The sequence below is a fragment of the Microbulbifer mixtoriginis (SeqCode) genome (assembly GCF_052466865.1).
Map to the genome: position 1 here is coordinate 2797831 of NZ_CP174293.1, position 461373 is coordinate 3259203.

The 461373-nt window shown below is 49.0% G+C and carries 438 protein-coding genes, 6 tRNA genes and 6 pseudogenes (2 of these 450 cut by a window edge); 143 read left to right on the top strand and 307 right to left on the bottom strand.

Going from position 1 to position 461373, the window contains the following annotated elements; genetic code table 11:
- From ACJJJA_RS12670 to ACJJJA_RS12685, 4 genes are all read right to left on the bottom strand, one after another.
- A protein-coding gene (locus tag ACJJJA_RS12670) for a cytosine deaminase (protein ID WP_444904840.1) crosses the window boundary here: on the bottom strand, positions 1 to 1170 show its 5' portion. The gene continues 156 nt to the left of window position 1, outside the view; the window shows 1170 of its 1326 coding nt (coding positions 1-1170); the start codon lies at positions 1168 to 1170; its stop codon lies beyond the left edge, outside the window.
- A gap of 496 nt (positions 1171 to 1666) precedes the next feature.
- Positions 1667 to 2914: a DUF418 domain-containing protein gene (locus tag ACJJJA_RS12675; protein ID WP_444904841.1), complete on the bottom strand. Its 1248-nt coding sequence runs from the start codon at positions 2912 to 2914 to the stop codon at positions 1667 to 1669.
- A 328-nt stretch (positions 2915 to 3242) separates the two neighbouring features.
- A complete protein-coding gene (locus tag ACJJJA_RS12680; protein WP_444904842.1) occupies positions 3243 to 3800 on the bottom strand; it encodes a hypothetical protein in 558 nt (185 codons plus the stop codon).
- 71 nt (positions 3801 to 3871) lie between these two features.
- Positions 3872 to 4780 carry a hypothetical protein gene (locus ACJJJA_RS12685; RefSeq protein ID WP_444904843.1) on the bottom strand — a complete coding sequence of 303 codons (909 nt, stop codon included), beginning with the start codon at positions 4778 to 4780 and terminating at the stop codon, positions 3872 to 3874.
- A 253-nt stretch (positions 4781 to 5033) separates the two neighbouring features.
- On the opposite strand from ACJJJA_RS12685, the gene ACJJJA_RS12690 reads away from it, so the two are divergent.
- The 6 genes from ACJJJA_RS12690 to ACJJJA_RS12715 all read left to right on the top strand — a co-directional run bounded on the left by ACJJJA_RS12690 (position 5034) and on the right by ACJJJA_RS12715 (position 12743).
- Entirely contained in the window at positions 5034 to 5438 is a 405-nt protein-coding gene (locus ACJJJA_RS12690) for a hypothetical protein (RefSeq protein WP_444904844.1), read from the top strand.
- A gap of 107 nt (positions 5439 to 5545) precedes the next feature.
- Positions 5546 to 5683 carry a hypothetical protein gene (locus ACJJJA_RS12695; protein ID WP_444904845.1) on the top strand — a complete coding sequence of 46 codons (138 nt, stop codon included), beginning with the start codon at positions 5546 to 5548 and terminating at the stop codon, positions 5681 to 5683.
- Positions 5680 to 7218, top strand: a complete 1539-nt coding sequence (locus ACJJJA_RS12700) for an efflux RND transporter periplasmic adaptor subunit (protein ID WP_444904846.1) — start codon at positions 5680 to 5682, stop codon at positions 7216 to 7218. Before ACJJJA_RS12695 ends, ACJJJA_RS12700 begins: the two co-directional genes overlap by 4 nt.
- Positions 7212 to 10349, top strand: a complete 3138-nt coding sequence (locus tag ACJJJA_RS12705; RefSeq protein ID WP_444904847.1) for an efflux RND transporter permease subunit — start codon at positions 7212 to 7214, stop codon at positions 10347 to 10349. Before ACJJJA_RS12700 ends, ACJJJA_RS12705 begins: the two co-directional genes overlap by 7 nt.
- 307 nt (positions 10350 to 10656) lie before the next feature.
- A complete protein-coding gene (gene dbpA, locus ACJJJA_RS12710; RefSeq protein ID WP_444904848.1) occupies positions 10657 to 12045 on the top strand; it encodes an ATP-dependent RNA helicase DbpA in 1389 nt (462 codons plus the stop codon).
- Positions 12046 to 12173: 128 nt separating this feature from the next.
- Positions 12174 to 12743 (top strand): DJ-1 family glyoxalase III, encoded by a 570-nt coding sequence (locus tag ACJJJA_RS12715; RefSeq protein ID WP_444904849.1) that lies wholly within the window; start codon positions 12174 to 12176, stop codon positions 12741 to 12743.
- A gap of 51 nt (positions 12744 to 12794) precedes the next feature.
- Here the strand turns inward: ACJJJA_RS12715 and ACJJJA_RS12720 are convergent, their stop codons facing one another.
- Positions 12795 to 13718 (bottom strand): LysR family transcriptional regulator, encoded by a 924-nt coding sequence (locus ACJJJA_RS12720; RefSeq protein WP_444904850.1) that lies wholly within the window; start codon positions 13716 to 13718, stop codon positions 12795 to 12797.
- Between the two features lie 106 nt (positions 13719 to 13824).
- Here ACJJJA_RS12720 and ACJJJA_RS12725 point away from each other — a divergent pair, with 106 nt between their 5' ends.
- The gene (locus tag ACJJJA_RS12725) at positions 13825 to 14127 is read left to right on the top strand and encodes a GFA family protein (RefSeq protein ID WP_444904851.1); all 303 of its coding nucleotides are present in this window, start codon (positions 13825 to 13827) and stop codon (positions 14125 to 14127) included.
- Positions 14128 to 14211: 84 nt separating this feature from the next.
- Here the strand turns inward: ACJJJA_RS12725 and ACJJJA_RS12730 are convergent, their stop codons facing one another.
- On the bottom strand, positions 14212 to 15117 hold the full coding sequence (locus ACJJJA_RS12730) for a LysR substrate-binding domain-containing protein (protein ID WP_444904852.1): 906 nt from the start codon (positions 15115 to 15117) through the stop codon (positions 14212 to 14214).
- Between the two features lie 249 nt (positions 15118 to 15366).
- On the opposite strand from ACJJJA_RS12730, the gene ACJJJA_RS12735 reads away from it, so the two are divergent.
- The gene (locus tag ACJJJA_RS12735) at positions 15367 to 16380 is read left to right on the top strand and encodes an aldo/keto reductase (protein ID WP_444904853.1); all 1014 of its coding nucleotides are present in this window, start codon (positions 15367 to 15369) and stop codon (positions 16378 to 16380) included.
- Between the two features lie 348 nt (positions 16381 to 16728).
- Here ACJJJA_RS12735 and ACJJJA_RS12740 read toward each other — a convergent pair whose 3' ends face one another.
- Positions 16729 to 17586 (bottom strand): LysR family transcriptional regulator, encoded by an 858-nt coding sequence (locus ACJJJA_RS12740; protein WP_444904854.1) that lies wholly within the window; start codon positions 17584 to 17586, stop codon positions 16729 to 16731.
- Positions 17587 to 17695: 109 nt separating this feature from the next.
- Between ACJJJA_RS12740 and ACJJJA_RS12745 the strand changes: the two genes are divergently transcribed.
- Both ACJJJA_RS12745 and ACJJJA_RS12750 read left to right on the top strand, forming a co-directional pair.
- Positions 17696 to 18784, top strand: coding sequence for an alkene reductase (locus ACJJJA_RS12745; protein ID WP_444904855.1), 1089 nt, complete (start codon positions 17696 to 17698; stop codon positions 18782 to 18784).
- A 34-nt stretch (positions 18785 to 18818) separates the two neighbouring features.
- Complete coding sequence (locus tag ACJJJA_RS12750; protein ID WP_444904856.1) at positions 18819 to 19703, top strand: SDR family oxidoreductase; 885 nt, start codon at positions 18819 to 18821, stop codon at positions 19701 to 19703.
- 111 nt (positions 19704 to 19814) lie between these two features.
- On the opposite strand, the gene ACJJJA_RS12755 is transcribed toward ACJJJA_RS12750, so the two are convergent.
- The 5 genes and pseudogenes from ACJJJA_RS12755 to ACJJJA_RS12775 form a co-directional block, all read right to left on the bottom strand.
- Complete coding sequence (locus tag ACJJJA_RS12755) at positions 19815 to 20057, bottom strand: hypothetical protein (RefSeq protein WP_444904857.1); 243 nt, start codon at positions 20055 to 20057, stop codon at positions 19815 to 19817.
- An 89-nt stretch (positions 20058 to 20146) separates the two neighbouring features.
- Positions 20147 to 20968 (bottom strand): annotated as a pseudogene (locus ACJJJA_RS12760) (serine hydrolase domain-containing protein); the annotation flags it as partial.
- Between the two features lie 12 nt (positions 20969 to 20980).
- A complete protein-coding gene (locus ACJJJA_RS12765) occupies positions 20981 to 21358 on the bottom strand; it encodes a hypothetical protein (protein WP_444904858.1) in 378 nt (125 codons plus the stop codon).
- Positions 21359 to 21790: 432 nt separating this feature from the next.
- Positions 21791 to 23284 (bottom strand): aldehyde dehydrogenase family protein, encoded by a 1494-nt coding sequence (locus ACJJJA_RS12770; RefSeq protein ID WP_444904859.1) that lies wholly within the window; start codon positions 23282 to 23284, stop codon positions 21791 to 21793.
- Between the two features lie 158 nt (positions 23285 to 23442).
- Positions 23443 to 25152: an alkaline phosphatase D family protein gene (locus ACJJJA_RS12775; protein WP_444904860.1), complete on the bottom strand. Its 1710-nt coding sequence runs from the start codon at positions 25150 to 25152 to the stop codon at positions 23443 to 23445.
- 311 nt (positions 25153 to 25463) lie between these two features.
- On the opposite strand from ACJJJA_RS12775, the gene ACJJJA_RS12780 reads away from it, so the two are divergent.
- The 5 genes from ACJJJA_RS12780 to ACJJJA_RS12800 all read left to right on the top strand — a co-directional run bounded on the left by ACJJJA_RS12780 (position 25464) and on the right by ACJJJA_RS12800 (position 32114).
- Positions 25464 to 26639 (top strand): thiolase family protein, encoded by a 1176-nt coding sequence (locus ACJJJA_RS12780; protein ID WP_444904861.1) that lies wholly within the window; start codon positions 25464 to 25466, stop codon positions 26637 to 26639.
- A 381-nt stretch (positions 26640 to 27020) separates the two neighbouring features.
- Positions 27021 to 28286, top strand: coding sequence for a glycosyltransferase family 2 protein (locus ACJJJA_RS12785; RefSeq protein WP_252081737.1), 1266 nt, complete (start codon positions 27021 to 27023; stop codon positions 28284 to 28286).
- 53 nt (positions 28287 to 28339) lie between these two features.
- On the top strand, positions 28340 to 29818 hold the full coding sequence (locus tag ACJJJA_RS12790; protein WP_444904862.1) for a TackOD1 domain-containing metal-binding protein: 1479 nt from the start codon (positions 28340 to 28342) through the stop codon (positions 29816 to 29818).
- Positions 29818 to 31083 (top strand): glycosyltransferase family 2 protein, encoded by a 1266-nt coding sequence (locus ACJJJA_RS12795; RefSeq protein WP_444904863.1) that lies wholly within the window; start codon positions 29818 to 29820, stop codon positions 31081 to 31083. The genes ACJJJA_RS12790 and ACJJJA_RS12795 overlap by 1 nt, the downstream gene beginning before the upstream one ends.
- Before the next feature lie 5 nt (positions 31084 to 31088).
- Positions 31089 to 32114: an HlyD family secretion protein gene (locus ACJJJA_RS12800; RefSeq protein ID WP_444904864.1), complete on the top strand. Its 1026-nt coding sequence runs from the start codon at positions 31089 to 31091 to the stop codon at positions 32112 to 32114.
- Here ACJJJA_RS12800 and ACJJJA_RS12805 read toward each other — a convergent pair.
- From ACJJJA_RS12805 to ACJJJA_RS12815, 3 genes are all read right to left on the bottom strand, one after another.
- Positions 32104 to 32529 (bottom strand): acyl-CoA thioesterase, encoded by a 426-nt coding sequence (locus ACJJJA_RS12805; protein WP_444904865.1) that lies wholly within the window; start codon positions 32527 to 32529, stop codon positions 32104 to 32106. The two genes, ACJJJA_RS12800 and ACJJJA_RS12805, sit on opposite strands and share 11 nt — an antisense overlap.
- Positions 32530 to 32629: 100 nt before the next feature.
- Complete coding sequence (locus tag ACJJJA_RS12810; protein WP_444904866.1) at positions 32630 to 33520, bottom strand: metallophosphoesterase; 891 nt, start codon at positions 33518 to 33520, stop codon at positions 32630 to 32632.
- Between the two features lie 28 nt (positions 33521 to 33548).
- A complete protein-coding gene (locus ACJJJA_RS12815; RefSeq protein ID WP_444904867.1) occupies positions 33549 to 33974 on the bottom strand; it encodes a Cd(II)/Pb(II)-responsive transcriptional regulator in 426 nt (141 codons plus the stop codon).
- A 78-nt stretch (positions 33975 to 34052) separates the two neighbouring features.
- Between ACJJJA_RS12815 and ACJJJA_RS12820 the strand changes: the two genes are divergently transcribed.
- The 3 genes from ACJJJA_RS12820 to ACJJJA_RS12830 all read left to right on the top strand — a co-directional run bounded on the left by ACJJJA_RS12820 (position 34053) and on the right by ACJJJA_RS12830 (position 40951).
- On the top strand, positions 34053 to 36230 hold the full coding sequence (locus tag ACJJJA_RS12820; RefSeq protein WP_444904868.1) for a heavy metal translocating P-type ATPase: 2178 nt from the start codon (positions 34053 to 34055) through the stop codon (positions 36228 to 36230).
- Between the two features lie 543 nt (positions 36231 to 36773).
- Positions 36774 to 37853, top strand: coding sequence for an efflux RND transporter periplasmic adaptor subunit (locus ACJJJA_RS12825; protein ID WP_444886293.1), 1080 nt, complete (start codon positions 36774 to 36776; stop codon positions 37851 to 37853).
- Positions 37850 to 40951 (top strand): efflux RND transporter permease subunit, encoded by a 3102-nt coding sequence (locus tag ACJJJA_RS12830; RefSeq protein WP_444904869.1) that lies wholly within the window; start codon positions 37850 to 37852, stop codon positions 40949 to 40951. The genes ACJJJA_RS12825 and ACJJJA_RS12830 overlap by 4 nt, the downstream gene beginning before the upstream one ends.
- 105 nt (positions 40952 to 41056) lie before the next feature.
- On the opposite strand, the gene ACJJJA_RS12835 is transcribed toward ACJJJA_RS12830, so the two are convergent.
- The 3 genes from ACJJJA_RS12835 to norR form a co-directional block, all read right to left on the bottom strand.
- Positions 41057 to 42046: a hypothetical protein gene (locus tag ACJJJA_RS12835; protein ID WP_444904870.1), complete on the bottom strand. Its 990-nt coding sequence runs from the start codon at positions 42044 to 42046 to the stop codon at positions 41057 to 41059.
- 209 nt (positions 42047 to 42255) lie between these two features.
- Positions 42256 to 42840: a hypothetical protein gene (locus ACJJJA_RS12840; RefSeq protein WP_444904871.1), complete on the bottom strand. Its 585-nt coding sequence runs from the start codon at positions 42838 to 42840 to the stop codon at positions 42256 to 42258.
- A 400-nt stretch (positions 42841 to 43240) separates the two neighbouring features.
- Positions 43241 to 44827: a nitric oxide reductase transcriptional regulator NorR gene (gene norR / locus ACJJJA_RS12845; protein WP_444904872.1), complete on the bottom strand. Its 1587-nt coding sequence runs from the start codon at positions 44825 to 44827 to the stop codon at positions 43241 to 43243.
- A gap of 161 nt (positions 44828 to 44988) precedes the next feature.
- Here norR and ACJJJA_RS12850 point away from each other — a divergent pair, with 161 nt between their 5' ends.
- Together ACJJJA_RS12850 and ACJJJA_RS12855 are read left to right on the top strand one after the other, a co-directional pair.
- The gene (locus ACJJJA_RS12850) at positions 44989 to 45240 is read left to right on the top strand and encodes a hypothetical protein (protein WP_252081748.1); all 252 of its coding nucleotides are present in this window, start codon (positions 44989 to 44991) and stop codon (positions 45238 to 45240) included.
- 172 nt (positions 45241 to 45412) lie between these two features.
- Positions 45413 to 46657 (top strand): MFS transporter, encoded by a 1245-nt coding sequence (locus ACJJJA_RS12855; RefSeq protein WP_444904873.1) that lies wholly within the window; start codon positions 45413 to 45415, stop codon positions 46655 to 46657.
- Between the two features lie 77 nt (positions 46658 to 46734).
- Here the strand turns inward: ACJJJA_RS12855 and ACJJJA_RS12860 are convergent, their stop codons facing one another.
- Positions 46735 to 48375 (bottom strand): acetolactate synthase large subunit, encoded by a 1641-nt coding sequence (locus ACJJJA_RS12860; protein ID WP_252081750.1) that lies wholly within the window; start codon positions 48373 to 48375, stop codon positions 46735 to 46737.
- Positions 48376 to 48820: 445 nt separating this feature from the next.
- Between ACJJJA_RS12860 and ACJJJA_RS12865 the strand changes: the two genes are divergently transcribed.
- Positions 48821 to 50710 carry a potassium transporter Kup gene (locus tag ACJJJA_RS12865; protein ID WP_444904874.1) on the top strand — a complete coding sequence of 630 codons (1890 nt, stop codon included), beginning with the start codon at positions 48821 to 48823 and terminating at the stop codon, positions 50708 to 50710.
- An 83-nt stretch (positions 50711 to 50793) separates the two neighbouring features.
- Here the strand turns inward: ACJJJA_RS12865 and ACJJJA_RS12870 are convergent, their stop codons facing one another.
- A complete protein-coding gene (locus ACJJJA_RS12870) occupies positions 50794 to 51567 on the bottom strand; it encodes a penicillin-binding transpeptidase domain-containing protein (protein ID WP_444904875.1) in 774 nt (257 codons plus the stop codon).
- Between the two features lie 155 nt (positions 51568 to 51722).
- The gene (locus ACJJJA_RS12875; protein WP_444904876.1) at positions 51723 to 53033 is read right to left on the bottom strand and encodes a hypothetical protein; all 1311 of its coding nucleotides are present in this window, start codon (positions 53031 to 53033) and stop codon (positions 51723 to 51725) included.
- Between the two features lie 1310 nt (positions 53034 to 54343).
- Here ACJJJA_RS12875 and ACJJJA_RS12880 point away from each other — a divergent pair.
- Both ACJJJA_RS12880 and ACJJJA_RS12885 read left to right on the top strand, forming a co-directional pair.
- Positions 54344 to 57022, top strand: a complete 2679-nt coding sequence (locus ACJJJA_RS12880; protein WP_444904877.1) for a S8 family serine peptidase — start codon at positions 54344 to 54346, stop codon at positions 57020 to 57022.
- 13 nt (positions 57023 to 57035) lie between these two features.
- Positions 57036 to 57587 carry a serine protease external chaperone gene (locus ACJJJA_RS12885; RefSeq protein ID WP_444900656.1) on the top strand — a complete coding sequence of 184 codons (552 nt, stop codon included), beginning with the start codon at positions 57036 to 57038 and terminating at the stop codon, positions 57585 to 57587.
- A gap of 794 nt (positions 57588 to 58381) precedes the next feature.
- Here the strand turns inward: ACJJJA_RS12885 and ACJJJA_RS12890 are convergent.
- The 5 genes from ACJJJA_RS12890 to ACJJJA_RS12910 form a co-directional block, all read right to left on the bottom strand.
- Positions 58382 to 59188 carry a zinc metalloprotease gene (locus ACJJJA_RS12890; protein ID WP_444904878.1) on the bottom strand — a complete coding sequence of 269 codons (807 nt, stop codon included), beginning with the start codon at positions 59186 to 59188 and terminating at the stop codon, positions 58382 to 58384.
- 1554 nt (positions 59189 to 60742) lie between these two features.
- A complete protein-coding gene (locus ACJJJA_RS12895; RefSeq protein WP_444904879.1) occupies positions 60743 to 63889 on the bottom strand; it encodes an efflux RND transporter permease subunit in 3147 nt (1048 codons plus the stop codon).
- A 13-nt stretch (positions 63890 to 63902) separates the two neighbouring features.
- Entirely contained in the window at positions 63903 to 65156 is a 1254-nt protein-coding gene (locus ACJJJA_RS12900; RefSeq protein ID WP_444904880.1) for an efflux RND transporter periplasmic adaptor subunit, read from the bottom strand.
- Between the two features lie 14 nt (positions 65157 to 65170).
- Positions 65171 to 66502, bottom strand: coding sequence for a TolC family protein (locus ACJJJA_RS12905; RefSeq protein WP_444904881.1), 1332 nt, complete (start codon positions 66500 to 66502; stop codon positions 65171 to 65173).
- 76 nt (positions 66503 to 66578) lie between these two features.
- The gene (locus ACJJJA_RS12910) at positions 66579 to 66974 is read right to left on the bottom strand and encodes a hypothetical protein (RefSeq protein ID WP_444900651.1); all 396 of its coding nucleotides are present in this window, start codon (positions 66972 to 66974) and stop codon (positions 66579 to 66581) included.
- 268 nt (positions 66975 to 67242) lie between these two features.
- Between ACJJJA_RS12910 and ACJJJA_RS12915 the strand changes: the two genes are divergently transcribed.
- Both ACJJJA_RS12915 and ACJJJA_RS12920 read left to right on the top strand, forming a co-directional pair.
- Entirely contained in the window at positions 67243 to 68196 is a 954-nt protein-coding gene (locus ACJJJA_RS12915) for a DUF2092 domain-containing protein (protein ID WP_444925242.1), read from the top strand.
- On the top strand, positions 68193 to 68708 hold the full coding sequence (locus ACJJJA_RS12920; protein WP_444904882.1) for a hypothetical protein: 516 nt from the start codon (positions 68193 to 68195) through the stop codon (positions 68706 to 68708). The genes ACJJJA_RS12915 and ACJJJA_RS12920 overlap by 4 nt, the downstream gene beginning before the upstream one ends.
- Before the next feature lie 70 nt (positions 68709 to 68778).
- Here the strand turns inward: ACJJJA_RS12920 and ACJJJA_RS12925 are convergent, their stop codons facing one another.
- Both ACJJJA_RS12925 and ACJJJA_RS12930 read right to left on the bottom strand, forming a co-directional pair.
- Positions 68779 to 68973, bottom strand: a complete 195-nt coding sequence (locus ACJJJA_RS12925) for a zf-HC2 domain-containing protein (protein ID WP_444886313.1) — start codon at positions 68971 to 68973, stop codon at positions 68779 to 68781.
- 4 nt (positions 68974 to 68977) lie between these two features.
- Positions 68978 to 69598, bottom strand: coding sequence for an RNA polymerase factor sigma-70 (locus tag ACJJJA_RS12930; RefSeq protein WP_252081768.1), 621 nt, complete (start codon positions 69596 to 69598; stop codon positions 68978 to 68980).
- Between the two features lie 248 nt (positions 69599 to 69846).
- Between ACJJJA_RS12930 and ACJJJA_RS12935 the strand changes: the two genes are divergently transcribed.
- The gene (locus ACJJJA_RS12935) at positions 69847 to 70905 is read left to right on the top strand and encodes a methyltransferase domain-containing protein (protein ID WP_444904883.1); all 1059 of its coding nucleotides are present in this window, start codon (positions 69847 to 69849) and stop codon (positions 70903 to 70905) included.
- Positions 70906 to 70950: 45 nt separating this feature from the next.
- Here ACJJJA_RS12935 and ACJJJA_RS12940 read toward each other — a convergent pair whose 3' ends face one another.
- On the bottom strand, positions 70951 to 71937 hold the full coding sequence (locus ACJJJA_RS12940; protein WP_444904884.1) for a hydrolase: 987 nt from the start codon (positions 71935 to 71937) through the stop codon (positions 70951 to 70953).
- Positions 71938 to 72123: 186 nt separating this feature from the next.
- Positions 72124 to 73341, bottom strand: a complete 1218-nt coding sequence (locus ACJJJA_RS12945; protein WP_444904885.1) for an MFS transporter — start codon at positions 73339 to 73341, stop codon at positions 72124 to 72126.
- Between the two features lie 117 nt (positions 73342 to 73458).
- Between ACJJJA_RS12945 and ACJJJA_RS12950 the strand changes: the two genes are divergently transcribed.
- Positions 73459 to 74706, top strand: a complete 1248-nt coding sequence (locus tag ACJJJA_RS12950) for an ArsB/NhaD family transporter (RefSeq protein WP_444904886.1) — start codon at positions 73459 to 73461, stop codon at positions 74704 to 74706.
- A 51-nt stretch (positions 74707 to 74757) separates the two neighbouring features.
- Here ACJJJA_RS12950 and ACJJJA_RS12955 read toward each other — a convergent pair whose 3' ends face one another.
- The 4 genes from ACJJJA_RS12955 to ACJJJA_RS12970 all read right to left on the bottom strand — a co-directional run bounded on the left by ACJJJA_RS12955 (position 74758) and on the right by ACJJJA_RS12970 (position 80239).
- Entirely contained in the window at positions 74758 to 75228 is a 471-nt protein-coding gene (locus tag ACJJJA_RS12955; protein WP_444904887.1) for a DUF411 domain-containing protein, read from the bottom strand.
- Between the two features lie 22 nt (positions 75229 to 75250).
- Positions 75251 to 76219: an L-histidine N(alpha)-methyltransferase gene (egtD, locus tag ACJJJA_RS12960; RefSeq protein WP_444904888.1), complete on the bottom strand. Its 969-nt coding sequence runs from the start codon at positions 76217 to 76219 to the stop codon at positions 75251 to 75253.
- Position 76220: 1 nt separating this feature from the next.
- A complete protein-coding gene (gene egtB, locus ACJJJA_RS12965; RefSeq protein WP_444904889.1) occupies positions 76221 to 77504 on the bottom strand; it encodes an ergothioneine biosynthesis protein EgtB in 1284 nt (427 codons plus the stop codon).
- A 188-nt stretch (positions 77505 to 77692) separates the two neighbouring features.
- Positions 77693 to 80239, bottom strand: a complete 2547-nt coding sequence (locus ACJJJA_RS12970; RefSeq protein WP_444904890.1) for a TonB-dependent receptor — start codon at positions 80237 to 80239, stop codon at positions 77693 to 77695.
- Between the two features lie 294 nt (positions 80240 to 80533).
- On the opposite strand from ACJJJA_RS12970, the gene ACJJJA_RS12975 reads away from it, so the two are divergent.
- Entirely contained in the window at positions 80534 to 82891 is a 2358-nt protein-coding gene (locus ACJJJA_RS12975) for a penicillin acylase family protein (RefSeq protein WP_444904891.1), read from the top strand.
- 489 nt (positions 82892 to 83380) lie between these two features.
- Here ACJJJA_RS12975 and cysG read toward each other — a convergent pair whose 3' ends face one another.
- The 7 genes from cysG to ACJJJA_RS13010 all read right to left on the bottom strand — a co-directional run bounded on the left by cysG (position 83381) and on the right by ACJJJA_RS13010 (position 92110).
- Complete coding sequence (gene cysG, locus ACJJJA_RS12980; protein WP_444904892.1) at positions 83381 to 84772, bottom strand: siroheme synthase CysG; 1392 nt, start codon at positions 84770 to 84772, stop codon at positions 83381 to 83383.
- A gap of 90 nt (positions 84773 to 84862) precedes the next feature.
- The gene (gene serS, locus ACJJJA_RS12985; RefSeq protein ID WP_444904893.1) at positions 84863 to 86146 is read right to left on the bottom strand and encodes a serine--tRNA ligase; all 1284 of its coding nucleotides are present in this window, start codon (positions 86144 to 86146) and stop codon (positions 84863 to 84865) included.
- Between the two features lie 55 nt (positions 86147 to 86201).
- The gene (gene crcB / locus ACJJJA_RS12990; RefSeq protein WP_444904894.1) at positions 86202 to 86576 is read right to left on the bottom strand and encodes a fluoride efflux transporter CrcB; all 375 of its coding nucleotides are present in this window, start codon (positions 86574 to 86576) and stop codon (positions 86202 to 86204) included.
- Between the two features lie 19 nt (positions 86577 to 86595).
- On the bottom strand, positions 86596 to 87939 hold the full coding sequence (locus ACJJJA_RS12995; RefSeq protein WP_444904895.1) for a replication-associated recombination protein A: 1344 nt from the start codon (positions 87937 to 87939) through the stop codon (positions 86596 to 86598).
- Entirely contained in the window at positions 87932 to 88546 is a 615-nt protein-coding gene (gene lolA / locus ACJJJA_RS13000; protein WP_444904896.1) for an outer membrane lipoprotein periplasmic chaperone LolA, read from the bottom strand. Before lolA ends, ACJJJA_RS12995 begins: the two co-directional genes overlap by 8 nt.
- A gap of 85 nt (positions 88547 to 88631) precedes the next feature.
- Entirely contained in the window at positions 88632 to 90974 is a 2343-nt protein-coding gene (locus tag ACJJJA_RS13005; protein ID WP_435583613.1) for a DNA translocase FtsK, read from the bottom strand.
- A gap of 98 nt (positions 90975 to 91072) precedes the next feature.
- Complete coding sequence (locus ACJJJA_RS13010; RefSeq protein ID WP_444904897.1) at positions 91073 to 92110, bottom strand: class I SAM-dependent methyltransferase; 1038 nt, start codon at positions 92108 to 92110, stop codon at positions 91073 to 91075.
- 401 nt (positions 92111 to 92511) lie between these two features.
- Here ACJJJA_RS13010 and trxB point away from each other — a divergent pair, with 401 nt between their 5' ends.
- The 4 genes from trxB (at position 92512) to infA (ending at position 95301) form a co-directional block, all read left to right on the top strand.
- Positions 92512 to 93453 carry a thioredoxin-disulfide reductase gene (gene trxB, locus ACJJJA_RS13015; RefSeq protein ID WP_252081785.1) on the top strand — a complete coding sequence of 314 codons (942 nt, stop codon included), beginning with the start codon at positions 92512 to 92514 and terminating at the stop codon, positions 93451 to 93453.
- Positions 93454 to 93524: 71 nt separating this feature from the next.
- Complete coding sequence (gene aat / locus ACJJJA_RS13020) at positions 93525 to 94244, top strand: leucyl/phenylalanyl-tRNA--protein transferase (protein ID WP_444904898.1); 720 nt, start codon at positions 93525 to 93527, stop codon at positions 94242 to 94244.
- Positions 94237 to 94956, top strand: coding sequence for an arginyltransferase (locus tag ACJJJA_RS13025; RefSeq protein ID WP_252081787.1), 720 nt, complete (start codon positions 94237 to 94239; stop codon positions 94954 to 94956). Before aat ends, ACJJJA_RS13025 begins: the two co-directional genes overlap by 8 nt.
- Before the next feature lie 126 nt (positions 94957 to 95082).
- Entirely contained in the window at positions 95083 to 95301 is a 219-nt protein-coding gene (infA, locus tag ACJJJA_RS13030) for a translation initiation factor IF-1 (RefSeq protein WP_010130378.1), read from the top strand.
- 91 nt (positions 95302 to 95392) lie between these two features.
- On the opposite strand, the gene clpA is transcribed toward infA, so the two are convergent.
- Positions 95393 to 97678, bottom strand: a complete 2286-nt coding sequence (clpA, locus tag ACJJJA_RS13035; protein WP_444884721.1) for an ATP-dependent Clp protease ATP-binding subunit ClpA — start codon at positions 97676 to 97678, stop codon at positions 95393 to 95395.
- Positions 97679 to 97812: 134 nt separating this feature from the next.
- On the bottom strand, positions 97813 to 98193 hold the full coding sequence (gene clpS, locus ACJJJA_RS13040; protein WP_252081789.1) for an ATP-dependent Clp protease adapter ClpS: 381 nt from the start codon (positions 98191 to 98193) through the stop codon (positions 97813 to 97815).
- 280 nt (positions 98194 to 98473) lie between these two features.
- Here clpS and cspD point away from each other — a divergent pair, with 280 nt between their 5' ends.
- On the top strand, positions 98474 to 98782 hold the full coding sequence (gene cspD / locus ACJJJA_RS13045) for a cold shock domain-containing protein CspD (RefSeq protein WP_286036961.1): 309 nt from the start codon (positions 98474 to 98476) through the stop codon (positions 98780 to 98782).
- A 115-nt stretch (positions 98783 to 98897) separates the two neighbouring features.
- Here the strand turns inward: cspD and icd are convergent, their stop codons facing one another.
- Positions 98898 to 100148 (bottom strand): NADP-dependent isocitrate dehydrogenase, encoded by a 1251-nt coding sequence (gene icd, locus ACJJJA_RS13050; protein WP_252081790.1) that lies wholly within the window; start codon positions 100146 to 100148, stop codon positions 98898 to 98900.
- Between the two features lie 149 nt (positions 100149 to 100297).
- Between icd and ACJJJA_RS13055 the strand changes: the two genes are divergently transcribed.
- The 7 genes from ACJJJA_RS13055 (at position 100298) to ACJJJA_RS13085 (ending at position 107693) form a co-directional block, all read left to right on the top strand.
- On the top strand, positions 100298 to 100912 hold the full coding sequence (locus tag ACJJJA_RS13055; protein WP_444904899.1) for a pseudouridine synthase: 615 nt from the start codon (positions 100298 to 100300) through the stop codon (positions 100910 to 100912).
- Between the two features lie 97 nt (positions 100913 to 101009).
- Positions 101010 to 102155 carry a tRNA 2-thiouridine(34) synthase MnmA gene (mnmA, locus tag ACJJJA_RS13060; protein WP_444904900.1) on the top strand — a complete coding sequence of 382 codons (1146 nt, stop codon included), beginning with the start codon at positions 101010 to 101012 and terminating at the stop codon, positions 102153 to 102155.
- A gap of 9 nt (positions 102156 to 102164) precedes the next feature.
- Entirely contained in the window at positions 102165 to 102800 is a 636-nt protein-coding gene (gene hflD / locus ACJJJA_RS13065; RefSeq protein WP_152453442.1) for a high frequency lysogenization protein HflD, read from the top strand.
- 15 nt (positions 102801 to 102815) lie between these two features.
- Positions 102816 to 104189: an adenylosuccinate lyase gene (gene purB / locus ACJJJA_RS13070; protein WP_444904901.1), complete on the top strand. Its 1374-nt coding sequence runs from the start codon at positions 102816 to 102818 to the stop codon at positions 104187 to 104189.
- Between the two features lie 157 nt (positions 104190 to 104346).
- Positions 104347 to 105501: a JmjC domain-containing protein gene (locus ACJJJA_RS13075; RefSeq protein WP_444904902.1), complete on the top strand. Its 1155-nt coding sequence runs from the start codon at positions 104347 to 104349 to the stop codon at positions 105499 to 105501.
- Between the two features lies 1 nt (position 105502).
- On the top strand, positions 105503 to 105925 hold the full coding sequence (locus ACJJJA_RS13080; protein ID WP_444904903.1) for a GNAT family N-acetyltransferase: 423 nt from the start codon (positions 105503 to 105505) through the stop codon (positions 105923 to 105925).
- A gap of 346 nt (positions 105926 to 106271) precedes the next feature.
- Complete coding sequence (locus ACJJJA_RS13085) at positions 106272 to 107693, top strand: 8-oxoguanine deaminase (protein WP_444904904.1); 1422 nt, start codon at positions 106272 to 106274, stop codon at positions 107691 to 107693.
- A gap of 943 nt (positions 107694 to 108636) precedes the next feature.
- On the opposite strand, the gene ACJJJA_RS13090 is transcribed toward ACJJJA_RS13085, so the two are convergent.
- The 8 genes from ACJJJA_RS13090 to ACJJJA_RS13125 all read right to left on the bottom strand — a co-directional run bounded on the left by ACJJJA_RS13090 (position 108637) and on the right by ACJJJA_RS13125 (position 119530).
- Positions 108637 to 109215 (bottom strand): flavodoxin family protein, encoded by a 579-nt coding sequence (locus ACJJJA_RS13090; protein ID WP_444884714.1) that lies wholly within the window; start codon positions 109213 to 109215, stop codon positions 108637 to 108639.
- Positions 109212 to 110096 (bottom strand): arylamine N-acetyltransferase family protein, encoded by an 885-nt coding sequence (locus ACJJJA_RS13095; protein WP_444904905.1) that lies wholly within the window; start codon positions 110094 to 110096, stop codon positions 109212 to 109214. The genes ACJJJA_RS13090 and ACJJJA_RS13095 overlap by 4 nt, the downstream gene beginning before the upstream one ends.
- 191 nt (positions 110097 to 110287) lie before the next feature.
- Complete coding sequence (locus ACJJJA_RS13100; protein ID WP_252081799.1) at positions 110288 to 111814, bottom strand: efflux transporter outer membrane subunit; 1527 nt, start codon at positions 111812 to 111814, stop codon at positions 110288 to 110290.
- On the bottom strand, positions 111792 to 112913 hold the full coding sequence (locus ACJJJA_RS13105; RefSeq protein WP_444886338.1) for an HlyD family secretion protein: 1122 nt from the start codon (positions 112911 to 112913) through the stop codon (positions 111792 to 111794). Before ACJJJA_RS13105 ends, ACJJJA_RS13100 begins: the two co-directional genes overlap by 23 nt.
- Positions 112914 to 112915: 2 nt before the next feature.
- Entirely contained in the window at positions 112916 to 113128 is a 213-nt protein-coding gene (locus ACJJJA_RS13110) for a DUF1656 domain-containing protein (RefSeq protein ID WP_353505426.1), read from the bottom strand.
- A 17-nt stretch (positions 113129 to 113145) separates the two neighbouring features.
- Positions 113146 to 115329 (bottom strand): FUSC family protein, encoded by a 2184-nt coding sequence (locus tag ACJJJA_RS13115; RefSeq protein WP_444900627.1) that lies wholly within the window; start codon positions 115327 to 115329, stop codon positions 113146 to 113148.
- A 901-nt stretch (positions 115330 to 116230) separates the two neighbouring features.
- Positions 116231 to 118405 carry a malate synthase G gene (locus ACJJJA_RS13120; RefSeq protein ID WP_444904906.1) on the bottom strand — a complete coding sequence of 725 codons (2175 nt, stop codon included), beginning with the start codon at positions 118403 to 118405 and terminating at the stop codon, positions 116231 to 116233.
- 189 nt (positions 118406 to 118594) lie between these two features.
- Positions 118595 to 119530, bottom strand: coding sequence for a LysR family transcriptional regulator (locus tag ACJJJA_RS13125; RefSeq protein ID WP_252081803.1), 936 nt, complete (start codon positions 119528 to 119530; stop codon positions 118595 to 118597).
- A 114-nt stretch (positions 119531 to 119644) separates the two neighbouring features.
- On the opposite strand from ACJJJA_RS13125, the gene ACJJJA_RS13130 reads away from it, so the two are divergent.
- From ACJJJA_RS13130 to pta, 3 genes are all read left to right on the top strand, one after another.
- The gene (locus ACJJJA_RS13130; RefSeq protein WP_444886341.1) at positions 119645 to 121243 is read left to right on the top strand and encodes an isocitrate lyase; all 1599 of its coding nucleotides are present in this window, start codon (positions 119645 to 119647) and stop codon (positions 121241 to 121243) included.
- A 259-nt stretch (positions 121244 to 121502) separates the two neighbouring features.
- Positions 121503 to 122711, top strand: a complete 1209-nt coding sequence (locus ACJJJA_RS13135) for an acetate kinase (protein ID WP_444904907.1) — start codon at positions 121503 to 121505, stop codon at positions 122709 to 122711.
- Positions 122712 to 122713: 2 nt separating this feature from the next.
- The gene (gene pta / locus ACJJJA_RS13140) at positions 122714 to 124879 is read left to right on the top strand and encodes a phosphate acetyltransferase (protein WP_444904908.1); all 2166 of its coding nucleotides are present in this window, start codon (positions 122714 to 122716) and stop codon (positions 124877 to 124879) included.
- A 7-nt stretch (positions 124880 to 124886) separates the two neighbouring features.
- Here pta and ACJJJA_RS13145 read toward each other — a convergent pair whose 3' ends face one another.
- Complete coding sequence (locus ACJJJA_RS13145; protein WP_444904909.1) at positions 124887 to 127091, bottom strand: acetyl-CoA hydrolase/transferase C-terminal domain-containing protein; 2205 nt, start codon at positions 127089 to 127091, stop codon at positions 124887 to 124889.
- Between the two features lie 24 nt (positions 127092 to 127115).
- Entirely contained in the window at positions 127116 to 129350 is a 2235-nt protein-coding gene (locus ACJJJA_RS13150; RefSeq protein ID WP_444904910.1) for an acyl-CoA dehydrogenase, read from the bottom strand.
- A 360-nt stretch (positions 129351 to 129710) separates the two neighbouring features.
- On the opposite strand from ACJJJA_RS13150, the gene ACJJJA_RS13155 reads away from it, so the two are divergent.
- Positions 129711 to 131147 carry a di-heme oxidoredictase family protein gene (locus ACJJJA_RS13155; RefSeq protein WP_444904911.1) on the top strand — a complete coding sequence of 479 codons (1437 nt, stop codon included), beginning with the start codon at positions 129711 to 129713 and terminating at the stop codon, positions 131145 to 131147.
- A 96-nt stretch (positions 131148 to 131243) separates the two neighbouring features.
- Here ACJJJA_RS13155 and rraA read toward each other — a convergent pair whose 3' ends face one another.
- The 3 genes from rraA to ppsA form a co-directional block, all read right to left on the bottom strand.
- A complete protein-coding gene (gene rraA, locus ACJJJA_RS13160) occupies positions 131244 to 131723 on the bottom strand; it encodes a ribonuclease E activity regulator RraA (protein ID WP_444886346.1) in 480 nt (159 codons plus the stop codon).
- Between the two features lie 141 nt (positions 131724 to 131864).
- A complete protein-coding gene (locus tag ACJJJA_RS13165) occupies positions 131865 to 132434 on the bottom strand; it encodes a L,D-transpeptidase (RefSeq protein WP_252081811.1) in 570 nt (189 codons plus the stop codon).
- Between the two features lie 429 nt (positions 132435 to 132863).
- Entirely contained in the window at positions 132864 to 135227 is a 2364-nt protein-coding gene (gene ppsA, locus ACJJJA_RS13170; protein WP_444904912.1) for a phosphoenolpyruvate synthase, read from the bottom strand.
- Positions 135228 to 135423: 196 nt separating this feature from the next.
- On the opposite strand from ppsA, the gene ppsR reads away from it, so the two are divergent.
- From ppsR to ACJJJA_RS13185, 3 genes are all read left to right on the top strand, one after another.
- Positions 135424 to 136251 (top strand): phosphoenolpyruvate synthetase regulatory kinase/phosphorylase PpsR, encoded by an 828-nt coding sequence (ppsR, locus tag ACJJJA_RS13175; RefSeq protein ID WP_252081813.1) that lies wholly within the window; start codon positions 135424 to 135426, stop codon positions 136249 to 136251.
- Between the two features lie 84 nt (positions 136252 to 136335).
- Positions 136336 to 137667: an aminodeoxychorismate synthase component I gene (gene pabB / locus ACJJJA_RS13180; protein WP_444904913.1), complete on the top strand. Its 1332-nt coding sequence runs from the start codon at positions 136336 to 136338 to the stop codon at positions 137665 to 137667.
- A gap of 167 nt (positions 137668 to 137834) precedes the next feature.
- Positions 137835 to 138131, top strand: a complete 297-nt coding sequence (locus ACJJJA_RS13185; protein ID WP_444884701.1) for a hypothetical protein — start codon at positions 137835 to 137837, stop codon at positions 138129 to 138131.
- Positions 138132 to 138158: 27 nt separating this feature from the next.
- Here the strand turns inward: ACJJJA_RS13185 and cysB are convergent, their stop codons facing one another.
- From cysB to ACJJJA_RS13205, 4 genes are all read right to left on the bottom strand, one after another.
- Positions 138159 to 139130 carry an HTH-type transcriptional regulator CysB gene (gene cysB, locus ACJJJA_RS13190; RefSeq protein WP_252081816.1) on the bottom strand — a complete coding sequence of 324 codons (972 nt, stop codon included), beginning with the start codon at positions 139128 to 139130 and terminating at the stop codon, positions 138159 to 138161.
- Positions 139131 to 139339: 209 nt separating this feature from the next.
- Complete coding sequence (locus tag ACJJJA_RS13195) at positions 139340 to 140251, bottom strand: 5'-nucleotidase (RefSeq protein ID WP_444886351.1); 912 nt, start codon at positions 140249 to 140251, stop codon at positions 139340 to 139342.
- A complete protein-coding gene (locus ACJJJA_RS13200; RefSeq protein WP_444904914.1) occupies positions 140251 to 140931 on the bottom strand; it encodes a TetR/AcrR family transcriptional regulator in 681 nt (226 codons plus the stop codon). The genes ACJJJA_RS13195 and ACJJJA_RS13200 overlap by 1 nt, the downstream gene beginning before the upstream one ends.
- Before the next feature lie 87 nt (positions 140932 to 141018).
- The gene (locus ACJJJA_RS13205; protein ID WP_444904915.1) at positions 141019 to 142308 is read right to left on the bottom strand and encodes an NAD(P)/FAD-dependent oxidoreductase; all 1290 of its coding nucleotides are present in this window, start codon (positions 142306 to 142308) and stop codon (positions 141019 to 141021) included.
- Between the two features lie 229 nt (positions 142309 to 142537).
- Between ACJJJA_RS13205 and ACJJJA_RS13210 the strand changes: the two genes are divergently transcribed.
- Positions 142538 to 143872 carry a glutamine synthetase family protein gene (locus ACJJJA_RS13210; protein ID WP_444904916.1) on the top strand — a complete coding sequence of 445 codons (1335 nt, stop codon included), beginning with the start codon at positions 142538 to 142540 and terminating at the stop codon, positions 143870 to 143872.
- Positions 143873 to 144306: 434 nt separating this feature from the next.
- The gene (locus ACJJJA_RS13215) at positions 144307 to 146430 is read left to right on the top strand and encodes a M4 family metallopeptidase (RefSeq protein ID WP_444904917.1); all 2124 of its coding nucleotides are present in this window, start codon (positions 144307 to 144309) and stop codon (positions 146428 to 146430) included.
- A gap of 111 nt (positions 146431 to 146541) precedes the next feature.
- Here the strand turns inward: ACJJJA_RS13215 and ACJJJA_RS13220 are convergent, their stop codons facing one another.
- The 5 genes from ACJJJA_RS13220 to ACJJJA_RS13240 all read right to left on the bottom strand — a co-directional run bounded on the left by ACJJJA_RS13220 (position 146542) and on the right by ACJJJA_RS13240 (position 151043).
- Complete coding sequence (locus ACJJJA_RS13220; protein ID WP_252081822.1) at positions 146542 to 148200, bottom strand: alanine/glycine:cation symporter family protein; 1659 nt, start codon at positions 148198 to 148200, stop codon at positions 146542 to 146544.
- 108 nt (positions 148201 to 148308) lie between these two features.
- Complete coding sequence (locus tag ACJJJA_RS13225) at positions 148309 to 149334, bottom strand: D-cysteine desulfhydrase family protein (protein WP_444886355.1); 1026 nt, start codon at positions 149332 to 149334, stop codon at positions 148309 to 148311.
- 87 nt (positions 149335 to 149421) lie between these two features.
- Positions 149422 to 150012, bottom strand: coding sequence for an OsmC-related (seleno)protein (locus ACJJJA_RS13230; RefSeq protein WP_444904918.1), 591 nt, complete (start codon positions 150010 to 150012; stop codon positions 149422 to 149424).
- 136 nt (positions 150013 to 150148) lie between these two features.
- The gene (gene yajC, locus ACJJJA_RS13235; RefSeq protein ID WP_020415218.1) at positions 150149 to 150481 is read right to left on the bottom strand and encodes a preprotein translocase subunit YajC; all 333 of its coding nucleotides are present in this window, start codon (positions 150479 to 150481) and stop codon (positions 150149 to 150151) included.
- 115 nt (positions 150482 to 150596) lie between these two features.
- Positions 150597 to 151043, bottom strand: a complete 447-nt coding sequence (locus ACJJJA_RS13240) for a helix-turn-helix domain-containing protein (RefSeq protein ID WP_020415217.1) — start codon at positions 151041 to 151043, stop codon at positions 150597 to 150599.
- On the opposite strand from ACJJJA_RS13240, the gene ACJJJA_RS13245 reads away from it, so the two are divergent.
- Positions 151035 to 151217 carry a hypothetical protein gene (locus tag ACJJJA_RS13245; RefSeq protein WP_252081826.1) on the top strand — a complete coding sequence of 61 codons (183 nt, stop codon included), beginning with the start codon at positions 151035 to 151037 and terminating at the stop codon, positions 151215 to 151217. The genes ACJJJA_RS13240 and ACJJJA_RS13245 overlap by 9 nt on opposite strands.
- A gap of 248 nt (positions 151218 to 151465) precedes the next feature.
- On the opposite strand, the gene bcp is transcribed toward ACJJJA_RS13245, so the two are convergent.
- From bcp to ACJJJA_RS13330, 17 genes are all read right to left on the bottom strand, one after another.
- Positions 151466 to 151942, bottom strand: a complete 477-nt coding sequence (bcp, locus tag ACJJJA_RS13250; RefSeq protein ID WP_252081827.1) for a thioredoxin-dependent thiol peroxidase — start codon at positions 151940 to 151942, stop codon at positions 151466 to 151468.
- Between the two features lie 82 nt (positions 151943 to 152024).
- Positions 152025 to 152546, bottom strand: coding sequence for a DUF2244 domain-containing protein (locus ACJJJA_RS13255; RefSeq protein ID WP_444886357.1), 522 nt, complete (start codon positions 152544 to 152546; stop codon positions 152025 to 152027).
- A gap of 394 nt (positions 152547 to 152940) precedes the next feature.
- Positions 152941 to 153921 (bottom strand): malate dehydrogenase, encoded by a 981-nt coding sequence (locus tag ACJJJA_RS13260; protein WP_444890161.1) that lies wholly within the window; start codon positions 153919 to 153921, stop codon positions 152941 to 152943.
- 131 nt (positions 153922 to 154052) lie between these two features.
- Positions 154053 to 154676 carry a dUTP diphosphatase gene (locus ACJJJA_RS13265; protein WP_444905244.1) on the bottom strand — a complete coding sequence of 208 codons (624 nt, stop codon included), beginning with the start codon at positions 154674 to 154676 and terminating at the stop codon, positions 154053 to 154055.
- A 28-nt stretch (positions 154677 to 154704) separates the two neighbouring features.
- Complete coding sequence (locus tag ACJJJA_RS13270; protein ID WP_444884694.1) at positions 154705 to 155481, bottom strand: TatD family hydrolase; 777 nt, start codon at positions 155479 to 155481, stop codon at positions 154705 to 154707.
- Between the two features lie 7 nt (positions 155482 to 155488).
- Complete coding sequence (locus ACJJJA_RS13275; protein ID WP_020415211.1) at positions 155489 to 155842, bottom strand: PilZ domain-containing protein; 354 nt, start codon at positions 155840 to 155842, stop codon at positions 155489 to 155491.
- A 128-nt stretch (positions 155843 to 155970) separates the two neighbouring features.
- Positions 155971 to 156990, bottom strand: coding sequence for a DNA polymerase III subunit delta' (locus tag ACJJJA_RS13280; protein ID WP_444904919.1), 1020 nt, complete (start codon positions 156988 to 156990; stop codon positions 155971 to 155973).
- Between the two features lie 67 nt (positions 156991 to 157057).
- Positions 157058 to 157678, bottom strand: coding sequence for a dTMP kinase (gene tmk / locus ACJJJA_RS13285; protein ID WP_444904920.1), 621 nt, complete (start codon positions 157676 to 157678; stop codon positions 157058 to 157060).
- A gap of 5 nt (positions 157679 to 157683) precedes the next feature.
- Complete coding sequence (gene mltG / locus ACJJJA_RS13290) at positions 157684 to 158748, bottom strand: endolytic transglycosylase MltG (RefSeq protein ID WP_286036962.1); 1065 nt, start codon at positions 158746 to 158748, stop codon at positions 157684 to 157686.
- Positions 158742 to 159473: an aminotransferase class IV gene (locus ACJJJA_RS13295; protein ID WP_444904921.1), complete on the bottom strand. Its 732-nt coding sequence runs from the start codon at positions 159471 to 159473 to the stop codon at positions 158742 to 158744. Before ACJJJA_RS13295 ends, mltG begins: the two co-directional genes overlap by 7 nt.
- Before the next feature lie 79 nt (positions 159474 to 159552).
- Positions 159553 to 160794 (bottom strand): beta-ketoacyl-ACP synthase II, encoded by a 1242-nt coding sequence (gene fabF, locus ACJJJA_RS13300; RefSeq protein ID WP_252081834.1) that lies wholly within the window; start codon positions 160792 to 160794, stop codon positions 159553 to 159555.
- A gap of 195 nt (positions 160795 to 160989) precedes the next feature.
- Positions 160990 to 161226 (bottom strand): acyl carrier protein, encoded by a 237-nt coding sequence (gene acpP, locus ACJJJA_RS13305; RefSeq protein ID WP_152453358.1) that lies wholly within the window; start codon positions 161224 to 161226, stop codon positions 160990 to 160992.
- Between the two features lie 222 nt (positions 161227 to 161448).
- Entirely contained in the window at positions 161449 to 162204 is a 756-nt protein-coding gene (gene fabG / locus ACJJJA_RS13310) for a 3-oxoacyl-ACP reductase FabG (protein WP_444884691.1), read from the bottom strand.
- A 45-nt stretch (positions 162205 to 162249) separates the two neighbouring features.
- On the bottom strand, positions 162250 to 163194 hold the full coding sequence (gene fabD, locus ACJJJA_RS13315; protein ID WP_252081836.1) for an ACP S-malonyltransferase: 945 nt from the start codon (positions 163192 to 163194) through the stop codon (positions 162250 to 162252).
- 52 nt (positions 163195 to 163246) lie between these two features.
- The gene (gene plsX, locus ACJJJA_RS13320) at positions 163247 to 164293 is read right to left on the bottom strand and encodes a phosphate acyltransferase PlsX (protein ID WP_444904922.1); all 1047 of its coding nucleotides are present in this window, start codon (positions 164291 to 164293) and stop codon (positions 163247 to 163249) included.
- Positions 164294 to 164296: 3 nt separating this feature from the next.
- The gene (gene rpmF / locus ACJJJA_RS13325; RefSeq protein ID WP_252081838.1) at positions 164297 to 164491 is read right to left on the bottom strand and encodes a 50S ribosomal protein L32; all 195 of its coding nucleotides are present in this window, start codon (positions 164489 to 164491) and stop codon (positions 164297 to 164299) included.
- A gap of 74 nt (positions 164492 to 164565) precedes the next feature.
- Positions 164566 to 165108: a YceD family protein gene (locus tag ACJJJA_RS13330; protein ID WP_252081839.1), complete on the bottom strand. Its 543-nt coding sequence runs from the start codon at positions 165106 to 165108 to the stop codon at positions 164566 to 164568.
- 107 nt (positions 165109 to 165215) lie between these two features.
- Between ACJJJA_RS13330 and ACJJJA_RS13335 the strand changes: the two genes are divergently transcribed.
- Positions 165216 to 165815 carry a Maf family protein gene (locus tag ACJJJA_RS13335; RefSeq protein ID WP_252081840.1) on the top strand — a complete coding sequence of 200 codons (600 nt, stop codon included), beginning with the start codon at positions 165216 to 165218 and terminating at the stop codon, positions 165813 to 165815.
- Here the strand turns inward: ACJJJA_RS13335 and ACJJJA_RS13340 are convergent.
- Together ACJJJA_RS13340 and rluC are read right to left on the bottom strand one after the other, a co-directional pair.
- Entirely contained in the window at positions 165805 to 166449 is a 645-nt protein-coding gene (locus ACJJJA_RS13340) for an HAD-IA family hydrolase (protein ID WP_252081841.1), read from the bottom strand. The genes ACJJJA_RS13335 and ACJJJA_RS13340 overlap by 11 nt on opposite strands.
- 12 nt (positions 166450 to 166461) lie before the next feature.
- Positions 166462 to 167457 (bottom strand): 23S rRNA pseudouridine(955/2504/2580) synthase RluC, encoded by a 996-nt coding sequence (gene rluC / locus ACJJJA_RS13345; RefSeq protein ID WP_444904923.1) that lies wholly within the window; start codon positions 167455 to 167457, stop codon positions 166462 to 166464.
- Here rluC and ACJJJA_RS13350 point away from each other — a divergent pair.
- Positions 167456 to 167647, top strand: a complete 192-nt coding sequence (locus ACJJJA_RS13350; RefSeq protein ID WP_252081843.1) for a hypothetical protein — start codon at positions 167456 to 167458, stop codon at positions 167645 to 167647. The genes rluC and ACJJJA_RS13350 overlap by 2 nt on opposite strands.
- 123 nt (positions 167648 to 167770) lie before the next feature.
- On the opposite strand, the gene ACJJJA_RS13355 is transcribed toward ACJJJA_RS13350, so the two are convergent.
- Positions 167771 to 168256 (bottom strand): hypothetical protein, encoded by a 486-nt coding sequence (locus tag ACJJJA_RS13355; RefSeq protein ID WP_252081844.1) that lies wholly within the window; start codon positions 168254 to 168256, stop codon positions 167771 to 167773.
- Here ACJJJA_RS13355 and ACJJJA_RS13360 point away from each other — a divergent pair.
- A complete protein-coding gene (locus ACJJJA_RS13360; protein WP_444886371.1) occupies positions 168255 to 171197 on the top strand; it encodes an Rne/Rng family ribonuclease in 2943 nt (980 codons plus the stop codon). The two genes, ACJJJA_RS13355 and ACJJJA_RS13360, sit on opposite strands and share 2 nt — an antisense overlap.
- Positions 171198 to 171361: 164 nt before the next feature.
- Positions 171362 to 171449: transfer RNA gene (locus ACJJJA_RS13365), tRNA-Ser, on the top strand.
- A gap of 384 nt (positions 171450 to 171833) precedes the next feature.
- Here ACJJJA_RS13365 and ACJJJA_RS13370 read toward each other — a convergent pair.
- Together ACJJJA_RS13370 and ACJJJA_RS13375 are read right to left on the bottom strand one after the other, a co-directional pair.
- Positions 171834 to 172568, bottom strand: a complete 735-nt coding sequence (locus tag ACJJJA_RS13370; protein ID WP_444904924.1) for an SOS response-associated peptidase family protein — start codon at positions 172566 to 172568, stop codon at positions 171834 to 171836.
- Positions 172569 to 172646: 78 nt separating this feature from the next.
- Complete coding sequence (locus ACJJJA_RS13375) at positions 172647 to 173813, bottom strand: patatin-like phospholipase family protein (protein WP_444904925.1); 1167 nt, start codon at positions 173811 to 173813, stop codon at positions 172647 to 172649.
- Positions 173814 to 174353: 540 nt separating this feature from the next.
- Between ACJJJA_RS13375 and ACJJJA_RS13380 the strand changes: the two genes are divergently transcribed.
- The gene (locus ACJJJA_RS13380) at positions 174354 to 174905 is read left to right on the top strand and encodes a hypothetical protein (RefSeq protein WP_444904926.1); all 552 of its coding nucleotides are present in this window, start codon (positions 174354 to 174356) and stop codon (positions 174903 to 174905) included.
- Positions 174906 to 175120: 215 nt separating this feature from the next.
- On the opposite strand, the gene ACJJJA_RS13385 is transcribed toward ACJJJA_RS13380, so the two are convergent.
- The 5 genes from ACJJJA_RS13385 to ACJJJA_RS13405 all read right to left on the bottom strand — a co-directional run bounded on the left by ACJJJA_RS13385 (position 175121) and on the right by ACJJJA_RS13405 (position 183597).
- The gene (locus ACJJJA_RS13385; RefSeq protein WP_444904927.1) at positions 175121 to 176059 is read right to left on the bottom strand and encodes a UDP-glucose 4-epimerase family protein; all 939 of its coding nucleotides are present in this window, start codon (positions 176057 to 176059) and stop codon (positions 175121 to 175123) included.
- Between the two features lie 1002 nt (positions 176060 to 177061).
- The gene (locus tag ACJJJA_RS13390) at positions 177062 to 177340 is read right to left on the bottom strand and encodes a hypothetical protein (protein ID WP_444904928.1); all 279 of its coding nucleotides are present in this window, start codon (positions 177338 to 177340) and stop codon (positions 177062 to 177064) included.
- Positions 177341 to 177457: 117 nt separating this feature from the next.
- Entirely contained in the window at positions 177458 to 181147 is a 3690-nt protein-coding gene (locus tag ACJJJA_RS13395; RefSeq protein WP_444904929.1) for an efflux RND transporter permease subunit, read from the bottom strand.
- A gap of 18 nt (positions 181148 to 181165) precedes the next feature.
- Positions 181166 to 182272 carry an efflux RND transporter periplasmic adaptor subunit gene (locus ACJJJA_RS13400; protein ID WP_444904930.1) on the bottom strand — a complete coding sequence of 369 codons (1107 nt, stop codon included), beginning with the start codon at positions 182270 to 182272 and terminating at the stop codon, positions 181166 to 181168.
- Positions 182273 to 182274: 2 nt separating this feature from the next.
- Positions 182275 to 183597, bottom strand: coding sequence for a TolC family protein (locus ACJJJA_RS13405; RefSeq protein WP_252081917.1), 1323 nt, complete (start codon positions 183595 to 183597; stop codon positions 182275 to 182277).
- Positions 183598 to 183901: 304 nt separating this feature from the next.
- Here ACJJJA_RS13405 and ACJJJA_RS13410 point away from each other — a divergent pair, with 304 nt between their 5' ends.
- From ACJJJA_RS13410 to ACJJJA_RS13450, 9 genes are all read left to right on the top strand, one after another.
- Positions 183902 to 184609: a TVP38/TMEM64 family protein gene (locus ACJJJA_RS13410; RefSeq protein ID WP_444904931.1), complete on the top strand. Its 708-nt coding sequence runs from the start codon at positions 183902 to 183904 to the stop codon at positions 184607 to 184609.
- Complete coding sequence (locus ACJJJA_RS13415) at positions 184609 to 186852, top strand: hypothetical protein (protein WP_444904932.1); 2244 nt, start codon at positions 184609 to 184611, stop codon at positions 186850 to 186852. The genes ACJJJA_RS13410 and ACJJJA_RS13415 overlap by 1 nt, the downstream gene beginning before the upstream one ends.
- The gene (locus ACJJJA_RS13420; protein WP_444886382.1) at positions 186849 to 188123 is read left to right on the top strand and encodes a glycosyltransferase; all 1275 of its coding nucleotides are present in this window, start codon (positions 186849 to 186851) and stop codon (positions 188121 to 188123) included. Before ACJJJA_RS13415 ends, ACJJJA_RS13420 begins: the two co-directional genes overlap by 4 nt.
- Positions 188124 to 188132: 9 nt before the next feature.
- A complete protein-coding gene (locus ACJJJA_RS13425) occupies positions 188133 to 190580 on the top strand; it encodes an endonuclease/exonuclease/phosphatase family protein (protein WP_444904933.1) in 2448 nt (815 codons plus the stop codon).
- Between the two features lie 178 nt (positions 190581 to 190758).
- Positions 190759 to 191442 (top strand): Bax inhibitor-1/YccA family protein, encoded by a 684-nt coding sequence (locus tag ACJJJA_RS13430; RefSeq protein ID WP_152453311.1) that lies wholly within the window; start codon positions 190759 to 190761, stop codon positions 191440 to 191442.
- Positions 191443 to 191507: 65 nt separating this feature from the next.
- Complete coding sequence (gene tusD / locus ACJJJA_RS13435) at positions 191508 to 191900, top strand: sulfurtransferase complex subunit TusD (protein ID WP_444904934.1); 393 nt, start codon at positions 191508 to 191510, stop codon at positions 191898 to 191900.
- A 2-nt stretch (positions 191901 to 191902) separates the two neighbouring features.
- The gene (tusC, locus tag ACJJJA_RS13440; protein WP_444904935.1) at positions 191903 to 192265 is read left to right on the top strand and encodes a sulfurtransferase complex subunit TusC; all 363 of its coding nucleotides are present in this window, start codon (positions 191903 to 191905) and stop codon (positions 192263 to 192265) included.
- A gap of 1 nt (position 192266) precedes the next feature.
- Positions 192267 to 192557: a sulfurtransferase complex subunit TusB gene (tusB, locus tag ACJJJA_RS13445; protein ID WP_444904936.1), complete on the top strand. Its 291-nt coding sequence runs from the start codon at positions 192267 to 192269 to the stop codon at positions 192555 to 192557.
- An 8-nt stretch (positions 192558 to 192565) separates the two neighbouring features.
- Positions 192566 to 192901, top strand: coding sequence for a TusE/DsrC/DsvC family sulfur relay protein (locus ACJJJA_RS13450; protein WP_444886387.1), 336 nt, complete (start codon positions 192566 to 192568; stop codon positions 192899 to 192901).
- 9 nt (positions 192902 to 192910) lie between these two features.
- Here the strand turns inward: ACJJJA_RS13450 and ACJJJA_RS13455 are convergent, their stop codons facing one another.
- Positions 192911 to 193315, bottom strand: a complete 405-nt coding sequence (locus ACJJJA_RS13455; RefSeq protein WP_444886388.1) for a secondary thiamine-phosphate synthase enzyme YjbQ — start codon at positions 193313 to 193315, stop codon at positions 192911 to 192913.
- 55 nt (positions 193316 to 193370) lie between these two features.
- Between ACJJJA_RS13455 and trmA the strand changes: the two genes are divergently transcribed.
- A complete protein-coding gene (gene trmA / locus ACJJJA_RS13460; RefSeq protein WP_444904937.1) occupies positions 193371 to 194459 on the top strand; it encodes a tRNA (uridine(54)-C5)-methyltransferase TrmA in 1089 nt (362 codons plus the stop codon).
- Positions 194460 to 194793: 334 nt separating this feature from the next.
- Here the strand turns inward: trmA and ACJJJA_RS13465 are convergent, their stop codons facing one another.
- The 5 genes from ACJJJA_RS13465 to ACJJJA_RS13485 form a co-directional block, all read right to left on the bottom strand.
- Positions 194794 to 195114, bottom strand: coding sequence for a hypothetical protein (locus tag ACJJJA_RS13465; RefSeq protein WP_444904938.1), 321 nt, complete (start codon positions 195112 to 195114; stop codon positions 194794 to 194796).
- Positions 195115 to 195148: 34 nt separating this feature from the next.
- The gene (locus ACJJJA_RS13470; protein ID WP_444904939.1) at positions 195149 to 195475 is read right to left on the bottom strand and encodes a helix-turn-helix transcriptional regulator; all 327 of its coding nucleotides are present in this window, start codon (positions 195473 to 195475) and stop codon (positions 195149 to 195151) included.
- A 159-nt stretch (positions 195476 to 195634) separates the two neighbouring features.
- Positions 195635 to 195865, bottom strand: coding sequence for a helix-turn-helix transcriptional regulator (locus tag ACJJJA_RS13475; RefSeq protein WP_444904940.1), 231 nt, complete (start codon positions 195863 to 195865; stop codon positions 195635 to 195637).
- 203 nt (positions 195866 to 196068) lie between these two features.
- Positions 196069 to 197568, bottom strand: coding sequence for a vanadium-dependent haloperoxidase (locus ACJJJA_RS13480; RefSeq protein ID WP_444904941.1), 1500 nt, complete (start codon positions 197566 to 197568; stop codon positions 196069 to 196071).
- 894 nt (positions 197569 to 198462) lie between these two features.
- Positions 198463 to 199080, bottom strand: coding sequence for a LysE family translocator (locus tag ACJJJA_RS13485; protein WP_444904942.1), 618 nt, complete (start codon positions 199078 to 199080; stop codon positions 198463 to 198465).
- A gap of 664 nt (positions 199081 to 199744) precedes the next feature.
- On the opposite strand from ACJJJA_RS13485, the pseudogene ACJJJA_RS13490 reads away from it, so the two are divergent.
- A pseudogene (locus ACJJJA_RS13490) lies at positions 199745 to 200686 on the top strand (IS110 family RNA-guided transposase).
- A gap of 28 nt (positions 200687 to 200714) precedes the next feature.
- On the opposite strand, the gene ACJJJA_RS13495 reads toward ACJJJA_RS13490, so the two are convergent.
- The 5 genes from ACJJJA_RS13495 to ACJJJA_RS13515 all read right to left on the bottom strand — a co-directional run bounded on the left by ACJJJA_RS13495 (position 200715) and on the right by ACJJJA_RS13515 (position 204069).
- The gene (locus tag ACJJJA_RS13495) at positions 200715 to 201014 is read right to left on the bottom strand and encodes a hypothetical protein (RefSeq protein WP_444904943.1); all 300 of its coding nucleotides are present in this window, start codon (positions 201012 to 201014) and stop codon (positions 200715 to 200717) included.
- A 142-nt stretch (positions 201015 to 201156) separates the two neighbouring features.
- Positions 201157 to 201654, bottom strand: a complete 498-nt coding sequence (locus ACJJJA_RS13500; RefSeq protein WP_444904944.1) for a hypothetical protein — start codon at positions 201652 to 201654, stop codon at positions 201157 to 201159.
- Positions 201655 to 202159: 505 nt separating this feature from the next.
- The gene (locus ACJJJA_RS13505; protein ID WP_444904945.1) at positions 202160 to 202555 is read right to left on the bottom strand and encodes a DUF2750 domain-containing protein; all 396 of its coding nucleotides are present in this window, start codon (positions 202553 to 202555) and stop codon (positions 202160 to 202162) included.
- Positions 202556 to 202707: 152 nt separating this feature from the next.
- Positions 202708 to 203496, bottom strand: coding sequence for a hypothetical protein (locus tag ACJJJA_RS13510; protein WP_444904946.1), 789 nt, complete (start codon positions 203494 to 203496; stop codon positions 202708 to 202710).
- Positions 203497 to 203559: 63 nt separating this feature from the next.
- The gene (locus ACJJJA_RS13515; RefSeq protein ID WP_444904947.1) at positions 203560 to 204069 is read right to left on the bottom strand and encodes a hypothetical protein; all 510 of its coding nucleotides are present in this window, start codon (positions 204067 to 204069) and stop codon (positions 203560 to 203562) included.
- A gap of 1226 nt (positions 204070 to 205295) precedes the next feature.
- Between ACJJJA_RS13515 and ACJJJA_RS13520 the strand changes: the two genes are divergently transcribed.
- Positions 205296 to 206276: an integron integrase gene (locus ACJJJA_RS13520; RefSeq protein WP_444904948.1), complete on the top strand. Its 981-nt coding sequence runs from the start codon at positions 205296 to 205298 to the stop codon at positions 206274 to 206276.
- Between the two features lie 80 nt (positions 206277 to 206356).
- On the opposite strand, the gene ACJJJA_RS13525 is transcribed toward ACJJJA_RS13520, so the two are convergent.
- From ACJJJA_RS13525 to ACJJJA_RS13580, 12 genes are all read right to left on the bottom strand, one after another.
- The gene (locus ACJJJA_RS13525) at positions 206357 to 206803 is read right to left on the bottom strand and encodes a GNAT family N-acetyltransferase (protein ID WP_444904949.1); all 447 of its coding nucleotides are present in this window, start codon (positions 206801 to 206803) and stop codon (positions 206357 to 206359) included.
- A gap of 82 nt (positions 206804 to 206885) precedes the next feature.
- Positions 206886 to 207350 carry a thioesterase family protein gene (locus ACJJJA_RS13530; RefSeq protein ID WP_252081947.1) on the bottom strand — a complete coding sequence of 155 codons (465 nt, stop codon included), beginning with the start codon at positions 207348 to 207350 and terminating at the stop codon, positions 206886 to 206888.
- Positions 207347 to 208744 (bottom strand): Si-specific NAD(P)(+) transhydrogenase, encoded by a 1398-nt coding sequence (sthA, locus tag ACJJJA_RS13535; protein ID WP_444886410.1) that lies wholly within the window; start codon positions 208742 to 208744, stop codon positions 207347 to 207349. The genes ACJJJA_RS13530 and sthA overlap by 4 nt, the downstream gene beginning before the upstream one ends.
- Before the next feature lie 136 nt (positions 208745 to 208880).
- A complete protein-coding gene (gene nqrM / locus ACJJJA_RS13540; protein WP_252081949.1) occupies positions 208881 to 209123 on the bottom strand; it encodes a (Na+)-NQR maturation NqrM in 243 nt (80 codons plus the stop codon).
- On the bottom strand, positions 209123 to 210181 hold the full coding sequence (locus ACJJJA_RS13545; protein ID WP_444904950.1) for an FAD:protein FMN transferase: 1059 nt from the start codon (positions 210179 to 210181) through the stop codon (positions 209123 to 209125). The genes nqrM and ACJJJA_RS13545 overlap by 1 nt, the downstream gene beginning before the upstream one ends.
- A gap of 14 nt (positions 210182 to 210195) precedes the next feature.
- Positions 210196 to 211419 (bottom strand): NADH:ubiquinone reductase (Na(+)-transporting) subunit F, encoded by a 1224-nt coding sequence (gene nqrF, locus ACJJJA_RS13550; protein ID WP_252081951.1) that lies wholly within the window; start codon positions 211417 to 211419, stop codon positions 210196 to 210198.
- 17 nt (positions 211420 to 211436) lie between these two features.
- Complete coding sequence (gene nqrE / locus ACJJJA_RS13555; protein ID WP_020413086.1) at positions 211437 to 212045, bottom strand: NADH:ubiquinone reductase (Na(+)-transporting) subunit E; 609 nt, start codon at positions 212043 to 212045, stop codon at positions 211437 to 211439.
- 3 nt (positions 212046 to 212048) lie between these two features.
- A complete protein-coding gene (locus ACJJJA_RS13560) occupies positions 212049 to 212705 on the bottom strand; it encodes an NADH:ubiquinone reductase (Na(+)-transporting) subunit D (protein WP_252081952.1) in 657 nt (218 codons plus the stop codon).
- Between the two features lie 2 nt (positions 212706 to 212707).
- Complete coding sequence (locus ACJJJA_RS13565) at positions 212708 to 213490, bottom strand: Na(+)-translocating NADH-quinone reductase subunit C (protein WP_252081953.1); 783 nt, start codon at positions 213488 to 213490, stop codon at positions 212708 to 212710.
- The gene (locus tag ACJJJA_RS13570) at positions 213483 to 214694 is read right to left on the bottom strand and encodes an NADH:ubiquinone reductase (Na(+)-transporting) subunit B (protein WP_444904951.1); all 1212 of its coding nucleotides are present in this window, start codon (positions 214692 to 214694) and stop codon (positions 213483 to 213485) included. The genes ACJJJA_RS13565 and ACJJJA_RS13570 overlap by 8 nt, the downstream gene beginning before the upstream one ends.
- Before the next feature lie 2 nt (positions 214695 to 214696).
- A complete protein-coding gene (locus ACJJJA_RS13575) occupies positions 214697 to 216037 on the bottom strand; it encodes a Na(+)-translocating NADH-quinone reductase subunit A (protein WP_444904952.1) in 1341 nt (446 codons plus the stop codon).
- Between the two features lie 393 nt (positions 216038 to 216430).
- A complete protein-coding gene (locus ACJJJA_RS13580) occupies positions 216431 to 217891 on the bottom strand; it encodes a glyceraldehyde-3-phosphate dehydrogenase (RefSeq protein ID WP_444905245.1) in 1461 nt (486 codons plus the stop codon).
- A gap of 305 nt (positions 217892 to 218196) precedes the next feature.
- On the opposite strand from ACJJJA_RS13580, the gene mfd reads away from it, so the two are divergent.
- On the top strand, positions 218197 to 221676 hold the full coding sequence (gene mfd, locus ACJJJA_RS13585) for a transcription-repair coupling factor (protein ID WP_444904953.1): 3480 nt from the start codon (positions 218197 to 218199) through the stop codon (positions 221674 to 221676).
- 137 nt (positions 221677 to 221813) lie between these two features.
- Positions 221814 to 222773: a CsiV family protein gene (locus ACJJJA_RS13590; RefSeq protein WP_444904954.1), complete on the top strand. Its 960-nt coding sequence runs from the start codon at positions 221814 to 221816 to the stop codon at positions 222771 to 222773.
- A 660-nt stretch (positions 222774 to 223433) separates the two neighbouring features.
- Here the strand turns inward: ACJJJA_RS13590 and ACJJJA_RS13595 are convergent.
- From ACJJJA_RS13595 to ACJJJA_RS13615, 5 genes are all read right to left on the bottom strand, one after another.
- Positions 223434 to 223649, bottom strand: coding sequence for a cold-shock protein (locus ACJJJA_RS13595; protein WP_020413094.1), 216 nt, complete (start codon positions 223647 to 223649; stop codon positions 223434 to 223436).
- A gap of 299 nt (positions 223650 to 223948) precedes the next feature.
- Positions 223949 to 225055 carry a mechanosensitive ion channel family protein gene (locus ACJJJA_RS13600; protein ID WP_444884605.1) on the bottom strand — a complete coding sequence of 369 codons (1107 nt, stop codon included), beginning with the start codon at positions 225053 to 225055 and terminating at the stop codon, positions 223949 to 223951.
- A 79-nt stretch (positions 225056 to 225134) separates the two neighbouring features.
- Positions 225135 to 226151 carry a beta-N-acetylhexosaminidase gene (nagZ, locus tag ACJJJA_RS13605; RefSeq protein WP_444904955.1) on the bottom strand — a complete coding sequence of 339 codons (1017 nt, stop codon included), beginning with the start codon at positions 226149 to 226151 and terminating at the stop codon, positions 225135 to 225137.
- A gap of 34 nt (positions 226152 to 226185) precedes the next feature.
- On the bottom strand, positions 226186 to 226818 hold the full coding sequence (locus ACJJJA_RS13610) for a TetR/AcrR family transcriptional regulator (protein ID WP_444884603.1): 633 nt from the start codon (positions 226816 to 226818) through the stop codon (positions 226186 to 226188).
- Between the two features lie 393 nt (positions 226819 to 227211).
- On the bottom strand, positions 227212 to 227850 hold the full coding sequence (locus ACJJJA_RS13615) for an LOG family protein (RefSeq protein WP_252081961.1): 639 nt from the start codon (positions 227848 to 227850) through the stop codon (positions 227212 to 227214).
- A 164-nt stretch (positions 227851 to 228014) separates the two neighbouring features.
- On the opposite strand from ACJJJA_RS13615, the gene lexA reads away from it, so the two are divergent.
- On the top strand, positions 228015 to 228620 hold the full coding sequence (lexA, locus tag ACJJJA_RS13620; protein ID WP_252081962.1) for a transcriptional repressor LexA: 606 nt from the start codon (positions 228015 to 228017) through the stop codon (positions 228618 to 228620).
- An 86-nt stretch (positions 228621 to 228706) separates the two neighbouring features.
- On the opposite strand, the gene ACJJJA_RS13625 is transcribed toward lexA, so the two are convergent.
- From ACJJJA_RS13625 to ACJJJA_RS13640, 4 genes are all read right to left on the bottom strand, one after another.
- On the bottom strand, positions 228707 to 228961 hold the full coding sequence (locus ACJJJA_RS13625; protein WP_152453256.1) for a hypothetical protein: 255 nt from the start codon (positions 228959 to 228961) through the stop codon (positions 228707 to 228709).
- Positions 228962 to 229064: 103 nt separating this feature from the next.
- On the bottom strand, positions 229065 to 229553 hold the full coding sequence (locus tag ACJJJA_RS13630) for a DUF6586 family protein (protein ID WP_444904956.1): 489 nt from the start codon (positions 229551 to 229553) through the stop codon (positions 229065 to 229067).
- Positions 229554 to 232223 carry a type I DNA topoisomerase gene (topA, locus tag ACJJJA_RS13635; RefSeq protein WP_444904957.1) on the bottom strand — a complete coding sequence of 890 codons (2670 nt, stop codon included), beginning with the start codon at positions 232221 to 232223 and terminating at the stop codon, positions 229554 to 229556.
- Between the two features lie 214 nt (positions 232224 to 232437).
- On the bottom strand, positions 232438 to 232962 hold the full coding sequence (locus tag ACJJJA_RS13640) for a hypothetical protein (RefSeq protein WP_252081966.1): 525 nt from the start codon (positions 232960 to 232962) through the stop codon (positions 232438 to 232440).
- A 146-nt stretch (positions 232963 to 233108) separates the two neighbouring features.
- Between ACJJJA_RS13640 and ACJJJA_RS13645 the strand changes: the two genes are divergently transcribed.
- Positions 233109 to 233552 (top strand): universal stress protein, encoded by a 444-nt coding sequence (locus ACJJJA_RS13645; RefSeq protein ID WP_252081967.1) that lies wholly within the window; start codon positions 233109 to 233111, stop codon positions 233550 to 233552.
- Between the two features lie 59 nt (positions 233553 to 233611).
- Here the strand turns inward: ACJJJA_RS13645 and ACJJJA_RS13650 are convergent, their stop codons facing one another.
- Positions 233612 to 235477 (bottom strand): ATP-binding cassette domain-containing protein, encoded by a 1866-nt coding sequence (locus tag ACJJJA_RS13650; protein ID WP_444904958.1) that lies wholly within the window; start codon positions 235475 to 235477, stop codon positions 233612 to 233614.
- 163 nt (positions 235478 to 235640) lie between these two features.
- Between ACJJJA_RS13650 and ACJJJA_RS13655 the strand changes: the two genes are divergently transcribed.
- Complete coding sequence (locus ACJJJA_RS13655; protein ID WP_444904959.1) at positions 235641 to 237644, top strand: transglycosylase SLT domain-containing protein; 2004 nt, start codon at positions 235641 to 235643, stop codon at positions 237642 to 237644.
- Positions 237645 to 237773: 129 nt separating this feature from the next.
- Here the strand turns inward: ACJJJA_RS13655 and ACJJJA_RS13660 are convergent, their stop codons facing one another.
- A complete protein-coding gene (locus ACJJJA_RS13660) occupies positions 237774 to 238031 on the bottom strand; it encodes a glutaredoxin family protein (RefSeq protein ID WP_444900558.1) in 258 nt (85 codons plus the stop codon).
- The gene (locus ACJJJA_RS13665) at positions 238028 to 238909 is read right to left on the bottom strand and encodes an FHA domain-containing protein (RefSeq protein WP_444900557.1); all 882 of its coding nucleotides are present in this window, start codon (positions 238907 to 238909) and stop codon (positions 238028 to 238030) included. The genes ACJJJA_RS13660 and ACJJJA_RS13665 overlap by 4 nt, the downstream gene beginning before the upstream one ends.
- A gap of 329 nt (positions 238910 to 239238) precedes the next feature.
- Here ACJJJA_RS13665 and ACJJJA_RS13670 point away from each other — a divergent pair, with 329 nt between their 5' ends.
- Positions 239239 to 240171 (top strand): PP2C family protein-serine/threonine phosphatase, encoded by a 933-nt coding sequence (locus tag ACJJJA_RS13670; RefSeq protein ID WP_444904960.1) that lies wholly within the window; start codon positions 239239 to 239241, stop codon positions 240169 to 240171.
- Between the two features lie 17 nt (positions 240172 to 240188).
- On the top strand, positions 240189 to 242525 hold the full coding sequence (locus tag ACJJJA_RS13675) for an SUMF1/EgtB/PvdO family nonheme iron enzyme (RefSeq protein WP_444904961.1): 2337 nt from the start codon (positions 240189 to 240191) through the stop codon (positions 242523 to 242525).
- A 201-nt stretch (positions 242526 to 242726) separates the two neighbouring features.
- On the opposite strand, the gene rlmKL is transcribed toward ACJJJA_RS13675, so the two are convergent.
- Positions 242727 to 244925 (bottom strand): bifunctional 23S rRNA (guanine(2069)-N(7))-methyltransferase RlmK/23S rRNA (guanine(2445)-N(2))-methyltransferase RlmL, encoded by a 2199-nt coding sequence (gene rlmKL / locus ACJJJA_RS13680; RefSeq protein WP_444904962.1) that lies wholly within the window; start codon positions 244923 to 244925, stop codon positions 242727 to 242729.
- A 423-nt stretch (positions 244926 to 245348) separates the two neighbouring features.
- On the opposite strand from rlmKL, the gene rmf reads away from it, so the two are divergent.
- Positions 245349 to 245600, top strand: coding sequence for a ribosome modulation factor (rmf, locus tag ACJJJA_RS13685; RefSeq protein ID WP_444884593.1), 252 nt, complete (start codon positions 245349 to 245351; stop codon positions 245598 to 245600).
- Between the two features lie 138 nt (positions 245601 to 245738).
- On the opposite strand, the gene ACJJJA_RS13690 is transcribed toward rmf, so the two are convergent.
- Together ACJJJA_RS13690 and ACJJJA_RS13695 are read right to left on the bottom strand one after the other, a co-directional pair.
- Positions 245739 to 246776, bottom strand: a complete 1038-nt coding sequence (locus ACJJJA_RS13690) for a quinone-dependent dihydroorotate dehydrogenase (protein ID WP_444900554.1) — start codon at positions 246774 to 246776, stop codon at positions 245739 to 245741.
- Between the two features lie 130 nt (positions 246777 to 246906).
- Positions 246907 to 251823, bottom strand: coding sequence for an NAD-glutamate dehydrogenase (locus ACJJJA_RS13695; RefSeq protein WP_444905246.1), 4917 nt, complete (start codon positions 251821 to 251823; stop codon positions 246907 to 246909).
- A gap of 315 nt (positions 251824 to 252138) precedes the next feature.
- Here ACJJJA_RS13695 and ACJJJA_RS13700 point away from each other — a divergent pair, with 315 nt between their 5' ends.
- The 6 genes from ACJJJA_RS13700 to ACJJJA_RS13725 all read left to right on the top strand — a co-directional run bounded on the left by ACJJJA_RS13700 (position 252139) and on the right by ACJJJA_RS13725 (position 259420).
- Positions 252139 to 253110: an AAA family ATPase gene (locus tag ACJJJA_RS13700; protein WP_444884591.1), complete on the top strand. Its 972-nt coding sequence runs from the start codon at positions 252139 to 252141 to the stop codon at positions 253108 to 253110.
- Positions 253110 to 254081, top strand: coding sequence for a DUF58 domain-containing protein (locus ACJJJA_RS13705; protein ID WP_444904963.1), 972 nt, complete (start codon positions 253110 to 253112; stop codon positions 254079 to 254081). The genes ACJJJA_RS13700 and ACJJJA_RS13705 overlap by 1 nt, the downstream gene beginning before the upstream one ends.
- Before the next feature lie 100 nt (positions 254082 to 254181).
- Positions 254182 to 254733, top strand: coding sequence for a DUF4381 domain-containing protein (locus ACJJJA_RS13710; protein ID WP_444904964.1), 552 nt, complete (start codon positions 254182 to 254184; stop codon positions 254731 to 254733).
- Positions 254726 to 255763 carry a vWA domain-containing protein gene (locus ACJJJA_RS13715; RefSeq protein WP_444884588.1) on the top strand — a complete coding sequence of 346 codons (1038 nt, stop codon included), beginning with the start codon at positions 254726 to 254728 and terminating at the stop codon, positions 255761 to 255763. The genes ACJJJA_RS13710 and ACJJJA_RS13715 overlap by 8 nt, the downstream gene beginning before the upstream one ends.
- Positions 255763 to 257652, top strand: coding sequence for a VWA domain-containing protein (locus ACJJJA_RS13720; RefSeq protein WP_444904965.1), 1890 nt, complete (start codon positions 255763 to 255765; stop codon positions 257650 to 257652). The genes ACJJJA_RS13715 and ACJJJA_RS13720 overlap by 1 nt, the downstream gene beginning before the upstream one ends.
- A gap of 64 nt (positions 257653 to 257716) precedes the next feature.
- A complete protein-coding gene (locus tag ACJJJA_RS13725) occupies positions 257717 to 259420 on the top strand; it encodes a BatD family protein (protein WP_444904966.1) in 1704 nt (567 codons plus the stop codon).
- Between the two features lie 93 nt (positions 259421 to 259513).
- Here ACJJJA_RS13725 and ACJJJA_RS13730 read toward each other — a convergent pair whose 3' ends face one another.
- Together ACJJJA_RS13730 and ACJJJA_RS13735 are read right to left on the bottom strand one after the other, a co-directional pair.
- Entirely contained in the window at positions 259514 to 260608 is a 1095-nt protein-coding gene (locus tag ACJJJA_RS13730; protein ID WP_444904967.1) for a glycosyltransferase family 4 protein, read from the bottom strand.
- Positions 260608 to 261726: a glycosyltransferase gene (locus ACJJJA_RS13735; protein ID WP_444904968.1), complete on the bottom strand. Its 1119-nt coding sequence runs from the start codon at positions 261724 to 261726 to the stop codon at positions 260608 to 260610. The genes ACJJJA_RS13730 and ACJJJA_RS13735 overlap by 1 nt, the downstream gene beginning before the upstream one ends.
- 99 nt (positions 261727 to 261825) lie before the next feature.
- On the opposite strand from ACJJJA_RS13735, the gene ACJJJA_RS13740 reads away from it, so the two are divergent.
- Genes ACJJJA_RS13740 through ACJJJA_RS13750 form a run of 3 tightly spaced genes read left to right on the top strand, consistent with a single transcriptional unit; the run spans position 261826 to position 263955 of the window.
- The gene (locus ACJJJA_RS13740; RefSeq protein ID WP_444904969.1) at positions 261826 to 262473 is read left to right on the top strand and encodes a glycosyltransferase; all 648 of its coding nucleotides are present in this window, start codon (positions 261826 to 261828) and stop codon (positions 262471 to 262473) included.
- A gap of 4 nt (positions 262474 to 262477) precedes the next feature.
- A complete protein-coding gene (locus ACJJJA_RS13745; protein WP_444904970.1) occupies positions 262478 to 263254 on the top strand; it encodes an ABC transporter permease in 777 nt (258 codons plus the stop codon).
- On the top strand, positions 263251 to 263955 hold the full coding sequence (locus tag ACJJJA_RS13750; RefSeq protein ID WP_444904971.1) for an ABC transporter ATP-binding protein: 705 nt from the start codon (positions 263251 to 263253) through the stop codon (positions 263953 to 263955). The genes ACJJJA_RS13745 and ACJJJA_RS13750 overlap by 4 nt, the downstream gene beginning before the upstream one ends.
- A 103-nt stretch (positions 263956 to 264058) precedes the next feature.
- Here ACJJJA_RS13750 and ACJJJA_RS13755 read toward each other — a convergent pair.
- From ACJJJA_RS13755 to cysC, 12 genes and pseudogenes are all read right to left on the bottom strand, one after another.
- Positions 264059 to 264948 (bottom strand): annotated as a pseudogene (locus ACJJJA_RS13755) (helix-turn-helix domain-containing protein).
- Between the two features lie 95 nt (positions 264949 to 265043).
- Positions 265044 to 265982: a hypothetical protein gene (locus ACJJJA_RS13760; protein WP_444904972.1), complete on the bottom strand. Its 939-nt coding sequence runs from the start codon at positions 265980 to 265982 to the stop codon at positions 265044 to 265046.
- Positions 265983 to 266539: 557 nt separating this feature from the next.
- Positions 266540 to 267727, bottom strand: a complete 1188-nt coding sequence (locus tag ACJJJA_RS13765; protein WP_444904973.1) for a glycosyltransferase family 4 protein — start codon at positions 267725 to 267727, stop codon at positions 266540 to 266542.
- Complete coding sequence (locus ACJJJA_RS13770; protein WP_444904974.1) at positions 267720 to 269132, bottom strand: glycosyltransferase family 4 protein; 1413 nt, start codon at positions 269130 to 269132, stop codon at positions 267720 to 267722. The genes ACJJJA_RS13765 and ACJJJA_RS13770 overlap by 8 nt, the downstream gene beginning before the upstream one ends.
- Positions 269133 to 269271: 139 nt before the next feature.
- Positions 269272 to 270696 (bottom strand): mannose-1-phosphate guanylyltransferase/mannose-6-phosphate isomerase, encoded by a 1425-nt coding sequence (locus ACJJJA_RS13775; RefSeq protein ID WP_444904975.1) that lies wholly within the window; start codon positions 270694 to 270696, stop codon positions 269272 to 269274.
- 77 nt (positions 270697 to 270773) lie between these two features.
- Positions 270774 to 271940 (bottom strand): nucleotide sugar dehydrogenase, encoded by a 1167-nt coding sequence (locus ACJJJA_RS13780; protein ID WP_444905247.1) that lies wholly within the window; start codon positions 271938 to 271940, stop codon positions 270774 to 270776.
- 73 nt (positions 271941 to 272013) lie between these two features.
- On the bottom strand, positions 272014 to 272883 hold the full coding sequence (locus tag ACJJJA_RS13785; RefSeq protein ID WP_444904976.1) for an NAD(+) kinase: 870 nt from the start codon (positions 272881 to 272883) through the stop codon (positions 272014 to 272016).
- A 193-nt stretch (positions 272884 to 273076) separates the two neighbouring features.
- Complete coding sequence (locus ACJJJA_RS13790) at positions 273077 to 274045, bottom strand: 1-aminocyclopropane-1-carboxylate deaminase/D-cysteine desulfhydrase (RefSeq protein WP_444904977.1); 969 nt, start codon at positions 274043 to 274045, stop codon at positions 273077 to 273079.
- A gap of 414 nt (positions 274046 to 274459) precedes the next feature.
- Positions 274460 to 274536, bottom strand: a tRNA-Asp gene (locus ACJJJA_RS13795).
- A 27-nt stretch (positions 274537 to 274563) separates the two neighbouring features.
- Positions 274564 to 274639: transfer RNA gene (locus ACJJJA_RS13800), tRNA-Val, on the bottom strand.
- Between the two features lie 95 nt (positions 274640 to 274734).
- Positions 274735 to 277101, bottom strand: coding sequence for a DUF6351 family protein (locus ACJJJA_RS13805; protein ID WP_444904978.1), 2367 nt, complete (start codon positions 277099 to 277101; stop codon positions 274735 to 274737).
- Between the two features lie 203 nt (positions 277102 to 277304).
- Entirely contained in the window at positions 277305 to 277934 is a 630-nt protein-coding gene (gene cysC, locus ACJJJA_RS13810) for an adenylyl-sulfate kinase (RefSeq protein ID WP_444886443.1), read from the bottom strand.
- Between the two features lie 995 nt (positions 277935 to 278929).
- Here cysC and nhaA point away from each other — a divergent pair.
- Positions 278930 to 280381, top strand: coding sequence for a Na+/H+ antiporter NhaA (gene nhaA / locus ACJJJA_RS13815; protein ID WP_444904979.1), 1452 nt, complete (start codon positions 278930 to 278932; stop codon positions 280379 to 280381).
- A 171-nt stretch (positions 280382 to 280552) separates the two neighbouring features.
- Here nhaA and ACJJJA_RS13820 read toward each other — a convergent pair whose 3' ends face one another.
- Both ACJJJA_RS13820 and ACJJJA_RS13825 read right to left on the bottom strand, forming a co-directional pair.
- Entirely contained in the window at positions 280553 to 280948 is a 396-nt protein-coding gene (locus ACJJJA_RS13820; RefSeq protein WP_444884573.1) for a universal stress protein, read from the bottom strand.
- A 347-nt stretch (positions 280949 to 281295) separates the two neighbouring features.
- Positions 281296 to 282126: a glycerophosphodiester phosphodiesterase family protein gene (locus ACJJJA_RS13825; protein ID WP_444904980.1), complete on the bottom strand. Its 831-nt coding sequence runs from the start codon at positions 282124 to 282126 to the stop codon at positions 281296 to 281298.
- A 1658-nt stretch (positions 282127 to 283784) separates the two neighbouring features.
- On the opposite strand from ACJJJA_RS13825, the gene ACJJJA_RS13830 reads away from it, so the two are divergent.
- Positions 283785 to 284231 carry a hypothetical protein gene (locus ACJJJA_RS13830; RefSeq protein ID WP_444904981.1) on the top strand — a complete coding sequence of 149 codons (447 nt, stop codon included), beginning with the start codon at positions 283785 to 283787 and terminating at the stop codon, positions 284229 to 284231.
- A 328-nt stretch (positions 284232 to 284559) separates the two neighbouring features.
- Here ACJJJA_RS13830 and ACJJJA_RS13835 read toward each other — a convergent pair whose 3' ends face one another.
- The 6 genes and pseudogenes from ACJJJA_RS13835 to ACJJJA_RS13860 form a co-directional block, all read right to left on the bottom strand.
- The gene (locus tag ACJJJA_RS13835) at positions 284560 to 284952 is read right to left on the bottom strand and encodes a hypothetical protein (protein WP_444886447.1); all 393 of its coding nucleotides are present in this window, start codon (positions 284950 to 284952) and stop codon (positions 284560 to 284562) included.
- Between the two features lie 239 nt (positions 284953 to 285191).
- Positions 285192 to 285755, bottom strand: a pseudogene (locus tag ACJJJA_RS13840) (Y-family DNA polymerase).
- Positions 285730 to 286128, bottom strand: coding sequence for a LexA family protein (locus ACJJJA_RS13845; protein ID WP_444904982.1), 399 nt, complete (start codon positions 286126 to 286128; stop codon positions 285730 to 285732). The pseudogene ACJJJA_RS13840 and the gene ACJJJA_RS13845 overlap by 26 nt, the downstream one beginning before the upstream one ends.
- A gap of 144 nt (positions 286129 to 286272) precedes the next feature.
- Positions 286273 to 287118 (bottom strand): CPBP family intramembrane glutamic endopeptidase, encoded by an 846-nt coding sequence (locus ACJJJA_RS13850; protein WP_444904983.1) that lies wholly within the window; start codon positions 287116 to 287118, stop codon positions 286273 to 286275.
- 123 nt (positions 287119 to 287241) lie between these two features.
- A complete protein-coding gene (locus ACJJJA_RS13855) occupies positions 287242 to 287544 on the bottom strand; it encodes a hypothetical protein (RefSeq protein ID WP_252082006.1) in 303 nt (100 codons plus the stop codon).
- Between the two features lie 91 nt (positions 287545 to 287635).
- Positions 287636 to 287971 (bottom strand): DUF2489 domain-containing protein, encoded by a 336-nt coding sequence (locus ACJJJA_RS13860; RefSeq protein WP_444904984.1) that lies wholly within the window; start codon positions 287969 to 287971, stop codon positions 287636 to 287638.
- Between the two features lie 1644 nt (positions 287972 to 289615).
- Here ACJJJA_RS13860 and ACJJJA_RS13865 point away from each other — a divergent pair.
- The 3 genes from ACJJJA_RS13865 to ACJJJA_RS13875 all read left to right on the top strand — a co-directional run bounded on the left by ACJJJA_RS13865 (position 289616) and on the right by ACJJJA_RS13875 (position 290682).
- Positions 289616 to 289996, top strand: a complete 381-nt coding sequence (locus tag ACJJJA_RS13865) for a hypothetical protein (RefSeq protein ID WP_444904985.1) — start codon at positions 289616 to 289618, stop codon at positions 289994 to 289996.
- 186 nt (positions 289997 to 290182) lie between these two features.
- Positions 290183 to 290335: a hypothetical protein gene (locus tag ACJJJA_RS13870; protein ID WP_444925243.1), complete on the top strand. Its 153-nt coding sequence runs from the start codon at positions 290183 to 290185 to the stop codon at positions 290333 to 290335.
- 125 nt (positions 290336 to 290460) lie between these two features.
- Positions 290461 to 290682 carry a hypothetical protein gene (locus ACJJJA_RS13875; protein WP_444904986.1) on the top strand — a complete coding sequence of 74 codons (222 nt, stop codon included), beginning with the start codon at positions 290461 to 290463 and terminating at the stop codon, positions 290680 to 290682.
- Here the strand turns inward: ACJJJA_RS13875 and ACJJJA_RS13880 are convergent.
- The 9 genes from ACJJJA_RS13880 to ACJJJA_RS13920 all read right to left on the bottom strand — a co-directional run bounded on the left by ACJJJA_RS13880 (position 290679) and on the right by ACJJJA_RS13920 (position 296311).
- A complete protein-coding gene (locus tag ACJJJA_RS13880; RefSeq protein WP_444904987.1) occupies positions 290679 to 290915 on the bottom strand; it encodes a hypothetical protein in 237 nt (78 codons plus the stop codon). The genes ACJJJA_RS13875 and ACJJJA_RS13880 overlap by 4 nt on opposite strands.
- Complete coding sequence (locus ACJJJA_RS13885; protein ID WP_444904988.1) at positions 290912 to 291205, bottom strand: hypothetical protein; 294 nt, start codon at positions 291203 to 291205, stop codon at positions 290912 to 290914. Before ACJJJA_RS13885 ends, ACJJJA_RS13880 begins: the two co-directional genes overlap by 4 nt.
- A gap of 19 nt (positions 291206 to 291224) precedes the next feature.
- Positions 291225 to 291437 (bottom strand): holin, encoded by a 213-nt coding sequence (locus ACJJJA_RS13890; protein WP_444904989.1) that lies wholly within the window; start codon positions 291435 to 291437, stop codon positions 291225 to 291227.
- The gene (locus ACJJJA_RS13895; protein WP_444904990.1) at positions 291434 to 291715 is read right to left on the bottom strand and encodes a 3TM-type holin; all 282 of its coding nucleotides are present in this window, start codon (positions 291713 to 291715) and stop codon (positions 291434 to 291436) included. The genes ACJJJA_RS13890 and ACJJJA_RS13895 overlap by 4 nt, the downstream gene beginning before the upstream one ends.
- Positions 291716 to 291915: 200 nt before the next feature.
- Positions 291916 to 292398, bottom strand: coding sequence for a YcxB family protein (locus ACJJJA_RS13900; protein ID WP_444904991.1), 483 nt, complete (start codon positions 292396 to 292398; stop codon positions 291916 to 291918).
- Between the two features lie 210 nt (positions 292399 to 292608).
- Positions 292609 to 292917, bottom strand: a complete 309-nt coding sequence (locus ACJJJA_RS13905; RefSeq protein WP_444904992.1) for a D-Ala-D-Ala carboxypeptidase family metallohydrolase — start codon at positions 292915 to 292917, stop codon at positions 292609 to 292611.
- Positions 292918 to 293060: 143 nt separating this feature from the next.
- Positions 293061 to 293888, bottom strand: a complete 828-nt coding sequence (locus tag ACJJJA_RS13910) for a hypothetical protein (RefSeq protein WP_444904993.1) — start codon at positions 293886 to 293888, stop codon at positions 293061 to 293063.
- Between the two features lie 357 nt (positions 293889 to 294245).
- Positions 294246 to 295010 (bottom strand): substrate-binding periplasmic protein, encoded by a 765-nt coding sequence (locus ACJJJA_RS13915; protein ID WP_444904994.1) that lies wholly within the window; start codon positions 295008 to 295010, stop codon positions 294246 to 294248.
- A gap of 599 nt (positions 295011 to 295609) precedes the next feature.
- The gene (locus tag ACJJJA_RS13920) at positions 295610 to 296311 is read right to left on the bottom strand and encodes a hypothetical protein (protein WP_444904995.1); all 702 of its coding nucleotides are present in this window, start codon (positions 296309 to 296311) and stop codon (positions 295610 to 295612) included.
- A 441-nt stretch (positions 296312 to 296752) separates the two neighbouring features.
- Here ACJJJA_RS13920 and ACJJJA_RS13925 point away from each other — a divergent pair, with 441 nt between their 5' ends.
- Entirely contained in the window at positions 296753 to 297322 is a 570-nt protein-coding gene (locus ACJJJA_RS13925) for a DNA-processing protein DprA (protein ID WP_444904996.1), read from the top strand.
- Between the two features lie 393 nt (positions 297323 to 297715).
- On the top strand, positions 297716 to 298072 hold the full coding sequence (locus ACJJJA_RS13930) for a hypothetical protein (protein ID WP_444884555.1): 357 nt from the start codon (positions 297716 to 297718) through the stop codon (positions 298070 to 298072).
- 273 nt (positions 298073 to 298345) lie between these two features.
- On the opposite strand, the gene ACJJJA_RS13935 is transcribed toward ACJJJA_RS13930, so the two are convergent.
- On the bottom strand, positions 298346 to 298642 hold the full coding sequence (locus ACJJJA_RS13935; RefSeq protein WP_444904997.1) for a hypothetical protein: 297 nt from the start codon (positions 298640 to 298642) through the stop codon (positions 298346 to 298348).
- Positions 298643 to 298961: 319 nt separating this feature from the next.
- Here ACJJJA_RS13935 and ACJJJA_RS13940 point away from each other — a divergent pair, with 319 nt between their 5' ends.
- Positions 298962 to 299456 carry a hypothetical protein gene (locus tag ACJJJA_RS13940; RefSeq protein WP_444890081.1) on the top strand — a complete coding sequence of 165 codons (495 nt, stop codon included), beginning with the start codon at positions 298962 to 298964 and terminating at the stop codon, positions 299454 to 299456.
- Between the two features lie 276 nt (positions 299457 to 299732).
- Here ACJJJA_RS13940 and ACJJJA_RS13945 read toward each other — a convergent pair whose 3' ends face one another.
- From ACJJJA_RS13945 to ACJJJA_RS13970, 6 genes are all read right to left on the bottom strand, one after another.
- Entirely contained in the window at positions 299733 to 300698 is a 966-nt protein-coding gene (locus ACJJJA_RS13945) for a DUF2971 domain-containing protein (RefSeq protein WP_444904998.1), read from the bottom strand.
- A gap of 156 nt (positions 300699 to 300854) precedes the next feature.
- Positions 300855 to 302057 (bottom strand): hypothetical protein, encoded by a 1203-nt coding sequence (locus ACJJJA_RS13950; protein ID WP_444904999.1) that lies wholly within the window; start codon positions 302055 to 302057, stop codon positions 300855 to 300857.
- Positions 302045 to 303037: a hypothetical protein gene (locus ACJJJA_RS13955; RefSeq protein ID WP_444905000.1), complete on the bottom strand. Its 993-nt coding sequence runs from the start codon at positions 303035 to 303037 to the stop codon at positions 302045 to 302047. Before ACJJJA_RS13955 ends, ACJJJA_RS13950 begins: the two co-directional genes overlap by 13 nt.
- Positions 303038 to 304066, bottom strand: coding sequence for a hypothetical protein (locus tag ACJJJA_RS13960; RefSeq protein ID WP_444905001.1), 1029 nt, complete (start codon positions 304064 to 304066; stop codon positions 303038 to 303040).
- A gap of 32 nt (positions 304067 to 304098) precedes the next feature.
- Positions 304099 to 305025 carry a hypothetical protein gene (locus ACJJJA_RS13965; RefSeq protein WP_444905002.1) on the bottom strand — a complete coding sequence of 309 codons (927 nt, stop codon included), beginning with the start codon at positions 305023 to 305025 and terminating at the stop codon, positions 304099 to 304101.
- 10 nt (positions 305026 to 305035) lie between these two features.
- Positions 305036 to 305578 (bottom strand): hypothetical protein, encoded by a 543-nt coding sequence (locus ACJJJA_RS13970; RefSeq protein WP_444905003.1) that lies wholly within the window; start codon positions 305576 to 305578, stop codon positions 305036 to 305038.
- A 94-nt stretch (positions 305579 to 305672) separates the two neighbouring features.
- Here ACJJJA_RS13970 and ACJJJA_RS13975 point away from each other — a divergent pair, with 94 nt between their 5' ends.
- The gene (locus tag ACJJJA_RS13975; RefSeq protein ID WP_444905004.1) at positions 305673 to 306482 is read left to right on the top strand and encodes a potassium channel family protein; all 810 of its coding nucleotides are present in this window, start codon (positions 305673 to 305675) and stop codon (positions 306480 to 306482) included.
- Between the two features lie 98 nt (positions 306483 to 306580).
- On the opposite strand, the gene ACJJJA_RS13980 is transcribed toward ACJJJA_RS13975, so the two are convergent.
- Positions 306581 to 306970 carry a hypothetical protein gene (locus ACJJJA_RS13980; protein WP_444905005.1) on the bottom strand — a complete coding sequence of 130 codons (390 nt, stop codon included), beginning with the start codon at positions 306968 to 306970 and terminating at the stop codon, positions 306581 to 306583.
- Between the two features lie 569 nt (positions 306971 to 307539).
- A complete protein-coding gene (locus ACJJJA_RS13985) occupies positions 307540 to 308949 on the bottom strand; it encodes a hypothetical protein (RefSeq protein WP_444905006.1) in 1410 nt (469 codons plus the stop codon).
- A gap of 308 nt (positions 308950 to 309257) precedes the next feature.
- On the opposite strand from ACJJJA_RS13985, the gene ACJJJA_RS13990 reads away from it, so the two are divergent.
- Complete coding sequence (locus tag ACJJJA_RS13990; protein ID WP_444905007.1) at positions 309258 to 309920, top strand: tyrosine-type recombinase/integrase; 663 nt, start codon at positions 309258 to 309260, stop codon at positions 309918 to 309920.
- A gap of 309 nt (positions 309921 to 310229) precedes the next feature.
- Here the strand turns inward: ACJJJA_RS13990 and ACJJJA_RS13995 are convergent, their stop codons facing one another.
- From ACJJJA_RS13995 to ACJJJA_RS14035, 9 genes are all read right to left on the bottom strand, one after another.
- The gene (locus tag ACJJJA_RS13995) at positions 310230 to 310613 is read right to left on the bottom strand and encodes a LexA family protein (RefSeq protein WP_444905008.1); all 384 of its coding nucleotides are present in this window, start codon (positions 310611 to 310613) and stop codon (positions 310230 to 310232) included.
- 629 nt (positions 310614 to 311242) lie between these two features.
- Positions 311243 to 311440 carry a hypothetical protein gene (locus ACJJJA_RS14000; protein ID WP_444905009.1) on the bottom strand — a complete coding sequence of 66 codons (198 nt, stop codon included), beginning with the start codon at positions 311438 to 311440 and terminating at the stop codon, positions 311243 to 311245.
- 287 nt (positions 311441 to 311727) lie between these two features.
- Positions 311728 to 311850, bottom strand: coding sequence for a hypothetical protein (locus ACJJJA_RS14005; RefSeq protein ID WP_444905010.1), 123 nt, complete (start codon positions 311848 to 311850; stop codon positions 311728 to 311730).
- 102 nt (positions 311851 to 311952) lie between these two features.
- Positions 311953 to 312276, bottom strand: a complete 324-nt coding sequence (locus ACJJJA_RS14010) for a hypothetical protein (RefSeq protein WP_444905011.1) — start codon at positions 312274 to 312276, stop codon at positions 311953 to 311955.
- Entirely contained in the window at positions 312276 to 313220 is a 945-nt protein-coding gene (locus ACJJJA_RS14015; protein WP_444905012.1) for a GIY-YIG nuclease family protein, read from the bottom strand. The genes ACJJJA_RS14010 and ACJJJA_RS14015 overlap by 1 nt, the downstream gene beginning before the upstream one ends.
- A gap of 222 nt (positions 313221 to 313442) precedes the next feature.
- Positions 313443 to 313973: an ATP/GTP-binding protein gene (locus tag ACJJJA_RS14020; RefSeq protein WP_444905013.1), complete on the bottom strand. Its 531-nt coding sequence runs from the start codon at positions 313971 to 313973 to the stop codon at positions 313443 to 313445.
- A gap of 77 nt (positions 313974 to 314050) precedes the next feature.
- A complete protein-coding gene (locus tag ACJJJA_RS14025; protein ID WP_444905014.1) occupies positions 314051 to 314674 on the bottom strand; it encodes a LysE family translocator in 624 nt (207 codons plus the stop codon).
- Between the two features lie 63 nt (positions 314675 to 314737).
- Positions 314738 to 315154, bottom strand: coding sequence for a hypothetical protein (locus ACJJJA_RS14030; RefSeq protein ID WP_444905015.1), 417 nt, complete (start codon positions 315152 to 315154; stop codon positions 314738 to 314740).
- A 399-nt stretch (positions 315155 to 315553) separates the two neighbouring features.
- A complete protein-coding gene (locus ACJJJA_RS14035) occupies positions 315554 to 316561 on the bottom strand; it encodes a host specificity factor TipJ family phage tail protein (protein ID WP_444905016.1) in 1008 nt (335 codons plus the stop codon).
- Between the two features lie 830 nt (positions 316562 to 317391).
- Between ACJJJA_RS14035 and ACJJJA_RS14040 the strand changes: the two genes are divergently transcribed.
- Entirely contained in the window at positions 317392 to 318465 is a 1074-nt protein-coding gene (locus ACJJJA_RS14040; protein WP_444905017.1) for a hypothetical protein, read from the top strand.
- 106 nt (positions 318466 to 318571) lie between these two features.
- On the opposite strand, the gene ACJJJA_RS14045 is transcribed toward ACJJJA_RS14040, so the two are convergent.
- From ACJJJA_RS14045 to ACJJJA_RS14055, 3 genes are read right to left on the bottom strand one after another with little or no spacing between them, the layout of a single operon-like run.
- The gene (locus ACJJJA_RS14045; RefSeq protein WP_444891365.1) at positions 318572 to 318724 is read right to left on the bottom strand and encodes a DUF4113 domain-containing protein; all 153 of its coding nucleotides are present in this window, start codon (positions 318722 to 318724) and stop codon (positions 318572 to 318574) included.
- Entirely contained in the window at positions 318702 to 319820 is a 1119-nt protein-coding gene (locus ACJJJA_RS14050) for a Y-family DNA polymerase (RefSeq protein WP_444905018.1), read from the bottom strand. Before ACJJJA_RS14050 ends, ACJJJA_RS14045 begins: the two co-directional genes overlap by 23 nt.
- Positions 319821 to 320210, bottom strand: a complete 390-nt coding sequence (locus tag ACJJJA_RS14055) for a LexA family protein (RefSeq protein WP_444905019.1) — start codon at positions 320208 to 320210, stop codon at positions 319821 to 319823.
- Between the two features lie 66 nt (positions 320211 to 320276).
- On the opposite strand from ACJJJA_RS14055, the gene ACJJJA_RS14060 reads away from it, so the two are divergent.
- Positions 320277 to 320531: a helix-turn-helix domain-containing protein gene (locus ACJJJA_RS14060; RefSeq protein WP_444905020.1), complete on the top strand. Its 255-nt coding sequence runs from the start codon at positions 320277 to 320279 to the stop codon at positions 320529 to 320531.
- A 563-nt stretch (positions 320532 to 321094) separates the two neighbouring features.
- Here ACJJJA_RS14060 and ACJJJA_RS14065 read toward each other — a convergent pair.
- The 25 genes from ACJJJA_RS14065 to ACJJJA_RS14185 all read right to left on the bottom strand — a co-directional run bounded on the left by ACJJJA_RS14065 (position 321095) and on the right by ACJJJA_RS14185 (position 338994).
- Positions 321095 to 322141 (bottom strand): leucine-rich repeat domain-containing protein, encoded by a 1047-nt coding sequence (locus ACJJJA_RS14065; RefSeq protein WP_444905021.1) that lies wholly within the window; start codon positions 322139 to 322141, stop codon positions 321095 to 321097.
- A gap of 25 nt (positions 322142 to 322166) precedes the next feature.
- Positions 322167 to 322715 (bottom strand): SF0329 family protein, encoded by a 549-nt coding sequence (locus ACJJJA_RS14070; protein ID WP_444905022.1) that lies wholly within the window; start codon positions 322713 to 322715, stop codon positions 322167 to 322169.
- A gap of 157 nt (positions 322716 to 322872) precedes the next feature.
- Positions 322873 to 323505 carry a hypothetical protein gene (locus tag ACJJJA_RS14075; protein ID WP_444905023.1) on the bottom strand — a complete coding sequence of 211 codons (633 nt, stop codon included), beginning with the start codon at positions 323503 to 323505 and terminating at the stop codon, positions 322873 to 322875.
- Positions 323506 to 323648: 143 nt separating this feature from the next.
- Positions 323649 to 323966: a hypothetical protein gene (locus ACJJJA_RS14080; protein ID WP_444905024.1), complete on the bottom strand. Its 318-nt coding sequence runs from the start codon at positions 323964 to 323966 to the stop codon at positions 323649 to 323651.
- Between the two features lie 23 nt (positions 323967 to 323989).
- Positions 323990 to 324376: a hypothetical protein gene (locus ACJJJA_RS14085; protein ID WP_444905025.1), complete on the bottom strand. Its 387-nt coding sequence runs from the start codon at positions 324374 to 324376 to the stop codon at positions 323990 to 323992.
- A 144-nt stretch (positions 324377 to 324520) separates the two neighbouring features.
- Complete coding sequence (locus tag ACJJJA_RS14090; protein ID WP_444905026.1) at positions 324521 to 324979, bottom strand: hypothetical protein; 459 nt, start codon at positions 324977 to 324979, stop codon at positions 324521 to 324523.
- A gap of 551 nt (positions 324980 to 325530) precedes the next feature.
- Positions 325531 to 325860 carry a CPCC family cysteine-rich protein gene (locus tag ACJJJA_RS14095; RefSeq protein ID WP_444905027.1) on the bottom strand — a complete coding sequence of 110 codons (330 nt, stop codon included), beginning with the start codon at positions 325858 to 325860 and terminating at the stop codon, positions 325531 to 325533.
- Positions 325861 to 325930: 70 nt separating this feature from the next.
- Positions 325931 to 326203, bottom strand: a complete 273-nt coding sequence (locus tag ACJJJA_RS14100; RefSeq protein ID WP_444905028.1) for a hypothetical protein — start codon at positions 326201 to 326203, stop codon at positions 325931 to 325933.
- A 66-nt stretch (positions 326204 to 326269) separates the two neighbouring features.
- Positions 326270 to 326749: a hypothetical protein gene (locus ACJJJA_RS14105; RefSeq protein ID WP_444905029.1), complete on the bottom strand. Its 480-nt coding sequence runs from the start codon at positions 326747 to 326749 to the stop codon at positions 326270 to 326272.
- A gap of 129 nt (positions 326750 to 326878) precedes the next feature.
- Entirely contained in the window at positions 326879 to 327193 is a 315-nt protein-coding gene (locus ACJJJA_RS14110; protein WP_444905248.1) for a DUF4262 domain-containing protein, read from the bottom strand.
- A gap of 229 nt (positions 327194 to 327422) precedes the next feature.
- Positions 327423 to 327707 carry a hypothetical protein gene (locus ACJJJA_RS14115; RefSeq protein WP_444904237.1) on the bottom strand — a complete coding sequence of 95 codons (285 nt, stop codon included), beginning with the start codon at positions 327705 to 327707 and terminating at the stop codon, positions 327423 to 327425.
- Between the two features lie 389 nt (positions 327708 to 328096).
- Complete coding sequence (locus ACJJJA_RS14120; RefSeq protein ID WP_444905030.1) at positions 328097 to 330556, bottom strand: host specificity factor TipJ family phage tail protein; 2460 nt, start codon at positions 330554 to 330556, stop codon at positions 328097 to 328099.
- A complete protein-coding gene (locus ACJJJA_RS14125; protein ID WP_444905031.1) occupies positions 330519 to 330941 on the bottom strand; it encodes an NlpC/P60 family protein in 423 nt (140 codons plus the stop codon). The genes ACJJJA_RS14120 and ACJJJA_RS14125 overlap by 38 nt, the downstream gene beginning before the upstream one ends.
- Positions 330942 to 330947: 6 nt before the next feature.
- Positions 330948 to 331445, bottom strand: a complete 498-nt coding sequence (locus ACJJJA_RS14130) for a DUF1833 family protein (RefSeq protein ID WP_444905032.1) — start codon at positions 331443 to 331445, stop codon at positions 330948 to 330950.
- The gene (locus ACJJJA_RS14135; protein ID WP_444905033.1) at positions 331442 to 331930 is read right to left on the bottom strand and encodes an SGNH/GDSL hydrolase family protein; all 489 of its coding nucleotides are present in this window, start codon (positions 331928 to 331930) and stop codon (positions 331442 to 331444) included. The genes ACJJJA_RS14130 and ACJJJA_RS14135 overlap by 4 nt, the downstream gene beginning before the upstream one ends.
- Complete coding sequence (locus ACJJJA_RS14140) at positions 331917 to 332504, bottom strand: hypothetical protein (protein ID WP_444905034.1); 588 nt, start codon at positions 332502 to 332504, stop codon at positions 331917 to 331919. The genes ACJJJA_RS14135 and ACJJJA_RS14140 overlap by 14 nt, the downstream gene beginning before the upstream one ends.
- Positions 332408 to 333160, bottom strand: coding sequence for a hypothetical protein (locus tag ACJJJA_RS14145; protein ID WP_444905035.1), 753 nt, complete (start codon positions 333158 to 333160; stop codon positions 332408 to 332410). Before ACJJJA_RS14145 ends, ACJJJA_RS14140 begins: the two co-directional genes overlap by 97 nt.
- Complete coding sequence (locus tag ACJJJA_RS14150) at positions 333151 to 333552, bottom strand: hypothetical protein (protein ID WP_444905036.1); 402 nt, start codon at positions 333550 to 333552, stop codon at positions 333151 to 333153. Before ACJJJA_RS14150 ends, ACJJJA_RS14145 begins: the two co-directional genes overlap by 10 nt.
- Positions 333553 to 334356: 804 nt before the next feature.
- Complete coding sequence (locus ACJJJA_RS14155; protein ID WP_444905037.1) at positions 334357 to 334647, bottom strand: hypothetical protein; 291 nt, start codon at positions 334645 to 334647, stop codon at positions 334357 to 334359.
- Between the two features lie 175 nt (positions 334648 to 334822).
- Complete coding sequence (locus ACJJJA_RS14160) at positions 334823 to 335362, bottom strand: hypothetical protein (protein WP_444905038.1); 540 nt, start codon at positions 335360 to 335362, stop codon at positions 334823 to 334825.
- 335 nt (positions 335363 to 335697) lie between these two features.
- The gene (locus tag ACJJJA_RS14165) at positions 335698 to 336399 is read right to left on the bottom strand and encodes a KilA-N domain-containing protein (protein WP_444905039.1); all 702 of its coding nucleotides are present in this window, start codon (positions 336397 to 336399) and stop codon (positions 335698 to 335700) included.
- A gap of 23 nt (positions 336400 to 336422) precedes the next feature.
- Positions 336423 to 336659, bottom strand: coding sequence for a hypothetical protein (locus tag ACJJJA_RS14170; protein ID WP_444905040.1), 237 nt, complete (start codon positions 336657 to 336659; stop codon positions 336423 to 336425).
- A gap of 628 nt (positions 336660 to 337287) precedes the next feature.
- Positions 337288 to 337560, bottom strand: coding sequence for a hypothetical protein (locus ACJJJA_RS14175; RefSeq protein WP_444905041.1), 273 nt, complete (start codon positions 337558 to 337560; stop codon positions 337288 to 337290).
- Between the two features lie 300 nt (positions 337561 to 337860).
- Positions 337861 to 338037: a hypothetical protein gene (locus ACJJJA_RS14180; protein WP_444905042.1), complete on the bottom strand. Its 177-nt coding sequence runs from the start codon at positions 338035 to 338037 to the stop codon at positions 337861 to 337863.
- 120 nt (positions 338038 to 338157) lie between these two features.
- Complete coding sequence (locus ACJJJA_RS14185) at positions 338158 to 338994, bottom strand: hypothetical protein (RefSeq protein WP_444905043.1); 837 nt, start codon at positions 338992 to 338994, stop codon at positions 338158 to 338160.
- Between the two features lie 481 nt (positions 338995 to 339475).
- Here ACJJJA_RS14185 and ACJJJA_RS14190 point away from each other — a divergent pair, with 481 nt between their 5' ends.
- On the top strand, positions 339476 to 340417 hold the full coding sequence (locus tag ACJJJA_RS14190) for an IS110 family RNA-guided transposase (protein ID WP_444905044.1): 942 nt from the start codon (positions 339476 to 339478) through the stop codon (positions 340415 to 340417).
- 408 nt (positions 340418 to 340825) lie between these two features.
- Here ACJJJA_RS14190 and ACJJJA_RS14195 read toward each other — a convergent pair whose 3' ends face one another.
- The 14 genes and pseudogenes from ACJJJA_RS14195 to ACJJJA_RS14260 all read right to left on the bottom strand — a co-directional run bounded on the left by ACJJJA_RS14195 (position 340826) and on the right by ACJJJA_RS14260 (position 350045).
- On the bottom strand, positions 340826 to 341242 hold the full coding sequence (locus ACJJJA_RS14195) for a DDE-type integrase/transposase/recombinase (RefSeq protein WP_444905045.1): 417 nt from the start codon (positions 341240 to 341242) through the stop codon (positions 340826 to 340828).
- A gap of 12 nt (positions 341243 to 341254) precedes the next feature.
- Positions 341255 to 341479 (bottom strand): annotated as a pseudogene (locus ACJJJA_RS14200) (IS3 family transposase); the annotation flags it as partial.
- A 184-nt stretch (positions 341480 to 341663) separates the two neighbouring features.
- The gene (locus ACJJJA_RS14205) at positions 341664 to 342017 is read right to left on the bottom strand and encodes a transposase (protein ID WP_444905046.1); all 354 of its coding nucleotides are present in this window, start codon (positions 342015 to 342017) and stop codon (positions 341664 to 341666) included.
- Positions 342018 to 342151: 134 nt separating this feature from the next.
- A complete protein-coding gene (locus ACJJJA_RS14210; protein ID WP_444905047.1) occupies positions 342152 to 342487 on the bottom strand; it encodes a hypothetical protein in 336 nt (111 codons plus the stop codon).
- A 101-nt stretch (positions 342488 to 342588) separates the two neighbouring features.
- The gene (locus tag ACJJJA_RS14215; RefSeq protein ID WP_444905048.1) at positions 342589 to 343167 is read right to left on the bottom strand and encodes a hypothetical protein; all 579 of its coding nucleotides are present in this window, start codon (positions 343165 to 343167) and stop codon (positions 342589 to 342591) included.
- 147 nt (positions 343168 to 343314) lie between these two features.
- Positions 343315 to 343632, bottom strand: coding sequence for a hypothetical protein (locus ACJJJA_RS14220; protein ID WP_444905049.1), 318 nt, complete (start codon positions 343630 to 343632; stop codon positions 343315 to 343317).
- A gap of 88 nt (positions 343633 to 343720) precedes the next feature.
- A complete protein-coding gene (locus ACJJJA_RS14225) occupies positions 343721 to 344056 on the bottom strand; it encodes a hypothetical protein (RefSeq protein ID WP_444905050.1) in 336 nt (111 codons plus the stop codon).
- 99 nt (positions 344057 to 344155) lie between these two features.
- A complete protein-coding gene (locus ACJJJA_RS14230; protein ID WP_444905051.1) occupies positions 344156 to 344599 on the bottom strand; it encodes a hypothetical protein in 444 nt (147 codons plus the stop codon).
- Positions 344600 to 344614: 15 nt separating this feature from the next.
- Positions 344615 to 345094, bottom strand: a complete 480-nt coding sequence (locus ACJJJA_RS14235) for a L,D-transpeptidase family protein (RefSeq protein WP_444905052.1) — start codon at positions 345092 to 345094, stop codon at positions 344615 to 344617.
- A 739-nt stretch (positions 345095 to 345833) separates the two neighbouring features.
- The gene (locus tag ACJJJA_RS14240; protein WP_444905053.1) at positions 345834 to 346130 is read right to left on the bottom strand and encodes a head-tail joining protein; all 297 of its coding nucleotides are present in this window, start codon (positions 346128 to 346130) and stop codon (positions 345834 to 345836) included.
- Between the two features lie 7 nt (positions 346131 to 346137).
- Positions 346138 to 346509 (bottom strand): capsid cement protein, encoded by a 372-nt coding sequence (locus ACJJJA_RS14245; protein WP_444905054.1) that lies wholly within the window; start codon positions 346507 to 346509, stop codon positions 346138 to 346140.
- Between the two features lie 101 nt (positions 346510 to 346610).
- A complete protein-coding gene (locus ACJJJA_RS14250) occupies positions 346611 to 349244 on the bottom strand; it encodes a ClpP-like prohead protease/major capsid protein fusion protein (protein WP_444905055.1) in 2634 nt (877 codons plus the stop codon).
- Positions 349234 to 349668 (bottom strand): 3TM-type holin, encoded by a 435-nt coding sequence (locus tag ACJJJA_RS14255; protein ID WP_444905056.1) that lies wholly within the window; start codon positions 349666 to 349668, stop codon positions 349234 to 349236. The genes ACJJJA_RS14250 and ACJJJA_RS14255 overlap by 11 nt, the downstream gene beginning before the upstream one ends.
- A complete protein-coding gene (locus ACJJJA_RS14260) occupies positions 349668 to 350045 on the bottom strand; it encodes a D-Ala-D-Ala carboxypeptidase family metallohydrolase (protein ID WP_444905057.1) in 378 nt (125 codons plus the stop codon). The genes ACJJJA_RS14255 and ACJJJA_RS14260 overlap by 1 nt, the downstream gene beginning before the upstream one ends.
- Before the next feature lie 262 nt (positions 350046 to 350307).
- Between ACJJJA_RS14260 and ACJJJA_RS14265 the strand changes: the two genes are divergently transcribed.
- Positions 350308 to 350985, top strand: coding sequence for an outer membrane beta-barrel protein (locus ACJJJA_RS14265; protein ID WP_444905058.1), 678 nt, complete (start codon positions 350308 to 350310; stop codon positions 350983 to 350985).
- Between the two features lie 535 nt (positions 350986 to 351520).
- On the opposite strand, the gene ACJJJA_RS14270 is transcribed toward ACJJJA_RS14265, so the two are convergent.
- The 3 genes from ACJJJA_RS14270 to ACJJJA_RS14280 form a co-directional block, all read right to left on the bottom strand.
- Positions 351521 to 351712: a DUF5675 family protein gene (locus ACJJJA_RS14270; protein WP_444905059.1), complete on the bottom strand. Its 192-nt coding sequence runs from the start codon at positions 351710 to 351712 to the stop codon at positions 351521 to 351523.
- Between the two features lie 73 nt (positions 351713 to 351785).
- A complete protein-coding gene (locus tag ACJJJA_RS14275; RefSeq protein WP_444905060.1) occupies positions 351786 to 352514 on the bottom strand; it encodes a hypothetical protein in 729 nt (242 codons plus the stop codon).
- A gap of 389 nt (positions 352515 to 352903) precedes the next feature.
- Positions 352904 to 353566: a hypothetical protein gene (locus tag ACJJJA_RS14280; RefSeq protein ID WP_444905061.1), complete on the bottom strand. Its 663-nt coding sequence runs from the start codon at positions 353564 to 353566 to the stop codon at positions 352904 to 352906.
- Positions 353567 to 353711: 145 nt separating this feature from the next.
- On the opposite strand from ACJJJA_RS14280, the gene ACJJJA_RS14285 reads away from it, so the two are divergent.
- Positions 353712 to 353954: a hypothetical protein gene (locus tag ACJJJA_RS14285; RefSeq protein WP_444905062.1), complete on the top strand. Its 243-nt coding sequence runs from the start codon at positions 353712 to 353714 to the stop codon at positions 353952 to 353954.
- 422 nt (positions 353955 to 354376) lie between these two features.
- Here ACJJJA_RS14285 and ACJJJA_RS14290 read toward each other — a convergent pair whose 3' ends face one another.
- Complete coding sequence (locus ACJJJA_RS14290) at positions 354377 to 354523, bottom strand: hypothetical protein (RefSeq protein WP_444905063.1); 147 nt, start codon at positions 354521 to 354523, stop codon at positions 354377 to 354379.
- Positions 354524 to 354592: 69 nt separating this feature from the next.
- Here ACJJJA_RS14290 and ACJJJA_RS14295 point away from each other — a divergent pair, with 69 nt between their 5' ends.
- The gene (locus ACJJJA_RS14295) at positions 354593 to 354904 is read left to right on the top strand and encodes a LexA family protein (RefSeq protein WP_444905064.1); all 312 of its coding nucleotides are present in this window, start codon (positions 354593 to 354595) and stop codon (positions 354902 to 354904) included.
- Between the two features lie 45 nt (positions 354905 to 354949).
- Here the strand turns inward: ACJJJA_RS14295 and ACJJJA_RS14300 are convergent, their stop codons facing one another.
- Positions 354950 to 355414 (bottom strand): hypothetical protein, encoded by a 465-nt coding sequence (locus ACJJJA_RS14300; RefSeq protein WP_444905065.1) that lies wholly within the window; start codon positions 355412 to 355414, stop codon positions 354950 to 354952.
- Positions 355415 to 355544: 130 nt separating this feature from the next.
- On the opposite strand from ACJJJA_RS14300, the gene ACJJJA_RS14305 reads away from it, so the two are divergent.
- From ACJJJA_RS14305 to ACJJJA_RS14355, 11 genes are all read left to right on the top strand, one after another.
- Positions 355545 to 355886: a response regulator transcription factor gene (locus ACJJJA_RS14305; protein WP_444905066.1), complete on the top strand. Its 342-nt coding sequence runs from the start codon at positions 355545 to 355547 to the stop codon at positions 355884 to 355886.
- Between the two features lie 178 nt (positions 355887 to 356064).
- A complete protein-coding gene (locus ACJJJA_RS14310) occupies positions 356065 to 356367 on the top strand; it encodes a DUF7673 family protein (RefSeq protein WP_444905067.1) in 303 nt (100 codons plus the stop codon).
- Between the two features lie 168 nt (positions 356368 to 356535).
- Positions 356536 to 356700, top strand: a complete 165-nt coding sequence (locus ACJJJA_RS14315; RefSeq protein ID WP_444905068.1) for a hypothetical protein — start codon at positions 356536 to 356538, stop codon at positions 356698 to 356700.
- Positions 356697 to 356975: a phage antirepressor KilAC domain-containing protein gene (locus tag ACJJJA_RS14320; protein ID WP_444905069.1), complete on the top strand. Its 279-nt coding sequence runs from the start codon at positions 356697 to 356699 to the stop codon at positions 356973 to 356975. The genes ACJJJA_RS14315 and ACJJJA_RS14320 overlap by 4 nt, the downstream gene beginning before the upstream one ends.
- A gap of 5 nt (positions 356976 to 356980) precedes the next feature.
- Positions 356981 to 357124, top strand: coding sequence for a hypothetical protein (locus ACJJJA_RS14325; protein ID WP_444905070.1), 144 nt, complete (start codon positions 356981 to 356983; stop codon positions 357122 to 357124).
- 81 nt (positions 357125 to 357205) lie between these two features.
- Complete coding sequence (locus tag ACJJJA_RS14330; RefSeq protein ID WP_444905071.1) at positions 357206 to 357478, top strand: hypothetical protein; 273 nt, start codon at positions 357206 to 357208, stop codon at positions 357476 to 357478.
- Positions 357479 to 357555: 77 nt separating this feature from the next.
- Positions 357556 to 357795: a hypothetical protein gene (locus ACJJJA_RS14335; protein WP_444905072.1), complete on the top strand. Its 240-nt coding sequence runs from the start codon at positions 357556 to 357558 to the stop codon at positions 357793 to 357795.
- On the top strand, positions 357795 to 358832 hold the full coding sequence (locus ACJJJA_RS14340) for a tyrosine-type recombinase/integrase (protein ID WP_444905073.1): 1038 nt from the start codon (positions 357795 to 357797) through the stop codon (positions 358830 to 358832). The genes ACJJJA_RS14335 and ACJJJA_RS14340 overlap by 1 nt, the downstream gene beginning before the upstream one ends.
- A 211-nt stretch (positions 358833 to 359043) precedes the next feature.
- Positions 359044 to 360111 (top strand): ParA family protein, encoded by a 1068-nt coding sequence (locus tag ACJJJA_RS14345; protein WP_444905074.1) that lies wholly within the window; start codon positions 359044 to 359046, stop codon positions 360109 to 360111.
- Between the two features lie 59 nt (positions 360112 to 360170).
- Complete coding sequence (locus ACJJJA_RS14350; RefSeq protein ID WP_444905075.1) at positions 360171 to 360782, top strand: hypothetical protein; 612 nt, start codon at positions 360171 to 360173, stop codon at positions 360780 to 360782.
- A gap of 80 nt (positions 360783 to 360862) precedes the next feature.
- A complete protein-coding gene (locus ACJJJA_RS14355) occupies positions 360863 to 361324 on the top strand; it encodes a hypothetical protein (protein WP_444905076.1) in 462 nt (153 codons plus the stop codon).
- A gap of 615 nt (positions 361325 to 361939) precedes the next feature.
- On the opposite strand, the gene ACJJJA_RS14360 is transcribed toward ACJJJA_RS14355, so the two are convergent.
- The 3 genes from ACJJJA_RS14360 to ACJJJA_RS14370 all read right to left on the bottom strand — a co-directional run bounded on the left by ACJJJA_RS14360 (position 361940) and on the right by ACJJJA_RS14370 (position 364138).
- On the bottom strand, positions 361940 to 362101 hold the full coding sequence (locus ACJJJA_RS14360; protein WP_444905077.1) for a LexA family transcriptional regulator: 162 nt from the start codon (positions 362099 to 362101) through the stop codon (positions 361940 to 361942).
- A gap of 280 nt (positions 362102 to 362381) precedes the next feature.
- Positions 362382 to 363206 (bottom strand): hypothetical protein, encoded by an 825-nt coding sequence (locus ACJJJA_RS14365; protein WP_444905078.1) that lies wholly within the window; start codon positions 363204 to 363206, stop codon positions 362382 to 362384.
- 548 nt (positions 363207 to 363754) lie between these two features.
- Positions 363755 to 364138, bottom strand: coding sequence for a LexA family protein (locus ACJJJA_RS14370; protein WP_444905249.1), 384 nt, complete (start codon positions 364136 to 364138; stop codon positions 363755 to 363757).
- Between the two features lie 197 nt (positions 364139 to 364335).
- On the opposite strand from ACJJJA_RS14370, the gene ACJJJA_RS14375 reads away from it, so the two are divergent.
- The 4 genes from ACJJJA_RS14375 (at position 364336) to ACJJJA_RS14390 (ending at position 367450) form a co-directional block, all read left to right on the top strand.
- Positions 364336 to 365424 carry a hypothetical protein gene (locus tag ACJJJA_RS14375; RefSeq protein WP_444905079.1) on the top strand — a complete coding sequence of 363 codons (1089 nt, stop codon included), beginning with the start codon at positions 364336 to 364338 and terminating at the stop codon, positions 365422 to 365424.
- Complete coding sequence (locus ACJJJA_RS14380; RefSeq protein ID WP_444905080.1) at positions 365421 to 365825, top strand: Rap1a/Tai family immunity protein; 405 nt, start codon at positions 365421 to 365423, stop codon at positions 365823 to 365825. Before ACJJJA_RS14375 ends, ACJJJA_RS14380 begins: the two co-directional genes overlap by 4 nt.
- 447 nt (positions 365826 to 366272) lie before the next feature.
- A complete protein-coding gene (locus ACJJJA_RS14385) occupies positions 366273 to 366785 on the top strand; it encodes a ComF family protein (protein WP_444905081.1) in 513 nt (170 codons plus the stop codon).
- Positions 366785 to 367450, top strand: coding sequence for a DNA-processing protein DprA (locus ACJJJA_RS14390; protein ID WP_444905082.1), 666 nt, complete (start codon positions 366785 to 366787; stop codon positions 367448 to 367450). The genes ACJJJA_RS14385 and ACJJJA_RS14390 overlap by 1 nt, the downstream gene beginning before the upstream one ends.
- A 431-nt stretch (positions 367451 to 367881) precedes the next feature.
- Here ACJJJA_RS14390 and ACJJJA_RS14395 read toward each other — a convergent pair whose 3' ends face one another.
- The 3 genes from ACJJJA_RS14395 to ACJJJA_RS14405 form a co-directional block, all read right to left on the bottom strand.
- Positions 367882 to 368439 carry an HNH endonuclease family protein gene (locus tag ACJJJA_RS14395; RefSeq protein WP_444905083.1) on the bottom strand — a complete coding sequence of 186 codons (558 nt, stop codon included), beginning with the start codon at positions 368437 to 368439 and terminating at the stop codon, positions 367882 to 367884.
- Positions 368440 to 368602: 163 nt separating this feature from the next.
- A complete protein-coding gene (locus ACJJJA_RS14400; protein ID WP_444905084.1) occupies positions 368603 to 369112 on the bottom strand; it encodes a hypothetical protein in 510 nt (169 codons plus the stop codon).
- A 136-nt stretch (positions 369113 to 369248) separates the two neighbouring features.
- Positions 369249 to 370124 (bottom strand): RbmA family biofilm matrix protein, encoded by an 876-nt coding sequence (locus ACJJJA_RS14405; RefSeq protein ID WP_444905085.1) that lies wholly within the window; start codon positions 370122 to 370124, stop codon positions 369249 to 369251.
- Positions 370125 to 370396: 272 nt separating this feature from the next.
- On the opposite strand from ACJJJA_RS14405, the pseudogene ACJJJA_RS14410 reads away from it, so the two are divergent.
- Positions 370397 to 370684, top strand: a pseudogene (locus ACJJJA_RS14410) (helix-turn-helix domain-containing protein); the annotation flags it as partial.
- 105 nt (positions 370685 to 370789) lie between these two features.
- Here ACJJJA_RS14410 and ACJJJA_RS14415 read toward each other — a convergent pair.
- The 37 genes from ACJJJA_RS14415 to ACJJJA_RS14595 form a co-directional block, all read right to left on the bottom strand.
- Positions 370790 to 371761 (bottom strand): YiiX/YebB-like N1pC/P60 family cysteine hydrolase, encoded by a 972-nt coding sequence (locus tag ACJJJA_RS14415; RefSeq protein ID WP_444905086.1) that lies wholly within the window; start codon positions 371759 to 371761, stop codon positions 370790 to 370792.
- Between the two features lie 101 nt (positions 371762 to 371862).
- Complete coding sequence (locus tag ACJJJA_RS14420; RefSeq protein WP_444905087.1) at positions 371863 to 372219, bottom strand: hypothetical protein; 357 nt, start codon at positions 372217 to 372219, stop codon at positions 371863 to 371865.
- Between the two features lie 97 nt (positions 372220 to 372316).
- A complete protein-coding gene (locus ACJJJA_RS14425; RefSeq protein ID WP_444905088.1) occupies positions 372317 to 373090 on the bottom strand; it encodes a hypothetical protein in 774 nt (257 codons plus the stop codon).
- Between the two features lie 155 nt (positions 373091 to 373245).
- Entirely contained in the window at positions 373246 to 373524 is a 279-nt protein-coding gene (locus tag ACJJJA_RS14430; RefSeq protein WP_444905089.1) for a hypothetical protein, read from the bottom strand.
- Positions 373525 to 373626: 102 nt separating this feature from the next.
- Complete coding sequence (locus ACJJJA_RS14435; RefSeq protein ID WP_444905090.1) at positions 373627 to 374067, bottom strand: DUF2793 domain-containing protein; 441 nt, start codon at positions 374065 to 374067, stop codon at positions 373627 to 373629.
- A 16-nt stretch (positions 374068 to 374083) separates the two neighbouring features.
- Positions 374084 to 375637 (bottom strand): phage tail protein, encoded by a 1554-nt coding sequence (locus ACJJJA_RS14440; RefSeq protein WP_444905091.1) that lies wholly within the window; start codon positions 375635 to 375637, stop codon positions 374084 to 374086.
- Between the two features lie 21 nt (positions 375638 to 375658).
- On the bottom strand, positions 375659 to 376246 hold the full coding sequence (locus tag ACJJJA_RS14445) for a hypothetical protein (RefSeq protein ID WP_444905092.1): 588 nt from the start codon (positions 376244 to 376246) through the stop codon (positions 375659 to 375661).
- Complete coding sequence (locus ACJJJA_RS14450) at positions 376246 to 377196, bottom strand: hypothetical protein (RefSeq protein WP_444905093.1); 951 nt, start codon at positions 377194 to 377196, stop codon at positions 376246 to 376248. Before ACJJJA_RS14450 ends, ACJJJA_RS14445 begins: the two co-directional genes overlap by 1 nt.
- Positions 377193 to 378107: a hypothetical protein gene (locus ACJJJA_RS14455; protein ID WP_444905094.1), complete on the bottom strand. Its 915-nt coding sequence runs from the start codon at positions 378105 to 378107 to the stop codon at positions 377193 to 377195. The genes ACJJJA_RS14450 and ACJJJA_RS14455 overlap by 4 nt, the downstream gene beginning before the upstream one ends.
- Positions 378095 to 378529: an NlpC/P60 family protein gene (locus tag ACJJJA_RS14460; protein WP_444905095.1), complete on the bottom strand. Its 435-nt coding sequence runs from the start codon at positions 378527 to 378529 to the stop codon at positions 378095 to 378097. The genes ACJJJA_RS14455 and ACJJJA_RS14460 overlap by 13 nt, the downstream gene beginning before the upstream one ends.
- A complete protein-coding gene (locus ACJJJA_RS14465; protein ID WP_444905096.1) occupies positions 378529 to 379473 on the bottom strand; it encodes a phage/gene transfer agent baseplate hub protein in 945 nt (314 codons plus the stop codon). The genes ACJJJA_RS14460 and ACJJJA_RS14465 overlap by 1 nt, the downstream gene beginning before the upstream one ends.
- The gene (locus tag ACJJJA_RS14470; RefSeq protein ID WP_444905097.1) at positions 379470 to 380063 is read right to left on the bottom strand and encodes a DUF2460 domain-containing protein; all 594 of its coding nucleotides are present in this window, start codon (positions 380061 to 380063) and stop codon (positions 379470 to 379472) included. Before ACJJJA_RS14470 ends, ACJJJA_RS14465 begins: the two co-directional genes overlap by 4 nt.
- A complete protein-coding gene (locus tag ACJJJA_RS14475) occupies positions 380063 to 382324 on the bottom strand; it encodes a coiled-coil domain-containing protein (protein WP_444905098.1) in 2262 nt (753 codons plus the stop codon). Before ACJJJA_RS14475 ends, ACJJJA_RS14470 begins: the two co-directional genes overlap by 1 nt.
- Positions 382325 to 382340: 16 nt before the next feature.
- Positions 382341 to 382604, bottom strand: a complete 264-nt coding sequence (locus ACJJJA_RS14480; protein WP_444905100.1) for a phage tail assembly protein T — start codon at positions 382602 to 382604, stop codon at positions 382341 to 382343.
- A gap of 20 nt (positions 382605 to 382624) precedes the next feature.
- Positions 382625 to 382984, bottom strand: coding sequence for a phage tail assembly chaperone family protein, TAC (locus ACJJJA_RS14485; RefSeq protein WP_444905101.1), 360 nt, complete (start codon positions 382982 to 382984; stop codon positions 382625 to 382627).
- A 10-nt stretch (positions 382985 to 382994) separates the two neighbouring features.
- Entirely contained in the window at positions 382995 to 383468 is a 474-nt protein-coding gene (locus tag ACJJJA_RS14490; protein ID WP_444905102.1) for a phage tail tube protein, read from the bottom strand.
- 51 nt (positions 383469 to 383519) lie between these two features.
- Positions 383520 to 383912 (bottom strand): phage tail terminator protein, encoded by a 393-nt coding sequence (gene gpU / locus ACJJJA_RS14495; protein WP_444905103.1) that lies wholly within the window; start codon positions 383910 to 383912, stop codon positions 383520 to 383522.
- A 152-nt stretch (positions 383913 to 384064) separates the two neighbouring features.
- A complete protein-coding gene (locus ACJJJA_RS14500; RefSeq protein ID WP_444905104.1) occupies positions 384065 to 384430 on the bottom strand; it encodes a hypothetical protein in 366 nt (121 codons plus the stop codon).
- 62 nt (positions 384431 to 384492) lie between these two features.
- Positions 384493 to 385524: an endonuclease/exonuclease/phosphatase family protein gene (locus tag ACJJJA_RS14505; RefSeq protein ID WP_444905105.1), complete on the bottom strand. Its 1032-nt coding sequence runs from the start codon at positions 385522 to 385524 to the stop codon at positions 384493 to 384495.
- Positions 385525 to 385662: 138 nt separating this feature from the next.
- The gene (locus ACJJJA_RS14510) at positions 385663 to 385866 is read right to left on the bottom strand and encodes a hypothetical protein (RefSeq protein ID WP_444905106.1); all 204 of its coding nucleotides are present in this window, start codon (positions 385864 to 385866) and stop codon (positions 385663 to 385665) included.
- Positions 385863 to 386045, bottom strand: coding sequence for a hypothetical protein (locus ACJJJA_RS14515; RefSeq protein ID WP_444905107.1), 183 nt, complete (start codon positions 386043 to 386045; stop codon positions 385863 to 385865). Before ACJJJA_RS14515 ends, ACJJJA_RS14510 begins: the two co-directional genes overlap by 4 nt.
- A 128-nt stretch (positions 386046 to 386173) precedes the next feature.
- Positions 386174 to 386596, bottom strand: a complete 423-nt coding sequence (locus ACJJJA_RS14520; protein ID WP_444905108.1) for a hypothetical protein — start codon at positions 386594 to 386596, stop codon at positions 386174 to 386176.
- 204 nt (positions 386597 to 386800) lie between these two features.
- The gene (locus ACJJJA_RS14525) at positions 386801 to 387061 is read right to left on the bottom strand and encodes a hypothetical protein (protein ID WP_444905109.1); all 261 of its coding nucleotides are present in this window, start codon (positions 387059 to 387061) and stop codon (positions 386801 to 386803) included.
- 10 nt (positions 387062 to 387071) lie between these two features.
- On the bottom strand, positions 387072 to 387323 hold the full coding sequence (locus ACJJJA_RS14530; RefSeq protein WP_444905110.1) for a hypothetical protein: 252 nt from the start codon (positions 387321 to 387323) through the stop codon (positions 387072 to 387074).
- 199 nt (positions 387324 to 387522) lie between these two features.
- Positions 387523 to 388425, bottom strand: a complete 903-nt coding sequence (locus tag ACJJJA_RS14535) for a hypothetical protein (RefSeq protein ID WP_444905111.1) — start codon at positions 388423 to 388425, stop codon at positions 387523 to 387525.
- A gap of 144 nt (positions 388426 to 388569) precedes the next feature.
- A complete protein-coding gene (locus tag ACJJJA_RS14540; protein ID WP_444905112.1) occupies positions 388570 to 388866 on the bottom strand; it encodes a head-tail joining protein in 297 nt (98 codons plus the stop codon).
- Between the two features lie 7 nt (positions 388867 to 388873).
- Entirely contained in the window at positions 388874 to 389245 is a 372-nt protein-coding gene (locus ACJJJA_RS14545) for a capsid cement protein (protein WP_444905113.1), read from the bottom strand.
- 101 nt (positions 389246 to 389346) lie between these two features.
- Entirely contained in the window at positions 389347 to 391401 is a 2055-nt protein-coding gene (locus tag ACJJJA_RS14550; protein WP_444905114.1) for a ClpP-like prohead protease/major capsid protein fusion protein, read from the bottom strand.
- A gap of 9 nt (positions 391402 to 391410) precedes the next feature.
- Positions 391411 to 392904 (bottom strand): phage portal protein, encoded by a 1494-nt coding sequence (locus ACJJJA_RS14555; RefSeq protein ID WP_444905115.1) that lies wholly within the window; start codon positions 392902 to 392904, stop codon positions 391411 to 391413.
- The gene (locus ACJJJA_RS14560) at positions 392904 to 393119 is read right to left on the bottom strand and encodes a DUF6148 family protein (RefSeq protein WP_444905116.1); all 216 of its coding nucleotides are present in this window, start codon (positions 393117 to 393119) and stop codon (positions 392904 to 392906) included. The genes ACJJJA_RS14555 and ACJJJA_RS14560 overlap by 1 nt, the downstream gene beginning before the upstream one ends.
- A complete protein-coding gene (locus ACJJJA_RS14565; RefSeq protein WP_444905117.1) occupies positions 393120 to 395144 on the bottom strand; it encodes a terminase gpA endonuclease subunit in 2025 nt (674 codons plus the stop codon).
- Positions 395089 to 395610 (bottom strand): hypothetical protein, encoded by a 522-nt coding sequence (locus ACJJJA_RS14570; RefSeq protein WP_444905118.1) that lies wholly within the window; start codon positions 395608 to 395610, stop codon positions 395089 to 395091. The genes ACJJJA_RS14565 and ACJJJA_RS14570 overlap by 56 nt, the downstream gene beginning before the upstream one ends.
- Before the next feature lie 86 nt (positions 395611 to 395696).
- Positions 395697 to 396419, bottom strand: a complete 723-nt coding sequence (locus tag ACJJJA_RS14575; protein ID WP_444905119.1) for a hypothetical protein — start codon at positions 396417 to 396419, stop codon at positions 395697 to 395699.
- On the bottom strand, positions 396419 to 396640 hold the full coding sequence (locus tag ACJJJA_RS14580; protein ID WP_444905120.1) for a holin: 222 nt from the start codon (positions 396638 to 396640) through the stop codon (positions 396419 to 396421). Before ACJJJA_RS14580 ends, ACJJJA_RS14575 begins: the two co-directional genes overlap by 1 nt.
- Positions 396637 to 396993: a hypothetical protein gene (locus tag ACJJJA_RS14585; RefSeq protein WP_444905121.1), complete on the bottom strand. Its 357-nt coding sequence runs from the start codon at positions 396991 to 396993 to the stop codon at positions 396637 to 396639. Before ACJJJA_RS14585 ends, ACJJJA_RS14580 begins: the two co-directional genes overlap by 4 nt.
- Positions 396993 to 397388, bottom strand: a complete 396-nt coding sequence (locus ACJJJA_RS14590) for a DUF5675 family protein (RefSeq protein WP_444905122.1) — start codon at positions 397386 to 397388, stop codon at positions 396993 to 396995. Before ACJJJA_RS14590 ends, ACJJJA_RS14585 begins: the two co-directional genes overlap by 1 nt.
- A gap of 185 nt (positions 397389 to 397573) precedes the next feature.
- A complete protein-coding gene (locus ACJJJA_RS14595; RefSeq protein ID WP_444905123.1) occupies positions 397574 to 398236 on the bottom strand; it encodes a hypothetical protein in 663 nt (220 codons plus the stop codon).
- Between the two features lie 142 nt (positions 398237 to 398378).
- On the opposite strand from ACJJJA_RS14595, the gene ACJJJA_RS14600 reads away from it, so the two are divergent.
- Positions 398379 to 398627 carry a hypothetical protein gene (locus ACJJJA_RS14600; RefSeq protein ID WP_444905124.1) on the top strand — a complete coding sequence of 83 codons (249 nt, stop codon included), beginning with the start codon at positions 398379 to 398381 and terminating at the stop codon, positions 398625 to 398627.
- Here the strand turns inward: ACJJJA_RS14600 and ACJJJA_RS14605 are convergent.
- The gene (locus ACJJJA_RS14605; protein WP_444905125.1) at positions 398558 to 399277 is read right to left on the bottom strand and encodes a helix-turn-helix domain-containing protein; all 720 of its coding nucleotides are present in this window, start codon (positions 399275 to 399277) and stop codon (positions 398558 to 398560) included. The two genes, ACJJJA_RS14600 and ACJJJA_RS14605, sit on opposite strands and share 70 nt — an antisense overlap.
- A gap of 443 nt (positions 399278 to 399720) precedes the next feature.
- Here ACJJJA_RS14605 and ACJJJA_RS14610 point away from each other — a divergent pair, with 443 nt between their 5' ends.
- The 9 genes from ACJJJA_RS14610 to ACJJJA_RS14650 all read left to right on the top strand — a co-directional run bounded on the left by ACJJJA_RS14610 (position 399721) and on the right by ACJJJA_RS14650 (position 403794).
- Positions 399721 to 400428: a S24 family peptidase gene (locus ACJJJA_RS14610; RefSeq protein WP_444905126.1), complete on the top strand. Its 708-nt coding sequence runs from the start codon at positions 399721 to 399723 to the stop codon at positions 400426 to 400428.
- A gap of 196 nt (positions 400429 to 400624) precedes the next feature.
- A complete protein-coding gene (locus ACJJJA_RS14615) occupies positions 400625 to 400966 on the top strand; it encodes a response regulator transcription factor (RefSeq protein ID WP_444905127.1) in 342 nt (113 codons plus the stop codon).
- The gene (locus ACJJJA_RS14620) at positions 400963 to 401148 is read left to right on the top strand and encodes a hypothetical protein (protein ID WP_444905128.1); all 186 of its coding nucleotides are present in this window, start codon (positions 400963 to 400965) and stop codon (positions 401146 to 401148) included. The genes ACJJJA_RS14615 and ACJJJA_RS14620 overlap by 4 nt, the downstream gene beginning before the upstream one ends.
- Entirely contained in the window at positions 401145 to 401447 is a 303-nt protein-coding gene (locus ACJJJA_RS14625) for a DUF7673 family protein (RefSeq protein WP_444900484.1), read from the top strand. The genes ACJJJA_RS14620 and ACJJJA_RS14625 overlap by 4 nt, the downstream gene beginning before the upstream one ends.
- Positions 401448 to 401615: 168 nt before the next feature.
- A complete protein-coding gene (locus ACJJJA_RS14630; protein ID WP_444884490.1) occupies positions 401616 to 401780 on the top strand; it encodes a hypothetical protein in 165 nt (54 codons plus the stop codon).
- A complete protein-coding gene (locus tag ACJJJA_RS14635; protein WP_444905129.1) occupies positions 401777 to 402064 on the top strand; it encodes a phage antirepressor KilAC domain-containing protein in 288 nt (95 codons plus the stop codon). The genes ACJJJA_RS14630 and ACJJJA_RS14635 overlap by 4 nt, the downstream gene beginning before the upstream one ends.
- Before the next feature lie 89 nt (positions 402065 to 402153).
- Entirely contained in the window at positions 402154 to 402426 is a 273-nt protein-coding gene (locus ACJJJA_RS14640) for a hypothetical protein (protein WP_444905130.1), read from the top strand.
- Positions 402423 to 402749, top strand: a complete 327-nt coding sequence (locus ACJJJA_RS14645) for a hypothetical protein (RefSeq protein WP_444925244.1) — start codon at positions 402423 to 402425, stop codon at positions 402747 to 402749. Before ACJJJA_RS14640 ends, ACJJJA_RS14645 begins: the two co-directional genes overlap by 4 nt.
- Positions 402742 to 403794 carry a tyrosine-type recombinase/integrase gene (locus tag ACJJJA_RS14650; RefSeq protein ID WP_444905132.1) on the top strand — a complete coding sequence of 351 codons (1053 nt, stop codon included), beginning with the start codon at positions 402742 to 402744 and terminating at the stop codon, positions 403792 to 403794. The genes ACJJJA_RS14645 and ACJJJA_RS14650 overlap by 8 nt, the downstream gene beginning before the upstream one ends.
- Here ACJJJA_RS14650 and ACJJJA_RS14655 read toward each other — a convergent pair.
- The 4 genes from ACJJJA_RS14655 to ACJJJA_RS14670 form a co-directional block, all read right to left on the bottom strand.
- Positions 403786 to 404403, bottom strand: a complete 618-nt coding sequence (locus tag ACJJJA_RS14655) for an AbiU2 domain-containing protein (protein WP_444905133.1) — start codon at positions 404401 to 404403, stop codon at positions 403786 to 403788. The two genes, ACJJJA_RS14650 and ACJJJA_RS14655, sit on opposite strands and share 9 nt — an antisense overlap.
- A gap of 247 nt (positions 404404 to 404650) precedes the next feature.
- Positions 404651 to 404726 (bottom strand) — tRNA-His (locus ACJJJA_RS14660).
- A gap of 115 nt (positions 404727 to 404841) precedes the next feature.
- Positions 404842 to 404918: transfer RNA gene (locus tag ACJJJA_RS14665), tRNA-Arg, on the bottom strand.
- A gap of 18 nt (positions 404919 to 404936) precedes the next feature.
- A tRNA-Pro gene (locus ACJJJA_RS14670) sits at positions 404937 to 405013 on the bottom strand.
- Positions 405014 to 405353: 340 nt separating this feature from the next.
- Between ACJJJA_RS14670 and folD the strand changes: the two genes are divergently transcribed.
- From folD to ACJJJA_RS14685, 3 genes are read left to right on the top strand one after another with little or no spacing between them, the layout of a single operon-like run.
- Positions 405354 to 406199: a bifunctional methylenetetrahydrofolate dehydrogenase/methenyltetrahydrofolate cyclohydrolase FolD gene (folD, locus tag ACJJJA_RS14675; protein WP_152453122.1), complete on the top strand. Its 846-nt coding sequence runs from the start codon at positions 405354 to 405356 to the stop codon at positions 406197 to 406199.
- Positions 406192 to 406896 carry a 16S rRNA pseudouridine(516) synthase RsuA gene (rsuA, locus tag ACJJJA_RS14680; protein WP_444905134.1) on the top strand — a complete coding sequence of 235 codons (705 nt, stop codon included), beginning with the start codon at positions 406192 to 406194 and terminating at the stop codon, positions 406894 to 406896. Before folD ends, rsuA begins: the two co-directional genes overlap by 8 nt.
- 38 nt (positions 406897 to 406934) lie before the next feature.
- A complete protein-coding gene (locus ACJJJA_RS14685) occupies positions 406935 to 407915 on the top strand; it encodes a class I SAM-dependent methyltransferase (RefSeq protein WP_444886509.1) in 981 nt (326 codons plus the stop codon).
- Positions 407916 to 408002: 87 nt separating this feature from the next.
- Here the strand turns inward: ACJJJA_RS14685 and ACJJJA_RS14690 are convergent, their stop codons facing one another.
- The 11 genes from ACJJJA_RS14690 to ACJJJA_RS14740 all read right to left on the bottom strand — a co-directional run bounded on the left by ACJJJA_RS14690 (position 408003) and on the right by ACJJJA_RS14740 (position 421282).
- Complete coding sequence (locus ACJJJA_RS14690; RefSeq protein ID WP_152453116.1) at positions 408003 to 408458, bottom strand: hypothetical protein; 456 nt, start codon at positions 408456 to 408458, stop codon at positions 408003 to 408005.
- A 140-nt stretch (positions 408459 to 408598) separates the two neighbouring features.
- The gene (locus tag ACJJJA_RS14695) at positions 408599 to 409345 is read right to left on the bottom strand and encodes a methyltransferase domain-containing protein (protein WP_444886510.1); all 747 of its coding nucleotides are present in this window, start codon (positions 409343 to 409345) and stop codon (positions 408599 to 408601) included.
- Positions 409345 to 409818: a free L-methionine (R)-S-oxide reductase MsrC gene (gene msrC / locus ACJJJA_RS14700; protein WP_252082091.1), complete on the bottom strand. Its 474-nt coding sequence runs from the start codon at positions 409816 to 409818 to the stop codon at positions 409345 to 409347. The genes ACJJJA_RS14695 and msrC overlap by 1 nt, the downstream gene beginning before the upstream one ends.
- A gap of 140 nt (positions 409819 to 409958) precedes the next feature.
- Positions 409959 to 410414: a hypothetical protein gene (locus ACJJJA_RS14705; RefSeq protein WP_444886512.1), complete on the bottom strand. Its 456-nt coding sequence runs from the start codon at positions 410412 to 410414 to the stop codon at positions 409959 to 409961.
- A 178-nt stretch (positions 410415 to 410592) separates the two neighbouring features.
- Positions 410593 to 411795, bottom strand: coding sequence for a Wadjet anti-phage system protein JetD domain-containing protein (locus ACJJJA_RS14710; RefSeq protein WP_444905135.1), 1203 nt, complete (start codon positions 411793 to 411795; stop codon positions 410593 to 410595).
- A 42-nt stretch (positions 411796 to 411837) separates the two neighbouring features.
- Positions 411838 to 415485, bottom strand: coding sequence for an ATP-binding protein (locus ACJJJA_RS14715; RefSeq protein ID WP_444905136.1), 3648 nt, complete (start codon positions 415483 to 415485; stop codon positions 411838 to 411840).
- A gap of 156 nt (positions 415486 to 415641) precedes the next feature.
- Positions 415642 to 416406 carry a DUF4194 domain-containing protein gene (locus ACJJJA_RS14720; protein ID WP_444905137.1) on the bottom strand — a complete coding sequence of 255 codons (765 nt, stop codon included), beginning with the start codon at positions 416404 to 416406 and terminating at the stop codon, positions 415642 to 415644.
- On the bottom strand, positions 416399 to 417826 hold the full coding sequence (locus tag ACJJJA_RS14725; RefSeq protein WP_444893396.1) for a Wadjet anti-phage system protein JetA family protein: 1428 nt from the start codon (positions 417824 to 417826) through the stop codon (positions 416399 to 416401). The genes ACJJJA_RS14720 and ACJJJA_RS14725 overlap by 8 nt, the downstream gene beginning before the upstream one ends.
- A gap of 15 nt (positions 417827 to 417841) precedes the next feature.
- Positions 417842 to 418030, bottom strand: coding sequence for a DUF3012 domain-containing protein (locus ACJJJA_RS14730; RefSeq protein ID WP_108733723.1), 189 nt, complete (start codon positions 418028 to 418030; stop codon positions 417842 to 417844).
- Positions 418031 to 418144: 114 nt separating this feature from the next.
- Complete coding sequence (gene cysS, locus ACJJJA_RS14735; RefSeq protein ID WP_444905138.1) at positions 418145 to 419521, bottom strand: cysteine--tRNA ligase; 1377 nt, start codon at positions 419519 to 419521, stop codon at positions 418145 to 418147.
- Positions 419522 to 419608: 87 nt separating this feature from the next.
- Positions 419609 to 421282 carry a glutamine--tRNA ligase/YqeY domain fusion protein gene (locus tag ACJJJA_RS14740; RefSeq protein WP_444905139.1) on the bottom strand — a complete coding sequence of 558 codons (1674 nt, stop codon included), beginning with the start codon at positions 421280 to 421282 and terminating at the stop codon, positions 419609 to 419611.
- Positions 421283 to 421494: 212 nt separating this feature from the next.
- Between ACJJJA_RS14740 and ACJJJA_RS14745 the strand changes: the two genes are divergently transcribed.
- Entirely contained in the window at positions 421495 to 422004 is a 510-nt protein-coding gene (locus ACJJJA_RS14745) for a peptidylprolyl isomerase (protein WP_252082100.1), read from the top strand.
- A 35-nt stretch (positions 422005 to 422039) separates the two neighbouring features.
- The gene (locus ACJJJA_RS14750; RefSeq protein ID WP_444905140.1) at positions 422040 to 422765 is read left to right on the top strand and encodes a UDP-2,3-diacylglucosamine diphosphatase; all 726 of its coding nucleotides are present in this window, start codon (positions 422040 to 422042) and stop codon (positions 422763 to 422765) included.
- A gap of 32 nt (positions 422766 to 422797) precedes the next feature.
- On the opposite strand, the gene ACJJJA_RS14755 is transcribed toward ACJJJA_RS14750, so the two are convergent.
- The 4 genes from ACJJJA_RS14755 to ACJJJA_RS14770 form a co-directional block, all read right to left on the bottom strand.
- Positions 422798 to 423727 carry an NAD-dependent epimerase/dehydratase family protein gene (locus ACJJJA_RS14755; protein WP_444905141.1) on the bottom strand — a complete coding sequence of 310 codons (930 nt, stop codon included), beginning with the start codon at positions 423725 to 423727 and terminating at the stop codon, positions 422798 to 422800.
- Positions 423724 to 424551, bottom strand: coding sequence for a glycosyltransferase (locus tag ACJJJA_RS14760; RefSeq protein WP_444905142.1), 828 nt, complete (start codon positions 424549 to 424551; stop codon positions 423724 to 423726). The genes ACJJJA_RS14755 and ACJJJA_RS14760 overlap by 4 nt, the downstream gene beginning before the upstream one ends.
- A gap of 74 nt (positions 424552 to 424625) precedes the next feature.
- A complete protein-coding gene (locus ACJJJA_RS14765; RefSeq protein WP_444905143.1) occupies positions 424626 to 425930 on the bottom strand; it encodes a condensation domain-containing protein in 1305 nt (434 codons plus the stop codon).
- 18 nt (positions 425931 to 425948) lie between these two features.
- Positions 425949 to 427223: an NAD-dependent epimerase/dehydratase family protein gene (locus ACJJJA_RS14770; RefSeq protein ID WP_444905144.1), complete on the bottom strand. Its 1275-nt coding sequence runs from the start codon at positions 427221 to 427223 to the stop codon at positions 425949 to 425951.
- 404 nt (positions 427224 to 427627) lie between these two features.
- Between ACJJJA_RS14770 and ACJJJA_RS14775 the strand changes: the two genes are divergently transcribed.
- On the top strand, positions 427628 to 428779 hold the full coding sequence (locus ACJJJA_RS14775; RefSeq protein ID WP_444905145.1) for a saccharopine dehydrogenase family protein: 1152 nt from the start codon (positions 427628 to 427630) through the stop codon (positions 428777 to 428779).
- Positions 428780 to 428880: 101 nt separating this feature from the next.
- Here the strand turns inward: ACJJJA_RS14775 and ACJJJA_RS14780 are convergent, their stop codons facing one another.
- A complete protein-coding gene (locus ACJJJA_RS14780) occupies positions 428881 to 430164 on the bottom strand; it encodes a condensation domain-containing protein (RefSeq protein ID WP_444886526.1) in 1284 nt (427 codons plus the stop codon).
- A 363-nt stretch (positions 430165 to 430527) separates the two neighbouring features.
- On the opposite strand from ACJJJA_RS14780, the gene ACJJJA_RS14785 reads away from it, so the two are divergent.
- From ACJJJA_RS14785 to adiC, 4 genes are read left to right on the top strand one after another with little or no spacing between them, the layout of a single operon-like run.
- Complete coding sequence (locus ACJJJA_RS14785; RefSeq protein WP_444889992.1) at positions 430528 to 432225, top strand: FMN-binding glutamate synthase family protein; 1698 nt, start codon at positions 430528 to 430530, stop codon at positions 432223 to 432225.
- Between the two features lie 27 nt (positions 432226 to 432252).
- A complete protein-coding gene (locus ACJJJA_RS14790; RefSeq protein ID WP_444905146.1) occupies positions 432253 to 433965 on the top strand; it encodes a thiamine pyrophosphate-dependent enzyme in 1713 nt (570 codons plus the stop codon).
- Positions 433966 to 434013: 48 nt separating this feature from the next.
- On the top strand, positions 434014 to 436320 hold the full coding sequence (locus ACJJJA_RS14795; protein WP_444905147.1) for an Orn/Lys/Arg family decarboxylase: 2307 nt from the start codon (positions 434014 to 434016) through the stop codon (positions 436318 to 436320).
- The gene (gene adiC / locus ACJJJA_RS14800; RefSeq protein ID WP_444905250.1) at positions 436317 to 437813 is read left to right on the top strand and encodes an arginine/agmatine antiporter; all 1497 of its coding nucleotides are present in this window, start codon (positions 436317 to 436319) and stop codon (positions 437811 to 437813) included. The genes ACJJJA_RS14795 and adiC overlap by 4 nt, the downstream gene beginning before the upstream one ends.
- Here adiC and ACJJJA_RS14805 read toward each other — a convergent pair.
- Positions 437803 to 438270 (bottom strand): YpsA SLOG family protein, encoded by a 468-nt coding sequence (locus ACJJJA_RS14805; RefSeq protein WP_444905148.1) that lies wholly within the window; start codon positions 438268 to 438270, stop codon positions 437803 to 437805. The genes adiC and ACJJJA_RS14805 overlap by 11 nt on opposite strands.
- 79 nt (positions 438271 to 438349) lie before the next feature.
- On the opposite strand from ACJJJA_RS14805, the gene ACJJJA_RS14810 reads away from it, so the two are divergent.
- A complete protein-coding gene (locus ACJJJA_RS14810; protein ID WP_444905149.1) occupies positions 438350 to 438805 on the top strand; it encodes a DUF2269 family protein in 456 nt (151 codons plus the stop codon).
- Positions 438806 to 438851: 46 nt separating this feature from the next.
- Here the strand turns inward: ACJJJA_RS14810 and ACJJJA_RS14815 are convergent, their stop codons facing one another.
- The 3 genes from ACJJJA_RS14815 to ACJJJA_RS14825 form a co-directional block, all read right to left on the bottom strand.
- The gene (locus ACJJJA_RS14815) at positions 438852 to 439829 is read right to left on the bottom strand and encodes a hypothetical protein (protein ID WP_444905150.1); all 978 of its coding nucleotides are present in this window, start codon (positions 439827 to 439829) and stop codon (positions 438852 to 438854) included.
- Positions 439830 to 439887: 58 nt separating this feature from the next.
- Positions 439888 to 440514 (bottom strand): malonic semialdehyde reductase, encoded by a 627-nt coding sequence (locus ACJJJA_RS14820; protein WP_444905151.1) that lies wholly within the window; start codon positions 440512 to 440514, stop codon positions 439888 to 439890.
- 73 nt (positions 440515 to 440587) lie between these two features.
- Positions 440588 to 441049 (bottom strand): DUF3429 domain-containing protein, encoded by a 462-nt coding sequence (locus ACJJJA_RS14825; RefSeq protein WP_252082116.1) that lies wholly within the window; start codon positions 441047 to 441049, stop codon positions 440588 to 440590.
- Between the two features lie 67 nt (positions 441050 to 441116).
- Between ACJJJA_RS14825 and ACJJJA_RS14830 the strand changes: the two genes are divergently transcribed.
- A complete protein-coding gene (locus ACJJJA_RS14830; RefSeq protein ID WP_252082117.1) occupies positions 441117 to 441377 on the top strand; it encodes a DUF3081 family protein in 261 nt (86 codons plus the stop codon).
- Between the two features lie 197 nt (positions 441378 to 441574).
- On the opposite strand, the gene ACJJJA_RS14835 is transcribed toward ACJJJA_RS14830, so the two are convergent.
- On the bottom strand, positions 441575 to 442201 hold the full coding sequence (locus ACJJJA_RS14835) for a MiaE family protein (protein ID WP_444905152.1): 627 nt from the start codon (positions 442199 to 442201) through the stop codon (positions 441575 to 441577).
- A gap of 289 nt (positions 442202 to 442490) precedes the next feature.
- Here ACJJJA_RS14835 and ACJJJA_RS14840 point away from each other — a divergent pair, with 289 nt between their 5' ends.
- The gene (locus ACJJJA_RS14840; RefSeq protein WP_444905153.1) at positions 442491 to 443426 is read left to right on the top strand and encodes a hypothetical protein; all 936 of its coding nucleotides are present in this window, start codon (positions 442491 to 442493) and stop codon (positions 443424 to 443426) included.
- Between the two features lie 27 nt (positions 443427 to 443453).
- On the opposite strand, the gene ACJJJA_RS14845 is transcribed toward ACJJJA_RS14840, so the two are convergent.
- From ACJJJA_RS14845 to ACJJJA_RS14855, 3 genes are all read right to left on the bottom strand, one after another.
- Positions 443454 to 443894: a hypothetical protein gene (locus ACJJJA_RS14845; protein ID WP_444905154.1), complete on the bottom strand. Its 441-nt coding sequence runs from the start codon at positions 443892 to 443894 to the stop codon at positions 443454 to 443456.
- Positions 443891 to 444856 (bottom strand): lipid kinase, encoded by a 966-nt coding sequence (locus tag ACJJJA_RS14850; RefSeq protein ID WP_444905251.1) that lies wholly within the window; start codon positions 444854 to 444856, stop codon positions 443891 to 443893. The genes ACJJJA_RS14845 and ACJJJA_RS14850 overlap by 4 nt, the downstream gene beginning before the upstream one ends.
- A gap of 68 nt (positions 444857 to 444924) precedes the next feature.
- Entirely contained in the window at positions 444925 to 445380 is a 456-nt protein-coding gene (locus ACJJJA_RS14855) for a DUF1289 domain-containing protein (protein ID WP_444884455.1), read from the bottom strand.
- 306 nt (positions 445381 to 445686) lie between these two features.
- Here ACJJJA_RS14855 and acnB point away from each other — a divergent pair, with 306 nt between their 5' ends.
- The gene (gene acnB, locus ACJJJA_RS14860; RefSeq protein ID WP_444886539.1) at positions 445687 to 448302 is read left to right on the top strand and encodes a bifunctional aconitate hydratase 2/2-methylisocitrate dehydratase; all 2616 of its coding nucleotides are present in this window, start codon (positions 445687 to 445689) and stop codon (positions 448300 to 448302) included.
- Between the two features lie 187 nt (positions 448303 to 448489).
- Here the strand turns inward: acnB and ACJJJA_RS14865 are convergent, their stop codons facing one another.
- On the bottom strand, positions 448490 to 449866 hold the full coding sequence (locus tag ACJJJA_RS14865) for an MFS transporter (protein WP_444905155.1): 1377 nt from the start codon (positions 449864 to 449866) through the stop codon (positions 448490 to 448492).
- Positions 449867 to 450344: 478 nt separating this feature from the next.
- Complete coding sequence (locus ACJJJA_RS14870) at positions 450345 to 451727, bottom strand: MFS transporter (protein WP_444905156.1); 1383 nt, start codon at positions 451725 to 451727, stop codon at positions 450345 to 450347.
- 212 nt (positions 451728 to 451939) lie between these two features.
- Between ACJJJA_RS14870 and ACJJJA_RS14875 the strand changes: the two genes are divergently transcribed.
- Complete coding sequence (locus ACJJJA_RS14875; RefSeq protein WP_252082127.1) at positions 451940 to 452686, top strand: sulfite exporter TauE/SafE family protein; 747 nt, start codon at positions 451940 to 451942, stop codon at positions 452684 to 452686.
- A gap of 210 nt (positions 452687 to 452896) precedes the next feature.
- Here the strand turns inward: ACJJJA_RS14875 and ACJJJA_RS14880 are convergent, their stop codons facing one another.
- The 5 genes from ACJJJA_RS14880 to ACJJJA_RS14900 form a co-directional block, all read right to left on the bottom strand.
- Positions 452897 to 454021, bottom strand: a complete 1125-nt coding sequence (locus tag ACJJJA_RS14880) for a hypothetical protein (protein WP_444905157.1) — start codon at positions 454019 to 454021, stop codon at positions 452897 to 452899.
- A 293-nt stretch (positions 454022 to 454314) separates the two neighbouring features.
- Positions 454315 to 454578 (bottom strand): DUF7660 family protein, encoded by a 264-nt coding sequence (locus ACJJJA_RS14885; RefSeq protein WP_444905158.1) that lies wholly within the window; start codon positions 454576 to 454578, stop codon positions 454315 to 454317.
- The gene (locus ACJJJA_RS14890) at positions 454575 to 455660 is read right to left on the bottom strand and encodes a fibronectin type III domain-containing protein (RefSeq protein ID WP_444889979.1); all 1086 of its coding nucleotides are present in this window, start codon (positions 455658 to 455660) and stop codon (positions 454575 to 454577) included. Before ACJJJA_RS14890 ends, ACJJJA_RS14885 begins: the two co-directional genes overlap by 4 nt.
- A gap of 310 nt (positions 455661 to 455970) precedes the next feature.
- The gene (locus tag ACJJJA_RS14895) at positions 455971 to 456180 is read right to left on the bottom strand and encodes a helix-turn-helix domain-containing protein (protein ID WP_252082131.1); all 210 of its coding nucleotides are present in this window, start codon (positions 456178 to 456180) and stop codon (positions 455971 to 455973) included.
- Between the two features lies 1 nt (position 456181).
- Entirely contained in the window at positions 456182 to 456691 is a 510-nt protein-coding gene (locus tag ACJJJA_RS14900) for a hypothetical protein (protein WP_444905159.1), read from the bottom strand.
- A gap of 139 nt (positions 456692 to 456830) precedes the next feature.
- On the opposite strand from ACJJJA_RS14900, the gene ACJJJA_RS14905 reads away from it, so the two are divergent.
- Positions 456831 to 458897, top strand: coding sequence for an alpha/beta hydrolase family protein (locus ACJJJA_RS14905; protein WP_444905160.1), 2067 nt, complete (start codon positions 456831 to 456833; stop codon positions 458895 to 458897).
- 690 nt (positions 458898 to 459587) lie between these two features.
- Positions 459588 to 460310, top strand: coding sequence for an outer membrane protein (locus tag ACJJJA_RS14910; protein WP_444905161.1), 723 nt, complete (start codon positions 459588 to 459590; stop codon positions 460308 to 460310).
- 268 nt (positions 460311 to 460578) lie between these two features.
- Here the strand turns inward: ACJJJA_RS14910 and ACJJJA_RS14915 are convergent, their stop codons facing one another.
- Positions 460579 to 461373, bottom strand: the end of a protein-coding gene (locus ACJJJA_RS14915; RefSeq protein ID WP_444905162.1) for an OmpA family protein. 4431 nt of this gene lie beyond the right edge of the window; only the last 795 of its 5226 coding nucleotides appear in the window; its start codon lies off the right edge, out of view; the stop codon is at positions 460579 to 460581.

A 461373-nucleotide genomic window follows, 5' to 3' on the forward strand; every position in this document is an offset into this window, starting at 1 on the left:
TGCCGACTCACCGGCCCCAATCCAGCCGGCAGAAACCCCCATTATATCCGCCGGCGTGGTCGTTATTGACCGAACCCAGTCTCCAACCGGATGGTCCAGATGCAGAGTGCGAGTCGCCTGAGCGTAGACTTCAATCAGATCGAGGTCACCGTAGGCGCAAAAGGGGTCCCGTGTATTATCCGAAGCAACAACAACATCTATTCCACGGGAACGCATTTCATGCAACAGCGTGACACCCCGGCGGCGCGGAGTCCGGCCCATTACCCGGTCCTGAAGATAAAGATTGCTCACCGGCAGAGTCACGACCGCAATCCCCGCCTTAGCCACCAGGTCCAGCGTACGGTCCACCTCGTCATCAGGCTGTACCGATAAAGTACAGCAGTGCCCGCACACAATTTTCCCCTGAAAGCCCAGGCGCAGAGCTGTTTCCGCGATGTGGCGCAAGGTCATTCCGGATGGGTCGAGCGTCTCATCGACATGAAAGTCGAGGTCCAACGCATGCTCCATAGCCGCGCGAAACATCGCTTCAAGATACCGATCTAGATCGGGCACCATGTAGGTCGCTGCTCCCAAGATGCCCCCGGCAGCCTGCACCCTAGACGCAATGCGTCCCAAATATTGATCGTCTGCGGCAAGGCGATGGATGCCGAACAAACACACGCCCTGAAGTTCGACTCGGCCCGCCCATTCGGTGCGAATCTCGCAAAAGAGCGGCCAGGTGATCTCATCTTGCAGCGGCGAACTATCCAGGTGCGTCCGGATGACGGCCGTGCCATGGGTATAGGCACAACGCAGCCCAAATTCCATACGCACCCGAACATCCTCTGCTGACCAATTTTTACTCCGATCCCTGTCAACCGCCTGCATCGCCCCCATGAAAGTGCCGTCGGGATTGGATGCACGCGGCCAGATATGCCCTTTATCCAGATGAGTATGCAGATCGACAAGAGCCGGTAGGACCAAGCCGTTATCCAGGTCGAGCCCGCCTGACGCCTCTGGCAAATTGGCCGCCGGAGCAACCTGTATCAGCGTTCCGTTACGAAAGACCAAATCGCAGGAAACAAGATCCGATGGCTCAGAATTGCCAGGGTCACGCAAGACACAGGCAGGGATCGTTGCATTTCTTATGGTGCCAGTGCCTTTGAAACTGGAGCCCCAACTTGCCTGCATCTACACCTCCCGTTCCAATGCGCCCGCACACAATTTGCGCATAGCTGGTAAGAAAAGAGATTGAAAGGCAGAGATACCAAAATGCCCACGATGGATATCAAAATGCCTGCAACAACCCAGTAGGGAATGTTCTGCTGATACTCTGCTCCAGTACAAATATGGCAAGACCAAGTCCGGAATAGGATATGCCACAATGAACACGACTGCATCGATCAAATACTGGCCGCCAGCGATCTGCTATCGGCCCAGGAGATACAGTAAGGACATGCTTGATTGTCTTGCAGGCTAAGTCACCGGCCGATTTGCCTCACCAGCAGCTTGCACCCGTAGTTAAAACCGGCGCTATTTGCGTGATGTTGCACATCTTTGATTGTAGCCGGCTCTCTGCTTCTGCGATTTGGATATCTGGCTAGTTTGAGCTACTTTTTCTTCTCTGGGCCTTAACACCTGTCACTGCCCTAGCTGCTGTGTCCTTTCACTATTCAAATGAAACTAATTAGGTTCCCCTACCGGCAGTCTGGAGCGACTTCTCCCTAAAGATCGGTGGAAGCTTCAGATAGGTTAGCGCCCGCCAGAACCACTCTAAAGGCCCCATACGGAAAACTTTCAGCCACAAATCAGAATAAGCGAGCTGAAAAAGGACAAGACCAATAGAAACACCAACAACTTCTACTCTTGTCAGCGCACCATATAGCCCCATTCCAAAGCCATAAAATATAAACACACCAATCAATGACTGAGCGAGGTAATTGGTAAATGCCATTCGGCCAACCTGTTGTATTTTATTCTTAATCCACAGATGTGTATTACTCTGATACCAGAGACAGGCCAAGCCAACATAGCCAATACTGGTGAAGGTAGCCCCTACCAGATTAAATGCATCGCCATATAAGAAGTAGTGATTAATCTCCCAATCATTGCTGTAGTTCCAAACTAAACCCAATACAGTAAGGATCAAACCAATGGGTGTTGCGACAACAGCCATCTTTTTATAGGTCTCAGGGCTTGCCTCACCACGTAAGATACCAACTTTATAGAGTCCCATACCTATTAGTATCATCGCGGCGATTTTCAAAATAAACGACAAACTGAAAAATAGCATCACGATATTCGCCTCCATATCTGCATCGCTATCTTCAGCTGCGAATCGGTGATTGACCAACTCCCAGAAACCACCTGTATAGGCCGCAACTTCCCTTTGAATTTGTGCTGTATCAGGTGCGAAGATATCTGAGACTATATATTTAGCTTCCCCACTGAGCCCGGATAACACAACACCGGTATAGTTTGAAACCAGTACAGCGCCTATTAAACTCAAAGTTCCCAGCGTAATGAGCCAACTTCCACGCAGTCCACGGAATATATAAAGCACCATAGCAACAAGCGCATATACTGTCAGTATGTCGCCCTCCCAGATATAGATCGCATGGAGCAAGCCTATAACCAGTAGCCAAAAGTTGCGGCTGTAATGAATCTTAGCGGCAGATTTTTGCTGGTTTAATCGCTTCTCCGCAAGAAGGATAATACCCGCTCCAAAAAGCATGGCAAAAAGTCCCATAAATTTTTGATCGGCAAATATATGTAAGAAAATAAAAATCAGATCATTAAGTGGTCCATCTGCCAGATACGCTTTAGGGTTCAAATAGGCAGCCATGGGCATGGAAAAACTAACCATATTCATAAAAGGAATGCCCAATATGGCAATTCCTCTCAACAAATCTAACTGTGAAATCCGGGCTGACATGCAAATCCTTTTAAGCAAAAATAGAGCAGATTAATGCCAGTGTAGGTTTGACACAAGATTGAACCACTTAAAAGTATTATTCTTTTATTGACCAGACGTACCAACTTAAAAAATTAGCCGGTTAACACTCCTTTTGGGACGATTGGACCAATAGTTTTTTTAGATCGGTTAGAAAATATATTTAAATCTGTCGAGCGCGCGTCACCATAATACAAAAATTGCCACTTCTGCTGTCCATATAAGACCTTGGATAACACAATCTCATCAATGGCAATTTATATAACGATTAGATTATCACCACAGACTTAAAATTTGTCCGCTTCTATTATTAATGTAAAGGATATTTAATCTCCTTAGCCATCCCCCACATCTTATAGTCTGCCGGCATTTCAGAGAGGTAATTTAGAGTGTTATAGATCAGGCTCTTCTCCATTTGGTCTATTCCCAAAGATTTACTCCAACCCTCAGCTGCCAATCGATAGCTCATTACAATCAGAAGAAACTTCTGCTCATTCGATAGCCCACTGCCATGCCCATTAATTAAGAGGTGCATGGAGACAAGGTCATAATCCAGATCAAACTTAGATTCATTGACCTGGATATTAATTTGGGCTGATCGCCCAGACACTGATGATCCACGAGCAACTACCTGCATCTCGTCTAGAAAAAAAGATACATGGGCGTTATCTTTATCAGAACTATTCACATAGCGCCCTCTTAACGCCAGTTCCCGAATCTGCCTTTTGCTAATTTCACCCCGGAGCCATAAGTTGGTCATTTTTGTAAGGGGACCGTAGGATTCAGCGGCGGGGGTGTTTTCTTCTGCCGCAAGAGGCAATGAAATGAGAAGTACGACAAGACAAATACAGATCCTTGTTACAGCCATTGCTACTACCACTCAAAATCAAGAATTGACCACATAAGCGACACAGGAGTTACCGCTATTAATGAGTATATTCAATGATTGGTATACGAACATTGCTTTGGGGCGCAACGACACTCATTGACGGCTTTATCGGTCGGGGGTTTAAATTCCACATTAATTTGAGTTCTATCGGCTCGCCTTCTCTCTTTGTGTCTCTGCAATGACTCTTTCGTTGATGCATGAAATCCTCCAGAGAGAAAATACCCCATGAATATGTCAACCTTCTCATCCAGGCTAAAACTACTCTTCCCCAGACCTATCCGGGAGTTAACTTTCGACAAACTGTAAGTCAATAAAATATCTTGACCATCACGATCGAACAGGTTAAACAGGCCTATCGCCCAATCGGTTTCCAATACATGTGAGAGCCTGTAAAACTTATCCACAAATTCTAAATAGATTAAGGAAAAGTCTTCACCTCCTTGAAGAAATCTACTTACGTAAGTGGACTCCTCCTCCCGTAAAAAATCCAACGCTGCCTGGATTGTTATTTCCTGAATATCATTGGCAAGGATATAGCCAGTGAGTCTATTGACTTCAACCACCGTCATGCCAAGTTCATAAAGTTTAGCCTGGTGTTCAGGCAGTCCTCGCCAAGAGGATAACGGCATTAGCAACCGGTATGCGGTCATCCACTCAGGATGTTCTTTTAAATTCACCTCATACCAAGTCGGGCTCTTTTTTTCAAGGCCGTGCTTTTGGAGGAAAGACAAGTCTTCACCGTCATAACTCGCTTGGCGAACTGCTTTCATTCGCAGCCAAGCTGTCAAATTCCGTTCCCTACTCAGTATCCAGTCGCTATCAATTTTCTTATTGAGATCATTCGCCGTAGCATGCAATATCTGTAAGGCATCTTGATTAGAGCTAGCGACAGCCGAAGTAGTAAAGATGATGCTCATTAAAGAAATCAACAATAAGGCGGCATTTGGAAGGAATGGCATTGGGGAACCTTAGGTCGCTTTCGATAGCTATATGTGACTTGGCCCATTATTCAGAGGGGCACAGCTTAATTATCGCTTGGAAGCCTGCCTCGAAGAGAAAATGGATGTCGGAATTCCCACCATAGGGCTCATGGGAAATTGCTGAGCCTCGTTTATATTTTCATTGCCTGGAGAAACTTGAGAACACCAGCCAGTCACGCAGTGAAGGCAATCTTTGTCGGGTGGCCGATCTCTGGTGTATGATTTACTAGTAATGAAACACTACTCTTCCACATTTCGCGCCAAACTGATTGCTATGGCGGCCTTGCTCCTGCTGATGTTCCAGGTGCAAACTGTGCTTGCCTGCGAAATGATGGATAGCCCTGAGCCGGCAGCGGAGTGCTGTTGTGACCACATGGTTACCAGCTCAGCCCCCGATGAGGTCGACTGCTGTGAATACGATGCCCAGGTTTCTCTCAAGACCTCCCTGGATGATCACGAAGTCGCCTTAACCGCTGCCTTCCTTGGCCTTGAACTTCCTCAGCTAGCACCACCCCCCACTTACCAGTGGCCGCAAATACTAGCCCCACCGGTGCTCAAGACGGTTACCCCCTCTCACCTAGCCTCCACCTTCCCCGGCAATCGAACCTGGTTAGCCACTCTACGCCTGCGTATTTGATCACTCCCTCTCTCTGATTTGCGAAATTTCCCGCAGCACCATGCATCTTTCAACTTTTGTCATTGATGCTGTTGGGCTTCAGAAAGATTGTTCTAGGAGTGAACCCTTTGATTTCCCTACAAGCCGTTGCTGCCCGTAGCAGCAAAGAAATGGGCAGTGCCTTTGATAGCCAACTTGGCACCCCACACAGCACCAAGCTCGGTACCCAAATTCTGATCCTCTCTGTCTTTGGAGGTGTGCTATGAGCCGCGCAAAAACGCTGAGCCTGGTTTCTTTCGTTTTTTTTCTGGCGGCGGCGGGCGCTGCCATCTATTGGAAGAAAACAGCTGGATTAGCGGTAACCGACCATATTGAGTTTATTCCTGCCGGCCCCTTCCAGATCGCTGTAACCGTAGATCCACTGCAGCCCCGCGCTGGTAAGAACCAGATTCGCATCGAAGTTAGGGACAAAGAAAACCGTCCAGTCAGCGGTGCCGAAGTTCGCGCAGTCGCGGAAATGCCCGCGATGGGTGCTATGCCAGCTATGCGCGCCCAGGCGGACATCAACGAGACCAGCCCTGGTATTTTTCAGGGGGAGATAGAGCTCGCGATGGTGGGCTCATGGCCCATGGTGGTAGATGTAGCTACCGGCCACGATCGCCACGTGGACCTGGCCTTTGATATGAGCACCAACCGCAAAGGTTTGCGCTTGAAATCTGCACCTGAGGCCTCGGATACCGCTTACTACACCTGTGCCATGCACCCGTCTGTACGAGCTGCACAGCCCGGCACCTGCCCTATCTGCGGTATGGACTTACAGCCGGTCAGTCATGATGAGCTACAAAGCGGCAGTATTGTGGTTGAAAGTGGTCGCCGTCAGGCTATCGGTATCAAAACCGGCACGGTTGAAAGACAGCCATTCGCCCTCCCCATTCACCTGCACGGTCAGGTGACTTACGACGAAACCCGCCTGCGGGATATCAGCCTGCGCTTCGATGGCTGGATTGGCGACCTGGATGCCGACTTTGAGGGCAAGGAAGTTAAACGCGGTGAAGTGCTGTTTTCTGTGTACAGCCCGGAGCTTCTGGCCGTTCAGGATGAATACCTAAAAGCGCGCCGCCGCGGCGATTCCCTGGAAAAAGCCGCACGCCGGCGCCTACTGCTCTGGGGACTCTCAGAGGAGCAAATCGATTGGCTGGTAGAGCAACAGAAAGCGCAAGACTATGTGCCGATATTCGCTCCGGCCAGTGGCGTGATTATTGAGAAAAATATTGTCGCGGGTTCGGCCTTTCAGAAGGGGGACAACCTGCTGCGTATTGCCGATCTGAGCCAGGTCTGGATAGAAGCCCACGCCTATGAGGACCAGCTGCCACTGCTGGAAAAAGGTATGCCGGCCAAGGTGCGGTTAACCAACGTCTACCACGAGGAAATTCCGGCAACCCTCACGCAGATCGACCCGTTTCTCAATCACAGTAACCGTAGTGCGCGACTGCGCGTAACCCTGCCCAATACCGACGGCGAGCTTCGCCCTGGGCTGTTCGCGGACATTATGTTAAGTGCCAAACTGGGGAATCTGCTAGTGGTTCCCAGGGATTCTGTGCTGATCTCCGGCAAGAAGCGCATCGTTTTCCGTGATCTGGGCCAGGGACGCCTGGAGCCGGTGCAAGTACGCACCGGTTACGGGGATAGTGAGCGCATTGTGATTCGCTCCGGACTGCAGGAAGGTGACAAAATCGTCACCTCTGGCGTGTTCCTGATCGCGGCAGAGAGCCGCCTGAAATCGGGGGTACAGCAGTGGTAAATACCGAACCCAAAGGGCTGATCGCCCGTATTATCGGGGCCTGCGCTGGCAAGCCGGGGATCACGCTGATCCTTGTGGCGATTGCCGCCCTGGCGGGATACCGGGCCCTAATCAGTGTTCCCCTGGATGCTATCCCGGATCTCTCCGATGCCCAGGTGATCGTCATGACAGACTGGCCCGGCCGCAGTCCAGACCTGGTGGAAGACCAAATCACCTATCCGCTTTCCACCGCCATGCTGGGGTTGCCCAAAGTCAAATATGTCCGCGGCCAGAGCTTTTTTGGGCTCAGTTTTGTCTACGCCATTTTTGAAGACGGCACCGATATTTACTGGGCCCGTTCACGGGTACTCGAATATCTCAACCAGGTAGCAGACCAACTCCCCGAGGATGTTCAGCCCACTCTGGGGCCAGACGCCACCGGAGTCGGCTGGGTATTTCAGTATGCGTTGGTGGATCGCAGCGGCAAGCAGGATCTGCAAGAACTGCGCGCACTACAGGATTTTAAATTGCGCTATTGGCTCACTTCTGTGGAGGGTGTGGCCGAAGTCGCGTCTATCGGTGGTTATGAGAAGGAATATCAAGTCCAAATCGATCCCCATCGATTACAGATGTTTAATGTTCCACTGGGCAAAGTGGTCGAAGCCATTCGCCGCAGTAACAACGACACCGGCGGGCGGGTATTAGAGATCGCCGGCCACGAGCATATGGTCCGTGGCCGCGGTTATATCCGCAGTGTTTCTGATCTGGAAGAAGTAGTCATTGGGGTAAACGCGGCAAAAATTCCCGTAACCCTGGATCAGGTTGCCGATATTACCTTGGGGCCGGCCATGCAGCGCGGCATTGCCGAGCTGGATGGTGAGGGGCAAACCGTCGGCGGTATTGTGGTAATGCGCTACGGTGAAAACGCCCTAAAGGTGATTGAAAGGGTTAAAGAGCGCATCGAACAGATTCGCGCTGGCTTGCCAGAGGGCGTTGAGCTGGTGGTGACTTATGATCGCTCAAAGCTGATTAACAGCGCGATCGACAACCTTAAAAACACCCTGATTGAAGAGATGTTAGTGGTCGCTGCTGTGATCGCTATTTTCCTGCTGCACGCACGCTCTGCTTTGGTCGCGGTGGTCACCCTGCCCATTGCTGTGTTGTTGGCTTTTATTCCACTTTCCCTACAAGGATTGACCGCCAATATTATGTCATTGGGGGGGATTGCTGTAGCCATTGGCGCCATGGTGGATGCCGCCGTGGTGATGGTGGATAACATCCATAAAAAGCTGGCAGCCAATGGCGATAAGGCATTGTCTACTGCTGAGCGAAGAAGGTTGGTTGTTCGGGCAATGCAGGAAGTGGGGCCGAGTATCTTCTTCTCCCTGATTATTATTACGGTTTCCTTCCTGCCGGTGTTTGCACTGGAAGCCACCGAGGGCCGTTTGTTCAAACCCCTCGCCTATACCAAAACCTACAGCATGGCCTTTGCCGCACTGCTGGCGATCACCCTGATCCCAGCTCTCGCCGTACTGTTGATGCGTGGCAAGATCCGCACCAAGGAAAACCCGGTCACCCGCGCCCTGGTTTTTACACTGCAACCGGTGATCCACTTTTGTGTGCGCCAGCGCAAAATGGTGGCGGCCCTCGCGGTAATCGCCCTGGTTTCCGTGGCCTATCCCATTAGTAAGTTGAGCGGTGAATTTATGCCGCCACTCAATGAGGGCAGCATCCTCTATATGCCCACTGCCCTGCCCGGTATGTCTGTGACCGAAGCGGGCAAAGTACTGCAGCAAATGGATGAAGAGCTAAAAACCTTCCCCGAGGTTGAGCATGTGTTCGGTAAAATTGGCCGCTCAAACAGTGCGACTGACTCTGCACCACTCTCCATGGTAGAGACTGTGATTACCCTGAAGCCCAAGGATGCATGGCGGCCCGGCATGACCTGGGATGACCTGCTAGCGGAGATGGATGAGAAACTGCAGTATCCCGGTATGCCGAATATCTGGTGGATGCCCATCCAAACCCGTACCGAAATGCTCGCCACCGGTATTCGCAGCCAGCTGGGTATCAAGGTGTTTGGCGATAACCTGGAAGAAATCGAACAAACCGCATTGGCTATTGAGGAAGCCCTGCGCAGCGATCAGCGCACCGCCGATGAAACCCGCAGTGTCTTTGCCGAGCGCCTCACCGGTGGCTACTTTTTGGACTTTGATATCGATCGCGCACGGGCCTCCCGCCACGGTTTAAATGTGCAGGATATCGAAGATGTGATTGCCGCGGCTGCCGGTGGCTTGGCTGCAACCCAGACAGTCGAGGGGCGCGAACGTTACGATGTGTTAGTGCGCTATGCCCGCGACTACCGGGATACCCCGGAACAGCTGGAGCAAATCCTGGTTCCCGCTTCAGATGGTTCCCAGGTGCCTCTCAACCAACTGGCTGATATGGACTTCCGCACTGGCCCGCCCATGATTCGCAATGAAGACGGGCAGTTAGTGGGATTAGTATTTGTCGACCTGAAAGGCGATGTAGGTGTTGCCGACTATGTGGGCCGTGCGAAACAGGTGGTCGCTGACCAAGTCAACTTGGTGCCCGGTCAGCGCATTGCCTGGGCTGGCCAGTATCAATACCTGGAGCGGGCCAAGTCCCGCCTGCAATGGCTGGTGCCCTTGACCTTACTAGCAGTTTGTTTCCTGCTTTACCTGCACCGCGGCAGGCTGTCTGACACCCTGTTTGTACTTACCGCTATGCCGATGGCACTGGTCGGGGCCTTCTGGTTGCTGTATCTGCTTGACTACAAACTCAGCGTCGCCGTATGGGTGGGCATGATCGCTATGGCCGGCCTTGCCGCAGAGATGGGGCTATTGATGCTGCACTATTTATCGGCTGCTGGAACCAATAAGCCGCAGCAAGACAATACCGCTGCAGTCGCACAAGCGGCAGCGGGCCGTATACGGCCAATGTTAATGACCAGCCTCACCTTGTTGATTTCATTGATTCCAGTCATGGTTTCCGATGGCACCGGCGCAGATGTCATGAAACGCATTGCCGCCCCCATGGTCGGCGGCACCCTCACGACATTGTTGTTTGTACTGTTGGTTATGCCCGGAGTGTTTTATCAGTGGAAGGCTCGTACAGATAAGGAAAGCTAGAAAAGCGGGGGCATTGGCTCAACTTGGCCCATTGCCCCATTGCCCCATTGCCCCATTGCCCCATTGCCCCACCGATTTTCTACTGATCATTTTTCATCAGCGTAAATTACCTATTTGTCAGCTGTGCACTGCTCTAAAGGCAGCGAGCAAATAGGTTTCCTCAGAGTTAACTGTTAAAATGCCAGGCAAGATTTGTATTGCCCAGATTGCAACATTGCAGTAATGACAAAAGCTAGAATGTGAAAATCACTTTCCTGGCTGGTTGAGTAATACGCGTATTTGACATTCAACGACTCCAGGATTTACCTTGACTGCCCCCTTTTCCGAACTCCCCTTGAAGCCAGCCCTGCTGAAAAACCTGGCGTCTCTCAACTACACATCAATGACCGAGGTTCAGGCCAAGACACTTCCGCTCATACTCGACGGCAAAGATGTCATTGCGCAGGCAAAAACCGGCTCCGGTAAAACGGCAGCCTTCGGTTTGGGGGTGCTGCAGCGGCTCAGTGTTGAGCGATTTCGGATTCAATCGCTGATTCTGTGCCCCACACGGGAACTTGCCGACCAGGTTGCACAGGAACTGCGCCGACTGGCCAGGGCAATACACAACATTAAGATTCTGACCCTGTGTGGCGGCATGCCGTTTGGCCCACAGATTGGCTCCCTCGCCCATGGAGCGCACATTATTGTTGGTACACCAGGGCGCATCGAAGAACACCTGCGCAAGGGAACCCTATCTTTAGAGCATGTCGACACACTCGTCTTTGACGAAGCCGACCGGATGCTCGATATGGGCTTTCAGGACGTTATTGATACCATTCTGGCGCAAGTGCCAGCTCGGCGACAGTCGTTACTGTTCAGCGCGACTTACCCGGATCAAATTGAACGGCTCAGTGCACGAGTTATGCAAAAGCCGGTGATGGTACGCATTGCGTCCGCGCACAGTGAGGATGTGATTGAACAACGCTTTTACAAAACTGAGAGTTTCGATGATCGCCTGGAGATGACCCGCCGCATTTTACTCAATGACAGGCCAGTCAATACCCTGATTTTCTGTAACACCAAGCGCGAGACCGATGACGTCGCCAGTGACCTAAAGCAGGCGGGATTCAACGTGCTGGCCCTGCATGGGGATATGGAGCAACGCCAGCGTAACGAAACCCTGATTCGCTTCGCCAATGGCAGCGCCTCGATTCTAGTGGCCACTGATGTAGCGGCGCGTGGCCTGGATATCGACAAACTGGATGCAGTAATCAACTTTCATATTGCCAAAGATCCGGAAGTACACACCCATCGCATCGGACGGACTGGCCGCGCCGGTGAACGCGGTTGCGCCTACTCCCTGTTTTCCGAGAAGGAAGGCCATAAACTACTGCGAATGGATCTGGCCCAAGACCCGCTATCCGACCCCGATACACCACCGCCTGCTGATATCCTGAGAGAGCCTCCATTTCAGGCGCCCATGGCCACCTTGCAAATTGATGGCGGCAAGAAACAAAAAGTCCGCCCCGGCGATATTCTGGGTGCATTAACCGGCGGCGATCGCCCCATCAACGGTAAAGATGTAGGCAAGATCAGCGTACTGGATCAAACCGCCTATATTGCTATTCAACGCAATGTGGCATCCCAAGCACTGAAAAAGATCGAAAACGGAAAGCTGAAGGGACGTAAATTCCGGGTGCGACGTATACGAGGCTAAGCTTTAAGGACCAATGAGTTGGGTCCGTATGGACCTAACTCCCTGAGCTGGGTATTAGCTTTAAGATGTGGCGTTAGGTTAGAAAGCCTATAAATACTTATAGTCCTAGCCTTTTTGGAGCTGTATCCATGTCCAAAATACTGATCCCCCTTGCAGATGGCGTTGAAGATATCGAGGCCATTGCTATCTACGACATTTTAAGTCGGACGGATGCGGAGCTAACACTAGCTTCTATTATGCCGAGTAATCGCATCACTACCCTACGAAATCTTGTTATCGAAGCGCCTTATCGTATAGAGGAGTGTTTAAATACCACTTGGAATTTAATAGCTCTGCCAGGAGGCAAGGAAGGTGCCGAGTGTATGCATAACTCGGAACCTCTAATGGAGCTTATCCGCGCACAAATCGAATCCAACCGTTGGTTAGGGGCAATTTGTACCGCCCCAGTAATCGTACTTGGCCGACATCGGTTAATTACCAATTTTAAAGCAACTTGCTACAAAGCTTTTCGTAGTGAGCTTAGTCAATATGTAAGGGAAGTCAGCGATCAGCGAGTGGTTGTTGACCGGAACTTAGTGACCAGCCAATCACCAGGAACCGCGATAGAGTTCGCACTTGCACTCGTAACCTGCTTGTTTGGGGAAGAGCGAACACACTCTATTGCTCACACTATGAATGTCTTATTACCAGGTAAGTAATCTAACATTCTCCTGACATTCAGTTTTTCAATCGAATTCCACGCTGCCGAGCTACTCGGACTCCGCTGAAACTAACAAATCAAAATCTGACTTTCGTAAACGCCTTTCTAGAAAACTCAAAAACAAATCTATTTTTTTTGAGCTATTACGCCTAACTTTATACAGAGCGCCAACTACCTGAACCTCTTGCTTTAAATTAGGAAATATCTCTATTAATTGACCGCATTTAATGGCTGGCTGACAGAAATAAGAAGGCAATATAGCAATACCATTGCCATTTATTGCCGCAGCGCGAATATGAGTGGTCTTGTTAGAAACAAGATTACCCTTAAACTGATAGAACTTGCCATTGAATAGCCACCCATCTTTCAAACCATTAAGCCTGGCCAACAAAATATTATGTTTTCCGAGTTCTTCGATTGAGTCTGGATGCCCTTTCTTTTTTAAATATTCAGGAGATGCCACAAAAATGGGGTGAATATGAAAAAGTGGCAACGCATAAAACTGGCTATCTGGTATTGCCGACCAAACACGGATGGCAATATCGATATCATCCTCAACCATATCCAAATGGTGAGGCGTAAAGATCAGTTCGAGATTAAAGTCTGGAAAGGTTTCTTGAAAGTCAATACATATCTGGCTAAAGACATTTTCCCCCAATGTTTCAGGGAAGGTTAAGCGCAATTTGCCCCGGTCCAAGGCCCCAATTTCAGCAACCCGATCTTCCAGGTCAGTAAAGGCATTGATTATCTGCTGCCCTTGCTGGTAAACAAGCCTCCCTGCATCGGTTACCGAGACCGATCTGGTTGTTCGGATCAATAGTACCTGGCCCAGCACCTGCTCCAATTGAGCCAAAGTCTTGCTCACAGTTGGCGTTGACAAGCCCAAATGGCTACCGGCTTTGCTTAGAGAGCCATGATCCACTACCGCACAAAAGACACTGATCAAGTGGTACTTATCATATTCCCGCCGCACCGACTATTTCCTTAAAGCTAATTATGACTTTCCGCTGATGATCTTTATTAAGATCGGCCAAATAGTAAACTTTAAACCCATACTAATCCACTCTGGAAATTAACCCATGAATCACTTAACTTGTCACTGCGGTGCTATTCATTACAAACTTTTCAATAGTTCAGCTTCCCCTAAGGCAGCTGGGGCAATAAGTTTTGTTGAGACTTCCAATCCAACACTCATTGAAGATGCCACAAAACAGCTTAGTACCTTTTCTTTTAAATCTGGACCAGTAAAAGAATATGGATTTTGTAGTCGGTGTGGTGCGGGTATATATCAAACAGATCGCCGTGGACAAACCCATCTCGTAATACATAGCCAGCAAAATTATCAAGCCGACTATAGTGGAATTCTGAGCTTTGGTTTTTAATTAGCCTTATCAATCCTTCAGACAGAAAATTAACTTAGTCCGTCACTCTCTAAGATTCGCTGTTGCATAAAGGTGTGCATGTAGTTAAACCTCATCGAATGGTTGATCACCCAGCTCCTCAAGAATGTGATTGAGAAAGCTGGTAATACGTGATGAAAGTGCGGTGTTACGGTAATACACCGCATTAATAGATTGTTTCATGTCTAAGGTTTCACTAGAGAATAGCTGCACCAATCGCCCAGCTTGGCGATCTCTCTTGGTCATAAAGTCTGATAAACATACGATTCCTGCGTCTGATAGTGCTAGTTGCCGTAAAGTCTCGCCACTAGATGAAGTAATCGTTGGCTTAATGTGCAGCATGTCCCCACTCTGCTCATACAGCGGCCATTTGTTGAGTGATTCGGGCTTTGTAAAGCCAAGCAAGGTGTGTTGGGCGAGTTGCTCCACATCCTCCGGGGTACCATGCTGTTGCAAGTAGCCAGGACTGGCTAGAATTCGAACTCTGCTAGAACCTATTGGCCGGGCATATAAGGTTGAGTCTTGGAGCTTACCGATACGAATAGCCACATCAGTGCGCTTCTCTATCAAATCGGTTATCCCCTCATTACTGTTTAGCTCAAGCTCTATCTGAGGGTATTTAGTTCGGAAGCTATTTACCATAGGTGCTATTACATGCAGCATAAATGGTGTGGCGGCGTCTATACGCAGAAGACCTGAGGGGTGCTTTTTGCGGGCCGCCATCTGCTCCTCTGCTTCTTCCACGGAAGCAAGAATATCCCGTGCATATTTGAGGAAAGCTTGTCCCTCCTCCGTTAATTCCAGACGCCTGGTAGTGCGCTGTAGCAATGTAGTTTGCAGTTTATTCTCCAAACGGGCTAATGCACGGCTAACCCCGGAGACAGTCTGCTCTAACCGTTCGGCAGCAGAAGTGATCGAAGCGGTATCTACCACAGTGGTAAATACCTGGAGCTCTTGAAGGGTAACCTGCATTGTTGACCTTAAATCAATAGTATATTGCCTTTATACGGCTTTTTCATCAAAAGCTATTACCCCACACTGACTCCATCGACCCACTACCGTCGGCTACTACAAACAGGCCATATCGCCATAGTAATCAGCTGCAGTTTTTATGCTAAGTACATTGGTAACGGGGCGTAACTGGCTAGTCAGGCATTTTTAACCGCCCGACCACTTAGTCAAAACCTCTTAAGTTAAGAATTTCATTGATGGGAGAAGCAAGTGAAGCTGAAAAATCTATTGCCCAGTAAGCTCGGATTTGGCACAGCACCTCTTGGCAATATGTTCCGCGAGATTCCGGATGCTGAAGCCTTAGCAACGGTACAGGCGGCCTGGAATAGCGGTATCAGGTATTTTGACAATGCGCCATTCTATGGAGCCGGTCTTGCAGAAATTCGTATGGGTGAGGCGTTGTCTAGCTTCCCACGCGAAGACTATGTTATCAGCACCAAAGTTGGCCGCTTAATTTTGGATGAAGTTGAAGATGTAGCGAACCGAGATATTCATGATAAGCGTGAGATTTTCAAGCATGGCCGCCCCAATAAGGTTGTTAATGACTACTCATACGATGCAACAATGCGCTCGATAGAAGGCAGCCTCAAGCGGTTAAAGACCGATCGTATTGAAATTGCATGGGTTCACGATGTTGCCCAGGATTTCTATGGTGACGAATGGCTTGGTATTTTTGAAAGCGCGCGGAAAGGTGCTTTCAGGGCTCTCGATAAACTGCGTGATGAAGGCGTAATACAAGCTTGGGGCCTGGGGGTAAACAGAGTGGAGCCGATTGAAATACTTCTTGATCTTGAAGAACCCCGCCCCGATGGCTTTTTACTCGCTGGCCGCTACAGCTTGCTGGATCACTCTCGAGCTCTCCAGAGAGTAATACCACAGATAATAGAACGCGACCTCGGCATCGTAGCTGGAGGCCCCTATAGCTCCGGAGCGCTAGTCGGAGGACCAAATTTTGAGTACGCGCCGGCATCAGACTCGATACTGCAAAAAGTTTCCAAATTCAAAGCGATTGGCGATAAGTACGGAGTTAGCACTAAGGCTATTGGTTTGCAATTTGTACTGGCTAATCCAGCCATTGCTGCGGTGATACCAGGTGCGAGCAAACCTAGTAGGATCAAAGAAGATGTTGAGGCTATGGAAACTAATATCCCTGATGCTCTATGGCAAGAATTGCGTCAAGAACATCTTGTCGATGACTCCGCTCCACTACCAAATGGAAGGTAAGGGTAAACATCACTAGCTATACAATATTAATCCCGGCCTATAAACATTATTGGTGGGATTATTAGGGAAATTTAACTTAATATTTAGTCGTTCGAACTTGATCTGACAGTAACCGGTTTTTTTAGAAGTTGCTCTGCCAGGTCAAGTTCAGTTTTCCGATCATTTACTATACGCAAGAATTTCTATAGTCAACTGACTGTAAAAATTTTAAACACAACGGATAGAAGCAAAATTTATACAAGCCTGTATGGCAACTTAATAAAGTTAAAATAATTATCAGAAATCCTTGTAACTTGGGAATTTCCAAATATAAAAAGTATTTACACTTTCAGAATCTCGCTACTTAATCTAAAAGAAGTTCCAAAACCTACTAGCGATTGGCCCCAGAGCACGTTCTCTATTGCGGATAATACATAAATCAAAACTACTAAATGCCTTGATGCCTTCGACATTGATTGGGACGAGTAAGCTCTTCTTCAACTCATCCTCTATAAAATGCCTAGGAATTCTCCCCCAACCAAGCCCAGCAAGAGTCAATTCTTTTTTTGTATGGTAATCATTAACAAGCCACCTGCGCCCAACTTCTAGCAAGCTAATATTTCCTTTGTTTCCCGAGTGGCCGGTATCCCTCACAACAATTTGCGGTAACTGTGCAGCTTCCAACTGTGAGACACTTTCCCCTGGGAAGACCCCAGGCGCCACTACATTCACAAGCTCAACCTCCCCTATTTTCTTCCATTCATGTTTACTCTCAACACCGTATAAAGTAGCGAATGCTAGATCAGCTTCATTATTATCGACACGTTCCATAACACCCGATAATAGTTCAGTACTAATACTGAAATCTGTATTGGGAAAAGACAACACTATGGGTTTGATCTGTTTTAATAAAGGAGATAGCTCAACAATACCGCTGATGACCACGGTGAATTTTGGCTCTATTCCCGCTCCAAGCTGGTGCCCCATTACGGAGAGCTGTTCAAGGCTCTGAATAACGCGCTTAGACTGCTTATAAAAAGCCTCCCCCTGCTTTGTAAGACTTGGACGATAGCTGTCCCTATGGAATAAGGGAAAGCCAAACTCTTCTTCCAACTTCTTAATTGCATTACTGATTGTCGGCTGGGTTTTGAAAATGGTCTTTGCCGCACCTCGAAAACTGCCCTGTTCAACTACAGCGATAAACATCTTGAGTTGTTCCTGGGTCATAACAAAACCTGATTCAACTGATTAATCATGTTGATACAAATATACCATTATCTATCTATCGTATACATAAATATCCTACGCCCTATCAACACAAGCAGAGTTAAGCGATATGGCTAAGAATCATCTAAATCTGAGTCTTTTTTCATCAGGAAATCTCGGATCAATAGAAACTGACAACCGTGTCATCATGGCTGCGTTGACACGTGCTCGAGTTGGAAGGGATGGCGTACCTACAGACATCAATGCCAAGTATTACGCCCAACGAGCCGGTGCAGCGATGATCATCTCTGAAGCCACAGCGATTTCAGCTCAAGGGCTCGGATGGGTAGATACCCCAGGTATTTTTACGCAAGAACAAATCAAAGGCTGGCAAAAGGTTACCGATGCTGTACATCGCCATGGCGGGAAGATTTTCATCCAACTTTGGCATATGGGCCGAGAAGTGCACCCCGATCTTATCGGAGGCCAGGCTCCCGTAGCGCCTTCACCAATCGCTGCAGAAGGCGCAGTACATACTTATGAAGGAAAGAAACCTTACGCAGTGCCCAGAGCCCTAACTCACAATGAGATTCAAGGCATTATCGCGGATTACAAACAGGCGGCTAAGAATGCTCTCAAAGCCGGTTTTGATGGAGTCGAGCTCCACGCTGCAGGGCCTTACCTGCCGGCTCAATTTCTACATGACAGCAGTAATCAGCGCACCGATGCTTACGGAGGGAGTATAGAAAACAGAGCTCGCTTCACCTTTGAAGTTCTATCGGCATTGTGTGAAGTCTGGGGGTCTGACAGAGTCGGTATCAAGCTATCACCAGAGATTAGCTTGACAGACAGCCGCGCTCAAGAAACCTACTTATATATTGTCAGTCAACTCAGTAGATATAACCTGGCTTACTTACAGATGATGGAGCGGGCATGGGATAGAAATGAGCAACCATCCATTGACCATACCCAGCTGCGTGATGCTTACAAAGGTTGCTACGTTGCCAATGGTATGTATGACTCGGAATCTGCAAACAACGCTATTGCCGATGGCACAGCCGATTACATTTCATTTGGACGCCTCTTTATATCAAATCCTGACCTAGTAGCGCGCCTGGCAAGTAATGGGCCCTATAACGAAGAAGATATGTCTTCATTTTTTTCCGGTGATGCACGGGGATATGTGGACTACCCATCTTTATCCGAGCAAAGCGCTTAAGCATCAATTGATTATTTGTATTTTGGACACAGCTATGGAAAAAATTCTGATTACCGGCGGAACTGGAAACAACGGCAAAGCCATTCTTGAGAATCTCGCCAACACCAATATGCCTGTTAGAGCTATGTTACGTGATATTTCGAAAGCGCCAATAAGGGCTAAGAATATCAGCTACGTAAAGGGGGACTATGAAGATGAACACTCTCTATTAGAGGCTCTGAATGGTATTGAATCAGCCTTTTTGGTTACCGCGTTCGAATCCTCATTCACCAAGAAACATGCCGCTTTTATCCGTGTAGCTGAGCAAGCCGGTGTCAAGCATATAGTGCAACTCTCCGGTTTAGGGGCCGATGCAAGTTCGCCTATAGATATAGCAAGATGGTTAGGAGAGGCAGAAGACTACCTTATTCAATCCACTTTAAACTGGACGATACTACAACCCGCCAGCTTTAACAGCAATTTCTTCGCTTCGGCCGATGAAGTTGCCAACTTAAGTACTATTAGTGCGCCCTTTGGTTCCGAACCGGGCGCAACCGTTGTGACAGTCGATCATCAAGACATTGCCGATGTGGCAACAAAAATCTTAATGGAATCAAATTTACATAAAGGAAAGAAATATATTCTCACTGGTCCGGAAAAATTAACTTATAGCGATATAGCACAGATCTTATCTGAGGAGTTAGACAGAGAAATTAAATACATGCCCATCAGCGATGAAACTGCAAGGCTGGGATTACTCAATTCTGGAATTCCAGAGAGCGACATTGATGCCTTAGCACAACTTTGGCCAGTAACTCGCGAATGGGGCCATACCTTTGAACTTTCGGGCCATACAGAAAAACTCCTGGGTAGAGGGGCAACCTCAATTAGAGCCTTTTTCCGCAGTGAGATACATCGATTTAAGAAAAAAGAAGTCTAGATAAGTAGTTACCCCATTGGAAAGTTAGTGTTTAACAATGAGCACTAACTTTCCAACGATGCCAATAATCTTTGATAAGTAGAAATGAAAGGTATCCTTCAGCATGGCGCTTCATACGGTTGTGTCTTTTTTCAGCATCAGTGGCTGTAGACCTCGGGATAAGAGTTGAGCCGTAGCGGTAATGCCGATAGGACCGGCATCAATAACAATCACATCATGGATGTTTTTCATTACTTGTGGCAGTGCCCCGCTAAGAAACACCCCCACCCATCGCAGGCTGGGCGTCACTGTTCTTAGAGCCCAAGTTACAACCTTTAGACTCCAGATAGGCTTCATCATGAACAAATCGTTCAAAGCCTGATTTCTCCAATAGGAACCCAGTCAATCTCCCCAGGACCAACATTAACTAACATGTAAAGAATTTCTACAACACTGATCTTGCACTATGAACCTTTTTGTTTTCCAAGTTTATTAATAATGAATTTTGCACGCTCTACTGTTTCAACTAGTTTCTTGGGTACAGCATTGTCTTCCCAATCCTGCATAAAGACCACAGACAAACCGCTATTGAGATCACTAAACCCATATTGCCCATAGGAACCAGCTGTGTAGATGACATTGTATTCAGGCAAGTACCAGGCTTGAGACCCATATGCCACAGGAGTACCCAACGCAGTGGCAAGTGCCTTGCCACTTTCAGATTTAGCAAGAAGGTCCTTATCAAGATTTTTTACTGAATCATAAAAGCTCTTTGGAGCCTTGCCCTGGGCAATCCACTGATGAAAAAGTGCATAGTCGCGTAGGGTAGTACTGATACCATAGGAAGGGCTAGCAGTACCATCAACGGTCAAGGCAATGGAGCCAGAACTATTTGCCCCAAAATCATTAAAGAGATCCGAAAGAAGCTTGTTGAATGGGTGCCCTGAAACTTCTCCTGCAAGTATGGCTAATAGATCGGTGTTTTTATCATTATATGTATATACTTTGCCGGATTCATTCTGGACTTTAGCACTCTTGATGGCATTGCGATGTCCAGTTGGTTTACCTGGCTTTAAGCCTTGCTCAACCTCAAATAAATAGGCTTCACCTCCTGGCACATGATAATCTGTCGCGGGTAATAAGCCAGAGGTCATATCAAGCACCTCTTGCACCTTGGCTTTTCCAATTTTTGAACCAGCAAAATCAGAGAGATAATCTCCAATCGACAAATTAGGATCTATCTTACCCTTATCAATCAGCTTTGAGATAATGACTCCTGCATAAGTTTTGGAAGCGGATTACAAAAGCTGAGTTTGATTGTGATCAAGTCCATTATCATAAAACTCCGCGATAATTTTATTATCTTTCATAACCAGAAAACCTTTTGTTTGAGTGGCATTTAGCGACTCAACGAAAGGCCAGCCCTTGTGGATTTCCAGACTAATATTAAAGGGCTCTTTAACAACCTCCAGATTGGATGGTTTATCAGCACCCATTATATGCACCGTGCCAAAGATGCCATAGTCATCCCAGTGCATGGATGTATATCTGTAATATGGCCAAGTTTGCATATTATTTTGATTAATATCAGATAGATCAAACGGCCGATAAAAATCATTGGGCGTAACTTTTTCTTTGGCTAGAGCAGATGGAAAAGAACTAATCGCAAAGATCATTGCTACACACCCATACTTCAAACATTTTCCACCATTTCTCATTGGATTTATCGTTGTTGAGATAAAAAAGAACTCGTTGCTATTTAGCCTGACACGACCTCAATTAACACATCTTCCAAAATCGTTGCAGAATAAAAATTTAAATTTAGATACAGAAAAATACACTCAACATGACTTCCAACCAAGTGACCGGGAGTTGCGCGATTCTTTGCTTCAGGAGGGCGTTCACAGATGGATATCATTTCAAAGGTACTAACTTCGGCAGCTCTTCTGTCTAAGCCCTCTTCGCATGTCGCATGCTGTATTTTGACCTAAAGTCATTCACCAGCCGCTTTTAAGTACGCTTCTAGATGGAAGGGGCAATCCCGCCATATACGCTTAAAGAGTCACTGATCGAGCCGGCATGTTTATTGAGCCCTTACAAATCTCGAGCTAGGCAGGCAGTGAGCGCACCACCATCAACCGCTCTTCGGTCATATCCTTGATCGCCCAGCGCACCCCCTCTCGGCCCAGGCCGGAATCCTTCACACCACCGTAGGGCATATTGTCTACCCGCCAACTGGGCACATCCCCTATTACCACACCACCCACCTCCAGGGTGTCCCAGGCTTTTTGGGCTCTGTACAAATCACGGGTGAAAATCCCGGCCTGCAAACCAAATGCGCTGTCATTGACCTTTTTCAGCACCTCATCGAAATCATCAAAAGGTTCCAGTATTGCTACAGGCCCAAAAGCTTCCTGCTGCACTACATTGCAATCACTGGGGACATTCTCTAATAACGTGGGTTCGAGCATGGCGCCATCGCGGTTACCACCGCAGAGAAGCGTGCCTCCCTGTTCAACCCCTTCATTAATCCAGTTATGTAACCTTGTCGCTTCCCCCTCTGAAATCATCGGACCAATAAACGTATGTTCATTTTTAGGATCACCCTTCTTAAGCTTCTTGGTGCGCTCCAGCAAACGCGCTTTCAGGTCCTCATATAGACTGGAATGCCCATAGATCCTCTGCACACCGATACAGCTCTGGCCCGACTGATAAAAAGCTCCAAAGATCAGGCGTTCTACCGCATCTTCCAGATCGGTATCCCGATCAATCACACAGGCGGCATTGCCACCCAATTCCAGAATGACCTTCTTGCGCCCTGCCCTGGCCTTCAAGTCCCAGCCTACCGCAGGAGAGCCGGTAAAACTGAGTAGCTTAAAGCGATCATCCACAGTAAACAGGTCCGCGCCTTCGCGGTGACAGGGCAGCACCGAGAAGGCCCCCTTGGGCAGATCGGTTTCCGCCAGTACCTCTGCGATAATCAGGGCACCGATCGGGGTTCTACTCGCGGGTTTGAGCACAAAGGGACAGCCGGCAGCAATGGCTGGAGCCACTTTATGGGCCGCAAGATTCAATGGGAAATTAAACGGTGAAATAAAAGAGCAGGCCCCTACGGGAACCCGTTTAACAAATCCCCGATAGCCCGCGCTGCGCTTGGAGATTTCCAGATTGATAATCTCCCCATCGATACGCACCGCCTCTTCTGCGGCCACACGGAAAGTATCTATCAGACGGGAGACTTCCCCACGGGCATCGTGGATCGGTTTACCCGCCTCAATACACAGGGCCACAGCCAACTCTTCAAAGCGAGTCTGAAAGCGCTGTACACAGTGATCCAAAACTTGCTGGCGTTTGTAGGGCGGAAACGCAGCCATAGGTTTTTCTGCCAGCAAGGCCCAATCTATCGCGCTATCGATCACCTTGGCATCTGCCATGGCAACCTGTGTTGCCACCTGGCCGGAGTACTTATCGGTTACATCCAGCTCGGTATTGGCATAGATGGCTTCATTGGCCAGGTAGTAGGGGTACGCTTTCTGTAACATCAATGGCTCCTGGTGGTATTCACGGTGAGCATCGACATCGGAACCCGCTCGATCTGTCACGAGGGTATAGGTTACCCAGAGACAGATAGCAACACGGATAGCTTCTATAGGCCTTAGGGGCTGACCCAAATCTAGAAAGGTAGGCGTTGATACTACAGGCGCGGGAAAGCGCCACCACAGTCACTGGGTGGCGCTATTAAAGATGGTTATTGGTTTGGCTATTTCTCCGTCAGCCACATACCTTCGGGTTCGTAGTTAAATGTTTTATAGGTCTTTTTATTGGTGGATGGGTTGTCTGACTTTTTATCGATGTCATAGACAGTCCAATTCAGCTCGCTGTGGTTGAACTCAATCACCGCATAACCATAGATATTGCTGACAAAATCCTTGATATGCGGATTGTTAACCTGCACGCCTCCATTAAGCAATGAAGTGAATACGCTACCCACGTCGACCCCTCTCTCAACTGTATCATTCAGGTTCGGTGACGAGATCGAAGGGGTCATCAGCTCAATGCCTACCAAGTTGTCATAGTCCCAGTTGCTGATCTTGTTGAAATTTACTTTCAGGTAAGAGGCAATACTGGTGTGCAGATCCCCGGTCAGCACAACAAAATTATCGACACTGTTGTCTTTCACACTGGAGAGAATTTTCTCACGCTCCCATTGATAGCCATCCCAGGCATCGTAGTTAGCGAATACCAGAGGGCGCCCCAGTGCGGTGCCTGCTAACTGGGCAAGCAGGGTCTGGTTACCCCAAACTTTCCAGCGGGCATTTGAATTGACGATGCCATCAATCAACCAGTCGCGTTGGGTTTTACCCAGCATGGTTTGGGATTTCTCTTCGTAATCGGTGCACCAGTAGTTTTCCCAGGCACTACCGTCTTTACAGGGCTCTTTGGTGCGATAGGTTCGGCTATCGGTCATATATAAGTCGACCAAATCGCCGAACTGGAAAGAGCGGTAAATTTGCAGGTAGTCGAAGGCGTGGCTGGCCGCCTCATCCACTTTTACACGAGCCGGCACATACTCAATCCAGGCCTGTTGCGCATCGCGGCGCAGCTGGCGCAATTGATCGGGATTGTTAGCGCCAGTTTGGTAGGGATGGGATGGCACACCCAGAGTATCGCGATCGTAATCCCAGTAGGCGTTATCCGCAGTTTCGTGGTCATCCCAGGTGATAATAAAGGAATGCATTTCCATCGCCCGCTGCAGGTTTTTATCCTTGCGGTATTCCCGGTAAATATGGCGATAGTCTTCGAGATCCATGGCCACATTACCGCCGGAAGGCAGGCTCATTGGGTGAACAATCGCATCCTCAAAACCTTCGTACTGCGCATACTCATAGATGAAGTCTCCCAAGTGCAATACGCAATGCACATCTTCATCCGCCAAATGGCTGTAGGCGTTGTAATAACCCGTGGTGTAATCCTGGCAGGTCACCACCGCCATTTTGATACTTTCCAGCCCACCAGTTGGCAGGGTATGGCAGCGCCCCGTGCGGCTGCACAGTGCGCCGTATTTAAAGCGGTAGTAGTAACGCTGATTGGGAGACAGATAGCCTTCCAGGTCGATGTTTACGGTGTAGTCGCGATCCGCACTAATATCCTCAGCATTGATCTCAGCACTCAACACCGGCTGGGTAAATGAATCGTCCAAAGCCACATCCACATACAGGATTTGGCCGGGTACAAAGGCAGCGGGGTTGATATGGGTCCAGAGCACCACACCAGTTTGGCTGGGATCACCCGAGGCCACAGACAAATCAAAGATCAACCCATCCTGATCGATATCGTAGCCCGAGGGGCTGCCACTCAGATTAAAGCGCGCATAGGTTTCGCTATTGCTAGCCGCTAATGAGCGAACGGTAAATGGTGTGAGCAGCGCAAGCCCCATGGCTTGCACAAATGTACGGCGAGAAACAGTCATAAACCCCAACTTCCTGTTTGTTATTTAGAATTCGAATAATGTGAATTGGCGCGCATTTTATAGAAATGCGTACCAACAAAGAAGTCGGTTTATTCTACGAAGTATTAAATTTTGATGAAGGTTTAACCGAAAAAAGTCGATATACGCTACATTAGTCACATCTGACAGCTTGGTGGGGCAGTAGATACCAGGAAAGTGGCAGGTCAATAAACTATCTTTAACCCCCCTAACCCTCCAGATAATGCTTCCAGTACAAAGCAATATCAGCTGTTCTACTGTTTACAAAAGCCTCAAAACTCAGGGCATACCCCATGCGAGACGTTGCCGTTGTTGCCTACTGTAGAACCGCAATCGCCAAAGCAAGGCGCGGTGCCTTAAACCAAACCCACGGTATCCCCATGGCCGCGCATGTCATCAAGGAAGCGCTGCACAGAGCTACTTTGGATCCCGAGGAAGTGGAAGACGTTGTACTGGGCTGTGGATTACCTGAGGGGGCAACCGGCCACAATATCGCTCGCAACGCCGCCCTATTTGCAGGTTGTGGCGTCAAAGTACCCGGTATGACGATTAACCGCTACTGCGGCTCGGGTCTCAATGCCGCATCGATCGTAGCGAATCGAATCGCCAGCGGGGAAATGCAGGTCGGCGTTGCCGGTGGCGTAGAAAGTATTAGTCTCGTGCAGTTCAGCCTGAACCTGAATCACTTTGTCTATGAGCCCCTGCAACAACAAATCCCCGCGGTTTGGTGGACTATGATCCAAACAGCGGATTTCGTCGCTGACACCTTTTCCATCAGCCGGCAGGCACAAGATGCCTATGTGGTGGAGTCGCAAAAACGCGTGGCGGAAGCGCACAGAGCAGGCAAATTTGCCGAAGAAATCGTTCCTTTTGAGACAGTCATGTCGATAAAAGATAAAGAGACTGGGCAGATCTCAGAAAAGACAGTGTTGCTGAAAGAAGATGAAGGCCCACGCCCCGGTACCACCCTGGAAGGGTTATCGGCTTTAGAGCCAGTGAATGATGGCGGCACGGTAACCGCGGGCAACGCTTCGCAGCTCTCTGATGGCGCTGCGGCCGTCGTCATGATGGATGCCGAGCTGGCCGCCAAAAGAAACCTGCCCATTCTGGGGCTATTTCGCGGTATGCAGCTTGCAGCGGTGGCCCCCGATGAAATGAGTATCGCCATGGCGCCAGCCATCAAGCGCTTAATGAAGCATCAGGGGCTTTCTATGGGAGAGATAGACCTTTGGGAATTACACGAAGCCTTTGCCGTTACCACCCTCTATAACCAAGCGGAACTGGACACGCCTTGGGATATTACTAATGTTAATGGTGGCGCCATTGCCCTTGGCCATCCCTATGGGATGTCCGGCATTCGCTACCTGGGTTCTTCACTGATGGAGCTCAAGCGCAGAGACGCACACAAAGCGGTTATCGGGGTCTGTACTGCTGGCGGGATGGCCACAGCAGTATTCCTCGAGCGCTAAGCCAGTTACAAAGTCTTCCCCTCTGGCCGCCCTACCCCTGGCCACTTTGTACTTGTAACAAGTAAAAACAAGCGAACTGGAACACACAAGCTGGTTCAACCATCGCCACCTAGAAATTGATCCCACCTATAGCGCCTGAGCGCCTGAGCGCCTGGTCTGCTGGACAATTTGGCGTCTCGATCCTCTCAATATATCGTATCTATGGCTTTAAAGTGCCCGTAAAGAAGCTTGCAATTGCCACCAGGTTTGCCTCGAAGCTGGAGGAATAGCCATGTCCCGGCTCAAAGAGGGCCACAGCCAAGAAACTCTCTGTAAAGACGCTCTCTGTAGCTGCTCACCGAACAAGCAGCCTAAAGACTCCATCAAAGGTGTATTGCACTGATGATGGAGACAATCCATGACGGCTTTACTTTTCTGTTCGCACAGAGCCGGGGCGCTCTGTTTATCATGTTCTGGATCGTGATCTTCCTGGAACTCCCTCGCTATATCTTCTCCTTCTTCACCGCGGTTTTCTTTTTTAGCTCAAGGATCGAGAAAGAAGTAGATTTGGAAAAAATCGGCAAAATTTCGGTGATTATTGCCGGTCATAACGAAGAGGAGTCGATCGAAAAGTGTGTGCACAGTCTTTGGGCGCAAAGTGTTAAGCCCTATGAAATCATCGTGGTGAGCGATGGCTCCACCGATGGAACCAGAAAAGTGATGTCCAGCTTACTGACCCGAGGACTCATTCAGGGAGCCCATGCGACAGAACTTAGAGGTGGTAAGGCCTCCGCTCTAAACCTGGGGATTCGCTTTTGCACTGGCGATATCGTTATCACCGTAGACTGTGATTGCTCCTTTGAGCACCACACCATGAAGGAAGTGTTACTGCCCTTTGAAGACCCCAAAGTGGGGGTGGTTTCCGGTAATGTTTTTGTGCGTAACCCTCACGATAACCTACTCACCGCATTTCAAACTATCGAATACATTGTCAGTATCTCCCTCGGCAGGCATGCATTGGCCATGATCAGGCAAATGTGCTGCGCATCTGGCGCCTACAGCGGGTTCCGAAAAACCGCTATTGACCAGATTGGTGGCTTTGATTCCGGTGGGGGGGAAGATCTGGATATTACTTTTCGCCTGCGCAACTACGGCTGGGATATCGCCTTCGCCCCAGAGGCGATCTGCTATACGGATGTACCCACGAATATCCTGACTCTAATTCGCCAGCGCTTGCGTTGGGAGCGGGATGCTGTGCGTTTGCGTTACCGCAAGTACGCCCACTTTATCAATCCTTTTAAGCGCCGCATCAAATTCGAAGAGTTCTTTCATCAATTTGAGTTCTTGATCTTTAATGTGATCGCTGCTATCGCTTTGCCCATATACTTGGTCTGGCTGTTTGCGAGTTATGGCAGTAATGCCTGGTTTATTTTAATCGGTGCACAGATAGTATTGATAATGCTGGACTGCCTCACCTTTGCGCTCGCCTCCTATGCCACCTACAAATTCAGTACTTTTCCACTCTGGCCCTTTCTTATTGGCTACAGCATCCTCTACGTCAACTTGATGCGTGTAGTACGGCTCTATGCCTATGTACAGGAGTGGATCTTCAGAACCTCTTATGCGGATTCCTTCGCCCCTTCAAAAGTACACAAGGTAAGGGAGTAAACTGCTGGGAACACCTCAGAAGCCGATAGTTATCCCTTGGCGACCCCACTTTTTTGGCTGGAACTCGACTTTATAGTCAATCGCGATACCCAGCTCATAACACCAAGCCTTATCTCCTTATTTCCTGCGGGCTGGCGCTTCAGCCCTCGTGGTCTATCGTTTTACTTAAGGCGGAATTTTACCCGCCAACCGTATCAACCAAGTACAACCGGCGTCAGTTTGCCCCTTCTGTAGGAGGGTTTGCCATCTCCTTTCTCACTGATGCATACAACTATTATCGCTGGCCCAGTGATTTTAATACGGTGCATCCAGGCATTGAGAAGTGTGATGCCCTGGTGGTTGAGGAGCCCATGACTCCTCAGTGCATTGAAAAACTCTGGAACAGCCAGATAGGCTTGCACCTGCTACCGGTGATTGACCTAACCGGCACACTGGGAGTCAGGGCAGACCTGGATGCCTCTAACACGCTCAAGGCAGACCCTACAGAGTACGGCAAGTTGATCGACTCCTTTAACTTTCGCCGCTCTCAGTTGCACCCGGATTTCTATAACCCCCAGAACGATGACGACAAAATTCTGGCCCGCATTTTTGTCTCCGGGATAAGCCTGACCCCTAGCTACCAGCCAGACTCGCGCACCACCGTTTGCTTTAACACCCTGTTAGATTCAGAAACGGTATTACATGAATGCGAAAAAATGATGACGGCCGAATTACTGGCCGGCAGCTTTTTTGACCGCCGGCATATTTGTAACGGTTGCAGTGCCTCTCAATTTAATGTGCGCGAAGAGTGCCCGGAATGTCGATCTCCCAACTTGAGAGAATCCTTCTATCTGCACCACTTTAAGTGTGCCTACCTGGGGCCTGAAGACGACTTTCGCCAAGGCGAATATTTGATCTGCCCCAAGTGCCGAATGGAAATGAGCCATTTCGGCAGCGATTACGACAAACCGGGCACCATTTTGATATGTAATTCCTGCGGCAAGTCCAGTTCAGAAACAGAAGTTGGCTTTTTATGCCTTAATTGCGATACCCATATAGATGGCGATTCGGTAAAAACCGGGGATATTTTTAAATATAGCCTCACCGAAAAAGCCGTTCATTACCTGCATGCCGGCCATGCATTCCTGGAACTCACCCAGCAAAGTCCTATCTTTGCCGGGCTTCCATTCGAACTTATCGTAGTTTTAAACAAAGAGCTGAAAGATTGGAGAAACAATGAGAGCGAATTTGCCCTGCTCTGCATCAAATATGAAAATGAATATTTGGTAGAGCAAGAACACGGTAACCGCCAATTTTTTCACAGCCGCAATCAGTTTTTCCAGAGTTTAAGCCACTCGCTAAAAAAGGTGATGAAAGGGGAATATCCGGTTACTGCGGCCAAAGGCAGGATGGAAGATTTTATCCTGGTAAGCCATATCAGTCAGAAAGATCTGTACAAATTTAGTGAAGAAGCCGGGCAAAGAGCCGCGAGTTCTTTGCGATTGGATGTAGAACCCATCCTCCAGGTCTATGGCCCCGAGGATCTGAGCTAATGTGGGAAGAAATTCAGGACGGCTACTATTACCTTATCTCTCAAAGCTATACAACACTTTTTTTGATGCTCTGGGTGTTGGTTATTTTTGAGATTCCCCGCTACCTTTTTTCATTTTTTACCGCTTTAACATTCTTCCAAAAAAAACCGGAGTTTGAGGTAGATATAAAAAGTTTAGGAAAACTCTCTGTAATTATTGCCGGACACAACGAAGAGGACGCTATAGAAAAGTGTGTACTCAGCTTATGGGAGCAGAGCCGCCCTCCCGATGAGATTATTGTGGTAAGTGATGGCTCTACCGATCGCACCAGAGATAAAATACGGAAATTATTAAGAAAAGGGCTAATCCATGGCGCACATTCGACAGAGCTGCGCGGTGGAAAGTCGGCTGCTGCAAACTTAGCCCTTCGCTTTACGACGGGGGATATTGTCCTAAATGTGGACTGCGACTGCTCCTTCGATTATCACGCGATAAGGAATATCTTATATCAATTTGATGACCCTAAAATAGGGGCAGCTTCTAACAGTATTCTAGTACGCAATTGGGACGCCAATCTTCTCACAATATTCCAAGCCATTGAATATAGTATTAGTATCAGCCTTGGAAAACATGCACTGTTCATGCTGGGACAAGTATCATGTGCCTCGGGGGCTTTTACTGCTTTTCGAAGAGAGGCACTAATTCAGGCTGGTGGCTTTGACTCCGGAGGGGGTGAAGACCTGGATGTTACATTGCGCTTACGCCATTACGACTGGAAAATTGGATTTGCCGCCGATTCTATTTGTTATACCGATGTTCCCACCAATCTGGGAGCGCTGATTCGGCAGCGATTTCGCTGGGAGCGGGATGCTGTCCGTTTGCGTTACAGAAAATACCGCCACTTTATCAACCCTCTTGAATATCGTATTAAGCCTAAAGAACTATTCCACCAATTTGAGTTCCTCCTCTTTAATGTAATCGCCATCTTAGTATTACCGATTTATTTAGCCTGGCTATTTTACACTTACGGATCTAATGGGTGGTTTATTTTAATAGCAGCCCAAATTATCCTTATAATAATGGATATTATTACCTTCACCCTAAGCGCTCTCTCCACACCAAAATTTAAGGCAACCCCCATTTGGCCTTACCTGCTGGGATACAGTATTTTGTACGTTAACCTGATGCGTCTTGTCCGGCTCTATTCTTACACTCAAGAGTGGATATTTAAAACCTCCTATACCGACACTTACGCACCCTCCAAAGTGCATCGTGTTCGGGAGTAAGTAGTATGAGAACTATACGAAAACATATCCGCCCAGATACCATGGCCAGTGAGGTCCGCCCCCATCATAGTGCCATTGGGCGGCGCATCTATATCGGGGTATTGATATTATTTGCCCTGGCTATTCTGCGCTATCTATTTGGGGATTTGTTTATCCTCAAAGGAGATGGGCTGGTCCTTAGGGATTATGCCGCAGTCGAGATGGGTTATATCACCAGAGTGACCGCGGTGGAGGTTGATGAGGGGGAATCTGTTAAGGAGGGGCAGCTACTCCTCAAAATAGAATCTATGGAACTACTGGAGCGCTTGGCAGATCTCTCCAGCCGCCAGGCCAACCTGATTCAAATTTCCGCCGAATTTACCCTGCTTTCCGAGACTGCCAAACAACTGCTGGTTCCTGCAGAACACCGCAAGCAAGAGATAGAAGAGATTCTGGCGCGAATCAATAAGCTGGCCGACAAGGGTTTTGTCAGCAAGATTACCTATCAGGAAGTACTTAGGGATAACTTTAATGCGGGCCAGGAACTGGTCAAGATTCAGGTGGAAAGCACCACGCTAGACAAGAAGAGAAAAGCTGTCGATGCAGCAATCAAGGTAGCCGGAACGGCCTACCAGAGGCTGAAAGATCACTACGATGATGGCCAAGTACGCAGCCCGGTAAATGGCTTGGTTGGCGCTACTGTACCCTCTGTAGGCGATGTCTACCGAGAAGGGGAACCCCTAATGCAAGTCTATTGGGGGGAACCCTATGTACTCGCCTATATGCCGCGCCGATATATTCTTGCTATTCGGCCGGGCATGGTTGTCACGGTCAAGAGTGGTCGCTACAAAGATAAAGGCGTGATCTCTGAGTTACTGCCCATTTCCGACCAACTGCCGGAAGAATTCCAGAATACGTTCAAACCCCAGGAGCGCAACCAGCTCGCCAAAATTGTACTCTCCGATCCAGAGCAATTTCCCTTATCTGAAAAGGTACAAGTTACTCTGGAATTAAACTGGAAGGATCTCTTTGTAGAGAACTTTATGGATTAAAGGTTTGCCGGGCATTAAATTCTGTCAGTGCCGCCCTCAACCATTCCGGCAAGGTTATCTTCTGTTTGGTTTCAACCGAAAGGGTGACATAGGTAATTGTTGCCGTAAAAGCCAATAGGTCTGGATTAAGATAAGCCTGCACAAGAAAGGTAAACGACTGATTGCCAACCTTGTGTACGCTGACTTTGAGCTGTAACTCCTGGTCCCAAGTAACCGGACTTAAAAACTCCAGATTAAAGGCCCGCACCGGTGTCAGGAACCCCCGCTTCTTCATAGTGGCTATAGCCGGGCCATCAAATAAAATAGACATGGCTTCATGGGTGGCCTCCAGGGCAAAATTGGAAAACCTCGGGGTATAAACAATACCCTCGGGATCACAGTCCCCAAACAAGACCTTGCGCTTGATAGTTATCATAAGAGGTTCTCCCATTAAGCCAGGCAACCATTCTAATCCAGCGCTCTATTTACATCCTGCCAAAGCAGATAACCAATCCAACCAACCATAAACTGCTTATTTATTCACCACGGCTAAAAAGCGTCAGCAAAGTGACTTCTGGCGGCACCAGAAATCTTACCGGCAGGATACTGGTGCCTACCCCTGGGCTCACAAACAGGTGTTTGCCCTCCTCTTCGATATGCCCAATGGCATAGCGCTCCCCGTAGCGGGAGGGCACAATCGGGCGGCCAATCAAGGGTAAAAATACCTGGCCGCCATGGGTGTGGCCGGCAATCGTCAAGGCAATCCGTTGTGGAATCTGGGGAAATATATCTGGGTTATGAGTGAAGGCTAAGACTGTCTCTGACTCTTCAATGGCAGACATTGCCTGATCTATATTGTGTGGCCCCTCCCAGAAATCACTGATGCCAACCAACTGAAAGGCACAGTGGCCGCTACGGATCTTAGTGGATGCATCTTCCAGCAGCGGGATGCCTTTCTCAGTAAAAGCCCGCTCTACTCTTTTCGGGTCCAGCCACCAGTCGTGATTGCCCATTACAGCAAAAACGCCCAAGGGGGCTTTGAGGCCGGCAAGCACTTCAGCGGCACTTTCCGGTGTCACAAAAGAACCACCAACCACCCCCTGAATAACAAAGTCACCGGGGAGTAGCACTAAGTCAGGACTGCTGGCATTTACTTGGTTAACCAATGAACGTAGGCTTTCAATCCCTTTATAGGGGGAACCCACATGTAAATCCGCCAATACCGCCACGCTTAAACCGCTACAGGAAGCTGGCCAAGACTCCAGGCGAAGCGCTTGCTCATTGATCCTGAAGCTTCTTGGCTCAGCGAAAAAGGCCCAAACGGCAAGGGTAAGAGCAACAACCAGAGCCACTAGAAAGACAACCCGGTACTTTCCCCGTGGCCAGCTCAATAATTCTCCCGATAGCTTACTCAACAACTTTTTCAATGAGGCGCTCTCAACTTACAGCTAGCTTTTACACAGTGCTCTGAGCCGGGTGACAGTCACAACTGGAGAGTTCTCGTACAATCTCACAGGAATCAGTAGAACCGGGGCCGCCACACTGGCTGCGCAATGCCAGCAAACTCTTCCGCAATTGCTCGAGCAATGCCATTTGGCTGTCCACCCTATCAATATGCTCATCTACCAACGCATTGATTTCAGCACAATGCTCTCTCGGTTGCTCCCGCAAGGTTAACAGTTTGCGTATATCCTCAATGGGCATATCGAGGGAGCGACAGTGCCGTATAAAACGCAATTGCGCCAAGTGCGCTCCTGAATACAGGCGATAATTGCCTTCGGACCTCAATGGTTGCGGCAGCAAGCCCACCTGTTCGTAGTAACGCACCGTTTCCACCTTGCAGCCTGCCTGCTTGGCCGCCTCCCCTATTCGGTAACGCATGCTGATGTCCCCTTGACTCTATAGTTACTAGAGGGATTGTAATGCTGGCTCACTCATTGAGCTATTCGAGAGTTAACCATGGGAAAACAGGATTCCACTTGCGGCTGTGGCAGTAGCACTGAACCTCTACAACAACCGCTCGATAGTGGCGCCGGAAAGGATAGCGAGAGCTCCCTCTTCTCAATCACCAAAATGGATTGCCCCACCGAAGAAGGTTTGATCCGCGCCAAGCTCACTCCACTCGAAGGCATTTACAGCCTGGACTTTAACCTGGTGCAACGCATTTTGCGGGTTGGGCACGCTCCGGGTATGCAGCAACAGATCCTGGATATACTCGCCCCTCTGGATCTGGATGCCAGGGTCGCCTCCCCATCGGATACAGAAAATGCACCACCCGCAACCAAGGCCAATTGGTGGCTGCTGGGGGCGGCCGGCTTGGCGGCGCTCGCTTCTGAGGTGGTGTTCTGGTTACAGGGGGGAAACAGCTGGCTGGTCATGTTGCTGGCCTTAGCCGCCATTGCCGGCGGGGGGCTCTCTACTTACAAAAAAGGTTGGATCGCACTAAAGAACCGCAACCTGAATATGAATGCGCTGATGTCCATCGCGGTCACAGGCGCACTTTTGATTGGGCACTGGCCTGAGGCCGCCATGGTGATGGTACTGTTCACCCTCGCCGAACTGATTGAGGCCAAGTCTCTGGACCGGGCCAGAAACGCTATTCGCGAGTTAATGGACTTGGCCCCGGAAACCGCCACAGTACTTCAGAGTGATGGCCAGTGGCGCGAGGTGAATGCAAAAACCGTTTCCCTCGGCGCCAAGGTCAGGGTGAGGCCCGGTGAGCGCATCGCCCTGGATGGCGAAGTAATAAAAGGCAACTCTGCGGTGAACCAAGCCCCAATCACCGGGGAGAGCCTTCCGGTAGATAAAGAAGCTGGAGACAGCCTCTTTGCCGGTAGCATCAATGAGTCCGGCGCACTGGAATATAGGGTGACTGCCGTAGCCAGTGATGCCGTACTTGCCCGAATCATCCACGCGGTTGAGGAGGCGCAAGGCAGCCGCGCGCCCACCCAACGTTTCGTCGATCAGTTCGCGCACTGGTATACCCCCCTGGTATTTGTGGTTGCCCTAGCCACAGCGTTAATTCCTCCGCTATTTTTCTCCGGTGCCTGGATGGAGTGGATCTACCGCGCCCTGGTACTACTGGTTATCGCCTGCCCCTGCGCCCTGGTCATTGCCACCCCGGTCACCATCGTCAGCGGCCTCGCAGCAGCAACAAGACACGGCACGCTGATTAAAGGGGGGGCATACCTCGAAGAGGGGCGCCGGCTGCGCTGGCTGGCCCTGGATAAAACCGGCACCATCACCCACGGTGCACCGCAGGTAACAGATTTTGCCTTGATAACGGGCACAGATGAGGCGCGAGTTAAGCGCCTCGCCGCCAGCCTCGCCCACCGCTCCGATCACCCGGTTTCGAAGGCAGTGGCAGATTTTCTCAACGCCAGTGGAGCACCCTTACTAGAAGTAGAAGCCTTTGAAGCCCTGGCCGGGCGCGGGATTCGCGGAGAGATTGAAGGCACAGGCTATTACCTGGGCAATCACCGCCTGGTGGAAGAGTTGCGCGTTTGCAGTGAGGAGCTAGAGGATCGCCTCTCAAAACTGGAGTATCAGGGGAAAACTGTCGTTATGTTGGTGGATGCAAACCGTGTTCTGGCTCTGTTTGCCGTAGCCGATACGGTAAAAGAATCCAGCCGCAAAGCCATAGATGAGCTCCACCAATTGGGGGTGAAAACCCTGATGCTGACCGGTGACAATCAGCACACCGCCGATGCCATTGCCAAAGAAGTGGGCATAGATCGGGCCATGGGCAACCTGCTGCCAGAAGATAAACTCCGTGAAGTGGATTCCCTTGCCGGCCACGGCCGGGTCGGCATGGTGGGCGACGGCATCAATGATGCACCAGCCCTGGCGCGAGCCGATATTGGCTTCGCCATGGGCGCCACCGGCACCGATACCGCCATAGAAACGGCAGACGTTGCCCTGATGGATGACAACCTGGGTAAAATCGCCAGCTTTATCCGCCTCTCCCGTACGACAGCTCATATTCTCTGGCAAAACATTATCCTTGCCCTGGGTATCAAAGCGGTCTTTCTGGCACTCGCCTTTGCCGGTGAAGCCACTATGTGGATGGCAGTATTCGCCGATATGGGAACCAGCCTGCTGGTGGTTTTCAATGGGTTAAGACTGATGCGGAAGTGACCTTAAAACAAGACGGTAGAAAAATCTGGAAAATAGAAAAGACAGTACCAATTATTTAATACGCAAACAGTCTATCCCGCAGAAGCTCTCGCTCAACAGGTTCTTGGGTACGCAATTGTTGATTGCCTTATTAACCAGCAAAAGCAGGCACCTTCGAGAGTTTCTTTGGATAGTGCAAAATTGGCATGACAAAAAACTTTAAACATAAAGAAAGCAGAACTCAGCAACACCGATAACACGCTGCGGGCCTACAATAAAATATTTCGATTCCGCTTTAGCAAGACATGCCCAATGGCACTTAGGAAGTGTCTAAGCAAAGAATTATGCTAGCAAAAAGCCCTCTCAAAAAACCGACCAAATAGAACCTAATTCCAAACACCACTTATCCCCTTTAGGCCTCACCTTGTCGTAGGCCAATTGCAGGAAAATCAGCATCCCCATACCCTTTTGTCAACTACAACACTAAAGACATTTAGTCTCTTTAGCGCCAGATAGTCTCAGCACAAACATTAATCTAAGAATAAAATCGACTAGAGCCTCCGAATGCGAAACAGTCAATTTAGAGCATTTCTTGCCAGCAGCATCATTTCTACCACTCTATTTTCTAGCTCTAGTATTTTGGCAGATGATAGCCGTGCAGTACTCGTTGAGGCTGCACACCCGTGGCAGCAAGCCATTAATACCAGATTATTTTGTTCGGTATTATCTCCTCCCCTACACCAAGTCTCCAGCCACACTGAAGCCGAGCTCACCCAAATAAAACCCGTAGGTTCAATAATTAAAGCTGGCGAGTTAGTAGCCGCACAGGATGGATTTTATCTCTCTCAGGAGATTGAGATTATTCGCACAGATATTGCAATCACACAGAGCCAGCTGATTTATGCGGAAGAAGAGCTGAGCAGACTGGAGAAGCTTCGCTCAGCAGATATGGTGTCTCCGTCCCACTTAAACAGCCTTAAACTCAATGCTGATACCTACCGGCTCACAAAACAAAGACTTGAGCACCAGCTAACAACAGCCGAATACCGTTTAGAGCGACTGCAACACTATGCAAGAACTGATAGTCAAGTTGTAAGTATAGAAGCCAACCCCGGTGAGAGACTAAATTCGGGGCAAAGAATCATGCAGTTACTGCCTCTAAAAGAAAATCAAATTGAGTGCAGCCTTCCCGAAGAAAAATTAAACAATGAGAATTTACTCAACAGCAGCTCCTTTACTTTTAGGGACCAAAATATCCCCTTAAGAAATATTAGTCATACGGTCAATCCGGAAACGCAAAATCTCAACCTCTACTTTGAAACAGAATCAGAGCAATTCCCGTCCCTATTAGTAGGACAGAGATTCGAAATAATGATGCAAACACCCCTCTCAACTAAAAAAACGCAGGAGAGGGTAACAAAAGTTCCCAGTGATGCCGTAATACTAGAGGGCGACCAATATAAAGTCTGGACTCTAGACAGTGATCAAAGGGCGGTTAGTACCGAGGTTCAAATAATAGATACCTTAAAGGGGCACTTTGTTGTACGTTCAACCATTAAACCTGGAGATCTTGTAGTCGTTCTGGGTTATGAAGGCCTACAACCCAATGAAACTGTCTCTCCGACAAAGAGGGAAAACACATGAAATCCCTGGAGAAATACAGTTCATTTATTATAAGTTGCACTTTTGCCCTAATTGTTGCCGGTATTGTTGCGGGCCTAAACTTGCCTAATGCACTACTCCCCACTATCAATCGCCCACAAATTGCACTGGCTATTCCTTGGCCGGGAAAGACAGCGGAAGAGATAGAGCAGATATTAGTTGCACCACTTGAGCAGGAGTTATCGAGCCTAAGCTACCTGAAAGAGGTGCAGACAAATATCAACAGTGGCTTTGCCTGGGTCACGATTGACTTTCACTCTGAAGCCGATATGGAGCAAATGTATATTGAGGTACTCTCCAGAATTAATCAGGTACCCAACTGGCCCACACAAGTCCGCACACCCCAAGTTTTCAATTTTGCCAATGGTGCGGGAGCTACGCTGGCAACCTTCTTCCTCTATTCGAAGAAGTCAGCCAGTGAGCTGGAATTAATTGATGCATTTTTAAACCACGTAAAGCCAGCCATCAGTAAAATCCCGGGAGTATCCTCTATAGAAGTTGCCGCTACGCCTATCGCACAGCGTGTCGATATTGAGTTCGATCCAGAAAAGATGACTCAAAACTCATTAAGCATCGCTGGGGTGACTGCACATCTTAATGATCTGGTGGACCGATCGGGCGGCAACCTGAAAATTGGCTCTAAAGACTATGCACTACACTTTAAGGGCCAAATCCCCCTAGATGAGCTCTCACAATTACCTATCGCCACACGTGGAAACCAGATTATACGGCTCTCTGACATTGCCTCTGTAAACGCACGGCCTGCATCTGACTGGGCATATTTTGCCCTTGAGGGTAATCGATCCTTTTATTTCTACTTGCTCCCCACCGAAAACGTCAATGCTCTTGACACTATTGCACAGCTGAAATCAACCATGGCGGAGCTGAATAGTGGAGAGTTAGCTCGGTTAGACATGGAATTGGCCATAAGCCGTGATGACTCCAAAGGGATCCGAGACTCCCTGAATCTGGTGTACGGGAGCCTCCTTCTTGGATCATTGCTAGCCTGCTTGGTTTTGTACTGGTTTCTGCGCAACCTGAGAACGTTAACGTTAATATTCCTCAGCATTCCCGTATGCATCTCCCTCGTCGTTGTGGGTATGTATATTGGGGGTAGAAGCATGAATGTTATTTCATTGGCAGGCATCGCTCTTTCTATCGGATTGATGGTAGATGCGGCAATTATTGTGGTGGAAAATATTCAAAGGCTTCGCCAGCAAGGCATTGGCACCCAGGAAAGTATTGTACAGGGAACACGAGAAGTTACAGGGTCATTGGCATCATCAACGATATCAAGCGTCATTGTGTTCCTGCCTATTATTGCCATGCAATCTGCAACAGGGCAGTTATTTAGAGATCTCGCTTTTACAATCTCAAGCGCTTTACTCGCCTCACTGCTCTTTGCTTTATTAATACTACCTTCATTCGCAAGGTACATATTGGGCCATTCAAAAAAAATAAAGAAAGAATCTTCAAACACAAGAATTCTATTAGCCCTAAAAAGATGGGTTGCCCTTTCCATCAAAGCTACAGCTACCCCCAGACGGTCTATTACAGCCATAATTCTTGGGCTACCCATCGCACTCATAGCTACCTATGTTTCCACACCATCCATAGATGTATTGCCAGACCCAAAACAGAATATGGTTTCTGTTTTCATCAACTTTGAGAGCGCACTAGCCACAGATGCTATTAGAACGGATTACGGGGAACGCGTGGTGAATCGAATCACCAGCAACTTTAAAGAAATAGAAGATCATGTTTCCACTTACGGCATTATCTGCAACCCAAGCAATTGCAACCTCTATATGTATACCCAAGGCGATTGGGATTTTGAATCACTGCGGGAATGGATGAATGAGAAAGTACTCTATGGACTTGTAGGCACCCGTATCCATTTCAGGCATGGGGGTCTTTTACGATTTGCAATGCCAAACAATCGAATAAGCCAACTGGATATTAAAGGGGCTGAACTTTCCAGGCTACAAATGGCTGGCACTGAGTTAATGAACCATCTGCGCGCAGAGTTTCCAGACGCACAAATCCAGGAGGGGAGCGCACTGCAAAACCGGGCTGTACGCATAGAGTTCCAACCTCGCCTGGATCAATTAACTTATTTAGGTATTACAGTTTCAGAGCTAAACCGCCAACTTATGGCTTTGACCGATGGGATATACATAGGCCATTTTTATACTGGCACTAACACGCTACCATTCTACTTCAAAGCAAAAGACCCACAGAACCTGGAAGCACTTCTAAACACTGAAATATGGATTGATGGGCACGGCCTGATTCCTGTCCGTGAATTAGCAAGCGCGAAAATAACCCAAGCCCCAGCCAGTATTTTGCGAGTTGGGCAAGAAGTCAGTGCATCGTTAAACTTAACCCCACCAGAAGGGGTAGCAATGAAGTCATTTGTTGAAAATGTAGACCAATCGGTACAGTCCTTTTTAGCTGAAAGCTCCTATAGCGATTTGCACACTCAGTTCAGGGGCAGCGCAAACGAACTAAACCTGTTTCTAGTTGAATTTCTTAAAATATTCTTGGCTGCTCTCGCAGTACTCGCCCTGTTGATGTATTTTGCCCTAAGATCTGCAAAGCTGGCCGCCGCCGTGCTTTGCGCTATACCCCTCTCATTTGCCGGCGGAATGCTAAGTTTACAGCTATTAAACCTTTTCACCCCCCAAAGCCTTGATGTAATTACAATGATTGGATTCGTAATTCTGATGGGGCTTGTAGTCAACAACGCAATACTATTAGTCAATCAATTTCAAAAGTCATTACAGACCGGGGCCAGTCAGCTAGAAGCTATTTATGCAGCAGCCAGCTTGCGCGCTCGTCCCATTATGCTAACAACAATCACCTGTATCTTTGGCAACCTGCCTTTGGTGTTAAACCCAGGGAGCAGTGCTGCAATTTATCGAGGCCTGGCGACGGTGATTACTGGCGGGATGATATTTAGCGCTCTGTTTGTTTTAGCCTTTATGTCCGCACTACTCTCACAAAAGATGTTCCGCTCTGAGCTGCAGAGTTTTGCTCAAAAGGCCGACTTGGAAGTGCCCGAACCTGCTAGCGCGTAACATAAGGGTGGCGACCAATTAATCTAACCTGTGCTGGCAATGACAGCCAAAATGTCAGCACAGGTATATCTCGCCTGTTTCTAATCTGCTATAGAGATTTGTTTATTATCCTGCCAACCTATCCCTAAGGGCCTCTATAAAGGTCTTAGGACTATCCACCCCAATATAAACTTTCTCAATAGTTGTATCTTTCAGCCTCACCCCAACAACAACGTTAGGATTGCCGGAAAAGTTATAGCGTTTAACATCTCTTTTCCTTTTAATATATCCAACACTTTCATCAACAAACTGGATATCACTAATTGCGATTATTTTACTATTCAGAATCCCAAAGCGCACAATCAGGCTGTCCGGTGTAATCGATATTGGCCTTCTAGATATAGAGCGATAATCGGCAACTAAGAACAGCAACCCCAGAATGCTGAGCAAACTGATAATATTGGCCGCCGTGGTAGACCACGCAAAGTAAACAATGATATGAACGATAGGCAACTCCAGCAGTATCAAATAGATGAAACCAAGAGCTGTACTTTGTGCACCGTCTTTTGAGTGATAACTGAAATGTTGACCACCCTCATATTGCTCAATGCTGATGGACTTGGCGAAAAACAAAAACATCCACATCCGGGTCTCAAACATTAAAATTCTGGATAGAACTCCACTACCAACATACTTCTGAACAGACATCTCAATGGCAGCATCAGGGTCTTCCTGCCTATTTAAGGCTAGCCGTATTGCCAAAACCATGGAGATAACTGCGAAGGCCTCCAGCATAAGAAAGCCCACAAGCAGTAGATATCTGGCAGACTCCAGGTATGGCCATATAATCTTACTTTCATCTGGGATTATAAAACTGCCAATGAGAATAGCGAGACAGGCATATACAGCGGCCTTCATCAGTGCCTGTCTTCTCTCATTGATACATACTAGACACAAAATTGGGAGTACCAGCAGGCCATCAACTAAGAACAGCCATTCATGATTTGCCTTGCCAAAATCATTAAACTGTGTGTTCGTACTATAATAGACACCCCATGAGACGGAGATAATAACTAGGAAAATGAAAGGCAGAACTCTCCTTATCTCCATATTCATAAGCATCCTTTTTTGTATTTATTTAAATAGAAAACAGATAATGTGGGGCAAATACAAGTATCGCTGTATCAATCACCCATTGGTAGACTGAAATAGCTAAAGCTATTTAGTCCTAAATCGCCACAATCAGCCGCAGTTTACTTTGTGTACTTTTTGCACGAAAACGGGAACACAGCGATCGTGCACAAGTTAAGACGCCGGCTGTTTTGTTAGGCAGGCTCTGTGTTAAACCGTCCCGCTAAGTAGTCTTTATATGTTGCCTCAAGTGCAAAGATTACAGCCTTAATTTGGCCTACTGGATAATCTACATAACTATATTCTTTGATATTGATTTCTTCAAAAAAATATCGAGAACGCGTGAATATATTACTTATGCTCTCAATGGCTTGACCAAAGGTTGAATAATTTTTAGCCAAACCCATACGATCAGGTACTTTTGGAGTAGTTGGGCTCTGAATTATTGCAATAATCTCAATAGGTAGTGCAATATCTTTACTCTGGCTTAAGTATTTTTCCGATAGAGAATTACGCAAAAAATCAGGGAATTCATTATATAAGCTCTCAAGCGCATGTCCCTTTGTGACTAGACCATTTCTTGCTGCGAGCATAAGAGCTTTGAAGAATAACTCTATAGATAAACCCGCAGTTACAAGAAATGTAAGAGCATCATGCACCTGTAACTCAGAGCCCATTGATTTATGCGATCGATTAGCTTGATTCGCCAGTGAGATCGCTTGAGCCGAAGCAATTTCATGTAGCCCCTGATTCAGCTGTATTGCTTTTTGCCTTGCCATGACTTTGCCTAACAGTAGAGACGCTCAATATTAACTCCGTATGGAATTGTAGACAATACAGGTTAAAAGACAGTTTTCTAGAGCCTTCTGAAGCATGTACAAGACTGTGAAGACCAACATGAATCAGCAACTCATTAGTATGGCCGGCGAAGATTTTTATACATCCTACATCTTATTTTCCCAATGCATCGGTATACGCAAACAGAGATAGCTTCGCCAGATTGGGACCGCTCAATATACAGCAATAAAATCATCGTTTGTGTAAATTACGGAAATGGCTTTTGTCTTTATATTCAGGGCCGTGATAGTGAAATTAACTATTTCAAACCCAATCGCTATTAAGAACTTAATATCCCTATTCATCCATATCCCCTAGCAACCTATATTGCGCAAAGCGCCATCAATTTACGCCCACAACCTCTTTTTTTATATAGATACCCAGACGTTTTGCAAGGCGGACCAAGTTACCCCTATCCATTGAGAGCGATTTCGCTGCCCTACTCCAATTCCCATCGCTCTGAGTCAATATATGTTTTATAAGATCCCGCTGATATTCTTCAGTGGCTGCCCTGAGATTTAATACCCCTAGCGGTGGCTGAACGGGCTTCTCAAACTCTGGTTGCGCCGCTATGTCATCTGGAATCTCTATATGTGCCGCTGTCAGCGATACAATTTCAGAGAGTGATGCGTTTTTTCTTGCCTTGAGCGCTGCGCGGCTGATGATATGCTCCAGCTCTCTCACATTTCCAGGCCAGCCATAGCGCTTTAATTTACTGGAAGCATCTGCTGATAGCCGCAACTGACGGAAGCCTAGTTTCCTCGTGGAGCGTTCCAAAAAATAATCTGCCAGCAGGAGAACATCATTTTCTCTCTGTGATAGTGCGGGTACTTCCAGAGGATAAACAGAGAGACGGTGATACAAATCGGCCCTAAAACCACCTAAGTCGATTTCTTTGAGCAAATCCCGATTGGTAGCGGCCACAATACGCACATCTACATGCTGTACCGCATCCTTACCAACAGGTTGGATTTCACCACTTTGCAGTACCCGCAGCAGTTTGCCCTGAACTGATAAAGGCAGTTCACCCACTTCATCCAGAAAAAGTGTCCCGCCGTTTGCCAATAGAAACTTTCCCGGGCGATCCCGATCAGCGCCAGTAAAAGCCCCCTTCGCATGCCCGAATAACTCCGCTTCTGCCAGTGTTTCTGTTAAGGAAGCGCAGTTGAGATAGACAAGAGGTTTTTCCCGGCGAGATGACAGCCGATGTACCGTGCGGGCAACCAGCTCCTTACCTACTCCAGTTTCCCCTAGAATAAGCACGCTGTAGTCAGACCCTGCAACTAATTCAATGTCGCTTCGCAAGGCCCTCATTACTTGGCTTTCGCCGATTAACTCACCGCCATCGCGCAGAAAGGCTTCCTGGGTCAACTCTTTCACCAGTTGTTCGGCATGTTCAGCAGAAAGAGACAGCGCTTTTAGCTCCAAAGCCGTTTTGAGAGTAGCGGCTGAGAGTGCAGCGATTAACTCAAGCGTTCGATCGCTAATCAGGCTATAGGCGTCTGAGGTCATACTATCCAAAGTAAGCAGCCCCACTAGATGATTGTCAGAATAGAGCGGCAAACCGAGACAGGAGTGCACCGGTAGGTCCCCTTCCCTATCCAGTAGTAAGCCATCAAAAGGGTCCGGCAGATTGCAATCAGAGGGGAAGCGAACGGGAGCATCAGAACTGCAGATTTGCGCTAGGCGGGGATGCTCGTTAATTAGGAAACGCCGCCCCATAGTACGCCTGGCCAAGCCCTGCACAGCCAGGGGGGTAAGCACCTCTCCATTCAGCCCCAGCAAGGCCACCGCATCACACTTAATTGCCTTGCGGATGGTAGAGAGCAGTCGTTCAAATCGGTCACTATTATTCAGACTATTTGCGAGATCCAGAGCAACTTCAAGCAGTAGAGTAGAATTGATATCCACCATATCCCACCAAGTCAATAAGCTTCTTTTGTGTCATTATGACATGGTCACCATATAGGTCAAATTGACACAAACAAATATCACAATAACCCTAAGATATTGATTTATAAGGAATTATTAAGCTGGCATAACATTTGCCTAATAACCATTGAGGTTATTTAGTAATAGAGGCGAAGACAATGCTGGACACATACACTTTAAAAATTCGCAGGCGTTTTGAACTCTTGCTCAAGGCCGGAAATCTCACCCTGTTGCTCTCTACCCCCCTGCTATTACTCACCGTTGTCATCTGCTACCCACTCTCCCATTATTTTTCTATCCCAGCCCAAGTAGCGGGCCATATTTTTATGATTATCAGCGCAACGTTTATCAAGATTGGTTATGTCAGCCGCTGCGTTGCGCAATACAACCTGTGCCAGGAAGTGCGCTAACTGATCACGCCGAGCTTCTCGCCTCCATCCCCTTTGGGGGCGACCTTTGTAGCTTTCAAACTTTCCACACCATCACCTCAGCAGCCCCATCTAACAACTACCTCAGTGCTATCTTCTCTTCAGGGCCATCAACCCTGCACAGCGATCAATACAAACCCCATAAGGAAACTCGATGTCTGCAATGAGCCGTCTGGCCCTGCTGGCTGTGGTATTTATCGACTTGATGGGTCAAGGACTTCTATTCCCCATCATTAATGAACTGGTCATGTCCACCAAGTTTCAATTCCTGCCTACAGACACCGCACAATCCACCCGCCACCTCTACTATGGCATTGTTATCAGTAGCTTTTTTTTAGCTTGGTTTATTGGGGCGGTGTATATCGCTAAGTTATCTGACAGTATCGGCCGAAAAAGCGCGATGGTACTTTGCTTGGTTGGCGCCCTGGCAGGCTATGCCATTACACTCGCTGCCTTATTTGCCAGCAGCCTGTGGTTGCTGATTCTTGGGCGCGTGGTCAGTGGATTTACTGCCGGTAACCAGCCCATTGCCCAAGCGGCAATGATTGATGCAAGCCGCGATGAACTGGATGCTTCAAAAAACTTGGGGTTACTGGTGGCGGGAATGAGCGCGGGAGCAGTTGCGGGACCAATTATCGCTGGAGTCTTAGCCGACAAGGCCCTGCTCGGTAATATTGCAAGCATTCAACTGCCTTTTTATTTTGCGCTACTTTTGGTTGCTATCACCCTCGGCCTAATTCTGCTCTTTTATCACGATAGCCGCCCCCCGACTTCGCCTATTCAATTGCGCTTATCTGACTTATTCAGGCAATTTGCACACCTCAAAGAGAGGCCCTTAGTCATCAGGCTATGCCCAGCTTACCTAAGTTTTATGCTGGTTCACCTCAGTTTTTATATCTTTATCACCAACTATCTCAGCAGCCGCTTTGGCCTCGGCTTACTGGGAACCAGTATGGCCATGCTATTCATGGGAATCGCCGTGGGTACTTCCAGTATCTTTTTGGTTAAACCCGTGCTGTCTAAATGGGGTAAGCCACTGGTTATCAAGGTATCGGCATTAACTATGGGGGCCTGTGCGCTGGTTTTTGCTTTCAGTAACCAGGTTTGGCTTTGTTACTTGAGTGTGTTTCTCGCCTACTTGTGCTTTGGACTAGCCTATCCGGCACTACTGAACTTGTTTGCCAATAGTGTGGATGAGAGCGAACAGGGATGGGTAATGGGTATCGCTACAGCGGGCTTCACCATTGTGGCCACCCTTATCTCACTATTGGGAGGCGGCGCTATGGAAATTAATATCCGACTACCATTTTTTATCACTGCCATTGCGGCCGTTTTCGTTTTGATACTGAGCTGGTTCAGTTGGCGTAGCAGTGCAATGAAAAAAATTGTTGATCGGTGAAGCCTCCTGAATACTATCGCGGTATCACTGCGGCCCAGAGCTTGAAATGTGGCCGCAACTAGCATTGCTACCTCAAGCTATAGCTTGCTCGCCAAGTCCTTAATTTCGTGATTCAGTATTCGATCGTTATGGCTGTAATCCATGGGAACTTCTATCAAATGTACCCCACCCTCCCGGCAGCACTTCTCAATCATCGGTTTCAATTCATCTGTTGCCTGTATTCGATGCCCTTCGGCACCATAAGATTTCGCATAAGCCACAAAATCAGGATTAGTAAAATCGAGACCAAAATTCTTAAGCCCCATCATGGACTGCTTCCATTTGATCATGCCATAGGCATCATCGCGCAAAATCAACACAATTAAGTCCAGCTTCAAGCGCACAGCGGTTTCTATTTCCTGGGAGTTCATCATAAAACCCCCGTCCCCACAGATAGCCACCACTCGGCGATCGGGACAAACCAGCTTGGCCGCCATGGCCGATGGCAAACCAGCCCCCATAGTGGCCAGCGCATTATCCAAAAGTACGGTATTCGGAAAGTAAGCGGGATAATTGCGGGCAAACCAGATCTTGAACATGCCATTATCAAGGGCAATCACGCCCTTCTCTGGCATCACCTCACGCACATCTCTTACTAGTCGCTGGGGTCTGATGGGGAAAGTATCTGCACTCGAACCCTCCTCAATATGCTTCTGCAAGGCAGCCCGGATGCGGTGAGCATCGCTAAAACTCCAGTGCTCTTGTGGCTCTAGGTGTTCCTGTAGCTGCCACAGACTGTTGGCGATATCACCGATCACTTCTATCTGCGGGAAATACACCGGGTCTACCTGGGCCGCATTGAAGTTAATATGTACCACTTCTGGCCCACCAGGGCGCATAAAGAACGGGGGCTTCTCTACAACATCGTGACCTACGTTAATGATCAAATCTGCCTGCTCAATAGTGCGATGAATAAAGTCACCATCGGATAAGGCCGTATTGCCAATAAAGTGCGGCCCCGATTCATCGATCACTCCCTTACCCATCTGCGTGGTAATTGCGGGGATCCCCAGCTTTTCCACAAATTTTCTCAGCATCTTCGACGTCAGCTTTCTGTTCGCGCCGGCGCCGATCAGCAGTAGAGGCTTGCGAGAGCTGGCGATAGCCTCAGCCGCCTTACGAATGGCTTTTTCTTCAGCAATGGGACGGCGCTGATAGCTGATGTCGAGCACCGGCATGGCGGAATGCTCCCGGGCGATATCCTCAGGAAACTCCAAGTGCGTGGCCCCTGGCCGCTCTTCCTCTGAGAGACGAAAGGCTTCGCGCACATACGCCGGCACATAATCCCCTCCCACAATCGTTTTTGTATACTTGGTAAGGGGCCGCATCATGTCGACGATATTAATAATTTGAAATTGTCCCTGCTTGGAACTCTTAATAGGTTTCTGCCCAGTAATCATCACCATAGGCATCCCTCCCAGCTGAGCATAAGCAGCCGCAGTAACCAGATTAGTGGCACCCGGCCCCAGGGTTGCCAAACACACACCCGATTTACCGGTAAGGCGGCCATAAGTGGCCGCCATAAAACCAGCGGCCTGCTCGTGACGAGTAAGGATTAACTGTATTTTTGAGCCCCGCAAAGACTCCAACATATCCAGGTTTTCTTCGCCGGGAATACCAAAAACATACTCAACCCCCTCGGCTTCCAGGGCGCGCACAAATAGATCGGATGCTTTCATAGGGGCGTCTCTCGTCGTTGTAATCACTCATGATTTGGCCGGAAATGGGGTATTCGACGCTTCTTTCCTTGCTTTTTTACTTGCTAGCCTAAAACCTGATCCAGCATTCCCCACACCCATTGGGCAGAGTCAATATTTTGCACGTACGGATGCAAAACCCCTCTGAGTTTTAGCACAGGATGACTCCTTCGGAGGCCGCAAACTCCACTTTTCCTATTAGTCCAGTTTGGAAGACTACATTGCAAGGCAAATTTGCCCATGCCAGCGGCTTGCTAATATCTTTCAACGGAGAACTGGATCTGGATAGGCGGACCCCATGGACCACAAGAGTGAAAGCAATAAATTGATATTGCCAATCCCGAATCAGCCAGCCACAACAGCCCCACAATCTACTCCAATGCCAGCAGATCGAGAAAGCTCGGCCGCCTTTTGATAGCAGCCCCTTATGAAAAGCAAAGAGAAGACTCACAAGGGAAAATGGTTTCTATCGCTGGCGGCCCTAGGCGTGGTTTTCGGAGACATAGGCACCAGCCCCCTGTACGCGGTTAAATTGATCTTCCACTCGAGGCTCAATATTCCTTTAACTGAGGCCAATATACTCGGTGGCGTTTCAACGATCTTCTGGGCCCTGATACTGATCGTGACAATCAAATATGTGACATTGATAATGCGGCTGGATAATCGTGGGGAAGGCGGCATCATGGCACTGATGACGCTGGCAATGGATGCCACAGAGGGACGAAAAAACCTCCAATGGTTTGTAGTTACCGCCGGTATACTTGGCGCTGCACTTTTCTTTGGGGATGCCATTATTACCCCAGCGATCTCTGTACTCTCGGCTATAGAGGGGCTTGAGGTTGGAAATCAGACACACCAATCTCTAGTGGTACCTATCTCCATTGGAGTCTTAATTTGCCTATTCTCAGTTCAGCGCTACGGTACCTCTACCGTAGGAACACTATTTGGACCCATCACTGCTCTCTGGTTTCTCACACTTTTGGTGGCTGGAGTATCCAGTATCATCAACAACCCTCAGATTCTCCATGCGATCAACCCTGAACATGCCCTGAGATTCCTCACCAATCATGGTTTTAGCTCATTCTTGGTATTAGGCGCTGTTCTTCTGGTTTTTACCGGAGCTGAGGCACTTTACACCGATATGGGCCACTTCGGCCGCAGCCCAATCAGAATGGCATGGTTGGGATTGGTTTTTCCCGCTCTTTTTCTGAACTACATGGGACAAGGTGCACTGTTGATGAGCCATCCCCATGCAGTCGATAACCCCTTCTACCGCATGTTTCCCAGTTGGGGGCTTTATCCGGTAATCATACTTGCCACCGCCGCCACAGTTATTGCCTCTCAAGCCTGTATTACCGGCAGCTTCTCCTTGGCCAAACAAGCAATGCAGCTAGGGCTTTTACCCCGCCTTACCCTTCGTCATACCTCAGCTCATCTTGAGGGGCAGATATTTATGCCTGGTGTTAACAGGCTGCTTATGTTTTTAGTGATAGGAGCGGTAGTGGGTTTCGGTTCATCCACCAATTTAGCCGCTGCCTACGGTGTATCCGTAAGCGGCGCCATGTTGATAAGTACTTGCCTGGCCGCGGTTGTATACCGCATTCAATTAAAATGTCACTTACTACTTTGTCTATCAGTGGCGGCCTTCTTTATCTTCATAGATCTCGCCTTTTTCTCCTCCAGCTTGCTAAAAATTAGTCATGGTGGCTGGTTTCCTCTCGGTTTAGGTGCCATAGCCTGTATCTCAATGTTCACCTGGAGAGATGGCAGGGAAGCCTTAGCACTGCAACTTCAGCGGCAAGAATTCAAACTGGAGCCTTATCTAACCGCCCTGCTGAAGAAAAACCCTATAAGAGTTCCTGGAACTGCAGTGTTCCTTACCTCGAGACAGCTATCCACTCCCCACGCACTGATCTATAACCTGAAGCACAATAAAGTATTACACGAAAACTTACTGTTCATTACTGTATCATTTGTGAATGCTCCACGGGTAATGCCTGGCAACCGGTATATCCTCAGCGAAATCCGTGAAAACTGCCACTACTTACTTTTACGCTATGGCTACATAGAGCAGCCGGATATTTGGAAGGTTTTAAAGCGGCTACGCCTTAAGAAAGAGCTGGATATCGACCCCAATAAGGCTTCATATTTTTTAACAAGACAAACCATCACCCCAACCAAGCAGGAGGATAGCCGTATGTTCTTATGGCGAGAGCGGTTGTTTGCGGTTATGTTCCGCAATGTGAGTAGCGCTGTAGAATATTACCGTATTCCTATGAGCCGTGTGATAGTAATGGGCGAAAAAATCCGAATTTAATTTAAACGATAAAGCGGTAGTGCCAAGTGGCACCACTGCTTACCAGTAATGGGAAATCATTAACTTATTTATAAAGCGGGAATCTAAATCACTCCGAGCCGTGACAAGTGTTGTCGGGCAAACTGAATCCTTCTCTGCTGTACTTCGGCAAAACTCTTACCATCTATATTGACTGCAAAGAAATACATATTGTTGCCAGTTTCCACTACGCCAACATACCAACCCAAAGCAAATTCATCATTAATCTGCCCGCCTCCCGTTTTTGCATAGAGCTTGTACGAGTCTGTCTCCTCTACCAACATAACTTCTTTGAATAAAGAGAGAGAGTCATCAGAAATAGGCAGGGCTCCAGAAAATAGCTTTTGCAAGAAATTTACCTGCTCCTTGGCCGATATCTTCAGGCTCCCATTTAGCCAAAATTTATCCAAACCAGAGGAGATATCCCTGTTGCCATATTCGAACTGAATCAAATATTGACTCATTCTCTTCCTGCCTATTTGAGAGGCTAATTGCCGATAAATAGGCACTGCGGAATTTTGAAAAGCCGCCCGGATGGGTAGCGGCTTGTCGTACCAAATACTGGGCCACCATCGCTGAGCCGGATACTTCAAGTGGTCATAGGTTAATTCCTGTACAAGGCTGCGGACCAAACCAGCGTCTAATGCAATCAGAGTGTTAGGCACCTTAAAGGTTGAGAACGGCGTGAGCCTTACATCGGCTCTCTTTTCATTAATGATTGAGTAAGTGGCCTCTTTGTGATTTTTCAGTACAAATGTGCATGATTTGCCACATTCAATATCTTCGGAAGACCAGGCGAGACTACTAAAGAGCAGAAATAATAATACGATTGCTTTCAATTTAAACTTCCCAGAGGTACTGGTTAATAAAATATCTGATCAGGGTAGCAATCATAAACGATCCTGCCGCATTCTCACCTGCCTTCATTTCAAGAGTACTCCGACACGAAGATTGCACAGGTAGCTGTTACCGGCATCGAAAACTTCGCAAAGAGCTATTCTACCCTTCGACTCGACTGAATTAGCTTTGCTAATGCCTTGTGGGCATCAACAAGGCCCAATCCGGTATTATTGACACCTAAGTGGGATCGCCTTGCCGTACCCTGAAGCGACTGCGCTACCAATGGCACAGCCTCACCGCTGGAGTACCCATAATAATCCGCTGCATCCAATAGCAACGCGCTGATAGCCGCCAACTGTGGTGCGGCAAAAGAGCTACCGGATTCAAAGTTATGGCTTGAAACTGAGTAAACTGCATCTCCCGAAATAGCAAAGCTCCGCTTGATCGCCAAGGGGTTATAACCAGGAACCGTGGCAGTTAAAGAGACTTCGTTGGAGAATGGCTGCAAATTGATCGCAAACATCAAGTTTTGACTGCCTGGAGCACCTTGATTTTGCTGTAAAAAAGCCTTGATCAGATCCAGGTCATAGGTAAAGAAACTTCCCAGCGGAGGAAGGCCTAGACGCTTGCGAACATCCGTATTCTCACCTTCCAAGTCAGTACCTGTATTCCCAATTGACTTGGTAAATATTTTGGATTGCAAAATATGGGATAGATGCTCCGAGAACTCCGGATCCAGCTGATCATTGGTGATATGAAAAGCCCGACTCATATTAATTACATCAATATCATCTCGGTTACGCATGTAAGCCATGGCTTCATTGTACGTTTTGCTTTCAGTACTTATGGGTACAATAGTAGCCTTGGGCGCAATATCGAGGATAATATCAATAACGGTATTGCCATGCAGGAAGGTGATGGGATCACCAAATTGAACTTCGGCTTCGATATTAGGGTACCGCTCGCGCTGTTCCTGTAAACGAACAGGATCAAACAAATCAAACACCCCAATGACAATGCCCTCACCGTCAAAATGCCGTACCAAATTCTGATGCTTGAGGTTATAGCTAGGCACATAGGGATACAGGAATTCATTAAGCTCCATCCGGAACATATCTAAATCCGCAATAGCGGCTTCAAAAGTTAACCTGTTCTCTTCTTGGTAATCTTCCGGCTGAAAGGTATATAAAAGTTCGGCGAGCACGGTAAACTCAGTGATAGACTGACCCCACTTGTGCATTTTCAATTCATCAACCATATAAAGTGATTTAGCCCACCCCTGATACTGGTCAAACTCAGCGGCCAAATAATCATCGAGTATTGGAGTAACAGGCTCCTCCCAAGGCCAGGGTGTTAGCTCTTTGACAACCTGTAAAGAGGCTCTCGCTTGATCTACGCTGGGATCTGATGCAAAGACCTTTACACTCAATACAATCAGCAACACCACAAATACTATCTTATTCAAAACCACTTCCTTTTTATTTGAATTTATTCTGGAATGACAACAAAAATATGCCAGAGACCTCACATGAGTATTTTATTTAACAGTCACAACTTCTCTAACTCAAATTAATAGAACCATGGCCCTGATAAAAAGGCAACCTATTAGGCTATCTCCATCCCACAGGAAGCACTCCTATAAAAAGGCTGTTTTTACAGGGCATCTGCAACTCGGAAATTAAGTATTTTATATTGTTTGATGCACTAGAAATAGATGTCACACTTTACTACTTGTGTACATGGTTTTCACTTTAGCAAAGTAGCCATTAAAACAAGTCCCCCCTCCCAACCATGTGAAATCGTTGGCGCAGCCATTCTAGAAACCTTCCCTTAGCATTGCATTCCAAATCCCTCACATTGGCGCAAAGTCGAGAAGCCAGCAAAACTTAAGCCAATACCGCAACTTTATTAGCAAGGCTTTATGTATAAAACAGAATAAGAAAGGCACGAGAAGGAATATCCATATAGAACGCACTTCAATTCAGCCCAAACATAACAGTCGAAAACTCCTTCATTTAATTAATGTTTATAAACTTCTTCGTTTAGAGGCCATGAAACGACAATGCCACTCAATTTGCATAGAAAATCAACTATCAAGTTTTCTCCCAAAAACACTTGCCTTCCATACTATACAATATTTAGATAAAAACCCATCCCAAGGAAAATTAGCTAAGACTGGCTCCACCTCAAAAAAATTATTATTTTTATATGTTATTTTTCCAAGCCCTTAAAACTACCGATAAAAGATTTTTTATTTTGCTCTTTTCCTAGCCTTAACTGCTGCCATATTAAGCTTAAAAGCCTCTCAAAATTGCTTGGCACTAAAGTCTGAAGTGTCAACTTCAAACCTTGAATTACTTTTGAGCCTATTTGAAAGTTGGTCATGTAAAGTAATATTTAAAGGGGCTTTTAATCTTTCAGCTCTCCTTAAATATCATACTAGCTCATGAAAGCATATCCCTTTCGCTGTAGCTACTGGTGTAACCTTCAAATTCACCAACCAATTTATTTTGCTCCCCCCAATCGCTTCACACATAAAATGTACCCAGTAGCCTGAGTAACTCAATGAGTACTGGATTAGCTTAAGTCGTTTATCTCCTGCCTATGTTAACTGCACACTAAACAACCTAAAGGTAATAGAATGTCACAATAATACTTTTTGTCAGGTCTTATGCAGAATAAAGTTAACCTAATCTAGTTGGCTAAATATCTACTAGGTGGTTTATAATGCCAGAACCCGATAACTACTTAAAATAGGGACAATGGGGAATTTTAATGAATAAAAAGATGTTTCGACTTTCTGTAATTTCAGCAGCTGTTCTATTAACATTAACAGGCTGTGATAGTAATAGTAGCTCATCTTCTGATCCTGCAGTCACTCCTGCTGCAGCTACACCTACACCTACACCTACACCTACACCTACACCTACACCTACTCCCGCCGATAAACCGCCAACAGCTAGCGATGTAACTATCAGCGGTGTTAAGCAAGGAATTCCGGTATCCGGAAAACTATTAGGCAGCGACCCTGATGGTGATGCCTTAACTTATAGTTTTTCAGAAAAAGATAAAGCAATTACCCCCGTTGATGACGTTTATAAATTTAGTCACGGCGAATTATCATTAAACAATGATGGCTTTGAATACACTTCAATCACAGGTCAAGACGCCACTATCACCTATACCGTAACCGCAAATGGTGCTTCGGCTTCTGCAAGAATCGAAATTATTGCTGATATTCCTCCAACAGCGAACACTGTTACTATAGATGGTGCAAAGCAGTGGATACCAATATCTATCGAGCTGCTGGGCAACGATGAAGATGGTGATGAGTTAGTCTATAGTTTTTCTGAGAATGGTGTGGCTGTTAATGAAGTAGATGGCATTTATACTTTTAGCCATGGGGAGCTTACAGAAGAAGACGGTCGATTTGAATATAGATCAATCTCTGGACAAGATGCCACAATTACTTATACCGTAACAGCAAATGATGTCTCAACATCTGCAACAATTGACTTCTTGAATGTTGCAAATGACCCACTAGCTTATCAGCAGTGGCACCTTCGTAATACAGGGCAAAAATCGTATGCATTAAGTGAGCAGATGGCTCAAGGTTTGGTAGATGCAGGATTTTACACACCCGTAGAAGCTGCCGAAGCACTTGCAGAAGGTGAAGCCGAGGAGCTTGTTGCCGGCGAAGATATGAATGTTGCAGCTGCTTATGCTCAGGGTGTAACTGGTACAGGTGTAACAGCGGTTGTCGTAGACTCTGGTCTAGAGATTCGTCATGAAGACTTAATAGATAATGTGCTAGTTAATCGCTCTCTCAATTTAGCTGTATCGGCAAACGACAGAACAGACCCAACAAGTCTTTCCAATAGCGGCGATCATGGTACTAGTGTCGCGGGCTTAATTGCTGCTAAAGGCTGGAACAATATAGGTAGCCGTGGCACATCCCCAGATACTGGGTTAATCGGCATGAATTATTTGGGCGGTGATACAATAGAGCAAACCGAACTGTTAATTCATGGATTTCCTGGAAGTGGTATTTCTACAAGCGAGGAAATCTCAGCATTTAATCGCAGCTACGGTATCACTTGGCCAGCTTTTATTGCTTACTCTGCTTTAGATGAAGCTATTGAATCTTACCCTAATCTTATGCTTCGAAGCGGCAAAGGCGCTTTGAACATTAAGTCTAATGGTAATTCTTTTATAGATGGCGGCCGCGAAGGGGCTTTCTGTAAAGACAATGGCGCTAATGAATTAGGTTTAACATGTTATAGCGCAGCGTTCGAACCTAGTCAGGCTCACCCATACTACTTGAGTGTTGCTGCAGTGAACGCCAACGGCAAACATACCAGTTACTCAACAGCCGGCGCAAGCACAATGATATCAGCTCCTGCGGGTGAGTATGGTCGCTGGGCGCCAGCGATGGTAACAACAGACCAAATGACCTGTATTAATGGTTATTCCGGCTTCAATGGTAGAACAATCAGCGCTTGGGGCGGCGCCTATGGCGAAGACTTTGCAGCTAGCCAGTTCCCGTTCAACTACCCTGGTCACCCAGAAAATGCGAGCTGCAACTATACTTCAACTTTCAATGGGACATCTTCCGCTGCACCGAATGCATCAGGTGTTGTGTCTCTAATCTTATCCGCAAACCCAGAACTGACTTGGCGTGATGTTCGACACATTCTGGCTTCAACAAGTACTTTGATTGACGCTGAAAACGAAAAAGTTGAGCTGACAATTGGGGAAGGTTCTTTTATTGCTCATGACGGCTGGATTGAAAATGCCGCGGGCTATCACTTTAATAACCTCTATGGCTTTGGCCGTGTTGATGCCGGCGCAGCTGTTGCTAAGGCTTTAGACTACTCAGAAAAACTTGGCGAGCAAATTATCACCGAATGGAAAGGTCTAGGCTCAACTGCTGGAGAGGAAGCCTTGCAGGCAACTATTCCAGACAACAGTGCAATTGGTGTAACCCGGCAAATCGAAGTAACAGAAGATATCATTATTGAAGCTATGCAATTCGAGTTTGATATCCGCAACGATGATATGGGGTCTTTTGTAAATGATAATCTACTATCCTCTGCAGGTAACGACCTTGCGCTTGAAGTAGTCTCTCCTTCAGGTACTAGAAGCGTTTTGCTCTCCTCTAAGCAGGCATTACTGGAGGCTTCTTGGAGCTCTGCAAATGGGTATAGCGAAGGTTATATCTTGGATGGTGCCGTATTCCTATCTAATGCGTTTTATGGAGAAAATGCTAGGGGAACTTGGACTATCAAGGCACTAGATACCGGTGACACCAACTTTGAATTTAGTGACACAGAAGATCTCGTTATTCTTATAAATGAAGAGACCGAAGAGAAGCCGACAGGCATGATAAACAATCCCGTAGAAAGTGTTCTAGAGGGGGTATCATTAAGAACATTCGGTCGTGCTGCTCAATAAGAAGGATAATACAATGAAGTTAAATAAATTACTGATCTTAACTGCCGCATTATGTGTATCAGGCATGGCGCAAGCTAGCTCCATTGATAGCATGGACAAAAAAAATGCCGGAACCAAACCGCTAAAAACTTTAGCTGCAGCAACAACAGACTCTGCTGAGCTTGGTATCTTTAAAGTTGAGCGATCACTGAAAAGTGTCCCATCATCGATTGCTGCACCTGAACATATTGTTGCAAGAAAAGGTGAAGTAGCTATAGTGAATATTGGTGACGACTCTGTAAAAGATATTGTCGGTAAAGGTACAATAGTACGAAACACAATAACGAAAGAATTAACAACTCTAACTGGAAACGTAACAATTTTATTAAGTAAAAATGTTACTGCATCTGAAGTAGCTGAAGCTACCGGCATGAAAGTATTGTCGGTATTTCCTGGCACTGATATTGCCATCTTGAAAATTAAAGAAGGCAATGATTTGTTAGAAGCTTTCAATGCAATAAAACAGTCTGGCCTGACAATTGAAAGCCGAGTCGAAGTCACTGAAACTATGCATAAAGCACAATAGATAAAACAACCTATAGAAGTGAGTTTTATCTTATAAAAGCAAAAGGCATCACTAATAAGTGATGCCTTTTCAATTGCAGATGGCGAGCAACGCCCGGATTTAACCAACAAGATTTAGACTATGAATTCTGGCCGCTAGCTTTTCCAGCTTGTCGAAAGTGGATACTCAAGCCTGGATTGTAAAACCAAAAAATATTAACACTAGTATCATACTGCCCCTTATGAGAAGTGCCAGTACTTTTCCAGCACTCCCTATCGCCCAACTGTCGGCACCTATGCAAGGGTAACGCACTGCGAGCCGTATAGCACCAAATACCAATGACCTCGGCAGACCTTCTGAAAGGCATGTATTACTATTTTATGCCACGCATAACCTGTCGGTACTGTGTACCCTCACCGCGGAACTGAATATTGTGGCAAGTTGAAGCAGCATGATTGTCAGTTGAACTTGAGCATAAACGAGATAGAGCTTGCAAAGCCAAAAGTCAAGCACCTACAAACGAACACATCTATAAACGCTCCCATCAAACCATTTACAGGGGCTTCAGCAGCCCTCATTGCGTCAAAAGTTCTATGGATATAGAAGACCTAAAAAAGGATCTGGGCAAATGGCTCGTATATTACGATAATGATCGCATTGACCTAGGTAAAAAGATCTGGAAGGAAAAACTCGTAACCTGAATATGACCCGACAGAGCACCTTTTGAAAAAACCGATAACTATCAAATCAAGTGTGAACTACTACAGTTGACCACAACACTTCACTAGCCCACCAATTCTAGAGCACTTTAGAGTTTACACAATTGAAACCTCAACGAAAACAGGTACCTGTTCAATAGTCTCATGATAGGGTTTAACAAATCTAATTTCCGTCCCATCAATTTCGGTCAACTGTTTAGACCAGGCTAAATCATAAAGAGTTTTCAAATCATTCTTATCAGCTTCAGTGAGCTCACTTTTTTCGCCATAATTCATGATGGAGAATGGCTTATGCGCACCATAGATCACACTAGGCCAAGCTTTCTCTTTCAAATCAGCAAAGAAATGCCTCAATCCAAATATATGGCCCAGCTCGTGAATCATAGTATCAACTTGCTCTTTCCGACTTTGTTCAAACATTGTGGGAAAGAGCACCAGTTCATTACGCCCCGGATTAGGAAAAAAGGCACGCGCTAATGTACAGCCTACCACACTACAACTTTCTACAGGCTCTACTCTAATTTTAAAGTCCCAAACATTTGGGTTCTCATTAAATTTGACCGGAGAAGCATCCCCCCACTTTAACAAGGCCTCCCCAAGTAGAGCCCGAATATAGTTTTTTACTTCGTCTGGGTTTTTAAAATACCGCAAAGACTCTTCATCAAATTTCCACCTAAGAGTTACATCTTCCCCCCAAAGGGGGATGTACCCCTCTCCACTGTGTAATACTAAATCCAGTGGGGATCTATTTTCTAAGGTAGGATATCCCACTTTATCAGTGACACAAATCTTATTCTCACCATACTTATGAACTATAGGCTCGACGCAAGAATCACATTCTTTTTTTGACTTAAGTTCCAGATGGAGTGTTTCATTTGAATAGCTGCTATTGTCTGATGACACTGTAATCCACCAATATAAAACAATAAAGAAACATAACTAAAACGATAATACATGTTTAGTAAAACGCGGGGATATAGGTGGTTTCTCGCAGCAGAATCCTTTCGAAACAATATTAGAACCTCATAATCTATGCCATAGCACTATTCTCATTGCTTAACCAAGTCCCATCCGAGTGGGCATCCACAGTCTCTACTCCAAAGGCGAAGACTTTCTTTAGCTTTGTCGGTAGTCTGCTTCTTATTGTTGTAGACGCCTTCAAGTTTAATCTAATTGGCAAAAATGATAGCCCCGACCGTATCAATAGACTTCAGCTGCGCCTGGTAGGCAAAGTATACGTCCGACGACACCTGATGCTGCACTTTAAGGATCGGACAGAAGATCACATGGTTATGTGATCTTAAGACTGAGCTCAACAGGAGTTTTATCCATCCATGAAAGGTAAGAAATACTCAAGTTAAAACTGAACATAGCAGTTTTCTAGTGACCACCTAAAAACAGTGCAAAGTGATACTGACTGGGCTTAACAGTCATAATGGCCTTCGCCAACAAGAGAACTAAGTCCAGCACAGTGGGCCAGAAAGTGAAACCTCCAAAAATCTGTTAAGGTATTTCGTTAACTTCCCCAAAATATCATTCTAGATTCACGGATAAAGTAGATTTCTATAAGAAAGCACAACGTAGTAGAAGAAACCCAACAAACCAGCAAAGGCGCTCCAGTAGCTTGAACCTGAAACACTCGTTCAATTTTATCTCACTTCTTTACCTACTCTTTGCTTTTGATCCCCCTTGGCAAAACCATCGTTTGATAAATTGATATAATTGAAACAAGTGGCATCATGAGAGTATCGCCAAATAAATGACTTGATGACTAGCGACGCTTTATTTTTTAATTCTTAATTAGTGCCACCCACCTATATAAATTGAACATCACTACATCAATACAAATACCCAAGAATAACAACATGAGTGCGGCAGCTAATGCTATTAGAGGGGCCTCTACATGCTCATTATAATTCGGCAAATGAGCCACAAAGTAAGTGAAAATTAATATAGCGAGCAAGTATAGAGTCCAGCACCTTTCGAGGTGCCGGAAACATTTATTCTGATTAATATGAAACCTTAAAATGATGAGCTCTGCTAATACAAATATTATTACTCCAGTTAAAGACAAGACTAGAGTAAATTGCATTGCTCTAGGTAAGCTTGGAAATAATGTTGCTGTGTGCATCATCTCCCAAACTTTAAGACCAAGGACCAGGGATGTGAACCAAGCAGCGCCCAAAAACACCCCTACAAACGGTTTAAATTTCCAGTAACTTTTAGACATTTTGAAATCCCCAACTTTGTTTGGACACTCAAAATTTCAGATGCAAAGTAAATTACGTTGAAAACTATTGCTACTAAAAAATTACATACGATTCAAAGAGTCGTAGCCCCAGTATATTTAAGCCAGACAGAATAATGGCATATTTGTCAGCTATCGTATGGTTTGCAATAGGAGCCCTACTCATACTAACTCTAACTCCCTGAGGTAGTATGAGTAAGCTGATCAGTTTATTCGGCTATCCTTGTGTCCCTATTAGCCTCCTCTCTGCCATGTACAATCCGATAAAGCAGTGGCAATACAAATAACGTCAACAATGTCGAAGAAATAATTCCGCCAATCACTACCGTGGCTAGGGGTCTTTGCACTTCAGCTCCTGTACCTACATTCAAAGCCATAGGCACAAAGCCGAGGCTGGCCACCAATGCAGTCATCAACACCGGACGCAGACGGGTCATGGCGCCATCGATAATTGAGGTGAAAAGCCCGCCTCCTTGCTGGCGTAATTGACGGATAAAGGAGAGCATTACCAGGCCATTTAAGACTGCCACACCTGATAGGGCGATGAAGCCAACTCCTGCAGAGATCGACAGTGGCATACCACGCATCCATAGAGCCAGAACACCCCCAGTCAACGCCAAGGGGACTCCGGTAAAGATAATCAGGGCATCCTTAAACGATCCAAAAGCCATTACCAGTAAGCCGAGAATGATAAGCAACGTTAGCGGCACTACGATTAACAAGCGGGTACTGGCGGATTCCAGCTGTTCGAAGGTACCTCCATAGGCAAGCCAATATCCTGCTGGCAGGGATACCTGCTGCTCGATACTCGCCCGCGCCTCTTCCACAAAAGAGCCCAGATCACGGTCGCGCACGTTGGCTGTTACCACCACACGTCGCTTGCCATTTTCACGGCTTATTTGATTTGGAGCTGGCGTCATCTCCAAACTGGCGACTTCAGACAATGGCACATAGCTACCCAGTGGACTACCGGCGGGTAACGGCACAGGTAAATCACCGAGGCTTTCGTAATCACGACGTAGCTCCTCCGGCAGGCGGACTACCAATTGGAAACGACGGTCTCCTTCGTAAATCAATCCGGCCTCCTCCCCACCAATCGCGGTGGATACCAAATCCTGCAGTGTTTTCAGATCAATACCGTAGCGGGCAAGTGCGATACGCTTGGGCACAACAGAGAGAACCGGCAGTCCCTCTACCTGCTCTACCCTCGCATCGGCAACCCCTTCAATACCATTGAGCACACCGAGGATTTCATTAGCGGAGGCCACCAGCTGATCCAGGTCATCGCCGAATACTTTGATGCCCAGATCTGCACGCACCCCGGAAATCAGTTCGTTAAAGCGCATCTGAATTGGCTGAGTAAATTCGTAGTTGTTACCTGGCAACTGACGCACAGCTTCTTCAATCTCTGCTACCAGTTGCTCTTGAGGTAGTTTCGGATTAGGCCACTGGCTCCGGGGTTTTAGGATCACAAAATTATCGGCCACATTGGGAGGCATTGGGTCTGTGGCCACTTCTGGCGTGCCTATCTTTGCGAATACTTTGTCTACCTGGGGAAATTCTTTAATTCGCTGTTCCAACAAGCGCTGCATCTCGACCGATTGCTCCAAACCGGTGCCGGGAATCCGCAAGGCATGTAGTGCGATATCTCCCTCATTCAATTGAGGAATAAATTCCGAGCCCAGGGTGGTTGCAAGCCAGCTACAAAAAAGTACCAGTGCAAGAGCCCCGGAAAGTACCAGCCAGCGCACTTTCATCGCAGCGATTAGCAGTGGCTTATAAAGAGATTTGGTAGCAACGATCAGCTTGTTTTCTTTCTCACTGATTTTGCCTGTGAGGAAAACAGCAACCGCTGCCGGTACAACTGTCAGTGAAAGTACCAGCGCAGCCAGCAAAGCCATTACTACAGTAGCAGCCATGGGGTGGAACATCTTGCCTTCCACACCGGTTAAGGTGAACAATGGTATATACACCACCGTGATAATCAACACACCAAACAAGCTTGGGCGAATAACTTCGTTAGTGGCTTGAAAAACCAGTTCCAATCGCTCTTGCAAGGGCAACTTACCACCTTTACGGCCCTGGGCTTCGGCAAGTCTGCGAATGGCATTCTCGACAATAATCACCGCCCCATCGACAATCAATCCGAAGTCTAGAGCGCCAAGGCTCATCAAGTTTGCGGAAACACCGGTTTGCACCATACCGAAAATTGTGGCAAGCATAGAAAGCGGAATTACTGCTGCGGTGATAAAAGCCGCTCGAATATTCCCCAGTAACAGGAATAGCACTACAACAACCAGTAACGCCCCCTCGATAAGGTTTTTCTGTACCGTAGCAATGGCTTTATCTACCAGAGTGGTGCGGTCGTAAACCGCTTCTACCTTAATACCCTCCGGCACGGTAGACTTTACTCCCTCCAAGGCAACCGCAACATTGCGGGCTACCTCTCGGGAGTTCTCCCCCACCAGCATCATGGCGGTACCCAGTACCGTTTCTACACCATCACGCGTGGCAGCGCCGGTACGCAGTTCCTTTCCGATAGCCACTTCCGCCACGTCCGAAACTTTAACCGGCGCCCCACTGCGACTGGTAATCACTACATCTTCAATTTCGGCGATACCTTGTAACTGGCCTGGTGAGCGCACTAATAATTGACGACCATTATTCTCCAGGTAGCCGGCACCTCGACTCTCGTTATTCCGACGCAGGGCTTCGGCGATATCTTCCATGGAGAGACCAAAGTTGAGCATCTGCCGAGGATTGGGAGTAACGTGATACTGTTTGTTGTAGCCGCCAATGGTATTCACTTCTGTAACACCGGGCACCAAAGACAATTGCGGCTTGATAATCCAATCCTGAATTTCCCGCAGTGCCGTGGCATCGTAGGGCTGCCCGTTCGGCTGGGTAGCGCCGGGGTTTGCCTCCACTGTGTACATAAAGATCTCACCAAGACCGGTGGCAATAGGTCCCATCTCGGGCTCCAGCTCCGGGGGTAAATTGCTCTTTATCGCACCGAGGCGACTGTTAATTAAATTACGGGCAAAATAGAGATCAGTCCCTTCCTTAAAAACCACAGTGACCTGGGATAGCCCATAGCGGGAAATCGAACGGGTGTATTCCAAGTTGGGGAGACCGGCAAGAGCAGCCTCCACCGGGTAGGTAATCCGTTGCTCAGCTTCTAATGGCGAGTATCCGGGGGCCTCAGTATTAATCTGTACCTGGACATTGGTAATATCGGGGACCGCATCAATCGGCAGTTTCTGGTAACTCCAAATCCCCAGCCCCACCAATACAAAGATCAGGGACAGCACGAAAAAACGCCGCTCAATTGAGAAGCGCAGGATGCCTTCAATCATCTTCTGGCCTCAATTAGTGGTTATGTGCAGCGCCGGATTTTTCGATATCCGCTTTGATCAGATAGCTGTTCTCAGTGACATAGCGATCCCCCGCATTGAGACCACTCAGCACTTCCGTCACTTTGCCATCGGTACGCCCAAGCTTAAGCGGGCGAACTTCGTAGGCTTCGCCCACCTTGACAAATACCACTGTCCAATTGCGAAATGGCTGTAAAGCCCGATTTTCCACCACGAGAGGCACAGGACTTTCACTGGTTACCACTTGGCCCTGAACCATTAAATCGGTTGTCCAAAGATCGTTAGGATTCTCAATTACTGCTCTTGCAATCGCGAAGGGTTGACCATTACCGCCGGGAGCGAGGCTAGCAATGGTTGAATCGAAAGTTCTCTCTCCAGCTGTAATGGACACTTTTTGGCCGCGACTGATCTGACCACGGCGAGTGGGAAATACCTGTAGTTCAGCCCACAATTGATTGTAATTGGCGATAGTAAACAGAACTCGCTCACCACTAAACTCACCACGGCTGGCTTGTTTATCGATTATCTGGCCGCTAATAGGCGCAACCAGCGGGTAAGTTTGCAGGCTGTCATTGGATTCAATCGTAGCGAGTTTTTCCCCTTTTTCTACCAAATCACCCAGTGCTTTTTCGATAGTGACCAGAGTTCCCGGGTAGCGTGCGCGCACATGGCTAAGGCTGCGGTGATCAACGGCTGTTTTACCGTATAGAGTGACACTCTCTTTTATTGTGCCGGAGCCAGCAACAGCAGTTTCAATGCCGGCTTTTATTGCCATTTCCTCAGAGATTTGTACACGGCCTTCATGGGATTCGTAACTCCATTCTGCTCGCTCCCCGTTATGAAGAACAGAAACAGTAACATCGAAAGAATGCGGTTCCCCTACAGCACCTTCACCGCGGTAATACCCGTTGCGTTGCTCCCAGGTAAATAGGATACGATCCACTTTCCCACCGAGTCTCTTTAACTCTACGGCAAGGCGAGCATTTTCCTGAGGCTTATCTCCCCGAGAAATCCAAGCGCGAAATTCCGGCTGAATGCCTCGTTCATAAATAAGCAGTTCAACTGACAGATCACCCTTTTCCAATAAACGGCCTCCATTTGGGCCTTTCTCTACCTCATCCTCGTTGTGTTCACCATGGCTATCACTATGATCACCACTTGCATAGCTTTGGGGCACCAACCAATTCCCCAAGAGAAACAGGGAAAGGAACAGTATCGCCAGCTGATTCGCTTTAGTTGACTCACTCATATTTCAATCCAAAATTATTTACTGCTATCGACGCTCATGGGCCCCAAGGGTCCGGCGGTCAGCTGTTCAATTTCCGCGCCGAAAAGAAGTACGGATCTCGCCGCTTCAATACGGGCTCGCTCAGCACTCAACAATTCATCCCTGGCAGAAATCAGGTCTACATAGGAATCCCTACCCCTGCGGTAAGCGCGATCCACTTCAGTCAAAGCCTGGCGTAGCTTAGGGATTACAGAGTCTTGCAAGGTGGAGACAGTACCCAGGGCCTGTTCGCGGCTGGTCACTGCGAGAAAAAGCTGTGGGTAGAGCTGCAAAAGTGCTGCCTCACGACGCAGCATGACTTCATCCAGCTCTGTCATTGCCGTTAGCTCAGCACCGCGATTACGTTTGGCGGTAAATAGGGGGACGCTGAAACCCGCTTGGACTGCAGTTTCATTCACTGCCGGATTCACACGAAGACCTGCATACCATCCAACATCCGGTCTGGAATTCGCCTGGGTCAGGCGTAGCCGGGAGGCTTGCAAACGCTCTTCAGAAGCAAATCGTGCTATCGCAGGGTTTGCCTGGGCTCTTTCATAAAGCGCCTCAAAACTTGCGCCCGGATCAAAGCGATAAAGCTCAGCGGTGTCCACGCGATAATTTTGGGCTGGCTGCCCCCAGAGTGCCGAGAGCGCATGCTTGTAGTACACCAGCATGCTCTGATCCATCTGTTGTGCGAGGATCGCTTTTGCCAGAGAAGACTCCGCACGCATACGCTCTGAGACGGGGCTGGCCGCAGCACTGACCCGCGCGCTTACAGCGCTCAAAGCCTCACGTGCCAGCGCGACTTTCTCTTCCGCCAAAACCACCAGCTCTTGGGCGGCCAAGACCTGGGTATAGCGGCGGATCACTTCCGCCAACAGATCCAAAGCCTTAGCCTGTTCATCGGCGATTAGCAGGTCGCGCTGCGCATTGACAACATCTATACGAGCCTGGCGTTTATTGCCCAGCTCCACGACTGAAGAAAGAGTTACCGTCAGCTCAAACTCATTGTCGGCATCGTCCTCTGGATCTGGAGTATTGTCCGAGTCACCTTCATTGAAGTGCTTGTACTCGGCCTCAACACCCAGCTCCATCTCCGGCTTTAGTGCCGCAGTCTGCCCGGCACCATCCAAACCCCTTTTCTGCAATGGAAAAACTGCAAGCTCCGGATTCTGCGCAAGCGTAAGCCCTATCGCATCCGGTAGTGTTAGCAAGTCCCCCTCCTGTGCAAATACAGGTTGCACAGGCAAACACAATATCGCCATCGCCAATAGCCAGGCGGCAAGGCGACGAATCACACTCGCAATGAGCGTGTGAAACAAATCCATGGATATCTCCCAAATCACATCCCATATACGTGAGTTGGGTCTTGTGACTCTCTTAACTCACGCAGTAATAGATCGATCAGACTTGGGTTATAGGTGGGCGCAGTAAGGGAGAGAAGTAACCGCTGGGTACCGCAACATTAATCACTTCACGATAAGAAATTGTACCCCAGAGAAAGGGTTGGAATGACTGTCCGAGCAGTCCGGCGACGGTACTGCCATGACAGTGGCAACAGTGATTACAAAAGTCGAGAAGTGGTGACTGTTGTGCGGGCTCATCGACAGGGAGCGAAACTTGAACCACCTCGCCAAGTTCCGGCGAAGTGAATTCACTATTAAGATCAGATTGGTCCAGATGGTGGGGAAGTAGATGCTCGGTTACATCCTGCAGTTCTTCATGGCTGTCATAGAAAGCCCCTGCGGTCTGGAAGACCAGCAGTGCGATCAATAAAAAAGACAGCCTAACTAGGTTCATATGAACAAGGGGACCACAAAATCTTATTCTGGACTCTAGCAAACATGTCAGGATAGCTCAAACAGAAAACCCTCTCAGAATTTGTGCACCGCCAACGGCTTTGAGAAATAGAAGCCCTAGTCAGCAAAGTGAGCCCCCTGTCCATTTGGTCACCCTCAACTCCTCTACACTGATTTTGATGCCATTAACTTGAGTTTGTACCGGGAGGTATCTGTATATGCTTGCCCCTCATCCACTTGGCTGCCACACCAGAGCAATGCTTCTTGCTGTGTCAATAGCCTTAATTCCGGCCGTAGTTGCACAGCCCACTCCCCCACCGCCTCAGCCAGGTAGTCCACCGACCCAGGACCAGCAGGGGGGCTCAAACAATCCACCGCAGGGCCAGCCCCCAGCTCCTAGTGACAATACTACCGGTCAGGGCCAACCCCCTGCGCCACCGGGAGACACAACCGGTCAAGGTCAACCCTCTTCACCACCAGATACCTCACCTGGACAAGGGCAAAGCGCTCAGTCCCTGGCGGGAGTTGACCAAAATGGTGAAGCTATTGATCCCAAAGCTATGGAGGCACTGAAGGCAATGGGAAAATACCTGGCGAGCATGAAGATGCTGATGTTCAAAGCCAGAATTTTTGCCGATGTAGTACTTGAGAATGAGCAAAAGTTATTGATCGGGGGCAAAGTCAGATACATGGCAATGCCACCAGATAAACTGCGCGTGGATATGACTACTGATTCAATTACTCGGAACTTTATTCACAATGGTGGCAAGTTCACCATGATTGCCCCGCGCAATGGTTATTTTGCCGAAATGGAGGCCTCTCAACCCACCTCCCAAGTACTCTCCAAGGCAGCAAAGGAATACGGCATTGAAGTACCTTTTGCAGACCTTCTGGAATGGGGGCGCAAACCGGACGCCTGGGCAGGGATCAAGGAGGGCTTTCTGGTTAACTCTCCCAAAGTTAACGGGCAACGTACCAAGCACTGGGCTTTCCGTTCGGAAAACCTGGACTGGGAGATCTGGATCCAGGTTGGCGATAAGCCCCTACCACTTCGCATATCCACCGTTAATACCCGCGATCCAGCCAAGCCGCGCTTTATCGCGACACTTAAATGGATGAAAGCCAAACCAGAAGCGGCAAAAGAGTTCACTCCAGCTACCGGGAAGCACAAACAAATCCCGTTTAAAAAGGCTGAGCCAAACAAGCAGGAGGCGCCACAATGATCAACGCTAAGCATCGTAAGTCGCAAGCCTTGTCACTATGGGCGGCACCACTATTTCTCTCCGGAACTCTGCTCGCCGCAGTGTTCAGCTCCCAGGTGGAGGCGCGCGAGCATTTTGGTGGACGCGGCGCGCATTTTAATGTGGGTGGGCACTTTAATGCGATTCGCCCAGGACCCGGAGGAGGCTTCCACGGTGAATTTGCACGGGGGGACTTTGAGCGCAGGTTTCCAAACCATCCACCATTCCACCCCATTCGCCCGGGGCACCACCGTCACCCTCCTTACCCTCCACCCTGGCGCCCTCGACACTGGCCCTATCCCGGCCCTAGATATTGGGGGGTTACTGCTGTGGGTGTTGGTGGCTGGCTCTACACACTACCTCCCAGCTGTGTCAGTGTGACGGTCGGTAATGTGACCTATGAGCGATGTGGGTCTTATTGGTATCAACCCCATTTCGTGGCAGGGCATATCGCCTATCGGCATGTAGGAGCACCACGGCGGCCGCGGCGATAGCTTGAAATTCTTCCAGCGCCTAACTGAAACTCCCTGTTGGGTTTATGGCGCTGGGAGACTTATAGGAAAGTTAGTCCTCTGTTCTTTCCGGCCCACCCTCGGCATAGGATTTACTGATACCACGGAGGATGCTGAGCTGTTTGCCAAAGTTCCTGCATGGGGCGCACATTGCCAAATGCAGCTTAAGGCTGGCCTGCTCTCGCAAGTGCAGCCTGCGCTCCTGGGACTCCGACATCAACCGCGTAGCTTCCCGGCACGATTTCATTGACTCAGCCCTCCACGCCAAACCAGTTATCTTCCAGGCATTCACGTAATCGCAGGCGCGCCCGGTGCAGTGTCACATTTAAGTTGCTCACCGAAATCTCTGCTGCCGCACAGATCTCGTGGCTCTCCAGCTCAATGAACTCTCGCATCATAAATATTTGCGCCTGGCGGGAAGGCAGATGATTGAGGCATGCATCGAAGATTCGCCAAAAATGCTTGTCGTGAATGGCCGACTCGGGGTCTGCCCATTTCTTTGGTCGCTCATCCTTTCTCCAGTGGCCGGTTTGATCAAATAACTCGTCATGATCGTGCTCCTCGCGATCGCCACGCACCAGCTGGTCTGCATCAACAAAGCGCTGCCGTTGTCGCAAAATGTCGGCAATCTTATTCTTCAAGATGGCAAACACCCAGGTTTTCAGGGCCGATCGCCCGGTAAAGCTGCGGGAGTTTTTCAGGGCTCCCATAAGGGCCTCTTGCACAGCATCTTCAGCCAATTGGGCATCCTGCAACTGCAAGCTGGCAAAACGAAGCATCTGCTGGCGCAGATCCACCAGAAACTGGGGGTTCTGCAAGGATTCCTCAACTCTTGGTTCAGGCGAAGCATCAGGGGCAAGGTAATCGCTCAACTACGTTCCCTCATAAAATCGAAGCGGAGACCGGCGATATTAACTAAAAAGCGAGAATTATCTAACAGCCAGCTCACCCTGACACCAAAAGGCAACTCAATTCCCTCTGCCGGTACTAACAACACAATCACAAAGTTATTAGTCGTGAAGCAGCGAGACTTGTTACAAAAAGAAAGGACAGGTAAAAAATAACCCTCGAATGGCGCCCAGCGCCCGAAAGGAAAATCACTCTGCGAAAGGTATGTTCCATGCATGATATTGTTCAGGACTACTACGGACGCCAGCTAAAAAGCACATCAGATCTCAAAACTGATGCCTGCTGCGATGCCAGTGCGGTGCCAAGTTGGCTGAAGCCGCTACTAGCCAATATACATCCAGAAGTCCTATCCCGCTATTACGGTTGCGGGCTCGTGTGCCCCCCGCTTTTAGAAGGCTGCAGGGTTCTCGATCTTGGCTGTGGTTCAGGCCGCGATGTCTACCTCCTCTCCCAACTCGTGGGAGCAAGCGGTGAAGTGGTCGGTATTGACATGACCGATGAACAACTACAAGTTGCCCGCCAGCACCAGGGTTATCATGCGGAAAAGTTTGGTTATGACAACATCACCTTTCTGCATGGTTATATCGAAAAACTTGATGAACTCGGCCTGGAACCGGGTAGTTTCGATGTTATTGTCTCCAATTGTGTCGTGAACCTCTCTACCGACAAAGGGGCCGTGTTACGAGGCCTACATCAATTATTAAAGGAAGGTGGGGAGTTTTACTTTTCCGATGTGTATGCCGATAGGCGTGTCCCTGACACCCTGCGCACGGATCCCGAACTCATCGGCGAGTGCCTGGGTGGCGCTCTCTACTGGAACGATTTCCTCGAACTGGCCCAGGCCAGCGGCTTCCGCGACAGCCGCCTGGTGGAAAGTCGCCCACTGGAAGTGACCAATGCGCTTTTGCTTGCCCGTTGTGGCAGTGTTCGCTTTTACTCCGCCAGCTACCGTCTTTTCAAACTGGCAGGCTTGGAAAAGGACTGTGAAGACTATGGCCAGGCTGTAGTTTATAAGGGGAGCATTCCAGAACAACCGACTGAATTTGTACTAGATGGGCACCACCGGATTGAGAAGGGGCGTGTGTTTTCTGTCTGCGGTAATACGTGGAAAATGCTGGCAGAAACGCGCTTAGCTCCCCACTTTGACTTTATCGGTGACTTCTCCCAGCACTTCGGTTTATTTCCCGGTTGCGGTCGAGAGATGCCTTTCTCTGAGGGGGCTACTACTCCTTCAATAAGCAATAGCGACACTGGTAGTCAGTGCTGCTAACCGTCTGACCCAACTACTCAGCGTCGCAACAGCGACGCTGAGTATTCAATCTCTATTCCGCCGAATGACAAAGTCGAGAAATTTAGGGACTCTATGTTCGAGCCAATAATTCGGCCGCCACACAGACCCCCCAACAAATCCCACATGCCCCCCCTGTAAAGTGACTTCTAACTGCACCATGGAGCTCACTTCTCTCTTCTCGGGAATAGCCGATGGACAAACGAAGGGGTCATCCACAGAGTTTACGATCATCGTTGGCACCCCAATTTCCCGTAAAAGATGCTTGCTAGATGCCTTGGTGTAATAGTCATCAACATCCCGGAACCCGTGCAAAGGCGCGGTAAAAGTGTTGTCAAAGCGCCGGAAGTTGGCAAAGACCGTAGCATCATCCACATTTGGCAGAGCTGCTGCCATACAAGGGTCTTGCGCCTTTTGTTTGAGAGTGAGGCGCAGGCAACTCAAAAGATGGCGCTGGTAAAGTCTGGAAAGGCCAGTATTAATCTTGCGACTACACGCATGGAGATCCATTGGAGAAGATATCGCAACCGCCGCAGCCACCGGGCTGCAGGTTCCATCCTCCCCCAGCATCTTAAGCAGTACATTGCCACCCAACGAGTAACCCACCACCGTAATTGGGGTCAGGGGTAACTCCCCCCTCAGCTGTTCTACCAACCAACGTGGATCCTCACTATCTCCGCTGTGGTATGCCCGGGGCAACCTGTTTGGCACCCCCCCACAACCGCGGAAGTGCATGACAGCAACCTGGTAGCGGCGTGCGAGTAAGGATTCCATCATACCTTGGACATAGGGAGAAGCCACCGAGCCACCCAGACCATGGAGAATCAAGACTAATGGGAGTTCAGGGTCATCAACCAAAGGGCGAGGAGTGAGTAGTGCGAGACAATCTCCGTCCGGCGTTTCATACCAACGGCACTGGGTTTCTATCCATGGAACTGGGCGATGCACACGGCCAAAGACGGTTTGAATATGACAGTTTCCAAGGCCTGTGGCGGGGATAAACTGATCAGTCATATACCGGGTTCCGCTATTGCTATTTACCTGCCCTACTCTGCTCAATTTAGGCACTTCTATATAGCGACCAAGCAGAGCTGGCTTCGCGAAGCGTGAGGGATAGCTGCCCCTCGAAAGTATTGCGCGAATATCATCAGTATATAACCTCCGAGGGCATATGTTGGGATACGCGACGGGTATCGTGTGTTATTTCTGAGACTGAACCCTAGTTTTGGACATGGTTTCAGGAACGAAGATCAGAAAGAAGGTTGCGGCAATAGTGGCAATTCCCGCCAGCGATAAGAACGCGGCGTTATACCCGAAGTACTGAACAACATATTCTGCCGAGAAATTACTACAGGCAGAACCAATACCCACTAAAGCAGCCATGGCGCCCTGAGTAATATTGAAGCGTCCTGTACCCTTAGTAAGATCGGCGCACATCAGAATGATGATCACCCCAAAGATGCCGTTGGCCACACCGTCTAACGACTGTATGGCCACCAAAAAGAAAGGGTTATCTGTAGACATAAACAAGAGCGCACGAATTGGGTTAATACAAAAACCGATCATAAAGATAACTTTACGTCCCCAGGCATCGGCTTTGGCTGCACACATTAGTGACATCAACATCATCCAAAATTGCGCAGCAATTATGCAGGCAGAGGTAAAAGCAATGGCCTGGTTCACATTCGAATTGAGTGACAGCTTCTGGCTGACCAGAGGCAACATAGCCGCATTGCCAAAATGGAATAGAAAAACACTCACAGCCAAAGCGATCAGGCGTTTATCGGTAAGCAATACAGAAAAACCGGCAGGCTCCCTTTTTCCCGAAACATCGCGCCGTTCACCGCCCCGTGCTCGAATATGATCAATTGAATGAGCAGGAATAAATCCAACTGAGATAGCCATTAATACGCCCATAACGGCCATCAACCAGAAAACCCCTTCCGCAGCGATCGTTAGCGCTACAATTCCAGCAATCGCCGCAGCAAATACATTACCCGCATGATTGGCCGCCTGGTTGGCACTTGTCTGTAATGTAAAAGTCTTATCACTACAAACTCCCAGAGTAATGGCTGCAATAGAGGGAGCCACGAAAGCAATAGCCGCCCCCATTAACACCTGGGAGCCATAAATGACAGGTTTGTGATTGGCCAGTGCAACAATAGCGATAGAGACAATCGCAATAATGATTCCGCAAGTTGCTATTAGCATACGCTTAAAGCGGGTGCTATCGATAAAAGCCCCTGCGGGTGTTTGTAATAAAACCGTGGTGATGCCACCAATAGCTAAAACAATGCCAATATCCCCTGGCTTCCAGTGCATAGCTGACAACAGGTATATCGCCAAATAAGGACCTAAACCTGCAACCACATCTCCCGCGAAGAAGTTCGTAAAAAGAAGAGGCTTGTTTAAACTCATAGATAAGTCTTATTGTGGGATTTATCAGCCCAGGTGGATGCCCTGACACCAAGTATAAGAAGCGGAGAATGATTTTTAGAGTAGCAGTAAGCAGAGACGACATCCGAGGCTGCGCCAATGTCCCTTAGCCTGATAGTATCGGCGATCATCTTCTTAATGATTGCTGCCCGGCAGTGGCTCCCCTCCACGATTCGCATCTGGCATATTATGACCCTTGGTGCGATCGCTTTGCTGCTCATGCGTCAAATTACCTTTAGAGAGGCTTTCTGGGCCATAGATTGGGATCTGATATTATATTTATTCTCGGTCTTCTCTATTGCCTCAGCTCTGTACGATACAGGGATATCCGCACAAATCAGCCATCGGATTCTTTCAATCAAGCATCCAAGTCTTGTATTAACAAGTTATATCCTCGTAATGGCAATTTGTGCAGCCCTTCTTACCAATGATGCCGCTGCTGTAATCGGTGTACCCATTGCAATTGTACTTGCACGGAATATGAAATGGGGACTGATTCCACTCCTGATTACACTCTGTGCAACAGTCACAATTGGCAGCATGGTATCCCCCGTAGGCAATCCTCAAAACATACTGATTGCCAACGCCGGGAACTTCGACAATATGTTTGTCGTTTTTGCCCAGTGGACTCTTGTACCCGCTATCATCACTATGTTTCTGTCCATGTTATGGCTGAAACGTTTTTTCAAAACCAGCGATATAATCAATTACGAAGCTAGTAAAGAGTACAGGGAGTCAGAAAGGGTTACGCAAAAGTGGCCGGCACTTTTATCTGCAGCCCTATTATTAATCTTTATTGTCCTTGCTAGTATCCTACACAATGTGGATGACATATATCACCCAAGTATTGGGCAAATCGGGCTAGCCGCTTGCTTGCCGATATATTTGGCCAGCCATGAGCGCAGAAGGATATTAAGAGAGGTAGACTGGCCCACTCTTTTCTTCTTTGTTTCTATGTTTGTAGTAACCGGATCACTGCTACAATCTGGCTCTCTCCAGCACTTCCTGAAAATGGGCAATATTGATTTAGCAGAACCAGAGACCGTAGCTTTTGTCAGCTTCTTTGCAAGCCAGCTATTCTCCAATGTACCAGTAGTAGAGATCTACCTTAACCTTTTGCATCAACGTGACCCCCAAACCTTAATGATGCTTTCCGCCATATCAACAGTTGCCGGCAACCTGTTTATTATTAGCGCAGCCAGTAATGTTATCGTGCTACAGCAGGCAGAGAAATTCGGGGTAAAGCCTTTTAATTTCTGGCAATTCTTTTACCTGATGCTACCAGTCAGTTTTATAAGCGTGTTGATAAGTTATATCTGGATTCTCTGGTATGCTTCCTGGCAGTAAACACCAACAAAACCTACAGTAGTGAGTCATAAAGAAGCCATTTAGATATACTTAAGCTTTTTCAGGTTTCTCTATACGCGCATATAAACGGTAATCGCCATTTTGGAGCAACAGATAGATATTATAAGGTTCGAATTTTTCACCATCTTCCATTCCAGGGCTCCCAACCGGCATCCCTGAAACTATTAGCCCCACACTACCCTCTGGCGGTGAGGCCAGGAAATTCTGGATATACATAGCCGGAACATGCCCCTCAAAAACAAACTGATCGCGCCATACTGCTGTGTGACAGCCTTCCATTCCTCTAGGAATACCCCATTTACGTTTAACCTCCTGCATATTCACTTTAAAAACAGAGGTGGCCGCGAAGTCCTTTTCTTTTAGGTGCGCCATCCATTTTTTACAGCAAAAACATAAAGGATGCTTATAAACAATAAGTTCCGCAGCGTCATCACCGCTTTCTGCGACAGCACCACCAACTAGTGCGATAGCAAATAGAAGCAATAAAAAAATCCTTTTCAACTGCCACCTCTTTATTCAAATTTTAAATAGCCTGAGCGTAATGAATCACATAAGTCTTAGCAGAATCCTGCCAATAGCAAACGGACTCAAATCCACTGCGGGCCAGTAAACTCTTGAATCCAGCAATGGAATACTTGTGACTATTTTCAGTATGGATTGTTTCCCCCTCAATAAAGTCTATACATGTATCCGCTATAGAAACACTGTGGTTTTTAAGACAAACCAAGTGCATTTCCACTCGCTGACGCAACAGGTGGTAAAATGCTCGATGCGCGAATAGAGAAAGATCAAAGTTTGCTCCTAGCTCAACATTGATCCTTTGCAGAAGGTTCAGATTAAACCGCTCAGTAACGTGATCACTATCGTTATAGGCTCGCTCTAAAATCACAGAATCCTTGACTAGGTCTGTACCAATCAACAAGCCATCGCCAGCATCAAGGTTCGAGGCAAACAACTTCAAGAGGCGCTCCGCCTCCAATGGCTCAAAATTTCCTATTGTGGACCCCGGAAAAAAGATAACTTTTTTTCTTGAGGAAATATGAATAAGCTTGTTCCATACCTCAGATTGGGAAAAATCACCCACCTCACTCCACACCTGAACTCCCGGCAAACTCTTTTTGATCCGTTTTTCTGCCTCCAGTAAAATCTCGGGAGAAATATCTATTGGGCAGTAGCCCCTGGGGGAATCCATAGCATCAAGAAGCTCTTCTACCTTCTCACAATTCCCTGCACCTGGTTCTATCAGCAGTGTTTCAGGTCCAAATTTTTGAGCAATTTCATCCCGATAGGTTGTAAATATATCCGCCTCATTTCGGGTCAGGTAGTAATCTTGTGAATCGCAGATTTCCTCAAACAGGCGTGAACCAACTTCATCGTATAAATATTTGCAAGGCAATGTCTTTCTTTTTCTACTCAGCCCCTCCAAAACATCCCCCAGGAACTCATTATTCTGGAGTTGATTCTCAATAACTGACGATACGGCTGCTTTCACTTTAGTCTCCTGCCAATCGGACACCGGTAAATTGCCACGCTTGATGTGGATAAAAGAAATTCCTGTAACTGATTCTGATATGATCAGATGGGGTTGCGAAGGATCCTCCGCGCAAGACCTTCTGGTTACACATGAATTTGCCGTTGTACTCGCCAACTGCATCCTTGTGGGCCTTGAAACCGTGGTATGGCAAATAAGCACTAGAAGTCCATTCCCAAAGGTCCCCCAAGAACTGGGTATGGCCATTTTGAGCCGCCAAGGGCTTCAGATAACGTTTTTCCAACAAGTTGGCACTGGCAAGCTGATTTACTTGTCGCAAGTGACAAGCCGCTGCCTCCCACTCAAATTCTGTTGGTAGTCTTTTGCCGGCCCAGGTGGCAAAGGCATCCGCCTCATAAAACGAAAGGTGATGCACAGGTTCAAAACCATTCAGCGGTTGTAACCCATGTAACGTATATTGCTGCCAACCGTCTTTCGTTTCACGCCAATACAAAGGATGTTTCTGAGCGTTCTTTTGCACCAGTGACCAACCATCCGACAACCATAGGCGATGCTGTTGATAGCCTCCATCCTCAATAAACTCCAGATATTCCGTGTTACTGACTAAACGTGAAGCAATTGAAAAGTCAGGCAGAAACTGTTGGTGTACAGGCCCTTCATTATCAAAAAAGAAATCCTCCCCATCACTACCGATACCATAGAATCCGCCGGGTATTTCCAGCCAGCAAAGGGCAGCAACACTCTCAGCTTCTTCTTCGTGAGTATTATCACTATAAGCAGGTGCCATTGGATTCATCGATAGAGCATGCTTGATATCAGTCAGCAGTAATTCCTGGTGTTGCTGCTCATGATTGAGGCCAAGATCCAGCAAAGCACTAATGGTTGAAGTAATGGGGGCTATATCTAACAGCTGTTCTATTGCCGTATCTACAGACTGGCGATAGGCGTAGATGCGCTCAATTCCAGGCCTGGAGATTACCCCCCTTTGCGGTCTGGAGTATGGGGTACCTAAACTGTTGTAGTAGGAATTAAAAAGATGGTGAAAATGCGGGTCAAAGAGCTGGTAATTGGGGAGGTAAGGAGCGAGCAAGAATGTTTCAAAAAACCAGCTGGTGTGCGCCAGGTGCCACTTGGTTGGGCTCGCATCCGGCATCGACTGCAGCTGCATATCCTCGACAGATAAAGGTGCAGCAAGACACTCTGTCTCCCCCCGCACCCTTTGATAAGCTAAAAGAACCCGCTGCTGTAACTCTTCCAGAGATACTTCACCTGCAAATATTGTCATATCAATTATCAACTACGATAGAATTCAGTTCTATTGAAATCATCATACGCAGTTTTAGGCGTATTCCTAAGAGCTTGCAGAACTACACGACCTAATCCACGCCACTTTATTCAATTAAGAAAAACTCATGCAAAAAAAAGGGCCGGATACCCGGCCCACACTCTCGTCATGCTGACATGAATAATGAATTAAAATCGTGCAGTAAAATCTGCGCCATACATTCTCGGCATAAAACGCCATGCCGGGCTCGCCCCGATCGCAGCACCAGTGCCACCATAACCCCCAGCGATTTCCTCATCGGTTAAGTTCTGCACCCAAAGGGCTACTGAATAGTTATCCGATGCGCTATTCCAAGCAGCACGCAGATTAAATAACTGATAATCATCCACGATGCGGGTTCTATCGGTGATGGAGCCAATGCGCTCATCCGTCCAGTTATAATCTCCACGGAATACAAACTCTCCACCTGAAGCTAAATCCACTGTGTACTCCGCCATCAGGTTGAGCTTACTTTCGGGAGTGGAAACCCGGGCCTGACCAACCTTGGAGTCTTCCTCGGTTTCACCAATAGCCGTAATAATTTGGTAGTCTGTGAATTCCGTGTCCAAATATGAATAATTACCGGCAATGAACAGACTATCGGTTGCAGCCCACTGCACTTCTATCTCGGCACCGGTCCCCTCAGCGTCAGCATTTCTCAGGTTGTAGCTGGGGATTGGGTAACCGACCAGATCCAACTCCTGAAGGTTTTTATACTCATAGGCGTATACAGACGCATTTAGACGCACGCGGTTATCAAACAGGCTACTCTTAAGCCCCACTTCCAAATTGACGACATCTTCCTGATCAAATGAGGATTCCACACCTGGACCAAAGTTAAGGCTGTTAAATCCGCCGGCCTTAAAACCATCCGCCAAGGAGATAAAGGTCATCATCTCATCAGTCCAGCGATAGTCGAGCACGATGCGGCCGGAAAGATCACTCCAGCTATCACTCAGCTTGGAATTTAACTCTGTTTGACCATTGTTATAAAAGGCGATGCCAAAAAGCTGTGAGCCCAGGTCAACTGTTGGTAGTGTGATGCTGCCGACTTTATTGCCATTTTCATCTAGGAGATCCACGTCTCCGCCAGACAATGACAGCGGGATACTGTTGCCATAGGCGGTTTGAATAGTGAAATCTTTCTTATCGTAGGTGTAGCGGGCACCGACCGTCAGATCCATTTTGTCGGTGATACTCCAGGTCATATCACCATAGAGCGCTGTAGAGCGGTAATCACCAGTATTGCGCACACTCTCATTCCAAGGGGCATCAGAAGCTATCCAGGGCTGGAAGCCTGCCATCATCTGCTCTACAACCTGATCCGCCCTGAGCATACTGCCACTTACCGGCGCGCCTAGCGCATGTAGTAACGCATCCACCTGGCCACTTTGCAACATCAAGTCATAGACAAAAGTCGCACTGGCAACGCCTTCCAGCCCCATCGACTGCAATAACTGCCGATTCATAACCGCCAGGTCTTCCTGCTCTGTTTGGGTCAATTCTGGAAAACTCTCTTTGATACCTTCGTAAACGGCAAAAGATTCAACAGAACCGGTAGTGAAATAAGCGTAAGTTGTGTGGTCCAGCTCCTCTTGGGAGTATGAGGCTCCCAGAGTCCATTTAATCGAGTCGGTAGCACCGTTGAGGCGGAATTCCTGCGAGAACTGGCTTTGGTCATCTGTATTCGCAGACCCAAACATATGGTCAGGATTGGCTGTGCCATCCTCGTCCTGCTGCAGGTGCGCATCAAACTTTCGATAAGCCGTGATCGAGGTAAGGGTAAAGTTATCGAACTCTTTGCTAACGGTCAGGGAAGTGCCGAAAGAATCTCGATCTTCAATGGTTGGTGTATCCAGAGCGTAGTCCCCGAATACATCGGTTCCCTCTTTTAGGCTGGGCACAATAGTTGTGCGCAACGCACTGCCCTGATCCATTACGCCATAGTCTGCCCGCCACAGCACCTCAATATCTTCCGCAGGCTCCCACAGAACAGATGCCCGGTAGGTCTGGGTATCCTGATCCCCTACTGAAAAACCACCCGCCAAATTATCCGCAAAGGGGTCTCGGCGGTTAGTGGATGCGGAGAAACGAGCGGAAAGCGTATCGGTTAGCTGGCGATTGAGAAGCAGATCGGAGGACTGGCGGCCATAATTACCAGCGGTGAGATTTAGCTCGACGGTATTATCTGCCTGGGGCTTGGTGGTAATAATATGAATGGCCCCACCCGTAGCATTACGCCCAAAAAGCGTACCTTGTGGGCCTTTCAGAACCTCCACTCTTTCTATATCCGTCAGGGGAATTTCGGCGCCCGCACCGCGACCGGTGTAGACACCGTCCACATAAACAGCAACGGCCGGATCGGATCCCACGGTCCAATCGTTGGTTTGAATACCGCGGATACTGTATGTTGGCTGCAAAGCGGTATCATTGTGCATCTCAACACCAGGCGTATACCGGCCTAGATCCGTGAGATTTTTGACACCCGACTCTTTTATATTTTCCCCAGTAAATGCGGAAATCGCGATCGGTACTTCCTGCAGGTTTTCCGCTCGCTTTTGTGCCGTAACTACAACTTCTTCAATTTCTGCAGCTTGAACATTAGCGCTCACAGCTGTAAAGAAGGCAATAGCGCCGGAGAGGATAGAGAGGTTAAATTGACGGTTTTTTACGGTGCTACCAACATCGTGCATCATCGCGTCCTCGCATTTATTGTTATACAGCGTGATGTATTGGTTTTTTATTTTTGTTATTCCACGCCATCTTACGGTCGCCTTTTTGGATTTAAAACCCCGACATGACCTTTTTCTTATGACTGGTCAGTTTTGTGAAGGATTGCGCGAAAAGACAGGTTAATCGGCGAAAATAGCTTTCTATTATCGTCACGAAAAGTTACTAAGGTGTGTTCTCTAGTAACTTATATATTTACGGATTCTATAGGGTCCGATTTTACCAACGTCCATTTCATTAACCGCTATACGGGAAAAACTATGGTGCGTTCGTCTTATTTAAAAAGTCGTGTATTGCCCTTACTCGTTGTAATTTCGGCACTCATCGCAATTGCTCTTCTCGCAGTCTGGGGTTGGTGGCGACAAAGCCTGCCATCACTCGAAGGAAGTATTGTCACAGGGCAACTACTAGAACCCGCATTAATTCACCGGGATAAGCAGGGTGTAGTAATCATTCAATCCGATGACCGCAATAGCAGCGCTTTTGCCCTGGGCTTTTTACATGCCCAGGAGCGCTTTTTCCAGATGGACCTGTTGCGCCGAAGCTCCGCCGGTGAGCTGTCTGAATTGGTAGGAGCCGCCGCACTAAAGAAAGATAAAAAGGTCCGTAGACACCAGTTTCGCAAGCGGGCAGAGAGGAATATTGCGGCTATGCCTGAAGACCAGCGCCAACTTCTCAACCACTATGTTCAAGGGGTAAATTTTGGCCTGCAGTATCTGAACGCTAAACCCTGGGAGTATTTGCTTCTGGGGCAAGAGCCCAGGCCATGGAACGCAGCAGACAGCCTGCTGGCAACCTTTAGCATGTACTTAACATTGCAAAGTGAAGAGGGCAAGTTTGAGCGGCGCGATACCGCCTTAGCAGATCTGTTACCCCAAGATCTCTATGCTTTCTTCTTTCCCGCCGGAGGTATTTGGGATGCCCCTCTAATTGGCGAAGCGGAATCTCTCGATAATATTCCAGAAACACCTATCTCTTCATTACTGGATACAAGCGATCCCATTACTTATCAAGCCATGCAGAGTGATGACAAAGTTTACGGTAGTAACAATTGGGTTGTTGGGGGGGCTTTAACAGAACATGGTGGTGCCATACTCGCGAACGACATGCACCTGGGACTGGCTGTACCCAATATCTGGTTTCGCGCCGGCTGGAATATTCCAGGAACTGAAAGAAGTATCCGCGGTGTGACCCTGCCCGGGGGCCCAATTGTGGTAGCAGGTAGTAATGGCGCAGTTGCCTGGGGCTTTACCAATACCGGGGCGGATTGGGGTGACCTTATCCCACTGGAATTAAACTCTGATGCAACCCAGTATCTGACCTCGGATGGCTGGCGAGATCTCTCTATCGAACAGGAAACCATAAAAGTAAAAGGTGCCAAAGATGAAACCATAGCAGTAGAAAAAACCGTCTGGGGACCTGTTATCGGTAAAGACCACCGGGGAACCCCCCTCGCCTACCGCTGGGTTGCCCACGATATGTCCGGTGGCAATATGAACTTGCTGCGGATGGAATCTATTACCTCCGCCAGTGAGGCATTAGACCTGGGCCCAGACATCGGTATTCCTCACCAGAATTTTGTTGTAGGCGATAAAGAAGGCAATATTGGCTGGACAATCGCTGGACCCATTCCCAAGCGTATTGGCTTTGATGGCAGCCGTTCAGTAAGTTGGGCCGGTGGGACTATTTACTGGGACGGATATCTTACGAAGGAGGAACAGCCGCGAATTTACAACCCTGACAACCACCGCCTTTGGAGCGCTAATGCCCGTATCCTGAGCGGTAACTGGCTAACAATAATGGGCGACCATGGCTATGCTCTCGGTGCCCGACAGCAGCAAATTCGCGACAGCCTGCTTGCCCGCCAACAATTTAATGAGCGAGCGCTATTGGATATACAGCTGGATGATCGCGCTATCTTTTTTCAGCGATGGCAGCAACATCTCTCAGAACTTCTACATGACCGAGAAGGCTATAAAGAAGCCTATCAACTCGTTCGCGACTGGGGTGGACACGCCAGCACTAATTCGGTTGGGTACCGGATTATACGTAACTATCGTTTAAAGTTTATGGAGCTGAGTACCGCCCCCATTCTTACTTTTATGCGAAAAACCCAACCGAACTTTTCCTTCGGCCAGTTAAAACGTCAATTTGAGTATCCGATCTGGGCCCTTGCGCAAGAAGAGCCACAGCATTTACTGAATCCCGACTTTGAGTCTTGGACAGCTCTGAAGCTATCTGCACTTAACCAAGTACTGGATAAGATGTCGATAGGCGGGCTCCCACTACTAGAGCAAACCTGGGGTGAGCAAAACACGGCTTCCATTCGACACCCATTGGCAAAAGCAGTCTCGGCCATAGATTGGTTTACCGCCATGCCCAAGGACCAATTGTCAGGAGACACCCATATGCCCCGCATACAATCTCCAAACCATGGTGCCTCAGAGCGAATGGTTATTTCCCCTGGGCGCGAAGAGCAGGGTATTTTTCATATGGCTACAGGGCAAAGCAGTCACCCGTTATCCCCGTTTTTTGACAAAGGCCACGAAGATTGGGTCGAGGGGAACCCCTCCCCTTTTATTGAGGGAGAGAGCCGCTATCTGCTCAGGCTGCAATAACTGCCGTAACTTTACATGAAAATACTGATAAAAAATTTATTCAGGCCTATCCCCACCCACACTCGCTGCGGCACAAGCCTGTGCCGCTAATGCTCATGACAGGATTTTTAGATTAACCATTGGAAACAGACATCAGGCAGTCTCATCCAGAATAGCGAATGACAGGAAGGTGGTAAAAAAAGCTAGGCCAACCACTAAAGGTAAAAGTGGAAAGCACAGCATAACCAGAGAAACGCCTATCCATAGCCAGCGTACTAACGCCTTCTTTTGGCGATATTGGTATCTATAGCGGCGGGAGTCGTGACTTAATAGGCCAATTTGTGGAAACTCGGGCTGTTGCGGAAGAAAGAATCGCACAAAATTAGTGCAATAAAAGCAAATTATCGTCAGCAGCATGACACAAATACCTGACGGAAAGACCCTCTCAGTATAGGTCTTACCTAGGTAGTTTCAGGCCTGTACAATAGTAATTAGCCTGCCAAAGCCCATTTAGCGCTCGCTGGATTGGTACCAGCTGAGTTTTTTATGTAACCCCACCACACCACCAATAATGGTGAGCGTAGGCGCCCGTACAGCCTTTTCTTGGGCAAGAGCGGGAAGCGTATTGAGATCACCGATGATCACCCTTTGTGCCTTGGTAGTGCCTTTTTCAATCAGCGCCGCCGGCGTGGCTGTCGGTAGGCCATGCTGAACCAGCTCTGTACATATTGTTTGCAGGCCCGTTAATCCCATATAAAAAACCAGGGTTTGGCTACCGGAAGCCAGCTCATTCCATGGCAGGTCGAGACTACCTTCTTTTAGATGGCCCGTAATAAAACGTACCGACTGCGCATGATCTCGATGAGTCAGCGGAATCCCCGCATAGCTGGCACACCCCGCTGCAGCGGTTATTCCCGGTACCACCTGAAAAGGAATTGAGGCGTCGGCCAGTTTGTCGATCTCCTCTCCACCACGCCCAAAAATAAAGGGATCACCACCTTTCAGGCGCAGAACTTTCTTTCCCTGCTTGGCCAGATCAACCAGTAACTGGTTGATATCATCCTGGGGTACGGCATGGAATGCCTTTTTTTTGCCGACATAAATACGCTCGGCATCTCTTCGGACTAAGTCCATAACTTCTGGAGAAACCAGGCGGTCGTACAGCACCACATCCGCTTGCTGCATTAGTCGCAACGCGCGGAAAGTTAATAAATCGGGATCTCCGGGGCCACCCCCAACCAAATAAACTTCTCCAAGCGGGTTGGGGCTCCCCTGCCAATCTTGCAACGCGCCCAAGAATTCCCTCTCTGCATCTGCCAGCTGACCCGCTTCCACCCGACGGGCAACAGGCCCAGCAAAGACCCATTCCCAAAAATTCTTACGCCGCGCCTCCGGCAATGCCTGCTTCACCTGTGAGCGCATACGCGAAGCGAAATCAACCAGTGATGCGAGCCCAGGGGAAAGCAATGCCTCAAGCTGGGCGCGAATGCGGCGGGCAAGAACTGGGGCCACACCACCACTACTGATCCCGATGGATAGATCGCCACGTTCGACAATTGCAGGGAAAGTAAAAGTGCACAATTCCGGAGCATCCACTGCATTTACCGGCAAGCGGCGCCTCTGCGCATCCCTGGATACACAGCCATTGACCTCAGAGCTGCTCGTTGCCGCAATCACCAAGTCGGCCAGATCCAAATGCTCAACAGAATAAGTTACCCGATGCCACTCTCCATCAGAATCAACCACAATCCGGTGCAATTCTTCCGTGATATCCGGGGATACCACCAGAATCCGAGCTCCCGCCTTATGCAACAAGCGGGCCTTACGTGTGGCAATGGAGCCTCCGCCAACGATTAAGCTGGGGCGATTTTTTACATCGAATGCAAGAGGGAGATAACGCACTGATTAATCCATCAAACAAGCAGTCGGGTAGTATTTTACCCAGAAAAGAAAAAAGGCGAACATAACGTTCGCCCTTTTAAGTCACTGCGCTCAGGCAGCGGAGATTACTTCCTGACCACGCATATAAGGGCGCAGCGCTTCAGGGACCTCGATACTGCCATCCTCGCGTTGGTAGTTTTCCAGCACTGCAATCAAGGTGCGCCCTACTGCCAAGCCGGAGCCATTCAGTGTGTGTAACAATTCCGGCTTGCCGGTTTCCGGGTTGCGCCAACGCGCCTTCATACGGCGAGCCTGGAAGTCACCTACCAGGGAGCAGGAGGAGATTTCGCGGTACTTGTCCTGAGAGGGAATCCAGACTTCGATATCGTAAGTCTTGCGCGCAGCGAAACCAATATCACCACCACACAACACTACAGTGCGGTAAGGCAGGTTCAGCTTTTGCAGGATCGCCTCAGCATTTTTGGTAAGGGTCTCCAGCGCTTCCTCGGACTGGTCCGGGCGCGCCGCCCACACCAATTCCACTTTTTCAAACTGGTGCTGGCGAATCATGCCGCGAGTGTCGCGGCCGTGTGAACCGGCCTCAGAACGGAAGCAGGTTGTATGCGCGACCAGCTTATGCGGCAAAGAATCGCTGTCCTCGACAATATGATCACGATACATATTAGTGAGAGGCACTTCTGCTGTCGGGATCAGATAGAAGCCACGCTCATCGGTCAGCTTAAACAAATCCTCCTCGAACTTTGGCAGCTGCGAGGTTCCATACAGGGAGTCACTATTGACGATCACCGGTACGTTAGTTTCTTTATAACCATGCTCCTCAATGTGCGTATCGAGCATGAATTGGGCGAGAGCACGGTGTAAACGCGCTACTTCACCGGACATCACAGCAAAGCGCGATCCAGTAAGTTTTACCGCCATCTCAAAATCGAGACCGCCGAGCTGGGAGCCGAGATCTACATGATCTTTGATCTCAAAATCGAAGCTACGGGGCTGACCCCAGCGACGTACTTCCACATTGTCATCTTCGCTCTCGCCTTCGGGCACCGAAGCATCCGGCAGGTTGGGAATTGCGGACAGAATCGAATCCAACTCTTCCTGCAACTCAGACAGCGCCTGCTTGGCATTTTGTAACTCGCCCCCGAGGGACTCGACTTCTTTGAGCAGCGGAGCAATATCTTCTCCGGCGGCCTTAGCTCGCCCGATATTTTTCGACTTGCTATTGCGCTCGTTTTGCAAACTCTCGGTGCGCACCTGCAGCTCTTTACGGCGCTCCTCGAGGGCTTCCAGTTTGGCAGTATCCAGTTCCACACCGCGCTTTTTCAGGGCCGCGGCCACTTGGTCCATATCCGTGCGAATCAGTTTGGGATCGAGCATCGTTTCCAGTTCGCCTGTAACCAGGCTCCTACAACAAAATTAAAATAAATATTGGTTAAAAATAACGCGTCGCTAAGGCGACCGCGGCTCCCGTGGCCGCCAGGCAGCAAATGAGACTGCCGACAATATAGCCAAGAGCCATCAAAGGTTGGCCATTGTGCCACAGTATCAAGCTTTCTAGGGAGAAAGTGGAAAAGGTGGTCAGTGCACCGAACATTCCTGTCATGATTAACAGGCGCCACTCCTCTCCGAGCATTGCTCTATGGGTGATCAAAATGTAGGCGATGCCAATCAAAAATGATCCAAGCACATTCACGATCAATGTACCCAGCGGGAATTTCCCACTGAATACCGGATAGGTCCAGACGCTTATCTGGTGACGAAGTATTGCCCCCAAGGCACCACCTATGGCGATGGCCAGCCACTGCATGGTCTTTTACCTTAAATCCTTACGGTTTCTTCTTATAGCGTTGCTGGTCACTCTCACTGTTAAGCCGGCGCAACACCTGCAACTTTTCGGAAATTTTTAACTCCAGCCCACGGGGAACCGGCTGGTAATACTCTCTGTCCGCAATTTCTTCGGGGAAGTAGTTTTCCCCGGCTGCGAAAGCATCTGGCTCATCGTGGGCATAGCGGTACTCGGCCCCATGCGACAAACTTTTCGCCAACTTCGTGGGGGCATTGCGCAAATGCAACGGCACCTCGTAGCTGGGATCACGACGCACATCCGCCACTGCACGCTTATAAGCGCTATAAACTGCGTTACTTTTCGCCGCGACAGCAAGATAGGTAATTGCCTGCGCAATGGCCAGCTCTCCTTCGGGACTACCGAGACGCTCCTGTACATCCCAGGCATTAAGAGCCAATTGCAATGCTCGCGGGTCGGCATTGCCAATATCTTCACTGGCCATTCGCACTACCCGGCGGGCAACATATAAGGGATCACAACCACCATCAAGCATGCGCACAAACCAATAAAGCGCGGCATCGGGGTCTGAACCCCGTACCGATTTATGCATGGCGGAAATTTGGTCATAAAAATAATCACCGCCCTTGTCAAATCGACGCACGTCGGCGCTGAGCACTTCACTGAGCACATCCTCATCGACCAGCAACCTACCGCCCTCTTCCCTGGCCAAATCGCAGGCGACTTCCAGCAGGTTCAGGGCACTGCGCGCATCCCCATCGGCCGCGCGGGCAATTTTAGCCAAAACTTCTTTTGGGATATGAACATTGCGCTCGCGCAGTTGATCATCCGTCTGCTGAGCATACCCAAGCAGCCCGGTTAGATCTTCTTCGGGAATACTGCGCAGTAGATACACACGGCAGCGGGATAGGAGGGCGTTGTTCAGCTCAAAAGCCGGATTTTCGGTAGTAGCGCCAACAAAAGTCACCGTGCCCTCTTCTACATAGGGCAAGAAAGCATCCTGCTGCGCCTTATTAAAACGATGTACTTCGTCGACAAAAAGAATGGTATTGCGGCCTGACTGCATGCGCTGTTGCTCGGCCTCTGCCACTGCCTGCCGAATATCCTTCACCCCCGCCAACACCGCTGAAAGGGTAGCAAAGCGCGCATCACACTCCTCAGCTAACAGCCGGGCAAATGTGGTTTTGCCGACTCCTGGTGGTCCCCACAGGATCATTGAGTGTAACTGGCCGCGCTCAACCGCTTCCCGCAACGGCTTTCCCTTTCCCAATAAATGCGATTGGCCCACATAGTGGGCCAGAGAATTAGGCCGCATTCTTGCGGCCAGCGGCTGATGCCGTTGCGGGGTTTGAAACAGGTCACTCATCTTTGATTATGTCTGTACCAGCGGGCGGCTTGAAATTAAAGATGGACTCAGAAAGTTTCGGGTTTGCTTTCAAACTGTTGAAAACAATCTCCGTGCTCTGCCCCATGCTGTCGCGCACTTTCATAGCAGATGGCAGACCATCTTTAGCAAAGTGAATTTCCATAGACTTGAACGGCGCCTTTGGATTTTTTGGCGTCAGCTGATAAATACCGTCCTTTAAAGCCACATCGAATGATTTACGAATATCCTCAACTTTACCGCCGAGTAGTAAAGCTGGGGTCTCTTTCATACGCTCATCCACCGGACGTATAGTGACCTGCTCAAGATCCGGATCATAGAGCCAAAGGGTTTTATTATTCGTTACCAATAACTGGGCGTATGGCTCGCCGGTTTTCCAGCGCAACTTGCCTGGCCGCTGTACAGAAAAACTACCATTGCTTTTTTGCGATACCTTACCGCGCTCATCAACCAGCGTTTGCTTAAAGTTTCCTGAAAGGGAAGACAACGGTTGCAAGAGTTTGCCGAGTTCTTCTGTAGCATCGGCCCAGGCTGCACTGCTCGCAACGGTCAATACCAGCAGGAAGTTGCGCAGAATATTCTTCATCATTGATTCCCAGTATGTTGATTTCCCTAAAGATTAGTCAGCGGGAAGTGAACCGCAGCTTAACTTTGGATGGCGCCGCCCCTCCTTTTTAGGCTGGAGGCGGAGCCAATACCTCACGGTTGCCATTATGCCCCGCCGGTGAAACAACTCCGGCAGCCTCCATGGCATCAATAATTCGCGCGGCGCGATTGTAGCCGATGCGAAGCTGGCGCTGAACTGAAGAGATGGATGCTTTGCGCGATTTGGTGACAAAGGCAACCGCTTCATCGTAAAGAGCATCAGCCTCAGGGTCATCTTCATCACCGCCCTCAGACTGCAGGCCAGGCACTGGAATACTGTTGTTGCTGTCATCAACAATGCCGTCGATATATTCGGGTTCTCCGCGCCGCGTCCAGTCCGCGACGACTTTATGCACTTCATGATCGTCCACAAAGGCGCCATGAACCCGCACTGGCACCCCACTGCCCGGAGGGAGGTAGAGCATATCGCCGTGACCGAGCAGCTGTTCGGCACCGCCCTGGTCTAGGATTGTGCGGGAATCCACCTTGGAAGAAACCTGGAAACCGATACGGGTAGGCACATTGGCCTTGATCAATCCGGTAATCACATCCACTGAGGGTCGTTGAGTAGCTAACAGCAAATGAATCCCCGCAGCACGGGCTTTCTGTGCGATACGGGCAATCAGCTGCTCCACCTTCTTGCCAACGATCATCATCATGTCGGCAAATTCATCAATAACAACCACGATTGCGGGCAGTGCCTTAAGTGCAGGAGCGGTTTGCTCTTCAGCCGGAACGCTGGAAGCAGGATCCGGTTCCCACAGTGGATCTAAAATCGGCTCACCAGCTTCCTCTGCCTCTTTTATCTTGCGATTAAAGCCCGCTAGATTGCGCACTCCCATCGCCGCCATCAATTTATAACGACGCTCCATCTCGCCCACACACCAACGCAAGCCGTTGGCCGCATCGTTCATATCGGTGATCACCGGAGTGAGCAAGTGGGGAATACCCTCGTACACCGATAGCTCCAACATCTTCGGATCCACCAAGATCAGGCGAACCTCATCCGGAGTAGACTTGTACAAAAGGCTGAGCAACATCACATTGATGCCCACAGACTTACCAGATCCAGTGGTACCGGCAACCAGGAGGTGGGGCATCTTGGCGAGATCGGCCACTACCGGTTGGCCGGAAATATCGTGCCCAAGTGCCAATGTCAGGGGTGATTTGGCATTCTCATAGACATCGGCGGACAGCACTTCACTAAGACGTACCATTTGTCGATTTTCATTGGGAATTTCAATACCCACCACCGATTTCCCCGGGATCACCTCCACTACGCGGACACTGATTACCGCCAAAGATCGGGCCAGGTCTTTGGCCAAGTTTGAAATCTTACTCACCTTTACACCCGGCGCCGGTTGGATCTCAAAACGGGTTACCACAGGACCGGGCAATACCGATACAACTTCGGCTACCACACCAAAATCTTTAAGCTTCAGCTCCAATAAGCGCGACAGGGCTTCGAGGGATTCCCGGGAAAAGCCCGGTTTCTTATTTTGATCGGAAGGATCAAGCAAGCCTAAAGGTGGCAATGTTCCTGTAACAGGCCCGCCCTTGAATAATTCGCCTTGCTTTTCTTTAGCCGCACGGGGGCTCTGCTTGGGCTTTACTGGAGCCGCTTCAATCTTGGGGGGAATTCGCTTGGCGGTGCGCTGCTTCTCTTCTTCCACTGCGGCTTTGCGCACGACTATGGCTTCCCGCGCCACGCGCTGTTCTGTGCGCTTCAGGCGCCATTGCTTGTAATAACTGCTCAACCAGGCGATAAGCCCTAACACATTACGACCAATGGACTCAGCCAACTTGAGCCAGGAAAGGCCAGTGAATACCGTCACACCAATGGCAAAAATCGCCAACAATAAAATGGTCCCACCAACATAACCAAGACTTCCCTGAAGAGAACTAGATAGCGCGTCTCCAATGATTCCGCCGTTGGTGAAAGGCAGAGGATCGTCAGCGGGAGAAAAACATAGTGTCGCCAAAGCGGCACCACTAATTAACAGAAGGAACAGACCAAAGACTCTCAGCGCAAACAGGGGAGCATGGAAACGTGCATTGCGGTCGCGTAAGATTTTATAAGCACGCAAGCCAATCAACAGGGGAAACAGATAGGCCATCCAACCCAATAGAGAAAGGCAGACATCGGCGAGCCAGGCGCCTGCAGGACCAATGGCATTGTGAATTTTTCCGACCTGCCCGGTATGGGACCAACCTGGATCTTGGGAATCGTAACTGAGCAGGCTGATAGCCATTAATAGTGCCCCTGCCAGCAGGCAGATTAATGCTCCCTCACGGACCAAACGGGCGACGAGTGAATCCGGCAATGCACCGCTCTTTTCAGAATTTTCTCCGGTTGCGCTTTCGGCCTTCAATGGCTTACCTCAATATTCTTTGTTGTTGCTTTCTGGTACTTGTAACAAACGGAAATCGCTACTTGAGCGATTTCCTCGATGGCCTAATTATCTTTGATTTATGCTGGTTTGTATGTGCGATATATACAAGCCGGGATCTTAAGGGAGATATCCTCTCCAGTATCCCGCCAACACAGCGAATCTCTTATCTCTTGGGGCACTCTGTCGCGGGCAAAGTTGTTCAGTATTTCTAGTTTGCTGGAGTCTCCACCCAGCTCGGCACCCAGGCTTGCTTGGGTGCTGTAAGTGAATTCAGCCTGAAATATTTCCTCACACCCTCTGAACCCAGCACTTTTAAACAGCCAGGATATCTGGTCCTGCCTGGGGAAATAGCGGTTGAATGCTTGAGATTCGCAGCCAGCCAACATGCTGGTTTTTCGTACGATATCTGTAAACACATCCTGTATCACACCGGAGGCCGGCAGCAATTGCCAAATAATAAAACGCCCCCCTCGCTTCAGGACCCGAAAGACATTCCTCATTACCAACGGTTGGTCCAACTGGGGCACTTCGTGCAGCCCCATTTTGAGTACTACCGCATCAAAAGATTCCTTTTCATAGGGCAATGCCCTGGCATCACCCACAGTAACATCGACAACCCTTTCACGCACTTTTGAGTTGATACGCTTGAGCTGGGAATGGTGGGTATCGCACATACTGAGGGCGAGCCCCATTGACTTTTTATCACCATACTCCAACAGCAACTGGCTGACCGCGCCACTGCCGCTCATTAAATCCAGTACTTTATTTCCCTCTCTGAGATCCAGCGCTTCGAGTAGCTTTGCTTTCGACTCGGGTGAAGCCACGAAGGCGTCTAAAGCATCATGGGAAAGGACATTGTACCCATCCGCCACAATATCGCATCTGACCTGCAGCTTCAGGGATGCGAACAACTCCACTAAATCTGGAGGGCCATGCAAACTGGCAATATGGCTACCATCAGGCCCTAAATCGACAGAAAGCCTCAAGGAGAAGGTGTCATCCAGGATTTCCGACACAAATACCTGTGCTTCATTACTGAGACTGAAGGTAAATGTGGGGTGGCCAATCAAATTGCTGCCCAGATTCAACGGTACTATTTTTCTGCCCTGCCTCATGGCTTCGCCCTTTGGCCGTTGTTATGCATCCCAAATTTGGCTAACTACCAAAAGGATGAAAACACCTCCTCCGAGCCCTCTTGTGACCAAATACAAATACTTTATAAGTCGTACCGGGCGGACTTCACATCAAATAAATCGCAATTTATTCAATAAAAACAATGAATTATTCTCAATTATTGATGTCGTTTCTGAGTGGTGAGAACCGGGTCGACTCACTGCAGCGATCTAAATAGCACTTTCCAATGGCATAAATTGAGGCAAACTATTTCGTCGAATTGTCACTATCGCCTATTATATCGGCCAATCTAATAGCTTTGGCTGATCAAAATATGGCCGGCTAGGTGGACTCCCAGTTCTCTGGGTAAACTTTGCACACAGACAGGTTTAAAGAGAGTTTCATGAGCAACAACCATCATCGACTGATTATTCTCGGTTCTGGCCCCGCAGGCTACACAGCAGCCATTTATGCAGCCCGCGCAAACTTGAACCCCGTTGTTATTACCGGTATGCAACAGGGTGGGCAGTTGACCACCACTACAGAAGTTGAAAACTGGCCCGGTGGCATCCCCGAGCTGCAGGGCCCCGATCTGATGGTGCAAATGCAACAACACGCCGAGCGCTTCGACACCCAGATTATTTTTGATCACATCGAGTCTGTAGATCTGAACAATCGCCCATTCACTTTGAAGGGCAATGAAACCTATACCTGCGACGCCCTAGTCATCGCCACTGGTGCCTCAGCTCAATACCTGGGCCTACCGTCTGAAGAAGCCTTCCAGGGTCGTGGTGTCAGTGCCTGTGCGACCTGTGACGGTTTCTTCTATCGCGATCAAAAAGTAGCCGTTGTGGGCGGTGGTAATACCGCAGTAGAAGAGGCCCTATACCTGTCCAATATCGCCAGTGAAGTTACCCTGATCCACCGCCGTGACGAGCTTCGCGCCGAGAAAATCCTTCAGGATCGCCTGATGGAGAAGGTGGAAAACGGCAATATCAAACTTTGCTTTCACCACACCCTCGACGAGGTTCTTGGTGATGACAACGGAGTAACCGGCCTGCGCGTTCGCAGCACCCAGGACGACTCCACCAAAGAATTGGAGGCCGCCGGTGTATTTATCGCGATTGGCCACAAGCCCAATACCGACATCTTTAAAGATCAGCTTGAAATGAATAACGGCTATATCATCGTGCAAAGTGGCCTGGAGGGTAACGCCACTCAGACATCTGTGCCCGGCGTGTTTGCAGCTGGCGATGTGTCTGATCACATCTACCGTCAGGCGGTCACCTCCGCTGGAACCGGCTGTATGGCAGCCCTGGACGCCGAGCGTTTCCTCGACGCCTAACAAAACTGCTTCTCACCCGGGTAGTCTCAAGGCTACCCGGGCCTCCTCAGCCCCAGGACAGGAAACAGTTTGTGGCAAGGAATACCCAAAGCCGCCTGATGTGGCTCGACCACAATCATATAGATTTCCCTTCTACCCAGACTGCTCTAGACGATCCCAATGGACTCCTCGCAGCTGGTGGAGATCTCTCCCCGGAATGGTTGTTGGCCGCCTATCGCCGAGGTATCTTTCCCTGGTTTTCCGAAGACCAGCCTATCCTCTGGTGGAGCCCCTCACCGCGCTGTGTAGTAATACCCAGCGACTTCCATATTGGCCGCAGTCTGCGTAAAACCCTGCGCAGAGGTATATTCTCAGTCACATTTGACCAAGCCTTCGAACAAGTAATCGAGGGTTGCCGCCTCCCCAGGAGTTCTGAAGATGGCACCTGGATTACCGATGAGATGACCGAGGCCTATATCGACATGCACCATCTGGGCCATGCCCACTCCGTTGAGGTATGGCGTGAGGGTCGGCTGGTCGGTGGACTTTACGGTCTTTCAATCGGCCGTATTTTTTTTGGGGAATCCATGTTTCACAGGGAGACAGATGCTTCCAAAGTCGCTTTTGTCCACCTCGTTCGCCAATTAGAATTGTGGGGCTGCCCACTGATCGACTGCCAGGTAAGCAACCCCCACCTGAGTAGTCTTGGGGCCGTTGAAATGTGTCGTAGGGACTTCGAACACCTGCTGGAGGACGGCCTTATACAACCCGCCTTTCCGCAGCCTTGGAAACTTTCGTGGACTTATGGGTAAATATTCTCAGCTCGACTCGGTCCGGCTTTTGGCAACCCTGCCCCACCCATGTGGCTATCTGCCAGATAGGGAGGCTACAACGGTATTTGTGGACCCGCAGACAGAGGTAGACCAGCGCCTTTACAACCGCCTCTCAGAGCTGGGCTTTCGTCGCAGCGGGGCCTATCTCTACCGACCTCAATGCGCAACATGCAGGGCCTGTGTGCCCGCCCGTGTACCAGTGGGCCTTTTTGTACCGGATCGCAACCAGCGCCGCTGCTGGAAACGCAATAAGGACCTGGATATCTTTCATATCGAATCCATCGACACTGATGAGCATTACGAGCTGTATGCACGCTACATTGAGCAACGTCATGCCGATGGGGAAATGTACCCTCCGAGCCGCGAGCAGTATCGCAGCTTCCTAAGCCCGGCCTGGGGAGCTACTCGCTATATTGAGCTGCGTGCACGTGGGCGCCTAGTCGCAGTGGCGGTCACCGACCTGCTTACTGCAGGCCTGTCGGCCATCTATACTTTCTTCGACCCGGATGAGGACAAGCGCAGTCTGGGCAGTTACTGCATTCTCTACCAAATTGAATGGGCCAGAAGATTAGGGCTTCCCAATCTGTATTTGGGCTATTGGATAGAGAAATGCCATAAGATGGCCTACAAAAGCCAGTTCCAACCCATTGAAATGCTCACAGAGAACCGCTGGAGCCTGAAATCTCTATAATTCCTACGCACGCGCCCTTTGCTCTATTCTGCCTTTTCGTGCAAAATGCTCGCCCGTCAAGCCGCGGCTAGGCAAGATTGCCTCCGGGGTAAAGGTCTGATCAAGTTATTTGAAGGTTGCTGCCGCATGGCAAAAGACGATTATATTGAAATGGAAGGCGAGGTGATCGACACCCTGCCAAATACCACTTTCCGCGTAAAGCTGGAAAACGGACACGTGGTCATTGCGCACATCTCTGGAAAGATGCGTAAAAACTACATTCGCATCCTCACCGGCGATAAGGTCAAAGTGGAACTCACCCCCTACGACCTGAGCAAAGGTCGCATCACCTACCGCGCCCGCTAATTCGCTCGCCAGGCAAAGAGCTTAAGGTGATTTGCCCTGGACACAAAAAAGCCACCTTGCGGTGGCTTTTTTGATGCATTTTTTTGTAGAGCTAGGCAGGAACCGCCGTTTTTATGGAGAGTTCATCATTCTCTATGACGACCACCACGCGGCCCCCCTCTTCTGCCAACTCACCAAACAAGACTGACTCAGCCAGTGGCTTACGCAGCTTGTCTCGTATCAAACGGGACATCGGGCGAGCCCCCATTTTTTCATCGTAACCGCGAACAGCCAGCCACTCGCGAGCCTCATCATCTACGATCAGAGTCACACGAGAGTCATCTAGCTGCGCTTGCAACTCGACAATAAATTTATCCACTACAGTTTTAACCACATCCAGTGGCAGAGAGCCAAACTGGATAATACTGTCGAGGCGGTTGCGGAACTCTGGGGTAAACATCTTTTTGATTTCCTCCATACCATCGGAGGAGTGATCCTGGCTGGAGAAGCCGATAGACCGACGACTCATCAGCTCAGCGCCCGCATTAGTGGTCATAATTAATATGACATTGCGGAAGTCCGCCTTGCGGCCGTTATTATCTGTCAGAGTTCCGTGATCCATCACCTGGAGAAGCAGGTTGAAGACTTCTGGGTGAGCTTTCTCAATCTCATCGAGCAGCACTACACTATGTGGATGCTTAGTCACAGAATCAGTCAGCAAGCCGCCCTGATCAAAACCCACATATCCCGGTGGCGCACCGATCAAACGGGAAACCGTATGTCGCTCCATATACTCAGACATATCGAAGCGGATTAGCTCAATCCCCATCACTTTGGCCAACTGCCGACAGAGCTCAGTCTTACCAACGCCTGTGGGGCCTGAGAACAGGAAGGATCCTATGGGCTTCTCCTCAGCACCCAACCCAGCACGGCTGAGCTTGATCGCCGTACTGAGCGCCTCAATTGCACGATCCTGGCCAAATACCACCATCTTGAGGTTGTCATCAAGCTTGGACAACTGCTCTTTATCAGAAGCGGAGACACTCTTGGCCGGGATACGGGCCATCTTGGCAATTACCGACTCGATTTCACTGATACCAATCACCTCAGTGCGCTCTTCAACCGGCAACAGCGATTGGAAAGCTCCGGCCTCATCAATTACATCTATCGCCTTGTCAGGCAGGAAGCGCTCGGTGATATGGCGACTGGAAAGTTGAGCCGCGGCATCGAGGGCGGCGTCAGTGAAACGAACTTTATGATGGTCTTCGAAACAACTCCGAAGCCCCTGTAATATTTGCACAGTCTCCTCTACCGATGGTTCACTGACATCGATCTTTTGAAAACGACGGGAAAGCGCACGATCTTTCTCGAAAATGCCGCGATATTCGGTAAAGGTGGTGGAGCCAATGCAGCGGAGCTGACCGCTGGACAGCAGCGGTTTCAACAGGTTCGAGGCGTCCATAACGCCGCCGGATGCTGCGCCGGCTCCAATAATGGTGTGAATTTCATCAATAAACAGGACTGCATGCTCGCGCTTCTTCAGCTCTGCCAGCAGCGCTTTAAAACGTTTCTCAAAATCCCCACGGTACTTGGTACCAGCGAGTAGAGAACCGAGGTCGAGGGAGTAAATAGTGCTCTCTTTTAGTGGCTCAGGGATATCCTCATCCACTATTCGCCGGGCCAACCCCTCCGCGATTGCAGTTTTACCAACTCCGGATTCTCCAACCAACAAGGGGTTGTTTTTGCGACGCCGCGCAAGAACCTGGGTGACTCTCTCTACTTCGGGGCCTCGCCCTACCAAGGGATCAATTCGCCCCAAGATAGCCTCTTGGTTCAGGTTGGTCGCGTAACTCTCCAGGGGGTCAGAACCTCCAGGCTCAGAGCCTGTACTGATCTCCTCTTCCACCTGCTCTTGGGTGGTATCTGAACCGTGGTGGTGATTGTGATTGTTGCCGCTGGAACCGACCCTGGAAATTCCGTGGGTGATGTAATTGACTACATCGATACGCGCAACACTCTGCTGCTTCAGATAATAAACGGCTTGGCTTTCCTGCTCACAGAAAATAGCCACGAGTACATTAGCACCGGTAACCTCTTTTTTCCCCGATGACTGAACATGGAAAACAGCCCTCTGCAACACCCTCTGGAAACCCAATGTGGGCTGAGTTTCGCGATCGGTGTCCGCCTCTGGGATTAACGGCGTGGTAGAGTCCACAAACTCCAATAGTTCGCGGCGCAGTGCGCTCAGGTCGGCCCCGCAGGCATGCAACACGTCAGCAGCCGACTCATTATCCAGAAGCGCCAGTAACAGGTGCTCCACAGTCATGAATTCGTGCCGCTTCGCTCGTGCACCCTTGAACGCCAGATTGAGCGTTACCTCTAAGTCCTTGCTGAGCATTTAAACCTCAAACCCTAATCGCCAATGTTCCCCGCCGACTCCGCTGGTAGGCGTGCACCCTTTGCCGGCGTCTAACTCCTGGCTGATTCCCTTCAGGTGACGGGACCCTTGTGCTAAAGCAGCTGTAATTTCAATCAATCGTCTTTACTCTCGTCCGCCTCAATCTCACACAATAGTGGATGCTCATTCTCCTGGGCGAACTGATTAACCTGAGCGGCCTTTGTCTCCGCTATATCCCGAGTATAGACACCGCACACTGCTTTTCCCCGCGTGTGTACTTGCAACATCAACTGTGTGGCGCGCTCACGGTTAACCCCAAAAAACAACTCCAGAGTCTCTACGACAAAGTCCATGGGGGTGTAGTCATCGTTCAACATGATGACCTTGTACATAGGCGGGCGCTTGAGCCGTGGCGGCGCCTCCTCCAATGCGAGCCCGCCCTCGGAACCCTCACCGTCGAAATAGTCTTCTCCAGAATCACTGGAGCCTAGTTTAATGACCTGCAAAATACTCATAACAATTATCAATGTGTTCTATCGAGCCTTGATAGTGCAGCATGCTCAACCATCAATGACCTGCCATTGTAACCTTATTTGACCAACGACACAGGGAGATCACAGCCTCAAGCGCGGTTTCTTGACATTCCTATAGCAGTTGACTACAAGAGGTAGTGCCTGCTCATTCACAGCCGTTAGTCGCAGATAGGATCGCAGCCGATTAATCCGCAGGTCAAATAAATATAAAAACTCTGTAAGGTGGCCGACTGGCCACTCAGGCAATTAGAGGGAGTTCGATATGCCTACTGGTACCGTGAAGTGGTTCAACAACGCTAAGGGATATGGGTTTATTCTTGCAGATGAAGGAGGGGAGGATCTGTTTGCGCACTATTCCGCTATTCAGATGGAAGGCTACCGAACCCTAAAGGCCGGCCAACAGGTCACCTTTGATATCGTCAGAGGCGACAAAGGCTATCACGCCGCCAATATTTCCACCGCAGTGGCGGCAGAGACCGCACCTAGCCCCCAAAGCCCCAAAGTGGCCGCTATTGCAGATCCCAACCACTCTGAAACAGAGCGGGAAAAAGAGGCAGAGATGCTCGACTAACCCTGCAAGCCCGCACAAGCAGACCCCGCCAACAAAAAAGCCCCTTGCTGCAAAGCAAAGGGCTTTTTCTAGCTAGGGCCAGGTTGATTAAAAAACCTAGCCCCAAATCAGCCAATTAGGCCATGTGCTTGATCACTTCGTCACCAAACGCAGAGCAGGATTTCAGCTCAGCACCATCCATCAGGCGCTCGAAATCGTAGGTTACGGTTTTCGCTTCGATAGCACCTTCCATACCCTTGATTACCAGGTCAGCAGCTTCGTTCCAGCCCAGGTGACGCAGCATCATCTCAGCGGAAAGAATCAGAGAACCCGGGTTAACCTTGTCCTGGCCAGCGTACTTAGGTGCAGTACCGTGGGTTGCTTCGAACAGGGCAACGTCGTCGGACAGGTTTGCGCCCGGAGCGATACCGATACCACCAACCTGTGCAGCCAGTGCGTCAGACAGGTAGTCACCGTTTAGGTTCAGGGTAGCAATTACGTCGTACTCAGCCGGACGCAGCAGGATCTGCTGCAGCATAGCGTCAGCAATTACGTCCTTAACAACGATTTCCTTGCCAGTCTTCGGGTTCTTGAAGCTGTGCCAGGGGCCGCCGTCCAGCGGCTGAGCGCCAAACTCGTCGCGAGCCAGCTCGTAACCCCAATCGGCGAAGGCACCTTCGGTGAACTTCATGATGTTGCCTTTGTGCACCAGGGTTACGGAATCGCGATCCTGGTCCACAGCGTACTGGATAGCCTTGCGCACGAGACGCTTGGTACCCTCTGCAGAAACCGGCTTAACACCGATACCACAGTTCTCAGGGAAACGGATCTTCTTAACACCCATCTCGTCCTGCAGGAACTTGATAACTTTCTTGGCTTCGTCGGTATCAGCTTTCCACTCGATACCAGCGTAGATATCTTCAGAGTTTTCACGGAAGATAACCATGTCTACCTTGTTCGGCTCTTTAACCGGAGAAGGTACACCGCTGAACCAGCGAACTGGACGCTGACAAACATACAGGTCCAGCTCCTGACGCAGGGCAACGTTCAGGGAACGGAAACCGCCGCCTACTGGAGTGGTCAGGGGGCCTTTAATGCTGACAACGTAATCTTTAATAGCTTCCAGAGTTTCAGCTGGGAACCAGTCGCCAGCGTAAGTCTCTGCGGCTTTCTCACCGCAGTAGATTTCCATCCACTCGATTTTCTTGTCGCCGCTGAAAGCTTTCTCTACCGCAGCGTCGATTACCTTGCGCATTACCGGAGTGATGTCCACACCGATGCCGTCACCCTCGATGAACGGAATTACCGGGCGATTCGGAACATTCAGCGAACCGTCGGAATTGACTGTAACTTTTTCGCCGTCTGCCGGCACTTGGATGTGACCCATATTGCGTAAACTCCCAAAATTCTATGACTTTTTAGGTCCAGCGTTGCTTGCACCGCTCCCCCGGGACCATTGGGCGGGGATAAAAATCGGCGGGATTATAGCAGCATCGGCTAATTTTTGTAGTTGGATTACAATACTCAATTTTTCTTATGCCCAAGATTATTCTCCTAAACAAACCTTTTGGCGTGTTAAGCCAATTCACAGACCCCCAGGGTCGCGCCACGCTGGCAGACTATATCCCGCACAAGGGCTTCTATGCCGCGGGTCGGCTCGACTATGACTCAGAGGGACTTCTACTACTCACAGATGATGGAGCGCTACAACATCAAATCAGCCACCCGAAGAGAAAGATGGCGAAGACTTACTGGGCTCAGGTAGAGGGGGACATTTCAGATGACGCCCTGATGTTTCTGCGCAAAGGCGTAGATTTGAAGGATGGACGCACAGCGCCCGCTAAGGCCCGCAGACTCTCCGAAGTCGACCTGTGGCCGCGCAATCCCCCAATCCGAGAGCGCAAGTCCATTCCCACCAGCTGGGTAGAACTTATCATTCACGAGGGTAGAAACCGTCAGGTGCGACGTATGACCGCAGCGGTTGGCTTCCCTACCCTGCGCTTGGTTCGAATGGCTATCGGCAATTGGAATCTCGGCACTCTGCAGCCGGGGCAGCACCGCTCGGAGGAGGTTTTCTCTGCGCCTAAGCCAAGGCCCAAAGGCAAGTCGAAGCCACCTCAGAAGCGCAATCGTCCTCGCCGGAGACAATAAGTAATAACCCAAGATAAAAGCGGCCTTGGTCAGAAGCCCGATTCACAGGTAAAATTCGCCCCCTTTCCATCCCAGTGAAGTAGTGACTGTCCTTCTTATGCCTGATTCCACGCACAACAAACAGCCCAAACGCGTCATCGTCGGTATGTCCGGCGGTGTGGATTCCTCTGTAGCCGCACTTCTGCTCATGCAGCAGGGCTACCAGGTGGAGGGCTTGTTTATGAAGAATTGGGACGAAGATGACGGCACTGAGTACTGCACCGCGAAAGCAGACTTGGCCGATGCCCAGGCGGTATGTGAAAAACTGGGCATCAAGCTGCATACCGCCAATTTTGCTGCCGAGTATTGGGACCATGTCTTTGAATACTTCCTGGCAGAATACAAGGCCGGACGCACGCCTAACCCGGACATTCTGTGCAATCGGGAGATCAAGTTTAAAGTTTTCCTGGAATATGCCGAAGTTCTGGGAGCTGATGCCATTGCCACCGGACATTACACCCGCCGACGCGATATAGAAGGTCGCACCTATTTGCTCAAGGGCTTGGATGGCAACAAGGATCAAAGCTACTTCCTCCACGCTGTCGGCGAGGGTGAGTTTGCTCGCTCTCTATTTCCACTGGGCGAGTTGGAAAAACCTGAGGTACGGCGTATCGCTGAGGAAAACGGCTTTATCACCCACAATAAAAAAGACAGTACGGGGATCTGCTTTATTGGCGAACGCCGCTTCAAGGACTTTCTGGAGCAGTATCTGCCCGCCCAGCCGGGCGACATGGAAACTCCAGAAGGTGAAATTATGGGGCGCCACGCCGGCCTGATGTACCACACCATAGGACAGAGGCAGGGTCTTGGTATCGGAGGGGTAAAAGGCGCGGGCGAAGAACCCTGGTACGTAGTCGGAAAGAACCTAGAGCGCAACGTATTGATTGTTGCCCAGGGGGCACATCACCCCCTGCTTTACGCCACGGGTCTGGTGGCAGCCCAAACACATTGGATCAATGGCGCCGCACCGGGTGAGTCTTTCCGCTGTCAAGCGAAGACCCGCTACCGACAGCCAGACCAGGACTGCACAATACGGGTGCAAAAGGGTGGTAACCTGACTGTGGAATTTGACGAGCCACAGCGGGCAATTACCCCAGGACAATCCCTGGTCCTGTACGATGGCGAAATATGCCTCGGCGGCGCAGTTATCGAACAGGCTACAGGTATCGGCACTGCCGTACCGGAAAAATACAAGAAACACTAAGGAGTAACCTTGAATAACTGGCGGGATCAGGCTCTGGCATTGGCCGGAATATTTCAATCCGCAACTTTAGTGGAGCGCTTGGCCAAAACAGGCACCGCTCCCCAGGCCCAGCTGGAAACCGGGGTATACAGCCTTTTCCAGCTCAACCCAGATCGCACCGAAGATGTGTTCGCCGGCGCAGAGAAGCTGCTGCCCGGCTTGCAGGTCTCACGGCAGTTACTGCAATCGCGGCAACACCCTGAATACACAGACTGCCTGCGCTATGCACTGTCTGTGCTTTATCTGCAGAGGCAATTGAGTAAGAAAGGAGAGTTGCTCTCCATCATTGGCAGCCGCCTCGAAAAAGCCAAGACTCAGGCGGAACACTTCGCCCCCACCCACGAGAATGTATTTTCCAATCTCGCCAGTATTTATAGCGATACCCTCGGCACTTTCCGCTTTCGTATCCAGGTGCTGGGAGATTTTAATTTCCTGCAGCAACAGCGCGTCGCTAACCAAATCCGCTCAATGCTGTTTGCCGGTATCCGTTCAGCCACGCTGTGGCGACAATTGGGCGGAAGGCGCCTGCATCTGCTATTTCAACGCAAAAAACTATTGCGTGCGACCGACGAGCTAATCGCACAGATCGAATCTATAAAAAACTAATCCCGGAGATTTACTATGACAGTTGAGCTTTCCGCACTCACAGCGGTATCCCCTATTGATGGTCGCTACGAGAGCAAGACTGCCCCCCTACGCGAAATTTTTAGTGAATACGGCCTGATCCGCGCCCGTGTTGAAGTGGAAGTGCGCTGGCTTCAGAAACTCTCCGCGCACTCAGAAATTACTGAGGTAGAGCAGTTCGATGAAGCTGCTAACCAGCTACTCGATAGCATTGTGGCCAACTTTTCCCTGGAAGATGCTGGGCGTATCAAAGAAATTGAGCGCACCACCAACCACGACGTGAAAGCGGTTGAATATTTCCTCAAAGAAAAAATCAGCGGCAATGCCCAGCTGGAAAAAGTAAGCGAGTTCGTGCACTTCGCTTGCACTTCTGAAGACATCAACAACCTGTCCCACGCTCTAATGCTACGCGCTGGTCGTGACAACGTTATGTTGCCCGCAATGAATAGCCTGGTAGAAAAGATCGTCCAGCTAGCCCAGGATTTCGCCGATGTGCCCATGCTGTCTCGCACCCACGGCCAAACCGCCAGCCCTACGACCGTGGGCAAGGAACTCGCCAACGTGGTTGCGCGCCTTCGCCGCCAGGTAGCCCAGGTAGGGGCTGTCCCCTTGCTGGGTAAAATCAACGGTGCTGTAGGCAACTACAATGCCCACCTGTCCGCCTACCCAAATATCGACTGGGAAAAGAATGCGGAAGAATTTATTTCCTCGCTCTGCCTGACCTGGAACCCCTACACCACCCAGATCGAACCACACGACTATATTGCCGAACTGTTCGATGCTATTGCGCGCTTTAACACCATCCTGATCGACTTTGACCGCGACATCTGGGGCTATATTTCCCTCGGTTACTTCAAACAAAAAGTCGTTGCCGGAGAAGTGGGCTCCTCCACTATGCCGCACAAGGTCAATCCTATCGATTTCGAAAACTCCGAAGGAAACCTGGGCCTGGCCAACGCTGTATTCCAGCACCTGGCCGCGAAGTTACCAGTCTCCCGCTGGCAGCGCGATCTGACCGATTCCACCGTACTGCGCAACATGGGTGTGGGTGCCGGTTACTCTGCCATCGCTTATGCCGCCACCATGAAGGGGCTGGGCAAGCTGGAAATCAACCGTGAACGCCTGGCAGAAGACCTGGACAGCTCCTGGGAAGTTCTGGCAGAGCCGATCCAGACTGTGATGCGCCGCTACAACATCGAAGAGCCTTACGAGAAACTGAAGGCCCTTACTCGCGGCCAGGGCATCACCCGCGAAACCTTGAAAGTGTTTATCGAGAATCTGGAAATTCCTGCGGAAGCCAAAAGCGCACTGCTGGAAATGACTCCTGCATCCTACATCGGTAACGCCGTCGAGCAAGCTCGCAAAATTTAAGTGAGCACCGCTTCCGGCCACACCGCAGTGGCCGGAAATTTATTCAGACTTCTTTACTGCCGATCTACTCTGCTGAGCTTTAACCTCGGGCTGAGTTACACCTATTAGTGGCAGACTAGAGAACATTTCCCCAGCCCAACAAACAGTGAGAGTTACCGTGGCAAGCCCCCTTACCCACCTCGGCGATATGCCAATTGAAGTTTTTATGCGCGATTATTGGCAGCAAAAACCCCTGCTGATCCGCAATGCTTTCCCCAACTTCGAATCGCCCATATCAGGAGAAGAGCTTGCCGGAATGGCTCTGGAGGAGACGATTGAATCTCGCCTGGTGCTTGAAAATGGCGAGAGCGGTCCCTGGGAGCTACGCACCGGCCCTTTCACTGAGGAAGACTTTCTATCCCTACCCCGCACGCACTGGACCCTGCTTGTACAAGCCGTAGATCAATGGCTTTCCGAAGTGGCTGAATTAAAACAGTATTTTCGCTTTATCCCAGACTGGCGCCTGGATGATGTGATGATTAGTTACGCGGCGGATCAGGGGAGTGTCGGACCGCACTATGACCACTACGATGTCTTTCTGCTCCAGGCCGAGGGCAAGCGCCTGTGGCAGCAGGGAGCGAAAGTGGATGAGACCAATCCCCGCCTGGAAGGCACGCCCCTCAATATCCTGAAAGAATTTAATGCCGAGAACAGCTGGGTACTGGAGCCTGGCGACATGCTTTACCTCCCGCCACAATACAGTCACTGGGGTATCGCCGAGGGCGGCTGCACCACAATCTCCATTGGCTTCCGAGCACCTTCTGCCTCAGCCATATTGGAAGATCTCGCGGCCGAAGTGGCAATGGGACTGAAGGATAGCCAGCGTTATACCGATGCCGGCATGGAACCGACAAAATCCCCAGCGGAAGTTGATCCCGAGTCCGTAGCTCGCTTACAACAACAACTGGCCGAGTGGCTTAGGCAACCAGAGAAGGTCACTCAGTGGTTTGGCGCAGTGATGACTGAAGCAAAATACCCTGATACCGTCGCACTAGACGCTGATGAGGCCGCTAACTGGCGTGAGCAAATGCCAAAGGGGATGCCATTGGTGCTAAACCCAGCATCTCGAGTCGCCTTTTCCAGGGAGCCGGCCACGTTATTTGTCGACGGTGAAGCCCTAACCGCACCAATCACCTTCGCTCAACTATTTGCCGAGTCCCACGAAATTTCCTGGAGCGACATTGAAACCTATCCAGAAATTGCCACCCCTGATGGTTTAATAGACCAATTGGTAGCCCAAGGCACACTGATTTACCCCCCTGAGGATTTCTGATATGGCCGCACTGGTGCGCCCCGCTGACTGGCAAAAAGAACAAGATAGTATTCGTACTATCCGCGAAGCTGTTTTCGTCCAGGAACAGAAAGTTCCTGCCGCCTTGGAGTGGGACAACCAGGAAGAATCTTCACAACACTTCCTAGTTTTAAATGGTGATGTTGCCGTCGGAACCGGACGGCTCAGCAAAAATGGTAAAGTTGGGCGGATGGCGATCATGCCATTCGCCCGAGGCAAAGGTCTGGGGGCCCAGTTACTCAAGGCGATTTGTGACTCTGCCAAACGACAGGGCTTTCGCAGTGTATATCTACATGCACAACAGCATGCTGAAGGCTTCTACATTCGGAGTGGCTTTATCCCAGAGGGAGAAACCTTTTACGAGGCTAATATCCCTCATATTAAAATGATTCGTCAGTTGCACTAGGCCGTAATGAAGGCGCTGGTATGTTTACGCATACCGACGCCTTCATTTCCGTCTGCTCGTTAAAGACGAAATATTTGCCACTAATTTTCAGGTCTCGCGAGACTACTCCCCCTCCTCTTTCTGACTAACATATTCGTCGACGTAGCTAGCAGTAAAATAAAAACAAATGATAACGGCTTTGTAAGTGTATTCTTTTAGTACTCTGAACTGGATTCCGTATCGCAACTTGGAGTAACCGCAGGAGTACCGGCTACTTATTACTCGGGTCAAAACTCTCGCCCTGCGAAAGACTGCCCAGGCTAATATCAGAATGCCAGGAAACCCTATAAGTGAGTGCTCAGACCATATGCCCAAGACACTGCTGCTTAAGAACGCTGAAGTCCTGGTAACCATGGACCCAGAAAGGCGTGAGATTCCCAATGGCGGTATTTTTGCCGAAGAAGGCATTATCACGGCTGTAGGCCCCACAGATAAACTACCCATGAGCGCTGACACCATTATTGACGCTAGCGGGCAGATAGTCCTACCAGGACTGGTGAACACTCATCACCATCTAAACCAGACTCTCACCCGCAACCTGCCAGCGACCCAGAACAAAAATTTATTCGCCTGGCTTCAGCTTCACTACCCTATCTGGAGCCGGATAAATCCAGAAGCCTCCCGCACAAGTGCTTTGATTGGTTTGGCTGAGCTTATTCTCTCTGGTTGCACCACGGTTTTTGACCATTCTTATTTATTTAAAAGTGGCAACAAAGTGGACTTTCATATTGAAGCAGCAAAGGACTTAGGGGTGAGGTTCCATGCAAGCCGCGGTTCCATGTCTTTGGGCAGATCACAAGGGGGCTTACCCCCAGATGAAAGTGTCGAAGATGAAGATTTTATTCTCCAAGACAGTATCCGGGTCATTGATCGCTATCACGATGCAAGCTATGGAGCCCTGACTCGAATTGTTCTGGCCCCCTGCTCTCCATTTACTGTTTCGGAAAATCTGCTCAAAGAAACTGCCCTGCTGGCCCGTGATAAAGGCGTTATGCTACACACGCATATTTGCGAAACATTTGATGAAGAGCGCCACACTTTAGAACGATTTGGCAAGCGCCCTCTGGAGTGGATGGGAGAAAGCGAGTGGTTGGGGCCCGATGTTTGGTTTGCTCACGCAATACACATCGATACACAAGAAATAAATACTTTTGCTCGTACCGGGTGTGGCATCGCTCACTGTCCAAGCTCTAATATGCGCCTTGCATCAGGGATAGCCCCCGTTAAAGACTATATTGCAGCTGGGATTAAAGTGGGACTTGGTGTGGATGGGTCAGCCAGTAATGACGCCTCCAATATGCTCTTGGAAACCCGCCAGGCAATGTTGCTCTCAAGGTTGCGCATGGGCCTTCGCCCACCGGAGGGGCCACATCGCTACGCCCAACTTCCTCAGTCCCACCCTCTACGCTCGCCGGAATGGATGACAGCCAGGGAAGCTTTAGAGCTTGCCACTATCGGTGGTGCCAGCGTTCTTAATCGCACTGATATCGGAGCATTGGAAGTTGGGCGTTGTGCTGATTTCTTTTCTCTAGAACTCAACACTATTCAATATGCCGGGGCTCTTTCAGATCCAGTTGCAGCGATCGTCTTCTGCGCCCCCCAATCAGCAAAAACTGTAGTAATTCACGGTCGACAAGTTGTGAGCAATGGAGAGATTACTTCAATAGATATGGAACCCGTTATTCGAGATCACAATCAATGGAGCCAGAGGTTACTGGCTAATGGCTAATGGCTAATGGCTAATGGCTAATGGCTAATGGCTAATGGCTAATGGCTAATGGCTAATGGCTAATGGCTAATGGCTAATGGGCACAGAATAGTAGTAAGTGTGGAAGGAAAGAAAAGGTATCTACCTAGGGCGTTGCTGTACGGTTTTTTTCAACCAGCGCTGCACTCTCAGTTTTGTTTGCCCTTCTCTAGCCCAATACCGAAATAGGACTCCATACAGACAGCAAGCCAAAAATTTCAAATGAGTCAAAGGAGTATCTGTTACCACTTGCAAGCAAGTTTAGAATTTGCAGGAATTCTACACAGTATTGGGCGGCTCTGATTTTTTATATTTATCTCTAAGACTGTATTCTTACACACTTCGATTTTTGGAATATACAAATTCAATTAGATTTTTTGGTAAAAATATATGGGTAGGGGCTATCAACAATACAATGATCTTTTTCTGAATAATCACTGGACGTCTCATTATTGGTCTTTGCGACCACTTTAGCCATACCTAGATCCTACCAACAAGGACTTATAGCTTAATCACTGAGGAGTTGGACTCAGCGACTCCGTTCTGGCTCTTTCAATCATTCAAGTCCATGTATAAAAATCAGCGTACAAGTTAGCCATAGAAGTGGTGCTTACTTCAGGGCTTATATTAGGTCGTATTTTGCAAATAGTCCCTGGGCCTAAGCTAGAATCCCTTCAACAATTTGATTTAACAGAAATAAAAACCAAATATCTTAATCCATTGCCCACGAGCAGTGAAAATTCCTAAGTTACCAATCAGCCTTCCAGTTGATAGATCTAGTTATCTGTCTCGGCCTCATTAGCAGATTTTTCTTTTAAAGATAACGCAAAATAGCCTCAGTCCTTTCAATTAAAGAACATCGAGGCTATTCCTCTGGGGCTACGCCACTTTCCCTAAAGTTGTATCAAAATTTATTTGTTGGATATTAGATACTGCCGCAAGGACTAAAGCGCTTTAATAGACGCCCTATTCGCTCCCCCAAATATAAAGCCGTAAGTCGATCAAGCTCATGCACAGCCCCTTCACTATTAACAACGGCCACAAGACCGGACTGACAACCACTTCTATTTCGCCCCTGTACATCCAGATTTGGTAAAATGTCATTAGGCACCCACAACATCCCCATCTGCGCGGCAAATATTTGCAAAGTAGTTAGAGTATTAAGCTGATCCCCACTGAAATTACTGCCGATAGTAAAACCTGCAGATAGCTTATCAACCCAGCCGCGACTACTGTAACGTTCACTGGCCGCATCCATAAAAGCCTTAAACTGGGCTGAAACCGACCCCATAAAAGTTGGCGAGCCCAGCACAATTCCATCACACTGATCCAGACGATGCATCAAGTCAGGATTCTCATAGCGCCCGTGCTGAATATGCTTGGCTTCAACAGCAAATGTAACTCCTTCACATCCAGGGATACTATTAATTCCATCCGCAGTGGCTTCTGCCAATGTCCTTGTACTGCCGCAAACGGAGTGATAAACAACTCCTGCTTTAATCATGATGCGACCCGATCAGTGTTCACAGCAGCATGCTCTGCAACCTTTTGAGATGAGCCGTTCTCAAAGAGGCCAGCTAACCTCTCAAAGGAAGATATATCCTCGGGCACCTCGATTCCAAAAATGCTTAATAGCGTTTTGCGTAACTCTTCAACATTCGCCAGCATGATGACTGTCTTTGCTCCAGTTATCGGCTGATAACTCAATTGGCGATCCAGTAAAGCATGACGCCCTTCGGGGAAAGCACGAGTAGCAATCAAGTGCTCTACAAAACGGGACTCAGGGTGAGTACTACAAAACCAATTGGCGATTTTATAGTCGCCCGCTGTACGTGGCCGTAAATCAAAGCTGTACATTGAATGCCAGGCATCATGGACCTTCACTTCTAATAGATAGTCCTCACCCGGTTGAGTTAGGCGATAAGTACCGTGGGGCGTACTCTGAGGACCTGAAACATCTAAGCGCAGAGGTGCAGTCAGTGTATTGCTGCCAAAGCCCGCATCCACCAAATACGGTACCTGCCCTACTTTTACAAGTAAGATCATATGAGACTGAGCCGGCTGATGGCCCGGTGGTGTTTGCCAAAGAACCCGAGCGGCAAGTCCTGTAACTGCAAAGCCTATCTGCTGTAACCCAGCCCGTAACAAAGCATTTTGCTCAAAGCAATAACCACCACGCTTTTGGTTCACAAGCTTTTGTTCAATAGCGGCCATCTCAATATTCACGGGACTCCCAAGAAAGGACGTTACATTCTCAAATGGCAGAGTACGAATATGTTGTGTAAGAATATCCCTTAAGGTTTTCAAATCCAGGGCTGGCTTATTGCGGTAACCAATACGTGCTAAGTATTTTGATAAATTGATGTTATGGGTGCTTGGTGTCATTTGACTTCAATCCTCATGGCCAATCAACAATAGCAGCAGTCTAATACCTGAACCTTGGTTTAGGTCAATATCGATTGCTAATTCTCTTTACTCTTTTTGCGCCAAATGTCTCTAAACGGCTGATGGTATGCTGATCATCCTGAAGATACGGATTAATCGATTGGTGCGGGCCAGACAAGTGCAAAGAGACCTTATTCCAAGATCTTATCCCAATAGTGAGTCCTGCGAAGCATATCCTCTATTGTCTCTTCGGGTAATAACTCCAATGGTGTCAGCCCATCTTGAATCTGCCAGCCGCCCCCAAGAGAAAGATAAACCTGAACTAGATTTGCTGCTACTGCACCCTGGGCAATCACCAAGAGATCCTGCTGGGTAAAATTTGAAACCATCGTGGTGATAACAGTGTTGAACTGTATCGCTCCGTCGACATATTGCGTCATGGAGAGATTGACGGCCTCTTCAGAAGCCATAGCTGCGATATTATAAAAGTACTGTTGTTCCTGGGATTTGAGATATGCAACTATGGCATTCTCAACATCAACCTGCGCCTGTAAGACCACTTGCTGGTAGTCTGATACCAGCTGCTGGAAGGTCGCATCCTGCAAGCGCACATTGTTGCGTAACCGGCCATAATTAAAGACATTCCAATCAAACTCAACGAATAAATCCCAAGCATCACTCCTGCCATTTAACTGCCCACCCCTGATATCAATTGCTCCTATTAGCCCACCGATTGCAAAGTTTGGGTATAGCTCCGCTCGAGCAACACCAATCAACTCCCCCTGTGCTGCGAGAAGCCGCTCAGCCTGGCGAATATCAGGGCGCTGACGCAAAAGATCCTGCGGCATGCCTATCGTTATAATTGAGGGCACATGGGGCACCGTTGGAGGTACAGAAAGGAGGTCATTAAGGCTATGAGGGGGCATACCCAGTAGTATCGAAAGGGTATTTTTGAACTGCTGAAGCGTAGCTTCCAGCGCAGGAACAGCAGCCTGAGTGTTACTTAATAAGGTTTGGGCCTGTTCGGCATCCAACGCACTGACCTCTCCTGCATGAAATTTTACTTCAGCGATTCTTAGCCCTTCAGTCTGAATACGAATATTTTCCTGTGCCACCTGAATACGGCGTTTTACAGTGCGAATATTGATATATGTTTGTGCTACCTGTGCAATGATTGAGACAAGCAGCCCATCATATTCAGCCATACTGGCCTCAAAGTCAGCTGCGGCGGAATTAACCAATCGCCTCAACTGCCCCCACATATCCAACTCCCAGGTTAAATTGAAATTAAGGTAGTACTCACTCTGATAGTTTCCGGTTATACCGGAGCGAACATATTTGGAGCGATCTACGAGCCCCTCAATTTGCTGTATCTGTGGATATTGATTCCCTATTGCAATAGCGAGGAGCTGCTGCGCTTGCAGTGCTCTTAATGCGGCTGATCGCAATTCCAGGTTATTTTCTATTGCCTGCTCTACCAAATCATCCAGAACAGGATCGGCGAAGGCAGACTGCCACCAGTAAGGATTCACTGTTTCAAGGATATCTACCCGTTTACTGTTTTGATAAATCCAGGTGTCTTCAACTGTAACAGGGGGCGGTACATAATCTGGGCCCAGCATGCAACCATTACCAACAAATACAGAAAAAGCACCAAGAGCTAAGGACTTGCGTAGATATTCAAACCTAAACAGGCTAAGGATTTTGCGCCGTATCATCTTGGTCGGCGCTCGCAGTATTGCTCAATATGAGCACTGAACTGGTAAAACCAACACGAAGCTCGACAGACTCAGGCCTTTCTGTCAAATGAACTCTCACCGGAATTCTCTGAGCGAGACGAATCCACTCAAAAGTTGGATCAACTCGTGGTAAAAGGTCGTTACCCGCAGTTCCATCAGTTTGTGCAATACCCCAGCCAATGCTTTCAACATACCCTTTGAGTGGCCTATGTGGGTATGCCATTAATGTCACTATTGCCTTATCCCCTGGAGCAATTCTGCGTATAAAGGTTTCACGAAAATAACCTTCTACTCGATAAGTACTAATATCCACTATTGATAGTGCGGGCTGGTTTGCTACAGCTTGATCACCGAAGCGAAAATCCAGATTTGTAACATATCCGGATACAGGCGCCGTCACCGTTGTATATTCCAGATTAAGTTCAGCCTGACGTACTAAAGCCAGAGCTGCGCGCACACCAGGATTATCTGCCCCAAGTGCACCGAGTTGCGCACGGACCTGTGCTAATTCAGCCTGAGATTGCTCTAAAGCAGCTAAGGATTTAACGAGTGTTGCCTCTGCACCAGCCCGATACTCCACTGACGACTCAAACTCAGCTTGTGCGGCCTGAAGAGATCTCACTGAAGTGGCGCGCTGAGGAAGTAGTTCTTGCTGACGCCTATACTCCGCTCTGGCCTTGGTGATCTCTGCATCTAGTGCATTGATGTTGCTTTGCGCTAAATCTATAGCCGCGGAGGACTCCCTTATCCTAGCTTCATAAGCCAGAATATTCTCCCTCTGAGCATTATAAATATCGACTGCCTCCTCGTATTGAGCCTTGGCTTCCGCCAAAGCGGCTTCATAGGTTCTTGGATCTATTTGAAATAGAAGTTCACCCGCATTGACAAATTGGTTATCTCTAATAGGCAGCGAAACCACCTGACCTGAAACTCTAGGAGTAACCTGGATAATATCCGCCTGCACTTTCCCATCTCTAGTCCAGGGGTTGTTGAGATACTTCCAAAACTGAAGAACCAATGCAAACATTGCCAGGAATACCATACTCGCCGTAAGTATGTATTTTCTAAACTTCTCCACCCTTAAATACCCACAAATACTGACCCAATAAAGACTGAGTAGATAATGCTCAACGATATAATTACTACTGGCGGGTTTGCAAAGTATCTAGAAAGGCGGTAACGATCCAGGAGTCTTGCGGTAAGTAATGCCGCGAGCACCCCAAGTACCCCCGCAACTAGAACTGGAGAAATAAAAAAACCTCCTACTGATACATCATGAGGTATCTTTTCCATACATTAACCCATTTGAATCATAAACATCTTTCTTCACAAAAATATTTCCAATCTACGGACTCTGATAATTTATAAAACTCATCGAGGTAATTGCTAATACAGTGGGTAACACCCAAAAAGTACAAAAAGTTGGAAACCCCCTTTGCAGTCTCCTCATCATTTTCCCAGAGCTCCATCAGCCCTCCAACATCCACATTTACTCTATCAAATATACGCCTATAACCTCTTCGTAAAGACTTGATGTTTATATTTCGCTGTTCCCCTGACAAGTAAAACAATATTTTTCCTGCGAGAGATCTCCAGATAAACACCTCGCGCAGCATACTTTTGGTTGCAACAAGTTTCATTTTTGAGTGATCAATTCCATACAAAATCTTAACCTGATTAGCAATCAGCATTAGTAAATCAATCACCCTTCGCATTTGATCCCCCGACATACCTTTAACATTATTGACATCAATACCTTCTTTCCAGTAAAGGATCTTCTCATGCGAAATCACAACGATATTTAAATGATATAAAACATAAAGGCGATGAAATATTGAGCGTCTTGTTAAGGCCGGCAAATCGCCTTCAACCACCAAACGCGCAGCACTATCAAGTAGTCGATTCACATTTTTTTTAAAATTTCTTTCAGGATGAGAAGAAATCGGGATATTTCTAGACACCGCCAATATGCAAAAAATAATAGCCAACACAAATATATAATTTGTATAAACGACAAAACTATAAGTCTGATAATTATTGAAATTAAAAATAATTTGCGGAAAGAGGAGAGCTAAGGTTCTTATCATTGACTGCGCACCAAACATTCGATTCGCAAAATAGGAAATAGTAAAAGTCCAGAAAAATACCATTAAACCCAACGAATAAAAGCCTTGCAATTTTGGCATAACTAAAAAGTAAAGAGGTGCGGACATCAAGCATACGAGAATTGTATATATGCAAGATTTAAACAAGTTAATTTGTGGACTTACAGATGCTATGATTGCTATAATTGTAATTAAAAGTACAACAAGCAGCCCGCCTATCATATCTGGAACAAATAAATAAGCTAAATAAGATATCCAGATCCCTACTAGTACGCGAACCACATTAGCCAGCCTATCAGGATCAGGCATTAATAATCCAAACCAGTATTCTTCACGTTCACTTGAAGTACTCGAACTGGAAAATTCCAGGCTTTTTAGATCATTTACAGCATTAATTAGTGCCCGGGTTTCCACCTCCAAATCATTCAAAGAACGCCTGGTTACAGCTATTGCGGCAGTCTCTGGAGTTGACAGTTCCTTTTTTACTTTTTCAACGTCCCCCCTAACCACCCTCTCCCGAGCATCTCCAGCCACCTCATCTTCAGCAATGGCAAATCTAACTCTCTTAAATCGCCCTCTCATAACTTCCAAATAGTCATTCATATTCAAAAGAAACTTCATAATCCCCAAATCACTGGATAGGGCCAAACTCTCTTCTAATTTAAGTAATGACTGTGTTACCGCTGTTGTACGATGACCAAATGCCTTCCACTGCCTACGGCACTCCCAGATTTCATAACTATCAGAACTGGCATCATTAATAGCTGTACGCAAGCGTGTATCTGCCCTTAACAGTTCAACTCGCTTATCTCTAAGGACTTTAACTTTCTTTCGATCTTGAATTCTTAAAAAACATCTATTTGCAAAAGCACGATGCATATCTAGCAGGGAAACCGCTGCTTCATGCAGTTCTTCGCGGCTACAATTTGGCCAGATCAAAACAGCTACAAGCCCATATACAATAATACCCAGTAAAGATTCTTGAATACGGAATATCCCTTCCTCATAAGAAAGGGATAAATCACCACCAGTCGCATCCCATAACATCAAAATAACGTAGCCACATGTCATCCAAAAATACTGACGCTTTGACCTTTGCAGGATATAAACGCAGCCCGCAACCCATACCGATAGCGCAATCATAAAAAGCCATCGATCTTGAGGGAATGATGCGACGATTATCCAGCCGCCTAGAAGTGCAAACAGAGTGCCCAGCATCCACAAAATGGCACGATTTAACGACTGCCCCAAGTTTGCCTGACTACACACAATAACGGCAAATGCACCCCAAAAAGGTTTTTCCCAATTGATACCCATTGCAATGGCATAAACAATTACCAAAGCCAGCGCAATTTTTATTGACTCTTTCGCATTGCGAGACAGGTACAATGTTATCTCCGAGTATTTTCACGATAAAGCGACAAGCTTTTGACACCCTAATGATTACAAGGCATGTAATTTTTAGGTTGGCAGGAGGAAGTATGGCATATAAGAAAGCAACTAAATCAGGGATACACTTATAGATACAGCACGCACAAAGCGTATTTTAAAGTGCCAATAAAGTATGAGCGTCAGCGAAGATCACTGAAAACTTATATCCCAACATACGACATAAGTTATAAACGAAAAAATGAAGTTAGTATTTAAAAGCTCGTCTCACAGTCTATGATTTTCCGTCAGTATCTTTTTATAGCCTGTAGTTTGGGCATAGGCAAAGAGATAATTTGTATAGGCTTTTTATCCCCTAAGGAAAATTGTATTATCAAATTTATTGAGCGGTATACCTTTCTTTAACCACTTAATAAAATCAGGATTGGTTAGAGAGGTACCCTAAAGCAATCAGCCCAGCATTTGCCTACTTAACATTTACTTCACTTGATTGCGCGCCATCGTGTCATAACCATACACTTTGAAAATTGAATACCTGCTAAGTCAAAGAATGGGGAGATGGGCCATACTTTACTCCCTATGTAAGCGGCCGAAATTAAATGATACAAACAGCTTGGACGACTGCCTCAGTGGCGCCAACAATCTATCAATTCGAGTATTTGCGGTGGCTAGTAGGGCGGCACTTTGTACAGCCAGAGCGACTAAATAGGAGGAGGTCACTATGACAACACTCTCCATCCTTTACTGTTCAACAGCAAAGCCATGTCACTTATCAGCTTCAGGCGCGGAATTCTATCGGAATATTAATTACTATCTACTGTTGGGCATGCTAAATGATACTCCACAGACCCAATAAAAAAGGCCCCTTGTGGGGCCTTTAAGAAACAACCCAGCTCAGAAATCAACCATTCAAAGCCTTAAACTCACGCCTGCGACGATGTAGAACCGGCTCAGTGTAGCCGTTTGGTTGTACACAACCTTCGAATACGAGCTCACAAGCGGCCTGGAAGGCAACACTTCTATCGAAATTTGGAGCCATATTGTTGTAATTGGCATCACCGGCATTTTGGCGGTCCACAACTGCAGCCATACGCTCCATGGTTTCTCGCACTTGCTTCTCGCTAACAATGTCATGCTTGAGCCAGTTGGCAATATGCTGTGAAGAAATTCGCAAGGTGGCGCGATCTTCCATCAGACCGACATCATTAATATCCGGCACCTTGGAGCAACCTACCCCCTGCTCAACCCAGCGCACCACATAGCCGAGAATGCCCTGAGCATTGTTATCCAACTCCAATTGAATCTCTTTAGTACTCCAATTAGTGTCTTTGGCCACCGGTACGGTGAGAATATCTTCCAGCTTGGCGTGATGGCGGTGCTGAATCTCTTCCTGTCGACGGTTCACATCGACCTTGTGGTAGTGCAGTGCATGTAAAGTTGCCGCCGTGGGCGATGGTACCCAAGCAGTATTCGCACCAGCCATTGGATGTGCGAGCTTGGCGTGCATCATCGCTGACATCTGATCTGGAATCGGCCACATACCTTTACCAATCTGCGCCCTACCCTTGAGACCGCTATTGAGACCCACATCCACATTCCACTCTTCGTAGGCGTTGATCCAAGTGGACTGCTTCATATCTCCCTTGCGAATCATGGGGCCGGCAAGCATAGAGGTATGAATTTCATCTCCTGTGCGATCCAGGAAGCCGGTGTTGATAAAGACCACGCGCTCTTTGGCTTCGGCGATGCAGGCTTTGAGGTTTACCGTGGTACGCCGCTCCTCATCCATAATACCCATTTTCACCGTGTGGCGCGGTAGGCCGAGGGCATCCTCAATACGATTAAACAACGTGTTGGCAAAAGCCACTTCTTCCGGGCCATGCATCTTCGGCTTTACGATGTAGATGCTTCCTTCACGAGAGTTCTTGATCTCGTTATTGCCGCGTAGATCATGTAGGGCGATCAGGCTGGTAATCATTCCGTCGAGAATACCTTCCGGAATTTCCTGGCCGTCACCATATAAAACAGCATCGTTGGTCATCAGGTGGCCAACATTGCGCACAAACATCAAACTGCGACCCGGCAGGGTTAGCTGATTACCATTCGGTGTAATATATTCACGGTCGACATTTAATTTGCGCTCAAAAGTCTTGCCGCCTTTATTGATGGTTTCCTTGAGGTCACCTCTCATCAGGCCGAGCCAGTTGCGGTAAACCACAACCTTGTCTTCCGCATCGACTGCCGCTACGGAGTCCTCACAGTCCATAATGGTGGTCAATGCAGATTCCATAAGGACGTCTTTAATACCCGCGTCATCGGTTTTACCGATAGGGCTTTCACGATCCACCTGAATTTCAAAGTGCAGGCCGTGCTGCTTGAGCAAAATACTCGAGGGTTCTTCGCTGTCACCGCGGTAACCGGCAAACTGAGTGCCGTCTTTCAAGGTGGCAATATCGCCATTGGCTTGGACAACTTCCAGCAGAGAGCCGTTAATACGATATTGCACGGCTTCTTTATGACTGCCGCAGGTTAATGGAGCAGACTGATCTAGGAAGCTGCGCGCATATTCAATCACTTTGGCTCCGCGCACCGGATTGTACTCACTGCCCTTTTCCGCTCCACCTTCTTCGCTGATCACATCAGTGCCGTAGAGGGCATCGTAAAGGCTGCCCCAGCGGGCATTTGCGGCATTCAGTGCATAGCGGGCGTTCATCACCGGGACCACTAGCTGAGGACCGGCGAGAGTGGCGATCTCCTCATCCACATTCTCAGTGGAAGCACTAAACTCAGCGGGCTCATCCACCAAGTAGCCAATTTCTTTCAGAAAGGTCTGGTAGCCTTCCAGATCGAGGAAGCCCTGCGGATTTTCGGTGTACCAGCGATCCAGGGTTTCCTGTAATTCGTCGCGTTTTTCCAGCAGGGAGCGATTGACTGGCGCCAGGTCGCGGACAATCGCATCGAGTCCAGCCCAGAACTTATCGGCATCGACCCCGGTTCCTGGAATCACCTCCTCGCAGACCAGGTTGTAAAGCTCTGGTGCGATTTGTAGATCACCGATTTGGACTCGTTCCGTCATACCCTGGGCCTCTCACTGATTGTTGGAATTACGGCATTCTAAACAGCCATTTCAGCATACCGCTAATTTATAGACACAATTTCCACTATTCATAGATCAAATTTTTATGAAAATGGATGACGCATGATTCACTGCCAAGAGAACTGTATATTCACCCGCAGGGCGCATGATTCCTAACTAAGGGGTCACTCATAGAGCCCGACCAATATCCAGGATCAGGCGCCGTAACCAGCGGTGCGGTGCGCTCTGCTGTAAAAGTGGGCTCCAAGCCATTTTTAGCTCAAGAGGAGGGATGTCCAGCGGCGGATCCCTGCGCACGACTCTGGGATTGTCGCTGGCAAGCTGTGCCAGACGGGTGGGCACAGTGACAATCAGGTCACTCTGCTCGGCCAACAGCATAGCCACTTGGTAGTGGCGTGTGAAAACCGAGATATCCCGCTTTTCCCCCAATTTGCCAATAGCCTCATCTACCCAGCCCAAGCGTTGCACATCCTCTGGGTTTACTCCTACCCCCACACCCATGCCGGTCTTGCTCACCCATATATGCTGAGCCTTTAAGTAACTCTGCAGATTGTAGTCTTCGAGAATTGGGTTATCCGCTCGCATCATGCAAGAGAAACTGTCGCGCCATACGGTAGCTTGGTGGAAGCTCTGGGGCATACTATCGAAACGGTTAATTACCATATCCACCTTACCCTGCTCCACATCGACAAAGCTCACATCGCTGGGCGTCATGATATCCAGGCTGATTCCTGGAGCACCATCCCTCAGCTGCTTAAGCAGGGGCGGGATCAACGTGGATTCAGCATAGTCACTAGCCATAATGCGAAAGGTACGCCGGGTGTTGGCGGGATCAAAATCCCTATTGGGCTGAATCACACGGTCAATGCTGGATAGCGCCTCACGAACCATCGGCTGAAGTTCAAGGGCACGCTCCGTGGGCATCATGCCCTCTCGGGTGCGTACCAGCAGAGGGTCGTCAAAGAGTTCGCGCAGGCGTTTCAGGCCATTGCTCATTGCGGGTTGGGACAGCCCTAAGTAGTTGGCCGCTCGTGTCACATTGCGCTCGCGCAGCAGCACATCCAGGTATACCAGCAGGTTCAGGTCAGCTCTTTCCAGTTGCATACAACATTTGCCAGATCGATAGTGAAAATAAAATCAATAAATTAGGCAAATTATGCCACTCCTCCTAAGATACTCAACACCTAATCGCAGTCACCGTTTTAAGGAAACACTGTCATGTCCACTTACACTCAAGACATCGACGCGGTAGCTAAGCTCCGTGACAGCAAAAGCGGCACTTGGGATGCTATCAATCCCGAATCTGTTGCCCGTATGCGCGCCCAGAACAAGTTCAAGAACGGCCTGGATATTGCCAAATACACCGCCAATATCATGCGCGCTGACATGGAGAACTACGACAAAGACAGCTCCAAGTACACCCAATCCCTGGGCTGCTGGCACGGTTTCATCGGCCAACAGAAGATGATTTCTATTAAGAAGCACTTCGAAGGCAATACTGACCGTCGCTACCTGTACCTGTCCGGCTGGATGGTCGCCGCTCTGCGCAGTGAATTCGGTCCTCTGCCCGACCAGTCTATGCACGAGAAAACCTCTGTTGCGCACCTGATCAACGAACTGTACACCTTCCTGCGTCAGGCCGATGCCCGCGAGCTGAACGACCTGTTCCGCGAGCTGGATGCCGCCCGCGAAGCCGGCAATAAAGAAGCCGAGAAAGCAGTACAAGACAAGATCGACAACCACAAAACTCACGTTGTGCCGATCATTGCCGACATCGATGCCGGTTTTGGTAACGCAGAAGCCACTTACCTGATGGCCAAGCAGATGATTGAGGCGGGTGCTTGCTGCATCCAGATCGAGAACCAGGTTTCCGACGAGAAGCAGTGTGGTCACCAGGACGGTAAAGTCACCGTTCCTCACGAAGACTTCCTGGCCAAGATCCGCGCAGTTCGCTACGCATTCCTGGAGCTGGGCGTAGACAACGGTGTTATCGTTGCCCGTACCGACTCCCTGGGTGCCGGCCTGACCAAGCAGATCGCCGTGACCAAAGAGCCGGGTGATCTGGGCGACCAGTACAACGCTTTCCTGGACTGTGAAGAAATCGCAGCTTCTGATTTGGCCAATGGTGACGTTGTAATCAACCGCGAGGGTAAGCTGCTGCGTCCTAAGCGCCTGGCTTCCAACCTATTCCAGTTCCGCAAAGGCACCGGTGAAGCCCGCTGCATCCTGGACAGCATCACCTCTCTGCAGAACGGCGCCGATCTGATTTGGATCGAAACCGAGAAGCCCCACGTTCGCCAGATCGGCGGCATGATGGACGAAATCCGTAAAGTGGTTCCCGATGCGAAGCTGGTTTACAACAACAGCCCATCCTTCAACTGGACCCTGAACTTCCGCCAGCAGGTATTCGATGCATGGTCTGAAGAAGGCAAAGACGTATCCGCTTACGACCGCGCCAACCTGATGAGCGCCGAGTACGACGATACTGAGCTGTCCGCAACTGCTGACGAGAAGATCCGTACCTTCCAGGCCGATGCAGCTCGCGAAGCCGGTATCTTCCACCACCTGATCACCCTGCCGACTTACCACACTGCGGCCCTGTCTACCGACAACCTGGCCAAAGAGTACTTCGGTGAGCAAGGCATGCTGGGCTACGTGAAAGGCGTTCAGCGTAAAGAGATCCGTCAAGGTATCGCCTGCGTTAAGCACCAGAACATGGCTGGTTCCGACATCGGCGACGACCACAAAGAGTACTTTGCTGGTGAAGCGGCACTGAAGGCTGCTGGTAAAGACAACACCATGAACCAGTTCGGTTAAATCGCTCTTATACCTTTCAGGTAGATTCAAGGCGGCGCAAGCCGCCTTTTTCTTCAGGGATTCTCTCCTGTCCAAATTGATCAGGACAATGATTCCGCCGAAGAAGAACAGTTATGCAAACTGCGCTTTTATCTCTGCATTTTGAACTTGGGCCGCAATCGCGGCCCTTTTTTTGCTCCCAATCTTATTGCCTTTTCTCAAAGACTTTTGCGCCATATTAGCTAGCCTTAGGGTATACACGCTAAGGTGCGCACCGCCTATGTCTGGCCCAAGCCTTGTACTGACCATCAACTGCGGCAGCTCTTCTTTAAAGTTCACCATCATTAACCCAGAAACTGGTGAGGAACGCTTAAAAGGCCAAGCCGATGCCCTGGGATCATCCTCAGCAGCACTCTCTTGGCAGCGCGATGAAAAAGAAGGAACACAGAAGCTCTCCCCTGGGGATGACTACGAAGGTGTTATCGGAGCGTTGGTAAAGCGATTCGACGGCCCCTGGTTAGCGTTGCGCGAGCAGCTTCGGGCTATCGGGCATCGGGTGGTCCATGGTGGCGAACAGTTCGTAGATTCCGCGCTGATCAATGACAGCGTGGTATCAGCTATCAGAGCCTGCTGTGAACTGGCGCCACTACACAACCCTGCAGCCCTACAAGGTATACAGGCCTCACTGCTCGCCTTCCCAGAGTTGCCGCAGGTGGCGGTCTTCGATACCGCCTTCCACCAGAGTTTGCCGGATTACGCCTACCTCTATGCACTGCCCTACCGTTTGTATCGGGATCACCAATTGCGCCGCTACGGTATGCATGGCAGCAGTCATCGCTATATCGGTGAGCGCAGCGCCGAAATATTGAAAACGCCCACAGACAAAATCAATGTGATCTCCGCTCACCTCGGCAATGGCGCTTCCCTGTGCGCCATTAAAAACGGAAAGAGCGTGGATACCAGTATGGGGCTGACTCCTCTTGAAGGGCTGGTAATGGGCAGTCGCTGCGGGGACCTAGACCCTGGTTTATTACTTCATTTGGGGGAGGCACTGGACTATTCCCTAGCGGAACTCGAACAGTTACTGAATCGCAACAGCGGCCTGCTGGGGATATCCGAGCTAAGCAATGACTGTCGTGAACTAGAAGAAGCTATGGGCAAAGGCCATGCCGGTGCTAGCTTGGCATTGAAGCTATTTTGTTATCGGCTGGCCAAATATATCGCAGCCTACACAGTGCCACTAAAGCGCGTTGATTCGCTGGTATTCACCGGGGGTATTGGCGAAAACTCATCTTGGGTGCGGCGAGAAACGATAAGTTGGCTCAGCCAGCTCGGCTACCAGCTGGACAATAAGCGCAATGAAGACATTCGCTTCGGTTCTGAAGGGCAGATATCGAAAGACGGAACACCGGATATCCTTGTGATACCCACCCGTGAAGATTGGGTTATTGCTCGAGATACCATCCGCTTAGCGAACAGGGCACTATAAACATGCCCCACAACGCGCGCGCCCTAATGCTGATTCCACTGGATGTGGGTGTGGGTATTACATCGGTAAGCCTGGGCTTAATACGGGCACTTGAACGCAACCGCGTAGAAACCCAGTTTTTCAAACCTGTCAGCGAAGCGCCTTCCCGCGACGGCGCCATCGAGAGAACCACAGAGATATTGCGGCAGACTACCAAGCTAGACATTCCTCGTTCAATCAGCGCACAAGAAGCTGAAACTATGATCTCCGCAGGTGGTACCACAGAGCTACTGGAGAAAATTTTGGCCCGCTACCGCAGCAGCGTTCAAACTGCGGATGTAATAGTCGTGGAGGGACTTTTACCCGGAAGGCAGAATCAATTTTCTGACCAATTGAACTGCCAGATGGCAAAAACCCTGGATGCGGAAGTGGTGTTGGTTGCCAGCCTGCACACAGGTGATATTCGCCAGCTTACAGAGCGTCTGCAGTATGCGATGCAACCGTTTGGTGAGGGCCCATCCAACCCGGTGGTAGGCTGCATTATCAATAAGCTGGATGCCCCTCCCCGCATAACCGACCCACCTGGCGGCCACTTTATCTCGGTAGGCGCTCAACAGGAGCCCTGTACCAAAGCTGTCAACCGAAAGGATCTGTATCGTAAAATTCCTCTACGCATCGTTGGCGCCATCCCCTGGAATGCGCAGCTGCTGGCCCCCCGGGCGCTGGATCTGGCCCGGCATTTCAATGCACAACTGATCAATCGCGGAGAACTAGAGAGCCGCCGTTTGCGCAGCGTAACCTTCTGCTCGCGATCCCTAGCCAATATGCTGCATCGCTTTAATTCAGGTGCCCTACTGGTCACTTCAGCTGACAGGCCCGATGTTATGGTAGGAGCCAGCCTGGCAGCAATGAACGGTGTAAAAATTGGCTGCTTGCTGCTGACCGGGGGCTACCGACTGGATCGCGGGGTACACAAACTTTGCACACCGGCCATGGAGACTGGACTGCCGGTAATGTTAGTTAGCTCCAACACCTGGCATACCGTGATGGAGTTACAAACCTTTAACCTGCGCACCCCCGCAGATGACCGCGAGCGAGTAAACCGGGTACAGGATTTTTTTGCCAGCCACTTGGATAGAAACTGGGTGCAATCCCTAAGCCAGGTTTCCCAGCGACCGCGGCGGATGTCACCCCCAGCATTTCGCTACCACCTAACAGAAATGGCCCGCCGGGTACTAAAACGCATTGTGCTTCCAGAGGGGGAAGAACCCCGCACTATACGCGCAGCTTTGGCCTGTGCAGAACGGGGAATTGCACAACCGATACTGCTGGGGAGACCGGGATCTATCCAGCGAATCGCCGAACAACAGGGCCTCAGGCTCAGTAAAAAAGTAGAAATCATCAAGCCCGAAGATGTCAGGGAAGAGTATGTAGAGCCCATGGTAGCTCTTCGTAAAAATAAAGGCCTCACTCAGGTGGTCGCGAAAGAACAGCTGCAAGACAATGTCGTTTTGGGCACTATGATGCTGGCCCTAGACCAAGTGGACGGCCTGGTTTCAGGCGCTATTCACACTACCGCCAATACCATCCGCCCCGCCCTGCAATTGATCAAGAGCGCTCCAGGTGAAGAGCTTGTCTCCTCAATTTTCTTTATGCTTCTACCCGAGCAGGTACTGGTATACGGAGACTGCGCCATCAACCCAGACCCCAACGCCAACCAATTGGCTGCGATCGCCATCCAGTCGGCAGACTCCGCAGCGGCTTTTGGGATAGAACCCCGAGTAGCAATGATCAGTTACTCCACCGGCACCTCAGGAACCGGCTTAGACGTAGATAAAGTGCGTGAAGCCACACAAATCGCCAAGCAGAGAAGGCCCAAGCTGATTATTGATGGACCACTGCAATACGATGCGGCGCTGATAAAAAATGTGGCTGAGCAGAAAGCGCCACAGAGCCCAGTCGCAGGCCGCGCCACCGTATTTATTTTCCCTGATTTAAACACCGGCAACACCACATATAAAGCAGTACAACGCAGTGCGGACTTAGTCAGTATTGGGCCTATGTTGCAGGGGCTGCGCAAACCGGTGAATGATCTTTCCCGCGGTGCCCTGGTGGACGATATTGTCTACACCATTGCACTTACCGCTATTCAGGCCCAGCAACATCAATCACATATAACTAAAAAATAACTGACCTCTATCCACAGAGGGGACGGCGAAGGTCAATATATTCATGCAGCGCGGCGGCAATAACATAGGCCTCCAGGCGGTGCTCATAGGTATCCGAATGGTCACAACCCATCCGCTCCAGACAGCGATGGATAAACGAGAATTTATCAGACCTGTCCCGCCACACTCTGCGCCCCTTGATCACCGTTATCAGCATTTTCCACCAGCTGCGGTCAGCCGCTCTCAACTGTTGAAGTGCGACAGCCAGCCATCCCTCTTCATCGGTAAAGTCCGTACCCAGCGGATAGTAAGGCAACATGGCGAGGGACTTTTCATCGGAAAAGACCTCGGCAATATGCTCCGGGGTATTTCGATTAAACGCTGCCGGAATAGTGAAGTCCTTTTCGATTTTGCCTGCATATTTGGCCTGTTCCAGCAACACTGCCTGAAATCGTGTATCGCAAATACTGAGCATGGAAACCATCACGTCCCGATCTGTTTTACCCCGCAGGTCCACCGCGCCGTATTCAGTTACCACAATATCACGCAAGTGCCGAGGTATAGTGGTGTGGGGGTATTCCCAGACAATATTACTTTCACAAATTCCGTCGCGAACGCGTGTGCTCGGCAGGGCAATAATGGAGCGGGCCCCAGGCAGTGCAAAGGCCTGGGCAACAAAATTGTATTGCCCTCCAACACCACTAACTACCTGATTATCCATTAAAGCATCAGAAATAACGGCTCCGCCCAATGTCACCATCATGGCTGAATTTACAAAACGTGCGTGTTTGCGCTGGACTTGCTTCAGCATTTGTTGGCCGCGCAGATCGTTGGTGAAATCGATAGAAGTCATATCGATACCGGCCCGCTCAATGGGGGCTAGATCCCGTAACTCTCGATACATCACCTCAGGGCCAAGGTAAAAACCACCGTGCAACCAGATACCGCCTTTAAGTTTGTTGTTCAAACAACTGCCTATCAATCGTCGACGGCCGTGCTCACTGTGCAGGTCACACTCCTCCTCTTCGCCATCAGGTGTTAACAACTTGTGGCCGCGCCAGCTGTAACTTGGATCCACAATACCAAAACGCTGCAAAAACGCGGTGTCATCAGGGGTTAACGGACAGTGGATACGCCCTCTCTTTTTCAGAGCGAGCAGAGTCTCTTCGTTCACTGTATGGGTGATCGCATCCGAGTCCAGCAACTCCTGTAGTGCCGCATCAGAAAACACTTCACGGATTAAAACCCCCGCCTTACGCAGAAGTAAAAAGCCATGGGGAACCATTTCACTGGCACCATATAGCCCCTGTTGAAAGGGCGCCTTTTGTAGGGGGAGGTTTTTTCGGTATGCGGATGACTCCGAATCGGATAATTCATCCAGCAGGCGAGTGAAGAGCGGATTCTCTTTGTGACGCAAGCGCAAGGCATGACACACCGCATCGCCGAGCGCCCCGATACCCACTTGTAAAGTACCACCATCAGCGATCAGGCTGGCAATATGAAAACCGATAGCGTATTCGGTAAAACTCACCGGCATTGCAGGAGCGGCAAACAATGGGGTATTGAACTGGTTACCTTCTAACAAAAAATCGAAAGCGCCTTCCGCAAGCTCACTACTGCCCGGCATATAAGGTAATTGATGATTTACCTCTCCCAGTAAAAAAAGCGATTGCCCTTTGCGATCGGAGGCCAGCTTTAAAAGTGGCAGGGTCAGATCCGGATTACAGCTCAAACTGTATTTGCCACCCGCCGGTGAGGGGGACACCATTTGCGCGATCACATTGATCCCATTGCGCAAGAGATCTTCGGGCACCTCGGTATAATTAGTGCTGACATAATGTTGCTGAGCATAGCGATTACCCAGCAAAGCACCGGGCTCCATAAAAAACTCTATCACCTCAATATTATTGGGAAGCTGCCCTTGCCTCCTTGCCGTCACATAACCAAGATCCTGATAGTGACTGTAAAGGCGATCCAGTAAAGGCTGTACAAAACGGCGCGTGATATCACTGTCCCCCCTGGGTCGCTCAAGGGTCAGGGCGGTATAAATGGTCAGAGAAATAGAAGGATCTGCAGCGGCACGCGCGTAGAGGGCATTGGCAAAGTGATTGGCTTTTCCCAATCCAAGGGGTAACCCCAGCACAATCTTCTTACCGACCCTGCGTAACAGAGCATCGATACACTCCTCGGCGCCGGTAAACCGCTGGGGAACATTATCAGGAGAAACTTCCATGGAAATCAGGCTTTTCTCACAAGGCTATTGGATTTTTCCCACCACCCTGGCCAAATGATCAAAGTGGTCGACCTGGATAGCCTTATCCACTGCATCAGCTGCGTCACGAAGAGCATCCGCTTCTTCATCACTAATGAGATTACGTTGCAACCCCTCTTCCACCGACTCGCGACTTAGGGTGCGAATCCCCCCCTTTTTTAACTTCTCTCGTGCACGCTCAGAGGCACATACCTTGTTGAAGGCTTGCTCGACAATTTCAACTCCATCGCCAGGATTGCCAAGGAAAACACCACTGGTCAAACGGTCTCGGGTTTTGGAGGGACTCAACAGCAACTCGGCACATGCTCGCGCCTGTCGATCTGAAGCAGTATGGATACTATGCCCCCAGGGCATAGTCAGAAAATGCATCAACTGCCCAAAAAATGGGCGCGGGAAATTCTGAAAAACTTCCAGCAACTGAACTTCGATTTTATGCAAACCATCACGCATGGCGAATTCCAGCAGCGGTAAATCATCTTTGGGATTGCCATCATCATAGAAACGCTTGAGAGTACAGCTCAACAGATAAAGCTGGCTGAGCACATCGCCGAGCCGGGAGGATATCAGCTCTTTTCTTTTTAACTCACCGCCCAAGGTGATCAGCGAGACCTCTGTCACCAGTGTCAGCACAGCTGAGTAGCGATTGATCTGACGAAAATACTTGGCCGCGCCTCCAACATTGCGAGGGCTGCTGGCAAAGAGCCCCACGGTCCAACCGTGAAATACTCCTCGTAATAGTGTCTTGAACTGGAACCACATATGCTTGGGGAGTAAATGATCCAGTTGCTCCAGCCCCTCCTCTTCATCGGGATTTTCAGCAGCGAGCATTTCATCAAGAATGTAGGGGTGGCAGCGAATAGCGCCCTGGCCAAAGATCATTAAGCTGCGGGTCAATAAATTGGCCCCTTCTACCGTTATCGCCACGGGTACCGCACGATAGGCATTACCCAGGTAATTTAGTGGGCCATCCATGATGGCTTTACCAGCATGAATATCCATGGCGTCATCAATAGCCTGGCGCAGCCCCCCTGTTGCACTGGCTTTCATAATTGCGGTGATTACCGCCGGCTTAAGTCCATCATCCAATGCCCTGGTGGTTGTCTTATGGGCGCTATCTAGCACGAAAGCGATAGCGGCGATCTCCGCCAGCCGACTTTGCACCCCTTCAAAACGCCCTACAGGAATATTGAATTGCTCGCGGATACGCGCATAGGCACCAGTGGTCCTCGCCGCCATTTTGGCACCGCCCGTAGAGAGCGATGGAAGCGAGATGCCACGACCAGCAGCCAAGGCGCTCATCAACATTTCCCAGCCTTTGCCGACATTCTCCTGACCTCCAATAATCCACTCCATAGGGATAAAGACATCTTTTCCCCAGTTGGGACCATTTTGGAAGGCCTGCATCGCCGGGAGATGGCGTTGACCAATAGTCACGCCTTCTGTATCAGTAGGAACCAGTGCCACGGTAATTCCCAGCTCCTCTTTATCGCCGAGAATATGCTCCGGGTCGTACAACTTAAAGGCGAGCCCCAAGACCGTGGCAATAGGCCCCAGGGTGATATACCGCTTGTGCCAGTTGACACGCATCCCCAAGACCTTTTCCCCCTGATGATCACCGTAACAAACCTCTCCGCGGTCAATCATGGATGCCGCATCAGAGCCCGCCTGGGGGCTGGTGAGGCCAAAACAAGGAATATCCGTGCCATCGGCAAGCCGGGGCAAATAATAGTCTTTTTGCTCCTGGGTGCCATGAGCGAGCAGCAATTCTCCCGGCCCAAGGGAGTTGGGCACCATCACAGTGACGCCGACGGTGTTACTCCGCGTAGAAATTTTGGTGACTATTTCTGCATGCGCAGTAGGGGAAAAGCCGAGACCACCATATTTTTTGGGAATGATGATGCCGAAGAAACGATTTTTGCGCAGAAACTCCCAAACATGCTCTGGGATATCGTGATCGACAAAACTGATCTGCCAATCATTGATCATTTTACAGAGCTCTTCGGCAGGCCCATCGAGAAAAGCCTGTTCCTCCTCATTCAGCTCCGGCGGTCCCATATCGAGTAGTTGCTTCCAGTCCGGTTTTCCGGAGAGTAGCTGAGCATCCCACCAAACTTCTCCGGCCTCCATTGCCTCCCGTTCCGTTTGAGATATTGGCGGTAAAATCCTCTTTATGATGTTCAATAGGGGTTTGGTAAAGAATTTCTTGCGCAACTCGCTCATTTTTACCTTCCGCAGTATCCCTAGCGGTGCACTACCCCGCCAATTACCACTAGCCATGGTGCTATTTCAAAAAATAATGATAGGCAACGAATGCGGTTGAAGAGTTTCAGTAAGATCCCTTCCCAAATTGAAAACTCACAAGCAGTCACTCAGTACTCCTGACACAACATTTTGTGCGGGGAGAGCCCCCTGGTAACTAGACGCCCAAGAGAACCTGAAATTTATACATCAATAAGATGTATGAAGCGCCAGTTGTCGCGATATCCCTGGGAAATACTACCTATATTTAGAGAGATGGAATGGACGCCGCAAATGAAGCTCTGGATCAGTTGATAGAAAGCATTGAATTAGGATGCTCGTATGAAGCAGACTCTTGTGAACTCGCTTGCCGGTGTCGGACTTTTAACCCCCAGCCTGCTCTTCGCCAATCTGGTGGGAGAAGGCCCCCGGCTGGCCCCGGAAGACAGAATTACCCAGGGACAAATTGTTGAAGGTGAACTGAGCCTGGATGAAATTCGCCAGGCCGGGATGCTCATTTTCAGCACCCCCTTTAATCGCTACGATGGCTACGGGGATGGTGCACACGATGAATCCCAGCCTGATAACCACTCCGCGGATGGCGGTAACCGACCGACATTACAGGGCAATGGTACCTTCCTGCGAGTCAATGGACTCGACTCCCAGAACTGCCTGGAATGTCACAGTATCGTCAGCAATAGAACTGTGCCGGCCACCATGGGTATTGGCGGCGGTGGCGGTTTTAGTACCAGCGCAATGCTGCGTCCGGTAAATATCGATGTCATTGACGAAAGCTTCGATGGGACTGCGGAATACGATGGCCGCCTAATCAACCCCCTATTCTTATTTGGCTCTGGAGGGATTGAACTAGTCGCCAGAGAAATGACCGCTGACCTTCAGCGCCTCAGACAATACGCCTTAGACAACCCTGGAACTGTTGTCAGTCTGGATACTAAATCCGTTAATTTTGGCAGTATTTTTGTCGATGAAGATGGCAACCTGGACACCAGCAATGTGGAAGGCGTCGATGCAGACCTTGTGGTACGCCCGTTTGGCAGGAAAGGCGATAATGCCTCAGCCCGCGAATTCTCCTTGAACGCCCTTTCTTTCCACATGGGGATGCAGGCAACAGAAAAGTTTGGCGGGGCAGAAGCCGACGAAGACAATGACGGCGTGACCAACGAAATTTCTGTCGGTGACCTATCCGCGATCAGTATTTTCATTGCCACCCTGGACCGCCCCTTCCAAATAGAATCCGGCAAAAATAACCGGGGTCGTAAATTGTTCCACGAGGTTGGCTGTGCCGACTGCCATCGTCCCGTAATGACCACTGAGCGGAGGACCTTGCCCTTTAAGCTAACGGGCTCCCCAGAGGCACCATTTGAAGATACTTTCTATCACGTGGATCTAAGCAAGCCCCCCACAGTTTTTAAATCCATTTTTGGAGCGGGAATTGAGGTCGAAATGTTCTCTGATCTCAAGCGCTATGACATGGGCATAGCCTTAGCTGAAACCGCCTTTTTTCAGGATGAGGTGCAAAACAGGGAATTTATCACCGCACGTCTTTGGGGAGTTGCTGACACAGCGCCCTATATGCACGATGGGCGCGCACTCACCTTGGTAGAAGCCATCTTGTTACACGATAATCCTGGAAGTGATGCAGGCTACGCCGCAGAAAACTTCCAAAATCTGAGTGACGAAGACAAGAATAAGATCCTTTATTTTCTGATGTCTCTGCGCATGCCCAAGGATCCAGTTTCAGATTTACACAATCGATAGGCAGCTCTTCATGAACGATGCCCGCGGCAACAAAGTTGCCAGCGGGCATTTTTATCTGCAAGCTTTTGTGAAAGCTGTGTAATTGAAAAGTGGGGTTCACACTAGTGCTTCTTGCGCAACAATGATTCCGTTGTTATCCCCATACAGATATTCTCCAGGTCGAAAAGTCACCCCTCCAAAAGTCACTGCCAGATCCCGCTCACCAATACCTTTTTTCTCCGTTTTCATTGGGTGTGTACCCAGGGCCTGAACGCCTAAATCTAGCGCCCCAATCTGGTCAACATCGCGGATGCAGCCATACATCACTATGCCTTCCCAGCCATTGGCTACCGCTTTATCGGCGAGCATATCGCCAAGACAAGCGCGACGCATTGAACCACCCGCATCGACTACCAGAACTTTTCCTTGTCCCGGTTCCGCCACTAACTCCCGCACCAGCGAGTTATCCTCAAAACACTTAATAGTTACGATTTGACCGCCAAAGCTCTCACGGCCTCCGTAATTAACAAACATCGGCTCAACCACTTGCACTGCATCACCGTGGTCATCACACAAATCGGGGGTAGAAATTGGCATAAGTCCTCTCGCAATCATTCCGTAAAAAATGATGATAGCGATAGCGTCACTCTGGTGGCAGGCTGACAAATAAATACCGGGTATCATCCCTATAGATAATACCCGGCCAAGGCTTCGCTGCTACAAAATCGTTTTCATGTTTTAGTGCGTAACACGCACCGGAGTACCTACACGTACATGGCGATAAAACTTTCTAGCCATGTGCGGAGGCATACGCACACAACCATGAGAGGCAGGGTGTCTGGGCACATGGCCAGAAGCATGCAGACCGATCCCGCCATTGAAGCGAATATAGTTATTCATTTTTGCACCACGATACACAGTACCGGCGGGGCGACGATGTTTACGGGTATTTACATTGGACCTCACCACCCGTCCTGTGCGCCTATCTACATAACTACCGTAGATCGAAGAGCGATGATGCGGGTGCTTGGACAATACACGGAAGTGTCCTGGCCGCGTACTATAACCCCGCTTACCGGAGGAAATTCTGGATACCCCGACCAACTTGCCGCCTTTGTAGAGGTAAGCGCGCTGTTCACTCAAGTCAATCCTGATTGAGGCGCCTCCTCCCCTAGCCGCAGCGCGATCATCAAACCAGTTACCACCGCGGGGCTTTGCCATTGCAGGGGGAACGGCGATTAGTGCCAAGAGACACAACATCAGAAAAATATGCAATATTGGGATCTGTAACTGTCTGCTCGTATGCATAGCTCACCTCAACAACTTTCTCTGCTCTGCCAAAGTGGGCGGAAAGGAAAACAGCCCAACCGATACCACTCAAACTTCTACACCGGAGGATTTACCCCTGCAGGTGAATCAGCACCAAAGCAAATTGCGCTCTGTTTTCTATCTACACTCTGCCTCAGGACTCTTCCGATTTTATTGAGGCTGGTGATAAGCCTTAGAATGAATTCTTATCTCTGAAGGCAAGCCATAGAGTTTTGAATTTTTTCGGTAGCGTGTGATCTGTAAATCTCACACAGAAATAGCAGGATAAATTCCGAAGTTATCGAGAGAAGCCGCAACAGAAGTCTAATTTTGGGGCAAACACGCAATGGATTCGGGGAAAAAAACCAAAGTCGCAGGAGAGGCGCTTAGATAGGAAAAGCGGCCCTAAAGGGCCGCTTTGAAAGGATATTAGGCTTCTTCGTTAGCTAGGAATAGCCAGGTATCTACAGCGGTATCCGGGTTCAGGGAAACACTGTCGATTCCCTCATCCATCAACCAGCGGGCGAAGTCTTTGTGGTCAGAAGGTCCCTGACCGCAGATGCCTACATATTTACCGGCTTTTTTGCAGGCCTGGATGGCGCGGGACAGCAGAGCCTTCACTGCCGGGTTACGCTCGTCGAACAGGTCGGCCACCAGGCCGGAATCCCTATCCAGACCCAGGGTAAGCTGGGTGAGGTCATTAGAGCCGATTGAGAAGCCATCAAAATGCTGCAGGAACTCTTCTGCCAGCAGGGCATTGGACGGCAGTTCGCACATCATAATGACCTTGAGACCAGCCTCTCCGCGGCGCAGACCGTTCTCAGCGAGCAGACCGACAACCTCTTCTGCCTCTTCCGGAGTTCGCACGAAGGGTACCATGATCTCCACATTGGTCAGCCCCATCTCGTCACGTACTTTCTTCAGTGCACGACATTCCAGGGCGAAACACTGACGGAAATCTTCAGAGCGATAGCGAGCCGCACCACGGAAGCCAAGCATCGGGTTCTCTTCGCTGGGTTCGTACAATTGGCCACCAACCAGGTGTGCGTATTCGTTGGACTTAAAGTCTGATAAACGCACGATTACACGATTAGGTGCAAAGGCCGCGGCCAGGGTAGCGATACCTTCTACCAGTTTCTCAACAATAAAGTCTTCCGGGGAGGCGTAGCCGCCGATGCGCTCACGGATATTCTGTTGCAGGTCATCCGGGAGGCTATCCAGCTCAAGCAGAGCTTTCGGGTGAATCCCAATCATGCGATTCAGGATAAATTCCAAGCGCGCCAGGCCAACCCCCTGATTTGGCAGGTGGCTAAAGGCAAAAGCGCGATCTGGATTGCCCACATTGAGCATGATTTTGAAAGGCAGATCCGGCATTTCGGAAACTTCAGTTTCTTCACGCTGGAAGTCCAACTCGCCGGACATTACGAAGCCGGTATCGCCTTCGGCACAAGAGACGGTGACGGGAGTACCGTCTTCCAATAACTCGGTGGCGTTTCCACAGCCAACCACTGCGGGAATCCCCAATTCACGGGCAATAATCGCCGCGTGACAAGTACGGCCGCCGCGGTTGGTAACAATTGCGCTCGCCTTTTTCAACACCGGTTCCCAATCCGGGTCGGTCATATCGGTCACCAGGACCTCACCGTCCTGCATAGCCGCCATATCTTCGACGGACTTCAGCTTGCGAACGCGGCCGGCACCGATACGCTGACCAATCGCGCGCCCCTCACACAGTACTTCACCGCGTTCCTGCAGGCTGTAACGCTCAATGCTGGTACCCTGATCGCGGGAGCGTACGGTCTCCGGGCGCGCTTGTACGATAAATAGCTTGCCGGTATCACCGTCTTTGGCCCACTCGATATCCATCGGACGACCGTAGTGCTCCTCAATTTTACGGGCCTGAATTGCCAGGCTGGTCAGCTCTTCATCATTGAGAGCAAAACGCTGACGATCTTCTTCTGCAACCTCAACGGTTTTTACTGAGCGCCCGCAATCGCCACTTTCGTCGTAAACCATTTTGATGGCTTTACTACCGCGATTGCGACGCAGGATAGCTGGGCGCCCGGCATCCAAAGCCGGCTTGTAGAGATAGAACTCGTCAGGATTCACAGCACCCTGTACAACAGTCTCACCCAGACCAAAGGCCGCTGTGATAAAGATCACATCACGGAATCCACTCTCAGTATCCAAGGTAAACATTACACCGGCAGCGCCAGTCTCACTGCGCACCATGTGCTGAATACCAGCCGACAGAGCTACACCTACATCCGCGTAACCTGTATGTACGCGGTAGGCGATGGCGCGGTCGTTATAAAGAGAGGCAAATACTTCTTTAACCGCAATCAGAACCGCATCAATACCGCGGATATTCAGGAAGGTCTCCTGCTGGCCTGCGAAAGAAGCATCCGGTAAATCTTCAGCAGTCGCGGAGGAACGCACAGCAACAGCTGTTTCACCACCACCCAAAGCTTCATAACCATCGCGGATCTCTTTTTCCAGCTGTGCAGGAAATGGGGTCTGTATGATCCAATTGCGAATTTCATCGCCGGCTTTGGCTAACTCAGTAACATCACCGACATCGAGCCCTTTCAGCCGCTCGGCGATACGCTGCTCTAACTGTTCATGGGCTAGGAAAGCCCGAAAAGCCTCCGCTGTGGTCGCAAAGCCGCCCGGTACACTCACACCAGCGCCGGCCAGAGATGAAATCATCTCGCCGAGTGATGCGTTCTTACCGCCGACTTTGTCGACATCATCCATTCCCAGTTTTGCAAAGTCGATGGTGAAATTCGTCAAGTGAAGGCCCTCTGAAATCAGGTTTGTTGGGCGCTGATTATAAGGATGAGTCTTGTAAAAAATAGCCCAGGAAAAACGGCCAATATGTTGTAAATTTTCTACAAGCTTGCTTAGCTCTCAGAAGATAAGACCTTTAAGCCCACCACCCCTATACTAGCGGCCACTAAAAAGTCCCGCCAACAGACAGAGACGCAGCATGGCAAAAGACAAACGCACCGCTTTTTTTATTTCCGACGGAACCGGCCTCACTGTAGAGGGCATTGGCCACAGCCTATTGGCACAGTTTCAAGACCAGCATGTCGAACAGGTGACTCTGCCTTATATTGACTCTACCGAAAAGGTCCAGCAGGCTCTCCAGCGTATAGAGAGCGCTGCCCAGGAATCCGGTCTGCAGCCCATCATTATTACCAGCATCGTTTCTGACCAGATTCGCGATCAATTGCACCAAAGCCCCGCTTTAATGCTGGATATCTTCGAAAATTACCTGACACCTCTGGCCAATTTATTTGGGCGCGATCCTGCACAGACCGTTAATGTCTCCCACGGCATTGCCGATAATCGCCGCTATAGCGAACGCATTGATGCGGTGCACTTTGCTATCGATAACGACGACGGGCGCCGCATCAGTGAATTTGAGCAAGCGGATGTCATATTGCTCGGCGTCTCCCGCTCCGGAAAAACCCCCACCTGCCTATATTTGGCCTTGCAATTTGGACTGCGCGCGGCCAACTACCCCATCACCGAAGAGGATATGGACTCCACCACCCTGCCCAAGATTCTGCGCCCCTTCCAGCGCAAACTCTTCGGCCTCACCATAGATCCCAAACGCTTGATGCAGATTCGACAGGAAAGGCGCGCCAATAGCCGCTACGCTTCTATAGGGCAGTGCGAATTTGAGGTGCGCCAAGTCGAACAGATGCTAAGGCGGGCGCAAGTGCCCTTCCTCAATGCCACCCAGCTATCCGTGGAGGAGCTCGCTACGCGCCTGATGTCCCAGGCCGGCATCGAGCGAAGAATTGACTAAGGGATGACCAAAAAGCCAGGCGCCCTTTTCACGCCGCGACAAAGTGTGTAGTGTGCGCCGTCTTCCAGACTGCCGTGTTTTGATATGCAAATAGTCTCCCTGCCCTATTCACTCAATTCTGCAGCGGCCTTCCAGGCAATTGCGGATCTACCTGTGCCGGTATGGCTCGATAGCGGCCGACCTCTCAGCAGCGGAGGTCGCTACGATATTATCAGTGCCGACCCTCTTAACGCGCTGGAACTGGCAGCAGATAGCAGCGAGCCTTTCACTCGGGTAGATGACCTAAGTCGTGAGCTGTGCCCACAGGAGCGGGACTCACAACTGCCATTTTGCGGTGGAATCATCGGCTTTGCCGGTTATGAATTGGGCACCAGCGGTAACTTTTTGCCGGCGGATACCCGACCTACGGACCTACCGGCAGGCTTTTTTGGACTCTATAGCTGGGCTTTTATTGCGGATCACCAGCTGGGCTCCAGCCATCTGGTTTTTCACCCTGCCTGCCCAGCCCGACAGGTACAAGAGCTAATCGATCGTTTTAAATCGGTGCACTGGGAGCGAGAGCAAGATCCCGAAGGGTTTCGCCTTTTAGCACCATTTGCCCACGAACTCAGTGTTGCTGACTATGAGGAGCGCATTGCGCGAATCCTCGAATATATCGCAGCGGGAGATGTCTACCAGGCAAACTTTACCCAACGCTTCAGCGCTCCCTACGAGGGCGATCTCTTTGGTGCCTACCTGGCATTGCGTCGACGCGTGGCAGGGCCATTTTCAGCATTTATGGAAATGCCCCAGGGCAGTTTGCTGAGCCTATCGCCAGAGCGCTTTATTCGTGCCGATGGCAGTAGCTTGCGCACCGAGCCCATCAAGGGCACCGCCGCCAGAGTAGCTGATCCGGTAGAGGACCAGCGTGCGGCATTTACCCTGCAGAGAAGCCCTAAAGATCGCGCAGAAAACCTAATGATCGTGGATTTGCTGCGCAACGATTTCAGCAAGTTGTGCCGCAGTGGCAGCGTGAGGGTGCCGGAGCTATTCCAGCTGGCTAGCTTTGCCAATGTTCACCACTTGGTCAGCGTAGTGACAGGAGAAATGCATGAGGACTCAGCTTACAGCGACCTGTTAGCGGCCTGCTTTCCCGGTGGCTCCATCACCGGTGCGCCCAAACGCCGCTCTATGGAGGTCATTCGCGAGCTGGAAGGCAGTCCCAGGGGCATCTATTGCGGTAGCATCGGCTATATCAGTAGCTGCGGCCGCGCCGATACCAACATCGCCATTCGTACCTTTAGCGCCAGCAATGGGCGCATTACCTGTGCTGCCGGTGGAGGTATAGTCGCCGACTCTGACCCGACTGCAGAGTACAAGGAGTGCCTGGCCAAAGTGCGCTTACTTCTTGAAACCGCAGAGCAATTCCTGAATTGATCACCCAGCCCGTCAAAAATCGCTGCCTACTGGGCTTTCTGTAGTCTTACTACAGCATTTTGGTTATAGAACTATCTAGGATTGATATTTCAAAGTTATTAGGCCATCTGATAGATTCAATGCCAGTAGTGCCAATTTCAGCGCTTAACTGGATCAAGGAATTTATTGTGAAGATCACACTAGTCAAAAAAGTACTCGCCGATGGCTCACCCTGCGCCAAATGCCGGGATGTGCAGGAAAAACTGGAAGTGAACGAGCAACTCAAATTTATCGATCAAACCTTGGTAGCTGACGTGCGCGACCCGCAAAGTGCCGGGATGCAAATTGCACAGCAATTTAATGTGGATCGAGCGCCATTCTTTGTGGTCGAGCGTGAAGGGCAAGAAGCAGAGATCTATACCGTCTACTTCAAATTTGCCAAGGAAGTTTTACAACCCCTGATCCAACAGGCAGAGGCCTCTTAGCCTCTGCCAGCCAGCTACACCGCCATACTAATAAACCGGTAGCTCTGTATCGGCAAATAGTGCATCTACCTCAGCTCTGGAAGTAGCATGCGCAGCTTGATCCACCAATTCCCGGGTGAGATGCGGAGCAAACTGTTGGATGAAATCATACATAAAGCCTCGCAGGAATATTCCCTTGCGAAAGCCGATCTTGGTAATACTGGACTCGAACAAATCACTGGCATCCAGGGCAACTAAATCTTCATCCTCACCATCCACCGCCATATCCGCCACTATGCCAATACCGAGACCCAGGCGCACATAGGTTTTAATAACATCCGCATCCGCAGCGGTAAACACGACCTTAGGCGAAAGCCCTTTCTCCAGGAATGCCTCATCCAATTTTGAGCGGCCGGTAAAGCCAAACACGTAAGTGACGATCGGATACTTTGCAACCTCTTCAAGATTCAGCTTGCTGACATGGCAGAGAGGATGATCTTTAGGCACCAATATACAACGGTTCCAGCGATAAACCGGCATCATCACCAAATCACTGAAAAGCTCTAGTGCCTCGGTAGCAATGGCGAAATCCGCAGTACCATCGGCTGCCATTTCCGAGATTTGCATGGGGGTTCCCTGGTGCATATGCAGCGATACATCAGGGTAACGGGAAATAAACAGCTTGATAACCGGGGGCAGCGCATACCGCGCCTGGGTATGGGTAGTGGCAACCGCCAAGCTGCCCTTCTTGTCATTGCTGAACTCCTGGGCAACCTGCTTGATATTTTCCACTTTGCGCATAATTTCGCCAGCGGTCTTGAGGATCGCCTCCCCCGCTGGCGTCACCCTGGTGAGGTGCTTGCCGCTGCGGGCAAAGATTTCCACCCCCAGCTCATCTTCCAGTAGGCGAATCTGCTTGCTGATGCCCGGCTGGGAGGTATAGAGGCTCTGCGCAGTAGCAGAAACGTTGAGATCGTGATGCGCCACTTCCCAGATATATCGCAACTGCTGCAGCTTCATAAGTCCTCCCTTTAATATCAATCACCCCGCCCCAGGACGAGTGCAACTCTGACATATAAATTGTTAGTTATAAAAAACATCTTGAGTTATGCGAGAAAAGAATAGCAGCCAATCGAAGCCGGGGCCAACGGAGAGATGAATATCCGGTGAAGAGCGGCGGGTGTCAATCGACTTTCCAGTATTAATTGGCCCCGAAAGGGCTCAAATACTCAGGCATCACTATTTGCGATATTGGCAATACCGTGCGGCACATGACCTGTAGCCACATGCTCGGCTGCGGAGGCACAGTGCGCCGGCTGGTCATCAAAGAACACATCAGCACCAAATGCCCGCAGAAACTCCCCCTTTGGAAGCCCCCCCAAAAATACCGATTCATCTACCCGGATGTCCCAGGCACGCAACGTACGGATTACCCGCTCATGGGCTGGCGCAGACCTTGCCGTCACCAGGGCGGTGCGTATTGGACAACTCTCTAAACCAAATTCCGCTTGTAATGTTTGCAGAGCCTCAAGAAATCCCTTGAAAGGCCCTCCACCCAGCGGCATCTGTGCAGAGGCACGCTCTGCACGGGTAAAGGCATCCAGTCCATCCCGCTTGAAAATCTGCTCGGCCTCGTCAGAAAAGATTACCGCATCACCATCAAAGGCAAAGCGCAAAACATCGTCGCGCTGCTCGCGGTTACCCCCAGCCACCAAAGTTGCCGCAGCAACCCCCTGATCCAGGGCGCGACGAACATCCAAGCCATCAGTCGAGAGAAACAAATTACAGCCAAATGGACCGATATAGCGATAGGGGCTTTCACCATTGCAAAAGGCAGCCCGGGTAATATCCAGACCATAGTGCTCAATTGAGTTAAACACCCGAAGTCCTGTATCAGCACTGTTACGGGAAAGCAGGATGACCTCGACCCTGGGCTCCCCCTCAAGCTGCTCGTTGATTTTTAAAAATTTCTCTACCAGGTGGAAGGCATCTCCTTTCTGCAAAACATCGTTCTCCCGCTCTACTTGATAGCGCGAGAAAGCTTGCAGGCCCAGCTCCTCGAAAACCTTATGGCTATCATTCAAGTCGAACAGTGCCCGAGAAGAAATCGCGATTACCAGTTTGTCCGGACGCATGGCCATCAGGGCGCCTCCACATCACTGAGCCCCTCGGGACTATTATCGCTTCCTCTGAGGTTCAACAGAGTGAAAAGCATTTGCTGTAAATCTTCACGGGTACGGTAAGCACGCACCTCTGCTTGGTTAACCATCACCAGCAATAGCGCATGGCAGCTTTCCAGTGTGAGCCGACCCAAGCGATTCATTTCATTGGGCGGGCAGGTAAAGCCCAAGCGATGGAACATATCCACCAGGTGCCCGATCACCAGCTCGTCATGGCTCTTATCCAGCTCGTGCAACTCGGGAATTCCCCACATAGCTTGGGCCAGTGGCAGCAGTCCGCGCTGCTCACGGTACACAGCTAGAAGGCGCCCAACAAACTCATCAATAAAACTCCCAAGTGTCATATGCTCGAGATCGAGCTCTGCCAGCTCAGCCATGGCCGCATTGATACTAGCGAGCCACTGCTCGCCCATAGCATAGAGAATCGCATGTTTATTGGGGAAATAATGGTAGAGGGAGCCCACTGAAATATCGAGCTTCCGCGCAATTAGGATAGTAGTGAGATCATCGAGCCCGACCTCTTCCAGGAGCCTCCCGGTGACATCGAGTATCTGCCGGGCTCGAGCCCGTGCACGGGCTTGGACCGGCTCGCGTCGAGGGGTTAATTGGCTTTTGCGCTTATGCTGTTCGGTACTGGACAAGATCGGTTTCCTAATGGCAACTCACAGCATCTTAACACCAAAGGAGTCGACAATTTCACCAGCAACAGTTCAGCCACCTCACCTCTTTCAATGCCCAAACCTATCAAGCAAACTGTGGTAAAGCATTCCCAACACCAGGCCCGGCCAACGCAAAAGGGTTCCACCAGGAAAAGTCTCTGTTGGGATCTTCGTCATGATGTCAAAGCGCTCCTCAGTGCCAGTAATTGCTTCAGCGAGCAGTTTTCCCGCAAAGGTTGCAGTAGGCACCCCGTGGCCCGAGTAACCTTGACTGTAATAGATATTGGGCTCCAGGCGCCCCATATGCGGCATGCGATTCATAGTGATCGCCAGAGTGCCGCCCCAGCCATAATCAATTCGGGTCTGCTTTAGCTGCGGATACACCTGCAGCATTTTTTTCCGTACAAACTTGCGTATATCTGCAGGAAAGCTGGCCGTATAATTCTCACCACCACCAAAAATCAGGCGGTTATCTCCCGATAACTTCCAGTAGTTGATAACAAACAGTGTGTCCTGCACTGCATAATCATTGGCGATCAATTTTTGAGCAGCAGGCTCAGACAGAGGTTCAGTGGCCAGAACAAAATTATTGATTGGCATAATTTTGCCAGCCAGCCGCGGCTCCAAGTTTCCGAGATAGCCATTGCAGGCCAATATAACCTTAGCCGCCTTTATCTGCCCCTTGGCTGTTTCGACGGTACAGGAATTCCCTCCCCGATAGCTAGTCACTCTGCTGTGCTCATAGAGCTCGACCCCAGCTCTGACACAAGCTGCCGCTAACCCAAGCCCATAGTTCAATGGGTGAAGGTGCATGGAGCCACTGTCAATTTGCGCGCCTAAATAACGCCTTGTTCCCACAAGGCCACCCACCTCCTGCTCATCGGCATAGCGCACACCCGAGTAACCATAACGCTCCTGAAGAAGCTCGGCTTCCTTGCGCAGGTAGTTGTCATGGCTGGGTTTAGCTGCGAGATGCATTATCCCTCGCTTCAGGTCGCAATTAATTTGATGCTTATCAATCAACTGCTCTACCAGCCGCACCGCCTCAAGGCTAAATTGCCAAAACCGCTTGGCAATCTCCACACCGAACATTTCTTCCAAGTCACTTTGGCAGCGCCGTTGCCCAACCCCCACATGTCCACCATTGCGACCAGATGCGCCCCATGCCACACGCTGCGCTTCCAAGACAGACACTTTGTAGCCCCGTTCCGCTAAATGCAACGCTGTGGAGAGCCCGGTATAGCCGGCCCCAATCACACAAACATCCACCTCCCGGACACCATCCAGCTGGGGATAAGAGGTAAGCGGATTGGCACTTGCTGAGTAGTAAGAATCTGTATAACCAGAGGTGGTTTTCATCAATGCAGCCCTTCAAGGCGTTGAGTATGCGGGAAGCTCTGAAATAGTTCGGCCCCGAGAATAGCAAAATGGTAATTCCCTTTTACCTGCCGTGCCAGGCTTCTCATAAATCTCAAAACATATCCGGCAAGTCATTATTTTTGCCTGCACTGGCGGCTACCGCCTATGTAAGGGTCAGGCATATACTGGTACGACATGTAGATGGAAACATACTGGGTAACTCTAAAAAATGGACAAGATTACAAGCTGGCTCGCCGAACACGATATTGCCGAGGTGGAGTGCCTGGTGCCGGATATGTCGGGTAATGCCAGAGGCAAATTTACGCCTACAGATAAATTCCTTACCCAGGACAGCCGACTTCCAGAAAGTATCCTTGTGCAAACCGTTACCGGCGACTATGTCGATGAGCACAATGAACTCGTGGACCCAGCAGATACGGATATGTTGCTGGAGCCAGATCCCGATTCCGTTCGACTTAACCCCTGGGCCAATGATCCCACTGCTCAAATTATTCACGATTGTTATACCCGGGATGGTCAACCACATCCGATTAGTACGCGGAACATCCTCAAATTCGTTTTGGAAAAATATAGAGAGAAAGGCTGGAAACCAATCGTTGCTCCGGAAGTAGAATTTTACCTCATAAAGCGCAATCTTGATCCAGATGAAAAGCTCTCAGCACCCGTTGGCAGATCTGGCCGCACGGAAAAAACCAGACAGTCTTATAGCATCGACGCTGCCAACGAATACGAACCCATTATTGAGGATATGTATAATTTCTGTGAGGCGCAGGGGCTCGATGTAGATACCTTGATTCACGAATCAGGAACCGCGCAAATGGAAATCAATTTCCTTCATGGAGACCCACTTCAACTCGCCGACCAAGTTTTCACCTTTAAACGCACCGTCAGAGAAACTGCTCTGCGCCACGGAATTTATGCCACCTTTATGGCCAAACCCATGGAGGACGAACCCGGCAGTGCATTACATCTTCACCAAAGTGTTGTTGACTTAAAAACAGAGAAGAACATATTTGTAGACGACCATGGAAATGAAAACGATAGCTTCATGAATTTTATTGGCGGTATGCAGGAGTACACTCCAGGATTCATTAGTTTTCTAGCCCCAAATGTCAATTCTTATCGACGCTTCACTCCCGAAATGGCCGCCCCGACAAGCCTGCATTGGGGCTATGACAATCGCACTACCGGCCTTAGAGTTCCCGACAGTTCACCTCAAGGAAAAAGATTGGAAAATCGTTTTCCTGGTGCCGACTGCAACCCTTATCTCGCCATTGCTGCTTCTCTCGCTTGCGGTTATCTCGGTATGATCAATAAGGTAGCACCTAGCGCACCGTATCAGGGCGACTGCTCCAAAGAGACCATTACCTTACCCCGTACTCAAGAGCACGCCCTCAATCTTTTAACGGAATGCGAAGCCGCCGCCGAAATGTTTGGCAAAAAATTCGTGAAAGCATGGAGCGCAATAAAGCGCGATGAATACGAGGAATTTAACCGAGTTATCAGTTCTTGGGAGCGGGAATATCTACTTCTCAACGTATAGATAATCCCAAAAAATATTTTTGAGACTTTTCTGAAATTTTATTCTCGGCTGGCGCACCACCCTTTTATCGGGTTTATTTAGGCGCATCAATTTGGATTCCTCGGCAGGATATTATTTGCTGATTTGTGACTAAATAAGCAAAAATATCGAAAACAATTCAAATATATGAGTTTGTCATCACCTTTTTGTTGCCACTAAGCACATGCAAGGTAATCTCAGGTTGCCCGGAATATTTGGGCAACCGGTTTGAGAAAGCGGACGTCATTGCCAATTTTTGGCCCCACCCCAGATGCCCGGCCTTCTTCTGCTGTCTTACCAACCATAAAGACCGTTTGCATCAAGTTGCTGAAGCAATCAGTAATTCCTTACTGGATTGTTTTCCAGCTGCTGATGCTCGGTCGCTAATAAAAAAGTTAAATAAGGGAAAGCTAGCAATGAAGCATTTGATAGGACTTACCTGCACTTTAGCTATGGCTATTAGTGCGCAGGCTGCCGACCGTGTTCCAGCCACTCCGGATATGCTCTCGCCACAGACATTAAATACCGTTGCCGGATCTGACATGGCATTGGTAAAAATTCGTGAGCGTACTCTGGGAAATGGCAAAACCGTCGCCCGCTACCAACAAACCCACAAAGGCATACCCGTGTGGGGACAGACCGTAACCAGTTCTGGACAGGGACTCATTACCGAGATGCACGGTAATATCCTTACCGGACTCGAACTTGAAGTACCCACCGTGCGTGCGGCAATTGACGCGGGCAATGCCCTTGATCGCGCCATGAACCATCAGGTTTCACTACGCGCACAACAGGGAGTGATGTCGGGTGCTTTATCACTGCCAGTGCTTAAACTGGAGGCCAAAAACCAGAAAAAAGAACTCTATGTTTACATCAATGAACAAGATGAGGCTCGCCTGGCCTACCTGGTGAACTGGGTCGAGTATGGAGACGACCCCAAGCGCCCCTTCTACTTTATTGATGCCATGACCGGTGAAGTGATTAAGCATTGGGATGGCCTCACCTTCCAAGATGCACAAGGTCCTGGCGGCAATGTAAAAACGGGCCGCTATGAATATGGTACCGATTTCCCCTCCATGCAGGTTGATGCCAACTGCCGTATGGATACTACCAACGTTGAAACTGTGAACCTGAATCATGGAACCAGTGGCGGTAGCGTCCATCAATTCAACTGCCCCTACAATGATCACAAAGAAATCAATGGTGCTTATTCACCGCTAAATGACGCGCACTATTTTGGTGGCGTGGTCTTCGCGATGTTCAGTGACTGGTACAACACTTCACCGCTGACTCAAAAGCTGCGCCTTCGCGTGCATTACGGTAATAACTACGAAAATGCTTTCTGGGATGGCAGCCAGATGACCTTTGGCGATGGGCAAAACACCTTCCACCCCCTAGTCAGCCTGGATGTTACGGCTCACGAAGTCAGCCACGGCTTTACCGAGCAGAACTCTGGCCTAGTTTACAGTCAACAACCAGGGGGAATTAATGAAGCCTTCTCCGATATCTCTGGTGAAGCCGCTGAATACTTTATGACTGGCAGTAACGACTGGCTGGTTGGAGCCCAGATTTTCAAAGCCAATGGCGCCTTGCGTTATTTTGAAGACCCGACACAGGATGGACGCTCCATTGGCCATGCCGACGATTATTACAGCGGTATGGACGTACACTATAGCTCCGGTGTCTACAATCGAGCTTTCTATCTGATCGCCAATACCAACGGCTGGGATACTCGCAAGGCATTTGATATTTTTGTCCTCGCTAATCAGATGTACTGGGGCTCAAACTCTGACTACGATGAGGCTGCCTGCGGTGTTGAGCAAGCTGCTGTAGACCTAGGGTACAGTAAAGCGGATGTTACAACTGCCTTCAGTACCGTAGGAGTTACCTGTGATAACACTCCACCACCTCCTCCTGGAGAGCTTGAAAATGGAGTTTCCGTTGACAATCTTGGTGGTGGCTCTGGCGATGAACTCCATTACACATTAGATGTTCCTGCTGGCGCTACCGGCCTAAGCTTTAATATGTCTGGTGGCACCGGTGATGCGGACCTCTATGTACGCTTTGGCTCAGCACCAACCACCAGCACATACGACTGCCGTCCCTACACTACCGGCAACAATGAAACCTGTGAGATCTCCAACATACAAGCAGGCACCTACTATGTGATGGTGCGTGGTTATAGTTCCTTCTCCGGTGTCAGTCTGGTAGGTAGCTTCACCGACGGTGGCGGTGGCAACCCCGGCGGCTGGGAAAAAACCAATCTGTCTGGCTCCGCTAATGCCTGGCAGCACTTTACCCTGGATGTGGACAGCGGTATGTCATCCCTGAAAGCGGTAATGTCTGGTGGCAGTGGGGACGGTGACCTCTATGTTCGCTTTGGCTCAGCACCAACTCGAAACACCTGGGATTGTCGTCCATATAAGTGGGGTAATGATGAAAACTGCAACATCAGCAACCCACAAGCAGGTACCTGGTACATTAGTATTCGCGGTTACCAGACATACTCCGGTGTAGCACTCAGCGCCCAAGCAGAATAAGCTTATCTGCTGAACAATCTGGCCCCGTTGCCATACCAACAGGGCCAGACAATAAAAAAGGCAGCCACTAGGCTGCCTTTTTTATTCTAGGAGTAACCCTTGCAAGCCAAGTTACTTATGGCTGGGGTCCTTCCAATAATCCTTCACCGTTGACTTCATCTCCTTCGCCAATATCGTAATACCAAACAGGTTCGGTAAGGTCATAATGACGATAGCTACCGCAGACAGGTTCCAAATAACGGTGGTGTCCTCAATCGCCGCCCAGAAGAAAGCTATCACATACACAATTCGGTAAGGCATTACCGCCTTCGGACCAAACAGGTAGATCATAGAGCGATCACCATAGTAGGACCAAGCGATAGCGGTCGAGAAAGCAAACATGAGAATACCCAGAGTTACAATCAAGCCACCGTATTCTCCGAAGAAACCGCGCTGGAAAGCTTTACTGGTCAATGCAACGGAATGAACCAGGGATTTACCCCAAATATCCACATCCTCATTAGCAAACTTACCATCAACAACATTAAGCACACCGCTAAACTGATCTTCACCAACACGGAAATCCAGATCTTCTGCAATTGAGCGTGCATGAATCAGGGTGAAATCCTGCAGGTTTAGAGGCTGCCCATCAGTGACAACCACTGATCCGTTATAGGGCTTCACATCACTGGGTTGACCACTTAAGTAATTAAACAGCTGTTTAACCTGCTTGGGGTCACTCTCTTCGTAGCGACCTTCGACAACATATGTGTCAGCCCCCTCAAACAGGTTTTCGTGTTTTTCAGTCCATACACCGGAAGATAAGATTACCAAGCCAGTCAGAGTACAGATAATGATGGTGTCGATAAACGGTTCCAGTAGTGAAACCATGCCTTCGGAAACAGGCTCATCGGCACGTGCGGCGGCGTGAGCAATCGGTGCAGAGCCCTGCCCCGCCTCGTTGGAGAAGAGGCCACGATTCACACCACGGTTAAAGGCATAGGCAAAACTGGCTCCGAGGAAACCACCTACAGCAGCACTTCCAGTGAAGGCATCACGGAAAACGGCCACAAATGAAGGGACGATATTTTCTATATTGTAGAAAATCACACCCAACGCACCAATTACATAGATCAGTGCCATTGCCGGAACGATAGTGGAGGTAACCTTGGCAATTCGGGTAATGCCACCGATGATCACCATCCCCAGCAGGATGGCAAGCACACCACCAGTGAGCGCTTTCTCAATACCGAAAGAATCGTGCATCGCCTGGGCAATATTATTCACCTGGGGCAAGCTTCCGGTACCGAAGGAACAAATTACTGTGGCGATGGCAAATAACACTGCCAGCCACTTCATATTGAGACGGCGCTCCATATAGAACATAGGACCACCTGCGTAGTAGCCATCTGCCGCTTTAATACGATATTTATGTGACAGTGTTACTTCGACAAACTTGGTTGTCATCCCCAGGAAGGCAGTCATCCACATCCAAAACAAAGCGGCCGGGCCGCCCAGGAAAATAGCCAAGCCAACACCACCGATATTACCGGTACCTACAGTTCCTGAAAGAGCGGTAGCCAGTGCTTGGAAGTGAGAGGTATCTCCTGGGTCACCGGGTTTATCATATTTCCCCTGGACAATCTTAATCGCATGTCCAAAGTAACGAAATTGCGGAAACCCAAGATAGATAGTAAAAAAGAAACCTACCCCGAGCAGCACCCACGGGAACCAAGGTGCCGATCCGAGCATACCGTCCAACGACAGTAGCAGCTGATTAAAGGAATCCAAACTAACCCCCCACTTCTCTGAACCAATTCTGATTGTTTTATATACAGCCACAGCTGTAATTTGTTGCGCAGGTTAGCAGCTTCCGAAGCACTAGAACAGTAAAGGGGCCTAAACCCTATTAAAAGAGAAGTTATGACGATAGGGGAACAAGGCAAACTGCCCCCCCGAATGCAGAAATACCAGGTTACTAGATCCTTTATAATGGCCTTTTCTCAATTCTTGCATCAGCCCATAAAAAGCTTTACCGGTATATATAGGGTCCAACAAGATGCCCTCTAGAGCAGCAATCTCTTCAATCATTTCGTAGATTGGAGGTTCAGCCTTGGCATACCCCGGCCCAATATAGTCGGCGTTCACATGCACTTGCAGAGATTGCAAATCCACAGGGTTTCCCGATAACCTGCTCCAATGGCGGATATCCTCTCTCACTTTGGTTTGAAAATAAGTGGCATTATCGCAGACAGCATAACCTGTGACCTGAACACCAAGCCCCAGCAGATAGCACCCCATCGTTAAACCCGCCTGGGTACCTCCACTGCCAGTGGCACACACAATATGATCCGGCCGGAATCCTCTCATTCGACAATCTGTAATAAGTTCTTGCGAAGCCGAGAGATACCCCCACAATCCCAGACCATCGCTGGCACCAATAGGGATACGGAAGGGAATGTGCCCGCGCTTCGAATATTGATCAGACCAAAAATTGAACAGCCGCTTGAGATCTTTGGCAAAATTTTCAGGCGAATGGATGCTCACTTCTGCCCCCGCCAACTGATCCAGCAGTAGGTTTCCATCTGCTTGGGCTATGGGCTCACCACGCAATAACAGGTGCACTTTGAGTCCTAAGCGAGCACCGACAAGTGCAGTGGTGCGGCAATGATTGGACTGAATACCCCCAGCGGTGATCAAGGTATCGCTGCCCTGCTTTAAGGCCTCAGCAACAACAAACTCAAGTTTTCGCAATTTATTACCTGACATTCCAGATTCAGTCAGGTCATCCCTTTTTATCCAAATTCTAGGGCCGCCAAAAGGAAAGGAATATTGTTTACTAATCCTATCCAGCGGCTGTATAGGCGTGGGAAGATGGGCTAAACGTATCCGCTCAGGTAAAGAAATCGGCAAACTGTCAGGCATAGCAAGTTCCACTGCAAATACCAAAAAGGCTTATCGGTAAAGGCATAAAGCCTTGTCTATGCTAAATCCCCCGTAAAGGTAACAATTCTAGGACTCGTTAAAAGCCAATGTAATCCTGGCAGGAACAGCATTTACTACAGTCTGTAATCCCATACAGGCAGCGCGGCAAACTCCCACCATTCTCTCAATCGCTTCCCTCGACTCTGCAGATTTAACAAAAACAACGGTTTCTACTCCTTCACAGACCCCCTTAGGTGGAATATCAGTACATTCCTGCATATTGTACACCTCAGCCTTAAAACGCATCTGTTGCTCAATCTTGACACTTTCAATATTCAGTTTGTTCTGATTAATGTAGATGCTGATATGACTGAGAAAACAAAAAGCAATACCTGCTGATAGGTAATCAAGTGGTGCCGGTGCGCTATCCGCACCACCAATAATGGTGCCTTCATCGCAGAGTAATTCAAAAGCACCACATCCCGGTACGTTCGCTTGTACAGTCGCAGTTTTCAGGTATCCCTCTTCCAAAGCTGCTTTAACCGAGAGGTTAACTTGAAAGTGAAAACTTCCCCGTTCTTTAAGTGGTGGATCCACTTGAATTTTGGATAACTTAGGAAGTGCCGTAACTTTTCTAACAATGGCTGCTTTCAAAGCATTTTGGCTATCGCTTTGCATATAGGACCTCCTGAAAATTTCTAAATCAATTAACCAGAAGTATCGCCCGAGTAAATCTCACTTGCCGAAAAACGAGAAAGCCCGGCATATGCCGGGCTTTCCAATCTGAATGACTAAAAAATCTAGTAAAAAACTATCAGATCTTCTTTATCGTGCCCTTGGGCAAAACAGCATGAACTGCTACTTTCTGGAACTTCAAAGACATATTGTCTGCAACTTCCAGCACGATGTAATCTTCGTCCACCTTGTCTACACGACCCAGCATACCGCTGCTCATCACGACTTCGTCACCCTTTTTCAGTGCACCAACCAACTCTTGATGCTCCTTCTGGCGCTTGCGCTGAGGACGGATGATAAAAAACCACATGAAAGCGAACAGGCCCGCAAACATCAACAGGGTGATCATGGGGTTACCCTGTGGCGCCGGTGCCGCTTGCTGTGCCATGGCGGAGGGGATAAAAAAGCTCATGCAAAACCTCAAAGAGTCAGCCTATAAAATTGCCGCCAACTCTAACGGGTTTCCCCTGTTGAGGCAACGGATTGGGCCGATCAACAAGAGACCGGCCTAACCAATTCGCACTCACTTAAAAGCGTTGACGCACCTGACGGCGATAACCAGTTGGCGACATACCGGTCCAGCGCTTGAAGGCACTGGTAAAGCTGGTCCGATCAGAAAAATCCAAAATCCTTGAAATTCCGTCAACACTCAGGGCGGTATCTTTGAGGAAGTGCACCGCGTGGCGGAAGCGCACGTGGTCACGCAGTGAGGCAAAGCTCAAGTTATGCTCCTGCAAACGACGCTGCAAAGTCCGGGTGGACATGCTTAAGTCGGAAGCAACGGGGCGAATAGCGAGAGAAGCCTTACCAATGCGCTGTTCGAGCACATCGATGACTCTGGCAGCAATGCCAAAGCTGGTAGCTTCCGGTGGGGCCAGCAGCTGGTCGAGAATATTCGGGTCGCCGGATATTCTGGCCTGCTGCAGGGATTTATCTTCAGAGAGCGAAGTCTGGTCGGGCTGAGTATGGTTCATCGAGCTGCTCCTTTTGAGTTCCGTGAGCCGCAGTTATTTTTCTATGTCCGCATCCAGCGAATCCCGGTTGCCCCTGCCCACACCAACACACCTACAACTTCGGCGGACTACTACTCGATGCGGGATGCACCAAAAACAGACATCGAATCCTTCACAGAGATGTACAATTTTTAAACTAACCGCTCCGGCAATACCCAAAGAGAAACACTCTCTCGCCGGCGCACCTTTCCTTTACATCTGCCAGTATAGACCAAGAATTGAGAATGCAAGGGACGACAGTGGTTTTTTTCATCTTATTGTGCCGCAGAAGACAAAATTGAATGGTCCCTGTACGCAATTTCAATGAAAACTCAAGGAAATTCGGGGGCCAGAGGCTACCCTACCCCCTTAGAAAGAGTTTGCAGAAGCTGTGTAACAGATAATCAATCCAGATTTTCAGCCACCCAGCCAAGCACATCATCACTGTGGGTCTTGGTTTTCACTTTGTCGATAACATGGCGTAAGCGTCCACTTTTGTCGATGATAAAAGTTGTCCGGATTAGCCCCATATACTCTTTGCCCATAAACTTCTTCAGCCCCCAGCAACCGTACTTGTCCGCAATCTTGTGATCCTCATCGGACAGGAGGTCGAAGTTCAGCTCATGTTTATCAATAAATCGCTGCAACTTAGCTTCTGGGTCTGGGCTCACACCGAGAACAACAGTGTCTAGCTCCTTAAACGCATCGGCACTATCCCGGATACCACAAGCCTGTGTTGTACAACCTGGGGTCAGTGCCTTTGGGTAGAAATAAAGCACAACATTGCTTTTTTCGCGGAAATCTTTCAGTGAAACCTTCTCTCCGCTTTGGTTTGTCAGTGTGAATGCCGGTGCCAAATTGCCAATTTTGGGAAAAGACATAAGAAATCCCCTGAAGTGTTGGTTTACGTTTTGGGGGGATTATAACGAAAAGTACTAACTGAAATGCCAAGAACTCCATCATTCAAAACTGGTGCAAGCGAAACTCCTTCTCCCTGCGCGCAAAAATGCCTATTTTCCTCAGCTTTTGCACTAACTCTGCCTTCTCTGCATCGGTCAAAAACTCACCTACCTCCAGGCATCCTTCTGGACCGCTAAAGGTCACCGAGGCAGGCTCAGCCGGACTGTTACCCATCCTCACCAGCAAGGCAAGATTTCCCCGTGAGAACTCCCGATGATAGACAGATTGCTGGCGGAACCCTTTACAACAATCGAACACAACCCGCTCATCGCTAATGCGGATTACTTCGCGACGGGTCCCTTCTAGGTAGACATAGGTGAATAAAACTGCAAGTAGTAAAATTTCCAACCCTGCAAATGGCAGGATCATCCAAGCCCCAGCAAAGGCAAAAGCCAAACTAATACCAAGGGAAACACCAACCAGGGAAAAGAACACCCAAAGATTTCCCGTTGCCGACAGGGATTGATTAGGCTGAAGAAGAATACAGGCGCATCGAGGGGCTTGGCGGCCGACTTCTGTGACCATGGCAAATACTTCCAGACAATACTTACCTAATCAGTGTAGTGCCGCCGCCATCAGCCCACACTCGTATAACGACCCGCCAGTATTCAGGCTACCCAATTCTATTTTAAATACCATTAGCAAAAGTCACTTTATTAAGCTGCGGCTAAAGGAACCCTAATCTAGCCTTTCTGAATAAGCCACTGTTGGCGGGATTGAAAAAATAAGAGGAAATGCCCTCACTTGGTATCGCTTACTTCTTACTTGAAATACGCAAACTTTTTTATCTGGACTAGCTGGCGATTTTATAGCTACAGCGAAGTCAATAAATCAGCGCCGAAGAGCCAAATAAAAAAGCCCGCACACCGGTGCGGGCTTTTTAGACGAACCGGCCATCAAGGCCGATCAATCGACAGGGTTAGGGCAGCAGGTGAGCGACTGCATCACGCTCTTCCGCCAACTCCTGCTCGGTTGCAGTCATCTTCTCACGGGAGAACTCATTGATCTCAACACCCTGTACGATTTCCCAATCCCCACCTTTGCAGGTGCAAGGGAAAGAGTAAATCAGGCCTTCCTGAATACCGTAGGAACCATCGCTGAATACAGCCATGCTGGTCCAGTCACCCTCAGCGGTGCCCAGGGCCCAATCGCGCATATGGTCGATAGCAGCATTGGCAGCAGAAGCCGCAGAGGAAGCACCACGCGCCTTGATGATAGCTGCACCACGCTGTTGAACCGTCGGGATGAAGTCGTTTTCGTACCACTCCTGCTCCACTTTATCCATCGCCGCAGCACCGGCAACCTTCACTTGGTGCAGGTCTGGGTACTGAGTGGAAGAGTGGTTGCCCCAAATGGTCATATGGGTAATGTCGTTAACGCTGGAATCAGTTTTATTCGCCAGCTGGGACAGAGCACGATTGTGATCCAGACGGGTCATCGCGGTGAAGTTACGCGGGTCCAGGTCTGGCGCATTGCGCTGAGCAATCAGGGCATTGGTATTAGCCGGGTTGCCAACAACCAGTACTTTTACGTTACGAGAAGCAACGTCGTTCAGGGCTTTACCCTGTGCAGAGAAGATAGCAGCGTTAGCTTCCAGCAGGTCTTTGCGCTCCATACCCGGTCCACGGGGACGCGCGCCGACCAGCAAAGCATAATCTGCATCTTTGAACGCAATAGTAGCGTCATCGGACTGAACGATACCCGCGAGCAGCGGGAAGGCGCAGTCTTCAAGCTCCATAGCAACGCCTTTCAGCGCTTCTAGTGCCGGGGTAATTTCCAGCAGCTGCAGAATAACTGGTTGATCTTTACCCAGCATCTCGCCGGAAGCGATGCGGAACAGCAGCGAATAGCTGATCTGACCGGCAGCGCCGGTAACAGCAACACGAACAGGTGCTTTCACGATAGTTCTCCTCGTTTGTAAGCGGCCGCATTATAGGGCCTCTTGAGCAAATTTCACCTCAAGCGGAGCAATTCCCAACTCAATTTGCCTAACAAAACTTTAATTTTTTATAAGAGACGCCAAAAAAAGGCTCAAGCCGAGGCAGTTTCCCGGTAACGTTGCTGCAAAATGCGATAAACCTGCTCGCTGTAATCTACTGCCGAGGCATCAAGCTCAGCAGCGATTTCCGCTAAGTGCTCATTGTCTTCACGTCCGCCCCAGTTCTTCACATAAGTTCCTTCTTTGTAACCGTTATCCTGGCGGAATCGATTGAGTACGTTCTTTCCTACATAACGTTGATACAGTTCAGTAAAAGGCATCTCTGTGTCGGCAAGAAGCTGCGCAAACCCTGGCAGATCGAATTGTTTACTTGCCAAGGTGCTCAAAGTAAAGGCCTCCAGGTCTTCACGAAAATCACCGGGCTCTCGCTGGCCAGCCTCTAATTCCCTCAGCATCTTTTCAGCAACTTGGGCCGGAGAGCCCTGTTGCAGCTCAAGGCTCAGGCCAAAATGCCAGATATCCACCAGCTCCAACTTTACCTGGTCAATATCCGGTTGCTGCTTTTTCCACCACTTCCAGCCGTAATGATCCAAGAGTTCCGCGCTTTCTACCCAGATCGCGCGATACCAGGCAAAATTTTGCGCACGCCAGTTTTTGTTAACAACGGTATTAATTTCGTCCTGCAGGGTCAGCATGACCTGCAATTGTTGCTTCATCATATAGGGAACTTCTAACTAGCCGGGCTTAGGCAGCCCGAGGAAATAATCGGAGAAAGTTTTCTGTAGTGATTTCAGCCAGCTGCTCGTATGAAATTCCGCGCAACTCAGCAATAAATTCGGCTACTTCTCGCACATATGCCGGGATATTGGGCTTGCCACGATAAGGGATCGGTGCAAGGTAGGGAGAATCTGTTTCCACCAACAGGCGATCGAGCGGCAGTTTGCGCGCAACATCGCGCAGATCCTCAGCATTTTTAAATGTCACAATACCGGAGAGGGAAATGTAATAGTTGAGATCTAATGCGGCCTTGGCCATCTCCCAGCTCTCAGTGAAGCAATGCAATACACCGGCTGTTTGTGGGTTTCCGTACTCTTGAATCAACTGAATTGTATCTTCACGAGCATCGCGTGTGTGCACAATAACCGGCAACCCCACCTGACCTGCGGCCTGCAAGTGAGCAATAAAGCTCTGCTGTTGGGTCTCTTTGGTGTCCGTACTGTAATAATAATCAAGACCAGTCTCCCCAAGTGCCACTACCTTGGGACGCTCAGCCATCGCGATCAGTTCGTCCACCCCAGCGAGACCGGATTCAACATCCAGCGGATGTATTCCAACAGAGCAAACAACATCCTCATATTTTGAGGCGATTTCTACGACGGCATCTGCATTTTCCAGACTGATACCAACACATAGGAATTTCCCAACTCCTCGGCTGCGTGCGAACTCCAAGACTGCATCCAGATCGCCATCAAATTTATCGAGTTTCAGTCTATCCAGGTGACAATGAGAATCTACGAGCATGTGAAAATTACAACGTGTGAGTAGGTCGACTGGATTCAAGGGTGCCAGCCAGGTAAGTTTCTATCTTGTTTTGTGCAATGTTGTCCTTGTCACCAAACTGAACGCCAATACCCGGCGTACGGTTTCCCTGGGCTCCATTAGGGGTTATCCAGATAACCTTGCCTGCCACCGGAATTTTTTCCGGCTCATCCATCAAGCTTAACAACAGGAATACTTCATCGCCGAGGCTGTAGGATTTATCCGTGCTGATAAACAAGCCACCATTTTTTACAAAGGGCATATAAGCGGCATAGAGAACCGACTTATCCTGGATTTTCAGCGATAGGATGCCGTTTCGGGCACCGCCTCCCATGGCTTTCATGCTCAACCTCAATGTTTTAAATGTTGCGCTAACTTATCTGAGCGTACTGTTTCTGTCCAGAACACTACACGTTCCCGGTAGAAAGAAGCTTAATGCCCCCGCGTGTGGTTACGGCTTTACATTTCTCATTAAGCAAAAAGCCTAGACCACCGTATCATCAACTCCTCCAGCAACAAGCGACGATTGGGATTCGCTCCACTCGCAAGCCCCTTACGCGCCTGAACGAGGTGATCGTAAAAACCAAACAGTGGGCGCAAACTGCCTTGCCCTATTCCTGGGAACCTCTGAAGAAGGGTCATAACCTGAGTATCGCCAGTGGAATCACAACTGCGCACCCTAGCCATTTGGGCAACCCACTGCTGCCAAAATTGAATAAGCTGGGCCAGATCTGCAGGCTCGGGCGGAGTCTCCCAGCGACCTGCAGCTGCCACAGCCCTTGCACTACCCTGAGCTAGGGCAATTAGCTCCCCCAGAAAGCGCTCCCGAACTTCCTCGCATTTTGGCTCGGCCAATTGCGCAGCCAATAATGGCGCCCCACCGGCCAACGCCAGGGCCTTGGTTGCCGCACCTTCCTTCAAACCATATCCATGCAGCCACTGCAATGCCATTTCTGCAGAAGGGGATGGAAAAGCAACAGCTTGGCAACGACTGCGAATTGTTGGCAGTAAACCTGCGGGAGAGTCACTGACCAGAAGGAAAATCACTGATGCCGCAGGCTCCTCCAGGTTTTTTAATAGCGCATTGGCCGCATTGATGTTCATAGCTTCCGCTGGCGCCAGCCATACCAAGCGCGCCCCCCCGCGCCCACTGGTGCGGGAGACAAAATCCCCCAGCTGGCGAATCTGTTCAACCTTAAGCGGACCGCCTACCTTTTCAGGCTCTACCCGAAGAAAATCCGGGTGCGACCCCGCCTGCCAAAGGTGGCAATCCTTGCAACTTCCACAGGCCTGCCCTTCTCTGGGCTGCTCGCACAATACCAGCGCAGAAAAAGCCTCAGCAAAAGCGCGTTTGCCAAGACCAGGCTGGCCACTCAGTAATAGGGCATGAGGGCATCGACCAGCGCGCCACTGGGTACCAAGCCGTTGCCACTGTTCCGTTTGCCAGGGTAGTAAAGAAGGAATAGGGGTATGTTCAGGTACTTCAGACACTGCCAATTGCCAAATTTGTAACTGGAAACTTCACCACACTAGTGGTGACCATATTTTAAAGCGTGCATCAAAGAAGCCGCTGTAACTCCTGCCCCAGCTGTTGCTGGACCTGCACTAAAGGTTGACTAGCATCGACAACGGCATAGCGCGAAGGGGCTGCCTGAGCACGTTCACGATAAGCTTCACGCACCCGGTGGAAGAAAGCCAGCTGCTCACTTTCAAACCGGTCGGCAGCTCCAGTACTGGCAGCGCGCTGTAAACCTATTTGCGGGTCCAAATCTAAAAGAAGCACCTTATCAGGCCGCAAATCTCCCTGCACATCATTTTCTAAGCGCTCGATTAGAGCCCTGTCAAGCGCTCGCCCCCCACCTTGGTAGGCATAAGTGGCATCAGTAAAGCGGTCACAAATCACCCAGTCACCCCGTTTCAAGGCCGGGATAATCACTTTCGCCAGATGTTGTGCTCGAGCGGCAAAAACCATAAGCAGCTCCGCCGTGGGATCAACAGCCTCGTCACGCTTAGCCAGTAGCAACTCCCGCAGCTGCTCAGCCAGGGGAGTGCCGCCTGGCTCACGGGTTTGAATAAATGGAATATTACGATCAGTTAACCACTGGGTAATAAACTGCAGGTTGGTAGACTTGCCAACCCCCTCCCCGCCTTCCAGGGTTATAAATTTTCCGCGCGACACTATTTCTAATTTCCTTTTGCCGGACTGGAGCGGTAATCCGCTCGTCTTTTCAGCTGATACTCCCGCACCGCACGGTTGTGCTCTGTCAGAGTGGCTGAGAAATGATGTGAACCATCCCCCTTACCTACAAAATACAGGCTTTTGCCGGGCTTTGGGTTCAGTGCGGCGCGGATAGCCGCGCGTCCCGGCAGTGCAATTGGCGTAGGGGGGAGCCCATTGATTACATAAGTATTATACGGGGTTGGCTGGCGAAGGTGTGCTCGGGTGAGGTTACCATCATAGTCTTCCCCCAGCCCATAAATTACGGTGGGATCGGTTTGCAAGCGCATGCCCATATTTAGGCGCCGCACAAAAACTCCGGCAATTTGACTTCGCTCGGAAGGCTGACCAGTTTCCTTTTCAATCAACGAAGCCATAATCAAGGCCTCATAGGGTGTTGCGTAAGGGAGGCCATCCTCTTTTGCCTGCCACTCTTCATCCAGCACGCGCTGCATACGTTCATACGCTTCGCGTAAAAGCTCAATATCTGTAGTCCCAGAGCGATATACATAGGTATCTGGGAAAATCCAACCTTCCTCAGCACCCTCTTTCAGGCCAAGAGCCCTGGCCGCGGCACTGACACTACTGCCAGCCTCAGATCTAACAACCCTCTGCCCCGAGCGAATCTTTTGCAGCGCCTGCCGGAAAGTCCACCCCTCGACTAAAGTAAGTCGATAAATGGTGACGTCACCCCGGTTTAACCGGGTAATTAAATCCACTGCCGTACTTCCGCTGGGTATCAGATACTCACCAGAGTGGATATCGGTTTTGCCCTCCCAATAGGCATAGGCAAGAATCAATCGCGGCCAGCTAATCACCCCGTCACTTTTCAATTTCCGCAAGGTTCCAGATAAGCTGCTACCTTTTTGCACTTGGAATTGCAGGCCCTTTTCTCCCACAGCCAGCGGAGACGCTAGGGCCATCTGTAACATCCACAGAGAGGCTCCGCCCAATAAGGCAACGAGGAGAAAACCACTAAACAGGATTTTCCAAAACTTGAAAGGAGAGCTTGTCCGCTTTTTCTTTACCACAATGTTTCCATGATCAAATGCTGCAACCCTCGAACACCAGCCCCGATCGGCCAACGTTGATGACCGATAATCTCGACAACCGGCAATACCCCGCGCACGCTGTTACACAATGCTACTTCATCAGCCCCGCTCAGATCCCGAATTTCTAAATCTCGCTCCTGCCACTGAATCTCACTGGATAACCAGTCCCGCATGACGCCCCGGACACCACAGCGATGCAAATCAGGCGTTATCCAGGTATTACCAAAGCGAGCCAGTAAATTACAACGCAAGCTCTCGATAACCCTGCCCTCACTATCTAACATCAGGCCATCGATACGCTCCCCGTCAGGAAGCTCAGATTTCGCCTTATTATATCGATTGCGACATAGAAGTTTGCTGCCTAAGTTCCTACTTTTTGAAAGCGGTAGATAGGTCTTACAGGGGTAAAGCCGAACTCCAAGTTCAGTCTCGGCAGTCAAATTTAGCGGCAACAAGGACAGATCCCAGCACCACTCACCACCAACCGAACCCAGCCGCAATCGGGCGATCGCCATTTTCTGGTTAAGCTGCTCAACCAACCGGGGTATGCACTGATCAATCTCTTTAAGAAGCAGCTCATCCAAACCAGCATTCCGGGCCAGGCGCTCTCGGTGTAGCGGCCACAGCGGCAACCTTCCGTTGTGACAGCGCATGGTTTCGAGGATTCCATCTTCGTAACTCTCATCAGCAGGCAAGCTCTGCACAGGTCGGCTTCTGAGAAAAAATTGTGGCAATTTGCACATATCAGGAAGGGAGTTGCCCGCCCAGAGGCGGGCAGACAGATCAGGTTCGCTTGAAGATTAATGAACCATTGGTGCCACCAAACCCAAAAGAGTTAGATAGTACCGAATTAATTACTCTAGGCTGGGCCTCCTGAGGCACTAGATTGATATTTTCACAAGCCTCGTCTGGGTCATACAAATTGATTGTTGGCGGCGCCATTTGATCGCGCAGAGCGAGGACAGAGAAAACTGCTTCAAGAGCTCCTGCAGCACCGAGAAGGTGGCCAGTCATAGACTTTGTAGAACTTACCGCCAGCTCTTCTAAAGAATCTGCAAAAACCTCACGAACAGCCTGAATTTCAGCCGTATCTCCCAATGGCGTAGAGGTGCCATGAGCATTGATATACTGGATATCAGCAGCATTCATACCGGCGTCATTAAGTGCATTCTGCATGGAGAGCGCAGCTCCAGCACCATCTTCTGGAGGCGAAGTCATGTGATGGGCATCGCCACTCATACCAAAGCCTGCAAGCTCTGCGTAAATCTTTGCGCCGCGGGCTTTCGCGTGCTCGTACTCCTCCAGGACAAGTACCGCGGCTCCCTCTCCCAGCACAAAACCATCTCGACTTTTATCCCAGGGGCGGCTGGCCGTCTTGGGGTCATCATTGCGCGTAGAGAGCGCTCTGGCCGCACAGAAACCACCGAGCCCAACAGGCGTAGTGACCATTTCGGCCCCGCCACACACCATAACATCCGCATCGCCATACTGAATGGTCCGCATACCCAATCCCAGAGCATGAGTGCCAGTAGTACAGGCTGTTGTGACAGCGAGATTTGGGCCCCGAAGACCAAATTTTATCGATAAATTGCCAGCGACCATATTGATGATGGCACCCGGCACAAAAAATGGTGACACTCGTCGGGGGCCCTTGTCGGCAATCAACAGGGCATTATCTTCAATAGCCAAAATGCCTCCCATACCGGAACCGATACAGGTCCCCATACGCGACGCATTCTCTTCATTAATTTCCAGACCGCTATCTTCCATCGCCTGGTTACCCGCAACCAGGCCATATTGCAAGAAAGTGTCCATCTTGCGCGCATCTTTTGCGGCTACATAAGGAGTCGGATCAAAATCTTTCACCATAGCGGCGAAGCGGGTTGAGAACGCCGAAACATCGAATGACTCTATTGGAGCAGCTCCACTGACGCCCTTTAGGATGCCAGACCAAGTCTCCTCTACGGTGTTACCCAGCGGGCTCACTGCGCCCATTCCGGTTACAACAACTCTTCTGTGCGACACTGCGGTCCCCCCGAAACTCTTACTGCCACTGCTCTCCCTTCAATCTACGTACGAAGGAATCAACACTAGAACAGCAGTCACAATTCCATAGTGCAAATATAAAGAGAGCCGCGCTATGTAACATAGAACGGCTCTCAGAAACGCTTGGCTACGCACAGTAATAAAACTGTTCGCGCCTAAACCACCCAGCAGGAATTAACCAAGGTTGTCCTTGATGTAATCAATTGCCAGCTGAACAGTTGTGATTTTCTCAGCTTCTTCATCGGGGATTTCGGTTTCGAATTCCTCTTCCAAAGCCATTACCAACTCAACTGTGTCGAGTGAGTCCGCGCCCAGATCTTCAACAAAAGAGGCTTCAGGCTTAACGTCTTCTTCCTTCACGCCCAGTTGTTCAGCAACGATCTTTTTAACGCGCTCTTCAATGCTGCTCATGATTCAATTTAACTCCTAGTGGGTAAAAATCTGTTTTAGTCGCTATTGTTATTTCGCCAATCCAATTAACAGCGATAACGACCGGCTCACACAGCTTTTGGATAATTCAGAGGCCATTGTACCCCAAGTTTTTAGGGTTGTAATGCACGGCTCTGCGGCACCATCAGCAAATACAAAAAACTTTTAAAAATCAATAGGTTATTGAAATATTTTCAACGTACCTCAGGCCATATACATGCCGCCATTGACATGTATCGTCTCCCCCGTGACATAAGCTCCGGCATCACTCGCCAGGAAGGCCACAACAGAGGCAATCTCTTCAGGCTGCCCCAAACGACCCAGAGGGATCTTACCAAGAAGCGCCTCGCGCTGCGCCTCAGGCAGCACTTTGGTCATATCGGTATCAATAAAACCCGGGGCGACCGTATTCACAGTAATGCCGCGAGAGCCGATCTCTGCAGCCAAAGACCGAGCAAAACCCGCTACTCCAGCCTTGGTGGCCGCGTAATTGCTCTGACCCGCGTTGCCCATGCTACCCACCACGGAGCTGATATTGATGATACGCCCCCAGCGCGCCCGAGTCATATCTCTGAGGCAAGCTTTTGTCATACGGTAGACAGCGGATAAGTTTGTCTCGATCACCGAGTCCCACTCATCATCTTTCATGCGCATGAGCAAGTTGTCTTTTGTGATTCCCGCGTTATTAACCAAAATGGTCGGCGCCGCAAAATCATTTTTCACTACTTCTAGCAGCCCAGCGATACTATCCGCACTGGTGACATCAAGTACCATACCTGCGCCATTGAAGCCCTGCTCGGCGAAACGCGCACTAATTTTTTCGGCACCGCCAGCACTAGTGGCAGTACCAATGACCACTGCACCTTGGCTGCCCAACATATCCGCAATTGCTGCACCTATGCCGCGACTGGCACCAGTGACCAAGGCAACTTTGCCCTCAAGGGAGGTCTTCAGACTCATACTTGCTTTATCCTTATTTGACCATTGCCATCGTGCCTGAGCAACTCAGGCAGCTGTAGATCTCAGCGCCTCATTAAAGCTGCTGGGAGTGTCTATACCGTGACAAACGGCACTCCGATCAATACGTTTAATGAGACCAGCCAGCACCTTACCCGGACCACACTCGACCAGCTGGGAAGCACCATCGTTTATCAGCTTTTGCGCACAGGCAGTCCAGCGAACCGGACTATATATCTGCTCAATCATCAAAGCCTTGATCTTCGCAGGATCAGATTCAGTTTCGGCATGCACGTTGTGTACAACAGGGATTTGCGGGGCACTGAATTCCGCCGCCTCGATCTGCGGGGCGAGCTTCTCCGCTGCCGGACGCATTAACTCAGTATGAAATGGCGCACTCACCGGCAAAGGCATGGCACGCTTTGCACCGGCCGCCTTACAGGCATCTATCGCCCTTTCCACAGCAGCACTATTGCCTGCAATTACGATCTGGCCCGGAGAGTTGTAGTTCACCGCAGCCACCACTTCACCTTGAGCGGCTTTAGCACAGAGCTCTCCCACCACATCATCATCAAGCCCAATCACTGCGGCCATAGCTCCTGTACCCACGGGTACAGCTTCCTGCATCAGGCGGCCACGTTCACGAACCAGGTGGACAGCATCTTTAAAAGCCAGGACACCGGAACACACCAATGCCGACCACTCCCCAAGACTATGCCCTGCCATGCGAGCGGGCACCGCACCACCACGAGCGCGCCAATGGCGATAGAGAGCAACACTGGAGGCTAAAAGAAGAGGTTGTGTACGCTGGGTAAGATTGATTGCTTCCTGCTCACCATTTTGACAGAGATCCCAGAGGTCATATCCCAGAACTTCTGAGGCTTCAGCAAAGGTGGATTGGATTTCAGGGGCCTCCTGAGCAATTTCGGAGAGCATGCCGATCTTTTGAGATCCCTGCCCCGGAAAGACGAATGCAAGCGCGGCATTGGTCATAAGATATCCTTAAACCTGTTTGGCAAATTTCAGTAGGAGGGAGGTGTAGTATCTACCCCATTTCCTTTGAGTTTCGCTCGCCAGCTTGTACCAAGGCGGCGCCAACTCTGGCAGCCAAATCGGCATCGGCACATTCTTTTGCCGTCACCATAGCCCGGTAAAAAGCTTCGCTGCTGGCACCCCCGTGACTTTTAATCACGTTGCCCTTCACCCCTACAAAGCTGGCGCCATTATAGCGAGCGGGTTCCACCTGTGTGCGCCATTTTCGCAACAGCTTTATGGCTAATTGGCCAAAAAAACGTTTGAAACACCCCTTTTTCTCAATGGTGAACGCTTTTTGACCCATCAGTCTAATCACGCCTTCGGCGGATTTCATGGCAACATTTCCCATCAAACCGTCGCACACAACTACATCGACAGCCCCGGTAAAGATGTCGTGCCCCTCCACAAAACCCGCATAGTTAACCTGTGGATCCCCATCGAGGAGCTCGGCCGCCCTGCGTATTTCAGCAGTACCTTTGTGCGCCTCGGCACCAATATTCAGCAGTGCAACCTCAATGTCCGCACGCGGAACGCCAGTGTGGAGATGCTGAGCCTCAATACCCATACGCGCAAACTGCAGTAGATCTTCCGCGCTGCACCCCACATTTGCGCCGAGATCCAAAAGGTAGCAGGAACCGTGCCCTGAGGGTACAGACTTGCCCAGTGCCGGCTTGCGAACGCCCTCAATATTACCCAGAACACTGCGACTTAAGGCCAAAAGGGCGCCGGTATTTCCAGAGGTAACCATTGCCTGGGCACTACCTTCCGCCACAGCTTTTAGAGCTTGGGCCATAGTGGAGTTGCGCTTATGGCGAACCGCCTGCAAAGGGTTGCACTCTTGGGTAACAACCTGCTCACAAGGGATGATTTCAAGGCGATCGGGAATTTGAGCGTGGCGCTGCTCGAGGAGCAGAGCTTCTAATTGCGCGCGCGGGCCGAAAAGTTTCAACTGCGCTTCAGGGAAATTTTGAAGAAATCTAATACAGGCCGGAACGACAGAGCGGGGACCTAAGTCCCCGCCCATTGCATCCACGGCCAATCGCAATTGGCTGGACAAAGCTTACTCTTCTTCGGAGCCGCCGCCGATGTCGATCACCTTGCGACCACGGTAGAAACCATCTTTGGTCACGTGGTGGCGACGGTGCTTTTCACCAGTAGTCGGGTCTACGGAGAGAGTTGCACCGGCGCCTAGCGCGTCGTGTGAACGGCGCATACCGCGACGGGAACGAGTCTTCTTGTTTTGTTGAACAGCCATTGCTAGCTCCTAAAATAAACAAATTTCGCTGGAACCGGGGCGCCTACCGGCGAGCCCAAACTCTAAGAGAAAATCTAGGATTTTCCCGAAGAACCCTTCAACTGCTCCAGCACTTTAAAGGGGTTTTCCCGTTGCTCGCCCGCTTCAGATGCCTTCTCACCAATATGGAAAGTCTCCTTGGAGACACACTCCTCATCGTGATAAGCCACCATCGGCAGATTGAGCAAAATTTCATCTTCGAGGATCTGGTGCAAGTCCAGCTCATCGCCATCCTGAATCACCGGATCCAAGTCTTTGGGAAGAGCCTTGCCCTGCTCTTCAGACCAAACGATACCCCAGCAAAACTGCGCCTCGAGTTGCTCGCCTACAGGATGCAGGCAACGCTGGCATAACAAATCCACCGTGCAGTGCACCTTACCGCTAACAGTGAGGTGATTTTGCAGGTCGCGGCCAAATTGGATTTCAGCCTCGACCTCCCCTTTCACAGACTCAACGGCTTCACGTAGTCGCTGCAGTGACTCCAGAGGCAAAATACCTTCCAGATACTGCTCGCGCTGCACCAATTTCCGAGCGTCAACGCTCTTAGGCAATACTGATTTAGAGGGGGCTATCGACATAAGCGCGCAATTCTATGGACTCACCCTACCCTTGTCAAAACAATTCAGTCACTGCAGTATCGCTCGGTCACAAACTTTGACCTAACAACCATGGAACCGCCCAAATAATGGCCTCCACACTGATACTAGCTTCCAGCTCCCCCTACCGCAGGGCGCTACTGAAGCAACTCCACCTCCCCTTTCAGACCGCATCTCCCCATATAAATGAAGATGCCAAGCCAGGGGAGGCCGCTGGCGCCCTTGCCTTAAGGCTCGCACAGGAAAAATCTCGCGCTTTAATGCGAGACAACCCCCAATCCCTGATCATCGGCTCCGACCAGGTTGCAGAATGCCGGGGACAAATTCTGGGCAAGCCCGGTAACCGCGACAAAGCCATTGCTCAATTACAGGCCTGCTCCGGCAACAAAGTTACCTTCCATACAGGGCTGTCTTTGCTGGAAAGCGCAAGCAACCGCCAAGTGAGCACCGTGGAAACCTTTACAGTGTATTTCCGGCCACTCAGCCTTCCGCAAATTGAAAAATATATTGAGCTGGAAGAGCCCTACGATTGTGCAGGCTCATTTAAAGTGGAGGGCCTCGGTATAGCATTATTTGAAAAGCTCGACGGCACCGACATCAACACTCTTATAGGTTTACCCCTAATTCGTCTGGTAGATCTGCTCGGCGAATTTGGTATAGATCCACTGAAATCAACTGCTAAGAGCTAAGCGGCGGCCAACCCAGCAACCCGGAAAACTCATCGATAATCGCCTGGGGATTACACTCCCGCAGGCGACTTGGGCAATGAGCGCCATAGCTAACCCCCACGGCGGGCATACCAATCGCTGCCGCCATTGCCAAGTCATAAGTGGTGTCACCAACCATCACCGCATCATCAACACCGCAATCAACTTCAGCTAGCAGTTCACTCAGCATCAATGGGTCTGGCTTGGAAGCAGTTTCATCTGCACAGCGGCTCGCTATAAATAAGTGCTCCATGCCATGCTCTTCAAACTCCCGACTGAGGCCTCGACGACTCTTCCCCGTGGCGACCGCCAACTGATGCCCCTGGCAAAGCAACGCATCCAAAGTATCTAAAACCCCATCAAATAAAGGTAGGGGTTCCACTCGCGCCGCCATCCACTCCTCTGAATAGAATTGCTTCAAGGCTTGCCGATCTTTATCAACAGCCTCAGGAAAAAGAGTGGCCACCGCCTCCGGCAAACCCAACCCAATAATATTGCTCACCGCTCCAGGAGAAAGTGCCGGCAAACCAACTCGCGCCGCCGCGCGCAACATGCAGCCAACAATCCGCGCCTCGGAATTACAAACAGTGCCATCCCAATCGAGAATAACCAGCATCGCCGCGCCCCTTTACTCGTCTCGCAACTTCTTTAATAGCGCTTGCATTTCAGTGGGTAGCGGCGCTTCAACATGCACATCGGTGCCGTCTGGAAGCGTGCAGCGCACAGAAGCCGAGTGCAGGAAAAGACGCTTAAGGCCTCGCTCACGAAACGCACGGTTATCCTCATCACCGGTGTACTTATTATCACCCGCCAGGGGACAACCAACAAACTGGGCGTGCACGCGAATCTGGTGGGTGCGCCCGGTTACCGGCTCTGCGCCCAACAGTGTTGCCGCTTTAAAACGCTCCAACACCTGGAAGCGCGTCTCGGAAGCCTTTCCATCCTGATGCACCGCGACCATCCGCTCACCACTCTTGAGGGTATTTTTACGCAACGGGGCTTCAACAACCCTCCTACCTCGAGGCCATTTACCTACCGCCAGCGCCAGATAAGACTTCCCAATCCGTCCGCCCCTCAGTTCCGCCTGCACATGCTGTAAAACATTACGCTTGCGCGCCACCATGATCGCACCGCTAGTATCCCGGTCGAGGCGATGCACAAGCTCAATAAATGGGCTCTGCGGATACATCTGCCGGAGCACTTCAATCAAGCCAAGCCGGACGCCACTACCGCCATGAACGGCAAGGCCGGCAGGCTTATTGATCACAAGCAGGCCCTTGTCATCATAAAGTATGGAGTCGTGCACCAACTGGCGTAGCTGCTCTCCAGCATGGGGGGCAGGAGCCTGCTCTGCCGCACGAATTGGCGGCACACGCACCACATCGCCCGCCGCGAGCTTGTATTCTGCCTTTACCCGTCCTTTATTTACCCTTACCTCACCCTTGCGCAGGATTCGGTAAACGCGTGAACGGGGCACACCTTTTAGGCGTGCCTGAAGGAAATTGTCAATCCTCTGCCCAGCCAGTTCTTCAGGCACAGTCAAAAACTGCACGCCACCAGAGGGGTTCCAGGTATCAGAGGGAGTGTCGGCCGCAGCCGTTTTCAGGGGAGGTGTACTTCGCATGACGCGCATCATAGCGCCGCCGCAAGGACAATTGAAGCACCTCCCTGCCCGTGCTATATTCGGCCGGCCTGAATTCGGCTGGTTTTCGGTCATCGGCGGCTTCCCACATGAAGAAATAGCCATGGCTTCGGAGAAAATACTGCTGTTCGGCCAGTGCGCGGGCATACCCGTGTTATTGATAAAAACTTAGCTGATGAGCACTCCCCAAAACGAGAATCTCAAGGGGGCCTCACCAGCACAACAGCCCACAGTTAAGTGGGTAACAATCGCGAAGGTAAGACGGGCCGCGACCCGCAGCGCTTGAAAGGACGACTCAAAACTTGCGTCCCGCTCTGTAGATAATGCCAGCGACCGAACTGGCAACCAGGAGACAACTGCTTACTTTAACCTGGTCAACAAAATATAGAAGAAGAGTAGCGGCCAAAAGCCGAGCTACAGAGCTAGAAACGATGACGCAAACCTTGCCACCCAGCTTGAAACTGACCCAAGGGTGGCGCCCAACCCGGCCATGGAAACCCACGGCCCCGGTACAGGGCAGTACTAAACGTAAGGTACTAAAGGAAGAAAGGTACTGGTAAGTGCCAACGGATAGCAGCACAGCATCGCATATCCGGAGTTTTTGCAGTGGAATGTTGGGCGAACGCTCGTCTCGAAAGGCCGCGTAGACTGAATTTGCGGAACAGACAGCCTCTCTAACTTCCCTGCCCCGCCACCAGGTCATCTCCTCTTGGCGGCCCATAAGCAAGCCTGCAATGAGCGGTGTCTCACCTTTGCGCAACGCAAGGAAATCGACACGCATGAAGAGAATGTTGATCAACGCAACCCAGCCTGAGGAGTTGCGTGTAGCACTGGTGGACGGCCAGTGGCTCTATGACCTGGATATTGAAAATCGCACCCGTCAACAGAAAAAAGCCAACATCTACAAAGGTAAAATCACCCGTGTAGAACCCTCGCTTGAAGCCGCATTCGTCGACTACGGTGAAGAGCGCCACGGCTTCCTTCCCCTGAAAGAAATTTCCCGAGAATACTTCCTCAAGCAACCCAAGGACATCGAAGGCCGCATCAAGATTAAAGATGTCGTCAAAGAGGGGATGGAGGTTGTTGTCCAGGTAGATAAGGAAGAGCGCGGCAACAAAGGCGCTGCCCTCACCACATTTATCAGTCTCGCCGGGCGCTACCTGGTACTAATGCCGAACAACCCCCGTGCCGGCGGCATCTCCCGTCGCATCGAGGGCGATGAACGCTCTGAACTACGTGACGCCCTAGCCAGCGTGGATGTCCCCTCTGGCATGGGCATGATTGTACGCACCGCCGGTGTGGGCCGCAGTGGCGAAGAGCTGCAATGGGATCTCAACTACCTCCTGCAACTGTGGAGCTTAATCAAAGAATCAGCGGACAAAAATAGCGCGCCCGAATTCCTCTTCCAGGAAAGCAATGTAATCATCCGGGCGATTCGCGATTACATGCGCGATGATATTGGTGAAGTTATTGTTGATGATGCGGATGCCTTTAAACTAGTAAAGGGCTTTGCTGAACAAGTAATGCCCCACTACGCCCACAAGGTAAAGTTCTACGAAGATAGCATTCCGCTCTTCAACCGATACCAAATCGAAAGCCAGATTGAGACTGCCTTTGAACGCGAAGTAAAACTTCCCTCCGGTGGCTCAATCGTTATTGATGTGACTGAAGCACTTGTCTCCATTGATATCAACTCCTCCCGCGCCACCAAAGGCGGAGACATTGAGGAGACCGCGCGCAACATCAACCTGGAAGCCGCCGATGAGATTGCCCGCCAGCTGCGCCTGCGCGATATGGGCGGCCTGGTCGTGATCGACTTTATCGACATGCAAAGCAAGTCCAATCAGCGCGAAGTTGAAAAGCGCATGGAGAAAGCTCTCAGCATGGACCGCGCCCGTGTACAAGTTGGCCGCATCTCCCGCTTCGGCTTGCTGGAAATGTCACGCCAGCGCCTGCGCCCATCTCTCGGTGAAACCACCTTCCGCGTTTGCCCCCGCTGTAGCGGCCAAGGCACTATTCGCGGCACCAAATCTCTGGCCCTCTCTATCTTGCGCCTAGTAGAAGAAGAGGCCAAGAAGGAGCGCAGCGCAGAGATTCGCGCAATTACCCCGGTAAACGTTGCCACCTACCTCCTCAACGAGAAGCGCAAGGCGATCTCCCAAATTGAGTCACGTAATAAAACCCGCGTAGTGGTCGTACCAAATGCGGAAATTGAAACGCCGCACTTTGAAGTTCAGCGCCTACGCGATGACGACACATCTACCCTTGAAACCTCCTATAAAATATCTGGAAGCGTAGAGGAAACTGTCACCAAGAAAGAAGAGCAGCCTAAGCGCCCACAAGCACAGCCTGCTGTACAACCGCTCGCGCACACCGCACCGGCACCAACTCCGGAGAAAAAACCGGAGCCAGGTCTGTTTAGCCGCCTGATAAACGCTATTGCTGAGCTTTTCACCAGCAAAGAAGAAGAGCCCAAAAAGCATCAGAAGTCCCAAAACCGCGGTAAAGATTACCAGCGCAATCGCAACCGTAATCGCAATCAGCGCGGTGGCAACCGTGGCAGTCGCAATGAACGTCAGACTCGCCGCAAAGACGATCGCCGCGAAGATAGCAAGAGCGATGACCTGCGCGAAGCCAGGCAGACCACAAAGTCGTTCGATGAGCGTGATAGCGGAGCCGACCGCGGTGAAGGACAGCGCCGTCGCCGCCGCCGCCGTAGCGGAGACAATCGCCGTAAAGATGAAAATCGCGGCAACGTCTCCGAGGGTAACACTAACGAAAACATCTCACAGGTAGATGAAAGCGCCGATCAGGATCGCCCGGCACGTCGCCCCAGCAATGTTCGCGGCCGTCCACAAGCTCGTCGTCGTGGCCGCCGTACAGAAAACACTGCCGCCACAGCCGTAGCTCAGAGCCAGGAAGAGCTAAATCGCGAAGTCAATGAAGCGATTGACGAAGCGGAAAGTGAAGCCAGGAAATCCAGGGATACCGCAGCCAAAAACTTAAGCGAAGCTCCTGTGAGTGAGGCGGCGAAGCCCAAGCACAAAGAGCAAAAAGCTCCCGAGCCCACCCAGGTAACCGAGCCCAAGCCTGTAGTGAAGGCTCCTGAGCAAAAGCCTTTTGCGCCTAAGGTTTCTGAAAGCCAGGCGGAAGTAAAACCAGTTGCAGAGGCCTCCCCAAAGGCACAGCCAGCAATCACAAACGAGGCACCCGCTCAGCAGCCAGTAACACCTGAAAAGGTTACTGCAACCAGAGAAGAGCAACCCTCTCCTACCCTGGTAACCCCCAAAGCCTCTCAAGAAGTACAAGCCACAAAAGTGTCGGCACCTGCTACTAACGTGGAGGCTACCGCAGCAACTGAAGATGCTGAAGAAACTGCCCTAAAAGAAGCCAGTGAAGCCGCAAAGGCATCGGTAGAGCAAGGCGACGCTATCGCCAGAGAGGAAATGATGGCTGCAGAAGCTAAAGCTTCTGAGGAAATCGCTACGCCGGCAACTCAGGGACGCGCCGGCAACGACCCGCGCATCAACCCCAAACCATTGCTGGAGTTGGCGATCGTGACAGAGCATCGTGACATAGGCTCCCAGCAGCCGCTAGACACCGCTCAACCAGCGGCCATCCAGCACAGCCCTCGCGCACTTGCACGCCCAGCCAATGACCCGCGTGTGGCACGTCAAGTAACACAGGCTAATACTGACCACAATTCTGCAGAAGCAGGCTAAGCAACCAATCAAAGCCGCCAGCAGTTCAGCTGCTGGCGGCTTTTTACATCTGAAGAATTTCCCTTGACTGGTCAATAAATCACCTAACCCATTGAACTAATTGAAAAAATTTAAAACGGCACTTGTATGTAGCACGAAGCTATGTATAATGCACAGCACAATTTGGTGGGGTGGCTGAGTGGTCGAAAGCGGCGGTCTTGAAAACCGTTGACTGTAACAGGTCCCAGGGTTCGAATCCCTGCCCCACCGCCATTATTCATGCAGAAAGCCCTGATTTTTCAGGGCTTTTTTGTTTGTGCCCTTTGTGCTCCCCCACTTAACTTTTGTAAGATCTTCACAGCAAAAGCCGCTCCACCCCTGCTGTATCGAATTGGCACCGTGGCATTCCCTCCGCAATCAGTTCATACCCATCCCGGATAGGAACTGGCGGATATTTTCATTGGCTGCCAGTAACTAGTAACTACTCGCGCCCCCATCAATAACTTTAACAAGTCAGCTGACCGTCCAGCGCCACAAATACCACCACAGAAAAAAAGGTGAGCATCATAAGGACAGCGCATACTACTCATGAGCGCAGCATGTAAAAATAAAGACCTACCGGGCAGGATATGCCCATGAGCAAGCGGCTTCCATTGCTCATACCATCATGTGGTGACGATAAGCTACTGGCTCACGATGCCCAGCCAAGAAATCTTGCCAACCCTCAGCTGATTTAGATTCAGCATTTAACCAAGTCAACATATGATCCGCCCCTAGAAAAACTGGACTACGGTCATGGCCAACCGCCTCAACTTCTGGAGCCGGGTCATCGGTAATCAAGGTGCATGAGAAGTAACCAACCTCTCCCCCCAATGATTCCCAGTAGTCCCAAAGGATTGGTGCCCACATCAAATCTTTACCCTTTGGGGTAAACTGGGCCTGAGCTTTCTTACCCTTGTGTTCGACCCACTCAAAGAAACTCGTGAATGGTAATATCCCATGCTGGCGGCCAATCAGGGGGCGCCAGGTTTTTGCTTCAAGCAATCTATCTAGCCGAGCGTTATATAGACTGTATTTTGCTGCTAGATCCCAAGCCGAGTTGGATGGGCGTATCGAGTAACGTAGCGGGCGCAACCAATTATTACCTCCATCACATACTATACTAGGCGCAAAATAGCGGGGGTATACTCTTTCGCCTGGCCCTGCAAGACGGAATTGACTGACACGAGGTAGCCCCTTCAACCCGAGCGCGTGGCGAACCTCCGCTTTAGCAGAGCAGTTCTCCCACTTCTGGTTGAAGCGGAATTGATTCCAGGCATTCACATCCGCTCTAAACCCTACAGGAAGTAATGACAGCGTCTTGTCACTAGGGACCGTAAAGGAGTAGCACATGGAAATTCACCGTAGAATGTGGCCTGAACCACACTAATAAGATGATTAAAAGAAGAAAGAGAATTTAAGAGGAGTGTATCAGCTGCCTTCACCCTTCAGATAATCCACTATTTTATCAATCTCCTCTTCATTTTCGTCAATAAGCCTATCTGAAAGAATCTTAAGCTTGTCAATTGATTTGTAATCAAAAGGACCCACAAAGGGGTCAATAAGCTCAACATTAAGATAATCATATTTCACCCGCGAAGGTGCCAAAGACTCGGCAATTTCCAGAGAAAATATCTGCTGATAGTCCATTGATCGTGTCATGCTAAATATTGCATCATGGAACCAGCGTAATTTCCCCCAACTCTTTAGACTTCTATAATCAAAACCCATAGTATGAACTGGGTGTATTCCGGAACCAAGAATCAGCAAGTAGTAGTTTTTGCCTGGAAAATTTTTTATTACATCATGCAAGATAACGTTAGCCGGATCATTAGCCGTGATTGCTGCATCTGCAAAGTAACGATGAGTAATCTTCTTGTCTGGCCCCACAAAATCAACAGGGGTAAAAAAAGCCTCTGCACTCGATGCAGCAGCAACAAGCTGATAAAGCGTATTAGTAGGCAAATCTAAAGCTTTTATCCCTCTATTCTTAAATAGATGCAACCTTCCATTATGTACATCCAGCGACGGGATAATCACATAGTTATTTAAGCTGGTGAAGTTCATCGCCGGAGAATAATTCCTTTCCAAGACTTCTGAAAGATGGGCACCCATAAATTGCGGCGAGAGGTATCCATTTAATGTCAAGGCATTATGATACCAGGGCACTGAAAACAAAAACTCACTTTCTTTTTCATATACCTTTATTAACCTTTCACTTCTTGAGGAAATGTTGTCATGATCAAAATCAAGCCGACCCAATTGAGAAAGGGGAATATTCAAGCTGGTGGCAATAATCGCACCTGTTGAAACTCCACTAAAGACGTCGAACACTTCCTCTACAGGCTTCCCCAATTGTTTCTCAATATGCTGTATCACATAGAGAGGAATAAGCCCCCTGACGCCACCCCCTTCAATGATCAGAATATTAATTGTTTCCTTTTTCTCTAACGCCTCATTGCTTTTTATTAACTCCTCTGTAATTGGCTGGGAATCAAACTTGATACCGCGAACAAAAACATAATTGTAAGAAAAAACCAGCAAACCTAGAGCCACTACTAACAAAAAGAAAATGACTACAGAATGCTTGACTTTCATTACAGCACCTCTACCCTACATACAAAGTATAAGCACAAACCTTAAGTTTGACTCTACCATCATAAGCTAGCTGTAAATTCTATTTAGAGAGACTTGTGTCTTATCAAAAATAACATACCACAAACAAATTCCCCCAAGTAAAGCATTAAACCTATATAAAATTTCACCCCCAAGACACTTATCCAAACAGACATAAAAAGAGCCAGATAATCCTTCTTTTCGAAAAAAATAAGAACGAATTACTTGTGGCTTTTCTTCTCTGTAGGCAAATACAGATATTGACTACTCATGCCCTACTGCCATTATCCTATTCATAGCCTTACAATTATCCTTAACGAACGTTACGCCTAGCCTCTCTAAGCTTGCTCACACTATATGTTCTAACAGACTTAACTGATTCATTAGCATCCTGGTCTTTCAAACCTTATGCAAAACTTTATCGCTGGCATTTGTCAAAAAAAATGCATCAATCCCTACAATTAGCGTCAATTATGAGATACTCCCCCCATAAAAGAACCCTAATAAACTGGGAAAAGACCTATGACTAAGTTCACCACCTACCTGGCAGCTGTCTTACTAGCTGGATGTAGCGCCACCACAAGCATCACACAAAAAAGTGCTAGTGAAGTTCGTCAGGCGGTAACGATACATAATAGTTCCGAAAATAACGCAACTGAATATAGCGGCCCTCCAATGCAGGCAACCACCGATGGCTCGGATCACAACCTGTACTACTATATGCTACGTGCTCTTGCCCCCAAGAATGGCGGAAGCCGCCAATACCAACTGCGTATTGATATCACATACCGAGAAAACTGGCGCAACTATGACACAGCCACATTTAGTGGTGGAAACGAGGTTGAGCTATCCCAACTCGATCGAAAAGTCCTCAACTGTGCATCAGCATTTAAATGCATGCTTGAAGAAACTCTGGAAGTCACATTGAGTGAAAATCAGATCACCAATGCTCTCAAGAAGCGAGAAAGCCTTAGAGTGATGCTTTATGCAAAGTCAGGTCATCGCTCGGTTATCGAAGTGCCCAACTCTTATCTGATGGGTTTTTACTCCAGTGTTGTCAATAGACGGGGCTAAAAACTGAAAGGCCATCACAATTGCTTATTGTATGACCTTTAAATTGTGGGATCTCTGAGTAGCTCCGGAATACCTATACAGACTTCAGCGCCTGGCTTGCTTAACGAGGCAAAGTCTTCATAACAGGTTTGTGAAAAGTCTGAACACTCGCAAAAAATAGAGCCGAAAGCCTGGCGGGATCATTCAGATACTCCCAGGCTTCTATAATCTATAAACTAAGATTTCTGCAGGCTTTCAGTAGTCTTAGCAAGCCCCTCTTCTACCGATACCGGTGGCTGCCAATCAAGCAGGTTCATAGTTTTTCCAATATCCACTTGCAAAGAACCACATAGACGACCGGCAACAGCCCTTTTCCCCAGTAGGGAGAGAGTAAAGATCAGAACAGATGCTGGCACAGGTATCAATAGAGCCCGGCATCTTAGGCTCCTTGAAAGCCGCCGCAATAAATCCGTGATAGACATATCAAGACCATCAGATACAAGGAAGACTTGATTTCTTGCGTTCGGGTGTTCAATACAAACTGTGATCAAGTCGATCAAGTTATAGACAGAAACCAGGCTGCGCCGATTGTTAATTGAACCTAACGGCAGTGGAATACCTTTCTGCAGCCAACGCATCATGGATTGAAAGTTAGCTTTTACTCCAGGTCCATAGACTAGTGGTGGACGAATAATAACCACTTCCAGGCCAGTTTCCTCTGCCAGAGCGAGCAAGGCATCCTCAGCTTCTTTTTTTGATATCCCATAGGGGTCTACAGGATTTGAGGGCTCCTCTGCGGTAAATGGGCCTCTGCCAGTAGTGGATTCCCCATTCACCTTAATAGAGCTTAAGAAAATAAACCTTTTTACCCCTGAAGATGCCGCTTGGCGGGCCAGCTGTAAGGTACCTTCCAAGTTCACTTTGCGAAATTCTGCCAAGGGGTCAGCAGCACCTTCTTTCATCACATGAACTCTCGCGGCAGTATGGATCACCACATCAATATTGTTCAGTGCGGTACCCCAGTCAGTTTCCACATCTATGCGAGGTACATAAAGCCCCCCTTCTATCTCCTGGCGATACACGGGCAGTACCTTAACCCTTTTAGATCGCAGGGCTGATAAAAGAGCACTTCCAATAAAGCCACTGGCACCGGTCAACAATACTCGCGCTTCCACAAGCCCCGCCCATATCAATTAATTTCATCAGGAAGTAGTTTACAGATGGGGAAGCATTGAGTCACTGGTGGAAGGGTTGACGATAAAGAGCTCTTAGCGGGTAGCCTGAAAATAAAAGTATCTTGGCTAAGCAATGATTAGACAACTCAAAAGTGTTCAGCAAGAGGGGATTTAATACTCTCTTATCTATTATTCGACCTTTAGTTTTGATCTCTAAGGCTGCAAAACCGAAGCTGAGCTTTGCCAGCATTTTTCACTCTGGCTCTGACATTCTCTAGAGCCCGCCCATGGGGCTCAGTAGTTTCTGCGGTTCCCCATTTAATCTCCCATTTTTCTCGGGCTGCCAAGCAAGCCTTGGCTTGCCGATAATGCCAGCGAGCCTCAGCACAGGGGTTAAGATCTCTGGGAACCTTACGGTCACAGATACGATGGTATCTTTTGCGGGCCAAATTTGCTTTAAAGTCTTTATCTATTACCGCATCAAAGTGGCGAATAGGCGAAGCTATAATCCTTTGCGATGTCACGCCCCCCCTAGCAATGGCCCTAGAAGGGATAGCCCAGCGTAACGTGGTTAACGCGGACTGATCTGAGAAAAATTCAATGGGTGAAACAACTAAAAGTTTCCCATCAGACAAACATATTACTGAAATCGGGCTAGTGCCAGCCAGAGGAAGCTTCTTTAGATAGTAACTAGTCGTTAACCTATGAGACGTTGACCATTCAGAGGCACTAAAACCATTTAAAGGGCCGGTATCAAACCCCATAGTGCCAGCTGAGAATGTGGAAATGACAAGTATCAATAGACTGTTTAAACCAATTAGTGACTCTCCAATCCGTTTATTACCATTTGTAGGCATAAGCAGACCCTAATAAATTTAGATGCCCGGACAGTCCGAAGCGAGAGACTTAAACTTTAAACAAACTAAAAGGTTAGTCTAGTGTCGCGAAGTTTAAGCCCCAACTACGCTCTTTCGGAGAAATCAAACTTGCCTACGTCAATACTTAAAGGTGCTTTTGTAGTTCTTTTTGATTTAGTACTGGGGTAATCCAAATTTCCGCACCCAGAGCTGAAAAAAATTTTTCATTATATGCCATCAGATGATCCTGCCGCTTCTCCTCAAGAATAAAAATAGCCGCACGCTTACCATCCTCTAAAAAGAAATAGGAGAATTCAGGCTCAGCCGAAGCGATAAAATCATTGAAGGCTCTTGGCATGGACTTGTCTGCGATAGCATTATTGCCACTCTTAACGGGGATCAGGATTTTCATTAACAGGCGCATCAGGCTTCCTCTGTTGGGGAATTAAGGTTTAGGCTCCAACCATAGTCAATACCAGACCAATTAAGCGATATGAGGTGACTAATCCCGCTGAAGGACACTGGTGGCTAAGTAGAGTTCTTATGCTTCTACCATGTTTCTACTGCCGTCTTCCGCGCCTGAACCCCTCTCGTGCCAGTGAATCCACTTTAAATCCACCACCATCACGGTATAAAGCACCGGCACCAGTAGCAAAGTACCGCAGGTTGCCAATATCAAGCCTCCTATCTGGGCAAAACATAAAGGCTGCCAAAGAGGACCACCATGGAAAGCGAGAGGCACCAGGGCGCAGGTAGTAGCCGCTATTGTGATCAGGATTGGTCTTAGTCGTAGGATCCCCGCGTCCAACAATGCCTCTCTGAAAGGATCGCCTGCGGCATGACGCACTTCTATAAAATCAAACAAGACAATAATATGGCTGACAATTACCCCTACCAAGCTTACTATCCCCAGAAAAGCCATAAACCCGAATGCCTGGCCAGTGATATAAAGCGCTGCAAGGGCACCCACCATACCCAGTGGTACGGTGGCAAATACCACCAAGGGTTTCAATAAGTTACTAAACTGGAAAACCAGAGCCAAAAAAATAGCCCCTGAGGAAACACCAAGTATCATGAGTAGCTGTGCAAACCCATGTGTTGAGTTAGCCGCATCTCCAGAAGCTTGTATTTGGTAACCACTGGGCAGCGTCTTTTGCAAGGCATCTAACTCATCTTTTACATCTCCCATAATATCGGAGGCAATAAATCCAGCATAAGGGTATGCAAAAACGGAAATCGTGCGAAATTTTTCCAAACGACGAATTCGCTCAGTTCTAAAGTCAATTCTTGTTGTAGCCACCTGCTCTAGGGGAACTCTTATTTCCGTATCTGATGAAAACACATAAAGGTTGTTAATATCCTGCAATTGCCCACGCTGATCCAGTCGGAGGCGAACAACAATTGGTATTTCTTTGTCTCCCTCCCGTAATGTGGATACCTCATTACCATTAATTGCCGTTGATGAAGCCTGGGCAATATCGGCATTCGTGACTCTAGACATCGCTGCCCGGTCTTCAAGAACATTCATATAAAGCACAAGACTCCTCTCTCCCCAGTTCTGGCGAACCGTACGAGCATATGCCGATTTCTGTACAATATTTTTCACTTTCTCGGCAATATCTCGCAAGATGATAATATCCTTACGCTCTTCCTCAGAACCGGTTGTCACACGCCCTGAAACCCTTATTTCAAAGGGATAATCTACCGGGGTAGTTTGCAATTGGCGCACATCCAGATCGGCTCCTGGGATATTCTTACTGAGGGCTTCCTGAATAATCGGGACCAACTTTGGAGTCAAATTTTTATCATTGATACGGATAATAATTTGACCATAATTAGCCTGCTGTGGCCGAGGGTTCACTGTATACCAAAAACGCGGTGCGCCTCCACCAACGGTAGTACTCAGCGCTTGTAGAATTGGCTCATCAGAATTTCCACCATTTTCTTTTTGATACTTTTCTATTGTTTGTCTAATCACCTGCTCCGCTTGTTTGGCAACACTATCTGTTTCATCAATGCTTGCATCATTCTGCAACCAGACATCCACATAGGACAAATATTGAATATCATCTGGAAAAAAAGCATTCTTTAACTGCGTTTTCAATACCACTCCTACTACCAGAATAAGTAAAAATGCCAGTAGCACAAGTTTCCTGTGATCTATTGCCCAGCTAGCGGTTCGATAGTACACACCTGTAAGCCCATGTTTCCGCCGCTCCTCCAGTGTTGGCTCTGTACGCTTTGGTGGGCGCAAGAGAAGATTTCCTATGAAAGGCAGAAAAGTCATAGATACTATACGGGAGGCGATCAATGCACAGGCCATAACAATTGGTAAACTATGCAAAAAATCACCTTGATTACCGGTTAGCAGTAAAAAAGGTAAATACGCAACCACATTGGTGAGCGTCGCAAAAAAAATGGCTTTCGCAAGTAGGGTTGGCCCAAGCCAGGCAGCAATAAACGATGGTTTACCCGCGGCCATCTGCCGCTTGATCGCATCCCCGGCAACAACAGGATCATCCACTAAAAGCCCAAGGGCAATAATCAAGGCTGCAATAGAGACTTGCTGAATATCCACCCCCATAAACTGGATAAAGCCGAAAGTCATTGCCAAAGTAATCGGGATTGAGATCATCAGTAGGACAGCGGAACGCCAATCAGAAAACCCGATAAAAGCAACAATAACCACAAGGATAATGGCTTCAACCAACGCTTCAATAAAAAGCCCCACACTTTCCTTTACTTGTCTGGGCTGATCAGATACTTTTTCAATAATTAAATCTGGCGGCAAGTCGGCCCTAACCTTATCCAACAGCTTAGTGAGTGCCTTACCCAACTCGCCGATTTGCTCACCATCACGCATCTGTACCGATAAGTTGACACTGCGATGCCGTTGCCATGTTCCATCGTGTTTAGACTGGCTAACATAGTAATTTAATAGTTCTGGCGGCGACTCATACCCCATTGAAACATCCAGTACACCCCGTAAGTACACCGGTGTACCATCATCACTTAAAGTGATAGGTACGTCCCCAATTTCTTCATAATTGCTAAAGTCCCCACTGGGGAAGATTGCGACATCCATATCTTCAACGGTCAGATTGCCGCCAGGAATGGTTGTATTTCGGGCATTGAGTATTGGGCCAATCATATCCGGGCGCAGGCCGTAAGAAGCAAGCCGCTCCTGGGAATAAACCAAATCAACTTGCTGTTGCAGCACCCCGGAACGCAGCACCCGTTTCACCTGAGGCATAGTATAAATATTCGAAGCAATCAGATCAGAGAAATCGTCCAGCTGCCGATAGCTATATTTTGCCCCGGCTACTTGGGTAAGACGTTCACGAGTTTTAGCAAGATCACGCACAATAAATGGATCCCAGGCATCGGGAAAGAATCTCTGTGCACTGAGTCGTTCATTCAAAAAACGATATCCCGCGCGCATCAACTCTTCATCGCTTTTATCAGAAGTAAAATCTACGCCGATATAACCGGGGCCCGACAGAATTTTAAATGCAGTGCCATAACCTTGCTTCTCCATCCACCGGGACAAGACCTTGAAGGCAGCCAAGCTATTCACCCCGTGCACTGAAAGCGGCAGGGCCACCATAATACTGACCCTCTGCTCTATTCCCTGGTTTTTATACTTGGCGCGAACCTCCGATAATGCTTCTCGAATGTTTTCTGCTCGGAGGCTAATTTCAGTAGCTCCGGCCCTTGGGCTGGCTACTGCCAAAAGCACGGCAGCCGTATCCCCAAATTCATCATTGAATTGAGTAGCCTGTGTCCCTGAAGGCAGTTGACTCTGCGCGTCAATAAGTTTCAGGTTTATATCATTAAATGCCTTGGTGACATCGGTGTGAGGGGCAAGCTGAGTTTGTACTACGGACACACCGTTAAGGGTCAGTGATTTTATTGCAAAGGACCGCGCATCTGGCTGGTATAGATATTCACTCTGGGCGATGGCATCTTCAATTCGTCGTGTTACCAGCTCCTCAACTTTGATGGCACTTTGCCCTGGCCATTTAGTTGTTGCTGTGGCTATACGGACGGGAATATCTGGATCCTTACTTTTGGGCATCGCGATATAAGAGATAAGCCCCCAAAACATAACCCCAACCAGTAGCGCCCATGAAATGGAGGAGTTATCGACAAAAAAGCGAGCGGTATTAAAACGGTGCTCACTTTCAGCTTCCAGGATTTCTTCTCTGGTTTTTTCGTCTTTAACCGCCATTGATATTCCCTTGAGGCACTAGGGCACTATCCTTACCGCCTGACTATCCTGTAATTGTGACGCGCCATTGGACACAACCCGCTCCCCCTCCTTGAGGCCGTGTAAAACAACAATTTTGTTACCCACTACCGGCCCTGGAACCACTCTGCGCAGTTTTGCCTGTAAAACATTGTTGTCAATTTCCAATACAAAAACGGCAAAGCCTTCCGATTCATTTGACTGCGGGACCAAACATGAAAGGGGCACCACAACCCGGTTTGGCTGAGGCTGCATTTTGTCCAGTAAAAGACTCATAATCATGCCCGGTTTTAATATTGCATTGGGGTTAGGCACGGTTACGGTAATGGCAAAAACTCTGGTGCGCTCCTCTGCTTTCGGGGAAACTTCTGTGACCTGGCCAGTAAAAGTCTTGCCTGGTTGGGACTCTGTCATCATAGAGATAACACTACCCAGTTTGGCAAAGCTCAACACCACATCGGGCACATTAAAAACCACTTTGACACGAGAGATATCAGCAACCACAAAACCAATGGCATCCCTTTGCACCAGAGTGCCGACCTCTATATTGCGTTGAAGAATAATTCCCGTAAGGGGTGAACGTAACACCGTGTCATTGAGATTCTCTTTAGCGTTATCCAGGCGTGCCTTAGAGCCTACAACCGAGGCCTGTGAGATCTCATACTCCTCCCGGGCGGCGTCGTAATCCGGTGCCGTGATACTTGCGGTGGCAAAAAGAGCCGAAGCTCTTTTGTAGTCCAGATCTGCTTTCCTCCGGGCAGCCTCTGCTTTACTGACATTCGCTGCCGCCTCAACCACCTTGTCTCTGTATTGCTCGTCGTTGACGATAGCCAGGGGCTCTCCCTGAATCACTCGGTCCCCGCCCTGCAATATTCTTATTTTTCCAAGCGCCCGGCGAGTTGGAATTTCATCGATATATCCCTCTGTTCTAAATGCTACATCTACCTGCGTATAGGGGTGGACCACGGCAGAGTATGGATAACCTTCAATACCACTTTCTGTACGAGCCACTGTAGCTTGCACAGGCACCGGACTTTTCTCCGGTGGCTCACTTTGGCAGGCCGATAGTAAGAGCAGAAACATCAGTAAAAGGGGTAAACGCAACATCGTTACACCTCCCCCACCGCTCTTTCGTATTCGGCTAACGCCCTCCAGACAGAAAGTACCGCTTTGTTGTAATCGCTGTTGGCGCGATCGAGCTGGGTTTCAGTTTCCAGTACGTTGGTTAATAGCGTCGTTTGCTCACGATAGCGGTTGATCATTACCCGTAACTTTTCCCGATATGCCGCTTGTAATTCTCGGGCTACAGCTACCGATTCCTGCGCAGTCCGTAACTTGCGCAAGCTGTCGCGCACTTCTACTTCAATTTGACCGCGCAACTCCCCCACTCTAACTTCGGCCCCAGCAATTTTACTCGCGCGGCTGGCCAGCTCATCCCGCTTGCGCCCCCAGTCAAAAATCTCCCAGCGTAAATCTAAAGCAACGATTACCTCGGCATCAGGAACAAGGCTTACGTTAAAGAGCTTGAGATAACTGAAGTGAAAGTCTATATCGGGAATATATTCAGATTTCTTAACATCGTAGCTGTATTCAGCCTTCTCAATGGCCAACAGTGATTCAATAAAATCAGGGCGTTGATCAAAGGCCAACACCAGGGATGCATCGGTGTCATACACGACTTGATGAGGTACAGGGAGGTGCTCGACGCTAAATGGCGTTTCTACATCGCGCCCCAATAGCGCATTGAGTCGCTCCTTGGCCGTAATCATCTCATCAATCCTGCGCTGACGCTCCAATTGGCGCTGGGCCAAGCGGGCACGTACATCCAGCAACTCGTATTCTAGAGCCACCTGTTGGTCGACATAATTGCGCACCAGGTCACTCAGGGAACTCAAGAACAAAATAGATTCATCAATTGCCTGGAGGTCACCGATAATCCTGCCCACCTCGAAATACTGCAGCTTTACCAAAAAAGCGACATCCTGCTGCGTCCAGCGCACTTTTTGTACCGCCATAGCAGTGGTGACATAGCCCTCACAGATTTCCAAGGCAATAGTGTAGAGACGGGTAAGAGGCTGGCGCGCACTGAAGGAGACGATCTCAGTAGTTCCCTGCTCGGTGGTGATCTCCACATTGTTTGGTGGGATTGGTCCTATTTCAGAATCGGGAACAAGGCTACCCTCAGGGAAGGTATAGCTCTGGGTGGTGAGGTTGTGATTGATGGCGGCATTCAGTTCCAATCGCGGGTAACGGCGTGTCTTTAGCGCCTCAACCATATCACCCGCCTCATCGACTTCTAGAGCCGCGCCCTGCACCCGCAGGTTGGTACGAATGGCCGTTTGTACTGCATCATTGAGCGGAAGCACAGGCTCAGGGGCAGAGCTCCAGGCAGCGCCGATAAAGATCCATATTGCGAACCCGCCCTTGAACAACGATCACCCCTTCCTGGCAGCAGCACACACCCGCACAATATGCAATTATTCCAGTAAGTATATGTGCTTCATGCTCACCGCTTAGTCAGCACGCCTATCCCCACGCCAACCAGTGTACTCCCCCTACATATTTCTTTTTTTTATATCTGCCTGAGCCATTTCCCCGCCAATAAATCCTTTCTAGGTGCTAGCGCCCGATAAAACCCGGGTGCGTCAAAATGAAGTTTCACCTGCCCTTTTCCATTGGCTAGGCTAATAACTGGCGGCGATCAAAACCGCTTGTTGTTGGCTCCCGAGCAGTTCTATGGCGGTGAAATTCCTACCGGTAATTGTGATTCTGATTTGCCTGATCGCCGTGGCCGGTGCGCTCAGCCTGATGATGTATTTCAACCTGGATGAGCGACTGATCGAACTGTTCCAGTGGCTCAATGAGCAGGGCTGGCAAACCAGCCTGCTATTCGTGTTAATCGTTGCCCTGGCGATCGTATTGTTGTTGCCTGGTGTTATTTTCACCATGGGCGCAGGATTTGTATTTGGAGTAATCAAAGGCACTTTGTTGGTACTGTTGGGAACCGTCCTCGGCGCAACCTTGGCCTTTCTGATTGCCCGCTACCTGCTCGGAGAGAGGCCATCACGCTGGATTATGTCCCACATAAAGCCCGCCACGGTGGGCGAAGTGATTCGTCGTGAGGGCTGGCAGATGATCATGTTAACCCGCCTGGTACCACTGTTCCCTTTCAAGCTCTCCAACTATTTCTTTGGGCTAACACCGGTTCGATTGCGGGATTTCGTACTGGGCAATGCTCTGGGGGTAATCCCCCTCACTCTGAACAATGTATATGTAGGCTCCATCGCCGCGGATCTAACGTCCCTGGGTGAGGTGGAGGAGCGCACTACGGTGCAATGGGCGCTTTACATCATGGGCTTTGTACTTGCTGTACTAGCCTTGATCGGCCTCACACGCATGGCGCGACGCGCCCTGAAGAAGATCGTGAAAGAAGAGGATCTCTGATGCCCTGGATGAAATGGCTACCGTGGCGCTTCTTCGTACGCCGATTTGCCACCGCCCACGGTTTTCTTGATCCGCTAACATTGATGGCTCGCTTGCAGCGCTTCGCCGAACCCTCAGAAGTCAGCGAGCCCATTGAGCTACTGCGTGCGGGTGCGGTATTTCACGCCCGTGCACTGATCAATAGCAAGGTAATCCAGCACAATCTGGACTGGGTCTGGCCCTATTGGATACAACGCCAGTTTGACCCACGAGATAATTCGTTTATCCCCCGGGCTTTTTCTATCACCCACTGTAACCTCAGCCACCGCAATTGGACCGCTGTGGGGTTACCTGACTGTGAGGCTTTGCCGGTGGTCGATCCCCGTGGCCTGGTCACACCCTACTACGATGGGTGGTCTATTGATGCCTGGGTAATCGGCGACGGTGGCGAGGAATTAACTCCCGCCTCCCTCACCTACTGTGAGCAACACCAGGAACTGGATGATCACCTTTCTGTGGTTACGGAATCCGCTCGCCACGGACTCAAACTGCGCAACACTGTATCCGTAGAAGTCATTGATGGAGCCCCCCACTGCAACATCAAACTTACCGCCAGTTGCCGGAACAGCGGCTGGCTATTGGTGGTCCTGCGCCCATGTAATCCAGAGGGGGTCAGTTTTGTACACAAGGTACGCCTCAATGACCAAGGCCGAGGGTGGCTCATTGAAGACAAGCAGGCGGTTTTATTCAGTCAACCCATCGACAAGCACCTGGCCTCAGATTATCGCGGTGGGGATATTTACCTGCACTTGAAAGACGAAACTGGGCGTATGCAGGGTGAATGTGATGTGGGCATGGCCTCTGCTGCAGCCATGTTTCGATTAGAGCGTCACAAGCCCCTGAAGCTGGAAGTTTCAATTCCCCTCGACAGCGAAACCCCTAAAGACACAGAGACGAAAAGCTGGGCGGAAAGCTTGGCAGGCCACTGCGCGCTCAAGATTCCAGACCGGGACTTCCAATTCCTCTACGACTCAGCCATTCGCACCCTGATTCTGCACTCCCCCAAAGATGTGTACCCAGGCCCCTACACCTACAAGCGATTCTGGTTCCGGGATGCCGCCTTTATGATCCAGTCACTGCTTTACGCAGGCTTGATAGATCGCGCAGAACGGGCTTTGGATCAGTTTCCTCACCGACAAAAACGCGATGGTTTTTTTCACTCCCAGGATGGTGAGTGGGATTCCAACGGCGAAGCGCTTTGGATATTCAACTTATTTTGCCAGCTGGCAAATAAGCCGCTTAAGCAATTCTGGTGCGAGCCCATCCTCAAGGGAGCCAGATGGATTATCAACAAGCGCCTGCCCCAGGATGGCAGCCTCTGTGCGGGCCTGTTACCAGCAGGCTTCAGTGCAGAGCACCTGGGTCCCAACGACTGTTACTACTGGGATGACTTTTGGGGAGTAGCCGGATTACACGCCGCTGCCGCCATCTGCACCAGAGAAGGCATTGACGACAATGCACACCGATTCAGCACCGCCGCCAATGATTTTCAGCGCACCATTGACGAAAGCCTCAGCAGTGCTCAAGAACGGCTAGGAAGATCCGCCATGCCGGCCTCTCCCAACCGGCGCCTGGATGCCGGAGCTATCGGGTCCGTGGTGGCAGGCTATCCACTACAGCTCTACCCCCCAGATGATCCCCGCTTGATCGACCTGGCTGACTTTTTGATCGACAAATGCTTTGTCAGCGGCGGTTTCTTTCAAGATATGATCCACTCGGGTATCAATGCCTACCTCACACTACATATTGCCCAGGTCTTACTGCGCGCCGGGGATCGGCGATGCCTGGAGTTGATGCGCAGTGTCGCCAAACTGGCCTCCCCCACCGGCCAGTGGCCTGAAGCCATCCACCCCCATTCCCTGGGCGGTTGCATGGGCGACGGGCAGCATGCCTGGGCCGCTGCAGAGTGGGTCGCCATGCAGCGCAATTGCTTTGTGCGAGAGGAACAGGACGCCCTGATACTGGTCTCAGGATTACCGCCGGAATGGCTAAAGGATACGTCTGCCAAGGTCCCCATTCGCTTCGGCCCAGCGCCGACGCGGTTTGGGGTGATTTCCCTGGAGATCACTCCCGGAGTCCGCCCAAAGGTCTCCTGGACCGCAGACTGGTACGGAAAGCCACCGGCCATTGCTGTTAACCCCATTGGCTTTCCACCCACACTGGTTGGCGAGGGGCTGCAATCTGTGGAGTTAAAATCCCAGTGAATATCGTCATGCTGACCAACACCTACTTACCCCATGTCGGTGGCGTGGCGCACTCGGTCGCTGCTTTCAGCGAGGAATATCGCAAGCGAGGGCACAGGGTTTTGATCGTGGCCCCGGAATTTCCAGAGAAAATCGCCGGGGAAAAGCACGTTGTACGCATCCACGCCATCCAAAATTTCAATGGCAGCGACTTCTCAGTAGCACTGCCTTTTTCACCGGATTTGAGTGATCGGCTAGATCAATTCAAGCCAGATATCGTTCACGCCCACCACCCTTTTCTTCTGGGTATGACTGCCCTTCGGGTAGCCCGGCAGCGGGAGCTACCGCTGGTTTTCACCCACCACACGCTCTATGAGCACTATACCCACTATGTACCCGCTGACTCTCAAGTGCTGAAACGCTTCGTGATTGAGCTGGCCACACGCTATGCCAACCTGTCCAGCCTGGTACTGGCACCCAGCCACAGCATTGTTAAATTATTGCGCGAGCGCGGCGTTCAAACCCCCATCGCCGAGGTGCCCACGGGCGTTCAACTGGAGGACTACAACAACGGCGACGGCAGCAAGGTGCGTCGGCGCCTGGGTATTCCCAAGTCCGCATTTGTGGTGGGCCACCTGGGCCGCTTTGGTCAGGAAAAAAATCTGCGTTTCCTCTGCAATGCAGTGACGAGATTTATGCGGGATGAAGGCAACGCTCACTTCCTGTTTGCCGGCAGCGGACCTCTTGAGGATGAGCTGCAGGCAATTTTTGCCAGCCGGGGGCTTTCCCAGCGTCTGCATATGCCCGGTGCAGTGCTCGGCGAGGCGCGCCGGGACATGTACAACGCCATGGACGCTTTTGTTTTCGCCTCTACTAGTGAAACTCAGGGGCTAGTGCTCTCTGAGGCCATGGCTGGAGGGGTACCGGTTATTGCCCTGGATGCCAACGGCTCCCGGGAAATGGTACGCAATGGTAAAAATGGGCGACTGGTGACGGAAATAAACCTGGAAAGCTTTATTGAGGCAATCCGCTGGCTTTACCAGCTACCCCCGGAACAACGCCAGGCTCTCAACCGAGAAGCCTTAAACACCGCACGGGATTTCTCTATGCACAGCTGTGCACAGAGAGCGCTGGATCTCTATCAACCTCTGCTCAAATACGGATGGGCCCTGGATGACTCCCTCTTCGCCCAGTGGATGCGCATGCGCAATCTTATTGGTGCCCAGTGGGAGATTATCGAAGGGTTGACCGGAGCCGCCGGTGCGGCATTTGGCCAGGCACCGGAGCCATAGCCGCCCATTATGTTAAGCAGAGTCGGACTTTCCATTAGGCGCTGGCGCCGCCGCTTCAGCCGCAGCGAGTGGATCGCCAAACTGTTAGGACTCTCCACCAGCGGCCGCCAACCCCACGCACCGGGTTTGATCCTGATCCAGATTGATGGTTTGGCACATCCGGAACTCTTAAAGGCTCTTTCCGGGGGCCGGATGCCTTTCTTAAAGGGCCTGATCCGCAAAGAACACTACCGCCTGGAACACATGTTTTCCGGGATTCCCTCCACCACCCCCGCCGTACAGGCAGAGCTGTTCTACGGTGTGCGCCAGGCGGTACCGGCCTTTGGCTTTCTTATCCATGAAACCCAAAAACTCGGCCGTATGTACGATCCGGAAGTGGCCGCGCTGGTGGAAAGCAGGGATATGTTCAAACAGCGTGATCCCCTTCTGCGCGATGGCAGCTGCTACCTGAGCTTGTTTCGCGCCGGTACCAAGACCGGCGAGGCACACTTTTGCCCAGCCGATCAGGGCTGGGGGCCAGCCCTGCGCAGTGCCAGCCCCTGGACCATTGCCGTTCTAATCCTAACCAACTTATGGAGTCTGATACGCACAGCTGCACTGATTGTGGTGGAGTTGCTGCTATCCCTTGTAGACTGCATACGCGGCGTGATGCAGGGGCAAAACTTGCTCAAGGAATTGATGTTTGTCCCCACCCGGGTCGGTATCACCATTCTCTCAAGAGAATTTTGCACCATGGGGGTCAAGGTGGACATCAGCCGCGGCCTACCCATTATTTATGTCAATTTGCTCGGTTATGATGAGCAGTCCCACCGACGCGGCCCGCGCTCGGCGTTCGCCCACTGGGTATTGAAGGGTATCGACGATGCCATAGCCCGCATTTGGCGTGCCGCCCATGCCTCCGATCGGCGCCACTACGATGTGTGGATTTTTTCCGATCACGGCCAGGAACAAACCAAGCCCTACGAGGAGGTCTTTGGCCGCAGCCTTGGCGACGCCCTGTCAGAAACATTGTCCGATCTTGCAAAACCGCCAGAAATTGAGCCAGGCCAAAGCAGGCACGGCGTGCAGCTGGAGCGGGCGCGCTTGTTTGGCAGCGAATGGATGGATAAAAAAGACATAGAAAAACAGGAGGAGTCTGTTGATTGCACCACCAGTAAAACCCCTTTGGCACTCACTGCCCTTGGCCCTCTGGCCATGCTCTACAACCTGGAATTGGATAATATCAGCCGCGAACAGGTCGCTCGCAAAATAGTTGAACAGGCCCATGTGCCTCTAGTGCTCTATCGGGTGGACCCCACTTCGGCAAAGTCCCCGGTGCACGGATGGTGGAAACATGGCCCGGTGAGGTTGCCCGAAGACGGCCGCAAGTTGATGGGGGACGAGCACCCCTACCCCGAGCAATCCATTGCCGACATGATCAGCTTGTGCAGTCACCCCGACTCCGGCGACTTTATGATGTACGGCTGGTGCTCCAGCGAGGAACAGCCTCTGACTTTCGCCATGGAAAACGGCAGCCACGGTGCCGCCGGTCCCAGGGAAACCCACGCCTTTGCCCTAATGCCTAAAGATATACAGCCGCCAGATCCGCGGCTGGGCTACTGGCGCCCCCAGGATCTACGCACTGCTGCGAGGGCCTACCTGCGCGGCGCCCACCCGATGAAATTGGATGAGCACCAGCTGCCACAAAAAACTCTGCGAGTCATGACTTACAATGTGCATAGCTGTAAAGGAACCGACGGTACTCTGTCACCGCAGCGTATTGCCAGGGTAATCGCCCGCTACCGCCCCGATATTGTCGCCTTGCAGGAACTGGATGTGAAACGCAAACGCACCGGGGGGCTTGATCAGGCTGAGCGACTGGCACGGTTGCTCTCAATGGATGTGCATTTTCAGCCAGCCATTAACCTCAATGAGGAGCGTTACGGCGACGCCATTCTCACTCACCTGCCGGCAAAGCTGATCAAAAAAGGAATTTTACCGGGACCACCAAAGGGTAAGGGGCGCTTGTTCAATCCCGCTGCAGATGAGCCTCGCGGCGCCATTTGGGTAGAGGTTGAGCATAACGGCAGCAAAATTCAGGTGATCAATACGCATCTCGGACTCTCGCGCGCAGAGCGGTTACTGCAGGTGGATGCCCTGCTGGGACCAGAATGGCTAAGCAACCCTCGCTGTAAAGGCGAGCGGATTTTACTCGGTGACTTCAATGCACTGCCCACTTCCGCCGAGTGTAAACGCCTCTGCGGCTACCTGCGCGATGCCCAGGAGCAAGCACCCAGGCATAGCCCCAAAGGCACTTTTCTCAAGGTGCGAATCGATCATATTTTCTTAAGCGCCGGCATTGTGATAAAAAAAGTGCGAGTGCCACGTACGGTGCTGACCCGACAAGCTTCGGATCACCTGCCTTTGATTGTCGATATCGAGGTGCCTTTTAGGCCCGAAGCAAGCAAAACCCCTTGAAAAATCTCCAGCGGTCCCTATTAATAGCAGGAGAAGATTCGACTAAAACCCTGAAAAAACTGCGGTTTTTCGAATTCAACTCAATTTATAGCCAGCGCCTAAAAGGGATTTCCCGACTTGATGGTCCCCACCGCGAGCTATATGATTCCGGTATCGATTAAATAGCAGGAGTCGCTAAATGCAACCGCAAGCTTATACAAATACCCGTGCACTGGACCGCTCGGAATCGGCGAAGGTGTTGCGCAATACCTATGCCCTCTTGGCCATGACTGTACTTTTTAGTGCTGTCACAGCCGGTATCTCTATGGCCGTCGGCATGGGCCGCGGCATGAGCCTGATCTGCTCCCTGGGAGCCCTGGCCCTGATTTGGTTCGTTCTGCCACGCACTGCCAATTCCAGCGCCGGCGTCGGTGTTGTTTTCGCATTCACCGGCCTATTGGGCGCATCTATCGGCCCATTGCTTAACCATTACCTGGGCCTCGCTGGCGGCGGCCAGATCGTAATGCAAGCTTTAGGTACCACAGCCCTGATTTTCTTTGCCCTGTCTGCTTACGTACTGACTACCCGCAAAGACTTCAGCTTTATGGGTGGTTTCCTGGCTGTTGGCCTGATCGCTGTACTGGTCTGCTTCCTGGCAGTCATCATCGCAGGCTTCTTCGGCATTCACATGCCTCTGGTCAGCGTTGCCCTGAGTGGTGTTGTTGCCCTGCTGATGTCAGGTTTCATCCTGTATGACACCAGCCGTATCATCAACGGCGGTGAGACCAACTACCTGATGGCAACGGCTTCCCTGTACCTGAATATCTTCAACCTGTTCACCAGCCTGCTGCACATTCTTGGGTTCGCTTCCTCTGACGACTAAGCATAAGTGCTGCTGAGCTAGACCCAATGCCCCGCTCTGCGGGGCATTTTACTATTTGGCCCCCTATGAAGTTTTCCCTGGCAATTTACTCCGCTCCACACGCCTCGCAATCGGCAGCCAGCGCATTGCGCTTTGCCAAAGCGCTACTGGCCGAGGGTCATAAAATCTACCGGATTTTTTTCTACTGTGATGGCATACAAAACGGCAACAATATTGCCGCGCCCCCCCAGGACGAAGCCGACCTGATCAGTGAGTGGCAATCACTGCAACAGAAACACAACCTGGATTTGGTCGTCTGTATCGCCGCCGCTCAGAGACGCGGTGTCTTAAGCCAGCGGGAAGCAAATCGCCTGGAAAAGCCCGCAGCCAATCTTGCAGAAGGCTTCGAACTGGCCGGCCTCGGCCAGCTCACCGATGCCGTTGCCAACTCTGAGCGCCTGATCACTTTTGGAGGTTAACAATGGGTAACCAGACCCTGGCCCTATGCAGGGCTGCACCCTATGGTAGCGCCCTGGCCCGAGAGGGGATTGAAGCTGTGCTTGCCTCAGCGGCTATGGAACAGGAAGTTGATTTGTTATTCCTTGGCGATGGCGTATTCCAACTACTGGACAACCAAGCTCCAGAGGTCATAGAACAAAAAAACCTGTACCGGAACCTTATGGCACTCCCCATGTTTGGGGTCGAACAGCTCTATGTATGCCAGCACAGCCTGGAGCAAAGAGGTATTCACCCTGACCAAATACAGATTCCCGGAGCGGAAATCTCCCTGGTTACTAAGCCAGGGAAGCTAATCGCTGCTTACCAGTGCGTGTTGAGTTTTTAAGATGACCTTACATATTGTCAGTAAATCGCCTTTTAGCAGCCAGGCACTACACGATTGCCTGCAGAGTCTCACCGAAGGCGATGCCCTACTCTTGCTTGAAGACGGGGTCTACGCCCTGAAGCACCAAGCCTTGCACGACTTACAAGAAGCAAAGGTCTACTGCCTGATAGCCGATAGCGAAGCCCGCGGCATACAGGCCAGCTCGAGACTCGCCTCAGTAGAGATGATCAACGATGCTCGCTGGGTGCAACTATGTACCGAGCATAACCCCATCGTCAGTTGGTTCCGGTGATCAATACAATGAGCAACCTAACTGTAAATGGCCGGGAAATCCCTCTTGATAAAGAGGGTTACCTGCGAGACCTCAATGATTGGAACCGCGATGTGGCCGAAGAGCTAGCTCACGCCGAGAAAATCGAGCTGACCAACGCCCACTGGGAGGTCATTGAGCTGCTGCAGGAATTTTATCGCCAATTTGAACTGTCTCCCGCTATGCGCCCGCTAGTAAAGTTTATCGGCCAGCACCTGGGCTCGGAAAAAGGTCGCAGCATCTACCTCATGCAGCTGTTCCCCCCAAGTCCCGCCAAGATTGCCAGCAAAATTGCCGGGCTCCCCAAGCCCACCAACTGCCTCTAGGCCGAACATTTAGATATGAAGAATGACTCTGCGCTCACCCTGGTGGTGTCGGTGCTCCCACAAATAGATACCCTGCCATGTACCCAACATTAGCCGCCCATTTTGCACAGGGATCGAGAGGCTGGTAGCAGTCAGGGCCGCTTTGATATGGGCCGGCATATCGTCTGGACCCTCAAGAGTATGGGTATAGAGGCGGTCATCCTCTGGCACCAGCCGATTGAGCCATTGCTCAAGATCCCTGCGCGCGCTGGGGTCGGCATTCTCCTGGATCAGCAGGCTCGCCGAAGTATGTTGTATAAATAGCGTACAAAGCCCCTCCCCCACATTGAGCCTCGACACCCAATCGGCCACTTGGCTGGTAAACTCCTGAAGCCCCTGCCCAGACACTCTTATTGCAATCTCACCTATTGCCATACGGATTCCTATATAATTCGCGCCCGCTCTACCATTGAGACTACCGTATTTTAATATGGCACTGCACCGCGTTAACACCGACGACTATCAAGACCAACTCCATGCAAAGGCCAAGCGCCTGGCCGAGGCCTATCGTGAATTTACCGATCTGGAGCCTGAGCTATTTCCATCTCCACCCATTCATTACCGGCTTCGCGCCGAGTTCAAGGTTTGGCATGAAGGCGGCATAGCTCATTACGCCATGTATCGCCAGGGCGAGTATAAAAAGCCTTTTATCATCGATACATTTACCGTGGGCTCGGAGCTAATGAATCAGCTAATGCCCAAGGTCTTGGAGACCGTTAACAGTAGCGAGATACTACGCAAGCGTCTGTTCTCCGCCGAATTCCTTACCACCTTGAGTGGTGATGCGCTCATCACACTCATCTATCACAAAAAGCTGGATGAAAGCTGGGAGCGGGAAGCAAGGGCCTTACAAGAAAAACTGGGCTTCCCTATCCTTGGGCGCTCGCGCAAGCAGAAAATGGTGTTAGAGCGAGATTTCGTCACCGAAAAACTGGATATCGATGGCAAGAGCTATCAGTACAAACAAGTAGAAGGCAGCTTTACCCAACCCAATGGGCACATTTGCCGTTCCATGATCCAATGGGCCAAGAATGCCTGCGGCCAGAACCCCAGCGACCTGCTTGAGCTCTATTGCGGCAATGGCAACTTTACCATTCCACTCAGTGAAAATTTTGAGAAAGTACTGGCCACTGAAATCTCCAAGGTTTCGGTCAACTCTGCCCAGGAGAATATTCAGGTAAACGGCATCAATAATCTGGATATCGTGCGCTTATCCAGTGAGGAGTTTACCCAGGCTATCGATAAGGTTCGCCCATTTCGTCGCCTCGCTCATATAGATCTTGATAGTTACAGTTTTGACACTGTGCTGGTAGATCCCCCCCGCGCCGGTCTGGATGAAGATACCTGTGCAATGGTTGCGCGCTTCCCTCGCATTCTGTATATCTCCTGTAATCCGGGGACCCAGCTGGAAAACCTCAAACTCTTGAGCAGGACCCACCGCATCGAGCGCTTTGCCTTATTCGATCAATTCCCCTACACAGACCACACCGAAACCGGCTTGTTACTGGTACGGAAATAACGACCAATGAAGGTATTACTCGGGGGCAACTTCTTACTGCCCCCGAAACAGCCTTACATCGCTCTAATCATCACTGTAAATCAATTGAAGACCTCACAGTCCCATAGCAAGAGGAAACCTTGAAGGGGAACTTTTGAGGAGAGGGGCATTACTTCCTACCAGTTATTGCAGCAAAGCGTAATCAACACCCGAAGGAAAAATTGTAGTACTTACATTTGAACAAAATGAACACTTATCGAAGACACCCTCTCAATTCAGATCAAAACTGATATAAATAAAGAGCAGCACAAAAAGTGACACTCCTTATTACTTTCGTTCTGTGCCTAGCTATCCATCAAGCAATTCTCGACCAAAATGTCATATCAACAGATTCCGAGTCAAGGAGCTGCAAATACTTTCTTGTAACTTCATTATCCAGCCACAACTGACAAATCTGTTCAGCCCTTTCCTGGGTTGAGGCTAAAGCGACATCAGCGTAGATGCCATTTTTACCTCGCAGAAGGAAATGAGATAACAAACCTTCTTGCTTGGATAAAAACGCATCATCCACCTCTTTTGAGAGTGCTATCAAGTCTTTCTCCGAAACACCTTCCCGGAGACGAAATGTAGCAAATTCAAAACCTATAAAATCAGCCGTTCGATTGTGATATAACATGATTCACTCCTTCTGTGGAGGTCACATTATCGGGTTAGACTCCTGACAGCATTGTGTCAGTAGTGTTTTGCAAAGATGAGCTTTTCTGCACTTCAATATAATCTGACAAGCTTACATTAGTGGGAAGTTCACGCTGGGACACTTCCAGGTCAAGACTTTCAATACGATCAATTCTAAAGTCACGATAATCTTGCTTTAAACCACACCATCCACCAAGGGTCCACTTGCCACCCCAATAGAAGAGACCCAAGGGATAAACGATTCTCTTTGACCTACTGCCTACCAGAGAAGTATATGAAAGATAAATCCACTGCTTTGAACTAATCGCTTTATGAAGCTGGTCCCACAAACTGAAGTCCACTGATCTTAAATGCTTACCTGGTACCCTAACTATTTTATGGAGGTCATACTTCCCAAGATCAGGTAAACCAGCTTCAATTTTACTTAACAGTGAAAGTGAAGATTGCTTTAACTCAGCCCCAGTCCATGAAGACAGTAAATTTAAACCAATAATAAGCGCTTAAAATTCTTCTTGTGTTAATTGCAATGGGGGAAGCTCAAACCCATTTGAAAGGCGATACCCTACACCTGCTTCACCATAAACAGGAATCCCCGATACAGAGAGATCATCCATATACCTATATATTGTCCGTTCAGAAACAGATAATTTTTCGGCAAGTTCTTTTGCAGTTATAGGCTGGTGAGCTCTTAAAATGTTCGCAAGCTGAAAAAGCCTATCTGATTTCCTCATTTTGGTTACTTCTCTCTATCCATAACTAAGGAAAAATTAATCAACATAACAAACACTTTAACAGCTCAGAAAAATCTAGTCACCTCACCCAAGTTCCGCTACGCCCTATGACAAAGCGGAAAGATTGCGCATAAGGAGCAAGACGCAGAGTGTAATCATACCATTGAATCAGCAAATACACTCTCCGCCACGATAAATCCTTATTATTCGCCTGCTACTTTTGAAAGATAAAATTGATAGGCACGGTTCGCAATTTCACGGCCTATCTTTTGGCCCGCTGGTACTGAAGGTTCAAAATGCACACCAGCCCAAACACGGCTGTTTCCGCAGTCTTCCTCAAACGATGTCCAAGTCGGGAAATGCAAATACATATCAGCTTGCGGTGTTATACCAGGTTCGATCTGTGAGCTTCCCGCAGGAGCAGGTACGCTATACCCTAACGTATCTCCTTGAGGTAAAAATAGGCGGCTTGTTTCTGCGTGAGCTGCACAAAAACTGGCAGATGCAGAGGGATATTCCGGATGATCTGCTACAGGTAAATAGCTTGTCCATTGGCTAGCTGGCAAGTCGTTCACTGTTCCTTTGCCTACGCCACCCCAAGCAGTAACTAGCTCGTCCTTATAAATATAACGAACGGCAGAAAAAGGCCGTACTGAATTATGGCGACGCTTTTCTTTCCAAATTGCAATAGCGGTATCAAAAGCGGCCATATTGGTGAGGAAGTCATAATGAATGAAGTCCATCAACGAAAGACCTTGAGATTCAGATGCAAATACAGCAGCAAAGCCCAAGCTGAATATCTTCATATCAAACAGCTCGGCTTTCATCTTCTGCTCATCTGTCAAGCTCGCTGACGTATTCAGTACATCATTAACTTGCGCAACATAACTTGGATAGTTCCAGATTTTTGACTTCAGAGGTATTGGAGAGGTGAATTCATCCGGAGACTCATAGCTATAGGGTGTTGTCAGTGCAATTTGAGGGGTTACGAATTGCTGAACCCGGAATACGCCAGGGCGTTCCATTAAAACGGCTGGTTGCCACTTAGAAGGGAAGCGTAATTTGTATGCCGTATTAGCTGGCTTGAAATCGGTATAGTCGGCATAGGGTAAACGATGATATAGCTGACCTCCCTCATTACCCAACTGATTCATACCGTCATTGGCGCGCCCTTCCAATACCTTTCGGCCGGCATAGTTACCAATACCAATCGGCGTAGTAGTATCTTCAGAAAGGTTGTAGGGATCCAAACCTAATTCAACCAGCATGTTATCCCATTCCGGTACCAAATGTGGAAACAACCCACTTAGCACTTTATGAGATGCGTAAGAAAGTGCAATATTTAATTCACTGTTATCCGATGGCTGAGGCATCCTTGCAATGTCAGAATAAACACCTTTTGCAGTAGGGTGATAAGGTGCTGTTGCATCAAACCAGGAGTTGGTTATTAATGTCGTAAAACGTAGCACTAAAGTTGCATCATTAGCAGCGGGCGAAACCTCAAAAATTGCGCAGGCCGCAGCAGGAATTATATTCTGTACTGCAGCATTGCAACTCTCTAAGTCTACAGAGCTACACTTTGGTGGCAATGTAACATCGGCCAATTGTGGGCAAGTGAAGGCTTGAGCCTGCCAGCTAGCTGAAACAACTAGAAAACCCAAAACTCCTTTTAGAGCCTGCTTATAAAATTTATTGCTTCGCATTAAACTTCCCTTTTCATTTGATTAACATTAATAACAGAACTTTCGTCCCATAAGACATTTCCGCCGTCAGCAAAAGCCACGTAGACTATTTCAAAATTTTGACACTACTACCCCCCATTACCTTTTATAGTGATCATAACGTCCGTATTACTGCAATATTGTCACCCAACGCAAGCATTCTAAATATGTAGCGTCAAGCCAAGAAGAGACTAATCACCATTACAGTTCTTCTCGTATTAAGTACTTAGATGCTGCTGGCTATTAAGCAAACGATACATATAAAATTCTTATTAGATCGCACCTACTATTTACCAAGCAGCCTAACCGATGGAAGGGACACAGCCAAATACCCCAGAATACAAGAACTTACACCAAAAAAAGACACAAGAATGGAGTAAGAAAAGTGTTCCAAACAGCGAATTTAAAACCTACCCTAGCGCCATCTTCATATAAATAAATAACTCGAAGGAAAGCATATTCTTCAGCTTAACTTTGTTGTTTTAGTCGACATGAATTTCAATTAAAGATGAGACGATCAGATTGCCTAGCGCGTCAGAATAAAACCTAGGGAGGTGATAGAAAAATATAGATAAATTTTGAGAATTCCAGAACCTCACCACAAGCAAGGATGCAACATCGATTAATTAGCGCCTTCAGACACTTAGAGTGAAAAATTACCACCCACTTAACTGGAGGAGGTTTCAATAATATTGGCGATAGTAGTCGTATCTACTTTCAGTTGATTAGGGCGAGCTACCACTCTAACTTTGAACTCTGTTGAGTATTGAACAACACGTTCTTCGCTCAATATTTTCGGCATTTTCTCCTACCCTATTCAAAAGGTAGGCGTCTACTCAATGGGAGAAGGTTTCAGGCGCGAAGTTAATTGACTTGTTATACCCGCTCACTAAACGCCAGCCTGATGCCGAGTACTGCAAAGCTAGTTGCAAAGAGCTTCTGAATTGCAATGCTTGCTTTCTCTGATTTAATAATGAATGTGCTAAAACTACCTGATAGAAAACCATACACAATAAAAACGCCAAACGTCATTATCATGAACACAACGCCAAGTGTAAGCATGCTATCCAATGCACCTTCTGTTGTAGCTGAAATAAACTGAGGAAGAAACGCTAGAAAGAAAATAGATAATTTGGGGTTTAGTATATTTAGCAAAAAGCCTTTTACTATGATGCCTGAGTATTTGCTGTCTGACTGCTGGTTAGAAACTGATAAAGGAGATGAGGAACGCCACATTTGATATGCCAAATAAAGCAAGTAGACAGCTCCGATGTATTTAACGATTTGAAACGCTATTACACCAGTGTGAAAAATTGCAGCCAAACCAAAAGCACTTGCTAAGAGTGCTGGAATGATGCCTAAAGTGCATCCTAGGGCAGCAAATAAACTTGCTTTTCTACCAATAAACAATCCGGTAGCCACAGTATACAACACTCCGGTCCCGGGAATTAAAACTACAACTAACGAAGTAAGTAAAAACTCTAAAGATATCATCCGGTGTATCCTTCTCCTGCAAGGGTATAACGTCCAGCTCGCATATTTTGCGGGCAATCGTGCTGCTTCTTGTTATGCATTAGCCTCTCCGCCAGTCTTTGATAGTTGCAATAAGTAGGGCTATGAAAATTACTAGAAGAAAAAAGGTCATGCCATAGCCCAGAGCACCATCTACTTTTACTCCTTTGACCTCCCAATACCCATAGGTTGTAAGCTGGTATAGCATTGCAAAAGATACGAAGCCACTAGTAAATACGGCCAGAAACATACTCCGCAAATTGAAAAGCTTTTTCCCAAAAGCAAGCTCCCCCCATGAAGGATTCTCGATTTTCCTATCGAGGCCTTTTCGGCGCCATCGGCGATCTTTGAGATTAGACATAGTTTTTATGCATACGCCCAAAGCAACCGCGCAGTTTACTGCGTCGGTTGCCTTTGCTTGTATGGTTGTTCTTGCCCGATTCTGATGTTGAAAATCCTTTTCGCTAACGGGTAAATTGAGACCCACCTTCGGCGGCCACCGAAGGCCTTGTTTATCACAGTTCGCTGCCTGGCCGGTTCGTAAAAGACCGATAACAAGTATGAACGTGATAAGCACTCACTAGGCATAACTCGAATAGTCATGTGGGCCTCGAGCCCGAATAGCAAGGCGGAGATAGCTTATCTTATGGAACCTCAAGAGATCAATGTCGGTATCGATACCAGCAGTAAACAACTCGATATTTATGTGAGACCTACTGGCCAGTTCTTTAGTGTTACCAATAACAAAGAAGGTATTAAAGACGCTATTAAACAACTACAACCGATTAAACCTCAAAGAGTATTGATCGAGTCCACAGGAAGGCTAGAATTAGAATTTGTCTGTGCTGCTCATAAAGCGGGACTGCCGATAGTTGTTTGCAATCCTTCACAAGTAAGAAACTTTGCAAAGTCAGCGGGGCGGCTCGCAAAAACAGATAAGCTGGATGCAATTGATATCGCACATTTTGGTGAAGCAATGAAGCCAAGATTGTCATCGATCAAACCTGAAAAACTAAGAAATATTAGTGATTTGCTAACGGTCAGGAACCAGTGCTTAGAAATGAGCACAATGCAAAAGAATCGCCTCAAGAGAATGCCTAAGTCTGTTCACAAGTCCATTCAGGCTATCTTAAAGGCCATCAAAAAAGAGCTAGAAGGAGTCGATAAGCAACTTGATAAACTTGTTAACAGCGTTGCCGAGTGGCGACAAAAACGCGATCTCTTATTAAGCGCTTAAGGAGTCGGCAATGTACTGGCTTACACGCTAATGAGCGAACTTCCTGAGCTGGGCAAGCTGAACCGCAAAGAGATTGCGGCACTTGTGGGTATCGCCCCGATGAATCGTGATAGCGGCAGCTTCCAGGGTAAGCGCTATATTCGAGGTGGGCGACATCGTGTACGCACGGTTTTGTTTGTTTCTATGATGTCGGAAATACAATGCCACCCTAAATTAAAGCCAATGTATGAGCGCCTGGTCGCTGCTGGTAAACCAAAGAAAGTAGCCCTTATCGCATGTATGAGGAAGCAACTTACCATTCTAAATACGATGGTAAAAAACAACACTTACTGGGATGAGAAAATGGCTTAAATACTTGACAAAGGACCAGAGTCACTTGTTATGAGTTTGCATCCTCAAGGGTGAATGTAATTCCACCTGTAAATCTGGCTACCACATTATACAAGGCGGTAAAAAGTAACGTGGATAGATAGCCAAAAATTAGGTAGATGAATGGCATACCTAAAACCATTGCTCCAGGTATGGAAAATTTAACTGGATTTCCTTCCGCATCTATCATTGGTGCAGTAAGGAAAACTAGTGACATAGGAATCACAAAGATTAGAGAAAACAATGCAAGTAAAAGTGCTGTGGTGAGCGCTGTTTTGTGTTTTGAAAAAGACCTTATAGATTTATTCATATATTCTCTTTTCTTTTGATAAGTTCTTGATACTCGAATGACTCATAACGCCGTCATAAAGGGCTGCCGAAGAAACGTGCAGGCAGTACGGTGGAGGGCGCGCTTTTTGCGCCCGGAACGAATTTGATGGCTTTGTTATGCATTACAGAACCATCCTTACAGACAAACCATCAATTTCCTGTTCGATATCCGCGTGATTTATGAGTAAAAAACCACTTATAGATTCTTGCCTTGTTATTGCCAACCTCTTACCACACTCTAGCTCAACTAGGATTCCTGCATCATATTCTACGGCCTCTGTTTCCCCTTCGTACTTATCTGATAGCACTGAAACTGATCTGACTTTGGTCTTGGCACCTAGCCATAGGGTGGTGTGATCGCCAAAGTACGTATAATTGCCTTTGCCATTATCTTTAACTTTAATACCTAATGGCTCACTAGCTACCTTGGCCTCTAAAAAATAATAGTCATGAGCTTCTTTAGGGGTGTCGGCCCAGTCATTTTCTATTACCAAAAATTGTTTTGGTGACATTAGGATTGACACGTTTTGAACTAATAATGCTGAACTTCCATAGTCTATATCAGACCAAGGGCTAAGTAAGGATTGTATTTCCGAACCTGCTAGCTCTTCCAGAGCCAATTGAGTTTCCTTACTTATAAACTGGGAGAATTTCTTCATGATGCATAACGTTGCCAGCAAGGGCAGCCGAAGCATAGCGTAGGCTGTCCAGCCCAGCCACCGGCTGGGCGAGCTTGCCTGACCTGGTTATAGCTGGCGCGTAATGAATAACCTACTTGCTCTTTGCCATCCACTTTTGGCTGGCTACTGCCCGATAAATTTACTGGGAAAAATACCATACTTTCCCCACCAGTTAACTAACTGACTGGCACTCCACAATGCTGCAGCTAGCTTGCAGAACTTGTTGGCTTAAAACGAAGGCACTTGAACGGAACTACGGTACCAACTTTCAGGAAAACTCTCTGGAGAAATGTGCTCAGGAAGAGATTGGTGCTTGCAGCAACTACAAACTACCTAAAAACTGACCGCCACAATAACCCAAAGCTTTGGGGCCGTAGTGTAGGAGTGAAGCGACGGAACGGAGGTCCCAGCCGCAACGCGGCGACAACAGCGTATTGTTATGCTTTTACTCATACTGGGCAGCCTCATCTCTTAGGCAATCCGCAAGGTTATTAGGCTCCATTACCCAAAATGCCCATTCTTTGTTTGGAAATACTGCAATTTTGACATTATCTTTTTCGCAGGTTGGCAACCAATACGAAAGGAACTCATCTAGTGAAATTTCTATTGCCTCATGACCAGGAAAGTGATCATCAGCAATTCTTTGGGCATATTCTGGATGAGGCCAGACAGGGAAATACTCAAGACCTTCGGAAGTTACTGGAACAAGCCACCCCTCACTATTCTTTACCGCCCAGAGCTGCCCCCAGTCAGCAACCTTGCCAACAAAGTGAGAGCTACGATCAGCACTACTTAGTGCTGTTACAGCTTCAAATTGCGGTTCGTTCATTTTATATGACACTAAATTTCCTTGTGAGCATAACGCCCGCAACAGGGGCGACCAATGTTGTGTACCTTTTGCGCAATAATGGGAGCGAAGCGACAGCGCAAAAGGTGCACAGATTTGGGCGTCCCGCGGAGGCCCGAAGGGCCGGAGTATCCTGCTTGCGTTTGTTAAGCATTTGCTAGGACACCGGACATCCAAGTAATACTCATAAACACAGCAAACGCAAATGATAAGATGAATATGACTTGCACTCGAGAAAGCTTCGTCTCCATTCCAAAGTTGAGAAACGCCTGTATTCTAGGATGGAAATAGGATTTCACCCCAAGGATGGCAGAGACAAAGGCTATGGCCGTATACATTAGTACTACACTCCAGAATTTTTCCGGATTACCTGAAGCATTAATAGTCTCGGATAGTCCAGCTCTCTGATATGCAATCACTTCACCCAAGACAGCAGATGTCGCTGCATAGCCGCCGCTGACAATGGCCAAAACGATAAAAAAGAGCTGAATTCTTTTAGGCATATGTGTCTTGATGCTTAACGCCGTGGTTAGGAGCACGCGCTTTTTTGCGCGTCCCAACCGAAGGCGGCTACACCACCTTGTTAAGGTTTTATAAGGCCAATACTGTTTGCATGATAAAAAGCTAAGAAATATTGACCAGAATAAAACCGCAAATATTAGAATGCTACCGAAGACACCAGAAGCACCACCTTTGGGAAAGATTAAATGCATAGGCAAATAATCTATTAACCCAACACCTAACAAACCTGGAGCCACAATTATGTAGCCAGGAATAGCCAAAATACCACCTAGAATCTTTGCTTCATACACCGACGACAAAACTGACCCGGCCAGTATCAGGAGATAGCCAGTTACTCCGAGAACTATCGCTGAACTAATACCAATTAAAATACGTAACGCCATTTCTTTTTGGAACCTTAACGCCGCAAACATGGGCCGGAAAACCGCGTAGCGGTTTGGAGGTCCAGCACCGTAGGTGCGAAATGCTTTGCCTTGTTAACCATTACTGGAATACCTTAGCCAAGTTGTACCTACAACGATGGATTCAAATTTGATGCCATCAGCCGTAGTTTCCATTTCATAAGGTGGATCTACATCAGTACTTGAAACTTTTTCTCCAGATAGTGAATAAAGGAAACATTCTAGCTCCCCGGTTTCTAGCACATACCCTTTGTGCCTGCTTAATCCCCAAAAGAGGCAAACATTTTCGGTACCAATAATTTTGCTTTCTTCAGTAGATACCCTGGCACTGACTGATCCACACCCTATGAAAAGTACACCTGTTTCTGGCGCATACAAAATCTCTTGGGAAACGCCAACTGGGTAAGAATCCCAAAATACGTAAATAGTCAGAAAGTCGTTGAAGGTGAGTTTGGACAAAGTATTATTATCTGCACTGTTAGACTCGATGAATAAACCTTTATCACGCCACTCACTTGGATCTGAGCACTCTTCATGCTCGATCTTTATTTCTGCGTCATCTATTGTAACTTTGCTCGATATCATATTTTCTGGTTAACGTCTTGATCTGAGGCAGGCCGCACGACGTGCGGGCTGTTCAGTGGAGGCCCGAAGGGCCGTAACAAACAGCATCAACTTGTTATGTGCAACCAGTAATTCTCTCAAAATCTACATCCTATGTTTTAGATTTATATTTTATTGGCTACGCTTGTTTCGAAAGACACGTTAAAACCTTCCTATGCCTGAAATTTAGGCCAACGTATTCCAAGCAATTAGAGAAAGTCTTTCCTGTAATTTGTTATGTAACTAGCCACCCTTAGCTATATCCTTAATTCTTAACCCAGCAAGTAACGATGATGCAAATATTAGGAAGCCACCAACAAAATATCTTCTATTACCCTCTAACTTCACAAAGAATTCAGCGGATTTACCTTGAGGAAGATCTCCTGTTGCCAATGTCATAACCCCAATAAGAAAGAAACTTATGCAAAAGCCGAAGAAGCATATGTCATAAAATAATTTCATTGATTATTCAGAATTTTACTCACACATAACGCCCACAATAACCGGCTGGAGGTGCACAGCACCGGAGGTCCGGCGGAAGCCACGCAGTGGCTGGAGCGAAGTTCATTGTCTTGTTATGCGCTATGCAAGACATACAAAACTAAACCTATACCTAGGTAAGCAACCAGGCCCAATAAACTATATCTTCGTACCTGTATAAGAAACCAGAATTTCTTAAACTGTCTGGGATCAATGCACCTCTGCGCCCTTTCTTTAGAACTTAACCCTTTTAGCCACCACGACAGCGTGATCTTTTCCGTGCGTGAAAGTTTCGAAGTATCGGCAAAGGCAGCAATGAACAGACCTATGAGTACTGATGAACCAATCATGGCTACTATTGTAACAATACCGAAAATCTCAAGCATTGATCACCTCAAAGTTCTTCAGCGCATAACATTTATATAGTGATCATCATGACCACTATTATCCTGATTACTATTTCAGAAGCAATCCTACGACAGCCCCCTTTGAATCACTTTAAAGTCATATAGTTATACAAAAATGATACGAAGGTGCAATGTGGAAATATGGTCACTGCGACCACTATCCCTAAATATACCACTTTACGTAACTCATTGTATTTAATGATTTTTTGAGCATATTTGCTAAACCTATCAAAATAACGGTCACGATGACCGAAATTCCAGCTCGCATCTGGTCATATTTTTTGCAAGACTGTATATATAACCAGAGTTGGGTGTGTTTAAATGGATGACATTCCTATACCGATCCCCAAAAGCTCCTCTCGATTTATGGATCGATTGCGAACTTTCATGCGCTCAAAGTATTTGGCATACAAAACCGAGCAAACCTATTGCTATTGGATTAAAGACTTTATTCGCTTTAATCAGATGCGCCACCCAGAAGTATTAGGCAAGGCTGAAGTGAATAACTGGCTTAGCCATTTGGCAACCAATCGATCCGTATCAATCAATACCCAGAAAACGGCTTTGAATGCAGTAGTATGTTTATACAAGCAGTTTATGGGCCTTGAGCTGGGTGAGCTCAAATTTCACAGCAGTCACCGCCCCAGGCGGCTGCCGGTGGTTTTCAGCCATGTGGAGGCGACAGATATTTTGGGGCAGCTTACTGGCCCGACAAAGCTTGCTGCATCTTTGATGTACGGTTCCGGTCTTAGGATCATGGAAGCGGTGCGGCTTCGGGTGAAAGACATTGATTTTACAGAGCAGTGCTTATTCGTACGTGAAGCCAAAGGTGAAAGGTGGAGAAGGACCTTACTACCTAAATCTCTTATTGAACCTTTAAGGGCCCAAGTTCGCTATACTCTCTCGCTCCACCAGCAGGATCTCGTTGAAGGATATGGCGAGGTCTATCTCCCATTTGCGCTAGCCAGAAAGTTCCCAAAGGCTGCCACCAACCCCGTTTGGCAATATATATTTCCTGCTAGAGAGTGCTCTCTCGATCCTCGTAGCAATATCATACGAAGGCATCATATTGGAGAACAACAGATAAGGCGTGCAGTTGCCAGGGCTATTTCGAGCTTGGGTATACGAAAAAAAGCCAGCTGTCACACCTTCAGGCATTCATTCGCTACCAACCTATTAAGATCGGGTGCAGACATTCGTAATATTCAAGAGCTTCTTGGTCACAATGATATAAGTACTACGATGATCTATACCCACGTGATTGGTGTACATCAACGCGGGATTAGCAGTCCATTAGATTAGATTGAACCCCAGTCATGACCTCTAAAAACGGCTGAGTTTTAAGTCCTTTTCTCACTCTTTGCTAAAAGACCCGTTGCTTTTTAACAGGGTACTCTGTAGTAAATATTTTCACAGTCAATCTCAAAACCGAAAGACTGATATAATTGACGTGCGCGATTGTTTCTTTTCTCTGTTTTAAGCTCAATACGAATGGCCTGAGTTTCCTTGGCAAAATCTATCGCAGCCTGGATCAGCTTTTTAGAAACACCCCTCCCCCTATAGCGGCTTGACACCCCTAAGTCATTTAAAATCCACAGGCGTGTAAGAGCAAGGGAAGAAAAGCTAGGATAAAGATTCACAAAACCCATTACCCCAGAACACTCGGAATCTATTGCTATAAAAAGTGTGGAAGCCTGACCGTCGATCAAGTTGCCCAGAAAAGACTCAGTTCCAATTAAGTCCGATTTATAGCCACAAAATACCCTGTATTCATCAAATAATTGAGCCACCTCAGGTACATGATGGCTTTCACATCGTAATATTTTCACAATGGCCCCTTGCAATTTACAAAAGCATTTCAGCTTACCAAATGAGCTGCAAGCCAGTTCTTGCAGCTAATCCAAGGGGGCATCAGTAGAGAAATGTCGCAGTCCCTGTAGCAATTAATTCTTCCCGGTCATTACTCAACTCCATACGCGCAACCACGAGTTTATTGCCCGTGCGTAAAATCGAGCCTTCACAGAGAAAGTGCTCCCCCCTTCCGGGCTTTAAATAATCCACGCGCATATCTACCGTACCCAGCTTAGAAAGGCGATCGGCTTTTTCTTTCCAGTGCAGATCCCCCATGCGCTGATATGCAGCAACCATTGCGGTAAGGCCACCGACAGTATCCAGAGCAGTGGCAATTACGCCGCCGTGCAAAATATTCGTCCAGACGTTACCTATCAACTCCGGACGTTGTTGAAAACCGGCGGAAAGAGTAAGGGCCTCTAGGTCTAGGGAGCGCATTTCAAGACCAATCTGTTGGTTAAAAGGGATCTTTTCAAAAAATCCCTTTACCAACTCCTGAAATTCATGGGGTGAGGGCTCTGTCATAATCTTGCAACCCGATTGAGACCATCCAGTGCGGCACTACGGTAGGCCTCTGCCATGGTGGGGTAGTTAAATGTGGTGTTAACGAAATAATCGATGGTGTTATTTGGCGAGGGCTGCTTCATGATGGCCTGACCAATATGCACAATCTCTGCCGCTTCGGCACCAAAACAGTGAATGCCAAGAATTTCACGGGTTTCAATATGGAACAGGATCTTGAGCATGCCCACGCGCTCACCAGAGATCTGTGCGCGTGCAGTGTGTTTAAAGAGCGCACGCCCCACCTCATAGGGTACCTTGGCGGCTGTCAGTTCGGATTCTGTTTTTCCTACTGAGGAAATTTCCGGCAGGGTATAAATACCAGTGGGCGCATCCTCGATTACACGGTGCCCGCGGCCGGCAATGGCTGCTGCTACCGCCCTACCCTGGTCATAGGAGGCACTGGCAAGGCTGGGCCAACCAATAACATCGCCCACCGCAAAGATATTATCCACTTCCGTGCAGTAATGATCATCTACGCTTAACTGGCCGCGGTGATTAGCTTCGAGGCCGACATTTTCCAGGCCCAGGGAGCTGGTATTACCTGTACGACCATTGCACCAGAGCAGCGCGTCTGCATGGATACGCTTACCTGATTGCATTTCCATAATCACGCCCTGATCATTGGGGAGCACACGCGCATACTCCTCCTGGTGGCGAACGGTAACGCCCATATCTCGCAAGTGGTAACTCAAGGCATCAGAGATCTCATCATCCAGAAATTCCAACAGGCTACTGCGGGTATTGATCAAATCTACCTTGATACCAAGACCAGCGAAAATAGAAGCGTATTCACAGCCAATCACGCCGGCGCCGTAGATCATGATGGAATGCGGCGTATGCTGCATATCCAGAATCATATCGCTGTCGTAGACACGCTCGTGATCAAAGTCCACATCTGCGGGACGATATGGACGGGAACCCGTGGCAATAATTAATTTTTTCGCGGTGACAATTTCTGTGGCACCATCGGGCAGCTGTACTTCTACACTATTCGCATCGCGGAAATTTGCCGCCCCAACGATTAGCTCAACCCGATTGCGCGCATAAAAAGAGGTGTGCATTTCCACTTGATAGGAAATCACTTTATTGACCGTCTGCATCACCTGGGGAAAGGTTAGGCGGCGCGGTTCACCCAAAGCACGAAAAACACTCTGAGTGTTATAACGCATTAATTGTTTGACAGAGTGGCGCAGAGCTTTGGAGGGAATGGTGCCCTTATGGGTACAGTTACCGCCTACTACCTGGCGTTTTTCAATCACTGCGACACGCATACCTTTTTTCGCGGCGCTCATTGCTGCGGCCTCACCAGCCGGACCAGAACCAATTACAACCAAGTCAAACTTTTGCTCTGCCATCTATAGCTCTAATTCTATTTTTCCAAAACGGAGTATGAGATTTAAGAATGCCTCACACTCAATACTAAAATCAGCACAGAAGGTGCCAATGATATAAAACAACAAGCCCGTTAATTACGGGCTTGGGAGAGATTGCCTACTTGCGCTTAGTCGCGTCGTAAGCGAGGTCTTCAGCGGCAACCTTTTGCTGACGCTTACGCTCTTGCTCTTTTTCGCATTCGTCGTCGTTGCCACCACAAATGGTGCAGTCCTGCTTCATGCCGATATTATTCAGGCCGCCACAAGAGCCTTTTAGTGGCTTATTTTGCACCATGGCGCCGAGTGCCATTCCGGCAACTACTAACAGCATGGCAATAAAAGCAAAGATAAATATTGTCATTACTCAGACCTCTCTAAGTAGGGTGCAAAGGCGCGGCTATAGCGCTCCTCGAAACCCTTATCAGTTTTTACCAGCATGAAAACAGCCAGGTTTTCACGTTCGGCCAAAGCCAACCCTTCTTCAGCCCCAAGTACATTGAGAGCGGTAGCAAGGCCATCTGCTTCAGCACAGGTATCTGCCAGCACGGTTACCGAGGCCAGCTTGTGCTGTAACGGTCGACCAGTGCGGGGGTCGATACTGTGTGCATAGCGCACTCCATCGCGTTCATAGTAATTCCGGTAATCACCACTGGTAGCCACCGCCTTACCACTAACACCAATAGGCTGTTGAACCATCTGGCCAAATGAGTCAGGTGCTTCAATACCAATTATCCAGGTCTTACCTTTTGGATTCACACCCAGGGTACGCAGTTCACCGCCGATTTCGACCAAGTAGTTGCGAATTCCCTGCTGCTCCAGCAACAGTGCAACCCGGTCGACGCCGTGCCCCTTGGCGATAGCCGAAAGGTCAATTTCTACCGGTCTCTGACGAGTGATCGTATCCGGTTTACGGGTCACTTTAAGTGCATCGGAGCCGACCACCTTTTGCAGGCCGGCTATCTCCGCATCGGAGGGAATTTTCTCAGGCTCTGGTTGGGGACCAAATCCCCACAAGTTAACCAATGGGCCAACGGTAACCTCGAAGGCACCCTGACTGCGTCGATAAATATCCAGGGACAGCGTCACAATATCTACCAGCGGCTCACTGACCGGGATGGCCTCACCTACAGGACCGCGGTTGAAACGCATCAACTCCGAGTCCTCGATATAGGTGGACATCTCCTGGTTGACCTGCTGCAGCTCATCGTCAATTAACGCTTGCAGCTCGCTACGCTTTACGCTTTGCGGTACATCGACAACCGTGATGTGATAAGTGGTCCCCATGGTGCGGCCACTAAGCTGCCAGTTTTCCGCTGCCGGAGTACAGGCAGTGAAAATTACAGTCGCCCAAAGCAAAAACAGGGCCGGAAGAACGGGCCCTGTTTTTGCTTTTATCGGGGCTTTGATTGCGTTTAGCAAACTAAGCTCTCCGTTTAACCACCGAAGTCATCAAGGAGGATATTTTCATCCTCTACGCCCAAGTCTTTGAGCATGCTGATTACTGCGGCGTTCATCATGGGTGGCCCACACATGTAGTACTCACAGTCTTCCGGAGCCGGGTGGTCCTTCAGGTAGTTTTCATACACCACGTTGTGAATGAAACCTGTGTAACCCGTCCAGTTGTCCTCCGGCTGCGGATCAGACAAGGCCACATGCCACTTGAAGTTATCAAACTCAGCAGCCAGACCGTTGTAGTCATCTTCGTAGAACATCTCGCGCAGAGAACGCGCGCCGTACCAGAAGCTGATCTTGCGCTTGGAATTCAGACGCTTGAGTTGGTCGAAGATGTGTGAACGCATCGGCGCCATACCGGCACCACCACCGATAAACACCATCTCGTTGTCGGTTTCCTTGGCGAAGAACTCACCGAAGGGTCCATACACCTTGATCTTGTCACCCGGCTTCAGGCTGAACACGTAGGAAGACATCTGACCCGGCGGGATACCCTCGGTACGGGGTGGCGGAGTCGCAATACGGATGTTGAACTTAACAACACCTTTTTCTTCCGGGTAGTTAGCCATAGAGTAGGCGCGAACCACAGGCTCGGTCACCTTGGACTCCAGCTTGAAGAAGCCAAAGTGCTCCCAGTCACCGCGGTACTGGTCTTCTACTTCGAAGTCGGCAAATTTAACGTGGTGAGCTGGGGCTTCCAGCTGTACGTAACCGCCAGCACGGAAGTCAACGTTTTCGCCTTCGGGCAGACGCAAGGTCAGCTCCTTAATGAAGGTGGCAACGTTGGGGTTGGATTCCACAGTGCACTCCCACTGCTTCACTCCGAACACCTCTTCCGGCACTTCGATTTCCATATCTTGCTTAACGGCAACCTGACAGGAAAGACGCTTGCCTTCTTTCGCATCGCGCGGGGTAAAGTGAGCCGCTTCAGTCGGCAACATATCGCCACCGCCCGCAGTCACTTTACACACACACTGCGCACAACTGCCGCCGCCACCACAGGCGGAGGCCAGGAACAGGTTATTGGCAGCCAGGGTTTGCAGCAGCTTGCCGCCGGCTGGCACGGTGAGAGTCTTCTCACCGTTAACCAAAATGTTGACGTTGCCGGTGTTTACCAGGCGCGAGCGGGCCGCAAGGATCACCGCCACCAGCGCCAGTACGATGACGGTAAACATCGCTACGCCGAGGATAATTTCAATACTCATTCTATTGTTTTCCCCGCTTAGATATCGATACCGCCGAAGGACATGAAGCCCAGGGACATCAGACCAACGGTTACGAAGGTGATGCCCAGACCTTTCAGGCCATCCGGAACGTCACTGTACTTCAGCTTTTCACGAATACCGGCCAGAGCGGTAATCGCCAGTGCCCAACCGAGGCCGGCACCGAAACCGTAGGCAACACTCTCACCGAACGCGTATTCGCGCTCAACCATGAACAGGGAGGCACCCATGATGGCGCAGTTCACGGTGATCAGCGGCAGGAATACACCCAGGGCGTTGTAGAGCGCTGGTACATATTTATCCAGGAACATCTCCAGGATCTGTACCAGTGCCGCAATTACGCCGATGTAAGACAGCAGGCCGAGGAAGCTCAGGTCCACGTCGGGGTAACCGGCCCAGGCCAGTGCACCGTCTTTCAGCAGGTAGGTGTAAATCAGGTTGTTCACCGGTACTGTCAGGGTCAGTACCACGATAACCGCAACACCCAGGCCAATCGCAGCTTCGATCTTCTTCGATACGGCCAGGAAGGTACACATACCGAGGAAGAAGGCCAACGCCATGTTTTCAACGAAAACGGCGCGGATAATCAAAGAAATATAATGTTCCATGGATTAGGCCTCCTGCGCTTGGGAATTTGGCGCAATCTTGAACTCGTCTTGCTCAACCTGGGCAGGCTTCCAGGCGCGGATTGCCCAGATGAACAGGCCGATCAGGAAGAATGCACTGGGCGGCAATAACAGCAGGCCGTTGGGGATATACCAGCCGCCGTTGCTCACGGTGGTCAGGATGTCCACACCGAACAGTTTGCCAGCGCCGAACAGTTCACGGATTACCGCGAGACCAATTAGGATAACGCTGTAGCCCAGACCGTTACCGAGACCATCGAAGAAGCTGGGCAGCGGCGGGTTCTTCATAGCGAAGGCTTCCGCACGACCCATTACGATACAGTTGGTAATGATCAGGCCAACGAATACGGACAGCTGCTTGGAGATGTCGTATGCCAATGCCTTGATCAACTGATCCACCAGGATTACCAATGAGGCAATCACGGTCATCTGAACGATGATGCGGATACTGTTCGGGATCTGGTTGCGGATCAGTGATACCGCAACGTTGGAACAGGCCACAACTGAGGTCAGAGCGATACACATTACCAGGGTTACCTGCAGCGAGCTGGTTACAGCCAGTGCAGAACAGATGCCCAGGATCTGCAGTGCGATCGGGTTGTTGTTAAAAATCGGCTCTAGCAGAGTCTCTTTGATTTTCATGCTTATGCCTCCCCTGCTTTCAGGTTTTTCAGGAAGGGACCATAACCTTGGTTACCCAGCCAGAAGTTCACCAGGTTGCTAACGCCCTTACTGGTCAGAGTTGCACCGGACAGGCCGTCTACTTCGTGAATCGCATTCGGGCTGTTGGGGTTAACCTGGCCTTTGATCACAGCGATATCTACGTCGCCTTGCTTGTTGAAGACTTGCTTACCAACCCACTGGGCTTTCCAGTTAGGGTTGTCCACTTCGCCACCCAGTCCGGGAGTTTCCTTGTGCTCGTAGAAGCCGAGGCCCGCTACGGTGTCTAGGTTGCTCTCCAGCGCGAGGAAGCCGTACAAGGTACCCCAAAGTCCGTAGCCACGGACAGGCAGAATGATCTTGTCCAGTTGGCCGTCTTTCTCTACCAGGTAAACCTCTTTAATGTTTTCCCGACGGATAATCTTGGCGGTGTCCTCATCTGCCGGCAGTCTCTCACTGGCAGAAGGAATCTTGGAAGCAGCGCGACCGCTGCCGCCAGCCGGCGCTTCATCGGTGAACTTACCGGTGTTCAGATCAACGTATTTGATCTTCACATCGGCGAAGGCTTTCTCTACTTCCGCTTTGTTAGCGCGAGAGTCCTTCAGCAGGCCACCAGCCATCAGTACGTTGCGCTTCATGTCCAGCTCGGCATTCGCCTGCTGGGCAGGCTTCAGCATTACCGCCGCAGTGGAAACCACCACAGAGCACACCAGGCACATTACCAGCGCGACAATCAGAGTACCGGTTACGGAATCTTTATTAGCCACGTGCCAACCTCCGTTTGATATTGGACTGCACCACAAAGTGGTCAAACAGCGGAGCGAACAGGTTAGCGAACAAGATCGCCAGCATCATGCCTTCCGGGAAGGCCGGGTTCACTACACGAATCAGGACAACCATCACCCCGATCAGGATGCCGTACCACCAGCGACCAGTGTTGGTCATAGCAGCGGAAACCGGGTCAGTGGTCATAAAGATCAGGCCGAAAGCAAAACCGCCCACTACCAGGTGCCAGTACCAGGGTACCTGGAACATCGGGTTGGTTTCGGAACCGATCATGTTGAACATAAATGCGGTGGCCATCATACCCAGCAGAGTGCCGGCTACGATGCGCCAGCTGGCGATCTTCATGCCCATCAGAATTACACCGGCAATCAGGATAGCCAGGGTAGAAGTTTCACCGATGGAACCATGTATCTTGCCGAAGAAAGCGTCGAACCAGGTTACCTGGCCAACCGCAGCATTCACGATACCGTTCTGGATACCTTCGCTGGCCATGACAGACAGCGCGGTAGCACCGGTGTAACCGTCAACCGCAGTCCAAACTGCATCGCCAGACATCGCTGCCGGGTAGGCGAAGAATACGAACGCACGACCGGTAAGTGCCGGGTTGAGGAAGTTTTTGCCGGTACCACCGAACACTTCCTTACCGATCACCACACCGAAGCTGATGCCCATAGCCACCATCCACAGAGGCAGATCTGGCGGACAGGTTAAGGCAAACAGAATAGAGGTTACGAAGAAACCTTCGTTCACTTCGTGACCGCGCACAGCGGCGAACAGCACTTCCCAGATACCACCCACAATAAAGGTGACCGCATAAATCGGCAGGAAGTACATGGCTCCGTAGACAAAGTTGTCCCACAGGCTCGCAGGGTTATAGGAGGTCAGAGCACCAATAATGGCGTGACGCCAGCCGGACAGATCCGGATTGGTCATACCTTCCAGAATAGTGTTGGCCTGGAAACCGATATTCCACATACCGTAGAAGGCAGGGATCATCGCACAAGCCCACACGGTGATCATAATACGCTTCAGGTCGATACCGTCGCGCACGTGAGCAGTGGTTTTGGTCTTGTCTGCCGGCTGGAACAGACCGGTGTCAATCGCTTCAAACAGGGCGTAGAACTTTTCGAACTTACCGCCTTTGTGGAATTTCGGTTCGATGGAATCGAGGAATTTACGCAACATACTTACCCCTCCTTCTCAATACGGGTCAGGTTGTCCCGCAAAATGGGGCCGTATTCGTACTTGCCCGGACACACAAAGGTGCTCAGTGCCAGATCTTCCTCATCCAACTCCAGAGCACCCAGTTTCTGGGCCATAGCGGTATCACCCACGATCAGGGAGCGCAGTAGCTGGGTCGGCAGTACGTCCAGCGGCATGACCTTCTCATAAGTGCCGACCGGTACCATGGCACGCTCGGAACCGTTAGTACTGGTGGTGAAGTTGAACAGTCTGTTCTTGAACAGGCGCGAAAGGTAAATCGGGAAAACGGAGAAGCGCTTGTTACCGGCACGCAGATAGTGCAGGAAAGGACGCTCACCACCCTCTTCCAGCACAGACACCTGATTATGGTAACGACCCAGGTAACCCAAAGGACCTTCAGCAGTGCTGCCGCCAAATACGGAGCCGGAAATAACGCGGTCGTTATCACCTTTCAACTCACCGGAAGTCAAAGTTTCCAGGCTGGCGCCGAGACGAGTGCGCACAAGTCGGGGCTGCTTAACTTGAGGGCCGGCCAGGGAAACGACACGATCGGTAAACAGTTTACCGGTGGTAAACAGTTTGCCTACGGCGATCACATCCTGGTAATTAATGGTAAATACACTGCGAGAGCCGGAAACCGGGTTCAAGTAGTGGATATGGGTACCGGACAGGCCCGCCGGGTGGGGGCCGGCAAAAGCTTCGCGGCGAATATTCGCAGCGTTCGGTACGGGGATATCTGCATCAGGAGCGGTACAGACGTAAGTGGTTTCCGCCAGCTTGGAAAGAATCTCAACGCCCTGAGAGAAGGCTTTGGGGTTCTCGGCAATGACCACTTCTGGGTTGGCAGCCAGAGGATTGGTGTCCATCGCATTGATAAACACCGCTTCCGGTTTAGCATCCAAAGCGGGAACGCGGCTGAACGGGCGGGTACGCAGTGCGGTCCACATACCGGATTCAACCAGGTTCTCAACAACCTGTTCGCGCGTCAGACCAGATAGCTTATCTACGCTATAGCTCTGGAACTGTTCTGCTGCATCGCCGTCTATGCCAATCACAACGGATTGAAGAACACGGCGGGCACCGCGATTGATAGCAACAACACGACCGGCGGCCGGCGCGGTGTAGCGCACGCCTTCGGTTTTTTTGTCACTGAACAGTAGCTGACCAAGATTGACGCGATCCCCTACAGCCACTGCCATTGTCGGCTTCATCCCGTGATAATCGGGGCCGAGAACAGCAACGGTCTTGATCGCAGGTCCTTTGTGGATGACCTGCTCGGGCGCGCCGGATATGGGTAAGTCCAATCCCCGACGGATCTTTCTCATACGCCTATGCCTAAGTTTCTAGTTTATAAAATTGCAATAAAGCCCACCCGCCCAGGTTCAAACTGAAAAACAGTCAATCCCGGACTGGCGAGCCATACTGTGGAATTCTGTGCTGCGAGGGCTTATGCCGTTTCACCCGTAGACCGGGCGGAAGGAAGCTAACTAAAGGTTGTGCGCGCTAACTTCTCGGCGCACGGCCGCCCCGCAAAATCGCGCGCATTATAAAGATGGGGCAAAAGCTTTACCAGTCTGGAAGCGTCCAAAGTGGCACTAAGATGGGAAATTTCTACTGAAAAAACAGGGATTTGGAAAGATATGGGCGGACGGCTGTGACTACCGCCCCACCCTCATGGCCGGCCCAAAGAGCCGACCTGCAGACCTCAAGCTGACGCCTTAGTCTTTCTTGGGGAACAACTCGTAACGAACGCCAGCCATATCTTCCAAGCAGCGAACCACTTGACAGCTGTAACCGAACTCGTTGTCGTACCAGCAGTAGAGCACTGCGTTCTTACCATCCACGATAGTCGCAGTGGAATCGAATACGCAGGCAACGCGGGAGCCAACAAAATCGCTGGATACCACTTCCGGGGAGTTGGTGAAATCGATCTGCTGACGCAGTGGCGAGTGCAGTGCCACATCGCGCATATATTCGTTCAGCTCTTCCTTGGTGGTCTCTTTACCCAGATTCAGGTTCAGGATCGCCATGGAAACATTAGGGGTTGGAACGCGAATTGCGTTACCGGTGAGCTTACCTTTCAGCTCGGGCAGCGCTTTGGCAACCGCCTTGGCGGCACCAGTTTCAGTCAGAACCATATTCAGCGCTGCTGCGCGACCGCGACGCTCACCTTTGTGATAGTTGTCGATCAGGTTCTGGTCATTGGTGTAGGCGTGTACAGTTTCTACGTGGCCGTGCTCAACGCCGTAACCGTCCATCATCGCCTTCAGCACAGGCACGATGGCGTTAGTGGTACAGGAAGCGGCTGACAGCACCTTGTCTTCCGGCTTGATGTCGCTACTGTTGATACCGTAAACGATATTCTTGATATCGCCCTTGCCCGGTGCAGTCAGAAGCACTTTGGAGGCGCCGGGGCTCTGCAGGTGCTGGCTCAGGCCTTCTTCATCGCGCCATACACCGGTACTGTCAACGATAATCGCATCGTTGATACCGTGCTGAGTGTAATCCACTTCCTGCGGGGAGTTGGCGTAGATAATCTTGATTTCATTACCGTTACAGATCAGGGAGTTGGTCTCCTCGTCTACACGGATAGTGCCCTGGAAAGCACCGTGTACGGAGTCGCGACGCAGCAGAGAAGCGCGCTTCACCAGATCGTTGGGGGCCTTACCCTTGCGCAGTACGATAGCGCGCAGACGCAGAACGTCACCACTACCAGCCTTGTCGATCAGCAGGCGGGCAACCAGACGGCCGATACGACCAAAACCGTAGATCACAACATCTTTGGATTCAGGCAGAGGCTTGCCGGCACCCGCTGCGTCGGACAGCTCTTCACGTACAAACTCATCCACAGACAAGCCGCGATCGTCGCGCATGTACTTGTTGGTCATGGTTCCCAGGTCGATATGTACGGGACCCAGCTCCATCTTGCAGACGGCTTCCAATACAGGGAAGGTTTCAAACTCGGAGAGTTCATTTTCCTCAACCTGACGCACGAAACGGTGCGCCTTCATAATGCTCAGCACTGAGCGATTAACCAGGTTGCGGCCGTACATATAAATACCGACGTTGCTCTCACGGTTGAGCTTTCCAATCATCGGGATCATGGATTCAGCCAGTGCTTCACGCTGTTTCCAGTCCTTGAAAAAGTCCGCGGGCTTCGGTCGCTTCTGAGTCACTATCGGACACCTCTGCAATGTGTTTATAGGCAGGAAATCACGGCCCACAAACCACTCGGGGCCGCATGGCTGCGCATTATCAGTATTCACCCGCTGCTACGCAACTGCGCAAAAAAAAACCAAAAAAATGTAGTAAAACTACCTTTTTGTTGTCACAAGCCCTCGCGATACGCAATCCCCCAAAAATTGCGGCCGTTTGAGATCGAAACCACAGGCACAGATATCATAGACTGCAGCCCGATCCGATCGCGGCTACAATAGCCGCCCCTGGCACTACAGCAAATGAAAGCGCGGATATTTAAGGAACGATGACCGATATACAGCCCCTGACTCCCCCCAAATTTCACAGCACCACCGACCGGCAATTCTGGGGACAACTTCACGGCGCAGCGGCCGCACTCGCCATTCTAAATGCTGCTCGCGACAGTCAATCCCCCACACTGCTGATCACTCGTGACAGCCTCGAAGCGCACCGCTTAGAGGTACAGCTGAAATTTTTTAACAAAGCGCGGAGAGATGCAGCCTCAGAGGGCGACTTTGAGATCTTTCATTTTCCAGACTGGGAAATTCTCCCCTACGATACCTTCTCCCCACACCAGGATATTATCTCGGACCGCCTGGCAACCCTCTACCGCCTGCCGCAAATGGGGAGCGGTATTGTCATAGTGCCCGTGAGCACCTTAATGCATCGCCTGCCGCCAAGTAATTACGTAGCCGGCAATGCGCTGATCCTCAATGAGGGGCAACAATTTGATATTGATATCCAGCGTCGCCTGTTAGAGCAGGCAGGCTATCACTGTGTAGATACCGTCTATGAACACGGTGAGTTTGCCGTGCGCGGCTCACTCATGGATATTTTCCCTATGGGCAGTCCACTGCCCTATCGCATCGATCTATTCGACGATGAAATTGAGTCTCTGCGCACCTTTGACCCAGAAACCCAACGCACAGTGGATAAGGTGGAAACCATTCACCTGCTGCCCGCTAGGGAATTCCCAATGCACAAAGCCGGCCTTTCCGGCTTCCTGCAGAACTGGCATGAACAATTCCAGATGGACCCCAGTCTTGTGCCCATCTACCAGGATATCAGTGCAGGAATTGCCCCAGCGGGTATCGAATACTATCTGCCGCTATTTTTTGATAACAATTGCGCGAGCCTGTTCGACTACCTTCCCGAGAACAGCCAGGCTTTTATCCAGGGAAATGTGCAAGCACCTGTTGATAGCTTTTGGCGCGAGGTCAGCAACCGCTATGAGAGCCGCCGCGGCGATCTGACCCGCCCAATTCTTCAACCACGCCAGATTCTGCTGGATATTGATGAATTCAATGGCGCGCTCAAATCGATGCCAAGGGCTATCTTCTCTGCAGAGACGCTGCCCGATGCCCAGGGCAATTACAACTTTGCCACCCAAGTACCTCCAACCCTGCCGGTAGACGGCAAGGCCGAGCAGCCAATGGCCGCCCTGGAAAGTTACCTGATGGAGTACTCCGGGCGAGTACTCTTCTGTGCAGAAAGCGGTGGGCGCCGCGAAGCATTGCTGGAGCTTTTAAAAGGTATTCGCCTGACTCCCCCAACCTATGCCAGCTGGGAAGAATTCCTCCAAAGCAATGAATCCATCGGGATCACCGTAGCACCCCTGGATCAGGGCCTGTTACTGACCGATCCTGCCGTCAACCTGATCGCTGAGCCGCAGTTATTTGGCGAGCGGGTGCTACAACAGCGCCGCCGCAAAAAAGCCAAAGATGATGCAGACAATGCAGTCAAAAACCTAGCCGAATTGCGTATCGGCGCCCCGGTAGTGCATATCGATCAAGGAGTGGGACGCTACCGCGGCCTGCAACACCTGGAAATCGATGGACAGCCTGCCGAGTTCTTGACTCTGGAATACGCCAATGAAGCTAAGCTCTATGTTCCCGTAGCCAGCCTGCACCTGATCAGCCGTTACTCCGGTGCCGATGAGGCCCTGGCTCCACTGCATAAAATGGGCAGCGAACAGTGGCAGAAAGCCAAGCGCAAAGCCGCCGAAAAAGTTCGTGATGCCGCTGCCGAACTCCTGGATATCTATGCGCGCCGTGAAGCCCGTGTAGGTCACGCTTTTGCCGACCCCAAGCTGGCTTATAGAGAATTTTCAGCCGGCTTCCCCTTCGAGGAAACGCCAGACCAGCAGCAGGCCATTGAAGCCGTGATTGGCGACATGCAGTCGAAAAAGCCCATGGACCGACTGGTGTGTGGCGATGTGGGCTTTGGTAAAACCGAAGTCGCTATGCGTGCGGCCTTTGTCGCCGCCCATGCCGGCAAGCAAGTAGCCATGCTGGTACCCACCACCCTATTAGCGCAACAACATTTCCAGTCTTTCCAGGATCGCTTCGCCGACTGGCCCATCAATATTGAAGTGATCTCCCGCTTCCGTTCAGGCAAAGAAGTGGACAGCGTGAAAGAGAAGGTAGTCAGTGGCAAAGTGGATATCCTTGTCGGTACCCATAAGCTTCTACAGAGCGACCTGGACTTTAAGAATCTCGGACTGCTGATTATCGACGAAGAACACCGCTTTGGGGTACGCCAGAAAGAGCGCCTCAAGAGCCTGCGCGCCGAAGTGGATATCCTCAACCTAACCGCCACACCGATCCCGCGCACTTTAAATATGGCAATGGCCGGCATTCGCGATCTATCAGTCATCGCTACACCGCCGGCGCGACGCCTCTCTGTAAAAACTTTCGTGCGCGAGCGCGACGATGCACTGGTGAAGGAGGCCATACTGCGGGAGATCCTCCGTGGCGGCCAGGTGTATTTCCTGCACAATGAAGTGAAAAGCATTGAGCGTATCGCCCGAGAATTACAGGAGCTGATTCCCGAGGCCCGCATCGGTATCGGTCACGGTCAGATGCGTGAGCGCGAACTGGAGCAGGTCATGAGTGACTTTTACCACAAGCGCTTTAACGTTTTGGTGTGTACCACCATTATCGAAACCGGTATCGACGTCCCAACTGCTAACACAATACTGATCGAACGCGCAGACAAATTTGGCCTGGCCCAGCTGCACCAGCTGCGTGGTCGTGTGGGGCGATCCCACCACCAAGCCTATGCCTATTTGCTGACCCCCAACAAACGCTCAATGACTGGCGACGCAGTCAAGCGACTGGAAGCAATCAGTGAAGCCCAGGATCTTGGGGCTGGATTCACCCTGGCCACCCACGATCTGGAAATCCGTGGCGCCGGCGAGTTACTTGGTGAGGAACAGAGCGGGCAAATCCAAAGTGTCGGCTTCAACCTGTATATGGAGATGCTCGACCGCGCGGTAAAAGCCATTCGCGAGGGGCGCACTCCCAATATCGACGACCCTCTGGAGTCCCCGGCTGTAGATGTCAATCTGCGGGTACCGGCGCTGATTCCAGAGGACTACTTGCCGGATGTCCATGGCCGTCTAATGATGTACAAACGTATCGCCAATGCCGTTGATCGCCAACAACTGAAGGAGTTACAGGTGGAGATGATCGACCGCTTTGGTCTACTGCCTGAACCGGTCAAACACCTGTTCCGCACCACCGAAATAAAACTGAAGGCCGATAAAATGGGCATTCGCAAATTGGAAGCCTCCGCCGCCCGAGGTCGCATCGAGTTTGCCGAAAATACCCAAGTAGACCCCCTCACCTTGGTGAAATTGGTGCAGACACAGCCTGGACGCTACCAGCTGGCCGGCGCCAACCAGCTGAACTTCAGCCTCGATGAAGAGGGCGCCGACCGCAAGCTACAGGAAATAAGCGAAGTGCTGGAGCGCTTAGCCCAGTGATAGTATCCGGCAGCTAGTGACCTGATCGATCGACAGGGGGGCCACCCCCTGCCACAATCCCGGCCTATATAGCTGGCCGCGAAATACTCACCCTGCTCTGACGATAGACAGGACAGATGGAAGAAAGTGGTAACCCAATGACCATAAAAAAGATAGTGCACCTCTGCTCTACACTTGCCCTGGCACTCTCCGCCACGGCCTCACAGGCGGCGAACTACGCCGGCAATACTTTCGAAATCGAGATGATCGTGTTCGAACGCCCCCAAGGTATGGCACAAACCAATGAAACCTGGCCTGCGGAGCCGAACCTCACCTACCCTGCTCGCTGGGTGGACTTTGACACCCCTGCACCCCAGGAAGAAAAAGCAGAATCCCCTGTTGCAACCGCATTCCCTGAATCCACAGAGCTCCCCCAAGAAGATACAGCATTGGACGAGGAGCCTGTCAGCTTTGCAGTCAGCGAGTTCGGAGATCACAATACTGACCAAGCTCCCCCCCTCCGCTTACTCCTCTCCCCCGTAGACACCAAGCTGGATACTAAGGCGGCAGCTCTAGTGAGAGGCGGGGATCGCATTTTATTCCACAAAGCTTGGCACCAAGTTTTGGAGCAAAAACACAAGTCACCAGCAATCCTGATTGATGGTGGCGAAACCTTTTCAGGACACAGCCAACTGGAAGGGTCAGTTACCCTGAGCGTCTCACGCTATTTGCACCTGAGCACAAACCTTTGGCTCAATGATTTCTCTGCTCCCGCATCTGCGGAGGGTATCCGCCTGCCTCATCGACCCAAGGCTGCTCCAACACCCTCCGAGGAGACAATTTCTTTCCCTACCCCGAATGAAGGGCTTATTGCTTCCAATCCGAATAGGCATAACTTCTCAAACGCAGCAGGAGATCAGGAGCCCATAACCCTAGATGCCCCAGCTGAGCAACCGGTATATGTGATGCGGGCCGCTCATTTACAACATGAGCGCCGTATGCGGAGCGGCCAACTGCACTATATTGACCACCCGGCTTTTGGTATTTTGATTGAAATTCGCACTGTGGCTGAAAGCAACGAAGAAGTCACAGAAGAAACCACCCCAGTTACCTTATAAACAGCCAATTAATACTCTTTAAAATACCCCCTTCAAAGGGGGTATTCCATATGCAATAGTATATTTAACCAAACAAATTACACTTTCTTAAATCTATAAAAGCCGAATCGAATCTGGCATAACAGATAACACAACCAAACTAATTTGACTTCCTTTTATGAAATAAAATTTTATAAAGGCAGCAACTTAACGATATCCGGCAAGAAACAGTACAAAAACACGGAAGGCGAAGTGAAAAACTCACCCCATTATTACAACACCCTCGCTCAAGTGAAAATCACTAGAAAAGAAAAATAGCCAAATAAAATAAAAAAGCTTAATAAAGAAGCAGCAATAAAGATTTTTAAATTTATTCCGCCAGACAGAACTGAAATCCTGACTCCTAACATTAAATTGGTTTCAAGATTATTAAAACTTCACAAATAGCCTGGAGCGCTTTCAGAAATCAAGGGCGCAGGCAATTAATACATTTCAAAATATAACGAAACTCGTGGGACTGGTCATATATGTATGCAAACCGCCATAAGACACATATTGAACCAAGCGAATGGAGAAATAGAAAAGCGAGCTGAAAAGCCCGCTTTGGAGGCGCTGGCAGAGCTAGCGGCTGGCACCGCAAACTCTACGCGACAACAGTTCTTTCAACGAGTGATCCTAAAATCACTCACAGGGAACAACATCTTCCGCCAGCAGTCCTTTGTCACCTTGTTGCATTTCGAACTCAACCGCCTGCCCCTCGTTAAGGGTTTTATAACCCTCTCCGCGAATGCTGCGATAGTGAACAAAAATATCTTCAGTTCCTTCTCCACAGGTGATGAAGCCATAACCCCGTGCGTTATTAAACCACTTCACTGTACCTGTAACGCGATCACTCATTGAGAAAACCTCATTATTGTTATTGCGCCTACCTCTATTACCTCACTGCTCAATTCGGCAAGAGGGGCAAACGCCACCCCATTGTTAACAAACTGCTCCATGCAGAATGCTATCTTGCTTCACCCTATTGAGAGTAACCCAAAGGGCGTAACCTGATTCTTAGATAAAACAGCGCCAGTGTCTAGGTTTCTATGTGAAATAAATACTACGTTTTTACCAATAGGCGTAATTAACCGTCAAAACCCCAATTAGGCGCGATATTTAAACTAAACATTTGTACCTTATCGCACTCCCAATACTCAACTGTCTAACGCGGCTTCTCGCGCTAATGAAGGAATATCGGCAATATGTACCGTCGAGGTCGGAAATGCACAAGACGCACCATGGCGCTCAATTATATTGAGTACATTCAACAAAACATCCTGTTTGATTTCATGGTATCTCACCCACTCTGTCGTTCTGGTAAAGGTGTATATAAAGAAATCAAGGGATGAGGCTGCAAAACTATTAAAATTAACAATAAGAGTTCGGTTGGCATCTATTTCCGGGTGATGCTGTAACATTTTCTTAACATCTGCCACTATCTGCGCCATTAAATGGCCATCTTCATAACGAATCCCAATAGTTTCAAAAATCCTACGATTGAGCATTCGCGAAGGGTTCTCGACAGAAATCTGCGTGAAGACACTATTGGGCACATAAACCGGGCGCATATCAAAGGTGCGTATGCGAGTCAGGCGCCAGCCAATATCTTCTACAGTCCCCTCAATCTCCTTGTCCGGGGAGCGTATCCAATCGCCAACCGCAAAGGGGCGATCTAAGTAAATCATCAGTCCACCAAAGAAATTCGCCAGCAAGTCCTTAGCGGCAAAGCCTACCGCCAACCCCCCGATGCCACCAAAGGCCAAAACGCCGCTGACGCTATAGCCCAGGAACTGCATAATCACTATACCCGCAGTGATAGCGATCGAAGCCCGCACCAGCTTGCCGATGGCTCTAACCGTGGTGGCATCCATCGGCTTGCCAATATAGCGGGGATTGCAAAGGTTACGCTCCGCGCTGTGCGAGAAGCGCCAAGCGAACCAAGAGAGGACCAGAATAAGGCCTATCTCGCGGGCAGGCTCTGCCAGGGAGAAAATCTCTGCACCCGTCGCCTGACCCGCACGCTGGGCGGCCACCGTGAGCCCCAACAGCCAGATTAATACTTGTCCAGGAGGGGAGAGAGCCCCTACCAGCGCATCATCCCAGGGATTGACAGTCTTCTCAGCCCTGGCAGCCAGTTTTTGCACAAAGCGGCCGAAAATCCAGGCCGCCAGTGCGGAAGCTAATACAATAAGAAAAACAGAGATTATCCAAACCCGGTTATCACCCAGCCAGGACAACAGCACACTCTCTACGGACTCCACAATTCCCCCTCCGCTTATAAAACCGGCTCCAGCCGCCCATAGGTTCTTGGAGCAAGCTGCGGAAACCGGTATTTCTCAACTACTGCATTATTGAAGCTAACCAGCTGCGAGTTCTATGCCAGCGCTCACTTTTTTCGAGTTCCGCCCAAGAGGTGATTGAGGGTCTACCCCGCATGGCTTTCAGACGCTCACTCGATTCCGCTGCGGGAATAAAGTTCTGCAGCCCAGCGAGAGACTCAAAAGCCCCTGCACGGTTATTGCAGACTACGCCCATATCACAACCCGCTTCCAGAGCAGCGCGGATTCTCTCCCCATAACCACCGGCAGCTCCCGCCCCCTCCATGGACAGATCATCACTGAAGATAACCCCATTAAAACCCAGTCGTCCTCGCAAAATATCCTGTAGCCAGTAACGGGAGAAACCCACCGGCTGACTGTCTATATTGACGAAGCGAATGTGAGCGGGCATCACCGCATCCAGTTCATCGGCCCCTATGCAGTCAATAAAAGGCAAGGCATCGCTGACCAGCACCTGCTCCAGGGAGCGCTCATCTTGAGGAAGCTCCACATGGCTGTCTTCAAGCACGTGCCCGTGTCCTGGAAAGTGCTTGCCGGTTGTAGCCATACCGGCCTCACGCATCCCTTGAATAAATGGCCTTGCAATAGCCGTCAGGTGATGGGGGTCGGGACAAAAACTGCGATCTCCAATAACTCGGCTGTGGCTGTCATCGGCATCCAATACAGGGGCGAAACTGAAATCCATCCCTACAGCCAATAACTCAGAGGCGAGCAACCAACCCACATCCTGCAACTGTACTGCTGAAGCCTCGGCGGACAGCTTTTGCATGGAAGGCAAACGCGTGAACCCCTCTCGAAAACGCTGTACTCGCCCACCCTCCTGATCAACAGCCAGCAGTATCTCTGGGCGCACAGATCGAATATCGGCAATCAGAGCTTGAATCTGATCGCGATCGCGATAATTGCGCGCAAAGAAAATCAAACCACCCACGAGCGGGTGGCGCAAAAGCTCGCAATCCTCATCAGTGAGCTTCTGCCCTTCGATATCGATCATCACCGGTCCGAGTGATGCAGGCATATTCAGTTCCTCTAAGATTCACCAGCTGCGCAGTTTAACCGGACTCCACCTTTAGCATTGCCGAAGCGGCCGGCACAAGACGCTCCAAAGTTTCCGGCAGGCTGCTCTGAGCACCAAAATCCTCTCTCAGGATAGCCTCTATGGCATCGTAGCTCGACAAGGTGAAAATAGTGGCCCCTAACATAAAATACAGGCGCCAGTAGAAAGTCACGGGATCAACCCCCGGTAAGGCCTCGGCCAGTAGGCCTGCGAAGCGTCGGTAACTATCACCGTAACGAGACACTATAAAGCGGCGTAAGTGCCCCTGAAACTGCGTATAAGCTAGTCCCAGCAGGCGCATAAAGCGCTGAGCATCCAGCCCAAGTTGGCTCAGACTGCCCAACCCAACGCGGTATAGGCTCTCCAACAACCCTTCAACCTTAAGTGGCTGGCCAGAAGCTATGCGTCGATCCAACTCTGCTTCCAGGGCATCGGTAAATGGTGTTAGGAAACGCTCAAAGACCGCCTGGATCAACTCTTTCTTAGAACCAAAGTGGTAGTTGACGGCTGCCAGATTGACTCCGGCAGTACTCGTAATAGTCCTAAGGGATGTCTCAGTAAAGCCGCGCTCGGCAAAGAGCGCTTCGGCAGCATCCAAGATGCGGTTAACGGTATCCATCTGACTCATAGATATCAAACCACCATTTAAAACAGCTGTTTAATTTCGGCCAGAGTAGCACACTCCCAGCTCGCTGGCGGCTTATTGCACATACAGAAAGAACGGTTGTAGGGGGAAGTCCGACCTGGCGAATCCCCATAGGCAAAATTGGTTTGGTAAGTTGGCAGGATAAGATGTAATTACCGAAGCGACTGACCACTACCTCTTCCCATAGGCCTTAGTGCATTCCACTGCGCGGGAAGAAAGATAGAGGTGCTAACTACTATTTAGGGACGAGGCACAGCCGTAGGCTTTGTATTTGGCCTCTACTTCCTGTATTCCTGTTTTTTCTGCCTCCCCTACTCCTCGCCCTATCTGATTGTTAATTAATAAAGAAAGTAACCTAGATATCTCGAAAACTCTTTAATCCCTGGCTCGCATATATTTCATAATCAAATCTGCAGCCTCTTCTACTGCATCCACCACATGAAACAGGTCTAGATCAGCAGAGTCGATACAATTCCGTTCCAATACCGTATCTACCAGCCAATCGTACAGCCCTCCCCAATAACGCTTGCCCACCAAAACTATTGGGAATCGCCGTACTTTTTGAGTTTGTACTAATGTCAGCGCCTCAAATAATTCGTCCAGCGTGCCGTAGCCCCCGGGTAAACCCACAAAGCCCACGGCATGCTTCACAAACATAAATTTACGCACAAAGAAATAGCGAAAATTCAAACTGATATCTTGGTAAGGATTAGCTGCCTGCTCAAAAGGCAGCTCGATATTTAATCCGATTGAAGTACCAGGCTGCTCAAAAGCCCCACGATTACACGCCTCCATCAGACCCGGCCCGCCACCGGTCATCACAGGTATCCCCTCTGCTGCTAAAAGCTCCCCAAGCTTCACCCCTTGCTGATATTCCTGGCTATCTTCAGTGAAACGCGCACCGCCAAAAACTGTTACCGCCCCGTTAAGCGCAACCAAACGCTCAATTCCATCAACCAACTCAGATTGAATGCGCAGAACTCTCCAGGCTTCAGCCATTTTCGCATCAAGCATTATTGTTCTCCCTTGCTGTCAGTTCTTTCAACTATTCTTTTCATTCCCTGTTTTCTTAAACAATGTAGCAGCTGGACTGCAGGCAGGTGCTCAGTTTGCGAGATCCTTAAATCTGTATATAATCCCAGCAACTGTATAAAAATACAGAAACGCTAGGTAAATCTATGACCAATCTCACCGCACGCCAGACTCAAGTATTAGAGCTGATAAAAGCCTACCTGGACGACACAGGTTACCCTCCCACCCGCGCAGAAATCGCCCAAGAGCTGGGCTTTCGCTCGCCCAACGCTGCAGAGGAACACCTCAAAGCACTGGCACGAAAAGGAGCCATTGAGATGGTTGCCGGTGCCTCCCGAGGTATTCGAATTCCCGACCACCAATCGGGACTTCCCATCGTGGGGCGTGTCGCCGCAGGCAACCCTATTCTGGCAGCCGAGCATATTGAGGATTATTGCGACCTGCCCGCCAGTTTCTTCCACCCACCGGCAGATTATTTATTGCGGGTACACGGCATGAGTATGCGAAATGCCGGTATTCTCGATGGGGACCTTCTGGCAGTGCAGAAGACCGAACAAATCAGAAACGGGCAGATTGTGGTTGCTCGGATTGATGATGAAGTAACCGTTAAGCGCTTCCGCCGTAAAGGTAATCAGGCAACGGTACAACTCCTGCCTGAAAACGAAGACTTTGATACCATCCAAGTAGATATGCGGGATAAGAACTTTGTGATCGAAGGATTAGCGGTGGGCGTTATTCGCCAAACTCCGTGAGACTAAAAGATTTACCGCCACTCAAAAACAACAACAGCGGCTTCTAGCCGCTGTTGTTTCACTTAATTTTTCGCCTTTACCATAGATTAGTGAATCGTATGGTTAACCGGCATCGACTCTTCCTCTTCAAAGTAACCTGGCTCCAGGTCATCGAGATTTTGCACGGCTTCTATACCCGCCTCTAACATGGCCCGGGCTACCGCTACCTTGTGCTTTCGTAAAAATTGGAGACTCTCGGCTGAGAAACGAATACTCACCAGAGGGTCCTCCTCATGGCCGGCACGGCGCAGAGCCACATCGCCATTGGCCAACTCGATAATCTCAAAAGTTTCGGAGGACATTTGCTTTCCCTTCACTGCACATCAGTTTGCGCCCAGTGTACCACAGGCAATTTAGAAGTTTCAGTGGGCGCAAAAAGATGAATAGAAAGGTAGCGGAGCCCTTTTAGCACTCCTCGAGATTAGCACGCTGTCTAAGTATCAGCTCACTGAGAGCTTTGTGCCATTTAAGCAGCGCTTCGAAAGAAAGCTCAATTGGTGCTGGTCCGGCGATATTGTGGGTCGGAATAAGGTTGCCAGCTTGCTCCTTTTCCTCCGCTAATGTAGGCAGCCTTAAGAGCTGGTTCCACGCGCGTAATAATTCGCTAAGCCAACTCCCTGGCTCTGAGAGCAATGACTGCAGTTCACTTACTTCAAGGCTCGCTCTCCCCTGGCTGTGCAGGCTATCAAAAATAACCTGTACAGACTCCGGCTCAAAACCCAATTGCAGCTGGTGTGACAGTTCAGCCAGGAAAGCCTGATAGGCTTTCCACAGCTGCAACAAAGCACCTTCTTCCATGGCCATTCGCTGAACAGTAGAGTCATAACTACTTGTGGCCAGCAGCTGACTCTTACGCAATGCCGAAGTGACTAGGCCGGTATAGGGGTTACTCATTTACTTTTTTGCCGCCGCTTTCTTAGCTGCCGGCTTTTTCTTGGCCGCCGCTTCGACTTTCCAGGCACCATCCCGGTAAAAAGCCTTCCAACCCGTGGCCTTTCCATCCTCCTCAGACTGAACATACTGCTCTTGGGTCTTACGACTAAAGCGAACTACCGTATCGCGCCCCTGATCATCCTGTGAGGGAGCCGAGAACAAGAAACTGTACTTAGGGTCAATCTCACTTTGGTGAGGCAGCAGCTCTTTTATCAGCGGGGCACGGGTCTCACGGTTTTTCGGAAACTGGCTGGCAGCCAGGAATAATCCGGAGGCACCATCGCGGAGAATGTAATGATCCTCAACCTTCAGGCAAGCCAACTCCGGCATAGGAACCGGATCCATTTTGGGTGGCGCCGGCTGGCCATTTTTCAACAGCTTGCGGGTATTCTTACAGGCTTCGTTAGTACAGCCGAAGTATTTACCAAAACGGCCTGACTTCAGCTGCATGTCGCTACCACACTTATCACACTCAATAATCGGACCGTCGTAGCCCTTGATTTTGAACGTGCCCTGCTCTACCTCGTAACCATTACAGTCTGGGTTATTACCGCAGATATGTAGCTTTCTCTGCTCATCAAGCAGATAACTATCCATCGCCGTGCCGCACTTGGGACAGCGGCGTTTCTCCCGCAGCTGGCGGGTTTCGGCATCTTCGTCCTTATCCGCGTCCACGGCCTCATCGCCTGAAACCAGATTCATCGTGTTGGTGCAGCGCTCCTTAGGAGGAAGCGCGTAACCGGAGCAACCAAGGAATACACCGGTAGAACCTGTGCGGATCTGCATATGGCGACCGCACTTACTGCACTCGATATCGGTATCTGTCGGCGTGTTGCGCCGCATACCCGCATCGCTGGACTGAGCTTTTTCCAACCGAGAAGAGAAATCCTGATAAAACTCGTCGAGTAACTGCTTCCAACCTTTATCGCCATCGGCAACCGCATCCAGAGATTCCTCCAGGCTTGCGGTAAAACCGTAGTCCATCAGATTTTTAAAACTTTCACTGAGGCGGTCGGTGACAATATCACCCATTTTTTCCGCATAAAAACGGCGGTTCTCAAGCCGCACATAGCCCCGATCCTGAATTGTGGAAATAATAGAGGCATAGGTTGAGGGCCGGCCGATACCACGCTTTTCCAGCTCTTTCACCAGAGCGGCTTCGCTAAAACGAGCCGGAGGCTTGGTGAAATGTTGTTTTGAGTCCAGCTGCTGCAGAGACAGCTTATCGCCAACCTGAACATCAGGCAGCAGCAGATCTTCATCTTTCTTGCCCGCAGGAGGGGCAACTTTGAGAAAGCCATCAAAACGAATCACCCGGCCGCGAGCACGCAACTCAAAGTCACCGGCACTCACCACAATTGAGGTGGAAGTGTATTTTGCTGGGGTCATCTGACAGGCGACGAACTGCTGCCAAATCAGATTGTAGAGCCGCTCCGCATCCCGCTCTGCACCTGAGAGCATATTCGGGGCAACACGCACATCGGAGGGGCGAATTGCCTCGTGAGCTTCTTGCGCTCCCTCCTTGCTGCTATAACTAACGGGCTTTTCTGGCAGATACTTATCGCCAAAATTCTCACCGATATACTGCCGGGCCGACTCAACCGCCTCTTTACTTAGATTGGTCGAATCGGTACGCATGTATGTAATATGACCGGCTTCGTAGAGACGCTGTGCAAGGGTCATGGTTTTCTTGACACTGAAACCGAGGCGATTACTAGCCGCCTGCTGCAGTGTCGAAGTAATAAAGGGAGCACTAGGCTTGGAACTGGTAGGCTTATCGTCACGACCGCTAACAACAAACTCACTACCCTGAAGCAATTTCACCGCGCTATTCGCATCGGCTTCATTGGTGGGGCGGAAAGTTTCACCAGCTTGTTTTTTAACCTCTAGCCGCAGCTTGTTCGCTTTGCTGGTAGCGGTATCAGCGAAAAGCGTCCAGTACTCCTCAGGAATGAAAGCGCGGATCTCACGTTCGCGCTCTACCACGAGACGAACTGCCACTGACTGCACCCGGCCAGCAGAGAGTCCTCGGGCAACTTTCTCCCACAATAGTGGGGAGACCATATAGCCAACAATACGATCGAGGAATCGGCGAGCCTGCTGGGCATGAACCCGATTGATATTCAGGCGGCCGGGATCTTTGAACGCCTCCTGGATCGCGGACTTAGTGATTTCATTAAAAACCACTCGGCGATAGCGTTCGTCATTACCGCCAATTGCTTCCCGCAAGTGCCAGGCGATCGCCTCTCCCTCGCGGTCCAAATCCGTTGCCAGATAAATGTGATCAGCATTCTCAGCCAGCTTTTGCAATTCGCTGACTACTTTTTCCTTGCCTGGCAAAATTTCGTAGTGAGCCTGCCAGCTATTATCCGGGTCGATCCCCATGCGCTTGATCAGCTGCGCACGATTTTTCTTGCGCTTGTAAGCCTCTTTCGCCTCAGGAGAAAGCTTACGAGTCTCTGCCGCACGCCTTGCCCGTTCTTTTGCGTCAACGGGCTGTTTGTTGCCGCCACCGGTTGGCAAATCGCGAATATGACCGACGCTGGACTTAACAACAAAGTCCTTGCCGAGATATTTATTGATGGTTTTCGCTTTGGCCGGTGATTCGACGATGACCAGTGATTTACCCATAAGCCTTTGATTTCAAATGAAAAATTTACTGCTATCCGAAGCATTTCAGGCCCTTCAATCGGGCCTGCGCTGCGCGAATATATAAGCCTCAGTCAAGGCGCGGTCAAGCAAAGCTGACAACTTTTAGTGCTTATTCGCCAAATTTCACCCCCAGAAAAGGGGAAAATTGTGACAATTTTCCCTATTTGAGCAGCCCGCTAAAATGCCTGTCGCCCTAGTCTTCTGGGAGCTTAATGGGACTGATCTTGCGTACAGATTCTTCTATAAGAGGGGTGTACTCCGCCAAACTCTCAGACAGCTGCGAAAAAGCTTTGACCCCACCGTTTTCCTGCCATTGCACGCCCAATCCGACATCGGTTGCGATAATCGCACAGCAATCCGCCGGCAAGCTATCTAGCAACTGGTGCAATTGCTGCCATGCTGCCTGGGGGGCTCTCACACTGTTGCCCCAATCCCAACTACCGGCAAAATTCATTTCGTGCGTAATCCGCTGGCGCTGTAGCTTCCAACCAATCTGTAGACGCTTTCTATCCTTCCACCGATAGTAATAAACCGCTGCGGTCCCCTCCCCCAAAGCTTCAGGTAAGGCTTGAATTTGCACGGTAATACCTGCCCTGGCGGCACGGCCACGCAAATCAGCCAGACGGCTGTCGCGCTGATTGGGCTTCAGCCACATCACTGGCCCCAGCACCAGGGCAATAGCAAAGCCAATTATGATTACCGGTAGCCATTCGGACATAAAAGTTCCTTATGATGGTTTTAAAAACGGCCTATTCTGCGGCGCCATATATGATCCATGTCAAATAGTTTTTTTTGCGATAGACTGAAAATAGCTGTCGTAAGAGGCCCCACTGGGCAAATAGAAAAGACAGGAGCTAATGGAAAATGGCGAAATATGAACGAATATTGGTGGGCCTGGACCTCTCGGAAGAATCCTCACAAGTGCTGGAAAAAGCGGCCTCTCTCGCTGAAGCTTTCAATGCCGAAATCAGCTTGATGCATGCCATTGAGCCGCTGACATTTGCCTACGGTGGGGATATCCCCATGGATTTATCAGAGGTACAGGATCAGCTACAGAGACAGGCCAAGGAACAGCTCCACAAAGCCGCTCTACCGCTGAATATCCCCGCTGAACGACAGCATGTAATTTTGGGCCAACCATCCACCGAGATACATCGCCTAGCCAAAGATCTAGAGGTCGATCTTATTGTTATCGGTAGCCATGGACGCCATGGCCTAGCTCTTCTGCTGGGCTCAACCTCTAATGGGGTTCTTCACGGCGCCAAGTGCGATGTTTTAGCTGTCAGGGTATATGTGGACGAAGAATAAGCCCCCTCTTTCGGCGAGAGAAGTGGTGCCATGCACCCCTTCTCTCCAATACTAAAACCTTACTCTTCGCCCCCCTCCAACTCCGACCATCGGTCAAAAGCGGTCTCTAATTGAGTTTGTTTCTCCGCCAGTAAATTGAGCCGGTTTTGCACCTGGGCTTGCTCCTGTTGGTAAAAAGAAGGGTCTGCTACTTCAGCCTCTATAGCGCCAATTTCAACTTCAAGCTGTTCGATCAAGGCTGGTAAGCCATCCAGTTCACGTTGCAGCTTATAGCTGAGCTTCTTTTTCTTAACATGAGGCTTGTCCGCTTCGACCGGCTTCGCTTTCACCTTGCCTTCAGGGACTTTTTCCTCTTTTGACTCCGGTTCAAAACTACCTCCCTGGCGAATGAAGTCCGCATAACCACCCACATACTCTCGGATACGACCATCTCCCTCGAAGGCCAGACAGGAATCCACAACATTATCGAGAAATGCACGGTCGTGACTGACTAATAACACTGTGCCTGTGAATTCCAAAAGTAACTTTTCAAGCAGCTCCAGGGTTTCTACATCCAGGTCGTTGGTCGGCTCATCGAGCACCAGAATATTGGCTGGCTGACTGAATAATTTCGCCAGAAGAGCCCTATTGCGCTCACCACCACTCAACGCACTTACCTTGGTCCGCGCTTTCAAACCGCTAAAGAGGAAATCGGATAAATAGGACATGATGTGGCGGCTTTTGCCGCCAATGGTGACAGAGTCGCGCCCTCCACCAACATTATCCAATACTGTAAGTTCAGGATTTAATTGGTCCCTGCGCTGATCAAAGTAGGCTACCTGCTGCTTTGTACCCAAACGCACCTGACCAGACTGAGACTGAAGGTCCCCGAGCAACACTCGAATTAAGGTGCTTTTACCAACTCCATTAGGGCCAATCAATCCCACCTTATCACCGCGCATTAAGGTAAATGAAAGGTCGCGAATCAGGGGGGACTCATTGGGGTAGGCAAAGGTAACGTTACTAAGCTCAGCCACCAACTTACCGGATGTTTCTCCACTATCGAGAGACATTCTGGCAATGCCCTGTTGAGTTCGACGCGCCTCTCTCTGGCGCCTGAGTCCTTGCAAGGCCCGAACCCGCCCTTCATTACGGGTGCGTCGCGCCTTGATACCCTGGCGAATCCAGGCTTCCTCCTGGGCTAGCTTTTTGTCGAATAGCGCCTCGTTCCTGGCCTCTTCTTCTAAAAGTTTCTCTTTTTCTTCCTGGTAACGCCCAAACTTGCAGCGAAAAACCCGTAGGTATCCACGATCCAAATCCCAGACTGTACTAGCCAACCGCTGCGCCAAAGCACGATCGTGGCTGACGAACAATAACGCGCCCCTAAAAGTATCGAGGAATCCTTCCAACCACTCCACAGCGGCAATATCCAAATGGTTGGTGGGCTCATCGAGAATGAGCAGATCGGGCTCTGTAACCAGCGCGCGCGCGAGAGCTGCACGGCGCTGCCAACCTCCAGAGAGATCAGCCACGGATTCATCAGGACTCAAGCCGAGGCGGTCGAGCACACTATCGACTCTAGGCAGGAGATCCCAGCCGTGCTCCGCTTCAATTTTGGCCTGTAGCTCGGCCGATGGGTCCTCCCGATAACCAGCCAATACACGCCCTATAGGGCCCAGACCCTCGGCAACATATCGGTAGACAGAGTCGAGACAGCCTGCGGGTAACTCCTGCTCAAGGGTTGCCATAACCATCCCACTCGCGCGCACAATCTCCCCAGCATCTGGGTCCACCTGCCCCGCAATTAAACGCAACAGGCTGGACTTACCCTCTCCATTGCGGCCAACAAGGCAAATACGATCGCCCCGCTCAATTTTTGCACTGACGTTTTCAGCAAGTACCTGGGTCCCGTAACGCAGACTGACCCCATCCAATAGAAGCAACATAATTAGGCACTACAATTAACAGACCCGGTTAACATTCTCGCTAGTTAGTTGAATGAAACGAAAATTGATACTTCGGGTCCTGTGAAAAATTCGCTATTTTACGCTTTTTTGCCAAGCCGTCTCATAAACTTGCGCGACCAGACTCAACTTCGGGGTTACTGTCATGTCAGTTAGCACAAGTCGACTCTTCCAGATTATTGCCCCTTTAATGGTCTGGATCTGCCTCAGCGCCCAGGCAGAGCCACAAGCATCATCGAAGGAGTTGTCTCAGCAAGACAAGCCAGCCACAGGTATATCCAGCCAGCGCCAGCTTTTACAACAAGCCAGGATAGCGATCAAATACGGCAATAAAAAACAGTTAAAACAATTGAAAGCCAAGTTAGCGAATTACCCTCTTGTGCCCTATCTCGACTACTGGGCAATCGGAAGAAAATTACGCCAATTACCTCTAAAAGATATTGATCGCTTTCTCGCTGAGAACCAGGGAACAGCGGTGGGTGACTGGATGCGTATTAGGTTACTTAGAGAGCTGGGGCAACAGAGACAATTTCAGACCTACCTAAAATACTTTCAATCTGAGAAGCACAAGCGCGCGGCACTGCGTTGCTATTATGCCGACGCACTGTTTCGCCATGGCAACAAAGACAATGCCGATCAAGTAACCACCGAGCTCTGGCTGGTTGGGCACTCACAAGTAGAGGAGTGTGACCCAGTTTTTGCCCGTTGGAAGCGCAATGGCGGCTTAACCCAGGAAAAGATTTGGTCCCGCCATTTACTCACCCTAGAAGAGGATAACCTAGAACTCGCTTCCTATATCGCCAGGAAAATGGACAAACCCTTCCAACAAAGAGCAGCCTTGCTAAGGGAGGTGCACAAATCACCCAAGCTTCTTCTCAATTACCCCCGCTTCTTACAGTCACCGGAGCATCATAGGGAAATCATTCTGCATGGATTGCATCGATTAGCTAGGGAAGATGCAGCCGTCGCTGAACAGGCATGGCAGCGCTATAGTGCCAGCCTCCTGTTTAACGATAAGGAGCAAGCCAATATGCTCCGCCATCTGGCTCGGCAATTTGCGCGTCAAGACGATACCCAGGGACTGCTACAACTGACCAAGAATCACACAATGGATGATGGATATTCCATTGAATGGCTGGCGCGACAATCCCTGCGAGAGCTCGACTGGGAGCAGGTTGCCTTTTGGATTGATCGCCTGCCACTCGAACGGCAACAGCGCGATCGCTGGCTCTACTGGAAAGCCCGCTCACTGGAAGAACTTTATGGCAAGGCACAGTCTGGCGCAGCCTCCCTTCTCTATCGAAAAGCTGCACGGGAACGCAGTTACTACGGCTTCCTTGCTGCCGATACCCTCGGACAAAATTACAGCTTTGTAGATCGTCCCGCGCCAATCACGCCAATTCAAGTGCAGCAGATGGCCCAGCACACCGGCTTACAAAGGGCACGTGAATTGCAGGCTATTGGTGAACTATTCCATGCTCGGCGTGAGTGGAGCTACGCTACTCGGGAAATGGATCACGAGGAGCTATTAGCCGCGGGCAAAGTGGCAAGCGCATGGGGTTGGTATCACAAATCCATTCAATCTGTTCTTGCGGCAGACTACCTGGATGATCTGGAGCTCCGCTTCCCCCTGGCCTTTGCCGATATTGTAGAAAGTGTAAGTGCGCAGGTTGGACGGCAGAGCACGCCTCTAGAGCCCTATATGATTTACGCAGTTGCCCGCCAGGAAAGCCACTTCAGCCACGACGCCAAATCACGGTCTGGCGCATTGGGCCTAATGCAATTGCTACCCTCTACCGCACGCGCAACGGCAAAGCGCGCGGGTGTACGCTATCGACGCAGCTGGGATCTACTAAGCCCCAAAACTAATATTGCCCTTGGCAGCTTTTACCTGAGCACCCTGTTAAATCGATTCGATAACAATCGCTTCCTCGCCGCTGCCGCTTACAATGCGGGACCAACGCGGGTTGCCAAGTGGCTAAAGGAGACTCGTCAGCGTCTGCCACACGATGTCTGGATCGAGACGATTCCCTATAGTGAAACAAGGAATTATGTACAGAATGTACTCGCTTATACGGTAATTTATGCCTATCGAAGCGGCACCAAGCTACAACTTCTCAAGGCGCATGAGGCAGGGAATAAACTTTAAAGTGTCTCAGAATAACCTTACAAACCTCTGCCCTAACTTTGATACCGTTTGATAGGAATAGAGCCCCCCTTGGGAACCCGAGTCATTAGGGCTTAAGGTGGGAGTTACCTCCCAATAAATGACGGGCGCCTAACCAATTCGTTTGGCCAACCAAGCTTGCAGCTGCGATTGCTGAAAGGGCCATGCATAAGTGTCTTCAGGATCACCGAGCCCCACCACGGGTATCAAAAGACTAAAGCGCTCGAATAAATTGTCATCATCTGCAATATCTACCTCCCTTAAACGCAACCCAAACTGCTCTAGCAGGGGCCATATTTCCAGCTTGGCCTTTTCGCACAGGCTGCATCCAAGGGTGGTATAGAGCAGCAATTCACGGGACGAACTCATGAGAACACTCCCTGGTTATTAACCCAAAAATATCCGGCAGCACCGGCAACCAATAACAGAGTCAAGCCCAAGGCTTTTATAGGGATACGTGGCTGAAGTTTTTCCTCCTGGGGCTCAGCCAAACTTGGGCTCTCTTCCCGCAGCCCGGCGATAGAAGCCGAGAAGGATCTCTGAGTGACATCTTCAGCTGCCACTTCACCTGAGCCAATTTTTGGAGACTTCATAAGATGTGAAGAGATTGCAGGGCGCACTGCAGTGCGATCAAGATCATCCACAGGGCCCACAACAGAAAAACTCAACGAATCAAACCGCAGCTCATCGCCTCTTCGCACACGGCTTTCCGTGATCCGTCGACCATTGACGAATGTCCCGTTGGCCGAGCCGAGATCAATTGCGAACAGCAACCCTTCACGCACCTCCAACCTTGCATGGCGACGCGAAAGGTGTGACAAGGAAAACGTGATATCGCACTCCTCAGAGCGCCCTACCACCGCGCCCCCTTTTACAGGAAACACTTTCCCCGCTATTGCCTTGTGATTTGCCCGTAGCGCCCAGGCGGTATTTTTCGACTTGCTCGAATTAAGTTTTGTTACTTTGGGGTCAATAATTTGTAGTGTTCGAGTACCGATTGTTATCTGATCGTTCAGCTTGATTCGACAGGCTGATGCTATCGGCTTCCCATTAACCAATACATGGGAGTCTCCAGAAACATTCCCCAGGGTAAGCTGCCCCCCCTTAATCGCGATCTTTAGATGTAACTTCGCAATCGAGTCATCCGGTATACACAGATCACAACCCTGATCTCGCCCCACCGTTACACCGGGAGCCACCAGCCAAACACTCTGGCCAGAATCGTTTACATCACAAAGTTTTAGCATTGATCACGCTCCTCAGCCCTAAGGAGACTGAATATAGGGCAGCCTAAATAAAGGGACTGTCCCAAGTAACAGTAAAACCTGAAAAAAATTTGCAGATTGAAGATAAAACCGAGTTTAACACGGGCAATATCATTAGCGTGTGATTGGGTTTGCAGCTTACAATGGCGCAAAGGTCTAATATCCGGCTCAGGCAGGGGTGACCAATTCAGCTGCCAATGGTGTCGTTGGGTAAAGTACACTTGCAGCACCACAAGGAAAAGACGGATCTTTGCCAAATCGGCTATCACCGTCAGTTACGATGAGAAACCATAACAGGTAGTTGCACGCCAGTGAGTGAAGCCAAAGTTCGCGAGGTATCGCGGCACAGCGAAGTAGTTCAACACACCCCAAGTGCTACACGTAGCGCTGGCGCCACTCATCCCGGCTACCGGCGAGAGCAGAATGAAGATGCCTATTGGGCAGATGAAGAAAAAGGCATTTGGGTTGTCGCCGATGGTTTGGGCGGGCACCACGCCGGAGAGATTGCCAGCCAGACCGTAGTAGAAGAAATCCAACAGTGCGCGTCAACTGACCGCCACTATGAACGCGCCCTACAAAGGGCCCACGCCCTACTGCTTGGTGATGAGCACAGCACTGCCAATATGGGCTCAACCGCAGTAGTGCTCGCCGAGGAAGGCGATTACTATCACATCTATTGGGTTGGAGATAGCCGAGCTTACCTCTGGACACCGGGCGACAAAAACGGCGAACTCAGCCAACTGACAAGTGATCACTCCTATGTTCAGATGCTGATGGATTCCGGTGCCATCAACTCAGAGGAAGCCGCAACCCATCCAAATCGCCACGTTATTACCCGATGTATCGGCGGTAGTACCAACCCCAAACTCGAAGTTGACCGGGTATCTCATCGCTGGAGCTCAGGACAAAAACTTCTACTTTGCAGCGATGGACTCAGTTCCGAAGTACCCAATGAAAAAATAAACCGGATCATCGCTGAAACCCCCAATAACCACCAAATAGTTGAGCTTCTCATAAACGCAGCCCTTGATGCCGGTGGCAAGGACAATATCACCGTTCAAATTATCGAAGCACCAGCTATCGCCCCTCCCCCAAGCTTTTCGCAAGAATCTCACAACAGCACTGCACAAAACGAAACTAATAGTGACAGCCAAAACAATAGAAGCTGGCGACCACTTCTGGTCTTACTTGCTGCTTGCGGAGCAATTGCCGCACTGGCAGGCGGAATATTCCAGCTATTTTAACGAGGCCATAACACACCATGGAGCTCGTAAAGAGTGGCAATTCGTCGCTACAAATCCCCGGCTATCGCATTCTCCGCAAAATTAACCAGGGTGGCATGTCCACGGTATACCTAGCCATTCAGCGCAGTGTCGGTCGACAAGTGGCCCTCAAGGTTATGTCGCCGGTTCTCAATGCCGACCCAATTTTCAGTGAGCGATTTCAACGGGAAGCCAACATTGTCGGACAGCTCTCCCATCCAAATATCGTTGGCATCCATGATATTGGACGCTATCGCAGCCTTAACTATATCGCCATGGACTATATGGCTGGGGGCTCTGTTTCTGAAAGACTCGCCAAAGGGCCATTGGAGCCACTGGAAGCCCTCAATGTTGTACGCCAAATCGCCATGGCCTTGGACCACTCCCACAGCAAGGGGTATGTGCACAGGGACCTAAAACCAGAAAATATACTGTTTCGGGAGGATGGCTCTGCCGTATTGAGTGATTTTGGCGTGGCGCGCGCTGTTGCACATACCACAAGAATGACCAATAGCGGCATGGTGGTAGGCACACCACACTATATGAGCCCCGAGCAGGCCAGAGGTAATGCTATTGACGGCCGGGCCGATCTCTACAGCCTAGGTGTTGTCTTTTATGAAATGCTCACTGGTGCTGTCCCCTACCAAGCAGAGGAAGCGGTGGCTATTGCCATCAAGCACCTGACCGACCCCATCCCCAAGTTACCTGCTCGGCACGCGCTATACCAGCCGATCATTGATCGCGCCCTGGCCAAAGAGCCGGCCAAACGATTTCAAAGGGGCTTGGATGTCGCAGATGCAACCGATCAGTTAGTTGCAACCCTAGCCGGCAAGCCCAGCCAGCAAATCAGCCAGTTAAACAACGCCTCTGTCGGTGTTTCCAGTTTGGCCCGTGCACTTTTTCTCACTCTGTTGAGCAGCCTCCGGGATCGCTTTATTAAAGGCTGGCAGGTGAGACTGGAAAACCCTCAGCAAGTGGACTCCGTACGTAAAGATCAGGATACCCTGGTGCGTTTACGACAGCTGGTCAGTGAACCAACAAAGCACAGGCGCCCATGGGCACTAACCGCCATCACCGCCATTACGCTACTCTTTGGCTGGAGCGTTCATAGCACTTTCAGTGGTAAGGAAACTTGGCTTAGCCAGATCACTTTATCCGACAGCGCAAGACGCCATACCTCCGATACTATGCCCAGCGCCGATCGCTCTGAAGAAGTACAAGTCAGAGATGTAGAGAAGCCTCCAGTTAAAGATCTGGTACAGACACAAGGGCAGGAGATCTCTCAAGGTCATTCCATAAACAACCAATCCCCGGAAAATTCACTATCGGGCAATCTACACACCCAAAACTCGGTTGTGCTTTCACAGGAGGAGCCAAACTCAGTACCAAAGTTTGCATTTACGGTCAAAACTGAGCCCGAAGATGCCCGCGTGCGTATTATGAATATAAGCCCGCGCTATGCACCGGGCATTCGACTAGAGCCCGGGCGATACGATGTAGAGGTCAGCAAACCCGGCTATGACCGCTATCGTAATTGGATCATTATTGAGGATCAGAACCACAAGCTTTCGGTAAAGCTACAAAAAGCCTATTTTGCCGGAAAGAAAATACGCTCCAAGCTCTCCTCCGGCGGTCAGGGCCCTCAGATGATCGTAGTAGGTTCGGGAGAATTTATGATGGGCAGCAATAAACGCAGTAATAGCCGCCCTGAGCACCAAATAAAAATTCCCAAACCGTTTGCCATTTCAACTCAAGAAATCACTTTTCAGGATTATGACCGCTTTGCTCTCGCCACAGGGACCAATCAGCCCAGTGACTCAGGCTGGGGCCGAGGGAGGCGACCGGTCACCAATATTACCTGGTGGGATGCTCAAAAATATGTTGAGTGGCTTTCAAAGCAAACGGGGCAAAAATATCGTTTACCCAGCGAGGCCGAGTGGGAATATGCAGCCCGCGCGGGCACTGACCAACCTTTCTGGTGGAAAAGCAGCGATGCAAGGGGAAAAGCCAATTGCAGGCGCGGATGTGACAGTGAATTTAACAGTCTCTTTATCACGAAAACCGGACCGGTAGCGAATTACCAAGCCAACCCTTTTGGACTATACGATACGGCCGGCAATGCGGCAGAGTGGGTGCAAGACTGTTACCAACCCGGTTATGATAAAAACCACAACACATCTGCACCACTGAAAATCAAAAACTGTCAGTTACGCAGTGTTCGCGGTGGCTCAATGCGGGACCCATCTAGCAGAATTGGGGCAGATTATCGCAAGGGCCTCAATGAAAATAGTCGTGCAAAGGATGTAGGAATGCGGATTGTTATGGAGCTTTATTGACCGACCCCAGGCTACTTTCGAAGCAAAAAATAACCCTGTTTTTCATTGAGCCTGTAGCTGTGGCTTTTGATTTACACCAACCAAATAGTGATACAGAAATTCTTTATAATCTAACCCAATGACTGCCAGCAGCGGCAACACTTCCCTGTGCCGCATTAACTCACTGCATCATTCAGACCCTAGGCTAGCAGCCAACTCCCACTACTTAGCCCGAACTTCCCAAACGTTGTGGATTTTAGGGTTGCGTTGAAAATCCTTATCCAACAACTGTAAAGGCTGCACAGCAAAGGCATCTGTAGTCGCCACATCCATTTTAAAACTGCGCAAATTATTGGAAAAAATCAGAATGCCCCCCGGAGCCAATAATGCCATGCATTGGCTAATCAGCTTGGCGTGGTCGCGCTGAATATCCAGCACTCCGCGCATTTTGGCCGAATTGGAAAAGCTCGGGGGATCGAGGAAGATCAGGTCGTAATGGCCTTTGCGATTTTGTTGGGCCGATGCCAACCACTGCAGGCAATCAGCTTCCACCAGCTGGTGCTTATAAGGATCCATACCATTTGCACGGAAGTTTCGCGCAGCCCAGGATTGATAGGTTTTGGACATATCCACACTGGTACTTTGTACGCTGCCACCCAAAGCAGCTTGTACAGTGGCTGTTGCGGTATAGCAAAACAGGTTGAGAAATTTCTTCCCAGAGGATATCTCGCGCAGGTGCTTTCTCACCGGGCGATGGTCTAGGAACAGCCCTGTATCCAAGTAGCGCCATAAATCCACTTCCAGCTCAGCGCCGTACTCCTGCACTTGCAAGCTAGCCCTTTCGTCAACCTGTTTTTGATACTGGCCAGCGCCCTTCTGGCCACCTTTATGGCTGTGGCGGCGACGCTCCTTGATACTAATTTTCCCTCTAGGCAGCTCCAATACGGATTGCACGGCTCTCAACAGATCCCTTAACCGATTGCGCGCCTTACCCTCATCAATACTGGCCGGCGGGCGGTACTCCTGGAGGTGAGCGTAGAGCTCCCCCTCTAAGGTGCGATATAAATCTACTGCAGCGGCGTACTCCGGTAAGTCAGCATCGTAGAGCCTATAACAGTCAATGCCGTTTCTGGATGCCCACTTGCCTGTTGTGCGTAAATTCTTGCGGAGCCGATTGGCCACCATTTCAGCTTCCGGGGAAAGCTTGCGTTCCTTGGGTGCGCTCTCGGCCTGCCCCCCCTGTTCGCGCACCTGAAACAACAACAACTGACTGGGGATTGAGCCGTTATATAACTGGTAGTGCTTGTGAGAGCGTAGCCCGGTGGAATACCCCAACTCAGGGTTGCCGGTAAAAATTCCCACCTGCCAACCGGGAAACTCCGCCTTTAACTGCTTACCCAACTCCGCGTAGGTTTCTCGCAGAGCCTCCTGCTCCCCAAGGCGTTCACCATAGGGGGGGTTGGTCAATACCAAACCAGTATTGATCTCTCGATGACTCGGAACCTTGAATGCGGCGACCGGCCGGCAACTTACCCGCACCTGGCGCTCCAATCCCGCCCTATCAATATTGGCTTCGGCAGCAAATAGCACCCTAGCATCGGCATCATAACCGCGAATTTCCGGCAAAGGCTTCTCCAAACCGGCAACGCGACACTGTAGAGCCTCTTCACGAAGCTCATTCCAAATATCGCTCTGGTGGTTGAGCCAGCGCTCAAAACCAAAACTCTCACGGAAGAGACCCGGAGCAATATCAGCAGCCATCATGGCCGCTTCAATCAAAATAGTGCCCGAACCACACATTGGATCCAGCAGAGCCCCACCCTCAGCCGCAATCTGCGGCCAACGAGCGCGCAATAACAGGGCTGCAGCCAGGTTTTCCTTGAGGGGGGCAGCACCGATATGTGTTCGGTAGCCCCTTTTATGCAAGCTATCCCCACTGAGATCTATGGCAATATCCAGCCTGTCCCGCTGCAGTCGCAAAGCCACAGTCAGGTCCGGATTGTGCTTATCGATACTCGGTCTCGCCCCGGTTTTATCACGCAAGCGATCAACGATGGCATCTTTTGTTTTTTGGGCTCCGAACTGACTATTACGGATTTCCCGATTTGTCCCCGAAAACTGCAACCACAGTTTGCCCGAAGGGCCAATATGCTCCTCCCAAGGCTGTGCAGCCACCGCCCGGTAGAGGTCTTCAGCATCACCGATGCGAACCTGATCGAGTTGCAGCAAAATCCGGTTTGCCAGGCGACTCCACAGACAGCAACGATAAGCAAGCTTCAAGGAGCCTGCAAAATGTATGGCCGCAGGCTGCTCCCGAAGGACCTTAGCCCCCAGAGACCCAAGCTCTACAGCAAGTAAGCTTTCCAATCCTTTCGGACATGTCGCAGTAAACTTAAATTCTTCTATACGTGAGTCGATCAAAACTTTTACTCGATAACCCCTAGCATCAGGGGGATAAATATGGCGCCCCTTGGCGCAAATTAGATTTTCAAGAGCCTGGTAGACATACCCGGAGGTCAGTATTCCCCTCAACAGGCCAGATTTTCTGGCGCGATTATCCCACTTTGTAGCGGCGGAGCCTATGTAGTCGGGATATCTTGCTAGTGTCTACACAGTCACCCCCACTTTTAAATACCTCTCTGTAGATATCTTAAGAGCGACGCCCAGCCGTTTTCCGTTTTTGCTGTCTCCACCATATTCTTGCTATGTGGGAAGCGATAGGAGTCACACAACTGCCCGCGTAAAAGTTTCGCTAAGCTTTAATTGTCGATGCAACAAAACCGTAATAAGCATCCAACGGACTGCGCCGCAGTTCGTAAATCTACAAGCAGAGGTGCCGTATAGATGAAACGCCAAAAACGCAATCACGCCGACAGGGCTTTCTACAAAGGGTATTTGGCAGCCCTGAACAATAAGTCTATTGATAGCTGTCCCTTTGTCGAAAATGACCCACACCAGGAATGGGTTAACGGCTGGCGTGAAGGGCGGGAAGATTACTGGAATGGCTTTGATAGGACTACCAAGGCGCAAAAACTGGAAATCTATGGCGCCATTTCCACCGATATCCAATATCCAGACGGCTGGAGTACTATTTAGCCTGCGGGAAAGGTGCAGGTTCACCTGCACCTTTTACAAGACCACCACCAGGCTACACCTGCATCCCTCTGAACCCGTTCAACGATAAAGATGAATTCGACATCTCAATCTAGGTTAATAGGACCAGGCGTTACTCGCCTATTCACCAGCTGAGCGACGACGCTCCATAGCTATAGACTCCACCGCTTCGCGGACAAGCTGCGGTCCCCGGTATATAAACCCGGTATAAACCTGTACGGCAGTTGCCCCTGCGCGAATTTTTTCTGCTGCACTGTCACCGTCGAAGATACCCCCAACACCAATAATAGGGATCTGCTTGTCCAGAGCCTTGGACAGCTGCGCAATAACCTCAGTGGAGCGGTGCTGCAGAGGCTTACCGCTCAGCCCACCCTGCTCATTACCATGGGGCAGATTAGCCACAGATGACTTATCAATGGTGGTATTAGTGGCAATTACGCCATCAATACCGTATTCGCACAGAGCCTCGGCGATCTGCTCTATGGCATCCCCTTCGATATCTGGCGCGATTTTTACCGCAACGGGCACGTAGCGATCGCTCTTTTGAGCCAGTTCCGCCTGCTTCTCCTTGATACTTCCCAGTAGCCTGTTGAGGCTCTCACCAAACTGCAGGTCCCGCAGCCCCTTGGTGTTCGGCGAAGAAACATTGGCGGTGATGTAATCCGCATAGGGATAAACCTTTTCCATACAGAGCCGGTAATCATCCGCCGCCTTTTCTACCGGAGTGTCGAAGTTTTTACCAACATTGATTCCCAAAACACCCCTGTAACGGCGGTGCTTCACTCTGTCGATTAAGTAGTCAACTCCCAGGTTGTTAAACCCCATACGGTTGATAATGGCACCGGCCTCTTCCACACGGAACAGTCGTGGCAACGGGTTGCCCGGCTGTGGGCGTGGGGTCACGGTGCCAACTTCCACAAAACCGAAACCCAAAGCACCCAAACCGTTAAAAGCCTGGGCATTCTTATCCAGTCCTGCAGCCAGACCAACAGGGTTAGGTAGGGTCAACCCCATCAGCTCTACCGGGTCGTGAGCGACTGCCTGTTTGAAAAAAGACATCAGGCCAAGGCGCTCAACGGCACCAATTGCATCCAGAGAGAGGTGGTGGGCCCGCTCGGGATCGAGCGCAAACAGAGCTTTACGCAGAGTTGAATACATACCTTTCCTTACGTGGGGACTGAACCCGTCCGCCAGGAGTCAACGAACGGGGATAGAATTTCATTGCCACCCGTGAAATAGCGCCGAGGAGAACTAACTCCCTAGCGCTACTTCCCGAACTCACTTCGGCCTACTCAGCCAGGGTTTCGCGGTCTGCAGTTGCGTGGGCAAGGTACATCAACTCGCGCAGCGCTACTGTAAACATCGCAAAATCACCGACGGCAGCTGCCTTCAGCTCGGCAATCATGTTGTGCCAACGCTGAATAGCCGGCGCCATAATAGCGCCCCAGCGCAACATTGCACTATCTACGTCCAATTTCTCCACGGTGGCAAGGCGCAGGATATTCACTGCCAGGGTGGCGAGCTGACTGTCTAAGTCATCCATACTCGTTTCGCGTGCCTGGGCTTGCCAGAAGCTGTCCACCGGTAGATCGACAATCAAATTGCCAAACCAGTGTAGATTCAACTCGTCAGAGAGGCTGAAATAGACTTTGGCCACCTCTTCTACAGGGCGGTCACTGGCATAAGCAGATTCGGAAATGCCCAGTGCCGAATAAAGGTAGGTCGGGGATGCTGATAGCAGGGCAATCTCCTCTGGCAGCCCCGCCTCTAATAATTTTTGATAGCGCTGTTCCCACTCACCCAGCGGACCACCACTCAGGACTTTCGGCAGGGCCTTGATCACCCTCTGCACCTGAGACTGGAACAGTGCGCAGTTTTGCCCCGGCTCCAGATCACTGCGACGATTGCGCAGGAACCAGCGGGTGGCACGGCGGACCCGACCGATCATGGAGTTGAGCAACTCGGTCTGCAGCTCGGCCGGTACTTTGTAGTCCAATTCAGCCAGTTGCTGCTGGAATTCCACCATCTTATAAACATCGCGGGCACTGATATAAGCCGCAGCGACATCATTGACATCTGCGCCTGTTGCCGTGCTGATGCGGTTGTAGAAGGTGATTCCCATGCTGTTCACCATTTCGTTGGCCACCTGGGTGGAAACGATCTGGCGCAGTAGGGGGTGCTCGTAAACCTGGCCCTTATAACGCTCCACCAATGCCGAAGGAAAAGCGGATTCCGCGGCTTCACGCACTCGTGGGTTATCCGTGATTTCCGCCTCTTGAAGCTCCTCTTTTAACTTCACCTTCACATAAGAAATCAAAACGGAAAGTTCCGGCCGGGTCAGGGTCTGCCCCTTATGTACCCGATCGGAAATCTGCTCGTTATCGGGGATAAACTCCAGAGCCCGATTCAGTCGACCGTCATCTTCCAGGGTATTAATAGTGCGGCGGTATTCGTCAAGGCGTTTGGAAACCTGGTATTCCGCCACACTCAATGCACGAGTTTGATCATAGTTATTGTGCAGCACCAGATCACTCACGGAGTCTGTCATACCATGCAGCAGCTCATTGCGCTGCTTCTCGGTCAAGTCACCGTTGGCAACCACTTTATCGAGGAGAATCTTGATATTCACCTCATGGTCGGAACAGTCCACTCCTGCCGCGTTATCGATAAAGTCGGTGTTACAGCGGCCGCCATTGAGGGCAAATTCGATACGTCCTTGTTGGGTCATACCAAGGTTGCCACCCTCACCAAAAACTTTGGCACGCAACTCAGCACCATTAACCCGCAGATGGTCGTTGGATTTGTCACCCACCTCACTGTCGGATTCAGTCCCGGCTTTTACATAAGTACCAATGCCACCATTCCAGATTAAATCAACCGGCGCACGCAGCAGTGCGCTGATTAATTCGTTTGGCGTGAGTCGGTCTTCTTTGATATCGAAGGCTTCTTTCATTTCAGGTGTGATGCTAATTGCCTTCACCCGGCGCTCAAAAACACCGCCCCCTTTGGAAATGAGAGTGCGATCGTAATCCCTCCAGCTGGAGCGAGGCAGCTCAAACAGGCGCTTGCGTTCTTCAAAGCTAGCCGCTGCATCAGGGCTTGGGTCGATAAAAATATGCATGTGGTTAAAGGCGGCCTTCAACTGAATATGCTCAGATAGAAGCATACCGTTGCCAAAGACATCCCCACCCATGTCGCCAATACCGATGACAGAGAAGTCCTCTTTCTGAACATCCACCCCCATCTCGCGGAAGTGCCTCTGTACAGATACCCAGGCACCGCGCGCGGTGATTCCCATCTTCTTGTGGTCGTAACCCTGACTACCACCTGAGGCAAAGGCATCCCCCAGCCAAAAACCGTAGTCCTCAGCAATACCATTGGCGATATCGGAAAAAGTCGCGGTTCCTTTATCTGCAGCCACTACCAGATAGGGGTCATCCTCATCCCTGCGCACCACTTGCTTAGGCGCTACTATCTCACCATTTTTCAGGTTGTCGGTGATATCTAGTAAACCGCGAATAAAGGTTTTGTAACAGGAAATACCCTCTTCCAGCATGGCTTCACGACTGCCATCTACCGGAGGACGCCGCACAACGAAACCGCCCTTGGCTCCACTGGGGACAATCACGGCATTTTTTACAGCCTGGGCCTTCACCAACCCCAACACCTCGGTGCGGAAATCTTCTAAACGATCGGACCAACGCAAGCCGCCACGGGCTACCTTACTACCGCGCAGGTGAACACCTTCCACTCTGGGGGAGTAAACGAAGATTTCAAATTCCGGGCGAGGTTCGGGAATACCGGGAATATCCCGCGGGCTGAATTTAATAGAGATGTAGTCTTTAGGCTGACCGTCAGCACCCGCCTGGAAGAAGTTGGTCCGTAAAGTAGCCAGGATCAATTCGAGATAACGGCGCAGCACCAAGTCTTCGTTGAGATTTTCAACAGCATCCAAACCGTCATGGATCTTAGCGATTAAACGCTCAACTCGTGTTTGTTCCTGCTTGCCACTGCTAAGACGCGGGTCAAACAATGCGCGGAACAAAGCCACCAGGTTACGGGTAATTTCAACCTGATTGGCCAAAGTCGCAGCAATAAAGCTCTGGCTTGCACTGGATTTTGTCTGTTTCAAATAGCGGGCGTAGGCACGCAACATAGAAACCTCTCGCCAATTCAGGCGAGCCGCCAGCACCAGGCGGTTAAAAGCATCACTTTCCGCAGTGTGATTCCAAATAGCAGCGAACGCATCCTGGAACAGCCCGCGCGATGCTTGGGCATCAACTTTTGTTGGAAGGCCAAACTCCAGGTGGAACTCATGCATCCATACATCACTACTGCCACAAGGGCGAATGGTATATGGGAACTCGCCCATAACCCTAAGACCGAGATTTTCCAATACCGGGATCACATCGGAGAGGGTTAAGCCGCTACCCCAGTTAAATACCTTAAAGCGCAAACTGCCCTGGGCCGCACCTACCGGCTGGTAGAAACTCATGGCCACCCGGTTGTTTTCGTTGAGATTCTGGATTGCTGCCACATCCTGTACAGCGATACGCGGCTCAAAATCCTCACGGTAACCAGCGGGAAAGGCACGACCAAAGATACGGAAAAGTCGATTACCCTCTTCCTCTCCACTGCTTTCAACTAAGGATCTTTGAAAAACGTCTTCCCAGGAACGGGTAATATCCACAATCTGCGCCTCCAACAGCGCTACATCTATATCGACAGGTTCATCGGGCGAGATGCGGAATACAAAATGCACACGCGCGAGAATGGATTCAGAAAAATAAGTCGTAAAGTCCGATTCTTTGGCTTTAATTGCCTTGGAAATATGGGAGCAGATCAACTCACGTACGTTACTGTTGAATTGATCTCTCGGCACATACACGGTGGCCGTAACAAATTTTCCAAAAAGGTCTCTACGCATAAACAGGCGAACATGAGCGCGCTCATTCAAACTGAGCACACCCATCACTACTTTAAACAGGTCCTGACTACTACTTTGGAACAATTCATCGCGGGGGAAGGTATCCAAAATACGGCGCAACGCCTTGCCATCGTGGCCATAACCGGAAAGGCCACTGGACTCGATAATGGAAGCCATCTTACGTCGGATAATTGGGATTTTGGCAGGACTCTCTGTGTACACTGGCGAGGTGTATAGCCCCATAAATGCCGACTCTCCAATTACCTCACCCTCGGCGTTGTAGCGTTTGATCATCACATAATCTGAGTAGGCGCTGCGATGCACACGGGATTTCACCGAGGATTTGGCAAAAGTCAGATAGTTGGGGCCCTGGTAAAAGCGCTGCTTACCCTCGCTAAAGGCGGCTTCGAGCATTGGTGCTGCAGACTCTTCCAGTTTTTTGAAAATACCCAGGCGGCGATCTTCCACCTCACTGAGAATTTTCTTGTCATCAACCTGACTGAACTCGTATTCCCGGTAGCCAAGGAAGGTAAAGTTGCCATCGCGCATCCACTGCAGAAACGCACAGGCCTCGAGAAGATTGGTATCGTCCTCCGAGACCCCGGCTTTCAGCTGCCCTTCCATACCCCCACAGGTCTCGAGCATCGGCGCATAATCATCCACTACCAGCTCTACATCGCCTAGGACATCTTTCAGCGCCGCACTGAGTTCCGAGGCAAACTTGGCGGAAGTGTCATGATTGACCTCAATATAAATGAGGGCCTCACTGACCAGCTTCGATCCCTTGGCAGGCTTATGATCCTTGGCCGTAACATGGTCGAAAGATAGATTTGGAATTTCATCCCGCGGAGGCAGTAGGTGCTTTAATTTGCCACCGGCACTGCGCTCTAGTTTTAACACCGTACTCTTAATGGAATGAATAACCGTGTTTCTCTGGTTGACCTCCATGCGCACCGAGTCCACCAGGAAAGGCATATCTCGCACCAACAGCCCAATTACAGTGTGCGAGCATTCCCAGCCATCGTCTTCCAGGCGTGGATTGAAGATCCGTACCTTCGGCAGGCCGTCAGAACGTTGTTGGATAAAGTTCCACCAGGTGTAGATACAACCGTAGATATCTACCAGGCGTCGGCCCTGCAGGTCTTCCAGCGGGTACTGGTGCAGGAACTGCTGCGCAAAAGCCACTACGGGTTCTGCATCAGATGCCAACTTGTCGCGAATCAGCTCACAGATCTGTGCTACCAATTCTTCACGGCTTTCGGTAATCACCGTCGCCATATTCACGGGGAACCTCCCAATCTCATTTTTGTCACATCGAATCCAATGACTGTAGATCCGAAAAGATCGTCATCTCATCCCTGAAGTGCTGCAGGGACGAGTCCTAAAAATTAAACTTTCACGTAACCTTGTAAGTGGCACTGGTGCCACCGAAAAAATGTCGCCTAAAAAGTGGGCTTGGGCGCGGTGGTTGCCTCTTCCTCTGGTGCCGTTAAAATCAACAGGCCCCACCGCTTTGGCGGCGACTATATATAAAAGATGGTAGATAGCCACCCGAATGAATAGGGCGGGTACATTTGTAGAAGAAGAGACGCTATGGAAGCAAACCGGAATAACAGAGATCACATCATCGCACTGGGCGACTGGCTTAAAGAGCAGATCATAGGCCAGGAAACGCTGGTTAATCGCATTCTTATCGCTCTGCTTGCCGATGGACACCTGCTTGTCGAGGGGGCGCCAGGCCTGGCCAAAACCAAGGCGATTAAAACACTGGGCGAAGCTATTGAGGGTGACTTCCATCGAGTTCAATTCACGCCAGACTTACTGCCGGCTGATATTACCGGTACCGACATATACCGGCCGGAAACCGGAGAGTTCCATTTTCAACCGGGACCAGTATTTCACAACTTGATCCTGGCGGATGAGATAAACCGCGCGCCGGCCAAAGTACAGTCGGCACTGCTTGAGGCTATGGCTGAGCGACAAATTAGTGTGGGTCGAAAAACCTATCCGCTGCCGCAATTATTTTTAGTGATGGCCACTCAAAACCCCATTGAACAAGAGGGGACTTATCCTCTGCCCGAGGCTCAACTGGATAGGTTCCTCATGCAAGTGAATCTTGCCTATCCCGATGCCGAGGCGGAAGCAAAAATCCTGCGCCTGGCCAGATCCGAGGCCACCCTTGGCGAAAATCGCCCTACCGAAATCATTAGTCAGGAGACCATTTTTCAGGCTCGCAACCAGATTCTGGAAATGCAGATGGTCGAAGCCGTGGAAACCTATACTGTCCAACTTGTCATTGCTACGCGCGAGCCGGCGAAGTATGACAGCGAGCTGGCATCATGGCTAGATTTTGGTGCAAGCCCAAGGGCAACAATTGCGCTCGACCGCTGCGCCCGTGCACGCGCATGGTTAGATGGCCGCGATTTTGTAACGCCCGATGATGTCATGGATGTAGCCCCGGATATTTTACGTCATCGCTTGCTACTCAGCTTTGAAGCCGAAGCCGCAGGTATCACTACCGACCAGGTTATTCAGCGCCTGCTGCAACAGGTGCCGGCTATCTGATGCACACAGCAACACCTCCTTCAGATTTGGACCTGCGCGGCGCCTATCCGGAAGTCAACTCACTCGTACAAATGCGTTATGTCGCACGTCAGCTACAACTCTTTAAACCGCGCCTGGTTCGAAGTGACCAGGCTGGTGGCCTTCTTACCCGCTACCGTGGGCGAGGTATGAATTTCGAAGAGGTACGAGATTACCAGGCCGGCGATGACGTGCGCTCAATTGATTGGCGTGTTACCGCCCGCACCGGCACTACCCATACCAAGTTGTATCAAGAGGAGCGGGAGAGACCCATTGTTATCCTGCTCGATTTGCGCGCACCGATGTTTTTTGGCAGCCATCGCGCTTTCAAATCTGTAGCAGCGAGCGGTATTGCCGCCGCGCTGGGCTGGGCTGGGCTGCAACATAGCGATCGCATTGGTGCCCTGCTCTTCTCGGATAACGACATCGATACAGTGCGCCCGAAACGCAGCCACCATGCCGTATTAGCGATGATTCACAGCGCAGTGGACAGAGCATCTAAATTACAGAGTCCTATCGCCGAGAATGGCAGCCAATCCATGCAGACTCTGCTGGAGGAAGCCCGCCGTATCGCTCGCCCCGGCAGTGCACTTTTTCTTATAAGTGATTGCCATGACCTCAATCAGGATTGCTCACAATCATTATATTTGCTGTCGAGACATGCGGATTTACAGGTACTGCGAATCACCGATCCGCTGGAACAGCATTTACCCGATCAGTCCCTGACAATTTCTGATGGCCGCCAGCGCACATTTTTGTACGCAGGCAACCGCCCCCTGCGTGAGCATTTTGCAGAGAAGCAGGCCCAGGCCCGCGCCGATGTTGAACAATTATGCCGGAGGCACCGACTTCCGCTGTTGGATTTTGACAATACAAAACCCATTGTCGGGGAATTAATGTCTTTTTACGGTTCACGCCAGCAAAACGGTTGGCATAAAAATAAAAGGCAGTAGCCGTGAGCGATAGGCAACACTCTATATTTTCGCCAAGCAGGCTTTGTGTAATTGGAGCGATTAGCGCTACCAACAAAGTCATTCCAACGGAGGGGCAACTATGCTGAGAAAGCAGCAACAACTACAGCCCCCCTCGCCTGAGGCCCAGGAATTACTGGCACAACTATACGATATCCAGGAACCAGCACCAGTAAGCTGGTGGCCACCTGCCCCCGGCTGGTGGCTCCTAGCCCTATTAATCATGTTATCTCTGTTGGGAATTGCCCTATGGATCAGATATCGGCGCAAACAAACTGAGCGCAACCGCTACAAGGTTGAAGCGGTTAGTTTATTGAATGCGGTGGATATAAGCCGACCTGAAGCCACCGGGGAGATCAACGAAATTCTTAAACGTGTTGCTGTCACCACTTATGGCAGAACCCGCTGTGGCAACCTCACCGGTAGTGCATGGTTAAGTTTTTTAGAACAGAGCGCTTCTCTGAAGTGCCCTGATGAGGCACGGACAGCATTGCTCGAGCAACTTTATCGCGGCACTTCCAAGCCAGAGAGCAACGAGGCTCTTCAACAATACGCTATTCAGTGGGTCCTGCAGCATCAACTGTCGATGCAGGAACCTGAAAAACAAGTTAGTGAGGAACATGCCGGTGTTTGAGTTTGCCTGGCCCTGGGTTTTCCTGCTCACCCCACTGCCACTACTCGCGCGGTGGCTAATGCCCCGCTCAAAGCCATTGAGCAGTGCCTTAAAAGTACCCTTTTACTCTGAACTTTCCCAACGCAGTGGTGGGGAGCAAAGCAACTATCTCAATTTATTATTACTCACACTGATTTGGTTACTGCTGATCAGCGCTGCCGCGCGGCCTCGCTGGTATGGGGAGCCGATCTCCCAAGCCAGCAGCGCAAGGGATCTATTGGTTGCCGTAGACATATCCGGCAGTATGGAGACCCCCGATATGCTCCTTGGCGGGCGCCCGGCAATGCGTATTAATGCGGTCAAACAGGTAGTGGGAGACTTTGTCGAGCGGCGCCAAGGCGACCGACTGGGCCTAGTGCTATTCGGCACCCGCGCCTACCTTCAAGCACCACTAACCTACGATCGGGAAACTGTAGGGACCCTATTGCGCGAGGCGCAAATCGGATTCGCCGGCCAGGGTACCGCTATAGGGGATGCTATAGGCCTCTCTGTTAAGCGCCTAACCCAGCGCCCAGCCGAGCAGCGCGTGCTAATCCTGCTCACCGACGGCGCCAATACTGCCGGTGAAGTCTCCCCACTGAAAGCCGCCGAACTTGCACAGCAAGCGGGCATTACGGTTTACACCATCGGTGTGGGTGCCGAAGAAATGGTTCAACCGGGCTTATTGGGCAGCCGCTATGGCAGCCGCAGAATTAACCCCTCCAGGGATCTCGACAGCAAAACCCTGCAGGCGATTGCCGATACAACGGGGGGGCGCTATTTCCGCGCTCATAACCCCCAGGAACTGGCAGAAATCTATTCGGAATTGGATGAACTGGAACCTGTGGAGCAGGAAGCAGAAAGCTACCGCCCACTGAAGTCCCTATTTGTATGGCCGCTTGGAGTAGCCCTACTCCTGTCTTCTATTTGGGCAGTGGCTCCTCTCACCACTAATTTCAGATATTCCGGCAACGGCAATAAACAAACCACTACCAACGGAGGCCAGGCATAATGAGCATACCTGAGCTACTCCAATCGTTTCATTTTCTCCGCCCCTACTGGCTATGGCTATTAATCCCCGCAGCACTCATTTGCTGGGGCTTGGGCAAAATCGTTCTAAACAATGCCCAGCTACAAAAGGTGATTGATGCAGATCTTTTACCGCACCTTTTAATGCGCGGCGGTGCCAAGCGTCCCTGGTTATTTGGGCTAATCTTTGCATTACTCGCCGCCATGATTATCGCTATGTCGGGGCCCACCTGGAGAAAATTGCCGACACCGGTTTACAGTAATCAAGATGCCCTGGTGATTTTATTGGATCTGTCTCCCTCTATGATGGCGACAGATCTCGCCCCCAACCGTCTCACCCGTGCAAGATTGAAAATTCTGGACATTCTTCGTGAGCGCAAAGATGGCCTGACCGCCCTGGTAGCCTATGCCGGCGAAGCCCATGTGGTCACACCACTGACAGAAGATACCGCCACTATCGCCAACCTGGTCCCCGCATTATCGCCTGCCATCATGCCGGTACCGGGAAGCAATATTGAGATGGCTGTATCGACCGGCATTCGCCTACTCAGGGATGGCTCTGCGGGACGCGGGCAACTGCTCGCAGTCACAGACGGCATTGAGCCTGCAGCAGCGGGTATCGTCGCAAAATCCCTGGCCGAAGCTGGAGTTGAACTCAATATCCTCGCTGTCGGCAGTGGCGAGGGCAGCCCAATCCCCCGCGGCAATAGCGGCGGCTTCGTCACAGATAGTAATGGCGCAATTGTGATTGCCAATTTTGACCCACGGGAGCTGCGTAAGCTGGCTAGAGGCAGCGGCGGCCGTTACGCCAAGATCACCGTCAACGACGCCGACATAGAACACCTGTTGCCGCAAAGCGAAACCCCCGAGCAGGCCGAATTGACCGAGCGAGAATTCGACCAATGGCGCGATGAAGGCCCCTTGTTGATTTTACTCCTCCTGCCCTTTGCCGCCCTACTGTTTCGCCGTGGCACTCTCGCCTGCACCCTGCCCCTCGCCCTATGCTTGGGCCTACCGAGTGAAGGTCAGGCTTTTGAATGGAAAGACCTCTGGCAACGCAAAGATCAGCAGGGACAGGAATTACTCAACAAAGGGGAGTCTGCCGAAGCCGCCGAAACTTTCCGCAACCCAAAATGGCGCGGCACGGCAAATTATCGCGCCGGTGATTATGCCGCTGCTCAGCAGGACTTTTCCCAGTCAAATGATGCGCAAGGCCTATACAACCTGGGCAATAGCCTAGTGCAACAGGGCAACTATGAGCGCGCCATTGAAGCCTATGACCAGGCTCTGGCCCAAGCCCCGCAATTCTCCGATGCGCAACACAATCGGGAAATTGCCGAGAAACTCAAGGAGCTTCAAGAGCGCCAGCAACAACAAAACCAACAGCAATCTGGTGATCAACAAGAACAACAAGATAAGCGGGACCAACAACAGGAGCAGCAGGCCGGCAACCAACAGCAAAAACAACAGCAAAAACAACAGAATCAACAACAGGAGAGCCAACAGCAGCCCTCCTCTGGTGAACCTCAGCCCTCCGAGCAGCAATCCGGTCAAGAGCAGGAGCAATCAGATCAACAGCAACCTGAAAATGCTGAGCAACAGAAAAATGAACAGGAGCAGCAGTCTCAGCAAGGCCAACAGGGCGAAGAAGAGCAAAAAGAACAGCAAGGAAAGCCCCAACCCGCCGGCGCCGAAGAGCGACAGTTAGACCCAGAAACCCAGCAGGCTCTTGACCAATGGCTACGCCAAATTCCCGATGACCCCGCCGGCTTAATGCGAGAAAAATTTAAATACGAAAGTCTGCAAAGACGGCGTGCCTATCGCAGTGGCGAGTGGGAGCCTCCTGAAAACGGCGCTACCCAGAGGTGGTAGAAAGATGCCCACAATGCACAACATTATTTTCGGCTTTAGATGTGACCAAACCCCAGGAAGGCTTATGGATAGCTTTTTTAGAAAACATAACATTACTCGGCCACTAAACCTTACAGGACTTAATTGCCTGCTATTTTTTCTTGCTCTCTTTTGCCTGCCCGCAAGCAGTTGGGGCAGCGACCTCAATACCAGCGTGGACCGCAATAAAATTGGTATTGATGAGACCCTGAATCTGCGCGTGCGCTACTCCGGTGATGAGAATGGCGGCCAACCCGATTTCGAATTACTTGAGCAGGATTTCGATATTCTATCCCGTCAGCAGTCTAACCAATATCGGGTAATTAATGGTCGTGCGGAAAGCTTCGTCGAATGGACGCTCACACTGGCACCAAAGCGGGAAGGAGAGCTGTTTATTCCCTCTCTGCACTATAAAGGACAAGTTTCTGATGCAATCCCCATAAAAGTCAGCGAAGCCGGTAGTGCGCCCGACGGTGCCGATCGCAAAGCCTTTTTGGAGATCGAATTAGATAAAGATAAAGTCTACGTACAAGAACAGCTACTTGTTAAGGTTCGCCTATACACAACAATCGGCTTGCACGATATCGCCACCGAACCTTTACAAGTAGCCGGCGCCCATGTAGAAAAAGTCGATGAACAGCGTTATGAGCGTAAGCTCGGAGGCGTCAGCCATGCGGTATATGAACTCACTTATGCCGTTTTTCCCGATAGCTCTGGCCAGCTCTCTATCCCCGCAATGACTTATGTTGCGGTTGCCGGTCGCCGAGATCCTTTCTCACTGTTCAATCGCAACAGCCAGAGATTACGATTGCGCTCCCAGGCAAAAACTATTGAGGTCCTTCCCAAGCCTGACAGCTATAGCGGTACCCACTGGCTGCCCGCTGCAAGCCTCGGAATCGTACAAAGCTGGAGCCAAAATCCGGATACCTTCACTGTCGGCGAGCCCATAACCCGTATTCTTACCATACGGGCAGAGGGTCTGCGGGCAGCCCAGCTTCCACCTCTCCCCAAGTTGGATATTGAAGGCCTTAAAACCTACCCAGATCAACCACAACAAGAAGATCAGATAGGCCCAAATGGAGTAACAGGTAGCCGCATAGAAACTACCGCAATCGTCGCCACTCAGCCCGGTAATTATCAGCTACCTGCCGTCACGCTCACCTGGTGGGATACCAAGAGCCAAAAACAGCGCGCCACCCAGCTCCCCGCCTTCCGCTTTGAAGTCAGCGGTACTGCTACAGCCACACCCCAAACTCTAGAGCCAGGAAATCTCCCTACACTAGTTCCTGGAACCACCACTTTGGAGGAGCAAGATCATTTCTGGCGCAATCTGGCCATAGCCGCCCTTGCCTCCCACCTTCTGTGGATTTTTTACCTTTATCGATATCGTCCCCAACGGCTGGAACAGCCCACAGCGAGCGCCAAGCCAGCAAGAAAAATGCACCACGAAGCCAAGCTAAAGAAGGCTCTTGAAAGTGAAGACCCTAGACACATACAACAGGCCCTACTCGACTGGCTTCAGCAACGCTGGCCACAAGTTGAGGGTAATAATTTAAGTGAGGTTTCGCACCAGTTAGGCTTTGAGGAGCTTCATGAGATCCAATCGCTGCTCAGCGCAGCCATCTATCAAGAACCTGTTAAACCGCTAAATATAGTGAAGATAAAAGTTCTGGTTGATAGGTTGATGAGTCGAGAGGGTGGTATGGACAAGGCATCGGAGGTTGAAGAGTTACCGAAACTCTTCACCTGAATTTTAGTAGTGGGCTTGACCTGACAGCCACCTAATCCTGTTATCAATTTAGCCGGCCAAGCCCCAACCCATGTATATCTTTGATCAGCGCTATTACTGGGCCCGATTCAAAGTAGATTCCATCAATGAGAGAGTCTCAGCGGCTGCCTTATCCCAAGAAAACTCACTCGCCCTTTTCAATGCACAGGATTGCAACTCAGTTACTTTCAGATGATCTTCAGTCATAACTGTGAGTGCCTGTGTAATTTCTGTGGAGGAATCTGGATTGACTGTTAATGCTGCATTCCCAGCAACTTCAGCCATAGCACCTCGGTTAGCCGTCAAAACAGGGGTTCCCTGACTATAAGCCTCGACTATTGGCAAGCCAAATCCTTCATATAACGATGGAATTAGTAGTGCTCTAGCCTCCCGGTAGAGCTTTGGCAATTGATCGTCGGCCATATAACCGAGAATCTCAACGCTTCCCTCTAGGTCCAACGCCTGCACTCTCTCTTGCAGCTCAGGCATTCCCCATCCCCTACCACCACAAATTTTCAACGGCAGCGGCTCTGCCACTATCGTACGATATGAGGCATAAGCTTCTAGTAACCTCCTAAGGTTTTTGCGGGGTTCAATCGTACCCACAAATAGAAAATACCCACCAAGAGGACCCGGGGCTTCAGAAACCTCGAGAAAAGGAGCCTCATAAATAGTCACAACCTTCTCAGCACAAGCGGAAAATGACTGCTTCAACTCACTTGCTGTAGATTCAGAAACGGCAATAACTGAGCCAGCCGACTTGACAGCGGGAGGCATCAGTAATCTCTCAAGCTGCAGACCCAAGCGCGACATAGTCTTAGGAAAGCGCTGCCATACCAAATCGTGGATTGTGAGCACCTTAGATACCGATCCCCCTAGGCAAAGCGGTAGGTGGTGACGGGGGGACCAAAACAGATCTACTTCATCCCTCCAAGCCCAAAATGGAAAAACTGTCTGAGCAAAGAAAGTACTGAGACTCCCCCTTTGAACATTTCCTGACCGGATAGTTACATTTGGTAGGGATTGAAAATCAACCAGAAGAGGTTGATGGCTATATAAGTACCAATGATGCTCACTTCTTAACATTCGCTCCAAAAGTGCACGAGTATAACGCCCAATGCCTGTAGTGGGAATTGAAAGTGGCCGAGCATCCACTGCTATTTTGGCCATTAATCCACCACTCCCCTTTCCAAGAGAACTTCCCGATAGAGTTGGTGATAGGCTTCTGCCATTTTGTCAGCAGTAAACAACCTCTCATAACGACTACGACCAGCGCGCCCCATCTCCTCAGCTTTAACAGCGTCAGACCACAGATCATCCATCGCTTCGCGTAATGCAAGATGATCAGCCGGCCTCACAACATGGCCCGTTACTCCATCTTGATTAACAAAACTGGTTCCAGTACCGATTTCACAAGAGATAAGTGGCTTGCTGTTCATCAACCCTTCAATCAAGGTTACCCCGAAAGCCTCTGAGCGCAAATGCGAGGGGAATACGACGGCCCGGCATAATTTCATTAGCGCGACTTTCTCCTCATCACTGACAAAACCGGCAAAACATATGTTACTTGCTCCAAGCTTATCCACCAGAGATTTCAAGCGACTGGCCTCAGGCCCTTTACCAGCGATAACTACACGATAGGGCTGATTCGCGGCGGCTCTAATTAAAAATTCCAACCCTTTGTAATACCGGAGAACACCAACAAATAGCATAAAATCCCGGCCAAATTGCAGCTCAAGGCCTTTCATTGTCTTATCCGAAGGTTCAGGGTACCCACCCTCGGATACCCCAAGGGGAATCACCTTCACTTTATCCTTATAAGCGGCAAGAACAGGGCTGCTTTCTAAATAATTGTATGATGTCGCTACGATACGATCTGCTCGAGCCAAAAACCAGCGCATCAAAGGCCGATAAATAGCACCAAGTAGTCGTTGCCTGACAATATCGGAATGATAAGTCACCACCAGCGGACGTGACTTTCCAGCCACAAAATAAGCTAGATCACCGAACGGCCAGGGGAAATGAAAATGTAACAACTTGGCTTTTGAGCGATATAGAGCCCCAAAAAAACCCGGCCCAATACAGCAAGAAGCAATTGAGAACCAACGCTTTTTTGCAACAACAGGAAGCCGACCATTCAAATTTAAATTTGCGGGAGTATCGGCAAGAGTTAGCACACCACACTTGTCTGTTTTTTGTGCAACCTCTAAGATTACCTGCTCGAGCCCCCCTTGAGATTCTGGGTAAAACGTACGGTAACAGTGGAGAATTTGAAGTTCGGGGAACAATTGAGACTCGCTTAATTGATGGGTTAGTAACCTACTGGTAACCTGTTGTTTTATAACACATTAAGGTATATTAACGCCCCCCAATAGCCCGGTGTCAACGTGAAAATACTATTCTCTACCATGCAATTCGGGCCCGGATATAATCAAGGAACCGAAAAATACATACGCAATCTTGCGCTAAATTTAAGTAAGCGCGGTTGTGACGTAATAGTCGCGGGCGGCGATCCTGAAGGGATATTAGGTAATCGCACATTCATTGATGAAGGAGGATTTCGCCAAATCAAACTTCCAACTTTTGGATGGGGGACAACTGAAGGTGACTCAGTAGACAATTATCTTTCTTTACTTTCTGAATTGAAGCCCGATCTCGTGCACATGGTGAATCCGGCACATATTGGTATTAATTTACTCAATGCAGCTCAGAAATTAGGCATTCCATACTTTATTTCGATTACTGACTTCTGGTGGCTATGCCCCAAACATACATTGACTTTCAAGTCCGGCGATTTCTGCTCGGGATTTGCAGACTATGAGACCTGCTTCAGCTGCATTTCAGATATATATACTGACAAGCCGACAAAAAGCGCCTATAAGCGCCACCCTGGTGGAGAGTCTACCGCTAAAATTTTGCTCTCAAGTGTAAGTAAGAATCCTCCACTTGCAATCTCACTAGCAAAAAAAATCGTAAACAAATTAGGCCACCCTTCTTTAGGGCTACCCTCCAAAACAGTTTATAGAAAAGTTTAACCCCGTGATATTTCTGCAAAAACACCATAGAGACATCGTCTTCTACAAGGCAACATGTAATTTACGCTCCGAAGCCTCAAAAACCTACTTGAGCTTCCTCTGGTGGATCATAGAACCAATTTTTTCGATGATGATCTATTACTTTATTTTTGCTGTTGTATTTCAAAGGGGAACAAATGATTTTGTCCCCTTCCTTCTTGTGGGGTTGGTAGTTTGGCAATGGTTTGCCCAATGTGTCAGCCACTGCTCAGCCGCAATCACTCAAAATCATGCGCTGATCAGCCAAGTCAACTTTCCCAAAGTTGTACTTCCCTCGATTAATATCGTTATGGACACCTTCAAGTTCAGTATTGTATTCACATTACTGCTAATCAGCTTATGGATAATGGGGTACCCACCCACATGGAGCTACATTTACCTACCGTTAATTTTAGCAATACAATTCCTGTTAAATTATGCCTGTGGCTTAATCGCCAGCGCGCTCATTCCATTTGTACCAGATCTCTCTAACTTGATTCCCCATTTACTACGACTCGGAATGTATGGCTCAGGTATCCTCTATACCGTCAGCTCATTACCAGAAAACATTCAAGATATTCTCGCTTACAATCCAATGGTCTGGATCATTGAGAGCTACCGAGACATATTGATGTATAACAAAGTACCTAACGTAGCTAGTTTCGCAATTTACACTTGCGCGGCTATATCACTTTATGCCCTAGCTAGGTTGATAATGAAAAAGCTAAATCCCGTATTCGCAAGAGCACTGATGCAACGATGAGTGGAAACAAGAAGCCAGCCATTAGCTTAAAAAATGTACGGGTGACCTATCGCTCAGGAATTCCATTTACTCGAGAAACCAGTGTATATAGCCCTCTGAAAGATATCAGTTTCGAGCTATACCAAGGCGACTCGCTTGGGGTTCTAGGCCGTAATGGCGCAGGGAAAAGCACCCTGCTTCGCCTATTAAACGGTATTATAAAGCCTGATAGCGGGAAAGTGATCAACCATGGCCACAAAACCGCACTACTCTCCTTGACCGTTGGCTACGACCAAAATCTTTCAGGTCGTCAAAACGCAGTTATCAGCGGCATGATGATGGGCCTTAAAAAACATTTTATCGTCAGTAAGCTCGATAAAATTAATGATTTCGCGGAGCTTGGGGATTTTTTTGACCAGCCCATCAAAAACTACTCTACCGGCATGAAACAACGACTTGGAATGGCCGTAGCAATCCATTTAAAAACTGACGTCTTGTTAATTGATGAGATTCTAGCAGTTGGTGATTCAAAGTTTAGAAAAAAGTCAGAGGCAGTAATGAGGGATAAAATTACTTCTGGAGACACTGTAGTTTTGGTTTCCCATTCTGCAGAAACCATAAAGAGGCTTTGTAACAAGGCCTTATGGATTGAAAATGGGATTGTAGCCCAATATGGGAACAGTAAAGATGTGGTTACAGCTTATGAGGAGTCACAACGATAATACGCATTGTTCTATACAAGCCAATATATAGCAAAGTAATTTGTAGTAATTCTGACTTGATCTGACGGTTACCGTTTTTAGAAGGCACTCTGTCAGGTCAAATTCAGCTTATGAATTTCTTCTTTAAGATGCTACCACCCTCTCCAAGGGTTGACATCGGTGTGCAACCACAACATTTTTTTACCCTGATGAGTGCAATCATCATTGTAATATGCCAGCCATTCGTCCAGATCCTTTTGCAGCTCTTCTGTTGGTCCATAGATCTTTCGTCGCAACGATGACTGGTAGAATTTATGGAAGCGTTCACAAATACCATTTGTTTGTGGGTACCTGGCTTTAATCTTGATATGCTCTATCTCGTTGGTACTCAAGCTACAATTGATAATCATACTACTCCAGTATGCCGCAATATTCAGTACCACGGTCAGTTAAATAGGTATCGATATAGGTTTGCTGGTAAATACGCCCCCCGTAAACGTTCCTACATAGGAGGTATCCTGCAAGCCTAGATAGCCCGAGTGTTGAGTGTTAATTTCACCACAGGCTTCATTATCATGGCGCTTTCTCTCCAAAGCCTGAAACTGCGACTCCATGAGAATTAGCCCCTCCTCAGCCACCTTGGCTTCTAGCGCCTTTAATCGCAGTTTGAATTTGGCCAGGCGATGCCGTAGCCAGGTGCTCCGAGTTCCGCTAAGGGACAAAAATACACCGCGTTTACGCAGCCCATTGGAAACGTGTACCTGTCCAGGGACGGGTTCTTGGAGAGCATAAGCCTAGACGACCTCTTCAAAAATAGCGTCAACACAGTTTTTGTGGCTAGGTACCCGTCGATTCTTCTCAACAAGGGCATCCACGCCACCACTTGTAACGGCCTCCTTGTACCGATAGAAAGTGCCTCTTGATACACCAATCTTTGGAGATATTGCCAAGCTCTTCTGCCAGATTGAGCAATCCGGTCTTGTGTTTGATGATGCAATCATCAGTATGGATCATGGGGTTTATCCTTGGTTTTGCTTTTAGGTTTAGGCACCTTCATCAAAACCGGTAAACCCCTCTTTTTCAAGAGAATGTGTCAGATTTGGTCTGAACTAATCCAAATTAATATATTGATGAAAGAGCCTTTGCCCTACATTTCCCTCACCTTTACAAAGCTCAGAGGCATACAACTCCTTCACAGCACTTTCATTTTTGATCCAATTCTTTCTTGGAGAAAATTTATCAAAAATAAAACCTGCCTCCCTCTCACTCATTGGTCCATTAAAATAATCAACGCTAAAGCCTTTATTATAGTACATCTCACTACAGTAAAAATTTCTCCAAACACCGCCCATACCACCAGTTAGAATAGCAAATCCATCACGCCATTCATTCATCCTGAAGGCCACATCATCTAGCCACCTAATACCAGCACAAAAAGAACCGTTACTTTCAAATTTTTCTAATGAAATTTCCTCATTGCCATAAGGGCCGTCAATGAGATCTATATCAAAAGCATGTGCTAATCGCTCTGAAATAATACGGTCAGGAACATCATGTTTACCACGTGTAAAAAAACATATCTTATCTTGGAGCCCCAGGTGAAGGGCCGCTGACAACACAATACGACTGTCTAGCCCACCAGTCATTTCTAAAACCAACTTTTCATGTTTATCTGCAATAGCTTTAACATTACCTAAAATTTCATCGATAGCTCTATTTTTTAACGCCTCATCTGTTAATAAACCAACATTATCATTTCTCTGACTATACAGATTAATCCCATTTTTATCCGCAACAGCTCCTGTATAGATCGGCAATAACTTTACTCCCTTAATTGGTGTCTGATAGGAATTTAAATTCCCTAGAACCACATTAGAGGCTAAAACATCATAATCAACTTCCAGGGGTTTGTTGTTATGTTTCAAGTGAGTAATTATGTCTTTTATACTATGTGAAAAAAAAGAGCTTCCTCCATCTTCATAATAATAAGTCAAGCAAGCACCAAGTGGATCAGGATTTACACTGCTTGAAGTTGAATAAGCGTACACGCCATTGACACCTGAATAGACGCGACCTAAGCTAGGTTGGCACAACCTTTCATTACCCCCCCCTCTTCAGGCCTAAATTCTCTATTTTTATATCACGCTTCTCTTTAATCGCTTTAAAAATATTTAACATTTAAAAACCCAAGTCTCTTAGTATAGAACTTACTATTTGTATAATGTGAAGCCACTTCCTTCTTTAAAGAAGAAGATCATTTGAATAAAACCTATTCAAATGCATTTAAAGCCGTCAACGAAAAAAGCCATAAAGCTATCCACCACTATCTAAATCATCACGAATCCTGCTCACACAGATTGGAAGAAAAACTACCGCGTAGCAAGTTACGCAATGAATAGACACCGGCAAAAAAAGAGGCACTACATTTTCAGTTACAGTAATGCCTCTTGAAACTCTTTGATGTTAACCTACCTTCATTGAAAAATATAAATCACAAAATTTAAAACCAATAATATCGATCATTTAACAATGGCAGATTATCAATAAAGCTTGACAGACAGCATTATCCACTTGAGACATTATGCCCGATAAATTTATCGTACTTTCAATTCGGCAGGGCCTTACTTTTCATTAATCTAGAAATGTTTTCTGCAATTTTGTCATATGTCAAGCTTGCTTCAATCAATTTTTGAGCATTACCCACTGAATCAACAATAGCTTCCTTGCACCCCAAATATGAAGAAATGGTTTCAGCGCTATTTCGCTTATGATTTATATCAAGATAAATACCGTTATTTTCTAGAATAAAATCTCTCATACCTCCTTCATGAGAAGCGGCTACAGGGACACCCCGCATAGTAGCTTCTAGCATAACGATACCAAAACCTTCCACCTGCCCCTTTTTTAGCCTTTTCGAGGGAAGGCATAGTAAATCCATACTGTCTATTGCTTCCCACTTCTTCTCTTCAGAGACCCCTCCCAGCCATGTGATACGAGCATTAACCCCTAAGAGTTTTGCTCGACTCTCAAGCCTGCCTCTTTCTGGTCCATCACCCACAACCAATAGCTTAAAATTTGGTAAAAGTTCCAATATATCAATTAAAAAAATGACATTTTTCGATTCAACCAGGCGCCCGACAAAACCCAGTGTTGCCTCATCTTCACTAGATTTACTATCAACTTTTCTATCACTAACAGAAATTTTCTTTTCTTTATAAACTTCAACATCCAGTCCACAACCAGTAATATAAACATTTTTTCTTCTTCTTGAAAAAACAACTCCAGATGTTTCACTACTATTCGTCAACACATAATCTACATTCTTAACAAGACTTAATGTTTGCTGGCGCAATGTTTTCACTGGAGATATAAGTCCCATAAACCAGGACAACATATTATCTTTATGAAGCAACTGGCTTTTTAATTCGAAGCCATGAAAATAGCATGAGATTTTAATTCCATTTTCTTTTGCGTACTCAAGCGCCGCTGCCCCATAATAAAAAGGGTGCAATAGTAAAACATGATCAAAAGAACCAGCTGCCCCAAGGAATAACTTAATCCTTTGCTTTTCCTTGAGTCCTTTCAAGCCACCCCTAGAACTTGGATAGGAATCTCGATCAACCACTAAGTTATATGAGGCTGTATAATCTTCCGGAATCAAAGCGTCCGCAGGAGCAATAACAGTCACGTCCCACCCAATTTGACAAAATCCATTCGCCAAGTGGTGAGTCATTAAGGATATCCCCCCAATTTTAGGGAAAAAATCTACACTAACAATTAATAAACTAGCCATTGAAAGCAAGCCTCTCCCATTCGGCCGTTAATCTTTTTGCCGATTCTTGCGAACTAAATAGGGACTCAACATGCTTTCTTGCATTAACCCCAATATTTGTTGATAAAACTTCATTATTAATAACTGATGCTATTGCATTTGCAAATGCTTCACGATCGTTAGGCTCGACAAGAATTCCTGTTTTGCCATCTATAATATTTTCTTTCAAACCACCAACCGCATATGCCACTACAGGTCTAGATGACATTGCCGCTTCAAACGGGACTCTACCAAATGGTTCAGGCCATACAGTAGGGCAAGCAACTACGGTACTCCTTGCATAGGCTCGAAATAATTCACTTCGACCAAGGAAACCCGTAACCCAAAAATAATCCAGAATCCCCTCTGATTGAGCCTCAGCTAATAACTTATTAGCCATTTGACCTCGACCAGCAACAACTATTCTAAAATCACTCACTAGCTCCTTAAGGAGCTTGGCGATTTCGATGAGCTGCCCCTGCCCTTTATTATGGCCAATCATGCCAACCACCAGGATTTCAGGAATAGAGCTTTTTTTAATAAATTTCTGCGTATTATCGATTTCTAGAGAAGACTCAATCAAGTTAGGAATTTTAACAATGTTTTTATTTGTCAAAACAGAACCCACCTGATCACATAAAAACTGACTCGTTGTAGCTACAACAGCTGATTTTGCCAGCGCATCCTGTCGAATCTGTAAAGACTCAGACATTAACAACTTAACCTTTTGCTCTACAAATTTTGGAAATCTTTCATCCACACAACTTTTATCACATTCTGTGCAAACTTTGCCTTTTATATTCGTTGCTTGATTTTTATGAGCGCAAAAAAACCTATTATCTCTAACATATGAAATTACTGGAATAGGAAGATCTAGTCTATTCGCCAACACAATACTTCTATAATTGTCTGCATGAATTACATCAGGCTTAACACTCAAAACAACATTTTTTAGTATTGTAGATGCTCTCGAGTTAACTAGGTAGTCTGCATCAACTAGAGGTAATGCTCCAGCTTGGGACGGCCATAACTTACGCACTATTCCCGCAAGCATAACCCTCTGAACCGCCCTAAAATTTCCTTTAGAAAAATTTCTTGCAAAGTATTTTGCAAGACGAAACATCCGACGAGACTTACCAGCAGACACAGGACTGATTGGCCAGGACTCCTCAAAGGGGATCCTATATACTGTACGATTCCTATAAATTTCCTTCTTCAGCTCATACCTTCCAGGAGATAAAGCTGCAATTACAACTTTCAAGTTATAATGCTCCATTTCTGAGAGCATGTTATTTAAACTGAGCTCTGCACCTCCAGACACTTCAGGAGGAAATTTATCTGTAACAACTAATATTGTTTTATAAAACATTACTTCTTTCTGCAGCAAGGTTCTTAACCCAAGCGCCCCTCAACTTTATAAACAGCACCATAATATCGATAAGGTTCCTAACAGTCTCAAAATAGCAGGTGTTTATTTAATACAATCCACATTAATAACCAACCAAGAAATCAATGCCCAGTAACTGTTAACTTTTTACTTCAATGCGACCGTAAACATCATCAAAGCGTACAATGTCATCTTCACCAAGATAACTTCCGCTCTGAACCTCAATAATTTCTAATGGTAATAACCCTGGATTTGTTAATCGATGCTTAGTGCCAACTGGAATATAAACACTTTCATTCTCAGATAGCATTAACTCCTTGGCTCCACATTGCACCAATGCGGTTCCAGAAACCACCACCCAATGTTCCGCCCTATGATGATGCATTTGCAGTGACAGGCTTGCCCCTGGGTTTACAGTAATACGCTTAACCTGAAAGCGTTTACCGTTACCAATCGAATCGTATTTTCCCCATGGTCGATTTACTTCGCGGTGAGCCTCATACTCATTCCGACCAGAAGTCTTAATTTTACTCACAATGGCTTTTACTTCTTGCGCGCGATCCTTAGATGCGACGAGTGTAGCGTTTTTGGTATCAATAATTACTAGATTTTCTACGCCGACAGCTGTGACCAAGTGGTCTTCACCTAAAACTAGTGAGTTTTTGCAATCTTCGATTAGGACATCGCCAAACAAAGCATTACCGTGCTCATCTTTTTCCATCACCTCCCAAAGAGAAGACCATGATCCCAGATCAGACCAGCCACAATCCAAAGGCACAACGTAACCGCAGCTAGTTTTCTCCATCAATGCGTAATCAATGCTGTCTTCTGGGATCATCGCAACATCGGCGTGATGCAATTTTATAAAATCACTTTCAATGGTTGCATTCTCCATAGCAGCAATGCATAACTGAAAGATTTTCGGAGCATGTTCAGCGAACTCTCTTAAAATAGTTTTTGCGCTGAATAGAAACATTCCTGCATTCCAATAGAAACCGCCATCTTCAACATACCTTCTAGCAGTTTCGATGTCAGGCTTCTCCACAAATTGAGCTATTTTTAGCACCTGACCTTCTTGTTCTTTAGCTCTTTGAATATAACCATATCCAGTCTCTACAGAGGTAGGTACAATTCCGAACGTAACCAACCCACCACCACCTGACTCCTCCAATCCAATATCGATTGCAGCTTTAAATTGTTCAACATCCTCGAGCATATGATCCGCGGGTAGCACAAGTAAATTTACATCATCGTATTCTCGTGACAAGAAAATTGCTGCGAACGCAATTGCTGGAGCCGTATTTCTTCCGACAGGTTCAGTTATCAGATCAACCTCATTGAACCCTATTTCTCTCGCCTGCTGGGCAACCATAAAGCGGTGATCTTCATTACAAATGAGAATTGGCTTACCAAAACCTCTTACTCTCTCTAGGGTTTGTTGCAGCATTGTTTTTTCGCCAGTTAAACTTAATAACTGCTTCGGAAGCATCTTCCGCGATTTTGGCCAGAGCCTAGCCCCAGATCCGCCGCAAAGGATAACAGGGATAACATTAGCATAAGTCAAGAAAACTTCCCTCTCTAAGTTTCATCATATACCAGCCAATATCGGCATTCACTAGCTCAATAGTGGCCTCAATGTCTTTAATCATTTCCAAATATATCACGTGTATAAATCTTATCTGAGACATCATGAAGCTCATCAACCAAGCGATTAGTTACAATAAGATCGGACCTACTCTTAAAGATTTCGAGTTCATTCACAACTTCAGAATTGAAAAATGTAGCTTCCTTTAAAGTCGGCTCGTATACGATTACACGCACACCCTTTGCCTTTATCCGTTTCATTACCCCTTGAACGGCGCTTGCTCTAAAGTTATCTGATCCTGACTTCATTATTAACCGATAGATACCCACCGTTGTCGGGTTTTGTCTGAGAATTGTTTCAGCTATGAAATCTTTCCTCGTCATATTTGCGTCGACTATAGCCTTAATTAAATTATTAGGGACATCATTATAGTTAGCCAACAACTGCTTGGTATCTTTTGGAAGACAATACCCTCCATAACCAAAAGAAGGGTTGTTATAGTGATCCCCAATTCGGCTATCCAGCCCAACACCCTGAATAATCTGCCCAGAATTTAGCCCATGTGTCTCAGCATATGTATCGAGCTCGTTAAAAAAAGCCACGCGCATAGCTAAATAGGTATTAGAAAAAAGTTTGATCGCCTCAGCTTCAGTACTACCAGTGAAGAGAGTGGGAATATCCTTTTTTACTGTCCCACGCTTTAATATAGACACTAACGCCTCTGCTCTTTGCGAGCATTCACCTACAATGATGCGAGACGGATGTAAATTATCATAGAGAGCCTTTCCCTCTCGTAAAAATTCAGGAGAAAACAAGATGTTATCCGTCTTAAAACTCTTACGAATTTTTTTAGTATATCCGACAGGCACAGTGGACTTAATTACGATAAGTGCATTAGGATTTATACTTATGACATCTTGAATCACAGAATCCACACTACTAGTATCAAAATAGTTGGTTACTGGATCATAGTCTGTAGGCGTCGAGACTATGACGATTTTGGCACCATCATAGGCACTAGCTTTACATAAAGTTGCTTGGAAATTCAGCTTCTTTTTCTTTAGAAAACTTTCAATTTCTCGATCTGCAATTGGAGACTGACGACGGTTGAGCATTTCTACTTTTTCAGAATCAATATCCAAAGCAACAACTTCATTGTGTTGGGCCAGCAGCAAAGCGTTTGATAAGCCGACATAACCTGTGCCGACTATTGCAATTTTAATCATATATTACCAATATTAGTAGTACGAGTTTATTACTCTTGTATATTTTTCAAAGCGAAAAATATTTATTACACTAGGTCAGCCATCCAAGTTTGGTCCTACAAGTCTCATAATAATTATGATCAATAGGATGAATAAGAGTCAGGCGATGTGGTTTCTTATGAACCCGAATTACATCATCTGGCCCTGTAATAACATGATCATGCCCATCGCAAGTCACATGCGGATTGGCAATATTCTGATCACTCACAATTATTTTAAATTCACTACTACCCTCAACAACAATTGGGCGGCTACTGAGGGTGTGCGGATTTAATGGCACCACAACTATGGCATCCAGCTTTGGGTGCATAATCGGCCCGCCGCCAGAGAGTGCATATGCTGTTGACCCGGTGGGGGTCGATATAATCAGGCCATCAGAGCGCTGGGTATAAACAAACTGCCCATCGATATAAAGATCGAACTCAATCATCCGAATGAATTCACCGGGATGGATTACGATATCGTTAAGCGCCGAGCCTTTTCCTATCGGTGTACCATCACGAGTCACAGACATGTCCAGCAGGAATCGACTCTCGGCCATATATTTACCAGCTAACACCTCGCCAACTTTTTGTTCGATTTCATCAGGAGTGATATCGGTTAGAAAGCCCAGACGGCCACGATTAATACCCAACAGAGGCACACTAAATTTTGCCAAGGCACGAGCAGCGGCGAGTAGGCTGCCATCACCACCGACGACAATGACTAGATCACATAGTTCACCTAGCTTTTCTTTTGTAGAGGTCCGCGCGTTGGAGGCGGACACTGCCGTAGCAGTCTCCCTCTCCAAAACAACGGCGTAGCCTTGCCGCTCAAGAAATACCATAAGGCGTTTTAGCGAGAGCACAGCACTATCACTTTCAGTGCGGCCGATCAGGCCGATATTTTGAAATTCCGACACCGCTCCCTCTCAGGTGCCCGAACCTGGGCCTTGCGATTGTTGCTTTGCCTGTCAATCGCATAATCTCACTTTACACGTCGACAGAAGAAGCTTCCCAAAAATGTGACAGGAGATTATGCCTTAGCTTGGAGTTGGAGTCGAACAAGGACGCCTAGTCAAGGAAAACCACCAGCCAAAAAAAGGAGTTTTGAACCTAGCCGTCAAGCTGTAATCCACGCCGCCCCTGTAGTCCACCTGAATGGAGTGCCAAGATCTTAGTACCGCATTCGAAATGGCCAGCAATAGCTCTCAGGTGAATCGCATACAACAGTTTGGCGGTATAAATAGGATCTAGAGGGATACCGGATTGACGCTCGAAAGCCCGCTGAAATGCCTGCAATTGGCTGGGGTATTTACCATAACCGCCACAATGGCACTCGTTCATTAGATTGACATCCTTCGTGACGGCCTGGTCGCACCTGCAAGCTTCGCTTGTTGATAGTGCCGAGAGCCAACGCTGTGCGTCTCGGCGGATAGACCCACCCGCCTTCAAAACCTCAACGCCGCACACAGGAAAGCTATTTACAGCTGCTCTCAGCCCCCCTAGAGTCAAGCCTGTACCGCAAGCCACCCAAAGTTGATCAAACCTAATTGGCTTAGTAGCTTCAATAATCTTTCCCAATAAGAAAACCCCTCTTGCACCAGCAAAGTTTGCCCCACCTTCGGGCAAATAGAGGCAATTATGTTGCTCAACTCCTAAATGATTGAGAAATTCCTGCTGGTTGCGCTGCCTATACAGTTCCCGGGTCACAAATTTGAATTCCATGCCCAAGCGCTCTGCATCCAGAAGCATGGCACTTAGTTCTGGCCGGAGCTCACCGCGGATAATGCCATTCGTACGGAAGCCAAAGCGGGCCCCTGCAGCAGCAGTGGCATGCAGGTGATTTGACCATGCTCCACCACAAGTGATTAACGTCTCAACACCCAGCTCCCTTGCTTTAATCAAGTTAAAAATGAGCTTATACGCTTTATTACCTGAAATAAGTGGATCCAGCAGGTCATCACGACGAATCCAGACCTCAACTCCCGGAAAAAGATTACTTCGGACCTTTTGGTAAGGAATCGCGCGCGCAGCTTCAGTGAAAGTATCCAGATCAAGAGTGGCCAGGCAGGAAACTGTCACGTATCTCCAACCCCTTTAAAAAGAGGCAGTTTGACAGGGTTCACTCCATAAAAGCAGCCCTTTACCGATAAAGACACAATCCCCCCCCTCAAAAAAAGTTCACGAGCAAAGTGTGAATCCCAACCCATCCAGGGCCAGCAGTCTAACGCCCTCCGTATTAGGTTAGCGCTCGGCACTTAGCCAGAGATCATATGAACAAGGTGAAGAACCCCCTAGCGCAGGGGTAATATAACTGCTGCAAGCTCCTTCGTTCCCGCCAAATACCACAAGCTTGAGCACAAGAAAAAAGAGTTGTGCCACTCACCTCAAATAGCTTGAAGGGGCCAAGCAAGGCGCAGTTCCAGAGCTTTTCACCACTTCGCCCCCACACAAATAAAAAAGGCCCGTACGTATGTACGGGCCTTTTATCGTATCTGGCGGACCGGACGGGACTCGAACCCGCGACCTCCGGCGTGACAGGCCGGCATTCTAACCAACTGAACTACCGGTCCTCGATAGTAAACTTCCATTTAGGAAGTTGGTGGGTGGTACAGGGGTCGAACCTGTGACCTACGGCTTGTAAGGCCGTCGCTCTCCCAACTGAGCTAACCACCCGCTGCTCATCTTTTTCTAGGGCCTTGCCCCTTGAGCGAGGCGCATATTACTGGAATAAAATTTCCTGTCAATAATTTTTGCGCCAAGTCCCACTATTATTCATCGGGCATGCTTTCCGGTGGTACAGACACCGGTTGCATCTCCTCTTCCCCGAGACTTGCCTCCTGCAATACCTTGCCCTGTCGATAGTCTGGGTCAATTAAATGACCCGCGATTCGCACTGGAACCTCTTTAGGAATCAACTGCTCTCTTGGGCGGGCCAAATCCTGTTCATTGTAGTTGCATACCCCTGTTGGGAAGATGCGGCGTAAGTCATCGAGACGACCTGATATCTCTTCCGTATGAGAGCCATAGACGCCTTTTGCAAGAGCCCTCTCCACCGGCTGAAGCGCGCACTTAAAGATGTCATCAGTCACTGGTGCTCCGGCTACCTGCCTTGAGGTGCTGTGGGCAGGGTATTCCCGCATACATTTCCCTTTCGACTGACGGTTCCAGTCTCCATTCCAAACATCAGATCCTGATGCTAGTACATTACCTTCGCTATCAAAGCATTGGTCACTGGCATCCTCAGGTCGATTACCAACTACACCTTTAGCAGGGTCATTAATGATGTTTTGCATCCACCGGTCGACCAAATCAAGTGCATCATCCAATGGGTTGTAGTCTTTGTGGCTCATCCAGATCAGTTGATTGTCAGCGTGGCCACGGGCCCTCCGGATACGCTCTCGAGTCGAAAAAGAAGCCGAGCTGTGATGCATATCTGGTTCTTCGTCCAGATAGTGGCGCATATCAATTATCGGAATTTCTACATCCCCAAGGAAAACATGACCAGACCTATAAATCCCCTTGATTGCCTCCATATCCGCGCGGCTACGCTTAGCTGGGCTCGCCAGAGTCCCCATGTTTAAATTTTGCTCACTCCATACTGAAAGGCGCACAGGAAAAAGCCCACCATTGAGAAACCAGAGCTTTTCTTGCGACTGATTCTGCGGGGCTTTCCACCCACCTATTACAGCATTGATTTTTAAGAAATTATCGATGCTTATTTCTCCATCAACCAACGCTTTCAACCCATACTGAACCCCTTCATTATCCCAGGTTGTATTCGCATAGCCATTTTCTGCAGCACCATAGAACTGGCGAAGATTTTCCCAATGTGTCCAATGCACTCTATCCGGCAAATCACCGGAAAAACTTTTAAAGAAGTGTACAAAGTTTGGGTTATTTACCAGTGGCACCAAACCACGCCAACCTTCTACACATTCAGTTGCGCCGCTTGGTCGTCCCCTATAACGGCCATCAAACAAACCAGCGGCTAAAGTAATCAGCTTGAAGCGGCTATCCGCCTCAGGGTTCGCAGCCAACCCCTGTATCCGTTGACGCTCCTCAACATCCTGCCAGCGGGGGTTGTTAGTATCCAGGACATCGAAAAAATACTCTAAAGGCTCACAGTCAAAGGCATAGATAGTCTGGGTTACCATATCTGGATAGGAGTAAAGTGGTATCGCCGCATCCAGTAGCCCCGGTGCATTTTGCGCCAAGATGTACTGCTGAATAGCACCTCCCGAGCCACCGATACCAACCGTATACATGGGCTCACCATAGAGTGCTTGGAACTGTTTTTTTAGGCGCCGTGCCGTATCCTCTGCCAACCATAAGTTATAGTGATTTCTGGTTTGATTCGCCGTCGAGTAAACGATGGCATATCCTCGAGCCAACTGGTCCATTCGCCGAGTTGTCACATCTCCTTTGCTCAAATTACCTTGGCGCCAACCTATACCTACTCCCCCACGAAACTGATAGATCAAACGCCGGTTCCAATTGCTGGCATTTGGTTTTTCGGCAGTTTCGCCGTCTCCTCGCAGAGCTGCAATAGCATAATGATGCCGGTTAATCGTGCCTGTTTCGACACGGACAATAAAATCTACTTGGCGACCATTTACTGTTACCTTATCAATATCGTTACGTGCTTCATGTAGGTAATAAAAGCTTCCATCCGTTGTGCTCCTATAGAAGTACGTTACCTCCGTTGCATGGCTACAGTCTCGGCTATAACCAATCACCTCTTTAGTTTTCTTCCCATCTGAACCTAAAGCAAAAACTGGGACTCCCTCCTTAGCTTGGTTATCAACCAATGGCTGCTTATCGGTGATCGCATTACGACCACAAAAGAAGGGGTACTTTGAGGGGCCAGTAAATAACGTTTCTACTGGTCCAACCTCACCAATTGAGATAGGGAATGGGAAATACTCAGGCGGACGTGACATCATTCTAGGGTGAGGCCCCGCATAAGCCGGTGTAGAAGCATAATCAAGAGCTCCAGCCGGCACCCCTATTACTGGAGCATCTGCTTTACCATGTACTTTTGGCAATTTCGCATACGCGATCCAAGCGACTACCCCCAGCACTCCGAGCAGCGCCAAGAAAAATACAGAGAGAAACCAAGCTCCCCTTGTCGACATAAACGCCTCCACAGCTGTCAACTTCACCAAGTGATACAGCTTGAGTATATGAAGGGATAAAGAGGTCAACCGACAGTTGGCGCCGGGGAGGACTTATAGGAAGGATGTATCAGAAATATCGAACCAAGTAGCCCAACAAATCAGGCAAAGACAAAAAGGAAGCCCATCAGGCTTCCCTTATAGTATGCCTCAAAAAAGTCAGCTTAATCCTTGGCAATAAGACCTTTCTCTTGCAGGGTAGAAATAATTACTTCCACCTCTTGCTCTAAGGTCATTTCTGCCGTATTGAGACGCAACTCGGGGGAAATAGGCGCTTCATAAGGGTCATCAATTCCAGTAAAACCCTTAATTTCACCCGCACGAGCCTTTTTATAAAGGCCTTTAGGGTCACGAGATTCTGCCTCCTCCAGTGGACAGTCTACAAACACCTCCAAATAAGGCAGATTGCCATCCTCATGCATCTTTCTAACCATATCGCGATCTTCTCGATATGGACTAATAAAGCTACTGAGAACCACTATCCCAGTGTCCGCAAACAGTTTGGAAATCTCACCTACACGACGGATATTTTCTTGGCGATCTTCAGCAGAAAAGCCTAGATTGGAGTTGATACCCAGACGTATATTGTCACCATCCAAGCGATAGCTCAAGACACCACGCGCAGCCAAAGCCTTCTCAACTGCTACTGCTACCGTGCTCTTGCCGGAACCCGACAGGCCGGTGAACCAAAGGGTCACGCCTTTGTGACCAAGAATACTGGCCCTATTGTCACGAGTTACATCGCCATCATGCCAATGTACATTGGTCGCCTTGCGTTCAACTGTTGTCGTCACCGATCACTCCAAGATTTTGATTCAATTCCTATTCCCTCTGCAGTGAGAGGTTCGCAGGAAACCACTCCCCCAGAGGCTAGGCGGCCAATTATCAGGCATTTGAAGCATTAGCGTAAAGGCTTTGCTTATAGCATATTCAACCACATATAGTGGTGGAAGTGCATAAGTACCTCTGGCCACTTAATTCTAAATTTCGACATCAAGAAAGAACATAGTTACCTAAAAGAGAAAAATTTTAGGTGATAAACCCTAAGGAAAAGCGCCTTTTTCCCTGGTCGAGAAGTAGAGACTATTTTTCCATTGACTGTTGTGGGCCAGCAAATAGATTTAACCTAAATTTGATAATGATCATAATTCTATTGAGAGCACCATAAATTCAATGCCTCAATACTGTGCACTTTCAAATAAGCTTCATTAAACAACAATCAGTATTAACCAAATAGCAATTAAAGCATATCACGCAGCATTATCTCACTGCGTTCTATATTGCAGTTATAACACATATAAACAATTGAATATTACGTTATGATTATATCTTTGTTTCATCTAATGACATTATGCAAGCACATACAACTATACCTTTAAATATAATCCGCATTCCGCATATAGAAGTGCCACATAAGGACTATGGCACAACCTATCAGAGGGTTAGCAAACCAGTAACCCTAAAAAGTTATAAGGTGGGATAAACCCTTTAATAATTAGCTGATATTCAAAAGGGAGATTATCTTTTAGTATGTGCCATGCTTCACCCTCCAATTACATATGTAAGCAATATCATACATATAAATTCGTGCTTACTTAGTGCCTACTCGTAAACAAGATATGCCTATCTCTCCCCCTATTTTCAAAGCTAAACCCAGTTACACCCTACTCAATAAAACACGCCAAATATAGAAAATGACACTATGACCATGATAACCTCTGCTTTGAATAGGCATGAAATAGCCCTGCATTTAGTGGGGCTTAGCTTTATAAAAGGAGGCAATTAGCCGATGGCAAAAAGTGTTCTGGATAGATTCAAAATTCGTAAAGGAAAAGTCTTTGAGGCACCGCTTGAGGAGGCCTTTGGCCGCCTGGTTACACCTTTTGAAGAATTTATCCATCGCCAAAGCAGCAGTGGTATCTTACTGATGTTCTCTGCAATGGTTGCACTGATTGTTGCCAACTCCCCCCTACAGGATGCTTACAAGCACCTGCTGCACATGCCAGTCAGCATTGGCACTGGTGACTGGGTGCTTTCTTTATCACTACATCATTGGATTAATGATGGCCTAATGGCCATATTCTTTTTCCTGGTAGGGTTAGAACTTAAACGTGAATTTTTAGTTGGAGAACTTTCAGATCTACGCCAAGCAGTCCTGCCCGTAATGGCAGCGGTTGGCGGCATGGTAGTTCCAGCCTTGATTTATAGCTCCCTAAACAGTGGCGACATCGCAGAACGCGGTTGGGGCATCCCTATGGCTACTGATATCGCTTTTGCCGTGGGCTGTATAGCATTACTAGGAAACAGAGTACCAAGAGCTGTGGTAACTTTTCTGGTAGCCCTCGCCATCGTAGATGACCTAGGAGCAATTCTTGTAATTGCTATTTGGTATACAGAGCAAGTGAACACTACCGCTTTAGTGGCCTCCGGATTTCTAGTTGCAATCATGGGCTTACTCAATGCCGCCGGGGTTCGCCGCTCCTCTGCCTACGTCTTTACCGGTATTTTGCTCTGGTACGGACTTTACAAGGCAGGCGTTCATGCCACTCTAGCAGGCGTAATTACGGCAATGGCACTACCTGCCAAACCAAAGTATGATCCCGTAGCGTTCAGCACCTTTGTTAAAGATATTATCCGCAGCTTCGATCGATACTTTCGCCCCGGTGATAAGATCATTGCAAACGATGCCCTCCATGCACGTGTAATGGCCTTGGGTAACGGTGTAAATCTAGCTCAGTCCCCCCTACAGCGTATGGAAACCCGCTTACATATCCCGGTGGGCTTTATAGTAATTCCAATTTTCGCACTGGCTAATGCGGGCATCCCTTTCGATAGCTTTAGTAGTTCAGCAGCGGTGCTCAACCCAGTAACACTTGGTGTCATTAGCGGCTTGGTTGTTGGCAAGCTAATTGGCATTGTAGGTGCAACTTGGATTGGCTGGAAACTTGGCTGGGGCAAGCTACCCAAGGCTGCGAACTTTCAGCATATCGTAGGTGTGGCATTACTCGCCGGCATTGGCTTTACTATGTCTATCTTTATAGCCGAGCTGGCATTTAGCTCCCAGTACGAACTTCTGGTGCAGGCGAAAGCCGGTATTCTACTAGCTTCTGTAATCGCCGGAGTTGCCGGCTTTCTAGTTCTACGCAATGCACCTATCTCTGCAGAGCAAGAGGATGAATTCAAGGAAGCAGAGGAAGCTGAGAGCTCAAATTCTGGACTGCCGCCTCATTCCGTCTCGTAGCAGAGTAGATTTGTGGTAGACCTAAAATTTCCGCTTTAAATTGTACAGCCTGAGCCGAGTAACTATAATCAATAGTTACTCGGCTCAGATTTACTCACATAACGATTACTTAGATAACAGCACCGGCTAGGCTTGGTATCGAATAACTCAACTAACAACATTCAGTATCAATTAAATCCGCACCAAAGTCACATCACAATGAGCATAATTTACGATACTATTTGCCGTAGAACCTATTAGAGAGCTTATACCTTTCTTAGAGTGAGTCCCGAGCACGATTAAATCTACACTTCTTTTTTCAGCTTCCTTGCAAATCACCTCATAGGGCTTGCCTACTTTCAGGAGTCTATTTTTCTTAGAGATACCGAAATCTGAAACTATCTCCTCAAACTTCGGAATAGCATCCTCTTTAAGCTCTCGCTGATAATCCTTAGGCAAAAAACTGTAGGGAAGCACATTTAATACGATTAACTTACTTTCATGCTGCCTTGAAAGTTCTACTGCCCTAGAAAGCACAAAGCGCCCTTCTTTGGAAGCCTCTATAGCGCAAAGAATTGTTTTATACATCTAACCCCCCTCCCCTTATTATCATAACTAAACACTACTAAAAACAGCCGATCAACAAAAAACGCCAACTACTAGATTCATTGTCACACAGAAATCCCCTCCTAAGCACCCAGAAAAAATCCAAATACATCAATTTCCAGCCTACTCATACGGCACCTCAGTATTTGCAAATGGATCCAGACTATTCAAACAGGAAGGAACTTAATTCATTAGGAATCGGGGCTCAAATAAGTCACCTTGGAAGCAACTTAGTATCACTAGAGCACCCAAAACACAATAAGGTCCCAATTCACTTTAAAATTTATTACATTTCAACCTTCCATAGCCTTTAAAAATAAAGTGATCAGTTAACGCTCACCAGCATCAACAAGCGCTCGATAAATTCGGCCTGGATAATCACCAATAATCCCATCTACACCCAATGATATACTGCGCTCAATATGGTCTTCATTGTTCACTGTCCAAAGGTCCACAGCCACTCCTTTTCTCTGAAAAAAGCGCACATAGGGCTTGGTCGTAATACTATATGGCAATTGTGCAACATCAAACTTGGGCTGAAAAGCCCAGCCAAAACCCGTACTCCAAGCAAGACTTGCTTCGATAAGCTCACCTATAGTTGCGCTGGTTCTAACCTGACCCCCGCTAAGTTCACGGAAGTGCTTCATGGCTTTACTATGCTGGCTAGCAACAGTAACTTGCTGCTCCATACGGTAATCTGCAATGACTTGCCAAAGAGTCTCAGAAAGAGTCTTATCATTGGGCTTAATCTCTATATTAAAATAGCCATCCGGGTAACGCTCAAACAATTCATTGAGAGTTAACAGAGTGAGTCCCTGCCCCCTAAAAGGGTAGCTATTGCCATTATCTAATGTGAATTCGTGACCAGCATCAAGGGTTTTAATTTCACCCAGCGTCAAATCCGCAATTTTTTCAGATATCCCAACATTATCCTTTAGGTCTGAATCATGATTAATGATGACAAAATAGTCTTTCGACAGATGAACATCTAACTCTAATATATCGGCACCTTGCTCCAATGCTTTATCAAATGCTAGCCTTGTACTTTGAGGATATTCACCTGATGCCCCCCTATGTGCGAGAATATCAATAGAAAATGCCTGATTACAATATCCAACACAAAAAACATAGAAAGCCAATGCACGCATAAATATTTTCATCTTTCAAACCCATTTCATGTTAAAGGAGAAGCTTTTCAATAAATAGTCAAAATATCTTCATCGCACGTAAACCAAACAAAACCGCTGCTGCTCAAGGCAATTGTCAAGATTCAACTAGGCTTTTATTTACAACCAATTCAGCAGAATTAGTTAAACAACAATTAAATATTTTCCAGCAAGCCTTACCAGCTAACTCACATCATTGCCATAGGCGTTATAATTTTTCCAAACCAGCCCCACCTTAACCCTCCTCGTTAAATTAGTACAACTACAACTTCTCCCAACAATAGGTACCAGCTCACAAGTTTCTATTTTCTAATGCCGCCATGCTATTTCAGGCAAAAATATTCGCCAAAATTGAGACATCAAATTAAACATGACACCTAAGAAATCCGCCAGAAATAGATTATAGCGCCACTAAACTTTCAACATTTTGATATGAGACAGAACGTATGGAGACATACCCGCAAATAAAGCGCTAACAACTGAGCAATAGAAATTTAAGAGCTTAAAGCCATACTGACAGCCCAGTAAGAGAGAAAAAGGTTTAAAAAGGAGCTCGCCCTCTTGGTACTCAACGAGAAGAATCGCACACGCTGAGAGACTGATTAGCTTGGAGCTGGCCCGCAAAGTGATTTAAGTATGTCGGGCATACCGTTTCGAATATAGCAGAAGGAAAAACTCCTCTGAACTACCTAAAAAGCAGCATCGCTCCCAAGTCACGGAGCCCTTCTAACGCAGCCATAGCTCAGGAGAAAGCCACAAAATCGTCAATTTACCTTATCGACAGGGATATCAATCGTGAGATTCAAAGTTAGAAGGCAAGTGTGTGAGACCGGTTTGGTATGCAAGTATTCCTAACTCTCATCAATACAGAAGGGAAATAATTGCGCACTTAGACACGCCAAATGAACTTAATCGCCAGTTCAATGCAGAGAAGCCCAATCAAAATTTGGCGCGTTGATATTACCTATATCTGGGCTTGGTTAAGACTGGTGTTGCCTAGCAACCACCATAGATTTGCATACTCACATGCATCGTCAAATGGTCCCTCTTAAAGCAAGCAGATGCCACATTAACGACAAAGGCCTTGGTAATGGCCCGGGAATATCAAGAAATACCCAGTGGTGCTATGCTGCTCTCAGATCAAGGCAGGCAGTATGCGAGCCTTTGATCATCCCTTAGTGTATTACTACAACTGGAAGCGCCTCCTGGACGAATATTTTGTTGATTCGATCAACCTCCTATATAACTTCCCTTATTCTGAGCAATTGCGCTGGTGGGAGTAATCTCGACATGCCCCTTTCTTTTATAGAAAGTCATCCTGGACGGTTTAAATTCGCAACAATCTTTCACCTCCCGATCGTACAATTACGAATATCATCGATGGAGTAAGGAGACTGCATAACAGCTTTGCTGCTCTGCTGAAGTAAAGGGTAACATTTATTAGTAGATCTACAATATTAATTTACATTTAAGAGCTTTTGCCCTCTTATTCAGGTGAAAAGCAGAAAAACATCGTGAAGTATCGCATGATAGAGAAGTCTCCTAATAAGTTATTAAATTCATCTTGGGGGCAAATATCGCACCCTCTCGAGGCAGCCTAAAATGCATTCTGGCTGCCATTTAAAATAATTATTTAATCAAGGAGTTTCCGAATGGTTGCTTTAAGAGGCTCTACAAAAATTCCACCTTATCAACTCACAGAACATGACGAAGACTTACAAGACAATCCACCAAGCACTGGGTTTGCCGCAAGAGGCAAAGAGGACAAAGCTAGAGCACGTGCATTAGCGCGAATTAACGATGCAACTGGCTTAAACCTAACAATGGATGATTTTGAGGTAACTATGACGGCTTCAGGCGATACTAGTCGATATACGCCAGTTGAGTGGAAATGCTCACGAACGGTGGGGCATGGTACTCGGGAGCGCACCTGGTCTCTTATTATAGATATGGATGACATCCCTCCAGGTGCCGCAGGTAATGGGCCCGACCGTCCTCACATTGGATATTCGTATTGGTGCAACGGTTATGACCCTATAGGAAGGGTTAACGGTCATATCTTTATCGAATACGTATCTGCATCAAGACTAACCGTGTGAACAAAGTGAGTGGCTTGAGCAGTCCAGCAAAACTCAAGTCACTCCCCAAGGGAAATCTTCCCATCTAGCGATTCAAGTAGGCAATGTAAATACTTACCGCATATTCAATTTTCTCTGGACACCATTGTCCCCTATAAACAAAGAGCCACTGCTATTTTTTTTGCTGATTCAACCCATCGTCTATATGGCTACTCCTACTCAGAACTATTGTCCTGAAGTGAATTAAACCCAGCACACAACTCAATTGTCTGAGGCTACTGACACCTTTTGCGCTAAGATACAGTAGAAGATAGCCATAACCGAAACTTAGATTACAACAATTGTATAGTTAAATGTGATGAGGCTCTTTATTGGTTTTAATAACCTCTCTAACCGTTGCGCCACCAATATCTCTGCAAGTTTGACCATTACTAAAATAAAGCTTGACAGCTTCACCTCTTACCACTGGGCGAACAAAACGCCAAGGCCAAAATCCGAAACGCTGAGAGCCGACATAATTTACTACTGCATTAGCTCCTAAGGCATCAGCCTTATCAGCAAATACCTGCAAAACATCAGTTACACTGCCATAAGAATTTTTACCTATTTTAATTCTTTGGATCTTTTCGTATTTTATATCTGATGCTGGGTGCCCCGTAACTAAGCATATATCTAGTGAGTCACTTGCTGAAACTGGAACTGAAGCAAGCATTAAAGTTGCAATTAAGCCTAAATTTTTCATTATCACTCCCTAAAAATAATAAAACCAAGTGTACATAATTCCCAAATCGACCGCACCCAAAAAAATGAAAAAATTAGACGATTTAACACCAAAAAAGTACAATTTCTTGCCAGCTGCATTTTTTCAAAACAGAGTTCAAAATATTCCCTTTCAACTCCAAGACTCCCTCAAAACGGTAAAGCTAAGATCTGACCATTTCTGTGCGGATGGCTTACCGACTTAAAGCCTACAGAAAAATGTTAAATCAACCAATTAGACAAGGCTTCCACAGAGATACTTTCAGAAGGAATAGATATGACAAAAACAGCTGTGCGGCGCTGCACCCACTGCCATTTCTCGGGAGTATCCGATGCATAGACGCCATCGCACTTGGGGATCTTCTCGGCCGAGCGGTTGGCGAGCTTGGCCAGGGTTTTACTGGGGGCGATACCCACTCCGACAGGCATACGAATATTACGACAGAGCGTGTTACGGATCTTGCGGCCGTAGCCCTGCCAATCCTCCTGCAGCCCTTGCAGATCCAAAAACATCTCATCGATACTGTAAACCTCCACATTGGGGCCTAACTCGCGCAGGGTGGTCATTACCCGGTGGGAGATATCGCCATACAGGGGATAATTGCTGGAGAAGATGGCCAGCAGGTGCTAAACCTTAACGAAAGGCTCCAAGTCGGCAATGCCCAACAGCTTCGCCTCCTTGGAGCGCGCCACCACAAAGCCATCGTTATTGGAGAGCACCACCACCAGGCTCCCGCGCAGATCGGGCCGGAATATCTGCTCACTGCAGTCCACCAATACCAGCATTCAGCGCGGCCGGTGATAACGCACCGAAGCCTTCCCCCCCCTCCACAATCAATTCCTGCCCCTCACAAATAGGGATCGGCGCGTAGTCATCATTCGCAGAGAGCAGCCGCCCCTGCTGCTGGTCCAGCACCTTGCAGGTCAGCTGCCCATCCAGGGCCACCACCACATCGCCATGGGTAGGCTTTAGCGAGCGATCGACAATCAACAAATCCTTGTCGAAGATACCGAGCCCCATCATGGAATCCCCATTTGCCCACGCCATAAAGGTCGCCGCCGGCTTGCTGTTCATGTGCTCATCCAGGCTGAAGGCCGCCTCCTCACCAATCAGCTGCAGCAAGGCGGTGCGCGCATTCTGATTGGGGCAGCCAACCACCTATTCCAGGCCGGCACATAGATTATTAACGTGGTGAAGTTGTTGAACGTGAGCGGTCAAAGGCATGGTCTACCTCCTTGCAGGAAAGACAAACCCTAACCACCAAAGGCACTGGCCCCGGTGGCTTCCCCCCGCCAAGGCCCGCTACTGATTTATCGGGGCTTTTGGCGATAAACACCGATCAAAAGCCTTGCCCCGTCGAACGACATGACGAAAAACGAGGTACGCAACAGCATAGAACACTGCAATACACAAACCAGTATCGCTGGCCACCATATCCCAAAACTTTGAACGCGAACCCGGTTCCGTTAAAAGCAATACAGGAGCCGCGAACTGGAAGAAGAAATTGTGAGCAGTGTGGGCGATGGTGGCAACCCAGACTGATCCAGAGCGCATTCTGAGCTCGCTGAATACAAAGCTCATGGCGATAATACCGAGGCCATAGATCAACGCCATGAGCAACGTATAATCTGTCTGGTAGAAACCTCCGTAAGCAATGAGTGGAAGATGCCAGGACGCCCATACAAGTCCGCTGATGAGATAGGGGTTCTTAACACCACCACTTACCAACTTTGGCAATAGGAATCCGCGCCATCCGAGCTCTTCCCCAAATGCGCCGATCAGGCCAAGCACTAAGACGGACAGAAGAACAGGGCTGAGTTGGATCAGTTGCTCCAATGACACCAGCGAGAATTGCCGGATATCGATGGCTGCAGATACCAGACCCGTTAGCAATACTAATAGGAATGGAATTGCGACTGCATAGACGTAGTAGCGTCCCTTTCCGATCCGAAAGCTGACATCTTCATATCCAGATTTCAGGATGAGTCTCAGCGCTATTGAAAGAGAGCCAGGGATGCACATCAGGGCGACTATCCAAAGCGGGCCGAAATTCCTGACACCCCCGCTGGCGATGATGAACGCCTCCAAGCTCCAACTAATTGCAAGCACCAAGACGATAAAGACTAATGCTTGGTTTCTATCCCTCATCATACCTCCGTGTGTTCAACGGCTAACACCTTACTCAGCCACCATCGGAATGGAGCCGCTTTGTGCTAGCGTAGCATGCAGCACAAAGGGAGAGCAGTGTAAGTGGTCAGATGCAGTAACTCCTTATGAGTTTTTCTCTTCACTATTTTCGTAATACGACTCAGACACTTTTATGGCTTTTGTATACGCTTTAAAACCATCGAAAAGCATATAGCTTCTAACTTGCGCCCATTCAGCTGCGCCAATATGACCAGCATTCCAACCTGACTCACTGCATCCAACTGAAATCTCACCAACAATAAATAGTTTTCCACCTTGATATTCAAAGCGTGGATTGTGCAAATCATGACTGCATTCCAAGTCTGTCAAACGCATTGAAATACATTTACCAGAAAAGTCTGAGATATTTTCTTTGTCCATACTCATTAGTACTACCTTACTTTACACATAACGCCGCCAACAGCGGGCGAGTGTAGCGGGGTCCAGCCAGTTTTGCTGGCGATACTGCCTGGCCTTGCTAAGTATTGAACCTTGCTACGATAGATATACATTCTGACAAAGAGACTTCCTTTGCCCACTTGATAGATTGCTGTATTTCTGGCTCGTGCCGCTCAAGGGCTTCATTAGACCAATATTGCCTTGATGTACCGATCGGCAAATGATCGATTTCTGAAGCGACACCAGCAATTGCCAGAAAATCTTTATCATCTTCGGGCAGACCGACTTCAAACCTTAGTAAAGAAAGTTCAATTGCCCCCTCAAGATAGTGAATAGAGCCATCAATCATTCCGCTTGCGAATTCAACGGCACGCTTACGCTTCTCTTCGAGATATTCCTCGTGACTAATTTCCATAGGATGCTTAATGCCCGAGTCATTTGCCACAGCAAAGCGAAGATCAAATGCACACGCTTGTTATAAGCTTTTACTGCACATTTTTTTAAGTGTAAAAAGCTAATACTCTTTCAATTTACGGCGCGATAGCTCGGCAGTGCGCCAAATCGTTGGTGGATAGTCTTTGCTTCCCACAGACCAGATTAGAGTATCATCGGTAATTTTCACCGATCCATTTACAGGTCGTGCCTGATGGTTACTATATAGAGTTAAAATCATATTTTCATTCGATTTAAACGTACCGATCACCTTTGGGTCATTTATATCGTCTAAAATGGAGCCTTCGATCTTCGCTCTACTCCGCGTTGTACCATAAAAATAACTACACACGTCTATGCCATCTCTGATGAGGACTAGCTCAAAGATATCCGCTGGTTCACCATAACTGTTTTTGATAGTACTCTCAGCTATCCATTCACCACCAATCTATCCAAAAGCGGGAATCGATAATAGCGAAATTAGAAGTAGAAATGCTGGCTTCATGGAACGATTCCTTAGCTTATAACAGTGTATTCAAAAGCAGCTATAATATATCACCCATCACTATATCTACAGACCTCTTTCGGCAACGATTTAAAAAATCCTGTAGGAACATTAGACTACTGACAGTTGGCACCAGCGTACATATGTGGATGTATTGCAGCCACATCATATCCCGACATTTTCGCTGCTATATATCATTTTGAAAACCCCTTAGAAATCGAAAGGTTAGTACTTTTTTCCTGTGGATAGATGAAGGTGTTTTTATCTCGGATATATAAAGCGAGTCAACTTGCCTGATTACCCCAAGGCAGCCCATAAAACGCTCACCCACTAGGTTTCGCCCTAGCTGTAATAGAACGATGCACGGCCAGGCGGTTGACCACATCAACAATACAGCTCGCTACTGAGTCAGCCCTCGCGGCCTGCTGCAGAGTTACCAGAACAACCTAATAAGTACAATTGCACTAAAAATAATGATTTATAAATTAAGACAACTATTGCCCCATAAATAGATTTTAGATATTTTCAGGTGGCCTGATAATTGCCATATGGAAGTCGCATGAATACTTTAAGTTTCCATAGACTCCACACCAACCTTTTTGAATGCTCTTTATTTTTTAGTTAAAAGAAATACATGATGAATGTAGAAACTGATATCAAAGCTGGGACAGTAGAAGGTGGGACAGGCGGAGTCAGACCAGAGCCTGGGCAAGGCTAGTTATTAGCCGCTAAAGCCAGGTCAATAAAAACCTCGTGTTGCGACTCGAGGTTTTCAAGTGCTTATTTACTGCTTTAATAGGCTATCTCCTCCTATCACAACCATCCTCACCCACTCGGAATGGTCATAGCCGCAATGGAACTATGTAAGGCTAGAGGGTTGACCACTTCAACTGCCTACAAGATCAGCGGCCCTACTCAGCTATACCTCCAGCCGCACGACGACATCCCCCTTTTAAGGAAAAATCATGGACGAATTCGAACTTGGAACAAAAATCATTCGCACTGCCGTTGTCACGATAGCCTTATTCCTAATTAGCGCTTTTATATTCTGGCGGGTAATAAAGCCATTAAAAATGGTTTGATGGCGGAGTTCCTGAGAGAAAAGTCCCTTACGACCATAAGATGAAGGCATATGAAAACGCCGTGCTTTTGATACATGGCCTGGAGTCGAAACTAAACCGCCTTCTAACGGAGTTCGAGAAAATAAGAAAAGGCGATAGTTCAGACCGCAAAGTTACAAAATCCAAAGAAGCCTTCATCACGCGCTTTAATAAAGTTGATGACAAGCTGGAGAAACTGGCCCTGCATTTCGGGCCAGAAGTACATAGGCTGATTGAAGACCTAAGGAAATCAACTAAGCTTGCCGCGCAGTCGGTTGGGATTTCGGATAAGGATCAAGAGCATTTTCAGCGGCTTCAAAAGAAGTTAGCTGCCCTTTTAGAAGTCATCTTTAGAGATAGACAAAACCACTATAATACTCTGTCAACCAGCGCAGCTAACTAAGTACCGTACAGGGTTAAAAGGCCAGTTTTCGGTTCCGCTAAAAATACCCCCTATTTCCAGCTGCAGCAGTATCCAGGGCGGGGTCTAGGGTGCCTTTCTGGGCGTAGGGGATGCCGTTATTCGGTGTGTTGCTCATGATTTTTTCCTGCTTATATGGTGATTTGTGCGGACGGGCCTGGGCCGGTGATGCTGCTTAGCTGGCTGACGGTGATCGTGGCGGTGCTTGGATCTGCAATGGATAAGGTGGTTGCGGTAGTTCGCAGCCGCTCGCAGCCAAACTCTGAAACTGGCACCTACCGTAAAAAGCTGAGCTTTGTAGTGCTGGCAATAGCAGGTTGAGAAGCACCAACTAGACATACAAAACCCGATTGAGTGGGCTGATCATCAAAAGAGATATCAGCAGCCAAGGTATAACCCCCTATGAAATTTCAGATATCTGTTAAAAAACTCGGTCCGAATCACCCGTGTGTTGGTCCCCTCAGGAGGACCCGCTCAACGTTTCTTTGCGTCGCAATCGCATGGTCCATGGTCTTATTCAGTTCAATCGGCAGGTGACGCCGCGCTATGCCTTCAGCTATTCGGATAAAAGGGAAACGTTTGCGGTAATCTGGCTTACCTTTGGGGAAAATCAGGATGGGCTTAACCATTGGCCGGCATTTATCGCCTGCCCTCTTCCATACTCCTAAGACACCATTAACTTTGCCAACGAAATATTTACCCTTCTTACCCTGCGAACTACCTGCACCACCAGCAGTACCAGAGCTGCCCCGCAATTCAGCCAGGATTTTTTATAGGCTCCGACCGAGATATTCCCATACTTGTTTAATCTTGCCGCCTTGCCATGCACCACATACATACCAGCAGGCAGAACACCCATATGCCAAAGGGCTCGCTCAAAGCACTTGTCGTTCCAGTTCATATCCATGACCGAAGGGCCAGGTATTTGCCGGGTGCAGTACCGTTGGAAACCTGATCACGGATAAAGACTTTGGCAATACCTGAACGCTTCGTGGCTTTCTTTACCAATACGGAGTTCAGCGTTAACTTTGCTGGGTTTGTAAATACACGCCCCATAGCTGCACCCTCTTCTCCCCGGATTCGTAACGCCACATTATTGAGTGCGACAGAACTGGCATAAGGTAATTGCTTTTTTAATTCAGCAGATGCTTGATCAAACTTTGAAGTATCCAGCTTTACACTAACGCCCATCGTCCCCGCCCTGCAGCTTCTAGCGCTTGTGGTTGTGGTTGTGGTTGTGGTTGTGGTTGTGGTTGTGGTTGTGGTTGTAATACCAATTAACCATTAAACCTGCTGCAGCTATCAGCACACCAGAAAAGCTAAGCCAGTTGTTTGCGAGCCAACCCGCGAAAGCTCCGGCACCAATAGCAGTCGTATAGCCAGCCTTATCCGCTATTTCTCTCAGAGCATCCTGAAGTGTCATGACTGCTTCCAGGCAACAGTTGCCTTCTCAACGCTGCGCCCCACCACATAACCTCCGAGGCCGATTTTTACTATTTCCAGAAGGGCGAGAGTCTGGTTCTCGCTGAGGTTTGGCGCTGCCCACCCCAACCAATGAAAGACGGTCAGCCCCACGAATGTGAGCATTGTTACTGGCCGCCAGTTTCTTTGTAGCCATGACTCTCCTCCAGCTTCTGCAGTGATTACCTGGGTAGCCGCTCTCAACTCCTCCAGGTCCATTGAGATTAACTTTGAATCCACCTGTGCCTTTAAGCGGTTGGCTTCTGTCTTACCTGGGAATGCCTTACGTAAAAAAATCGGCTCAGTGGCCGGTTTATATGGTTAGGTACCTGCTAGAGACAACAATCGCAAGGTAGCTTATTTATACTCCCAAAACGCAGAAGTACCAAAAAGGTGTCAGCCCAAAATAATAAAGAAGTGGTCGATTGTGCTTAGTCTTATTAGCTGCTGATGTTTTGCAGATTTGATAAAAAGTCATTTTCCTGGTCTGTGTTTTCAAATGATGATTTAGGAATAATGTTAAAAATCAAATCTGACTGATAAAGCATGATAATCCGCTTGCTTTCACGCCACTTGACATAGTCTGACCATTTGATTTTTACTACCCCTCTTTCGTTAATTGCGTTAATGCCCTCACGATCCCATTCGAATTGAGCTGGAAGATTTAAGCTCTTTTGCTGCCGATAAATTTTATTACACTTGTAGCGCAGATAGACCAAATAATAGCCAAAATACCAAAGTAGCCAGCCAGAGGCACTACCAACGGCGATTGATAATTCAACGTTTAAAGCACTATATAAAAAATAGGCAAGCCAGACTGTTAAAAGCGTAATGATAAAAAATTTGCTTACACTAAGCTTCTGATGAACCCATTGGGAATGATAGTAATCATCGGGTGTTATCTTAACTTCGATTTTATTCATACTTATTGCTAACATTTATATACTGATGATCCTGACCACTATTATCCTGATCACTGCCTCGGAAGCAATTCCGCGTCAGTTTTCCAAAGTAATCTTTCAAATCAGACTGCCGAACAAATTTTATACACTTCAGCGGGACGGCTAGTAACTTAAAACTGTAGGGCGGGTACGCTCGCCCGGCATTGATTCAAGGTCATCCAGGTGAAGGAATCACCTTTTGAATGCCCCCTTTTGCCATACCCCTATAACGGTGAAACCTTCCTCCGGGGTGATTTTAATTAACCGGTAGGCCCTGCCTGACGCCACCTGAACATCAATAGCCTGCCCGGTGGTATGGGTCATGGTGGCGTTTAATCGAGCGTTATGAACTGGGCAGCGGTAACCGGAGTTAATAATTATCGGCTTGCCAAAGCGCTCTCTAACTTGGATCAGGCGCCTGAGCGTTTCATCTTTGAAATAATTTTTGCCACAACAACGACAGGCCAATTCCAACTCTGTGAAATAGTCATTATCAAACATGGAAGCACCAGAAATAAAAAAACCCGCACAGGGCGGGTTAATTTTTAAAAATTAGTGTCGCTACAGAACGATTTTACTAATACTTTTTAACTGATTTAAATAAACAGCGTATCTTAAAGCTTAAATCAAAAATAAGGATGCGATTAAAGCTCGTAAGCTTCCCTCAGCATATCTTTAAGATAAATATGATGTGTTTCAAACTCCATACCTTGCGCGTCTTTAGCTTTAATACTGACAGCTGTTTCATCACCATCAGGCCCAGGCATTGTTGAGACTTCTAGCTTGTATGCCTCAAAAAACTTTGACTCATCGCCGTAGGGTGCGTGAAAATGAAAAACTTCTTTCCCTTCTCCAAACCACAGCAATTCGATAACAAATGCCATATCACCATTGCTTGAATTTGGATCAACAGCTGGATTATCTTTAAGCGACAACTCAACCTGACTGCCATCAACTGTAAACGATTTGACATCAACAACTTTGCTTGGAGTCGCATCAACTAATTGTCCATGAACAGAAAATAGTCTTTGCTCAAAATTTAGTGAACGCTCTTCCCCAATAAAATTTTCAACTTCAGAGACAAAGCCTTCAATGTGAACCATTGCATTATTTGGATTTCCAGCATTGAAACCATCTACTGCAATATCAAGCTGACGATACACCCAAACATCATCGACGGTAGAATAAAATCTCCAACCTTGATCATCTGCCTTGAAATTACCTATTAACAAACCGGGCGCATGAGGAAAATTAATTTCTAACGAAGTAAGCATTGCGGGTACTGAATGATTCGCTTGATCAACGGTCAAAATCACAGAACTAGCGCCATTCAAATTTAGGCCAGGATACTGTATTTCACCGTTAGATGAATGTAGATCTTGAAGTTCATACTTGAAAGTTTTTGCTTGCGTACCGAAGGCTAATAGAGCCACAGAGACAGCTACTATTTTAATGGTATTTCTAAAAAACATAAAAATTCACTGAAAAATAAATTGAATTAACCGCTCGAGAAGAAAGTTAACCTTATAACACACATCAAAACCCAGTACCTGATCACACTTTTCGAAAAATCTAATCAAAAAACATATAAAGTATGAGTTAAAGCCTACAGAAGCTTATCAACGACAGTAAAGCTTATTAAATAATAAACACAAAAAAACCGGCTTAGGGGCCGGTTTAAGAAAGGATGATCGGTCGCTATACATACAACTCGACAGCTTGCCCAAGATTATTCTTTTGATGGCTAGCTGTCAATAAATACAGTTTTATATATGCACAGAGTAGAAATTAGCGTGCCAGTAAATCCTAAAAGCCTCTAGATCACCAGCTCATTCGCAGATATTCGCTTTTTCCGAAATGCCATGTTTCCTAAGAAGCTTTGCATATTCACCTGTAGAACAAAGACGGGCCAGCCCTTTATTGAACTCATCTCTGGTCTTTTCATCCTTAAACGCCATTTTAAATTTCGAAACCGGTAAAAAGACTTTATGAGTATCCACCTCATCCATTGAGTGCCCCTGTTTCATGGAGAAGCGAGCAAAAATACTCTTATCGATAATGGCAATAGAATCTTCGTTCTGCCAGAAATCCCGGACCTGATCTCGTGAATCCTGTATCTCGACATAATTTTTGCTACCTGCCCCTCCAGGCGAGAAAAGGCGCTCAAATTCTGGCCCTAGATCCAGGTAAGCCCCCTTCCAGGCAATGACATGGTGCCCTACAAGGTCGTTCACATTATCTATTTTAATATCTTCACTCTTGCGGCTAATTGCGTAATTAACAAATCCAACATATTTCTTTGAGAAAAAATGGCCACCCGTCTCGCCATGCTCATACACATTTGTCTCAGCATCTGCTATGCCATTTTTAATAGCATTTTGAATATCCCCCCAACCCATCTGCAAGAATTTTATTGAATACCCAGGTAATGACTGCTGGATTATTTCGACTTCGAGCCCGCTCTTCGCGTTATCAGCAACATAAGGAGGTGCATCATTAGCTATAGCGACCTTTAACTCCGACGTATTAGCGAATAAAGGTAACCCAAGCAATAATGGGAACAAGACTAGCAGCTTTAAGGTCTTGTTTCGCATAGTAAAACTCCTTAATAGCAGGAAATTCTTAATACTTAAATAGCAGGTTAGGCCAAAACATAGATACTATGTAAAAATACGATATCGAATACAATCGACTTTAACTGTTAATAAGGCTTAATAATTAAGGCGCCAATGGCCAGAGCAAATTGGTATAATAAAAAATTGTACTTAATTAACTGGAAGGGAAAGGGCCTTTCCTCATCCCTGCTAAAGCCTCTCTCGCATCTTGTAGCCCACTTCTATGCTGGACTCAATGATTTGGCGTAGAATCTTAATGCTATCTACCAATTTTTTTGCCACCTTTGCCACCTCCTGCAATTCCCATCTTCGGAAGTAACGGAGCCAAAATACTGTGTAAACATACAGAATAAAAAAAGAATGAATTCGGCGCCTATTCCGTTCCGCACTGGAAGTAAGGGTATGCATGAAACATGGGTGCTGAATGAGAAAATGGAGGATACTCCCGGAAGAGTGCTTGAAGGTGTACCTCACTCACCCAAAAAGACTGGTTGCTAGGCTGACTCGTTCTCACAAAAGGTCAACCCAGCACACAACACTCTTTTGACTAGAGTGAAATTTTCATAGCCTTGTGTAATCTAGTTCTTATTGCAGCGTTCACATGGCCGATTAGAATCGCCCTGAGTTCTAATATAGCCCAGGTTTACCGCCGCAGTATAAGTACCATCTGATAGGACGGCATCAATTTCATAGAGATCATCGCCACCAGGAACTGATATATTTCCGGTGACAGTACCACTTAAGCCATTGATAGTGACTCCTCCAGCGCTACCAGTTGTCCCATAGAAATCAGACCTCCAGCGGAATACAATTGCCATAGACTTGTTTTCTTTGGCAAACTTGGAATACTCATCTACGGTATAACTTATTTTTGCTGTTCTATTAGATGAACTAAAAGAAAGCAAACTCATTTTAGGTTTATTTTGAACCGAAACGTCATTACAAATTGTTTTGGCTGACAAAGGATCTCTAACTGTCACCCAGTGTGGTCCTCTGGTCGTAAATGTAATGGACTCTTTGGCTCTCCATTTAAAATCCTGATAATTATACTCATCCCATCCCATAAATCCGGTAGAGGTTGAGAAGGTTGCCTTTTTCCCGCTGTAATCAACATGGCGGGTATCGTGATAAAAAGTTGTCGGTACACCCACAGCTGGATATTCGCTTCCCTTAGGATAGCTGCTTGGATCATACCCACTTGTAGAACACGTTGCAGAAAATACAGCCGAGGAAATTGTTAACCCTAATACCGCAGAGGTTATTTTAATTATTTTATTCATCAATAAATCCATTTAACACTTTAAAACAGAGTGCGAAGAATACACAGACAAACAAAAAAGTAAAACTTTTTTTAGACTAAAGAAACCCTTCCTTTCAAAAGGTTTTTCAGCCTTTTGTACACTAGTACAAAAACATCAATATGATCACTACAACGAAAAGCAACTCGAAAAACTTTAGCAACTCATGAAGTAATAGATAAGCCCGCCGATGATTCAACGCAAAAACAAAACGCACCAAACCAAGAAGCTTAACCAAAATAAATCCAGTTTTTATGATTTAAATTTCCGCTGTATATTTACGATCAAATTTCACTAGGATGTAAAGTGTTACAAGGATTTTGGCATGTCCGTAGAATATCTTTTTGAGTACCATCCATATCGCGGGGGCAATAACCCTAAGCATCTAGTTTTAACACTAGCTCTCTGCAAAACTGCTTCTTAATGGAAATAGTTGAGATTCAACGCGGCAATCCAGAGTATCCAGTCGGCCTGGAAGATACTCCCAATCCGTCGGCAACACTGTTTGCCCGCGGCAATGTCAGCCTACTAAATCGGCCAGGCGTTGCGATTGTTGGATCTCGAAACGCTTCTCCAAACGGCCTGGAGATTGCTCGAAGAATCGCAGGTTACATCACCACTAAGGGCAATGTTGTCATAAGCGGACTAGCCCTGGGGATTGATGCCGTAGCCCATGAGGGCGCCCTGGCAGCCGGGGGAGACACTATCCCTGTGCTTGCCCATGGCCTGCACACTGCAAACCCTCGGGCAAACTATAAGCTAGCAATGCGAATACTCGATACTGGAGGCCTCTGGGTATCCGAACACCCTGAAGACGTATCACCCCAAAGACACTTCTTTGTAGCAAGAAACAGGATTCAAGTTGGCCTGTCTCAATCTTCTGTCATCGTGGAGTCTGCGGCATCAAGCGGGACTATGAAACATGTAGATTTCTACCTGCAGGCCCCCACCCCCTCTTTGCTGTTGCCCCTCATAACCCTGAGGATTCACTAGGCTAAACAGTCAGGGCCCAATGAAACTCATCAATGAAGGGAAGGCGACAGCCCTAAGAACTAAGTCAGACTACGATCTCCTAGAGCTGTAACTACCCTACTCTTCTAAGAGAGCCAGTTATTGGGCTGATTCCTCCTCCGAGAACTCCAGCCCATACTTCTCCACTATCGCCATAAAGCGCTGCCCATAAATTGTTCTAGCTATCTCTATCTACGAATCTACTCACTATCACATCCAATTGGCACCATTGTGCCCATATATTACCGGTAGTACAGCACAAACTATATCTTCATAACTTGAACTCAACACCTCCCGCAAAGGAAAATACTTAATGTTGTTTTAAATAAAAAAACAAGACTTGATACAAGCTTTTAATCAAAAAAGGATTTATTGATGTTAAAAATAAAATTATTGGCAGCCGTAGTTTTATCTTCTGTCACTACAATGGCCAACAGCGCTACCTGCCCATCGCAACAACTGTCACACCACTTTGTTTTTCAGGGAGAGCTATATCAATGCACTGGGGTCATAAAGGAAACAACTTCAGGATTTAGATCCAGCACCTATAAAGTTGAGATTGATACCACCAACAGAACCGGAAAAGATTGTTGGCTTGGAGATGTTGAAGCAGCACATCATGAAGGTACAATAATTAATATAAGCAGAGGTTCGATTTGTAAGAACTATTGCGACGTTAACGCCTACTGTAATGACAATGGCGAGTGGATAGACTTCAAATACTCTTGGTAAAAGCTATCAATAACCACAAACAACTTCACGATACCACTAATAATGAGGAGTATTTCAACAGGTTGAATGCTCCCACTTGATGAGCTTATTTTAAGAGAAGCAGCCTACACAATAAGGGGAGGCCGCTTCTCTAATAAATAGAGCAGATTATGAACTCCGAGATCTGACAATCGCCTACTCTCCCAAGAATGCCAACATTTGGGCTAACTCTTTCCGTTAGAACTTTAGCCCATACATCTCAACTATCGCCATAAAGCGCTTAACATAGATGGCCTAGACTGGCTCATAGGGCGGCATCCATTCGTCCGAGCCTTTGTCGCCCTTGCTCTGGTTCCAGCCGTCATCGACTAACCAGAGGTTCTCAGGGTCTTCGGCAAACTGCCTCTTCAGCTCTACAGTCCAGTTGGCACCACCGTGCTCGTGCGCCCTGGAAAGTGGCACGATGTATTCAACATCCAGATCAGAGGCCAGAATATAAAAGTTGCCGATGTATGGGTCCAACCACAGGCCAGTATCTACCGTGCAACCTTTCTCGTTGGTAAAACTGACCGGAGCCAGGGAGTATTGCACCAGAGGCTCATGACGGGTGCTCTGGCAGTCGCCGTCAGTGTCGGACCACTTCGGTAGCCACTCGTGACGGCCATAGCCCCGCTCTTCTTAGGCTTCGACTTCGTGGCAGCCGGCCAAGGCGGCAGATAGGATAATAGGTAGTAACAGGCGCATGACGTCCCCCCTTTGTTTTTAAGGGATCGTACTGAGTGTAGGCCGCTAACTCAAAGACAAAATATTAAACAGCAAGAGAGTTAAGCCGCTAAAGAAAAACGCTAGAACTTAGTGTAATATTCGATCAGAATATGTAAAACATACCCGGTGACACAGCATAGATCACATGAACTTCCCTAAAAATAAGTATTTCCTTCATCCGTTCAGAAACTTGACAATGATAATTTGTCTTTCGGTTATCGCTTCATGTGACACTAAACTACCAAAAACTATCGATTTGGATTTAAGTACAAAAGAAAAACAAATTGCGAACGTCAACATTCTAACCACAAATTACCTCTGTGGATTTTATAAGGAAAAAACTGGGGGCTTTGGATCTCAAGTTAGCAGAGATGAGCATTACAACGTAGCAAGGTTATTTGCTCGCTCCATCTACGCAAAACTCAATAAAAAAGAATCACCTCAAGAATTTGAGGTGCAGACCTTAGTAGGTATAAATCAAAGACTTATCAAACACGGTCCGGATAAGTTACGGAAAGAAATTGAAGATACTCTGTCCGGCGATTATGCTAAAGACATACCGCGATGGGTAAATAATTGCTCCAGCTTATACACTTATTCAATTGCGCTGATTGAAGACGCCAGCAACGCCCAAGATTGAACCGTGGCCCCTCAGGCGCGGACCGAAAGCCAAGACCTCCCCACTCTGCTTCATAAGCTTCCGGTCAAGAATAATCCGAGAGAGGCGGGTCAGCAGCTCCTGGCGAGTGTTCTAGCAATCACCGTCCGCATCGGCCCAACGGGGAAGCCACTGCTGGCGGTCGTAAGCCCTAGTCTCGGCTTCATAACAGTCTGTTAGTGCCGATGCTAAGACGAGCAAAGTAAGTAAACGCATAATTACAAAAACACTATGAATTTAACCTAAACATAATTATCTTTAAGTTCTTAAAGGTATCCCAGAGAAGCTAATTCTACCTTCTAAATCATTAAGCCCCCCATCTCTTAGCTCTCTAGAGAGGGCCTGATGAATAACCCCAGGGTACTGTGTGGGCCCGATTAATATACTATCTAGCATATCGGAAAGACTTAACCCTATTATTCCCATTTGTTCATTATTGGCAAAGGGGAGCTTATATACAATTTGAGGGATACCATTAATTGTTTCGACACTATCAATCAAGAACTTGTCTTCTGTGTCCAGTTCCGGAAGATATATCACCCTCCATTCCTGCTCCTCCTTGAATCCGGGATGTTTTAAGCAGAGTGTTAAAACAATCAGCGTCATTGCCAAAGATGACCAAACAATGTCTTCAGGCAAACTTCTCAGATAATCAACATTAGCCTCTATATTATTCAATATTTTTTCTAGCTCTGCCCCCAGGCGCTCGTCCGAATAATATAGAGCGGGACTAAAAATGACTCTCAAATTTGGAATCAGTGGTGGGTTATTAAAAACCAATGCCGCCTTGCCAGCGTCACCACCATAAGCCCGCCACATAGAGAGCCTGCCATGCTGGCTTTCATCTGCCATATGAACTGATATTGAAGCAAGATAAGTATCGAACCTTAAATTCCTCCACCAATCATCAAATTCTTTTGCGACCTTTTCCCAAGTATTGTCACCAACCTGGTTCAAAACATCTTTAAACCTACTGCCATTCGCAGGCTGTTTAAGATATTTCATCAACATGTCAAAACCCTGTGAAACCTCCATATAATCATTCATACATGAGGGTTTCCTTAGCCAGAGCTCCTTGTTTCGAATAATGTTTTTAGCATTATCTGCAGAAGTATAATGAACAAATTTATGTGAATTATCTAGAACTTCAGCTCGCCCCTCTACGGTATAGGGAGCTAAGATTTGATCCAATTGTTCATACATTTCTTGTTCTTCAGGACTCATCCAACACGCTCCAAGGATCTGCTATTCAGACATTGATACTTCCTGAAAGCAACATCTGTCTGCTTTAGGGTATATTTACCCATCTCTATAATATTATGCAGCTGTTCAATTCACCTGGCTATCCCAACAAGTCCTAATCAAAAGAAGGTGAAGGAATTATTTAAAAGCCAGCACACCCTGATTACGAGGCTTGTCGTCTTCGCTCAACAACAACGCTGGTGATGCACCAGAGTGCGCTGGGGCACCACCTAGCAAAGCGCCAAGTAAAGTAGCGGTGTCACTGGAAACGGCAAAGTCACCTTCGGCCAGACCGTTTTTCCTCAGGTCGCGCCAACGGCGGCTCTTACTCACACTTTCAGCCCCCTCGCGCATAAAAGGCAGCCACTGAGCGATAATGCCAACCTTGTCTACCAGCGCGCTCATCGGCCCGGCCAAATGGTATGCAGAGCCGGAGAAATTTTTCTTGCGCACATCTTCCTGAAGTTTCCGCAGCTCACTCGCAAATTTATTCCAGCGGTTCACTTCGGACTCATCGAACAAGGCCCGCAGATTGCTCTCATTGTTCTTGAGCTGGTCGGAGAGTCGAATGATATAGCTGCCCCTGGATAGCTGCAGGCTGCCATCCTCGGCCACCTTAAAAGCGGGGCCGAAAATATTCATAAAAGCGGACTGCCGCAGGGCTCCGAATTCCGGAGAGTCTTCACCGAATAGCCGCTTGAAGTCCTCAACGATGGCCGCTCCCTGCTTCTTGCCGGTGCCACCGATTATCTTGTTGACCACTTCCTCTGGAGTGCTTCGCCCGTTCACAACATCATTGATAATGCCAGTGCGAGCTGTGGGCTTACCATCCTTGTGAGTGCCTTTGACTATCTGCATGTACTCGCGATTAAGGCGGCGAGCTTCTTTAAGGGCGTCCAGCTGCTCGGGCGAGCCGAAAAACTTCCCATTCTCCACGGCCTCATCAAGCCAGCTGTCATATTGCCGACGCACTTGCCCAAGTAGTGCTTGGTCGGCAGAGCCGGGGGCGGAGGCCCGCTCAGCAGCAGAAATTCGACGGCGCAGGCTTTCGAAGTTATCCAAACTTTCCATCTTGTTGGTCGCGACTGTAAGGGCGCCCGGTAAACCGGAAGACTTTTCACCTCGCAGCGCTGCATGAAGCTCCTCATACAACCCATATGCGTTGGGCGTCTCGGTCTTGCTGGCAAGTTTGATATCGCCATCAAATCCGCGATAGGCCGCTCCCAGCCCCTCTTGCATAACCGAGCCCTCGGCCATCATAGGGCCACGTTCTTTGGCAATATCGTCCACTCTGGTGTAAGCGTCGGTTTTAGCCTGCTTGGCATTCTCTACCTTTGACAAAATGCCGTCATAGAGCATCCCCGTATTACTTGCGAGTGGCTAGCCCCTTCAGTCGGCCCCAGGTCATCCATCTGATTCTGCACCACCTTGCCCAACTGGCGCTCGCGGAAATCAGTGAAACGATTAACTGCCTGCTCTGCATCGCTACCGTAAACGCCGGCCGCAGCCTCATTCTGTTTGCGCCATAGGTCAAAGTTGCCAGTTTCAATCCCCTGCTGCTCGGCGCGGGTTTTTGGAACCCAATCCTCTTGCATATCGACATTTTCAAGGACTCCCACCAGAGCATCACCGGAGAAGTCAGCACCCTCATTCAGTTCGTCAACCACCCTTAAGACTGCCTCCTCCGACATCTGAGACGAGTCCACACCAAGTCGCGTCAGTTCCGTTTTTACATTCTCTGGAGTGGCCCTTTTTGCTCGGGCAGCGCCTTTACCGAGGCCAACGCCCAGCAGCTCCAAAATTGCCGTTGGTACAGAGGCGGCACCGGCAGCCAGCGCCGGACTTCCAGTAGCGTTATAGGTCGCATCACCCAGGCTCTTTTCGGCATATTCCATAGCCCGGCCGGCAGGTTCGATAAAGTCAGAGAGAGTGTTTAGCTTGTCCCTACCTTCATCGGTGCGCGGCTCATAGGTGAGGAAGTTGCGAGTCGCCTCCACTGCTCGGGCGCCAGCTCCCGGCTCGGCCCAGGGGTTTAGCGATTGAGCAATGCCCGCGAGTCCAGAAACCGGCTCAGCCAAAATCGACGAACCTACCGCGCCCACCACCTCAAGCTCACCAATGGAATTGTCCGCAAACTGATCGAAAGCACCGGGCTGATTAATGCCTGCAGGGTCCGGCAGTGTGTAGCCAATCTTGCCGGCGAACTCCCCGAACTCCATATCACTGTAATATGACTGGTGCAGGCTGCGCGCCAAAGCTTCATCGCTCATATCTGAATATTCGGGATATTGCTTACGGATTTCTGCGATAGTTAAAGCCATTTATCGAATCCCCAATGGGTCTTTATTTGTGTTGGCGGCGTCAGCTGCTGCCTCGGGGCCATCGCGCTCAATATCTTCGAAGTCGATACCAAGTTTCGCCCGAACAATTCGGTCAACCATTTCGAGTTTTGCCTTGCGGGCTTCTGGGTGGTCCTTCCGAGTTGGAATCATCTTTAGCAGTAGCTCTTGGTCTTTATCAGTGAAAACACCTTCACCAGCCTCACGGAATAGAGATTTGAGAATTGGGGCCATGGCCGATACTGCACCATCAGCCGTTTGCGCCTCTGAGGTCAATGCCGGGAGTGAACCTGCAAACGGATTGGTGGTAGTTCCATCCATTCCCTTAGACAGACCTTCCATTCCAGCCTGATACGCCTTGTAAGTTTTAGCGTTAAGCGCTGCAGTTTTTTCTGCCTCAGAATTATTCTTTAAATCAATCTCACCTTTCTTGTTTTTTATACGCTGGTCATAAATCTTCTGAAGCTGCTCATCAGACAGGAGCTCTACGGGCGTGCTTCCGCCAGTTGTCGTCAGGAGCTGGTCACCGACCTTATGCACCTTGGGGTCAAACCGAACACCGAGGTCACGCACCTCGGTAGAGCCGTCAGGATTCTTAACCGTAATCCCATAATTACCATTAGCGAGTGTTAGCGGAGAACCTACTGTGTCTGCCGAGCCCGCACCTTGCTGCTCCAACATTGCCCGCTTTAGATTCATTTCATCAATCCCAGAATTGAGCTTGGCGCCATGATTTTGCAGCGCTGTTAATTGGTTGTTGTAACCGTGATAAGCCTGCGACGGGTCGCCACCGTTAAGGCCCACACCTGCAGCGGTTAGCATGCGCCCAATCCGGGCCCATTTATTGCCCTTCAGTTTTTCCACTTCACTCTGATTTTCAATTAGCTGCTGTTCGTATCGGTCGATGGTACGGGCAAAAGGGTTTGAGGCGTCGAAGGTAGGGGATTGCTGGGGTTCTATAAAATTCTGGTCGAGCGCCCCAATAGGTTCGCCCATGCTTAGTATTGGCATTTCTCTTTCCTGTTGAGTTTTAGTTGTGGGCCTTACCCCATGCCCTGCATGATTCCACCGATACCAGCCAGAATTCCCCCGGCCCCGTTGCTGCCTCCCGCCTGGGTAGATTCATTGAGCACAATGGGAGAGCCAATCGAGCCCTGATAAAGCTGCAATTTTTGCCAGGGTGCCATGGCTACCTGCTGCATGTAATTCTGCATTGCATTTCCGCCCTGCCCCATCATGCTCACACCGCCCGCGCCCATGTTGTAGGCGTTGCCGAATCCGGTATTGAAGAGATTTCCAGCTGTACCGAAGCTATTACTGGCCAGGGATGAGTTGAGATTATTGGTGTTCATCTGGGCATTTTGATTTGCACCAGCCTGATTCGCTGCAACACCCACGGCCTGGTTATAGGCATTGGAGCGGATACCTGCGGCCACATCTGAGGCCCTGTCGTCTGCCCCGCGCATGGCAACACCTTCGGCAACCCCTCGTCGCGTCGAGCCAGCATTGCCCGTAGAAACGGCACCAGAGGCGATGCTCGGCAATTGGTTTTCGTTGAGGTCGCGGTATATGTCGCGGGTGCTGGCGGTAATTTGCGAATTTAAAACATCGTTGTTAACCAGGGAATTTACGGTGTTCATATCAACACCGTTTTGCATTGGGGCCTGGTAGCCGCCCCCGCTCATTACCTGGGTCAAATAATCCTGCATCACATTGGCGGTATTGCCGAAGCCACCGGCCGCGCTAGATACTTGGTTGGCATAGCCATTGGCGGTGTTGCCAAACCCCATTGCAGCCTGGATATATTGCTGCATTTCCGGGCTGAGGTCGGCGACCGGAGATTGCCCGGAGTTGTAGAGCCTTTGCCCCTCCCCCCAGATATCATTCAGGTAGCCTTTCTGGTCCTCATCCAAATAACTCTGGCTTTTGGACTCGCCACCACCACCCATAAGACTGTCTAAAAATCCCATGTTTCACCTGTTAGAAGAGGCTGAGAATGCCTTTAATTAGTGGGTCTTCTTTCAATCCATCTTCAAATGCTTTGCCAGCATTGGAGAAATCCAGAGAACCGATGTTTGCCATTGATTCGACCATGCTGCCAGAGCCTGGCGCTGCATCGTTGAGGTCGTCTTTCCAGCGGTAGGTGGCGTCCTGCTCGAACACCTTGCCGCCGAGTAAGTCCAGGGCATAGCCCTTGTCATCCTCATCGCGATAGCCGCCATCACGGGCTTCGTGTTCATTTGCTGCAATGAGTACAGCCAGCGCCGCCCAGGGACCAGCAGAAGCTATCCAGCTGGAGCCCCCTGCGGCACCACTGCCCGTGCCAGTGCTGGCGGTACCACCTGCCGTGCTACCTACACCAGATGCGCCACCGCCTGCGAATTTGTTGTACCAGCTCATGGCCTGCATTGGGTTAATGCTGGATTGCTGCTGAGCTTGTGGTTGTTGAATTAGAGAGGGTGCCGGGTTGTACTGGGTTTCCCAGTCGGGCATGTAGGGGTTGTGTCCGTAGTTAGAGTTCATAAATTTAGCTCATTTTCTTGACGCTTAATTCGTTTACACACAATAGCTGTGGCGTGATAATGGAAGCTTCGGCACGAAAATTATGGACGGACATATGCAACGCTTTCTCTCATGGCTCTCCTGGAAAAAGCTTCTATTTTGTTATGTAGCGGCAATACTTTTTTTTGCAATTATCTATTATTTCCTCCGAGATTCTTTTTCCTTTAATGAAGAGGAGATGGGCTTAATTCAAACCATCTACTTCAGCATTGTGACAATCACAACTCTGGGGTATGGAGAAGTCCACCCAAAAAATGAGATTGGTTACTTTTGGACAGCTCTCGAAGCTTTAGTAGGTATTTTTGCTTTCGGATTACTTTTAAATGAACTAGCCAAACATCAAGCAGACCAGCAAGAGAGAAAAAGGCAGGCTTTAATCGCCGAACAGCTAATCCAAACATATGATCATTTTCTTTACATAACCACTTACCTTGTTATCCAAACAGTCAACAGCAGAGAAAGTGGAACTTGGAAATTGTGGAATACGCCTAAAGTAACGAAAACACGTGAATATCTCTTCAAAGATAAGGGGAAGAATTTTCAATTATTTAAGGATAAGCTAGAAAAATCTCAAGATTTACAACTAGACATCATGTCCGAATATCTTATATTTTCAAAACAGGTGGAATTTTCACTGCTACATATAACACCTAAAGATCAGAAATTATTCGACTTCTTAGCAAGAATAATTAAAAGGTCTACTCACTTTGAGCACTCTCCAAACAGATGCTATTTATTAGAGCTAATGATAAAAGATATTATAACCGGAAACCCTAATACAGGAGGGCTTTCTGTTCTGACAGAACCCAGAGACCATGACCTGTATCGGGAAAAGCTTGAAGAGCTAAAAGCTCAAGTTAGCTGAAAGTAAAAACTACATATTCAGTCTCACTTTAGCCAAGGGAATCGCCATAGCCGCAATGGAGTTTTGAACGGCTAGGCGATTCGATGGAAAAAGCCCCTCTACACCTCTGGCAAGTCCCACTTAACAGATTTGGTCGCACCAATAACTTCTATGCCTTTTTCACCCATATAGTTTTTAAGGTCTAAATCGAGTGGGAATCTTTTCACATTTTTAGGGGGAGGACTACTCAAGCGTTTCCCTAATACTTCTATCTCATAATAATCCGGATTCGATGGGTTATATCTTGGATTAAGTGAAGGCTCTATATCAGGGTCATTTTTTCCCCATACAGTTAGCACGTATTCCCCTGTAACACCTTTAACCACCTTGATTTTAGTGAAATCAATTAATTCTTGCTCCTCAGATTTATGTTCTGATTGAGCGATAGACTGACCAGCTTTACCAAATTTTTTAGACGAAATATCCTCGCCACTTCTAGCCCTCGCCATAAACACCTCACGAATATAAAGGATTCCAGATCAATCTTATGGGGCCAAGTCCTAGCAAGGTTCTAATGACCCCAAATATATGTCACGATTTCAGGCTAGACCAATTTAGCAGCGGTCTCCTCACAAGGGATAAATTTGCGCCAATGCTCTAATGGTGCGTCTATAATTAACCCCCACCTATTTAAGGCGGTACTCAGGCAGTCTCTGAGGAGCTACTTATTCCCAAGTCAACACACGCGGATTTAGCGTGCACTCCATACGCCAAGCTCCCTTATTGCCTCCGCGTTCTCAACACTCTTGGGCAACAGGTTTGATTCTCTCTAACCTCACAGCGCATGCACCTGGACCCAGGCAGTGCCTTCCCAGATATACAAACCCTTCCCCTGTCCAGGGTCCCAGTCCGTGCCGTCGGCAGTCACCAGCAGGCCCGGCTGCGGGCGTCGCGGCGGCTCGCGATAGAGCGGTGCCAGCGCCTCCAGGTCGGTAAAGGAGCGCTGTATCTTGCTCCGCCTGTAAATACCGCCACAGCTCCTCAAGGTTTCTCGGCTGCGCCGGTCCCGGTATGTAACTCATCGGCCATCCACCGGAATCAGGTCCAGGTCCCAGCCGGTCAGCCGCCAGAAGCCGGTATCTACAGATTGGATTTTAATGGCGAGATAGCGAGCCTTAAGCCGTACATCCACCTTGAGCCCTTCGGCCACGTCGAACTCCCGCGGCTGGCGCCAGTGCACATCACCCATAGCCGTTGAGGCTCCACCTACGGTGGTGCGAACTTTGCCTGTACCATGGATTTGCGGAACAATTTGCCGAATCAATTTCCACTGCTTTGTAGGCGCTTTCAGCAGCTGGTCCAGGTCGATGCCGGTGCGCTCCAGGTAAACCGATTGAGCTGTGCTCGCTGTGCTGAAGAAGTCGGCTTCCTGCAGGGTGTGGGCAGCTCCGTCGCTGCTGAAGTAATACATCACCGGGTAGAAAGCGGTATCGGCAAATTCACCCCAGCTCTGGGTGAGGTCCACCCAGCTCTGTGTCAGCTCCTCCCAGGTCACAATTTCACCCTGCTTTGGTGCGAACACAGCGCAGGCCACATCCGGCACATCTACAAACGTGAAAGTGTTATCCAACCAGTTGTAAACCATGGCCCGGTTAGCATTACCCGTGCCTGTAGTGTAATAGGTCCATACTTCTTTGGTTTTATGATTGGCTACGCAACGCACCTTGGTGCGGTCACCGACCTCATTGTAAAAAGTTTTATTCGCTCTCCGATGCGCTACCGGTCGAGTACTGGAACCGTCGTGTACAAAAATTTCAGTAGAACCAATTACAAAGTGAAACTTGTCGAACGCGGCAACAGCATCCCGGCAAAGAATGCCTTGGTCGAGTAGTTTGTCGAAGGCGAATACATATTGCCCGCCGACAAACTGCATCAGATAGGTGGCTTCCTGAGAGTAGATAATATTGGCCCTACCCAGAGGCGGACAATCAACTAGCTCACTTGCCCCAGAGTCCACCGGGTTAGCACCAGCAAGGCCGGACAGGTCCACCACATCCCAAGTCCAGGGTACTTGTCCTGGCACAACCTCAGTAGACCAGCTCACTGTGTTTGGATAGTTAACCCCGTCCTCGGTAATACCCAGGGCCACCATGAAGTTTTTGTAACCGCTCAGCAATTTGGCTCGTAGGTTGCCTGGCCAGTTAGGCAACGCTTTAAATTCCGTATCCGCCGGCTCAAGAATCTGCGGCACATCTACACCATTATTGAATATCACGCTTTCGCACCACACCAGCGATTGCCAGTTTTCTGACGGAGAATATCCGTTAGAAAAATCTGCGCTGTTGGTGTGGTTAACAAAGATTTCATTCTCGCGAATGTACAGCTCTGTTTGCGAGGCATAGGCCAGTTGCGGTACACCATCGGAAATCCAGCCGGCACCCAATACGGGAGCTTCTGCCAGAGCTTCTAGTATTTTCGGTGATGGCACCGTGCCGCGCCATTGGCAAATCGGACGTTTTTGCCGGCCGAGAATCCGTTGACGGGTAGCTCATATAGAGGAGTATCAACATTAATGCCACGCTCACCCAGTTGTCGGATAGGATAGAAAGCCATTAGGTATCCTCATCGCCACTCAACTCAGCCAGTAAGTTAGTAATATCCTCACTCGTGATTTCAGAAGTTTTTATTATTCAAGCAAGCGCATAATATGGCAGGCGCACGTCAACAGAATGCGTGTGGGATCCACTATCGCCAATACCGTGGCTATGTGCCTGACCACACCCTGCGATTTAATGGATGCTGGCCGCCCATCTTTATCGCTGGGGAAAGGCCCGTGGATTCGTATCGATCGGCGACCCAACTAAGGCGATGAAACCTCTCAAGGAAAAACAGGGTGTGCGCTATGTCGAAGATTCAGAATATTTAGCCTTTTACACCTGGCTTGAATCCAAGGGGCACAGTGCCCACGCGGCCGCAATGGAGATTGCCTATCTTTGCGCCGCACGCCAACAAGATGTCCTCGCATTGAAGCGACAAGATATCACCGACGAAGGCTTGTTGATTTACCAGCAAAAGACCGGCAAGAAGCAGCTGAAGCTCTGGACGGACCGATTACACGATGCCGTTGAGCTGGCACTTAAAAGCAACTCCACTTCCAGGTCACAAAGCATGTATCTGATTCGTGGCCGAACTGGGCAGCGCTACACCCGAGACGGATTCAACAGCACCTGGAGCAGAGAGCAAAGAGCTGCCAATGAGGCCGGCGCACTACCCGCCCGCTTCCGGTTTCATGATTTAAAGATTAAAGGCATCTCAGACTTCGAGGGCGACAAGCAGGAATTCAGCGGGCACAAGACTCGCAGCATGATGGAGCGCTACAACCACACCGCCGATAAAGTTGTTTCTCTTAATAAGGCGAGGATTAAAGGAAAGGAAGACACGCCAAAGGACACTGGATGAATGTCCAATCGGAGGGGCTGAAAAAATCGATTGTGGTAAAATTACCCCTTCGAATTACCCCTCAAAGGCCCAAAACTAAAAAACCCCGCACTAGGCGGGGCTTTAAATCTTTGAAAAACAAGGAAGAATCTGGGGCGGCCGACGGGGATCGAACCCGCGACCTCAGGAGCCACAAGGTTTGGCCCGCCCTTTCAAAATCAACCGCTTACACCATTTTCAGGGTAACCACTGTATAAAAATCCAGTATATTACCCCGCGATGCGGGTATTTAACATCGATAGTTACCCCTTATGCAAGCTGGACATGCAATCAGTGCTTTTTGTCACCCATACGATGGTACCGAATAGACGCCTTAACCACCCCCTCCACAATCAGCTCCTGACCTTCCCAGATAGGGATTGGCGGATATTTTTCGTTGGCTGCCAGTAACCGCCCTCTTCCTCTATCCAAGATTTTACAGGTCAGTTGCCCATCCAGAGCCACAACTACCACATCACCATTCACTGGCGTCAGGGAGCGGTCAATGATGAGAATGTCCCGGTCGAAGATTCCCACCCCTTGCATAGAGTCGCCATTGGCACGAGCCATGAATGTCGCCGGACCATTAGTTATTAAATGCTCATCCAGGCTGAGAGCTTCTTCTTTGTGGTCATCTGCTGGTAAGGGGAAGCCGCAGCTGACGCCACAGAACACAGGAAGACCTGCAGAAAGAATAAAAAAGAGCAAAAGGCAGGTGGGATCAGACGGGATGCAGCCCCCTACCCTTGATCCACAAAAATTTTGGAGTACCTAATTGGTACAAGCAGCTATCAAAAAAATACATACCAAACCAGATTTAAATATTGTTCGATCTTTTCATTTTAGGTAACGTTAGATTCCACATACGAATTGACCGGTCAGCGACAATGAAACTCGTAATGTGCTTCCGGTCGATCGGTTTTATATTACCCAACAAATATAAGGACATACCCCATGCAATTAGAGACTGATATCCAAGCCGGCCCTGAAGCTGGAATTGACTGTTGCCCAGAAAACTGCTCGCACTAAGCGCTTTGAAGGTTGGCTATTTTGTTATAGCCAACCTACTCAACTCTCCTGTTACCTTCATTCAGGGCTGCGATCCTGATTATTTTTGCTTGGCCCCCACTGCAACAGCAACTGACCTCCTGAATCACTAAACCGCAATGACAGCCGAACATCACGACGCGGGCGATTCTGAAGAATGTTTAGTAACCAACAAATCAAACGGCACATAGCGATATCCTTCGAGGTATTTACCAACGTTGATATCGGCCACTGCGCCACCTCTTGGCCCTGCCTGACTACTTTAATAATTCTCTAAGCCGTTCTTGCTTTTCGGTGAGCGCATTTAAGTCATCGATTAAGTTATTGGTTGCTGCGTCCAGGGTGTTTATTTGCACCTTGAGGATATGCCTAAACCTCGGGTCAACTGCATCTGCAGTTATATCAATAGTGTTCAGGCAAGCTTGTATTTCGTCTTTGGTTTCTAAAAACGTCATTTTCAACTCCTTCTTTCTGTTGGTTAGGCCTTTATATTCCCATGGCCAGAAGTTCTTATGCGTCATGAGCACCCTGGGTTGAGGGGGCTCTCATCGACACTTAATTTTCTAGTGGAGCTTTTAGCGCCACAAAGGCAATCTATCAAAATACTGTATGCATATACAGTATCGATAACAAAAAGAAGACGGCGCCCACACTGGTGGGCTTAGGGAGTCAGGATATACAGGAGGATGGCGGGTGCCGGGGTGGCACCCTGTAAGGTTGGTAGAAGCTGGGAGGGTGCGGTTTATTCGTCCAGCAGTGCCAAAATCTGGGCTGATTCCTGTTCTGAGAACTTCAGCCCATACTTCTCCACTATCGCCATAAACCGCTGTACATAGATGGCCTGGACGGGCTCATAGGGTGGCATCCACTCGTCCGGGCCTTTGTCACTCTTGCTTTGGTTCCGGCCGTCATCGACCAACCATAGATTCTCAGGGTCTTCCGCAAACTGGCGCTTCAGCTCTACAGTCTAATTAGCACCGCCGTGCTCGTGCACCCAGGACAGCGGCACGATGTGTTCAACATCCAGGTCTGAAGCCAGGGTATAGAAGTTGTCGGTGTAGGGGTCTAACCAGAGGCCAGTGTCTACCGTGCAACCTTTCTCATTGGTGAAGCTGACCGGGGCCAGGGAGTATTGCACCAGAAGCTCATGACGAGTGCTCTGGCAATCGCCATCAGAGTCGGACCACTTCGGTAGCCACTCATGGCGGTCATAGCCGCGCTCTTCTTTGGCTTCAACTTCAAAGCAGCCGGCCAAGGCAGCAGAAAGGAGGATAGGCAGTAAAAAGCGCATTATGTATTTTCACCAAAATTCGTTGATTTAAGCAGGCCACCGAATTTACTGGTTATTTCATCATCCATCAGCTCAGGTAAAATGCGATCTAAACTATCAAAAAACTCACCCTTTTTTCTATAACAAGAAAACCTACCATGCAAGGCCTGTTCTACCGCAAAAGCTTCACAAGAATCAAATTCCCAGTAAAACTTAATATCGAATTCAAGAGGACCTGACACGCCACCACTTAAGGTATTTGCACGTTTTTCGAGATTCGATGAATATCCGACCTTAAACTGATTAAATAACGGCTCTCTTGTTTCCGAATCAATATATTCTCCGAGATATACAAAACCAACAGATGGAGTTTCATTTTTCTTACCCTGAAAAATCCCGATGAGCTCTTGAGAAAATGCCTCCTCAGGACTCATCCCACCCTGAACCAACTCCAGTATCTTTTCCTTTATTTTTTTGGCTTCTTCAACGGATACAGGCGCTTTATCCTTGACCTCTTTCCAGTATGAGTAAAAACAATCTTTTGCCTCACCCCTGGATCGTTTTATTTTTTTAGCATCACGCTCCTTTTTTTGAATTTTCATTTTTGACATGTAGGACTCAAAGCCAAGTGACACTTTAGTCCAATCAAACTCTCTTACCTTTTTTCGTTCTCCAAGTAGATCTTTTACTATGCTCGTAATACCACTTCCACATTCGCCACCTTTAGATACTACCAATGAGCCAATATGCGGGCATCCTTGTGACTTCGTAAACTCCCAAATTGTTCCAAGTTTTCTACCGATATGGCGCTGGGTGATATTTCTAATCTCAGTAACATTCGGGTTTCTATCTTTTATTAGTTCTGCAATCTCTTTATATCCAATTGTGTTCCCACTTGGGGCCAAATCGACCAAAACTGGATACATAAGCTCAGCAACAATTAGGTCTAACTCTGTATGATTCATAAAAACTACTTACTTTAAAAATCAGCTGGAATTATGCAACGGCACATAGCGCCGTGCCCACCGGCCTGTCCGGCACAACACTTTGTTAAGAGCCGAAATACTTGAACAGATGTAGTTACCAGCTATGGAAAAGTCGGCGATAACGCTGAGTGCAGCTGACCGAATCCTGAGACGCGAAGCGGCGGCGGATTTAGGTTAGCTGGAGCGACTTGTTAAAAAAATTCAGATTGAGTCTAAAAACGACGTAATTTGCTTGATTCTTTCTTTAGGATTCCCCCTAACTTCAACAACCTGAAACTCATTAGAACCTTCAAATTCATATATTAGATCTTGAAGCTGAATATCGACTTCCTTTCTCAGCTCTGGGCTTTCCGAATCAGGACATCTAATTCTATCAGGGTTTTCCACTGGGACAAAAATGACAATGTCGATTAGCTCCATCGCTTCTAGAATTTGTTCACGGTATTCTTCCAGTGATACCGAGTTGTTATTTATAGCATTTATATAAGCGACGAAATCTAATGGACAACGTTCAAACAACCTATTGTTCTGACTACTTGTTATCAATTCAATGGAATAATCTAGCTGAGCTATAAAATCATCTTCACTTGGTGAGTCGCTGAATTCATGTCCCTTTTCTTCAAGCAGAATGTATGGCTCCTCTATAATTTCAAAGTTGTCAAGCGAACTACCAAGATCGTCTAAAATAGTTGTCTTTCCTGTACAGTGTGAACCCGATATAGCAATTTTCATATTTTATTTCAATTGTTTTCTAACGCTTGGCAAAAGTGCGCCGTAGACGCCACTTGCAACCACTTGTTAGCTGCCGATTACCTTGATGCTGATACCAATATACAACCGGCACCGATGAATGTTGAGCCAAATACTTTACCTGCAATAGAATCTGAAAATATTTTGGCTGTTTTGTTCTTTGCTCTCTGTGCCAGATACGAATATGTAGATAGGCAGACAAACGATGAACACATAAAGCTCAAAACCAGCACAGTGAACTGTGGAAGCAATGACTCTGAAACTACTATGAACTGTGGGAATAATGCTATTGTAAAAACAATCGCCTTAGGATTTGTAACGGAAACCAAAATACCCTGAAAATATAGACTGACAGTATGCTTCTTACCTTTTTTTGCTTGCTTTAATTCCATTGGCGTTATGCCTTTCCTCCATAGATTTATACCCATGTAGATAAGGTAAATTGAACCTGCGATTTTTAATACAGTAAAAGCAATAGCCGAATTGAGAACAATTGCACTCAAGCCTAAAACAGAAAAGCTGGACATAAGAAGTAGTCCAGAAATATTACCCAAAACCGTAATCAATGATTTTTTGAAACCATACATTAAACTGTTTGTTGATACCAACAAAGTTGCTGGTCCTGGAGTTGCTGTTGCCAACAAGGCAATCGAACAGAATGCTAACCAATTTTCTATTTGCATTAAACTCTCCATAGGCAGCTAACGCGAAGGCGCAATAGCGCCGGGGTCGGGTGCAGCGTCTTGTTACCCCTTGGTATACGGGCGAATTACAGGTACATATAGATCTGCGTTGAATTTAAATGGCCCTGTACGTTCCATGTAGGCATTTTGGGAAAAACCATCTTCATAGTTATTCTCATAGCCAAAATCACTCCAGACAAAGTAACCATCATCGCGCTCGACTTTAACTGTTATTGCGCCGCACCCAAGGTCAGCACAGCAGTTACATACATATAGAGGAACTCTTTTACTTTCAAGTTCTGAGGGCTTCTTTAGTAATAGTTGCTTCGCAAAATCTTTGCTTACAGCGAGAACTCCATGCTCCTCCCATATGCCAAGATGCTTGGAAAGAATAATCTTCCCTATTTTGAAATCTGGGTAGCTTATCGAATTCATACCACGGCTTCGGGCTGTATGTAGCTCTAAACTAGATTCTTCCATTCATACTCCGTAGACGTAGACTGGGGGTAACAGTTTATTAAAGAGCCAGTGGCTCACTATCCATTTGGCCACTATTTCTCGTATGGAGCCTTCAAACTCCATAAAAAAAGCCCATATTTACAGCAGGTTATAAACTGCCGTCTAAATAGTAACCAGAGATAGTAAGCCATTGGCTCAAGTCGTCTGGTTCAACATCCCGCTCTTGAGCACATTTTACCCATAATTAAATCAATAAGTTGGGGGATCTTTCTGTAGATGTAAGCCATGGCTCTATAACTCGGGCTCTCGCACCGGCGACACGCTCTCTCCACTACTGAAAACCGAAGCCAGTATCACCCACTCAGAATAGCCATAGCTGCAATAGAACTATGCTGGCTAGGCTATGTGCCGTCTCTGCAATCAACCCGGACTACCATCATCATCCGCATAAACCCGCTCATCATAATTGACCGCCGTCATACTCACCCGCTCGGTGCCGCTGGGTTTAATGTCGGTGATGAGTGCCGGGTGACTCCAGTGCTCGGCTTGGCCGAACATATACAGCGGCGGTTCCATGCTGCCATCTAGTGTGGGGGTAAAATCCAGATTGGAATCTACCTCTAAGAGGTTGGCGCTGTTGGTTGGCGTAGCCGTATAGAGCCCGGACAGGGTGCCGTCTGGTTTGCGCAGGGCGAGGAAGTGCGTACCTGCACCCCATTCCAGTTCCGTATCCAGGGTGATTAGTCGGCCGTTAACCGCCACTACCCTGCCCGTCTGTGGGTATCCGGGGATATCGTCGGCAAGGGCGCAGTAGCTCAAATAGCGGCTGTTGAGGCCGTCCATTTCCGTCTTGAAGCTGTAGCGAGTGCGACGGTAGCGTTGGGTGCGCCTTTGCCGCATGCCGAAGCGCCAGGCTTTGGTTTTATCGGTGATGCCGAAGGCCCTAACCTTTTTCGGCGCTTGCCCCTGATCACCTGGCAAGGTGCAGAGCACTGTGGCCGGTTTCCAGGTTTGCGGGTCGAAGTATTCCACCTCGATGCCATCCGGCTCGTCGGGGTCAAATAGCTTTATATCCCCTTCCAGCTCGCCGACCATATTGTCCGGCTGGTACATATGTTCGAACGCCGTGCGCGGGCCGTCACGCACCGGAATAATCTGGCCATAGTCCAGGGTGGGCTCGGCATAGCCCACCGCTAACACTTTTTTCAGGGCTTCGAACAGAGTGGTTTTGTTATCAAATACCGCCGAGAAACTATCACCGCGCGCGCTCCACAGGGTTATACACGCACAGGTTTCAATGCCGTATGGCAGCGCGAGCAGCGTGCAGCTTTGGCCGCAGGCATCATCAAAGAGCGCTTCCGGTTTCACGACCTGAAGATTAAAGCCGCAAGTGACTTTGAGGGAGACGTGAAACACTTCACTGGCCATAAAACAACCTCCATGGCCGAGCGCTACAATCGCACCCCCGACAAGGTTATCCCGCTAAATAGGGGTGGGGAAAGCGGGGAAAAAGGGGGTGATGAGTAGAGCGCAGTGTACTGGGGATATATACACCTTCGAGCGTAGAGAAAACTGCCGTGTGGTAAAATTCGTACACTGTATAAGTACATTTTGCCCCAAAACGAAAAAACCCCGCACTTGGCGAGGTTTTAAGTCCTTGAAAAACAAGGAAGAATCTGGGGTGGCCGACGGGGATCGAACCCGCGACCTCAGGAGCCACAATCAAACCTAAATCTCTATAACTATCATACATTTACAGGCCTTTATGTGTAAATATCAAGGTGGTTCAGCATCGCAATAAACCCCATGATTACTTAGCTGGTCAATTTTTGACACACTTAAAAGCTGTACACTTACACAGCAACTAGACTGCAATCACCGACAGTTGATCTCACTGAAAGATATAGGCAAGCAATGTAAACGCCTGCCTATGCCAATTTCCTGTACTCTTTCAGCACCCAGACATAGTGACCCTTAACCAAGCGTTTTGTTGAATCCGTCCTGCGCTTGTATTGTTCCCCCAGCTATTTCTGGAACAGTGATATGTTCTATCGCTATTAATACTTTACAATCCCCTTCAGAGGCTAAGCCGGCTCAGAGGTTATGGAATGAAACACTGGTCGGTGCATGACTTGCACAAGACGGCATGGCAAGTTTTCCTAACTGACCGAGCCCCATATCGCTGAAAAAATGCTGGGGCACAAACTGCCAGGTAAAATTAGATCTGCTGCTTATAAATAGGATATAAGGGATGTTGAATGAATAAAGTACACGTTACATTTTTAATTGGTCTTGTCACTTCAGGTGTAGCCGTTGCGGAAAGTTTTTATGAAGATGTTGGCATTGGAGTTACAAGTCCTCAAGCCACTTTGCACATCAAAGACTCAGGATCAAAAAAACCCGCGATACTAATATCTGGTGCCAGCTCTACTGAAGGCGATATTGCGGTCTTGAATGATGATACATTCCAGCTTGGAAATTGGATAGATTCTACCGAAAGCTATATTAACTGGCTGGAGATTGACACTGAAAATGTTAAGGAATCCGAGAACGATATAAAGGAATCCGGCCACAGTGAATTTGTGCCCGGCAACACTAAAACTAGATTGAAATTAATTGGCGACAATAGCCATTCAACTATATTCCATTATTCAGGTTTCATTCGACCCGAGGACCATAATGTAAATCTGGATAAGGAGTGCAAAGATACTGAATTGAATGAATGCCTACCGTATAGGGAAGAGCTTGCACTGAGAGCCGTCTCTGACGGTGTTAACCCAAATAACAATGGAGCCGGTGCTCACTTCTACGGTAACCAGGATAGCCAGCATGGCGGCTGGATTGGTTTTTTTACGGATGGCAAAGCAAGGATGTCTATAAACAAACAGGGGCGAGTTGGTGTAGGCTCTAAAAATGTACTTGACGATTACAAAAATTATTTTAAGGGTCGCTTCAATATTATAAATCCCGAAAATGAGCCTGGACTCTATATCGAAGGTGCAGGGCCTGATGAAGGAGATATCGCGTGGAAAGATGGTGAATACCTTCAAATGGGAACATGGGAAGCCTCAATGGAGGATAATTTTGACGACAAAAACATCGGAGGCGAATTCCATGAAGTGGTGAGGATTACGCATGCAGGTAATTTCTCTGTCAAAAATCCGATCGAGAACGACGATTCTCCAGGGTATATACAGTTAGATACTTCTGCAGGAACTCCTCCTGATTCTGATTGTAATAGCTCATCAGATGTAGGCCGCATGACCATACATCAATCTGAATCGCTACTATATGTTTGCGCATCATCAGGCTGGAAAAGCTTGACCCTTTAAGAAGCCAGTAATTAAATATTAATAGTTTTACCTTTTATATCAGGTGAGCCATAAATCTCACCTGATTTAAAGGTTATTTCCTAAAAGTAAAATTTCCGCAATCGCTTCAAGTCACCACCCTAGGCAAATCCCCCCACCGGGTGGTATAGGCAGGCGATGTAAAAGCCTGCCGCATCTTCCATTTTTTCTGGATGCCTTCAGCCCCCAGGAACAAAGTGCCCCGACCGAACTTTTTATTAATCCGGTCCATCGCCTGCATGGTCTGCCCTGAGCGATTGCCCAGGGGTAAATAGATCACCCTGCCCCAGCGCGCGGGGGATTATCTCGATTAGCCCGACGCCCGCTTTCATAAAGCGGCAGCCAGGGCGGTATAAATCGGCAATGGCCTCTCTCACCAGCCGCACTATTACCCGCGTGTCGTCGGTGGGGTATGGGGTCTGCACTACGGCGCTGCGGCTGTAGTAGTTGGGTTCATGGGGTGAAGTGTGCAGGAATAGATGGATCGACTTTACCAGGGATTTCTGTGCGCGCAGTTTCTCTGCGGCCCTACTGGCGTAGAGGGTGGCGGCTTGCAGTATCGGCGCTAGCTCGGTGAGCTTTTCACCGAAGGAGCGGGTGCAATAGATCTGCTTCTTCGCTGGGGGCTCTTCCTCCAGGCCCAGGCAGGGAATCCCGTTCAACTCCTCAATAGTGCGCTCAATATTCACATTGATACGGCGGCGCAAAATTTTCGGGTTGGCCTGCGCCAGGTCATAGGCGGTCTCTATGCCGAAATCCGCTAGGCGCTTGGTGAGGCGCCGGCCTATGCCCCACACATCATTCACAGCGGTACGGCGCTGCATCCACTGCCACTTCTCCGGGGTATCCAATGCACAGACGCCATCGCACTTTGGGATTTTCTTGGCCGCGCGGTTGGCGAGCTTGGCCAGGGTTTTACTGGGGGCGATCCCCACACCCACAGGCATTCGAATATTGCGCCAGAGGGTATTGCGGATCTTGCGGCCGTAGTCCTGCCAATTCTCCTGCAGCCCGCGCAGGTCCAAAAACATCTCGTCAATGCTGTAGACCTCCACGCTGGGGCCGAACTCGCGCAGGGTGGTCATCACCCGGTGAGAGATATCACCATACAGGGGATAATTACTGGAGAAGATCGCTACCCGGTGGGCGCGCAGTAGCGGCTGAACCTTGAAGAAGGGCTCCAGGTCGCCAATGCCTAATAGCTTCGCCTCCTTGGAGCGCGCCACCACAAAGCCATCGTTATTGGAGAGCACCACCACCGGACGCCCACGCAAATCCGGCCGGAATATCTGCTCACAGCTAGTGTAGCAGCTGTTGCAATCCACCAGTACCAGCATTCAGCTCGGCCGGTGGTAGCGCACCGAAGCCTTTACCACCCCCTCCACAATCAATTCCTGCCCCTCCCAAATAGGGATCGGGGCGTAATCATCATTAGCAGAGAGCAGCCGCCCCTGCTGCTGGTCCAGCACCTTGCAGGTCAGCTGGCCATCCAGGGCCACCACGACCACATCGCCATGGGTGGGCTTTAACGAACGATCGACAATCAATAGATCCTTGTCGAAGATGCCGATCCCCATCATGGAATCCCCGTTCGCCCGCGCCATAAAGGTCGCCGCTGGCTTGCTGACCAGATGCTCATCCAGGCTAAGGGCCGCCTCCTTGTGGTCATCGGCAGGAGAGGGAAAGCCACAGGCAATGCCGTGGCCATAGAGTGGGGAAAGCTTCATTCTGGAAACCTTGAATACTGTATATTAATACAGTTTATTACCAGAAGGCAGCAATCGGCAAGGGCAATGGATGACTACGAGGCCGGAACACTGGGCGAACGCCTGCGCAACGCAAGGAAACAGGAGGGGAAAACGATCGCACAGCTGGGGCTGGCGCCATCTCAAGTTTCAAAAATGGAAACAGGCAAGCAGAAGATACCCGCGGAGCTGCTGCCGGCTTGGTGTGAGGCGGTGGGGATTACCCTGGCGGAAGTGTACGGGGCCGAGAACCTTCACCACTTTGCGCAGATTCCCTTTCCGCCACTTATAGCTCGTCTATAGGCACAGCTACCACAGGAATTTCGCTTGCATATTCACCGAGTAATCGAAAGTAGTTACCAGCTTTGGACGTCGCGCTGCAACGCCTTGTTAGCATTTTGTCTTGTTTTCCCCACTAACACCTTTCCAACGCCATATTTGTACTCTCCCAATTTTCTCTATAGAAAATTATGGAATCATAGTGCATAGTCATTTCATCACTTCTCAATAGGTATGGGAATTTGGCACTTTTAGAAAGAAGGCCCTCATAACGTGTTAATGCATGGTCTTGAAATGCATAGTACTGTCCATAATTAAACTTATCGCAGTCTTGGCTGTAACGATCCAAGAGGACATTTACGAAATTTGCCTCTCTGCTGTACCCTTCCATTTCATAAAGTAATCTGTCTCTGCCCTCCATAAAGGCGGAAGTCGTAAACCCTAAAAAAAACCCGGTTACGATTAGCGTGCCGATTCTCAAAAACTTCATCTATATCTCATACGAATGCTAACGTCACGGCCTGCGGCAAGTTTGAAGCGCAGCGGAAAATTTGTCCGACAGTAGCGTCTTGCTAGCCCTGACATACCTAATTAAACAGAAATCGTTCATGCGAATACTCTTCAATGCCTTTCTGCTTCATCATACTTTCCATCTGTTTATTCTTTTTGTCACTACCGAAGCCGAACAATGCTTTCTTTAAGGACTTCAGTTCCAACAACTGATCGTATTGATCTGGAGCCATATTTTGGGCACATACATGAATAAACTCTTCTAAAGCTGGGGCTTTGAACAAACCATCTAAATCCTCCAGCCCTTTCATTGTTTCCAAATATATCCTTCTTAATTTTGTAAGATTACTTAGATCTGGAAATTCGTCTACGTTTCGAAGTGACTGGAGAAATAGATACTGCAGCCCGGTGAGAGTTGATATTACAGAGATATCAGATAGACCTTTGACCTGCCATAATTCCAAGTATTTCAGATTTTCCAAACCTTCAATTGCACTAAGATCTTTTATTCCGCCAAGCTTGATATCTAAAGACCACAATTTACTGAGCTTTCGTAGAAAGCTAATGTCCTTTGGACTAACAGACCTTAGAGTAAGTTTCTCTAGAAATTCGAGCTCACCTACTATTTCAATATTTTTGTTTTGCCCCTCGATATACAACTCTTTTAGATATGGTAGATTTGACAAGCCATCTAGCTTAGGTTTCTTTGACTTTGTAGCGCCGAGAAATAATGCCTCCATTGATTGAGGCAGGGATTCCAGGAAATCAAAGTTATCTAGATTATAAACACCTACAGATAATGACTTTAGTGCTTTCAAATGCGTGATGTTTTCTAGATCACTTACTTCTCTTAGACAATCGATCGACAAGGTTTCAACAGATGGTATATAAGCCAGAGTACTTAGGTCGCATACTTTCGAATAATGACCATAGATCCTTATCTCAATATCTGGACGTTTAGGTATCAGGAGATCATTAAGTAGTTTCCAGCTCTCAGTAGTAATAGGACCGCAAGTCTGTATTACTTTCACTTTTAGATCATTTACAACACCGTCAATACAAGACTCTGAAATGTCATCTTGTATTTCCAACCTATTAACTGAGAGTGTTCTAGCTATGGGCATTCTGTCTCCTAAGAAGGCTAACGCCTCAATAACTGGCGCGCGCTTTTTGCGCGTCCGGCGCCGAAGGCGCGAAGTTGATTGACTTGTGAAATGGCATACCCTCGCATTCGCAGCGTATTTTGTAGAACTCTATTACTTTTTGACGTTCGTTTGAAAGATCTAAGGATCGAAGTCTTCGTTTTCCCATACGAGAATCGAGCATTGCTAGACACCGAATGAGAAGATTTTCTGAGCTTAACGAGCTTTCAATTGAGCTTTGGCAATACTCATCTAGTGAATCATAGTATGTATACTGGTTAAATTTTCCTTCTGAGGCCAATTCTTCATGTGCAATTTTTTGAGCTTCATACGGAGTAATTTCTTCACGATCTACGATTTCATAGATACGCTCATACTCAATTGAGTAAAATGAAAGGGTGCACATGCTCCATATCTCATTTTTATCAAAGGTAATATACCCTCGACCTTCCTCGTCGTGGGTGCCTCGATAGTTAGTAGAACGCAATTCAACTCTCCCTTTTACTGAATCAGAGAAGAATTCTTCTACTTTTTTCTTTCGTTTACTCCATTGCATGATTTTGCCATTTAACGGTGGCGTTCACCAGGTAAGGGCGTTCGTTTGGTTGGACAGCTGGAGGAAGGACGACGCCCTTATTCCGGTGCAACGCGTTGTTATCTGGCTGTTGCCATTTTCCATTGATTGAACGCGTCCGTTAGCTGCGCAGACATCTTTATCCAAGATACTCCATTCTCCAGCGTGCCGGGCCGATGACTTGGGTGACGGCTTTGGCCCCAGCCGAAGCGCCGCTAAAGCTGCCGATAAATGGGGTGGCGCAATCAAAAGTTAAAAGCCAGCCAGCATCGGGCGTGGGGCAGGCAAGATATACTTTGAACGTCTCGCCCGAAGGAATACGGAAGTGCACAACCAAACCGCTGCCGCAGAGGAGTTGTACCACGTCATCGACAGGCGTCCCGTCGGCGCTAATGTTCACATGCATTCTGTCAAAACGCGAAAAGTCCTCACCTTCCTGTGCGACATACAGTTGCGGATAGGAAACGCCATGGGTCTCGTCCAGTGTGGTCAGCTCTCCGCCTCCGGGAATATGGGGCTCGCGTCCTGCCTGGGCGATGATTTCCAGTAGACGTTCACGGGATAGCAGAAAGTGTGGCATCACTTCCGCGACACGCTCCGTCGAAGGTTTGGGATCGGCCAAAAAGGCCTTAAGGTCGTTGGAGAGGTCCGACCAATCCTGCGCCCAAATCCGGGCGCCGATCGGCGCCAGCGCTGTGTTGATTTCGTCGAGTGCATGCAAGTCAGCTTGCTCGCCGTCGCTTTCTAACCGGATCCCGCTGTCGAGTTTCATTTGAGTCTCGGTCGATTAATGCCCCACTGGTTCAACTTCACGCCAGATAACGCCGTGATAAGCGGCTTATTTTGATTGTTTTGAATTTGTGCTATTTGAGCACAAATTTGAAGCGATTAAAATGAGTCCGATTCATTGCCTTGTTATGTGATGTGGTGGTTTACTTCGTGATTTACAGCCTTGGCATCAGGGTCCCAGCCGCTAGACAAAGCCTCTTTTATACATTGAGCTATGTGCCTGGGCCCTATTTCAACTTTACCTAATGACTCCCAACTATCATTTCTAGGTACTTGGAAGTTTATATTTAGAATTGATGCCGGATTTTCATATTTTTCTACTGCAGCTTTCAAGCCATGATCAGGACTTGTGGCCTGACTATAGGTTGGTTTTTTGCGAATAGTCCATCTAAATGCTTTACCTTCTACTTCGATCTTTCTTGATCCTTTTTTTGGTATTGACATGAGTTAATTCACATAACGCCAAGCTAAGCGGCGCCGGTTACGGCGTCCTTGCTTGAGCGCCTTGTTAAGTGCGTTTTGATTGCTAAAACCAACCAAATGATAAGTAAAATAGGCCATCCCAAAAACACAACTATTAAAGCTCCATTTCTTAGATATTCCCAAACCTTTGTATCATCTTCCCAACCACCCCACGTAAGATTGATGTATTGCTCATTAACAAGCCAATCCGGGAATTCTCCGCTTGCAAGCCTGCGAGCATAGTGGCCTTCTTCTACGCCCCCCAAGAATAAATCTAATGTAGGGTAAGGTTTTAACAGTAAATAATATTCTAAGTTTCCACCTGGTTTATGCTCTACAGTCCAGAACAATAAGAGAGTTATTACTATTAGTATGATGGTACTTTTTTTCATACACGCACTTAACGCCGCCAGCAGGGGCAGCTTACCTTGTGCGCATTTTGCGCGAAAATGGGAGCAAAGCGACCTGCGCAAAAGGTGCACAAGGTAAGATGTCCCGCGGAGGGCCGAAGGCCCGGAGCACCCTGCCTGGCTTTGTTAGGCAGCAGTACTTTCCGCCACCACCTCTACCTTTTTGTAGCAAGAATCTTCGATGCTCTTATAGTTGATAATTTTTTCACAGAAAATTTTGTTTTCAGTATTACAAAATAAATCTAAGGGCTCTAACTGAATGAAATGCCCAAATGACTCGCCATTTTCTACAATACGTATCCCCATATACGGGGGAAGCTCTACGACCTCACTATGATACCAGGATGCAGTTATGGAAATTTTATAATTATTAGTCTTTGGAAAAAACTGGCCATAGCAAGCAGGTACTACCAATCGTTTACCGGCGATAGAAAGTACATTTTTTTCTAAATCGAAGACTGCAGGCTGATATTTTTCGGGCAAGCCGACAAGCTGACTTCCCTGTAAATCAATGATTGTATCTTGATGCGCCCAAGAAGAACCACATACCATCATGATTAAAAATACGTAAACTAGTTTCGTCATTCTCACTGCCTAACGCCCACAGCAGGGGCGGCTTACCTTATGCGCGTTTTGCGCGAAAATGGGAGCGAAGCGACCGCGAAAAACGTGCATAAGGTAAGACGTCTCGCGGAGGCCCGAAGGGCCGGAGCCTCGCTGCCTGTGATTGTTAGCTTTGACTTACGCTCTTAAGCTTAACTCGCGCACCTAGCTTCCTAGCAATACCAGTGAGCACCGAGTCAAAGGGATTTTCATACTGAATAAAGCGAACCCCATGCTCAGTAAAATGAAAGCAGACTTTTCCGTCGTGAGGAAATCGCTCTAAGTTCATAGAACTTGGAACCCAGTAACCAGATCCCGGAATCTCCAGTTCAAAAAACTCGTTTGTAAATGGGTTTTTCTGAATTAGTTTATCCGTGACTAGAAAGTTCGGCTCTCTACTCGCAACTTCACGCCACTCATCAAGCGATATCCTCTCCCCACCCCTTTTAATGATGCAATGCTTCATTGGCTACTCGTAAAGCTAACGCCTGCCCCACAGGAAGAGCGTCAGCGATTTCCTGTGCGGGCACTGGTTATAAGTTTCTAGGCACATACTTAAACTGCTCTCTTTGCTCAACTGAGACAACATGCTTAACCATTTCAATTTCGCATGCACCATGATCTTTAAAATTTTTTCGTCCTTCTCTTAGCGTAATGCCATGATTTGGACCTGAACCAACATCCAGCTCATCAATATCTTGCCCATCGCCCTCCCAAAAGCACACTGGACAAATTAAATAGTTGCCTCGCTCAGGTAGTGAAATGTAATCACAGCAAGGACACTGCTCTCTTGGAGTTGGATCTTCTGGTTCATACCATTCAAAAGCCTTTTTACTAAATAATGCCTTTATCTTCTCTAGCACTACTTATTCCTTATAACGCCCGTAGCAGGCGCGCGCATTTTGCGTCGCCTGCCTGCGTTTGTTAGTAGCCTCAATCTTTATTTGAGACAAGATAGTCTTTGGCCCTTTCAAACCGCTCACCCTCACCAACGATTGACACAAAAAAGTAGCCCTCATATTTCTCCAAAAGAACTGATACTTCAAAACTGCCTTCTTTCAGAGTGAAACGTGCTTCTTCCTGACCAGAGTTCACAAATTCATCTTCAAAGCGGGAGAAATCTCCCTCTATATATGGCACATTCGCCACTTCAGACAGCCCAATTAAAACCGACTCTGTATTGGCCACACATTCTGTATGATTCATGCTCTGTCTATTAGCTACTAACGTCGCAATCAGCGAGGCTGCGCAGCAGTCCGCTGCATTGCCTTGTTATGAGTAACTAGCTTCATAAGCCTGTAAAAACTCATTGAGCGCTCTCGCTGGATATTGTTCGTTTCGATTTATTTTGTAAGTCTTTATTTTCATGAGTTCACGAAGCTTAATCGCCTCTCCGTAGATGCAAGCCATAAGCTGTTGCTGCTTCACGGTAAACTCGATTTCAGATATTACTCTATCTGATTCCTTCCATTCACCCATCGATGCTGTTTCGGTGATGCTAATATCAAGGATGTGATGCTGTTCTTCGTCACGAGTGATTTCCCAGCGATAGGCACCTGGCTCATCGAACCACATTATATATGTAGATTTAATACCCTTAAGTAGTTCTGTAAAAGCAGAGAACATTTCTTCGAGAGGATTGCTAAAGATGTGCGTCATTCCAATCTCTATATGTTCTTCTTTGGTCCAGATACGGAAATCGCTCCATCCATACTCACCAAAACTAAATGCAAGTTCAATTTCTTGTATCATTGCTTTCTAGTGTAAGACTCATAACGCCGCGATAATCGGCTGGCGCTGCAAAGCAGTGACAGTCCGGTGGAGCCCCATTGGGGCGGAACGAAATTCATCGCCTTGTTATACGATTGCAAGCGCTTCATTTTAAATAGTTAGCTCACACCCTTCTTCGGTGGGTAGAATATTAGCTTTGTCTGGCCAAAACATGACTTGTGCTCTAAAAGGCTTGCCGTAGTAGTTAACAGCCGTACCTAAATACTCTTTGTACGCGTTGCTACTAATAGGCTTGAACATAACTTTAAAATCACCACCAATAACATTACCTAGTTTTTTGTTTGGCTCCATTTTGACACCGGACTTAATGTCTTCGACAATATCAGCAAGAATCGCGTGAGCGGAATCTTTCTTGAGGCCAAATATCATAATCTCTGGATGCCCGAAGCTTTCCTCTAAACCTATGGTCTATGAAAAGTCTTGATACTCTCCATTTGGATCAAAGACAAACAGGAAGTGCCATCCATATTCTTTGATATTTCCCTGTATTTCTTCTTTGTTCATACTCTTCTCGTATAACGTCTTGCTCAGCCGCTGCCGAAATGTAGCCGCTTTGTGCTAGCGTAGCGTATAGCATAAAGTGCGCGGAGTGTAGGCTGTCGGATGCAGCAACTTGTTATAAATTTCTATGATGCTAACTAAAAATTGAACCAATAGCCTCAAGCACACCCGTAACGGCACCAACCAAACCTTCTACGAAGGCTTCCAAAACACCAGTTAAAATCTCAACGATACCCACGGTAGACTCGGAAATAATAGTCGGTAATACAAGGCCAGCTATTGCGGACACAGCAATAGCTGAAGAAACCAATTCAACTCCATAGATTATGCTGTAGCAAATAACGGCAACTATAGATAGTGAGCAAATAGATTGAATAACCTTCAGCAATTTTGATTTTTCTTTTGGTTCGCTACTCATTACTTAGTCCTATTTATAACAGTTTATTAAAGAGCCAGTGGCTCACTATCCATTTGGCCACTATTTCTGGAATGAAGCCTTCAAGCTCCATAAAAAAAGCCTTTATTTACAGCAAGTTATAAACTGCCGTCTAAATAGTAACCAGAGATAGTAAGCCATTGGCTCAAGTCGTCTGGTTCAACTTCCCGCTCTTGAACACATTTTACCCATAATTAAATCAATAAGTTAGGGGGGATCTTTCTGTAGATGTAAGCCATGGCTCTATAATTCGGACCTTCGCACTGGCGACACGCCTCTCCACTACTGAAAACCGAAGCCAGTATCACCCACTCGTAATCGCCATAGCCGCAATAGAACTATGCCGGCCAGGCTGGGGGCCGCCTCTGCAATCAAGCCGGCCTATTATCATCATCCGCATACACCCGCTCATCGTAATTCACAGCCGTCATACTCACCCGCTCGGTGCCACTGGGTTTAATATCGGTGATGAGTGCCGGGTGGCTCCAACGCTCGGCTTCCCCAAACATATACAGCGGTGGCTCCATACTGCCATCTAGTGTGGGCGTGAAATCCAGATTGGAATCTACCTCTAAGAGGTTGGCGCTGTTGGTTGGCGTAGCCGTATAGAGGCCGGACAGTGTGCCGTCTGGTTTGCGCAGGGCGAGGAGGTGCGTACCTGTGCCCCATTCCAGTTGCGCATCCAGGGTGATAAGTCGGCCACTCACTGCCAACACCCTGCCCGTCTGGGAGTAACCGGGGATATCATCGGCGAGGGCGCAGTAGCTCAGATAGCGGCTGTTAAGGCCGTCCATTTCGGTCTTAAAACTGTAGCGGGTGCGGCGGTAGCGCTGGATACGCCTTTGCCGCATGCCGAAGCGCCAGGCTTTGGTTTTATCGGTGATGCCGAAGGCCCTGACCTTTTTCGGTGTCTGGCCCAGATCTCCCGGTAAGGTGCAGAGCACTGTGGCCGGTTTCCAGGTTTGCGGGTCGAAGTATTCCACCTCGATGCCGTCCGGCTCGTCGGGATCAAACAGCTTTATATCCCTTTCCAGCTCGCCGGCCATATTGTCCGGTTGGTACATATGTTCGAACGCCGTGCGCGGGCCGTCGCGCACCGGAATAATCTGGCCATAGTCCAGGGTGGGTTCTGCATAGCCTACGGCGAGGACTTTTTTCAATGCCTCGAACAGGGTGCTTTTGTTGTCGAATACCGCCGAGAAACTATCGCCACGCGCGCTCCATAAATCGTGCAGCTCTTCCATTTCCTCCAAGCCGATCTGGTGATCAGTATGGCCGACGCTCTTGATCACGTAGGCAAAGAACGGGGCTATATCTTCAGTGGCTTGCGGCGCAGACCAGCTGCCATTCTCATAGACGGGGAGCTTGCGGGTTGCGATGAGATTGAATTTATTCTCTGCACTGCCGGCCAGTGCATTGGTGCCACGGATTTTAACTGCAATCGTGGTCACACCTTCATAACGGCTAGCGCTGTCCAGTTCGGCTTTTAACGCGGTCCACTGCACTTTATCGTACACGCGGGTATCGTCAGTGCCTGGGGTGGTGCGCTTTGCGCGAACCTCTGGACGCATCCGGCTGCTGAGATTAATTTTTTTGGTAAAGCCTATCTGATCATTGCTGGCGCCGTTGAAAGTATGAGTGATGGTGGTCCAGCTGCCACTGCCTTCGGCCCGGTAATCAACTTCAATGGTGACAGAGCGAGTTTCGAAGTCTCCGTTATCTTTTAACCGGCCTAGCCCTTGTGGCAGGAAAAAATCCAGCCAAATTGTATCTGTCAGCTCGTTGGCGGGACAGGCGAAAAAGGGACCACTATAGCTGGTATCGCTCGGGCTGCTGCTGGCGATGGTGATGGACTCATGCTGAGAGCTGGTGAAACCGGTCCAGGCCGCATCCGGGTCACCATTGCCGTCCACCTTTTCCATAGCGGCGCTATTCACAGAGCCCTTGGAAACCACTCGGTAATCACCGTTATTGCTGGCACTGCCACTAATAGTGATGATTTCATTCGCCCCATAAGGGAACGGCCATGAAAGATAACTGCCACTCTCTGCGTCATATTCGTAACAGCTCAGAGTGTGGCCGGCCATGCTCCAGCGCGTGCGGCTGAAACCGGAACCTGAAGAGCTGAGACTCCCCTCCAATTCCAGCCCGGTTTGGCCGCCGCTGCTGCCCACCTCCGGCGAGGTATACACGTTGCGATGTGCTTCGTGACTAGTAACGCTCTCACCAGGGCCAAACAGCTTATAGTCGATATCGCCAAAATAGCCGCTGACCGGTGTGTTGCCGATAAAGATTTCCTCGGGGTCCACGGCATACTCACCAACGCCCACCGCCATCATTAAATACAGATATTGATCGTTGCCGATATATTCCCGGCGCGGCTGGTTAAGCAGATCAGGGAAAACTTTATGACGGCCGGCAATCTCGGGTACCACACCCATCAGTCGCGCCTGATTGCCCTGGGCGTTGGGGTTGTAGATGGTGGAACCATCGGGTGTGGTCTGGTTGTAGTTATCAGGGATCTGATTGGCAAAATACATGGCTGCAGCCGCAGCGGCGACCGCAACCACGGCCATCACAATCACCGCCGGGCCTTTAGCCTCCACTACCAATTCAAACTGATCGCCGGGCTGGATAAAGTAATTACTCCACTGTTTTGGCGGTAGCACTTTGCCATTTACCGTGGCCGAAAATAGCGGCACCTCGCGGGGCTCATAGCTGGGTACATTCGCTTGCAGCCAATTTTCAAACGTCTGCCCCGGTGTAGCGGTGCAGGTTTCGGAATTATCCCGTTCAAGCTTGCTGGGGTAGACTTTTAGAGTCGCATTCATAGTGAAAAAATTCGCAGCGTTGGAACAATCGGCGGAAGGCGCGCGGGCTGGTTAATAGCGGTTTTCCATACTGCCGCCCGGTGTGCAGGATTTGGGTCTGGCCGTTATTAATGACTATGCCCACATGGATCAGGCAGTCGCCACGAAAACCGCAGGCGACGGCACCGGGAACGCAGAGGCCCGGTAAAAAATCCGGTACCACCTGCAAGTAGCTGTCTGTCAGTAGCGGCTTGTCATCCGGGCAAACATGGCCAAAGGATTCCAACAGCGGGGTATCAAATTGCCGGTGCAATACATCGCGCACCAACCCCCAACAATCAAAGCCATGCATATCCCGCCCGCCGTCCACATAGGGGACGGTGAGATAGTTATTAATCCAATGCATAGAGCGTTAGCCGTAGTATTTAAGGCCAGGGGCAAAGTCGGGCGTGTAGAATTTATTCGGCCAGGCTTTATTCACCAGATCGTGAAAGCTGGCAATCACCGAAACAGAGCGGGCATTAGCTTTGACCGATACTGCCGTCATCACCGTAGGCGGCTGTGCGGGGGCAGACAGATCAGATTCAAGGAACTGCCGGTAAGCCACTTGAATGAGGCCGCCCACCTCCAGTGCGATATCAATATTTTGCAGCGCTTCCCCGGTAACATTATCCAGCTGGAACTGTAAATCCTGGCGGCCGCGCATGGAGCGCTGCGGTAAAGAAACCCCGAAACCACTCGCGGTGAAAATCACGGTTTGACCGTCCTCCAGTTTTGCCTCGATATCGTCAAATCCCTGGCACAGGCGAATCGCACCCGCTTCAAATGCCGGGTGTTTCAGTTCTAGGGTGTGGAGAATAATTTGATCGATCGGGGCGCTGGCGTAGACAGTTTCTAATACCGCGCTCATAGGAAGAGCTCGGCTAGAGCCTGGCCGTATTTCCGCAACTCGTAGGGGCCGGGGTGATTAAACCGATTGGCGTTACTCATGGACAATGGACTGAGTGCAATGCCGCCGAGGCGTTCATTATCCGCCAGGTAAGTGGTGGAAACGAAGGCGCTACCGGTTTCCTGAGCAGCGAGCCACAGGCGATCATTGGTGGTGCGCCAGCTATCCAAACTGGCACGGCCGCCAATAGAGCTGATACGCGGGCATCCCATAATAATCACATCAGCCCCAGCCGCCTTGCACTGGCGGGCAATCTCAGCCACGTTGATGGAGGTGCTGCTCTGCCCTATTTCATTCATCCCAAAACCAATCACCGCCAAGTCTGGAGAGCTTGCCAGCATGGTGTTGAGGCGATCCGGGTGCAGACCGCCATGACGTATGCCATCCGGGTCGGTATGGTCCGCACTGGTTGTGCCACCGATGCCCCAGTTATCATAGGTGGCCACAGAACCGAAAGCCTCTTCCAACCCAGTTCCAACCCAGATGCTGATGCACTTGGCCCGCGCCGTCACCGTGGTCATAGCGGGGCCATAGATCCTTGGTGTCTTGCGGGTAATCGCCGTAATAGGGTTCAGTATCGCGGGTAGTGCCGTTCGGAGTTTGCCAGGTGCCGCCTCTCTGCGCAGTAATCGAATCGCCGTACCCTGCAAAGGTCAACGGGTTGCCCTTGCGCAATTTGCCCAGAGTCTTCTGTAGGGCGCGGCGATTGAACGCGGAGCGCCGGAGCACTTCCCGCTCATTGCCCTCAAAAAGCCCATATTCCCAGGGGTACAGGGGAATCAATTCACAGTTATTGCCATACACATAGGCCAAATAAAGTGGCCGCTTATCAGTGCTTGGAGTCGGAATATACTCCTCTGGATCATAGCTGCGACTGGTCCCCTCTTTAACGCTGACGGCCCCGGTGAATGGGTCGTATTCAATCAAGTCGTAGCGCAAGCCATAACCGTCATAGGTGATCTCCACGTCGAAGGCCGGTACATCCTGCAGCCCTTGCACCTTGCCACCGTCATACCACACACTGTACTCCACACCCTCCACCAGGGGCTGATTATCAGAGGTGCGCACCATCGAGACATTGCGAATAAAACGATACGGCAGATAGGCCCCGGATGGTAAAACAACCGCTCATCAATATCGTAAAGCAGAGAATAGGTTTCGGTTTTTGCAAAAGCTTTTATGGGCTGCCTAAGCACCAGCTCTGTGCTGGTCAATTTGATCGGCAGGTTAAGGCGCTGTAATTCCAAACCGGTGAGCGTCACCGTAACACCGGACACTTTTGACTGACCGACCCGCACCTCGGTATGCGTAGGAGCAATCGGCTCTTGCCCCGCCATTTGATAGCGGTTCACCATTACGCGAAAACCAATACTGAAAGTGCCGGCTATCGGGTTCCAGATGGTGCTGTTGCTGACGCCATACCAACCCCGCTGCCAGATATCGTCATTGGAATATTCATCGGTGGAGCGACCCATACCGATGCCGTAGCCGGGGTATGCTTCAGCATCAAAGGCAAAAATGTACAGATAGCCGGCCTCCAGCTCTCCCACGTCATCGGTATTGATGGATAGCTCAAACCAACCATCATCTGGAGCGGCAAAATCGGCATTTTTGAAATCTTTTTCGAAAAATACTTCGTCCTCTTCCAGAGAGCCGGGGGTGCTATTTAAATCCAAGCTGTCTGGCCGCCGGTAAATCCGAAAATTAAACCCCGGTAAAGACGCCATGCCACTGGTGAGGAATTCCAACTCATCCACTTTAGTGGTTGCCAGCGGCTGATAACCCACGGCCCAGCGGTCAAAGAAGCGGCCATCGTTGGTTTCATGCTGCCAGCCCACAGTTCATAGATATCCCCCCGGCTATACACCACCACCGACACAACAAGATCTAGCCGGCGGGTAGTGCCTGAAAATTCTTGTTCTGTTTGTTCCGTAGCAAAGCTCACAATGATGGCCGGCAGCTTTTCCCGTTCGATACCTTCGGTGGTTCCCGCTGAGGGAAAGTTGTAGCCGGATAGGGTTTGCAGCTTGTTTAGTACGCCATCGCGGATGGTGATGCGTTGTGTCATGGGGTAGTACTCCAGGAATTTGGGGTATAAAAAAGCCCGCTGGTGCGGGTTTCGAAATCAGTTTACTCTCAACTCAAAATACGATGACTTCCAAGATTTACTATCACTCTTTATTGGTTAACAATGCACTTGATGATTGATACATTTCACGCAAAACAACTGCAGCAACAAACCCAGGAATAACACAAAAAATAAAAAAAGAGTACACCGTGTAAAATCTAGACTCACCAAAAAATAGAGCTGCCATCGTTATATTACAGATTCCACACAAAAGGCCACCACCAACATAAAAACAAAAATCACTCTTTAATATAGATTGAAAAAACTCAACGATTACGGAACAAATAAGCGCCGGAACCCCAAGAAATATGAACTGAAAAAAAACGCCAGAATGAACATTGTATAGGAATTAGAATCTGTCAAACTATTAAAACCACGAGGTAAAATTACCCATATCATAAGAAATAGAACCCCCAATATAATGGGAAATAAAACCCCAACAATCACCCTCTGAATTCTCTTACTCACAAATCAATAACCCCTTAAAAAAATCTAACCCCAAACAAAGCGAAGCAAGTATAGGCGGCCGGACAAATCTATTTTTTACAATCTACTTCCTATAAGATATTTACTAAAAGTACCAGAAATACATTAAGCGAGTCATTAAAATATAAATTATTGGTACAAATGTACAAAATTCTGCTCTAAGCATCCTCAATAAAGTTGGGCATTTTCTCCGCCTTATGCTAATTTGGGAAGGGCATATACTCCTAAGCATCCACCAACGTCGGCCAAACAACCCCATCATCCCACCAGCGCTTGCGCACTTAATATGCCCTCAACATCCGCCGCAGCCCGATCCAACAGTTCATAGATATCCCCCCGACTATATACCACCACCGCTACAACAAGACCCAATCGGCGGGTAGTGCCTGAGAGTTCTTGTTCTGTTTGTTCCGTGGCAAAGCCCACAAGGATTGCCGGCAGTCTCTCCTGCTCGATACCTTCAGTGGTTCCCGCTGAGGGAAAGTTGTAGCCGGATAGGGTTTTTAGATTGTTTAGTGCGGCATCGCGGATGGTGATGCGTTGGGTCATTGGGGTACGCTCCAGGAATTTTGGGCATAAAAAAACCCGCTGGTGCGGGTAAGAAATTTCAAGTTTTGAAGAAGCTAACTTTACTCGAATCTTACATACTGATTGATAGACTCAAGAAATTTTACAGATAAAACCGCTACAATAATTGCTTATAGGTCTTCAATCACACATAAGTTTAATATGCATTCTTTATCTTCATCCCTGGATTTAATACAGTGCAAGCTGCTAAGAATTCATCAAGCCCTTCTTCAGGGATACTAATATTCAAATGATCAGTTACGTTTTCATACAGATTAAGCTGAATAGCTCCAGCCTGTAAATTGCAGGCGGGCACAGGGATAGTCCTTACAATAAAAGCATTTATTCGTGTAAGATCAAATTCAGCTTTAAAAGGAATAACATCACATATTTCTTCATTCGAAAATGCGCCATTAAAAACCCCTCCCGTGGTTCTTTTGCAGTTGTCAAGATAAAACGACTCATAAAAGAACTTACCTCCATGAACCCCTATATATGGATTATTTGCAGTTTCATGAACTTTATTACCGTTAGCGCATACCCCCTCACCAACACCCGTACCGCCAAGATACATATCAACTATGCTTATCGCTTCTTCTTGCGTCATTGAGGAAGCCTTCATCCTCGCACTTTCTGGCAGTTGGTACGCACAAGCACATAAAAATAAAGACAAGACGATTAAAGATATTCTTTTCATTATTCACACTCACAACATCTATTTGCGTAATTTCTGACTTAGATTTTTAACACCTCAAGTAACGATTATGAAGTGGTCCCCCTACCTTAGCTAATTATAGTTATTTCATTTTTATACTACCCTGGAAAGCCTTTAAAAGGCGGCAGCCATTGAACACCCAAAGGAGAATGAAAAGTGGGCGAGCGCTATTTCCTTACGGTGTTGTATTCACGCTCATGGCCGCCGTAAAACCACAGACCTACTTATCTGCCATCAATCAGGCGGCGTTTTTCCATGCATTTATCTGATCCAGTAATGCCGAGAAGGTCTCGACGTAGTATAGGGGCTGAGTCTCTCTAGCAGGTTTCATTCCTGCCAAAGCGCAATCCGGCCTGAGTGAGCGACTTAAACCTCTTGATTCCCCCCTTGCTGGAGCGTCGCTGCAACTCCTCCAGATACCCCATACCTATTAGGATTGGGTTAACGGCATGGGCTGATAACGATGCCCCGTGCTCCTTCAATAGGTCGCTAAGGGCCTTCACGGGTGCGTCCTGAACGTAGTCCGGCAGGAAGCGGTCACTAACACCCCTCTCAGTGAAAATGGTACTGAGCATACGAACTTTGCTGCTATCGCTCATGCGTAGCATTCGGGCGGCGCACTCTGCAATTTGCAGCTCAGGCAAAGACGGAGGTAACGGTGATACTTCTGGTGCAGCCCCCAGATTACCCTTCCTAAAATCAATGAAGGTTTGGTTAACCTTGAGGCGGAAGGCAGGGCTAATCCAACCGGCATACTCCACCGCTAGTAATTCATGGGCAAAAGTTCCCGGTGCAATACCACCGTGGATTTTACTAATTGGACCAAGATGTAAATTTACATCTTGGTCTTCTAGCTCTGCGATTAAAGCCTTGGTTTCACTTCGCCTCAGCCACTGAGCGGGACTCTTATGTCTAACCTCTCCACTAGCTTGATGCAAAGCATTCAAATTAAAACGCCCATCTACGTCAGTAGTGATTTCCACACCAGCAATTAACGGCAAGCTATTAACGTTATTCATATAACCACTCTCCTTGTTAATGTTCAGTATTCTGCCCACCAACTACTCGTTCGGCTGCAAAGGTCAATCCATCCAGCACCGCGCTCTCTTCGCCACAGAGGGCATTGAGTGCGGCGTTTTTTTACTGGGGAATCGGGCCATTCCAGAATGCGCTGGCGAGCCAAATTTAAAAATTGCAGATTACGCAACTGCTGGACATGAGCCGGCTGAAGCGCACAGTGAGAGTGATCAATCTTGGAGATTAATTGGGAATCGGCCATGGCGGCCTCCTGAGAAGTTTTAGTTTCTAGCGACTGGCCAGTTAGTAGCTGGCAGCCGGGTCTCAACTAGAGCCTTCTCAGAAGCTCCGGGCCTATTTCCCCTAAGGGTCTTGTATTACGCCTCTCGACCCGGCTATAAAAGCTAGGCGTGCCAAATTGCAAGCACAAAAAAACCGCAGAGGCTGTCGGGTGCGGTAACCGCTGAGAATGTTCTAGTTCTCTCAGTGTCCACCAACCCGCATGGAGCTGTCAAGCTCCCAGCACGGGGTTAGGCTACCCCTATCCCAATCTCCGTTTGATCACTCCAAATGTATGTTTTTCTATACAGCCCGCTACCACAGGCAATAAAAAACCCCACCAGCGCGAGCTAGCGGGGTTTTTAAGCGCTACTCAATAGGCGAGTAACGAGCGATGTTGTAATCCTACCTCTGCGGGCATTACCACACAAGCGGGGAGGAATATTTTGGCGGTTATTGCCTCATCACTACCAGTGGTTCAATTTGTAAAGTATTGCCACAAAAATCGCCAATCCGGCAGTTTGGATTACCCATCACCCGTACCTGCCATACAAAGCTATCATTCTTCAAAAGAAAAATTCACAGCCAGGATATTTTTCTACTGTTCCCTATTAGCGACAAAGGATCATAAAAGCTTCATTTCGTGCCCCACTTGCTCCTCCACCTCCCGCTACTACCTTCCAGCCCTCCGGCACTTTAACTGTTTTTTCAGGCAGTTCGCCGTTATTTAACGACCTGCCAGAGACACTCCAAAGTCTCGCTGCAAAGCACTCTTTAAACTGCTCATCTTTTTTTTCTTTTTTCTCATTCGCCATGACTGTAGGCACAGAAAGAGCAAAGGCTATACCTATTAGAGTCAAGTATTGCACGGTATTCTTTTTCATTCTTATCCTTTTTTTTATTACGTTAAATTTAAAGAAACTATTATGTAGTTACTTTATACACTGAATCATATTGGAGACCTCAGAAAAATCAATAAGTTACACCCTTACAACACCTCCGTGCCCCCAGCGGGTAGCCTCACATTTGCTCTTTAACCATCCACCAACACCCGCCAAACAGCCCCATCATCCGAAAGCCGCTTACGTACTGAATACGCCCTCAATATCCGCCGCAGCCTGATCCAGCAGTTCATAAATATCCCCCCCCCTGCTGTGCACCACCACCGACACAACAAGATCCAGCTAGCGGGTAGTACCCGAGGGCTCCTGTTCTGTTTGTTCCGTAGCAAAGCCCACAAGGATTGCCGGTAGTTTTTCCCGCTCGATACCTTCAGTGGTGCCCGCTGATGGGAAGTTGTATCCGGATAGGCCTTTCAGATTGTTCTGAACGGCATCGCGGATGATGATTCGTTGGGTCATTGGGACGTGCTCCAGGAATTTTGGGCATAAAAAAACCCGCTGGTGCGGGTTTAAAAAAACTAAATTAAATACCAGCCTGTAAATAGGCCCAAAAAATCACTCTTAATTTAGATATATAAATTACGGCTCAATATCACATATTCTGCCTGAACATGAACCGCCACCACCACCAGTGCCACCACCAGTGCCACCACCAGTACTGCCAGTGCTACCACCAAGGACTATTAAACTTTTCCAGTTGCTGAAAAACTCACCATCGTAGCTTCTAAAGCGATAATGAGCATCACATCGCTCGGAGTAGTTATAGCTAGATAAATTGCTTAATGAACCAAAATTTTCCCATGTTGCTGTTTCCTCAACAACATCACATCGAGTACCAGTCCACTGAGCAATTGTCTTCCTCTGAACCTGAAACTTCATGGGAAGGCCAGCCTTAGCATTAATTGCATAAGTCTGATCCATTGTGCCAGATATTAAAAAGTCACCATTCTTCCAGTTACCATTGGTAGACTCATTATTCTTACTAACTGACACAGTAGGTCCATTAATTGCTAAGAAACGTTCGTTATCACACTTCTTGTCACTTTTATCAATTACAGCTACCCAATTCCAGCCTCGATACGTTGGAGTCAAATGTAGATCCGACTCACCTTCCTCATCTATGTCACTGTCACGCTCTGCAGTAATTACCGTCCTGTTGGAAGAGTCCAAATGGGCAAGCTTGAAAGTTGTTTTATGGCCCCAGTGAACCAACCATGGCGATTGTGATACAAATTTTGCCGAACGCCCCACCACTGTTCTGGAAGGACTATCCTTAACATAAATAACACCCGTGTCACTACTATAGTTTTCGCAACCTGGAATTATAGTAGCAGCGTGAACAGCTGCAGATCCAAATGCAAAAAAACACAGCGAACCAATCATAGCTCTTTTCAATTTTATAATATTTCTAAACACACCCAACCCTACTCAAGAAAATTAAAATAAATATACACTCCAGCAAGGATACTACTATGAATTTTTAAAACAAAAAACCTCAATAATTTATTAAATATGGAACCCAAGTACTGATTTTTCTAACTTTCTCAATCCATCAAATACTCACACCAAAAGTCAATCCATTCATAAAAGCTAACTTAACGCCCGCCCGCACAGGCCGGAGCTGCGAAGCAGTGGAGGTCCAGCCCCGAAGGGGCGATTGTGCCGGGCCTTGTATGGTTGTTCTTGCCCGATTCTGATGTTGAAAATCCTTTTCGCTAACGGGTAAATTGAGACCCACCTTCGGCGGCCACCGAAGGCCTTGTTTATCACAGTTCGCTGCCTAGCCGGCTCGTAAAAGACCGATAACAAGTATGAACGTGATAAGCACTCACTAGGCATAACTCGAATAGTCATGTGGGCCTCGAGCCCGAATAGCAAGGCGGAGATAGCTTATCTTATGGAACCTCAAGAGATCAATGTCGGTATCGATACCAGCAGTAAACAACTCGATATTTATGTGAGACCTAATGGCCAATTCTATAGTGTTACCAATGATAAAAATGGTATTAAGGATGCCATTAAACAACTACAACCTCTTAAACCTGAAAGAGTATTGATCGGGTCCACAGGAAGGCTAGAATTAGAATTTGTCTGTGCTGCTTATAAAGAGGGACTGCCGATAGTTGTTTGCAATCCTTTACAAGTAAGAAACTTTGCAAAGTCAGCGGGGCGACTCGCCAAAACAGATAAGCTAGATGCAATTGATATCGCACATTTTGGTGAAGCAATGAAGCCAAGATTGTCATCAATCAAACCAGAAAAACTTAGAAATATTAGTGACTTACTGACGGTCAGGAACCAGTGCTTAGAGATGAGTACAATGCAAAAGAATCGTCTCAAGAGAATGCCCAAATCTGTTCACAAGCCCATTCAAGCTATCTTAAAAGCCATCAAGAAAGAGCTAGAAGGGGTCGATAAGCAACTTGATAAACTTGTTAACAGTGTTGCCGAGTGGCGACAAAAACGCGATTTCCTATTAAGTGCTAAAGGAGTCGGCAATGTACTGGCTTACACGCTAATGAGCGAACTTCCTGAGCTAGGAAAATTGAACCGTAAAGAAATCGCTGCACTTGTGGGTATCGCCCCGATGAATCGTGATAGCGGCAGCTTCCAGGGTAAGCGCTATATTCGAGGTGGGCGACATCGTGTACGCACAGTTTTGTTTGTTTCTATGATGTCGGCAATACAATGCCACCCTAAATTAAAGCCAATGTATGAGCGCCTGGTCGCTGCTGGTAAACCAAAGAAAGTAGCCCTTATCGCATGTATGAGGAAGCAACTTACCATTCTAAATACGATGGTAAAAAACAACACTTACTGGGATGAGAAAATGGCTTAAATACTTGACAAAGGACCATAGTCACTTGTTATATGGCAAACACATAGTACAGTAAAAACAAGAAAAGCATTGGCAGCAGGAAGACCAATGGCTTGAGAGTAAATGTACCAGATAGTCGATGTATACTCACGATACTGGTTCTGTTAACGAAGTTGAAAATGTGTTCCGCAGAATACAATATAAAAATACAACCAACAGCTAATCCGATATAGGTTCTACCAACCAAAAAAAGAATACTAATTCCGATTACCAAAATCAGCCCAATAAAAGGAATAAGTGCTTTCTCTATTAGCTTATCGATAGTCAATTACTCCTGACATATAACGCCGTGATATGCGGCGGGCGCTGCGAAGCGACGACCGTCCGGGAAGCCTCCCCCCTTAAAGTAGACGCCACCTTATATTCATCTTATGCGGCCATTCTTTCATATTCATCTGGGCTTTTGAACCCAAGTGAACCATGTCTTCTTTTAAAGTTATAGTACCTATCAAGATACCAAGATAAGTTGGTTCTTAGCTCCTCAACGGATTCAAAATTAAATCCTTTGAAACTCTCAGTTTTCAGTGTTTGAAAAAATGATTCTACATACACATTATCATTCATAAATCCTGGACGATTCATGCTCGGCTCAATACCCAGTTCCTTGAGTCGGTTTTGGTATGCATAAGCACCGTACTCAGAACCTCTGTCGCTGTGAAATATTAGATCTGATTCTATATTTCTGCAACGGACAGCTTTATTTAGCGCTGACAGTGTTAGCTCAACAGTTCGAGTGTCCGACAGCTCCCAACCCAACACTTTCCGGGAGTAAAGATCAATAATCACAGCTAAATATTGTCATTGCCCATTGATCTTCAGATAGGTTACATCACCAGCCCATTGAGAGTCTGGTTTAATTGGCATACCATGCTCTCTTTGTAAATTTTCAACCTTAATGCAAGAATTTCCAGGCAAAGGGCGTCGACGATAGATCCTCCCAGCTTTCCCCACGATTCCAGCCTCTCTCATAAGGCGTTCAACGCGCTTGTGATTTATTCGTTCACCATTAGCTTTCAGCTCTGCGTAATTCTTGGGCTTCCATAATTACCATCATGCTGCGCATAGATAGCTTCGATATACCCAAGAATTCGCCTATTTTCTATGTCTCGAGTGCTCTCATCACGGTTGAGCCACTTATAAAACCCTTGGGGTGAAACATTCAAGTATCTACATAAGTACCTGACACCAAAGTCTGATCGATTAAGAGCTATGAACGAGAATCTTTCAGCTTTGGATCTTTCATGTACATTTCCCACTTTTTTAGGAAATCATTCTCCTTTTGCAATTTCTCAACCTGCTTTTTTAGACGTCTTATCTCTTTATCATCAGTTTGAGACTGAGTTTTCGTTGTCTTTGCCATACTTATTCTACGACTGGGCTTCTCGACCAGCTTGCCTTCTCTACTTTCCTGTCGCCATCTATACACCATTACTGGATGCAAACCAATAATGTTGGCGATAGTGGTCGTATCTACTTTCAGTTGATTAGTGAGAGCTACCACTCTAACTTTAAACTCTGTTGAATATTCAACAACCCGCTCTTCACTCAGTATTTTCGGCATTTTTTCCTACCCTATTCAAAAGGTAGGCGTCTACTCAATGGGGGAAGGTTTCGTAGGCTGTCCGGCGCTGATAGGCGCGAAGTTCATGGCCTTGTTAGGCAATCCTTCGCATCTTCCATACTCACCGATCATACTTATGAACAAAGCTGGTTATACATGCGGCCCCATTCGGGGAGAGGCGGAATATCACCATTACCTGTAATTGCATCCTTCAGAACACTGCACATGCATTTCACCCGTTGCGTGCCACTACCTTCGTTTACAAACCGATCTCTACAAGTTTTAATCCTGTCATGCAAGGACGCCAACTCATTGTCATCGTATGTGGAAACCAGGATTTTCGCCTGCCTTTCCATTTCTTTCTTATCGACTTTTTTCTCCGCCTGTAGATAACTAACACCTAATTGAATAGATGAAGTGATCGCGGAAACTATTGTTGCAACTTGAACAGCAAGATTTATGTCTGGCATTTATTACACCTCCTTGTTGATGAGATTCTGCCTAACGCCTGCAGCTGGGGCGGAAAAAACCAGAGCGAAGCGGCGGTTTTTACGTCCCTAGCCTGCACTTGTTAGCTGCGGACCTCTACCACAGCTACGGATTTACATATTACAAAGCATGTATCAAACACCAATGCCTTGCACCCACCCTCAGGGTTATATGAGGGAATAAAATTAGTTTTAATGTGGTTGCCAACTGCACTTTGATAAAGCTCCATTAGTGGTTTTGGCCCCTGCGCTAGTTGCCCATTGGAACCTTTACAGAATTCTATGAACTGGCCCGCGTTATATGTATTTGCAAAGTCAGTAAGGGGACGCCAGCCACCAAATAGTTTTTCATGAGCCTCCCAAACTCGCCCTAGTATTTCATACCTACTTTCTGGCTCTGAGGAGTAATAAAGATACCCATGAGGCTCATTGTGAACCCATAGTAACTGATGAGAATCAGTAAATTCGATCTTACCAGATACAGAAGGCTGTACTTCGCTTTCTGTTACTCCGTGACACGTAATCTTGAAATAGCGCGTAACATCATAGTCATTCCAATCATCACACTGGAAATCGATTACTAAATCGTCTGAATAATCTACGGCAGTGATTCGACCGTTAAGATCTTCGTATAGCTTTTCTGATAATTCTTCGATGCTCATATTTACGTGCAGCTAACGCCCACGGCAGGGGCGGCTTACCTTATGCGCGGTTTGCGCGAAAATGGGAGCGCAGCGACCCGCGAAAAACGTGCATAAGGTAAGCCGTCCCGCGGAGGCCCGGAGGGCCACCTTCACTGCCCGTGATTGTTATGTACACTTGGCACCCAGCTCGATCGGATGCTCCTTCAACCACTGTGCGTCATTTGCTTTGGTTGTGAAGTTCCACTGCGTTTCATGAGTAATACTACTATCTATGAGCAATTTCAGTGAGGCTACCCTTCTGCACTTAACACGATAGTAGCGGAGCACGTGAACGACATTGTCCAGATGTTCTCTGTTTAGCAGTTCTGGAGCGGCCCTGATTCCAATGCCGTTCTCATACACCAGTGGCTGATATTGACTCATTTCATCAGCAATAGCTGTTACCGAAATTGCTAGAAGTAGTGACAGTGCTAAGAATTTCATTTCAGTACATAACGCCTAAAGCACCTGCGTCAAAACCAAAGCGAAGCGGCGGTTTTGGCGTCGGGTGCCTTTACTTGTTATAAGTTGACTACTCACTAATTAGAATCTCGATATCTGGTTTAACAGAGAGCGTGACCTCGATACCAGTTTTGCTTATGAACGAAAGATAACCCTCTTGGTTGGGAGCAGGGGTATGACGCGCGAACTTGCACCCCATTATTTGATATTCGAACAAAACATGATTCTGATTTTCTCGGAACAACCTGAATCGAACGTCCTCCTCAAAAGGAAATATTGTAAGTTCTAGTTCAAGGCCGCTCTCCTGGACTCTGAAAACATAAAATGGTCCACCGCCTTCATCCTCGACAACCTCAGGGATTACTTCCAAAATCCCAACAAATTCTGTTTCATCCCATTGAAGCACGATACTTCCTATGACTTATAACGTTGCCAACAGGGGCGGCCGAAGCAGCGCGTAGGCCGTCCAGCCCAGCTATCAGCTGGGTGAGCCTGCTTGGCCTAGTTATGTGTTTTCAATACCTGCCCATGACTGGGCGTTTACTAACTTGACCTCTACACTAATCTCTTCAAATTCTGGAGAATAGTCTTCAATATGAATAAAGCCAGTAGAAATTTTATTACCTGACTCATCTAGAAGCGTTAACTCCAAATCATCTCTCTTCTGATGATACTCATCATATTGCTTGCTGGCGAACAGCTTAAAAACACTTTTTACTTTTTGATAGCCAGGTCCTTGTATAAAACGTCCATGAACCATGCCCATACTTAAATCAGCATGCTCCAGTCTCGATTGACCTAAGTAAAGATTTTTTGAAAGTATGTAGTAATTCATGTGTTCACATAACGCCGTGCGCAGCGGCGGCTTACTTTGTGCATTTTTTGTGCAAAGATAGGAGCGTAGCGACTGCGCAAAAAGTGCACAAAGTAAGACGTCGGTCTGCCGCACCTTGTTACATGCCCCTTACCACTGAATTTCAATCGGAGTTCCCACCTTTACCAGATCCATGAACTCATCCATTTCACTGTTTGTTAAGGCTATACAACCGTTAGTCCAATTAAAACGCTGAGTTATTGGTGAAAACCAACCCAGCCAATTTCTTTGACCATGAACCATTATGAAACCACCAGGGGAAACACCCAGTTCTTCAGCGACATCCTTATCCTTCTGATTAGGATATGAGACATGCATAGCTCTATAAAATGATGAATCTTCCTTTTTGTAGTCTAGGATGTAGCGACCTTCAGGTGTCTTTTCATCGCCCTCTTGTTGCTTGTGGCCTTTTGGATTCTTACCAAAAGCAACATGATATTCACGAACCACCTTTTCTCCATCCAGCAGATAGAGCTTGTTCTCGGATTTATCTACCTTGACCAAATCTACTTCTGCAATGGCATTGCCGGTCAAAAGCATAAAGATGAGTAGGATATTTCTCATATGCATGTAACGCTCTGCGCACAGGCGAGCGAAACGTAGTGCAGCGAGTCCAGCCCGCGCTTTTTGCGGGCGATTGTGCCGCAGTTTGTTATAAGTTTTTGCCGCGATGTTTCTTCCTTAACGCCCTAGCACTAACTGGCTTTAGTGGGCAGTATTTTGCAAAAACAAACTCAGCTAAAAACGGACCCGCTAGTAGTAAGGAGCCAAAAACCAGTAAACTTTGAAACCTCAATCCCAAGTAAATAGCAAGAATAGGTATAAACGCGCACCCGAACGCTATCACCCTCTTAGATAAGGCTGCATATTCATACTGGAAAAAGCATTTCTCACAATGCATTCTACTTGAGAAAGATAACATCTTTACCTTTACAGTTTTCTCTTTACATTTTGGGCATTTTCTCATCATGACTTATAACAGTTAATTCAAAAGAAGCTTCTTTATATCACCCTGCTCTATATTTCTAAGCCCCATTTTCTTCGATGATGAAAAAAATTTAGAAAATCAATAAGCTATCTGCACTTGGCGCAAATGTACAAAAAAAGATATAAAGCAGCGTCTTTATAATTCTGTATTTTCTCTGCTTTATATCACTTTTGGAACCCTTTAAGTATCAATGGGTTACAGAGTTTCATCTAGAAATAGGAGCATCTGCTGCTGATCTTTGTTATAAAATGCACGACTGTACATTTTTCGACCACCCTTAATACACCTAAAGGTCTTAATCCAGTAACTCGACTTTTTGGGCTACCCATCCACCAGCACCCGCCAAACCACCCCATCATCCGAAAGCCGCTTGCGTACTAAATACGCCACACCACCAAGGGTAATCACCGCCTCTGAGTTGTAAGCCCCTACTTCGCTCACCAACAGACTCAACTCGATACGCGGTACCCGCACTCGCTCATCATCTTCGAACTCGTCGATCTCTTGATCTTTAATCACCCGGCAATCAATAGGTTCAGCACCGCTACCGTCTGTACAGGTAGCGGGCTTGCCCCATTTGCGAAACGCGCGCTCCGCGGCTCTTTGGTCCAGATCCATGGATCACCTAGGCCTTTACAGTGCCCGGAACACCGGTAAACTTGACCGCTAAGCTAGTAATGCCATTACCGGCTGCCTCTGCGGCAAAGACGGTGGGGCCGGTAATATCGCCGGTTGCGGCTGCTGCGGCACTGCTATCAAAGGCTGCTACGGATGCATCCCAGGTGAGGGTTTCCCCCTGACTGATCTCTGCGGCGGATACCTTGGGTACACTAAATACACCTTCAATAGCGATCACACCGGACTCACCCACGGCGATATCATCCATCGCCACACCTAGCACTGCGCCTACTGCTAGCACCTGGCCAGAGATAATTACCGCGCTGGTGTTATTGGTGTAATCCAGCATGCGCCCGTCTTGCACAAAATTAGTAGCCATTCTCTTTCTCTCGATTGGGTTAATAACTGTTGCAATAAAAAGGGCCGCGATGTGTGGCCCTTTTCAGATTCTTTCAGGTTTAGTTTGGTTCGAACTGGGTATTAGGTCTTGGGCGTTTTCACCATGCCTTTTGCATCCCAGGCTTTCGAAGCGGCATCCAGGCGGACTTTGAATTCCACCCCGTCGATATTCCAGCCATTTTGCTGCTCCAGTACTGGGGCTTGCTGGCCATCCAGGTAAAGCACTTCGATGGTGTCGTGCGCTACCGGGTCGGCTTTGAGGTACCAACCGTTATGACCGCTAAGGCGACCATCGGAGATTACGCTGGCAATATTGCGCACACTGTTGGGTACAGTGTTGGATTTCTCAGAAGCACCCACTTCAAACTCTGACTCCAACGCAACCTTTGCGGCACCCTCGTCGGCAATATCACACAGCAGGAATTTAGGGCGGATATTTAGGAAAGCGGTACCGTCCTTCTGTTTGCCCATCAATACCCGCGCGGCGTCGATACTGGCTGTGTTGATACCTGCCTTAGCAGCTAGATTGCCATGGTCAGTATGGAATAAGGCCTTGCCATCGGCCATTTTGGGATTGTTGATCAGGATACTGAAAACCAGATCCCCCACGGTGAGAATAGCAGCGAGACCCATCTTTTGTGGGATTCGGGTGAAGGTCCCCAGGTCGTCATTGATAATCGCCTGGCGCGTAATGGAGAAGAGTTCCCCGTAAGTAGCCAGAGCGGCAGTTTCGGCACGCTCTCCAATACTCACGTATTTAAATTCTGCCCCAGGTGCCACCTGGCGCAATGAGGGGAAGGTGCCAAGATCCGTGCGAGTAGCTATCTTGAAATCGCTTAAGTTTCCAGTGGCGGTAAACTGCGGAAAAACCTCTGCCGCTTCAGAGTAACCCTTCAGCATGGATTTATTAGCAATATTGCCGAGGACCGTCGCGAAGTCACCAGAGCTATGAGTAAACGCTGCGGCAACCACGCCCATTTTGTCCAGGCACGATAAATTCTTTCCGTGGGCGTGCATAAACATGCGGGCAATTTCCAGCATGGTATAGCCGGCCATACTATTGCCTTCGGTGCGTTTCTCACCAAAGGCACGCATGGCAATGGCATTCTCAGCATCTGCCTTGATGCGCTTAATGCCCTCACCTTCCTGCACCACTACGCTGTAGCTTTGCACTGGGGTTGGGGTTTGGTTACCCAGGGCTGTGAGCAGTTTATCCTTGGCCTTTTCAGCGGTGCAGTCCATATCATTGAGACATTCCTGCATAACAACACTGTGTGCTTCGAAGCCTTTAAATACGGCTTTGATGGTGTCTTTGCGCTTTTGCTCATCTGCTGCAAATTGCGCTTTCATTTCTGGGGTAACCTCGGTCGCAGCGGTTGCAGCTGGCGTGGTGGAGGTAGTTTTCGGCATGGCTTGCGCCTCCTGGCTATGGGTTTGGTTTGGATTGCCTGCAACCGCAGACGGAAATCTAAATTCAACGGGCCCCTGCATAACCAATGCACTAATGGCTTGCGGGGTATTTTTGAATTGGTTTAAGTGATCGGCGTTAAAGCTGGCAGCCATTTCCATTGCTGCTGTCGTGTCAGTGGCAAAACCCGCTTCCACGGCTTCGGCGCCGGTATACCAAGTCTCGTCATCCATCACCTGGCTGACTTCCTCATCCGACATTCCGGTGCGGGAGGAATACAAACCAATCATGGTGGTTTTGACTTTTGCCAGCAGGCTCTTAGTTTTTTCCAAGGCACGCACATCGCCTCGCACACCGGCGCTGGGGTTGTGCACCATGTAATAGGCATTCTCAGCGATATGAACCGTGTCCCCGGCTAAGGCGATCACACTGCCCATACTGGCTGCGATGCCTTCAATCCAGGTTTCCACCTCGGCTTTGTGATCTTTGAGCAGGTTGTAAATGGCAGTGCCATCGAACACATCCCCATCAGGGCAGTTGATATGCAGATTGATCTTGCTGACATCCCCGAGCGCTTTGAGGTCTCGGGCAAAGTCTTTTGCGGTCGCAATCGCATGGTCCATAGCCTTATCCAGTTCAATCGGAAGGTGACGCCGCGCTATGCTTTCAGCTATTCGGATAAAAGGGAAACGTTTACGGTAATCTGGCTTTCCTTTAAGGAAAATCAGGATGGGCTTAACCGTTGGCCGACGTTTACCGCCTGCCCTCTTCCAAACGCCTAAGGCACCATTAACTTTGCCAACAAAATATTTACCCTTCTTACCCTGCGCACTACCTGCCCCCCTTGTAGAGCCAGGGTTACCCCGTAATTCAGCCAGGATTTTTTTATAGGTTCCGACCGAGATATTCCCATGCTTGTTTAATCTCGCCGCCTCACCATGCACCACATACATACCAGCAGGCAGGACACCCATATGTCGAAGGGCACGCTCAAAGCGCTTGTCGTTTCGGTTCACATCCATGACCGACGGGGCCAGATATTTACTCGGTGCAGTTCCGTTAGAAACCTCATCACGGATAAAGACTTTGGCAATGCCAGAACGCTTTGTGGCTTTCTTCACCAGTACAGAGTTCAGCGTTAACTTTGCCGGGTTTTTAAATACACGCCCCATCGCTGAGCGCTCTTCTCCACGTATACGAAAGGCCACGTTATTTAGGGCTATCGAACTGGCATAAGGTAATTGCTTTTTTAATTCAGCAGATGCTCGATCAAACTTTGAAGTATCCAGCTTTACACTAACGTCCATCGTCCCCGCCCTGCTGCTCCTGCAGCTTCAAGCGCTTGTGGTTGTAATACCAATTAACCATTAAACCTGCCGCAGCTATCAGCACACCAGCAAGACCAAGCCAGTTGTTTGCAAGCCAACCCGCGAAAGTTCCAGCACCAATAGCAGTCATATAGCCAGCCTTGAGGTTTGGCGCTGTCCACCCCAGCCAATGAAAGACGATCAGCCCCACGAATGTGAGCATTGTTACTGGCCGCCAGTTTCTTTGTAGCCATGACTCTCCCCCAGCTTCTGTAGTGATTACCTGGGTAGCCGCTCTCAGCTCCTCCAGGTCCATTGAGATTAACTTTGAATCCACCTGCGCCTTTAGGCGATTGGCTTCTGTCTTATCCGGGAATGCCTTGTCTATGACCTTGCCGAATAAGTCAGATATAGCGGAAATCATTAGTAGCTCCACACCGTAGGGCGCGCACGCTCGCCAGGAATTGAATCAAGGTCATCCAAATGGATAAACCGCTTTTTGATCGGCCCCTTCTGCTTCACCCCTATACCGCTGAAACCTTCTTCTAAGGCAACTTTCATAAGCTCATGTGCTCTGCCTACGGCCACAGAAATATCAACAGCTTGCCCGGTGGCATGAGTCATGGTCGCATTTAATCGTTTGTTGTGAGCTGGGCAACGATAACCGGAATTGATAACCATTGGCTTGCCGGAGCGCTCCCTGACTCTAATCAGGCGCTTTAGCGTTTCATCTTTGAAATGATTTTTGCCACAACATCGGCAGGCCAATTCCGACTCTTTGAAATGGTCATTCTGGAACATGGTGCCTCGGTGTTTAAATGTTTAAGAGATGAGAAAGCCAAGCGTGTGGGAGGGGTAGATTTATTTTTGACTAGGGGTACTTGGCTATTGCATTATGCGCCTAACTTAAGTTCTGACATTTTTCCTCTGCTGTTAACAGAGTAATTACTTCTTGACACTCTCCCCACAATGAAGAACAGGGTTTTAGTTGTACTATCGTATAAGTTATACCAGCGTCTATTTTGAATTAGACAGCTCTTTTGCATTTATTTAAGGATATCTTTTGAACAAATTAATTCTTGCCTCTGTCATCCTCTTTTCTGCATCCAACTCAATGGCGACGGAAAATAACTTTTACCTGAGATCTTCTTATGGAAAGGTAGACACGAATGTTTCTTCATATGAAGCTTCAGCAAATATCGGTGTAGACCTTTCCACCCCTAAAGGCTGGACCATAGCTTTAGGTTACCGTCTTAACCGCTTCTTTGCCCTTGAAGCTGGTTATGCAGATCTGGGAGATGCTGATGGCAGCGACAATTTCATTACAGACGAGTCATATGACTTAGATTCTGGCCCCTACACCTCCCACCGTGAAGTAAGCAGGGAGAGAACCCTCAGTATCAAATCAAAAATGCTGGGTATATTATTTACCACAGATGTAACCAAAGATTTTTATGCTGGAGTACGCACAGGATTCCACTCGTGGGATGCAGATTTGAAATATAAAAGTACTCTCAACATGCAACAAACCTGGACTGATTACAACGGGAATGTAACAGACACCGAGAGTACTAACTTTGAAGGCTCTGGCAAAGATGGTACAAAAGATAGTGATTTTTACTATGGAATTTCCGCAGGGTGGAACTACAACAACTGGAGCCTTAGCTTAGAGCACACTATTTTTAACATGGACAAAAAGAAACCCACCCTTTCTTCCCTTGCCCTGACCTACAATTTCTAAAGGCATTTTTCAGCAGCCTAACCGGCTGTTGATTTTCCTGTGATTGCTTGCCAACCTATCGGGCGACGCCCTCACTATCTCAGGCACAAAAAAACCGGCAGGGAAGCTGGTTTAAGGAAGGATGGACGGTCGCCACATGAAAACCTTGGCAGCCTTACATATATTAATACCTAGGCGCCAACAAAATACTGCCCATATAAACAGCTTTAATTAATGGCCAACAAAGCCCCCCTGAAACTATAAGGATTTATTGGACAAATACTTGGTACGAACAGATTGCGTTTTTTCATTTTCAAAAGGTCTTTTGCTAATGTAAAAACTCGACAACGGAAGTAATAAAATAATTTGGATTATCTATGAAATATTTTGGAATCGCCCTTTTTGCAACAGTTATGGCACTATCGACTGCAACATTCACTCACGCATCATCGAGTGATAACGAATAAGAAGGCACCCCTGAGCAAAGATGCACATTCCCTTGGTTAAACTGCAAAAAGTAAACTAAGAGTTTAAGGCCCGTTTCCGAGCGGGCCCCTCAACCTATTGAGACTTTGGGGAACCTCGGAGAGTTATGGGGCTTACAGGAATAAATCCCTTCAGGAATACAGCTCTCGAGCGGACGATTTCCCAACCACGGGCGCTCTACCGTATAAAACACACAGTCACGCACTCTCAGCCGCCCCAATGTGGCATCAGGCCCATAGGCGAATCGCGTTAATTCAAACATGAGGTATTAGCTCCCGGATTTCGGGCACAAAAAAGCCCGCATAAAGCGGGCTCCTTGAAAGTAGCGAAATTAATTAATCCGCTGGATTGGTGCAGAAGGGATCACATGGTGTTGCACCGCCTGCAACTCGCACTTGCCCTAAATTTACACTCTTTGAATGTGCGCCATCATTAATGGTAGCCATCACCATATAGGTGCCACCAAAATCAGTATAAAGAGTTGTGTATGGAGTTGAAGTAACCTTCTGGTAATTAGTACCAGGGTAAGTCATATTTGAAAAATACCAAGTATAAGTAACCTTCGCTCCCTCAAGAGCTGCCTTGGAGTATGAAGTATCGTAAGAACTGTTTACTGCTGCATATATTCCAGCATTAGCATTCAACGCTTTTACCGAGATAGTGGGGGCAGACTGAACATTAATGTTTTTACACAGATCAGTTTTACCACCAACCTCAGCCGGAACCGGTATCCCTATCGATACATAATTTGAGCCACGGGTTGGGAAGTTGATATTCTTTTTCGCCACCCACTTGAAGTCTTGGTAACTGTAATCATCAGCACCAACATAACCTTCCTTAGTGTTAAATAAGGCAGTTTCTTTATAGAATGCCGAACCACCTTCATGCTCATAGGTTTTAGTAGAGCCAGCTATAACGTACCTATCCCCCTTAACCTTGCTCGTATCTCCACCAAGCCCTAAAGAAGTGCAATAGTCATACTTATATGGAGTTGCTGCAAATGCAGCAGATGTAGCAAAAACCGAAGCAACAGCCAAAGCAAATGGCAAAACTACCTTTCTCATTCAAAATTTTCCTTGAGATTCTTTTTAACTAGTAACCCAACCTTCATTAGCATTCAATTTAAATATTTCAAATGGTTGGCGCGCAATACATTACAAATTAATTTCACTACAAACAAGAATCATGAGATTCAGATCATCTCATTTAGAACATCTTCACAAAAAATACCTGACTAACCTGGCAGAACAAAATATGTATACAATCATTAATATCGGTTAATCCATTAATGGTTTTTAACATTTAAACATTTAATAAATTCAGAATAAAAAGAGCTAACCATCAGGACGGCCAGATATTTTAGGCACAAAAAAACCGGCTCAGTGGCCGGTTTAATTTTGCAAAGCAGAAAAACTGCATGCTAGGAAATTTATACCCTCTCAGGACAAAGCTGTCAACAAGCGGCTTTAAGCCGCTCCCTGTACTCCAGCACAAATTCAGAAATAGGCCCCAAAGCTCTTGCGGGTAGAGGGTCCAAACGCCGTTGCAAACGTTTCCAAATTTTTACCCACTCCCCATCCCACCGCTTTTTGTCACACCTTAATATTGTCCGCGCTTGGCCCAGATCTATTAATCGGCCATTTACATCGCGCAGTGCACACGCATTAATACAAAATAGCACTAGCTGGCTAACCTTTTCTCGCGGGTGCGGTTCCTGCCATTTGTCGAACTCACTCATCAAGTATTTCAGTAGTGTCGCTCGCTCTTTGACTCTTGAGGCTGGCGGGGCGTAGGCGGCCATGCCCCAGCAGTATGCCAACGGATCACTCGCTCGCAGCTTTGCGACTGCATTTTGGATTAATCCCTTTTCACAGGCGTCCATGATGCGGTTGCCGCTGTCCTTGGCTCCGGGGGTTTCTTTCGCAATTACTGTTGGGGCTGCAACCCGACAAATGACTTGGTTGGCCCTGCCCTGCACCTCTCCGCGAATTACAACTTTTCGCCCTCTCCCAGATGAGGAAACCGTACTTCTGCCGCCCATGGCTTCATAATCAAATGCAGCTGTGGAGCTATCAAAGGCGTCGTGCCACGCTTGTCTAGCACTTTCGAATTTCATGTCATGCCCCCCAAGCAATTTTCAAGCAACCAAAAACCAGCCAAGCACTCCATCAAGCAGCCTGCGGCATGCTCTCGAAATAATCCTGAAGTCGCCTTTCGGCTGCATGCAAATTGTCCCGGTGATAGGTGCCCAGGTAATTTATATGACCCTGGTTTATCCAGAATTGGGTAACCACCGTATTCGCGAACACAACCTCCACGAGGTGAGCGTACTTGGTGCGGAATACGGCCAGCGGGCTGCTGGGATTGGTGGTGGAAATCCTTGCGATGGCTTCTGGGATGGTGACTGTGCACATGGTGAGCGCTCCTTGGTGATTGAGTTTTACCAGGGTGTATCTGACAACAAGTCGTTAATCGATCGATCCCGCGTTTGTTTCTCCCTTTGAGCTTGGAGTGGCGGTGCTAGGCAGTTCTCGCGTTTTAGCCAGTTGCGCCAAGTGGCGAGCCGATCGAGTTTTACGCCCCGCTGGCCGGATTGGGATATCCAGTAATCGCGGAAGCTTTCGGCAATGTCGTGGATTCTGGGGATCAAGTCTGGGCGGAGGCGTTGGGCTTCGGTGCGAAATTTGTCCGTAAGAACCCAGTTTCCAGGCAAGCGTATGCCGCGTTTAGGGTTGGCGCGATTTGGAACTGTACCTCTCTCTACTGGTTTCTTATTGGTTCTATAGAGAAAGACGTGTTGTCATTTTCACCGGTTTACGTGTAGAAAGAGGTCATAATTGGTCCTGCGCCCGTTGGATTTTTCGGCGCTCAGGTAGCCCAGTTCTTCCAACTCTTCGATAGCATTAATCACCGAACGCTTTGTGCATTACGCAACATCGGCCAGGTAGGCATTACCCTGGTCACACTGCCCCGTGTCACTGTTATGGCAATCGGCCACCGCGATTAAAACTAGCTTTGCTGCTGGTGTTCTGGTCCTGCGTTTAATGGCCCATGCCGCAGCTTCAAAGCTCACACCCACCTCCTGTATAAATTCCCATATAGCGCAGTAGATCTATTAGAGCCTGGGGAAGCCGAAGCTTGGTTGCCCTGCCCCGGTACTCACTCAGGCCGCGCTTACGCATTACGAGTGAATGGCAATAGCATGACTAGCCCTTACCCAGCCCAGCGCTCTTATCCAGAGGGGAAAACAATATTTGTCGACCCCGACAAACCTCTGACCAATGGCTGCCGAGTTATCGCCAAAATAAATGGTGAGGTCACCTTCAAAAGCTATGCAGAAGACATGGGCCATATTTATCTACGCCCCATCAACCCAACCTACTCCCCGATGGAAGTTACAGGCAAAAATATATCCTTTTGTGACGTAATTATTGGCTCCTACCCCCCTGAGTAGGACAAAAAAAAGCCCGCATTAGCGGGCCTTTCTGAATGCTGAGAGTCACAATAGAATTTTTTTGACCATCTCAACTTCAATAACACCGCGAGAAACACAGTTCAAAGTGAGATCCTGTGCCGGCTTCCCCGGTAAGTATTCGCCCTGAATGTTTGAACGAACAATCACATCCCTATCATCAACAACCACATTAAAGGCAACTTCTGTCTTGGTGTAATTATCCTCTAAATAATCTCTGCCCTCGTTAGCACCACAATTGGCCTGCTCCGGCGTAAGTTTCCAGTTTTTTAGGGTTGTAGAGATATAACCAGCCTCTAAATCAGAGGATAAAATCTGAAACCCATCTCTCAACAAAGCTTGCCTCGCCTTACTCAATATCTCTTGCTTTGTTGAAAGGTGCTCTAAAGCAAAGTACTCACTAATAAACACTGGCGCCTGGTTCGTTGCAGTACAGCCACCAAGGCCAGTCGCTAGCAGAACTCCTACTACTGCATGTCTTATTTTTTTCATTCTTATCCTCCGTGATAAGCGCTCTCTGAGCATATCAAGGAGAGGGCCTTTTAAGAAATTAACTTATGACTATTGGCCAGATAATTTACTTTCGGCTACTGCAATTATTAACCAAGGACAGGGCATCAAAATGCACACAGCCAGCAATCTAAGGCCATTGGCGCCACGCCAAGCTGAAGCGCTTACACATCGCGCCCGTGGCCTCTCCAACAAAGAAGCCGCCGAAGCTATGCAGTGCTCTGTAGCCAATGTAACCAACTTGCTGGCGGAATGCTTTTACAAGCTGCATGCCCGCAACAGTACTGAAGCGGTGGCCAAGGCGGTAAAGCACGGATTGATTCAATTCGCTCTGCTCGCCTGTGTACTCAGCGGCATGGGTGTTGATGCTCAAGACCAATTACGCACCCGCTTCCAGCGCCGCCCCACAGTTCGAACCATTCGCATCCGCAACAACCGGGAGGGAATCGCATGACCGCCACCGTGTTTGTACATCCAACGGCTATGAGCAGAAACGACGTAGATCGCCTCAAGCAGCGCGCCGATATCGCCAACGCGGATCGCAAAACGCTCATCCGGTTCGTACAGCCAAAACCCACTTTTGCTCGGCCAGTGCACCAAAATGACTGGCCACCTTTTGGAGGTGATGCAGCATGAATACTTTCAGCCCAACCCAGAGTGTAGAAACGCTGCTCACTGTAGCCAACGGATACTCCGGTGCTAGTGCAATTGCCGCACAGGTGTTGCTTTCGGCTTGGAACAGCAACGACTTTACGGTTCCCGTTGCCGAGTTATCACTACTTGATGGGAAGAACTATCAGCACGCTCTCAACGTGATGACACTTCGCTATCAAGGCAAGGAGCCCCAAAACGTAATCGCACAGGGCGAAAAAAAATTTCGCACCCTTTGTGTCGAGTGGTCTCACCTTGAAACCCAGAGGAAAGGCGCAGCATGAACCAGCCGCAGCAGCTGCCACAGATACATTGCGCCCTTTGCGGAAAACCCGCAGGGCCAGTATTCAACGGGAAGCTGTTATTGCGCGGCTGGAGTTGTCAGCTTTGCAAATACTGGGAGCCGGCAATTGGCAGGGAGCGGAAGTTCAAAAAAATAGTAGGGGCGGACCATGAATGAATTCTCCCAACTACTAAAAATCACTCAAGACCTAATGGCCACGGTAGAAACTCAGCAGTTACAAATAAACGGTATGCGCGAGCAGATAGCCGCTCTCTCCGAAGCTATTCAGGGCCAACCATCAGAACAAAATTTGAAGGACCAGGAGGCAGCGTGAAAAAGGAAAAACTCTTCACCATCACCCAGGCCGCCCGAACTTTAGAAATGGGCAGAAACAACCTGTTGAAGCTACTGCGAAATAGCGACCTCTTGCATAGCCGTGAACCTATGCGCAACTCACCGACAAAGGCCGCGGTACAGCAGGGGCTACTGGTTGCAGAGAATGCCGAATATAGCCGTGGCCCGGTGAAGGTGCCGTATATCAATACCAAAGTGACATCGAAGGGCATGGTGTGGATTCGGGATTTTTTAGAGCATAAAAAAGTAGGGTGAAAATCATGTACGTCTATCAGAAAACTGAACCTGGCCTATGGACTGTTGGATTTTACGATCCTAGTGGTACTTGGCATACCGACTCCGATCACAACTCGCCAGAACTGGCTGCTAACCGGGTCGCTTACCTAAACGGCCATAAAAGTTAACCGCCCCCCGGCGCATTCAGTCAGAGGTAACCATCCTTGGGCTGCCGGTATGGAGCCCATTTTTAAAAATGGGAAAATCCAATGGAAAGATACGCACTGCTTACTGGCACCTACAACCTATTGATGGGCGGCATTAAAGATTTCAAGCGCTCCTACGCCACTGAAGAGGAGGCCTTCGAAGAAGTACAGTGCATCGCTCAAAATGACCTGTTTACCGACTGGGCGCAGATATTCGATAAAAAAACCGACAAGGCAAAAATTTATCGCATAGTCGATAAGAAAATCATCGAAGAGAAACCCAAAGACTGCCCTCACCCAGAATCAAAACCCCAGGCAGAACCGCAATACGCTTGATCTTAATTAAAAATAGTTTTCGCAGCCCGCCAAGTGCGGGCTTTTTAGGTAGAAGACAACAACGCGAGGGATGTGCGATGGGGAACCTGCTAACCAAGCATGAGATAGGCCGACTAACGGGCGCTGGCGCCGAAAATGCCGAGGAGCAAAAGCGTATTCTCGATGCCAATCGGATTCCCTATGTGCTGAAAAAGGACCGATCCCCTGCACTCACCTGGGAAATGGTAAATCAAGCCATTCTGGCCCGAGGGGTTTCAAAACCCGACTTAGCCGGTGTTAACCTACCCCCAGGCTTTAACCTTGGAGCAGCAAGCTAATGGGCAGAAGGCGCAACCCCGAAAATGCATGGATGCCACCTTATGTTGTCCGCTACCCTCGCGGATACCGCGTAAGGCGCAGAGGGTGGCCTATACAGCATCTAGCCGACCTCAACGCTAGCAAATCAGAAGTGTGGGCCGCTTACGAAAAGTATCAGGCAGGCTTGGTACAGAAGACATTCACCCTCACAGACCTGACAGAACTCTACTTCGCTTCTCCGCAATATACCAAACACATCAAGCCTCAAACCCAGAAAGATTACCACCGCTATAGCCTGCGTATTCTGGCGGTATTTGGGGAAATGGAACCGGATAACATCACCTCCCCTTTGGTACAGATGTTCCTTGATGCCCGCGGAGCCGAACATCCCACAGCCGCAAACCGCGAGAAGACATTCCTCGGCATTGTTATGAAATGGGGTAAAGCCAGAGGATTCGTAAAGATTGAAGATCCAACGGCGGTAGTTAAAAGCCTGAAAGAGAAAGCAGGTGGGCGCTACGTAGAAGACTGGGAGTACCAAGCCTTCTGGCAATGGCTGGGCGATCACGGCCACGTAATGCACCAGTGCGCTATGGAAATCAGCTACCTTTGTGCCGCCAGGCAACAAGATGTACTTGCCCTCACCCGCGCAGAGATTCAAGAAGACGGCCTGCTTATTGTGCAAGCCAAGACAGGCAAAGCCCAGCTAAAGCTATGGAGCTCAGCCCTCAAAGAAGCCGTTGATCGCGCAGTAGCCACTAACACCGAAGCACAAATCCAAACCACCCATATCATCCGCAGCCGCGCAGGCCGCGCCTACACCCGTACTGGCTTCAACGCTATATGGCTTCGCGAGCAGAGAGCAGCCCTAGCGTCTGGTGCCATCAAGCAGCGATTTCGCTTTCATGACTTAAAGATCAAAGCTGCCAGTGATTTTGAAGGAGATGTTCAAAAATTCACCGGACATAAGACGCGGTCTATGGCTGAGCGATATAACCGTACAGCGGATCGGGTGGTTAGCCTTCAAAGAATCAAGCCTAACATTGAGAAAAGCTAAAATTCTCAACCCAAATGATCTCTTGATTTCAGCAGAAATGCTATTTAGATTACACCTTTCACATTAGGTGACACCACTTGAAACCCCGCGGCTATTCACAACATTCCACCATTTGTTCAAAGTAGGAAGCTTAAAAACACTAGCTCTCCCCAAAAAAATAGACTTACGACTTGAACTCGATTTCACCCCTTGACCGGCTTGAGGATTTAAAATGACGAAAATAATCACCTTGTACAATCATAAGGGCGGTGTTTCAAAAACAACCACCACCTTTAACTTGGCCCATTTTTTAGCACAAAGTGGAAAAAAAGTTCTTGCTGTAGATGCAGACCCACAAGCCAACCTTACTGAACTAATGCTAGCCCCATTAATAGCAGAACTAGACGAGAAAGAGAGACACACACAGATCAGTTATGAGCTAAATGGAACTAGCCTTCTAGAACTATTAAAACCTAGAATTGATGGCAACACTTCACAAATAGAGCTCGCAAAAGTCGAAACTATTAATGTTGCAGAAAACCTAGAACTTTTAAGAGGTGATGTGAACTTAAGCTCGATTGAGGATGCACTAGCAGAGGCCCACATACAAAGATTTTCAAATAAAACACACGAAAAAAGAACCTATGTAGCCCTCGGAGATCTTTTAGATCGATATGGTAGCGCCAACCAACTAGACTACGTATTAATAGATGTTGGACCCAGTTCTGGCGCTCTGACCAGAGCCTGCTTTCTATCTTGCGATGGGTATTTTGTACCAACGGCTCCAGACAGGTTTAATGTTCAAGCAATTGGGACTCTCTCCACTATCATATCGAAATGGATCAAAGAACACCGGCAGATATTTCATGAGTTCCAAGAGATAGAGCTACCAATTAGAGAAGGTAAGCCAAAATTCCTTGGGGTAATTCTTCAAAACTATAAAATTCGGGGCGGAAAACCCAAACCCACATATCAAATGTGGATGGACAGAATTCCACCAAAAGTGGAAACATCTCTATTCCCCTCCCTGAGCAAGTTTAATGAAGATGAAAAAGATTTAACCTCAGGTCTTCAAGGTGAAAAAATTGTGGCCTCGCAAATTCAAGATTTTGAGGGGCTAGCTCCGATTATGCAAGAATGCGGAAAAGCAATGTTTGACATCACAATCGATGACACCCGAACAACAAATGAAAAAGGAGCAGCATGGTCTGGAGTGGCCTGGACACAAGCCAAGGAAAGGATGAATAATTATAAAAACTGTATTGCACAACTAGCCAACAATCTTGAGCTTTTGAACTAATGACAGTAGAGCTAAAATCTTACATAGTCGCATTTATAGACCTGCTAGGATTCTCCTCCATGGTAAATCATGACTGTCAGACTCCAAATGGAGAACAAAAATTCATCGAATCCTTATATGAGTGCCATTCAGAAACTAAAAACTTAAAGACTGACTTCCCCAATCTCCAGTTAATACAGTTTTCTGACTCTGTAGTTTTCGCATTACCATATTCTACAGATAATTATATTGCTCTAATAAAAATTATATCCGATTATCAGTACAATCTTTTAAGTAAAGGAATATTATGTAGAGGAGGGCTCTCATACGGGAAACACTTCTCCACAGAAGATTTCTTATTTAGCCAGGGCATGATAGATGCTTACCGACTGGAGTCAGAAGTCGCCATCACACCAAGAGTGGTAATTAGTAAAGAGCTTCTTGATTTAGTTGGTCCTAATTTTGACTCATGTGAAATAGAGCTCCCAACCTGCCTAGAAAATGACGGATTAACTTTTATAGACTTCTTGACCAATAGACAGCCAGAAGAATCTTGGACCCACATAGAAAAAGCAATTCCCGAAAACCTTAGCAACAATCCATCCGTTAGAAATAAGCAAATTTGGCTTATTGACTTTTACAATCACATCAATCCAACACACAAAAGAACAATAATTGAAAAATTCAACTAGAAAAACCAATACGAAAAAATAAAAAATTAGGAAGGCACACAAAAACTAATGCATTTGAAAACACAGGTATCAGAGATAACATGGCAAATTACACCCCGTTAGTTATTGCATTCTTTGGCGCAGGAATTGGAGCTTTCTTTGCAATACTAAAATCAAAATCTGAAAAACTTTGGGCTGAGCGGTTTGACACTTTAAAGTCTACATGTGAAGCAGCAAATATCATAATTCATAACCATGAGGCCCTGGAATTACATGACACTGGGGTGCGCACAATGAACCAACAGGAGATGAATGAACTCTCAGATGACTTTATTAAATCGAAAATGAAACTCAGGGGAACAATGGCAAACATAAAACTCCTCTTTAACGAAAAACACTCAAAAGAAGTAGAAGAGGCTTACAATGCAATGAATGATGCAATCATAAATGCAAGAAACGCACCTCCTTCCGAGTATCTCCCGGACTACCTAGCTGAAGTATCAACAAAGGCGAAAATTCTTCTTGATACAACTACAAAATTGGCAAGGAAGAAAATTCTGTGATTTTTAAGGGATGAAGCATAAGTCTGAGGCTTATCGCTCTCACACCTCACACAAATAATCGAAACTGCCTTTTAAGCAAACAATCAAAAAAAAAGGGGGGGGAAGTTGTCAGCTAGGAGCTTGATATATTTAAATAATGAGAGCTGGACTCAATCCATAAAGTCCCTGATCCTGCTTTAATATAAATAGGCAAGCGCCAACTCAGGATTCGGGTGAAGTAACTCCAAAGCACATTTTTAGACTCAGACCATTACTCGCAAAAGCAGAGCCACCATTAATAATGGTAAATATCTAGCCCCCCTCACTCAAACCTCAACATAGATTGAGGCCAAAATTGGCACCATGAATTGGCACCACGAGACCCAAAACGAAAAAACCCCGCACTAGGCGAGGTTTTAAGTCCTTGATAAACAAGGAAGAATCTGGGGTGGCCGACGGGGATCGAACCCGCGACCTCAGGAGCCACAAGGTTTGGCCCGCCCTTTCAAAATCAACCACTTACACCATTTTCAGGGGTAACTACTGTATAAAAAACCAGTATATTACCCTGCGCTGTAGCTATTAGACATCGATAGTTACCCCTGATGCAAGCTGTATGCGCAATCAGTACATTTCTTAGCCGCCGCGATGGTACCGAATTGACGCCTTAACCACCCCCTCCACAATCAGCTCCTGCCCCTCCCAGATAGGGATTGGTTTATATTTATCATTTGCCGACAACAGCCTCCCCCGCCCTCTATCCAAGATTTTGCAGGTCAGTTGCCCATCCAGGGCCACGACCCCAGAAGCACTGATACAAAAGTCTAGCCGTTGATCTTAACGGCTTTTATAGGTGAATTCCCGCCCACAAAAGCAACACCAACAAGCGCATCAAAAAATTATGGATAGCCAACTTGGATATACAGGAATGATGTGGAATAAAAATTGATTTTCGACACCGCAATAGCATAACATTTTGATATTTCCATCTAGAGATTACACTTGGCAATACTAATCATAAGGTATAAAGTATTAGTTCAGCGAAAAATCAATTATTTTATAATTAACACTCAATACACTAATGCGTGACATCAATCACATTTGCACTACCTATTTGTATGGCTACAAGACTTTGATCACTTCCACTTTGACCTATATTAATAATATTCTGACTGCCATATTGGTAGGTAGATGCAATTAGCCTTTCCCCATCTTGAAGGATACTCACATCATTCATAGAGCCTACTTGTCTCACTTCAGCGCTAAGAGAGTCCCCCCTAATGTGAATAACCCTACCTTGATTGCTTGAACCAATCTGATCAATCAAAGTTATACTATCCGTGACTGATCTAAGTTGGGATACCCCAGCTAAATTCATAGAACCCGCCTGGTTGATAAATACTCTTTTTTTATCAGTACTAGATTGCTGAAATGAGCTCGCAATATTCCCAGCTCCTGCCTGATTGATCGAAATACTATCTGATTTTTGTGTTCCCTGAATTTGCGAAATCTCTGCCTGATTCATAAAACCGATTTGTTTTACATTTAAACTGGGTGATTCAGAATAAAATATCTCCATTTGAATATAATTCGCAGAACCTATTTGACTGGATAAAATAGTGCTTGATGTGACCTGTTGCTGCTGTATGTCTGCTACATTCGCCTCACCCACTTGAAAGAGCGTCACCTTACTATCTATTACGTTATCAAACTGTGATATATCAGACTGATTGTAAGTGCCAACCTGGAAATTTACGGCTGAATTATTATGGTTTGTTAGGTCGGACTGATCAATTGTTAAATTATTACCGGACCCCAACTGATTTAAAGTTATAGAATTATTTTCAGCGAAAACACTGCCGCTTACCAAGGTAAACATAGCGGTAACCAAAGACTTTAACATCTTCAAAACCTCCCTTTAACTATCACTAATTTCCTCATGAAGCATGACTTTCACTCTGATCAATCAGAACAGTAACACTAAAATCAAGTGGATTCTCTCATGGGTTTTGGATGCAATAATTAGGATTCCAACCTACAAGATGATCCAACCCATAAAAATTTTAAAAGTAATTGATCTTTGAAAGGCTTTTTTGCCAGTAGAAATTCATACTCAACAAGTTTTTTAAAACATTATTTGATCGAAAACACCAACAAAATTACCTTTTAGCCATTCCGAAGACAGCTAGGTTCCAATGTCAAACTTTTTGCTAGCTTCGGGAAACAAGTTTTATTGAAATTTCTAAGGATGCCATGGGAAAAAATAACCTATTTCCCTAAAGAAATGAGAACATTTTCTTAGGCGAATGAAGAGTTTGTCAGTAACCTGGTATACAGAAGCAACATAAGCTAGCGAGCGCCAATAAACTTTATAGTACTCTTCATACAGGTTAAATATGATTAATTGGATAGGGCAAATCCTTACACATTTAGAAGGCTTGTGAACAAAACTTAACAAGAGCGATGGTACCGAACAGACGCCTTAACCACCCCCTCCACTATCAGCTCCTGCCCCTCCCAGATAGGGATTGGTTTATATTTATCATTTGCCGACAACAGCCTCCCCCGCCCTCTATCCAAGATTTTGCAGGTCAGTTGCCCACCCAGGGCCACGACCACCACATCGCCATTTATCGGTGTCAGCGAGCGGTCAATGATGAGAGCGTCCCGGTCGAAGATTCCCACCCCTTTCATAGAATCGCCATTGGCACGAGCCATGAACCTCGCCGGGCCATTGGTTATTAGATGTTCATCCAGACTAAGGGCTTCTTCTTTGTGGTCATCTGCTGGTGAGGGGAAGCCACAAACGACCCCGCTGCAGTGTATGGGCAGAATAGACTCTTAAAACTTAATTTTGATGTATATACGTAGCAAATCATGTTTCAAATAATTAATTCATAGGCGGAGCAAAGGGATGAATACGTATAATAGGATCCAACCCAGTTCAGAAGGGATATATCCTAGACAAATCGTGTTATTTCGATCAACATCCAGATTTGATACCAGCATCCTAAGTAAGAGAGGAAGAGCTAATGGAAAGCGATGCTAAGCTCGATGATGAGAACTCATCACAGCGGGCCCTAACTGTGAAAATCGAGAGAATTAAGACTTTACTTCTCTACTCTCTTATAAATCAAGCCAGTCTTAGCATTTCAGCTTCAAACAGATTTCTCATGAAAATAAATTATATTGTAGTCTTTATATCCTCACTTACATTTTTCCTTGGACTTTACTTCTTCAACTTTAGCAATGGCCTCTCGAATTCACATACTAAGTGGGGTGAATTTGGCTCATACTTATCAGGCACGGTAGGAGTATGCTTAACGGCAGCAAGCATAGTTTTTGTATATTTAACTGCAAAAAAACAGTTAGATGAACAAAGAAAAGTAGAAGAAATTAAAAGACTGGAAGAAAAATCACAAAGCATCCTCAACATAACATTAAGCCTAATGAATTCTAGCCACTCTCAGATACCTATAATCAATCGATTACTGGACGACCTTGACTGGAACAAAAATGATCGACAAATAAATGAATCCAAAGATTACAACCTCATCCATATAACAAATACTAAGACCAATCAGACCTTAACAATTACCTCTTTTGGAAAGCCATTTGAAATACTTAAATCATATATATCAAAAACCGGCGAAGAAAAAGCAAGGAAAGCAATTATAGATGATGATATCGGAGGACTTAAAAATGAATTCGATACGTTCATTGCAAGTTCATCTTACCTTATCGAGATATTAATAAAGCTAATCAACTATGGCTATGACTTTTTTTTGATCAGGCATACAGCATCAACGATTTATAACCAGATTGCTCTATTGAACTCAGTGAACTATATCGATAAATCACTTTTTGAAAGAATTGGATTCATATTAAGCTTGCCTACTCAGGCACAAGACACTGTTAAGATAGATATTATCAAAGAACTCTCAGATGAATTAAAAAGGAAGCATGGAGTAGAAATAAAAAGAGATAATTTAAAAATTTTGGAGCCTCTCAGGTCAACAGAAAGTGGTCTTTATGCATTCAGACTCGTAGAAAAATCCACAGACAGAGAGTTTTATAGAGCCACCAATGGAAATTGGTCAATCAATGGAAATAGCATATGAATAAAATACTCACTCCTTTAATGACTTTACTGTTATTGGTCATGCTAAATCCAGCTTATGGAAATACAGAGCTATTGCTGGATAAGTGTAAAAGTGTTTTTACTGAACAAGGAGAAAGAAAAAAGAATTATGTGCAGTCGGGTATAGATGCTGGTTTCTGCTTAGGTTACCTTCGAGGCATCTCTGATTTCGCAACAGTAGCATCCATTATCTCACCTAATCAGCTTAACTCTATAAAATCATGCCGCCCTGAAGGAGTAACTAATAAGCAACTTGCTAAAATAGTTGTTCAAACTTTAGAAGTCAATCCTCAGACCCACCATATGGATATGATCTCCGCTGTCACATTATCACTAAGGAGAGCATTTCCTTGTGAAGGCTCCGACTCCTCAATGCAATGACTATCAATGTGTGATAACCACTGCTGGGCAAGGCCTAAAGGTTAATTTTAAATAAGTTTTTTGAATCCCTAAGATCTTCGCTTTCATTACCTATTCTATCAAAAGAACCAAAATCTGGGCTGATTTTTAATCAGATAACTTCAGCCCATATTTCTATGGCTATCGCCATAAACTATTGCACTTATTCAGCCTAGACCGGCTAAATATGTTGGAATCCACTCATCCAGAGCTTATCGTCTTTATTTAGTCTCAGAAAGTCATCTACTAGCGACTTGTATTACACCAAAGTACATTCCACTGCCTCTTTTTGAGTAACATATATTAAGAAAGAGACACAGCCATTCATAATCTATTAATCGAATTTAATCCGATTTTCATAGCCAAAAGTTCCACTGTATATTTACGATCAAATTTTACCAGGACAGAAACCATTACAAGGATTTTGTTATGTCAATAGAGCACCTCTTCGACTATCACCCCTATCGTGGCGGTCAGAATCCAAGGCATACTGGTGCGAGTGTACAGTTACTAAAGTTCAAAAATGGTGATAACCAAGCTATCCATTTTTTTACAAATCATGTAGAAACAAAACTAAGAGCAGCAATACCCGCGGGTACAAGCTTTAGTGTGGCAACGGTACCATCATCAACTGAAGGGAAGGCTCACAAAGGCTTCGGTCCAATGATTAGGCTTCTAAAAGGCAAGTTTCCTGAGATAAAAAATAGTGCCAACTTACTGAAAAGAATCAGCTCGATTGAGACTTTACATAAAGGCGGGGCTAGGACAAAAAACGTACATCAGAACTCTCTGATAGCTGTTGATTCAATTGTTACCGGCCATAAAGTGGTACTATTAGACGATGTGACCACAAGCGGTAACTCGCTAGAAGTGGCAACTCAGCTGCTACAACAAAAAGGGGCTGATGTGATTTTAACCCTGGCTCTCTGTAAAACTGTTTAATGACTGACATAGTAGAAATCCGACGCGGTGACCGCGAGTACCCTGCAGGGCTGGAAGATACTCCTAGCCCACCTGCCATTTTGTATGCTCGTGGCAATGTCAGCCTGCTCAATCGGCCTGGCGTTGCGATAGTTGGATCTCGAGATGCCTCACCAAATGGCCTAGAGATTGCGCGAAGAATCGCGGGTTATGTTGTCTCCAAAGGTAATATTGTCATAAGTGGCCTTGCTCTAGGGATTGATGCCGCAGCCCATGAGGGCGCCCTGGCAGCCGGGGGTGGTACTATCGCTGTGCTTGCCCATGGCCTGCACACTGCAAACCCTCGGGCAAACTATAAACTAGCGATGAGAATACTTGATGCTGGAGGCCTCTGGGTATCCGAACACCCCGAAGGCGTATCTCCACAAAGGCACTTCTTTGTAGCAAGAAACAGGATTCAAGTTGGCCTGTCTCAATCCTCGGTCATAGTGGAGTCTGCGGCATCAAGCGGGACTATGAAGCATGTAGATTTCTGCCTTCAGGCTCGCCACCGGCTCTTTGCTGTTGCCCCTCATAACCCTGAGAATTCACTAGGCCTAAACTGTCAGGGCCCAATGAAGCTCATCAATGAAGGCAAAGCAACAGCTTTAAGAACTAAGGCTGACTACGATCTCCTAGAGCTATAACTACCCTACTCTCCCAGGAGTTCCAGCATCTGGGCTGACTCTTTCTGTGAGAGCTTCAGCCCGTATTTATCTATCACGTCATAGACTCTCGTTTTTCCCGCAACCTAGACAGTGAGAATATGGTCCAAATCTTCCTGTACGGGATTCAACGAGTCCATCACATTGAAAACAAGAAACTTCCCGGCCTTGGCTCCAGCGCCAAAGTCGAAAGCCCGGAGGGAAAGTAGATAGTATTGCTAGCACAAGCAATGCTAAACCAGCCCAGCCCGACAACCAATATGCCCCCTCGACCAGTTTTATGAACATTGGAGGGAAGAAAAGCCATGGAATGATCTTTCCTAATATCACCATTGCTAGAACCGATGATAAAAGAAAGAAAATTGGATAGCGAAATAATCTCAAGAACAGCCTTGTTTGCATATTCGGTACCTTTAACCTGCGTTACTACTAGTCAGCGCGGCAAACTGCCGTATCTCATCTTTTTTTAGGGTCAGACCATACTTCTCCACTATTGCCATGAACCGCTGCACATAGATCGCCTGTACTGGCTCATAGGGTGGCATCCACTCATCCGGGCCTTTATCGCCCTTACTTTGGTTCCGGCCGTCATCGACCAGCCAGAGGTTCTCTGGGTCTTCAGCAAACTGCCGCTTCAACTCTACAGTCCAATTGGCGCCACCGTGCTCGTGCGCCCATGAAAGTGGGACGATGTGTTCAACATCCAGGTCGGAAGCCAGGGTATAGAAGTTGCCGGTGTATGGGTCCAGCCACAGGCCAGTATCTACCGTGCATGCTTTCTCATTTGTAAAGCTTACCGGGGCCAGGGAGTATTGAACTAGCAGTTCGTGACGGGTGCTTTGGCAATCGCCATCAGAGTCGGACCACTTGGGTAGCCACTCATGGCGGTCATAGCCGCGCTCTTCTTTGGCTTCGACTTCGAGGCAGCCGGCCAAGGCGGCAGACAGGATGACAGGTAGTAGCAGGCGCATGACAATCCCTCATTGTTATTTTGAGGGATCGTACCGGAGATGACTTAGCAGAACAATCACACTCTATTTCTTTAAAGGCGTTACAGTAAACAATTTATTATTATGGAAAGACCATTCTCATCCCGAATAAGGCCGCAAATGTTTCATTAACTACTTTCGCTTATTAAGCCTCTTCTGCTATTGAGCTGGCCTTAAAAAACTTTAATTTCCCTCTGTCCTTAACAACAACCGTAGATTGAAATAGTTTCGTATTGAAGCGCGGAACAAGTTTTGATCCCCCATGATGAGATTGCTTGATGACCTGGCTAATTAAAACCATGTTCTCATTAATATGGGATATCTGTATGGCAAGGTCGTCATGGACTGTAGAAAATGGCATATTCGCAATCATGTCAAAATGAGATTTATATTGATCAAGATTTAAAGATTCGACCCTACCATTAGGATGAGTAACAGTAATTACAAAATCCTCATGAAAAAGGGCTAATAGACCTCCGATATCGTTATTCTTAACAAAACTATCCTTATTTTTTAAGAGAGCAAGCACATCCTCTTCGCGAATTTCAGAATAAAAAAAATCGATTTTTGAAAAAACTGTAATTAAACCTACAACAATCGTCAAAACCGTCGCTATAAATTTTACTCTACTATCCAGCCAATCGAATTTTTTCACTTATATTTCCTCACCTCACATAAATACTTTAACATTAAAAGAAACCCCTACACCCAAATTTTTAACAGCCAAACTGTTTGATCTGAAAGGGACAGCTGGAACACAAGAGCGTCCCAGCCTACCAGGAGCTTAAAGTTTAGTCAGCACTTTTAGTGAAATAGAGGCTGTCCTTCACCCTAACCCCGGTACTTGGGTCAGCAACATACCAGGTTAATTCGTAATCTCCGGCATCAAACCACTCTGGTATGTTGAGATAATTTCGATTGTAGTCCTTTTCCTCAGAATAATTTAACACCACATCCCGTGACTTATGAATGGGGTAAGTATCTCCGTTGGGGAACTTGAGCACACTCCATTGTTCGAATGTAACCAATGATTGTGTAGAGTCTAAATTACGAATACTTGCATCATAATTGACTCTTCCCCCGTAGGAAGGAACTGAGAAATCAGCAGGTTCATCAATCTCAATCGCCAACTGTATGTCGGAAACATCACCCTCAACAACCAGCTCAATGTCCCAGAACTCTACATAACCACCTGACACATAAAGCGTAAGTTCACTTATCCCATCGAGAAAATTATTTGCCAAAATACTATTTTCATCTTCACAGAATTTGATGCTTCCTATCTGTGGAACAGGATTGGGGTTTTCCAGAGTTGGAGTATCCGTGGAATAACTGATGAACTCAATTTTACCTACGGCATGAATAGTATCTTCATCCGCCCCTGCGAATTCGTTCATCGCCCCATAACCTGCTACGAAGGCATCTCCATCTTTAACTTCAGTATTGATACAAATTTTTTCAATTGCATCAAAGTGATAACCAATATCTAAATTCACTTTGTGTGTAATTCCATCTTCCATTCTGAAGGGATACGGTTCACCCAGGTCTATTTTTGCACTAATTGTATCTGCCTGAACCAATGCCGATGAGCAGAATAAAGTGAAACCAACGATAGAATTTTTCAGTACAGCCCTGTGCAAAGGGTGTTCATTTGTCAATTTTTTCAAAATTACATTCCATTACATATATTATAGACACAACAGTACTTCGAACAATCTTTAAAACCCAATCCTGATATAGCACAGCCCATGCCTTGGCAATCGGTATTTATCGCACGTCTTGGATAGCTCCAAATTGCGAAAAATAGATTTACAAAGCGCTGCCCGCAAAGCAACCAGGCTAATACTGTCCGAATTATTTTATTTGATCCTTTCCTTACTTCCCAAAATTTTTAGCTTCGCATCCGTACCAACTAAACCAACAACCAAGACAACAGGAGGGGAAGACAATCGCACAGTTAGCCAAGCAGCTGGGGCTGACACCATCTCAAATTTCGAAAATGGAAAAAGGTAATCAGAAGATACCGACTAAGCTACTGCCGGTCTGGTGTGAGGAGGTGGGTATTACGCTGGCGGAGGTGTACTGGGCCAAGAACCTGCACCACTTTGCGCAGGTTCCCTTTCCGCCGTTAGTTGCCAGATTGTATGCAAAACTGCCGCAGGAGTTTCGCTGGCATATTCACCGGGTGATTGAGAGTAGTTACCAGCTTTGGAAAGGGAGGCAATAACCCCCCGCTCACTCGCACATAATACGGAAAGTGTTTTTATGTAAAATGACGCACAGCAGCACACAGAAAAGAGCGTAGCAGTATGTGTCCGCGTGCAGCGGTTTGTTAGGTATTTTCAATGACATACTTTGCAGCTTCTACTCGCTTATTCATAAAGTAAATTAGCTTCTTATATAAATCCATTTTCACCTCAAAATACCTGAGGAAAGATTGGCCCAAAATATTTTGGCACATTCGATAGTTATGACTGTAAAGCCGAATTTGATTTTCAGCACTTTCTAATTCGAATTCAGCTAGCTCCTTTTTGTAGGCATCTTCTATATTCAATGACAAGAACAGCTGGCCGTTATACCGCCAAGGATTCTTATCTAGCTCATAATCAAACATAGTTAAATAACCAGATTTCACGACAATGTTGGTTATCTCCAGATCATAGCCTTGATTATCAATTACAAATTGATCCAAGTTCCCAAAGCTTTGTATGTCGCTTCGTGTAAGCTGCCTAACTTCTTTTAGAATATAATTTGTTATATCCGTTTGTCTTTGGATCGGGCTATCGCTGCTTGCGAACTCAATCTCATACCTCTCTGCAATTCTAAGGCAACCATCTACAGCATTTGTATGGGAAGATTGCTGTAAATCCTTAGGCGTGCAGTAATCCGCGTTGTCGACGAGCGGTAAACCAGCAGACTCATAAGATTGTGCTACTAAGCGTGAACAAAATTGCCTATTTAATTTTTCACCGCTGTAAAGAGGATTTTTCGTTCTTACAGCCTCCTTCACTGAATATGACGTCCCTATTTGAGAGCGGGCAAACATTACTGCCTGACCCACATAATCATTGTCTAATACTCGGCGTACCTCAGCATGATTTTTATTCTCAAAGAGCAATCTCTGAATATTATTTGAATGAACTCCCTGAGCATCAGAATGAATAAAACTACCACGTCCGACATACAGTATTGCATGGGAGAATTTACTGAGAGTGGATAAGCGAACCATTTTGCTGATAGCTCCCACCTGAGAAGTCAGGATTATATCCCCAGGCTTTAGCAAACTCATTTCAAATATATACATTTAATCAGCGCTCTTACCTAACGCCGGCAGACCGGACCCGCAAGCGCTTATCGGCCCGTTTTTCAAGGACGATGCTTGCTGAGTCCGTGCTCCTGCGTTTGCTAGGTGTTTTCATTAGAATATGGGTTGTTCTTTGGTTCACGACCTTTGTGGCGAAGTGCAGCCGCAACCAGAATTTCTGATTTCTCTTCTTTAGTTACGGAAGTGAGGCTATCTAGATAATGTATTGCTTGCCCTTTACTTTTCCAAGCCTTAACCGCTTCATCAATATAATTTTGCTTAATTAGAATATCGTCATTTGAATTTTGTTTTTCGAGAGCCTGTTTAAGCATATCTCTTTCCCGCGATTGTTCAGCCTCCTGGTTCTTCATACTAATTTTGTAGTAGCTGTGAGTAATTAACCAAGAGAACAACGCTGAAACGGCTACTAATAATAAGTCTAAAATTACTGGATTCATGATACTCTAGCTCACCTAACGCCTCAACAACCGGACAGGCAAACCGCAGGCTTGGCTGTCCGGCACCAACGGCGCGTAGTTTATTGACTTGTTAGCTCTATCCATATGACATAACAACTTTTATGTTGGCTTCTGGCACTTTACTAACTATTGCTTGGACGAATTCTATAATAGATTTTTTCCAATCAATTTCAGCACCAATAGACAAGCAAATTTTTATCAAACGCATAAAAAAAGCATCTTCTTGGGTGATTTTGAAATATTCTGGATCACCTCCGATCTTAGGATAAACTTTAATTTCTATAAACCCAGGAGAAGCAAAGTAAATAGACAGCTGGCCTTTTCCTTTCGCCTTTGCATCAATATTTGATAGAACAGGTAGCGACATTGATCGCATAGAGTTATCAACCGCACGAACAAAAAGCTCCGCTACTTCAACAGCTTCTTTTACGTCTGGTATCTGTGGAGTTTGATAGTGATGTTCTAGCTGATTACGTATTTTTCTATATTTACTTATGAGCCCGCTAGGAGCCACACCTAAAGCCTCAATGACTCGAAGGTTTTTATTTGCATCTACAGAAATGGAATATTGCTCCACAAACTGCTTTACATGAGCCGGAAAACTTCCAGCATGATCAAGACCGATTGATTTAACAAACCAATCGGTCTGACAGTCTATGGCCCTTTTTGAGTTGGTTATCGCATTTGCGTAACCTTTAGGCGTACCTGTAGAAAGATCATCCTTCGCGTAAGACAAAAATTCCTTTGCCGACAAATCAAATTCGTGCCCCAGCCCTAGCCAGTCACCAGGACAGGGTGAAACTTGAATATTAGTTAAATCAATTCCGGCTTTTTTTATATATTCCTTCATAATTTTATATTCCGAGCTGCATGTGGAGCTAACACCCAGCACACGGGCGGCCGAAATGAAGCGAAGCGTAATGAAGGCTGTCCGGCCCGACGTTTTTGGCCAGGTTAACGTGCTGCTGTTTGTTAAGTTTTTTAAATCGAGCCACTTCTTGCCCCCTAATGAATAAATGCAGCAGCAAATAGAATAACGCCCATCCGCTCACCTGTTTTTCGAATTGACTTATATGAGGGACCTGTTTTGTTGCGTATTACCCAGTGAAACAAGAAAATTAATACAACTCCTAGCGTACAAAACATGAAAGCTTTGAAAGAGCCCTGGTCGAAATTTTCTTGTCTAACAAACCCCACATTAGCCCCACCCGCTGCTGCCAATGCAGCCATAATAAGTGTGCCAATTGTATAAATAGCTGCAATAAAAACCCTTTTTACGATCAAGCGTTAATCCTTAGTACACTTAACAGTGTATTCAAAAGCAACTGCAATATATCATACCTCTCTAGTCCACAGGTCTCTTTTGCTCTTGATATAAAAAGCAATCTAACTCGCCTGATTATCCCAATAAACCCCATTCAACGCACCTAACATCTGCGTAACCACTCCAGCCAAATCGCTGTTTGTACTGCCCGTAATCACCGGCAAGGTCGCGGGGCGGTTGGCAATCTGCCAGCCGCTATTGCCATTCACATACAGAAGACCATCCACTTTATTCAGCGCCACTTTTGCCGGGAAAAATTGCCAGTAGCCAGGGTCCGCAACATAGCGGGCGAGCTGACCATCTTTACCGGCCCAGGCGCCGGTGCCCGTGGCAACTAAATAGCGTTCGCCATCGCTGGCGGAGCCCGGTGGATCGTTCTGTATATTGAGCACTTCCAGCTGTAGCAGTGCGTCTACTGTATCCAGGGCCAGATTAAGGCTGGCGGCGGGGTCCAAAGTGCCCTCTTGTGCATAGGGGATACCGTTATTCGGTGCGGTGCTCATGGTGTTTTTTTCCTACTTATACGCTGATCTGTGCGGCCGGACCTGGGCCGGTGATACTGTTTAGCTGGCTGGCTTTAATGGTCGCAGTGCCTGGGTCTGTAATGGTGAGTGTGGTTGCTGTTGTGTCTGTGTTCTGGCCATTGACCGTTACCCGGTAGCCGCTGAAGTATTGCGACTGGTCGTAGGCAGCGCGGCCTCCCAGGCGCCCTACACCGAGCCATTGAATTACCAGCTGGCCATTTGCGCGGTGCGCGCTGAGATTGGCCGGGGCGGGCTCGGTATGGCTCTCGCCGTTAAAAGTACCGCTGGTGGTGGTCTCTTTGCCGCTGCCGATACTGGTGGCGCGGAAGGTGAGTGTCTGGCCGAGGTTGTAGCGCTCGGTGGCAATAAAGTTGATCGTGTTGCGCTCGAGTAATACAAAGCGCGTGCCCGCCGGGTGATTAGTCGGCGTGGTGCCGAGGCGCCCGCGCAGGAAATAAGCCAACTCCCACAAGCCGGGGCTGATTTCTTCGGCCTCGCCAAAGCTGACGATTTCGTTGCCGATCAGCGCCCTATTCAAGCGATTTAACAGATCTGAAAGAGTGCGGTTTTCCAGCGCGTCGCCGCTATCGTACAGGCGCAGCTGCACGCGGTTGTGGGTATCGGGAATTTCCGGTTTGTGGCTGGCGAGGCTGGTGGTTAGCTCGCCCATCACTGCCTCGATATCGGTGTTGTCGGATTCGATATAGTTCTGCCCCCCATCGAGGGACAACGCCACTGTAGCACCACCCCAGGCGCTGTTGCTGCCGGCAATGGCGACGTAGTAGCCCAGCTGGCTATCATCACCGCTGGCCAGAATAGGCGCGTCGATAAATTGAATATAGGTAGAGCCCGGCACCAGGGGCACCGGGGCCGGTGGGGCCATAGGAGCTACACCGAAGGCCTGGGACTGATAGGCGCTTTTGCGGTCGTGGATCAGTTTGACTTTCTGTTCGCCGTTATCCAGGGAGACTTCATCAATTCGGCAACGATCCCCACGGAACAGCACCACGTCGCCGGGGGTCAGTTTTAGGTAGTTATCCGGCAGGGTGACTTCAAAATCGCCGCGCTGCTCTTCGATCATCACCTTGTGCATAATCACGGCGATCTGCGCGGCTTGGTCGCTTTCTAAAACTAATGGGGTTTCGATATTTTTTTCCCCCTCGCCGCGGGTATCGATACTGCGGTCACTGGTCTGCTTGCAGGTATCGATACCGCCTTCAGCATCGTAATAGTTCAGGTTTAAAACCCGCACAATCTCCTCGGGGGAGCGGCGGGTTTTCTCGTCGTCGCTATCGCCGATCAAATCGTTTTCGTCGATGGTCATCACCGGCTCTGCGCCGCGTGGGGTAAATACCAGGGAATCGCCGCGATTGACCGGATCAAAGAAAAACGCCTTGGCCAGCTCCTGAATATGCTCGAACGCGGGGGCTTCGTTGCTAATCTGCATACCCGAGACATACCCCTCCAGCAGGGTGGTATCGAATTTGCCAAACGGCAGGCCGGCGCGCTCGCAGATCTCCGCAACCACGGCATAGAGGGGATAAGGCATAGGGTTTTATTCGAAGGTTTTCTAGTCGGGATTTTTGAGAAGAAACTGCAGACGAAATTGCCGGTGTAGTCCTATTTTTACCAGGCCGGGACTGGGTACGTTTTGCTGTAATACATATTCGCTCTGGTAGCGGTCGCGCTGCTGGCGGTAGCAAAGATCGCCGTTTTTTAAATAGGCAAAAATCACATCACTGATGTGCAGCTGCGTGGGCCGCTTATCATCCAGAGTCACGCGGGGCGTGATCAGGCCGGGCCAGTCGGTAGTTATCTGGGCTCCCTGGCTGCTGTCGTACCAGTACAGCTTGGCGGTGCCGCCCTCTACATAGGCAATCACCGGGCGCATATTCTGGTCGAAGGCCAAGGAAACCTCGGTGATATTAGCTCCGGTAATCACCGTAAACGGGGCCACCTGTTCGGCATCCAACACTATCTCGCTGCCATCCTCCAACACCCGCGCACGCCAGTGCTGATAATCCAGGCCGCGGCTGGTGTCCTGAATGGCGATGCCGCCGGTTTCATAATCGGTAATGGCCCGTACTGGAAGCGCGCGGCCACCAAGAAACGGGGCAAAGATCGGCTGAGCGCTGAGCGCGTTATCGGGCAGGGCCATCAGACGGCCACCCGGTGGAAACTTTGCGTGAAGGTCAGCACCAGGGCTTTATCTGAAGTTTTGGGGATAGCATCACCGCTGCCCTGGGCGGCAAACTCAATCTGCCAGCCAGCAAAACCCAAACGCGGCTCTACCGAGCGAATACCGCTAGTAAAGTTTGCTTTATCTGGGGTGTAGGTCACCGTCCAAACTGCTTCAAAACTGCCGTCCACATAGGGCGCAACCTCAACATTGTTGCTCGAGATTGAATCGCTATTACCGCTGGGGCGGCTATACATATCACCAATATTACCGTCATAAGCCAGGGGGCTCGCTGATGACAGATAACGCGGTGAGGCCAACCCCCAACCCGGGGCTGTGGGATGGCTAGTAGAATTGAAGTCGGCATTACTGGGCCGAGCGCGCCAATCGTAGACAATCCCTCCTAATGCCACAGTGCCCACCGCATCCTCGGTGGGAATATAAATGCGCAACTCATAGGTAACGTCTAAGTATTCATCCGGCAACACAGTTAGCGAGGTGGGGTTGCCCTGCGCATCGGTAATCAGGGTACGGGAAAATAAATCGGTGTGATTCGTGCCCCAGCCCACACCGATCTCGGCGAGGTTGCCGGCAGCCTCGCCTTCCCCGAAGGCAAATACTGAGCGCCCCCAGACAAAGGGTGCACCACTATTATCCAGGCCGTTGGTGAGCGAGGAGCGGTCCTCGGTGTAGGCCAGCGGGCTGTTTAGGCCGGTATCGGTGACCGCCGGCGTGCTGGAACCGGCGCCCACATGACAGACCCGTTTTATATCCTGACCTCCCGCCCATTTATCCAAGCCCTGATTCAGAATCAGGTTGCTAAACCAGGGCGCAGCCACACGGCGGCTACCGGGAATCTCCGCACCGCTGGCATCGCGTTTATAGGCTTCGATTTTGAATCTTCCGGCTAGGCCGCTTTTTAATTTCATTCCAGTGATCCTTCGATTTTGACAAACAGGGCGTTGACGGCCTCGGTCTCGACCGTGTGTTTAATACAGTCCGGCATACGGCCGCTGACCGATGCCAGGGCGGCGTTAACTCTTTCAGTGGGGATTTCAGTGTTGTGCTTTTCCCGTATGTAGCCGCTGAGGCCGGCAAAACCGGCGGCGGTGGCTTCGCTGTAGGCGTGGGATTGATACACCTCGCGAAGACTGCCGCTAATACCGGTAAAGCCGGCCTGGGTGGCCTCGGTGAGTTCACGGGTGTAATCGGGCTTAGTGCGTCCACCCTGCACGCTGGGGCTGGTGGTCACGCCATCGGTGGCCTCAATGGCATAGGGTTTACTGGTGAGGACAAAACCCTCGGCCCGCTCCACTTCAAACGCATACTGCGGAATGGCGCCGCCGGTGCTGGTGAGGTTTTCGTTATCGATGACAAGATAACAGGTGCCGCGATGGGCGGGCACGTTGTTGATACCAAAGGCAGCCTGCAGTACCGCGCTGGGCATTTGCCCAAAACCACCGAGGAAAAACTCGGCCAGCTGTAAAAACGCTTGGTTATTGTCGATCTGGGTGGGGTCTGTGCTGTCACGGTCGTAAACCAATTCATTGTTGCGCCAGACCTTACAGACGCCGGTAATAGGGCCTTCGCAAATGCGGATCGCATAGGTTCTGTAGACCTCCTCGTTCACGACTTCAGTTTTACCGCCGCCTTTACCGCTTTTTTGCTTCTGTTTTTTCTTAACAATTTTTGGCGGGGTGGTGGCGATAATATTGCCGATTAGCGGCTTTACTCGCCCGAAAATAATCTGGCGCGGCACCCCCGCCTTACTGGTCTGCAGTTGGATCTTGTCGAACTTGCGGCCCTGAATCGTAGTGGTGCCAAATATTAAAGCGCCCATGGCGAATAGACCTCCACCAGCAAGCGGCGCCAACGGGCGTCTAGCAGATGTTCACGGCAATCCTGATCGGCATGGGCATGGATCAGGGAAAAACCGCCGTGCGGATAATCCCCTAGAAAACCCACATGGCTGGGATCGCTGCGCTGCGGACTTTTAAATACGGCGATATCCCCCGGTTGCCAAAATTGCTCGGCAATCGGCTCACCAAAACGCGCGCGCATTTTGCGGCGCACGCCGTCTTTCCAGGGTTCGCGGCCGTAGTGTTTTTCATCTTCGATATTCAGCCCGGCGGCGCGCAGGCTGAGTACGATCATGCCCACACAATCCACCGCCCAGGCGGTACGGCCCCGGTGCCGCCAGCGCACGCGCTTAGCCACCAGACCCCGCGCAAAGGCCAGCGTGTCGATTCGTTGTTGTTGCATTAGTGTTGCTGCTGGCTGGTGCCGTTGGAATTAAACGAGGAGCCACCGCCGGTGCTACCGGGCACACCGGCACCGGGGGTATCACTGGCCTGGCCAATCGGAATTAAATTTTCGCCCTTAAAATCCGGGTGATTGCCGTATACATCGCGACAGATGACAAAGGTCTTGTCGCAATCCGGGCGGATCTCCAGTTGATCACCCACAGCTACCGCAAAGGGCAACGGCTCGATTTGGGTGATTTGCCCGCTGGCCGTATCCACCGCCTCCACTTGATACAAACGGGAACTGACGTTATTGCCGCTTTTCCAGCGCACCCGCCAGCGCTTGGCCGCCGTGGGCAGGCTGGCAATATTGTCCACCACATAGGTGACTTTAGGCTCATTTCCAGAGACGGCGGTCACGGTGGCGGGCTGCCACAGGGCTTCCGCATTCACACCGCAACCGGTCTGGGAATTGGCCGGGGTGCCAAAAATCGCGCGGCAGGTGATGGAATCCACATGGCCGATCGACTGGCGCAGGCGCATGGCATAGCTGAGTAGTTCCGGCATAAATACCGTATCGCGCGCGGTGCGCACCTCACCCACGTCCCCGCCATCCAATAACACTGCACCCATAGACAGATCGCGGTAATTGACCAGAACCATGGCCCACTCGGCCCCGTCTAATTCGCCGCGCTCGGCCATTTCCACGGTAATACCGGGCACGTCGGTGCTGTAGAGCGAATAGCCCTCGGCATTGTCCACATCGAAACTGGTATCGCTGGCAATAATGCTGGAATCGAAACCGTTCTGGGCGTAATAAATCAGACCTTCGAATTCGATATCGCGATCCAGGGTGGTAGCACCGAACTGGCGGCCATCGGCCAGGGTAATTTTTAATAAGCGGCACAACGTGGTGACGCCACTATTCAGATGGGCCTGCAGTGCTGGGGGAATATTTCTCACAGACGAATCTCCAGCAGCTCCACATTGCCATTCAGTACAGGCATTCGCTGGTGGCGATTGTCGATACTGAAACCGATCTCATCGTCCTCAAAGCGGACCGGTACATCGAATTCGCCGCTCCAAGTAATTTCCGCACCGTTATCGGCGCTGAGCTGCACTTGGCCCGTGGTGTAGTCGATACTGGCGGCCACCGCGTTGCCATCAACAAAAATCATCACCCGGCCGATCACCGGCTTCGCTATTTTGCGCTGATAGGAAAAGGCACCGAACACATATTTTTTTTGCAGCTGGTAGCTTTCGCTATTGCCACTACCGAAACCAATCACCTCTTGTTCCGCTTCAAAATCGCTGGCGTCTTTAAAACGAAAACCAATCAGGGCCCCCATACAGGCATGATGGGCGGCAACCACGATTTGATGATCCGCATAATCCAGGTTTTTAAACAGCAGGGAATAACGGCCCAGCGGGCGCTCCCATTCGGCGTTGCGGCGCTCTACTCCGCTGCGCAATTCTTTGATATCAGTTTTATAGCGGTGGCCATATTCGGAACCGTAGGCCACTTTTTCCAGCAGGCGACTTTCGTTAAACATCAGGAACCCAGCCTCATGCGGTTAATCCGTTGTTTGCGCTCGCTCTCGCGGGCGAGCTGCGTGGCAGTGCGGTTATTCACCGTGCCATCGACGCGAATATTCTGTGTCATGGAAACCGGGCGACCGTAATCGCCACCACCGCCACCACTGTGCATATCCGCCTGAATCATGGCCAGGGTGCGGTCCAGTTTTGCGCTGGTTTCCGAGGTGGTTACCCGCTCGCCTTTTTGCAGCAGCCAGGTGCCATCTTCCGGGACTGCATCGATACCGTCGTGGGCCATACCGGTAATTTTTGCCGCAGCCAGGCCACCGGTGACATAGACCGCACCCGCCGCAGCGGCACCCAACACCGGACCGATATAGGGGATAGAAGCCATCGCGTTATAGGCGCCCATGGCGGCATCCTGGGTGTTGGCAATTACGCTCTGCAGGGCATTTCGTTTTTTCTCATCCAGCAGGGCCCCGCCGATAGAAAGGGCCGCGCGCATATAGGCCGCCTCCTCCCCCTCCATGCCTGAGTAATAATCCGAAGCCACTTGCATCAATAAGCTGTAGCCATCCAGCTGCTGCTGACGGCGCAGGTCTTCATTGGCCAGGCTAATTTCGGTAAGGCGCTCTTCATACTGCTGCCGCAGGGATAATTCCTCTTCATCCCAGGTGGCATTGAGGTCGGCGCGCTCGCTGCGGAATTGCTCCAGCATTTGCAGCTGGGTGGAATACCAGTCTTCCAGCTCTGTGCGCGCGGCTTCGATATCCTCACCGCTATCGAGGCCGCCCAGGGTTGGGCCGTCTTCGGTGACGGTGTCGGCGATACGGCCGAGAGTGCTGGCACGCTGCTCTTCGGTGAGGCCGGCCATGGCATCCACTATGGCCAAGCGCTCGCGCATCTGATCGGTCAGTACTTCTTCATCGGTGCGCAGATCTCTTAAAAGACCGGCATAGGCTTCCTGGTTGCGCTGCAGGGCCTCGGCTTCTTCCTTGGCAGTTTTAAATTCGGTGCCGAGTTCTTCGATCACCTCATTAAAAATCAGCCAGTGATCTACGGGCGGCAACAGTTCACCATCTATGACTTTCGCGGCTGCTGTGAATTCTTTTTCCAGGTCGGCTATGACCGCCCTGAAATCATCACCGAGCAGATCGCCGAAGTCGGTCTTTGTCGATGTACCAAAGAATGCATCCCGCTGCTTCTGCAACGCTGCCAGCTTTTCGCGCAGGTCATCGACAGAAGTGCCCTGATGAATATATTCCCCAGTGGCCAGGCGAATCCCGGTAAGGAGTTTGCCATCACCGATCACGCCGCTATTGATAGTTGCGCTCAGCTGCTCCAGCGAGCGATCCAGCTTTAAGATTTCCGACTCGCCGTGGACCATACGGGCGACGGATTTACTCGCCTCCTGGGTAAATTCCACCAACTCAACCACAGCGGAGGCTGCAGCCGAGCCGACATTGATCAGTGCAGTGGTGAGCGCTGAAAAAGCGGCTTGCGTCTTTTCGTCCTGAATCAGTTCGGTCAAGTCTTTGATGGCTGGCAGTGCGCCGGTGACCACCTCTTTTTCAAAGCCGTCGAGCGCGCCTTTTAATTCATCCAGATTTTCCCGCACTTCCCCCAGCTGCTGCAGATCCAGATCCGACAGCACCGCGCCCACATCCTGGGCCTCATCGCCGAGCCGGTTTAATTCGCTGGCATTGTTGCGCAGCAGCGGCAGCAACAAAGTGGCATCACTGGCAATGGCCTCCATGTAAAAGGTCATCTCATTCTGACTGAGATTGGCCTTTTCCAGACTCTTTACATAGAGCCCCAGCGCATCGCGGCCCGAGAGGTGGCGAAACTCCTCAGCCGTTACCCCCACCTGTGGGGCGATATTGTCGAAAAAGTCTTTGAGTGGACCGCCGCTGTTTTGCAGAAAGTCACCGACCTTATCCGAAGTATCCTTGAGAATATCCGCGACCTTATCCTGCTCAACGCCGTAACGCTGCGCGGCGTAAGTCATCCGCTGGAATTCCTCTGTGCTGGTGTTGGCCACTGCAGAGAGGTTTTCAATTTCGCCGGACTGCTCCACCACCCGCGCGGTCATTACCGCTAGGGCGCCGGCGACGGCAACCGTACCCGCGGCAAAGGCTTTGCTTACGGCAGAGACGCTACGCCTTACGGTACGCTCCCACTTTTCTGTTCGTTGCTCAGCCTTGCCCAGGCCCTTTTCAAAGCCGCCGGTTTTAGCAACCAGATCAACGCTCAATGTACCCAGGTTTTTTTTAGACATAGCTATCCACTGGCCCCTAGTGCCAGCTCTTCATCGCCTCTTGCAGCGATAGCTCTGGCTCTTCCTCATGGGGCATAAAGTCGGTGATTTTTACGGGGTTGCCTTTACCGCGATGGGTATTGGCGTAGAGGGTGGCAAGTAATGCCGACGATCTTTCGATACGCATCCCAGGATGCAGGGAGCCGCGCTTTTTGCGGTAGAGCGCCCAGCGCTGGACCTCTTCATAGCTGAGCCGATGCTGGGCCTCGGCGATGGTGCAGCCGCCGATACCGTTCAGCACCAGCTCGTGCCAGAGTTCATCTAGTTCGCTGAGCTGGGTGTCTTTCCCAGGTTATTAACCGCGCCGATTTCTAGCAGCAGGGCCTGGGTTAGGTTTGCATTGAGCGGGCCACGTTCCGGGTCTGCCTCCCCGGTTATGTCCTTAGCGGTAAATACCGGCTTGCCCTCGGCATCGACGATACAGGCCGCGATACGCCCGGCGATCACATCCCCCTCACCACGCATCGCCGCCACATCGCTGACGGCGCTGTGATAAGAGAGGCGGCGCACATAAACGGTTGCCGACAGCTCCTGTTCGCCCTGCTTCCAGGTAATGGAACGCTTCACAGGCGCCCCGGAAAAAGCCCCCTGCTGCTGCAGGGATTCGATTGATAATTCCATGATTGCTCTCTTAGGTTGAAGACTTAACCGTCCAGGCCGAACCACCGCTTCGTTGAATCGACATTTCACCAGTGACCAGACTGTTCTGCTGGAAATCAAAGGGGAAGTCGGCCACATAGCCCTCAAAGGTGAACCAGGTGCGCGTAGTTGGCAGGGTCCACTCGCCGGTTGTCACCGTGGGCGCCTCGGTGCCATCACTCCAACCCACCGCCCATTTCATATTTTCCACGGTGTCATCCTGGGACAACTCATGCAGGCGTTTATGGACCACATTTCTCGGATCAATTTTGAGGCCCACCGACGCCTGCCCCGGTGTACGCAGGCCCCGTTTGAATTTTTTATCCAAATCCTCCAAGGAGGTATCGTCGAGCTGATCCGCCGGATTGCCGCCAGGGTTAAAAGAATTCAGCCCGGTCACTTTCTTCACAGAATCATCTGCCGGGTCGATAAAATAGATATTGGTGCCCTGAGCCAATTGAGACATAGGGGTTCTCCAGTTTCTTTAGTGGAAGTGAAAGTCCGACGCAGAGAAGCGTCAATCAGTGGAATATTGGGCGGTATAGGTCAGGCGCACTTCGCCCAGTGGATGGTCCTGATCCAGGGCGAAATCCGTTTGCGACAGCGCAAAAATCTCACAGGCACCGCCCAGGGTTCGATCCTGCAATACGCCCTCAACATCCTCAGAGGCCTGATCGAGCAGTTCATAGATATCCCCCCGGCTATGCACCACCACCGAAACGACAAGATCCTGTTGGCGGGTAGTGCCTGAGAGCCCCTGTTCTGTTTGTTCCGTAGCAAAGCTCACAAGGATGGCCGGCAGCTTTTCCCGTTCAATGCCTTCAGTGGTTCCCGCTGAGGGAAAGTTATAGTCGGATAGGGTTTTTAGCTTGCTTAATACGGCATCGCGGATGGTGATGCGCTGGGTCATTGGGGTAGTGCTCCAGGAATTTTGGGCATAAAAAAACCCGCTAGTGCGGGTTTTCACATTTACAGTTCGGCAAAGTATATTTGCACAAGAAATTTCTGAGTGGCCACGTATGCTTTTAAGCCGTCACAGTAATCAAAATGTAAAATTATTGACTAGTCGGTGAATAGCCAAACACTACGTATAAGCGGGTAGGCTCCATCTTGCCCACCACAGCCATCTAACCAAAAGCTAACTTTTTTTCCCGTCATTTGCGCGGATAATAAAGTTGAATGAATTGCTGCGTAATTATCATCTGTTGGGTGGATAGCAAAATAGTAAGTTTTTTCACACCCACTTGGATTATAGGCAGCTTCCTCACCAGGGTGATTTGAGGCGTCAAGTTCTGGAGCTCTAACTTGTGTCCAGCCCCCATTGACATACATAGTTTTAATTGTCGCAGGTCCAACTAGTCCAAAACCGGCAGCCCAAACTGTCATTGTCATCATGTAGACTACGACACCTAACATAAATTTCTTCATTTAGTTTTAAACTCCATTAACTACTTATAAATTGATAACAACAAGAAACTTAACTGGTACTTTCAATCTATCCATTCAAAGTTTGCCCAGATCATTTTGTGATCAGGTGTACATTTCTCCATCACACAAATTGCTTCTTCTGTGTATGCAGCTGGCACATTGAAAGTGGATAGAAATTCCCCCCCAACAACCACTTGATCTACTTTCGGCTTAATCTTTCCCTCAGGTGAATAGTAAAATATGTAATCTATCTTTTCAGGACTATTTTTTGAAGCGTTGTGTTTAGTATTCGCAATGTGTTGAGTTATATCCACGACTCCAGGGAACTCTTTTTCAAATTCCTCAATGAGTTTATTATATTGGTCATTTATCTGGTAATCGATATTGAAATCACCAACAAATATAACTGGTGCCGGTTTTTCTATAAATTCAGCCTTAAACTGCCGAATCATATCCTTCGCATCTATTAGGCTTTTCTGAACATCACCATTAGCCCAAACAAAGTGCGTTGTGACGAACCAGATATTTTTTCCATCACCAAAATCCTGAAATAGAGCTATAGCTCCTGTATCTGTGCCCTCTGTACCTGTAAGCTCTAAGTACTTTTCATCTTCAATTTTAACATTAGTGACTACAGCCTCACCTTTGTAAATACCAACAATACCACTAGGCCCAATCCGGGCGCTAAACCCTCCATTTTTATCGCCATAATTACTATTGGAAACCAAACCATAAAAACGATTTACCACATTGGGAGACAAATAATCATCTACCTTTTGAACAAAAGGTCTATCACAGACATATTTAGTCCTATTCATAGCCTCTTGAAAGCCAATAATGAATGGTTTATCTCTATCTATTACCTCATCCAATTGAGCCAAATATGTCTGAAACCGCTCATCAAATTCTTTCTCAGCACTTTCACTTTCACTACAGTTCAATAGGCCATTGTCCTTTTTGGTCGTTACATCATAGCTTGTTGCTAATGAGTCCCAGATATTGTGTGTAACAATAGTAAACTCGAACGATAGTGATGCTGGTGAAATAAAACTAAGCAACAACAGCACTACTACATTTGCCTTAAAATTAAACATATCCCCTACTCAATACCCTTCTGAAATATATTTGAGTCACGAACAATACTACTGCCAAACTCACCAAAATTTTTCGATAGATTTGGAATCATATTTAAATAAAACTAGAAAAACAAATAATTGACAATTCTCCGATTTTCAAGTCATTACTTCAACCAACGCCCGCCAAACAACCTCATCATCCGACAACCGCTTGTGCACGGTATAGGCTACACCACCAAGCGTAATCACTGCCCCCGAGCTGTAAGCCCCGACCTCACTCACCCGCAGACTGAGCTCAATACGCGACACATGCATATGGTCCTCATCATCGAAACCGTCGACCTCACGCTCAAAGATCACCCGGCACTCAACAGGTTTGTCCTCGCCACTTTTGTAATTACAGTGGCAAAACCTACGAAAATTGCCGGCAGCTTTTCCCGTTCAATGCCTTCAGTGGTTCCCGCTGAGGGGAAGTTGTAGTCGGATAGAGTTTTCAGTTTGTTTAGCGCGGCATCGCGGATGGTGATGCGTTGGGTCATTGGGAGTCGCTCCAGGAATTTCGGGCATAAAAAAACCCGCTGGTGCGGGTTTGAAAAACTACTGTGGTTTTAACTAGCTATCTTTTTGATATCGACGATTCAAATAGCCATGTAAAGAAAATTAAAATTTACTCTTTCACACAACCGTTAAGCATCTCAGTCTCTACCCTTTCGCCTTTTTTACCATCAGTAATATCGTAGATGAAGACGACGCAAAAAAGTGGATACGCTTCATAATGTTTATTACTCTCTAGGCTCATAGCATAAGTGCCTCTACAAATTTCTCTACCTGATTTATTCACGTGAAGCACAATATTTTTGTTAGCTTGAACATATACATTTTCGCTATCCAAATAGCTTTCAGTCCTTACAGCTCTAAAGTTGACAGCACAACCCTTCTCGTTTAGCTCACCTAGCATGTATAAAGTATTGTCATCTTTTGGCAATTTCAATTTAGTCAAATTACTATTTTGAGGTGGCTTATACGTTACAAGGGCAGAATTACAACCCAAAATGGAAAGTGAAATTATAATAAGAAAAAATCTTTTCATATCTACTACAAGTTACCACGTTTAAAACTTAAACACACATAACGCCCGCCAAACCACCCCATTATCCGCCAATTTATGTTCATAACGATTTCAATAAGTCTGATTGGACAAGGCGGCAGCCACTGAACACCCAAAGGAGAATGAAAAGTGGGCGAGCGCTATTTCCTTGCGGTATTGTATTCACGCTCATGGCCGCCATCAAACTTAAACTACTTTAAGGAAGGAGCCCCCTGGCAACTTATCGCGGAGCTGTTCGGCATATCGAGCTACCTCTTCCAGTACTGCCTTACGCCATTTGAGCTGCTGCACGGGGGCGCCGCCGGAGTGATTCTTGCCGGTTTCGCAGTAACGACCAAACTCTTCACCCTTTGGGGTTAACTCCCAGCGCTTCTTACGCGGTTTGTATTCCACGTGCTTCTGGAGCCCCATCCGCTGTAGGATGGCGTTGAACTCTCGGGCACTCATCTGGCACGATTTACCCAGATAGCCTTACCCAGCAGTTCATAGATATCCCGCCGGATTGCACCACCACCGCTACAACAAGGTCCAGCTGGCGGGTAGTGCCTGAGAGTTCCTGTTCTGTTTGTTCCGTAGCAAAGTCGACAAGGATGGCCGGTAGCTTTTCCCGCTCGATGCCTTCGGTGGTTCCCGCTGAGGGGAAGTTGTAATCGGATAGGGTTTTCAGCTTATTTAGTACGGCATCGCGGATAGTGATGCGTTGGGTCATTGGGGAGTGCTCCAGGAATTTTGGGCATAAAAAAACCCGCTTGTGCGGGTTCGGAAATCTTTCATGCTGCAATATCTTTCGATAAAAATTTTTTTCTAGCAATGGCTATCTAAACCTACAGGAGCTTTGAAAAATATCTTCAAGCGTTTAAATCTAATATCTTAATTCAGACTTTTTCCTGACAGCACCTAGACGAACATTACTTATTCTCGGCTTTAAGTTTTTCAACTTTACCCCTGAATTCTCTAGATAAAAAGGAAAATGCCTTTTCACGAAGCTCACGGAACTCTCTATTTATGATGCCTTCTCCATCAACTACTTGAGCAACTTGAGGTCTTTCCAACTTTGGTAAAGCTACCCCCAGGATTTCACATTTCTCAGTTCCATTCCTTGTAATCTGGTAGAACTCTTTAGCCTTAAAGTTCAGATTTAGAGCCGTAACCCTGCAACCATCACCCTGGTCACTCGGGACTGCATCAACAATATCATTAGACCAATTCGTTACATCGTAGTACTGAGTCCTTTTTTGCATCACATCAAATGTTTGAGTCCATGAATTATTGTCAGGAAATATAAGATATAGTTCATCAAGTTCACAATACATGCCTGACTTGTAGCACTTGAGCTGGAAGTAATTAACTGGCCAAGCAATTCGCTCACCATGAATCATCATGGTTCCCCGAACCGTTGCATAATCATCAGATTTTCTACTGTAATAATCGGAGGGAAATGAAACCCTTGAAAGTTTTTGAAAACCTGAACGCTTCTCTAGGTTATGAATCTGCCATACAGTTAGAATCCCGGTAGCCTTATCACCCAAGTCTCCCTGAAATGACTTTACAGCACTTTCATAATCATCAATTCCTGGGTACATCAAAGTATTCAACTGCATTGCAAACTGCAATTCAGCCCCTTTCGCCAAACCGCTTCTCGCCGCAAACGAATACATCATAGGAACTTTACTACTGCGCTCCTTTTCTGGTAAATCAGCTATCTGCTGTGGCGTATAGTTTCGATACTTATTAACAAACTCATCCTCAGCACGCACTTCAACTGATACACACAATACAATAAATACCCAAACTATTTTGGAAAGTTGCACCGATTCCTCCTGATGCTTAATAGTTAATTCAAGAGTGGCTTTCTATATACCTGCCTTTATAAACGCAATCTCAACCTTTATTGGCTTTCAAATAACAGCTCTTATCACCCTTATACAATCCAAATGATAAACTATTGGCTTGCTTCAACCATCAACCTGTACCCGCCAAACAACCCCTTCATCCGACAGCCGCTTGCGCACCGTATACGCCACACCACCGAGCGTAATCACCGCCCCAGAGCTGTAAGCCCCCACCTCACTGGCCAGCAGACTCAACTCGATACGCGGCACCCGCACTCGCTCATCATCTTCGAACTCGTCGATCTCTTGATCTTTAATCACCCGGCAATCAATTGGCTCAGCACCGCTACCGTCTGAATAGGTAGCGGGCTTGCCCCATTTGCGGAACGCGCGCTCTGCGGCTCTTTGGTCCAGATCCATGGATCACCTAAGCCTTCACTGTGCCCGGTACGCCGGTAAACTTAACCGCTAGGCTGGTAACGCCATCGCCGGCTGCCTCTGCGGCAAAGGCGGCGGGACCGGTGATATCGCCGGTTGCGGCTGTTGCGGCGTTGTTATCGAATGAGCTGGAGGCAACCACCCAGGTGAGGGTTTCCCCCTGGCCAATCTCTGCGGCGGATACCTTGGGCACGGTGAAGACGCCATCAATAGCAATCACACCAGATGTGCCCACGGCGATATCATCCATCGCTACACCCAGTACTGCGCCTACTGCTAGCACCTGGCCAGAGGTAATCAGTGCACTGGTATTGTTGGTGTAATCCAGCATGTGCCCGTATTGCACAAAATTAGTAGCCATTTCACTTTCCCCGCTTGGGTTAAAAATTGTTGAAATAAAAAAGGCCGCGATATGCGGCCCTTTTCGGATTCTTTAAGGTTTGGTTCGGTTTGAGCTGGGTATTAGGTCTTAGGTGTTTTCACCATGCCTTTCGCATCCCAGGCTTTCGCAGCGGCATCCAGACGCACTTTGAATTCCACCCCATCAATACTCCAGCCATTTTGCTCTTCTAAAACTGGGGCTTGCTGGCCGTCCAGGTAGAGTACTTCGATAGTGTCATGCACTACCGGGTCGGCATTGAGGTACCAGCCGTTATGACCACTGAGGCGCGCATCAGAGAGCACCTCAGCAATATTGCGTACGCTGTTCGGAGTGGTGTTGTTTTTAGTGGATGCGCCCACTTCGAACTCGGATTCCAGGGCAACTTTTGCGCTACCCTCATCAGCAATATCACACAACAGGAACTTGGGCCGGATGTTGAGCACTGCATCGCCATCCTTTTGCTTGCCCATCAATACTCTTGCAGCATCAATGCTGGCGGTATTGATTCCCGCTGCGCTGGCGAGGTTGCCATGACTAGCGTCGAACAAGGGCTTATCGTCTGCCATATTGGGATTATTGAGGAGGATGCTGAAAACCAGATCCCCCACCGTGCGTACGGCAGCGAGGCCCATCTTTTGTGGAATACGGGTAAATGCGCTGAGGTCATCGTTAATGATGGCTTGGCGGGTAATAGAAAAGAGTTCACCGTAAGTAGCCAGTGCGGCTGTCTCGGCTCGCTCTCCGATACTCACATATTTAAATTCTGCCCCCGGTGCCACTCGGCGGAGTGAGGGAAAACTGCCCAGGTCCGTGCGGGTGGTCAGTTTAAAGTCACTGAGATTGCCGACGCTGGTAAAGCGCGGGAAGATCTCTTGTGCTTCTTCATAACCTTTGAGCATAGATTTATTGGCGATATTGCCGAGGACGGTAGCGAAGTCACCAGAGCTATGGGTAAACGCTGCGGCAACCACACCCATCCGATCCAGGCCGGATAAGTTCTGCCCGTGGGCCTGCATCAGAATGCGGGCAATCTCCATCATGGTGTAGCCGCTGAGTTCATTTCCCTCTGTGCGCTTTTCACCGAGGGCACGCACGGCAATAGCATTTTCAGCATCCGCCTTGAGGCGTTTAATACCCTCACCTTCCTGCACCACCACACTGTAGCTTTGCACTGGGGTTGGGGTTTGATTACCCAGGGCTGTGAGCAGTTTATCCTTGGCCTTTTCAGCGGTGCAGTCCATATCATCCAGGCAGGATTGCATTACCGTGCTGTGCGCTTCGAAGCCCTTAAAAACGGCTTTGATAGTGTCTTTGCGCTTTTGCTCATCCGCTGCAAATTGTGCTCGGGCATCGGCAGCAATCTGCGCTTTCATTTCTGGGGTAACCTCAGTCGCAGCGGTTGCAGCTGGCGTGGTGGAGGTAGTTTTCGGCATGGCTTGCGCCTCCTGGGTTTGGCTATGGGTTTGGTTTGGATTGCCTGCAACCGCAGACGGGAATCTAAATTCAGAGGGCCCCTGCATAACCAATGCACTAATGGCTTGCGGGGTATTTTTGAATTGGTTTAAGTGATCGGCGTTAAAGCTGGCAGCCATTTCCATTGCTGCTGTGGTGTCAGTGGCAAAACCCGCTTCCACGGCTTCGGCACCGGTATACCAAGTCTCGTCATCCATGACTTGGCTGACTTCCTCATCCGACATGCCGGTGCGCGAGGAGTACAGGCTTTTCATAGTGGCTTTCACTTTTGCCAGCAGGCTCTTGGTTTTTTCCAGGGCACGCACATCGCCTCGCACACCGGCGCTGGGGTTGTGCACCATGTAATAGGCGTTCTCGGCGATATGAACCGTGTCCCCGGCTAAGGCGATCACGCTGCCCATACTGGCTGCGATACCTTCAATCCAGGTTTCCACCTCGGCTTTATGATCTTTGAGCAGGTTGTAGATGGCGGTACCGTCGAACACATCACCACCAGGGCAGTTGATGTGCAGATTGATCTTGCTGACATCGCCTAGCGCTTTAAGATCGCGGGCAAAGTCTTTTGCAGTTACGCCCCAATAACCGATGGTGTCGTACAAATAGATATCGGCTTCGCTGGTATTGGCAGCGGCATTGATGCTGTACCAGGATTTTTTAGACATTGCGGTTTCCTATTTAGAGTCGGGGTCTTGCTCAGTGTTTTCTGCGGGGACCGCAGTGCGCTTGCTTGGGCTGGTGATGTCGTTTTCTTTCAGCTTTCTCTGCCAAGCAGCGGTTTGCTTAATAACATCATCAGGTTTTTTGCCACGGCGACGGATGGTCTGCTGTGGGCTGACCAGTACATTTTCCAGAAGGGTTTCATCGGCGCTGGCTTCGTGGGCTGGATTAATCCAGGGCATCACCGGGGTAATAAAGTCGACATGCATCAGGGTGGCCGGATCCACATCAGCAGGCACCTGGAAGGCATCGGACAGTAAACCCATTTGCACCCAGCGCCGGGTGACCGGTTCCACGATCTCCTCGCAGAATTCCAGGCTGAGGGTTTCGTAATTGGTCCACTGCTCCACCAGTTCCTGGCGCTGCGAACTATAAGTACCGTTGTAGTTTTTGCTGATACTGCTAAAGCTGGCCATGGTGCCGGCGGCAGTCATACGGTGCATGGTTTCTAAAAACGGGGTTAGCAGACCGCTTGGGCGATTGCTCTGGATGGTGCCGACAGATTCCCCAGGGAGTAGATCGTCATAGATAGCACCAGCGCGAATATCCAGGGTGCGATTTCCCTCACCATCAACTTCGTTCTGCGAGTAATCTTCTGGACTGCCCTTTTGAATAAAACCCACCATAGCTGAGGCAATCTTGGCAGCGACACGCTCGTTTTCTTCATAGTCTTTAATATCAGTAAGGCGATTCATTACCGCTGCAAAGATAGAAACCCCTCGGGTTTGGTGCAGACGGCGCACAAATTTCAGGTGCTCGATATTTTCGGCAGTGTGGCGCCTGCGCTTCATCCGCCAGTTAAAAGAGGCACCGGGGTGCTCGTCGTAGAGCCAAAATGCTTTGGCTTCGCCCCAGGCGGATTTCTCAATGCCCTGCACTATGCGTTTGCTGGGATCGCTGTAATCCACCGGCAGAAAATCCGGTTCCAGGCATTCGATGGTGTAAGGCACATTGGTACGGTGCTTTAAACCGGGCACTGTGCCCTGCAGGTGCCGCAGTAGGGTTTCGCCATCGCGCAGCCAGGTATTGCACAGTAAGCGCTGGGATTTGCCCCAGCTAAATTGCCGGGTGCATTCCGGGCGGCGTGCCCATTCCTTGTGAGCCTCATTCATTTGGCTGGCGAGGCCTTCGTGAATATCGCCATCCCAGGTTTTAGGTTGGAATTCCACATCGATACCGCGCGGGCCGACGATGTTGTTGGTCAGGGTAGTGAGAATGCCAAAGGCAAAGTCGTGGTTTTGCTCCAGGTGCCGGGCCTGGCCGCGCAGTGTTTCCACACTGCCTTCAATCACTAAATCTCCACTGCGGTTATCACCGGGATTTTTCCGCAGGCTGCTTGGCCGTGCGGCTTCATAGGCGGCGGCGATCTCCAAGGCGCGGCGGGCTTGCACACGGCGCAGGGCAGCCTCGGGCGCAAAGAACCCGATAACAGAATCCAGTTTGTTCATTAGGGAAAGTTCGCGTAGGCGGGTCCGCGGCGTTTGCCGGCAGCCTTGAGTTTTTCTTGAAACGCACGGCGCTCCCACTCCTGACGGCCGGCGCGGATGTCCTGCAGGTTCTCTGCGGTAAATTGGCGGCCGTTAATCACTGTGGTTTTACCGGCGAGCACGTCTATCTCGGCCTCGATATAGAGGTCGACCATGGCTTGTGCGGTTTTTGACATTTAACTATCCAGTAGGGAGCCCACCGGCTGTCCTGGCCGGTGTGGTTTTTTCGGGGCTGGCTGAGGTTGATCCGGTAATATTTTCGGTTCGCTAAACAGGGTGCGCTGGCCCAGCTGTGATTCGATGGTGGACCATTTTTTCTCGTTGTATTTGTGCATGCCCTTGGCGTGGGCTGCGTGTAGGGCGTAGACCTCGGTATCGGTGCCCTCATTGGGCCTGCCCGGGCGCTGCTGCCAGGTTTCCCTACCCTTATGCTTTTTGCTGGGGGCTTTGACCTCGGCGGTAACTTGTTCCCAGTAATCCTGGCGTACATGCTTGCAGCTGTGCATATAAGCACTAGTGCCGAGCAGACGCTTGGCGATCAGATCCTTGGCCTTGTGGGTGCCCACCATATAAACCCGAACCCCATGGCGGTCGGCCTTGGTGCGGCGCTTAGGGTTATTGAAATCGACCTGCTTGGGTTGGGTAAAAATCTCCTTGGTGCCAAAGTCATTACTGTCACCCTTAATAGCCATCACCAGCACGCCGCGGTGTTTTTTATCCCGGGTTCTCACCCAGTGATAGACCGCGTTGCTGGTGCCTCCATCGGAGGAGTCGATACTGACTGCGGCTGCGCGGATCTCACCAAAGCGCTCGTGCTTGAAGGGCTGGAATACCAACTTGTCCAGGGCTGCCCAGCAGTCGTCACGCTTGTCTGCGGTATCGCCGTCGATTTCGCCCCAGAACATTTGCCAGCTTTCTTCATTGCGACCAAAAGCGCGGATGCTGATGGCGAGGCGGTCGTGTTGCACATCGATGCCCACCGTTACCAGCAGGCCGCCAGCGGGGCAGGATAATTCCGGGTAATCCTCTGCGGCTTTCTGCAACTCTTCGTGGTCCAGTAAGCGACTGGCGGCATACTGGTAGGGCCTGCCGAGCTTGTTGTTCTGGAATACGATGCGCGCGGATTCATCGCCGCTTTTGGCTTCGTGTTCGGCTTCGAGAAAATCCCTCACTACATCGGCAAGGCTGGTGCCGGGGATACACACATAGAGCTCGGAGAGCTCCATAAAGGTTTCTATCGGTTCGATTTCGTCCTCTGCGAAATCTTCACCGCATTGGGTTTTGACCCAGCCGGCAAAATCGTCGCCGTTCTCCCGCGCCGCTTTACAGGTCTGCAGAATATTGGCCTGGCGGCGGTAGTCATCCCATTCGCTGCCACATTCCGGGCAGCCATAAACTGCAGTATCAGGCTGGTGCAGGCCAAATACCGGATGTGGTATGCCCTCTTCTTTCTTCAGCCAGCGAACGTTTTCCCAATCCAATACATGGGAGTCGCCACAGTCGTGACAGGTCACCGGCAGTACGCGCATGGTACCGAGCTTGGTGTAGTGCTCTACCTGGGAAAGATCCGCTACCGCCGGCGTGCCACCAATAATTAATTTCTTGTTGCGCATGCGCTTGAGGCGTTCGCGCAGGTGGCGAATGGAATCGCCCTGATCGCCGACGTCTTTGTTGGTATCGTCCGGCTCCTCCACATAGCCCCGGCGGGCCGTGGTGGATTTCACATTAGAGATGGAGTTGGAGCCAATGGTGCGTACCTCACCACCGGGGAATTTCTTGCGCGTTGAGCGGCTGCCGCCCTTGCGGCTGGTGGTGACATCGATCACCCGATTCACCGCCGGTGAGCCTTCAATAATCGGCACCAGCTTTTCATCCATAAACAGCCGGCCTTTTTCATCCTTGGGAAACAGCATCAGGATGCGGGCCGGGTCGGTGACGGCGACCTTACAGATATCGGTGGCCAGTAAAACCGTCCAGCCAATCTGCGCGGCCTTCTGCATTACCACCATCCACGACACGGGATTATCCAGTGCGTGCATAACGCCCCAGAAATAGGGCACATAATCGTTGCGGTAATAGCCGGCGTTATCGCTATCCTCCGAGGGCAGTTTGATATTGTCCGGCAACCACTCGATCAGCGGGATTTTAGGCTGCGGTATCCAGGCCTGGCGTACCTCCTCCACCAGCCTCTTCAGATTCAATCTCGTAACTGCCAATAGCTTTGAGGGCAGCGTCAATGTTTGGCTGTAGGGGTTCGCGATCGATGGTAATGGCATGCTGGCTCTCGATAGCAATAACGATGCTTTCCACCGCTCCTAAAAATTCATTCTTGCCAATGGTGGACCACTCCACCATCGCCTTGCGTACGGACTCAATATCCAGAATTAATTGGTCTTGCCGATACAGCTCACGCATTTTTAATTGCGCATTTGCCTCAGACTCAACTGCCTGCGCCATATCGCGGCGGCTGCGGGCATCACTAACCTGACGGCCAGCAGCTTCTGTGCGCAGCCGCTCGCAGTATTCCTGTAGCCAAACTTTGAAACTGGCTCCCTGGGAAAGCACCCCAGCCTGCCAATGCTTGGCAATCGCTGGCTGCGAAGCGCCAACCAAGCGAGCAAAGCCCAATTGCGTGGCCTGATCATCAAGAGAGATATCACCAGCCAAGGTATAACCCCCTAGGAAATTTTGGATATCTGTTAAAAAAGCGGGGTCCGAATCACCCGTGTGTTGGCCCCCTCAGGAGGACCCGTTCAACGTCTCTTTGCAGTCGCAATCGCATGGTCCATGGCCTTATCCAGTTCTATCGGGAGATGCCGCCGCGCTATGCCTTCAGCAATACGGAGGAAAGGAAAGCGTTTGCGGTAGTCAGGCTTGCCCTTGAGGAATATCAGGATGGGCTTAACCGATGGCCGGCGTTTACCGCCTGCCCTCTTCCACACACCCAATACTCCGTTTACCTTTCCTACAAAGTGTTTACCTGTAGGCCCTTGAGCGCTATTTGCCCCGCTCTTTTTCACACCGGTACCAGCACGGAGTTCTGCCAAAATCTTCTTATAGGTACCGACCGAGATATTCCCATGCTTGTTTAATTTCGCCGCCTCGCCATGCACCACATACATACCAGTAGGCAGGACACCCATGTGCCGAAGGGCACGCTCGAAGCGCTTGTCGTTCCGGTTAACATCCATGATCGACGGGGCTAGATATTTGCTGGGTGCAGTTCCGTTGGAAACCTGATCACGGATAAAGACTTTGGCAACGCCTGAATGCTTAGTGGCTTTCTTCACCAATACAGAGTTGAGCGTTAACTTTGCCGGGTTTGTAAATACACGTCCCATTGCAGAGCGCTCTTCTCCCCGGATTCGAAACGCCACAGTATTCAGTGCAACAGAGCTGGCATAAGGCAGCTGACGTTTAAGCTCTGCAGAGGCTCGAGCAAACTTTGAAGTATCCAGCTTCACACTAACCTGCATCAGGGTTCCTCCTGCTGCCTTTCCTGCAGCTTTAAGCGCTTGTGGTTGTAATACCAATTCACAATGAACCCACTCAAAGCAATCAAGAAACCACCCAACGCCAATAACTCTTGTGCTGCATATCCACCGACTACCGCTGTACCCGCAGCAACCGTAGTGGTTGCACTGGCGACCTTCTGAACCATGGCTTCCCTCGCTGCCTCTTGAGCTACAGTGTTCACCGCTTAACCTCACTCACCCACGACTTCACGAAATAGAAACCAATGATGATGCTGTAAGGCTGCACAACCACATCCACCAGCAAGCCCTTTAGGTCTGCTACAAAAGGCGCTTTGAAAGCCATGGCCGCCGCAATAAATAAAACCAGCAGCGCCCAAACCAATGTCACCAGAAAGGCAATTAATCGTCGTGCCCGGTTCTGCGGCTGCGTGGCTTCCAGGTATCTGAGATACCAGCGAGATTTTTCCTCATTGGTAAACCACACCGCATCCACGGTATTTACAGTGGCATCCAGCACTTTGCCCGCAGACTCTGGGCCAGCAAATAAACCTTTAACTCCAGACCAAATACCCATCACGGATACTCCGGCACATAGTGCGTAATTGTCAGATCAAACTCAGGAGGCAGCAGCTCTCGCAACTGTTGCATTGCCTTACGGGATTGCATCACCCACCAGCCACCAGGAGCTAAGCCAGAACCAATACCAATACAGCCCTGCACATCCGCCGAATAATTTGCCGTATGGATTAGGATTTTTGAACGACCTGGGACTTCCTGTAGCTCCCACACATTGGGGAACCTGGGTGAGTTATAGGGATTACAGGAATAAACCCCTTCAGGAATACAGCTCTCGAACGGACGATTCCCCAACCACGGGCGCTCTACCGTATAGAACACACTGTCGCGCACTCTCAGCCGCCCCAATGTGGCATCAGGCCCATAGGCGAATCGTTGCAGATTGCAATTCATGGAGTTCCGCTCGCAGAGCTAAGGAATAAAAAAACGGCGCCCACAAGAACGCCGCCAAGTACAGGTGATGGAGCAATGAAAATAGAAAGTCAGAAACGAAAAAACCCGGCTGGGGGAGCCGGGTTTCTGTTGCAAGCGTAAATACCGCAAGCTAGAAAAAAGGTACCATCCTGGGTCAAAGTCTGTCAACCCACTTTCAGAAACTTTTCTTTGTAACTCTCCACAACCCCAGAAACAGGGCCCAATGCACGCGCTGGTAGCGGGTCTAAACGCCTCTGTAATTTTCGCCAAATATTCTTCCACTCCAGGTCCCAGGTGGATTTTTGGCAACCAACGATAGCGCGGGCCTGCTTTACATCCACTTTGCGCCCATTCACATCCCGCAGAGCACTCGCACTAATACAAAATAGCGCCAGCTGGCAAACCTTATCCCTCGGGTGCGGTTCTTCCCATTTGTCGAACTCACTCATCAAGTATTTCAGTAGTGTTGCTCGCTCTTTGACTCTTGAGGCTGGCGGGGCGTAGGCGGCCATGCCCCAGCAGTATGCCAACGGATCACTCACTCTCAGCTTTGCGACTGCATCTTGGATTAATCCCTTTTCACAGGCGTCCATGATGCGGTTGCCGCTGTCCTTGGCTCCGGGGGTTTCTTTCGCGATTACTGTTGGGGCTGCAACCCGGCAAATGACTTGGTTGGCCCTGCCCTGCACCTCTCCGCGAATTACAACTTTTCGCCCTCTCCCAACTGAGGAAACCGTACTTCTGCCGCCCATGACTTCATAATCAAATGCAGCTGTGGAGCTATCAAAGGCGTCGTGCCACGCTTGTCTAGCACTATCGAATCTCATGTCATGCCCCCACAATTTTCAAGCAACCAAGAACCAGCCAAGCACTCCATCAAGCAGCCTGCGGCATACTCTCGAAATAATCCTGAAGCCGCCTTTCGGCTGCATGCAAATTGTCTCGGTGATAGGTGCCCAGGTAATTTATATGACCCTGGTTTATCCAGAATTGGGTAACTACCGTATTCGCGAACACAAGCTCCACGAGGTGAGCGTACTTGGTGCGGAATACGGCCAGCGGGCTGCTGGGGTTGGTTGTGGAAATCCTTTCGATGGCTTCTGGGATGGTGACTGTGCACATGGTGAACTCTCCTTGGTGATTGGGTTTTACCAGTTGGTATCCGTTGCGATTTCTGCTGCGCTGAGGTTTCGCGTTAGCCGCTGCCCTGACGCCTGAGGTTGCGGAGTGATGTATTTCTCGCGTTTTAGCCAGTTGCGCCAGGTGGCGAGCCAATCGAGTTTTACGCCCCGCTGGCCGGGTTGAGATATCCAGTAATCGCGGAAGCTTTCGCCAATGTCGTGGATTCGGGGGATCAGGTCTGGGCGGAGCCGTTGGGCTTCGGTGCGGAATTTGTCCGTGAGAACCCAGTTTCCAGACAAGCGTGTGCCGCGCTTGGGGTTGGCGCGATTTGGAACTGCGCCTCTCTCTACTGGTTTCTTATTGGTTCTTACTGGTTCTATAGAGAAGGGCGTGTTGTCATTTTCACCGGTTAAGTGCTCAGATTTCACCGGTTTGTGTTTTATTTTCACCGGTGAAGCTTTTTCACCGGTGAAATCATTGCACCGGTTTACGTGTAAAAAGAGGTCATAATTGGTTCTGCGTCCGTTGGATTTTTCGGCGCTCAGGTAGCCCAATTCTTCCAACTCTTCGATGGCATTAATCACCGAGCGCTTTGTGCATTGCGCAACATCGGCCAGGTAAGAATTACCCGGGTCACACTGCCCGGTATCACTGTTATGGCAATCGGCCAACGCGATTAAAACCAGCTTTGCAGTTGGTGTTCTGGTCCTGCGTTTAATGGCCCATGCCGCAGCTTCAAAGCTCACCACCCACCTCCTGTATAAATTTCCATATAGCGCACCGGATTACCGCCCTACTCCACAATCGGCAGAATCACCAAGTCACAGCAGAGGAATTTGAAAATGATAAATGTTTTGTTGTCGTCCACCAGCTCACATGCTGGATACCTGCAGGCACACCAGATCCGCTATTCACGCCCTGAGGCTCAGAAATATTTAGGTAGTGCCATATCGTAAACACCGTTCTGGCCAACCTTCCTTTCAGTCGGTTAACCGCACAGAGAACACCCGAAAAGTTCCACTAAGCGTCCTTTAGAAGCACCTGCTTTCACCATTTTTTCAGTTGAATCTAGGCGTATTAATACCTCAGGTATTAATAACTATCAATACCCCAGGTATTTGTTTTTCAATACTGGTGCTATTAACCTCAGCCGATGAACAAATCTAAACGCAAACTCACAGACAGCGAAATGAAGCTGTCGGAAGGCCTCCGGCGTATTTGGCTTGCAAAAAAAGGGGAGCTAGGACTTAACCAAGAGAAAGCCGGTGCCGCCATGGGAATGACTCAAGGGGCTGTAGGGCACTATTTGAACGGGCGTATTGCCCTCAACACTGAAACAATCATTAAGTTTGCCCGTCTACTTCATGTCGAACCTAGTGACATTGACCCCAATCAGGTTGTTAAATTGGGAAGGCGCTCAAATCCAAGCGCACTAACTGAGAACGCAATGCAGGGAGTTAGCAATGCATCTGAAACCCACTTTTCCATCCCGCCACACCGTAGCACCGTGCCATTAATTTCATCTGTGCAAGCCGGAGGGTGGGCAGAAGTTGTAGACAATTTTCAACCTGGTGACGCAGAAGAATGGCGGGAAACCACGGCAAAGGTCGGCCCAAATGCATTTGCTCTGCGTATTGAGGGTGACTCAATGACCTCGCCGACAGGCGTCAGCATTCCCCATGGGTCGATCGTGATTGTTGATCCTGACCTGGAATACACTAATGGTTCTATCGTTGTTGCCAAACTGATCGATGTACAAGAAGCAACTATCAAAAAACTCGTAATTGATGGCCCCAACAGATACCTAAAACCACTCAATCCAAACTATGCACCCATCCCGATTAATGGGAACTGCCGGATTGTAGGTGTAGCAAAAAAGGTTGAAATCGATCTGTAAAACATAAAAGGTGGTCCTTAAGCCACCTTTGCCACCCACCAAACTCAAGTTTCCGCCTATCCCACGCCCCTTACTCCAAGGTAAATCCCTGGCGCGCTTTAATATCTGAACATCAAAAAAAATAATACCTAAGGTATTTACATGAAAAATACCCCTGATACTATTCAAGGGAAATCGCTGAGGACAGGGCGCCCAAATGGAAACAAGCAACCACCTGAGAACACTGGCTCCACGCCAGGCGGAAGCATTAACCCATCGCGCCCATGGCCTCTCCAACAAAGAAACCGCCGAAGCTATGCGGTGCTCTGTGGCGAATGTCACCAACTTGCTGGCGGAATGCTTTTACAAGCTGCATGCCCGCAACAGTACTGAAGCGGTGGCCAAGGCGGTAAAGCACGGATTGATTCAATTCGCTCTGCTCGCCTGCGTACTCAGCGGTATGGGAGTTGATGCTCAAGACCAATTACGCACTCGCTTCCAGCGCCACCCCACAGTTCGAACCATTCGCATCCGCAACAACCGGGAGGGAATCGCATGACCGCCACCGTGCTTGTACATCCATCGGCTATGAGCAAAAACGACGTAGATCGCCTCAAGCAGCGCACCGATATCGCCAACGCGGATCGCCAAACGCTCATCCGGTTCGTACAGCCAAAACCCACTTTTGCTCGGCCACTGCACCAAAATGACTGGCCACCTTTTGGAGGTGATGCAGCATGAATACTTTCAGCCCAACCCAGAGTGTGGAAACTCTGCTCACTGTAGCCAACGGATACTCCGGTGCTAGTGCAATTGCCGCACAGGTGTTGCTTTCGGCTTGGAACAGCAACGATTTTACGGTTCCCGTTGCCGAGTTATCACTACTTGACGGGGAGAACTATCAGCACGCCCTCAACGTGATGACGCTTCGCTATCAAGGCAAGGAGCCCCAAAACGTAATCGCACAGGGCGATAAAAAATTTCGCACCCTTTGTGTCGAGTGGTCTCACCTCGAAACCCAGAGGAAAGGTGCAGCATGAACCAGCCGCAGCAGCTACCGCGAATACACTGCACCCACTGCGGAAAACCCGCAGAGCCGGTATTCAACGGGAAGCTGTTATTGCGTGGCTGGAGTTGCCAGCTTTGCAAATACTGGGAGCCGGCAATTGGCAGGGAGCGGAAGTTCAAAAAAATAGTAGGGGCGGACCATGAATGAATTCTCCCAACTACTAAAAATCACTCAAGACCTAATGGCCACGGTAGAAACTCAGCAGTTACAAATAAACGGCATGCAAGAGCAAATCGCCGCACTCTCCGAAGCCATCCAGGGCCAACCATCAGAACAAAATTTGAAGGATCAGGAGGCAGCGTGAAAAAGGAAAAACTCTTCACCATCACCCAGGCCGCCCGAACTTTAGAAATGGGCAGAAACAACCTGTTAAAGGTTCTACGAAATAGCGACCTTTTGCATAGCCGTGAACCTATGCGCAACTCTCCAACAAAGACCGCCGTACAGCAGGGACTGCTGGTTGCAGAGAATGCCGAATATAACCGTGGCCCGGTGAAGGTGCCGTATATCAATACCAAGGTGACATCGAAAGGTATGGTGTGGATTCGGGATCTGATCGAAAAGAACTCCATCTCCCAAGCCAGCTAGAAATTTAACCGCGCCCCGGCGCATTCAGTCAGAGGTAACCATCCTTGGGCTGCCGGCATGGAGCCCATTTTTAAAAATGGGAAAATCCAATGAAAAGATACGCACTGCTCACTGGCTCCTACAACCTATTGATGGGCGGTATCAAAGATTTCAAGCGCTCCTACGCCACCGAAGAGGAGGCCTTCGAAGAAGTACAGCGCATCGCTCAAAATGACCTGTTTACTCACTGGGCACAGATATTCGACAAGAAAACCGACAAGGCAAAAATTTATCGCATAGTCGATAAGAAAATCATTGAAGAGAAACCCAAAGACTGCCCTCACCCAGAATCAAAACCCAAGGCAGAACCGCAATACGCTTGATCTCAATTAAAAATAGCTTTCTCAGCCCGCCAAGTGCGGGCTTTTCAGGTAGAAGACAACATCGCGAGGGATATGCAATGGGTAAGTTATTAACTAAATATGAAATAGGCAAATTAACTGGCGCTGGCGCAAAAAATGTTGAGGAGCAAAAGCGAGTGCTGGATAAAAATCGCATCCCCTATGTGCTTAAGAAAGACCGCTCTCCCGCCCTGACTTGGGAGATGGTTAATCAAGCTAAACTCATGCAAATAAACAGCACCAACTCCAACGGGCAAACACCTCAAATACCCGCCGGAATAAACATGAGCGCCATCAATGGCTAGACCAAGAAACCCCAAGAACGCCTGGATGCCACGCTGGGTAGAAGTTTACCCGCGCGGCTATCGGGTAAAAATACGAGGGCAAGGTGCTTGGCACCTGTGCGGCCCTGACGCTACTCGCGCCGAAGTATGGACCGCCTACGAACTGTGGGAAAGCGGCCAGCATAGCAAAACATTTACTATCGCCGACCTGATAGAGCTGTATCTAGCCTCCCCTCAATACACCAAAGAGATAAAGCCTCAAACGCAAAAAGATTATCTGCGATACGCAAAAAAGATAGAGGCCGTCTTTGGTCAAGCAGTTCCGGATTCCATCACATCACCTGTGATTCAAATGTATATGGATGCACGCGGGCAGCAATACCCTACCGCAGCAAACAGAGAGCGCACATTTCTCAGTATTATTTTTCGCTGGGGAAAGGCTCGCGGGTTCGTATCAATCGAAGATCCAGCCAGGGCGATCAAGCCAATCAAGGAAAAGCAGGCTGGGCGGTATGTCGAAGATTCCGAATATTTAGCTTTCTATAACTGGTTAGAGTCCAAGGGGCATACTGCCCACGCAGCCGCAATGGAGATTGCCTACCTTTGCGCCGCACGCCAACAAGATGTTCTCGCATTGAAGCGACAAGATATCACCGAAGAAGGTTTATTGATTTGCCAACAAAAGACCGGCAAGAAGCAACTGAAGCTCTGGACGGACCGATTGCATGACGCGGTTGAGCTGGCACTTAAAAGCAACACCACCTCCAGGTCACAAAGCATGTATCTGATTCGCGGCCGAACTGGGCAGCGCTTCACCCGAGACGGTTTCAACACCACCTGGAGCAGAGAACAAAGAGCTGCCAATGAGGCCGGCGCCCTACCCGCTCGCTTCCGGTTTCATGATTTAAAGATTAAAGGCATCTCAGATTTCGAAGGCGACAAGCAGGAATTCAGCGGGCACAAGACTCGCAGCATGATGGAGCGCTACAACCACACCGCCGATAAAGTTGTTTCTCTCAACAAGGCAAGAATTAAGTGCAAGAAAAATTCCGAAGACTCAAACTAAAATAGTGTTATTGGGCAACATGCCAACACGCTCATTAAGAAATGCATCAACCTCTTTACTAGAAAGAGTATGGCGATAATCCAAGCTGCACTTATTTCCACCCTTATCCAAAACTAAACCTGCCGACATAGCTATCTTGTTCAACACAAGATTTCCACACGTAAGCAGCTCCCTTACGCTATCGACATTAATTTTTGTCGTAATAGATTTCTCTCCTAACTTAACGCTCAAGTCATAGTGGGCTGCGACCTTATTTCTGTAGTCCTTCAGACCCATTTCTTCGACCAGCGTTTCAATTTTATCCATCAACTCTTTGACATCAGCATCTTTAGGCAGCGTATGCCGGTAAGCCTGATAGAAGTTAATCATCGACAAATTTTGCTTGTCACCCCCTCCAGCCGGGTCCGTAAAAATGGCCGCGCAGCCAATGGTAATATCCCTAACGACTGCCTGGTCTATAACCTGGGCTATTCGCGGGCAATCAGACCATAGCTTCGCTACATCGGAAGGCTTACAAAATAACTCCTCATGGACATTAAGAGCCATCCAAACCTTGGCTATTTCTTTTGCGGTTTCCACTATCTGCGATTTGTATTTTTCTTCTTGCATAACAAATCCTTGTTAAAGTTTATGAAGCACCCAAATAGTGCAGCTCAATGAGAAACTTAACGTATATGAGGAAAGGCAGGATGTAAACTGGACGCATACCCATAAACACTGGATAAATGCACAGGAAGAGGGGCTGAAAAAATCGATTGTGGTAAAAATTACCCCCTCGAATTACCCCTCAAAGGCCCAATACGAAAAAACCCCGCACTAGGCGAGGTTTTAAGTCCTTGAAAAACAAGGAAGAATCTGGGGTGGCCGACGGGGATCGAACCCGCGACCTCAGGAGCCACAATCCTGTGCTCTACCAACTGAGCTACGGCCACCATAAAAGTGATATACTTCAGCACCTTGTGGCAGTACTGATTGCCGGATATCTCTTGCAGCCAATCTGGCTTCAGACTAAGTCCTTTTTGCCAAACCAGCACCATCTTGTGAAGATGGCACGCCCGGCAGGACTCGAACCTGCGACCATCCGCTTAGAAGGCGGATGCTCTATCCAGCTGAGCTACGGGCGCAAGGTGAACCCGGAAAATTGGTCGGGGCAGAGGGATTCGAACCCCCGACATCCTGCTCCCAAAGCAGGCGCGCTACCAGACTGCGCTATGCCCCGTTTTTCCAATCATTCGCACCTCTTTGACTCTGTTAACCGCCCCGTAGGTGGTTGTGTAAGTCGCTGTAGCTGCGAAGTGCGTGCATAGTAATGATACCCCCGGCCCATGTCAACGCTTCTAAGCTATTATTTTTAAAGAAGTTTATCCTTTTGCCTATCTGGGCCCAGAAGTGGCGAAATTATTTCCAACCTGTGCGAAAATGGCGCACTTCGCGAATCCGACCGGATAAAAAGTAAGCGTTTTTAAAAATCGCCTGCTTCCGCCCTTCTATATACAGTAGGTGCTGGAGCAGACTCCGGTCTATTAGCCATCGATTTTTTATTGTTAGAGATAGCATCTATGTCTGCACTGGTTCTGGACGGCAAGGCCCTGGCACAGAAAACTGAAGAAGAACTCTCGGCTCGGGTAGCCGTACTAAAAGAGAAGAGCGGTGGGCAAACGCCAATCCTGGCGACCATCCTGGTGGGTGATGACCCCGCTTCAGCTACCTATGTAAAAATGAAGGGCAATGCTTGCCGCCGTATCGGCATGGATTCCATGCAGGTGGAACTGCCCTCCTCCACCACCACTGAGGAGTTACTCGCCAAGATTGAGGCGCTCAACGCCAACCCCAACGTCCACGGTATCCTACTTCAGCACCCGGTGCCGGCACAGATCGATGAGCGTGCCTGTTTCGACGCGATTAGCCTGGAGAAAGATGTAGATGGCGTGACCTGCCTTGGCTTTGGCCGTATGGCCATGGGTGAAGAGGCCTATGGCTGTGCAACCCCTAAAGGCATTATGCGCCTGCTGGAAGCCTACAATATCGAAATGGAAGGCAAGCACGCCGTGGTCGTGGGCCGCAGCCCCATTCTGGGCAAGCCGATGGCTGCCATGTTGTTGAATGCCAATGCCACCGTAACCATCTGCCACTCCCGCACTCAAGACCTGGCCGAACATATCCGCCGCGCCGATATCGTAGTGGGCGCCGTGGGCAAACCTGAGTTTATTAAGGCCGAGTGGATTAAAGATGGCGCAGTGGTTGTCGATGCCGGCTACCATCCAGGCGGTGTGGGCGATATCGAACTGGGTCCGCTAACTGAGCGCGTTGCCGCCTACACCCCGGTGCCCGGCGGTGTTGGCCCCATGACCATCAATACCCTGATCTACCAATCTGTCGATTCCGGTGAACGCAAGATTGGCTAGTTTTATACGACTAGATAAGGCGGTCAGCCAGGTGACTGACCTCTCCCGTTCCGATGTGAAGCGCGCCGCCAAGGCGGAGCGTATCAGCGTAAACGGCGAGATAGTCACCGATCCGGCCGCCAAGGTACAGGCCAGCGATGCACTGTACCTGGACGGCGAGCCCCTGCACGAGCCGGGGCCACGCTACATTATGTTGAACAAACCCCTGGGCTATGTAAGCGCGACCAAAGATGGCGAACACCCTACGGTGCTGGACCTGATTGACGAGCCCAACAAAGCCAAGCTACATATCGCCGGGCGCCTGGATATCGATACCACCGGGCTGGTGCTACTCACCGATGATGGCCAGTGGTCACACAAAGTGACCTCACCGAACCACCACTGTGAGAAAACCTATTACGCTCTGCTGGCAGAGAAAATTGAGGAAGATGCGGTGGCAAAGTTTGTCAAAGGTATCTGGCTCAACAATGAAAAGAAAAGAACCAAGCCGGCCAAGCTTGAGATTCTCTACGCTAACGAGGTGCGCATCACTATCGGTGAGGGCCGCTACCACCAGGTCAAGCGTATGTTTGCCGCCCTGGGCAACCGGGTAATCGAACTGCACCGGGAGAGAATCGGCGATATCTTCCTGGATGAAGAGCTCCAGGAAGGCGAATACCGGCTGTTAACTTCTGAAGAAATCGCTTCGGTACAATAAAGACTATGTCCTCGCTTCTCCTCCAGGAAATCTCACAGGTGCCGAGTGAAACCCTGTGGATCGCCGATGAAAACAGCAAGCCTTTACTACAGCCGGGCTTTCACTTCGAAGGTGACCTCCTTACCAACCGCTGGGATATTGCCGAGCTGGCCCAGGGTAAGGTTGGGCGCAGCTTCTATAACGACTTTCACCTTGAAGAGCTGGATCGCCGCTACCGCCGCATTGTTTATTCGGTCTCCAAGGAAAAAGCCGTCGTTCACCATATTATCAACCAGGCCCCACGGTTTCTCGGTGAGGGCGGTGAACTGGTGTTGTTAGGGGAAAAGCAGAGCGGCATTAAAAGCTATGCGGCTAAAGTTGCTGAGCGCCTGGATGGCAGTAAGCATCTGCAAAAATACGGCAACGATTATTGCAGTGTTAACCGGGTGGAGCATCCCCAGGGTGGAACACCTATCGGTGAGGAGGATTACCCGCAGCTACGCAGCCTGCCAGAGTTAGGCGGCCTCTACAGCAAGCCCGGCCTGTTTGGCTGGAATAAGATTGATAAGGGCAGCGCCCTGCTAGCCCAACAGCTCACCACCGAGCTTCCCAAGGAGGGCGCCCAAGTCATCGACCTCGGCTCTGGCTACGGTTATCTCAGTGCCCGACTAGCGTCACTGGGGAGCTTCCACTTTACCGCTATCGACAATAATGCCGCTGCCCTACTCGCCTGTAAGAAAAATTTTCAAACTCAGGGTATCAAGGGCGTAGTTCTGCCCTCAGATGCCGGGGCAGAGCTGGAAAGCGGTGCTGCGGACCTGGTGCTGTGCAACCCGCCCTTCCACCAGGGATTCCAGGTGGAAGGCGATCTCACCGATCGCTTTTTGCAACAGAGCGCACGGTTATTGAAAATAACCGGAACGGCGCTGTTTGTGGTGAACGAGTTTATTCCGCTGCTCAAGAAGGGGCCGCGTTACTTTTCTGAGGTGCAGTTGATCACCAAAGAAAAAGGCTTCTGTGTATACCGGCTGCGCCCTTAGGGCGCAGTTTGCCGGCGTCTATCTAAATTAGGCGAGCAGTCGCCAGGAGACAAAAATCAAATTTGCGGACCGGCTGAGTCGGTAGAATTAGTAGTCGCGCAAATTAAACAGGTTCATCGAGAGGGTATGCTCCTCCAGCTCTTCCAGTTGTCGCAAGCGCTCGAAGGCTTCACGCGCCGAGGGAGTTTCCGCCCCCTGGGCCAGATCCCGGTATTGATCGGCCAGATAAATCTCAATGTCCATAGCCAGTTTGGCAATGTCATCTAGATTATCGATATCAATACTGCGCAGGCGCTGCAGAAACTCCTTCTCGCGTCCCTCTGGGGCAAATTGCACCCAGGTGTGCAAGGCACCTGGAGGCAAATCGGCGTGGAAGTTCTCCAGTGAATGCTTCATGGAGTCTTCCCGTCGTCGAAGCTGATCTAGGAGCAGCTCAACCCGCTTGTTGGTGGCAAGCTGCTCATACTCTTCGTATTGCAGCGCCAATTTGGCATGAAAATCCCTTCCTTCCTGAATAACTTCCTCAACTGTTTTGTACCGCATTAACGAGCCCTGGAGTAATAAGTCGCTAATGTCAGTATAGACAGGCAGTGAGAAAGGGCGCCAACAACACCCAACAAAAAAACGACAGTGGCAGTTTTCTCTTTGCCTATCGAGCCGCCAGGGCGCTCCAGACAGATAACTCAACGCAGAAGTCGATGATGAGCATACAGGCGACAACTGGGGCTACCGGGATTGATTTTAGCTGGAGCGCGCTTCTTCAGCTCCCCCAGTGAAAGCGTTTTCCTACTCACCGCCAGAATATGATTTTCGTATTGGGGCATGTAGGCCATCCAGGCGCCACGCAGACGGCTGCGCAAAGCCTTTTGACGCCAGGCACTGTCTCGGAGCTCCTGAAGATCGCCAAAGTTACTCACTAAAACCCCATCCCGGTGCAATAGGCGCATCAAGTTGGCGCACCATTCTTGACTTGCGGGCACGGCGCGCTGTGCCACCCCCTGAAAATGACCAAATATGTCATCGATGACCAGATCAAACGGCTCAGCAGAGGGGTTTTGCAGGTAATCTGCCACATACTCTTTGGCATCGGCATGTACCAGCTCTACATCCTTAACTCCGAAGAAGCGGCGGGCCACCTGTAGGTGAACCGGGTCCAGGTCCACCCCAACAATACGTTTCGCCGAGGTGTAAGCCTGTAACAAGCGGATCAAGGCACCGCCCCCAACACCTAATAACAATACAGAGTTCAGACGCTTCTCGGGTAGAAAGAAGGCCGGCAGCAGAAGCAGCTCCCACAGGGAGCCCTTAAGGGGATCGCGGGGATTCCACTGGGAATGGAAAACCCCATTGCTGTACAAACGTACGCTGGCGCCGTGGTTGCGCACCTCATAACAGGTGTCTCCCACCTGCTTCTGCCACAGTAGTGCCATTAGCTTTGTGGCAGGTCTGAAGATTTCAGCAGTACTTGGGCAAAGCCCTGTAAGCCAGCCAAATCTTCTGCGGTGAAACGGGCAACGGTCGGGCTATCGATATCGAGCACCCCAAGGCAGTGGCCGTTATTATCGTAAAGTGGAACGACCACTTCAGAAGCAGAAACCGCATCGCAGGCGATATGGCCTGGAAACTGATGCACATCCTCTACCAGTTGAGACTCTCCGCTGGATACCGCCGTACCGCAAACTCCGGCACCTACGGGAATACGAGTACAGGCGGGCTTGCCCTGAAAGGGTCCCAGACGCAGCTCATCACCATGCAAAAAGTAGAAGCCCGCCCAATTGATATCCTCCAACTCCATAAACAACAGAGCGCTGGCATTGGCAGTATTGGCCAGCCAATCCCTCTCAGCGGATAGCAGACCTTCGAGTTGACTATTGAGCGATGAGTAGAATTTATTTAACGACATGGCCGGATCGCCCCCTCACAATCAGTGGCTATAAAACGCGTTTGCCAGACACAGCAAACCCGCGAAATACCTGGCGCATTGTGTGCCAAGAGGCAGGTATTTTGCGGGCTTTACAGCAGGAATCAACCGGTGATTGAAAATTACTGGTAGGGGTCCAGTACCTCCTCTTTTGAGGACTCCCGCTGATATTGGTCTGCATCCATCGTGGGACGTGACCACTCATTACTCTCGCGGCCACCCTGCTCCTCCCCCGATTGGATAGCTGGGGGAGCCTTGGTGACATCGGAGGCAATTAAAGCGGAGCGTTTTTGCTCGAATCGCTTTTCCACGACGGGCTTGGGCGGCATGGAGGTGCTGGACTCCCGGCGGATACGGCTGGCCATAGTGCTTAGCGTTGGTCGTCGGCGCTCGGCCAGCTTAACCGCTTCCAACTCGCTGTTGAGCCGATTGACCTCTGCCTGCAAATCTCCCATCTGCGCCTGCAGTTCGGTAATCTGAGTCAGTACGCCTTTAACTTTACGGCTTTCCTTCTCATATAAAACAGCGGCGCCGCCGAAGGCCAAAGCAAAAATGACCAAAATGGAAAACTGACGCATAGAGATCTCCAGAAACTTCCCTTGTTATTTTTAAAGGGCATTTTTACCGTATATTTTCTGTATCTTCCGAGATCTCGCGCATAAAAAACAAGCTTTAAGGCTGACTGAAACGACTGCAACAGCCAGCACAAAGTTAAGAGGAAGAAAAATTTATCCGATAGCGACAAAAAGCCCAGCGTTAAGGGAGAGTCTCCAGCAAAGCCTCTGTTTTGACGGCCTCCTGATCCACAAAACAATTATTGGCCGAGATAGCTGGGATCAAATAATCATCCGCATATTGGCAGCCGATCATTTCGATGGGTTTTTGCCCGAGCTTTTCTGCCAAGTCGGGAGAATGGGCTTTGCCGGCGTGCAGAGAGTTGAGTAACAAATCATAGCCGGGCCGCCAACACTGCAACTCAGGAAAACTTTTCCTCAGCGCGGCGGCTATACGCAGCCCTTCATAATCCAGATCCCCCCAAAAGAAAACGGGAAGCAAACCCAAATTATCGCCATACCACCACTGTGAAAATTGCTGCCGAGAAACTGTAGTGGCCGAATTAATCGTGCTAAAGCGAGTAATGCCATAATTGCGAATCCGCTCCGCACCACCCTGATAGCCCTCGCTGTACACCAGCGCCGTGGAGCTGGGCTGCAATTCCGCCAGGCTGATAAAAGTATCCTGGTTCTCTATAAAAATCACCTGCGTAAACTGTTCCGGCAGGTAGGCGTGAAGTAATAACTGGCGCTCGCGAATTTTTCGGCTCAGCTCCGGAAACAGGTTACGCACCAGGGACTGGCGACTAGGTAAATCAAGATATTTGGAATCCCCTTTAAAGCAGCGCGCGGCCAATTGCCGCCAGGTGATTTGCTCGGCAAAAATCAATTCCCGACTTATCGCGGCCCAGCAGGAGACCATTTCCTCGGCAGAGTCGAAGCCCTCTTGAAGCTCCAAACCCTCTACGGGAAAAGCCGCGGGATTCTCAAAGCGATCGGCATAGGGCTCCAGCAGACTGATCCAGGCAGACTTGCGCAAGTTGGGGGATGGACGATTGAGCCACAGGCGCAGCTGCTCTTCACTGGCGTCCCGAAAGATCAGCTGAGCGCCCTGCCACTCTGCGACACCCGGTCGCCGTTTAGGGTTCGGTTTTACTGCAAAACATTGATACTCGCTGGCAAAGTGCTGCAATTCATTCCACAGCTCTTGCTCGTCTTGGTCGGGGTCTCTGAGGGGCTCCAAAACTTCCAACCAGCGCTTACTGCCAGCGCGCAAATCCAGCCTGAAACTAATGCGGGCTTCCTTGCCCCGTTCCAGCTGGCTGTCCCGCCGATCCAGAATGAAATTCAGGATGCCGATTAACAGCGGGTTTTCCTCTACCCAATAGGGCAATGCCTTTTCCATCGGTTGCCTCCCTGCCAATGGAGGGGTTTCCCCCGAAAATACCTATCCCTCTACTTCTACCAGGTCCATAAAATCCAGCGACGCCTGTTGGCGAATCGTGCGGCGGTGGTTGGCCCAGAGTTCGGCGATACGCTCCTGGTTGCACACCTTGCGATCGACATACACCCGCGTATTCAGCTGGCCGATGGGCTTGGCACTGGGGCACTTGCTGAATACAAACTGATTCGAAATCAGGTCCATAAAAGGCCCAGATTTACTACTGGGCATAATAAACAGCAGCTGTAAGCCCAGGGTTTCAGTCAGGTAACGGATCACTTCCTTGGAGCGGGACTCATCCATTTTGGAGAAGGCCTCATCCACCAGCACCATTTGCAAATGGCTGCCGCTTTCACCAAAGCGGAAGGCCGAAGTGACCGCTGCGGAGCGGATAATATAAGCCGGCGTTTCCAGCTGGCCGCCGGAACCGGTGCCGTACTGGCTGAGCGCAATCGGCTCCTTGCCTTCCGGTTCCTTATAGATCTCATAGCTGCGATAGTTGCGGTAATCGCTGATTCGATCCAGCTCGCGCCGCGCCACCTGCTCATCTTCACTCAGCAGCATACTCAACAGGCGATCCCGCACCTTGCGGTGCTTGGGCGCCAGGTCCGTGTCGAACAGGCTCTGCTCTTCGCCCAGATTCGGCAGTTCGATTACCGCCTTAAAGAAGCTCCAATATTCCTTGAATTCCGCCACCCACTGGTAGTCAAAACGGAAGCGCTCGCGGTCGGCGCCAAAGCGGTGGTGCTCCAGCTCTTTGTTCAGATCATCCAACACGCGCTTACCATCGTTAATGGACTGGTAAATAGCGTGGCACAAGTGGGTTACAAAAGTGGTGTTAAAGGATTTTTTCAATCCCAGCAGTTGATCGTGGCGCTCCACCAGCAGGTTGTTCTTCAGGCGGTTACGCAGGGTCTCTACCTGATCGCCGAGACCGCTGATCAACTTGAACAGGCCATCTTTATGGCCGCCACTCAAGTCTGGCTCAAATACCAGGGTATCGACGCTGGCACAGGTGGCGTTGTACTCCATCACCGCGCGATCCAACTGGCGACTGTATTTCTCCAGCTGTCCCTGCCAACTTTCGATATCCGCTGAGAAGTCGAAGTTGTCGGCCGCACGTTCTACCTGCTCGTCAGCAGTAACCAGCACTTGCTCGGCATCGAAAGTGGGGTCGATGGCGGTAATGCGCCTTACCATTTCCTCGCTGTCACTGGCAGCATCGTCCAGGGATTCCAGCTCGCCAGACAGCGCGTATAAGAGTTTTTCGTTGCTTCTTAGCTTGGTCTCCAGAGAGCCATGCTTGCGCTGGAGATCAGATAACTGCTTTTGCTGATCTTTGAGCTGGACCTTGAGTTCATCGACCTGCTGCTCGAACTGCTCGAAGTCCTTCAGGTCCAGGTTTTCCAGGGCGCGCTCGGCGCTGCGCCACTCGCGCTGGGCCGCCAGAGCGGAATCCACAATGGACAACAGCTTGATATTCGCCAGTCCGCGCACCGCGTTGGTGACTCGGCGGTAGAGCTGGTGGCGCTCGTTGACGTGGGCAGCCTCTTCCAGCAACTGCTCCATAGCGCGCTGCTGCGCCGCCAGTGCGCGAGCGCGGGCGCCCTGGCCGAATACCAACTCGGCATCGTCCATATCGCAGCGCCACATGCTGTAGTTGCCACTGGCCATACCGTCGGCAGTCAGGCCCCGGCGGGTGCCGCGCAGCTCGTGCTCATCCTCCACCTGTACCACAGCACCGTAGGAGGCGCGCAAATAGTGCTCGGCAGTTTTATGGGTGAACTCCATCAGTTCGATAATGGAGCCCGACGGCATATCCAGGCGCTCCGCATCGCGGCGGGCTTTGTCCCCCTGGATCACGCGGGCGCGGTTGTTGCGACCGGGCAGGCTGCGCACGATACGAATCGCGCGGGCCTCGTGTTCCGGCTCCACGATAATCGAGAAACGCGCGCCGCCCAGATAGCCTTCAATCGCCATCTGCCAGCGCTCATCCAGCACTTCCACATAATCACACAGGACGCGGGGCTCCGCCTCTGGGCACTGCTCGCGAATTGCGGCCAGGGCCACTTCCACCGATTGGGGGTAGCGCACGCGGTTAGCCTGGAGATGCTGAATGCGGCTCTCCTGGGTGCGCAGCTGCTTTTGCAGTTGCTGCACTTTTTGCTCCCAGCGGGAGGCCTGCTGGGCAATCTGCTCTTTGGGGGAAACCTCATCACTGGCGCCAGCTTTACCACTGCTATCCAGCAGGTCGAAGAGGCGGTTCTGTAGAGCTTCGCTGCTGGCAGCGCGCTCGCGCAATGGCTCCAATGCAGCCAGGTCAATCCAGTCCTTGCCCAACAACTTGTGCAGATCCGGCAGGTCTTCCTCGCGGGCCACCTGCTTGATCGCCTGTACCAGCGCCTTATCGGAGAAGGCGGGAATTTCCAGCTCGGCGGAGGTGGAGTTGAGCAGGTTTAATAATTCTTCAGCGGCCTCGCGGTTCTCGCGCCAGCGGGCCTCTTCGGCAGACAGCGGTGTGTGCTGCTGGGACAGCAGGCTCAGGGCATTGTTAATGCGCTGTTCCAGTTCGTCCTTATTGCGCAGCGCATCGATACCCAGGCGCTGGGCTTGAAGCTCTACCAGCTGGCCATTGAGCTGCTCGACGCGCTCGGAAGCGACGCGCACATCGCGCTCATTGTTGTCCAGATCGCTGCGCAGTTTTTTCTGGTCGTTCTTGCCGCTCAGATAACTCTTTTGTACCCGCTGCTGGCGGTGGCGTGCACACAAATATTCCTGCACCCGCAACTGCAACCACTGCTCCCGGTAGAGCTCTACCGACTGGGCGATGGCCTCCAGGGAACTGACCCGCTCCACAATCTGGCGGGCTTCCTGCTCCATGCTGTGAATGGTTTTCATCAGCTCGGAGACGGAGCGGATGGCATCACCCAGATCGCGTTTTTCCAACACTTCCTGGGCGACAAAATCGTTGATGCTTTTTACTGGCTTGTAGGCCATAAAATTGGCAAAAGTGCGCGCGGCATGCATGGCCTCTCGATCGGAGACCGCATCGCGGCGTCCGCGCAGGGCGCCGTAAAGGCGGCGCAGGTAGGCCTTTTTCTTGTCGTATTGCTCTACTTTTTCGAACTGCTTGCTCAGGACCTGGTTGAATTTATCCAGCGGCAGCAAATGTTTGCCATCGGTGTAATCCCGGACAAAATCCCCCATCACCAACTGCTCGCCGGGGAATACGAAAAAGCGCAATTCACTTTGGCGGGCCTGGGCGGGTTTGCTGCTGTTATCCAGGTGTGCGCGAATACCCATCACTGCAGTAAAAGGCTCAGCATCGTCTTCACCGCTGGTGGGGTGAAAAATACCGGCAATGTAACAGTCGGTGGGCTCTACCCGAGCGTAACTGCCGTCGTCACAACCCAGCACATAGGAAGCTAGTGTCCGCACCTGCTTGCCACCGCGCCCGCGCTGGGTGGTTTCATCCTGTCCCGGGTTAAAGGTAAACAGGGTGTCGTGGGCGGCGGTCATCAATGTCTGGATAGCATCGGCCGCCGTGGTTTTACCGGAACCGTTGCCACCGGAAAACAGGTTGATCGGGCCGAAATCATATTCCAACTGCGGGATATTGCCCCAGTTAATCAGGATCAGTTTTTTTAGGAACATAGTCTTTTCAAAAAAACGGTCTTTTCAAAAGCAGGGTCTTTTTTGCAGGCGGGAAGCCGACACCCTTCTCCGAGGCTCCCGGGCGCGATTTACCCAAACCCGGGCGGTCGAATGTTTTCGATTTTTTATAGCCGCTACTGCGGCCTCTATTTTCATCTAGGAAGCGGCTTCACTCTCAAACAGGCTGCTATCTTCGACTTCTGGAGTGATGCGTTCGAGCGCTTGCTCTTGTTCCGCCTCTTCAACCTCATCAATTTCATCAGCTTGAGTGGTCTCGCTCTCCACTGCGGGCGGGACTTCGCTGTCGATCAGCTGGTGCAATACCGACTCGCTGACAAAGTGAGCGATGGTCGGGCGCACGCGCAGCCAGACTTCCGCACTGGTCTCCACTTCTTCACTGCTGAACTGCACCAAACGCAGCTGGCGCAATTTCTTCAGCAGGTTTTTACGCTCGGCGTGCTTATCTGGCAGGGACATTTTCAGCAGGTTGCGCATGCCCAGTTCCAGGGCTTCCATCGATAGCGCGGCACAGCCGCTCTCATCCACCTGCCCTTCCCGCAGCGCTTTATCGTATTCCACGCGCAGGGCGAGAATCGCGGCCACTTCCTGTTGGCTGAGGCGGGCGCGGAAGCCGCCGTGGTGCGGCTCTTCCTGATCCGGCAGACCCGGCACTTCGGCGCCGGGCGGATACACGCGGATAAACTGGAAACGGCTGTCGTGCTGCAAACGCAACCCCAGCGGGGCCAACCACTCGCGCACCAGCTGCTCGCAGCGCTGGAAGCGATCGTAAAGGGTGGTCTCAATTACGCTTTCATCCCGGCAGATAACGCCGTAATCCAACAGGCGCACCAGCAGCTCGGAAAATTCGCTGCGGTTCAGGCAACACTGCGCCAGGGCCTCTTCCAAAGCCTGTTCAATCACTGTTTTTCAGCTCCAGGATATATTCGTCAAATTCGGTGAAATAGTCATTGCTGGCAATTTCACCGGTAAATTTCACCTGCAGGTCGGCGGCGCCGCTCTGGTTCACCGCCGCTGCTTCGATCACATGGCTCATAGCGAGCAGATCCCGCGCATCGCGCAATGGCAGGTTGCGACTGTTGATCTGGCGGCCGGTGCCGAGGGCATCACTCAGATAATCGCGCAGGTTACTGTTGTTGAAATTAAACGCCTGGTCGAGCAGTTGTTGCAGCTCGATCTCGCGGCGGTTCTCCTCACCGATGGGGGTTTCATCTTCGACCCGGGTATTTACCGGTTGGCGGCGATTGCGCTGCCACAGCTGGGTTTGCTTGGGGTCAAACAGGCGCAGCTGGAAGCCGCCTAACTGTTCGCCCAGCTGCTCGAGAATTTGTGTTTTTTGCTGGCTTTCACCGAGACGCTGGCACAGGTCAGCAAATTCACCTTCGGCCTGGCTGTGCAGGTAGCTGAGCTGGCGAATAATAATATCGGCGCGCTTGGTAAAGCCCTGTAGTGCGCGGCGCAAAGCGGGCAACTTCACCTCGCAGGCGCGGCGCATGCGGTCTTCGATGGTATCGAGCATCAGCCACAGCAGGGAGTGGCCCGGTTGCACCAACTCCGGCAGCAGTTGGCGCAGGCGCTTCTCCCACTCCGCTTTCTGCATATCCTCCTTGCGGCGAATGCAGTCAATCACCCGATTGATCGAATCGCGGTGCTTCTCCACACTGTCCGCAGACAGTCGGATAGCCAGGTCCGGTTGGAAGCGGCTCTCCATAAAGGAGAAAAACTCATCGGTGGCCTGCTGCACCAGCAATTGGGCCTCCACTTCCCTCACCATTTCCCGCTTGCGCTCTTCCAGCTCGGCGATCATATCGGTGAAATCCGCCACAATACGCTCGGAGTATTCCCAGGCATCGATCAAGTCGTGGATTTCACCTCGACTGGCAAAGGCCTCCAGGGCATTTAAGGTGTTGCGGGTATTGCGGTGGCGGGTGCGGACGCGGGTGCCATTTACTTCCACTAACGGCTGAGTGAAAAGGCGGCCCCGGCGGCTAAACGGATAGGTGGCGGTGAGCGTGGCGCTGTCTACCTGCTTCTCCAGCCAACCGAACTCCACCAGGCTGTTCAGTACCCAGACGGCCTGATCGCGCAGGTTGCGGAAGCGGCCCTCGGGGTCCTGCACACCGTCCTCGCTGTCGAGTTGGGGCGCGCGGGTCAGGGCCTCGGCAAAAATTTCCAGGATCTGCTCGCGCAGCAAAGACTCACCGTAGTCAGCCTTGGCGGTGTACAGACGCTCATACAAAAGACGCAAGCACTCAACCACCTGCTCGCGGTATTTACCGGTCAGCGGGCGGAAGAAGTGCTGGTAGGAATCGACGAAGAACAACGACTATAGGCCCGCTTATTCCTCTTCCGGCTTTTGGTTGAAGACACAATATTTTGTGTAGTCGCGGGTATCATCAAAAGTCCACTGCCCTTTGGGAATGCCATCCATTTTCTCGCACCAGGCATCGGAACCCCGTTTGGGCTCACAGCCGGTCAGTGCGATAAGGGCGATTACAGCGCTGGTCAGGACAAATACTTTTTTCATGGTTCGCTTCTACAAATGAAATTCGAATTTCACTTCCCCGGCGGCCGCAATGTGCCAAGCCGGGGAAAATCTATCGGTGTCTCAAGTCTATCCGTGTCTCGGGGTGGGACCGCGCTATTCGCGGCGCCACTTGGTCCCTTCGCGGCTATCCTCAAGCACCACACCTTTGGATTTTAACTCTTCGCGAATCTCATCGGCGCGGGCAAAGTCACGGTTCTTCTTGCTCTGTGCGCGCTCTTCGATCAGTGCTTCAACTTCTTCGGCAGAAATACCTTCATCTCCACCACGGGCCTGTTTGAACCAGGCTTCCGGGTCTTGCTGGAGAATGCCCAGCATATCTGCAGCGGCCAGCAGCAAACCTTTCAGGCGTGCTTTATCCACCTCATCGGCTTTGTTCAGGTCGCGGGCAATCTGGTGCAATTCGCTGATGGCGATCGGCGTATTCAGATCGTCTTCCAACGCCTTGATAAAGGCGGTGTCATTAAGATCTGCCGCTTCAGCCTCAACCGCTTCCGTTTCACGCAGTGCGCCATAGAGAGTATCCAGGGTGCGCCATGCCTGATCCAGCAAATCAGCACTGAAATTCAGTTCTGAACGGTAGTGGGCAGACAGCAGTGCGAAACGCAGCACTTCACCGGGGTATTGGCTCAGCAGGTCTTTGACCATACGGAAGTTGCCCAGGGATTTGGACATCTTTTCGCCATTGATATTTACATAGCCGTTGTGCATCCAGTAGCGCACAAAATCCACACCATTGGCGCAGCAGCTCTGGGCGCGCTCGTTTTCGTGGTGGGGGAAGGTCAGGTCGCGACCGCCGCCATGGATATCGATAGTGTCACCCAGGTGCTTCTTGATCATGGCCGAGCACTCCAAGTGCCAACCCGGGCGCCCACGGCCCCAGGGGCTGTCCCAGCCGGGCTCGTCATCGGCGGACGGCTTCCACAGTACGAAGTCGCCGGCGTACTTTTTGTAAGGCGCTACTTCCACCCGCGCACCGGCGAGCATATCGTCGAGGGAGCGCTTGGACAGCTGGCCGTACTCCTGCATGGATTCCACGGCGAACAGCACATGGCCTTCGGCGGCGTAGGCGTGGCCTTTCTCCAGCAGGCTTTCGATCATCGCGATCATTTCCGGCAAGTGCTGAGTGGCGTAGGGGACAATATCCGGCTCCAGGTTATTGAGCGCGGCCATATCCTCGTAGTAAGCCTGGGCATAGCGCGCCGACAGCACACCGATTTCCTCGCCGTTATCCCGCGCGGTCTTCATGATTTTGTCGTCAATATCGGTGATATTGCGCGCGTAAATCACATCGCTGAAATTTCTTTTCAGTACCCGGTACAGGGTGTCGAACACCACCACAGGGCGGGCATTGCCAATATGCACGCGGTTGTACACGGTGGGGCCACACACATACATGCGCACCTGATCTTCCACCATTGGTACGAAGGGTTCTTTCTTCCCGGAAAACGTGTTGTAGACCTGTAGAGACATCTTTTCTCTCGAATTCTTTTTGCTGTGTGGCTGGGCCAGTCATTGACCCAGCCGCGAAAACTGCCGCTCGGGCAGTCCTCCGCTTTACTATTTGTTTTGCTCTTTGGCCCAGCTGTCGCGCAGACCAATGGTGCGGTTAAACACCGGCGCTTCTGCGCTGCCGTACTTGCTGTCGCGACAGAAGTAGCCGTTGCGTTCGAACTGGTAACCCTGCTCCGGCTCCGCTTTGGCTAGGCCGATTTCCGCCTTACAGCCTTTTAGGATTTGCAGGTTGTCCGGGTTTACGCAGTCGAGGAAGTTCTTACCGCCGGCATCCGGCGCCGCATCATTGAACAGGCGATCGTAGAGGCGCACTTCGCAATCGACATTGTTGTCCGCAGATACCCAGTGAATAACGCCCTTTGGCTTAACGCCGTCGGCCGGGTCTTTGCCCAGGGTGTCCAGATCAACCGAGCAGATCACCTCAACAATTTCACCGGCATCATTCTTCACGACTTCTTCGGCAAAGATCACATAGGCGTTACGCAAACGTACCTTTTTGCCCAACACCAGGCGCTTGTACTTCTTGTTGGCCTCTTCGCGGAAGTCCTCTTTCTCAATATAGAGAGTGCGGCCAAACGGAAGTTCACGGGCCGGCAGATCGTCCCGCACTGGGTGGCCCGGTGCTGACAACAGTTCTTCCTGACCTTCCGGGTAATTTTTCAGGGTGATCTTCAAAGGCTCCATCACGCACATAGCGCGCGGTGCATTTTTATCCAGGTCGTCGCGAATGCTGTACTCCAGCATGCTCACATCGACGACGGAATCGGAGCGGGTTACACCAATCATCTCGCAGAAGTTGCGAATGGAGGCCGGAGTAAAGCCGCGACGGCGCATACCGGACAGGGTCGGCATGCGGGGGTCATCCCAGCCATCTACATGGCCTTCGTCTACCAGTTGCTTGAGCTTGCGCTTGGATACCACGGTGTAGTTGAGGTGCAGACGTGCAAATTCGTACTGACGCGGGCGCGAAGGCACCGGCAGGTTCTCGATCAGCCAGTCGTACAGGGGCTTGTGATCTTCAAACTCCAGAGTACATATGGAGTGGCTGATACCCTCAATCGCATCACACTGGCCGTGAGCGAAATCGTAGCTGGGGTAAATGCACCACTTATCACCGGTCTGGTGGTGAGCCATCTTTTTGATGCGGTAGATGATCGGGTCACGCAAGTTGATATTCGGTGCGGCCATATCGATCTTGGCGCGCAAACTGCACTGGCCTTCTTCCATTTCACCGTTGCGCATCTTTTCAAACAGCGCCAGGTTTTCCTCGACAGAGCGATCCCGGAAAGGGCTGTTTTTGCCCGGCTCTTTCAGCGTGCCACGGTAGTGACGAGCTTCTTCTGCGGACAGATCGCAGACGTAGGCCTTGCCATCTTTAATCAGGTGCAGTGCCCACTCGTACAATTGATCAAAATTATCCGAGGAATATTTGGCCTCGCCATTCCACTCAAAACCGAGCCAGGAGACATCGCGCTTAATCGCATCGACAAACTCTTCCTCTTCCTTAGCCGGGTTGGTGTCATCAAAACGTAAATTGCAGGTGCCGCCAAACTCCTGAGCCAAACCAAAGTTCAGGCAGATGGATTTGGCGTGTCCAATATGTAGATATCCATTCGGCTCCGGTGGAAAGCGGGTTGCCACCTGGGATACCCGGCCCTCTGCCAGGTCTTCGCGAATAAGGTTCTGTAAAAAGTGAGCGGGCTTGCTCTCGGATGTCATAGGATTCTCTTATTTACAGCTGTGCGAACATAAACGGCGAATTATACCCTATTTGAGCCACAGAATATCCTATTTAGCTGAGCGCCAGACGATGATTTTTGCTGTTGGCGCACACTTTTTAGGCAATCCATTATGATATCGCGACTCGGCGTTTTACAGCTCCTGACTAAAAGGTATCATGCCGGCCGAAATCAACCCTCATAGGACATTTTATGATCACCTTGCACACTACCCACGGAGATATTGCTATCGAACTGGATTTCGACAAGGCCCCAAAGACCGCAGCCAACTTCCTGCAGTACTGCCGTGACGATTTTTACACTGGGACCATTTTCCACCGGGTGATCGACAACTTCATGATTCAGGGTGGCGGCATGACCCCCGACATGGAGCAGAAAGAAACCCGCGAGTCCATTGAAAACGAAGCGGACAACGGCCTGAAGAATGACACCGGCACCCTGGCCATGGCCCGCACCATGGACCCCCACTCCGCCAGCTCCCAGTTCTTTATCAATGTAAAGGACAACGACTTCCTGAACTTCCGCAGCAAAGACACCCAGGGCTGGGGTTACTGCGTGTTCGGCAAAGTGGCCGACGGTATGGACGTGGTCAATAAGATCAAGAGCGTAAAAACCGGCAGCAAGGGCTTTCATCAGGACGTACCCATGGAAACCATCGAAATCACCGGTATCAGCATTTCTGACGACTACGCAGACAAGTAATTTTTCGAGCCCATTTAGGCTCTAAGGCGGGGACATTGTCTATTTATTTTATTTCCGATCTGCACCTCGATGAGAACCGACCGGAGATTACTCAGGCTTTTTTTGATTTTCTGCGCGGCCCCGCCGCCGGTGCCGAAGCACTGTATATTCTCGGCGACTTCTTCGAGGCCTGGATTGGCGATGACGACGATGCCCCCCTGATTGAAGAGGTGATGCGGGAGTTAAGCCACTACAGTGGCACCGGGGTGGAACTGTACCTAATGCATGGCAACCGCGATTTCCTGCTCGGTACCGATTTTGCCCAGCGCACAGGTGCGGTGCTACTGCAAGACCCAACTACCCTCACTCTGGCAAGCCGGAAGGTTCTATTAATGCATGGCGACAGCCTCTGCACTCGCGACGAGGAATATATGACTTTTCGGCGTCAGGCGCGGGACCCCAATTGGCAACAGGGGTTGCTGGCCAAGCCTTTGGGAGAACGCCGCGCTATCGCCGCACAGATTCGCGCCGCCTCCAAAGCCATGAATAGTCGCAAAGCGGAAGACATCATGGATGTTACCCCTGAGGAAGTGGAAAGAGTGATGCGTGAATACAACGTAAATACCCTGATCCACGGCCACACCCACAGGCCCGGTCGCCACCCCTTCTCACTTGATGACGCTGCAGCAGAGCGCATTGTACTGGGAGACTGGGATCGCAATGCCTGGTGCCTAAAAGCGAGTGGGGAAACATTGGAACTGATGCACTGGCCAATCGGCTGAAGCAGGGCTACCCACATCCAGCTTCCCAATAGTTAGTGACAGAGCTTTTGTTCGAGCTTCACAGCCTCCGCCAAGAGGCGCAGGCTGTGGCGCAGACGCTTCGCCCCACCAAAGCGGAACCCTTTGGCCTGTAAATAGGCGCAATCCATTATTGCTGGCCGCTCTCCCTGAGCTTCTGGGGGCAGAGGGCTAGGCTTACCCAACATGGACTGCAAAATCTCCGCCACCTCTCGGTAACTCACCAGGCGATCACTGCAATTCACCGCCCTCCCCTTGGCATCCGCCTCCGATAGGACCAACTCCACTGCCCTGGCGACATCTTCCCCATGTACTTCTGTGGCAACTCTGGTTTGAGTGAAGGGCTCACCGCTCACCACTGCGCGAGCAATGTCATACCACTTACTGCGCTCGAGGGGATTCACCACACCATAGACTCCGGTGAGACGCAGGGAGACCGCGTGCCATTGACGCTGCTGGGCCCAAGCGGAAACCATCGCTTCCACCGCCGATTTGTAAGCCCCATAAAATGTATCGGGCAAGGCCGCCTGATGCTCGTACAAGTTGCCTCGCAAACACCCCGTGGCATACACCGCCCTGCTGGAAATAAATACGAATTTATCCACGGAGGCAGTATGAGCCACTTGCATCAGTAGCAGCGTACTGTTCAGGTTGGATTGGAGATAACCGGAAAGATTCTCCCCTTCCCCACCACGATAACGCCCAGGCAAGTGATCATAGGCGCAGTGCACTATCGCATTCAAACCACTAACAAACCTGGATAGAACTGCACGATCCGCCATATCGCCAGCAACCCACTCAAAGTTGCTACCTGTAGCAAAAGGAAATAACCCAGATTTATGACCTGTGCGGGATAGTGCTCGCACTTTATAACCATGATCGAGAAAGTAACGGACAATAAACTGCCCCACATAGCCACTGGCGCCAGTGATGCCGATATTCACTGGGCACTACTCACTGACTGACTCTGCTCCTGGGTCAACTGCTCGATTCTCGCACCGATATCACGACCCTGATTGACTGCCCACCACAATTCGATCAAGGGTCTGAGCTGCTCCATTTTCGTATGGTCCTTTTGCCAGGGTTTTTCGTATTGATAGTGAATCACATGAATGCTACTCCACAACCATAATTGCGGTAGATTCAGATACAGATATTGCAAGGCATTGTAGATATAAGGCATACCGTGCCAGCGAGGGAAAAATGCCTGCAGAAAAGTCTGGTCCGTGCGCCGCCAAAAAGCGCCCGGCTTGTCTAACAAGGTCATCATTGCTCGGTAGGTTTCTACACAAGGTACGGCGGTAAACAGGCCAGAATTCATTCGGCCAAAGCCGTCCAAGTTTTCATAGAGATTGGGCGCGGCACAAAATTCAGGGTATCCCATCAGGTGGTCGATATTGCGCAGTACCAACATATCTGCATCGAGAAAAATTAGCTTGTCATATTCCTCCAGCTGCCAGAGGGACAGCTTGCAAAAATTATTCAGTGGAATATGGAACCGCGGTTTTTCCCCTTTATCGAAAGGCGCGCGCATGTGAAGTCCTGCGCGCTCGTGGCGCTGGATAAATGCCTCAGAAAAATCTGGTGGGCTGACCTCCCGCACCAGGCATCCAGATAATTCCAGCGGTTCCGTATCCACAGAATCGGCAATCACCATTGCTATCAAAGGGTATGCAGCCCTCACCCTTTCCAGCGAACGTTTTAGCGCAACCGCACCAATCACATAATCCGGGCTGTTTACGAGGGTAATAAAGGCACAACGAGACATGGTGGCTACTGCAATCTGTTTAACACTAGTTAGGTATGCGCACTGCCTAGCACTCAGAAATGCCCGTGGGAGGCTCACAGGGGAGGCATTTTCTCATCCGCTCCATAAATTGAGCGAAGGCACCAGCGATCTGCAATGCTCTCCACCTGCTTAAAACTGAAACAGTTCACATTATAGATAAAGCTCGCCCGTAACTGGCCGCCATAGACTGCCAGTGAGAGATAAATTCCGTAAGGGGTGAGACGCGTTGGCAGCGGGGTCGTATGTATTTTCAAGTTCTCACTAATTTCTACCCACTCTGAAGTTTCGCCGGTATACACAGCAGTAAATCCTTCATGATGCTCCTCCGCCTGAAGAAAGGTTATAAGAAAGCAGCTTGAGGCATTGAGGTTGTGGCCGATACTGCCGTGAGGGCCAATTGAATCAGCGGCGTAGGCCGTGCGCATCGCATGCCGGATCTCTCGTGACAGACGCACGAGCTTTTCTGACCAGGATTCATTTCTGCAAACTGACAAATTGCCATAGCGAAACATGGGGCCCAGAATATAGCGGTGCTCTCGCTTTAAGCGCAGAGACAGGCTGGTATTTAGCCAAAAGTCATGATGAAGAAATTCACATAAAGTTTGCTGGTAGGCGGCGCATAAGAAGGCAAACAAGCTAATTTCTGCATCACTGACATTGGCTCGAATCTGTGCAAAATCGGCCCCGTCAATGCTGAGAGTCACCTCGCTACAATTAATTGAGACAATCTCTTGGTGCGAAGCCTGCCATACAACGTCTCTCTGCAACTCTAACTTATTGCGCCAATAGTAACTGGCTTTTTGCCCGCGCTCCGTCCCAAGGTATGTCTCCTCAAAATTGATATAGTCGGCAAAATCGGTGGATTCTTTACGGGGCTTATAGGGTTTCCCAGCTCCCATTGCCAGGTAAGCAGCTAGGGATTCGGCCCACAACAGAGACAGGCTAATACCATCGGTAATAATGTGGTGGCACTTGGTCAAGAAAATATATTCATCCTCACCGGTACGAAAAAGGCTGAGGCCTAGCAGCTGGTCCGAATTTAAATCCATGGGGGAACTGCTGAACTGGCGCAGGAAGCTGGTAATATGCGCCTCGCTCATATGGCGAATATCCATGTAGTCCAGTTCGATATCATCAAAACTTCGGATAGCCGGCTCATCCCGGTAGCGACAGCGAAAAATAGGATAAGCGTTTATAACCGTGGGCACAGCCCGCTCAAACAGTCCGACATCTACATCCCCTTTAATACGCATCGCGCGGGTAATCAGATCCGCCAGTACCTTGCGGTGATTCAGGTTGTAAATACTCTGCTCTGTGATCGACAGAGGCACATGCGCAGAACAATCCCAGCCTGGCATAGGAGTTCCAATCGTCGTCTAAGAGTTAGTGGGCCGAATCAAATTCTGGGCCCCCTCAAGTACTTTGTGCAGGTGTGGTGTCTCAACATCTGGAGTACTTTCCTGGACTTTGTGGTTGCGCCAGTAAGAGCGACACGGGATCAGCTCTGCATTGCAGCGATAGGCATATTTCCCTGCTACTTCAGAGATTTCCTCCAGTAATCCCTGGGCCAAAAATGTCGGTTTTAAACCCAGGTTGCAGAGGCTGGCATTCTCCACAAATAAATCATTTTCCGCAGCCTCATTGCGTGGATTGTCGACAAATGCCACCTTGGCTCCGCTCACATCGGCAATCATTTTGGCGAGATCACGCACCCGATGGGTTTCGGTCATTTGGTTCATGATACGCACCCGCTCTCCTGCGACGGGAGGAGAGTTAATCGCCAGCTGGATACAGCGCACGGTATCGGAGATATGAATAAATGCACGGGTTTGCCCGCCGGTACCGTGTACGGTCAATTCATGTCCGGTAGCGGCTTGCATCAGAAAGCGGTTCAGTACAGTGCCATAATCACCGTCATAGTCGAAGCGGTTGATTAGGCGCTCATCCAGGGAGGTTTCCACGGTTTGTGTCCCCCACACTATCCCCTGGTGTAAATCTGTAATTCGCACACCATCATTTTTGTTGTAGTAGGCAAAGAGCAGCTGATCCTGGGATTTCGTCAGGTGGTAAATACTGCCAGGGTTAGTGGGATAGAGTATCTGCTGGGACACCCTCTGGCCGTTTGCCATCGGTATTTCCACATCCAGATAACCTTCTGGAATCTTCATGCCCGCAGAGCCATAACCGTAAACTCCCATAGTACCGAGATGAACGATATGGCTATCGACGCCGGCATCCACCACCGCGGCGAGAAGATTATTGGTGGCATTGATATTGTTGGAAACGGTGTAGCGTTTATGACGCGAGGATTTCATGGAATATGGCGCTGCGCGTTGCTCCGCAAAGTGCACAATAGCAGCGGGCCGGGTCTGGGCAATCAACTCCATTAGCGGCTCGTAGTCACAAGCCAAATCCAATCTGTGCAGCCCGATATTTAGCCCGGTCGTCTCCCACCAGCACTGTAGGCGCTGCCCAATACTCTCAATCGGTGTCAGGGATTCCACCCCCAACTCCTCATCGATACGACGCCTTGAGAAATTATCCACGATAGTGACCGTGTATCCCTGCCGCGACAAAAACAAGGCCGTAGGCCAACCGCAAAAGCCATCTCCCCCCAACACCAGAATATGGGCATTACCGTTTTGCCGCATATTAACCTCCCCAGAGAAAAGTCCGCGCCAAACACCAAAAGATATGAATAAATAATATACAAGACCGCCGATCAGGTTACCGCCAAGTAAGTGAATAGTGTCATTGATTAGCCCCTGTAAGACACCAAACTAGATAAGGCTAAGGGATAGCGTCTGGTTTTCTTTAACAGCCGATAAGGCGTGAATAACGAACACTGCCGGGAGTAATCCGTTGACCTTTTTTACGTCATAGTTGGCCTCCAAGGATTACTATTTATTCGGCGGTACTCACCCAGCAAGGGCAAATCGCGATAAACCGCCAGCCAGTCATTTAATCAATAGTCACTAAGATTCTCTTGATTTACGTCACTGCCCCATTGCATGATCCACTCTAACTAACCTCAGGGGAGAGGAGTGCGATCCAGGTGATTAATAACCTGAACAAACGCGTATTAATACTCGGCGGCTACGGCAACTTTGGCGCACGCATTGCGCAAATGCTGAGCTCCGAGCCCAATATTCAGCTGATTATTGCCGGCCGCAACAAGGCTCTGGCAGACCAGTGTGCCGAGGGACTCGGCGGGCTTGCCGAAGGTTTACGCCTGGAGAGAGATGCCGTCAACTTGGCTGCGCAACTCAAAGCCCTCCACCTGGATCTTTTGATTCACTGCGCAGGCCCCTTCCAAAAAGAGAGTGATTATCGGGTTGCAAAAGCCTGCATCGAGTCACGCACACCTTACATTGATATTTCCGATGGTCGTCGTTTCGTATGCGATTTTCACCGACTGTCCCCCGCCGCAGAGGCCGCAGGTATTAGTATGGTATCGGGCGCCAGCAGCCTGCCCGGGCTGAGCTCCGCCGCAATCGCCGAAATCCAGCTTGAACTGCCAGTGATTCACTCCATAGACATTGCCATAGCACCTGCACACCGAATAGATCGCGGCCTGGCGACGGTACGCGCTGGCTTTGAATCCCTTGGCCACAGCTTTCCACAGCTGCAGAGCGGCTACTGGCGCGAATCCCACGCAGGGAAAAATCTACGCCCCATCAACCTGGCCCACCCAGTGGGCAAACGCTGGCTGTGCGACTTTGATGTGCCCGACCTAGAGCTCTGCCCGAAGCATTTTCCCAAGATGCACAGTGCTCGCTTCGCCACTGGCCTTGAGCCTCTGACCCTGCAAATCGGCCTGTCCGCCTGCGCTCAATTGGCACGCCTACAACTTCCGGCAACCACTGCGCGCCTAGCCCAACTTGGCCATAAGATCAGTGACCGCTGGCCGGGAGGCACGCCACACGGCGGCATGATCGTGCGTGCTACAGGGGAAAATGCCCATGGAGAAAGCGCCTCGCGCAGCTGGCAGGTATTAGGCCTAAATGGCGATGGCCCCTGGATTCCTGCAGCCCCAGCGGCAGCACTGGCGCGTAAGTTTCTACGCGGAGAAATGGAAGAGGCAGGAGCAAGAGCCTGCTGGCAGTTACTGAGTCTGGATGAGATTCTGCTTGAACTGAATGATCACTCTATCGTTACGGCTATAGAGACCCACTCCCGCGAGCGAATGCCAGCACTTGCCGGCTAGGGCGGTAACCAGGCCAACGCTGGTGCAAAGTGAATGATTTGCGCCCATCCCCACTGAGAGTTTGCTGATATTTTTGGCGCAGTAATTCAAGCAAACTCGGCCTAACAGCCATTCTCCAAGATAAAACGCCACCGATCGCTGAGTTTTTGCACGGTGTCGCGGCTGAAACAGTTGGCGTTATAGACAAAGTTACTATGAAGGTGCCCACCGTAGGCCGCCAGAGAAAGATAGATTCCATAGGGTGTAATTCGGGTGGGCAAACTCATTGAGCGCATTTTTACTCTCTCATTTAAGTTGATCCAGTTCGAGGAAGCATCGTTATAAATCGCTTGTAGTCCCTCCTGCTGTACCTCTGTTTGCAGAAAGTTAATCAAATAGGTGCAGGGAGCAGGCAGGTTATTGCCAATAATGCCATGGGGACCAATCGAATCAGCCACGTAAACCGTTCGCACGGCATAGTGTATTTCTTTGCACATCCGCCGTAGTTTTTTCAACCAGGTTTCCTCAGCTACCACTGCCAGATTTACCTGGCGAAACATTGGCCCCAAAACCTTCCGATGTTCTCTTTTTACCCGCAGTGACAAGCTCGTATTCATCCAAAAATCTTTTTGTAAGAGTTCGAACAAAGCCTGCTGAAATCCTGCACACAGATAGACAAAGTGACTTACCCCGGCAACCCTTGCCCGCTCTTTAATATGGGAGAACTCTTTCTTATACAGGGTGCAAACCAAGTCTTCACAATACAGAGAGACCGTTTTCCCCGATGAGGCCACCTCAACCGCGCTTCTCTGTCGGGCTAGCTTATTTTGCCAATGTTGTAGAGCTTTTTGTCCCCGCTGGCTACGGATGTAGTTATTTTCAAAATCCACGTAATCAGCGTAATCAATGATTTCGGGCTGAGGACGGAAACCAGCCCCACTCTCAAGGTCTAGATAAGTGCTCAGTATCAACCCCCAAAGCAGTGACAAACTAATCCCATCAGTAATAATGTGATGACACTTCGTTAAGAAGATGTATTCATCCTCTCCGGTACGGATAAGGCTTAAGCTCAACAGCTGATCAGTATCCAGTGCTATTGGCGCATTACTGTATTGGGTTAAGAAGCTCTTTACATGAGAGTCACTCATGCCCCGAACATCCAATATATCCAATTCGACATCAGCAAAAATCCGTCGAACAGGCTCGCGGGTATAGCGACAACGAACAATGGGGTAAGTATTGACAGTTCGTTGAACCGCCTCTCTGAACAGGTCGATCTGGAGCGCGCCCCTGATACTGATTGCACGGGCGATCATATCTGCCAAGGCTTTTCGGTAATGTAAGTTGTAGATACTCCTCTCGGTAATCGATAAGGGTACATCCGCAGCATGCTTCCATCCCGACATGCTTATCTCCCGTGAACGCTCAATCAATCTTATTTCTGCCAGAATCTTGTTAGGCGACTACTGGAATGCTCCGGCAAAGGACTCAGCCATTCGCAAAGGCCCACCCCCATACCACTCGACCTTCAAGCCTCAATTGAAATTACTGAATTATTCAGAGGCCCGTTCCCTTATTAAGTATTGCAGGCCTCCCCGCATGGAAATAAACAGCTGCATACACTCAATGCCTAAAGCCAGTATTTACGCGCCTACAAACAGTAGATTGGCAAGATTCATACTGGGGTTGGTCAGTTTTGCGGCAGATCGTGGACCGATAGCGGCAAAGCCCCCTGTGATGATCTAGGTTCATTATCGGAACTCCCAGTAATGAGATTGAACCCACACACTATGATCATCTCCACAGCCTGGCGCGCCTATGCCAGTCGGAATGGAATCAAGCGCGCCATCATTCCAGTGACCGCCCTGGTTCTGACACCGATATTTTTAATACTCACCATTGCTGTCGATGCCTGGTGGGTGATCGCATTGCTACTCAGCCTGTTCTTAGTGCTACTGGGCATTTATGACATGCTCCAGCCCAACTGGAGTTTGACACGTAATTTCCCCGTTGCCGGGCGCATACGCTGGTTATTTATGAATCTGCGCCCCTACTTCCGCGCTTACATAGTGGAGGGTGATGAGGAGGGCAGACCATTTAGCTATGAGGCGCGCCGACTGGTCTACGCCCGCGCCGACGGTTTCTCGGATATGCACCCCTTTGGTACTGAGCTGGATGTACGCAGTGATGAATACATGTGGCTCACGCACTCCATTAACCCGGCCAAAGAGGCTGATATAAAGTCCCGCATCGAAGTGGGTTCTGGCCGCTGTGCAAAACCCTATTCGGCAACGCTATTAAATATTTCCGCCATGAGCTTTGGCGCCTTATCCGCCGCTGCGATTGAGGCACTGAATCAGGGCGCAGCTATCGGTGGCTTCTATCACGACACCGGAGAAGGTGGCATCAGCCCCTATCACCGCAAACACGGCGGGGACCTGGTGTGGGAGCTGGGAAGTGGCTATTTCGGTGCCCGTAAGGATGACGGCAGCTTCGATCCCGACCTTTTTCGCGAAGCCTGCGATGATCAGGTAAAAATGACGGAAATTAAGCTGAGCCAGGGCGCTAAACCTGGCCATGGCGGTGTATTACCCGGAGCAAAAGTTACCCAGGAAATTGCCTCAACCCGCAAAGTCCAGCCGGGCGTCGACTGCGTATCTCCACGCGCCCACTCGATGTTTTCCACCCCTATTGAAATGCTCGAATTTGCCGATCAGATGCGCAACCTGTCCGGTGGCAAACCGGTGGGCGTCAAACTGTGCGTGGGGCAGGTCTTTGAAGTACTGGCCATTATGAAAGCCATGCTGGAAACAGAGAAATATCTCGACTTTATCGTGGTCGATGGCGCCGAAGGGGGGACAGGTGCCGCGCCATTGGAATTATCCAACCATGTGGGTATGCCACTGCTGTCGGGGCTGATCGTAGTCCGCAATGCCTTAGTCGCTACCGGCTTGCGCGATAAAGTGCGCCTGGCGGCGAGCGGTAAAATCTACTCTGCTTCTGAACTCGCAGCCTGTCTGGCGATAGGCGCCGATTGGTGCAATGCCGCGCGGCCTTTTATGTTTTCTATCGGCTGTATTCAGTCTCGACGCTGCCACACCGATACCTGTCCTACCGGTGTCACGACCCAGGACCCCAAGCGCCAGCGGGGCCTGGTGGTGGATGTGCAGAGCAAGCGCGCGGCGGCTTTCCAGGCCAAGACCCTAGAGGCCCTGGGGGAGATTGTCGCCGCCGCCGGTTTAACCGAACCGCGCGACCTTCAACCCTACCATCTCTATCACCGCATCAATGGTACTGAGTCATATCCTATTGATCGCATCTGGCACTTTCTCAATGAGAACGCCTTGATAGACGCCCCTGAGGAGACGCCTTACCGGCATTGGTGGCAGGCCGCCAGGGCTGATTCATTCCGGCCCGCAGTCAACCTGGCTCACCACGATGATCACTCCGCACTGCGGCGCTTGTAAGCCCTGCACCTTACTCTGGAGATTTCCATGGAGACCGTTTCAGAAATTATTGTCGATGCCCTGGTAAAAGCCGGAGCAAAGCGCTGCTATGGCATCGTCGGCGATACCATCAATCATTTCACCTCCGCCGTGCGCCAGTCCAAGCTGGAGTGGGTCCACGTTCGTCACGAAGAGGTGGGTGCCCTGGCTGCGGGCGGTGAGTCTTACTTGAGCGGGGAGCTCAGTGTCTGTGCCGGTACCGCTGGCCCCGGCAGCCTGCATTTTCTCAACGGCATCTTTGAGAGCCACCGCAATGGCGCACCGGTATTGCTGATCGCCACCCGCATTGACCGAGCCGAGCAGGGGTTGGGATTCCCACAGGATGTCGATCAGATCAAACTTTACGAGCAGTGCGCAGTATTCTGTGAAACCCTTTCCGACCCTGAGCAGGCTCGCCGCATTGTGAGCCAAGCTGCTCAGGCAGCTCTCAACCACAGAGGCGTTGCGGTGGTTGAGGTCAGTGGCGATATCTTCAAGACCAAGATCAAAGACTCAATTCCCTGGGCTGTTCACCGCCCCCAGTGGTTAGCACGCCCCACTGATGAGGAGCTGGATGCGCTGGCAGAAAAGCTCAACCAAGCAGAGAAAATTGTTATCTATGGCGGTATCGGCTGCCGCTTCGCGCACGATGCAGTAGTTAAGCTGGGACAGCAGCTGGCAGCACCCATAGTGCATACCACCCGCTCCAAGGAATATCTGGAATACGACAATCCTTGCAACGTGGGCATGAATGGTATCCTCGGCAACCCTGCCGGTTATCGCGCAGTTCAAACCTGTGACCTGCTGTTGTGCCTGGGTAACGATTTCGCCTACACCCAGTTTTACCCGGAAAAAGCCACCATTATTCAGGTGGATATAGCGGCTTCCCACCTCGGGCGACGCACGCCCATTCATATGGGCCTGGTCGGCGATGTCGGCGCGACCATTGAAGCCCTATTGCCGAGATTAAAAGACCGCAGTGACAATGCATTTCTCCAGGACCTGCTCGGTCGCTATCAAAAAGACCTGGAGCAGTTAGAAGAGCGCGGCCACGAGCCAGACCCCAAACTGATTCACCCACAGTACGTTGCCCAAGCCCTGGACAAACTCGCCAGCGACGAAGCTGCATTTACCGCCGATGGCGGCTCTCCCATGGTTTGGCTGCTGCGCCACCTGCGCGCCAATGGCAAGCGCTCCTTCCTCACCAGCCTCTCCCACGGCACCATGGCCAATGCCTACCCCCAGGGTCTGGGTATGGCTAAGGCAGACCCCAACCGCCAGGTAATTGCGATGTGTGGCGATGGCGGAATGACCATGCTAATGGGCGATCTATTGACCCTGGTGCAGGAAAAAATCCCTCTCAAACTATTGGTCTTTAACAATCATTCCCTCGGCTTTGTGGAAATGGAACAGCGTATCGAGGGGCTGCTGGATAGCTACACCGACCTGCAGAACCCCGACTTCAGCCGCATGGCGGAAGTGATTGGTATTCCTGGAGAAAAAGTCGAGAAAGCGGGTGATCTCGAAGACGCGATGAAACGCTGGCTGGCAGTCAAAGGACCTGCCTTACTGGACGTCACTGTAAACCGGCTGGAACTGGTGATGCCCCCGGAGGTGACAGCGCAGCAGGTGTCTTCCACCGCGCTATTTGGCCTCAAGGCCATACTCAACGGACGCGCAGATGAAGTGGTCGACCTGCTGAAAGACAACTTTCTGCGCTGACGGGGAGCCGGTCAACTCGACCCGAGACGCAACCCAGGCGGGAGGTTCATGCACCAGCTCGGAAAACAAGTGCCCACCAATATGTTGGCCCTGCTCGCCAGTGGGGAGATCGCCAGCAACAGCGCTCCTGGCCGCGCCGCCACACGCCTGCAAGAGGAGCTGGCGCAGCGCCGCATCGACCTGATCACCACGGTTTCCAGTGACGATGCCAGTGCCATGTTGCGCGCCAACCCGGCAATACAATGCCTGCTACTGAACTGGGAACTGCCCGGCAGCGGTCACCCCCCCGCGCTGAATGTACTGGAGCAGTTGCGAGCACGTAATCTGCATCTGCCGGTATTTCTGCTGGCAGACCGTGAAACCGTCAGCAATATGCCGCGCCGCGCACTGGAGCTGGCCAATGACTTCATTTGGATTCTGGAGGACACCCCCACTTTTATCGGTGGGCGTATCCAGGGTGCAATAAGGCGCTACAGCCAAGCGGTGCTGCCGCCCATGTTTGCCGCCCTGACCCATTTTTCCCATGTGCATGAATACTCCTGGCACACGCCCGGCCACACTGGTGGCACCGCATTTTTAAAGTCCCCTGCAGGGCGCGCCTTCTATGATTTTTTCGGCGAAAATATGCTGCGTTCAGATTTGTCCATCTCTGTGACAGAGCTGGGCTCCCTACTCGATCACACAGGCCCCATCGCCGCAGGGGAACGCTACGCAGCCAAGGTATTCGGCGCAGATCGCACTTACTATGTCACCAACGGCTCCTCCACCTCCAATCGCGTGATTGTGATGGCCTCTGTGACCCGCGGCCAGCTAGCCCTGTGCGACCGCAATTGTCACAAGTCTGTAGAACATGCCATCACCATGTCCGGCGCTGTTCCAACTTACTTGATACCGTTGCGCAATCACTACGGTTTGATTGGCCCGATTCCCCCGGATCAGTTGACGAAAGCAGCCATTTCAGAGGCCATTGTTAACAATCCCCTGGCGGGCAGCGCCGATAGCCAGCGGGCGGTACATGCGGTAATCACCAACTCCACCTATGACGGCCTCTGCTATAACGTGCGCCGGGTGGAGGAATTGCTGGGTGAGTCCGTAGACCGGCTGCATTTTGATGAGGCTTGGTACGCCTATGCGCGCTTCAACCCGATCTACCGGGATCGCTTCGCGATGTACGACAGCGAGGACGATGAGCCTCACACAGGCCCGACAAAATTTGCCACCCAGTCCACACATAAACTGCTGGCGGCCTTATCGCAGGCCTCCATGATTCATATCCGCGATGGGCGCAGCCCCATCGAACACGGTCGCTTTAACGAGGCGTTTATGTTGCACGCCTCCACTTCACCCCTCTACTCGATCATGGCCTCGAATGATGTCAGTGCGGCGATGATGGACGGCCCTGGCGGCACTGCGCTCACGGGCGAATCTATCGCTGAGGCGGTGGCTTTTCGCCAAGTGTTGGCACGGCTGAAACGAGAGTATGGGGAAAAAGGGGAGTGGTTTTTTGATGGCTGGCAGCCGGATCAGGTAACAGAACCCTCAAGCGGCCAGAAATACGCCTTTCACAGCGCACCTACAGAGCTACTGTGCAGCGAAGCCAGCTGCTGGTTGTTGAATCCCGGAGACTCCTGGCACGGATTCGGCGAGCTAGAGAAAGGCTATTGCATGCTCGACCCCATTAAGGTCTCCATCACTACCCCGGGCATGCAGCGCAACAGTCAGCTGGCGGAATGGGGTATTCCAGCCGGCATTATCAGCAAGTACCTGGATAACCTCGGCATTATTGTCGAGAAGACCACTGATTTTACCATCTTGTTCCTATTTTCCATCGGCATAACCAAGGGCAAATGGGGCACGCTGATCAACGCACTACTCGCCTTCAAACGGGACTACGATGCCAATCAGCCTCTCAGCCAGTGTCTGCCCAATCTGTTGGCCAAACACTCTGGTTATGCCGATATGGGCCTACGCGACCTGGCGCAAAAAATGTTTAACCGTATGAAGGAGTTGCGCAGCACAGCAAAAATGTCCGCTGGTTTTTCTGCTCTGCCACAGGCCGACTGCAGCCCCGTTCAGGCCTATGAAGCCCTGGTGCGCGGCGAAGTGGAATTGCTTCCCTTGAGCCAGTTGGCAGGGCGCAGCGCAGCAACCGGGGTTATTCCCTACCCACCGGGTATTCCGCTATTGATGCCGGGGGAAAATTTTGGCAGCGAGGGCAGTCCTGCCCTGGAATACTTACGCGTGCTGGAGTCCTTCGACCGGGAGTTTCCCGGCTTCGGCCATGACAACCACGGAGTCGAAGTACACAAGGGGCACTACCATGTCTACACCCTGAACCGGGGGACCGCGCCATAACCCCCCAGACGGCGGAGAGTAATAAAATCGGCCTGGTGCCAGCCACGCTGATGGTGGCCGGCAATATGATGGGCTCCGGCGTATTTATGCTGCCTGCTAACTTGGCAGTTATAGGCAGCATTTCTCTGATTGGCTGGTTGATCACCATCGTGGGCGCCGTATCACTAGCACTGGTTTTTGCCCGCCTTGCCGCCCTGGACCCGGCCGCCGGAGGCCCTTATGCCTACGCACGCAGGGCGTTTGGTGACTATATCGGCTACCAGACCAACCTCGTGTATTGGCTGGCCAATGTCATCGGCAATGTCGCACTGATCACCGCCGGGCTGGGCTATATCACCCATTTCTTCCCCCCGCTCCAGGACCCTATGACCTTTGCCCTGGCCCAGGTGGCCATGATCTGGCTACTCACCTACGCGAATATCCTCGGGCCGCGCATGGTTGGTCGTATCCAGTCGCTCACCACCAGTTTGGTGTTTATTCCCATTCTCGGTACAGCACTCTTCGGTTGGTTCTGGTTTGATAGCCAGACATTCAACGCCAGCTGGAATGTCTCCGGCAAGAGCAATGCCAGTGCAATTATGGCCACGCTCACCTTTACCCTGTGGGCATTTATCGGCGTGGAAACCGCATCTGTATCCGCAGCAGTAGTGAGAAACCCCAGCCGCAATGTGCCGATCGCCACTGTTGGCGGGGTATTGCTGGCATCGGTAGCCTATGTCCTGAGTTCTTCGGTCATTATGGGCATGCTGCCTAACAAAGAACTCATCGCCTCTTCGGCACCTTTTGCCGACGCCGCACGTTTGGCGTTAGGCAATACCGCCGCGAATATTGTTGCAGTCTGTGCAGCAGTAGGCTGTATCGGCTCTCTCGGCGGCTGGATTCTTTTGGTGGGGCAATCTGCCAAGGCTGCAGCTGATGACGGTCTCTTCTCTAAAGCCTTTGCCAAAACCAATCCTAAAGGGGTGCCCTCTGTCGGTCTGACTTTGGTAGCCATTCTGATGTCCCTATTGGTACTCGCCACCATTTCTCCCAGCGCCAGCCAGCAATTTGGCAAGATCGCCTCGGTGGCGGTCATCATGACATTACTGCCCTATATCTACTCGGCAATTGCACTGCGGGTACTCGCTTACGGCAAAATACCGCAGCAACAATACACACTCTTTACTGTAATACTACTAATTGCCGCTATCTATTGCCTGGTAGCACTGGTGGGCTCCGATGGCCAGCAGACACGCTGGTCGCTGATATTTGTTATTGCCACCGTTATTTTCTACGCGCTGATATTAAATCGCCGCCGCAGCGTCGAAGAGAAACACTGGCTACCCGGGGGGCCGGAGCCAAAGTGGGTGCAATACTTTACCCTCGGCGCAACAATCACTGCGCTGTGCTTTTTTTTCTGGTTTTCCGTGGGCCAGCATGCAGACCTAGAGCTTCGCCTGCGCGCCCCTCAACCACAAGTCTCGAGCCAACAGTCTCAGCCACTTAACCACTAAATACCCGCTGTATGGTCTCGGCCGTGCGCCAGGTAATTCCCTGAGAATTTGATTCCCTATTCCCAGCCACATTTAAAATATAAGGTTTATTTTTACCGATAAAATCGCGGATTTGTTTGCAACAGTCATCCCAGGGATCAATCACCAGAAAGGGTTTACCCAGCTCCCGGCAAAACTTAATGGTATAAGAGGTACCATCACTGCCGGGATTGTCGGTAAAAATCAAAGTTGCATCAGAATTACGGATATTCTCCCGAGTGCGCTCTGCTAAATTCCCAGATGCCAGTTCAATCAGCCCGAAGCCTTTGAGAAAATCGGCGCGCTCTCCAACTTCGGTCCAATACCCCTGCGGGGCAGTACCACCGGTGGCAATACCCAATCGTTGCCCGGCGATCAAGCCACCAGTATCGGCACCGGTCTGCCCACCGCTGATAATTTTTTCTGGTTTGAAACTCATAGCCAAATCAAACCTATAGGATTGAAAGTTCTGCGCTAAAACTCTACCTTATTGCCGGTTTATTTTGGTCTGCCGCTTTATGAATTACTACCTCGCACTCAAGACACTACATATTCTCTGCGCCATTATCGTACTCGGAACCGGCACCGGGATTGCCTGGTATACTTTGCGTGGCTGGCTGTCCGGTGATTCCCAGGTGATTCAGTGGGTAAGTAAGGAAACCGTGCGAGCAGACTGGATATTTACCGGCAGCGCAGTACTCGGTTTATTGGGAAGTGCCATGGGGATGCTGGTGATTAACCCGGCATGGATAGATCAAACCTGGCTGCAATTGGCTGCCGGGCTAACCCTAGCGGTTTTCCTATTGTGGCTACCGGTTGTCTACCTGCAATATCAATTGCGCGCACATGCAAACCAAGAAAATAGCCACAGTCAAATCCGCTGGATCATGCGCACCTGGTGCCTACTAGGTGCTCTGGCCTTTCCCTTAACGATTGCTATCGTTTACCTGATGGTTTCCAAGCCCTCCTTTTAAACAGCATCACGAAAATTTGATGATGGCCAAATACACAATTTCAGCCTTAACTCCCTCCCCGCAGTATTTTATAGCTCGCTCTCTCCCCCATATCTTTCCACTGCCGCTTAAAGTCTTCCAGCACAACCCCTGCGATAATATCGGCAAAACCGTCCGGGGTTTTACTCAACCGCTCTAAGGCTTTCTTTTTACATAGTGGAATAATAACTGCAGATTTCTCGCGTCTATCACACCTCAGCAAGCGACTGCGAATTTGCTCAGCCTCGCCACCGGAACAACTTGCATCGGTAATGACAAAAACATTGGTATCACTATCGAGATCAGGGCAGATCAGGTCCCACCCAAGATCAAACTGCCGGAATACAACCCCGCGAAAGCGCCCCCTGCCCACCTCACTACCTGTGATAAAGGGCCAGGCATGGGCTAGGGTCCAAAGATAAGATTTACTGAGCACATATTGCAGGTGCTGGTTTCTCACCAAACCCAACTGACACTGCTTTTTGAAAGTTTCATCATCCAGTTTTGCCTTACTGCAGATTGCCTTGGGAATAAGCTCCCCTTTATAACTGGTGGTAGGAATTACCACGACAAAGTCATCGGCCTCTTTCTTTTTTTCCAAGGCTTTAACAATGGTCGCCTGTAAGTGCAGAATAAATTCTTCAGTAGAAATTACGTCATGGGGTAAAGACGCCCTCTCTTCCCCCAGATTCATGTATCGCGCTTCATTTCGATACGCCGAAATAATTGGCTCTAGTTCTTCTCTGCTAAACAGCAGCTTCTCATCCAAAACCGCTTCTTTATTAATTTTTCTGGCATAGCAATCCAGAAGCATCTGGTCAGCCCGGTAAATTCCTTTATTTTTAGATGAGACACAGCGTAAATATTCAGCATCCTGAAACGCGAGAAAACGCTCAACTACCGGCCGGCTGATATCCCTGCCAAACAACTCATACAAAACCTCTTCATCTCTGGGTAAAAAGTAATTATTCGGGCGAAAGATATTTTGCAATTGCCTATGAGCCATTCATCTAACTCACTTTTAACCTTCTTCTTGAAATCTTGGTGGCATTCACACAGTGCCCTCAAACAACTTGGCATACCTCATGGAATTCAAAGCGCGGGTTGCGCGGATGTAACTTGGCATCCACACCGTATCCCAGATTACAGAGAAAGTTGGATTTAATATGGCCTGGACAATGTTCCTGTACAAAGGCTGTGGTTGAGGACTGATCACTGAAAAATTCATGATCTACTAGGGCATTATCAAACCCAGACATAGGGCCGCAGTCCAGGCCCAAAGCCCTCGCCGCCAGAATAAAGTAGCCACCCTGTATTGAACCATTGCGAAATGCCGTGGTTTCTGCCAACTCTGGATTATCGGCAAACCACTCACGCGCCGGTGTGTGGGGAAACAACTTGGGAAGATATTCATAAAAGCGCATATCAAATGCGATGATTGCTGTCACCGGTGCCGACATGGTTTTCTCAATATTGCCTGCATTCAAAGCCGGTTTAAGCCGGGCTTTTCCCTCCTTGCTCACAATAAAAACAACCCGCATCGGGCAACAGTTAGCGCTGGTGGGCGCCATCCTGACAAGATTGTGCAACTTTTTCAGCAACTCTTGCGGCACCGGTTTATCTTGCCAGTAACTATGTGTTCTAGCTTCAAAAAATAATTGATCTAATGCTGGAGGGGCAATCGATTTCATACCAGGCATTCTCGTGTCGCTTTCTGGAGAAAGTCTAGCTTTCAGACCGACGGAGAAACGGTTACTCCAAGTGTTAACGCAGCAGTATCATGCCGATATGGCAAGCAATCACCAGATAGGTCACGATACTGCGAGTACGAAAATACTGCTCCCGACCAGGCAGATTGGGATTTAAGCGGGCCTCCATCCAGGCCACAAAGGCAAAACCTATTGCGAGAATGGGCAACCCCCAAGCACTTTGATAAAGCATTAATCCCACCCACCCGGCAAGCGCAACCACATTACTGAGCACGATCAACGCCAACCGGTGAGGATGGCCGGGCCGGTTCAGCGCGCCCCCCCACCAGATACCACACAAAAAGCTGAGAATCACTGCGCTATAAGCGGTAAAGAATAGGCTGGCATCAATACCCAGGAGGGAGACTTCAGTTAGCTGCAACAATAGACCGACAACAAAAGGACAGAGCCCCAGGTAAGCCAGGGCATCAAATAAACGGGTATCCACCACCGGCTGCTGATAGCCGCTACTATCCATGCTGTCTAATCTTCCATACAGTAAGGGAGAACAGAAACAACAAGTTTAGTGGCACGGGGAAGCCAGCATGGAAGAGGAGAGCAAAATTGATGTCAAACAGGCCTTGCGGGTATTTGATCGTGTCACCCGGGAGGGACACAAGGAAACAGACGGCTGGCACTACAAGGGGCTGACAGTGAGCACCGACTTTGATGGCTACACCGTATTTATCAACTCAGCAAAAGTGAAGCTCACCGTCTTTTTTCACAATAAGTTTTCTATCGATTATTCGAGCGACAGAGAGCTGCAGGATTTTATACGCCTACTGGCTAGTCTTGATCAGAAATGAATACCTTAAGCGCCGTTGCTCCCCAGTGGACTAGCACCGTGGTAGCGCCTAAACCGCGGTAGCACCTAAATAGGCACACAGCATTTTGGTGTCCAATGTATGCCTGCAACTGATGTAGAACAACTTCACAGCCCTCCTGTCTAGTTAGGCAAGAAAGTGATCTCCAGTTGTGACAGTTCAGTGATTTTTAACGGACCCTAGCCCTGCGCCTTTCCCGGCACACCGCTATGGAAACGAAACTCACCATCGCCACTCAGCACGAGCTCTTTCTCCAGCGCTAACAACGCCTGCACCCGCGGCTCAATATCTTCATCTGCGGCTTTTTGCGCGAGATGTAGATAGTCGCGGAAATGGCGAGCTTCAGATTTCAGCAGAGACAGGTAAAATTTTTGCAGCTCTTCATCCAAGTGTGGCGCTATACGGGCAAAGCGTTCACAGGAACGTGCCTCAATAATGGCTCCACAAATCAGAGTATCCACAAGGCGCCCTGGCTCTGCGCTGCGCACCTCGGCACGCAACCCAGCCGCGTAGCGGGAGGCGCTCACGTGGGGATAGGCAATGCCGCGCTTTTCCATAATGGCCAGTACTTGCTCGAAGTGGCGCAACTCCTCACGAGCCAAACGAGACATCTTGTGCAGCAGCTCAAAATCCCCAAGATAGCGAAACATCAGGTTGAGCGCTGTACCGGCCGCCTTCTTTTCACAGTTGGCGTGGTCCACCAGCATCATTTCCGGCTCAGCCAGTGCTGCCTCAATCCAGGCATCCGGGGTGGCGCACAGCAGGAATTCGTGAATCGCGGACAAATCGGGAACTTGGGCACTCATGGGATCAGTATTTCATCTGGTATCAATCATTTGGCGCGGGATTATAGCGGCACAACAGCAGAAAGGCAGGCCCCAACAGAAATCAAGCGCTGCTCTCCAGGGCAGCTTTTACTGTCAATAGCTATCTATCCTTTTCCCTATGACGCACCCCCTTCAGTCAACCTCTAGCCAACCTCTAACCAACTTCACACGCCAGGCACCCCCCAGTTTTAAACAGTCCAAATAGAAATTTGTTAACGGTTTATTAAGTGCATTAAAATATTGATCTTTTAGATAGTGGAACTCGGCGATGAAAGACCATCGGCAATTGGCACTCAGCATCCCCCCCTTACTGGAGCAGATCCACAGCAGCGCAGCAGAATTACGCGACTCTCTTGAACAACTTCAAACTGCCAGTAAGCCCTGGCAACACTATCTGCTGCAGCCACCTTTTGCCTTGGAAGCAGCCCAGTCCTTGCAAGAAAGCTTTGAGCGGCCCTTTTCTCTTGCTGGCGCCCTGTATAACCAGCTGGATTATGCCGAACCTCTCGGAACCGGAGGCGATGCCCGTGCAACCCTGCAAATCCCGGGTCTATTGGCGGTTCCAGACAGGACTCTGGCGCTGGCAAAACAACTCAACAGCGACAAAGAGGCCTTTGCCAATGCTATCGCCGAGTACCGATCAGCCTTAGCTGAGCGGCCCATGGCAGAGCGAGACCGCAACGTGCGCGAGGTACTGGCGCAAGCGGGCTACCCCCGCGCGCACCTGCGTCAGTGCTACCGCTTGGTTTTACTCTGCGAACAGCATCCGGATGCCATCACCCTTTCCTGGATAAAGGCGCGCAAGTCCATTCGCAAAGTCACAGTGCAGTGGTGTGAAAAAAAGTTGGTCCAGATGGACCCAACCGGTGCAGATCCCGGCATCCAATACCAACGGCAACTGCTTGCCGGCCTGCACAAAAGCCAACAGGAGGACCTGCGCCAGGTACAGGTGCAGAGCCGCCCCAATCTACAGGTCGCCGAAATTTTCTTCGCACAGGAAGCTGGAGAGGAAGACCAGTATCGACAAGTGGGTTACTCCTCCATGCCGGTACTAGTGGCTGCGAATGAAGCCGGGCGATTGCCTGAATTTACTCGGGTCGATCATCAACCAAGTGTTAGCCGGCGCCGACAAAGAAGGGACCTGGCTATTTCCACAGAGCCATTCCTACCTGCCTTGCGTGTCTTCTTGCGACAGCAACGCTAGCGCCGGTTAACCGGAACGCCCAAAGGGCTACCGGAGCCTTTGAGCCAGCTCCGCCAATGTTTCTTCGAGTTGAATCCGGCAGGCTTCTTTAAGCGCCTTGTGGGATTTATCAAGAGCACTCAACTCATCATCGTTAAGACGCGCAAGTAGCCCACGATCGGCGTCTTGGCGCTTTTTGAAAATCTCTTTGGTTTTGTCCTCAGCCAGTCGGGGCGCAAAGCTCTGTAGCAGCTGTTCACCAGCCTTGAGGTCCCTATCCGGCTCAGAGGGCAAACTATCTTCGGCACGTATCGCCCGCTCTAACTCGTCCGCAAGCACCTGCCGGCGTTTGGTAATTGTGTTTAAGAAATTAGCTGCCGACTTTTCTTCAAGTTGCCCGGCCGCTGCACGGTAATCCTCCTCGCTACGACTAATAAGCATAAAAAGATCATTCAATGCTGCCTGGATATCAGTGCGAATGAGTGTCATTGCCCTCTCTCTTTTCTACTGAGGAGTTCCTCTGAATTGCGTGGCACCAGAACCTCAAGCGCTCTGGGAATCACCGAAAAGGTTGCAGGGGTTTCAGCAACCGGCTCCCCATCCGCATGAATCTGCAGACGCGGCTTGGTTTCTACCTCTATTCGCTGGGCACTGGCATTAAAAACCCCCTCGGTTAGATGGTGCTTGCCACCGCGGAGCAAAAGTGCCATGCCCAGCAACTCCAACAGGCCGCGCGGACGCAGACTATAGAGGTTAAGCTTGGCATCATTGATGCGTGCGTTCTCTGCAACCAGGTTGCCGCCACCGTAATAACGACCATTGCCCACGGCCAATTGGATTGACCGCATTTGGCAGCGCTCTTCATCTAGTGCCAGATTAACCCGGAATTTTTGTGTACGCCTCAGAGCAATAAAGAAGGCTCTCAGATAACTTAGAACCCCCCAGCGCCTTTTAATCTCGGAGTCTTGTGCTTCAGTCACTTTTACCCCAAGCCCCATATTGGCCACATTGAAAAAATAGTGACCATTGACAACACCGAGGTCGATTAGCTGGCGATGGTTGCCGATAATGACATCAAAAGCCTGCTCCAAGTCGACAATGCCAAGGGAGCGTGCCAAGTCATTCGCGGTACCCAGCGGTAGAATTGCCAGGGCCAATTGGCACTCTTTCAATACCCGAGCGGTGGAGCTGATGGTGCCATCTCCGCCACCGACTATCACAAGGTCGAGGTTCTTATGACTCTGCCGGATCGCAGCCTCGGTCTCCTCTGGGCCCTCGGAATGCAAGACTTCAACCTCTATTCCGTCAGCGCGTAAGCGCGCTAGGCCGCTGTCGATATCCGCCTCGGCACCATTCCGGCTTTTTGGATTAACCACGAGAAGTACTCTACGCGGATTTTTGTGAGCTGAGCTGATAGCCGGTTCTCCATTACCGGAAAGATGTACATCAATTCTAAAGGGGGAAGCGGCCTCGGGAAATACAGTAGCCCAGGCACGTAAGAATGCGCTGAGGCTGTAAGTCAGTCTTGTATCAAGCCAGGGGCGATAAAGCGCTGATAGTAGGCCACAGACAACGCATAAAAATCTTCATCGATGCGCCGGCGAATTTCCACCAGGCTCACTCCCCTGGCCTGAGCCGTCGGGCGCAGGCCGTAAGCACCCAGATCGCCAATCTGGCTGGCACCGGCGCGCAGCAGCTCAAAAACCCAGCAGTAGGCACTTTGGCTTTCATCAAAGCGAATTTGTTGATGGCGTAACTGGGAAAGCAGCAACGACTCATCAATGATTTCCAGCTGGCTGCGTACAGCATTGGTTAAATAGCCCTCCCGCCTGGAGGCAATAATACGGCGCTGCTCTTCGGTATAAGCATTCCAGTCGATCACCTCGTGGGCAAAACGCTTGCACCCACGACAGACATCATCACCTATTCCCGTTGAACAGACACCAATGCAAGGTGTACGGACTTTTTTGTACATCAATTAACCAGATTTAGCCGATCAGGCAACGCGGGCCTGGATTAAAATTGCGCGTAGACTATTTTGTTTCGGCCACTAAGAAAAGAGGTGAGGCAGCTGTAGTGGGCACAGTAAAATTTGCTCTGCGAATAGTCGAAATTCACTTAAATTATTGATTTTTCGATAAACTTAACAGCCGTAGGGCTTTGCTGTAGTATTCGCCACCCCGCCTTCAGCGGCCTCGAAAAAAAAATCCCGACAACAGTACAAAGATCGGGAATTCCACCCGCTGTTGGTGCCACCCCACACACCAAGAGGGACTTATCCGTGCTTGAAGCCTATCGTAAACACGTCGCAGAACGCGCCGAACAAGGCATCCCACCGAAGCCACTCGACGCAGAGCAAGTCGCTGGCCTGGTTGAGCTGCTGAAAAATCCGCCAAAAGGCGAAGAGCAGGAATTAGTTGACCTGCTAACCCACCGTGTACCCCCCGGTGTTGACGAAGCCGCTTACGTTAAAGCCGGCTTCCTGTCCGCCATTATCAAGGGCGACGCGGAGTCCCCGCTGATCGACCGCAAACACGCTGTAGAGCTGCTGGGCCAAATGCTGGGCGGCTACAACATCTCCACCCTGGTCGAGCTGCTGGACGACAAAGATCTGGCCGAACTGGCTGCCGAGCAGCTGAAAGGCACTCTGCTGATGTTTGACGCCTTCCACGATGTGGAAGAGAAAGCCAAAGCCGGCAACGAATTCGCCAAAGCGGTAATGCAATCCTGGGCTGACGCCGAGTGGTTCACCAAGCGCAACAAAGTGCCCGAGAGCATCAAAGTTGCCGTATTCAAGGTCACTGGCGAAACCAACACCGACGACCTGTCTCCGGCACCGGATGCCTGGTCTCGTCCTGACATTCCCCTGCACGCGCTGGCCATGTACAAAATGAAGCGCGACGGCCTGGAGCCTGAAGAAGCCGGCGTTACCGGCCCGCTGAAGCAAATTGAAGAAGTGAAAGCCAAGGGCCTGCCCGTTGCTTTCGTTGGTGACGTAGTCGGTACCGGTTCTTCCCGTAAGTCCGCCACCAACTCCGTGTTGTGGTACTTCGGTGAAGAAATGCCTGGCGTGCCCAATAAGAAGGGTGGCGGTATTTGTATCGGCGGTAAAGTTGCCCCGATCTTCTACAACACCATGGAAGATGCCGGCGCGCTGGTATTCGAAGCCCCCGTTGACGAACTGGGTATGGGCGACGTGATCGAGATCCGCCCTTACGACGGCAAGATCCTGGCCGAAGACGGCAAAGTCCTGTCTGAATTCCAACTGAAGTCCGACGTACTGCTGGACGAAGTTCAGGCTGGTGGTCGTATCAACCTGATCATCGGCCGCGGCCTGACCGGCAAAGCCCGTGAAGCCCTGGGCCTGGCGCCTTCCGAGCTGTTCCGCAAGCCTGAGCAACCTGCCGACACCGGCAAGGGTTACACTCTGGCGCAGAAGATGGTTGGTAAAGCTTGTGGCGTTGAAGGTATCCGTCCGGGCACCTACTGCGAACCAAAAATGACTACCGTGGGTTCCCAGGACACCACTGGCCCCATGACCCGTGACGAACTGAAAGACCTGGCTTGCCTCGGCTTTTCCGCCGACCTGGTAATGCAGTCCTTCTGTCACACTGCGGCCTACCCCAAGCCCGTCGATATCGACACCCAGCACACCCTGCCGGACTTCATTATGAATCGCGGCGGTGTTTCCCTGCGCCCGGCTGACGGCATCATCCACAGCTGGCTGAACCGCATGCTGCTGCCAGACACCGTAGGTACCGGTGGTGACTCCCACACCCGTTTCCCCATGGGCATCTCCTTCCCGGCAGGTTCCGGTCTGGTAGCTTTCGCCGCCGCTACCGGCGTTATGCCGCTAGATATGCCTGAGTCCGTACTGGTGCGCTTCAAAGGCAAAATGCAGCCTGGCATCACCTTGCGCGACCTGGTTCACGCCATTCCTCTCTACGCCATCAAGCAGGGCCTGCTGACCGTTGAGAAGAAAGGCAAGAAGAACATCTTCTCCGGCCGCATCCTCGAGATCGAAGGCCTGGAAGACCTGACTGTAGAGCAGGCATTCGAGCTGTCCGACGCCTCCGCCGAGCGCTCCGCTGCTGGCTGTACCATCAAGCTGTCCGAAGACACCATGGCCGAGTACCTGCGCTCCAACGTAACCCTGTTGCGCTGGATGATCGCTGAAGGTTACGGCTCCAAGCGCACCCTGGAGCGCCGCGCGCGCGCCATGGAAGAGTGGCTGGCCAACCCGAAACTGATGGAAGCGGACGCCGACGCCGAGTACCTGGAAGTCATCGAAATCGATCTGGCCGAGATCAAAGAGCCGATCGTCTGTGCTCCTAACGATCCAGACGACGCTCGCCTGCTGTCCGACGTTGCTGGCGATAAGGTAGACGAGGTGTTTATCGGCTCCTGTATGACCAACATCGGCCACTTCCGCGCTGCCGGTAAACTGCTGCAAGAACACAAAGGTGGCATCTCCACGCGCATGTGGATCTCCCCGCCCACCAAGATGGACGAGCACCAGTTGATGGAAGAGGGTTACTACAACATCTACGGTTCTGCCGGTGCCCGCACCGAAATGCCCGGATGTTCCCTGTGTATGGGTAACCAGGCGCGTGTGGCTCCGAACAGCACCGTACTATCTACCTCTACCCGCAACTTCCCCAACCGTCTGGGCGATGGTGCCAACGTGTACCTGACCTCCGCTGAGCTGGCTTCTGTAGGCGCCATCCTGGGTAAACTGCCGACTCCGGCTGAGTACCAGGAATACGCACAGAACCTGGACTCCATGTCCAGCGAGATCTACCGCTACCTGAACTTCGATCAGATTGAAGACTTCCAGAAGTCTGCCGAAGAAGGCAAGCGCATCGCCGCGACTGAGATCCAGGAAGTTAGTGTATAACTAACCGCCCTACCTCACTAAAAAGCCCCGCCATTTGGCGGGGCTTTTTTATTGCCCAAATACTTTGCGCAGTCATAATCTAGTGCTATCTAAGAAGTAAAACTATAAAAATAAAGCGTAAAACTGAGTTAAAGTGAGCTTTGCCTTTGTTCAGAAAGGGACACTTAACGCAGTAAGCCCATCCAAATCAAGCCTTACCTCTTCCATTAATAAAAAACACACTCACCACCATACCTAACAAAGCCAAGTGTGCATTCATCAAAAAGGCCCTACTCATACCTGTTGCTAGATCTGGAGCCAGTGCAACGATTGTCGTATTCAAGCCCAAGCCAATAGCACCGCCAATAATCTGAAACATATAAATAATGGCTGCTGCGAGGCTTGCACGGTTGAAACGAAGGATCAATATCGCTGCCGTCGTCACAGTTGGATAGAACAAGCCCATACCAACCCCCATCAATATCAGACCCGGGACAAAAGTAGTTAAATCAATTTGAGCACTGAGCCTCGAAAGTACCAACATACCCGCCCACATAAATAAAGCCCCTAGACTGGAAAGGCGCTTGGCCCCATACCGCCCATAGAGATGTCCAGCCAGAAAAGAAGTAGCACCAAAAGCAAGCATCATGGGAAGCAATGCAATACCAGATTGGATCGCAGAAAAACTCCAAATCTTGCTTAGAAATTGGGGGATAAACATAAGTGCAGCAATAAATGCCACAGAGACCAGTAGGGTCGCCACTCCCTCCGCTAAGAACTTCTTATTCTTCACCACATCAATGGGAATTAGCGGCTCTTCTGAGGAGTGGTAATCCAAACAGATAAAAACTGTAAAGAAAATCGCAAACGCCAAAAATAAAAGTATGGTTCGATAGTTAGTAAATCCCATATCTACCGACAGGTCCAACCCAACCAATAGCGCAAGTAATGCCAATGAGAGGAAGAGTAGCCCCATTAAGTCCACACGCTCAGAGGGAGCCTCAGGCAAGTCACTACCAATCAGTCGCCAACAAACCAACATTGCTACCAAAGTTATCGGGAGATTAAGAAAGAGAATCCACCGCCAACCTAAAGAATCAGTCACAATACCGCCAATAATTGGGCCAAGTGCGTTAGCGACAGCACAGCCAAGCATTAATAACCCACCAGCCACTCCTGCGCGCTTACTATCCAAAAGGTGGTATGTCATTCCAATCACGGCGGGCCACATCAAAGCACCACCAATACTTAACATTACGCGGCACCCCATCAACATCCAGATGTTAATGGAAAAGCCCCCCAGTAATGAGAACATCGAAAAAAGTGAGGCGCCTATGAAGAAAGTTCGGCGCCTACCCAACATATCAGCTAAACGCCCACACGATATTACAGAAACACCAAAAGCCAAGGCATAAGCATTAACCAGCCACATTGTTGTAGTAAGATCGATATTAAAGGTTTTTTGAATCGCAGGTAAGGCAACTGAAAAGGCCGTATAGTCATACCCAATAAGGAAAATAGAGAAAATTAACGCCGCCAGCCCCAAACTGCGGGCTTCGGAAACCGTTAACCCCTTTAAATTCATTATTTTTTACTCACCTAGCTATAAAGCACGCTTTATCGACCACCCAATTTTCTGACACCTAAGAAATACAGCAATTTTAAAACCCCGCTACTTTGCACTCCAAGCATTATTAAATGCCCTTTCTATAAGTCGTTAAATTTTACCTGTCAAGTAAAAAATCACACTAAAACAGCATCCCCCTTTCACTATTTCATTAGAGCATTCATTAGTGACCATCGCTTAAAAATAATCCTTAGTCCCCTTCCACAACTGTAAATCATGAAGTGAATCATTCATTAGCCAAGCACAATAGAAAAATACTGAAAAAGAAGCTGATGTTTACCCAAACATAAAGCCTTCAATCTTCCATTCGGTAAAAAGAGTAAGATCTCACACCCTGCAAAGCACTGTTAAATTGAATTGCTCCACAAACAGATCATCAAAATTGATCTTAAAATTTTACCCAGCAGACAAGATATATAAAGCGTCAAAACGAACCTCAAGAAAAACGTGCATCAACACCCCTCAAAAAATAAAGTGGCAATAAAAAACCAAGAAAAGTTATAAAAGCATCCACCTCAAAAATCCTGTAGACACCTTCAGCAATATCATCATAATAGGCTAGGATTATTGCGTTGAACCCAAGGGCAAGCGCACCACCCAAAAAACGGAACATATAAACAATCCCCCCCACGAGACTTGACTTACTGGGATCAACCAAAGCAACGGCAGCAGTAACCGCGGCTGGTGAATAGACTCCTAAACTTGCCCCGACCAATGCCAACCCAGGGATAAAAAAAACATAACTTGTGGATTCATTGAGTACTGACAGCCAATAGAGCCCGACACTCATACCAAGGGCTCCGCTACAAATTAACAGCCTTGCACCACACTTCTCGTGTATCAATCCAGATATAAAAGAAAAAATACTGGAGCTTATCATCATTGGCAAAAGAGCAACCCCTGCCATAAGGGCACTATATTTATGAACCTTAATAAAAAGTAGAGGTATATAAACAAGGACAGCAAAGAAGGCCGTCGCAACCAACAAAACACTAAACACTATAGATAGAAAACTGGCATCTTTTATCAACTCAATGGGTATTAGCGCAGCAGATCCCTTACTGATCTCTCTACAACCAAACCCCACAAGAAATACCATTGAAGAACACAACAACAAAGTGGAAAATAATCCAAAAGCATGCTTTTGAGCCAGCACTTCCATAGCCAGCAAGAAACAAAATAGTGACACTGAAAGCAATAATGCACCCAGATAATCAACATCCTCCTCAATTCTCACTACTTCATCAGCTGGGTACTTCCTACAACACAAAAAAATTATTATAAATGCCAATGGTATGTTGACAAAAAGGACCCACCTCCAGGTTAGGTACTCACTAAAAAAACCACCCAATATGGGCCCTAGGGATGTCGACAAACCAAGGGCAGCCAGTATTAACCCTCCCGCCAAACCGGCTCTCTCTGGAGGTAACAGGTTATAAGCCATCCCAAGAATCGCGGACCAGATCAACGCTCCAGCAAACCCCATTAATGCCCGACATAAGAGAAGCACCCATAGATCTTGTGCCAAACCACCCACAAGCGAGGACAACGCAAAGACAATAACGCCAAATATAAATAAGCGCCTACGACCGTAAACATCTGCCAGTCGACCACCAGTCACAATGATCACTCCATAAGTAAGAGAGTAAGCATTTATTACCCAGTGGACTGAAGTAAAATTTGAGGAAAAATTGGCAGCAATCGCCGGCAATGCAGGAGAGAAAGCTGTAAAGTCCCCTGCAACCAAGAAGACGGCAAGAGAGAGAACAGATAAGCCCCAATAGTGAAGTGATGTGAGCGTACTTTTATCTGCCATCATAAAAAACTATTGAGTGATAACATCACTATTACTTAAAAGCCTAACAAGGCAGATTTGACGTGAAATAATGTGAGGAAACTGTAGACATTTTCATATAATTCGACTTACTCCAAAATAGATATCCTTTACCACAACCACTAGCCTTAAAATATTTTTATGCTTACCTTTAAGAAATAAAAATCCCTACTGTAGGCACGAAAGTCCTCTGACACATGATCATTACCCTCCTTCTAATTCTCGGCCTGATTACTGGCTACATTTCTATTATGGCTGCAGGTGGTGGCGCACTGCTGCTGGTCCCCCTAGTAGGATTTCTAGTTGGCCCCCATTTAGTCGCCCCGGTATTAACAACAGGAAATGCGATTGCATCTCCATTCGGCGTGTATTTATTTTGGAAACACATAGATTGGAAGGTGGCATTATGGCTAATCCCAGGCATCATACCTGGAGCAATTATTGGCGCCTACGTTTATACCCAGATGCACCCGCTATTAATAGAGTTTACTGTCGGCTTATTCTTAGTTTCGACCATATTTCAGTTTGGATTCGGGCATAAGAAACGCTCATTTGTTATGTACCTGCCGTACTTTCCCATGCTCGGCTTTGTCACCACACTCTTCTCTTCAATTATTGGCGCTGTAGGCCCCGTACAAAATCCTTTTTTCTTAAATTACGGACTTAACAAAGAGGAGCTAGTCGCAACCAGGGGGGTAAGCTCTTTAATGATGCACTCGACGAAACTTGTCGCTTACTTCCATTTTGGAGCTCTTAACACTGAATTAATCACTTACGGCTTGACCATTGGACTGGGAATTATGACAGGCATGTTTATAGCAAAACATTTCCTAAAGATAATAAGCATACAAAAATTCAACAGCTACGCACTTTCGATCATGTTTGTATCTGGGTTGATTTTAATTTTTCGAGTTAGCGTGCAGCTATGGGAGGCAGTTTCATGACCCACAAAATTACAACTAAAACTGACATGCAATAATTCAATTTTGAAGCCTTCGAAAACCTTAAGTTCTTATGATTTCACCTGACACAAAAGAACACCCCCTTCAACAAACCCAGCCATAAAAAATTCAAAACATCTTATAAGCCCCACACCACCATAAAGACCAAAAGGTTATTATCTTTAACTCTTTAGATATACTCATAATTAGATATTAACCCTCATTTACTTTCCCTTTAAGATATTCTTCCTGAGATATTTCTTGTCCATGCCGGAGAGCATCATTAAACAATCGATTATTGCTGGGTATTGGGGTTTGGCCTTCCTCTTCACCATAAAATTTTCTATATATATTTTTAGTCTGACGATCCCTCCTAAACATGACTGACTCAAAAGGATAGTCAATAAAAATATGCCTTAGATTTAAATATTTACCCGTTTTAATCGGCATCAGCTCAGACCTCAAAGACGTATAGTAATTTTTACTTTCAACTTCAATCTTCTTTCTTCGTGGATCATCTTCTTTCAAAGAGCGCCATTTCTCGTATAACTCATGTCCTTTCCCACCTTCAATTGAGGTTCTCTTTGCAATAGATGCATATGCGTCCTTACCCAGCAGAGCTACTGCAGACTCAGGAGATTCTTTTGCATATATCATCTCAGGGGAGTTCACCTGTATTTCTGCAATCAAACCACTACTCGTTTTAATTTTAGAGTTTACTCCGCTATAACCTAACGGATCCACAGATCCATCGATAACTTTTACCATTGCTCCTTTTGCCCTAAGCATTCCAACCACTATAGGGATTTTATCCTGCGGTACAACAATGGTATTCCTTGCAAGATCCTTGATTCGAGTTGGGTCACCGCCGTAATCATTAATAACTTTTTCCTTAGATCTCTCTAATGACTTTATCGGCACTTTAGCAACACTCCCCTCATTCATAGCCGCTATTTTATCAGCCAGGAGGTCAATTTCTTTCTTCGCTGCGGGAGCTTTTGCATATAACTCATCAAAGCCCTCGATCTTCTCAGAGTGGAATGATGACCGATCGCTTTTGGAAGCCTCATTTGATACATACTGATGGGACTCAATCCCAACAGGCAACCAACTTTTATTTTTCTTTGAGTTCCCAACAAATAAATTAATGACATAACATCTAGAATCAATAATGCGACTGCCTTTAATGGCACTAGATTCCTGCCAGAACGGATTAGGCCCTGAAAAGCAGGGCTGAGCCAGTGTCGCAGAATCAACCTTTAAAGGTACCAATAAGCCACATACTAAATAAATGACATTATAAAGAGTCAAATAGCGTAAAATTGAGCGACTACTCATGTATCGACCCCAATTGAAACGTTTACTCACAGTTTATATCTGGATAGTAAAAAATGGATACTTTAAGGTAGCCAGTGACAAGAGTCAGAATAAGATTACCCAGAATTACTATATCACTTAAATGACTTTGAAGATGTAAATATGGATTTCACCCAACACCATTTAGACCATTATCAGGGAGTGTCATCTTGCCTACCTAATCACCAATGGAAAACATTTGGCAAGCTCCAGGACAACCGCCTATTAATTTCTAAACATATTATCCTAGGAGATAAGTAGGGTTCCCCGGCAAATCATTCATAAATTCTTGCCGCATAAATAATTTCAGCAAAGACTTTCCACTGAACATTTTCAGGAATACCCTTCCCTTGATTTGCATAAAATCCATCCATATCTTCTGTCCATGCAGCCATTGCTTCGAGAAAATTGGCTAAATCAGTATTTTCCCAGGTTGATGCGTTATTTTTGAAATCCTCAAGTAGATCCAAGATAAAACTGGAAAAATCAGCCCTTGTTTTAATTTCATCCAGCTTATTTGGCAGATCTAGTGATTTCATCGATCTTCACCTTCTTCACGGATACGAATAGATGTACCATCGTTACGACTGGTAAACTTAAATGATCTGGTAGATAACTCCTCTGATGTGGCGGGAATTATTCTTATCGGCTTATTCGCCTCTTGGAAAGCTTTGAGCCTTCTATTATCCAGGGAGTAAATCTTTCCGTCACGACCAAAGACCCGAATAGGAGGAACATCATACGCAGTTACTTTACCCTCTTTAAGACTTTGAATTAAATCTTCAACTTTACGACCATTTGAAAACGTTGGCTTAATACTATCCTGGGTAAATCTAACTTCTTTGGGATTTATCAGCCCCTTTCGGATCACAGCAATCCTTGGGGATGCTACCCATTTACTGTAGGACGTAAAACGACCTCCCGTAGCATAAGACCGAACTCGAAACTTGTAAGAGCCACTCTTTAATCGATTATTTTTTTCAATTGGGAGGGTTACTGAAACAGCTTTTGCTCCCATATAGACTGAGGACCATGTTGCGCAATCATCTTTACACTGTTCAATTTCATACCCTGATACTTTTGCTCCAGTATCTGGAGCTTCCCATTGAACTTTGACCGTTCCATGAGATTCTGGATTGTCTGAAGCTGTAATCACTGATAAGGGGGCTGACTGTACAGGAGGCTGTACCTGCTGAACTCCCTCTCCCTCGGCACCAGAAGCGGTAACATTTCTTGGCGAAGAAGGTGGGATAGCTACATTTACCCACTTTTCATTGGAGTAAGCGCCACATCCACTACTATTACAAGCCCGGACCTTAAACCCCCAAGATCCTGTAGATAGCTTTTTAACCCGATAAGAATGCCCAGCAATTTTTATGGGCTTAGACCAATCTCCATCATTGTTTTGCTTTACAAGCTCATAGCTGTCTACCGTCTCTGGGGGAGGATGCCAAGTTAACGTTATATCCCCAGTTCGACTTTTCATTTCCGAGACAGCCATTTCAACTTCAGAGGGCGGTGCCACCACAAGGGTTGACTGACCAGAAAAGTTATTAGCAAAAGCTATAAGGGAAAAAGAAAGTAAATATAAATATGCAATGATATGCAGTTTAAAGGCCACTACTATCACCCGAAAACTTATATTGATGAGCGGAAACTACCAATTGCCATATTGCGGCTAACAATTATAGGGTATAGCTTAGCCATAAAAGAAGATAGCTGCCGAATTACTGGTCAGCTTTAAGTGTGGGAAGTTAATGAACCACTACGGAAAAAATGTTTAGGAAAGTAATACAATGTATGCAGATATACGGAGTCTATGAGTTAATTCATAAAGGTAACTCCGTACACTAATGTTAGATTCTGGCGAAATTTTAATTGGCTATAACCTAGCCCCTTAACCTTTACCTATAAAAAATCCAGTGAACAAGTCACTCATCCCGCCTGAACTCTAAAATATCACCTGGCTGACACTCTAGTGCCTCACATATTGCCGATAGGGTGTCAAACCTAACGCCCTTCACTTTACCACGCTTCAGTAGGGACAGATTAGCCTCAGTAATTCCTATCTCTGCTGCCAACGACTTTGAACTGACTTTTCGCTTAGCCAGCATTACATCGAGATTGACAATGATAGCCATGCTAAACAAACTCTTTGTTTTCTTGATCGATTTGTTTTGCTGCACGCAAAATATAGAGGACGCTCACTAGCACGAACAATGTAAATAGCCTGCCAATATCGAGTGCAAAGAATAAAGTAAACTCATTATTATGCACATACGATAGATAACTAAGCCACAGCGACTCCAACATACCTAATGGGATTGAAACTCCATATAGCCAAACTAGCCATAGATAGCATCGGTCACTCTCCTTACCAAAATAATCACCCTTGGCATACTGCCCAAAAAGTCGCCAAAGCCAGTAGATAAACAAACCGGAAAGCACAAAAGTTGGCAACTGGCCGAGGATTAGCATCGGTCTGAACTGATCACCTAACCCCCACAACTCTTGAAAAACCGGATTACTACTATTGAAGCCATTTATATCATAGAACAAATAAATGATTGGTAAGCTAGTAACAGCAATAAGGCTAATTACCACGATTGCCCAACGTAGACGTGTACTTAAAACCTGGATCTTGTAGTTCACAATTTTGCTCCCACTGGATAGGCAGGCATTATACAACAATATAATATTTCTGCAATTAAGCAATAAATTATTGCTTTACAATAATTTATTGCTCATCTACAGTATGCCGCGTAGTCATTGTTGATAAGGAGTAAAACTCATGGAATTACAAAATCATCGCTGGTCAGTACGCAAAGCCATCTGTTGGCTGAGTCTTGCAGCCGCATTTAGTGGCTGCAGTGTGAACCTTCTCGTGGAGGATTCAGCATCGGCAGAAATTCAGCAGAAGCTACTCCCTGTTGAGAGCTTCTTTAATGACTCTGTAATTAGTGGAGTCAAACTATCATTTGATGGGCAATGGCTAGCTTGGCTCCAGCAATACAATGGAGCACTGAATATCTATGTAATGCCGAGTAACGGAAGTGTTGAAGATGCCTTCCCGTTGACCGCTTTTGCCGACGGCGCAGATAGCTTTTCTTGGGATAAGCATCAGCTCGGTATGTATGTCTCTAAAGATTCCAATGGAAATGAGCAACATCAGATTTATAAGTTGGATTTAGAGGTAAAAGGTAAAGATCTAAATTTACTCAATACCCATAAATTAACATCGAAAAATGGCGTAAATTATATACTTTTAGGACAAGCTTCAGAAAAGCCCAACAGTCTAACCCTCTTCGCTAATCACGACGATCCAAAGCTGTTAAGTTTTTACCAATTGAACACCCAAACTGGTAAGTTGACATCAATAATGTCGAATAATCAGCACTTCCATGATGTGCTGATAGACAAAGAGGGAATTCCTGTTGCCGGTGTAAGGTCCAACCCGGATTCATCCATGGAATTATTTATTCGTAAGAACAAATCCTGGCAAAAGTCTCTGAAAACTGAGCCGGGAGAAATCTTACACCTGTCCAGTTATAACTCAGATCTCGAAAGAGTCTATTTCGAGTCTAGTTACGGTGAGGCAGACACATCGGGGTTAAAGCAATTGAACCTGGCCTCAAGAGAAATTACTGATGTGCATACAGACCCCAATAAACGTGCTGATGTTTACAAGAGTCTTTTCAATAAAGATGGTGAGCTTCAGCTGGTTTCTTACTACTATGGATACCGAGAAGATTATCCGATTAGTAAGGAATTCCAAAAACACTGGCAATTTATCACTACTCAGTTTACTCGCAGAGTAGAGATCGATGTTATCTCTATAAATGAAGAGTCTGGCATTTGGTTGTTGGACATTGCTAGCGATGTCGATCTGGGAGCTTTTTATACCTACAATCAAACAGACCAGTCGCTAACGCGCTTGATTGATAAAGATACAAAGTTAGACCCTGAATCTCTGGCAGAAAGACGTTCTATTACCTATGAAGCCCGTGATGGCATCGCCATCCAGGCCTATTTAACGCTACCTAAAGGCAAGAGTAGTCAGTTACCGCTAGTAGTATTGCCGCATGGTGGCCCTTGGTATAGAGATTACTGGAGACTTGGTGCTGACTTTTTCAACCGTGTGTCTCAACTGTTAGCAAATCGTGGCTATGCCGTGTTGCAACCCAACTTTCGCGCATCTGCAGGCTTCGGGGAAACCTTTATTGCTTTGGGCAATCGCCAGTGGGGAACCGGTGGGATGCAACACGATCTGACGGATGGTGTTGAGTATTTAGTAGAACAAGGTATTGCAGACAAAAATAGAGTGGCCATCATGGGTGGCTCTTATGGCGGCTATGCGGCACTTTCTGGGTTGACTTTCACCCCAGATGTATATGCAGCCGCCATATCTTTTGTAGGTCCATCAAGTTTAATCACATTGATAGAATCATTCCCGGAGTATGAACGAGAATTTCTTTCTCACAGATTAAAAGCAATCGGTGACCCATTGGTACAAGCTGATCGAGAAGATATGCAAAACAGATCACCTATAAACTTTACTGATCAAATTAAAGCTCCTTTACTGTTGGTGCAAGGTGCAAATGATCCTCGTGTTACTCAGCTTGAGTCTGATCAAATTGCTATAAAAATGTATCAAAAAGATTTGGCTGTCGAGTATATTTTAGCTAAAGATGAGGGGCATGGATTTAGCAAGCGCAATAACCTGATGGCTTATTTAATAAAGATGGAAGAGTTTCTTGCTGAGCACCTTGGTGGTGAAGTGTACTCTGAAATCCCTAAGGAGCTTACTACTCACTTGGCAGGGCTTGAAGTTGATATATCAAAATTAGCCAAGCAATAATCTCAAGTTGATTTCTTGCGATCTTAATTTGATTGCCAACATAGCATGTCTGTCTTTGACCGATATTAATCAATATCGGTCAAAGACAGGCTACATTGAAAGCAAGGTCATTTCAGTTTCTAACAAACAATATTAAAAATTCCGTCACCCCAAGCACCTAAATGCCCTTTTCTCTTATTAGCGAAAAGATCTTACGAACATCTCACTTTCTATTTAGGTAGACTCATAACCTCAACTGGCTAATAGACATTATGAGTTAGCTACTAAACCATTATTCATTTGGAACATTCGTTCAAGTAAGACTCGACTCATAAAATCCCAGAAGATTAAATTAGGTACAGAAGTATCAATATCATCTTTTCCTAATCTTCAATTACATGTGGCCAAGTCTAAATTTGGCTCATTGTCACACAGTAGATTTTTGAGTATTGTTGTGCCTTTTTTACCGTAGCAGAGGTAGGGCATATCATAGAAGTAAGAAGTATCCACTGCTTTGTAGGGAGACAGGATACCTGTTGTCAGTCTTACCTAAGCAGTGAAGACCAAATGAATTTACTACTTCTCCACTACCTGACCTCAGTATTTCCAATCGAAGCAATGTCGCTATATTGATTGGTTTCAACCCGTTTTAAACCTAAGAACCCAGTCTTAGAAATTAAGAAAAAGCGTAGCAACCATATGGAGGAAGCCATGCATTCTCGTTTAACCACCGTTCTCGTAGCTCTTGTTATTTCAACTAACACTAGTGCAGCCGAGTTCGGCAACCAAAAGACACTAAGTTTCCATCCATATATATCCTTAAACACAGGATATAGCGAAATAGAACTTACTCGAGATTATCGAACAACTGAGAAAGAAAATACAAAGGAGTTTAGCTACTTAGAATTCACTGCTTCTGAGAGAGAGTCATGGAATAGTATTTCAATAGGGGCAAACTTTGACAATTATCCGCTGGAATTGCGATTAAGCTACAGCACCGTTTCTACTGATAAAATTGACGCGTGGGATTTTGATGAGAACGATCCCGTCACGGCGGTAATTTTTGATTCCTGGCAAAAGTTTGATTTAGAAGTATTCTCCCTGACCGGTGTTTTTGAGCTTTCGAAATCCTGCCAAAGAACCTGCCTGTATCTGCTAGGGGGTTATAGCTTTGGAGAGCTAGATTGGTCTCTATCTATGGAAGGGATAATTGAAGGAATCGACGTCCACGAGTCGAGATCATTTAACAAAAGCTTCGTCCACCTTGGAGGTGGGTTCCGCTACAACTTCACCGACTCTTTGCGTATGAATACTGAATATATTCAATATAATATCGGAGAGATCGGCAAATATAAAATAACTGAAAACGAACAAGTGGAATTCGATCTGGATAACCTTGGTGTATGGCAGGCAGGAGTATCTTATATTTTTTAATTGGAGATGAGTACGCGACTAAACACCAACTAGAGCCTCACTCCGATGGTCCTCAACAATAGTGACTTAATGAATCTGATACGCTAATTCCAAAAAAACAGACCGCGTGGAGTACAAATACTCCACTGGATCTTCTTTGTTACTTGTTGTGAGTGAAATCGAGTCTTTAAATCAAGAAGACCTGAGGTAACAACTTAATTACTAAATCCAACAGCAACTTAACTAGCAGTTTTCTCATATTTTCAGACTGTCCCTCACAACCCTTTGGTCACAACTTCCCAACAATATTCACAAACATCCCCTGGCTGTCGTAATCCAGCTGAGTAAGATCATCAGAGAAATCCGTAAAGTTGTAGCCCACCCCCAGCTTGAGGTGGTCACCAATATGGCGATATAGGCCAATTAATGCACCGCTCTTGCTGTCCTGCGCGTCGGGTAAATCGAGCAGGCGCCCTTCGATGAGGAGATCCCAGCGTTTTACAAAATGCCAGTCTGCGCGCAGTACATAGAGGCTGGCGCGGCTGTCAAAGAATTCCGGGTCTTCTCTATCCAGGCTTAGCTGACCGAGGCGGTAGGCGTATTTGCCTCCCAGGGTCCAGCGCTGGGTGAGATCATAGCTGGCATCCACGGAGAAAATATGGCTCTTCTGAATAAATTCAGCTGAGGTGTTTTCTACGGTTACCTGATCTTTGGTGGGCACGTTATAGAAATAGGTGTATTTCAATAGCGTGTTGAGGCGATCGTGATTCACCGGGCGGTAGGCGTAGCCCATTACCGCTTCGGTAAATTTTCCATCATAGAACTCGCCCTGGGAACTTTTGCTATCGGAGTAATTAAATTTGCCAACCAAGCGCCAGTCTGGGTTGAGCTGATAGCTCAGGGTATTCTTCAACAGCCAGGTATCGCGCTCGGATTCCAGCACGGTGTTTTCATCCACTGCGGTTTCCATGGCATCGGTACGGTATTCTACCGCCGAGGCCAAACGGATCGCATCCAGGCTATAGCCCATATTAAGCCCCAAAGCGTTGCGCTCGGTTTTGGCACCGGTGCGTGGGTCTTCCAG

Coding starts and splice junctions, on each gene's coding strand:
- ACJJJA_RS12675 (WP_444904841.1), bottom strand. CDS start 2,914: ATGTCAGCCCGGATTTCACAGTTAGATTTGTTGAGAGGAATTGCCATA.
- ACJJJA_RS12680 (WP_444904842.1), bottom strand. CDS start 3,800: ATGGCTGTAACAAGGATCTGTATTTGTCTTGTCGTACTTCTCATTTCA.
- ACJJJA_RS12685 (WP_444904843.1), bottom strand. CDS start 4,780: ATGCCATTCCTTCCAAATGCCGCCTTATTGTTGATTTCTTTAATGAGC.
- ACJJJA_RS12690 (WP_444904844.1), top strand. CDS start 5,034: ATGAAACACTACTCTTCCACATTTCGCGCCAAACTGATTGCTATGGCG.
- ACJJJA_RS12700 (WP_444904846.1), top strand. CDS start 5,680: ATGAGCCGCGCAAAAACGCTGAGCCTGGTTTCTTTCGTTTTTTTTCTG.
- ACJJJA_RS12715 (WP_444904849.1), top strand. CDS start 12,174: ATGTCCAAAATACTGATCCCCCTTGCAGATGGCGTTGAAGATATCGAG.
- ACJJJA_RS12725 (WP_444904851.1), top strand. CDS start 13,825: ATGAATCACTTAACTTGTCACTGCGGTGCTATTCATTACAAACTTTTC.
- ACJJJA_RS12730 (WP_444904852.1), bottom strand. CDS start 15,117: ATGCAGGTTACCCTTCAAGAGCTCCAGGTATTTACCACTGTGGTAGAT.
- ACJJJA_RS12740 (WP_444904854.1), bottom strand. CDS start 17,586: ATGACCCAGGAACAACTCAAGATGTTTATCGCTGTAGTTGAACAGGGC.
- ACJJJA_RS12745 (WP_444904855.1), top strand. CDS start 17,696: ATGGCTAAGAATCATCTAAATCTGAGTCTTTTTTCATCAGGAAATCTC.
- ACJJJA_RS12750 (WP_444904856.1), top strand. CDS start 18,819: ATGGAAAAAATTCTGATTACCGGCGGAACTGGAAACAACGGCAAAGCC.
- ACJJJA_RS12765 (WP_444904858.1), bottom strand. CDS start 21,358: ATGATCTTTGCGATTAGTTCTTTTCCATCTGCTCTAGCCAAAGAAAAA.
- ACJJJA_RS12775 (WP_444904860.1), bottom strand. CDS start 25,152: ATGACTGTTTCTCGCCGTACATTTGTGCAAGCCATGGGGCTTGCGCTG.
- ACJJJA_RS12780 (WP_444904861.1), top strand. CDS start 25,464: ATGCGAGACGTTGCCGTTGTTGCCTACTGTAGAACCGCAATCGCCAAA.
- ACJJJA_RS12785 (WP_252081737.1), top strand. CDS start 27,021: ATGATGGAGACAATCCATGACGGCTTTACTTTTCTGTTCGCACAGAGC.
- ACJJJA_RS12795 (WP_444904863.1), top strand. CDS start 29,818: ATGTGGGAAGAAATTCAGGACGGCTACTATTACCTTATCTCTCAAAGC.
- ACJJJA_RS12800 (WP_444904864.1), top strand. CDS start 31,089: ATGAGAACTATACGAAAACATATCCGCCCAGATACCATGGCCAGTGAG.
- ACJJJA_RS12805 (WP_444904865.1), bottom strand. CDS start 32,529: ATGATAACTATCAAGCGCAAGGTCTTGTTTGGGGACTGTGATCCCGAG.
- ACJJJA_RS12815 (WP_444904867.1), bottom strand. CDS start 33,974: ATGCGTTACCGAATAGGGGAGGCGGCCAAGCAGGCAGGCTGCAAGGTG.
- ACJJJA_RS12820 (WP_444904868.1), top strand. CDS start 34,053: ATGGGAAAACAGGATTCCACTTGCGGCTGTGGCAGTAGCACTGAACCT.
- ACJJJA_RS12825 (WP_444886293.1), top strand. CDS start 36,774: ATGCGAAACAGTCAATTTAGAGCATTTCTTGCCAGCAGCATCATTTCT.
- ACJJJA_RS12830 (WP_444904869.1), top strand. CDS start 37,850: ATGAAATCCCTGGAGAAATACAGTTCATTTATTATAAGTTGCACTTTT.
- ACJJJA_RS12835 (WP_444904870.1), bottom strand. CDS start 42,046: ATGAATATGGAGATAAGGAGAGTTCTGCCTTTCATTTTCCTAGTTATT.
- ACJJJA_RS12840 (WP_444904871.1), bottom strand. CDS start 42,840: ATGGCAAGGCAAAAAGCAATACAGCTGAATCAGGGGCTACATGAAATT.
- ACJJJA_RS12850 (WP_252081748.1), top strand. CDS start 44,989: ATGCTGGACACATACACTTTAAAAATTCGCAGGCGTTTTGAACTCTTG.
- ACJJJA_RS12855 (WP_444904873.1), top strand. CDS start 45,413: ATGTCTGCAATGAGCCGTCTGGCCCTGCTGGCTGTGGTATTTATCGAC.
- ACJJJA_RS12860 (WP_252081750.1), bottom strand. CDS start 48,375: ATGAAAGCATCCGATCTATTTGTGCGCGCCCTGGAAGCCGAGGGGGTT.
- ACJJJA_RS12865 (WP_444904874.1), top strand. CDS start 48,821: ATGAAAAGCAAAGAGAAGACTCACAAGGGAAAATGGTTTCTATCGCTG.
- ACJJJA_RS12880 (WP_444904877.1), top strand. CDS start 54,344: ATGAATAAAAAGATGTTTCGACTTTCTGTAATTTCAGCAGCTGTTCTA.
- ACJJJA_RS12885 (WP_444900656.1), top strand. CDS start 57,036: ATGAAGTTAAATAAATTACTGATCTTAACTGCCGCATTATGTGTATCA.
- ACJJJA_RS12895 (WP_444904879.1), bottom strand. CDS start 63,889: ATGATTGAAGGCATCCTGCGCTTCTCAATTGAGCGGCGTTTTTTCGTG.
- ACJJJA_RS12900 (WP_444904880.1), bottom strand. CDS start 65,156: ATGAGTGAGTCAACTAAAGCGAATCAGCTGGCGATACTGTTCCTTTCC.
- ACJJJA_RS12905 (WP_444904881.1), bottom strand. CDS start 66,502: ATGGATTTGTTTCACACGCTCATTGCGAGTGTGATTCGTCGCCTTGCC.
- ACJJJA_RS12910 (WP_444900651.1), bottom strand. CDS start 66,974: ATGAACCTAGTTAGGCTGTCTTTTTTATTGATCGCACTGCTGGTCTTC.
- ACJJJA_RS12920 (WP_444904882.1), top strand. CDS start 68,193: ATGATCAACGCTAAGCATCGTAAGTCGCAAGCCTTGTCACTATGGGCG.
- ACJJJA_RS12925 (WP_444886313.1), bottom strand. CDS start 68,973: ATGAAATCGTGCCGGGAAGCTACGCGGTTGATGTCGGAGTCCCAGGAG.
- ACJJJA_RS12935 (WP_444904883.1), top strand. CDS start 69,847: ATGCATGATATTGTTCAGGACTACTACGGACGCCAGCTAAAAAGCACA.
- ACJJJA_RS12940 (WP_444904884.1), bottom strand. CDS start 71,937: ATGACTGATCAGTTTATCCCCGCCACAGGCCTTGGAAACTGTCATATT.
- ACJJJA_RS12945 (WP_444904885.1), bottom strand. CDS start 73,341: ATGAGTTTAAACAAGCCTCTTCTTTTTACGAACTTCTTCGCGGGAGAT.
- ACJJJA_RS12950 (WP_444904886.1), top strand. CDS start 73,459: ATGTCCCTTAGCCTGATAGTATCGGCGATCATCTTCTTAATGATTGCT.
- egtB (WP_444904889.1), bottom strand. CDS start 77,504: ATGACAATATTTGCAGGTGAAGTATCTCTGGAAGAGTTACAGCAGCGG.
- ACJJJA_RS12970 (WP_444904890.1), bottom strand. CDS start 80,239: ATGATGCACGATGTTGGTAGCACCGTAAAAAACCGTCAATTTAACCTC.
- ACJJJA_RS12975 (WP_444904891.1), top strand. CDS start 80,534: ATGGTGCGTTCGTCTTATTTAAAAAGTCGTGTATTGCCCTTACTCGTT.
- serS (WP_444904893.1), bottom strand. CDS start 86,146: ATGCTCGATCCCAAACTGATTCGCACGGATATGGACCAAGTGGCCGCG.
- crcB (WP_444904894.1), bottom strand. CDS start 86,576: ATGCAGTGGCTGGCCATCGCCATAGGTGGTGCCTTGGGGGCAATACTT.
- ACJJJA_RS12995 (WP_444904895.1), bottom strand. CDS start 87,939: ATGAGTGACCTGTTTCAAACCCCGCAACGGCATCAGCCGCTGGCCGCA.
- lolA (WP_444904896.1), bottom strand. CDS start 88,546: ATGATGAAGAATATTCTGCGCAACTTCCTGCTGGTATTGACCGTTGCG.
- ACJJJA_RS13010 (WP_444904897.1), bottom strand. CDS start 92,110: ATGAGGCAGGGCAGAAAAATAGTACCGTTGAATCTGGGCAGCAATTTG.
- trxB (WP_252081785.1), top strand. CDS start 92,512: ATGAGCAACAACCATCATCGACTGATTATTCTCGGTTCTGGCCCCGCA.
- ACJJJA_RS13025 (WP_252081787.1), top strand. CDS start 94,237: ATGGGTAAATATTCTCAGCTCGACTCGGTCCGGCTTTTGGCAACCCTG.
- infA (WP_010130378.1), top strand. CDS start 95,083: ATGGCAAAAGACGATTATATTGAAATGGAAGGCGAGGTGATCGACACC.
- clpA (WP_444884721.1), bottom strand. CDS start 97,678: ATGCTCAGCAAGGACTTAGAGGTAACGCTCAATCTGGCGTTCAAGGGT.
- clpS (WP_252081789.1), bottom strand. CDS start 98,193: ATGAGTATTTTGCAGGTCATTAAACTAGGCTCCAGTGATTCTGGAGAA.
- cspD (WP_286036961.1), top strand. CDS start 98,474: ATGCCTACTGGTACCGTGAAGTGGTTCAACAACGCTAAGGGATATGGG.
- icd (WP_252081790.1), bottom strand. CDS start 100,148: ATGGGTCACATCCAAGTGCCGGCAGACGGCGAAAAAGTTACAGTCAAT.
- ACJJJA_RS13055 (WP_444904899.1), top strand. CDS start 100,298: ATGCCCAAGATTATTCTCCTAAACAAACCTTTTGGCGTGTTAAGCCAA.
- mnmA (WP_444904900.1), top strand. CDS start 101,010: ATGCCTGATTCCACGCACAACAAACAGCCCAAACGCGTCATCGTCGGT.
- purB (WP_444904901.1), top strand. CDS start 102,816: ATGACAGTTGAGCTTTCCGCACTCACAGCGGTATCCCCTATTGATGGT.
- ACJJJA_RS13080 (WP_444904903.1), top strand. CDS start 105,503: ATGGCCGCACTGGTGCGCCCCGCTGACTGGCAAAAAGAACAAGATAGT.
- ACJJJA_RS13085 (WP_444904904.1), top strand. CDS start 106,272: ATGCCCAAGACACTGCTGCTTAAGAACGCTGAAGTCCTGGTAACCATG.
- ACJJJA_RS13090 (WP_444884714.1), bottom strand. CDS start 109,215: ATGATTAAAGCAGGAGTTGTTTATCACTCCGTTTGCGGCAGTACAAGG.
- ACJJJA_RS13095 (WP_444904905.1), bottom strand. CDS start 110,096: ATGACACCAAGCACCCATAACATCAATTTATCAAAATACTTAGCACGT.
- ACJJJA_RS13100 (WP_252081799.1), bottom strand. CDS start 111,814: ATGATACGGCGCAAAATCCTTAGCCTGTTTAGGTTTGAATATCTACGC.
- ACJJJA_RS13110 (WP_353505426.1), bottom strand. CDS start 113,128: ATGGAAAAGATACCTCATGATGTATCAGTAGGAGGTTTTTTTATTTCT.
- ACJJJA_RS13120 (WP_444904906.1), bottom strand. CDS start 118,405: ATGACGGAACGAGTCCAAATCGGTGATCTACAAATCGCACCAGAGCTT.
- ACJJJA_RS13125 (WP_252081803.1), bottom strand. CDS start 119,530: ATGCAACTGGAAAGAGCTGACCTGAACCTGCTGGTATACCTGGATGTG.
- ACJJJA_RS13130 (WP_444886341.1), top strand. CDS start 119,645: ATGTCCACTTACACTCAAGACATCGACGCGGTAGCTAAGCTCCGTGAC.
- ACJJJA_RS13135 (WP_444904907.1), top strand. CDS start 121,503: ATGTCTGGCCCAAGCCTTGTACTGACCATCAACTGCGGCAGCTCTTCT.
- pta (WP_444904908.1), top strand. CDS start 122,714: ATGCCCCACAACGCGCGCGCCCTAATGCTGATTCCACTGGATGTGGGT.
- ACJJJA_RS13145 (WP_444904909.1), bottom strand. CDS start 127,091: ATGGAAGTTTCTCCTGATAATGTTCCCCAGCGGTTTACCGGCGCCGAG.
- ACJJJA_RS13150 (WP_444904910.1), bottom strand. CDS start 129,350: ATGAGCGAGTTGCGCAAGAAATTCTTTACCAAACCCCTATTGAACATC.
- ACJJJA_RS13155 (WP_444904911.1), top strand. CDS start 129,711: ATGAAGCAGACTCTTGTGAACTCGCTTGCCGGTGTCGGACTTTTAACC.
- rraA (WP_444886346.1), bottom strand. CDS start 131,723: ATGCCAATTTCTACCCCCGATTTGTGTGATGACCACGGTGATGCAGTG.
- ACJJJA_RS13165 (WP_252081811.1), bottom strand. CDS start 132,434: ATGCATACGAGCAGACAGTTACAGATCCCAATATTGCATATTTTTCTG.
- ppsR (WP_252081813.1), top strand. CDS start 135,424: ATGGCAAAAGACAAACGCACCGCTTTTTTTATTTCCGACGGAACCGGC.
- pabB (WP_444904913.1), top strand. CDS start 136,336: ATGCAAATAGTCTCCCTGCCCTATTCACTCAATTCTGCAGCGGCCTTC.
- cysB (WP_252081816.1), bottom strand. CDS start 139,130: ATGAAGCTGCAGCAGTTGCGATATATCTGGGAAGTGGCGCATCACGAT.
- ACJJJA_RS13195 (WP_444886351.1), bottom strand. CDS start 140,251: ATGGCCATGCGTCCGGACAAACTGGTAATCGCGATTTCTTCTCGGGCA.
- ACJJJA_RS13205 (WP_444904915.1), bottom strand. CDS start 142,308: ATGAAAACCACCTCTGGTTATACAGATTCTTACTACTCAGCAAGTGCC.
- ACJJJA_RS13210 (WP_444904916.1), top strand. CDS start 142,538: ATGGACAAGATTACAAGCTGGCTCGCCGAACACGATATTGCCGAGGTG.
- ACJJJA_RS13215 (WP_444904917.1), top strand. CDS start 144,307: ATGAAGCATTTGATAGGACTTACCTGCACTTTAGCTATGGCTATTAGT.
- ACJJJA_RS13225 (WP_444886355.1), bottom strand. CDS start 149,334: ATGCCTGACAGTTTGCCGATTTCTTTACCTGAGCGGATACGTTTAGCC.
- ACJJJA_RS13230 (WP_444904918.1), bottom strand. CDS start 150,012: ATGCAAAGCGATAGCCAAAATGCTTTGAAAGCAGCCATTGTTAGAAAA.
- yajC (WP_020415218.1), bottom strand. CDS start 150,481: ATGAGCTTTTTTATCCCCTCCGCCATGGCACAGCAAGCGGCACCGGCG.
- ACJJJA_RS13245 (WP_252081826.1), top strand. CDS start 151,035: ATGGTTCATCGAGCTGCTCCTTTTGAGTTCCGTGAGCCGCAGTTATTT.
- ACJJJA_RS13240 (WP_020415217.1), bottom strand. CDS start 151,043: ATGAACCATACTCAGCCCGACCAGACTTCGCTCTCTGAAGATAAATCC.
- bcp (WP_252081827.1), bottom strand. CDS start 151,942: ATGTCTTTTCCCAAAATTGGCAATTTGGCACCGGCATTCACACTGACA.
- ACJJJA_RS13255 (WP_444886357.1), bottom strand. CDS start 152,546: ATGGTCACAGAAGTCGGCCGCCAAGCCCCTCGATGCGCCTGTATTCTT.
- ACJJJA_RS13265 (WP_444905244.1), bottom strand. CDS start 154,676: ATGAAGCAACAATTGCAGGTCATGCTGACCCTGCAGGACGAAATTAAT.
- ACJJJA_RS13270 (WP_444884694.1), bottom strand. CDS start 155,481: ATGCTCGTAGATTCTCATTGTCACCTGGATAGACTGAAACTCGATAAA.
- ACJJJA_RS13275 (WP_020415211.1), bottom strand. CDS start 155,842: ATGAAAGCCATGGGAGGCGGTGCCCGAAACGGCATCCTATCGCTGAAA.
- acpP (WP_152453358.1), bottom strand. CDS start 161,226: ATGAGCAGCATTGAAGAGCGCGTTAAAAAGATCGTTGCTGAACAACTG.
- fabG (WP_444884691.1), bottom strand. CDS start 162,204: ATGAGTCTGAAGACCTCCCTTGAGGGCAAAGTTGCCTTGGTCACTGGT.
- fabD (WP_252081836.1), bottom strand. CDS start 163,194: ATGACCAATGCCGCGCTTGCATTCGTCTTTCCGGGGCAGGGATCTCAA.
- rpmF (WP_252081838.1), bottom strand. CDS start 164,491: ATGGCTGTTCAACAAAACAAGAAGACTCGTTCCCGTCGCGGTATGCGC.
- ACJJJA_RS13330 (WP_252081839.1), bottom strand. CDS start 165,108: ATGTCGATAGCCCCCTCTAAATCAGTATTGCCTAAGAGCGTTGACGCT.
- ACJJJA_RS13335 (WP_252081840.1), top strand. CDS start 165,216: ATGGCCTCCACACTGATACTAGCTTCCAGCTCCCCCTACCGCAGGGCG.
- ACJJJA_RS13340 (WP_252081841.1), bottom strand. CDS start 166,449: ATGCTGGTTATTCTCGATTGGGATGGCACTGTTTGTAATTCCGAGGCG.
- ACJJJA_RS13350 (WP_252081843.1), top strand. CDS start 167,456: ATGACGCGCATCATAGCGCCGCCGCAAGGACAATTGAAGCACCTCCCT.
- rluC (WP_444904923.1), bottom strand. CDS start 167,457: ATGCGAAGTACACCTCCCCTGAAAACGGCTGCGGCCGACACTCCCTCT.
- ACJJJA_RS13360 (WP_444886371.1), top strand. CDS start 168,255: ATGAAGAGAATGTTGATCAACGCAACCCAGCCTGAGGAGTTGCGTGTA.
- ACJJJA_RS13355 (WP_252081844.1), bottom strand. CDS start 168,256: ATGCGTGTCGATTTCCTTGCGTTGCGCAAAGGTGAGACACCGCTCATT.
- ACJJJA_RS13370 (WP_444904924.1), bottom strand. CDS start 172,568: ATGTGCTACTCCTTTACGGTCCCTAGTGACAAGACGCTGTCATTACTT.
- ACJJJA_RS13375 (WP_444904925.1), bottom strand. CDS start 173,813: ATGAAAGTCAAGCATTCTGTAGTCATTTTCTTTTTGTTAGTAGTGGCT.
- ACJJJA_RS13380 (WP_444904926.1), top strand. CDS start 174,354: ATGACTAAGTTCACCACCTACCTGGCAGCTGTCTTACTAGCTGGATGT.
- ACJJJA_RS13390 (WP_444904928.1), bottom strand. CDS start 177,340: ATGCGCCTGTTAATGAAAATCCTGATCCCCGTTAAGAGTGGCAATAAT.
- ACJJJA_RS13395 (WP_444904929.1), bottom strand. CDS start 181,147: ATGGCGGTTAAAGACGAAAAAACCAGAGAAGAAATCCTGGAAGCTGAA.
- ACJJJA_RS13400 (WP_444904930.1), bottom strand. CDS start 182,272: ATGTTGCGTTTACCCCTTTTACTGATGTTTCTGCTCTTACTATCGGCC.
- ACJJJA_RS13410 (WP_444904931.1), top strand. CDS start 183,902: ATGGCGGTGAAATTCCTACCGGTAATTGTGATTCTGATTTGCCTGATC.
- ACJJJA_RS13415 (WP_444904932.1), top strand. CDS start 184,609: ATGCCCTGGATGAAATGGCTACCGTGGCGCTTCTTCGTACGCCGATTT.
- ACJJJA_RS13425 (WP_444904933.1), top strand. CDS start 188,133: ATGTTAAGCAGAGTCGGACTTTCCATTAGGCGCTGGCGCCGCCGCTTC.
- ACJJJA_RS13430 (WP_152453311.1), top strand. CDS start 190,759: ATGCAACCGCAAGCTTATACAAATACCCGTGCACTGGACCGCTCGGAA.
- tusD (WP_444904934.1), top strand. CDS start 191,508: ATGAAGTTTTCCCTGGCAATTTACTCCGCTCCACACGCCTCGCAATCG.
- tusC (WP_444904935.1), top strand. CDS start 191,903: ATGGGTAACCAGACCCTGGCCCTATGCAGGGCTGCACCCTATGGTAGC.
- tusB (WP_444904936.1), top strand. CDS start 192,267: ATGACCTTACATATTGTCAGTAAATCGCCTTTTAGCAGCCAGGCACTA.
- ACJJJA_RS13450 (WP_444886387.1), top strand. CDS start 192,566: ATGAGCAACCTAACTGTAAATGGCCGGGAAATCCCTCTTGATAAAGAG.
- ACJJJA_RS13455 (WP_444886388.1), bottom strand. CDS start 193,315: ATGGCAATAGGTGAGATTGCAATAAGAGTGTCTGGGCAGGGGCTTCAG.
- trmA (WP_444904937.1), top strand. CDS start 193,371: ATGGCACTGCACCGCGTTAACACCGACGACTATCAAGACCAACTCCAT.
- ACJJJA_RS13465 (WP_444904938.1), bottom strand. CDS start 195,114: ATGTTATATCACAATCGAACGGCTGATTTTATAGGTTTTGAATTTGCT.
- ACJJJA_RS13475 (WP_444904940.1), bottom strand. CDS start 195,865: ATGAGGAAATCAGATAGGCTTTTTCAGCTTGCGAACATTTTAAGAGCT.
- ACJJJA_RS13480 (WP_444904941.1), bottom strand. CDS start 197,568: ATGCGAAGCAATAAATTTTATAAGCAGGCTCTAAAAGGAGTTTTGGGT.
- ACJJJA_RS13485 (WP_444904942.1), bottom strand. CDS start 199,080: ATGATATCTTTAGAGTTTTTACTTACTTCGTTAGTTGTAGTTTTAATT.
- ACJJJA_RS13495 (WP_444904943.1), bottom strand. CDS start 201,014: ATGAATAAATCTATAAGGTCTTTTTCAAAACACAAAACAGCGCTCACC.
- ACJJJA_RS13510 (WP_444904946.1), bottom strand. CDS start 203,496: ATGTTTGCGGCGTTAAGGTTCCAAAAAGAAATGGCGTTACGTATTTTA.
- ACJJJA_RS13515 (WP_444904947.1), bottom strand. CDS start 204,069: ATGATATCGAGCAAAGTTACAATAGATGACGCAGAAATAAAGATCGAG.
- ACJJJA_RS13520 (WP_444904948.1), top strand. CDS start 205,296: ATGGATGACATTCCTATACCGATCCCCAAAAGCTCCTCTCGATTTATG.
- ACJJJA_RS13530 (WP_252081947.1), bottom strand. CDS start 207,350: ATGACAGAGCCCTCACCCCATGAATTTCAGGAGTTGGTAAAGGGATTT.
- sthA (WP_444886410.1), bottom strand. CDS start 208,744: ATGGCAGAGCAAAAGTTTGACTTGGTTGTAATTGGTTCTGGTCCGGCT.
- nqrM (WP_252081949.1), bottom strand. CDS start 209,123: ATGACAATATTTATCTTTGCTTTTATTGCCATGCTGTTAGTAGTTGCC.
- nqrF (WP_252081951.1), bottom strand. CDS start 211,419: ATGAGTATTGAAATTATCCTCGGCGTAGCGATGTTTACCGTCATCGTA.
- nqrE (WP_020413086.1), bottom strand. CDS start 212,045: ATGGAACATTATATTTCTTTGATTATCCGCGCCGTTTTCGTTGAAAAC.
- ACJJJA_RS13560 (WP_252081952.1), bottom strand. CDS start 212,705: ATGAAAATCAAAGAGACTCTGCTAGAGCCGATTTTTAACAACAACCCG.
- ACJJJA_RS13570 (WP_444904951.1), bottom strand. CDS start 214,694: ATGTTGCGTAAATTCCTCGATTCCATCGAACCGAAATTCCACAAAGGC.
- ACJJJA_RS13575 (WP_444904952.1), bottom strand. CDS start 216,037: ATGAGAAAGATCCGTCGGGGATTGGACTTACCCATATCCGGCGCGCCC.
- mfd (WP_444904953.1), top strand. CDS start 218,197: ATGACCGATATACAGCCCCTGACTCCCCCCAAATTTCACAGCACCACC.
- ACJJJA_RS13590 (WP_444904954.1), top strand. CDS start 221,814: ATGACCATAAAAAAGATAGTGCACCTCTGCTCTACACTTGCCCTGGCA.
- ACJJJA_RS13595 (WP_020413094.1), bottom strand. CDS start 223,649: ATGAGTGATCGCGTTACAGGTACAGTGAAGTGGTTTAATAACGCACGG.
- nagZ (WP_444904955.1), bottom strand. CDS start 226,151: ATGCCTGCATCACTCGGACCGGTGATGATCGATATCGAAGGGCAGAAG.
- ACJJJA_RS13610 (WP_444884603.1), bottom strand. CDS start 226,818: ATGAGTCAGATGGATACCGTTAACCGCATCTTGGATGCTGCCGAAGCG.
- ACJJJA_RS13615 (WP_252081961.1), bottom strand. CDS start 227,850: ATGCTTGATGCGAAAATGGCTGAAGCCTGGAGAGTTCTGCGCATTCAA.
- lexA (WP_252081962.1), top strand. CDS start 228,015: ATGACCAATCTCACCGCACGCCAGACTCAAGTATTAGAGCTGATAAAA.
- ACJJJA_RS13625 (WP_152453256.1), bottom strand. CDS start 228,961: ATGTCCTCCGAAACTTTTGAGATTATCGAGTTGGCCAATGGCGATGTG.
- ACJJJA_RS13630 (WP_444904956.1), bottom strand. CDS start 229,553: ATGAGTAACCCCTATACCGGCCTAGTCACTTCGGCATTGCGTAAGAGT.
- topA (WP_444904957.1), bottom strand. CDS start 232,223: ATGGGTAAATCACTGGTCATCGTCGAATCACCGGCCAAAGCGAAAACC.
- ACJJJA_RS13640 (WP_252081966.1), bottom strand. CDS start 232,962: ATGTCCGAATGGCTACCGGTAATCATAATTGGCTTTGCTATTGCCCTG.
- ACJJJA_RS13645 (WP_252081967.1), top strand. CDS start 233,109: ATGGCGAAATATGAACGAATATTGGTGGGCCTGGACCTCTCGGAAGAA.
- ACJJJA_RS13650 (WP_444904958.1), bottom strand. CDS start 235,477: ATGTTGCTTCTATTGGATGGGGTCAGTCTGCGTTACGGGACCCAGGTA.
- ACJJJA_RS13655 (WP_444904959.1), top strand. CDS start 235,641: ATGTCAGTTAGCACAAGTCGACTCTTCCAGATTATTGCCCCTTTAATG.
- ACJJJA_RS13660 (WP_444900558.1), bottom strand. CDS start 238,031: ATGAGTTCGTCCCGTGAATTGCTGCTCTATACCACCCTTGGATGCAGC.
- ACJJJA_RS13665 (WP_444900557.1), bottom strand. CDS start 238,909: ATGCTAAAACTTTGTGATGTAAACGATTCTGGCCAGAGTGTTTGGCTG.
- ACJJJA_RS13675 (WP_444904961.1), top strand. CDS start 240,189: ATGGAGCTCGTAAAGAGTGGCAATTCGTCGCTACAAATCCCCGGCTAT.
- rmf (WP_444884593.1), top strand. CDS start 245,349: ATGAAACGCCAAAAACGCAATCACGCCGACAGGGCTTTCTACAAAGGG.
- ACJJJA_RS13690 (WP_444900554.1), bottom strand. CDS start 246,776: ATGTATTCAACTCTGCGTAAAGCTCTGTTTGCGCTCGATCCCGAGCGG.
- ACJJJA_RS13695 (WP_444905246.1), bottom strand. CDS start 251,823: ATGGCGACGGTGATTACCGAAAGCCGTGAAGAATTGGTAGCACAGATC.
- ACJJJA_RS13700 (WP_444884591.1), top strand. CDS start 252,139: ATGGAAGCAAACCGGAATAACAGAGATCACATCATCGCACTGGGCGAC.
- ACJJJA_RS13705 (WP_444904963.1), top strand. CDS start 253,110: ATGCACACAGCAACACCTCCTTCAGATTTGGACCTGCGCGGCGCCTAT.
- ACJJJA_RS13710 (WP_444904964.1), top strand. CDS start 254,182: ATGCTGAGAAAGCAGCAACAACTACAGCCCCCCTCGCCTGAGGCCCAG.
- ACJJJA_RS13720 (WP_444904965.1), top strand. CDS start 255,763: ATGAGCATACCTGAGCTACTCCAATCGTTTCATTTTCTCCGCCCCTAC.
- ACJJJA_RS13725 (WP_444904966.1), top strand. CDS start 257,717: ATGGATAGCTTTTTTAGAAAACATAACATTACTCGGCCACTAAACCTT.
- ACJJJA_RS13730 (WP_444904967.1), bottom strand. CDS start 260,608: ATGGCCAAAATAGCAGTGGATGCTCGGCCACTTTCAATTCCCACTACA.
- ACJJJA_RS13750 (WP_444904971.1), top strand. CDS start 263,251: ATGAGTGGAAACAAGAAGCCAGCCATTAGCTTAAAAAATGTACGGGTG.
- ACJJJA_RS13765 (WP_444904973.1), bottom strand. CDS start 267,727: ATGGCTAGTTTATTAATTGTTAGTGTAGATTTTTTCCCTAAAATTGGG.
- ACJJJA_RS13805 (WP_444904978.1), bottom strand. CDS start 277,101: ATGTCGACAAGGGGAGCTTGGTTTCTCTCTGTATTTTTCTTGGCGCTG.
- nhaA (WP_444904979.1), top strand. CDS start 278,930: ATGGCAAAAAGTGTTCTGGATAGATTCAAAATTCGTAAAGGAAAAGTC.
- ACJJJA_RS13820 (WP_444884573.1), bottom strand. CDS start 280,948: ATGTATAAAACAATTCTTTGCGCTATAGAGGCTTCCAAAGAAGGGCGC.
- ACJJJA_RS13825 (WP_444904980.1), bottom strand. CDS start 282,126: ATGAAAATATTTATGCGTGCATTGGCTTTCTATGTTTTTTGTGTTGGA.
- ACJJJA_RS13830 (WP_444904981.1), top strand. CDS start 283,785: ATGGTTGCTTTAAGAGGCTCTACAAAAATTCCACCTTATCAACTCACA.
- ACJJJA_RS13835 (WP_444886447.1), bottom strand. CDS start 284,952: ATGAAAAATTTAGGCTTAATTGCAACTTTAATGCTTGCTTCAGTTCCA.
- ACJJJA_RS13850 (WP_444904983.1), bottom strand. CDS start 287,118: ATGAGGGATAGAAACCAAGCATTAGTCTTTATCGTCTTGGTGCTTGCA.
- ACJJJA_RS13855 (WP_252082006.1), bottom strand. CDS start 287,544: ATGAGTATGGACAAAGAAAATATCTCAGACTTTTCTGGTAAATGTATT.
- ACJJJA_RS13860 (WP_444904984.1), bottom strand. CDS start 287,971: ATGGAAATTAGTCACGAGGAATATCTCGAAGAGAAGCGTAAGCGTGCC.
- ACJJJA_RS13865 (WP_444904985.1), top strand. CDS start 289,616: ATGAAGGCATATGAAAACGCCGTGCTTTTGATACATGGCCTGGAGTCG.
- ACJJJA_RS13870 (WP_444925243.1), top strand. CDS start 290,183: ATGCTGCTTAGCTGGCTGACGGTGATCGTGGCGGTGCTTGGATCTGCA.
- ACJJJA_RS13880 (WP_444904987.1), bottom strand. CDS start 290,915: ATGAACTGGAACGACAAGTGCTTTGAGCGAGCCCTTTGGCATATGGGT.
- ACJJJA_RS13885 (WP_444904988.1), bottom strand. CDS start 291,205: ATGGGCGTTAGTGTAAAGCTGGATACTTCAAAGTTTGATCAAGCATCT.
- ACJJJA_RS13890 (WP_444904989.1), bottom strand. CDS start 291,437: ATGACACTTCAGGATGCTCTGAGAGAAATAGCGGATAAGGCTGGCTAT.
- ACJJJA_RS13900 (WP_444904991.1), bottom strand. CDS start 292,398: ATGAATAAAATCGAAGTTAAGATAACACCCGATGATTACTATCATTCC.
- ACJJJA_RS13905 (WP_444904992.1), bottom strand. CDS start 292,917: ATGTTTGATAATGACTATTTCACAGAGTTGGAATTGGCCTGTCGTTGT.
- ACJJJA_RS13910 (WP_444904993.1), bottom strand. CDS start 293,888: ATGTTTTTTAGAAATACCATTAAAATAGTAGCTGTCTCTGTGGCTCTA.
- ACJJJA_RS13915 (WP_444904994.1), bottom strand. CDS start 295,010: ATGCGAAACAAGACCTTAAAGCTGCTAGTCTTGTTCCCATTATTGCTT.
- ACJJJA_RS13920 (WP_444904995.1), bottom strand. CDS start 296,311: ATGAATAAAATAATTAAAATAACCTCTGCGGTATTAGGGTTAACAATT.
- ACJJJA_RS13925 (WP_444904996.1), top strand. CDS start 296,753: ATGGAAATAGTTGAGATTCAACGCGGCAATCCAGAGTATCCAGTCGGC.
- ACJJJA_RS13930 (WP_444884555.1), top strand. CDS start 297,716: ATGTTAAAAATAAAATTATTGGCAGCCGTAGTTTTATCTTCTGTCACT.
- ACJJJA_RS13940 (WP_444890081.1), top strand. CDS start 298,962: ATGAACTTCCCTAAAAATAAGTATTTCCTTCATCCGTTCAGAAACTTG.
- ACJJJA_RS13945 (WP_444904998.1), bottom strand. CDS start 300,698: ATGAGTCCTGAAGAACAAGAAATGTATGAACAATTGGATCAAATCTTA.
- ACJJJA_RS13955 (WP_444905000.1), bottom strand. CDS start 303,037: ATGGCTTTAACTATCGCAGAAATCCGTAAGCAATATCCCGAATATTCA.
- ACJJJA_RS13960 (WP_444905001.1), bottom strand. CDS start 304,066: ATGCCAATACTAAGCATGGGCGAACCTATTGGGGCGCTCGACCAGAAT.
- ACJJJA_RS13965 (WP_444905002.1), bottom strand. CDS start 305,025: ATGGGATTTTTAGACAGTCTTATGGGTGGTGGTGGCGAGTCCAAAAGC.
- ACJJJA_RS13970 (WP_444905003.1), bottom strand. CDS start 305,578: ATGAACTCTAACTACGGACACAACCCCTACATGCCCGACTGGGAAACC.
- ACJJJA_RS13975 (WP_444905004.1), top strand. CDS start 305,673: ATGCAACGCTTTCTCTCATGGCTCTCCTGGAAAAAGCTTCTATTTTGT.
- ACJJJA_RS13980 (WP_444905005.1), bottom strand. CDS start 306,970: ATGGCGAGGGCTAGAAGTGGCGAGGATATTTCGTCTAAAAAATTTGGT.
- ACJJJA_RS13990 (WP_444905007.1), top strand. CDS start 309,258: ATGCTGGCCGCCCATCTTTATCGCTGGGGAAAGGCCCGTGGATTCGTA.
- ACJJJA_RS14000 (WP_444905009.1), bottom strand. CDS start 311,440: ATGACGTTTTTAGAAACCAAAGACGAAATACAAGCTTGCCTGAACACT.
- ACJJJA_RS14005 (WP_444905010.1), bottom strand. CDS start 311,850: ATGCCACCCTATGAGCCCGTCCAGGCCATCTATGTACAGCGGTTTATG.
- ACJJJA_RS14010 (WP_444905011.1), bottom strand. CDS start 312,276: ATGCGCTTTTTACTGCCTATCCTCCTTTCTGCTGCCTTGGCCGGCTGC.
- ACJJJA_RS14015 (WP_444905012.1), bottom strand. CDS start 313,220: ATGAATCATACAGAGTTAGACCTAATTGTTGCTGAGCTTATGTATCCA.
- ACJJJA_RS14020 (WP_444905013.1), bottom strand. CDS start 313,973: ATGAAAATTGCTATATCGGGTTCACACTGTACAGGAAAGACAACTATT.
- ACJJJA_RS14025 (WP_444905014.1), bottom strand. CDS start 314,674: ATGCAAATAGAAAATTGGTTAGCATTCTGTTCGATTGCCTTGTTGGCA.
- ACJJJA_RS14030 (WP_444905015.1), bottom strand. CDS start 315,154: ATGGAAGAATCTAGTTTAGAGCTACATACAGCCCGAAGCCGTGGTATG.
- ACJJJA_RS14035 (WP_444905016.1), bottom strand. CDS start 316,561: ATGGCCAGTGAAGTGTTTCACGTCTCCCTCAAAGTCACTTGCGGCTTT.
- ACJJJA_RS14040 (WP_444905017.1), top strand. CDS start 317,392: ATGAATAAAGTACACGTTACATTTTTAATTGGTCTTGTCACTTCAGGT.
- ACJJJA_RS14045 (WP_444891365.1), bottom strand. CDS start 318,724: ATGCAGGCGATGGACCGGATTAATAAAAAGTTCGGTCGGGGCACTTTG.
- ACJJJA_RS14050 (WP_444905018.1), bottom strand. CDS start 319,820: ATGCTGGTACTGGTGGATTGCAACAGCTGCTACACTAGCTGTGAGCAG.
- ACJJJA_RS14055 (WP_444905019.1), bottom strand. CDS start 320,210: ATGAAGCTTTCCCCACTCTATGGCCACGGCATTGCCTGTGGCTTTCCC.
- ACJJJA_RS14060 (WP_444905020.1), top strand. CDS start 320,277: ATGGATGACTACGAGGCCGGAACACTGGGCGAACGCCTGCGCAACGCA.
- ACJJJA_RS14065 (WP_444905021.1), bottom strand. CDS start 322,141: ATGCCCATAGCTAGAACACTCTCAGTTAATAGGTTGGAAATACAAGAT.
- ACJJJA_RS14070 (WP_444905022.1), bottom strand. CDS start 322,715: ATGCAATGGAGTAAACGAAAGAAAAAAGTAGAAGAATTCTTCTCTGAT.
- ACJJJA_RS14075 (WP_444905023.1), bottom strand. CDS start 323,505: ATGAAACTCGACAGCGGGATCCGGTTAGAAAGCGACGGCGAGCAAGCT.
- ACJJJA_RS14080 (WP_444905024.1), bottom strand. CDS start 323,966: ATGTCAATACCAAAAAAAGGATCAAGAAAGATCGAAGTAGAAGGTAAA.
- ACJJJA_RS14085 (WP_444905025.1), bottom strand. CDS start 324,376: ATGAAAAAAAGTACCATCATACTAATAGTAATAACTCTCTTATTGTTC.
- ACJJJA_RS14090 (WP_444905026.1), bottom strand. CDS start 324,979: ATGACGAAACTAGTTTACGTATTTTTAATCATGATGGTATGTGGTTCT.
- ACJJJA_RS14100 (WP_444905028.1), bottom strand. CDS start 326,203: ATGAATCATACAGAATGTGTGGCCAATACAGAGTCGGTTTTAATTGGG.
- ACJJJA_RS14105 (WP_444905029.1), bottom strand. CDS start 326,749: ATGATACAAGAAATTGAACTTGCATTTAGTTTTGGTGAGTATGGATGG.
- ACJJJA_RS14115 (WP_444904237.1), bottom strand. CDS start 327,707: ATGAGTAGCGAACCAAAAGAAAAATCAAAATTGCTGAAGGTTATTCAA.
- ACJJJA_RS14120 (WP_444905030.1), bottom strand. CDS start 330,556: ATGAATGCGACTCTAAAAGTCTACCCCAGCAAGCTTGAACGGGATAAT.
- ACJJJA_RS14125 (WP_444905031.1), bottom strand. CDS start 330,941: ATGCATTGGATTAATAACTATCTCACCGTCCCCTATGTGGACGGCGGG.
- ACJJJA_RS14130 (WP_444905032.1), bottom strand. CDS start 331,445: ATGAGCGCGGTATTAGAAACTGTCTACGCCAGCGCCCCGATCGATCAA.
- ACJJJA_RS14150 (WP_444905036.1), bottom strand. CDS start 333,552: ATGACACAACGCATCACCATCCGCGATGGCGTACTAAACAAGCTGCAA.
- ACJJJA_RS14155 (WP_444905037.1), bottom strand. CDS start 334,647: ATGACCCAACGCATCACCATCCGCGATGCCGCACTAAACAATCTAAAA.
- ACJJJA_RS14160 (WP_444905038.1), bottom strand. CDS start 335,362: ATGAAAAGAATATCTTTAATCGTCTTGTCTTTATTTTTATGTGCTTGT.
- ACJJJA_RS14165 (WP_444905039.1), bottom strand. CDS start 336,399: ATGAATAACGTTAATAGCTTGCCGTTAATTGCTGGTGTGGAAATCACT.
- ACJJJA_RS14170 (WP_444905040.1), bottom strand. CDS start 336,659: ATGGCCGATTCCCAATTAATCTCCAAGATTGATCACTCTCACTGTGCG.
- ACJJJA_RS14175 (WP_444905041.1), bottom strand. CDS start 337,560: ATGAAAAAGAATACCGTGCAATACTTGACTCTAATAGGTATAGCCTTT.
- ACJJJA_RS14180 (WP_444905042.1), bottom strand. CDS start 338,037: ATGACCCAACGAATCATCATCCGCGATGCCGTTCAGAACAATCTGAAA.
- ACJJJA_RS14190 (WP_444905044.1), top strand. CDS start 339,476: ATGGAACCTCAAGAGATCAATGTCGGTATCGATACCAGCAGTAAACAA.
- ACJJJA_RS14205 (WP_444905046.1), bottom strand. CDS start 342,017: ATGCCGAAAATACTGAGTGAAGAGCGGGTTGTTGAATATTCAACAGAG.
- ACJJJA_RS14210 (WP_444905047.1), bottom strand. CDS start 342,487: ATGCCAGACATAAATCTTGCTGTTCAAGTTGCAACAATAGTTTCCGCG.
- ACJJJA_RS14215 (WP_444905048.1), bottom strand. CDS start 343,167: ATGAGCATCGAAGAATTATCAGAAAAGCTATACGAAGATCTTAACGGT.
- ACJJJA_RS14220 (WP_444905049.1), bottom strand. CDS start 343,632: ATGAAATTCTTAGCACTGTCACTACTTCTAGCAATTTCGGTAACAGCT.
- ACJJJA_RS14235 (WP_444905052.1), bottom strand. CDS start 345,094: ATGCATATGAGAAATATCCTACTCATCTTTATGCTTTTGACCGGCAAT.
- ACJJJA_RS14240 (WP_444905053.1), bottom strand. CDS start 346,130: ATGGATCTGGACCAAAGAGCCGCGGAGCGCGCGTTTCGCAAATGGGGC.
- ACJJJA_RS14245 (WP_444905054.1), bottom strand. CDS start 346,509: ATGGCTACTAATTTTGTGCAAGACGGGCGCATGCTGGATTACACCAAT.
- ACJJJA_RS14250 (WP_444905055.1), bottom strand. CDS start 349,244: ATGGACGTTAGTGTAAAGCTGGATACTTCAAAGTTTGATCGAGCATCT.
- ACJJJA_RS14255 (WP_444905056.1), bottom strand. CDS start 349,668: ATGATTTCCGCTATATCTGACTTATTCGGCAAGGTCATAGACAAGGCA.
- ACJJJA_RS14260 (WP_444905057.1), bottom strand. CDS start 350,045: ATGTTCCAGAATGACCATTTCAAAGAGTCGGAATTGGCCTGCCGATGT.
- ACJJJA_RS14270 (WP_444905059.1), bottom strand. CDS start 351,712: ATGTTTGAATTAACGCGATTCGCCTATGGGCCTGATGCCACATTGGGG.
- ACJJJA_RS14275 (WP_444905060.1), bottom strand. CDS start 352,514: ATGAGAAAGGTAGTTTTGCCATTTGCTTTGGCTGTTGCTTCGGTTTTT.
- ACJJJA_RS14280 (WP_444905061.1), bottom strand. CDS start 353,566: ATGAAATTCGAAAGTGCTAGACAAGCGTGGCACGACGCCTTTGATAGC.
- ACJJJA_RS14285 (WP_444905062.1), top strand. CDS start 353,712: ATGACCCTGGTTTATCCAGAATTGGGTAACCACCGTATTCGCGAACAC.
- ACJJJA_RS14300 (WP_444905065.1), bottom strand. CDS start 355,414: ATGAAAAAAATAAGACATGCAGTAGTAGGAGTTCTGCTAGCGACTGGC.
- ACJJJA_RS14305 (WP_444905066.1), top strand. CDS start 355,545: ATGCACACAGCCAGCAATCTAAGGCCATTGGCGCCACGCCAAGCTGAA.
- ACJJJA_RS14310 (WP_444905067.1), top strand. CDS start 356,065: ATGAATACTTTCAGCCCAACCCAGAGTGTAGAAACGCTGCTCACTGTA.
- ACJJJA_RS14315 (WP_444905068.1), top strand. CDS start 356,536: ATGAATGAATTCTCCCAACTACTAAAAATCACTCAAGACCTAATGGCC.
- ACJJJA_RS14325 (WP_444905070.1), top strand. CDS start 356,981: ATGTACGTCTATCAGAAAACTGAACCTGGCCTATGGACTGTTGGATTT.
- ACJJJA_RS14330 (WP_444905071.1), top strand. CDS start 357,206: ATGGAAAGATACGCACTGCTTACTGGCACCTACAACCTATTGATGGGC.
- ACJJJA_RS14335 (WP_444905072.1), top strand. CDS start 357,556: ATGGGGAACCTGCTAACCAAGCATGAGATAGGCCGACTAACGGGCGCT.
- ACJJJA_RS14340 (WP_444905073.1), top strand. CDS start 357,795: ATGGGCAGAAGGCGCAACCCCGAAAATGCATGGATGCCACCTTATGTT.
- ACJJJA_RS14345 (WP_444905074.1), top strand. CDS start 359,044: ATGACGAAAATAATCACCTTGTACAATCATAAGGGCGGTGTTTCAAAA.
- ACJJJA_RS14350 (WP_444905075.1), top strand. CDS start 360,171: ATGGTAAATCATGACTGTCAGACTCCAAATGGAGAACAAAAATTCATC.
- ACJJJA_RS14355 (WP_444905076.1), top strand. CDS start 360,863: ATGGCAAATTACACCCCGTTAGTTATTGCATTCTTTGGCGCAGGAATT.
- ACJJJA_RS14365 (WP_444905078.1), bottom strand. CDS start 363,206: ATGTTAAAGTCTTTGGTTACCGCTATGTTTACCTTGGTAAGCGGCAGT.
- ACJJJA_RS14375 (WP_444905079.1), top strand. CDS start 364,336: ATGGAAAGCGATGCTAAGCTCGATGATGAGAACTCATCACAGCGGGCC.
- ACJJJA_RS14380 (WP_444905080.1), top strand. CDS start 365,421: ATGAATAAAATACTCACTCCTTTAATGACTTTACTGTTATTGGTCATG.
- ACJJJA_RS14385 (WP_444905081.1), top strand. CDS start 366,273: ATGTCAATAGAGCACCTCTTCGACTATCACCCCTATCGTGGCGGTCAG.
- ACJJJA_RS14390 (WP_444905082.1), top strand. CDS start 366,785: ATGACTGACATAGTAGAAATCCGACGCGGTGACCGCGAGTACCCTGCA.
- ACJJJA_RS14395 (WP_444905083.1), bottom strand. CDS start 368,439: ATGCGCCTGCTACTACCTGTCATCCTGTCTGCCGCCTTGGCCGGCTGC.
- ACJJJA_RS14415 (WP_444905086.1), bottom strand. CDS start 371,761: ATGTATATATTTGAAATGAGTTTGCTAAAGCCTGGGGATATAATCCTG.
- ACJJJA_RS14420 (WP_444905087.1), bottom strand. CDS start 372,219: ATGAATCCAGTAATTTTAGACTTATTATTAGTAGCCGTTTCAGCGTTG.
- ACJJJA_RS14425 (WP_444905088.1), bottom strand. CDS start 373,090: ATGAAGGAATATATAAAAAAAGCCGGAATTGATTTAACTAATATTCAA.
- ACJJJA_RS14435 (WP_444905090.1), bottom strand. CDS start 374,067: ATGAGCACCGCACCGAATAACGGTATCCCCTATGCACAAGAGGGCACT.
- ACJJJA_RS14440 (WP_444905091.1), bottom strand. CDS start 375,637: ATGCCTTATCCCCTCTATGCCGTGGTTGCGGAGATCTGCGAGCGCGCC.
- ACJJJA_RS14445 (WP_444905092.1), bottom strand. CDS start 376,246: ATGGCCCTGCCCGATAACGCGCTCAGCGCTCAGCCGATCTTTGCCCCG.
- ACJJJA_RS14450 (WP_444905093.1), bottom strand. CDS start 377,196: ATGAAATTAAAAAGCGGCCTAGCCGGAAGATTCAAAATCGAAGCCTAT.
- ACJJJA_RS14455 (WP_444905094.1), bottom strand. CDS start 378,107: ATGGGCGCTTTAATATTTGGCACCACTACGATTCAGGGCCGCAAGTTC.
- ACJJJA_RS14460 (WP_444905095.1), bottom strand. CDS start 378,529: ATGCAACAACAACGAATCGACACGCTGGCCTTTGCGCGGGGTCTGGTG.
- ACJJJA_RS14470 (WP_444905097.1), bottom strand. CDS start 380,063: ATGTTTAACGAAAGTCGCCTGCTGGAAAAAGTGGCCTACGGTTCCGAA.
- ACJJJA_RS14475 (WP_444905098.1), bottom strand. CDS start 382,324: ATGTCTAAAAAAAACCTGGGTACATTGAGCGTTGATCTGGTTGCTAAA.
- ACJJJA_RS14485 (WP_444905101.1), bottom strand. CDS start 382,984: ATGGAATTATCAATCGAATCCCTGCAGCAGCAGGGGGCTTTTTCCGGG.
- ACJJJA_RS14490 (WP_444905102.1), bottom strand. CDS start 383,468: ATGTCTCAATTGGCTCAGGGCACCAATATCTATTTTATCGACCCGGCA.
- gpU (WP_444905103.1), bottom strand. CDS start 383,912: ATGACCCAGCGCATCACCATCCGCGATGCCGTATTAAGCAAGCTAAAA.
- ACJJJA_RS14500 (WP_444905104.1), bottom strand. CDS start 384,430: ATGAAGAAATTTATGTTAGGTGTCGTAGTCTACATGATGACAATGACA.
- ACJJJA_RS14505 (WP_444905105.1), bottom strand. CDS start 385,524: ATGTTTAATTTTAAGGCAAATGTAGTAGTGCTGTTGTTGCTTAGTTTT.
- ACJJJA_RS14515 (WP_444905107.1), bottom strand. CDS start 386,045: ATGACCCAACGCATCACCATCCGCGATGCCGCGCTAAACAAACTGAAA.
- ACJJJA_RS14520 (WP_444905108.1), bottom strand. CDS start 386,596: ATGAAAAGATTTTTTCTTATTATAATTTCACTTTCCATTTTGGGTTGT.
- ACJJJA_RS14525 (WP_444905109.1), bottom strand. CDS start 387,061: ATGAGTGCCCGAGAGTTCAACGCCATCCTACAGCGGATGGGGCTCCAG.
- ACJJJA_RS14530 (WP_444905110.1), bottom strand. CDS start 387,323: ATGACCCAACGCATCACTATCCGCGATGCCGTACTAAATAAGCTGAAA.
- ACJJJA_RS14540 (WP_444905112.1), bottom strand. CDS start 388,866: ATGGATCTGGACCAAAGAGCCGCAGAGCGCGCGTTCCGCAAATGGGGC.
- ACJJJA_RS14545 (WP_444905113.1), bottom strand. CDS start 389,245: ATGGCTACTAATTTTGTGCAATACGGGCACATGCTGGATTACACCAAC.
- ACJJJA_RS14550 (WP_444905114.1), bottom strand. CDS start 391,401: ATGTCTAAAAAATCCTGGTACAGCATCAATGCCGCTGCCAATACCAGC.
- ACJJJA_RS14555 (WP_444905115.1), bottom strand. CDS start 392,904: ATGAACAAACTGGATTCTGTTATCGGGTTCTTTGCGCCCGAGGCTGCC.
- ACJJJA_RS14560 (WP_444905116.1), bottom strand. CDS start 393,119: ATGTCAAAAACCGCACAAGCCATGGTCGACCTCTATATCGAGGCCGAG.
- ACJJJA_RS14575 (WP_444905119.1), bottom strand. CDS start 396,419: ATGCAGGTTAGTGTGAAGCTGGATACTTCAAAGTTTGCTCGAGCCTCT.
- ACJJJA_RS14585 (WP_444905121.1), bottom strand. CDS start 396,993: ATGGGTATTTGGTCTGGAGTTAAAGGTTTATTTGCTGGCCCAGAGTCT.
- ACJJJA_RS14590 (WP_444905122.1), bottom strand. CDS start 397,388: ATGAATTGCAATCTGCAACGATTCGCCTATGGGCCTGATGCCACATTG.
- ACJJJA_RS14595 (WP_444905123.1), bottom strand. CDS start 398,236: ATGAGATTCGATAGTGCTAGACAAGCGTGGCACGACGCCTTTGATAGC.
- ACJJJA_RS14600 (WP_444905124.1), top strand. CDS start 398,379: ATGACCCTGGTTTATCCAGAATTGGGTAACTACCGTATTCGCGAACAC.
- ACJJJA_RS14610 (WP_444905126.1), top strand. CDS start 399,721: ATGAAGCTGTCGGAAGGCCTCCGGCGTATTTGGCTTGCAAAAAAAGGG.
- ACJJJA_RS14615 (WP_444905127.1), top strand. CDS start 400,625: ATGGAAACAAGCAACCACCTGAGAACACTGGCTCCACGCCAGGCGGAA.
- ACJJJA_RS14620 (WP_444905128.1), top strand. CDS start 400,963: ATGACCGCCACCGTGCTTGTACATCCATCGGCTATGAGCAAAAACGAC.
- ACJJJA_RS14625 (WP_444900484.1), top strand. CDS start 401,145: ATGAATACTTTCAGCCCAACCCAGAGTGTGGAAACTCTGCTCACTGTA.
- ACJJJA_RS14630 (WP_444884490.1), top strand. CDS start 401,616: ATGAATGAATTCTCCCAACTACTAAAAATCACTCAAGACCTAATGGCC.
- ACJJJA_RS14640 (WP_444905130.1), top strand. CDS start 402,154: ATGAAAAGATACGCACTGCTCACTGGCTCCTACAACCTATTGATGGGC.
- ACJJJA_RS14650 (WP_444905132.1), top strand. CDS start 402,742: ATGGCTAGACCAAGAAACCCCAAGAACGCCTGGATGCCACGCTGGGTA.
- ACJJJA_RS14655 (WP_444905133.1), bottom strand. CDS start 404,403: ATGCAAGAAGAAAAATACAAATCGCAGATAGTGGAAACCGCAAAAGAA.
- folD (WP_152453122.1), top strand. CDS start 405,354: ATGTCTGCACTGGTTCTGGACGGCAAGGCCCTGGCACAGAAAACTGAA.
- ACJJJA_RS14690 (WP_152453116.1), bottom strand. CDS start 408,458: ATGCGGTACAAAACAGTTGAGGAAGTTATTCAGGAAGGAAGGGATTTT.
- ACJJJA_RS14695 (WP_444886510.1), bottom strand. CDS start 409,345: ATGGCACTACTGTGGCAGAAGCAGGTGGGAGACACCTGTTATGAGGTG.
- msrC (WP_252082091.1), bottom strand. CDS start 409,818: ATGTCGTTAAATAAATTCTACTCATCGCTCAATAGTCAACTCGAAGGT.
- ACJJJA_RS14705 (WP_444886512.1), bottom strand. CDS start 410,414: ATGCGTCAGTTTTCCATTTTGGTCATTTTTGCTTTGGCCTTCGGCGGC.
- ACJJJA_RS14710 (WP_444905135.1), bottom strand. CDS start 411,795: ATGGAAAAGGCATTGCCCTATTGGGTAGAGGAAAACCCGCTGTTAATC.
- ACJJJA_RS14715 (WP_444905136.1), bottom strand. CDS start 415,485: ATGTTCCTAAAAAAACTGATCCTGATTAACTGGGGCAATATCCCGCAG.
- ACJJJA_RS14730 (WP_108733723.1), bottom strand. CDS start 418,030: ATGAAAAAAGTATTTGTCCTGACCAGCGCTGTAATCGCCCTTATCGCA.
- cysS (WP_444905138.1), bottom strand. CDS start 419,521: ATGTCTCTACAGGTCTACAACACGTTTTCCGGGAAGAAAGAACCCTTC.
- ACJJJA_RS14740 (WP_444905139.1), bottom strand. CDS start 421,282: ATGACATCCGAGAGCAAGCCCGCTCACTTTTTACAGAACCTTATTCGC.
- ACJJJA_RS14745 (WP_252082100.1), top strand. CDS start 421,495: ATGATCACCTTGCACACTACCCACGGAGATATTGCTATCGAACTGGAT.
- ACJJJA_RS14760 (WP_444905142.1), bottom strand. CDS start 424,551: ATGTCTCGTTGTGCCTTTATTACCCTCGTAAACAGCCCGGATTATGTG.
- ACJJJA_RS14765 (WP_444905143.1), bottom strand. CDS start 425,930: ATGCCAGGCTGGGATTGTTCTGCGCATGTGCCTCTGTCGATCACAGAG.
- ACJJJA_RS14770 (WP_444905144.1), bottom strand. CDS start 427,223: ATGCGGCAAAACGGTAATGCCCATATTCTGGTGTTGGGGGGAGATGGC.
- ACJJJA_RS14780 (WP_444886526.1), bottom strand. CDS start 430,164: ATGTCGGGATGGAAGCATGCTGCGGATGTACCCTTATCGATTACCGAG.
- ACJJJA_RS14785 (WP_444889992.1), top strand. CDS start 430,528: ATGAGATTGAACCCACACACTATGATCATCTCCACAGCCTGGCGCGCC.
- ACJJJA_RS14790 (WP_444905146.1), top strand. CDS start 432,253: ATGGAGACCGTTTCAGAAATTATTGTCGATGCCCTGGTAAAAGCCGGA.
- ACJJJA_RS14795 (WP_444905147.1), top strand. CDS start 434,014: ATGCACCAGCTCGGAAAACAAGTGCCCACCAATATGTTGGCCCTGCTC.
- ACJJJA_RS14805 (WP_444905148.1), bottom strand. CDS start 438,270: ATGAGTTTCAAACCAGAAAAAATTATCAGCGGTGGGCAGACCGGTGCC.
- ACJJJA_RS14810 (WP_444905149.1), top strand. CDS start 438,350: ATGAATTACTACCTCGCACTCAAGACACTACATATTCTCTGCGCCATT.
- ACJJJA_RS14815 (WP_444905150.1), bottom strand. CDS start 439,829: ATGGCTCATAGGCAATTGCAAAATATCTTTCGCCCGAATAATTACTTT.
- ACJJJA_RS14820 (WP_444905151.1), bottom strand. CDS start 440,514: ATGAAATCGATTGCCCCTCCAGCATTAGATCAATTATTTTTTGAAGCT.
- ACJJJA_RS14825 (WP_252082116.1), bottom strand. CDS start 441,049: ATGGATAGTAGCGGCTATCAGCAGCCGGTGGTGGATACCCGTTTATTT.
- ACJJJA_RS14830 (WP_252082117.1), top strand. CDS start 441,117: ATGGAAGAGGAGAGCAAAATTGATGTCAAACAGGCCTTGCGGGTATTT.
- ACJJJA_RS14835 (WP_444905152.1), bottom strand. CDS start 442,201: ATGAGTGCCCAAGTTCCCGATTTGTCCGCGATTCACGAATTCCTGCTG.
- ACJJJA_RS14840 (WP_444905153.1), top strand. CDS start 442,491: ATGAAAGACCATCGGCAATTGGCACTCAGCATCCCCCCCTTACTGGAG.
- ACJJJA_RS14845 (WP_444905154.1), bottom strand. CDS start 443,894: ATGACACTCATTCGCACTGATATCCAGGCAGCATTGAATGATCTTTTT.
- ACJJJA_RS14855 (WP_444884455.1), bottom strand. CDS start 445,380: ATGTACAAAAAAGTCCGTACACCTTGCATTGGTGTCTGTTCAACGGGA.
- ACJJJA_RS14865 (WP_444905155.1), bottom strand. CDS start 449,866: ATGAATTTAAAGGGGTTAACGGTTTCCGAAGCCCGCAGTTTGGGGCTG.
- ACJJJA_RS14870 (WP_444905156.1), bottom strand. CDS start 451,727: ATGATGGCAGATAAAAGTACGCTCACATCACTTCACTATTGGGGCTTA.
- ACJJJA_RS14875 (WP_252082127.1), top strand. CDS start 451,940: ATGATCATTACCCTCCTTCTAATTCTCGGCCTGATTACTGGCTACATT.
- ACJJJA_RS14880 (WP_444905157.1), bottom strand. CDS start 454,021: ATGAGTAGTCGCTCAATTTTACGCTATTTGACTCTTTATAATGTCATT.
- ACJJJA_RS14885 (WP_444905158.1), bottom strand. CDS start 454,578: ATGAAATCACTAGATCTGCCAAATAAGCTGGATGAAATTAAAACAAGG.
- ACJJJA_RS14895 (WP_252082131.1), bottom strand. CDS start 456,180: ATGGCTATCATTGTCAATCTCGATGTAATGCTGGCTAAGCGAAAAGTC.
- ACJJJA_RS14905 (WP_444905160.1), top strand. CDS start 456,831: ATGGAATTACAAAATCATCGCTGGTCAGTACGCAAAGCCATCTGTTGG.
- ACJJJA_RS14910 (WP_444905161.1), top strand. CDS start 459,588: ATGCATTCTCGTTTAACCACCGTTCTCGTAGCTCTTGTTATTTCAACT.